Origin of the sequence: Kosakonia sp. (genome assembly GCF_032104925.1) — a bacterium.
Classification (GTDB): Bacteria; Pseudomonadota; Gammaproteobacteria; order Enterobacterales; family Enterobacteriaceae; genus Kosakonia.
The window spans coordinates 56,430-406,867 of record NZ_DAMCGF010000005.1 but is presented as its reverse complement, the minus strand read 5'-3'; the positions used below and the strand labels follow the sequence as shown (position 1 = coordinate 406,867).

General features: G+C 54.3%; 316 protein-coding genes, 2 tRNA genes, 3 other RNA genes and 6 pseudogenes (1 of these 327 only partly in view). 177 read left to right on the top strand and 150 right to left on the bottom strand.

What is annotated here, in order from left to right:
• The 5 genes and pseudogenes from RT644_RS13535 to RT644_RS13515 form a co-directional block, all read right to left on the bottom strand.
• Nucleotides 1–229 (bottom strand): annotated as a pseudogene (locus RT644_RS13535) (hypothetical protein); the annotation flags it as partial.
• Nucleotides 230–260: 31 nt separating this feature from the next.
• Nucleotides 261–2,210 (bottom strand): secretin N-terminal domain-containing protein, encoded by a 1,950-nt coding sequence (locus RT644_RS13530; protein ID WP_313627031.1) that lies wholly within the window; start codon nt 2,208–2,210, stop codon nt 261–263.
• A 17-nt stretch (nt 2,211–2,227) separates the two neighbouring features.
• Nucleotides 2,228–2,449, bottom strand: coding sequence for a hypothetical protein (locus RT644_RS13525; RefSeq protein WP_020455818.1), 222 nt, complete (start codon nt 2,447–2,449; stop codon nt 2,228–2,230).
• A 16-nt stretch (nt 2,450–2,465) separates the two neighbouring features.
• Entirely contained in the window at nt 2,466–3,017 is a 552-nt protein-coding gene (locus tag RT644_RS13520; RefSeq protein ID WP_020455817.1) for a GNAT family N-acetyltransferase, read from the bottom strand.
• 3 nt (nt 3,018–3,020) lie between these two features.
• A complete protein-coding gene (locus RT644_RS13515; protein WP_045507376.1) occupies nt 3,021–3,566 on the bottom strand; it encodes an RNA polymerase sigma factor in 546 nt (181 codons plus the stop codon).
• 375 nt (nt 3,567–3,941) lie between these two features.
• On the opposite strand from RT644_RS13515, the gene sctV reads away from it, so the two are divergent.
• The 9 genes from sctV to RT644_RS13470 are packed head-to-tail and all read left to right on the top strand — an operon-like array spanning nt 3,942 to nt 12,609.
• Nucleotides 3,942–6,017, top strand: a complete 2,076-nt coding sequence (sctV, locus tag RT644_RS13510) for a type III secretion system export apparatus subunit SctV (protein ID WP_313627028.1) — start codon at nt 3,942–3,944, stop codon at nt 6,015–6,017.
• Nucleotides 6,018–6,028: 11 nt separating this feature from the next.
• A complete protein-coding gene (locus tag RT644_RS13505) occupies nt 6,029–6,931 on the top strand; it encodes an FHA domain-containing protein (RefSeq protein WP_313627026.1) in 903 nt (300 codons plus the stop codon).
• A complete protein-coding gene (locus RT644_RS13500) occupies nt 6,925–8,301 on the top strand; it encodes a FliI/YscN family ATPase (protein WP_409521858.1) in 1,377 nt (458 codons plus the stop codon). The genes RT644_RS13505 and RT644_RS13500 overlap by 7 nt, the downstream gene beginning before the upstream one ends.
• On the top strand, nt 8,291–8,743 hold the full coding sequence (locus RT644_RS13495; protein ID WP_313627022.1) for a hypothetical protein: 453 nt from the start codon (nt 8,291–8,293) through the stop codon (nt 8,741–8,743). The genes RT644_RS13500 and RT644_RS13495 overlap by 11 nt, the downstream gene beginning before the upstream one ends.
• A 23-nt stretch (nt 8,744–8,766) precedes the next feature.
• The gene (locus RT644_RS13490; RefSeq protein ID WP_313627020.1) at nt 8,767–9,801 is read left to right on the top strand and encodes a FliM/FliN family flagellar motor switch protein; all 1,035 of its coding nucleotides are present in this window, start codon (nt 8,767–8,769) and stop codon (nt 9,799–9,801) included.
• Nucleotides 9,801–10,454 carry a type III secretion system export apparatus subunit SctR gene (gene sctR, locus RT644_RS13485; protein WP_313627019.1) on the top strand — a complete coding sequence of 218 codons (654 nt, stop codon included), beginning with the start codon at nt 9,801–9,803 and terminating at the stop codon, nt 10,452–10,454. The genes RT644_RS13490 and sctR overlap by 1 nt, the downstream gene beginning before the upstream one ends.
• 14 nt (nt 10,455–10,468) lie before the next feature.
• Complete coding sequence (locus RT644_RS13480; protein WP_313627018.1) at nt 10,469–10,735, top strand: flagellar biosynthetic protein FliQ; 267 nt, start codon at nt 10,469–10,471, stop codon at nt 10,733–10,735.
• Complete coding sequence (locus tag RT644_RS13475; protein ID WP_313627017.1) at nt 10,732–11,535, top strand: flagellar biosynthetic protein FliR; 804 nt, start codon at nt 10,732–10,734, stop codon at nt 11,533–11,535. The genes RT644_RS13480 and RT644_RS13475 overlap by 4 nt, the downstream gene beginning before the upstream one ends.
• Before the next feature lie 3 nt (nt 11,536–11,538).
• Nucleotides 11,539–12,609, top strand: coding sequence for an EscU/YscU/HrcU family type III secretion system export apparatus switch protein (locus tag RT644_RS13470; RefSeq protein WP_313627016.1), 1,071 nt, complete (start codon nt 11,539–11,541; stop codon nt 12,607–12,609).
• Nucleotides 12,610–12,664: 55 nt separating this feature from the next.
• Here the strand turns inward: RT644_RS13470 and tisB are convergent, their stop codons facing one another.
• Nucleotides 12,665–12,745, bottom strand: a complete 81-nt coding sequence (tisB, locus tag RT644_RS13465; protein ID WP_404820068.1) for a type I toxin-antitoxin system toxin TisB — start codon at nt 12,743–12,745, stop codon at nt 12,665–12,667.
• 519 nt (nt 12,746–13,264) lie between these two features.
• Between tisB and ivbL the strand changes: the two genes are divergently transcribed.
• The 3 genes from ivbL to ilvN all read left to right on the top strand — a co-directional run bounded on the left by ivbL (nt 13,265) and on the right by ilvN (nt 15,445).
• Nucleotides 13,265–13,363 (top strand): ilvB operon leader peptide IvbL, encoded by a 99-nt coding sequence (gene ivbL, locus RT644_RS13460; protein ID WP_110093690.1) that lies wholly within the window; start codon nt 13,265–13,267, stop codon nt 13,361–13,363.
• 105 nt (nt 13,364–13,468) lie between these two features.
• The gene (gene ilvB / locus RT644_RS13455) at nt 13,469–15,157 is read left to right on the top strand and encodes an acetolactate synthase large subunit (RefSeq protein ID WP_313627015.1); all 1,689 of its coding nucleotides are present in this window, start codon (nt 13,469–13,471) and stop codon (nt 15,155–15,157) included.
• Nucleotides 15,158–15,160: 3 nt separating this feature from the next.
• A complete protein-coding gene (gene ilvN, locus RT644_RS13450; protein WP_017458118.1) occupies nt 15,161–15,445 on the top strand; it encodes an acetolactate synthase small subunit in 285 nt (94 codons plus the stop codon).
• Between the two features lie 9 nt (nt 15,446–15,454).
• Here ilvN and RT644_RS13445 read toward each other — a convergent pair whose 3' ends face one another.
• Complete coding sequence (locus RT644_RS13445) at nt 15,455–16,357, bottom strand: LysR family transcriptional regulator (RefSeq protein ID WP_313627014.1); 903 nt, start codon at nt 16,355–16,357, stop codon at nt 15,455–15,457.
• A gap of 104 nt (nt 16,358–16,461) precedes the next feature.
• On the opposite strand from RT644_RS13445, the gene RT644_RS13440 reads away from it, so the two are divergent.
• From RT644_RS13440 to nepI, 3 genes are all read left to right on the top strand, one after another.
• Entirely contained in the window at nt 16,462–16,914 is a 453-nt protein-coding gene (locus RT644_RS13440) for a DUF1198 domain-containing protein (protein ID WP_313627013.1), read from the top strand.
• Nucleotides 16,915–17,010: 96 nt separating this feature from the next.
• On the top strand, nt 17,011–17,547 hold the full coding sequence (locus RT644_RS13435) for an SRPBCC domain-containing protein (RefSeq protein WP_313627012.1): 537 nt from the start codon (nt 17,011–17,013) through the stop codon (nt 17,545–17,547).
• Between the two features lie 189 nt (nt 17,548–17,736).
• Entirely contained in the window at nt 17,737–18,921 is a 1,185-nt protein-coding gene (nepI, locus tag RT644_RS13430) for a purine ribonucleoside efflux pump NepI (RefSeq protein WP_045507408.1), read from the top strand.
• A 10-nt stretch (nt 18,922–18,931) separates the two neighbouring features.
• Here the strand turns inward: nepI and RT644_RS13425 are convergent, their stop codons facing one another.
• The 6 genes from RT644_RS13425 to RT644_RS13400 form a co-directional block, all read right to left on the bottom strand.
• A complete protein-coding gene (locus RT644_RS13425; RefSeq protein WP_044489528.1) occupies nt 18,932–19,834 on the bottom strand; it encodes an EamA family transporter in 903 nt (300 codons plus the stop codon).
• Between the two features lie 114 nt (nt 19,835–19,948).
• Nucleotides 19,949–21,328, bottom strand: coding sequence for a carbohydrate porin (locus RT644_RS13420; RefSeq protein ID WP_020455799.1), 1,380 nt, complete (start codon nt 21,326–21,328; stop codon nt 19,949–19,951).
• 148 nt (nt 21,329–21,476) lie between these two features.
• Entirely contained in the window at nt 21,477–21,788 is a 312-nt protein-coding gene (locus RT644_RS13415) for a PTS lactose/cellobiose transporter subunit IIA (protein ID WP_044489757.1), read from the bottom strand.
• Nucleotides 21,789–21,794: 6 nt separating this feature from the next.
• Nucleotides 21,795–23,183, bottom strand: a complete 1,389-nt coding sequence (locus RT644_RS13410) for a glycoside hydrolase family 1 protein (RefSeq protein ID WP_313627008.1) — start codon at nt 23,181–23,183, stop codon at nt 21,795–21,797.
• 37 nt (nt 23,184–23,220) lie between these two features.
• Entirely contained in the window at nt 23,221–24,549 is a 1,329-nt protein-coding gene (locus tag RT644_RS13405; RefSeq protein ID WP_020455796.1) for a PTS cellobiose transporter subunit IIC, read from the bottom strand.
• A gap of 12 nt (nt 24,550–24,561) precedes the next feature.
• Nucleotides 24,562–24,876 (bottom strand): PTS sugar transporter subunit IIB, encoded by a 315-nt coding sequence (locus RT644_RS13400; protein ID WP_017458127.1) that lies wholly within the window; start codon nt 24,874–24,876, stop codon nt 24,562–24,564.
• A gap of 293 nt (nt 24,877–25,169) precedes the next feature.
• On the opposite strand from RT644_RS13400, the gene RT644_RS13395 reads away from it, so the two are divergent.
• From RT644_RS13395 to RT644_RS13340, 12 genes are all read left to right on the top strand, one after another.
• The gene (locus RT644_RS13395) at nt 25,170–26,126 is read left to right on the top strand and encodes a LacI family DNA-binding transcriptional regulator (RefSeq protein ID WP_020455794.1); all 957 of its coding nucleotides are present in this window, start codon (nt 25,170–25,172) and stop codon (nt 26,124–26,126) included.
• A gap of 190 nt (nt 26,127–26,316) precedes the next feature.
• Nucleotides 26,317–26,721, top strand: coding sequence for a hypothetical protein (locus RT644_RS13390; RefSeq protein ID WP_313627007.1), 405 nt, complete (start codon nt 26,317–26,319; stop codon nt 26,719–26,721).
• Between the two features lie 3 nt (nt 26,722–26,724).
• Nucleotides 26,725–27,333: a hypothetical protein gene (locus RT644_RS13385; RefSeq protein ID WP_313627006.1), complete on the top strand. Its 609-nt coding sequence runs from the start codon at nt 26,725–26,727 to the stop codon at nt 27,331–27,333.
• A gap of 25 nt (nt 27,334–27,358) precedes the next feature.
• Entirely contained in the window at nt 27,359–27,739 is a 381-nt protein-coding gene (locus RT644_RS13380; RefSeq protein ID WP_313627004.1) for a hypothetical protein, read from the top strand.
• Between the two features lie 28 nt (nt 27,740–27,767).
• Nucleotides 27,768–28,094 carry a zinc ABC transporter substrate-binding protein gene (locus RT644_RS13375; RefSeq protein ID WP_313627002.1) on the top strand — a complete coding sequence of 109 codons (327 nt, stop codon included), beginning with the start codon at nt 27,768–27,770 and terminating at the stop codon, nt 28,092–28,094.
• Nucleotides 28,095–28,369: 275 nt separating this feature from the next.
• Complete coding sequence (locus RT644_RS13370; protein ID WP_097407278.1) at nt 28,370–30,073, top strand: ABC transporter substrate-binding protein; 1,704 nt, start codon at nt 28,370–28,372, stop codon at nt 30,071–30,073.
• Between the two features lie 47 nt (nt 30,074–30,120).
• A complete protein-coding gene (locus tag RT644_RS13365; protein WP_017458132.1) occupies nt 30,121–31,080 on the top strand; it encodes an ABC transporter permease in 960 nt (319 codons plus the stop codon).
• Complete coding sequence (opp4C, locus tag RT644_RS13360) at nt 31,080–32,027, top strand: oligopeptide ABC transporter permease (protein WP_065369687.1); 948 nt, start codon at nt 31,080–31,082, stop codon at nt 32,025–32,027. The genes RT644_RS13365 and opp4C overlap by 1 nt, the downstream gene beginning before the upstream one ends.
• Entirely contained in the window at nt 32,024–33,004 is a 981-nt protein-coding gene (locus tag RT644_RS13355; protein WP_313626999.1) for an ABC transporter ATP-binding protein, read from the top strand. The genes opp4C and RT644_RS13355 overlap by 4 nt, the downstream gene beginning before the upstream one ends.
• A complete protein-coding gene (locus RT644_RS13350) occupies nt 33,001–33,978 on the top strand; it encodes an oligopeptide/dipeptide ABC transporter ATP-binding protein (protein WP_313626997.1) in 978 nt (325 codons plus the stop codon). Before RT644_RS13355 ends, RT644_RS13350 begins: the two co-directional genes overlap by 4 nt.
• Before the next feature lie 52 nt (nt 33,979–34,030).
• On the top strand, nt 34,031–34,561 hold the full coding sequence (locus tag RT644_RS13345) for a hypothetical protein (protein ID WP_045507429.1): 531 nt from the start codon (nt 34,031–34,033) through the stop codon (nt 34,559–34,561).
• Nucleotides 34,562–34,747: 186 nt separating this feature from the next.
• A complete protein-coding gene (locus RT644_RS13340; RefSeq protein ID WP_020455784.1) occupies nt 34,748–35,941 on the top strand; it encodes a zinc-dependent alcohol dehydrogenase in 1,194 nt (397 codons plus the stop codon).
• Between the two features lie 88 nt (nt 35,942–36,029).
• Here the strand turns inward: RT644_RS13340 and nfsB are convergent, their stop codons facing one another.
• A complete protein-coding gene (gene nfsB, locus RT644_RS13335; protein ID WP_020455783.1) occupies nt 36,030–36,683 on the bottom strand; it encodes an oxygen-insensitive NAD(P)H nitroreductase in 654 nt (217 codons plus the stop codon).
• Between the two features lie 203 nt (nt 36,684–36,886).
• Between nfsB and RT644_RS13330 the strand changes: the two genes are divergently transcribed.
• The 3 genes from RT644_RS13330 to RT644_RS13320 all read left to right on the top strand — a co-directional run bounded on the left by RT644_RS13330 (nt 36,887) and on the right by RT644_RS13320 (nt 40,232).
• Complete coding sequence (locus RT644_RS13330; RefSeq protein WP_313626995.1) at nt 36,887–37,822, top strand: LysR family transcriptional regulator; 936 nt, start codon at nt 36,887–36,889, stop codon at nt 37,820–37,822.
• A gap of 79 nt (nt 37,823–37,901) precedes the next feature.
• On the top strand, nt 37,902–38,855 hold the full coding sequence (locus tag RT644_RS13325) for an aldo/keto reductase (RefSeq protein ID WP_020455781.1): 954 nt from the start codon (nt 37,902–37,904) through the stop codon (nt 38,853–38,855).
• A gap of 483 nt (nt 38,856–39,338) precedes the next feature.
• Nucleotides 39,339–40,232 carry a WYL domain-containing protein gene (locus RT644_RS13320; protein WP_313626993.1) on the top strand — a complete coding sequence of 298 codons (894 nt, stop codon included), beginning with the start codon at nt 39,339–39,341 and terminating at the stop codon, nt 40,230–40,232.
• 102 nt (nt 40,233–40,334) lie between these two features.
• On the opposite strand, the gene RT644_RS13315 is transcribed toward RT644_RS13320, so the two are convergent.
• From RT644_RS13315 to RT644_RS13305, 3 genes are all read right to left on the bottom strand, one after another.
• Entirely contained in the window at nt 40,335–40,730 is a 396-nt protein-coding gene (locus RT644_RS13315; RefSeq protein ID WP_086872338.1) for a cupin domain-containing protein, read from the bottom strand.
• 223 nt (nt 40,731–40,953) lie between these two features.
• Nucleotides 40,954–42,117 carry a multidrug effflux MFS transporter gene (locus RT644_RS13310; protein ID WP_313626990.1) on the bottom strand — a complete coding sequence of 388 codons (1,164 nt, stop codon included), beginning with the start codon at nt 42,115–42,117 and terminating at the stop codon, nt 40,954–40,956.
• Between the two features lie 110 nt (nt 42,118–42,227).
• Nucleotides 42,228–42,830, bottom strand: coding sequence for a helix-turn-helix domain-containing protein (locus RT644_RS13305; protein ID WP_313626989.1), 603 nt, complete (start codon nt 42,828–42,830; stop codon nt 42,228–42,230).
• Between the two features lie 45 nt (nt 42,831–42,875).
• Here RT644_RS13305 and RT644_RS13300 point away from each other — a divergent pair, with 45 nt between their 5' ends.
• Nucleotides 42,876–43,568 carry a B3/4 domain-containing protein gene (locus RT644_RS13300; protein ID WP_313626987.1) on the top strand — a complete coding sequence of 231 codons (693 nt, stop codon included), beginning with the start codon at nt 42,876–42,878 and terminating at the stop codon, nt 43,566–43,568.
• Between the two features lie 10 nt (nt 43,569–43,578).
• The gene (locus RT644_RS13295) at nt 43,579–44,460 is read left to right on the top strand and encodes a dihydrodipicolinate synthase family protein (protein WP_313626985.1); all 882 of its coding nucleotides are present in this window, start codon (nt 43,579–43,581) and stop codon (nt 44,458–44,460) included.
• A 74-nt stretch (nt 44,461–44,534) separates the two neighbouring features.
• Here the strand turns inward: RT644_RS13295 and RT644_RS13290 are convergent, their stop codons facing one another.
• Nucleotides 44,535–45,593, bottom strand: coding sequence for an AbrB family transcriptional regulator (locus tag RT644_RS13290; protein WP_020455773.1), 1,059 nt, complete (start codon nt 45,591–45,593; stop codon nt 44,535–44,537).
• Between the two features lie 883 nt (nt 45,594–46,476).
• Between RT644_RS13290 and RT644_RS13285 the strand changes: the two genes are divergently transcribed.
• The gene (locus tag RT644_RS13285) at nt 46,477–47,157 is read left to right on the top strand and encodes a LuxR C-terminal-related transcriptional regulator (RefSeq protein ID WP_313626983.1); all 681 of its coding nucleotides are present in this window, start codon (nt 46,477–46,479) and stop codon (nt 47,155–47,157) included.
• 108 nt (nt 47,158–47,265) lie between these two features.
• Entirely contained in the window at nt 47,266–48,369 is a 1,104-nt protein-coding gene (locus RT644_RS13280) for an alkene reductase (protein WP_045507457.1), read from the top strand.
• A 48-nt stretch (nt 48,370–48,417) separates the two neighbouring features.
• Here RT644_RS13280 and RT644_RS13275 read toward each other — a convergent pair whose 3' ends face one another.
• Together RT644_RS13275 and RT644_RS13270 are read right to left on the bottom strand one after the other, a co-directional pair.
• Nucleotides 48,418–48,699, bottom strand: coding sequence for a hypothetical protein (locus RT644_RS13275; protein WP_020455770.1), 282 nt, complete (start codon nt 48,697–48,699; stop codon nt 48,418–48,420).
• Between the two features lie 240 nt (nt 48,700–48,939).
• The gene (locus RT644_RS13270; RefSeq protein WP_313626980.1) at nt 48,940–49,248 is read right to left on the bottom strand and encodes a SymE family type I addiction module toxin; all 309 of its coding nucleotides are present in this window, start codon (nt 49,246–49,248) and stop codon (nt 48,940–48,942) included.
• A 133-nt stretch (nt 49,249–49,381) separates the two neighbouring features.
• On the opposite strand from RT644_RS13270, the gene RT644_RS13265 reads away from it, so the two are divergent.
• Nucleotides 49,382–49,573, top strand: coding sequence for a toxin-antitoxin system HicB family antitoxin (locus tag RT644_RS13265; protein WP_313626979.1), 192 nt, complete (start codon nt 49,382–49,384; stop codon nt 49,571–49,573).
• Between the two features lie 295 nt (nt 49,574–49,868).
• Nucleotides 49,869–50,444, top strand: coding sequence for a hypothetical protein (locus tag RT644_RS13260; RefSeq protein WP_313626977.1), 576 nt, complete (start codon nt 49,869–49,871; stop codon nt 50,442–50,444).
• Between the two features lie 15 nt (nt 50,445–50,459).
• On the opposite strand, the gene RT644_RS13255 is transcribed toward RT644_RS13260, so the two are convergent.
• The 8 genes from RT644_RS13255 to gmk all read right to left on the bottom strand — a co-directional run bounded on the left by RT644_RS13255 (nt 50,460) and on the right by gmk (nt 60,357).
• Nucleotides 50,460–50,554 (bottom strand) — tRNA-Sec (locus tag RT644_RS13255).
• Between the two features lie 566 nt (nt 50,555–51,120).
• A complete protein-coding gene (locus tag RT644_RS13250) occupies nt 51,121–52,857 on the bottom strand; it encodes an AsmA family protein (protein WP_313626976.1) in 1,737 nt (578 codons plus the stop codon).
• Nucleotides 52,858–52,978: 121 nt separating this feature from the next.
• Nucleotides 52,979–54,364 (bottom strand): nucleobase:cation symporter-2 family protein, encoded by a 1,386-nt coding sequence (locus tag RT644_RS13245; RefSeq protein WP_020455765.1) that lies wholly within the window; start codon nt 54,362–54,364, stop codon nt 52,979–52,981.
• Between the two features lie 124 nt (nt 54,365–54,488).
• Nucleotides 54,489–56,570 carry an ATP-dependent DNA helicase RecG gene (gene recG, locus RT644_RS13240; RefSeq protein ID WP_313626974.1) on the bottom strand — a complete coding sequence of 694 codons (2,082 nt, stop codon included), beginning with the start codon at nt 56,568–56,570 and terminating at the stop codon, nt 54,489–54,491.
• A gap of 3 nt (nt 56,571–56,573) precedes the next feature.
• Nucleotides 56,574–57,263 (bottom strand): tRNA (guanosine(18)-2'-O)-methyltransferase TrmH, encoded by a 690-nt coding sequence (gene trmH / locus RT644_RS13235; protein WP_020455763.1) that lies wholly within the window; start codon nt 57,261–57,263, stop codon nt 56,574–56,576.
• 4 nt (nt 57,264–57,267) lie between these two features.
• Nucleotides 57,268–59,385, bottom strand: a complete 2,118-nt coding sequence (gene spoT / locus RT644_RS13230) for a bifunctional GTP diphosphokinase/guanosine-3',5'-bis pyrophosphate 3'-pyrophosphohydrolase (protein WP_313626972.1) — start codon at nt 59,383–59,385, stop codon at nt 57,268–57,270.
• 18 nt (nt 59,386–59,403) lie between these two features.
• Nucleotides 59,404–59,679, bottom strand: a complete 276-nt coding sequence (gene rpoZ, locus RT644_RS13225) for a DNA-directed RNA polymerase subunit omega (RefSeq protein ID WP_007369481.1) — start codon at nt 59,677–59,679, stop codon at nt 59,404–59,406.
• Nucleotides 59,680–59,733: 54 nt separating this feature from the next.
• A complete protein-coding gene (gmk, locus tag RT644_RS13220; RefSeq protein WP_020455761.1) occupies nt 59,734–60,357 on the bottom strand; it encodes a guanylate kinase in 624 nt (207 codons plus the stop codon).
• Between the two features lie 257 nt (nt 60,358–60,614).
• On the opposite strand from gmk, the gene ligB reads away from it, so the two are divergent.
• Nucleotides 60,615–62,294: an NAD-dependent DNA ligase LigB gene (gene ligB, locus RT644_RS13215; RefSeq protein ID WP_313626970.1), complete on the top strand. Its 1,680-nt coding sequence runs from the start codon at nt 60,615–60,617 to the stop codon at nt 62,292–62,294.
• Here ligB and RT644_RS13210 read toward each other — a convergent pair.
• Together RT644_RS13210 and RT644_RS13205 are read right to left on the bottom strand one after the other, a co-directional pair.
• Nucleotides 62,288–62,905, bottom strand: coding sequence for a trimeric intracellular cation channel family protein (locus RT644_RS13210; protein WP_045507478.1), 618 nt, complete (start codon nt 62,903–62,905; stop codon nt 62,288–62,290). The two genes, ligB and RT644_RS13210, sit on opposite strands and share 7 nt — an antisense overlap.
• Nucleotides 62,906–63,169: 264 nt before the next feature.
• The gene (locus RT644_RS13205; RefSeq protein WP_020455758.1) at nt 63,170–64,033 is read right to left on the bottom strand and encodes a YicC/YloC family endoribonuclease; all 864 of its coding nucleotides are present in this window, start codon (nt 64,031–64,033) and stop codon (nt 63,170–63,172) included.
• Nucleotides 64,034–64,155: 122 nt separating this feature from the next.
• Here RT644_RS13205 and rph point away from each other — a divergent pair, with 122 nt between their 5' ends.
• Entirely contained in the window at nt 64,156–64,872 is a 717-nt protein-coding gene (gene rph / locus RT644_RS13200) for a ribonuclease PH (RefSeq protein WP_017458165.1), read from the top strand.
• Between the two features lie 183 nt (nt 64,873–65,055).
• Nucleotides 65,056–65,697 (top strand): orotate phosphoribosyltransferase, encoded by a 642-nt coding sequence (pyrE, locus tag RT644_RS13195; RefSeq protein ID WP_097406395.1) that lies wholly within the window; start codon nt 65,056–65,058, stop codon nt 65,695–65,697.
• A gap of 33 nt (nt 65,698–65,730) precedes the next feature.
• On the opposite strand, the gene RT644_RS13190 is transcribed toward pyrE, so the two are convergent.
• From RT644_RS13190 to coaBC, 4 genes are all read right to left on the bottom strand, one after another.
• A complete protein-coding gene (locus tag RT644_RS13190; protein ID WP_313626968.1) occupies nt 65,731–66,747 on the bottom strand; it encodes an SMP-30/gluconolactonase/LRE family protein in 1,017 nt (338 codons plus the stop codon).
• Nucleotides 66,748–66,926: 179 nt separating this feature from the next.
• The gene (gene slmA / locus RT644_RS13185; protein WP_017458168.1) at nt 66,927–67,523 is read right to left on the bottom strand and encodes a nucleoid occlusion factor SlmA; all 597 of its coding nucleotides are present in this window, start codon (nt 67,521–67,523) and stop codon (nt 66,927–66,929) included.
• Between the two features lie 124 nt (nt 67,524–67,647).
• A complete protein-coding gene (dut, locus tag RT644_RS13180; RefSeq protein ID WP_045507484.1) occupies nt 67,648–68,106 on the bottom strand; it encodes a dUTP diphosphatase in 459 nt (152 codons plus the stop codon).
• A complete protein-coding gene (gene coaBC, locus RT644_RS13175; protein WP_025263794.1) occupies nt 68,084–69,295 on the bottom strand; it encodes a bifunctional phosphopantothenoylcysteine decarboxylase/phosphopantothenate--cysteine ligase CoaBC in 1,212 nt (403 codons plus the stop codon). The genes dut and coaBC overlap by 23 nt, the downstream gene beginning before the upstream one ends.
• 173 nt (nt 69,296–69,468) lie before the next feature.
• Here coaBC and radC point away from each other — a divergent pair, with 173 nt between their 5' ends.
• The 4 genes from radC (at nt 69,469) to mutM (ending at nt 71,663) form a co-directional block, all read left to right on the top strand.
• Nucleotides 69,469–70,137, top strand: a complete 669-nt coding sequence (radC, locus tag RT644_RS13170; protein WP_020455753.1) for a RadC family protein — start codon at nt 69,469–69,471, stop codon at nt 70,135–70,137.
• A 216-nt stretch (nt 70,138–70,353) separates the two neighbouring features.
• A complete protein-coding gene (gene rpmB / locus RT644_RS13165; RefSeq protein WP_002436699.1) occupies nt 70,354–70,590 on the top strand; it encodes a 50S ribosomal protein L28 in 237 nt (78 codons plus the stop codon).
• A gap of 20 nt (nt 70,591–70,610) precedes the next feature.
• On the top strand, nt 70,611–70,778 hold the full coding sequence (gene rpmG / locus RT644_RS13160; RefSeq protein WP_003024094.1) for a 50S ribosomal protein L33: 168 nt from the start codon (nt 70,611–70,613) through the stop codon (nt 70,776–70,778).
• A gap of 75 nt (nt 70,779–70,853) precedes the next feature.
• Entirely contained in the window at nt 70,854–71,663 is an 810-nt protein-coding gene (gene mutM / locus RT644_RS13155; protein ID WP_045507493.1) for a bifunctional DNA-formamidopyrimidine glycosylase/DNA-(apurinic or apyrimidinic site) lyase, read from the top strand.
• Nucleotides 71,664–71,675: 12 nt separating this feature from the next.
• On the opposite strand, the gene coaD is transcribed toward mutM, so the two are convergent.
• The 13 genes from coaD to rfaD all read right to left on the bottom strand — a co-directional run bounded on the left by coaD (nt 71,676) and on the right by rfaD (nt 85,211).
• Nucleotides 71,676–72,155: a pantetheine-phosphate adenylyltransferase gene (coaD, locus tag RT644_RS13150; RefSeq protein ID WP_160268379.1), complete on the bottom strand. Its 480-nt coding sequence runs from the start codon at nt 72,153–72,155 to the stop codon at nt 71,676–71,678.
• A 3-nt stretch (nt 72,156–72,158) separates the two neighbouring features.
• On the bottom strand, nt 72,159–72,929 hold the full coding sequence (locus tag RT644_RS13145; protein ID WP_313626964.1) for a glycosyltransferase family 2 protein: 771 nt from the start codon (nt 72,927–72,929) through the stop codon (nt 72,159–72,161).
• Nucleotides 72,929–74,203 (bottom strand): lipid IV(A) 3-deoxy-D-manno-octulosonic acid transferase, encoded by a 1,275-nt coding sequence (gene waaA / locus RT644_RS13140; RefSeq protein ID WP_313626963.1) that lies wholly within the window; start codon nt 74,201–74,203, stop codon nt 72,929–72,931. The genes RT644_RS13145 and waaA overlap by 1 nt, the downstream gene beginning before the upstream one ends.
• 91 nt (nt 74,204–74,294) lie before the next feature.
• Nucleotides 74,295–75,425, bottom strand: coding sequence for a glycosyltransferase (locus tag RT644_RS13135; RefSeq protein ID WP_313626961.1), 1,131 nt, complete (start codon nt 75,423–75,425; stop codon nt 74,295–74,297).
• A 2-nt stretch (nt 75,426–75,427) separates the two neighbouring features.
• Complete coding sequence (locus tag RT644_RS13130; protein ID WP_313626959.1) at nt 75,428–76,600, bottom strand: glycosyltransferase; 1,173 nt, start codon at nt 76,598–76,600, stop codon at nt 75,428–75,430.
• The gene (locus RT644_RS13125) at nt 76,597–77,700 is read right to left on the bottom strand and encodes a glycosyltransferase family 4 protein (RefSeq protein WP_020455746.1); all 1,104 of its coding nucleotides are present in this window, start codon (nt 77,698–77,700) and stop codon (nt 76,597–76,599) included. The genes RT644_RS13130 and RT644_RS13125 overlap by 4 nt, the downstream gene beginning before the upstream one ends.
• On the bottom strand, nt 77,700–78,701 hold the full coding sequence (locus RT644_RS13120) for a glycosyltransferase family 9 protein (RefSeq protein WP_313626957.1): 1,002 nt from the start codon (nt 78,699–78,701) through the stop codon (nt 77,700–77,702). The genes RT644_RS13125 and RT644_RS13120 overlap by 1 nt, the downstream gene beginning before the upstream one ends.
• A 111-nt stretch (nt 78,702–78,812) precedes the next feature.
• Nucleotides 78,813–80,045 carry an O-antigen ligase RfaL gene (gene rfaL, locus RT644_RS13115; RefSeq protein ID WP_313626955.1) on the bottom strand — a complete coding sequence of 411 codons (1,233 nt, stop codon included), beginning with the start codon at nt 80,043–80,045 and terminating at the stop codon, nt 78,813–78,815.
• Nucleotides 80,035–81,174: a glycosyltransferase family 4 protein gene (locus RT644_RS13110; protein ID WP_313626953.1), complete on the bottom strand. Its 1,140-nt coding sequence runs from the start codon at nt 81,172–81,174 to the stop codon at nt 80,035–80,037. Before RT644_RS13110 ends, rfaL begins: the two co-directional genes overlap by 11 nt.
• Nucleotides 81,171–82,235: a putative lipopolysaccharide heptosyltransferase III gene (gene rfaQ, locus RT644_RS13105; protein WP_020455742.1), complete on the bottom strand. Its 1,065-nt coding sequence runs from the start codon at nt 82,233–82,235 to the stop codon at nt 81,171–81,173. The genes RT644_RS13110 and rfaQ overlap by 4 nt, the downstream gene beginning before the upstream one ends.
• Before the next feature lie 22 nt (nt 82,236–82,257).
• Nucleotides 82,258–83,226 carry a lipopolysaccharide heptosyltransferase RfaC gene (gene rfaC / locus RT644_RS13100; RefSeq protein ID WP_313626952.1) on the bottom strand — a complete coding sequence of 323 codons (969 nt, stop codon included), beginning with the start codon at nt 83,224–83,226 and terminating at the stop codon, nt 82,258–82,260.
• 3 nt (nt 83,227–83,229) lie between these two features.
• On the bottom strand, nt 83,230–84,276 hold the full coding sequence (rfaF, locus tag RT644_RS13095; protein WP_020455740.1) for an ADP-heptose--LPS heptosyltransferase RfaF: 1,047 nt from the start codon (nt 84,274–84,276) through the stop codon (nt 83,230–83,232).
• 2 nt (nt 84,277–84,278) lie between these two features.
• A complete protein-coding gene (gene rfaD / locus RT644_RS13090) occupies nt 84,279–85,211 on the bottom strand; it encodes an ADP-glyceromanno-heptose 6-epimerase (RefSeq protein ID WP_017458185.1) in 933 nt (310 codons plus the stop codon).
• Nucleotides 85,212–85,427: 216 nt separating this feature from the next.
• On the opposite strand from rfaD, the gene kbl reads away from it, so the two are divergent.
• The 3 genes from kbl to RT644_RS13075 all read left to right on the top strand — a co-directional run bounded on the left by kbl (nt 85,428) and on the right by RT644_RS13075 (nt 88,712).
• Nucleotides 85,428–86,624: a glycine C-acetyltransferase gene (kbl, locus tag RT644_RS13085; RefSeq protein ID WP_045507523.1), complete on the top strand. Its 1,197-nt coding sequence runs from the start codon at nt 85,428–85,430 to the stop codon at nt 86,622–86,624.
• Between the two features lie 9 nt (nt 86,625–86,633).
• Nucleotides 86,634–87,659 carry an L-threonine 3-dehydrogenase gene (gene tdh / locus RT644_RS13080; RefSeq protein ID WP_313626950.1) on the top strand — a complete coding sequence of 342 codons (1,026 nt, stop codon included), beginning with the start codon at nt 86,634–86,636 and terminating at the stop codon, nt 87,657–87,659.
• Between the two features lie 99 nt (nt 87,660–87,758).
• Entirely contained in the window at nt 87,759–88,712 is a 954-nt protein-coding gene (locus RT644_RS13075; protein ID WP_313626949.1) for a glycosyltransferase, read from the top strand.
• 52 nt (nt 88,713–88,764) lie between these two features.
• Here RT644_RS13075 and RT644_RS13070 read toward each other — a convergent pair whose 3' ends face one another.
• From RT644_RS13070 to gpmM, 3 genes are read right to left on the bottom strand one after another with little or no spacing between them, the layout of a single operon-like run.
• Nucleotides 88,765–89,694 carry a divergent polysaccharide deacetylase family protein gene (locus RT644_RS13070; protein WP_313626948.1) on the bottom strand — a complete coding sequence of 310 codons (930 nt, stop codon included), beginning with the start codon at nt 89,692–89,694 and terminating at the stop codon, nt 88,765–88,767.
• 3 nt (nt 89,695–89,697) lie between these two features.
• Nucleotides 89,698–90,963 carry a murein hydrolase activator EnvC gene (envC, locus tag RT644_RS13065; protein ID WP_044489525.1) on the bottom strand — a complete coding sequence of 422 codons (1,266 nt, stop codon included), beginning with the start codon at nt 90,961–90,963 and terminating at the stop codon, nt 89,698–89,700.
• Nucleotides 90,964–90,972: 9 nt separating this feature from the next.
• Nucleotides 90,973–92,520 carry a 2,3-bisphosphoglycerate-independent phosphoglycerate mutase gene (gene gpmM / locus RT644_RS13060; RefSeq protein WP_020455734.1) on the bottom strand — a complete coding sequence of 516 codons (1,548 nt, stop codon included), beginning with the start codon at nt 92,518–92,520 and terminating at the stop codon, nt 90,973–90,975.
• A 245-nt stretch (nt 92,521–92,765) separates the two neighbouring features.
• Here gpmM and RT644_RS13055 point away from each other — a divergent pair, with 245 nt between their 5' ends.
• From RT644_RS13055 to cysE, 5 genes are all read left to right on the top strand, one after another.
• The gene (locus tag RT644_RS13055; RefSeq protein WP_017458191.1) at nt 92,766–93,197 is read left to right on the top strand and encodes a rhodanese-like domain-containing protein; all 432 of its coding nucleotides are present in this window, start codon (nt 92,766–92,768) and stop codon (nt 93,195–93,197) included.
• Nucleotides 93,198–93,228: 31 nt separating this feature from the next.
• A complete protein-coding gene (gene grxC, locus RT644_RS13050) occupies nt 93,229–93,480 on the top strand; it encodes a glutaredoxin 3 (RefSeq protein ID WP_020455733.1) in 252 nt (83 codons plus the stop codon).
• 39 nt (nt 93,481–93,519) lie between these two features.
• Nucleotides 93,520–93,987, top strand: a complete 468-nt coding sequence (secB, locus tag RT644_RS13045) for a protein-export chaperone SecB (protein ID WP_017458193.1) — start codon at nt 93,520–93,522, stop codon at nt 93,985–93,987.
• Nucleotides 93,987–94,997, top strand: coding sequence for an NAD(P)H-dependent glycerol-3-phosphate dehydrogenase (gpsA, locus tag RT644_RS13040; protein ID WP_017458194.1), 1,011 nt, complete (start codon nt 93,987–93,989; stop codon nt 94,995–94,997). The genes secB and gpsA overlap by 1 nt, the downstream gene beginning before the upstream one ends.
• A gap of 84 nt (nt 94,998–95,081) precedes the next feature.
• Nucleotides 95,082–95,903 carry a serine O-acetyltransferase gene (gene cysE, locus RT644_RS13035; protein WP_017458195.1) on the top strand — a complete coding sequence of 274 codons (822 nt, stop codon included), beginning with the start codon at nt 95,082–95,084 and terminating at the stop codon, nt 95,901–95,903.
• Between the two features lie 230 nt (nt 95,904–96,133).
• Here cysE and trmL read toward each other — a convergent pair whose 3' ends face one another.
• The 8 genes from trmL to RT644_RS12995 form a co-directional block, all read right to left on the bottom strand.
• Entirely contained in the window at nt 96,134–96,607 is a 474-nt protein-coding gene (gene trmL / locus RT644_RS13030) for a tRNA (uridine(34)/cytosine(34)/5-carboxymethylaminomethyluridine(34)-2'-O)-methyltransferase TrmL (protein WP_086872455.1), read from the bottom strand.
• Between the two features lie 36 nt (nt 96,608–96,643).
• Complete coding sequence (gene lldD / locus RT644_RS13025) at nt 96,644–97,831, bottom strand: FMN-dependent L-lactate dehydrogenase LldD (protein ID WP_020455731.1); 1,188 nt, start codon at nt 97,829–97,831, stop codon at nt 96,644–96,646.
• Nucleotides 97,828–98,604 carry a transcriptional regulator LldR gene (gene lldR, locus RT644_RS13020; protein ID WP_045507534.1) on the bottom strand — a complete coding sequence of 259 codons (777 nt, stop codon included), beginning with the start codon at nt 98,602–98,604 and terminating at the stop codon, nt 97,828–97,830. The genes lldD and lldR overlap by 4 nt, the downstream gene beginning before the upstream one ends.
• Nucleotides 98,601–100,256 (bottom strand): L-lactate permease, encoded by a 1,656-nt coding sequence (lldP, locus tag RT644_RS13015; RefSeq protein WP_020455729.1) that lies wholly within the window; start codon nt 100,254–100,256, stop codon nt 98,601–98,603. The genes lldR and lldP overlap by 4 nt, the downstream gene beginning before the upstream one ends.
• 263 nt (nt 100,257–100,519) lie before the next feature.
• Entirely contained in the window at nt 100,520–100,882 is a 363-nt protein-coding gene (locus tag RT644_RS13010) for a YibL family ribosome-associated protein (protein WP_313626945.1), read from the bottom strand.
• A 55-nt stretch (nt 100,883–100,937) separates the two neighbouring features.
• Nucleotides 100,938–101,525 carry a mannitol operon repressor MtlR gene (gene mtlR, locus RT644_RS13005; RefSeq protein ID WP_044489524.1) on the bottom strand — a complete coding sequence of 196 codons (588 nt, stop codon included), beginning with the start codon at nt 101,523–101,525 and terminating at the stop codon, nt 100,938–100,940.
• Nucleotides 101,525–102,673 (bottom strand): mannitol-1-phosphate 5-dehydrogenase, encoded by a 1,149-nt coding sequence (mtlD, locus tag RT644_RS13000; RefSeq protein ID WP_313626944.1) that lies wholly within the window; start codon nt 102,671–102,673, stop codon nt 101,525–101,527. The genes mtlR and mtlD overlap by 1 nt, the downstream gene beginning before the upstream one ends.
• A gap of 107 nt (nt 102,674–102,780) precedes the next feature.
• The gene (locus RT644_RS12995; protein WP_020455725.1) at nt 102,781–104,691 is read right to left on the bottom strand and encodes a PTS mannitol transporter subunit IICBA; all 1,911 of its coding nucleotides are present in this window, start codon (nt 104,689–104,691) and stop codon (nt 102,781–102,783) included.
• A gap of 514 nt (nt 104,692–105,205) precedes the next feature.
• Here RT644_RS12995 and RT644_RS12990 point away from each other — a divergent pair.
• The 4 genes from RT644_RS12990 to RT644_RS12975 all read left to right on the top strand — a co-directional run bounded on the left by RT644_RS12990 (nt 105,206) and on the right by RT644_RS12975 (nt 109,950).
• A complete protein-coding gene (locus RT644_RS12990) occupies nt 105,206–105,814 on the top strand; it encodes a glutathione S-transferase (protein ID WP_020455724.1) in 609 nt (202 codons plus the stop codon).
• A 91-nt stretch (nt 105,815–105,905) separates the two neighbouring features.
• Entirely contained in the window at nt 105,906–107,282 is a 1,377-nt protein-coding gene (selA, locus tag RT644_RS12985; protein ID WP_313626942.1) for an L-seryl-tRNA(Sec) selenium transferase, read from the top strand.
• Complete coding sequence (gene selB / locus RT644_RS12980) at nt 107,279–109,123, top strand: selenocysteine-specific translation elongation factor (protein WP_020455722.1); 1,845 nt, start codon at nt 107,279–107,281, stop codon at nt 109,121–109,123. The genes selA and selB overlap by 4 nt, the downstream gene beginning before the upstream one ends.
• Nucleotides 109,124–109,476: 353 nt before the next feature.
• On the top strand, nt 109,477–109,950 hold the full coding sequence (locus RT644_RS12975) for a 4Fe-4S dicluster domain-containing protein (RefSeq protein ID WP_313626941.1): 474 nt from the start codon (nt 109,477–109,479) through the stop codon (nt 109,948–109,950).
• A 183-nt stretch (nt 109,951–110,133) separates the two neighbouring features.
• Here RT644_RS12975 and avtA read toward each other — a convergent pair whose 3' ends face one another.
• Both avtA and RT644_RS12965 read right to left on the bottom strand, forming a co-directional pair.
• On the bottom strand, nt 110,134–111,384 hold the full coding sequence (gene avtA / locus RT644_RS12970; RefSeq protein WP_349350383.1) for a valine--pyruvate transaminase: 1,251 nt from the start codon (nt 111,382–111,384) through the stop codon (nt 110,134–110,136).
• 149 nt (nt 111,385–111,533) lie between these two features.
• Nucleotides 111,534–113,570, bottom strand: coding sequence for an alpha-amylase (locus tag RT644_RS12965; protein ID WP_313626939.1), 2,037 nt, complete (start codon nt 113,568–113,570; stop codon nt 111,534–111,536).
• Nucleotides 113,571–113,885: 315 nt separating this feature from the next.
• Between RT644_RS12965 and RT644_RS12960 the strand changes: the two genes are divergently transcribed.
• The gene (locus tag RT644_RS12960) at nt 113,886–114,713 is read left to right on the top strand and encodes a protein bax (RefSeq protein WP_044489523.1); all 828 of its coding nucleotides are present in this window, start codon (nt 113,886–113,888) and stop codon (nt 114,711–114,713) included.
• Between the two features lie 47 nt (nt 114,714–114,760).
• Here the strand turns inward: RT644_RS12960 and xylR are convergent, their stop codons facing one another.
• From xylR to xylF, 4 genes are all read right to left on the bottom strand, one after another.
• Nucleotides 114,761–115,939, bottom strand: a complete 1,179-nt coding sequence (gene xylR / locus RT644_RS12955; protein ID WP_045507552.1) for a D-xylose utilization transcriptional activator XylR — start codon at nt 115,937–115,939, stop codon at nt 114,761–114,763.
• A gap of 102 nt (nt 115,940–116,041) precedes the next feature.
• Entirely contained in the window at nt 116,042–117,223 is a 1,182-nt protein-coding gene (gene xylH / locus RT644_RS12950; protein ID WP_020455714.1) for a xylose ABC transporter permease XylH, read from the bottom strand.
• The gene (locus RT644_RS12945; protein ID WP_097406417.1) at nt 117,201–118,742 is read right to left on the bottom strand and encodes a xylose ABC transporter ATP-binding protein; all 1,542 of its coding nucleotides are present in this window, start codon (nt 118,740–118,742) and stop codon (nt 117,201–117,203) included. The genes xylH and RT644_RS12945 overlap by 23 nt, the downstream gene beginning before the upstream one ends.
• Nucleotides 118,743–118,820: 78 nt before the next feature.
• Nucleotides 118,821–119,813 carry a D-xylose ABC transporter substrate-binding protein gene (xylF, locus tag RT644_RS12940; RefSeq protein WP_020455712.1) on the bottom strand — a complete coding sequence of 331 codons (993 nt, stop codon included), beginning with the start codon at nt 119,811–119,813 and terminating at the stop codon, nt 118,821–118,823.
• A gap of 350 nt (nt 119,814–120,163) precedes the next feature.
• Here xylF and xylA point away from each other — a divergent pair, with 350 nt between their 5' ends.
• The 4 genes from xylA (at nt 120,164) to RT644_RS12920 (ending at nt 124,576) form a co-directional block, all read left to right on the top strand.
• Entirely contained in the window at nt 120,164–121,486 is a 1,323-nt protein-coding gene (gene xylA / locus RT644_RS12935) for a xylose isomerase (protein WP_020455710.1), read from the top strand.
• Between the two features lie 49 nt (nt 121,487–121,535).
• Nucleotides 121,536–122,990, top strand: coding sequence for a xylulokinase (gene xylB / locus RT644_RS12930; protein ID WP_313626936.1), 1,455 nt, complete (start codon nt 121,536–121,538; stop codon nt 122,988–122,990).
• Nucleotides 122,991–123,119: 129 nt separating this feature from the next.
• Nucleotides 123,120–123,656, top strand: coding sequence for an isochorismatase family protein (locus RT644_RS12925; RefSeq protein ID WP_313626934.1), 537 nt, complete (start codon nt 123,120–123,122; stop codon nt 123,654–123,656).
• Nucleotides 123,656–124,576: a GlxA family transcriptional regulator gene (locus RT644_RS12920; RefSeq protein WP_020455707.1), complete on the top strand. Its 921-nt coding sequence runs from the start codon at nt 123,656–123,658 to the stop codon at nt 124,574–124,576. Before RT644_RS12925 ends, RT644_RS12920 begins: the two co-directional genes overlap by 1 nt.
• Here RT644_RS12920 and RT644_RS12915 read toward each other — a convergent pair.
• A complete protein-coding gene (locus RT644_RS12915; RefSeq protein ID WP_045507567.1) occupies nt 124,569–125,564 on the bottom strand; it encodes an acyltransferase in 996 nt (331 codons plus the stop codon). The two genes, RT644_RS12920 and RT644_RS12915, sit on opposite strands and share 8 nt — an antisense overlap.
• 172 nt (nt 125,565–125,736) lie before the next feature.
• Between RT644_RS12915 and RT644_RS12910 the strand changes: the two genes are divergently transcribed.
• From RT644_RS12910 to glyS, 3 genes are all read left to right on the top strand, one after another.
• Entirely contained in the window at nt 125,737–126,036 is a 300-nt protein-coding gene (locus tag RT644_RS12910; protein ID WP_175273629.1) for a YsaB family lipoprotein, read from the top strand.
• Between the two features lie 136 nt (nt 126,037–126,172).
• Nucleotides 126,173–127,084 carry a glycine--tRNA ligase subunit alpha gene (gene glyQ, locus RT644_RS12905; RefSeq protein WP_020455704.1) on the top strand — a complete coding sequence of 304 codons (912 nt, stop codon included), beginning with the start codon at nt 126,173–126,175 and terminating at the stop codon, nt 127,082–127,084.
• A gap of 9 nt (nt 127,085–127,093) precedes the next feature.
• Nucleotides 127,094–129,163, top strand: coding sequence for a glycine--tRNA ligase subunit beta (gene glyS, locus RT644_RS12900; RefSeq protein ID WP_020455703.1), 2,070 nt, complete (start codon nt 127,094–127,096; stop codon nt 129,161–129,163).
• 56 nt (nt 129,164–129,219) lie between these two features.
• On the opposite strand, the gene RT644_RS12895 is transcribed toward glyS, so the two are convergent.
• From RT644_RS12895 to RT644_RS12885, 3 genes are read right to left on the bottom strand one after another with little or no spacing between them, the layout of a single operon-like run.
• Nucleotides 129,220–130,191, bottom strand: coding sequence for a diguanylate cyclase (locus RT644_RS12895; RefSeq protein ID WP_313626932.1), 972 nt, complete (start codon nt 130,189–130,191; stop codon nt 129,220–129,222).
• A gap of 2 nt (nt 130,192–130,193) precedes the next feature.
• Nucleotides 130,194–130,835 (bottom strand): chemotaxis protein CheC, encoded by a 642-nt coding sequence (locus tag RT644_RS12890; RefSeq protein WP_045507574.1) that lies wholly within the window; start codon nt 130,833–130,835, stop codon nt 130,194–130,196.
• A complete protein-coding gene (locus RT644_RS12885) occupies nt 130,832–131,203 on the bottom strand; it encodes a response regulator (protein WP_020455700.1) in 372 nt (123 codons plus the stop codon). The genes RT644_RS12890 and RT644_RS12885 overlap by 4 nt, the downstream gene beginning before the upstream one ends.
• Before the next feature lie 412 nt (nt 131,204–131,615).
• On the opposite strand from RT644_RS12885, the gene RT644_RS12880 reads away from it, so the two are divergent.
• Nucleotides 131,616–133,235, top strand: coding sequence for an ABC-F family ATP-binding cassette domain-containing protein (locus RT644_RS12880; protein WP_313626929.1), 1,620 nt, complete (start codon nt 131,616–131,618; stop codon nt 133,233–133,235).
• A gap of 45 nt (nt 133,236–133,280) precedes the next feature.
• On the opposite strand, the gene RT644_RS12875 is transcribed toward RT644_RS12880, so the two are convergent.
• A complete protein-coding gene (locus tag RT644_RS12875; protein WP_020455698.1) occupies nt 133,281–133,574 on the bottom strand; it encodes an HTH-type transcriptional regulator in 294 nt (97 codons plus the stop codon).
• A gap of 390 nt (nt 133,575–133,964) precedes the next feature.
• Between RT644_RS12875 and RT644_RS12870 the strand changes: the two genes are divergently transcribed.
• Nucleotides 133,965–134,678 carry a DUF3053 domain-containing protein gene (locus tag RT644_RS12870; RefSeq protein ID WP_020455697.1) on the top strand — a complete coding sequence of 238 codons (714 nt, stop codon included), beginning with the start codon at nt 133,965–133,967 and terminating at the stop codon, nt 134,676–134,678.
• 58 nt (nt 134,679–134,736) lie between these two features.
• Here RT644_RS12870 and ghrB read toward each other — a convergent pair whose 3' ends face one another.
• The 5 genes from ghrB to RT644_RS12845 all read right to left on the bottom strand — a co-directional run bounded on the left by ghrB (nt 134,737) and on the right by RT644_RS12845 (nt 139,903).
• Nucleotides 134,737–135,711 (bottom strand): glyoxylate/hydroxypyruvate reductase GhrB, encoded by a 975-nt coding sequence (gene ghrB, locus RT644_RS12865; protein ID WP_313626927.1) that lies wholly within the window; start codon nt 135,709–135,711, stop codon nt 134,737–134,739.
• Nucleotides 135,708–136,997, bottom strand: coding sequence for an MFS transporter (locus tag RT644_RS12860; RefSeq protein ID WP_313626925.1), 1,290 nt, complete (start codon nt 136,995–136,997; stop codon nt 135,708–135,710). The genes ghrB and RT644_RS12860 overlap by 4 nt, the downstream gene beginning before the upstream one ends.
• An 81-nt stretch (nt 136,998–137,078) precedes the next feature.
• A complete protein-coding gene (locus tag RT644_RS12855) occupies nt 137,079–138,020 on the bottom strand; it encodes a sugar kinase (protein WP_313626924.1) in 942 nt (313 codons plus the stop codon).
• Entirely contained in the window at nt 138,013–138,774 is a 762-nt protein-coding gene (locus RT644_RS12850) for a sugar phosphate isomerase/epimerase (RefSeq protein ID WP_313626922.1), read from the bottom strand. Before RT644_RS12850 ends, RT644_RS12855 begins: the two co-directional genes overlap by 8 nt.
• A gap of 112 nt (nt 138,775–138,886) precedes the next feature.
• Nucleotides 138,887–139,903 (bottom strand): LacI family DNA-binding transcriptional regulator, encoded by a 1,017-nt coding sequence (locus tag RT644_RS12845; RefSeq protein ID WP_313626920.1) that lies wholly within the window; start codon nt 139,901–139,903, stop codon nt 138,887–138,889.
• A gap of 190 nt (nt 139,904–140,093) precedes the next feature.
• Here RT644_RS12845 and RT644_RS12840 point away from each other — a divergent pair, with 190 nt between their 5' ends.
• Entirely contained in the window at nt 140,094–142,424 is a 2,331-nt protein-coding gene (locus tag RT644_RS12840; RefSeq protein ID WP_313626919.1) for a molybdopterin guanine dinucleotide-containing S/N-oxide reductase, read from the top strand.
• Here RT644_RS12840 and RT644_RS12835 read toward each other — a convergent pair.
• Both RT644_RS12835 and tag read right to left on the bottom strand, forming a co-directional pair.
• Nucleotides 142,387–142,833: an N-acetyltransferase gene (locus RT644_RS12835; RefSeq protein ID WP_020455690.1), complete on the bottom strand. Its 447-nt coding sequence runs from the start codon at nt 142,831–142,833 to the stop codon at nt 142,387–142,389. The two genes, RT644_RS12840 and RT644_RS12835, sit on opposite strands and share 38 nt — an antisense overlap.
• A complete protein-coding gene (tag, locus tag RT644_RS12830; RefSeq protein ID WP_045507587.1) occupies nt 142,814–143,392 on the bottom strand; it encodes a DNA-3-methyladenine glycosylase I in 579 nt (192 codons plus the stop codon). The genes RT644_RS12835 and tag overlap by 20 nt, the downstream gene beginning before the upstream one ends.
• Nucleotides 143,393–143,540: 148 nt before the next feature.
• On the opposite strand from tag, the gene RT644_RS12825 reads away from it, so the two are divergent.
• The 20 genes from RT644_RS12825 to RT644_RS12730 all read left to right on the top strand — a co-directional run bounded on the left by RT644_RS12825 (nt 143,541) and on the right by RT644_RS12730 (nt 166,946).
• Nucleotides 143,541–144,230, top strand: coding sequence for an autotransporter domain-containing protein (locus RT644_RS12825; RefSeq protein ID WP_020455688.1), 690 nt, complete (start codon nt 143,541–143,543; stop codon nt 144,228–144,230).
• A 242-nt stretch (nt 144,231–144,472) separates the two neighbouring features.
• Complete coding sequence (locus RT644_RS12820; RefSeq protein WP_020455687.1) at nt 144,473–145,675, top strand: MFS transporter; 1,203 nt, start codon at nt 144,473–144,475, stop codon at nt 145,673–145,675.
• A 115-nt stretch (nt 145,676–145,790) separates the two neighbouring features.
• On the top strand, nt 145,791–146,222 hold the full coding sequence (locus RT644_RS12815) for an organic hydroperoxide resistance protein (RefSeq protein ID WP_017458241.1): 432 nt from the start codon (nt 145,791–145,793) through the stop codon (nt 146,220–146,222).
• A 214-nt stretch (nt 146,223–146,436) separates the two neighbouring features.
• On the top strand, nt 146,437–148,119 hold the full coding sequence (gene eptB / locus RT644_RS12810) for a kdo(2)-lipid A phosphoethanolamine 7''-transferase (protein ID WP_160268404.1): 1,683 nt from the start codon (nt 146,437–146,439) through the stop codon (nt 148,117–148,119).
• 91 nt (nt 148,120–148,210) lie between these two features.
• Nucleotides 148,211–148,287 (top strand) — tRNA-Pro (locus tag RT644_RS12805).
• Nucleotides 148,288–148,323: 36 nt separating this feature from the next.
• Nucleotides 148,324–148,456: non-coding RNA, RtT sRNA (locus tag RT644_RS12800), on the top strand.
• Between the two features lie 36 nt (nt 148,457–148,492).
• Nucleotides 148,493–148,625, top strand: a non-coding RNA gene (locus RT644_RS12795) — RtT sRNA.
• A 56-nt stretch (nt 148,626–148,681) separates the two neighbouring features.
• Nucleotides 148,682–148,779: non-coding RNA, RtT sRNA (locus tag RT644_RS12790), on the top strand.
• A 680-nt stretch (nt 148,780–149,459) separates the two neighbouring features.
• Entirely contained in the window at nt 149,460–151,067 is a 1,608-nt protein-coding gene (dppA, locus tag RT644_RS12785; RefSeq protein WP_044489521.1) for a dipeptide ABC transporter periplasmic-binding protein DppA, read from the top strand.
• Nucleotides 151,068–151,175: 108 nt separating this feature from the next.
• The gene (gene dppB, locus RT644_RS12780; RefSeq protein WP_045507596.1) at nt 151,176–152,195 is read left to right on the top strand and encodes a dipeptide ABC transporter permease DppB; all 1,020 of its coding nucleotides are present in this window, start codon (nt 151,176–151,178) and stop codon (nt 152,193–152,195) included.
• A gap of 9 nt (nt 152,196–152,204) precedes the next feature.
• Nucleotides 152,205–153,107 carry a dipeptide ABC transporter permease DppC gene (gene dppC, locus RT644_RS12775; RefSeq protein WP_020455682.1) on the top strand — a complete coding sequence of 301 codons (903 nt, stop codon included), beginning with the start codon at nt 152,205–152,207 and terminating at the stop codon, nt 153,105–153,107.
• 10 nt (nt 153,108–153,117) lie between these two features.
• Nucleotides 153,118–154,101, top strand: coding sequence for a dipeptide ABC transporter ATP-binding protein (dppD, locus tag RT644_RS12770; protein ID WP_020455681.1), 984 nt, complete (start codon nt 153,118–153,120; stop codon nt 154,099–154,101).
• Nucleotides 154,098–155,111, top strand: coding sequence for a dipeptide ABC transporter ATP-binding subunit DppF (gene dppF / locus RT644_RS12765; RefSeq protein WP_020455680.1), 1,014 nt, complete (start codon nt 154,098–154,100; stop codon nt 155,109–155,111). The genes dppD and dppF overlap by 4 nt, the downstream gene beginning before the upstream one ends.
• 632 nt (nt 155,112–155,743) lie before the next feature.
• Nucleotides 155,744–156,262, top strand: a complete 519-nt coding sequence (gene bcsO, locus RT644_RS12760; protein WP_313626917.1) for a cellulose biosynthesis protein BcsO — start codon at nt 155,744–155,746, stop codon at nt 156,260–156,262.
• On the top strand, nt 156,253–157,056 hold the full coding sequence (bcsQ, locus tag RT644_RS12755; RefSeq protein WP_020455678.1) for a cellulose biosynthesis protein BcsQ: 804 nt from the start codon (nt 156,253–156,255) through the stop codon (nt 157,054–157,056). Before bcsO ends, bcsQ (RT644_RS12755) begins: the two co-directional genes overlap by 10 nt.
• Before the next feature lie 15 nt (nt 157,057–157,071).
• Complete coding sequence (gene bcsA, locus RT644_RS12750) at nt 157,072–159,183, top strand: UDP-forming cellulose synthase catalytic subunit (protein WP_313626915.1); 2,112 nt, start codon at nt 157,072–157,074, stop codon at nt 159,181–159,183.
• A complete protein-coding gene (gene bcsB / locus RT644_RS12745; protein ID WP_313626914.1) occupies nt 159,180–161,465 on the top strand; it encodes a cellulose biosynthesis cyclic di-GMP-binding regulatory protein BcsB in 2,286 nt (761 codons plus the stop codon). Before bcsA (RT644_RS12750) ends, bcsB (RT644_RS12745) begins: the two co-directional genes overlap by 4 nt.
• A 14-nt stretch (nt 161,466–161,479) precedes the next feature.
• A complete protein-coding gene (locus RT644_RS12740) occupies nt 161,480–165,463 on the top strand; it encodes a cellulose biosynthesis protein BcsC (protein WP_313626912.1) in 3,984 nt (1,327 codons plus the stop codon).
• The gene (bcsD, locus tag RT644_RS12735; RefSeq protein WP_045507607.1) at nt 165,463–165,942 is read left to right on the top strand and encodes a cellulose biosynthesis protein BcsD; all 480 of its coding nucleotides are present in this window, start codon (nt 165,463–165,465) and stop codon (nt 165,940–165,942) included. The genes RT644_RS12740 and bcsD overlap by 1 nt, the downstream gene beginning before the upstream one ends.
• 8 nt (nt 165,943–165,950) lie before the next feature.
• Nucleotides 165,951–166,946, top strand: coding sequence for a glycosyl hydrolase family 8 (locus tag RT644_RS12730; protein WP_269232095.1), 996 nt, complete (start codon nt 165,951–165,953; stop codon nt 166,944–166,946).
• Nucleotides 166,947–166,985: 39 nt separating this feature from the next.
• On the opposite strand, the gene bcsG is transcribed toward RT644_RS12730, so the two are convergent.
• From bcsG to bcsE, 3 genes are read right to left on the bottom strand one after another with little or no spacing between them, the layout of a single operon-like run.
• Nucleotides 166,986–168,665 (bottom strand): cellulose biosynthesis protein BcsG, encoded by a 1,680-nt coding sequence (bcsG, locus tag RT644_RS12725; protein WP_044489520.1) that lies wholly within the window; start codon nt 168,663–168,665, stop codon nt 166,986–166,988.
• Entirely contained in the window at nt 168,658–168,855 is a 198-nt protein-coding gene (gene bcsF / locus RT644_RS12720; protein ID WP_017458256.1) for a cellulose biosynthesis protein BcsF, read from the bottom strand. Before bcsF ends, bcsG begins: the two co-directional genes overlap by 8 nt.
• On the bottom strand, nt 168,852–170,411 hold the full coding sequence (gene bcsE, locus RT644_RS12715) for a cellulose biosynthesis c-di-GMP-binding protein BcsE (protein ID WP_313626909.1): 1,560 nt from the start codon (nt 170,409–170,411) through the stop codon (nt 168,852–168,854). The genes bcsF and bcsE overlap by 4 nt, the downstream gene beginning before the upstream one ends.
• Before the next feature lie 172 nt (nt 170,412–170,583).
• On the opposite strand from bcsE, the gene bcsR reads away from it, so the two are divergent.
• The 9 genes from bcsR to RT644_RS12670 all read left to right on the top strand — a co-directional run bounded on the left by bcsR (nt 170,584) and on the right by RT644_RS12670 (nt 186,529).
• Entirely contained in the window at nt 170,584–170,772 is a 189-nt protein-coding gene (gene bcsR, locus RT644_RS12710; protein ID WP_017458258.1) for a cellulose biosynthesis protein BcsR, read from the top strand.
• Between the two features lie 12 nt (nt 170,773–170,784).
• Nucleotides 170,785–171,549, top strand: coding sequence for a cellulose biosynthesis protein BcsQ (bcsQ, locus tag RT644_RS12705; protein WP_313626907.1), 765 nt, complete (start codon nt 170,785–170,787; stop codon nt 171,547–171,549).
• Complete coding sequence (bcsA, locus tag RT644_RS12700; RefSeq protein ID WP_313626906.1) at nt 171,546–174,149, top strand: UDP-forming cellulose synthase catalytic subunit; 2,604 nt, start codon at nt 171,546–171,548, stop codon at nt 174,147–174,149. The genes bcsQ (RT644_RS12705) and bcsA (RT644_RS12700) overlap by 4 nt, the downstream gene beginning before the upstream one ends.
• A 25-nt stretch (nt 174,150–174,174) precedes the next feature.
• On the top strand, nt 174,175–176,559 hold the full coding sequence (bcsB, locus tag RT644_RS12695) for a cellulose biosynthesis cyclic di-GMP-binding regulatory protein BcsB (protein WP_313626905.1): 2,385 nt from the start codon (nt 174,175–174,177) through the stop codon (nt 176,557–176,559).
• A 5-nt stretch (nt 176,560–176,564) separates the two neighbouring features.
• Nucleotides 176,565–177,671 (top strand): cellulose synthase complex periplasmic endoglucanase BcsZ, encoded by a 1,107-nt coding sequence (bcsZ, locus tag RT644_RS12690; protein WP_071925241.1) that lies wholly within the window; start codon nt 176,565–176,567, stop codon nt 177,669–177,671.
• Nucleotides 177,653–181,141, top strand: a complete 3,489-nt coding sequence (bcsC, locus tag RT644_RS12685; RefSeq protein WP_313626904.1) for a cellulose synthase complex outer membrane protein BcsC — start codon at nt 177,653–177,655, stop codon at nt 181,139–181,141. Before bcsZ ends, bcsC begins: the two co-directional genes overlap by 19 nt.
• Nucleotides 181,142–181,361: 220 nt before the next feature.
• Nucleotides 181,362–183,368, top strand: a complete 2,007-nt coding sequence (hmsP, locus tag RT644_RS12680; protein ID WP_045507635.1) for a biofilm formation regulator HmsP — start codon at nt 181,362–181,364, stop codon at nt 183,366–183,368.
• Between the two features lie 157 nt (nt 183,369–183,525).
• Nucleotides 183,526–184,812 (top strand): dicarboxylate/amino acid:cation symporter, encoded by a 1,287-nt coding sequence (locus tag RT644_RS12675; protein WP_020455664.1) that lies wholly within the window; start codon nt 183,526–183,528, stop codon nt 184,810–184,812.
• A gap of 217 nt (nt 184,813–185,029) precedes the next feature.
• A complete protein-coding gene (locus RT644_RS12670) occupies nt 185,030–186,529 on the top strand; it encodes a M16 family metallopeptidase (protein WP_045507640.1) in 1,500 nt (499 codons plus the stop codon).
• Nucleotides 186,530–186,570: 41 nt separating this feature from the next.
• On the opposite strand, the gene RT644_RS12665 is transcribed toward RT644_RS12670, so the two are convergent.
• Entirely contained in the window at nt 186,571–187,500 is a 930-nt protein-coding gene (locus RT644_RS12665; protein WP_020455662.1) for a sugar kinase, read from the bottom strand.
• A 232-nt stretch (nt 187,501–187,732) separates the two neighbouring features.
• On the opposite strand from RT644_RS12665, the gene pdeH reads away from it, so the two are divergent.
• Nucleotides 187,733–188,503 carry a cyclic-guanylate-specific phosphodiesterase gene (gene pdeH / locus RT644_RS12660; protein ID WP_020455661.1) on the top strand — a complete coding sequence of 257 codons (771 nt, stop codon included), beginning with the start codon at nt 187,733–187,735 and terminating at the stop codon, nt 188,501–188,503.
• Between the two features lie 67 nt (nt 188,504–188,570).
• Entirely contained in the window at nt 188,571–190,625 is a 2,055-nt protein-coding gene (locus RT644_RS12655) for an AsmA family protein (protein ID WP_313626902.1), read from the top strand.
• Between the two features lie 50 nt (nt 190,626–190,675).
• On the opposite strand, the gene RT644_RS12650 is transcribed toward RT644_RS12655, so the two are convergent.
• The 3 genes from RT644_RS12650 to RT644_RS12640 form a co-directional block, all read right to left on the bottom strand.
• Complete coding sequence (locus tag RT644_RS12650; protein ID WP_020455659.1) at nt 190,676–191,992, bottom strand: MFS transporter; 1,317 nt, start codon at nt 191,990–191,992, stop codon at nt 190,676–190,678.
• Nucleotides 191,993–192,264: 272 nt separating this feature from the next.
• Entirely contained in the window at nt 192,265–193,296 is a 1,032-nt protein-coding gene (gene yhjD / locus RT644_RS12645; protein WP_313626900.1) for an inner membrane protein YhjD, read from the bottom strand.
• A gap of 49 nt (nt 193,297–193,345) precedes the next feature.
• Nucleotides 193,346–194,248, bottom strand: coding sequence for a LysR family transcriptional regulator (locus RT644_RS12640; protein ID WP_044489752.1), 903 nt, complete (start codon nt 194,246–194,248; stop codon nt 193,346–193,348).
• 119 nt (nt 194,249–194,367) lie between these two features.
• Between RT644_RS12640 and RT644_RS12635 the strand changes: the two genes are divergently transcribed.
• Entirely contained in the window at nt 194,368–195,126 is a 759-nt protein-coding gene (locus tag RT644_RS12635; protein ID WP_313626898.1) for an SDR family oxidoreductase, read from the top strand.
• Nucleotides 195,127–195,167: 41 nt separating this feature from the next.
• Here the strand turns inward: RT644_RS12635 and RT644_RS12630 are convergent, their stop codons facing one another.
• The gene (locus tag RT644_RS12630) at nt 195,168–195,566 is read right to left on the bottom strand and encodes a YdeI family stress tolerance OB fold protein (RefSeq protein ID WP_020455655.1); all 399 of its coding nucleotides are present in this window, start codon (nt 195,564–195,566) and stop codon (nt 195,168–195,170) included.
• 68 nt (nt 195,567–195,634) lie between these two features.
• On the bottom strand, nt 195,635–196,165 hold the full coding sequence (locus RT644_RS12625; protein ID WP_409521855.1) for a GNAT family N-acetyltransferase: 531 nt from the start codon (nt 196,163–196,165) through the stop codon (nt 195,635–195,637).
• Nucleotides 196,166–196,328: 163 nt separating this feature from the next.
• Here RT644_RS12625 and RT644_RS12620 point away from each other — a divergent pair, with 163 nt between their 5' ends.
• Entirely contained in the window at nt 196,329–197,918 is a 1,590-nt protein-coding gene (locus tag RT644_RS12620) for an STY4199 family HEPN domain-containing protein (protein ID WP_313626894.1), read from the top strand.
• A 125-nt stretch (nt 197,919–198,043) separates the two neighbouring features.
• Here RT644_RS12620 and RT644_RS12615 read toward each other — a convergent pair whose 3' ends face one another.
• Nucleotides 198,044–199,693: an alpha,alpha-trehalase gene (locus RT644_RS12615; RefSeq protein WP_020455652.1), complete on the bottom strand. Its 1,650-nt coding sequence runs from the start codon at nt 199,691–199,693 to the stop codon at nt 198,044–198,046.
• A gap of 307 nt (nt 199,694–200,000) precedes the next feature.
• On the opposite strand from RT644_RS12615, the gene RT644_RS12610 reads away from it, so the two are divergent.
• Entirely contained in the window at nt 200,001–200,408 is a 408-nt protein-coding gene (locus RT644_RS12610) for a GNAT family N-acetyltransferase (RefSeq protein WP_313626892.1), read from the top strand.
• A gap of 31 nt (nt 200,409–200,439) precedes the next feature.
• Here the strand turns inward: RT644_RS12610 and aguA are convergent, their stop codons facing one another.
• Both aguA and aguB read right to left on the bottom strand, forming a co-directional pair.
• Entirely contained in the window at nt 200,440–201,522 is a 1,083-nt protein-coding gene (aguA, locus tag RT644_RS12605) for an agmatine deiminase (protein ID WP_313626890.1), read from the bottom strand.
• Between the two features lie 3 nt (nt 201,523–201,525).
• On the bottom strand, nt 201,526–202,410 hold the full coding sequence (aguB, locus tag RT644_RS12600) for an N-carbamoylputrescine amidase (protein ID WP_020455649.1): 885 nt from the start codon (nt 202,408–202,410) through the stop codon (nt 201,526–201,528).
• A gap of 133 nt (nt 202,411–202,543) precedes the next feature.
• Between aguB and RT644_RS12595 the strand changes: the two genes are divergently transcribed.
• From RT644_RS12595 to RT644_RS12580, 4 genes are all read left to right on the top strand, one after another.
• Complete coding sequence (locus tag RT644_RS12595; protein WP_313626889.1) at nt 202,544–203,437, top strand: LysR family transcriptional regulator; 894 nt, start codon at nt 202,544–202,546, stop codon at nt 203,435–203,437.
• Nucleotides 203,438–203,717: 280 nt separating this feature from the next.
• On the top strand, nt 203,718–204,251 hold the full coding sequence (locus tag RT644_RS12590) for a type VI secretion protein (protein ID WP_160268419.1): 534 nt from the start codon (nt 203,718–203,720) through the stop codon (nt 204,249–204,251).
• A 2-nt stretch (nt 204,252–204,253) separates the two neighbouring features.
• Nucleotides 204,254–204,688 (top strand): putative T6SS immunity periplasmic lipoprotein, encoded by a 435-nt coding sequence (locus RT644_RS12585; protein ID WP_048887062.1) that lies wholly within the window; start codon nt 204,254–204,256, stop codon nt 204,686–204,688.
• A gap of 176 nt (nt 204,689–204,864) precedes the next feature.
• The gene (locus RT644_RS12580) at nt 204,865–205,473 is read left to right on the top strand and encodes a histidine phosphatase family protein (protein WP_313626885.1); all 609 of its coding nucleotides are present in this window, start codon (nt 204,865–204,867) and stop codon (nt 205,471–205,473) included.
• 16 nt (nt 205,474–205,489) lie between these two features.
• Here RT644_RS12580 and RT644_RS12575 read toward each other — a convergent pair whose 3' ends face one another.
• The 3 genes from RT644_RS12575 to RT644_RS12565 all read right to left on the bottom strand — a co-directional run bounded on the left by RT644_RS12575 (nt 205,490) and on the right by RT644_RS12565 (nt 208,282).
• Nucleotides 205,490–205,870, bottom strand: coding sequence for a hypothetical protein (locus RT644_RS12575; RefSeq protein ID WP_313626883.1), 381 nt, complete (start codon nt 205,868–205,870; stop codon nt 205,490–205,492).
• 134 nt (nt 205,871–206,004) lie between these two features.
• Nucleotides 206,005–207,357, bottom strand: a complete 1,353-nt coding sequence (gene gorA / locus RT644_RS12570) for a glutathione-disulfide reductase (RefSeq protein ID WP_020455643.1) — start codon at nt 207,355–207,357, stop codon at nt 206,005–206,007.
• An 82-nt stretch (nt 207,358–207,439) separates the two neighbouring features.
• Entirely contained in the window at nt 207,440–208,282 is an 843-nt protein-coding gene (locus tag RT644_RS12565) for a 23S rRNA (adenine(2030)-N(6))-methyltransferase RlmJ (protein WP_313626882.1), read from the bottom strand.
• 194 nt (nt 208,283–208,476) lie between these two features.
• On the opposite strand from RT644_RS12565, the gene RT644_RS12560 reads away from it, so the two are divergent.
• From RT644_RS12560 to rsmJ, 3 genes are all read left to right on the top strand, one after another.
• Complete coding sequence (locus RT644_RS12560; protein WP_313626880.1) at nt 208,477–209,745, top strand: phosphatase PAP2 family protein; 1,269 nt, start codon at nt 208,477–208,479, stop codon at nt 209,743–209,745.
• Nucleotides 209,746–209,929: 184 nt separating this feature from the next.
• Nucleotides 209,930–211,972, top strand: coding sequence for an oligopeptidase A (gene prlC / locus RT644_RS12555; protein WP_313626879.1), 2,043 nt, complete (start codon nt 209,930–209,932; stop codon nt 211,970–211,972).
• A 4-nt stretch (nt 211,973–211,976) separates the two neighbouring features.
• Nucleotides 211,977–212,729: a 16S rRNA (guanine(1516)-N(2))-methyltransferase RsmJ gene (gene rsmJ, locus RT644_RS12550; RefSeq protein ID WP_020455639.1), complete on the top strand. Its 753-nt coding sequence runs from the start codon at nt 211,977–211,979 to the stop codon at nt 212,727–212,729.
• Nucleotides 212,730–212,918: 189 nt separating this feature from the next.
• Here the strand turns inward: rsmJ and uspA are convergent, their stop codons facing one another.
• Complete coding sequence (gene uspA / locus RT644_RS12545) at nt 212,919–213,356, bottom strand: universal stress protein UspA (protein WP_007369617.1); 438 nt, start codon at nt 213,354–213,356, stop codon at nt 212,919–212,921.
• Nucleotides 213,357–213,382: 26 nt separating this feature from the next.
• On the opposite strand from uspA, the gene RT644_RS12540 reads away from it, so the two are divergent.
• Together RT644_RS12540 and uspB are read left to right on the top strand one after the other, a co-directional pair.
• A complete protein-coding gene (locus RT644_RS12540) occupies nt 213,383–213,598 on the top strand; it encodes a hypothetical protein (RefSeq protein ID WP_313626877.1) in 216 nt (71 codons plus the stop codon).
• 207 nt (nt 213,599–213,805) lie between these two features.
• Nucleotides 213,806–214,144, top strand: a complete 339-nt coding sequence (gene uspB, locus RT644_RS12535) for a universal stress protein UspB (protein WP_020455637.1) — start codon at nt 213,806–213,808, stop codon at nt 214,142–214,144.
• Nucleotides 214,145–214,205: 61 nt separating this feature from the next.
• On the opposite strand, the gene pitA is transcribed toward uspB, so the two are convergent.
• Nucleotides 214,206–215,702: an inorganic phosphate transporter PitA gene (gene pitA, locus RT644_RS12530; protein ID WP_045507687.1), complete on the bottom strand. Its 1,497-nt coding sequence runs from the start codon at nt 215,700–215,702 to the stop codon at nt 214,206–214,208.
• Between the two features lie 229 nt (nt 215,703–215,931).
• On the opposite strand from pitA, the gene RT644_RS12525 reads away from it, so the two are divergent.
• The gene (locus tag RT644_RS12525) at nt 215,932–217,134 is read left to right on the top strand and encodes an NAD(P)/FAD-dependent oxidoreductase (RefSeq protein ID WP_313626876.1); all 1,203 of its coding nucleotides are present in this window, start codon (nt 215,932–215,934) and stop codon (nt 217,132–217,134) included.
• A gap of 73 nt (nt 217,135–217,207) precedes the next feature.
• On the opposite strand, the gene RT644_RS12520 is transcribed toward RT644_RS12525, so the two are convergent.
• Nucleotides 217,208–218,044 carry a DUF1796 family putative cysteine peptidase gene (locus RT644_RS12520; RefSeq protein WP_313626874.1) on the bottom strand — a complete coding sequence of 279 codons (837 nt, stop codon included), beginning with the start codon at nt 218,042–218,044 and terminating at the stop codon, nt 217,208–217,210.
• A 673-nt stretch (nt 218,045–218,717) separates the two neighbouring features.
• Between RT644_RS12520 and RT644_RS12515 the strand changes: the two genes are divergently transcribed.
• On the top strand, nt 218,718–220,139 hold the full coding sequence (locus tag RT644_RS12515; RefSeq protein WP_097406454.1) for a hypothetical protein: 1,422 nt from the start codon (nt 218,718–218,720) through the stop codon (nt 220,137–220,139).
• A gap of 150 nt (nt 220,140–220,289) precedes the next feature.
• Here the strand turns inward: RT644_RS12515 and RT644_RS12510 are convergent, their stop codons facing one another.
• Complete coding sequence (locus tag RT644_RS12510) at nt 220,290–220,994, bottom strand: GNAT family N-acetyltransferase (protein ID WP_020455632.1); 705 nt, start codon at nt 220,992–220,994, stop codon at nt 220,290–220,292.
• Nucleotides 220,995–221,525: 531 nt separating this feature from the next.
• Between RT644_RS12510 and RT644_RS12505 the strand changes: the two genes are divergently transcribed.
• The 15 genes and pseudogenes from RT644_RS12505 to RT644_RS12435 all read left to right on the top strand — a co-directional run bounded on the left by RT644_RS12505 (nt 221,526) and on the right by RT644_RS12435 (nt 238,208).
• Entirely contained in the window at nt 221,526–223,451 is a 1,926-nt protein-coding gene (locus RT644_RS12505) for a type VI secretion system Vgr family protein (protein WP_020455631.1), read from the top strand.
• On the top strand, nt 223,451–223,870 hold the full coding sequence (locus RT644_RS12500; protein ID WP_017458296.1) for a DcrB-related protein: 420 nt from the start codon (nt 223,451–223,453) through the stop codon (nt 223,868–223,870). The genes RT644_RS12505 and RT644_RS12500 overlap by 1 nt, the downstream gene beginning before the upstream one ends.
• Nucleotides 223,871–223,872: 2 nt before the next feature.
• The gene (locus RT644_RS12495; protein ID WP_313626872.1) at nt 223,873–228,432 is read left to right on the top strand and encodes an RHS repeat-associated core domain-containing protein; all 4,560 of its coding nucleotides are present in this window, start codon (nt 223,873–223,875) and stop codon (nt 228,430–228,432) included.
• A 17-nt stretch (nt 228,433–228,449) separates the two neighbouring features.
• A complete protein-coding gene (locus RT644_RS12490; protein ID WP_313626871.1) occupies nt 228,450–228,884 on the top strand; it encodes a hypothetical protein in 435 nt (144 codons plus the stop codon).
• Between the two features lie 79 nt (nt 228,885–228,963).
• Nucleotides 228,964–229,664 (top strand): annotated as a pseudogene (locus RT644_RS12485) (RHS repeat-associated core domain-containing protein); the annotation flags it as partial.
• A 129-nt stretch (nt 229,665–229,793) separates the two neighbouring features.
• Entirely contained in the window at nt 229,794–230,039 is a 246-nt protein-coding gene (locus RT644_RS12480) for a hypothetical protein (protein ID WP_313626870.1), read from the top strand.
• A 15-nt stretch (nt 230,040–230,054) separates the two neighbouring features.
• The gene (locus RT644_RS12475) at nt 230,055–230,573 is read left to right on the top strand and encodes a DUF4303 domain-containing protein (RefSeq protein WP_313626868.1); all 519 of its coding nucleotides are present in this window, start codon (nt 230,055–230,057) and stop codon (nt 230,571–230,573) included.
• A 715-nt stretch (nt 230,574–231,288) separates the two neighbouring features.
• Nucleotides 231,289–231,675: a hypothetical protein gene (locus RT644_RS12470; RefSeq protein ID WP_313626867.1), complete on the top strand. Its 387-nt coding sequence runs from the start codon at nt 231,289–231,291 to the stop codon at nt 231,673–231,675.
• A gap of 273 nt (nt 231,676–231,948) precedes the next feature.
• Nucleotides 231,949–232,737: pseudogene (locus tag RT644_RS23645) on the top strand (RHS repeat-associated core domain-containing protein); the annotation flags it as partial.
• 412 nt (nt 232,738–233,149) lie between these two features.
• Nucleotides 233,150–233,920, top strand: a complete 771-nt coding sequence (locus RT644_RS12460; protein WP_313626866.1) for a hypothetical protein — start codon at nt 233,150–233,152, stop codon at nt 233,918–233,920.
• Nucleotides 233,921–234,076: 156 nt separating this feature from the next.
• Nucleotides 234,077–234,544 carry a hypothetical protein gene (locus tag RT644_RS12455; RefSeq protein ID WP_313626865.1) on the top strand — a complete coding sequence of 156 codons (468 nt, stop codon included), beginning with the start codon at nt 234,077–234,079 and terminating at the stop codon, nt 234,542–234,544.
• An 834-nt stretch (nt 234,545–235,378) separates the two neighbouring features.
• Complete coding sequence (locus tag RT644_RS12450; RefSeq protein ID WP_313626863.1) at nt 235,379–235,684, top strand: hypothetical protein; 306 nt, start codon at nt 235,379–235,381, stop codon at nt 235,682–235,684.
• Nucleotides 235,685–236,116: 432 nt separating this feature from the next.
• The gene (locus RT644_RS12445; RefSeq protein ID WP_313626862.1) at nt 236,117–236,551 is read left to right on the top strand and encodes a hypothetical protein; all 435 of its coding nucleotides are present in this window, start codon (nt 236,117–236,119) and stop codon (nt 236,549–236,551) included.
• A 269-nt stretch (nt 236,552–236,820) separates the two neighbouring features.
• Nucleotides 236,821–237,543, top strand: coding sequence for an RHS repeat-associated core domain-containing protein (locus RT644_RS12440; protein WP_313626860.1), 723 nt, complete (start codon nt 236,821–236,823; stop codon nt 237,541–237,543).
• An 8-nt stretch (nt 237,544–237,551) separates the two neighbouring features.
• On the top strand, nt 237,552–238,208 hold the full coding sequence (locus tag RT644_RS12435) for a pentapeptide repeat-containing protein (protein WP_313626859.1): 657 nt from the start codon (nt 237,552–237,554) through the stop codon (nt 238,206–238,208).
• A 741-nt stretch (nt 238,209–238,949) separates the two neighbouring features.
• Here the strand turns inward: RT644_RS12435 and RT644_RS12430 are convergent.
• Nucleotides 238,950–239,534, bottom strand: a pseudogene (locus tag RT644_RS12430) (DUF4291 domain-containing protein); the annotation flags it as partial.
• 613 nt (nt 239,535–240,147) lie between these two features.
• Between RT644_RS12430 and RT644_RS12425 the strand changes: the two are divergent.
• Both RT644_RS12425 and RT644_RS12420 read left to right on the top strand, forming a co-directional pair.
• Entirely contained in the window at nt 240,148–240,621 is a 474-nt protein-coding gene (locus RT644_RS12425) for a hypothetical protein (RefSeq protein WP_313626858.1), read from the top strand.
• 337 nt (nt 240,622–240,958) lie between these two features.
• Entirely contained in the window at nt 240,959–241,936 is a 978-nt protein-coding gene (locus tag RT644_RS12420; RefSeq protein ID WP_020455622.1) for an AEC family transporter, read from the top strand.
• Between the two features lie 17 nt (nt 241,937–241,953).
• Here the strand turns inward: RT644_RS12420 and RT644_RS12415 are convergent, their stop codons facing one another.
• From RT644_RS12415 to RT644_RS12380, 8 genes are all read right to left on the bottom strand, one after another.
• A complete protein-coding gene (locus tag RT644_RS12415; RefSeq protein ID WP_045507701.1) occupies nt 241,954–242,748 on the bottom strand; it encodes an SDR family NAD(P)-dependent oxidoreductase in 795 nt (264 codons plus the stop codon).
• Nucleotides 242,749–242,880: 132 nt separating this feature from the next.
• Nucleotides 242,881–243,282, bottom strand: a complete 402-nt coding sequence (gene nikR / locus RT644_RS12410) for a nickel-responsive transcriptional regulator NikR (RefSeq protein WP_020455620.1) — start codon at nt 243,280–243,282, stop codon at nt 242,881–242,883.
• Nucleotides 243,270–244,055, bottom strand: a complete 786-nt coding sequence (gene nikE / locus RT644_RS12405; RefSeq protein ID WP_097406459.1) for a nickel import ATP-binding protein NikE — start codon at nt 244,053–244,055, stop codon at nt 243,270–243,272. The genes nikR and nikE overlap by 13 nt, the downstream gene beginning before the upstream one ends.
• Nucleotides 244,052–244,816 (bottom strand): nickel import ATP-binding protein NikD, encoded by a 765-nt coding sequence (gene nikD / locus RT644_RS12400; protein WP_313626856.1) that lies wholly within the window; start codon nt 244,814–244,816, stop codon nt 244,052–244,054. Before nikD ends, nikE begins: the two co-directional genes overlap by 4 nt.
• Complete coding sequence (gene nikC / locus RT644_RS12395; RefSeq protein ID WP_020455617.1) at nt 244,816–245,649, bottom strand: nickel ABC transporter permease subunit NikC; 834 nt, start codon at nt 245,647–245,649, stop codon at nt 244,816–244,818. Before nikC ends, nikD begins: the two co-directional genes overlap by 1 nt.
• Complete coding sequence (gene nikB, locus RT644_RS12390) at nt 245,649–246,590, bottom strand: nickel ABC transporter permease subunit NikB (RefSeq protein WP_020455616.1); 942 nt, start codon at nt 246,588–246,590, stop codon at nt 245,649–245,651. Before nikB ends, nikC begins: the two co-directional genes overlap by 1 nt.
• Nucleotides 246,587–248,158 carry a nickel ABC transporter substrate-binding protein gene (nikA, locus tag RT644_RS12385; protein WP_313626853.1) on the bottom strand — a complete coding sequence of 524 codons (1,572 nt, stop codon included), beginning with the start codon at nt 248,156–248,158 and terminating at the stop codon, nt 246,587–246,589. Before nikA ends, nikB begins: the two co-directional genes overlap by 4 nt.
• A 269-nt stretch (nt 248,159–248,427) precedes the next feature.
• Nucleotides 248,428–249,285 carry a LysR family transcriptional regulator gene (locus RT644_RS12380; RefSeq protein ID WP_020455614.1) on the bottom strand — a complete coding sequence of 286 codons (858 nt, stop codon included), beginning with the start codon at nt 249,283–249,285 and terminating at the stop codon, nt 248,428–248,430.
• A 98-nt stretch (nt 249,286–249,383) separates the two neighbouring features.
• Between RT644_RS12380 and RT644_RS12375 the strand changes: the two genes are divergently transcribed.
• The 8 genes from RT644_RS12375 (at nt 249,384) to arnF (ending at nt 257,726) form a co-directional block, all read left to right on the top strand.
• Nucleotides 249,384–249,890 (top strand): phenolic acid decarboxylase, encoded by a 507-nt coding sequence (locus RT644_RS12375; RefSeq protein WP_045507718.1) that lies wholly within the window; start codon nt 249,384–249,386, stop codon nt 249,888–249,890.
• Between the two features lie 428 nt (nt 249,891–250,318).
• Nucleotides 250,319–251,455, top strand: coding sequence for a UDP-4-amino-4-deoxy-L-arabinose aminotransferase (gene arnB / locus RT644_RS12370; protein ID WP_269232128.1), 1,137 nt, complete (start codon nt 250,319–250,321; stop codon nt 251,453–251,455).
• A 1-nt stretch (nt 251,456) separates the two neighbouring features.
• Complete coding sequence (arnC, locus tag RT644_RS12365) at nt 251,457–252,440, top strand: undecaprenyl-phosphate 4-deoxy-4-formamido-L-arabinose transferase (protein ID WP_020455611.1); 984 nt, start codon at nt 251,457–251,459, stop codon at nt 252,438–252,440.
• On the top strand, nt 252,437–254,416 hold the full coding sequence (gene arnA / locus RT644_RS12360; RefSeq protein ID WP_269232129.1) for a bifunctional UDP-4-amino-4-deoxy-L-arabinose formyltransferase/UDP-glucuronic acid oxidase ArnA: 1,980 nt from the start codon (nt 252,437–252,439) through the stop codon (nt 254,414–254,416). The genes arnC and arnA overlap by 4 nt, the downstream gene beginning before the upstream one ends.
• A gap of 2 nt (nt 254,417–254,418) precedes the next feature.
• Entirely contained in the window at nt 254,419–255,321 is a 903-nt protein-coding gene (arnD, locus tag RT644_RS12355; protein WP_020455609.1) for a 4-deoxy-4-formamido-L-arabinose-phosphoundecaprenol deformylase, read from the top strand.
• Nucleotides 255,318–256,976: a lipid IV(A) 4-amino-4-deoxy-L-arabinosyltransferase gene (arnT, locus tag RT644_RS12350; RefSeq protein ID WP_045507728.1), complete on the top strand. Its 1,659-nt coding sequence runs from the start codon at nt 255,318–255,320 to the stop codon at nt 256,974–256,976. Before arnD ends, arnT begins: the two co-directional genes overlap by 4 nt.
• Nucleotides 256,977–256,989: 13 nt before the next feature.
• Entirely contained in the window at nt 256,990–257,328 is a 339-nt protein-coding gene (gene arnE, locus RT644_RS12345; protein WP_020455607.1) for a 4-amino-4-deoxy-L-arabinose-phosphoundecaprenol flippase subunit ArnE, read from the top strand.
• Nucleotides 257,325–257,726 (top strand): 4-amino-4-deoxy-L-arabinose-phosphoundecaprenol flippase subunit ArnF, encoded by a 402-nt coding sequence (arnF, locus tag RT644_RS12340; protein ID WP_269232131.1) that lies wholly within the window; start codon nt 257,325–257,327, stop codon nt 257,724–257,726. Before arnE ends, arnF begins: the two co-directional genes overlap by 4 nt.
• On the opposite strand, the gene acpT is transcribed toward arnF, so the two are convergent.
• The 20 genes and pseudogenes from acpT to RT644_RS12240 all read right to left on the bottom strand — a co-directional run bounded on the left by acpT (nt 257,680) and on the right by RT644_RS12240 (nt 274,851).
• Nucleotides 257,680–258,267, bottom strand: coding sequence for a 4'-phosphopantetheinyl transferase AcpT (gene acpT, locus RT644_RS12335; protein WP_313626849.1), 588 nt, complete (start codon nt 258,265–258,267; stop codon nt 257,680–257,682). The genes arnF and acpT overlap by 47 nt on opposite strands.
• A gap of 2 nt (nt 258,268–258,269) precedes the next feature.
• Entirely contained in the window at nt 258,270–259,499 is a 1,230-nt protein-coding gene (locus RT644_RS12330) for a beta-ketoacyl-ACP synthase (RefSeq protein ID WP_131413136.1), read from the bottom strand.
• Nucleotides 259,496–260,227 carry a 3-ketoacyl-ACP reductase FabG2 gene (locus RT644_RS12325; protein ID WP_313626847.1) on the bottom strand — a complete coding sequence of 244 codons (732 nt, stop codon included), beginning with the start codon at nt 260,225–260,227 and terminating at the stop codon, nt 259,496–259,498. Before RT644_RS12325 ends, RT644_RS12330 begins: the two co-directional genes overlap by 4 nt.
• On the bottom strand, nt 260,224–260,700 hold the full coding sequence (locus RT644_RS12320; RefSeq protein WP_269232134.1) for a 3-hydroxy-fatty acyl-ACP dehydratase: 477 nt from the start codon (nt 260,698–260,700) through the stop codon (nt 260,224–260,226). The genes RT644_RS12325 and RT644_RS12320 overlap by 4 nt, the downstream gene beginning before the upstream one ends.
• Complete coding sequence (locus tag RT644_RS12315; RefSeq protein ID WP_269232135.1) at nt 260,697–261,866, bottom strand: beta-ketoacyl-[acyl-carrier-protein] synthase family protein; 1,170 nt, start codon at nt 261,864–261,866, stop codon at nt 260,697–260,699. Before RT644_RS12315 ends, RT644_RS12320 begins: the two co-directional genes overlap by 4 nt.
• A gap of 1 nt (nt 261,867) precedes the next feature.
• Entirely contained in the window at nt 261,868–262,452 is a 585-nt protein-coding gene (locus RT644_RS12310; protein ID WP_269232136.1) for a DUF3261 domain-containing protein, read from the bottom strand.
• On the bottom strand, nt 262,449–264,770 hold the full coding sequence (locus RT644_RS12305; RefSeq protein WP_313626845.1) for an MMPL family transporter: 2,322 nt from the start codon (nt 264,768–264,770) through the stop codon (nt 262,449–262,451). The genes RT644_RS12310 and RT644_RS12305 overlap by 4 nt, the downstream gene beginning before the upstream one ends.
• The gene (locus RT644_RS12300; protein WP_200551319.1) at nt 264,739–265,344 is read right to left on the bottom strand and encodes an outer membrane lipoprotein carrier protein LolA; all 606 of its coding nucleotides are present in this window, start codon (nt 265,342–265,344) and stop codon (nt 264,739–264,741) included. Before RT644_RS12300 ends, RT644_RS12305 begins: the two co-directional genes overlap by 32 nt.
• Nucleotides 265,341–265,763, bottom strand: a complete 423-nt coding sequence (locus tag RT644_RS12295) for an acyl-CoA thioesterase (protein ID WP_249880123.1) — start codon at nt 265,761–265,763, stop codon at nt 265,341–265,343. Before RT644_RS12295 ends, RT644_RS12300 begins: the two co-directional genes overlap by 4 nt.
• 3 nt (nt 265,764–265,766) lie before the next feature.
• Complete coding sequence (locus tag RT644_RS12290; RefSeq protein ID WP_313626842.1) at nt 265,767–267,470, bottom strand: glycosyltransferase; 1,704 nt, start codon at nt 267,468–267,470, stop codon at nt 265,767–265,769.
• A complete protein-coding gene (locus RT644_RS12285) occupies nt 267,461–267,814 on the bottom strand; it encodes a hydroxymyristoyl-ACP dehydratase (RefSeq protein WP_269232141.1) in 354 nt (117 codons plus the stop codon). Before RT644_RS12285 ends, RT644_RS12290 begins: the two co-directional genes overlap by 10 nt.
• Nucleotides 267,801–269,159 carry an AMP-dependent synthetase gene (locus RT644_RS12280; protein WP_313626840.1) on the bottom strand — a complete coding sequence of 453 codons (1,359 nt, stop codon included), beginning with the start codon at nt 269,157–269,159 and terminating at the stop codon, nt 267,801–267,803. Before RT644_RS12280 ends, RT644_RS12285 begins: the two co-directional genes overlap by 14 nt.
• Complete coding sequence (locus RT644_RS12275; protein ID WP_269232196.1) at nt 269,156–269,686, bottom strand: hypothetical protein; 531 nt, start codon at nt 269,684–269,686, stop codon at nt 269,156–269,158. Before RT644_RS12275 ends, RT644_RS12280 begins: the two co-directional genes overlap by 4 nt.
• 57 nt (nt 269,687–269,743) lie before the next feature.
• Nucleotides 269,744–269,995 carry an acyl carrier protein gene (locus tag RT644_RS12270; RefSeq protein WP_313626839.1) on the bottom strand — a complete coding sequence of 84 codons (252 nt, stop codon included), beginning with the start codon at nt 269,993–269,995 and terminating at the stop codon, nt 269,744–269,746.
• Nucleotides 269,996–270,008: 13 nt separating this feature from the next.
• The gene (locus tag RT644_RS12265) at nt 270,009–270,266 is read right to left on the bottom strand and encodes a phosphopantetheine-binding protein (protein WP_131413160.1); all 258 of its coding nucleotides are present in this window, start codon (nt 270,264–270,266) and stop codon (nt 270,009–270,011) included.
• Nucleotides 270,247–271,067 (bottom strand): annotated as a pseudogene (locus tag RT644_RS12260) (lysophospholipid acyltransferase family protein). Before RT644_RS12260 ends, RT644_RS12265 begins: the two are co-directional and overlap by 20 nt.
• Nucleotides 271,046–271,768 (bottom strand): beta-ketoacyl synthase chain length factor, encoded by a 723-nt coding sequence (locus RT644_RS12255; protein ID WP_313626836.1) that lies wholly within the window; start codon nt 271,766–271,768, stop codon nt 271,046–271,048. The pseudogene RT644_RS12260 and the gene RT644_RS12255 overlap by 22 nt, the downstream one beginning before the upstream one ends.
• A 75-nt stretch (nt 271,769–271,843) precedes the next feature.
• Nucleotides 271,844–272,902: a class I SAM-dependent methyltransferase gene (locus RT644_RS12250; RefSeq protein WP_313626834.1), complete on the bottom strand. Its 1,059-nt coding sequence runs from the start codon at nt 272,900–272,902 to the stop codon at nt 271,844–271,846.
• Between the two features lie 73 nt (nt 272,903–272,975).
• Nucleotides 272,976–273,365: a hypothetical protein gene (locus RT644_RS12245; protein WP_200551327.1), complete on the bottom strand. Its 390-nt coding sequence runs from the start codon at nt 273,363–273,365 to the stop codon at nt 272,976–272,978.
• A gap of 436 nt (nt 273,366–273,801) precedes the next feature.
• The gene (locus RT644_RS12240; RefSeq protein ID WP_020455605.1) at nt 273,802–274,851 is read right to left on the bottom strand and encodes an AI-2E family transporter; all 1,050 of its coding nucleotides are present in this window, start codon (nt 274,849–274,851) and stop codon (nt 273,802–273,804) included.
• Nucleotides 274,852–274,996: 145 nt separating this feature from the next.
• Between RT644_RS12240 and RT644_RS12235 the strand changes: the two genes are divergently transcribed.
• Entirely contained in the window at nt 274,997–276,196 is a 1,200-nt protein-coding gene (locus tag RT644_RS12235; protein ID WP_313626833.1) for an MFS transporter, read from the top strand.
• Between the two features lie 44 nt (nt 276,197–276,240).
• Here the strand turns inward: RT644_RS12235 and RT644_RS12230 are convergent, their stop codons facing one another.
• Together RT644_RS12230 and RT644_RS12225 are read right to left on the bottom strand one after the other, a co-directional pair.
• Nucleotides 276,241–276,798 carry a DcrB family lipoprotein gene (locus RT644_RS12230; protein ID WP_045507737.1) on the bottom strand — a complete coding sequence of 186 codons (558 nt, stop codon included), beginning with the start codon at nt 276,796–276,798 and terminating at the stop codon, nt 276,241–276,243.
• A 72-nt stretch (nt 276,799–276,870) separates the two neighbouring features.
• Nucleotides 276,871–277,536, bottom strand: a complete 666-nt coding sequence (locus RT644_RS12225) for a 7-cyano-7-deazaguanine/7-aminomethyl-7-deazaguanine transporter (RefSeq protein ID WP_313626831.1) — start codon at nt 277,534–277,536, stop codon at nt 276,871–276,873.
• A 187-nt stretch (nt 277,537–277,723) separates the two neighbouring features.
• Between RT644_RS12225 and tusA the strand changes: the two genes are divergently transcribed.
• Nucleotides 277,724–277,969 carry a sulfurtransferase TusA gene (gene tusA / locus RT644_RS12220; RefSeq protein ID WP_025263810.1) on the top strand — a complete coding sequence of 82 codons (246 nt, stop codon included), beginning with the start codon at nt 277,724–277,726 and terminating at the stop codon, nt 277,967–277,969.
• Here the strand turns inward: tusA and zntA are convergent.
• Both zntA and RT644_RS12210 read right to left on the bottom strand, forming a co-directional pair.
• Nucleotides 277,966–280,185: a Zn(II)/Cd(II)/Pb(II) translocating P-type ATPase ZntA gene (zntA, locus tag RT644_RS12215; RefSeq protein WP_313626829.1), complete on the bottom strand. Its 2,220-nt coding sequence runs from the start codon at nt 280,183–280,185 to the stop codon at nt 277,966–277,968. The two genes, tusA and zntA, sit on opposite strands and share 4 nt — an antisense overlap.
• A gap of 75 nt (nt 280,186–280,260) precedes the next feature.
• Nucleotides 280,261–280,887, bottom strand: coding sequence for a lysoplasmalogenase (locus tag RT644_RS12210; protein WP_020455600.1), 627 nt, complete (start codon nt 280,885–280,887; stop codon nt 280,261–280,263).
• A 129-nt stretch (nt 280,888–281,016) separates the two neighbouring features.
• On the opposite strand from RT644_RS12210, the gene RT644_RS12205 reads away from it, so the two are divergent.
• Nucleotides 281,017–281,382 carry a DUF2500 domain-containing protein gene (locus RT644_RS12205; protein ID WP_045507749.1) on the top strand — a complete coding sequence of 122 codons (366 nt, stop codon included), beginning with the start codon at nt 281,017–281,019 and terminating at the stop codon, nt 281,380–281,382.
• A 24-nt stretch (nt 281,383–281,406) separates the two neighbouring features.
• Here RT644_RS12205 and RT644_RS12200 read toward each other — a convergent pair whose 3' ends face one another.
• The gene (locus RT644_RS12200) at nt 281,407–281,676 is read right to left on the bottom strand and encodes a DUF1145 family protein (RefSeq protein ID WP_025263811.1); all 270 of its coding nucleotides are present in this window, start codon (nt 281,674–281,676) and stop codon (nt 281,407–281,409) included.
• Nucleotides 281,666–282,268 (bottom strand): 16S rRNA (guanine(966)-N(2))-methyltransferase, encoded by a 603-nt coding sequence (gene rsmD / locus RT644_RS12195; RefSeq protein ID WP_269232149.1) that lies wholly within the window; start codon nt 282,266–282,268, stop codon nt 281,666–281,668. The genes RT644_RS12200 and rsmD overlap by 11 nt, the downstream gene beginning before the upstream one ends.
• A gap of 189 nt (nt 282,269–282,457) precedes the next feature.
• Between rsmD and ftsY the strand changes: the two genes are divergently transcribed.
• From ftsY to RT644_RS12165, 6 genes are all read left to right on the top strand, one after another.
• A complete protein-coding gene (gene ftsY, locus RT644_RS12190) occupies nt 282,458–283,828 on the top strand; it encodes a signal recognition particle-docking protein FtsY (protein WP_020455597.1) in 1,371 nt (456 codons plus the stop codon).
• A 2-nt stretch (nt 283,829–283,830) separates the two neighbouring features.
• Nucleotides 283,831–284,499 (top strand): cell division ATP-binding protein FtsE, encoded by a 669-nt coding sequence (ftsE, locus tag RT644_RS12185; RefSeq protein WP_017459577.1) that lies wholly within the window; start codon nt 283,831–283,833, stop codon nt 284,497–284,499.
• Nucleotides 284,492–285,550 carry a permease-like cell division protein FtsX gene (ftsX, locus tag RT644_RS12180; protein ID WP_313626826.1) on the top strand — a complete coding sequence of 353 codons (1,059 nt, stop codon included), beginning with the start codon at nt 284,492–284,494 and terminating at the stop codon, nt 285,548–285,550. The genes ftsE and ftsX overlap by 8 nt, the downstream gene beginning before the upstream one ends.
• 267 nt (nt 285,551–285,817) lie before the next feature.
• Nucleotides 285,818–286,675, top strand: coding sequence for an RNA polymerase sigma factor RpoH (gene rpoH / locus RT644_RS12175; RefSeq protein WP_045507756.1), 858 nt, complete (start codon nt 285,818–285,820; stop codon nt 286,673–286,675).
• Between the two features lie 236 nt (nt 286,676–286,911).
• The gene (locus tag RT644_RS12170) at nt 286,912–288,177 is read left to right on the top strand and encodes a 4-aminobutyrate--2-oxoglutarate transaminase (protein ID WP_313626823.1); all 1,266 of its coding nucleotides are present in this window, start codon (nt 286,912–286,914) and stop codon (nt 288,175–288,177) included.
• A gap of 241 nt (nt 288,178–288,418) precedes the next feature.
• The gene (locus RT644_RS12165) at nt 288,419–289,522 is read left to right on the top strand and encodes a branched-chain amino acid ABC transporter substrate-binding protein (protein ID WP_141402823.1); all 1,104 of its coding nucleotides are present in this window, start codon (nt 288,419–288,421) and stop codon (nt 289,520–289,522) included.
• 231 nt (nt 289,523–289,753) lie between these two features.
• Here the strand turns inward: RT644_RS12165 and panM are convergent, their stop codons facing one another.
• Nucleotides 289,754–290,137 (bottom strand): aspartate 1-decarboxylase autocleavage activator PanM, encoded by a 384-nt coding sequence (panM, locus tag RT644_RS12160; protein ID WP_044489748.1) that lies wholly within the window; start codon nt 290,135–290,137, stop codon nt 289,754–289,756.
• Nucleotides 290,138–290,624: 487 nt separating this feature from the next.
• Between panM and livK the strand changes: the two genes are divergently transcribed.
• The 12 genes and pseudogenes from livK (at nt 290,625) to ugpQ (ending at nt 301,424) form a co-directional block, all read left to right on the top strand.
• A complete protein-coding gene (livK, locus tag RT644_RS12155; RefSeq protein ID WP_097406474.1) occupies nt 290,625–291,734 on the top strand; it encodes a high-affinity branched-chain amino acid ABC transporter substrate-binding protein LivK in 1,110 nt (369 codons plus the stop codon).
• Between the two features lie 54 nt (nt 291,735–291,788).
• Nucleotides 291,789–292,715, top strand: coding sequence for a high-affinity branched-chain amino acid ABC transporter permease LivH (gene livH, locus RT644_RS12150; protein ID WP_020455590.1), 927 nt, complete (start codon nt 291,789–291,791; stop codon nt 292,713–292,715).
• Nucleotides 292,712–293,989: a high-affinity branched-chain amino acid ABC transporter permease LivM gene (locus RT644_RS12145; RefSeq protein ID WP_045507767.1), complete on the top strand. Its 1,278-nt coding sequence runs from the start codon at nt 292,712–292,714 to the stop codon at nt 293,987–293,989. The genes livH and RT644_RS12145 overlap by 4 nt, the downstream gene beginning before the upstream one ends.
• Nucleotides 293,986–294,753, top strand: coding sequence for a high-affinity branched-chain amino acid ABC transporter ATP-binding protein LivG (livG, locus tag RT644_RS12140; RefSeq protein ID WP_020455588.1), 768 nt, complete (start codon nt 293,986–293,988; stop codon nt 294,751–294,753). The genes RT644_RS12145 and livG overlap by 4 nt, the downstream gene beginning before the upstream one ends.
• A gap of 1 nt (nt 294,754) precedes the next feature.
• Entirely contained in the window at nt 294,755–295,468 is a 714-nt protein-coding gene (gene livF / locus RT644_RS12135) for a high-affinity branched-chain amino acid ABC transporter ATP-binding protein LivF (protein ID WP_044489515.1), read from the top strand.
• Nucleotides 295,469–295,755: 287 nt separating this feature from the next.
• Nucleotides 295,756–295,824 (top strand): annotated as a pseudogene (locus tag RT644_RS12130) (DUF5431 family protein); the annotation flags it as partial.
• Nucleotides 295,793–295,891, top strand: a complete 99-nt coding sequence (locus tag RT644_RS12125) for a Hok/Gef family protein (protein ID WP_231943034.1) — start codon at nt 295,793–295,795, stop codon at nt 295,889–295,891. The pseudogene RT644_RS12130 and the gene RT644_RS12125, both read left to right, overlap by 32 nt.
• 307 nt (nt 295,892–296,198) lie before the next feature.
• A complete protein-coding gene (ugpB, locus tag RT644_RS12120) occupies nt 296,199–297,515 on the top strand; it encodes a sn-glycerol-3-phosphate ABC transporter substrate-binding protein UgpB (RefSeq protein WP_017459565.1) in 1,317 nt (438 codons plus the stop codon).
• 99 nt (nt 297,516–297,614) lie between these two features.
• Nucleotides 297,615–298,502, top strand: a complete 888-nt coding sequence (gene ugpA, locus RT644_RS12115) for a sn-glycerol-3-phosphate ABC transporter permease UgpA (RefSeq protein WP_020455584.1) — start codon at nt 297,615–297,617, stop codon at nt 298,500–298,502.
• Entirely contained in the window at nt 298,499–299,344 is an 846-nt protein-coding gene (gene ugpE / locus RT644_RS12110; RefSeq protein WP_020455583.1) for a sn-glycerol-3-phosphate ABC transporter permease UgpE, read from the top strand. The genes ugpA and ugpE overlap by 4 nt, the downstream gene beginning before the upstream one ends.
• A 269-nt stretch (nt 299,345–299,613) precedes the next feature.
• On the top strand, nt 299,614–300,687 hold the full coding sequence (locus RT644_RS12105) for a sn-glycerol-3-phosphate import ATP-binding protein UgpC (RefSeq protein WP_017459562.1): 1,074 nt from the start codon (nt 299,614–299,616) through the stop codon (nt 300,685–300,687).
• Nucleotides 300,684–301,424 carry a glycerophosphodiester phosphodiesterase gene (gene ugpQ, locus RT644_RS12100; RefSeq protein ID WP_313626821.1) on the top strand — a complete coding sequence of 247 codons (741 nt, stop codon included), beginning with the start codon at nt 300,684–300,686 and terminating at the stop codon, nt 301,422–301,424. The genes RT644_RS12105 and ugpQ overlap by 4 nt, the downstream gene beginning before the upstream one ends.
• Here ugpQ and RT644_RS12095 read toward each other — a convergent pair.
• Nucleotides 301,421–301,834: a DUF2756 family protein gene (locus RT644_RS12095; protein ID WP_020455580.1), complete on the bottom strand. Its 414-nt coding sequence runs from the start codon at nt 301,832–301,834 to the stop codon at nt 301,421–301,423. The genes ugpQ and RT644_RS12095 overlap by 4 nt on opposite strands.
• A gap of 123 nt (nt 301,835–301,957) precedes the next feature.
• On the opposite strand from RT644_RS12095, the gene ggt reads away from it, so the two are divergent.
• Nucleotides 301,958–303,715 (top strand): gamma-glutamyltransferase, encoded by a 1,758-nt coding sequence (ggt, locus tag RT644_RS12090; protein WP_409521854.1) that lies wholly within the window; start codon nt 301,958–301,960, stop codon nt 303,713–303,715.
• Between the two features lie 34 nt (nt 303,716–303,749).
• On the opposite strand, the gene yhhY is transcribed toward ggt, so the two are convergent.
• Nucleotides 303,750–304,241 (bottom strand): N-acetyltransferase, encoded by a 492-nt coding sequence (yhhY, locus tag RT644_RS12085; RefSeq protein WP_020455578.1) that lies wholly within the window; start codon nt 304,239–304,241, stop codon nt 303,750–303,752.
• 320 nt (nt 304,242–304,561) lie between these two features.
• On the opposite strand from yhhY, the gene RT644_RS12080 reads away from it, so the two are divergent.
• From RT644_RS12080 to gntU, 5 genes are all read left to right on the top strand, one after another.
• Nucleotides 304,562–305,599 carry an oxidoreductase gene (locus RT644_RS12080; protein WP_313626818.1) on the top strand — a complete coding sequence of 346 codons (1,038 nt, stop codon included), beginning with the start codon at nt 304,562–304,564 and terminating at the stop codon, nt 305,597–305,599.
• A 123-nt stretch (nt 305,600–305,722) separates the two neighbouring features.
• Entirely contained in the window at nt 305,723–306,418 is a 696-nt protein-coding gene (locus RT644_RS12075) for a pirin family protein (protein ID WP_020455576.1), read from the top strand.
• A 102-nt stretch (nt 306,419–306,520) separates the two neighbouring features.
• Entirely contained in the window at nt 306,521–307,516 is a 996-nt protein-coding gene (gene gntR, locus RT644_RS12070) for a gluconate operon transcriptional repressor GntR (protein WP_313626816.1), read from the top strand.
• A gap of 136 nt (nt 307,517–307,652) precedes the next feature.
• Nucleotides 307,653–308,186: a gluconokinase gene (gene gntK, locus RT644_RS12065; protein ID WP_044489513.1), complete on the top strand. Its 534-nt coding sequence runs from the start codon at nt 307,653–307,655 to the stop codon at nt 308,184–308,186.
• Nucleotides 308,183–309,523 (top strand): gluconate transporter, encoded by a 1,341-nt coding sequence (gene gntU / locus RT644_RS12060; protein WP_045507792.1) that lies wholly within the window; start codon nt 308,183–308,185, stop codon nt 309,521–309,523. Before gntK ends, gntU begins: the two co-directional genes overlap by 4 nt.
• 36 nt (nt 309,524–309,559) lie before the next feature.
• On the opposite strand, the gene RT644_RS12055 is transcribed toward gntU, so the two are convergent.
• Complete coding sequence (locus tag RT644_RS12055; RefSeq protein ID WP_017459552.1) at nt 309,560–310,153, bottom strand: YhgN family NAAT transporter; 594 nt, start codon at nt 310,151–310,153, stop codon at nt 309,560–309,562.
• A 172-nt stretch (nt 310,154–310,325) separates the two neighbouring features.
• Between RT644_RS12055 and asd the strand changes: the two genes are divergently transcribed.
• The 6 genes from asd to glgP all read left to right on the top strand — a co-directional run bounded on the left by asd (nt 310,326) and on the right by glgP (nt 321,141).
• Nucleotides 310,326–311,432: an aspartate-semialdehyde dehydrogenase gene (gene asd / locus RT644_RS12050; protein ID WP_020455572.1), complete on the top strand. Its 1,107-nt coding sequence runs from the start codon at nt 310,326–310,328 to the stop codon at nt 311,430–311,432.
• A 259-nt stretch (nt 311,433–311,691) separates the two neighbouring features.
• Complete coding sequence (glgB, locus tag RT644_RS12045) at nt 311,692–313,878, top strand: 1,4-alpha-glucan branching enzyme (protein WP_045507795.1); 2,187 nt, start codon at nt 311,692–311,694, stop codon at nt 313,876–313,878.
• A complete protein-coding gene (gene glgX / locus RT644_RS12040) occupies nt 313,875–315,851 on the top strand; it encodes a glycogen debranching protein GlgX (RefSeq protein WP_313626812.1) in 1,977 nt (658 codons plus the stop codon). The genes glgB and glgX overlap by 4 nt, the downstream gene beginning before the upstream one ends.
• Nucleotides 315,852–315,865: 14 nt before the next feature.
• Nucleotides 315,866–317,158 (top strand): glucose-1-phosphate adenylyltransferase, encoded by a 1,293-nt coding sequence (gene glgC / locus RT644_RS12035; RefSeq protein ID WP_020455569.1) that lies wholly within the window; start codon nt 315,866–315,868, stop codon nt 317,156–317,158.
• 82 nt (nt 317,159–317,240) lie between these two features.
• Nucleotides 317,241–318,674 (top strand): glycogen synthase GlgA, encoded by a 1,434-nt coding sequence (gene glgA, locus RT644_RS12030; RefSeq protein WP_017459547.1) that lies wholly within the window; start codon nt 317,241–317,243, stop codon nt 318,672–318,674.
• Nucleotides 318,675–318,693: 19 nt separating this feature from the next.
• Nucleotides 318,694–321,141: a glycogen phosphorylase gene (glgP, locus tag RT644_RS12025; RefSeq protein WP_020455568.1), complete on the top strand. Its 2,448-nt coding sequence runs from the start codon at nt 318,694–318,696 to the stop codon at nt 321,139–321,141.
• Between the two features lie 75 nt (nt 321,142–321,216).
• Here the strand turns inward: glgP and glpD are convergent, their stop codons facing one another.
• On the bottom strand, nt 321,217–322,722 hold the full coding sequence (gene glpD / locus RT644_RS12020) for a glycerol-3-phosphate dehydrogenase (protein ID WP_020455567.1): 1,506 nt from the start codon (nt 322,720–322,722) through the stop codon (nt 321,217–321,219).
• Between the two features lie 189 nt (nt 322,723–322,911).
• Here glpD and glpE point away from each other — a divergent pair, with 189 nt between their 5' ends.
• From glpE to RT644_RS12005, 3 genes are read left to right on the top strand one after another with little or no spacing between them, the layout of a single operon-like run.
• Nucleotides 322,912–323,241 carry a thiosulfate sulfurtransferase GlpE gene (gene glpE, locus RT644_RS12015; RefSeq protein WP_017459544.1) on the top strand — a complete coding sequence of 110 codons (330 nt, stop codon included), beginning with the start codon at nt 322,912–322,914 and terminating at the stop codon, nt 323,239–323,241.
• A gap of 58 nt (nt 323,242–323,299) precedes the next feature.
• Nucleotides 323,300–324,130, top strand: coding sequence for a rhomboid family intramembrane serine protease GlpG (gene glpG / locus RT644_RS12010; RefSeq protein ID WP_313626811.1), 831 nt, complete (start codon nt 323,300–323,302; stop codon nt 324,128–324,130).
• A 17-nt stretch (nt 324,131–324,147) separates the two neighbouring features.
• Entirely contained in the window at nt 324,148–324,906 is a 759-nt protein-coding gene (locus RT644_RS12005) for a DeoR/GlpR family transcriptional regulator (protein ID WP_017459542.1), read from the top strand.
• Nucleotides 324,907–324,924: 18 nt separating this feature from the next.
• On the opposite strand, the gene malT is transcribed toward RT644_RS12005, so the two are convergent.
• A complete protein-coding gene (gene malT, locus RT644_RS12000) occupies nt 324,925–327,630 on the bottom strand; it encodes an HTH-type transcriptional regulator MalT (protein ID WP_020455564.1) in 2,706 nt (901 codons plus the stop codon).
• Nucleotides 327,631–328,235: 605 nt separating this feature from the next.
• Here malT and malP point away from each other — a divergent pair.
• Both malP and malQ read left to right on the top strand, forming a co-directional pair.
• Nucleotides 328,236–330,629: a maltodextrin phosphorylase gene (gene malP / locus RT644_RS11995; RefSeq protein ID WP_313626810.1), complete on the top strand. Its 2,394-nt coding sequence runs from the start codon at nt 328,236–328,238 to the stop codon at nt 330,627–330,629.
• Between the two features lie 9 nt (nt 330,630–330,638).
• Nucleotides 330,639–332,729, top strand: a complete 2,091-nt coding sequence (malQ, locus tag RT644_RS11990) for a 4-alpha-glucanotransferase (protein ID WP_313626808.1) — start codon at nt 330,639–330,641, stop codon at nt 332,727–332,729.
• A gap of 43 nt (nt 332,730–332,772) precedes the next feature.
• On the opposite strand, the gene gntT is transcribed toward malQ, so the two are convergent.
• The 4 genes from gntT to gntX form a co-directional block, all read right to left on the bottom strand.
• Nucleotides 332,773–334,089: a gluconate transporter gene (gene gntT / locus RT644_RS11985; RefSeq protein WP_020455560.1), complete on the bottom strand. Its 1,317-nt coding sequence runs from the start codon at nt 334,087–334,089 to the stop codon at nt 332,773–332,775.
• A 3-nt stretch (nt 334,090–334,092) separates the two neighbouring features.
• On the bottom strand, nt 334,093–334,314 hold the full coding sequence (locus RT644_RS11980; protein ID WP_313626806.1) for a hypothetical protein: 222 nt from the start codon (nt 334,312–334,314) through the stop codon (nt 334,093–334,095).
• Nucleotides 334,315–334,449: 135 nt separating this feature from the next.
• Nucleotides 334,450–335,025 carry a Fe-S biogenesis protein NfuA gene (gene nfuA, locus RT644_RS11975; RefSeq protein ID WP_017459535.1) on the bottom strand — a complete coding sequence of 192 codons (576 nt, stop codon included), beginning with the start codon at nt 335,023–335,025 and terminating at the stop codon, nt 334,450–334,452.
• Nucleotides 335,026–335,083: 58 nt separating this feature from the next.
• Nucleotides 335,084–335,767 carry a DNA utilization protein GntX gene (gene gntX / locus RT644_RS11970; protein ID WP_313626804.1) on the bottom strand — a complete coding sequence of 228 codons (684 nt, stop codon included), beginning with the start codon at nt 335,765–335,767 and terminating at the stop codon, nt 335,084–335,086.
• 38 nt (nt 335,768–335,805) lie between these two features.
• Here gntX and bioH point away from each other — a divergent pair, with 38 nt between their 5' ends.
• Nucleotides 335,806–336,579 carry a pimeloyl-ACP methyl ester esterase BioH gene (gene bioH / locus RT644_RS11965; RefSeq protein WP_313626802.1) on the top strand — a complete coding sequence of 258 codons (774 nt, stop codon included), beginning with the start codon at nt 335,806–335,808 and terminating at the stop codon, nt 336,577–336,579.
• Here the strand turns inward: bioH and feoC are convergent.
• The 5 genes from feoC to greB all read right to left on the bottom strand — a co-directional run bounded on the left by feoC (nt 336,576) and on the right by greB (nt 342,809).
• Nucleotides 336,576–336,815, bottom strand: a complete 240-nt coding sequence (gene feoC / locus RT644_RS11960; RefSeq protein WP_020455557.1) for a [Fe-S]-dependent transcriptional repressor FeoC — start codon at nt 336,813–336,815, stop codon at nt 336,576–336,578. The two genes, bioH and feoC, sit on opposite strands and share 4 nt — an antisense overlap.
• A gap of 12 nt (nt 336,816–336,827) precedes the next feature.
• Nucleotides 336,828–339,146 (bottom strand): Fe(2+) transporter permease subunit FeoB, encoded by a 2,319-nt coding sequence (gene feoB / locus RT644_RS11955; protein WP_313626800.1) that lies wholly within the window; start codon nt 339,144–339,146, stop codon nt 336,828–336,830.
• Nucleotides 339,147–339,179: 33 nt separating this feature from the next.
• Nucleotides 339,180–339,407, bottom strand: coding sequence for a ferrous iron transporter A (gene feoA / locus RT644_RS11950; RefSeq protein WP_017459530.1), 228 nt, complete (start codon nt 339,405–339,407; stop codon nt 339,180–339,182).
• A 493-nt stretch (nt 339,408–339,900) separates the two neighbouring features.
• A complete protein-coding gene (locus RT644_RS11945) occupies nt 339,901–342,240 on the bottom strand; it encodes a Tex family protein (RefSeq protein WP_313626798.1) in 2,340 nt (779 codons plus the stop codon).
• 95 nt (nt 342,241–342,335) lie between these two features.
• Nucleotides 342,336–342,809, bottom strand: a complete 474-nt coding sequence (greB, locus tag RT644_RS11940; RefSeq protein WP_017459528.1) for a transcription elongation factor GreB — start codon at nt 342,807–342,809, stop codon at nt 342,336–342,338.
• A gap of 227 nt (nt 342,810–343,036) precedes the next feature.
• Between greB and ompR the strand changes: the two genes are divergently transcribed.
• Both ompR and envZ read left to right on the top strand, forming a co-directional pair.
• Entirely contained in the window at nt 343,037–343,756 is a 720-nt protein-coding gene (gene ompR, locus RT644_RS11935; protein WP_001157751.1) for a two-component system response regulator OmpR, read from the top strand.
• On the top strand, nt 343,753–345,105 hold the full coding sequence (gene envZ, locus RT644_RS11930) for a two-component system sensor histidine kinase EnvZ (RefSeq protein WP_020455552.1): 1,353 nt from the start codon (nt 343,753–343,755) through the stop codon (nt 345,103–345,105). The genes ompR and envZ overlap by 4 nt, the downstream gene beginning before the upstream one ends.
• 45 nt (nt 345,106–345,150) lie before the next feature.
• On the opposite strand, the gene pckA is transcribed toward envZ, so the two are convergent.
• The 5 genes from pckA to RT644_RS11905 form a co-directional block, all read right to left on the bottom strand.
• Nucleotides 345,151–346,770 carry a phosphoenolpyruvate carboxykinase (ATP) gene (pckA, locus tag RT644_RS11925; RefSeq protein ID WP_160268457.1) on the bottom strand — a complete coding sequence of 540 codons (1,620 nt, stop codon included), beginning with the start codon at nt 346,768–346,770 and terminating at the stop codon, nt 345,151–345,153.
• A gap of 337 nt (nt 346,771–347,107) precedes the next feature.
• A complete protein-coding gene (gene hslO / locus RT644_RS11920) occupies nt 347,108–347,986 on the bottom strand; it encodes an Hsp33 family molecular chaperone HslO (RefSeq protein ID WP_313626796.1) in 879 nt (292 codons plus the stop codon).
• Nucleotides 347,987–348,010: 24 nt separating this feature from the next.
• Entirely contained in the window at nt 348,011–348,412 is a 402-nt protein-coding gene (hslR, locus tag RT644_RS11915) for a ribosome-associated heat shock protein Hsp15 (RefSeq protein WP_313626794.1), read from the bottom strand.
• The gene (gene yrfG / locus RT644_RS11910; RefSeq protein ID WP_045507969.1) at nt 348,412–349,089 is read right to left on the bottom strand and encodes a GMP/IMP nucleotidase; all 678 of its coding nucleotides are present in this window, start codon (nt 349,087–349,089) and stop codon (nt 348,412–348,414) included. The genes hslR and yrfG overlap by 1 nt, the downstream gene beginning before the upstream one ends.
• Nucleotides 349,090–349,149: 60 nt before the next feature.
• Nucleotides 349,150–350,438, bottom strand: partial view of an intracellular growth attenuator family protein gene (locus RT644_RS11905; protein ID WP_313626793.1) — the 3' portion only. The gene runs 850 nt beyond the window's last position; the window shows 1,289 of its 2,139 coding nt (coding positions 851–2,139); its start codon lies beyond the right edge, outside the window; its stop codon occupies nt 349,150–349,152.

The window sequence follows — 350,438 nt, the reverse complement described above, 5'->3', positions numbered from 1 at the left end:
GCCCGGCAATCTGTTTCTCAATGGAGGGATACCCTTCGCCGCGCGGGTCGGGAGTAAAGATCAGCGAGCGGGCATCGGGACGGACAGGGCGGTCGTCGTTATTGTTTTGCGGGCCGGTATATAACGAGCCGGTGGGAATATCCCGGCGGTCCCGTTTCGCAATACCAGGATCTTGTCTGTTTTCCAGCGGCGTATTAATAATGGCAGGGGTTAATGGGTTAATTTTCATTGTAGGGCTCCTTCACGATCTTTGAGCGAGGTTATTTCTGTGCTTCGTTCTTTCTGGCGATATAAACTTCGATATAAGCACCAGGTGATATAGGTGCGTTGGGGTAAGGGACGATCATGAGATTTTCATCGTTATCACAATCGGTATCATGAAATACAGACGACTGCTGACCTGCGTTTTTTATTAATGATGAAGAGATAGTATATTCCTGTGTTGCCAGCGATTTAACGTTTCCAGCCAGCACGGTCAGTGGCCAGTCAATATCGCACACATCTTCGATGGTTATATCATCGATAGCCGGCAATGTAGCGGGTGAAATAGTGCCACTGGATAACCTGGTAATATCATCGAAGATCTGCTTATACATTTTTTTGGAAAACGAACCGCCATATTCTGATGTGGTTTTCTTTGCGCTGGCTTTTTCTTTATTCGCATCTTTTTGAATTATCTTCGGCGTAATGATAATAAACCGTTGCCGATTTTCACTTTCCCGTAAGTTGAAGGTGGTGTTCTTTTTTTCATGGACCGATAAACCGCCAATAATTAACGAATCACCCTCATCGACTGTTACCAGCGTGCTGAGATTGCCTGTCTTGTGGTTATCTTCAGGCGCTGGCGTTGTCCCTTTGTTATACATATTGACTTTAATCTGCAACGCTTGCTGTTTGTCACTGGCGATAACACGGGGCGTGATTTGCAACACCGCACCGTTGGACGCAGTAGAGAGCGGGCCATCTTTTGTTGCGGGTCGGTTTTGATTACTAAAATTAAAGACTGCGGGAAAGTTCTCCATTGTTATCAGTGAAGGGCGAGCGGTTAACGATGCGCCGCCTTGTTCGACAATCCTTTGAATTTCAGCCTGAAATTTTTTCATCTCCTGGGCGTTAAGAACAGATTTGTTGCCGTTAATAACCTCATCGTAAACGCTGCCTCGGCGGCTTAAACGTTTTTCCTGCATGCCGGTGTTAAGAACCTGGCGGTTATCCACGTCGATAACGAGGGTATCGATGGCGACCGATCTCAGCGGAACATCGAGCTTTTCAATGAGCTGCGCATACTCACTCCTTTTGGCGGGGTTGTCCTGAATGAGGATGGCATTGCTGCGTGTACTGACCACGATTTTCGGTTTGTCATCGCTGGATGCAGGCAGTGCGGGTGCCAGTGAAATGCGGTCAGTCAGCGCTGAAAACGAAGCGCCTAAGCGGTTATTAAATGGATTTTTGCTTTCACCCGCCTCAAGCGCAGCCGGGTAATTGTAGCGCTGAAGCTGGGGCGAAGATTTTTTTGCATCTAATAGCTCCGATAATATTGTGCCAACCCCCGGAATGGTGATCAGTTCATTTTGATATTCAACCCGGATATCGGCCGCTTCAGCGAAACGCAAAGGAAAGAACATGGTTTCAAACGCGCCCCCTTTGTTTTTACTGGCATCAGGCTGTTCGACAAACATTTTTATGAGGTTCACATATTCGGTTGGGCCGCTTACCAATATTTCAGCGCTCTCCGGCAGTTCTCCCCAGCCAAATCGCTTATCCAGCAGACCTATATCCGTTAACGCCTTTTTAAGACTATCAATCGACTCGCCAGACACTTTAATCTTTAGCGAGTGCTGATCTGTTTTACTGCTGACGTATAATTTATCCTCGAAAATAAACCACTGTAAATTATATTCAAGCGCCAGGCGTTCAATAAACTGCTGAGCCGTATTAGCGCGTAGTTTATTCTTTACCGCTGCCGAAATTTTTGGATCTATAACCAGGCGTAGCGAAAATGCATGAGCAAAATCCTCCAGCACTTTATTTAACGGCGCTGGGGTGTTTTGATACGAGAATTCACTACTGTTTAATATGGCGGGCACAGCCGCCACGGCGTATTGATGTATAAAAACTGTTAATAATATCAGGGTTAGTGTTGCGCAGCGTTTAAATAATCTGGCGCAATGCGAAAGAGGTGAATAAAAAATACGCCAGTAGAATTTCATACATGTCACCTGTTAGCTTATCGACCATCGTTAATAATTGAGCGAGCCAGGTTGTGATTGAGCGTCACTTCCTGGTTTGCAGCCCAGGTGGCAGAAGAATATTGTTTCATATGTTGATGAAACGTGAGCCAGTCGCCCATTGACATACCGTTCATATTTTTGGCAGAGGTCTGAAAATCACTGCTGGCTTGTTTTAATTTACTATCTAACTGGCTACGCACAGAATCCATTTTTAGCATATCGATTATCCCTGTTTTATTTATAAAGACGCAGATCCGGCCGGAAACCAAACAGCATGACGCTGGCGCGTTGTTCACCGAAACGGGCAATTCTGGGTAAGAAAGCCCATTGTTCTCCGCCGAGATATTTGGCAATTCGTTGGCTGGCAAGGTTAGACGCCATAATCCAGGCGACCATGGTTTCAAACCCATATTCACGGCCAAGCAGCAGCGCCGCCAGCCCAAGATGCACGCCTAGCCCGCTGCCGCAGCGATCCGCGCGCACATATAAGGCAATTTCCCCGGTTTGCCGGCAAGCTAACGTTCCCCAGCTAAAGCGGTTGATTGACAGCCAGGCGATAATTTCCCCTTCGCGCTCCAGTACGTACACCGGCAATTTATCTTGTTGATAAAGCTCGATATAAAACCCCAGTTCTTTCTCGGTGATCGGCCTTGTTACGGGAGAATTCGCACCGGTATTCGCTGTCTCATTAAAAATCATGGTCATGGCTTCAATATCGCTTTTTTGCGCCACCCTGAGCCCGCGGGGCAGCCGTTTTAAGATTCGCTCATCTAATTTCATTTCCATTAATTACCCTTCTTCCTGATTATTTTTCAGTATTTTTCGAACTCTGGAGAGCCTGGAACGTATTGTTCCAATCGGAATACCTAATTGCTCGGCGGCGTCGTTATAACTGGTGTCTGAATCCATAATATGGTAGATGACGCTTTGCATTTTGAGCGGCAATTTATCGACCATGGCAATGGTTTCAGAAAGTTGTATTTTATGTTCGTTAATATAGTCAGGATTGAATATCTGATCGGAAATTAAAAAATTAACATCATCCAGCGCCACCATCTCAGGTTTATTAAATGTCTTTTTAAAATGATTTCGCACCAGGTTAGACGCAATGCCAAATAACCAGGTTTCTTTACTGGACGCACCAATAAACTTATGTTGATTGCGAAATGCTTCAAGGTAAGTCATTTGTACCAGATCATCTACATCACTTTGATTGTAAACCCGACGGCTGATGAATTTCCTGAGTCTGGTGGTAGTGTTTGCGACTAACTCATCTATATCGAATGCGTTTTTATCCGCTGATTCATTATTAACATTGATGGGTAACTTCCCCATAAAAATTCCCTTTGTATTATCCAGTTATTCCTTGCTCACTTATGAGTGGCAATGAAGTGAAAATCTGCCTGGTTAATTTGCAGAATATTTCAGGTACGTCTTCAGAGTGTTGGTCTTCTTTTATGTGCGCGGGTGGAGGGAAAATGCACGCTCTACAACACGTGATACGCTTTTAGGTATTTTCTTTTGCGCGCATTACTGTGTTGAGAACACTAATGTAAAGGTGTTGTCTTTTGATTGATTTGAAAAATGTCGATTGTCGACGCGTTAGCTAATACAGAGATGATTATCGATGGTTAATAAAACTTACTTATTCGATCAATGTGAAAATATGTGGCGTTCATGAGACTGTTTTTTACGAAACTGGCCGTTCGAATGGTAAACCAGACTGAACTCATTGGTGCGGTTATTGTCATGACGATTGTCTTTATGATGGTTTTGCCACTGCCGGTTTTTATTATTGATACCGCACTCTCATTGAATATCTGTATTGCCACCTTGCTGGCCATCCAGGCATTATTTATGCAGCACCCGCTGGCATTTTCTACGTTTCCGGCAGTTTTACTGCTGACAACCATGTTCCGCCTCGCGTTATCCGTTGCCACGACGCGCATGATTTTATTGCAGCATGATGCGGGTCATGTTGTTGAAACTTTTGGTAACTTTGTCGCGGGCGGTAACCTGGCTGTAGGGTTGGTTATCTTTTTGATCCTGACGCTGGTTAACTTTCTGGTCATTACAAAGGGGGCTGAACGCGTCGCGGAGGTTTCCGCCCGTTTTAATCTGGATGCGATGCCGGGTAAGCAGATGGCCATTGATAGCGATTTACGCTCGGGCCTGATTGATACGGCAGACGCAAGGGTGCGCCGCGAGCAGCTGACCAAAGAGAGCCAGCTTTTTGGCGCCATGGACGGGGCGATGAAATTCGTCAAAGGTGACGCCATTTCCGGAATTATCATCGTTTTTATTAACTTAATCGGCGGTTTTTCCGTCGGCATTTTGCAGCACGGCATGCCCGCCGCCGACGCCATGCATATCTACTCGATTCTCAGCATTGGTGATGGCCTGGTGGCGCAGATCCCGGCGCTGCTGATCTCGCTTGCGGCGGGCATTATTATTACGCGTGTTAATTCCGATAACGCGGCTTCCAGCGTCAATATCGGCGGTGAGATCATCTGGCAATTAACGCGCCACCCCAAAGCCTGGATCTATTGCGGCATCATTATGGCGCTGTTTGCGGTGGTGCCTGGCATGCCAGCAATGCTTTTCACCACCCTCAGTTTGCTCTGCCTGACATTAGCCTTCCTGCTTACCCGACAGGAAAAGCCCAGGCTGGAAATGGCGGGGCAACTTACTCCATCGATTGTCGGCGCTGAGCCTGATAATTCAACAGAACTAATGGGTTATGAAAATGTTCGCCGCTTTTTCCCGCTGCGCGCCTACCTGCTGCAATTTCATCCACAGCATCAGCAACAACCGGGGTTTGAACAACTACTCCAGCGCATCTATGCCCTACGCAACGACACTGTTTTTGAATATGGCCTCACGCTGCCCTCTTTCGAGCTTGAGGGTAATGCGCAACTGGCGCCCGATGAATTTCGTTTCTGCGTGTATGAAGTGCCGGTTATTCGCGCAACGTATGATCCTGCTAAGTGCGCCGTCAACGCCAGACTGGTCGCAGAAGATGACGGTACGCCCGGGCTTGAAGAGCGCGAAGAGCAAGGCTTGCGATGGTTTGACGTTGACGATCACCGCTTATCACAGTACGAGACCGAAAAGCGCACTTCTGGCGATCTGATCCTCGCCAGAATGCGGCGGGCCATTCTGTCAACGGGGTGGAAATTTGTCGGCTTACAAGAGAGCAAAGCGCTGATTGACTGGCTACGAAGCGAACAGCCTGAGCTGGCCGATGAACTCGAAAGGTGCTTGCCCATCGCGTGGTTTTCGGCGGTTTTGCAGCGGCTGGCCGCAGAACGTGTCACCCTGCGACCGCTGCGCCTGATTGCCGAAACATTGATTAAACATAGCCGCCATGAATCCAACCTGATGGTGTTAACCGAGCTGGTTCGCCACGCGCTGAGAGAGCAGATTTGTTACCAGTACAGCCAACATGAAACGCTGAATAGCTGGTTACTGGCACCCGCCACGGAAGCGGTGTTCCGCCAGGCATTAAACGCGGCGGGCGCGCAGCCGATGACGCTCTCTTCGGTGATGCATGAAGCGTTACTTGCCCGTTTAGCGCAGTGCTTTCCCACTGATGAAGATGCCCCTTGTGTGCTGCTTGTCGAGCCTGAGTTGCGCGGCCCGCTTTCCGGTCTGCTACGGGAGTCATCCACGCCTGTTCCGGTACTCGCCTTTTCGGAGCTTATTCCCTCGATAAAAGTCCAGATCCAGGGGCGGATCGATCTTGAAACAGAAACCCACGAACCCGCAGAACATGCAGCAGATTGAGGAAAAACATCGTGCTCTATGAACTGAGAGTGCTTAGCGGCCTGAATAGCGGCGCACTGTTACCCTTGACCGGTACGCAGTGGTTGATTGGATCATCGCCCGATGCGGACATGGTGTTATACGACGCGGCGATTGCGCAAAACCATTGCCGGCTGCATGCGACGGATAACGGCTGGCAAGTGGAGGCCCTGCAAGGCGCGGTGCTGACGAATGAAGGTCGTCGCGTTGAACACATCGATAACCTCGAACCCGGTACGCCCTTCTCGCTGGCGGGGATTTGGTTATGTGTGGCGCAGTCAGACACGCCGTGGGAAACGGAAAGCACGTCCGCTGCGCAAGCCGACAGCCAGCCGGGGTCGCATGCGCCGGTGGCTGAAAGACCGCGCGGTCGACTGAATAAAGCCGTGGCTGCGGTTTGTTTTATCCTCGCGATAGCCGCGTTCGGGCTGGGCGGTTTTTCTGGCAAAGACGCGCGGCCGACGGCGATTTCTGCGCCGGTGCCGAAGCCGCAGAAAACGTTTCTTGAAACTGCCGCGCAAACCCGCGAAATGTTGGCCTCACTGCTTCAGCAGGCCGGTTTAGGGCAACGCGTCGATCTGGAAATAACCGGTAGTGACGACATTGTGTTGCATCTGGTCGGCGATGATAAGTTACAGGCTGAAACGCAGGCGCTACTGCAACAGTTTGACCGGCGGTACCAGAGTGCTGCGCAAATCTCAGTGGATATTGTCCAGCCGCCGCCACCGCTGCCTTTTCGCATTGCCCTTGTGGTAAAGGGTGAATCCCCGTATATCGTGACCGACAACGGGCTGCGGGTGTTTATCAATGATGAGATTAGTGGCATTAAACTTCTCGCCATTAACGAAGAAAAGCTGATCTTTCAGGGTAAAACGCGGTTTGAGGTGCCCTGGTGAGCGACGGCTGGCAAGAGGAACTTGCCCGCTGGCAGCAGGCCACACAACGCCAGCTTGAGCAGACAGAGCCGGTAAATGTTATCGGCTCGGTGACCGGGATTAGCGGCATCGTTTTACAGTGTTATCTTCCGGGCGCGCGCTTAGGAGACTTATGCCTTTTGCCGCGCACGTCGGGCGACCCGATTATGGCTGAAGTAATTGGCTTTGATTCGCAAGAGGTTTCACTTGCCGCACTGGATACGCTGGAAGGCATTAAGCCCGGTTCAGAGATCCATCCTTTAGGTTTGCCCCACAGCATACAGGTCTCGCCAGCGCTGAAAGGGTGCGTATTCGATGGGTTTGGTCGTGCTCTTGGTGGGCAGGGTCAGGCCGCTTTTGTCGACACCTTAACCGCGCGATCTGTACCGGTGATGCATAACGCCACGCCGGCGACCGATCGCCTGTGTATTGAGACGCCGCTCTACACCGGGCTCAGCAGTATCGACGGTTTGCTGACGCTGGGTGCAGGCCAGCGGGCGGGGATTTTTGCCGGGGCGGGATGCGGTAAAACAACGCTGCTGGCGGAGCTGGCGCGAAATATACCGTGCGACACCATCGTGTTTTGCCTGACGGGTGAGCGCGGGCGCGAGCTGCGTGAGTTTATGGACAGGGAGTTGGATGAAGCGCTACGTCAGCGCACCGTGCTCGTGTGCGCCACCTCGGATCGCAGCAGCATGGAGCGTGTGCGCGCTGCGTTTACGGCCACCGCCATCGCCGAAGGGTTTCGCCAGCAAGGGGAATCGACTTTGCTCATTGTTGATTCGCTGACACGTCTTGCCCGCGCACAGCGCGAAATCGGGCTTGCCAACGGCGAACCGCCGGGGCGCAATGGCTTTCCTCCTTCGGTTTACAACCTGCTCTCGCGGCTGGTTGAACGCAGTGGACGTACCCGGCAGGGCACTATCACCGCGCTGTATTCGGTACTGGTTGAACAAGATTCGATGCACGACCCGATTGCTGACGAAGTGCGCTCTTTAGTGGACGGGCATATTATCCTTTCGCGCAAACTGGCCGATCAGGGACATTATCCCGCCATTGATGTGGCAGCCAGCCTGAGTCGGGTCATGAATAATATTACGGGAACTGAACAGCAAACTATTGCCACAGATATAAGGCAATTAATGACGGCCTATGGTGATATTGAAATGTTAATTCGCCTGGGCGAATACCAGACCGGCAGCGATCCCTTTACCGATTACGCGGTTGCGGTTAAACCGGCACTGGATAATGTTCTCAAACAATCATTACGCGCGCCGCGAGCGCCTGAAATAACCTTAAATCAATTACGGGAGATCGTGGCGAATGCTCCGGGTCCGCAAGGTGTTTTATAACGCAGAGGATGAAAACACTGCAGATGAATCGCTAAGATTAACTTCGCTGCTGCGCCAGTTATTATCGCTTTATCATTACCGGACGATAAAAACGGAACTGGCGTGGTTAAAGCAACAGCGCGAAATGGTAAAAATGGCGCAACAACTTGACGCGCTTAATCGCTATTCACAACATATCGCCCACTATAATCGTGATTACTTTTCCGCGATGAGCGACCGTAATACACAGCGCGCGTTATCGTTAATGGATATGCGAAAGTGGCTTGAAAAAGAACAGGGAATGGTGCAGCAACAGCAGGACACCATATTGCGAATTAAGCAGCAAGAAACAGATTATCTGCGCCAGTGCGATGAGGTCGCTGCGCACTTTCAGCAGGTTATCGGAAAAAGAAAACGGCAGGAAAAGTTTCGTTTTATCCTTGAGCAACTGCATGCCATTTAGTGTTAGGCAAAGAGCCATTATTGATGAATAAAGCTGCGCTGTTATTTCCTCCTGTCAGTAAAGATGAGGTCATCGCCCGGCAATATCTGGATCGACAACCGATATTGAATTTTCAATGTAATGGCCAGCAAGGGCAGTTACGACTCTTTCCATTGCAGGCGGGAGAACGATTGCCGGATAAACCGATATGTTTTGCCAGTCAATACGGGAAATTACGCCTTTATAATGCGGAGCCTTTGTTGAGCCTGTTATCGCTTTGTCCGTTATTAGCTGAAAATAATAATACCTCGGCGCAGTGGTACTGGGATGTGTATAACGCCGCGCTCAGTCAGGAAATTAAAAATATAGTCGGTTACTTGCAGCCTGCTGAGGAAAGCCATGAACCGGAAATTTATTGTTGGATTGAAATAAAAAATAGCGAGCAATATGAAAGAGGATTAATGGCGCTGTCGCCGTTAACATTAATTCGCCTGCTTCAGCATTCGGCGTGGCACTTTTCCCCGACGCGGCAAAATAAGCAGTTTTTACTCTCTTTCCCGTTGATCCTGGCCTCAACGGAGCTTGCGGTAGACGCGTTACGGCATTTACGCGTTGGCGACATTGTGCTGCCAGAAAATCGGCTTTTTAACCCGGCAGGAGCAGGGCAACTGCAAATCGGCACACAGTGTTTCTCTTTACAGCAATGCGTCCCGCTGGCGCATTGCTTTACGATTGTTTCCCATAAGGAGATAGAAATGGAATTCACCCCTGTTGATACGGCACTCCCGCAGCCGGACGCGACGCTTCCCCCGGTGCCTTTATCGCGCGAGATCCCATCACAACCTCATGAAATGCCGGATCTTTCCTCTGTTCCCCTGAGGATAACGCTGCGTGCGGGAACGCTAACATTGACGCTCGACGCGCTGCAGTCGCTGCGGGCGGGTTCGATACTGACATTCACGGATTTTACCCCCGGTCAGGCGGCCATTTATTATGGCGAGCGCCCGCTGGCGCAGGGCACTTTGGTGGATGTTGAAGGTGTGCTGGGGCTGCAAATTACCCGCATGGAGCATTTCTGATGGATATTCAGCAGATCAATCCCGCGGCGCTGGCACTGTTTATCGCGGCGCTGACGTTGTTGCCTTTGCTGATGATTATCTCCACCTCGTTTCTTAAAATTTCCGTTGTTTTGCTGATTGTACGCAACGCGTTGGGCATACAGCAGGTGCCTGGCAATATGGTGATCTACAGCATTTCGCTTGCCGCAACGCTGTTTATTATGGGGCCGGTGTTTAATGACATGACCCAGCGCGTGCGACAAATCTCACCGGATAAAATCGATGTCGCCGCGATTTATGCTCACTACCCGACGGTAATTGCGCCGCTGCAAAGCTTTTTACAGCGCAATATTGATGCAGATACCCATGTTCGTTTAACGGAAGCGGCAAAAAAACTGTGGAAAGATCAGGCGAGTAACCCAATAACGCGCGATAACCCTGTGCTGATATTAAGCGCGTTTGTACTTTCGGAATTACAGTCCGGTTTTAAAATTGGTTTTTTAATTTATATTCCCTTTTTAGTGATAGACCTCGTTGTATCGACAGTGCTGATGGCATTGGGAATGCAAATGGTGGCACCGATGTTTATTGCAATTCCGCTTAAATTATTGCTTTTTGTTTTGATTGAGGGGTGGAGTCGTTTACTTGAAGGGTTATTTTACAGCTACATTTAGCGATGAGAATAAATATGTATATTGTCGAGTTGCTCAAGCAGGGGTTAATACTGGCGATGATGATATCGGTTCCGCCAGTAGTGACCGCTGTGGTGGCGGGTATTATCATTGCGCTGCTGCAATCGGTGATGCAATTACAGGATGCAACATTACCTTTTGCGTTGAAAATGGTGGCTGTTGGCATCATTCTGGCTTTTTCCGGCCACTGGATGCTGCAAAAAACAGTGCAATTAAGTATTAACTGTTTTGACTTAATCAGCCAGATAAGAGCCTGGCAATGACGTTTGTCTCTTTCGACTGGTTAGGTGAGGCGTTAATGGCTCTGGTGAGTGCCTGTGCGCGTATTTATCCCTGCATAGCGATTATTATTGCTTTTTCTTTCAGGGAGATCAGAGGCGCGGTGCTCTACAGTATCGCACTGGTATTTACTTTTCTTCCCGCAACCACCTTTTATGCGCAACCCGATTTTGGCAGTATCAAAGGCATCATGTTTATTATCTTGATGATAAAAGAGTCGCTGCTGGGTATGTTTTTAGGCTTTCTGTTGGTTGTACCTTTCTGGTTATTCGAAAGCGTCGGGGTTCTGTTTGATAATCAGAGCGGCGGACAAATGGGTGAGCAAATTAACCCGGCGATAAGTAACAGCGGATCATTTTTTGGTTATGTTTTTAAGAGCGTTTTTTTACTGATATTTATTCATTTTCACGGTTTCGCTTATCTTATTGATATTCTCTGGCGCAGCTACACCTTCTGGCCGATCGATAAACTTTTTTTCACTGACACTGCGGTAACTTTTAAACAGTGGTTATCTTTTCTCGCAGACATATTCTCTTTTATTGTTATTTACAGCGCGCCTTTTGCTGTGCTGATGCTGATGATCGAGTTTAGCGTGGCGATCCTGAGCCTTTACAGCCCGAAAATGCAGGTCACCAGCGTGACCATCCCGTTAAAAATTATTATCGGTTTGTCCTTCCTGGTGATGTATATCCCGACATTACTGCATCTTGCGGAGCAGCAATTATTGCAGCCTGATCGCGTCGTCCCGATGATTTCTTCCACGCTTAATCTGACGGCGGATTAAGCGATGGCGGAAAAAAACGAGCAACCCACGCCGAAAAAAATCCGCGATGAGCGTAAGAAAGGGAATGTTTTTAAAAATGAAGGGGTGCCACTGCTGCTGCTGATCACGCTGGCGATGGAATTCATTTTTATCATGATGGAGCGCGGCATCGATCGTTTGCAACAGCTCTTCATTGTGGCGCTGAGCTTCATTACGCTGCCGTTTATTACAGCGGCAAAGCGGTTAACGCAGTTGCTGGCAGTCGAATTGAGTATTTTCCTGGCGCCTGTTCTGGGCGTGGCGATAGCGGCAAGGTTATTAGGAAACTGGCTGCAATTTGGCTTTCTCATCGCGCCTGAATCGGCGATGCCAAAATTTGAACGCCTAAACCCGCTACAAAAAATTCAGCAAATGTTCTCCTCCAGAGAGCTCGCAGAGTTGGTAAGCAGCCTGCTGAAATTCTTAACTATCGTCTATGCCAGCTACAGTGCGGTTTATCCGCATATCAACGAAATCGTCTTTCTGGCGGCAAGCCCGCTGATGCGCGTAGCGCAGGTGCTTCGTAACCTTGTTAGCGACATCTTTCATCACATGTTGATCCTGCTCGCTGTCTGGACGGCGCTCGATTTCGGCCTGCAAAAATATCTGTTTATCAAGACGCAAAGGATGAGCCTTGAGGAGGTGCGCCGGGAAAACAAAGATACCGAAGGCGATCCGCATATTAAATCGTACCGCAGAAGCCTGATGATGAGCCCGCCGCCGGTGCCCGTCGATGTGCCGCAGCCCGGGGAGGTGTTAAAGCTGGCGGATGTGGTGCTGAATGATGCCGCATCTCGGGTGGTTCTTCTGCGTTACGAACAGCAAAACATCGCGCTACCGCATATTCTTTTTAAACAGCAGGGCAAAGACGCGGTATCCGGGCTTCTTGATCGCGCCCGCGCGTTGAACATTCCGGTTATCGACGCGCCCCAGTTGGTTCATCTGCTGATGCAATACGAGATTGGGCAGGCCATTCCACGCCAGGCGATTGCCCACACGGCGCATATTTACAACCAACTACAACAAATGAAAAAGCGCGAGCCAGAGACAGCGTGAGAGGTGTAAAAGAGGGGCGGTTTCCCGCCCCTCTTTGGTGCGACTTGAACCTGAATTACCGCAAAAACTTCAGGACAGCTTCAAGCAGTTGCAACAAGGCAACAATGAGTTTCAGGATCAGTATAAACATCTCCATTCCGCCCATACGCTTCTCCTCTGGTCAAGGAGCACCGGCTGACGTACCTTTCCGCTACCTGTTGCCAGCCTTGTTGTTGGCGTAACGCAGTGTGCTCTTGAGGGGTTAAGGCACTGACGGCACCACCCGTTTCAGCCAGGAATTCTTGCGCCGTTGAACGCGGCCCCTCACGCTGGTTCGCAAGGTCATTATATATTAACACTGTTTATATATACAGTATTTATTGGCGGAATTTTCGACATTGATCCATACTCAATGCGGGAAAAAACGCCTGAAAATTGCGCATCCGCAGGATTCGTCGTATAGTTGCGTGGTTGACGTAACGCAGTGTGTTTTGCGGCCACCAACCGCGAAAATGCTGACAAAAACCTCGCTCCGGCGAGGTTTTTTGTTTTCAGACGCCAGGCAAATAAACGTGATCGGCTGCGCAGTTTTCTGCGGGTGCGTAAAAAGCAGTTGTCGGCGAATGATTCCTGTGCTTGTATAAATCTCGTTAATAACACAACACACAGGCCCCTAATGAACGCTTCCACCAATCCGATGAACCTACTAAAAACCGCGCATAACGCCGCGGTGGTCGTCGTGCGTGTGGTGGTGGTCGTCGGCAATGCGCCGTAGGGTCCGGAACAACACACGATTCCAAAACCCCGCCGGCGCAAACCGGGCGGGGTTTTTCGTTTAAGCCTCTCCTGGAAAGCCGGCTCAGAAGAAAAGGACTGGAGCATGGCAAGTTCGGGCAGCACATCGCAATCCACGCGCTATACAGGCGCGCAGCTGATTGTTCATTTACTGGAACGTCAGGGCATCACCACCGTGACCGGCATCCCCGGCGGTACCGTTTTGCCGTTATACGACGCGCTAAGCCAAAGTAAACAGATTCGCCATGTGCTGGCGCGTCACGAGCAGGGCGCGGGTTTTATCGCGCAGGGCATGGCGCGTACGCAGGGCAAACCGGCGGTTTGTCTGGCGTGTAGCGGGCCAGGGGCAACTAACCTGGTGACCGCCATTGCCGACGCGCGTCTCGATTCCATCCCGCTGATTTGCATCACCGGCCAGGTTCCGGCCTCGATGATTGGCACCGATGCGTTCCAGGAAGTGGACACTTACGGCATCTCTATCCCCATCACAAAACACAACTACCTGGTTCGCGACATCAGCGAACTGCCGCAGGTGATTTGCGATGCGTTTCGCATTGCGCAGTCCGGTCGCCCTGGCCCGGTGTGGATAGATATTCCTAAAGATGTGCAGACGGCGGAAATCACCCTCAGCGAGCTGCCGGAACCGGGTCATAAAGCGCCAGCACCCGCCTGGAACGCTCAGGATGTTCACGCCGCCGCAGAGATGATCAATGCCGCCGAGCGCCCGGTGCTGTATCTGGGCGGTGGGGTGATTAACGCGCCGCAGCAAATTCGTCACCTGGCGGAAAAAGCCAATATGCCCACCACCATGACGTTAATGGCGCTCGGCATGTTGCCAAAACAGCACCCGCTGTCGCTCGGGATGCTGGGAATGCACGGTGCCCGCAGCACCAACTACATTTTGCAGGAAGCGGATCTGCTGGTGGTGCTTGGCGCACGTTTTGATGACCGGGCGATTGGCAAAACTGAGCAGTTCTGCCCGAATGCCAAAATTATTCATGTGGATATCGACCGCGCGGAGCTGGGCAAAGTGAAGCAGGCGCATGTGGCAATCCAGGGCGACGTTGGCGACGTGCTCGATGCGCTGATCCCGCAAGTTGAAGCCCATTCCCGCCACGCCTGGCGCAACACCGTGGAACAGCTGCAAAAAGAGTTTCCCGGCGCGATCCCGCAAGCGGGCGACCCGCTTACCCATTACGGTTTGATCAATGCGGTCGCTGCCTGCGTGGATGACAGTGCGATTATCACCACCGATGTTGGTCAGCATCAGATGTGGACGGCGCAGGCTTACCCGCTGAACCGCCCGCGCCAGTGGCTGACTTCCGGCGGGCTGGGCACCATGGGTTTTGGCCTGCCTGCGGCGATTGGCGCGGCGCTGGCAAACCCGGAGCGTAAGATCATCTGCTTTTCCGGTGATGGCAGCCTGATGATGAACATCCAGGAGATGGCCACCGCCGCGGAAAATAATCTCGATGTGAAAATTATCCTGATGAATAACGAAGCGCTGGGGCTGGTGCATCAGCAACAGAGCCTGTTCTACAAGTCCGGCGTGTTTGCCGCAACGTATCCCGGCATGATCAACTTTATGCAGATTGCCGCTGGTTTTGGCCTGCATACCTGCGATTTAAACGCCGAGTCCAACCCGCAGGCTGCGTTGCTGGAGGTTATCTCTCGTCCGGGCCCGGCGCTGGTGCATGTGCGTATCGACCCGCAAGAAAAAGTTTACCCGATGGTGCCGCCAGGCGCGGCGAATACAGAAATGGTGGGGGAATAAGCCATGCAAACAACTGATAACGTCATTCTCGAACTCACCGTGCGCAACCATCCGGGCGTGATGACGCATGTCTGTGGGCTGTTTGCCCGCCGCGCGTTCAACGTGGAAGGCATTCTTTGTCTACCGCTACAAAGCGGCGAGCAGAGCCGCATCTGGCTCCAGGTGGCGAACGACCAGCGGCTGGAACAGATGATAAGCCAGATCGATAAGCTGGAAGATGTGGTGCAAATTATCCGCCACCAGACCGATCCTGGCGTGTTCAACAAACTCGGTCTGTTCTTTGAGTAATCGCCGCGCTTAACGCTGGCTGATGTCGAACAGCAGATTGCGTAGCCACTGATGCGCCGGATCGCGGTGGCTGCGTTCGTGCCAGGCCAGGGTTTTGGTAAACCCCGGTATCGGCAAGGGCGCTTCACGCATACACATGCCCGGTGTCAGGCTGGCGAGGCGCTGCGGCACCACGGCAATCATATCGCTGACGGTTAACATCTCTGGCAGGATCAGGAAGTTATTCACCGACACGCCCACGCGGCGGCTTTTACCGATTGCGGCCAGCGCGTTATCCGCCACGCCGCGAAAACGTTCTCCATCCCACGATACCAGCGCGTGCTCCAGCGCGCAGAAGCGCTCCAGTGTCAGCGTATCTTGCGCCGCATCCGGGTGGTCGGCGCGCATCATGCAGACAAAACGTTCCTCAAACAGCGCCCGGCTGTGCAGTGCTTCCGGCGTGCTGTGCGGTGTCATTAACGCCGCATCCACTTCGCCGCGCTCAAGCTGGCTTACCAGCCGCTGCGGCTCCACGGGTTCAACGCGGATGCGGATCCCCGGCGCGTGCTTTTTCAGCTCAGCAATAAACGGCACGATCACCACTTTAAGCGCGTAGTCGGTTGCTGCCAGCGTCCAGATAAATGTGGCGCTGAGCGGGTCAAAGGCGATGGGTTTCAGCAAGCGGTCGATATCGGCAAGGATCTGTTTAACCGGCGCTGCCAGGGCCTGCGCACGCGGCGTGGGCACCATGCCATGCGGCGCGCGGATAAACAGCGGGTCGGCAAAATAATCACGCAGTCGCGTCAACATGCCGCTCACCGCCGGTTGCGTCAGCGAAAGGCGGGCGGCAGCGCGGGTGACATGGCGTTCATCAAGCAAGGCATCGAGCGTTTTCAACAGGTTAAGATCGAGGTTTCTGATATCGTTATTCATGATGATGACCAGCCAGAGCGATAATAAAGATTATCGCATTTACGGCTGTCCGTAGCGGGTAATTTCCCCGTATGATGAGCCTCTTTTGCGCTTCGGGAGCGGTTATGATTTGGTTGATGTTGGCAACGCTGGTGGTGGTTTTTGTGATTGGTTTCAGAGCATTAACTTCTGATTCTCGCCGCGCGATTCGCCGCCTCACCGACCGACTCAACATTCAGCCCGTGCCGGTGGAATCAATGATCGATCAGATGGGCAAAAGCGCCGGTAACGAATATTTAAGCTACCTGACGCGCCCGGACGAAGCGCACCTGCAAAACGCCGCCCAGGTGTTACTGATCTGGCAGGTGTCTATTGTCGATAGCAGCGAGCAGAACCTGGTTTACTGGCACCGGTTGTTGCAAAAAGCGCGGCTGGCAACACCTGTCACCGATGCGCAAATCCGCCTGGCGCAAGGGTTTCTGCGCGAACTGGAACCGGACAGAGCCGATCTCAATAACTTCCAGATGCGCTATAACGCGCTGTTTATGCCCGAAGAGGGCGTTCACTGGCTGCACTGATATCACGCAGCGTGATGACGCTCATCAAAGATAGTCATTAGATTTATAACACCGCGCGGCGCAAAGTGGCCTCGTTCATCCATGACGAGGTACACCATGACGCAATCTCTGACGCAAAGCGCCATTGTCTGGCCGCAGGATTACCTGCCAGGCACCACCGATAATTTTGTCTCCAACGAAATCATTGTCGCCGGGCTAACGGCACATGAGATCTGGGCACAACTGAACGATACTCGCCTGTGGCCGACTTACTACAGCAACGCGCAAGACATCCGTTTTCACGATGGCAGCGGCCCGTTATTAAGCGCCAGTGCCCGTTTTCGTTTCACTACCTTTGGTTTTCCGGTCGAGGCGCAGGTGTGTGAATATGTGCCGCCGGTTGAAGGCCTGGCCGCGCGTATCGCGTGGTATGGCTGGGTGGAAGGGGATGCGCAGTCGCGTCTGGATGCGATTCATGCCTGGTTGTTTGAGGATTTACCTGGCAGCCGCGTGCGCATCCTGACCCAGGAATCGCAAACCGGTGTTCCGGCGCGGCAACTGGCGAGCGCGGTGCCAAACCCGATGATCAATGCTCACCAGGAGTGGATTGTCGGCCTGGCAACGGCGGCGCGTAACGCGCGGGCTAAAGAGTAAACCGTGCTGGTGTCGCGGCATAAACCTCATCGTTGTCATGCCGCGACTCCATATACACACTGGCGGACACGCTTTGTGCCTGGCGGTTGAATTCATCGCCGCCACAGAGTTGCCAAATTGTTAATTGCGTCACACATTTTGAATGTTACACTGCGCGACTTTCACGAATAAAAACTAAGCAGGTAACCAATGAGTGAGCAATCTGTAACGCAATCTTCTACGGATACGGTAAGTCGCCCGAACTGGTCGGCGGTATTCGCCGTGGCGTTTTGCGTGGCTTGCCTGATAACCGTGGAGTTTTTGCCGGTAAGCCTGCTCACGCCAATGGCACTGGATCTGGGGGTGTCGGAAGGTCTCGCCGGGCAAACCGTCACCGTGACGGCGTTTGTTGCGATGTTTGCCAGCCTGTTTATCACCACGGTTATCCGTGCCGCCGACCGCCGCTATGTGGTGATCGCGTTCGCGGTGCTGCTTACGCTTTCCTGCCTGCTGGTGTCGTTCGCCACCAATTTCACCCTGCTGCTGCTGGGTCGGGCCTGCCTTGGTCTGGCGTTAGGCGGTTTCTGGGCGATGTCGGCGTCGCTAACCATGCGGCTGGTGCCGATGCGCGTTGTGCCAAAAGCGCTGTCGGTGATTTTTGGCGCGGTGTCGATTGCGCTGGTGATCGCGGCTCCGCTCGGTAGTTTTCTTGGTGGCATTATTGGCTGGCGCAATGTGTTTAACGGCGCGGCGCTGATGGGCGCGGCCTGTATCATCTGGGTGTGGCAGGCATTGCCGTCGCTACCGGGGAAAACCGAGCACCATGAGAACATGTTCGGCCTGCTCAAGCGCCCCGGTGTACTGGCCGGGATGATCGCCATTTTTATGGTCTTCGCCGGGCAGTTTTCCTTTTTCACCTATATTCGCCCGGTTTATATGAATCTCGCCGGGTTTGATGTAGACGGGCTGACATTAGTGCTGCTGAGCTTCGGTATCGCCAGCTTTGTCGGCACGTCGTTCTCCTCGGTGGTGATGAAGCGCTCGGTGAAACTGGCGCTGGCGCTGGCACCGTTAACCCTGGCCATTAGCGCCCTGGTGCTAATTCTGTGGGGCAGCGATAAGGTTGTCGCGGCGGGCATCGCCATTATCTGGGGGCTGGGTTTTGCGCTGATCCCGGTGGGCTGGTCAACGTGGATCACCCGCACGCTTGCCGATCAGGCAGAAAAAGCCGGTTCCATTCAGGTGGCGGTGATCCAGCTTGCCAACACCTGCGGCGCGGCGATTGGCGGCTTTGCCCTCGATCACTACGGTTTACTTTCGCCGCTGGTGCTTTCCGGTAGCCTGATGCTGTTAACGGCGCTGCTGGTGGCCGCGAAAGTGCGGGTAAAAGCGTAAACCAGTCGGCTTATGCGGCGCGTATTTTGCGCCGCGAATCCCAGGAAATCAGCAATACCGACGAGACAATCAGCAGCGTGCCGAGCCAGTCCGGCAGCGAAAACGCCACGCCGAGGAGCGCCACTGACAGCAGGGCGCTGCTCAGCGGTTCGGCGCAACTCAGAATGCTGGCTTTCGAGCCGCCAATCATCTGCGCGCCTTTCAGATAGAGGCTAAACGTCAGCGCGGTGCCAATCACCACCAGGTAGAAGAACGCCATCAGCAGGCGGCCATTCACCACAACATCATTTCCCTGCCCGCCAAAGAAGGGCGTCAGCATCAGTCCCGCCAGCAACATACTCCAGCCGACAATCGGCAGCGTGCCGTAACGGGCGATAAGCTGCGAAGGGTAGGTAGTGTAAAACGCGGCGGCAAACGCCGAGACAATGCCCCACAGCAGCGCTTCAGGCGAGATAGAGAGCGACGTCAGATTGCCGTGCGTCACCAGTAAAAATGTACCGATAAGCGAAGTCACAATCGCCGACGCCACGGGGAAGGTGGGGCGCGCTTTGCGCACCAGCGCGAACCACGCCACGATAATCGTCGGCGAGAGAAACTGCAGCACCGTCGCGGTGGCGGCGTTGGATTTTTCAATCGTCAGCAGGAAAGTGAGCTGCACGGTTAGCGCGCCAAACAGCGAGAAGAACAGCAGGCTAAAGGCGTCTTTGCGGTTTTTCAGGATGGCGAAAATTTTGTCACCGTGGACAAACGACAGCGTTAACAAAATCACGCCGGTGAACAGCAGTCGCGTCATCGTCAGCCACGGCGAGGAGATATGACTTTTCTGCATTATGTACTGCGCGCAAACCCCGGAACTGCCCCATAAAACGGCGGCGGCCAGGACGTAAAACATCCCTTTCTTGCTCGAACCCATGTGCTAACCCAACTCTGTAATGCTGATGACTTATCGTAAGGCCGCGCATCATAACACATGTACAGAGTTTAACCGGAAGCGGCATGAGGGGGGACCGCCTCCGGTTTTGTTACCTTACCACCAGGCTTCCCACATCGCGCCGATGTTGAACGAATCGAGCGTCGAGTCGTTGGTGCCGTTCACGCGTGCGGTGCGTTTGTTATCCACTTCGCCGCCGGTCACGTAGAAGCGCAGCATCGGGCGGAACTCTGGTCCCATCGCGATAGAGATGTTCTGCGACAGGGTTGCTTTCCAGCCGTGGTTATCGCCGCCGTCATCATAATCTACGCGTTGATAACCCAGTTCCAGCCAGGTGGAGTGCACATCGTTCCACCAGTGCATCGGGCGGACAATCGCGCCATAGTTGCGGCGGTTATCCGCTTTGTTGGCGCTGTTGTCGTAGTCGTGGTACGCGAGCAGGTAGTCCACCTGCGTCTGCCGGGAGAATTTGTAGCTGCCTTCGAAGCTGGCGTAAATCGCGGTCAGATCGTCGGTTTTGTTAAATACGCTGTTATCCGCGTTATCGGAGTAGCGCGCGATCAGTTTGTTAATGCCGTGGTCGTAGGTGTGGCTCAACACCGCACCACCTTGCCAGGCTTTCAGACGGGCATCGCTTTCAATCGCTTTCGAATCAAAACCGTAGTTAGCGTAGATTTCCAGATCCAGCGGGCCGACTTTCATGCCGTGGATTTTGGAGGTCACCGCATAGTTACCTTTATCGCCGACGTTGGAGCCGCCAGTACAGGTGATGCGTGACGGGTTGGCTTCATCTTCCAGCACTTCCGGGCTACAGGATGCCACCGAACCAACAGCCGCGACATCAAACTGCACGCCGCCGATATCGAAGTTTTTCACCCCGGCGCCCTGGCCGTCGTGGTTCATCCAGAAGTAGTCGTTGATGCCCTGTTGTGGACGCTGGTGGAAATCACGCCCTGCCCAGAAGTAGGCGTTCGGGTTGGATGCCAGCAGGTTGGTCACCCCGGCATAGGCTTTTTTCAGGTTAACTTCGTCGCCCCAGTGGTCGAACATCACGTTGACGTCCCAGATTGCGCCGTTGTCGCCTTTAAAGGCTTTGGAGAGCTGGAATTCACCGCCGTTGCCTTCGTTGCCCAGACGACCAATCGCCGACGCGCCGTTATAGGAGCCATCGACGCCAACATATTTCTGATCGCCAGACTGGAAGTGCGCGCCATAACGGGCGTAACCGCTAAATTTCAGGCCGTAAGGCACCGCCAAATCCGGGGTTTGCGCCGCGCTTTGCGGTTCCACCACCACATCCGCTTTTTTATTCACGGCGGCGTCCATTTTCGCCTGGCGTTCCGCCAGCGCTTTATCCACCGCCTTGGCGACGATGGCATCGATTTGCTCTTGGGTAAACTCTTGTGCGAAGACGGAGCCAGAGCAAAGGGTGGCCGCAACCGCCAGCGCCACTGGAAGTTTTTTATTAATTCTCATGGTTATCTCAATTTAGTAAGTTATTCTCAGACAATAACCATCCCGGGTGACCGGGCAGAGATTATTGCCATCACCATTACGAACTGCTTTTATTTTTTAAATGCGGGTACAGCTTAATTAAGATTTACCGTAATCAATTCTCCGTTAATTATTGCCGATATAAAGTGTGAAGCTGAATTATCTCTTCGGATAACTCACGCGCTAATAATGATGTCATTAAATGATCCTGCGCGTGTACCATAATTAATGTCATCGGTTGCCGGGCTTCGCCCGCATCCTGTTCGATTAATTTGGTTTGCATGTGATGCGCCTGGCGCGAGTAGCCATCCGCCTCCTTCAGCAACTGGCGCGCTTCGTCAAGATTGCCTGCCCTTGCCGCGCGCAGCGCTTCAAAGCACAGGCTGCGCGACTGTCCGGCGTTGACGATAATTTCCATTACCGCTTCTTCGAGTTCAATCATTGTCATTTAATCCTGAGTAAAACCATTATTTTCAGCGGTGGCGGCAAACCACTCTCCACTTTTCTTAATGGTACGTTTTTGCGTTGCCAGATCTAATTGCACAAAACCGTAGCGGTTTTTATAGGCATTACACCATGACCAGTTATCAATAAATGTCCACATATGGTAGCCAAGGCAATGACACCCTTCGCTAATTCCTTTATGCAGCCAGATAAGATGATCGCGAACAAACGTAATACGATAGCTATCGTTTATTTGCCCATCTTTAATAAAACGCTGTTCGTTCTCGACTCCCATACCGTTTTCGGAAATAAAACAGCGTGGGTTACCGTAATTGACGCGTAAGTTCGTGAGAATATCGTAAATACCCGGCTCATAAATTTCCCACCCGCGATACGGGTTCATTTTGCGCCCTGGCATTTCGTAATAATCAAACAACCACTCCGGCATAAACGGCGCATCGGGATTGACCGCGCTGTCCCGGCACTTTACCCGCCGTGGCTGGTAATAGTTAATGCCGAGCAGGTCGATTTTCCCTTCTGCAATCAGCGAGATATCGTCCGGCTGGCAGGCGGGCAACTGGTCATACTCTTTGAGCAGCGCCACCAGGTCAGCGGGATACTCGCCGCGCAGTACCGGGTCGAGAAAACTGCGATTGAACAGCAAATCGGCATAGTGCGCCGCTTTCACATCCGCCGGGTGCTGCGAACGTGGATAGGACGGCGTCAGGTTCAACACAATGCCAATCTCACCGGCGTAAAACCCGGCGCGAAATGCTCTCACCGCGCTGGCATGCGCCAGTACCGTGTGGTACGCCACCGTGGCCGCACGTTTAAAATCCACCACGTTCGGGTAATGGAAATCGTACAGATAACCGCCCTCTACCGGCACAATCGGCTCGTTAAAGGTGAACCAGTGATGAACCCGATCACCAAACAGCTCGAAACAGATTTGCGCGTAGCGGCTGAAAGCCTGCACCACTTCCCGGCTTTCCCAGCCGCCTTTTTCCTGCATCACCATCGGCATATCGAAGTGAAACAGCGTGATAAACGGCGTAATACCCTGCGCCAGCAGCTCGTCGATGACCTCGTTATAGAACGCCACCGCCTGCGGATTCACTTCACCATCGCCATCCGGGATCAGCCGTGACCAGCTGATAGAGGTGCGAAAGCTGTTGTGCTTGAGCTGCTTTAACAGCGCGATGTCCTGCCGCCAGTGGCGATAAAACGTCGAGGTCTCTTGCGGCCCAATCTGCTGGTGAAAGCGCCACGGTTGGCTGGCAAACCAGGCATCCCATGTGGTTGCGCTTTTACCGCCTTGCTGGCTTTCCCCTTCGGTTTGCAGCGCAGAGCTGGCGCTGCCCCACCAGAAGTTTGCGGGAAATACGTATTTCATTACCGACTCCTTTTCGTTACTGCGAATGCGTTACGGCTTAGTTACTGCGGACGGTTTCCGTCATCGGCGCGCTGCTCTGCGCTTTTTCTTCTTCTGCTTTCATTAATGAATGCTCGTAAGCACGCAGGAACGGCAGATACATCAGGGCGGACATCACCATACAAATCAGGCACATCACCACCGGGCTAAAGGCCCAGTTCGCCGCCCAGGACGCACCGATAGGCGCAGGCGTTGTCCACGGTGTCAGGGAGACGACTTGCGCCAGCAGACCCATTTTGGTGGCGGTGTAAGCCAGCACGGCGTTCACCAACGGCACGCAAACAAACGGCACAAACAGCATCGGGTTCATGATGATCGGCGCGCCGAACAGAATCGGTTCGTTGATGTTAAAGAAGCTCGGTACGACGCCCATTTTGCCGATGGTGCGCAGATGCGCGACGCGGCTACGCAGCAGCAGGAACGCCAGCGGCAGGGTGGAACCGACGCCGCCAATCAGCAAGTAGTGATCCCAGAAACCTTGCAGATAAACGTGCGGCAGCGCAGCGCCCGCAGCCAGTGCGGCCTGGTTGGCGGAGAGGTTTGCCATCCAGAACGGGTTCATGATGCCGGTGACAATCAGCGAACCGTGGATACCGGCGAACCAGAAGATCTGGCACAGCAGCACGGAAAGCAGAATGGCAGGCAGGGAGTCGGACGCGGAGACCAGCGGTTCCAGCACGTGCATAATCGCCTGCGGCAGGATCATGCCGGTTTGCGCTTCAATAAACAGGTTCAGCGGGTGCAGCGTACCAATGATCACCAGCACCGGAATGAGGATTTCAAACGAACGGGCAACGCCGGTCGGCACCTCTTTGGGCAGGCGAATGGTGATGTTGTGCTGTTTAAGCCAGGCGTAAACGCGGGTGGAGTAAATCGATGTCAGCAGCGCAGTGAAAATGCCCTGCCCGGAGAGATACTGGGTAGAAATTTTGCCATCGGCATACGGTGCGGCGACCAGCAGAAACGCCATAAACGCCAGCAGACCGGTCATTACCGGGTCGAGGTTAAACTGGCGACCGAGGCTCGCGCCGATCCCGACGGAAATAAAGAAGGTCATTACCCCCATGCTGAGGTTAAACGGCAGCATCAGCTGTGCGCGGTATTCGGTGGAGAAATCGAGCCACGCGCGGGCGAAACCGACGGTGGTGTCGGCGGAAAACGGCGGGAAGATAAACACCAGCATAAACGAGCCGATGATCATAAACGGCAGCGCGGCGGTAAAACCGTCGCGAATAGCGATAACGTACTTCTGTTGCCCGAGGCGACCGGCCAGCGGCGTAATGCTTTGCTCAATAACCGTAATCATTGATTGATATAAGGAACTCATAAGAACACCTTTTTAATGCGCCGCTTCTATGAGCGACAGTGCATAGTCCAGTACCTCATTGCCACGTTGCATTCCGTAGTCCATCGGGTTGATGGGTTGGACCGGAATACCCTGAGCGGCGGCCTTTTCTGACAGCGTGTTTAACATGTATTTGACTTGCGGTCCGAGAAGCACGACCTGGTAACGCGGAAATTGCGTGTCGAACTCCGCGACGCCATACGCGTCGATCTCTACCGGTATATCGCGTTCCTTCGCGGCTTCCAGCATTTTCCTCACCAGTAAGCTGGTGGACATACCGGCTGAACAGCACAACATAATCCTGAACATCGTTAACCATCCTCGAAGTGTAAAAAGTTATTGCGGGGTCGATTGGATATCATATGGAAACCGGTTTCCATTTGTTCGCCGCAGAAGTGTGATAGCTGTCAATGTCTATGAATTATCTGATGCCGTAATTGGATTTGCGTCACGGAATTTGGCACTCTGTTGAGAACAAAAAGTGCAAAATGGAAAATCGGTTTCCATCAAAAAGCGAAACCGTTATACTGCGTGTGGTTATATATTAGCCGTTGAAGTATTTAGATTTTGCGGGCGCAATGTGCGTCTGTCAGGGGAGAAAGATGTCTACAATCAACGATGTATCACGTTTAGCTGGGGTGTCGAAAGCCACAGTCTCACGGGTGTTGAGTGGTTCGCGCGGCGTTAAGGAAGCCAGTCGCCTCGCGGTGCTGAAAGCGGTCGAAGAGCTGAATTATCGGCCCAATGTTATCGCGCAGTCATTGCTCAGCCAGTCGACAGGCTGCATCGGTGTTATCTGCGCCCAGGACAATATCAACCAAACCACCGGCTACCTCTACGCGCTGGAAAAGCATTTAAGCCAGAGCCAGAAACATCTGCTGCTGCGCTTCGCCAACACCAAAGCGGAAGTGATGAGCGCGCTGGATGAGCTGACCTGCGGGCTGTGTGACGATGTGCTGATTATCGGCGCGCGTTTTCCGCTCAAAATTGACGACGAAAACGTCATTCTGGTGGATTGCGTTGAGTCTGCCGACGCCACGCCCAACTGTATTCAATTTGATCACGCCTTCGCCGCCGAAACGGCCTGTAACTACCTGATTAGCCAGAGCCGCCGACAAATTGCGCTAATCCACCCACGCACCGCCGCAGCCGATCAAGTGCTGCACGGTTATAAGCTGGCGCTGGAAAATAATTTCCTGCCGTTTAACCGTAACCTGGTGTTTATGGATGATACTTCGTCCTCTGTTGCGTTGCAGGTGCTGCTCAATAACGCAACTACTCTGAATTTCAACGCGTTGCTGGTGGCGGATGAGCAGGAAGCCCAGCGTGTGATCCCGCAATTGCAGGCGTTTAATAAATCGGTGCCGGGCGACATTATGGTCTTCAGCCTCGCCGGTTCTCTGCATTTGCCGGGCATTCCTACCATTCCGGCTATCGAATATTCGATGGACGCGATGGCGGCACGTATTGTCGCCTGGCTAAATGAAAAAACGCAGAGCGTGCTGGGTGCTTACCGGGTGCGCGGGGATTTAATTATTCCCGATGTCAGCAAACGCTAATCGCTATTTTGAAAGCCTCCGGTTGGGGGCTTTTTTATTTCCCGCTTCTAATTTTTGTCCTTAAGTTAAATAAAAAACCGCTTTAAGGTAAATCGCATTTTTACTACAAACAATTCTCTCTCTGTGCTTGTTACTGCCGATAATCCATTAGAACATCGTAAAAACGCGTAATCAAAGTGGGGAGCGGAAGATGAACAGACTGCAGACCATTTCTGTCGCACTGGCACAGAAGATGGATCAGTTGCAAGCGAGAGAGAACATCCAGCTTGCCATCGCTGCCTGCCAGTATGCCTTACACGTTTCGGGCTGGAAGGATGCCGATGTGGATAAAGCGTTCTCAGGGTTGAAACGCAACGGTACCCTGACTGAACCTGAATTGGCGTTCTGCAGAAAGCGCGGCGAGGCGCTGGATAACGACTATTTCATTAAGCAAGAAAACGGCGAGACTGATTCTATCATCTCATTTAGCCGCGCCAGGGTAGTATCCGCAATACTGCTTTTGCATGCTGGCGAGTACTCCGAATCTGTATATGAGTCATTGATTTCTTTAGATGATACTGCGCAGTTACTGGCGGTACTCTATGAAAAAGGATAAGTAATGAACAGTTTAAATATCGATTGGGTGCCTGAGTTCGGTACGATCCATACCTGGTTTGCCGCCGATAAACACGGCCGTATTGCCGTGATGGTGAATAACTGTTTTGGCGATCTTCCCAGAGCGTTATTACAAATAACAGATGTTGAATCGCTGCTGGAAAATATGAATGAGTTTCTATGGGAAGAGTCGCCCATTTTTGATGCGTACCCAGAGAATAAAAATGGTGCATTTTCCGTGGATTTATTTTCCCATATAAGATTCAGAAGTCACCCTGATAAAGCACATATTACGGAAGAGCTTAAACAGGACTGGCAGCGGTTAGGGTCGCAAAGTGATGTTAATCTGGCTATCAATAAAGGGATGTTTCTTTATTTTGGTGTAGAAGGTTCCAATCCCGGTGAGGATTACCCTGTCGGGTATGAAGGTACGACGCAAATGGGCGATTACTTCCGCTTCTTAGTCCCTACAGTGTTCGCATCGGTTGATGATTTTCCTCAACCGCTTCGCCGGGGTATTGCCGTTTCGACCATTATTGATTTCGAAAAAGACAGGTTACTGGATAATCGCCAAATCAATACCTGGTTTCCCGCCATGTTCGCGGGCCACTAAAATGCGCGGCGACGGTACTATCCCGATGGATGAATCACTCCTGGAATGCGATCTGGACTGGTTTGGCGTTGCGCCGGATGGTTCACTCGCCCATTTCGCTACTGCTGGCGTAGGCCCCGTTCCGGTGGAATTTAGTGGCTCTGTTGCCAACTATGAATTGGTTTTCGACTATTTTGCTTCGCTGCAACCGATGTCAGATATTGAGGTGATTGAGGAAAATCTGGAGGAGTTTGCTAATGAGGAGCAGCGCCAGCGCTATCTGGCCTCATTTATTGCCATGTCGCGTAAAGGGCTGTTGAGTTATGATTTTAAAGAGAATGCGTATATATTAATTGTGCGCCCAATAGTGCCGATGAAATATGACCTTCTGCCTGAAAATATAAAAAACACCCTCCCTTTTATTTAATATGTCAATACGTGTGATGGCCTTGCCTATGAAGAAGAATGAAATCTATATTGAAATGCTATCGCTGGCTTTACCCTATATCAGAAATATGCAGTCGCAGGGTACGGAAATAAAAGCACAGGACACATCCTGTTTTTTTGAGGCGGAATTACTGCATAATCTCATGCCGACACTGCTAATACCCGACGTTGTTGAGCATGACATTTGGTTTTTAAATCACCAGGCGAGGTATTATGTTGTAAACTGCAACGCAGATATTTCTCCGAATTATTATCAGCATCTCAATTCTATTAAGTCTATATTCTCGCTGGTTCCGCCTGAATTGCGGGCAGCGCTACAGTGGCAAGGCCCCTAAGCGAAACCCAGTCCACAATGTGCTGTTTCCCCCGAGGTTTAGCTCAAGCAGAAAAAATAACCGCTGCCGGGAACGGCTTAAGGCACGCTCTTACATCGCCCGCGCAGCGCGGGTTATCAGCCATTTAGCTAAATCCCACCAATCGTTAGCCATAAGTTTGCTAAGGACGTTTAGCTATAAGCCATACGTTTTCGTTGTTAGACAGGGTGCGGTGCGGCTCTTATCGTTCGTCATTATTTGTAAATTCCACGCAATCATTTGATGAGGGAGCAATTTTGGCCAGCTTCGTGAATAGCTTAAAAACAAAACCCACGCGCTTCACCCTCGCGCTGAAAATCGCGCTACTCAGCAGTGTGGTAGCGTTCTCGTCTGCCTCGTTCGCCGATGAGATCTTAAAAGAAGGCATCACACCGGCGACAGACGCCAGCCAGATCCCGGCGGCGGCGAAGCTGCGCAAAGACACGGTGGTAGCCGGTATTTCGGAGCCGCAGGGGATTTTTAACCCGTACTTCTTCGTCAATGGTTGGGATGAAAACGTCACCAACGTCATCTTCTCGCGCCTGATCGACTGGGATAGCCACGGCAAACTGGTGCCGGGCCTTGCCGAAAGCTGGACGGTCAGCCCGGATAACAAGGTCTACACCATCAAGCTGCGCCCGAACCTGACTTTCAGCGACGGCTCGCCGCTGACCGCCGAAGACGTGGCCTTTACCCTGACGGTGCTTTACGACCCGAAATATGATGGCGACACGGATATCACGCTGGCGAATATCGCGGGCGGCGCGGAATACAAAGCCGGGAAAGCGGACAGCGTCAGCGGTCTGAAAGTGATTGACCCGTTAACGCTACAGGTCACCACCACCCAGCCTGGCGCCACGACGCTGGCGAAAATCGGTGGGCCGGTGCTGTCCAAAGCCTATTACGGCAAGGGCTATCAGCGCGGCAATCTGGATTACCTGCGCACACTGCACGGCAAACCGCTGGGCAACGGGCCGTATGTTTATGAGAAATACATTCCAGGCCAGGAGATACGTTTCCACGCCAACACCCATTTCTACCGTGGTACACCGCCAACGCCGCGCTTTATCTACCGCGTGACCAATCCGTCCACCAATTTCCAGCTGTTCCAGACCGGCGAGACGGACTACGATGCGTTCACCTCGCGCCCGGATGATATTGAACAGCTGAAAATGCTCGGTTTCGCCAATATCAACCTGTACGGATCCAGCGATTACAGCAAAGTGGAATTCAACGTGCGTCGTCCGGCGTTGCAGGACGTGAAAGTACGCCAGGCGCTGATTTACGGCCTTGATCGCCAGAAGCTGATTGATGTGGTGTATCAGGGGTACGGCAAAGTGGCGATTGAGCCAATTGCGCCGATCTCCTGGGCCTATAACACGGAAGGGGTTAACCCGTACAAATTCGACCCGGCGCAAGCGAAAAAACTGCTGGATGAAGCGGGCTGGAAACCGGGGCCGGACGGCATCCGTGTGAAAGACGGCAAACGCCTGGAACTGACCTTGCTGGTGAGCAAGAAAGTGCTGAACGACGCGCTGATCCCGATTGCCAAAGAGAACTGGCAACAGATTGGCGTGCTGCTGAAACCGCAGGTTGTCGACTTCAACGCCCTGATGGCGCAGCGTAAAGCCGGCAATTATGACCTTGCCTCCTTTAGCACCAGCACGTTAAACGATCCGCATGACGGCGTGTGGGATTACTACAGCACGGAAGCGAAAGAGTCCGGCTATAACAACCCGCAGGTCGATAAGCTGATTAACGAAGGTAACGCGGTGCTGGATGTGGAAAAACGTAAACCGATTTACCACCAGCTCTATAAAGTGCTGGCGGATGATCCGCCGGCGATCCTGCTGGGCAACCGCGAAATTTTGTCGGCCAGCAGCGCCCGCGTCACCGGTTTTAAACCGGATATCTACAACGGCCTGACCGGCAGCCTGCCGGATGTGAAAATCGTTAAGTAACACCATCACAACTGCCGGGGCGTCCCGGCAGTTGCCATGAGAACGCTATGCGAAATTTTATCCTGAGGCGACTGCTGCAAACCGTACCCATGCTGCTGCTCGCTTCGCTGATTATCTTCATGCTGTTTGCCAAAACGCCGGGCGACTTTATCGACGGCAACGTCACGCTGACCGCCGCCCGCGCCGCGGAACTGAAAGCCATTTACGGTCTCGATCAACCGTTGTTCACCCGCTATCTGCACTGGCTCGGCCAGTTGTTACGTGGTGATTTAGGCTTCTCGTTGCAATACCAAATCCCGGTGAGCCAGTTGCTGAACCAGTACATCTGGAACTCGTTCCTGCTGGCAAGCGTGGCGCTGGTGTTTTACTGGGGCATCGGCCTGGCGGTAGGTATCGCCTCGGCGCTGAAACCCAACTCGTTGTTTGATCACCTGGTCAGCGTGGTGGTATTCGCCGCCATGTCTTTTCCGACCTTTTTCCTCTGCCTGCTGCTGATTAAGTGGTTTGCGGTGGATCTGCACTGGCTGCCGGTCGGCGGCATGACCAACACCGGCAGCGACGAAGGCGGCTGGGCGTGGGTACTGCAGGTGGCGGCGCACCTGGTGCTGCCGGTGCTGGCGCTGGTGATGTTGCAGGCGGGCAGCCTGACGCGCTATTTCCGCGCCAGTATGCTTGATGTGGTGAAGATGGATTTTATCCGCACCGCGCGCGCCAAAGGGTTGCGCGAACGGACGGTGATTTTTAAACACGCGCTGCGTAATGCGCTGCTGCCCATTATTACCCTGCTCGGGTTTGAACTGCCGGGGCTGTTTTCGGGCGCGATCATCACCGAAAAAGTGTTTAACTGGCCGGGCGCGGGACATATTCATATCGATTCGCTGGCGGCGCGCGATTACCCGGTGCTGATGGGCTTTACCCTATTTCTGGCGGTGCTAACCATTCTCGGCAACCTGATTGCCGATGTGCTTTACGCGTGGGCTGATCCGCGTATTCGGGTGAGGTCGTGATGTTCGGTTCGCTTTTTTCAACCAATCGCCGCCTTCGTAAAGCGGAAATCCCGGCGCTGGCGCAGGCCACGCCTTCACCGTGGCGGCAAGCCTGGAAAGCGCTGCGCCATAATCATTTAGCCATGTTGTGCCTGTTTTTGCTGGTGGTGATGACAATCTGGTGCGTGATTGGGCCGCTCTGGTCGCCGTGGAAAAATGACGCCACCGACGCGCTGATGATCAACAAACCACCCGGTGCGGAGCACTGGCTGGGCACCGATTTTCTCGGCCGCGATGTCTATACCCGCCTGCTGCTGGCGGGGCGCATTTCATTGATTATCGGTCTGCTGACCATGCTGCTCTCCGTAGCGCTCGGTTATCTGCTGGGCGCGGTTTCGGGCTATGCGGGCGGCTGGACAGACAAACTGATTATGCGGCTGGCGGATCTGGTGATGACCATCCCGAGCTTACCGCTGCTGATTGTCGCCGGTGCGATGCTGTCAGAACTCGATTTCTCCGCAGAATCACGCATCTACATGGTGGTGATCATGCTCAGTTTGCTGGAGTGGCCAAAGCTGGCGCGGCTGGTGCGCGGGCAAATTCTCTCCCTGCGCGAGCGCGATTTTATGCTGGCGACGCAGGTGCTGGGGTTGTCGTCGCGTCGCCGTCTGTTTGGTCACTTATTGCCGAATACCATCCCGATTCTGGTGGTGATGGCGACGATGGCGGTGGCGAACGCCATTCTGATGGAGTCCGCGCTGAGCTATCTCGGGCTTGGCGTGGTGCCGCCCACGCCATCATGGGGCAACATGATGGACGCCGCCAACAGCCTGATCGATTTTCAGCGCCGCCCGTGGCTGTGGATGCCGCCGGGTATCGCCATTTTTATTACCGTGATTGCGATTAACGTGTTGGGTGACGGCCTGCGTGATGCGCTGGATCCGAAGATGAAACGGAGCGTGAAATGAGCGAACCGCTGGTCACCTTTAATCAATTGTCCCTCTCTTTTGCTGGCGATCAGGGGCGCGTGCGCGCCGTGCAGGACGTGTCGTTCACCATCAACGCCGGGCAAACTATCGGCGTGGTGGGCGAGTCCGGCTGCGGTAAAAGTGTCACCGCCATGTCGCTGATGGGGTTGTTACCACCGCAAGCGGCACGCATCGACAGCGGGCAAATCCTGTTTCAGGGCACCGATCTGCTGCGCCTGAAGCCGTCAAAAATGGCGGATCTGCGCGGCAACCAACTGGCGATGATTTTCCAGGAGCCGATGACCGCGCTTAACCCGGTTCTGACCATTGGTGAGCAGCTTTGCGAACCGTTGATTCGTCATCGCGGTGAAACGCCTAAAGCGGCGTGGGCGCATGCCACGCAGTTAATCACCGAAGTGGGGCTGGCGCGGGCGGAGAGCCTGATGAGCAGCTACCCGCATCAACTTTCCGGCGGCATGTTGCAACGCATCATGATTGCCATGGCGCTGAGCTGCCAGCCAAAACTGCTGATCGCCGACGAACCGACCACCGCGCTGGATGTTACCGTGCAGGCGCAAATCTTGCGGCTGCTGCGCGACCAGGCGCGGGCGCATGAGATGGCGCTGATGCTCATTACCCATGATTTAGGCGTGATCGCGCAAATGGCGGAATATGTGGTGGTGATGTACGCCGGGCGCATCGTTGAACAAGGCCCGACGGCCGATGTGCTGCGTAACCCGCTGCATCCGTACACGAAAGGGCTGATCGCTGCACGTCCCATTCCGGGCGAGCGCAGGCGACGGCTCTACTCCATTCCCGGCCAGGTGCCGGATCTCGCTGCGCTGCCGCCATACTGCGCCTTTTACGATCGCTGCGAGCGGGCGACTGACGCATGCCGGGCGGGGATCCCGCCGCTTATCGGCCAGACGCGGCAAGCCGCGTGTATTCACAGTACGCTTCTGGAGCCAACCGCATGAGCGAGCAATATGTCATTGAAGTGGAAGGGCTGAAAAAGCACTTCCCGTTGCGTGACGGGCTGTTTGGCCAGCAAACCGGAGAGCTACGCGCCGTGGACGGCGTCAGCTTTAAGATTCGCCAGGGGACGATTTTCGGGCTGGTGGGCGAGTCCGGCAGCGGTAAAACCACCGTTGGCCGCACTTTGCTTGGGCTGTACGACAAAACCGCAGGCAGCGTGAAGTATCGCGGCCAGGAGCTGCAGGATCTGAGCGCGAAACAGATGCGCGCGTTGCGCCCGAAAATCCAGCTGGTGTTTCAGGACCCGTACAGTTCGCTGAACCCGCGTATTCGCGTGGGCGATGCGATTGGCGAAGCGATGCTTGAGCATAAGCTGTGCAGCCGGGCGGAGCTGCGCGACAAGGTGCTGGACGTGATGAAGATTTGCGGGCTGGCGCCGCAGCACTACAACCGTTTCCCGCATGAGTTTTCCGGTGGGCAGCGCCAGCGTATTGGCATTGCGCGCGCGTTGATCCTCAACCCGGATTTCATCATCGCCGATGAGCCGATTTCGGCGCTGGATGTCTCCATTCAGGCGCAAATCATTAATCTCTTTGCCGACCTGCGCGACGATCGCGGCGTGACGTTCCTGTTTATCTCCCATGATTTAGGCGTGGTGGAACACCTGTGCGATGACGTCGCGGTGATGTACCTCGGGCAACTGGTGGAAACCGCCAGCCGCGACACGTTGTTTAACCGACCGCTGCACCCTTACACCCAGGCGCTGCTGGCGGCGGTGCCAACGCTCGATCCGAATAGCGAACCCGTCGCTGTGGTGCAGGGGGAAATTCCCGATCCGTCGCGCCCGCCGTCCGGCTGCCGTTTCTCGTCGCGCTGCCCGCTGGCAACCGCCCAATGCCGCGCTGAAATCCCGGCGCTGCGTGAAGTGGAACCAGGGCATCATGTGGCGTGCCATTTGGTGGAAAGGATTGAGTGACAGCAATCGTGAGGGGTATTATTGAGCACTCTTCGTCTACCTGGCACACGTGATGCAACATCCATTCGACATGATAATAAAGGGGGCGAATCTTCCTGGCCCCCTTTTTACACAGAAATTTTCCCGCTATTTCTTTTTTGATAACGACATCTGTACATCAGATTGGTTGATAACAGCAACGCAGCAAATTATTCGTGCCTGCTTTGGCGAGACGGGTTGCGCGCATGTTTTCGCCAGCACCAGCTACACGTATTTAGGCGTAATAGATTCTCGCGAAGACTGGCTGGTGAACATCGCCGGGTTGTGCAAACAGATGCATGATAGCCGCGAATATGGCGGCTTTATCATCGTGGATGCGCAGAAGCAGTGGGCACTATTTCAAAATACCCCTGTCGAAAACGGCGTGCTGGGGATTAACAGTGATAAGGACTTATCGGCGCTGAATGACACGATTTATGACATCTTTGTCGATTGCGAGATCATCAAGGGTTGGCTAAATGGGAGCGGTCAGCGAGAGAGAAGTTTAGTCGAGAGTATTGGCTTTGATTATTTAACCGCATTACTAAAATATTACGATAAATAACTCTCTGCCCGGCGATAACTATTTTTATTTTCTCCTGGCAAGCGAAACGGTAATTTCACAGACAATGTTTTTGTGACCCCAAATAACCGTTTCGCTGACATTAAGAATTACTGCCTATTTTATTTTTCTGCTCTGGTCTGTTCTATGCTTATCAGTTCTGTCTGAACCTTATAAGGACCAGGATATATGAGAGCACTGACTTATCACGGCGCGCATAAAGTTAGCGTTGATAACCGCCCCGACCCGGTTATCGAATCTTCAGACGATATTATTCTTCGCGTTACCGCAACGGCAATTTGCGGCTCGGATCTGCATCTTTATCACGGGAAAATACCGGGCACCAATCACGGCGATATATTTGGCCATGAATTTATGGGCGAAGTGGTGGAAACCGGGCCGGGTGTTCATGCCGTCAGTAAAGGCGACCGGGTGGTGATCCCTTTTGTCATTGCCTGCGGGGAGTGTTTCTTCTGCAAACTTCACCAGTACTCGGCTTGTGAGCAAACCAATTCCGGCAAAGGCGCGGCGCTGAACCGCAAAGGCATCACGCCGCCTGCGGCGCTGTTTGGTTACAGCGATTTGTACGGCGGTATTCCCGGCGGCCAGGCCGAATATGTGCGCGTGCCGAAAGCGAACACCGGGCCATTTAAAGTGCCGGACACCCTGACCGATGAGAAAGTGCTGTTTCTCTCTGATATTCTGCCTACCGCCTGGCAGGCGGTGAAGAACGCCGAGGTGAAGCCCGGCTCCAGCGTGGCGATTTACGGTGCCGGGCCGGTCGGTTTACTGACGGCGGCCTGTGCGCGTCTGGAGGGTGCCGAACAGATCTTTATGATTGATGACAGCGATTACCGGCTGGCTTTTGCCCGCGATCGCTATGGCGTAATACCGATTAACTTCGATAAAAATGACGATCCCGCGGCCTGGATTATTGAAAACACGGCGGGTCACCGTGGTGTGGACGCCGTTATCGATGCCGTGGGATTCGAAGCCAAAGGCAGCACTACCGAAACGGTGCTCAGTACGCTGAAAATCGAAGGCAGTAGCGGGAAAGTGCTCCGCCAGGCGATCGCCGCTACGCGACGCGGCGGGATTGTCAGCGTGCCCGGCGTGTATGCCGGTTTTATCCACGCGTTTATGTTTGGCGATGCCTTCGACAAAGGGCTGACATTCAAAATGGGCCAGACGCATGTGCATGCGTATCTGCCGGATTTGCTACCGCTGATTGAGTCTGGTCATTTGAAACCGGAAGAGATCGTCACACACCACCTGCCACTGGAAGAGGCCGCTCGCGGCTATGAGATCTTCGATAAACATGCCGAAGATTGCCGCAAAGTGATCCTCGTGCCGGGTCTGAATGCAGAAAAAGCGACGATTTAACCTGTCGCTTTTTCGCTAACACCGGGGGGAAGTAGTGTGATGTGCCATGCCTCTCCCGGCGAGGAGGGGCATGCCGTAGCGCAGGTGCTTAAATAAAGGTGAAAATCTCGTCGCGCGGCAGACGTGACTTTGGTAGCGCGGCGTTGAAATCGCTGTCGCTGCGAACACCGAGCGACACCAGTACCACGCTGGTCAGCCCTTTTTCACGCAGGCCGAGGGCAAGATCCAGTTCGCGCTGGTCGAACCCTTCCATTGGCGTGGCGTCAATACCCAGCATCGCCGCACCGAGCAGCAGGCCGCCCAGCGCCAGATAAACCTGTTTTTCCATCCACTGCGGCAGATCGCGCTGCTCATAACGGTGAATCGCTACGTACGAACGGCGGCCCTTATCCTGGCCCGCTTTTGCCGCTTCGTCTTTAAAGCGACCATCTTTCTGCTCCTGCTCCAGCACATTTTGCAGGTGCTGCTCATCAAGATCGCTGCGGATGCACAAGGCAATAACGTGAGACGCATTGACGATTTTCGGCTCGTTATAGACGAACGCCGCGGTGGCGGATTTCGCCATTGCCGCGCGGCCTTCCGGCGTGGAGGCGACAACAAAGTGCCACGGTTGTGAGTTCACCGAAGAGGGGCTGTTTCGCAGCACGTTGAGCAAGGTATCGATTTTATCCTGCGGCAGTGTTTTGCCAGGTTCAAAGGCTTTCACGGTATGGCGGGCAATTACCGCATCATCAAGTGTCATTGTCGTTCTCCTGCGCAATAGATGAAAAATTCGGGGCGGACCGTCCCGTAGAGTGTGACGAGAATAAACAGAAAGCGACACAAGATAAATCGGTGTAAAAAGGCAGCACTTTCACTCACCGAGTGAAAATGGAGTTTGCCAGGGCGATGTTTTCTGGCAAAACAGAGGAGCCACTCGCCTGTTATTAATCCTGCGGAGAAACCATGATTCGGCTGGAAGATGTCACGCTGTTCGTCCGTTCAGCGCTACTGGGAAGTTTTTCAAACGCGGCGCGCGAAGCCGGGCTGTTGCCAGGCCAGGTGAGCGCGGCGGTACACCGGCTGGAGCGCGATCTGGATAAACGGCTGTTTGTACGATCCACACGCAGTTTGCGCCTTACCGCCGAAGGGGAAAAATATCTCCCTTTCGCCCAGGAGATGCTGGCTGTCGTCGCCGCCGGTGCGGAGAGTTTGCACAGCGGCGATAAAGAGATTCAGGGTGAACTGCGCGTGGCGGTGCCTTCCGATATTGGCCGCAATGTGCTGCTACCGCTGATTACGCGCTTTTGCGAGCAGCACCCCAAAGTGTCGCTACGGCTTTCGCTTTCCGATCAAATCAGCGATGTCTTTCGCGATCCGGTCGATATCGCCATTCGTTACGGCGTGCTGGACAACAACAGTTATGTCGCCTTGCCGCTGGCGGAAGATAACCGTCGTGTGCTGGCGGCGTCACCGGCTTACCTGGCGCAGCACGGACGCCCGCAAACCCTCGATGACGTGGTTAATCATCACTGTTTACTCTTCACCATGAACAGCCAGGTGTATGACAAATGGAGTTTTCCGGAAAACGGCATGCGCCGCCAGTTGATCGTCAAAAGCCGGATGCTGTGCGACGACGCCGATGTTGCCCGGCGTTGGGCGCTGGAAGGCATGGGCATTATTTATAAATCGTGGATCGATATCAGCGCCGATGTGCTGGCAGGACGGCTGGAAGTGTTGTTGCCGCAGCATCCCGGCGAACCCACGCCGCTGAACCTGATTTGCCCGCATCGCAAACAGTTTTCCCCGGCAATTCGCCATTTGCATAGCGTGCTGCGTGAACATCTACGGCCGATCACCGCGTTGCTGCAAACTCACCCGGCCTTTAAACCGCACGGATGACCAAAAAATGTACGCTACTGCGCGCCAGGATTAACCTCTTTGCACAGGATATTACGCACTCTTACGGAGGTATCAGCACATGGCTTTACGTTCACTGGGTACAACAGGGTTACAGATCCCGACACTGGTTTTCGGCGGCAACGTTTTTGGCTGGACGGTCGATGAAAAGCAGAGCTTCAGCTTGCTGGATGCGCTGCTGGAAAGGGGTTTTACCGCTATCGACACCGCCGATGTTTACTCGCGCTGGGCACCGGGCAATAAAGGCGGCGAATCGGAAACCATTATTGGCAACTGGCTGGCGGCGCATCCTGGCACGCGCGACAAAGTCACGCTCTTTACCAAAGTCGGCGCCGATATGGGCGAAGCGGGTAAAAAAGGCCTTTCCGCGCGCTGGATCACGCAGGCAGTGGAAGATTCATTACGCCGTCTGCAAACGGACTATATCGATCTCTACTTTTCTCACTGGCCGGACAGCGAAACCGCCTATGACGAAACACTCGGCGCGTATGAAAAACTGCTGAAAGCCGGGAAAATCCGCGCCATTGGCGCATCCAACCTGAATGCTGAGCAACTGAGCGAATCGCTAAAAGTGGCAGACGCCAACGGCCTGCCGCGCTACCAGGTGCTGCAGCCTGAATACAATCTTTATGACCGTTCCAGCTTTGAAGGCGCGTTGCAGGATTTAACGATACGGGAAAACATTGGCGTGGTGACTTATTACAGCCTCGCGTCCGGTTTCTTGTCCGGTAAATACCGCAGCGAAAAAGATTTGAGCCAAAGCCAGCGCGGCCAGGGCATTGCCAAATATCTGAACCCGCGTGGTTTCGCCATTGTTGAGGCGCTGGAAAGCGTGGCGGCCAGCCATAACGTGAAACCCGCCGAAGTGGCGCTGGCGTGGCTGATTCAGCAACCGGGCGTTACCGCGCCGATTGCCAGTGCCACCAAACTGGCGCATATCGACAGCTTTGTCACCGCCGTGTCGTTAAACCTCTCTACTGATGAAATTGCCGCGCTGAATAAAGCGGGTGCCTGATCCCATCGCCCGGCGGCGCCTGCTGCCGGGCAGTATAACCTTGCGCAGTTGAGCGATAACCGCGCGCCATCCCAGACTCCCATACTTTTTTAAAAACAACGCAAAGCAAACCGCTTACTGGCGGCGCGAGCGGCACGAAGGTGTTGCGTTTTTGCAAACGCCGGATCTTAGCCCTGAACCCTCATGTTTCTCATCGAACCGGCGTCGGTCACGCGAATACCTGCGTCATGAGCGCAGCGGTAACGCCCAAAAAACACCTGAGTGACACGCCCTGTCAGGGCGATCATTTATCTTTCCCTGAGCGAAATCATGGCATTGTGTAATTGTTGCGCTTTGGGCAGAAATTTCATTTTAGTTTTTCGCATTACTGCCGTTAACCACTATGAAAAAACAAGGTTTTACCTGAATAACAGGGCCGTGGCGCGAAGGTCAGGCCGTAACCGTTAACGTCTTCTGAGACTTTGTATTCCGGAACCCGTCACAATGAAGGAAAGTCACGACAGAAAACACGACCCGTTGATTGAGCGGCTGTGCGAGATCTTCGCGGCGTTGTATCAGGGAAAGATCATCGATAAGGCGTGGTTGTGCGAAAAATTCGGTATTACTGAACGTACGGCTTATCGCGATCTGGCTCGGCTAGGGCATATTCTCGATCAGGTTTCGCCGGGGCGGTATAAACTCAGCGTCCATCTTCTTCCTGCCTTACATAACGGCCATTTGGCGGAGTTCGCCGATTTTACCGGCGTAGCGCACCTTTTTCCGCGTAATGACGGTCAGTCACTGCGCAACAGTATGCAGCACCGCGGCAATATTACCTTTCACGCGCCGAGTAGCCGGGAGAACCGGCAAATCGAAGATCTGCTTAATCAGCTTAATCACGCGATTACCGGCCATTGCGAAGTGGAATATCTCTATCGCGATAAACCCCGGTGCGCACAGCCCTATCGGCTGATTAACCAGTACGGTCTCTGGTATCTGGCGGCGGTGGAAAACGGGCGGCTGAAAGCGTTTGAAGTGGCGCGAATCGAAAACCTGAAAAGCACGACGCTTAATTTTGAACCCCACGCCGAGGTGCTGGCGGAGCTGGAAAACAGCGTCGGCATTCGCTTCGGTTCAAGGGTTGAAGCACTGCTGCGCGTTTCAGCCCACGCCGCCGAATATGTCACCCGTCGGGCGCTGTTTCCGGCACAACGCATTGTTGAACAGCATGATGACGGCAGCTTGACGCTTGCCACCGCCATCACCGATCCGCACACGCTGTTTCGCTGGTTGCGCTACTGGCTGCCGGATATTGGCATTCTTTCTCCGGAGTCGCTGCGCGAACAGTTCGAGCAGGATCTGCACCTGCGCTACGCCCACGGCGTGGCGCAGAGATAGCGTCCGCGTTTATCGCTCTTACTGGCTGGCACCTTACGATGTTGGGCCAGTAATCACGGGCCACGCCGCGAATACGCCACTAAGCGGCGGTTGTTCAGGTGCTCAACCGTGATATTGCTCGTCGGTAACATGCTCAAGCCAGGTAACCGGGCTGCCGTTGAGTGATTCGGCAATGGCGATATGAGTCATTGCGTTTGTGGCTGTTGCGCCGTGCCAGTGCTTCACATTTTCCGGGATCCAGACGATATCGCCCTGGTTCATCTCCTGGACGGCTTCGCCTTCGCACTGAATCCACCCTTTACCGTGGGTAATAATCAGCGTTTGGCCCAACGGATGGGTGTGCCACGCGGTACGAGCGCCGGGCTCAAACGTCACCGTCGCACCGCCAACGCGTGCGGGTTCATCGGCTTTAAATGGCGCGTCGATACGTACGCGGCCGGTGAAATAGTCCTGCGGCCCTTGCGCAGAGGGAACCGATGCACTGCGGATGATTTTCATGCTGCTCTCCCGTGTTTGAATACGTTTTAAAGCGTAGTTGGCAGGTGAGAAACCGTTGCAGGCAGACAGCGCCCGTGCCACCGGAACCGCGACTGACGCCGGTCATTACCCCGCTTGTCTGCGCCCTGTCCACTCCGCCAGGAAAAGTGACCGGGCGATGATAATCCTCACCGACTACCGGCACTATTGGGCTAAATCGGCATGAGCCTATGAGTAACGCTCATCAATGGCGGCGCAGCGCCATGACGGCACTGGCAAGGGTAAACAGCGCCATGATCCACGCCATCGTCCACGGCGTTCCGTCGCGAAACCACGTCAGCAACAGCGACGAGATAATACCGCTGCCATATTGCAGCGAGCCAATCAGCGCCGAGGCGGAACCGGCGATAGAGGGAACAGCGTCGAGCGCGGCGGCGGTTGAGGTGGCGGCGATGATGCCGTTCATCGAGAAGAACAGGAACACCGGAATGATCACCGCAGCAATACCGCCGAACTGCAACTTCACCGCCAGCGCCAGAGTCACCATTGCCAGCGCGGCAATGCTAACGGCAATTTTCAGTAACTTATCCAGCGGATGGCGCTTTACCAGCCGCCGGTTCAGAAAGCTCACCCCCATTAAGCCGACAATATTGATGGCAAACAGCCAGCCGTAATATTGCGGATCAATACCGTAATAGCGGATGTAAACGAATGGCGAACCGGTAATAAAGGCATAGGCAGAGACGTAGAAAAAAGTCACACACAGCGTGTAACGCATAAACGCGCGGTTACGCAGCAGCGCGAAGTAGTTACGAAACGCGCCAGGCAGCGAGGCTTTGGTGCGCTTTTCAGCAGGTAAGGTTTCCGGCAGGAAATAGAGCGAAAGAAACATCAGCGCGCCAATCCCCGCCAGCAACCAAAAAATGGCATGCCAGCTGGTGATTTGAATGATTTGCCCGCCCGCCAGCGGCCCAACGATTGGCGCAATCGCCATGATGATGGTTAACGTTGAGAGCATTTGTGCCGCGCGGGTGCGGGCAAACAGATCGCGGATCATCGCCCGCGCCAGCATTGGGCCGGTACAGGCACCGAAAGCCTGAAACACGCGCCAGAACACCATCTGATGGATTTCTGTGGCGAGCGCGCAGCCGGCAGAACCGATGACAAACAACAACATGCCAATAAACAGCGGCGTGCGGCGACCAACCGCGTCGCTAATTGGCCCCCAAACCAGCTGCGCCAGCGCGAAGCCGACCAAAAAACCGGTGATGGCCAGTTCGATATCGCCCTGTAACTCTTTTGCCATCAAAGGCATCGCGGGCAGGTAAATATCCGTCGACAGGGAGGTAAAGGCCATCAGCGCGCTGAGGATCGCGAGGAATAGCGGCCCGTGGAGCTTGTTGTTCATAAGATCCTGATTAAGTCATGAAGAGAACGCCGACAAAGGCGGAACGGTATCTTAATCAGTGCGGCACAAATGATAACGCCATTAAATCATAATGACGTTATGAGCCAGATTCATGAATGGCGCTCGCTGGCCGTCATGGTGAAAATAACGGGCTGGCTGCTTTCATTAGCATAGTGGTGCGCGGTGTCGGTTTGCGCCACGGCGGAACAACCTTCGCCAATAATAAGCGCCGTTTGCCCAACCTGAATGTGCAGCGTGCCGCGCTCAACATGCAGAAGCTCAACGGTACCGGAAGGGTGGCCTGGCGAGGCGAACCGTTCGCCGGGGAACATCTCCCAGCGCCACATCTCCAGCATATCCGGCCCGCTGGTGCCTGCCAGCAACCGCGCAGTGCCGCCATTTTCACCCTGCCACAATGTTGGGATCTCATCTTTTGCTATCAGGTGCGCGGTTGGTTTACTGGCGACATCGACAATATCCGCCACGGAAACGCCCATCGCGGCGGCGATTTTACACAGCAGGGCGATGCTCGGGTTGGCGAGACATTTTTCGATCTCAACCAGCATGCCTTTGCTGACGCCCGCGCGGCGCGAAAGCTCATCCAGCGAAAGTTTTTGTTGCTTACGAAACGCTTTAATACGCGTTGCCACCGCTTCACTGACGCGATGAACATCAGCGCCGGAATCGGTCGGTTTATTGACTTTTTTGGTCATCGGTCGATATTGTGCAATAAAATGGTCACTAAAAAGGATTATCCGATGCTTTCCGTTCAGCCGTCAATCGATGCTCGTCTTTCCGTCATCGCCCCTGGTTTTCGCGCGCTTAGCGTTTATGTTGATGCCGCGCCGCTACTAAACCCGCAAGTGGGCGAAGCGGCACTGGCAAGTGCGTGTGAATTTGTCGCGGCTGGCGGCCCGATCTGGGCGGAGGCGCATCTGACGGCATGGGATGAGGTCTTTAAGCGCTTTGGCGCGAAGCCAAAACGCACGCCCTGTTCGGCGCTGGCGCTGCGAAAACGCGTGCAGCGCGACGGCGTGGTACCTGCAATTGACCCGGTGGTGGATCTCTATAATGCCATCAGCCTGCGCTACGCTATTCCGGTCGGTGGCGAGAACATTGCGGCTTATCACGGCGCGCCGCGTCTGACGCTTGCGGACGGTACGGAGCTGTTCGACGTGATGAAAGAGGGCGAGCTGGCGCACGAGTCACCGGAGCCGGGGGAAGTTATCTGGCGCGATGACACGGGCGTAACGTGCCGCCGCTGGAACTGGCGGCAGGGCGTGCGCACCCGCCTGAGCGCTGCCGACAGCCAGATGTGGTTTATCCTCGAAAGCCTGCCGGAAATGCCGCTGGACGCATTATGTGAGGCAGGCGACGAACTGATCGCCGGATTGCAACGTATGATGCCGGGCTGTCGTGTTGAAAAAACCAGGCTCGGGTTTGATCTCTGAAGGGGGAAGAATGGATTTCACAGGATTGAGCGCATTTCCGCTGTCGCCGCTGCGCGACGAACGGCTGGATGAAGCGGCTTATGTGAAGTTGATTGAACGGCTGCGTGTCGCCGGAGTCGATTCGATTGGCGCACTGGGTTCGACGGGGTGCTACCCCTATTTCAGCCGTACGGAGCGGGCCAATGCGCTGCGCCTGGCGACGGAACACTCCGGCGCGATTCCGGTGATTGCCGGGATTGGCGCGTTGCGCACGCGCGATGTGCTGTGGCTGGCGGAAGACGCGCAGAAAGCGGGCGTTAGCGCCGTGCTGCTGGCACCGGTCTCCTACCACGCGTTAACCGAAGAGGAAGTGTTCAGCCTGTTTGCCGCCGTCACGCGCGAACTCTCCGTGCCGCTCTGCGTGTACGATAATCCCGGCACCACCCATTTCACCTTTAGCGACGAGCTGCTGCTTCGTATTGCGCAGTTGCCCAACATTGGCTCAATCAAAATCCCCCCGATTTCCGCACCCGAGCGGGCTGCGCGCCTGCGCCCGCAAATTCCGCAGAGCATTACGTTGGGTATCAGCGGTGATGCCGTCGCGGTTGACGGTCTTAGCGCCGGATGCGGTGTCTGGTATTCGGTGCTGGGCGGCCTGTTCCCGCAAGCGGCGCTGGCCATTTCCCGCGCGGCGCAGGCCGGTGATTTAACGCAGGCGCGTGCGAACTCTGATGCGCTGCAACCTTTGTGGGATCTCTTTAAACGCTATGGCGGCAGCTTGCGGGTGATGGCTACCGCGGCAGAACTGCTGGGCTTAGCAGGTGCATCGTGTTTGCCTGCACCATTACGGAGGCTCACCGGCGATGCGTGCCGCGAGGTGGCGGAAGTGATCGAGCAACTGCGGTTAGCCTGATGATTACTCTTTGAAGGTTACTTTTTGGTTTGTTGCATGGGGTATTTTGTATATCCCATTAGTTAACCTGGAGATTACGCCCCCAGCCGTTTCGCCACAAAGCGGGAAATCGCCGGGCCGGTTATCAGCACCAGGATAAACCGCCCGGTCTGCATCGCCATCACAAACGAGATATCCACCTGGCTTGACGAGGCGATAATCGCCACCGTATCCGCCCCGCCGGGGCTGGTGGCGAGGTAGGCGGTGAGCGGATCGATCCCCGCGAACTGCACCAGTAACCAGGCAAAACCGCAGCACACCGCGACAAGCGTCAGCACCGACAGCAGAACACGCGGCAGCGCGCGGGCGGCATAGCAGACAATCTCTCGCGTAAAACGCAAACCGATACTCCAGCCAATCAGCGCGTAAGAGAGCGCCAGCAACCACGGCGGTAACTCAAGCGTCAGCAAACCGCTATCTTCAACCATTATCCCCAGCGCTAACGTTATCAACATTGGCCCGGAGGGAATTTTGACGCAGCGGGCAATCAGATAACCAACCGCAATCACCAGTAATGTTGCGGCAAACGGCAGCCAGCGCACCGGGGCAAACAGGGTAAAGGTGGCGACTGCGTGATCCGCGCCCTGTGTCCCCATCCACATGCGTGTCACCAGCACCGCGACCAGCGCCACGATCATCACCCGCAGATACTGCATAAACGCCACCAGGCGGACATCCGCGCCAAAGCTCTCGGCCATAATCGTCATGGCCGCCGCCGCGCCTGGCGACGATCCCCAAATCGCTGTTGAACCCGGGAAAACCTGCAATTTCGCCATGATCCAGCCAAGAATGGCGCTGGCGAAAATAACGGAGAAAATACAGCTAATAAACAGTGGCCAGTCAGCGGCGATGCGGCCAAACACGGATGGCGGGATTGCATGCGCAATCATCGCACCGACCACCGCTTGCGCGGCGGCGAAGCATTTTTTACTGACGGTAACGGGCCGGTTAAAGATGGCGAGAAGAATGCCGGAAAACATCGGGCCCAGCAGAAGCGCGGCGGGCAGATGGATCAGTTCCATCAGAGCAACGAAGAGCAATGAAAGGACGATAAGCTGTAACCAGTTGCGAAACCAGGGCGCGTGAGTCGCCATCAGCGGCACTCCCTGCACACCACAGCAGCGGCGGTAAGATCAATCAACGGCATAACGCTTCCCGAAAATAACATGTTGAAAAGCAAGGTACGGTCTTTGAATGTAAGGGTTCTTTATCAACCCTGCAAACATGTCAGTACAAAAACCATTTTTTATTTATGGTTACTGCCAGTGAATTTATGATTTCCAGCCACGCTGCGTCGATATACCGTCTAAAATGATTACCAGACAAAACGGAAATTCAGACACTTTTTAAAGTACTGCTAAATGTGCCTTTTTTAGCAGACTGATATTTATCGATTGTGAGAATATATTATATTTTATAAAAATACCGATACGTTTAAATATTAATTTAATGGTATAGACTTTACTGCTATTGCGCATTTTTATGAAAATTCCTAAACTGTTACAAACAGCCTTGCGTTATCCATCCTGAGTAGCTAATTTTTTATTATTCTCTGCCATAGAAATATTTCACAAGTAGTCATTTGATTTACTTGGTTTTTTTTATATTTCATGGGGGCTGTTTTTACGTAAATTTTTTAAAGCGCAAAAAATAATACTTTTAGGTGATTGTTTAGAAAGATTTTATTCTTCCTGAACGTAACCTTTTATTCTTGTCATCATGCTTGATTCATGGATTTTATTGCTTTATTTATGGACTAACTGGCTATAACTCAGACTTGGGCGTTTGCTCTCTGTGGGTAAAGACCCATGGCGGTAGCGTGTGCTTTAATTAATGTCTGTAGTTAATTATTAGTGCAAATATTATTGAATATAAAAGGGGGCTTTTTAGAACGTATCTTTAGATATATGAACCACGGGAATATAAGTGAGCGTACAATCGCTGTCGCTGACAAGTTACATGGTCTGGAGGTTGGTTATGTATATCATCTCTCAGGATAGCTATTTTGTCATGGGCATGGATAAGCTATTAAAAGCCATTAATCCTCATGCAACGCATACGTTAGTTGCATTTGATCGGGGAGATGGCAAGATATTATTTTTTAGTATGAACTCTCTGCTATATATTTTAGGTGATGAACAAGGATTTAACTCTTTTATCTGTACGCGTTTTATTGCGATTAATAAAAATTCTTCAGTATCATTGCTTCGTCACGAGATCAGAAAAATACTTAATTTCCTCAAGGGTCATGAGGATATTTATTCTTTTCGCGAAATTCATATTAGTGCGACAGAATATAAAATTATGGTACGTTTTCTGAATTATCAGTCCAGCGATACGATTGCAAAAGCGCTGGGCCTTGATAAGAAAATTGTCAGCAATTACAAAAATGCCATTCTGCGTAAATTGGGTCTAAACAGCATGGCGGATCTCATTCATATCTATAACAACTGGAACGATTGTTTCTGCTGTATGGATGGAAAGATTATGCCGGATGCAACTTTTTTACCCCGGATGGATACCAATGAATTAAAGATGATTAGGCGCGGGAATAAACCGACTCCTGATCCTGTTGCTCTGCATCTCTGTGCTGATAATTCATGGCGAATGCCAGCGATGAGAACAGACATGTGTTCTTTATTGATTAATGAGCAATAGTGAATTGCTTTTATTGCCGTATATTGAAAATTTCTTTGCGCTTATCCTGCTTCGCATCGGGTTGTTAACCGCAACCACACTGACCGAATCAAGAAAGGATAAGCCACCATGCTATTCGATAAATACGCCCTGAATGCGCTCGCATTGACTAACCGTATCGTTATGCCACCGATGACCCGCTCCCGCGCCGGAACGGGTGATGTGGCAACCGATATGATGGCGGATTACTACGCGCAGCGCGCCAGTGCCGGGCTGATTATCAGCGAAGGCACACAAATCAGCCAGCAGGGTCAGGGCTACGCCTGGACCCCCGGTATTTACAGCGATGCGCAGATCGCTGGCTGGAAAAAAGTGACCGATGCCGTGCATCAGGCGGGCGGCAAAATCTTTGCTCAGTTATGGCATGTGGGGCGCGTTTCTCACACTGTTTTGCAGCCCGGTAACGCGGCGCCGGTTTCTTCGTCGGCGATTCAGGCCGAAGGCGTAAAAGTGTTTGTCGATGTGGAAGGGCGCGGGCCGGAAAACGGCGTGGGTGATATGGTGCAGCACTCCATGCCGCGTGCGCTGTCAGTGGATGAAATTCCCGCTATCGTCAACGATTACGCCCAGGCCGCGCGTAATGCGATTGCCGCCGGTTTTGATGGCATCGAATTACATGGCGCGAACGGCTATCTGATTAACCAGTTTATTGATTCGCAGTCTAACCTGCGCGACGACGAATATGGCGGTTCGCTGCAAAACCGCCTGCGCTTTATGAAAGAGGTGGTAGAAGCCGTTTCGGCGGCGATTGGTAAAGAGCGTGTCGGTATTCGCCTGGCGCCGCTTACCACGCTGATGGGGTCTCGTGACGATACGCCGGAAGCCACTTATCTCGCGGCGGCGAGCGTACTGAATGCGATTGGCATTGCATACATTCACATCGCCGAAGCGGACTGGGACGACGCGCCGGTTATGCCGGCTGCGTTTAAAGAAGCGCTGCGCATTATTTTCCACGGCACGCTGATTTACTCTGGCAAATACACGCCGGAACGCGCCGAAGAGGCACTGGCGAAAGGTTGGGCAGACTTAATTGGTTTTGGCCGACCGTTTATCGCCAACCCGGATTTGCCGTACCGCCTGCAACATAACCTGCCGCTGAACGAACCGATCAGGGAGAAATTCTTTGGCGGCGGCGCAGAAGGCTACCTGGATTATTCGCTGCTGAAAGCGTAATAACGAACGGGGGCAAATGCCCCCGTTTTTACGTGCTGCAAACCGCCGTCAGAAATCATAGGCATTAATAACTTTCATTAATGCCGCGTCATTCTTGTATTTTTCCCGCAGCGTTTTAAGCTGCACCACGGCTTTGCCGCAGGTGGCTTGCAGGCTGGCATCCAGCTCTTTCTGACGCTGCTCGTCGAGGTCTGAATCCTGCTCGCCAGCGAAATGCTCACACTCTTCAGCAAGGTTGCGAAAATCCTGAACGTCTTTCGGCAACGGGGTGGCAGCAAAGCTGGTGTTGAAAATAAAGGCGGTGGAGAGAATAAAAAGGAAACGCTTCATCGGTTGTTGTCTGTGGAATTTCGAGGCGCTTATCTTACTCCTTAATAATGGCGTTGCAGAGAGGGGGACGAACGACTTTTTGCGCGTTGTTTTGCGGGCAATATTTAACCGATGCTGCTGCTTTTTACCGCGTTCTTCCCACCGTAAGACAACTTACTGGTTGGTCTTTTTATTTCCTTCCGCCCCGGCAAATACAGCCCGTGGGCAGGCTGTATCTGGCATGCTGCAAATCGACAGGATTTAGTCTGGCCGTGATTGCAGATACGCCTTTTTCATGACGTCCTTCACTTCCCTGAGCTGCTTGCGCGTTTTATCCAGCGCCGTCGCCAGCCACTCCTCTTTATCACTGTGTTTCACCAGCACGATGCAGCCCTGCATCACTTTCACCAGAATATGTTGCCCGGTATTAAACCCGACATCGCGCAGCCACTTGCCGGAAAGCGTGATGCTCGGCGTGCTCGCGTCACCCTGATTCGGGCGATATCGCACAATTACGTTGTGCTCGGTTCCGGCGATGGTGAAGTCTGAGGTAGAATGCGGATCAGCCATTATCAACTCCTTGATAGTTGGGGATGGTTAGACGCTCCGGTTGTGTTGCTGCACTTTCGGAGCGTTGTTTAGATAGGAAGGATTCCTTTTAGATGGCCTCCTATAAGGTGAAAATAGTTAAATAGGTGGCCCCATGTCAGCCATATCTCGCGAGAAAAAACCGAAAGGTGGCGGCCAGTCACCGCAGTTTAAAATGCGCATCGATCCGGCCTTGAAAGAACAGCTTGATGCCGTGGCGGCAGAAGAAGGGGTAAGCCTCGCCAGTTGGTTAAAGGAACTGGCGAGGGAGGCTTTACGGGCTAAGGGGATAGAGCCGAAGGGATAATACCTTCGATATCCTCATATCATTATTTTTGCTTCCATTCTATCATTGAGGGCAGTTCATACTACTTTTTGAGCAGGTCTCTCTTCATATTAAGAGAGAAATTATTATTTCCTGGTCGGCAAGGTAGTAGAAAATCAATTGCTTTAATTGCGTTAGATGTTTTGATATCTAATTTAGAAAATATAGTGTTTTTAATGGCTATTTTTATTGCTACGTGTCGACTGAAATTATGTGTGATATAGTGATTCGGTTTTTTCAATATAATCACTACATTAATGTATATTGAGGATGTGTCATGGATAGTAAAGAATTTATTGAAGCGCTAAAGACAAAAAAAGCGTTAATTGTTCACTTTTCAAATCTCGCCACCATGTCAAGAAATCCTCAATTTCCTGATGACCTTAAAACAGTGATCGATTCGCCCAGTTCAAACCCATTATCTTGTTGCATTGTCTGGCCTGGTCATACGATGAGTCTACCCGGTAGCGTTGGTGTAATAATTGATCCTGCTTCATCTAATATATATGGAATGTGTGCAACAGATGCTGGAACTTCAATTAATAATGGGGAAATAAATTCATTTACAAAACCCCCTTCGCAGGAAGTTTTAGAAGAAATATATGCTTTTTCAGATCCGTATAACGAATGTGTCGTTATGAACCCTAAGGTCATAGGTATTTATATTGATAATATTAATCATATAACTGTCAGGAAGGAACAGATATTGCGATGTGATGATTATATTGAAACTAATATCGGTCCGGTGGGGGGATGCTTATCAGACATTTTCGATTCTTTTGAAGATCTCAGTATTTTTACTTTCATAGATGGCGAAATCGTTTCGCTCAACAGGCAAACGCCGTATTTATAATTCATCTCTAACTTTTGGCGGAAGATCACAGGAGTCGAACCTGCCCGGGACCGCTGGCGGCCCCAACTGGATTTGAAGTCCAGCCACCTCACCGGAGATGACGATCTTCCGCGCCTGCATTGCTACATGGAGGCGGGGCGCATTATAGCTACTTTCAGGCATTTACCACATACCTCCGTCATAAATTTTCTCATTGTGCTTCCTCCGCAAACGATTGTTTAAGATAAATCCTCATCTTTTCCAAGGCTTAGCAATTTCCCCCTTCTCGGATAATCGCGATCGCAGAAAAGAATAAGGCTCATCGGCTCGCTCAATTTCGCCAAATCTGGCTTAAATTCCGTCGTTTAACGGCATCTGAAAATGCTTTCTGTCTGCTTTTCCGCCGGAAAGGAAACAAAAGTGGACAGTCAGATTTTTATCGTAAAAAAAGGTGGACTGCGGGATAAGCGATGCTAACGACCATATCGTTTTACGGGAGAAGCGCGAGGCAAATACCATTCCTGCAGGCCGAAGCCAATCGGCATTACCTGAACAATACCGCGCCAATCGCGGATGGGCAGGAAGCCCGGAGGGCTCAGCAGAGAAACGTTGCGGTGAGCAAACCGCAACGCGCTAAGTGATGAGTGTGTGCTTTGCATAGCCCCTCTCCCGTGCGGCAGAGGGAAATATGGGGTATTTAAGGAGCGGGCTGAGGAGCGGGGGTCGGTGTGGATTCCGCCGGAGGCGCAACAACGCCGCCGGATACCACACCGCCATGCATGCTCTGTTTGATTTGCTGTTTTTGCACGTTAATGGCAGAAAGTTCGGCGTTCACCGACGGTTTAAGCGGCGCATCGGCGCGCACACTGCCGCTGGCGGTGAGCTGGAGATTACCGTCGCCGCTGATGGGCAGCGCCGGCCAGCCCCACTCCTGCAGTACATTCACCGGCACGCCGCGACCATTCAGGTTGAGGTTCACGCTACGATCCGGCGTTTGCGCAACCACCGCTTTGGCTTCCAGCAACCCTTGTCCGGTAAAGGCGCTTAGCTCGCTGATGGTGACGACATTGCTGTTGGCGTTCAGCGCCAGCGACGGGCGGCGCACGTCAACGCGATTAAATGTTGCGGCAGCGGCGTTCAGCTTCGCCGTTCCGCCCCATACGCCCCATTTGCGCTCGCGCACCAGTTGCAGGTTATCGCCGTAACCGTCCAGCGCCGTTATCTGCCACGGGAAAGCCGGATCGATATCAATCACCAGATTGCGGCTGGCGCTGAATTTTTCCAGCGTCACGGTGTTCAGCCACGCGGGCAAATCATCCATCCATAGCTGCTTCCAGTTTTCCGGTAGCGTATATTCCAGCCCGGCAAAGGCGGTGTCGTCCAGCACCAGCGCGTGACCTGCGCGATACCAGTTGCCGGACGTGCGCACCATGCCGTTTTCCCAGCGCGAGGTGAACTGTTGCAGCGCAATGCCCTGCGGTGAGAAGTTGGCATTGAGGATCGGGTCGAACAGATGCAGCGAGCCGTAAATAAACTCGCTGGCGTTCATCGACAGCCTGCCGTCCTCGCTTTTCCAGTCGCCATTCATCAGCGTCAGGTTGCGCAAACTCAAGTCGAGATCGGTGACCGCCCAGCCAGGCCCTTGCAAACGAGCATCGGTCACTTCAACGCGGCCAATTTGCAGCGACGGCAATGTCGTCAAGGGAGTAAAGAAATCGAGCAACGACTTGTCGCTTTGCAGGCGGATATCATTCAGCCGCAAATTATTCACCACCCAGCTGCCATCGGCGGCGCGCTGCGCATCCCCGGTCAGAGAGCCACGCGCTATATCCGCACCAATGGTGGTCAGCGTGACGACATCTTTATCGATACTGCCCTGAATGAGCACATTACTGGCGGGAACGCCGTTTAACGTCAGCGAACCGGCGCTCATCTGAATTTGCGCTTTGCTGCCCAGTACACTTCCCGCGACGGGGTGCCACGGCGCAACACCGCCGGTGACGCGCTGGGCGCTGAGATCCCAGCCGGTGGTCGGGCTGTTAAATGCCATATTGTTTAATTGCAGACGGTCGGCCTGGAACGGCAGCGGTGCGGCCGCCGGGGAGAGGTTCAGCGTGCCGTCCTGCAACAAAATGGTATCGACATGCAGAGGGTCGGTAATTTGTCGGCTGCTCAGCCCGATATCCACCGTTTTGGCGACCAGCGTAGCCGGTTTGCCTTTACGGCCAAAATTCACGCCTTTCAGCAACACATGGGAAGGGGAGGAGAAGCGGTGATCCATTGCTTCGAAAGTGAGGTGATAGTCACTGTTGTCGTTTACCCACTTGCTGACCTGCGTTGCGCCCCAGCGGGTTTGCAGCAGGAAATAGCAGGCGATGACCGCCACAAGCAGGGCGATAACAACGACAAGGAGCAGCTTTCCAAGAAATTTCATGATCTTCCATCCCCAGTTGCCAGTCTGGCAGTTATGCACGATTTATGCGCAATGCTCAAGGGCGGAATGATGAAAGGGCGTTACGGCGGCAACGGTTTTCGCCCCGTTGCCGCCGGGTTTATCAGTTTTTCTCTGGTGGAAAAATCAGATTCAGTACAATCGCGGTGATCCCGCCTGCGGCGATACCGGAAGAGAGCAGGTTTTTCAGCCAGTCCGGGGCAAATTGCAGGATTTGCGGCTGCTGAGAAACGCCGAGGCCAACGGCCAGCGACAGCGCGATAATCAGGATCGCGCGGCGGTTCAACGGCTCGCGGGAAACAATGCGTACACCGGATGCGGCAATCGTACCGAACATCACCAGCGTTGCACCGCCCAGTACCGGCTCAGGCAGTTGCTGTACAAAAGCGCTGACCGCCGGGAACAGGCCGAGCACCATCAGCATCACCGCAATGAAGAAACCGATATAGCGGCTGGCAACACCGGTCAGCTGAATAACGCCATTGTTCTGGCCGAAGCAGGAGTTCGGGAAGGTATTGAAAACAGCGGAAACAAACGAGTTGAGACCGTTTGCCAGTACGCCGCCTTTCAGGCGCTTCATATACAGCGGGCCAGCGACGGGCTGCTCGGAAACGTCAGAAGTGGCGGTGATATCACCGATGGTTTCAAGCGAGGTGATCATAAATACCAGCATTAGCGGCAGCAGCAGGGTCCAGTCGATGCTCAGACCGTAGTAAAGCGGCGTCGGCACCATAAAGGACGTTGCCGGTGCGCTATATGCCGGCAGCATACCCATAAACATCGCCAGCACATAGCCAACGGCCATGGCGATCACCAGCGACGCGATACGTAAATAGGGGTTGCGCTGACGGTTAAGCAGAATAATCAGTCCCAGCACCACGCCTGCCAGCAGCAGGTTTTTCGGCGCGCCAAAGGTGTGATTGCTCATCGCGGCAAAACCGCCGCCTACGGATGTCAGACCCACCTGAATCAGTGACAGGCCGATAATCATCACCACCACGCCGGAAACCAGCGGGGTAATAATGCGACGCGCAAACGGCAGAATGCGGGAGACGACCATTTCGGTGCAGCTGGCCAGCATCAGGGTGCCGAACAGCGCAGCCATCATCGTGGGCACATCCGCACCGCCGGTTTTCAGCGCGGTACCACCCATGATCAGTGGCGCAACAAAGTTAAAGCTGGTGCCCTGAATCGAGAGCAATCCGGAGCCAACAGGTCCCCAGGCTTTGATCTGGATAATAGAGGCGACGCCAGAGGCGAACAGCGACATGCTGATAATGTGCTGAGTGTCCTGAGCCGGTAAACCCAACGCCTGGCAGATAAGCAGCGCGGGCGTGATAACGCCAACAAACATCGCCAGCAGGTGCTGGAGCGCGGCAAACAGGGTCTGCGGCAGCGGCGGGCGATCTTCAAGGCGGTAGATCAGTTCGCTGGGTTGAGTCTGCGCAACCGGTTGCGCACTTTCTGACTCGATGGTGTTTACGGACATCTCAAGCAATCCCCTGATGGAAAAGCGCTGATTTTATCGGACTGTTTGGTAAAAGCAAACGGTTGCTATGCTAAAAACATACTTTTCTAAGGGGTGTTCGTTTTGCGGGATAAGGTTCTAAAACTCAGGCGTTGGAGTAGCGTTCTGTTTCCGGCATCCAGCGGTCGATCAGCGCTTCGGCAAGCTGCGGATAACGCTCATGAATATGGCGGGCTACGCGCTGTACTTCCGGGATCATCGCCTGATCGCGCAGCAGGTCGGCAACTTTAAATTCCGCGTTGCCGGTCTGGCGGGTACCAAGCAGTTCGCCGGGGCCGCGAATTTCCAGATCTTTTTGCGCAATCACAAAGCCATCATTACTGTCGCGGAGCACTTGCAGGCGTTTTTGCGCGGTTTTTGATAATGGGGATTTGTAGAGCAGTACGCAATGGGAGGCCACCGCACCGCGCCCAACGCGGCCACGTAGCTGGTGGAGTTGCGCAAGTCCGAGCCGCTCCGGGTTTTCGATAATCATCAGGCTGGAATTTGGCACATCCACGCCCACTTCAATCACCGTAGTAGCGACCAGCAAATGCAGCTCGCCCTGTGTGAATGCCTGCATTACCGCCTGTTTTTCTGCCGGTTTCATGCGGCCATGCACCAGGCCAACATTCAGCTCCGGCAACGCCAGTTTCAGCTCTTCCCAGGTCGCCTCCGCCGCCTGTGCTTCCAGCAGGTCGGACTCTTCGATCAATGTACAAACCCAGTAAGCCTGGCGGCCTTCGCCGGTACAGGCGCTGCGTACGCGATCGATAATCTCGTTGCGGCGCGTATCGGGGATAGCGACGGTAGTGACCGGCGTACGGCCCGGCGGCAGTTCGTCGATCACCGAGGTGTCGAGATCGGCGTAGGCGGTCATCGCCAGCGTGCGTGGGATCGGTGTTGCCGTCATGATCAACTGGTGCGGGTGAAAACCCTGCTGCTGGCCTTTTTCCCACAGCGCCAGCCGCTGATGAACGCCAAAGCGGTGTTGTTCGTCGATAATTACCAGCGCAAGACCGTTAAACTGCACTTGTTCCTGGAAAATGGCATGGGTGCCCACCACCATTTGCACCTGACCGCTGGCGATTGCCTCTTGCTGTGCCTGGCGCGCTTTGCCTTTTTGCTTGCCCGCCAGCCAGCCCACTTCCACGCCGAGCGGCGCAAACCAGTTGCGGAAATTGTTAGCGTGCTGCTCTGCCAGCAGTTCGGTGGGTGCCATCATCGCCACTTGTTTGCCATTGGCTATCGCCCGCAGCGCTGCCAGCGCGGCAACCAGCGTTTTACCGGAGCCCACATCGCCCTGCACCAGGCGCATCATCGGCATATCCAGCGCCATATCGCGCTCGATCTCCGCGACCACGCGCGCTTGTGCGTCGGTTGGTTTAAACGGTAGCGACGCCAGCAGGCGGTTTTTCAGTTCATCTTTGGCGCTGAGTGGTTGCGCATGATAACGCTGCGCGCCGGCACGCAACGCCAGCATACTGAGGTTGTGCGCCAGTAATTCTTCAAGGATCAAACGGCGCTGCGCCGGGTGCTGCCCGCTTTCCAGATCGCTTAATTGCAGTGACGGCGGCGGGCGATGCAGCGTATGCAGCGCCTCTGGCAGGCTCATCATGCCTTGCGCCAGCTCCGGCGGCAGCAGTTCGCTGATGGCGCACGTCGCCAGTAGTTCCAGCGCCTGGTCGGTGAGCTTGCGCAGTGTCGCTTGTTTGATACCTTCGGTGGTGGGGTAAACCGGCGTCAGGGTTTCCTGCAATTCCGGGGTGCTGAGATCGCCCTGTACACGGTATTCGGGATGGATCATTTCCGCGCCATACTTCCCGCGTTTCGCTTCGCCATAGGCCAGCACACGGCGACCAGTGGCGAGGCTGTTTTTCATCGCCGCGTTGAAGTTGAAAAAGCGCATGGTGAGAATGCCCGTACCGTCGCTAATCTGGCAGGTCATCATCCGGCGACCGCCGAAGGTGATATTACAGTTCAGCACCTCGCCCTCCACCGTGGCGTAAACGCCCGGCAGCAGGTCTGCAATCGGATAAAGCTGGGTGCGATCTTCGTAGCGCAGCGGGAGGTGAAGCAGAAGATCCTGAACGGTATGCAGGCCGATTTTCGCCAGCTTGCTGCTCTGCGCCGCGCCGACACCGGTCAGCGAACTTAATGGCACCGCATCGAGCAGCTTACCTTTCATCGGTTATCCCGCCGCCTGCATGGTTGCCCACCACGTCGGGTCGGCTTCGATTTGGCCTTCCGTATTTACGTGGGGGTAAGGCAGGCCCTTGCGTTTCGCGACTCTCGCCAGCACCGGGTAGCCCCCCTCAAACAGCAGGCGTTGCTGAACTTCATCCGGCAACATGCTGTTTTCACGCTCATACATACCGGCGTTTTGCCGCTGGCGCTGTGCTTCGTAAAGGATCAAGGCAGACGCCACGGAAACATTCAGCGACTGCACCATGCCGATCATCGGGATGATAATGTCCCGATCCGCCAGATCCAGCGCTTCCTGAGTGATCCCGGTTTTCTCCTGGCCCATCAGAATGCAGGTCGGGCGGGTGTAATCGATCTCGCGGAAATCAACGGCGTTATCAGATAAGTGGGTCGCGAGGATCTGCATGCCGCGCGCTTTCAGCACGCCGACAGCATCGCCAATGGTACGGTGGGTTTTCACTTCAACCCAACTGTTGCTGCCCGCAGCAGAGGAGGCCATGGTGCGCATGCGGTTGCCTGGCCAGACGGCATGAACTTCATGCACGCCGACGGCGTCCGCAGTACGGATAATGGCGGAGACGTTATGAGGTTTGTGAACCTGCTCCATGCAGACCGTCAGGTCCGGCTGACGCCTGGCGAGCATCTCACGGATACGCGCATAACGCTGAGAATTCATAAAGTTAGTTTCGGTTGCGGGTGACTTTAATCACATCCGGCATCACGCGGATTTTGCGCATGATATTCGCCAGATGGACGCGATCGCGCGCCGTCAGACGGATAAACGCGCTGTAGACGCGGCCATCTTTTTCTTCGGTATTCAGGCTTTGAATGTTCGAAGAGGCCGTATTAATCGCTGCCGTCAGATTCGCCAGCGCGCCCTGATGGTTGAACATATCCACCTTGATCTCGGTGATAAATTCCTGCGCGGTCTCTTTATCCCACTCGACAGCCATGAATTTCTCTGGCTCTTTCTGGTAGCCACGAATGTTGCGGCAGGACTCATGGTGAATAACCAGCCCTTTGCCGGGGCTGACGTGCGCGACAATCGGGTCGCCAGGAATGGGGCGGCAACATTTGGCAAAGGTGATCAGCACGCCGTCTGCGCCTTTAATCGGCAGATGACCGCCGTTTGCGCCAGCCGGTGTTGGCGTGCTCTGTACGGCTTCCCCTTGCTGCAGGTTTTTGGCAACAACAACGCTCATGGCGTTGCCAAGACCAATTTCTGCCAGCAAATCGTCGAGCGACGTGAGCTTCATGCGATCCAGTTCGCGCTGCACATGCTCCGGCGGAATTTCGGCCAGTTTACGGCTTCCGCCCAGCGCGTGATTCAGCAGACGGCGGCCGAGGCTCACCGAGTCGTCACGCTTGAGGTTTTTCAACATCTGGCGGATTTTGGCGCGTGCTTTCGAGCTGACGACAAAGTTCAGCCATGCGGCATTCGGGCGCGCGCCCGGTGCGGTGATAATTTCTACCGTCTGGCCGCTGGAAAGCGACTGCGACAGCGGATACGGCTGGCGGTCGACGCGCGCGCCAACGCAGGCATGGCCGATATCCGTGTGTACCGCGTAGGCGAAATCCACCGGTGTGGCGCCAGCGGGCAGCTCGACAATGCGGCCTTCCGGAGTGAAAACATAAATCTCATCGGGGAAGAGATCAGATTTAACGCTCTCGATAAATTCAAACGAACTACCGGCACTCTGCTGCAGCTCCAGCAGGCTTTGCATCCAGCGCTGAGCGCGGATTTGTGCGGTGGTACTGCTTTCGCCATGCTCTTTATACGCCCAGTGCGCGGCAACCCCCATCTCTGCCATCTGATCCATATCTTCGGTACGGATCTGCACCTCGACCGGCACGCCGTGCGGGCCAATCATCGAAGTGTGCAGAGATTGATAGCCGTTCGCCTTGGGGATGGCGATATAGTCTTTCACGCGACCAGGGCGTGGCTTGTATAAACTGTGCATTTGGCCCAGAACGCGATAACAGGTATCCAGATCGTGAACAATTACGCGAAAGGCGTAGATATCCATAATCGAGTGGAAACGCTGCTCTTTCAGCACCATTTTGCAGTAAATAGAGTACAGGTGCTTTTCGCGACCGCTAACGCGGCAGGGAATGCCCGCTTCCTGTAAACGCCCTTCGATTTCCGAGAGGATTTTTTGAATCATCTCTTTGCGGTTGCCGCGCGCGGCTTTGACCACTTCTTTGATCACGCGATAGCGGTTCGGGTATAGCGCTTCAAAGCCCAGCTCTTCAAGCTCGGTTTTGATGTGATGAATACCTAAACGGTGCGCCAGCGGGCTATAGATTTCGAGGGTTTCACGGGCGATGCGACGACGTTTGTCCGGGCGAAGAGAGCCCAGCGTGCGCATATTGTGGGTGCGGTCGGCGAGCTTGATAAGAATGACGCGGATATCCTGCACCATCGCCATAATCATTTTGCGAAAGTTTTCGGCCTGCGCTTCTTTCTTATCCTGAAACTTGAGCTTATCAAGCTTCGACACCCCTTCCACCAGCTCGGCAACGCTTTTGCCAAACAGCTGTTCCATATCCTGGTAGGTGGCTGGGGTATCTTCAATCACGTCGTGCAATAGTGCAGCCATTAGCGTTTCGTGGTCGAGTTTCATCTCGGCCAGAATGCAGGCAACCGCTACCGGGTGCGTGATATAAGGTTCACCGCTTGAACGTGTCTGGCCCTCGTGAGCGTCACGTGCAACGAGATACGCCTGCCTGAGACGTTTGATTTGATCTTCAGGCAGATAGTGTTGAATCAGCTGATTCAGGCTTTCAAACAGATACAAGGGTGACCTGCAGGTTAATTAACGACGACCTTCAGCAATGGCGGTTACGGCCTGCAGTTCTGCGGCTTCCTGCTCTTGCTGTTCCTGGCGCTCACGGACGTCGAGGATCTGGTTGTTGATCAGACCTTCTTCGATTTCGCGCAGCGCGATAACGGTGGTTTTATCGTTTTCTTCCGGGACTAACGGATCTTTACCGCCAACCTGCATCTGACGAGCGCGACGCGCGGCGACCAGCACCAGGTCAAAACGGTTACCAACTTTCTCTACAGCGTCCTGAACAGTTACGCGTGCCATACTTAAAATGCTCCACAGGTGAAGAAATGACTGGGCATGATACTGAAACCAGGCTCAGTCTGCCAATAGTTTGCTGATTAAAGCGTCATGTCGCTGCTTTTGGCGGCTCATGCGCAGACGTTCGGCGCGAATAATGGTTTTCAGATCGCCCAACGCGGTATCGAAATCATCATTCACAATCAGGTAATCATATTCCGCGTAATGGCTCATTTCCGCAACTGCCTGCGCCATACGTTTCGCAATGACCTCTTCGCTATCCTGGCCGCGCCCGCGCAAGCGGCGATCGAGCTCCAGCTTCGACGGCGGCAGAATAAAGATGCTGCGCGCCTGCGGCATTCGGGCGCGAATTTGCTGCGCACCCTGCCAGTCGATATCAAGAAACACATCTACGCCGGTTGCCAGCACTTGCTCAATGGCTGCGCGCGAGGTGCCGTAATAGTTACCGAAGACTTCGGCATGCTCAAGAAACGCATCCTCGCCAATCATGGATTTAAATTCATCATGATTAACAAAGAAATAGTGTTCACCGTGCACTTCACCCGGACGCGGAGCGCGCGTGGTGTGCGAAACAGAAACCTGCGTATCGTATAACGGTTGGGTTTTTAGCAAAGCCTGAATGAGGCTTGATTTACCCGCGCCGCTAGGGGCGGAAACAATATAGAGCGTGCCTTGAGCCATGAGAGTCTTTTGTATGTGAATTGCGAAAGGAAACTTACATACGTGCCTATTATACACATCGCCGCTATGTGACGTAGCCTTTGTCACACTTTTTCCCGCTGAGTTTGACATTTTGCGGCCTGCTTTCCTGTTTTATTTGCAAATTTTCACAGTAACCGTGAATTGCCGGAATCCTCCTCGCAATCTCTCTCTTTCCATGTCGTCAGTACTGCGTAGGCCACGCTATAACAGCGGCGCTATCACAAGGAGAAGGGACAATGTGGAAAAGAACCGGATTCGCGGTGTGTCTGTTGCTATGGAGCCTGTCCAGCCCGGCGGTTTGCCCTGTCTGGTCACCATCAAGAGCGCAAGACGAGGTTAACCGTCTTCAACAACAGCTTGCCCGGTGGAATGAGCACTACTGGAAGCAGGGAGCAAGCGAGGTAAGTGACACGGTTTACGACCAGCTCAGCGCACGGCTGGCGGCGTGGCAACGCTGTTTTGCGCTTGAACCAGCCAATTCAGCACCTGTCTTACCCGGCGGCAGTGTGAAACATCCTGTCGCACACACAGGGGTACAAAAATTGGCGGGTAAGCAAGCGCTGCAGCGCTGGATGTCAGGAAAAACCGATCTTTGGGCGCAACCAAAAGTGGATGGCGTCGCGGTGACGTTAGTCTATCGCAATGGTCAACTGACGCAGGCAATCAGTCGCGGCGATGCTCTGGCTGGTGAGGACTGGACGGCAAAAATACGCGCTATCCCATCGATCCCTGAAAAGGTGAGTGGTGCGCTGGCGAACAGCGTATTGCAGGGTGAACTGTTTTTACGCACGGAAAACCATATTCAGAAACAGGCCGGTGGGCTTAACGCCCGTGCAAAAGTAGCCGGTGCGATGATGCGACGCGATGAGTCCGCCATTCTCAATGATTTGGCGTTTTTCGTCTGGGCATGGCCAGACGGCCCCGCAACATTGGCGCAAAAGCTGGTGGAACTCAGCAAAGCCGGGTTTAGTGACGAAATGCAATACAGCGTGCCAGTGAGCACGGTAGAAGACGTCGAAAACCTGCGCAGCCGTTGGTTTACCTCTGAATTGCCTTTTGTCACCGATGGCGTGGTGGTGCGCTCGGGAACCGAACCGGCGGGAAATACGTGGCTACCGGGGCAGGGTAATTGGGTGGTGGCATGGAAATATGAACCACCCGAGGAAATTGCAACCGTAAAAGATATTCAGTTTGCCATTGGACGCACCGGTAAAATCTCCGTGGTGGCTCTGCTGGAACCGGTGCAACTTGATGACAAACGCGTCCAGCGGGTCAATTTGGGTTCTGTCCGGCGCTGGCAAGAACTGGATGTTGCGCCTGGCGATCAAATCGCTGTCAGCCTTGCAGGACAAGGGATCCCGCGCATCGACAGTGTGGCGTGGCGTTCACTTGTTCGCGATAAACCTGTCCCACCAGCGCCACGTTTTACCGCGTTGACCTGCTTTTATGCCTCTGCAGAATGTCAGGAGCAATTCATTGCCCGCCTGGTGTGGTTGAGTTCGGCAAAAGCGCTGGGGATTGAAGGGGTTGGCGAAAGTGGCTGGCGGGGGTTGAATCAGGCGCATCACTTTGAACATCTCTTTTCATGGCTGGCGCTGACAAAAGAGCAATTACAGTCGACGCCCGGCATTTCGCCGGAACGCGGTTTACAGCTCTGGCATCGCTTTTCGCTGGTACGAGAAAAGCCGTTTATTCGCTGGCTTATTGCACTTGGAACACCGTTACCGCAGCCTGCTCTGAAAGTCACTGGCGACACAACGTGGCAGCAAATGCGCACGCGTAACGAAAAAGAGTGGCAACGTTTTCCGGCAATAGGTGCTGAAAAAGCCCGGCAGATTGTTGCCTTTATGCATGCTCCCGAAATTGAAAAACTTTCGGTTTGGTTGCGTGAACAAGGAGTAAAGGCGTTTCAGTGAGTGCTGTGCTTGTAGTGGAACACGGGCAAGCCGAGCTTCCAGCGGATAGCCAGTAATCGCGTAATGAAGCCAAACAACAACGTTGCAATTACTACCATATCGTGGCTGGGAACCATACGACCAAGGACGATATAGAGCACGGCGGAGGCGAAGGCGATCCCGGCGTACAGCTCTTTCTGGAACACCAGCGGGATACGCTTACAAAACATATCCCGCAACACACCGCCGAACACGCCGGTGACCACAGCGGCAATCACGGCGATAACCGGGCCTTCACCCATGTCGAGAGCAATCTGCGCACCGATAATGGAAAATACCACCAGCCCAAGCGCATCAAGCACCAGAAACAGACGGCGCAGATGCGGCATCACCGGCGCGAAGATCGTCGTTAATACTGCCGCGACGGCAACAATAACGACATATTCCGGGTGCTTTACCCAGCCGAGCGGGTAGTGCCCAAGCAGGATATCGCGTACCGATCCGCCGCCCAGCGCCGTTGCTGTGGCGATAATTATCACGCCAAAGGTATCCATTCTGCGACGGCCTGCCGCCAGTGCGCCGGTCATTGCCTCGGCCGTGATGCCAATCAGATAGAGAATATGTAACAGCATGCCCGCTCCCGTAAATCAGAAGCGGCAGGGTAGCGATTTATATACAGGCAGACGATTGAGATTTTCTAAGGTGCGTTGTTTTGGATAAGTTTGACTAATGCGATATGGATGATTTGAATTGTTTTATGTTATTGATTTTGTTATTTAAATAGAGATTGTAATTGCTGGTAAATGGCAGCGCTTAATAAAATTAAGAATAAGTTAATTACAGGCGGCGTGATAAATAAAAAGGCCCTGCTGGGCCTTTTCAACATGCTGCAGAGATTACTCGATGTTCTGGATCTGCTCGCGCATTTGCTCAATCAGGACTTTGAGCTCGATAGCGGAGTTAGTTACCTCTGCGTTAATCGACTTGGATGCCAGCGTGTTCGACTCACGGTTGAACTCCTGCATCATAAAGTCGAGACGGCGACCCACCGCTTCTTTTTTCTTCAGAATGTTGTAGGTTTCTTTAACATGCGCTTCAAGGCGATCCAGCTCTTCGGCGACATCGATGCGCTGTGCCATCAGCACCAGTTCTTGCTCAAGGCGGTTATTCTCAAGCTGCACCTGCGCCTCTTCCAGCTTGGCGACCAGGCGTTCGCGTTGCCATTGCAGGATTTCCGGCATATGGGCGCGGACTTTGCTGACTTCGGTGCTCACGCCTTCCAGACGCTGTTCGATCAGCCCTTTCAGCGCCTGGCCTTCAGTTTCACGGGCGACGATAAAATCATCCAGCGCGCCGTCAAGTGCGGCGAGGATCTGCGCGGCGATGGCGTCCAGATCCTGCTCTTGTGCAGCCATTACGCCTGGCCAGCGCAGAATATCTACCGGGTTGATTTCCCCTTCGTCGCTCTGCATTTTGACCCAGTTCGCCGCATTCACCAGCTGTTTAGCCAGTTTTTCGTTCAGGATCAGTTCACCCTGCGCACTGGCATCAGGCTCAAAACGGAGATTACACTCCACTTTACCGCGCGTCAGACGGCTACGGAGACGTTCACGGACAACCGGCTCGAGGCTGCGAAATTGCTCCGGCAGGCGGAAGTAAGTTTCCAGATAACGCTGGTTAACCGAGCGCAGTTCCCAGGAGGCAGAGCCCCATTCACCCTTGATTTCACGCCGGGCATAGGCGGTCATACTGCGGATCATAGACGTTCCCGTTTTCAAAGAGAGATGCGGGGATTATAGCTTTCGTGGCCTTATCAGGATAGGAATAACCTTGGTAAGCCAGTATAATGCGCAGCCACATTCGATAAGCCGGAGAAATTATCATGCGTCCAGCAGGCCGTAGTGCCAACCAGGTGCGCCCCGTCACCCTGACCCGTAATTACACAAAACACGCAGAAGGCTCCGTGCTGGTTGAATTTGGTGATACCAAAGTGCTATGCACCGCGTCCATCGAAGAGGGTGTTCCGCGCTTTCTGAAAGGTCAGGGCCAGGGCTGGATCACCGCCGAATATGGCATGTTGCCGCGCTCGACTCACACCCGTAACGCGCGTGAAGCCGCGAAAGGCAAGCAGGGCGGGCGTACCATGGAAATCCAGCGCCTTATCGCTCGCGCGCTGCGTGCGGCGGTTGATTTGAACGCGCTGGGCGAATTCACCATTACGCTTGACTGCGATGTCATTCAGGCCGATGGCGGCACGCGTACCGCATCAATTACCGGCGCGTGCGTTGCGCTGGCGGACGCGCTGAACAAACTGGTTGCCGCCGGTAAGCTGAAAACCAATCCGATGAAAGGTATGGTTGCGGCGGTCTCCGTGGGTATTGTTAATGGCGAAGCCGTTTGTGATCTTGAATATGTGGAAGACTCCGCAGCCGAAACCGACATGAACGTGGTGATGACTGAAGACGGTCGCATGATTGAAGTTCAGGGTACGGCGGAAGGCGAGCCTTTCTCCCATGAAGAGTTACTCACCCTGCTGGCGCTGGCCAGAGGGGGGATCGAATCGATTATCGCGACGCAGAAGGCGGCGCTAGAGAATTAATTTTAAGGGCGACTGATGAGTCGCCCTTTTTTTTGCGCTTTATACTTCATGCGGCTTCTTTGTCGGCTGTCGCGAGTCATGCCTGCGCTATTCACCAGGTATGATTTACGTGGTTTGCGCGAGGTCGCGCGACGTATGTTGCGTAATCTGTAAATAATGAAAAGTGAGATGAGGAGCGGATCCATGAAAGCGTATCAGCGTCAGTTTATTGAATTTGCGCTTAACAAGCAGGTACTGAAGTTCGGCGAGTTCACGCTGAAATCCGGACGCAAAAGCCCCTATTTCTTCAACGCCGGGCTGTTTAATACCGGGCGCGATCTGGCTCTGTTAGGGCGTTTTTACGCCGAAGCGCTGGTGGATTCCGGTATCGATTTTGATCTGCTGTTTGGCCCGGCTTACAAAGGTATTCCTATCGCGACCACCACGGCCGTAGCGCTGGCGGAGCACCACGAGCGTGATGTGCCTTATTGCTTTAACCGTAAAGAAGCCAAAACCCACGGTGAAGGTGGCAATCTGGTGGGCAGCGCGTTGCAGGGGCGTGTCATGCTGGTGGATGACGTGATCACTGCCGGAACGGCGATTCGCGAATCGATGGAGATTATCCAGGCTAACGGCGCCACGCTTGCCGGCGTGCTGATCTCTCTGGATCGCCAGGAGCGTGGTCGCGGTGATATTTCGGCAATTCAGGAAGTAGAACGCGATTATGGCTGCAACGTGATTTCGATTGTCACACTCAAAGACTTGATCGCCTACCTCGAAGAGAAACCGGAGATGGCCGATCATCTGGCCGCTGTGCGCGCCTATCGCGAGCAGTACGGCGTTTAAATGTGTTCCCGGCAGGCGACTGCCGGGTCCGTTTTACACCAGCTTCGCGCCCTGAGTGTTTAAATAAAGTGAATAGACCGAGGTGCTGGAAGCCATAAACAGGCGATTGCGCTGTTCGCCGCCAAAGCACAAGTTAGCGCAGCGCTCCGGCAGGTGGATCATTCCAATCGCTTTACCTTGCGCATTGAACACGCGCACGCCGTCCAGCTCCTCGGTACCCATTCCCCACCCGCACCACAGGTTGCCATGCACATCGATGGCGATGCCATCTGCCGTGCCGTTACCGCAGTCGATATGTACCCGCCGGTTTTTAAGCTGATTACCTTCGATATCCCACGCCAGAATTAAGCGATTGGGCGTCGCGCGGCTTTCCACCACAAACAGCGTTTTTTCATCCGGCGAGAAGCAGATGCCGTTTGGTCCTTTAACATCGCCCAGCACCACTTCCAGCTTGCGGGTTTCAGGCTCCAGTCGATAAACGTTTTGCGGCAACTGCGGGGTAGCTTTATGCCCTTCATAAAAACCGGCAATGCCAAATGGCGGATCGGTAAACCAGATGGAGCCGTCGGATTTCACGGCAATGTCATTCGGTGAATTCAGCGGCTTGCCGTCGTAGCTGTCTGCCAGCACGGTGATGGTGCCGTCGTATTCTGTGCGCGTAATGCGGCGGGTATCGTGCTCACAGCTGATTAGACGCCCTTGTCTGTCGCGAGCGTGGCCGTTGGCGTTATTGGAAGGCTGGCGAAAAACGCTGGTTGTACCGGTGGCTTCATCCCAGCGCATGACCGCGTTGTTGGGAATATCGCTCCACAACAGCATGCGGGTATCGCCAAACCAGACGGGCCCTTCTGCCCAGCGGCATCCGGTCGCGATCTGCTCTACTTTGGCGCTGGAAACCATATAGTCGCGAAAGCTGTCATCCAGTGCGACGATGCTGGGATCGGGGTAGCGGGCTGAGGGTGCCCATGCGGCGATACTCTTCTGGCTTAGAAGCAGTGATGCGGTGGCGATACCGCTGAGTTTAAGCAGTTCCCGACGTGATGTTGCCATCAAGCGTCTCCTTATTTGTAGGGTATTTATGAGGATATTTCGCTTAAGTGGAAAGATACTGCCAGAGGGAGGGTAGGGGATCCGCGACGCCACAACATCTGGCATCTTAACGAATTACGTTGGGCTTTTTCACAGAGTGCGGGGAAATGAGAATGCAGCCGCAAGGGCTGCATGAGGAATTACTGTAATTGTGCGGCCAACAGCGGCCAGCGGGCGTCGAAATCTTCGGTCGGGCTGTATTTAAACTCGCTGCGCACAAAACGTGACAGCATCCCTTCGCAAAACGCCAGCAACTGGCTTGCCAGTAACGTTTCATCGGTCGCGTAGGCTTCGCCTTCGCGCATCTTGCGTTCGCGCAGCACCTGGCGCAGCTGCGCTTCAATGCGTTCGAACAGCTGGCTAATGCGCCCTTGCAGGCGGTCTTGTTCGAACATCAGCGCATGGCCGGTCATAATGCGTGTCAAACCCGGATTACGTTCACCAAAGCCCAGAATCAGTAGCACAATCAGACGCAGACGCGCGGTTGTGTCTTTCTCGTCTTTTAAAATCAGGTTGATACGGGTAATCAGGCTATCTTCGATAAATTCAATCAGGCTGTCGAACATGCGCGTTTTACTGGGGAAGTGGCGGTACAGCGCCGCTTCAGAAACGCCAACGGACGCCGCCAGTTTTGCCGTCGTAATACGCTGGCTTCCATCGCTGGATTCCAGCATCAACGCCAGAGATTGAAGTATTTCCTCGCGACGATTCCTTTTCGCAGTTTGTTTTTCTGCCATGTTCCAAAATACCCCTGAAAATAAGCACTTGTCAGGCGAGCAACCACAGGGCGACCGCAAACGGAGTGCGTTTGCGGTGATGTTATCGCGTTATTTCGCCGTGTGATGCGTTAAATAGGGCTGCTTATTGGCGCCCGGAATGGCCGAAGCCGCCTTCGCCGCGCTCGGTCGCGTCAAAGGATTCCACCAGGTTAAATTCTGCCTGAACGACCGGCACAAAGACCATTTGCGCGATGCGTTCACCCGGCACGATGGTAAAGCTGTCCTGGCCGCGGTTCCAGACGGAAACCATCAATTGCCCCTGGTAATCCGAGTCAATCAGCCCCACCAGGTTGCCCAGCACGACGCCATGTTTATGGCCCAGACCGGAACGCGGCAGAATGACCGCAGCCAGTGTTGGATCGGCAATATGGATTGCCAGACCGGTCGGCAGCAACGTCGTTGCGCCAGGCGCCAGCTCTACGGCGTCATCGAGACAGGCACGCAGGTCAAGTCCGGCAGAACCGGAGGTGGCATATGTCGGCAGCGGGAATTCCTTGCCAACGCGCGGGTCCAGAATCTTAACGTCGATTTTTTTCATCATAACGGGTAACGATCTCGTCCAGTAATAGGTGTCCCAGAAGTTCTTTGCGCTCCAGCGGCAAGCGTTTGTCGCCATCCTGCCAGAAAAGGTGTAATGCATTGTTGTCGCTGTTAAATCCCTGATTCGATTGCGAAACATCGTTGGCGCAAATCAGATCCAAGTTTTTGCGGGCGCGTTTTTGCCGGGCATATTCTTCCACATTATTTGTTTCGGCAGCAAACCCAACAACATAAGGTCGGTGAGCAGAAAGTGCGGCAACGCCAGCGACGATATCCGGGTTTTTCACCATTTTTATCGTGATTTCATCGCCTTGCTTTTTGATTTTTTCTTCAGCGACGCTGGCGGCGCGATAATCCGCAACGGCGGCGCAACCGATAAAAATATTCTGCTGCTGAACGCGGCTCTGGACCGCGGCCTCCATCTCCAGTGCCGTAGTCACATCCACACGTTGTACCAGCGGCGGCGTTGCCAGCGAGACAGGGCCGGAGACCAGCGTGACATTCGCACCACGACTTGCAGCAGCGGCGGCAATGGCGAAGCCCATCTTACCGGAACTGAGATTAGTGATGTAACGCACCGGATCTAGCGGTTCACGCGTCGGACCGGCGGTAATCATGATGTTCAGATGTTGCAGATCTTTGACCGGCGAGAAATGCGCGGCGGCCATATCCACAATGGTCAGCGGATCGAGCATTCTTCCTGGACCAACATCGCCACAGGCCTGGCTGCCGCTGTCCGGGCCCCACAGCAACAGCCCGCGCGAGGCCAGCACCTGCAAATTATGCTGGGTGGCGGCGGCGCGGTACATCTGCTGATTCATCGCGGGAACAACGGCGACAGGCGACGGTGTGGCAAGGCAAATCGTGGAGACCAGGTCGTTTGCCATACCGGCAGCAACGCGGGCGATCAAATCCGCGGTGGCGGGGGCGAGAATCACTAAATCAGCCCATTTGCCCAGCTCAATATGGCCCATTGCCGCTTCAGCGGCGGGATCAAGCAGGCTGTCAGACACCGGATAACCGGAAACGGCCTGCAGGCTCATCGGCGTAATAAAGGCTTTTGCCGCCTCTGTCATTGCGACACGGACTTCTGCTCCGCGATCGCGCAAACGGCGCACCAGTTCGGGCGCTTTATAGGCCGCAATACCGCCGCTCACGCCGAGGACAATCTTTTTACCCGCCAGACTGATCATGATTCTTTCCTGTTGGATTTCACCAGAAGCTGGGCATTTTATCACAATCCTGGTGTTGTCGTGCTGTTGCCCATAAACCACTTTGCGAGGCACTACGCAGAGATATAACTCCCTGGTCGAAGCGAGATGGCAGCTATGGCAGCATTGGCGGGAGCGAAGGAGAAATGAATATGGATATTGTTTTTACGCCTCAAAAACCGCGTGAAAAAATGATGAAGTTCGGTATTGAGTCACTGACTGACGTGGAACTGCTGGCGCTTTTTTTGCGCACCGGAACACAGGGAAAAAGCGTGCTCACCGTCGCGCGTGAAATGCTCAAGCAGTTTGGTTCGTTGTATACACTGCTCTCCGCCGATCTTGATGATTTTAAAGAGGTGCATGGCATTGGCCTTGCCAAATACGCTCAACTGCGGGGTATCGGCGAACTGGCGCGGCGCTATTATAATGCGCGCCTGCTGGAAGAGAGCTCACTGCTGAGCCCGGAAATGACGCGCGAGTTTTTACAAAGCCAGCTTGCGGGCGAAGAGCGCGAGATCTTTATGGTGATCCTAATGGATAACCAGAACCGGATACTTAAACATTGTCGGCTTTTTACCGGCACGATTAACCAGGTTGAGGTGCATCCGCGAGAAATTTTGCGTGAAGCGTTAAAAGTCAATGCGGCCGCCGTGATCCTCGCGCATAATCACCCCTCTGGTAACGCTGAGCCGAGCAAAGCGGACAGGCAGATCACTGAGCGGGTAATAAAATGCTGCCAGTTCATGGACATCCGGGTGCTCGATCATCTGGTTATTGGTCGCGGTGAGTACGTTTCTTTTGCCGAACGTGGCTGGATTTAGACCACTTTGCGCGATCCATCGGGATCTTTGTCTGTTCGGGACTTGAGCACACCGCCGACTCAGCGTATACTACGCCACCTTTGAGAATCTCGGGTTTGGCATTTGGGCCTGGCAATCGAGAGTTCACATAGAACTGCGATGACCGGGCTGTAAAGCCTGACGAGGCGCCGATACCCCATACGAAGCTCGAGCTAATTTGATTTTTGGAGAATAGACATGTCCCGAGTCTGCCAAGTTACTGGCAAGCGTCCGGTGACCGGTAACAACCGTTCCCACGCACTGAACGCGACTAAACGCCGTTTCCTGCCGAACCTGCACTCTCACCGTTTCTGGGTTGAGAGCGAAAAGCGTTTTGTCACCCTGCGTGTATCTGCTAAAGGTATGCGTGTAATCGATAAGAAAGGCATCGATACAGTTCTGTCTGAACTGCGTGCCCGTGGCGAAAAGTACTAAGTACTTAAAGGATATAAATCATGGCTAAAGGTATTCGTGAGAAAATCAAGCTGGTTTCTTCCGCTGGTACTGGTCACTTCTACACCACCACGAAGAACAAACGTACTAAGCCGGAAAAACTGGAACTGAAAAAATTCGATCCAGTTGTCCGTCAGCACGTGCTGTACAAAGAAGCTAAAATCAAATAATTTTAGTTTTCTTGCACAAAAACCCCGCTCTGTCGGGGTTTTTGCATTTCTGACCACCCATAAACCGGAGACGAGATGCCTGAATTACCCGAAGTCGAAACCAGCCGCAGAGGTATTGAACCGCACCTTGTTGGCGAAACCATTCTTCATGCGGTGGTGCGCAACGGGCGATTGCGCTGGCCGGTTTCCGAAGAGATCCACAGCCTGAGCGACAAACCGGTACTGAGTGTTCAGCGCCGCGCCAAATATTTGCTGCTCGAATTGCCCGACGGCTGGATCATTATTCACCTTGGCATGTCCGGTAGCCTGCGTATTCTTCCCCATGAGTTACCTGCTGAAAAACACGACCACGTTGATTTGGTGATGAGCAACGGTAAAGTGCTGCGCTACACCGATCCACGTCGTTTTGGCGCGTGGCTGTGGACGAAAGAGCTGGAAGGCCACAATGTGCTCGCGCATCTCGGCCCGGAACCGCTCAGCGACGCTTTCAACGCTGAATATTTCCAGCAGAAATGCGCGAAGAAGAAAACCGCCATTAAACCCTGGCTCATGGATAACAAGCTGGTGGTCGGCGTGGGAAATATCTACGCCAGCGAATCGCTGTTTGCCGCCGGGATCCATCCCGATCGGCTGGCTTCGTCACTCTCGGCGCAGGAGTGCGAAATTCTGGTGCGGGTGATCAAAGCAGTGCTGCTGCGCTCTATCGAACAGGGCGGAACCACGCTAAAAGACTTTTTACAAAGCGACGGTAAACCGGGCTATTTCGCCCAGGAGTTACAGGTATATGGTCGGGAAGGGGAACCTTGTCGCGTCTGCGGCACGCCGATTGTTGCCGCAAAGCATGCACAGCGCTCAACGTTTTACTGCCGACGCTGCCAGAAATAAGAACCAGAAAGCTTACTTAAGCTTCTCTAACAGCGCCCGGTGAACGTCAGGCGGCAGAAAGTGGGTGACATCGCCCTGATGGCGCGCCACTTCTTTGACCAGCGTAGAAGAGATAAACGACCACTCTTTCGACGGCATAAGAAAGACGCTTTCCAGCTCCGGCATCAGGTGGCGGTTCATATGAGCCAGCTGCATCTCATATTCGAAATCCGCTACCGCCCGCAAACCGCGAATAAGGATATTTGCCTGCTGGGCGCGGGCAAAATTGGCCATTAAATCGCTAAACCCCACCACGGAAACATTCGGCAGATGTGCCGTCGCTGCTTGCGCCAGTGCCACGCGCTCTGGCAGGTCAAACAGCGGTTTTTTGCTTGGGCTGGCGGCAATCGCTAACACCACCTCATCAAACATCGTGGCGGCGCGGGTCACAATATCAATATGCCCGTTAGTGATGGGGTCAAAGGTGCCGGGATAAATCGCTTTTGTGCTCATCGCTTATTCTTTCTCTGAATAACCGTGGTTCAGCGCCCACAGCTCGGTGTATTTATTGAAAGTATACTGCGCATTAACCACTGCCAGCAGCCAGCCCTGTTTGCCATCCAGCACGCCGCCGCGCAGTAACAATGTTTTGACGAAGGCGCCCAAAGTATGCGCGAAAATTCCCGGTAGCGACGTTTTTTTACCGCGCTGATGGCGCTCCTGCGCCCACGCCGTGGCGTAATTGAACTGTTTGCGCTGAAAGCTGGCGAAATCCCGGCAGGTCAGATGCAGCAAATCACCACTGAGCGCAATGACCGGCGCTTGCGGCGCATCCAGCGATTCATGCACCAGATTACCGTTGTACTGATAGCGCTCGCGCTCGTACAGCCGGGTAACTCGATCCGGATACCAACCACTGTGGCGCATAAAGCGGCCAAGGAAATAGTTACGGCGGGCAATGCTGTAAACGGCGCCCGGCTGCGGTGCGGCGAGTGTCGCGCGAATGTGCTCTGCGAGTTCCGGAGTGACGCGCTCGTCGGTATCGAGCATCAGGATGTAATCGCCGCTGGCGTAGCGCTGTGCCATCTGGCGCTGTACGCCGTAACCCGACCAGTCAGTATGGGTGAAGACTTTGGCGCCCGCGCGGCTGGCAATGCCCACTGTATCGTCGCTGCTGCCGGAATCCAGCAGCACAATTTCATCCGCCCAGGCAACGGATGCCAGACAATCGGGCAGCAGATCCGCCGCGTTTTTGGCGATCATCACCACCGACAAACGTTTGGACATTAATGGCTCCGCTGAGGCAAATACGGTTGCAGAAGTTGCAGCAGGCGCGCCAGCGCGCCCTGGTTCTGGTGCAGCACTTCCACCGCGTGGCGGCCGTACCATAAACGGTAATCTTCATCCGTCAGCAGGGTCGACACCTCTTTCACCAGCGAATCCGCATCGGTGACGGTGATCAACCCTTCCGCTTCCTGCAGACGTGCGCAGATATCTTTGAAATTATACGTATGTGGCCCCATCAGCACGGGAATCGCGTGCGCGGCGGGCTCCAGCGGGTTGTGGCCGCCGCGTTCAACCAGGCTGCCGCCGACAAACGCCAGATCGGCGATACCATACAGCAACATCAGTTCACCCATCGTGTCGCCGATCACTACCTGTGTGCTGCTGGAAGGGATTTCGCCCGAGCTGCGCAAGGTGTAGCTGAAACCGGCTTTCTGCGCCAAATTGCGCGCATCCGGGAAGCGTTCCGGGTGGCGGGGCACCAGAATCAACAGTAAATCAGGGAAGGTTTCCAGCAGCTTGCGGTGCGCCTGTAAAATAATCGCTTCTTCGCCGTCGTGCGTGCTGGTAGCAATCCACACCTGGCGGCGTGGTGCCCACTGGCGGCGCAGCGTTATTGCGCGTGCAGCGAGTTCTGGCGTTACGGAGATATCAAATTTCAGGCTGCCGGTCACGGTCAACTGGCTGCGCTTTAAGCCTAATTGCAGAAAACGGTCGGCATCTTCCTGGTTTTGCGCGGCAATCAGGGTGATTTTGCTCAGCAGGCGGCGCATAAATTTGCCCAACTTGCCGTAACCTTTTGCCGAGCGTTCTGACAGCCGTGCGTTAGCGATAACCAGGGGGATTTGGCGCGCTTTCAGCGCGGAAATCATGTTCGGCCACAGTTCGGTTTCCATCACGATCACCAGCTTCGGGCGAACATTGTTGAGAAAACGGTTCATGGCGCAGGGCAGATCGTACGGGAGATAAACATGATGTACGTCTTTGCCGAAAGCCGACATCACCCGTTCCGAGCCGGTTGGCGTCATGGTGGTCACAGTGATGGGCAGCGAAGGGTAGCGATGGCGCAGTGCGCGTACCAGCGGGATCGCTGCCAGCGTTTCTCCCACGGAGACGGAATGCAGCAGAATACCGTCCGGCTTCACTTTGTTACGACAAAAACCATAGCGTTCAGCCCAGCGTTTGCGGTAAGCGGGGGCTTTGCGGCTGCGAAGTAATAATCGCAACCACACCAGAGGCTGAATTAAGTAAAGCAGGGTGGTATACAACAATTCCAAGCGACTATCCGTTTTTTTAAGTTTCGGCGGGCAAATTCTAAGCATTTAGGGCGGCTAAAGCTATACCTTTCCGGCCTGACAGGGTAACGGCTTACCGCCACCCCTTCAAAGCAGCGCTAAGTTTATCAGCCACTGTCTGCCAGCCATAACCAGCAAGGGTTTCTTTCCGGGCATGCAGGGCTACCGACTGGAGGTCCGCCCGATTGAGCGTTGCCTGAATATCTTCTGCCATCGAGGTTGTTGAGAGTGGTTCCCGCATTACAAATCCGGTTTTCCCGTCGATAACAAATTCTGAAATTCCGCCGCGAGGGCTGACCAGTACCGGGATGCCGGAGGCCATGGATTCAAGCGCCACCATGCAGAATGGTTCTTCAAAGCGAGAAGGCACCACGGTTAAATCGCCGATTGCGTAGACCTTATGCATATCTGCCGGGGCAACGCTACCCGCGAGAATACAATTACTGCCCATGGTCTGAGCCATCTCACGAATCTCTTTTTGATATTTCGCTCGCGGGCCACTACTGTTCGCTTTTGGATCGCCGATAATCACCAGCTTTAGCTGTTGCCCGGACTGATTCAATTGATGCACGGCCCGCATCAGTTCCAGCGGTCCCTTTTCTGGCGACAACCTCCCGGCATAAAGAATCACAGTATCGGTTTCAGTCAGGGCAAACTTTTCTCGTGACCAGCGATCGCCATCAGCGTAAAGTTCGACATCAATACCATTAGGCACAACTTTTACATCTGCACCGGGAACCTTTTCTTTGTACCAGCGAGCCAGAAACTGGCTGGGAACAATAATCTTTACCGCACTGGTTAGCTTGTCGGTATCCTGCATATTATGCATATGTAGAATCATGTCCTGTTCAGGATAATAGCGCGCAGCGGTCGTATAAAGATGAATCGAATTATGCACGATCAGTGTTTGCCGTCCAGCTCGCAGGCTACGAGCTCGACGAACCAGTCGCCATGCATAAGAAAGTGGGTCCCAGCGGGTCCATTTTTGAAAAATACGTTTGTAGATGCGGCCAATACCAATGCGGTAGATCGAACAATGCGGGGTGATACTTTCTTGCTGCACTTCGCCTTGACGGATACAAATAATTTCTGTCGAAACGTGCAACCTGGTGGCTACGTTATAGACCCACCACTCCACCGCAGCGGCATGGCGAGGCGGGATTGAATGGATTGGCGGAACGGTAAATATGAGTGATTTTTTCATTATCAATTTTGCCGTAGCAGATGATGAATAATGCGGGAAATCTGTTGTGCGCGGTGATCCCAGGTGAATGTTTTCGTCAGCTCCAGCGCCGCATTCGCGCGTTTTTGCGCTTCATCTCTATCATCGACTACGCGCTGGAGTACGCTCCCCAGCTCTTTACTGTTTTCGCTTTCGACGAAAAAGACGCTTGATTCATCCACAACTTCACGGATTGACGGTAGGTCGGCAATCACAATTGCTTTACCCATCGCCATATATTCAAATAGTTTAAGTGGTGAGGTATATCGGCTGGCAATGCTGGTTTTGGTCAGTGGCAAAATGCAAATATCATGGCGGGCTATCTCGTGGAAGCGCTGGCGTGGATTCACATAACCGAGAAAATCGATTTTAGCTGCCACACCTTCCTGCTGTGCCAACGCGGAAAGCGTTGTGATCTGTTCCGCGTTACCTCCTGCAATTGTTAGCTTTGCGCCGGTTACGTGACGCATTGCGCTGATAGCTGTTGGGATACCTTTCCAGGGATGGAGGCTGCCGAGATAAAAAATTGATACGGGTATAGAAGGTAACTGTGAGACTGTCTTCAGTGCCTCATTTGCTGCCACGCTGTCCACGCCGTCGGGGCTAACGATACAAGGAGTATCGACGTTGTAGTGGCGGCGAATATCCTCTTCAAGGAAAGACGTCAAGACAACAATTGCCGCCGCATTCTGGTAAACAAAATGCTCATTTTCCAGCAGAATCTGGTACTTGCGCTGGTTCTTTGCTTGGCTGAGATCATGAGACTCCTTAAAACTCTGAGCAAATATCTCGTGGCTTTCAAAGATAACCGGAATGCCCAGCTTCTGGCTGAGCAGGAAACGGGCCATTTTTAGATTACGAGTATAAATTGCATCGACGGGGTTGCGCTTCAGCCAGCGGCGGACCATTAGAATAAATATTTTCTGAGTATTAAAAGGAAAATACCATTTTCCACGTGGGTCATTTAAAGGTGAGAAAACGACGCCTTCCGAAACGGAGCGACCCAGTAGACTTTCAACCGTGGTATGGCTGGGGGGCGTGACAACAAAGACTTGCATATCGTGTCGCGCAAAAGCATCCACATTCTGCAAAATTTGCAGTGATGCAACGCGGATGTCCGGCACTGCATAGGGATCGATATAGGCAAGTTTGATCATTGGTCGAGCGCCGAAAGTAAACGTTGAGCTGAGTGGTGCCAGGTGTAGAGATTTTCGATACGCTGACGTGCGTTATGCCCCATTGTCCGACGGTGTTCGCCGTCTTCCATCAATTTACGGATGGCATCAGCAATTGCTTCAGGGTGGCCAGGAGAAACCAGTAATCCAGCTGAGCCTTCATTGCCAATCACTTCCGGAATACCACCAATATAGCTACCTATCACGGGTAATCCGCAAGCCATCGCTTCAGCAATAGTAATACCAAAAGCTTCATCGCCAGTGCTGGGGAAAATACCTGCATCACCGCTTCTATAAAACGCTGGCAGAGCTGAATGCGCAACTGGCTCGTGGAAAATAACCTGTTTGTCCACACCAAGAGCCCGAGCTTGTGCCTGTAGTTTTGTCAGTTCTTCACCATTACCAACAATGAGAAAGCGTACCCGCTCGTCCTGCAATAGCGCCAGTGCTTTCAAAACGTAATAAAGGCCTTTCCACCCGACAAGCCGCCCGGCAAAAACCAGTAAAAACTTGTCATCATCAATGTCCAGCGCCCGACGAATACTACCAGTTGCAGGAGTAAACTTATGGATGTCCACACCGTTATAAATCACATGTGGGAAGTGCTTAAAGTGATGCTGAATCTGCCAGGCATTAAATTCACTACATGCCACCCAGGCGTCAATTCGTTTAGCCAGGCGGCGATCAAACCTAAAAAAACTGGTGCCTCCACTCATATAGCAGAAACGCGTCTTGCTGGACGCAGGCATCAGATGTGGCCAAAAGAAATCGAAAGGTTTGGTAAGAATGACCCAGTCCAGATCATCCTTCACGACCGCTTTTCGGGCATGCCGTGCCATAGAAAGGCGTTCAACGATTCGCTGGAACCGGCGTCCGAGATTAATCACCTTTTCTCGTGGTGTATAAGGATAGGTTCGTACGGTAATTGCATAACTCGCAACATCATGGCGAATGTCCCCTTCTCCTCCATAAAGAAATACCTCATGACCAAGGTCAGCCAGGGCTTTTGCAAGTTCCCAGACTGCAGTTTGGATGCCTCCATAAGAAGTTGTTATGGTCACATCCACAAATCCAATTTTCATTAGCTTACCTTTAGATCAATGTGTTTCGCGAGCAGCGTATTGACCGCATTCCAGACAGTATCAACATCAATCTTTGACATTGGCTCTTCACGGCTGGCGTCAGAATAGTCAACAGGATGTTCGATAACAACCAGACTAGGGTGCTGTTGTGGCGAAAGATACCTTCCTGGATGGAAGGCGTGGTACATCGCTACCATTGGGATACCCAAGGCACCAGCAAGATGAGTAGGGCCGGTATCCACACCCAGATAAAGAGAAAGCTGGCTCATCACCGCTGCGTTTTGTCTCATTGTCAGCTCCCCTGCGAGCGACGTGGCGGAGGAACCCAGTTCAGAGGCCAGTGCAGCAGCGGTAGTTTTTCCTTCAGGCCCGCCTAATAAAAGTATATGACTGTCGGGATATGCCTGTAACAGACGGTTCGCTATCTCCTTAAAAGAGGAGATCGGCCAGTCTCGATAGGCCTTTGCAGGAAAGCTTTGCAATTGAAAACCGATCAAACGCTTACCACGCAGATTGTTTTTAGTCAAAAACTGGCGTGCAGAGTCCAGTTCTTGTGGCGTAACACAATAACAGAGGCGCCAATCGGTGATCTCAACGCCGACGGCTTGGGCTAGCAACGCTCGTTCCTGCTGGGCTGGCATTAACTGTTTCGGCGGGGCTACCGTGCACCAGTTGGCGTTACCAGTTTCGTCAGAGAAAGAAACCGTCAGTGTGGAAACGCGTTTAGCGTACTCCACCAGTGCATCATCACTACCGTATACCAGCGCCAGATCATACTGCCGTCGGTGGAAATATTTCATCCATGCCGCTTTTTTCTTGGAGAAGGTGCGAACAGTATTCACCCAAGGTAGATTTTCGATCACCGAGGCTGTTTTTTTATGCGCGAACACATCCAGTATGGCCGTGGGCCACTTCGTTTTTAATGCTTTTAATACCGGTGTTATTAATAAAGTGTCGCCAAAGCGAGCAATGTTTATGACAAGGATTTTTTGGGGCTGCATAAGCGGACCTGCTATCACACTTTTTCACATTGTACACTAGCGGCTACAGATGAGTCACGGTAGGAGTAGCCGACTATCGTGACATAGTCGGCTAATTACGGTTACAGTTATTCAGGTATTCTCAACTTTAATCCTGAACCCCAGTGCCATGAGTAATCCAAAATGAATGCCAAGTACATTCAAATAGACATTTTCAAATGTTCCTCGAACAATAACCCAGCCGATAAACGATACCATCAGTAACAGCACCGCCTGTGCTGTTATAATATTCGATCTGCTCGCCACAAATGCTCTATAGGCGTAGTTGATGGTGCTCAGCGTCAGGGTAATTAGCGCTAGCAAGCCAGCAATACCTGCAGCAAACCAGATAGCCAGAAAGACATTATGAGGTCCGAGAGACTGTTTATAAATCCATTCAGGATGGTTCTTGACCTGATCGTTATAAATGCGATGGAACAGGCTATTACCAAAACCATAGCCCTTAATGGGGTTTTGCAGAATAAGTTCCAGTGCCGTTCCCTGTGTACCTCCGCCATAGCGGTTGCTGCTAGACGTTTGCTCCATTTTTTTTGTCAGCGGGTGTTCCTGCGCATGATCATAAGAGACCAGCATTACTGCACCGCAAATTAATGCTGTAATCCCCATAAAGGCCAGCATTTTTTCTTTATTAAAAATAACGACAATCGCGCTCATTATCACTGCTGCAAGCCATGAGCCACGCGCAAAGGTACCGAGCATAAATGTCATGGTGATCATTGTGACGGCTATTAAACAAGCCCAGTGCTGTAGGCTGTTCTTTTTGTAAATATACCAAAGGTTAAGGATAACCGGGAAGCATAAAACATAGCTATCAGAAAGGTCTCGATGAGTCATTTCAGTAAAAGGCATAACCCCCTGACGATATTCATCAATATACATTAAAAGGTCTCGTATACAGGTAATCACGAGGCCAGCAGCAATCGACAGCAGTATCATTTTGGCGATTTGAACCGCAGAATTTTTGTGTAAAACAATAGGTAGTACAAATGAGAAAAGTAAAATACTATTTAGTATGGGTTTATTCATGCTGTCAAAGCTGATCTGCGGATCTATAGAAATAAATAGCGAATAAAATATTGTGAGAACAAAAAAAATAACACTAACAAAAAGATTGTTCTTTAGTGGGGCCAGAGCAAGGCGATAATTTTTAAATAAAAAATATATCGCCGTTGTAATCATTAAAATAACAGTCAAATTTTTAAATTTTGTCAATTCGGCTGTAAAGTTAAGCGCAATAAATAATCCCACCAAATAGAGTGGCAAGGATTCTTTTCTACTTCCATTAAAGAGCGAATTAAATACCATTCTTTTTATTCTCAATTACAGTAAGATATAAATTATAAAGTTCATTAGAAATATAGCTTGCAGTCAGATTTACCACTTTATTGAAAGAGGTCTTTCTGGCAAAATTATAGTCAAATCCATTTTGTAATTTTCCAATAGCACCGGAAAAAGAGGCCCAGTCCAGCGCATCGAAAACATATCCATTTATTCCAGTATCAATAAATTCTTTTCCTCCACATTTATCTGAAGTCAATACCGGTAATCCACAGGCCATCGCTTCCAGGATCGTATTCGGAAAAGGATCATAACGCGTTGGCTGAATTAAGGCGTCAGCCATTGCATAAAACGGAGCAGTCTCTTTCTGCACGCCCGCAAAAACCAGCCGTGATTCACAGCCCAGGATGCGGGCCTGTTTCTTATAACGCATGGACTTGCGGTCATTTCCTACCACCAATAGCCACGCAAGTGGATGTTCCGCAATCGCTCTGATTGCGACATCCAACCCCTTACGCTCAAAGCCGGAACCTACGAACAGCATCAATGTGGCATCTTGCGGGATGGCGTAGCGCTCACGCATTGGCTGGCGATGTACGGAAATCAACGATGGATTCCATATATTGGTATCGATACAGTTGTAAATCACATGGATCTTATTGGGATCAATAGCAAAGTGATCGACAATCTCCGCTTTCACCATAGCTGAGTTACAAATCACTTTTTCCAACGCTGGATGTTCAAACATCGCTTTTTCCTGGCGAAGCTGATAGCGGTGGAAGCTGGAAAGTGATTGGACTAGCTTTTGTAGCGGATTCATCGTGCGTGAGCGAATGTTCAGCCATTCACGATGTACGCCGTCGCCAGCACGATAAATAGTACAGCCGGGAATGCGTTCATGGCTCTGTACAATATCAAATGCGGCAAAATGGCTCTGTGCTTCACGCGCGAAATTTATTTCGCGTTGTAGGCGATTTTTTGCCGGCGGGTCACAGGTAATGACATGATAATCTGTGCTGGAACCAGTTTCCCATTGACGAGTAATAATGCTGATATCTAAATCGCTTTTATCGCGCAGGGCACTTAATGCTCTGGAGACAAAGCGCTCGGCTCCCCCATCAGGTCGGTATTTTTGTCTGACAATAGCAAGCTTCATTGGCTAACCTGGATGGTATTTATTGCTTCAATCACCTGGCTTCTGGGTAGCTGCACCAGACAGTCGCAGATATGGCTATTGGCGCAGCCTGCTTGTCCGCAGGGGCGACAGGGATGATGTTTAGAGGTTACAACTTCACTTTTAACCATCCATGGGCCCCATTCTTTGTCCCCAGTAGGCCCAAATAATGCTACCACTGGCGTTTGCATCGCTGCAGCAATGTGCATTGGCACCGAATCGACGCCGAAGAGCATATCTGCATGTTGAATTAAAGCGGCCAACTCCTTCAGGGACATGGTTCCGGACAGATCAAGAAATGGCGTGGTAACGAGGGCGCGAAGATCTTCCACCATCTTCATCTCTTCTTTTGACGGCGCGGCGCTCAGTACAACAGTTTTACCTTGGTGGCTGAGATATTCCATAATTGCGGCGACATCTTTTGTGTTCCAGCATTTGAACATCCAACGTGAAGTTGGATGGACTACAACGTAAGGTTGGTTCTGCCAGCCTGCGGCATATAGCTTATCTTTTACCCCTCGCTCTGCAGCTTCTCCGGCAACCAATACCAGCTTGCGTTCTTCTATCGTAGGCTGTAAACCCAGCACCCGAAGTGTATCCAGATGGCCTTCAACTGTATGACGAAGATGAATACGTTTGACTTGCTTCTGAAACTTTTTTCTCCAGAAAAACAACCGCTTTCTGTTTTCGTTGTAGAAGGTTACTCCATGGGGGATCCTACCGAGTTGGGCGAACCAGAAGCCGCGCATGCTTTCTGTCAAATGCAAAAGCAGATCATAGTGCTGACTTTTGATATGGCGAATAAGTGCTAGTTCTTTTAGAAAATGTCTCCACACACCAAGCTTTTTCCATTTACGGTCAATTATCAATACGTTATTAATCGCTGGGTGCAGGGTCAGCATATCAGCAGTTTCAGCATAGACGATAACATCTATTTGGGCGTTAGGATAATGACGACGTAAGGTGGTGAAAATGGGTGATGTCAGTAGAACATCGCCGTGATGCCTCAGTTTGGTCACAAGAATACGTTTAAATTCAGGCATGAAAGTACCTAACTCGACATGATTAAATTATGTGTGCGTCTTTTAGCTGACGGAACACATCGCTGCCGGGCAGGTCATGTAATGACCGGCTGTCAGAAGGGCGACAGATTACCTGATTACGCCCATATCCGCCAATTAAACCAGGATCCGTTGGGCCATAAAGTGTAACGTTCGGCCTGTCCAGCGCGGCGGTCAGATGGCTTAAACCGGTATCAACCGAGACGACAAACCGCGCGCCGGCCAGTTCTCGCGCCACATTCTCAAGGCTCATCCGTGGCAAGACATCGACAAAATTCAGCCCTTGCGCCAGCCGTTTCGCGCGGGCTTCTTCATGCGGCGCGCCCCACGGTAACTTTATGCGTAAGCCGCTGTCAGCCAGCAAATTAAGTAGCTCGCGCCAGTGTGCTTCCGGCCAGTGTTTATCATCGCGGGTGGTGGCGTGTAAGAACACGGCATAGGGCGAATGCGCCGCGTCGGCGACGGCAAAATGGCGGGCGATGGCGTAATCACCCTGCGTTTGCGGTTTGGTATAACCGAGGCTTTTGGCGAATAATTCGCGGGTGCGCTCAACCGCATGTTGCTGTTTAGCAATGTGATGACGGCGATTGTAAAACAGGCTCGCTAAGGGCTCGCGCGCGGTGCGCCAGTCCATGCCGTGCTTCACACCATGCGCCAGTCGGGTGACCAGCGCGGCGCTTTTCACCAGCCCTTGCGCATCAATAATCGCGTCGTACCGCTCAGCCTGTACCGCCAGGCGAAAGGCTTTACGCTCGGCGGCAATGGGGGCGGAAAACCAGGCTTTGCGCCAGCGGCGGATCGCCACCGGAATAACGCGCTCAACGGCGGCGTGCCAGGCGGGGATCTGGGCGAAACCCTCTTCCACCACCCAGTCAAAACGGATGCCAGGAATCGCCTGCGCGGCGTCGGTGAGCGCGGGCAGCGTATGCAGCACATCGCCCATCGACGAAGTTTTAACGATCAATACCCGCATCGGTTATCCTTCCGCGTCCAGCAACAGCGCGTTCAACTCTTCCAGTACGCGCTGCGGGGTAATGTCGATCAGACTCTGGTGATAGCCTTCAGCGGCGTCGCCTTTGCGCACTTTGTGGTAGCCGGAAATCAGGCGGATCACGCGGGCTTTGTGCGACAACGGCGGAGTGAAATCCGGGCTGCTTGGGCCGTAAAGCGCCACCAGCGGACGATTAAGCGCGGCGGCGACATGCATCAAACCGGAATCATTGGTAACGATCGCTTTACAGGCGGCAATTAGCACTACGGCTTGTTCCAGCTGCGTTTCACCGGCCAGATTGCGGCACCAGGCTTGCTGCTCGGTACTCAGCGAGGCCAGAATCTCGTTGCCCGCTTCGTGATCTTTCGCCGAACCAAACAGCAACACCTGGTAGCCTTCATCAATCAGTTGCTTGGCCAGTTCTGCGTAATGGTAGTGCGGCCAGCGTTTGGCCGGGCCGAATTCTGCGCCGGGGCAAAAACCAATCACCGGGCGTTCGGCAGAAATATCAAAAGTCGCGCAAACTTGTAATTTCTCGCTGTCGTTAACCTGCAACTGCGGCCACAGCAGCGGCTGCGGCAGATCCTGCGCCGAGCGCATCACACCTTTGTCATAGGCCAGCGCCACATAGCGCTCCACCATTAACGGCCAGGCTTGTTTATCCAGTACGCGAGCGTCATTGAGCAGACCGTAACGCATTTCACCGCGCCAGCCGGTACGGTGCGGCACGTTGGCAAAGAACGGTACCAGCGCGGATTTAAACGAATTGGGCAGCACGTAGGCGCGGTCATAACGGCGCTCGCGCAGGCTGTGGCCCAGCTTACGGCGTGCACCAATTTCCAGCGCACCGTGGCCGAGCGGCATTGGGATCGCTTCGTTGACTTCCGGCATGCGTGATAAAAGTGGACGGCACCACGCGGGTGCCATCACATCGATTATCGCCTGGGGAAAGCGCGCTTTAAGCGTGCGGTAAAGACTCTGCGACATCATCATGTCGCCGACCCAGGACGGGCCAATGACCAAAATTTTCATACTTACGCGTCGCGGTTCAGCCAGGCCATATACTCGGTTACGCCTTCGGCGACGGTTTTAAACGGTTTGTCGTAACCCGCCGCGCGCAGGTTGGTCAGATCCGCCTGGGTAAACGCCTGGTAGCGGCCTTTCAGTTTGTCCGGGAACGGAATGTATTCGATGCTGCCTTTTTTGTGGAAGGCCAGAGTGGCGTCGGCAACGGCCTGGAAAGATTCCGCGCGACCGGTACCCAGATTGTAGATACCGGAAACACCGTTTTCCCAGAACCACAGGTTGACCGCCGCGACATCGCCCACGTAGACGAAATCGCGTTTGAAGTTTTCGCTGCCTTCGAACAGTTTCGGGCTTTCGCCGTTGTTCAACTGGGTATTGAGATGGAAGGCCACGCTCGCCATGCTGCCTTTATGCCCTTCGCGCGGGCCATACACGTTGAAGTAGCGGAAGCCGACGATCGGGGAGTTCGCTTCCGGCAGGATGCCGCGCACATACTCGTCGAACAGCATTTTTGAGTAGCCGTAAACGTTAAGCGGCTTTTCGTATTCACGGGATTCGATAAAGTCCGAAGTACGGCCACCGTAAGTCGCGGCAGAAGATGCGTACAGGAACGGGATTTCGCGCTCCAGGCAGTAGTGCAGCAGCTCTTTTGAGTACTGATAGTTGTTATCCATCATGTACTTGCCATCCCACTCGGTGGTGGATGAACACGCACCTTCGTGGAATACGGCTTCAATATCACCGAACTCTTCACCAGACATAATCTGGATCAGAAAATCTTCTTTATCCATGTAGTCGGCAATGTGCAGGTCGACCAGATTGACGAATTTGGTGCCGTCTTTCAGGTTATCCACCACCAGAATATCGGTGATGCCTTTATCATTCAGGGCCTTAACGATGTTGCTACCGATAAAACCCGCGCCGCCGGTCACGATGATCATAACTGTACCTTTGAAAAGTGGAGCGTTGAGACGATCTCAGACACTAATGTCTCTTATCATATCATCACATTGACGACCCTTCAGCCATTCACCCAGTGAACGATATGCCTATGCGTGATTTATGCTACAAAATGAAGAATGGATGCTGTGTCATCTCGTATCACCGTATACCTTTCGGTAATATGTGCCGAAATTTGCCCAGTCTGGAGAATTGCGATGCGTGGGGATTTTTATAAACAGTTAACGAACGACCTGGAAACCGCGCGTGCGGAAGGGTTGTTTAAAGAAGAACGCATTATTACGTCGGCCCAGCAGGCTGATATCACCGTGGCCAATGGCGACCATGTTATTAACTTCTGCGCCAATAACTATCTTGGCCTTGCCAACCACCCTGATTTGATTGCTGCCGCGAAAGCCGGTATGGACAGCCACGGCTTTGGTATGGCCTCCGTGCGCTTTATCTGTGGTACGCAAGATAGCCACAAAGCGCTGGAGAAGAAGCTGGCCGATTTCCTCGGTATGGAAGATTCCATTCTCTACTCCTCCTGTTTTGATGCGAACGGCGGCCTGTTTGAAACGCTGCTTGGTGCGGAAGACGCCATTATTTCCGACGCGCTGAACCATGCTTCTATCATCGACGGTGTGCGTCTGTGTAAAGCGAAGCGCTATCGCTACGCTAATAACGATATGCAGGAGCTGGAAGCCCGCCTGAAAGAGGCGCGTGAAGCGGGCGCGCGTCATGTACTGATTGCGACCGATGGCGTGTTTTCCATGGACGGCGTGATCGCTAACCTGCAAGGCGTGTGCGATCTGGCGGATAAATATGACGCGCTGGTGATGGTCGATGACTCTCACGCGGTCGGTTTTGTTGGCGCGAATGGTCGCGGTACGCATGAATATTGCGACGTGATGGGGCGGGTGGACATCATCACCGGCACGCTCGGCAAAGCGCTTGGCGGCGCGTCCGGCGGTTACACCGCGGCGCGTAAAGAGGTGGTGGAGTGGCTGCGTCAGCGTTCCCGCCCGTATCTTTTCTCCAACTCACTGGCACCCGCCATTGTTGCCGCGTCCATTAAAGTCCTAGAAATGCTTGAGTCCGGTGCTGAGCTGCGCGATCGCCTGTGGGCAAATGCCCGTCTGTTCCGCGAAAGGATGACCGCCGCAGGCTTTACGCTGGCAGGGGCAGACCACGCCATTATCCCGGTGATGCTGGGCGATGCGGTGGTGGCGCAAAACTTCGCACGTGAGCTGCAAAAAGAGGGGATTTACGTCACCGGTTTCTTCTTCCCGGTGGTGCCAAAAGGTCAGGCGCGTATCCGCACACAGATGTCTGCGGCGCATACGCCTGAACAAATTGAGCGTGCGGTTGCTGCCTTTACCCGCATTGGTAAACAACTGGGTGTGATTGCCTGAGGGCGTGAAATGAAAGCGTTATCCAAATTGAAAGCAGAAGAAGGCATCTGGATGACCGACGTACCGGAGCCGGATGTTGGTCATAACGATCTGCTGATTAAAATTCGCAAAACCGCGATTTGTGGCACTGACGTGCACATCTACAACTGGGACGACTGGTCGCAAAAAACCATTCCTGTACCGATGGTCGTCGGCCATGAATATGTCGGCGAAGTGGTGGGCATCGGCCAGGAAGTGAAAGGTTTTAAAATTGGCGATCGCGTTTCCGGTGAAGGCCATATTACCTGTGGTCATTGCCGTAACTGCCGCGCCGGGCGTACGCATCTGTGCCGTAACACCACGGGTGTGGGCGTCAACCGTCCGGGCTGTTTTGCCGAATACCTGGTGATCCCGGCGTTCAACGCTTTCAAAATCCCCGACAATATTTCTGACGATTTGGCGTCGATTTTCGATCCGTTTGGTAACGCGGTGCACACGGCGCTCTCCTTTGATTTGGTGGGAGAAGATGTGCTGGTCTCCGGCGCAGGCCCGATTGGTATTATGGCCGCGGCGGTGGCAAAACACGTTGGTGCACGCCATGTGGTTATCACCGATGTGAATGAGTACCGCCTCGATCTGGCGCGCAAAATGGGAGTTACCCGCGCGGTTAACGTCGCCAAAGAGAATCTGGCGGATGTGATGGCAGAACTGGGTATGACCGAAGGGTTCGACGTGGGTCTGGAGATGTCCGGCGCGCCGCCAGCGTTTCGCACGATGCTCGACACCATGAACCACGGCGGCCGTATTGCGATGCTGGGTATTCCGCCGTCCGATATGTCTATCGACTGGACTAAAGTCATCTTCAAAGGGCTGTTTATCAAAGGCATTTACGGTCGTGAGATGTTTGAAACCTGGTATAAGATGGCGGCGTTAATCCAGTCTGGTCTGGATCTTTCGCCGATTATTACCCATCGTTTCAACATCAACGAGTTCCAGCAGGGCTTCGACGCGATGCGCTCGGGGCAGTCCGGCAAAGTGATTCTGAGCTGGGATTAGCTCATTGAGCCGGGCCGTATCCTGAGCGGCCTGGCTTCTTTTGCTCCGGGCTTTATCATATACTCGTAGCGTTAATAATGGTGAGAACTGGAATGCCAAATGAGCACGGCTAAGATAGATGTAAGTATCGTTATTCCTGTTTATAACGGTGGCGATACTTTAGGCCCGATGATAGAAAAAATCCTCCGTGAAAAAAGGATTAATCTGGAAATCATTATTGTTAATGATGGTTCCACAGACAACACCGCTGAAATACTGCAGACCTTTAACGATCCACGTCTTATTGTGGTTCATCAGACGAATCAGGGCGTTTATGCTGCCCGTAATGCTGGCATTGCCGTCCGTCGTGGAGACTGGCTTATTCTGTTAGATGCTGATGACGATTTTACTGACGATATGATTGTGGATCGTTTCCGGCAAGCAAACCTCCACGATGTAGATGTCTATATCGCCAACGGCTGGCGCAATGAGCAGCGAGAGGGGGATTTCAGCAATACAATCCATCATCATCAGCCCTACAATAAAACTATCAAAGGCTTTAGTTGGATTAACCACGTGGTCGGCGTTCGTGAGTGGCCGCATTATCTATGGCTGCAAATTGTCAGGTCTGAATATATCAATCAGCTACAGCTAACTTTTCAGTTGGGAAGCAGCCACAAAGATATTTTGTGGACCACCGAGCTGGCATTAGGTAATGGGCGTTTTTATATTTCCGATAAGCCTGACTATGTTTACTGTGATAATCATAATTCCATTACCCACAGCAAGAAATATTTCGATTCGCGCACTCTTAGCTATATTGGGGTAATAAGCCAACTGATTCGCTGGGCGAACGAGTCACGGTACCATGAGGTGAAACGAGCGCTGCTAATTCATTCATTAGAAGAAGCCCGCCATTTCTTCGGTATGTATCGTAAAAAGACCAAAGATAAACCGTATGCGAGGGCGCAATTTTTTCAGCATATTCGCTTTGTGGATCTGCTTAAAGGCGTTAATAGTGGGCGTAAGATGTGGTTCCTGCTACGGCTTTATATGGCATTTGTGCGATCATAAAGACAGTAGGTCTTTACTGTCAGCCCCAATCCCATCAATGGGTGGATTTTTATTACTTCCACCCTTGCCACTGATTCTGCATATAACGCACCAGCGTACTCTCGCCAACACTTTCACTGATTACGCCAAAGAAGCGGCTGGCATAAACCGGTTCAGGTTTGTGCTTCGCTTTACACAGTTTTGCGCCGCGAAACGGATTACGCGGTGGCTGAACGGTACCGCCTGGTGGTGTGGCGTTGGGCGTTGAGGTATCTGTCTGCGGTTCATTGAGCAGATCGCTCGGGCGCACCAGCGTAATATCCGCCGGCAAATTGTAGAGAGACTGTTGCAGAACACGAACAGTGGCGGGATGCGGGTGACCAATAGCAATGGCGGAACCATTGCGACGCGCTAACTGTACGGCGCGGTCAAACTGACGGCGGATATCGCCTTCGTTTTGCGTATCGTCGAGGAACACCTTGCGCTTAATGACTTTTACCCCGGTACCGGAAGCGGCGCGCAGCGCCTGGCTATTGCCGATAGTCATGCTATCAAGGAAATAGAGGTTATAGCGCTCCAGCGCCTGCATCACTTTCTGCATGCCAAACAGACTGGACGTCATGGCGCTACCCATATGGTTATTCAGCCCGACGGCATACGGCACTTTGTTGACTGCATCGCTGATGATGCGCTCAATCTCTGCGCTACTCATCTCCGGGCGCAGCGTGTCTTTTTCCAGCGGCTGTTTACTCAGCGGTGCCATTGGAAGATGGATCAACACTTCATGGCCACTGTTGTGCGCTTTGGTCGCCATTTCGCGAGCATGCGTTGCATTGGGCAGCACCGCGACGGAGACCGCCTGCGGCATGGCCAGCACCTGGTTTTCAGTTTGTGGGCGGTAGCCGAAATCGTCGATCACGATGGCCAATTTCCCGGCGAATACCGGAGCGGAAAACGCCAGCGCACTGGCGAGCGTCAAAACAATACGACGAAATTGAAGCAAACCTTATCTTCCCAACCACGGCTGTGGATTGACCGCCTGACCCTGACGGCGAATTTCGAAATAGAGTGAAGGCCGGCCCTGACCGCCACTGCTCCCTACGAGGGCTATCGGCTGACCGGCGCGAACCTGGGTGCCTACGCTCACCAGCGCGCTCTGGTTGTAACCGTAAAGGCTCATGTCGCCCTTGCCGTGTTCCACCACCACCACCAGGCCATAACCTTGCAGCCAGTCGGCGAGGATCACACGCCCGTCGGCGATAGCTTTCACTTCACTGCCTTCAGACGCGCCGATAACAATCCCTTTCCAACGTAGCTCACCCTGCAGTTGTTCGCCATAACGATGCAGTAACGGGCCGCGAACCGGCCAGACGGCCTGGCCAGACGGCGAACCTAAACCGCCGGTGCGGGACATCAGTGAGCGTTCGCTCTCGGTAGGTTTATACGTGGTGCCTTTGCGGCTGGCTTCATTCTGGCGGTCACGCACGGCTTGCGCTTCGCGGGCTTCACGTTCGGCACGGGCTTTAGCTGCCGCTTCCGCGCGGGCGAGGCGATCGCGCAAGCGAGATTCGTTGGCGCGCATTTCGCTTAGCTGTTGCTGGCCTTCCTGAATGGAGGATTCCAGACCAGAAAGGGTTTTTTGCCGCTCACTGCGTGCTTGTTCAAGTTTGGCCTGCTGTGCTTTTTGCTCATACAGCAGCGTTTGTTGCTGGCTCTGCTTCTCTTCCAGCTCGGATTTTTGTGTGGCGACCTCTTCGCGCGTCTGTTTCAACTGAGCGATGGTTTCCTGTCGTGCCTGGTTAAGATAACCAAAGTAGGCCTGCAAACGCTGGCCGCGCTGGCTCTCTTCACCGCTCAGAATCAACTGGATCCCGGTGTGTGGCCCCTGGCGGAACGCCGCATCAAGCTGCGCCGCAAGGTTGTGTTCCTGCGTGGTGCGCTGACGTTCCAGTTTGGCAATCGAGGCGTTCATCTCGGCGATCTGCTTATTGAGCTGGGCGAGGGTGTTTTGTGTTTCCCGCAGCTGGCGGGTGGCGGCAGAGATGGCTTCTTCCTGTGCCTTTAACTGGGCAAGAAGGCCCGCGCGTTGCTGTTGTTGCTGGCGTACCGCGCGCTCTTTTTCAGCGATATCGGCCTGAATAGATTTGAGCTGATCGCGGTCATCCGCGTGGGCGGAAACGGCGCACAGCAATGCGCCAGCGCTGAGTGCGCTGGCGCAAAGAAAGGGTCGGAGCCCGACCCATGTGATTGAAAAAATCGCCTTTCCCCTCATGGGGAGCGATTATTCCACGATGAACAGCGGCTTACCAGTCATCTCTTGCGGGATTTCCATGCCCATCAGCGTCAGCATAGTCGGCGCGATGTCGGAAAGTTTACCGCCGGAAACGGCTTTCAGCGCTTTGTCGCCAACATAGATCAGCGGCACCGGCAGGTTGGTATGCGCAGTGTGTGCCTGACCGGTTGACGGGTCACGCATCTGCTCGGCGTTACCGTGGTCGGCGGTGATCAGCATCTGGCCACCTACGGATTCCACCGCTTTGCTCACCTCTGCAACACAGTGATCCAGCGCTTCAACAGCGGCGACAGCAGCTTCAAACACGCCGGTATGACCGACCATATCACCGTTCGGGTAGTTACAAATAATGGTGTCGTACTTCCCGCTGGTGATCGCACCCACCAGTTTCTCGGTCAGCTCTGCGGAGCTCATTTCCGGTTGCAGATCGTAAGTCGCCACTTTCGGCGAGTTGATCAGAATGCGGTCTTCGCCCGGGAACGGCTCTTCTACGCCGCCGTTAAAGAAGAAGGTGACGTGGGCATATTTTTCCGTTTCGGAAATACGCAATTGAGTTTTGTTGTGCTTCGCCATCCACTCACCGAGCGTATTCGCCAGAGAAGCCGGTGGATAGGCGACGGCAGTTTTGATGTCGGCGGCATATTCGGTCAGCATAACGAAATCGCCCAGCTTAACCACTTTCTTACGTGCGAAACCGTCGAAGTCTGCGTTAACGAACGCGCGGGTAATTTCACGTGCGCGGTCGGCGCGGAAGTTCATGAAAATCAGCGCATCGCCATCTTCCATTGCCGCATCGGGCTGGCCTGCGGCGCGAATAACCGTCGCTTTTACAAACTCGTCATTTTCGTCGCGAGCGTAAGCCGCTTGCAGACCCGCAACGGCGCTATCAAAGGTGAACTCGCCTTTGGCCTCGGTCATCAGGTTGTAAGCTTGTTCCACGCGATCCCAGCGGTTGTCACGATCCATCGCATAGTAACGACCAATAATGCTCGCAACACGGCCTTTACCCAGCGCGGCGAACTTGTCTTCGAATTTTTTCAGCGAGGATTCAGCGCTGCGCGGCGGCGTGTCACGCCCATCGAGGAAAGCGTGCAGATAGATTTTTTCCGCACCGCGTTCTGCGGCCAGTTCCACCATCGCCATAATATGATCTTCATGGCTGTGCACGCCGCCTGCGGAGAGCAGACCCATAATGTGCACGGCTTTGCCAGCGGCAACCGCTTTGTCTACCGCACCGGCCAGTACCGGGTTGCTAAAGAACGTACGCTCTTTGATCTCTTTATCCAGGCGAGTCAGATCCTGGTAAACAATACGTCCTGCGCCCAGGTTAACGTGGCCGACTTCGGAGTTGCCCATCTGGCGATCCGGCAAGCCGACTTCGAGGCCTGACGCGTCAATCAGCGTATGCGGGCGGGTTGCCCACAGTTTGTCCATCACCGGGGTTTTAGCGTTGAAAATAGCGTTATCCTGCTGGTCTTCACGGTAGCCGTAGCCATCCAGAATCACCAGTACCATAGGTTTTTTAGAAACCGACATTGCGACAACCTCATGCTCAGAAGACAAAAAATTTGCGTAATTTTACTACAGCTGAATCGATAAAATAGCCGCAGAAGATCAAAGAAAGCGGCTGACCAGCCCCTTGTTTGCGCAGCGAGTCTTTATTTTTTTTGTAACACTCCGCAGAAAATGCATTCCGTCGCGCTGGCTGGCTGTATTTGCCCCACTGCGCAGGTATACTCCTTGCTGGTTTTTAATCACTAAGTCCGGAGTTGTAACCCCAGATGCAAGAAATTATGCAATTTATTGGCCGCAACCCAATCCTGTGTATCGCCTGGATTGCGTTGTTCGGTGCTGTGCTGTTTACCACTTTCAAGGGCATTGCGTCTAAAGTGAAAGTGATTTCTCGCGGCGAAGCTACGCGCCTCATTAATAAAGAAGATGCCGTGGTAGTGGACTTACGCCAGCGTGATGATTTCCGTAAAGGTCACATCGCAGGCGCGGTGAATTTGCTGCCAAACGAGATCAAAGCCAATAATGTAGGTGAGCTTGAAAAACACAAAAGCGCGCCGATTATCGTTGTTGATGGTACCGGCATGCAGGCCCAGACCCCGGCGAACGAGCTGGTGAAAGCTGGTTTCGAGAAGGTCTTTGTGCTGAAAGACGGTATCTCTGGCTGGATGGGCGAAAACCTGCCGTTAGTTCGCGGTAAATAATTTACCCACGGGTAAACATCGGAGAAGAGATATGGCCAATATTGAGATCTACACGAAAGCGACTTGCCCGTTTTGCCACCGCGCAAAAGCGCTGCTGAACAGCAAAGGTGTTGCTTTTGCTGAGCTGCCGATCGACGGTGATATGGTAAAACGCGAAGAGATGATTCAACGTAGTGGCCGTACGACGGTTCCGCAGATTTTTATTGATGCGCAGCACATTGGTGGCTGCGACGATTTATATGCGCTGGACGCGCGTGGCGGGCTGGATCCGCTGTTGCGTTAATGCTTTTAGAGCACTACAACACTTAAGGGTTATTCACTCATGTCTGAACAAAACAACACCGAAATGACTTTCCAGATTCAGCGTATCTACACGAAAGATATCTCTTTCGAAGCGCCGAATGCGCCACACATCTTCCAGAAAGAGTGGCAGCCGGAAGTGAAACTGGATCTCGACACCGCCTCCACCCAACTGGCGGAAGGTGTTTATGAAGTGGTTCTGCGCGTTACCGTGACCGCTTCTCTGGGCGAAGAAACTGGCTTCCTGTGCGAAGTACAGCAGGGCGGTATCTTCTCTATCGACGGTATCGAAGGAACGCAGATGGCGCACTGCCTGGGTGCATACTGCCCGAACATTCTGTTCCCGTATGCCCGCGAGTGCATCACCAGCCTGGTTTCCCGCGGTACTTTCCCGCAACTGAACCTTGCGCCAGTGAATTTTGATGCGCTGTTCATGAACTACCTGCAACAGCAGACTGGCGAAGGTGCCGAACAACATCAGGATGCCTGATGAACGCACTTAATGCTGCAATGACTGTGATCGGTGCCGGCTCTTACGGCACCGCTCTTGCCATCACGCTGGCAAGAAATGGCCACCCGGTTGTGCTGTGGGGCCATGACCCAAAACATATCGCGACCCTGCAACACGACCGTTGCAACGCCGCGTTCCTCCCCGATGTGCCTTTCCCCGACACGCTGCAATTAGAGAGCGATCTTGCCCGCGCGCTTTCCGCCAGCCGTAATATCCTGGTGGTGGTGCCAAGCCACGTCTTTGGCGATGTGCTGGCGCAAATCAAGCCGCTCATGCGCGATGATGCGCGTATCGTCTGGGCGACAAAAGGGCTGGAAGCCGAAACCGGGCGTCTGCTCGAAGAGGTGGCGCGCGAAGTGTTAGGCCCGGATATTCCGCTGGCGGTGATTTCCGGCCCGACATTTGCCAAAGAGCTGGCGGCGGGTCTGCCAACGGCGATTTCCCTCGCTTCTGCGGATCCCCAGTTCGCTGAGGATTTACAGCAGCTCCTTCACTGCGGCAAAAGTTTCCGCGTCTACAGCAACCCGGATTTCATCGGCGTGCAACTGGGCGGCGCGGTGAAAAACGTCATTGCGATTGGCGCGGGCATGTCCGACGGCATTGGCTTTGGTGCCAATGCGCGTACAGCGCTGATCACCCGTGGTTTGACCGAAATGTCACGTCTCGGTGCCGCGCTGGGTGCCGATCCTGCCACCTTTATGGGCATGGCGGGTTTAGGCGATTTAGTGCTGACTTGTACCGACAACCAGTCGCGCAACCGCCGCTTCGGCATGATGCTTGGCCAGGGCATGGACGTACAAAGCGCCCAGGATAAGATTGGCCAGGTGGTCGAAGGTTACCGCAATACCAAAGAAGTGCGCGCGCTGGCGCACCGGTTTGGCGTCGAAATGCCAATAACCGAGGAAATTTATCAGGTATTGTATTGCGGAAAAAATGCGCGCGAGGCAGCATTGACCCTATTAGGTCGTGCCCGCAAGGAAGAGCACTAACCCCTTAGTCGCAGGGACTCTTTTTGAACTCACGATAAGGCTGGCGCAGACCAGCCTGTCGTCTTATCACGTCTGGAGTAAGCAATGCCGTGTGAAGAACTGGATCTGGTCTGGAAAAATATCAAAGCCGAAGCCCGGGCACTGGCGGAGTGTGAGCCAATGCTGGCCAGTTTTTACCACGCGACATTACTCAAGCACGAAAACCTCGGCAGCGCACTGAGCTATATGCTGGCGAACAAGCTTGCCTCGCCGATTATGCCCGCGATAGCCATTCGTGAAGTCGTCGAAGAAGCCTATGCTGCCGACCCGGAAATGATCGCCTCCGCCGCCTGTGATATCCAGGCCGTGCGCACGCGCGACCCGGCGGTGGATAAATATTCCACGCCGCTACTCTATCTGAAAGGTTTCCACGCGCTACAGGCATACCGTATTGGGCACTGGCTGTGGACGCAGGGACGCGAGGCGCTGGCGATTTTCCTGCAAAACCAGGTGTCGGTCAGTTTCCAGGTCGATATTCACCCGGCGGCGCGAATTGGCCGTGGGATTATGCTCGACCACGCAACAGGCATCGTGGTGGGCGAAACGGCAGTCATTGAAGATGACGTGTCGATCCTGCAATCGGTCACGCTTGGCGGGACCGGCAAAACCAGCGGCGATCGCCATCCGAAAATCCGCGAAGGGGTGATGATTGGCGCGGGTGCCAAAATTCTCGGCAACATCGAAGTGGGCCGTGGGGCGAAAATTGGCGCGGGTTCGGTGGTATTGCAACCGGTGCCGCCGCATACCACGGCAGCAGGCGTGCCGGCGCGGATTGTCGGCAAACCGGAAAGCGACAAACCATCAATGGATATGGATCAGCATTTCAACGGGATCAACCACGGGTTCGAGTACGGCGACGGGATTTAATTGCGTGGCTATTTTACTCGCCAGTCTGAACCAGAGCCGTGCGCGAAACGCGACAGCGCGTTGAACATCCGCAGGAGGCGCGAAGCAAATAATCCCCAGGATTCTGTGTTCGCGCCGGTTTTCTTCGCTGCGCGTTTCGCCAGTAGCGCAGAAAAATAAATGCGTCCGTCATGACAGGCATCGCTATCCGCAGGTCGGATAACGTGTTGACGTCGCCCGTTAATTTCCCTTCAGCTACGCAGCACCGCGCCCGGGTAACCGAGCTGGCGCCAGGCTTCATACACCACCACCGATACGGCATTCGACAGGTTCATGCTGCGGCTGTCCGGCATCATCGGAATGCGGATTTTTTGCTCTGGCGGCAGTGCGTCAAGGATAGTCGCTGGCAGACCGCGCGTTTCCGGGCCAAACATCAAATAATCACCATCCTGGTAGCTCACCGCACTGTGTGCTGGCGTCCCTTTAGTTGTGAGGGCAAATAAGCGTTGCGGCTGTTCGGCTTCAACAAAGGCGGCGTAATCATGATGGCGCTTTACCGCAGCAAACTCATGGTAATCCAGCCCTGCGCGGCGCAGGCGCTTGTCGTCCCAGGTGAAGCCCATCGGTTCAATGATATGCAGACGAAAACCGGTATTGGCGCACAAACGGATGATATTCCCGGTATTTGGCGGGATTTCAGGTTCGAATAAAACGATGTTTAACATACTGCCCCCTTAATAGCGGGGGCAGGATAGCACTCTCTAGGCGGCGTCGCCATGTGACAACGGTGCCAGCCCGGCAGGTAACTGGTTCAGCCCCTGTACCAGCGAATCTTTGCTGATGTCGCGAATCGATTTCGCGCTGGTCAGCGTCATCGCCACGCGCATCTCTTTCTCAATCAGATCCAGCAGATTCGCCACGCCCTGGCGACCATGCGTTGCCAGCGCATACAGATACGCGCGGCCCAGCAGGACGGAATCTGCGCCAAGCGCCAGCATGCGCACCACATCCAGCCCGTTACGGATGCCGCTGTCGGCCAGGATGGTGATATCGCCTTTCACCGCATCGGCAATCGCCGGAAGCGCGCGGGCGGAAGAGAGCACACCGTCGAGCTGGCGGCCGCCGTGGTTAGAAACCACAATGCCGTCTGCGCCAAAACGTACCGCGTCGCGGGCATCTTCCGGGTCGAGGATCCCTTTGATCACCATCGGGCCATCCCAGAATTCGCGGATCCACTCCAGGTCTTTCCACGAAATCGACGGATCAAAATTCTTCGCCAGCCAGCCAATGTAATCCTCCAGCCCGGTCGGCTTGCCGAGATAGGCGGAGATATTCCCCAGATCGTGCGGGCGGCCATTAACGCCGACATCCCACGCCCACTGCGGATGCAGCACCGATTGCAGATAACGGCGCAGCGCCGCATTCGGGCCGCTCATACCGGAATGGGCATCGCGGTAGCGCGCGCCTGGGGTAGGCATATCCACGGTGAACACCAGCGTTGAGCAACCGGCGGCTTTCGCCCGCTCCAGCGCATTACGCATAAAGCCGCGATCGCGCAGCACATATAACTGGAACCACATCGGGCGCTTAATTGTCGGCGCAACCTCTTCAATCGGACAGACGGACACTGTCGAGAGCGTAAAAGGAATGCCTTTCGCATCCGCCGCGCCCGCCGCCTGCACTTCACCGCGCCGGGCGTACATGCCGCACAAGCCAACCGGGGCCAGCGCCACCGGCATTGATAACTTTTCATTAAATAACGTGGTTTCGAGGCTCAGTTCAGACATGTCTTTCAGCACCCGCTGGCGCAGCGCCACCTGGGACAGGTCTTCAACGTTGCGGCGCAGGGTGTATTCGGCATACGCGCCGCCATCGATATAGTGAAACAAGAACGGCGGCAAAATGCGTTTAGCCGCCGCGCGATAGTCGCTGGCTGCGGAAATAATCATGCTTTTTTCTCCCTGGAGTGAATGTGCTGCTCGTCGGGCAGGCGGGTGATGCGTGCCTGGCGGGCCTGATCTTCATCGAATTTGCGAATAGTGGTATGCACGAAGCCGAGATGCGCCATCATCGCCTGGCGCGCGCCATCGGCGTCTCCGGCAAGAATGGCGTTCATCACCGCCTGGTGCTGTTCGGTCAGTTGTGAAAACACTGGCGGAACGAGGTACATACGCTGGCGGCTCTGTTTTACCGAGGATTGCAGCAGGTCGAAGAACCCGCGCATGGTTTGCAATAACACCACGTTATGCGAAGCCTCGGCGATGGCGAGATGGAAACGCACATCGGCCTGCGAGGCGAGATCCGGGTCGTCGGATTGTGTGGCTTCAAAGCACAGCACAATTTTCTCTTTATCGGCCTCGGTGGCGCGCATCGCCGCGTGCCAGGCGGTACTGGCTTCAATGGCGTGGCGCGCTTCAAGAATATCGAAACTGTAATCCGGGTCATCATGCAGCAGCGTTTTCAGCGGCTGGACGATGTTTTGCTCCGACCAGTCGTCATGCTGCCAGCGCACAAACGTACCGCCGCCGCGACGGCTGAGCAGCAGGCCTTCGCTGACCAGTTTTGATAACGCTTCACGCAACGAGTTGCGCGACACGCCAAGCTGTACGGCGAGCTGGCGCTCTGCGGGCAATTTCATGCCCGCTTCCAGTTGTTGTTCAGCAATCAGCGCCCGCACACGATCGGCAACCTCGTCTGTCAGGCGTCTGGGTAACACTTTCATGGGATCATCCAGGTCAGAACATAGGCCTGAAGTGTAGTAATCACCCCCACCATGCAGGTGAAAATCAGGCTGTGTTTAACAGTAAAACGGAACAGGTCGGACTCTTTGCCCACCAGCCCCACCGCCGCACAGGCAATGGCGATCGACTGCGGCGAAATCATCTTGCCGGTAACGCCACCCGTGGTATTCGCCGCCACCATCAGCACATCCGACACACCAATTTGCTGCGCCGCCGTGGCTTGCAGCGCCGCGAAGAGCGCGTTGGAAGAGGTATCTGAACCGGTCAGGAAGACGCCCAGCCAGCCGAGGAATGGCGAGAAGAAGGGGAAGGCACTGCCGGTGTGCGCCAGTGCCAGTGCCAGCGTCGATGACAGCCCGGAGTAGTTAGAGATAAAGGCGAAGGCCAGCACCATACCAATCGAGTAAATCGGCAGCGCCAGATCGCGCAGCGTGCTGGTAAAGGTCGTGACGGCATCTTTCGGCTTCATGCGTAGCCAGATAATCGACAAAATAGCGGCAAACAGAATGGCGGTGCCAGTGGCGGAGAACCAGTCAAATTTATATACCGCAGCGTAAGGCGTGGCGGCGCTCACCACCGGCGGCATACGCGCGACCAGCTTGTCGAGGTGCGGTACAGAAAGGGTCAATACCCAGTCATACAGTGCACCACCAGGGGCGAACAGCGCCTTAAACGGCGGCACGCTCCACAGCGTCACGGTAGCGGTCAAAAACAGGAACGGTGACCAGGCGCGCAGGATCTGCCCGCCGCTGTATTGGGTGCGTTTTAAATCGAGATCCACCTGCGATGCGCCCATATCGCCGAAGCGGAAGATGCGCACCGGACGCCAGCGTTTGAGGAACAACGTCAGGCAGACCAGCGAAACCAGCGATGAGATGATGTCCGGCAGTTCCGGGCCGATAAAGTTGGAGCTCAGATACTGGGCGATAGCAAACGAGCCACCCGCGACAATCACCGCCGGCCAGGTCTCTTTAATGCCGCGCCAGCCGTCCATAATCGCCATGATCCAGAACAGCACGATAATGGTCAGGAACGGTAACTGGCGGCCAACCATCTGGCCGATTTCAAAACTGTCCAGCCCGGTAACCTGTCCGGCAACCAGGATTGGAATACCCATTGCGCCAAAGGCGACCGGCGCGGTGTTGACGATCAGACACAAGCCCGCGGCATACAGCGGGTTAAAACCTAAGCCCACCAGCAACGCGGCGGTAATGGCGACCGGCGCGCCAAAGCCCGCTGCCCCTTCCAGAAACGCGCCGAAAGAAAAGCCGACAATCAGCATTTGCAGGCGCTGGTCGGGGGTAATCGACAAAATCGAAGACCGGATAATGTCGAACTGCCCGGTTTTGACCGAGATTTTGTAGACAAAAACGGCGGCGATAATGATCCACGCAATCGGCCATAGTCCGTAAAAGAAGCCATAAACCACCGAGGCCAGCGCGTGATCAAGCGGCATATGGTAAAACATCAGCGCCACGCCAAGGGCGATAACGACAGTCCAACTGGCGGCCACATAGCCTTTCAGTTTGAGCTTTATCAGCGCAAAAAAGAAAAACAGGATCGGTAGCGATGCAATTAAGCTGGAAAGCCAAAGGTTGCCAGCCGGGTCGTAATTCTGTTGCCAGAGATTCATGCAGGTCTCCTGAGAACCACAACAAAACCGGCGAGCGGCAAGTCTGCGCTTAGCTCTGCGTCACATGTTCTGTAAAAGTGGTCCTGCCAGTTGGGTTGTGTAGGGGTTGTGATAACGAATGGTTATCCAGATGTTGCTGGCAAGCAATATATCTGTGACGGGATTTGATGGATTTGTGAACCAGGGAGAGGAACAGCAGGAATTGGTAGGGCCAATTAAACAGCCCTGGCGCTAGCGTGTGGCCAGGGCTGTTAAAGAAAGGATCAGAACTCGCTGTTGGCGAAGCCGGTCATTGCATCAAGACCCATTTCGCGGCCCAGCGCAGTCATCGGGTGTACGACCACCAGACCACGGATGCTTTTCTTCAGCTTGCCGAGGTCGGCCTGCTCTTTTTTGCTGATGGCGCGGCGAAACGGCATTTTCATCAGTTTCTGCGCTTCTTTGCTCAGCTTTTGCGTGTACTGCTCACGCAGACGGGCGATTTCGCTTTCCAGCGTGGTTTTCTCTTTTTCCAGTTCCGCGTATTTTTCTGCTGCGTCAACTAAGGAGAGATCCGCCTGCTGGTGGCGAATCGCGTCGAGGCGGTCGCTCAGACGCTTGATTTCGTTTTTTTCGACTTCTTTCATGGGACTCAATTCGTTGGGGAGTAAAACGATAAGGATACAGTATTTATGGCGCAGGTTATTTCTGGAATGCTTTTTTTAAGCTGATACGGGAAATAAGCTCGGTCAGAGAGAGCACCATGGTTGAACGCACGACTTGCTGGTAGCGCTGTTTTTGCATGGCTAAAAGCCTGGCGTCACTGGTATCAAACACCGGCGTTGGCGGCAGGGCGGCAACACAGTGCAGCTCACCAAATGGCCCGAGGATCTCATCATCGGTAAATGCGTACTCTGTGCCATCGTGGTTAAGCTCTTCACGCAGCGCCATCAACAGCTCTGCGTCTTCGTATTCCGGGCGGGAAATGACACCCAGACCGTAAATCAACTTTAAACGCACGGACAAATTGCCCAGCGGTCCATCTCCGTCAAGCAGCGGCTCTACAGCGTATTTCACCGCGTAGTCATCTTTGCGAAATACCTGCAACACCAGAATATTGATAGCTTCGTTGAGTAACTCAACGGCGGCGATCAAAAAGCTTCGCACGGTTTTGCCAGCATTCAGACGCTCGAGAACACGGTTTTCGAAAGCCTGCGTTTTTTCCATTATTGCCTGCATATCTGACAATTTCGTTAACTGGCGCGGGATCTCCCGCGCCATCGTCGGCATCATGCCATGGCGTTATAGGCGCTGACGGCTTCGTTAACGACCGGACTGTGAGCATCCAGGCCGGAAACCTGCGCCAGCGCGGCTTGCGGGCCTTTCTCTTCGATAAGCTGAGCCAGCTCCTGCGCCTGCGGATCCTGCTCGCTGCGGTAATGCATGGCAGCGGCAATGCCTTTCACCAGGTTGGCGTGCGGCAGGTTGTACTCCAGCGTGCCGAGCAGGGGTTTGATCAGGCGATCGCCCGCGCTCAGTTTACGCAGCGGTTGACGACCAACGCGCTCAACATCGTCTTTCAGATAGGGGTTTTCAAAACGGCCCAGGATTTTCTGAATGTACGCAGCATGCTTGTCGGCATCGAAGCCATAACGTTTGATCAGCACCGCGCCGCTCTCTTCCATTGCGCCTTTCACAACCGCACGGATATTGGCATCCAGAATTGCGTCGCGAATGGTTTGATGGCCGGTCTGTTTTCCAAGGTACGCGGTTATAGCATGCCCGGTATTCAGCGTGAAGAGCTTACGTTCAACAAATGCCATCAGGTTATCAGTTAATTCCATACCCGGAATGTTCGGCAGCGCGCCCTTGAACTGGGTTTTATCGACAATCCACTCGCTGAAGGTTTCAACCGTTACTTCCAGCGGATCGTTAGTCGCGGATGCCGACGGCGGAACAATACGGTCAACGGCGGAATCTACGAAGCCAACGTGTTCTTCAACCCAGGCTTTGTCGGCGTCCGCCAGTGCGTTGATGACATGCCCTTTCAACTGCGTGGTGCCGCGCACCATATTTTCACAAGCGATAATGTTCAGCGGTGTGTTAATGCCCTGCGCTTTACGTTTTGCCAGGCCTTTGGCGATAGCCGGGGCGATGCGTTCCAGCACCACCGGGCCGACCGCCGTGGTCACCAGATCAACGTGTGCAATCAGGTCGACAACTTCGTCGCCAATGCTGCTCACGGCGTTAACGCCGGAGACGGTATCGACCTGCTCTTTTTCACCAACCACATGCACCTGATAGCTATGACGGGCATTAAGGGCGTCGAGCACCACCTGATTCACATCGGCGAACGTCAGTTCAATCCCCGCGTCGGCGAGCAACTTGCCGATAAAGCCACGTCCGATATTACCTGCGCCAAAATGTAATGCTTTCATAGTCTTAACCTTTATCAATGTTTTTACCCGAGAGGGCTGGGGTGAGGAACCGCAAATATTTCCCCTCACCCTAGCCCTCTCCCCGTGGGGAGAGGGAGGAAAACCGATTACTTGCCGAGCAGTGCCAGCACTTCTTCAACGCTGGTGGTGTGCGCCAGACGCTGAATCACGGTCTCGTCATCCAGCGCGTTAGTGAGGCTGGTGATGACCTGGATGTGCTCATTGTTACGTGCCGCGATGCCGATCACCAGACGGGCGATGTCATCTTCGTCTTCACCGAAGCGAACACCTTCCGGGTACTGGCAGAACACCACGCCAGTTTTCAGTACGCGATCTTTCGCTTCCACTGTGCCGTGCGGTACCGCGATGGACTCACCCAGATAGGTCGGGGTCAGTTTTTCGCGTTCCAGCATCGCATCAACATATTCCGGCTGAACGTAGCCGCCTTTCACCAGTTGCTCACCGGCAAAACGGATGGCTTCTTCTTTAGTGCTCGCCGTGCGGCCAAGGAAGATGTTATCCGCGCTCAACTTGAACAGGTTGCTGTCAGGCGCATCAAAGCTGTCCTGCAGGCTGCTGGTCACTTTGGCTTCGTTGTCCGTATGGCGCTGAGCAGCAACCAGACGTTCGGTCAGGCTGGTGTACAGGCCGCTGTCGAGGAAGTTGGTCAGCGAAATATGCTGCGCCTGCGGCGCCTGGCGCATTGCGCGTTCGGTCAGATCGCGGTGCGTAATCACCAGGTCAACGTCAGACGGCAGGCTATTAATCGCGCTGTTGGTGACAGAGATGTTGCTCAGACCCGCATCCTGCACTTTCTTACGCAGCACGCCCGCGCCCATGGCGCTGGAACCCATACCGGCGTCACATGCGACGATGATTTTACGCACGTGGCTCAGGTCGTTGGTCACGTCGCCAGCCGCCAGCGGGGTTGCGCCTTTAGACTGTGCTTTCATGTCCTGCATACGACGGGTTGCCGCTTCGATGTCTTCGTCTTCTTCTTTCACTTTGCTGGTTTTCAGCAGGATAGAAGAGATAACGAAAGAGACAATCAGGGCAGCAAAGATTGCCGTCAGGTTCGCGAAGTACGCGCCTTTTGGCGTCATCGCCAGCACCGCCAGGATGGAACCCGGAGAAGCCGGAGAGACCAGACCGCCGTTCAGTACGCTCAGGGTGAACACGCCAGTCATACCACCGAGGATTACGGCAAGCAGCAGACGCGGGTTCATCAGCACATACGGGAAGTAAATTTCGTGGATACCACCCAGGAAGTGGATGATAGCCGCGCCGCCAGCAGACTGTTTAGCGCTGCCGCGACCAAAGAACATATACGCCAGCAGTACGCCCATACCCGGACCCGGGTTCGCTTCGATCAGGAAGAAGATGGACTTGCCGAGTTCATGCGATTGCTGAATACCCAGCGGCGAGAAGATACCGTGGTTGATGGCGTTGTTGAGGAACAGGATTTTCGCCGGTTCAACAAAGATAGACGCCAGCGGCAGCATTTCGTGCGCCACCATGAAGTTAACGCCGGCCGCCAGAATTTTGGACAGCACTTCAACCGCAGGGCCAATGCCGAGGAACGCCAGAATGGCGAGGATCATACCGATGATGCCAGCGGAGAAGTTATTCACCAGCATTTCGAAACCGGATTTGATCTTACCGTCGACCCAGCTATCAAAGTGTTTAATCGCCCAGCCGCCCAGCGGACCTGCGATCATCGCGCCGAGGAACATCGGCATATCCGCACCAACGATAACGCCCATGGTGGTGATCGCGCCGACAACGCCGCCACGATCGCCGCCCACCAGACGACCACCGGTGTAACCGATGAGCAGCGGCAGCAGATAAGTAATCATTGGGCCAACGAGTTTCGCCAGCGTCTCGTTAGGCAACCACCCTGTAGGAATAAACAATGCGGTGATGATCCCCCACGCGATGAACGCGCCGATGTTCGGCATCACCATATTGCTGAGAAAACGACCAAAGCTTTGCACCTTGATCTTGATATCGGATGACATAAAACACCCCTTCTTATGTTTGCTATCGCACAGGCCGGAAGCCCGAGGTTTGTTGTTAACGTGGCGGCAGAGGTAGCCGGACCTGGGTTATCTGTGAGGCGAAATCTCGCACCGAATCACGTGACTGTCCAGATGGTGGGTTTTTATGTGATTCAGATCACACTAAAGCAGGGGGTATGCCACCATTTAGTGTGATATTCATCACATAAAATCAGTGTAAAAAAAGAACAAAGCGCAAAATCTGGACGTTATGAGCCTGTAAGTGTGATGTTATTCACATTTTATGCTCGACGGTTTGTTATGTATTTGTGATATAGATCACAAGATATTTTCGTCAGGACTTTTCCGAATGTGATCGCCAGCAAACTGTGTTTTTGACGACCAGCAGAACCTGTAACTTCCTTTCACAGCCTGCGGCAATACGTACGTTAGCGGCAGAAGTTTTCATCCTGATGAAACATTCTGCGCCCGCTCGTTCATACTTAGGTTTTTGTTGGCGGAAACGGAGAAGGCAATGAAACTGATCGGCAGCTATACCAGCCCTTTTGTACGTAAAATATCGGTGATCCTGCTGGAAAAGGGCATCACCTTCGAATTTATCAATGAACAGCCTTACAACGCCGTTAATAGCGTGGCGCAGTACAACCCGCTTGGCAAAGTTCCGGCGCTGGTAACCGATGATGGCGAAGTGTGGTACGACTCGCCGATCATCGCGGAATACATTGATTTACTGAATATCGCTCCGGCCATGCTGCCCACCGATCGCAAAGCGGCATTGAAAATTCGCCAACTCGAAGCGCTGGCCGATGGCATTATGGATGCGGCGCTGGTCTCGGTTCGCGAGCTGGCGCGCCCGGTCGAACAGCAGTCGGAGACTGAACTGTTACGCCAGCGGGAAAAGGTTTCGCGCGGGCTGGATGCGCTGGAAAACTATCTTAAAGATGGCACGCTGGGCGTGGACGACCTGAATCTGGCGACAGTGGCAATTGCCTGCGCCATTAGTTATCTCAATTTCCGCCATGTTTCACCCGGCTGGTGTGTTGATCGTCCACTGCTGGTAAAGCTGGTGGAAAATCTGTTCCAGCGCGAGAGTTTCGCCCGCACCGAACCGCCGAAGGCTTGATAAGCATGATGTTCGCCTGAGCAAGTCACTGTACAATCCCCTCACGTCAAACCCCCTGACGGGAGGGGGCAACTCATAGCCAGGCCTTTTCATGACAACTCTTTACAGCCAGATCCCTTCGACCGATCGCCTGTTACGTGACGAGGCGTTCGCCACTTTATTAGCCACTTTCGGCCACAGTCGCGTGGCGCAAACGCTGCGTCAGCTTCAGGACGAGGCGCGCGCGCAGATCCGTGAAGCACAAACGTTACCTGCCTGGTGCTCCGACTGGGCAGCGGCGGCGCAACAGCGGCTGGAACAGCGCGACAGCAGCGCGCTGCGCCCGGTGTTTAACCTGAGCGGTACGGTGCTGCACACGAATTTAGGCCGCGCGGTACAAGCGCAGGCCGCTATTGATGCCGTCGCGCAGGTAATGGGCTCGCCGGTGACGCTCGAATATGATCTCGACGGCGCGGGGCGTGGTCATCGCGATCGCGCCCTGGCCGATCTTCTCTGTGAGCTTACCGGCGCGGAAGACGCCTGTATCGTTAATAACAATGCCGCAGCGGTGTTGCTGATGCTGGCGGCCACGGCGGCTGGCCGCGAAGTGGTGGTGTCGCGCGGCGAACTGGTGGAAATTGGTGGTGCGTTTCGCATTCCGGACGTGATGCGCCAGGCGGGCTGTGTACTGCACGAAGTCGGCACCACCAACCGCACGCATGCGAAAGACTATCGCCAGGCGATTAACGACAGCACCGCGCTGCTGATGAAAGTCCACACCAGTAATTATCATATCGAAGGCTTTACCAAAGCGGTGGATGAAGCGGAGCTGGTGGCGCTGGGCGAAGAGCATGCGCTACCGGTGATTGTCGATCTCGGCAGTGGTTCGCTGGTCGATTTAAGCCGCTACGGTTTGCCGCAGGAACCGATGCCGCAAACGCTGATTGCCGCTGGTGTCAGCCTGGTGAGTTTCTCCGGCGATAAGCTGCTCGGCGGTCCGCAGGCGGGCATTATCGTGGGCAAAAAAGCGTTGGTTGAGCAGTTGCAGCAACATCCGTTAAAACGCGCGCTGCGGGCGGATAAAATGACGCTGGCGGCGCTGGAGGCGACGTTACGCCTCTATCTGCACCCGGAAAAACTCGCTGAGAGCCTGCCGACGCTGCGTTACTTAACCCGCCCGGAGGCGGAAATTCGCGAGCAGGCGCAGCGCTTATGCACGGCGTTGACGGCGCGTTATCACAAATTTGATCTGCGCGTGGAAGCCTGCCTGTCACAAATTGGCAGCGGTTCGCTGCCGGTTGACAGGTTGCCGGGTGCGGCGCTGACGTTTACTCCGCGCGATGGCAGCGGCCGTCGTGTGGAGGCGCTGGCCGCGCAGTGGCGGGCGCTGCCGCAGCCGGTGATTGGCCGTATTTACGATGGTCGCCTGTGGCTGGACTGTCGCTGTGTTGATGATGAATCCCGCTTGCTGGAGATGTTGCTGAAATGATTATTGCCACTGCCGGGCACGTCGACCACGGCAAAACCACCCTGATTGAAGCCATTACGGGCGTGAATGCCGATCGCCTGCCGGAAGAGAAAAAACGTGGCATGACCATCGATCTCGGTTATGCCTACTGGCCGCAGCCGGATGGCCGCGTGCCGGGTTTTATTGATGTGCCAGGACATGAAAAATTCCTCTCTAATATGCTGGCGGGCGTTGGCGGCATTGACCACGCCCTGCTGGTGGTGGCGTGTGACGATGGCGTGATGGCGCAGACGCGTGAGCATCTGGCGATTTTACAACTGACCGGCAACCCGGCGCTGACGGTAGCGCTAACGAAGGCCGATCGCGTGGATGAGGCACGCATTGCCGACGTGCGCGCGGAAGTACAAAACACGCTCCAGGCCTTTGGTTACCCACAGGCGACGCTGTTTGTCACCGCCGCCACGGAACAGCGCGGCATTGCTGAGCTGCGTGAACATCTGTTGCAGTTGCCAGAACGCGCCCATCCTGAGCATCAGCGTTTCCGCCTGGCGCTCGATCGTGCTTTCACGGTGAAAGGTGCGGGGTTGGTGGTAACGGGAACGGCGCTTTCCGGCGATGTCCGCGTAGGCGATACGCTGTGGCTGACCGGGGCGAATACACCGATGCGCGTGCGTGGGTTACATGCGCAGAATCAACCAGTTGAACACGCTCATGCCGGGCAACGCATCGCGCTGAATATTGCCGGTGATGCGGAAAAAGAGGCGCTCAGCCGCGGTGACTGGCTGTTGTCGCAGCAGCCCGACGAACCGACTGAGCGGCTGATTGTCGCCCTGCAAACTCACGTTCCGCTGACGCAATGGCAGCCATTGCATATTCATCATGCCGCCAGCCATGTTACCGGGCGCGTGTCGCTGCTGGAAAATGGCCTTGCCGAACTGGTGCTCGATACGCCGCTGTGGCTGGCGGACAACGATCTGCTGGTGCTGCGCGATATCTCCGCGCGCACGACGCTTGCGGGGGCGCGCGTGGTGACGCTGAACTCGCCGCGTCGCGGTAAACGCAAGGCAGATTACCTGGCGTGGATTGGTGAACTGGCGCAGACCAAAGACGACGCCCAGGCGCTGGCCGTGCATTTATCGCGCGGAGCAGTGGATCTGCGCGCGTTTGGCTGGGCGCGCCAGTTAAGCAGCAGCGGGCTGGCGGCGTTACTCGATAACCCCGGTTTTATCCGGGCGGGTGATAACCTGCTTAATGCGCCAGTGGCGGCGCGCTGGCAGCGTAAGTTGCTGGACACGCTGGCGACTTACCATGAACAGCACCGCGAAGAGCCGGGTCCAGGGCGCGAACGCCTGCGACGTATGGCGCTGCCGATGGAAGATGAAGCGCTGGTATTAACGCTGATTGAACTGATGCGGGAGAGCGGCGATATCCACAGCCACCACGGCTGGCTGCACTTGCCGGAGCATAAAGCGGGTTTCAGCGACGAGCAGGCCCAGCTTTGGCAAAAAGTCTCACCGCTGTTTGGCGACGAACCCTGGTGGGTGCGGGATTTAGCCCGCGAAATCGGTGTGGATGAACAGGTGATGCGCGGCGTATTACGACAGGCGGCACAGCAGGGGCTGATTACGGCGATCGTCAAAGATCGTTATTACCGCAACGATCGCATTGTGACTTTTGCGAGCATGATCCGCGATCTTGATGAAGCGCGCGGTTCGACCAGCGCGGCGGATTTTCGCGATACGTTGAATGTGGGGCGCAAACTGGCGATTCAGATCCTGGAATATTTCGACCGCATTGGTTTTACCCGCCGCCGTGGCAATGACCACATCCTGCGCGACAAGGCGTTATTCCTCAAAGAGTGATCAACCCTCAGGCTGGCGATTTTTCGCCAGCCGCATCCCCCTCGCAAAAGCGCCTCACCGACAGGACGCGCCGATTATCACCTTCAATCATTCCCCCCGATCCCAACGGAAAATCTGACGTTAAGCGCAAGTAAGCCGATATCGGGGGCGAATTCTCTGGAACGTGATAAGCAGGTGCCAAGCACACTGGCGAACGTTTTCTGCGTACATTTAGCAACATTTTGAGCGCGTGATACAGATTGCCGGAAATGTTCAGGCAAATGACAAAACTGGCGGCTTTCCCGCTTGCGATCAAAGCATTGCGGCGGTTTTTTCTGGCACCCTTGTCGTTTTCGTGCCCGGTGGAGTGGGGAATGAACCGTTTTATTATCGCTGATGCGGCCAAATGCATTGGCTGTCGCACCTGCGAAGTGGCGTGTGTGGTGTCGCATGAAGATAATCAGGACTGCTCGGGTGTGAAGCCCGCGACCTTTTCTGCACGCATCCGCGTGGTGAAAACAGGCGATTTCTCCACTGCCGTCACCTGCCATCATTGCGAAGACGCACCCTGCGCCAATGTCTGCCCGGTCGGTGCTATAGGTCGGGCCAATGGGGCGGTGCTGGTTGAGCAATCGCGCTGTATCGGCTGCAAAAGCTGCATGATTGCCTGCCCGTTTGGTGCCATGCAGGTGATGCGCGTTGAGAACCGGGCGCAGGCACTGAAATGCGATCTGTGCCAGCATCGCGAAAACGGCCCGGCCTGTGTCGAAGCCTGCCCGACCAACGCGCTGTGTTGCATAAACCCGGCACAACTTCGCGAGAACCGGCTACAAAGCCAGCTGCTCTAGCCAGCAAATCGGTGTGAATGACCAAAGCAGCGGAAAACCCGCCAACCGTAAAGAAAAGCTGCTGCCAGTTCTGCGCGCGTTAAATCCGCAGACGTCAGGCAAAGCAAACTCGGTACTAATGCGCCCGTTTTCGTTAGTGATAAAAAAAGCCCTCGACAGAGGGCTTAATTCAGCATATTTGCTTTAGTTTTCCTGCCAGGCTTTTTCAATCTCTTCGGCAAGGATCTTCACGCCCGCTTCGATAAGCTCCGGCTCCGGCACATAGTTCATGCGCATGCACTGATGCGTGTGCGGCCAGGGTTTATCCAGCCCCGGGAAGAAGTAGTCGCCAGGCACCATTAGCACGCCGCGTTTTTTCAGCCGTTGATACAGCAGCTCGGTGCTGATCGGCAGGTCTTTAAACCACAGCCAGAGGAAAATCGCCCCTTCCGGTTTGTGAATAAGGCAGCGCTCTTCCGGTAAATAGCGACGCAGCGTGGCGATCGTTTCCTGTACCCGCTGGTAGTAAAACGGTTTGATCACCTCTTCAGAAAGGCGCAGCAAATCTTTACGCTTAATCATTTCGCACATCATCGCCGGGCCAATGCCGCCTGGCGCGAGGCTGATAATGCCGTTCATATTGCGAATGGCGGAGATGATTTTTTCGCTGGCGATGATGATGCCGCAGCGGCTGCCCGGCAGGCCCAGCTTCGACAGGCTCATGCACAGAATAATGTTCGGATTCCACAACGGGCGCGCTTCGCTAAAGATAATGCCAGGGAAAGGGACGCCGTAAGCGTTATCAATCACTAGCGGAATATTGTGCTGATTCGCCAGTACATCCAGCTTCATCAGCTCTTCGTCGGTGATCACGTTGCCGGTGGGGTTGGTTGGGCGCGAGACACAGATCATGCCGGTCTCTTCGCCAATATGCAGGTGTTCAAAATCGACATGGTACTTAAACTGCCCGTCCGGCAGCAGTTCAATATTGGGGCGTGCGGAGACAAACAGATCTTCTTCCAGCCCGGAATCGGCATAGCCGATGTACTCCGGTGCCAGCGGGAAAAGCACTTTTCTGGTGCTTCCATCGGCGCGACGGCCAGCAAACAGGTTGAACAAGTAGAAAAACGCGCTCTGGCTGCCGTTTGTTAGTGCAATATTCTGTGGCTCAATATCCCAACCTAACTCTTCACGCAGCATACCTGCCAGCGCCGTCAGTAGCTCCGTTTTACCCTGCGGGCCGTCATAATTGCACAGCGCATCAGTCGCTTTGCCGTTTTCCACCATGTCTGCAAGCAGGTTGTGGAAGTAATCGGTCATCGCCGGGATTTGTGCCGGGTTACCACCGCCGAGCATGATAGCGCCAGGGGTGCGTAAACCGTCGTTGAGATCCTCCATCAGGCGCGTAATGCCTGCATGGCGGGTAAATTTGTCGCCGAAAAGTGAAAATGTCATCGCTACTGCTCTGTCGGGCTGCGGATCAAAGTGGCTAACCATAGCGCTCCGGACGGCGAGGTGCAAATCGCCGCCGATGCGCCTTTTCCACTCTTAATTCTTATCGATAGCGGTTTAGCGATATATTATGCTGATATTTGTTTTATGGCTCAGTGGCGAGCCGCGCCCGCCCAGACCACCATCACTTTGTCATCACCCTGTTCACGCACAAAACCGTAGCCCTGCGGCAGCGTAAGCGTGGTCTGTTTGCCCATGCCCAGCGCCGGGTGGCGCGCGCGGAACTGGCCCAATGTTTGCCAGTGCCGCAGGCCGGCGGCACTTTTGCCGTCGAGATCCTGCCAGTTCATATCCGATCGCGTACCTTGTAGCGGATCGGATCCTGTCGGGCCAAACGGCCGCGCGCTTTCATCACCGTAAAAGATCTGCACCGCGCCGGGGGCGAGCAGCAAAAGCTCTGCGGCTTGCTGGCCGCCCTCGCGGAACAAGCGGGTATCGTGCGAGGAGAGATAGCTCAGTACATTAAAGCTTTGCAATTTGTCGGCCATCTGTTGCCAGACAGTATCCATATTCGCCAGACACGATACCGCGTCGGCGGCCTGTTGCTGATAGTCAAAATTGATCATCGCATCAAAGCCATGGCGGTAGTAATCACTCTGCATCACACCGTGGCCCCAGGATTCGCCGGTCATCCAGAAAGGGGCGTCATCGATTTTTTTCTGCGGATTGGTCTTTTTCCATTCGGCGAGCGCCGCCGTGGCCTGCGTTTTTAATTGTTGCCAGGCTGCCAGCTCGACATGTTTAGCCGTATCAACGCGAAAACCGTCAATGCCGTACTCGCGCACCCACTCGCTGAGCCAATGAGTAAGGTAATCGCGCGGTGTAAACCCTGCGATTTCGCGTGCGCGCGTATCCGGTTTGTGGCGATAAAACACCGGCAGCCCGGAAGGGGTGGTGGATTCGGTTTTCAGATCCGGCAAAAACGCCAGCGACATGGTGAGGTCGTCAAAACCGGGGTTGTCATAATCGCCGATATCAGTGCGGATCCAGTTTTTGCCCCACCAGTTCTGCCAGGCGGTTTTATCGCTAAAGTTGATGTAATCATTGAAGCTGTGCCAGCTTTGCCCGGCGGCGGGACGCCAGTCTGTCCAGTGCTCGCCGAGGATTTTCTTGCGCTCCTCGTCTTTCAGATACAGCGCGCCGAACTGGAAGGTTTGCATATCGGCCAGCGTCGCATAGCCGGTGTGATTCATCACCACATCAAACAGCACGCGAATGCCGCGCTGGTGCGCTTCATCAACTAGTTTACGCAGATCGTCTTCGCTGCCCATATTGGCGTCGAGGCGTGTCCAGTCCTGCGTGTAATAACCGTGGTAGGCATAGTGGGGGAAATCCCCTTTTGTACCACCGCCAACCCAGCCGTGGATCTGCTCCAGCGGCGAACTTATCCATAACGCGTTGACTCCCAGTTGCTGCAAGTAATCCAGTTTGCTGGTTAGCCCTTGCAGGTCGCCGCCGTGAAAAGTGCCAATCTCCTGCATCCCATCTTTATGCCGCCCGTAGCTGTTGTCATTGGCGGGATTACCATTCACAAAGCGATCGGTAAGCACGAAATAGACCGTGGCGTTATGCCATTCGAACGGAGCTGCACCCTGCGTTTGCGCTTTTTCCAGCAGCAGAAGACCGTCACTTTCCGCTGCGGGTTGCAGGGTAATTTTCCCGTCGCGTACCGTGGCGGTTTGCTGGCTGTAGAAATCGCGTACCAGGCTGCCTTCCGGGAAGGTGTTGCCAACAGGCACGGTCAGCGGCTTATCGTCACGCACCGGACACTGGCGCGCTAGTTTGGCAGGCGTATCGCTGGCCTCGCTTTTGACACTGAGCAGCAACGTTGGTGTGCCGGAGCGGGTATCGAGCTGTATCTGGTAATCGCCATCACGGAATATCCGCCACTGCGGCGCACTGCCGCTGCAAGGCTTCAACGAAAGCATTTGGTTCAGCTTGATGCCGCTGGCGGGCTGCCAGCACTGCTGACCCTGCTGTAACGCGATTGGATGCTCGCCTTTTTTCAGCGCGGCCTGGCTGCGCCAGAGGCCGGTGCCGTCGTCAGTTAAAGGGGGAAAACCAGCGGCGGACCAGTCGGCGAGAGCGATGCCGGGAAGCAACAGCAGTAAAAACGCGGAGTGTTTCATTGGATGTCCCAGTGATGGCGATTTTCCCCAGTTTGCCACTCCGTTTACCGGGGAAACTCCTCCCTGGTCGTAATCGCCAGGGAGGAGGGCGCAGGGTGAGCGATCGCGCATAGATTGTCGGTTTAGATTTGCGATAACCGCCACATTTATAAGAGATTGTCCGTTTTGTGTGCAGTTTCCTGGTGACATGATTTCAGAATTGGATTATTTCTGTACGTGCTCTTGCAGGCTATTTTTGGTATGATTTGAGATTCAGCTCTCAAAATCATGCAAAAAAGAAGGTGTTGGAATGTTCATATCCGACCAGGAGACCTAATGATATCGATACCCATGCGACGACTTGGGGCCACGATACTCATGTTTTCCACCTTGATATTTTCAGGTGGGGTGCTGGCGAAGACGCACACAGAAACAGCGAGTCACAAAGCCCACGTCACTAAGGCAAGCGTAAAAAAACAGGCAAGCAGTAAACAAGAGTATTCTCGCAATAGTGTAAAAAGTAGTTCACTTCCTGATTTGCGAAAATACCCTTCCGGAACACCAAGGAAAAAAGCGTTTCTCCGGACGGTAATGCCTTATATCACCAGTAAAAACTCTGCGATTACCGCCGAGCGTAACTGGTTGCTGTCAAAACAGTACAATAGCCAATGGTCGCCTGCCGAGCGCGCGCGTCTGAAGGATATTACGCAACGCTACAAAATCAGCTGGAACGGGAATACGCGCCGTATTCCATGGAACGCCCTGCTGGAGCGTGTAGACATTATCCCGGACAGCATGGTTGCGACTATGGCGGCAGCGGAAAGTGGTTGGGGCACGTCAAAACTGGCGCGTACCAACAATAATCTGTTTGGCATGAAATGTGCGAAAGGTGCCTGTAAAAACGGGGCTGGCAAAGTGAAAGGTTACTCTCACTTTAACTCCCTCCAGGAATCGGTGGATGCTTACGTCACCAACCTGAATACGCACACGGCCTATGCGTCATTCCGTAAATCCCGTGCGCAGCTGCGTAAAGCGGATCAGGAAGTGACGGCGACCAACATGATTCACAAGCTGAAGGGTTACTCAACCCGTGGCGAGAGTTACAACAACTACCTGTTTGCCATGTATCAGGACAATCAGCAGTTAATCGCCGCCCATATGTAATATCAGCTCTGTAAACGCCTTCCAGCCGGAAGGCGTTTTTCTTTGTGCTAAATAAGGATTTCGCTATAGCGGTCGCGATAGTCTTTTGGTGTGCTGTCGTACTCTTTACGAAACACCGAATAGAAATATTGCAGCGACGGGTAGCCGCACATCTGTGAGATTTCATTGATCGAGAGCGATGTCGATATCAGCAGGCTACGCGCCTTTTCCAGTTTCTCCGCATGAATTACCGCGTGAATCGTCTCACCGACCTCTTCTTTAAAGCGCTTTTCCAGGTTGGAACGCGAGATGCCGACAGCATCCAGCACCTGATCCACTTTGATGCCTTTACAGGCGTGATTGCGAATGTAATGCATCGCCTGAATCACCGCCGGGTCGTTCAGCGAGCGGTAATCCGTCGAGCGCCGCGCCACCACGCGTACCGGTGGCACCAGCAACCGTTGTAACGGCATGGTTTCGTTATCCAGCAGACGATGCAGTAGCTTCGCCGCCTGGTAGCCCATTTGCCGGGTTCCCTGTGCCACGGAAGAGAGCGCAACGCGCGAGAGATAGCGGGTGAGTTCTTCGTTATCGATGCCGATCACGCACAGTTTTTCCGGCACCGGAATATGTAAATGGTCACACACTTGCAGAACATGACGTGCGCGGGCGTCGGTCACGGCGATAATGCCGGTCTGCGGCGGCAGCGTTTGCAGCCAGTCCGCCAGCCGGTTTTGCGCATGTTGCCAGTTCTCAGGCGCTGTGGTCAGCCCCTGGTAAACCACGCCGCGGTACTTCTCTTGCGCCACTAACTGGCAGAAGGCGTGCTCACGTTCTGCCGCCCAACGTTTGCCGCTGGAGGACGGCAGGCCGTAGAACGCAAAACGGTGCACGCCTTTCTCTTTCAGATGCAAAAACGCGCTCTCCACCAGCGCGTAGTTGTCGGTCGCGATGTAATGCACCGGCGGGTAGTGCTCCGGGGTGTGATAAGAGCCGCCCACGCCGACAATTGGCACGTCGACATCCGCCAGCAGACGCTCAATGTCCCGATCGTCATAATCGGCGATCACGCCATCGCCCAGCCACTCTTTGATATTTTCAATACGGGCGCGAAAATCCTCTTCAATGAAAATATCCCACTCGGATTGCGAGGCTTGCAAATACTCGCCGACCCCTTCGACAACCTGGCGGTCGTAGGCTTTATTGGCATTAAATAACAATGTGATGCGATGGCGCTTCTCAAACATGTTGGTTTGCTTCCTGACTTTCCATCCGATCTCATTATCATATTCATCAAACTGATAAATAAAAAAGATCCGGCCGTGTGATCGCGCCTTAATTCACAGTTTTCAGGCCCGCCGTTTGGTGGCGGAATCCATCCACACAGCCAGCAGCAAAATGGCCCCTTTGACGATGTATTGCCAGAACGTCGGCACATCCATCATGCTCATGCCGTTATCCAGCGACGCCATAATAAACGCGCCCATTACCGCACCCGCGACGCTACCAATACCGCCTGCAAGGCTGGTGCCGCCAATCACACAAGCGGCAATGGCGTCCAGTTCGGCGATGTTTCCGGCGGAAGGTGAGCCTGCCCCGAGGCGCGAACTGAGGATCAAGCCGGCAATCGCCACCATCAATCCGTTAATGGCAAATACCGCAAGTTTGGTGCGCTCGACGTTAATGCCGGAAAGCCGTGCCGCTTCCAGGTTGCCGCCAATAGCGTAAATACGGCGGCCAAACGCGGTGCGCGTCGCCATAAACATGCCCGCCAGCAGTAAAAACGCCAGCAGCAGTACCGGAGTGGGGACACCCCGGTAATCATTCAGCAGCCAAATGGCTCCCAGCACGATCACTGCGATAATTGCCTGACGTCCAACCGCTGTTGATGAGGGTGACGTTGCCAGCCCCAGCGTCTGCCGACGCATACGCCCGCGCCACTGCCAGAGTACAAAAGCCACCAGGCCCAGCAGGCCTACGCCGAAACCTACGCCGTCTGGTAGATAGCTTTGGCCAATCTGCGACATTGCCGCGCTGGTGGGGGAAACCGTGGTGCCGTTAGTAATGCCGATCAGCACGCCGCGAAAAGCCAGCATCCCGGCCAGCGTGACGATAAATGAAGGGACTTTGCGATACGCCACCCACCAGCCGTTCCAGGCACCGAGCAGCAGGCCGAGCACCAGTGTTACCGCCACGGTTAGCGGCAGCGGCCAGCCCAGCCAGACATCGAAAATCGCCGCCGCACCGCCGAGCAACCCCATCATGGAGCCAACGGAGAGGTCAATTTCGGCGGAGATAATGACAAACACCATTCCCACCGCCAGGATGCCGGTGATCGCGGTTTGGCGCAGCAGGTTAGAGATATTACGCGCGCTCAGGTAGGCACCATCGGTCATGCCGGTGAAAAACAGCATGATCACCACAATGGCGGCAATCATCACAAATACTTGTAAGTTAAGGGACTTCAGCCCGGAAAAAGCCCCTGGTGAGGCGGTAGTTAATTTAATTTCAGACGGGTTGCTTTTCGACATGATGTTCGCTCCTCAGCGCCGCTTCCATGACCTGCTCCTGGGTCAGATTACGATTGATGAGATCGGCTTTTAGCTTGCCTTCATGCATCACCAGCACCCGATCGCTTAATCCCAGCACTTCGGGAAGCTCGGATGAGATAACGATGACGGCGATCCCCTGCTGCACTAATTGGTTAATCAGTTTGTAGATTTCGTATTTCGCGCCGATATCGATACCGCGCGTGGGTTCATCGAGGATCAGGATGCGCGGGTTGAGTAACAGGCAGCGGGCGAGAATCGCCTTTTGCTGGTTGCCCCCGCTCAGGCGGCCGATTGCCAGCTCCGGGGAAGACGTTTTCACTTTTAGCCGCTGGAGCGACTGTAAAATGCACGCCTGTTCGGCGGCGTCGTCCAGGCTGCTTAACGCGCCGGTAAACTGGTTAAGCGCCGCCAGCGTGATGTTCTTACCCACCGCCATCACCGGCACGATGCCGTCTTTTTTGCGGTCTTCCGGCACCATGGCAATGCCAAAGTCGATAGCCTGCTGGCAGTTGTGAATCTGTACCGCTTTGCCATCAAGGAAAATTTGCCCTTCCCAGCGCCCCGGCCAGACGCCAAACAGGCACTGCACCGCTTCGGTCCGCCCGGCGCCGACCAGCCCGGCGATGCCAAGGATCTCGCCGCGCTTCAGGCTGAATGAAATATCGTTCACCCGTTTGATATGGCGGTTTACCGGATGCCAGGCGGTAAGATGTTCAACGCGCAGGATCTCCTCGCCTGTCGCATGCGGTTCATTGGGATAGAGCGCGGTCAGTTCGCGACCTACCATCATCGTGATGATGTCGTCTTCGCTCATGCCAGCGGCATCACGCGTACCGATATGCTTGCCATCACGGATAACGCAGATGGTGTCCGATATCGCTTTGACTTCATTCAGCTTGTGGGAAATGTAAACGCAGGCGATATCGTGGTTGCGCAGGTCGCGGATGATATCCAGCAACACGGCGGTTTCCTGCTCGGTCAGCGAAGCGGTGGGTTCATCAAGGATAAGCAGCCGCACCTGTTTGTTCAGCGCTTTGGCGATTTCGACCAGTTGCTGTTGCCCGAGCCCTAAATCGCCCACCCGGGTATCCGGCGAAATCGACAGGCTCACCTGTTTGAGCAATTTTTCGCAGCGCAGTGTCATTTGGTCGTAATCCATCACGCCGTGACGGGTGATTTCCGTACCGAGGAAAATGTTTTCCAGCACGGTTAAATGTTTCACCAGCGCCAGCTCCTGGTGAATGATGGCGATACCTTTCCGCTCGGTGTCGCGGATATGGCTGGCTTGCAGGGTTTCGCCCGCAAAAATAATTTCTCCCTCGTAACTGCCAGCCGGGTAAATCCCACACAGCACTTTCATCAGCGTGGATTTACCCGAACCGTTCTCACCGCACAGCGAGAGCACCTCACCCGCGTTAAGGTGCAGGCTGACGTTATCTATCGCCTTTACGACACCAAAAGTTTTGGTGATATTTTTCATTTCAAGTAAATAAGGCATGGCTGCTCCACGTCATTCGCTGATATACAGCGCCTGAAAGAGATGGCAGCCGACGCGCCCGCAGGCGCGCCGACGGTTTTAGAGCTGATTTTTCTGATGGAAGCCGTCTTTGATGACAGTAGCGTCGATGTTGTCTTTGGTGACTTCAATTGGCGTCAACAGGCGGGCAGGGACATCTTTCAGGCCGTTATTCAGTGAAGCGTCCGCTTTTGGCGTTTTGCCGTTACCCAATTCGACAGCGATTTCCGCCGCCGTATTCGCCAGTTGGGTGATTGGCTTATAGACCGTCATGGTCTGGCTGCCGTTAATCAACCGTTTCACCCCTGCGAGGTCGGCATCCTGGCCCGAAATCGCCACTTTTCCGGCCAGACCCTGGGCGCTCAGCGCCTGAATCGCGCCGCCAGCGGTGGCATCGTTGGAAGCAACCACCGCATCAATTTTGTTATTGTTGGCGGTGAGGGCGTTTTCCATAATCTTCAGCGCGTTTTCCGGTAACCAGCCATCGACCCATTGATCGCCGACAATTTTAATTTTCCCGCTATCAATATAGGGTTTTAATACCTTCATTTGCCCGGCGCGGAATAACTTGGCGTTATTATCTACCGGCGATCCGCCCATTAAAAAGTAATTTCCCTGCGGGACTTTGCTTACCAGGCTTTGCGCCTGTAATTCCCCGACTTTTTCATTATCGAAAGAGATATAGAAATCGATATCGGCATTATTAATCATGCGATCGTAAGCCAGGACTTTAATTCCTTCCTGTTTGGCTTCTTTTATTACGTTACTTAACACCTGGCCGTTGTAGGGAATAATAACCAGTACGTCGACGCCACGGTTGATCATATTTTCAATTTGCGACATCTGCGTTTCTTCATTTCCGTTTGCGGATTGAACAAACACGTTAGCGCCGAGCGACTCGGCTTTTTTCACAAAGATATCGCGGTCTTTTTGCCAGCGTTCAAGGCGCAAATCGTCAATCGCCATGCCGATTTTCACCTCTTTGGCATGGCCGAAAGCGCTTGCCAGCAGCAGGGAGGCGCAGAGTGTAAGGCAAAGGTTCTTTATCTTCATAATAGTAATACCTTTTGTAGGGTGAAGGGCGAGATAAAAGAAACATGCACTGCTATAGACGAGCAAATTCTTAACGCAGAATTCTTCTCTGGCAATTACAGATTTTTATCCGGGCATTACGTTTTTTGGTTTATTTGCTGATTTATGACCGCGATCTTATTTTAAAAAAAGCAAAACCGATTTTGCATAAAAAACAGGAAGGCACCTCGCAGCCGCAGATATCATTATTTTGCGAGCCAGCGCACGTTTGTGCATTCTCTTAATAGCAGTGTGAAATAACGTAATTGAGCGAGTCAGAGAGAGAATCCAGTATTAACGTCAGATTTGTACACTCGCCAATGGAGCTCATTATGCAAGCTTATTTCGACCAGCTGGATCGGGTTCGTTTTGAAGGTCCAAAAACCACGAATCCTTTAGCGTTTCGTCATTACAATCCGGATGAGCTAGTGCTCGGTAAGCGCATGGAAGATCACCTGCGTTTTGCTGCCTGCTACTGGCACACCTTCTGCTGGAACGGCGCAGATATGTTTGGTGTGGGCTCCTTCGATCGCCCATGGCAACAGCCTGGCGAAGCCATTGCGATGGCGAAGCGTAAAGCCGATGTCGCGTTTGAGTTTTTTCATAAACTCAATGTGCCCTATTACTGCTTCCACGATGTGGACGTTTCGCCGGAAGGCGCGTCGCTGAAAGAATATCTGAACAATTTTGCGCAGATGGTGGACGTGCTGGCGGAAAAACAGCAGCAGAGCGGCGTGAAGCTGTTATGGGGCACGGCGAACTGCTTTACCAACCCGCGCTATGGTGCGGGCGCGGCGACCAACCCGGACCCGGAAGTATTCAGCTGGGCGGCGACGCAGGTGGTGACCGCCATGAACGCCACTCACAAACTTGGTGGCGAAAACTACGTGCTGTGGGGCGGTCGCGAGGGTTATGAAACCTTGTTGAATACCGATCTGCGCCAGGAGCGCGAACAGATTGGCCGCTTCATGCATATGGTGGTGGAGCACAAACACAAAATCGGTTTTCGCGGCACGTTGCTTATCGAACCGAAACCGCAGGAACCGACCAAGCACCAGTACGATTATGACGCCGCTACCGTTTATGGGTTCCTGAAACAGTTTGGTCTGGAGAAAGAGATTAAACTGAACATCGAAGCCAACCACGCCACGCTTGCCGGTCACTCCTTCCATCATGAAATCGCTACGGCCATCGCGCTGGGGCTGTTTGGTTCAGTGGATGCAAACCGCGGCGACCCGCAGCTCGGCTGGGATACCGACCAGTTCCCGAACAGCGTCGAAGAGAACGCGCTGGTGATGTATGAAATCCTCAAAGCGGGTGGTTTCACTACCGGCGGCCTGAATTTTGATGCCAAAGTGCGTCGTCAGAGTACCGATAAATACGACCTTTTCTATGGTCATATTGGCGCGATGGACACCATGGCGCTGGCGCTGAAAGTGGCGGCTCGCATGGTGGAAGAGGGCGAGCTGGATAAACGCGTGGCGAAACGCTATGCGGGCTGGAATGGTGAGCTGGGCCAGCAAATTTTGCAGGGGCAGCTTAGCCTCGCGGAGCTGGCGAAGTACGCTGAACAGCAGAACCTGGCACCGCGCCACCAGAGCGGTCATCAGGAGCAACTGGAAAACCTGGTTAACTACTACCTGTTTGATAAGTAAACCGTTCTGCGCCGCCGATAACGCGGCGCACTAAAAAGGAGTGGTCACTATGTATATCGGGATCGATCTCGGCACCTCTGGCGTGAAGGCGATTCTGCTCGGTGAGCAGGGCGAGGTGCTGGCCTCGCATACGGAAAAACTCAGCGTGTCACGACCGCACCCGTTGTGGTCGGAGCAAGATCCCGAAGCGTGGTGGCAGGCGACGGACCGCGCCATTCTGGCATTGGGCGAGGCGCACTCGTTACAGCAGGTAAAAGCGATTGGCCTCGCCGGGCAGATGCACGGCGCGACGCTGCTTGATAAAGATAACCAGGTGTTGCGTCCGGCCATTCTGTGGAATGACGGTCGCTGCGGCGAAGAGTGCGCGCTGCTGGAAGAAAAGGTTAAAAATTCCCGTGCGATTACTGGCAACCTGATGATGCCCGGTTTTACTGCGCCGAAACTTTTGTGGGTGCAGCGTCACGAGCCAGAAATATTTGCTCGTGTGGCGAAGGTCTTGCTGCCTAAAGATTTTCTGCGTTTGAAAATGTCTGGCGTATTCGCCAGCGACATGTCCGACGCGGCGGGAACCATGTGGCTGGATGTGGCGAAACGCGACTGGAGTGATGACATGCTGGCTGCCTGCTCGCTTTCACGTGCGCATATGCCTGCGCTGTTTGAAGGCAGCGAAATTACCGGCGAACTGTTACCCGAGATCGCCCGGCGCTGGGCGATGCCCGTCGTTCCGGTTGTCGCGGGCGGCGGAGATAACGCCGCCGGTGCCGTTGGCGTCGGTATGGCAGACGCAGGCCAGGCGATGTTGTCGCTGGGCACATCCGGGGTCTATTTTGCCGTCAGCGAAGGGTTCCTCAGTAAACCCGAAAGCGCGGTACATAGTTTTTGTCACGCGCTGCCTGGCCGCTGGCATTTGATGTCGGTAATGCTTAGCGCGGCGTCGTGCCTGGACTGGGCCGCGAAGCTAACGGGGCTGGAGTCAGTTCCGGCATTGATTAACGCCGCGCAACAGGCGGACGATAACGCCGGGGATCTGTGGTTTTTACCCTACCTTTCCGGCGAGCGTACGCCGCATAACAACCCACAGGCGAAAGGCGTGTTCTTTGGTCTGACGCATCAGCATGGCCGCGAAGAACTTGCCCGCGCCGTGCTGGAAGGTGTCGGTTTCGCGCTGGCGGATGGTATGGATGTCGTCCACGCCTGTGGCGTCACGCCGCAGAGCATTACGCTTATCGGAGGTGGTGCGCGCAGCGCATGGTGGCGGCAAATGCTGGCGGATATCAGCGGATTGCAGCTCGATTACCGCACCGGCGGCGATGTTGGGCCAGCGCTTGGCGCGGCGCGGCTGGCGCAAATTGCCGTCAATCCGCAAACGCCTCTGGCGACGCTACTGCCGCAACTGCCGGTTGAGCAACAGCACGCACCGGATGCCACCCGACATGCTCATTACGCGCCACGCCGCGAAACGTTCCGCCGTATCTATCAGCAGCTACTGCCGCTGATGTCCTGATTTTTCCTGCTTATCCGGCCCGCTGTTCAGGTGGGCTGGAATCACCATGATGTTGTCCTTTTTTGGTCTTAGCAGGTGCAAAACTCCTTGCCACAATAGCGTTAACCCTACTGAGCAAGGAGTCCTGAAATGTCCCGCACCGCGCTGATTAACATCGACACACAGCAATCTTTTTTCCATCGTGACTACTGGCAAGATACGGATTTCGCCGCGTTTCAGCAGGCCATCTCCACGCTTATCGCTGGCTGTGAAGCACGTGGCGTACCGGTAGTCGATATCTTTCATGTCGCCGACAGCGGGCCGTTTTCGCTGGAGAGCGGTTTTGTCACGCCGATGCCCTTCCTGCACCACCGCGCCGCCGTAACGTTTTACAAGCATGTGCACAATGCGTTTACCGATACCGGGCTCGATCACTGGCTGCGCAGCCGCGACATCAACCATCTGATTATTTGCGGTATTCGCACCGAGCAGTGCTGTGAAACCACCGCGCGCGTCGCATCGGATCTGGGGTATCGCGTGACCTTTGTCAGCGAAGCGACACTGACCTTTCCGATGACGCATAAAGGGGTTACGCTGGATTGCAACGCGCTGCGCCACCGCACTGAAACCGTGCTGGAAGGCCGCTTCGCTGCCATTAAAACCGTCCACGAAATTCTGGAACTGTAATGACCACAGATGTCTGGTTTGTGATGTTGCCCGGCGTTCTGGCGCTGGATATGACCGGCCCGGCGGAAACCTTCGCGCTGGCAGGTAACGCTTTTCGCCTGCACTACGTTGGGCCGGAAGCGAGTGTGTCGACCTCGATTGGCCTGACGATGGGCAATATTGCACCGTTACCGGATACCTTGCCGGAAGGCAGCCTGCTGGTGCTGCCAGGTGTGTCAGATTCCTCACGGTTATTTGATACGCCGCAGGCGAACGCGGTGCGGCACTGGCTGATGCGCCTGCAACCCCTGATCCACAGCCAGAGCATTACGTTGATGTGCGTCTGTTCCGGCGCGGTGCTGGCGGCGAAGGCCGGTCTGATGAACGGCATTCAGTGCACCACTCACCATGATGTCATTGCCCGTTTACGCGCGGTGGCGCCTGCGGCGCTGGTCAAAGAGAACCGTATTTTCATTGAGGATCGCAGCATCTGGACCAGTGCGGGCATCACCTCCGGTATTGATCTGGCGCTGCATCTGATTAACCGGTTTTGCGGGCCGGAGACGGCGCTGGCGGTAGCGCGGGAAATGGTGGTCTGGTTCCGTCGTTCCGGGGAAGATCCGCAAATTTCACCGTGGCTGCGTTACCGTAACCACCTGCATCCGGCGGTGCATCGCGCGCAAGATGCGTTGACGGCGGAGCCGCAAAAAGCCTGGCAACTGAGCGACATTGCCGAGCGGGCGCACGTTAGCCCTCGACATTTAACGCGCCTGTTCCAGCAACATCTCGGGATCAGCGTGCGTGATTATCTGGAGCAGCTGCGGCTGGTGATTGCCGAACAGTATCTGTTGCAAGGGCGCGGCACCGAGCAGGCCGCGCTTGCCGCCGGGTTCTCCTCGCCGCGCCAGCTACAGCGTGCGCGCCAGCGTGCCATTAACTGACGAAACGGCGTTTGTCGAGGCGTTGAACCAGCATCGACAGCGCCAGGCTCGCCAGCAGCGTGGCAGTGAAAATCCATACTATATCGAGCAGCGGTGAAGCGTGGATTTCAACGCCGCGCGTGCGCAGGGCGTGAATAATCAGCGCGTGAAAACCGTAAATACCCAGCGAATGGTGAGAAATCAGCGTCAGCCCCGGCAGCGTGCGGCTATTCAGCGTGTTTTTGATGAGCGTAAACAGCGCGATGGCGCAAAGAAAAACCATCGGCCCGCAGTAGAGATACCAGGTATCGGCGAAATTGCCGCGCCATTTCAGCTCATTGAGCGTACCGCGTGAAATCACAAACACCGCAGCTAAAAACAGGGCGGCGCAGGCCCAGCTTAAGGCCCGTTTTTGCGTCTCCATCATGCCGATAGCGCGCCCCAGCATGCCATACAGAATGTAGTAAAACGTATCCCCGCCAATATAAAGATTGACCGGCAGCCACTCAAAACCGCCGATTTTCTGCGGCACCGTATTCGGGTTGGCCACAATGCCAATCACCACCACTAATGCCAGCAACATTTTGCCGCTGAGCGCTTTCACCTGAATCAATGGCGACACCAGGTAAATGACGATAATGGCGAAGAAAAACCACAGGTGATAAAACACCGGTTTTTGCAGCAGGTTTTTCAACGACAGCTCGCTGTTAATCGAGGTGAACAGCACGATATAGAGCAGGGCGATAAGGCTGTAGAACACCAGACAAAGCGCGATGCGCAAGAAGTGGCGCGGCTGTGCGCTGCGTTCGCCAAAAAAGAGGTAGCCGGAAATCATAAAAAACAGCGGCACGCTGACGCGGGAAGCGGAGTTGAGGATATTGGCGATATTCCAGTCGAAAGTGGTAATACTGGCGGGATTGGTGATGTACCAGGTAGTGGTATGGATCATCACTACCATTAAACAGGCTATCCCTCGCAGATTATCTATCCAGTAAATTTTCGACTGCATCAGTTCCTCTGTGTTCACGTTAAAGACAACTCCCTCAGACTGTAAGATTATCCGCCCATCTCATTAGATAATTCTGAGTTTTACCGCTCTTGCTTGTGCGTTTTGCGCAGATTTGCAAAATTTGCGTTCCCCGCCTTTAAAAATAACAGCCCGCGAGCAGGCAGTGATAAAAATGATGAAGTGTATTGCCCCCGCGCTGGTGCTGCTATTAGCTGGCTGCAGCGCCTCTGCAGATATTCCCGCGCAGCAAGCGCAAAAAGCCAGACCCGGCCCAGAACATTCGCTGGATATGGAAAATTTGTGCAGACAAAACGCCGCGCGCCGTTACAACACCGGCGTACAGCAAATTGATGTCACTGGCTTTGAACAATTTCAGGGCAGCTATGAAATGCGGGGCATGACGCCGCGCCGGGAAGCCTTTGTCTGCACTTTTGACGCGGAAGGCCAATTTTTACACCTTTCGATGCGCTAAACCGCCAGATTCCCGCCCGACGGCGCGTGCTTTCCCCAATTTTCCTTAAACAAACCCGTTTCGTACTGTATATCTTGCAGCCAGCGGGTATACTGGGCGCTTCCTTTAAATCCACACGTATCCAGCACGAAAGAATATGCAAAAGTTTGATACCAGGACCTTTCAGGGTCTGATCCTGACCTTACAGGATTATTGGGCTCGTCAGGGCTGTACCATTGTTCAACCTCTGGACATGGAAGTGGGCGCCGGTACATCGCACCCAATGACCAGCCTGCGCGCGCTGGGGCCAGAACCGATGGCAACCGCGTATGTGCAACCTTCCCGCCGTCCGACCGATGGACGCTATGGCGAAAACCCGAACCGTTTACAGCACTATTATCAGTTCCAGGTGGTGATTAAACCGTCTCCGGATAACATTCAGGAGCTGTACCTCGGGTCACTGAAAGAGCTGGGTATGGATCCGACCATTCACGATATTCGTTTCGTGGAAGACAACTGGGAAAACCCGACGCTGGGTGCCTGGGGTCTGGGCTGGGAAGTGTGGCTGAACGGCATGGAAGTGACGCAGTTTACCTACTTCCAGCAAGTTGGCGGTCTGGAGTGTAAACCGGTTACCGGTGAAATCACCTACGGTCTGGAACGTCTGGCGATGTACATTCAGGGCGTGGACAGCGTTTACGACCTGGTCTGGAGCGACGGCCCGCTGGGTAAAACCACTTACGGCGACGTGTTCCATCAAAACGAAGTGGAGCAATCCACTTACAACTTCGAATACGCGGATGTCGACTTCCTGTTCACCTGCTTCGAGCAGTATGAAAAAGAAGCGCAGCAGCTGCTGGCGCTGGAAAACCCGCTGCCGCTGCCTGCCTACGAGCGCATTCTGAAGGCCGCCCATAGCTTCAACCTGCTGGATGCGCGTAAAGCCATCTCCGTGACGGAACGTCAGCGCTATATTCTGCGCATCCGCACGCTGACCAAAGCAGTGGCTGAAGCGTATTACGCTTCCCGTGAAGCCCTTGGCTTCCCGATGTGTAACAGAAATAAATAAGAGGCGGCCATGTCTGAGAAAACTTTCCTGGTGGAAATCGGCACCGAAGAGCTGCCACCAAAAGCCCTGCGCAGCCTGGCCGAGTCCTTCGCTGCCAACGTTACCGCTGAGCTGGATGCGGCGGGTGTCACCCACGGCGACGTGCAGTGGTTTGCCGCGCCGCGCCGTCTGGCGGTAAAAGTCGCGAAACTGGCGGCTTCCCAGCCGGATCGCGAAGTTGAAAAACGCGGCCCGGCAATTGCCCAGGCGTTTGACGCGGAAGGTAAGCCGAGCAAAGCGGCTGAAGGCTGGGCGCGTGGTTGCGGCATCACTGTCGATCAGGCTGAGCGTCTGACCACCGACAAAGGTGAATGGCTGCTCTATCGTGCGCATGTCAAAGGCGAAAGCGTGGAAACGCTGCTGCCGAACATGATTGCTAACTCGCTTGGCAAGCTGCCGATCCCGAAACTGATGCGCTGGGGCGCGTCGGATGTGACGTTTGTTCGTCCGGTTCACACCGTTACGCTGCTGCTGGGCGACACCGTTATTCCGGCAACCATTCTGGGTATTCAGTCCGATCGCGTGATTCGCGGCCACCGCTTTATGGGCGAGCCGGAGTTCACCATCGATAACGCCGATCAGTACCCGCAAATTCTGCTGGAGCGCGGCAAAGTGATCGCCGATTACGACGCGCGTAAAGCGAAAATCAAAGCGGATGCTGAAGAAGCGGCGCGTAAGATTGGCGGTAATGCCGATCTGAGCGACAGCCTGCTGGAAGAAGTGACCTCGCTGGTGGAATGGCCGGTGGTGCTGACCGCGAAGTTCGAAGAGAAATTCCTCGCCGTTCCGGCGGAAGCGCTGGTTTACACCATGAAAGGTGACCAGAAGTACTTCCCGGTGTATGGCAATGACGGCAAACTGCTGCCGAACTTTATCTTCGTCGCTAACATCGAATCGAAAGATCCGCAGCAGATTATCTCCGGTAACGAAAAAGTGGTGCGCCCGCGTCTGGCGGATGCCGAGTTCTTCTTCAATACCGACCGTAAAAAACGCCTCGAAGATCATCTGCCGCGTCTGCAAACTGTGCTGTTCCAGCAACAACTGGGTACGCTGCGCGACAAGACCGATCGTATTCAGGCGCTGGCGGGCTGGATTGCCGGGCAGATTGGCGCGGATGTGAATCACGCCACGCGCGCGGGCCTGCTTTCCAAATGCGATCTGATGACCAACATGGTGTTCGAATTCACCGACACCCAGGGCGTGATGGGCATGCACTATGCGCGTCACGACGGCGAAGCAGAAGACGTTGCTGTGGCGCTGAACGAGCAGTATCAGCCGCGTTTTGCCGGTGATGAACTGCCGTCGAACCCGATCGCCTGCGCGCTGGCGATTGCCGATAAGATGGACACCCTCGCGGGGATCTTCGGTATCGGCCAGCATCCGAAAGGCGATAAAGACCCGTTCGCACTGCGCCGCGCGGCGCTGGGCGTGCTGCGTATTATCGTTGAGAAGAACCTGGCGCTGGATCTGCAAACCCTGACCGAAGAAGCGGTGCGTCTGTACGGCGACAAGCTGACCAACGCGAAAGTGGTTGATGATGTGATCGACTTTATGCTGGGCCGTTTCCGTGCCTGGTATCAGGACGAAGGCTACAGCGTGGATACCATTCAGGCGGTGCTGGCGCGTCGTCCGACCAAACCGGCAGATTTCGATGCGCGTATGAAGGCGGTTTCGCACTTCCGTACGCTCGACGAAGCGGCGGCGCTGGCGGCAGCGAACAAGCGCGTTTCCAATATCCTGGCGAAATCCGATGAGACGCTGAACGATATCGTTCACGCCTCGGTGCTGAAAGAAGCGGCAGAAATTAAGCTGGCGGGTAACCTGGTCGTGCTGCGCGATAAGCTGCAGCCGTACTTTGCCGAAGGCCGTTATCAGGATGCATTAATCGAACTGGCGCAGCTGCGCGAGCCGGTGGATGAGTTCTTTGAGAACGTGATGGTGAATGCCGACGACAAAGACGTGCGTATCAACCGTCTGACATTGCTGTCTAAACTGCGTGAACTGTTCCTGCAGGTGGCGGATATCTCTCTGCTGCAGTAATCGTCATGGCAATAAAAAACCCGCTGCGGCGGGTTTTTTTATGTCTGGCGTCAGGGCTACGGCGTGTTTTGTTCGCCGGGGTAAGGGTCGAACGTCGTAAACGTCGAATTGACGCGAACGTTGTTACGGCCTGCGCGTTTGGCTTCATACAGTGCATTGTCGGCGCTCTGGATAAGCTGCCCGTACTCGGTGTGGCTTTTCTGGCAAAGACTGGCGACGCCAATACTGACGCTGATGATACCGCCAGGGGAACTGGCGTGGGGCAAATCCAGCAACTGGACGCTGGTGCGGAGTGTCTCGGCGAGCTCAACGGCATCAGCACAGCGGGTTTCAGGTAACAGGGCGCAGAACTCCTCGCCGCCGTAACGGAACAGGACATCGGCAGGGTTTTTCAGCGCGCCGCGCATCGCGGTGGCGATTTGCTGTAAGCACTCGTCACCGCGCTGGTGACCATTGCAGTCGTTATAAAGTTTGAAATAATCCACATCAATCAGCAGCAGCGACAGCGGCTTGTTATTGCGCTTGCTGGCGCGCCATTCACGCTCAATGCAAAGATCGAAATAACGGCGGTTACCCACGCCGGTAAGCCCATCGGACAGCGATTGCGATAAAAGCTCATGCGCCTGTTCACGCAGTAAGGATTCGCGGCGCACGGCGGCGGTAACATCGACTATCTGAATCAGGCAATAACGTTCCGTCTCGCCTAACGGCACAATGGTGACCGCCTGGCTCAGGCGCGCGCCGGGGCGTGACGGTTCGGCGTAGAGCGGGAAGGGTGAACGGTGCAAAGATTGCGAAAGCAGGGCAGATAAATTGTGGCCAATAGCCTGACGAATCGCATCGCCGACACGGTGATACACCAGGTCGGGAAATACGCTAAAAAAATCCTCACCAACCGTGTCGCAGGCCGCACGCCCGGTGTGCGTTTCTAACCACGCGTTCCACAGGGCGATACGGTAGTGTGCATCAACAATGAGCACACCGAGGCTTAAAGATGAAAAGGCATCAAACAGCAACGTATCTTTCATTTTCAATGCATTCCGTCTGGAACACTGCCGGTTTCTACGCGGCTGATATAAAGCCGGATCTGTTCACGTAAGTCACGCAGCGCGGACATATCAAGGATAAAGGCGAGATATCCCTGAATCTGCTGGCGCTCAAGCGCAAAATCGATGCGCAGCATCATCACCAGTGGGTCGTTGTCATCTTTATTCGGATTGAGGATCTGCTTGCTACTGCCCACACGAACGACGGGCAGCGAACCTTGCAGTTCTTTCTGGAACATATTGGCCAGCGTGCCGACACAGGCGTTGAGCACAATATTGCCGATTTCGCTTATCGCTTCGCGTTCCATCTCGCCCAACTCATGCGCGGGGATCAGGTCGCCGACCATCATGCGCACAATTTCAAAACTGGCGGCTTCAGGAAACATCAAAATCGCTTCGGTGGCATACGCGCCCTGATAGTGCTGGCTAATACCGAATAACGAGATGCCCGCGCCTAACTCTTCAGCGGCTTCAGAGCGCGGCGTAAAGCGGATCGTCGGCACCGACATACGCACTTCTTCATTGACGATATTGCTCATCGCGGCGGCGGCCTGACCGACACCGATGTTGAAAATCTCCATCAGGCTGTCGGTTTCAATTTCGCTGATATCCGGCAATTCGCTCATGGATGTGCCTCCAGATCGTTCAACAACGCGTGGAGTTGCGGCTCTTTCAGCGGTTTTGGCAGGAAGCCAAGACCGAGCGTTTGCGCAGCGGTTTGTATGGAGTGCTGAACGTTGGCGGTGAGCAGAATGATATGCGTGCCAGGGTGCGTCTGGCGGATGCGCGAAGCGGTTTCCATGCCTCCAATACCCGGCATGTTTACATCCAGCAGGATCGCAAAAGGTGTGTGCGCCGATGCCAGTTCGATCGCCTCTTCGCCCGTTCCGGCTTCGTCGATTTTCCAGTCCTTGTGCAGGCTGAGCACATACTGGCGTGAAATCATGCGTGACAGGCGGCTGTCATCGACAATCAGGATATATTTCGACATCATTCATTCTCGTCTGGTGATTCATTGCCTGAAAAGGACAATGCACAGCGCCCGGGGTGGCTCTCTTCCCTGATGAATGCGGCTTAACGTCTCAACATCGTTGTGTTTCACATAACGCGCTGTTTCGTTTTTTCCTTTGTTAAATTCTCTTCCCGGTTTACACGCATGGCCTGCTGCTTTTGGTTAAGTCACCATATTCATCGGCAATAACATGCAAATGATTAGCCTCTTTATGACGAGATGGTGAAAATTTAGCCTTGAAGAGGGCAGATGATGCGGCTATTCTTTGCCGCGACGAACTTCTCGTCTCACCGGAGCGCTTTCTGAAAATGAACAAACACGACTGATGAACTCGGATCCTTGCTAAACGCGCAGGCGTCGGCAGGGGATGTATTGATTTCATTCAGGAGTGCTTATGGCTCATTGCGCCCAGATCCCCGCTTTTATTTTGCATCAGCTCACCTGTCAGTTCGCGACGGGCGAGACGCTTTTTGGCCCGCTTACCCTCTCCCTTGAACCGTCACTGTGCGGCCTGGTGGGGCGCAATGGCGTGGGCAAAACACAATTACTCCGTCTGCTGGCCGGGTTAGCCACACCTGCCGGCGGGCATATCGAACGCTTCGGCACACATACGTATGTTGCACAGCAGCACGCGGTTTCCGCGCATACCACGCTTGCGGAACTGCTTGGTTACACAGACGTTTTCGCGGCCCGCGAGCGCGTCGAACAGGGCGCTTACCAGCCCGACGATCTCGACAAACTTGAAGGCTACTGGGATCTGCCGGAACGCCTGGCAGCGGCTTTTTCTGACGCCAGACTTCCCGCTTTTGACCCGAATAGACCTGCCATTACGCTGAGCGGTGGCGAGCGCGTGCGGGCACTGTTATGCAGTGCGTTTATCGCCAGGACGGATTATCTGCTGCTGGATGAACCGACCAACCACCTCGACAGGCAGGGGCGTGAGTGGTTTTACGCACAGCTGGCGCAGCGAAACAGTGGGGCGCTGGTGGCGACTCACGATCGCGAATTGCTGGCGCTGATGCCGCGCATTCTTGAGCTCACGCCCGCCGGGTTGCGCAGTTATGGCGGTAATTATGACGACTATCAGCGCCAGCGCGATGCGGAGCAGCAAGCCGCGCGGGCAATGCTTGAACACGCCGTCAACGAGCGTCGCCGTACCCGCAGCAGGATGCAAAAAGAGCATGATGCCAGCCAGCGGCGCTCGGCGCAGACGCTGCGAACGGTGGATTCGTTAAATATCGCCTCGTTTGAACGCGTGAAATACAAGAACGCGGCGAAAGAGCGCTCCGATAGCTGGCGCAAGCAGCACCGCGACCAGAACGACACGCTTAACACCGCCGTTAACCAGGCGCGCGAGCGGGTGGAAGAGGAGATGCCGGTACTGTTTACGCTGCCTGGCAGCCATCTTCCTGAAGGTAAGCAGGTGCTGGTGATGGAGGATGTGCTGCTGCCGCACGTAGCGTTTCCTCCGCTTAACTGGCGAATGGACGGCCCGATGCGCGTAGCGGTGCGCGGGCCGAATGGTTGCGGTAAATCGACGCTGCTGAAAGTGATCCTCGGTGAGCTGGCTCCCCGCGCCGGGCTGTGCCAGCGCGCGGTTACCTGCGCGTACCTCGATCAGCACTTATCGCAGCTCGATCTCTCGTTGTCGGTGCTGGCACATCTCAATTCTGGCGATACGCCGATGGAGGAGGGCCTGCTGCGCACCCGTCTGGCGCAACTGCAACTGGGGGCAGATAAAGTGGTGTTACCGATGGCGGCGCTGAGCGGCGGGGAGCGTTTAAAAGCGGCGCTGGCGTGCGTACTGTGGCGGCGTGAAGCCACGCAGTTGCTGCTGCTGGATGAGCCGACGAACCACCTCGATCTGGCGTCAACGCAGGCGATTGAAGCGGCGCTGGCGACATTTCCTGGCGCGATGCTGGTGGTGTCTCATGATGCGTCATTTCTTCAGGGATTAAAGCTTACGCACAGTCTGGTATGGCGGGAAGAGGGCTGGTACTGCGAAGCGGAGTAAGGTGGACATTAACCCCCGGATTATCGGGGGTTCTACCATCACTATTTATTCAATTAACTGCTTACTGAGCGTTGGGTTCGCATGAATCAGACGCATCAGTTTCATCTCGGTGGCAGTGGGTTTTATACGTTGTGATTCCCATTCATGCACCATCGATACTGAGACTCCCATGGCACGAGCGAAGTCATCAATTTTAAGCCCGGTTCCACGTCGCAATTGTTCAAAGTCACTAAAGTAATTCTGCTTCTTGCTCAGGGTTACCGGCTGCGTTACGTCATTTTTAAAAACAATTTGTTCCAGGCTGCTCAACAGCTCAAATTCTGGATCTTTATATTCCATCGAGAACTCCTCGTAAAATCACACAGCGGGATCGTGATACAGCTCATTAAGAATAGTCGTGAAAATTCCTGGTGTGGTGGTTGCGCCAGTGATTATTTATGCGTCGAAACGTTTTGATGCTGTTGAAATGCACGTTTTGACTTTCCGTTACCGCTTAATTGCTTGATTACGCTCAGGCTGCTTTTATTCAGTATATTTTTGTAAACCTTCAGCAGAATTTTCGATTAAGAATAATCTGTACCGATTCGCGGAAAATTTCATGCCAGGTCGGTTTCGCGCGTTTAAGAATGCATTGAAGGGGTATCTTGCGAAGCAGACCTGGACTATTCTTGTAAGCCTTCAGGCACGCGTGTGCCGGTATGCGCTTTTATGGGTGAAAGGAGTAACAAAATGGCGACAGGAAAGTCCTGCTCTCGCTGGTTCGCGCCTCTTGCGGCGTTATTAATGGTAGTAAGCCTGAGTGGGTGTTTCGACAAAGAAGGCGATCAGCGCAAGGCGTTTATCGATTTCCTGCAAAATACGGCCATGCGCAGCAGCGAACGACTGCCCGCGCTGACGGCGGATCAGAAGAAACAGTTTGGCCCGTTTGTCTCTGATTATGCTGTGATTTATGGCTATTCCCAGCAGGTTAACCAGGCGATGGACTCCGGTCTGCGTCCGGTGGTGGACAGCGTTAATGCTATCCGCGTACCGCAGGATTATATGACGCAGCGTGAACCGCTTCGCCAGGCCAACGGTTCGCTGGGCGTGCTGAGCCAGCAACTGCAAAACGCAAAAATGCAGGCCGATGCGTCGCATGCCGCGTTAAAGCAGGCTGACGATCTGAAACCGGTTTACGATCAGGTGTTTACCAAAGTGGTCACTAATCCGGCAAATGCTTTGCAACCGCTGATCCCGGCGGCGCAAGTATTTACCCAGCAACTGGTTCAGGTGGGTGATTTTATTGCTCAACAGGACACACAGGTGAGCTTTGTTGCCAACGGCATTCAGTTCCCGACGTCGCAGCAGGCCAGCCAGTATAACGCGCTGATTGCGCCGCTGGCCGCGCAGCATCAGGCGTTCAACCAGGCCTGGACAGCAGCCGTTACCGCCACGCAGCAGTAATCCGGCGCAGGCAAAAAAAAGAGGCGACAGGTTCGCCTCTTTTTTATTGCGCTTTGCGTTAGCGCGCCACTTGCGGGTTAACGCAGTTTTTCTCAACCTTACCGTTCAGCGCGTCGATCAGGTTATCTACCGCGCACTCCGCCATGTTGTAGCGCGTTTCAAGAGTTGCAGAACCGATGTGCGGCAGCGCCACGACATTGGGCAGCGACAGCAATGGCGAATCAACCGGCAGTGGCTCTTGCTCAAAGACATCCAGCCCGGCGGCGTGGATCTCGCCGTTTTTCAGCGCGTCGATCAGCGCCGCTTCATCAACTACCGGGCCGCGCCCGGCATTAATAAAGATGGCCGATTTTTTCATCATCTCGAACTGCTTCTTGCCAATCAGATGATGCGTCTCGTCCGTCAGCGGCAGCACCAGGCAGACGAAATCGGACTCTTTCAGCAGCGTGTCTAAATCGCAATAGCGGGCCTGGAAGTGCTCTTCCGCCTCGGTGTGGTGGCGACGCGCGTTGTAGAGGATCGGCATGCCGAAACCGAAGTGCGCGCGCTGTGCCAGCGCAAGCCCGATGCGCCCCATGCCAATAATACCCAGCGTTTTATGGTGCACATCAACACCAAACCAGTCTGGGCCAATGCCGGATGTCCATTCGCCCACTTTCACCCGCTCAGCCACTTCCACCACGCGGCGCGCGCTGCTCAGCACCAGCGCCATGATGGTATCGGCGACCGTTTCCGTCAGCACGGTCGGGGTGTGCATCAGCAGAATTTTGCGTGCGTTCAGCGCATCCACATCAAAGTTGTCATAGCCTACCGAGATAGTCGACGTGGCACGTAGCTGCGGCATTTTCTCCAGCAGTTCGCTGTCCACTTTTTCGCTGGAACCCAGCAACCCTTGCGCGCTGGCGAAGGCTTCAGCGTGTTGCGCCACCGTTTCCGGTTTCAGGTTCGCCACGCGGGTCACGGTGAAATGCGTTTCCAGACGTTGCAGCAAATCATCGGGCAAGGCTTTGTACAGGATGATGGATGGCTTCATGCGGTTCTCCCTTGTGATGGTGCGCCTGCCGGAATCTGCTTATTGTTAGCAGGCTTAACAATTAAAGTAAGCCATACGGAGGCGAAAAGCGCCACCCCCATAAAAATGTACGATGCGGACGGGCTGCCGGTTGCGCCGTTGAGATAACCCACCACCCAGGAGCCGCAGAAGGAGCCCAGCGCGCCCATACTGTTGATGAGCGCCATCGCCCCACCGGCGACATTGCGCGGCAGCATTTCAGGAATAATGGCGAAGAAAGGCCCATAAGGGGCGTACATCGCCGCGCCAGCAACCACCAGCAGTGAATAAGAGACCCAGAAGTGGTTCGCGCCAACCGCCCATGAGCCGATAAAGGCAAACGCGCCAATCAGCAGCAGCGGCCAGACGAACAGTTTGCGGTTTTGCAGCTTGTCGGATGCCCACGAGGTGAGGATCATCGCCAGCGTCGCCGCCAGGTAAGGCACGGCGGAGAGCCAGCCGACTTCCACCATGCCCAGGTTTTCACCACCGCTGCGAATAATCGATGGCAGCCACAGGACAAAACCATAAACGCCAATACTCCAGGCGAAATATTGCAGGCACAGCAGTACCACATTGCGTGAGCGGAAGGCTTCGCTGTAGTTGCGTACCGCTTTAATGCCCTGTTGTTCTTTATCAAGCTGGGTTTGCAGCGCGGTTTTCTCACTGTTCGACAGCCAGTTCACCTGCGCGGGTTTATCTTTTACCAGCACCCACCAGCAGAACGCCCAAATCACCGCCGGAATACCTTCGATAATGAACATTTCGCGCCAGCCGAAGGACTGGATCAAATAACCGGACACCACCGACATCCACAACACGGTCACCGGATTACCGAGGATCAGGAACGTGTTCGCGCGTGAACGTTCGGACTTGGTGAACCAGTTGCTGATATAGATAAGCATCGCGGGCATCACGGCGGCTTCCACCACGCCGAGGATAAAGCGGATGGCGGCCAGCATCGGGATATTACTCACCATACCGGTTAACGATGCACACCCGCCCCACAGGATCAGGCAGATAAAGATCAGCTTGCGCACGCTGCGGCGTTCGGCGTACACCGCACCCGGGATCTGGAAAAAGAAGTAGCCAAGAAAGAACAGCGCGCCTAACAGCGAGGAGACGCCTTTGGTGATGCCTAAATCGTCGTTAATCCCGGCAGCGGAAGCAAAGCTAAAGTTGGCGCGATCGAGATAGGCCAGGCTGTAGGTAATGAACACGATCGGCATGATATACAGCCAGCGTTTTGTTGAATTTGTAGCGTTCATAAGGTTGCCTCTGTGGTTGAGGTGGTAACCGCCTGTTTGTAGGGTACAGAGCGGTGAATCATGTTTTGGCGGCAGGGTGCGTTACAGCGTGCCCAGTTCCGCACGGGTTGGCAATCCTTCGCTGTCGCCCGGCACCTGGATAGCCAGCGCGCCGATGGCGTTACCGCGGCGTACCGCTTCGGGCAAGGTTTTGCCTTCCAGCAGGGCGCTTATTACACCCACGGCGAAGCCGTCCCCGGCACCGACCGTATCGACGACGTTCTCCACTTTTACTGGCGCAACGGCGCCCTGTTCTCCGCTGGCGGTTTTAAACCACGCGCCATCGGCACCGGTTTTGATCACCACCGCTTTGACGCCGCGTTGCAGATAGAAATCGGCAATCCCTTGCGGCGTGTTTTCGCCCGTCAGAATCATCCCCTCCTTCAACCCTGGCAGAACCCAGTCGGCCTGAAAGGCGAGGCGGTTGAGCTTTTCCACCATCTCCGCTTCGCTTTTCCACAGCACCGGTCGCAGATTAGGGTCAAATGAAATGGTTTTGCCCTGCGCTTTCATGCTTTGTGCAGCATGTTCCAGCAGTGCGTAAGAGGAGGCGGACAGCGCCGCCGCCACACCGCTGAGGTGTAAATGGCGGGCTTCGTTAAACAGCGCCGCGTGAAAATCGTCTGTCGAGAGGTGGCTGGCCGCCGAGCCTTTACGGAAATATTCCACGATGGGATCGGTTCCATTTTCGGCTTTAGATTTCAGTTGAAAGCCGGTGGCATAACGCCCGTCGAGCGTCACGCCAGCGGTACTGATATTTTCTTTACGCAGCGTATTGAGGATAAAGCGCCCGAAGCTGTCATCGCCGACGCGGCTTACCCAACTGACCTGCAAACCCAGGCGCGCCAGCCCGGTGGCGACATTCAGCTCCGCGCCTGCCGCCCGCTTGATAAACTGCCCGGCATCGGCCAGATCGCCGGTTTCGCTGGCGACAAACATCGCCATCGCTTCGCCAATCGTGATGACATCCAGCGGTTTATGCATGATGGGACTCCTCGCGTAACAAATTAACGTAATGACGGGTAACGGCGGTCAGATCCTCGCCCTCAAGCGGGAATTCGATACCGCGCGGCGCATCGGCCGGTAAGTTATTCAGCAGCGCCAGCCAGCGGGCATCGGCAGTGTCCGGCGGTACGGCGCGGAAACTGTCGCCATGGGTCACAGCGGCTTTGACATGGATATAACTGACCGCAGGCGCAAGCTGGCGTGCGGCGTTTTCAGGTGTTTCACCAACCCACAGCCAGTTACCGGTATCGAAGGTCAAACTCACCGGCAGATCCAGCGTGTGACAGGCAGCTTTAAAGCGCAGCATCGGCGCGAGCTTGCCGCAGGCGGTCTGGTCGTTTTCCACCACCAGCGGCACCGGGCTGGTCGCCAGCCAGTCGCGCAGCGTTTCGAGCGTAGCGTGATGGCGAAAGTGGCCGAGCGAGACTTTTAACCACTGGGCTTTCAGCGTCTGCGCTTCTGCCAGCAGGGCCGGTAAGCGCGGGTTCAGTGCGCCATCCGCTTCGAACAGCGCTTCCGGCGCGGAATAACAGACTTGCAGGTTGTGCAGGTCGATGGCGAAGGCCAGCGAGGCCAGATGGGTTAACGCCTCTTCGCTTAACAGCTCGCGGCGGATCTCAACGCCGTCGGCTCCGGCTTCGGCAATAATCGGCAGCAGGGCAATTTGCCCGCCCAGCGCCTCGATGCGCGTTTGGCCGTAAGCGGCGGTGACGACGATAATTTTTCTCTGCATTGTCCGACTCCCGGGCGACTTTCTCGCTTTCGTATGTCTTTAACGCTAGATGGAACCGGTTCCAAAGAAAAGTGCACTGTGCCGGAATTATGATCGTCATCACGAAGGATATTTAACGCGCTGTAGAACCGCGCACGATCAGTTCGCCGGAAAAAACGTGCTCGCGAACCGTGTCGCTATGGCCTTCGATGCGCCGCACGACTTGCTCGACGGCGGCAAAGCCAATTTGCCAGGTCGGTTGTTTGAGGGTGGTGATGCCAACGCCTGCCAGCTCGGCCCACTCCAGTTCATCAAAACCGAGCAGACCAATGTCGCTGCCCCAGTTCAGACCGATACGTTTTAGTGAACGCGCCACTTGCAGGGTGAGTGCGCCGTTGGCGGAGATAACAGCTTTGCGCATTCCCCGGTGGCTGGCATGGAACTGGCGCAGGGTATTATCGAGCTGCGCGGCTTCATGCAGCACAATTTCGGCGTTTTCCGCCACCATGCCGGGGTAACGGGCAAGCGTTGCGCGAAACGCGGCCAGCCGTTCGCGGCGGGTATTCACCGAGCCCAGCGGTTCACTCAGGAACAACAGCGCTTCGAAGCCCTGTTCAATCAGGTGCTCGGTGGCGGTGGTGGCAGCCTGGGTGTTGTCCAGACCAACCACATCGCAGGCGAAATCGGGGATTTTGCGGTCAATCAGCACCATCGGCAGCGAGGATTGTTGCAGCCGGTTTAGCCCCTCTTCACGCATCCCTACAGCGTTAACCACAATGCCCTCCACCTGGTAACTGCGCAGCAGGTCGAGGTAATGCAGCTCCTGATCGACTTCATTGTTGGTGTTACACATCAACGGTGTGAACCCTTTTTCGCGACAGGCAGCTTCAATGCCGCTCAGCACATGCACCGAATAGGGGTTGGTGATGTCAGCAATGATAAGGCCAATCAGGCGGGTACGACCGCGCTTTAACCCGCGCGCCATCAGGCTTGGGCGGTAGTCGAGATCGGCAATCGCCTGCTCAATACGTGCCAGCAGCGCGGCGGAAAGCAGATGTTTTTCACCATTCAGGTAGCGTGAAATACTGGTTTTTCCCGTTTTTGCCGCTTTCGCGACATCGCTGATTGTTGGCCGCGCCGTTTTCGCCATGGTTGCTTCCCTCACCGTGAATGGTTGCCCACACCTTAGCGCGAAATAGCGCGCAATCAAGCACTAAGCGAGGCTTATCACCCGCAGTGTGAGCGTAATGACGTTTAATTCTTTGCTATCGAGCTGCTGCTGTGGATGATAGAGCGCAAAACAAAATCGACACCACCTGCAACCTATCCAGGAGCACGCGTTGGCAAACTCTGCAATCAAAACTGTTCTCACGGCTGCCCACTGGGGGCCGATGCTGGTCGACACCGATGGCGAAAAGGTGCTCGCTTCGCGCGGCGCGCTGCCGACGCGTCACCCCAACTCACTGCAAACCGTTGTGCAGGATCAGGTCCACAGCCCAACGCGCGTGCGCTACCCAATGGTGCGTAAAGGGTTTCTCGCTTCACCTTCCAGCCCGCAGGGTGTGCGCGGCCAGGATGAGTTTGTGCGCGTTAGCTGGGATGAAGCGCTGACGCTGATTCATCAGCAGCACCAGCGTATCCGTGAAACTTACGGTCCCTCGTCGATTTTCGCCGGTTCTTATGGCTGGCGCTCCAACGGCGTGCTGCACAAAGCGGCGACCTTGTTACAACGCTATATGAGTCTTGCTGGAGGGTATACCGGGCATCTGGGCGATTACTCTACTGGTGCGGCGCAGGCGATCATGCCGCATGTCGTCGGCGGCAACGAAGTGTATCAGCAGCAAACCAGTTGGCCGCTTATCCTCGAACACAGCGAAGTGGTGGTGTTGTGGAGCGCTAACCCGCTTAACACGCTGAAAATAGCCTGGAACGCTACCGACGAGCAGGGCATTCCCTATTTCGATGCGCTGCGCAAAAGCGGTAAGCGGGTGATCTGCATCGATCCGATGCGTTCGGAAACCGTTGATTTCTTTGGCGATAGCATGGAATGGATTGCGCCACACATGGGAACCGACGTCGCGTTGATGCTCGGTATTGCGCATACGCTGGTGGAAAATGGCTGGCAGGATGCGGATTTCCTCTCCCGCTACACTGTCGGTTATGACACGTTCGCTACCTACCTGACCGGCGAGCGTGACGGCGTGGCAAAAACCGCCGAGTGGGCCGCAGAGATTTGTGGCGTTACTGCCGACAAAATTCGCGAACTGGCGGCACTTTTCCACGAAAACACCACCATGCTGATGTCCGGCTGGGGAATGCAGCGCCAGCAGTTCGGCGAGCAAAAACACTGGATGCTGGTGACGCTGGCGGCAATGCTGGGGCAAATCGGTACGCCCGGTGGCGGTTTTGGTCTCTCTTACCATTTCGCCAATGGCGGCAACCCAACGCGCCGCGCGGCGGTGCTGGCCTCAATGCAGGGCACGGTGAAAGATGGCATTGACGCGGTGGATAAAATCCCCGTTGCGCGCATTGTCGAAGCGCTGGAAAACCCCGGCGCGCCGTATCAGCACAACGGTATGGATCGCCACTTCCCGGATATTCGCTTTGTCTGGTGGGCGGGCGGTGCGAACTTTACCCATCACCAGGATACCAACCGGCTGATTCGCGCCTGGCAAAAACCGGAGCTGGTGGTAATTTCTGAATGCTTCTGGACGGCGGCGGCGAAACACGCGGATATCGTGTTGCCGGCGACCACCTCGTTTGAACGTAACGATCTGACGATGACCGGTGATTACAGCAACCAGCATCTGGTGCCGATGAAGCAGGTCGTCGCGCCGCAATATGAAGCACGCGATGACTGGGAGGTGTTTGCCGAGCTGAGCGAACGCTGGGAAGCGGGCGGCCGCGAGCGTTTTACCGAAGGCAAAAACGACCTGCAATGGCTGGAGACGTTTTACAACATTGCTGCCGAGCGCGGTGCCAGCCAGCAGGTGACGCTGCCGCCGTTCGCCGAGTTCTGGCAGGCGAACCAGCTTATTGAAATGCCGGAGAGCGAGCAGAATGCGCGCTTTGTTCGCTTTGCTGATTTCCGCCGCGATCCGCAAGCCAACCCGTTGAAAACGCCGAGCGGAAAAATCGAGATTTTCTCCGAGCGGATTAACAGCTTCGGTTATGCCGATTGCCCGCCGCATCCAATGTGGCTGGAGCCGGATGAATGGCACGGCAACGCACAACCGCAGCAATTACAGGTGCTTTCCGCGCATCCGGCGCATCGCCTGCACAGCCAGCTTAACTATTCCCGACTGCGGGAAACGTATGCTGTTGCTGGTCGCGAACCTGTCACGCTGCATCCTGCGGATGCGAAAGCGCGCGGGATTGTTGCGGGGGATGTGGTACGCGTGTGGAACCAACGTGGGCAGGTACTGGCGGGCGCGGTGGTAACCGATGGGATTAAACCTGGCGTGATTTGCATTCACGAAGGCGCGTGGCCGGATCTTGACCCTGCGGCGGGCGGCATCTGTAAAAACGGCGCGGTGAATGTGCTCACCAAAGATCTGCCCAGCTCACGGCTGGGCAATGGCTGCGCCGGGAATACGGCGCTGGCGTGGGTAGAGAAATATCAGGGGCCGGCGCTTACGCTGACGGCGTTTGATCCGCCTGCCAGTTCATGATCCACGTCGGGTGGCGGGTTTCTTCCTGCCAGGCGCTATCTTCGATACGAAAGCCCTGGGCATGATAGAAATTCACTGCCCGCTCGTTTTTCTGATACACCTCGAGGCTTAGCCAGTTAAAGCGCTGTTTGGCATGATCCATCAGCGCTTTGCCAATGCCACGGCCAATCGCGGCGGGGCGCACAAACAGCGCCCCGATAAACTGCGCGTCCATCACACTGATAAAGCCTTGTAACTCGCCGTTCTCTTCCCAGACCCAGGTTTTTGCCACCGGCAAATAGGCATCGCGCACCAGCGCTTCGCTGTCCTGCCAGTAGCGCACATCAATAAACGGATGGGCAAAGCTTGTGCTCTCCATCCACAGCGCGAGCAACGGCGACAGATCCTTGCTACGCCACGCGCGGATCATGCTTTCCTCCGGGATGACAGAAACAGCCGGTAATATGGTCGTTGACCAGCCCACACGCCTGCATAAATGAGTAACAAATGGTGGTGCCGACAAATTTGAAGCCGCGTTTTTTCAGCGCTTTTGATAACGCATCTGACGCCGGAGTGGAGGTGGGGATTTCCGCCAGCGTGGCGGCCTGGGTGAGTTGCGGGGTGTTATCAACAAAACCCCAGACAAATTCCGAAAATGGCTCGCCGTTTTGCGCCATCGCCAGATAGGCGCGGGCGTTGCCGATGATTGCTTCAATCTTGCCGCGATGACGAATAATGCCGGCGTCTTGCAGCAACATTTCTACCTCTTCGGCGGTCATTGCCGCGACGCGTTCTGGCTCAAATTGATGGAAAGCTTTGCGGTAGTTTTCCCTTTTTTTCAAAACGGTAATCCACGATAACCCTGCTTGTTGCCCCTCGAGGCAGATCATCTCGAACAGCTTTTTACCGTCCTTTTGCGCCACACCCCACTCGGTATCATGGTAAGCGAGATAAAGCGGATCCTGAGTAACCCAACCACAACGCTGCATATCCTTACTCCGTCTGTGATATGTAAAATAAACCTCTGCCTGTCTTGACGCACACCCCAGAAAGACAATATTTATTAAAGGGTCTTGACCCTAACAAACAACGATAACAATTACGCCGAATTCGGCTCTTCTCTGGAGTCGCAACTTGATGAAAATAAACCGCAGTGGCCTTTCGCTGGTGCTGCTGCCTGCTTGTCTGCTTTTTTGCCAGACGGCAGCGGCCTGGCAACAAGAATACAGTGGCAGCGACAAACTGAATGTGACCGCCGAACGCTACACCTGGGATAGCGATCGGCAGCCGCGTTATAACGACATTCTTGAAGAGCGCATCCGCTCGACGCAAAACTTGCCCGGCGTGGCGTTTAATCTGCCCGATGAAACCCCGCTGGATTCCATCAGCACCATGAGCATTGGCCTGAATATTCCGCTGGCGAGCAGCGTGACCACCGGCCCGGTTGCGGTGTGGCATTACGATGGCTCAATGACCTCAATGTATAACGAATTTGGCGACAGCGCGACCACCATGCAGTACAGCGATCCGCTGTGGCACGCCAGCGTAAGCTCGCTCGGCTGGCGCGTGGATAGCCGCTTTGGCGATCTTCGCCCGTGGGCGCAAATCAGTTTCAACCAGCAATTTGGCGAAAATGTCTGGAAGAGCCAGTCTGGTCTTTACCGCTTAACCGCCGCCAACCAATACGGCAACTGGATGGATGTCACACTCGGCGCGGACATGCTGCTGAATCCACATCTGGCGGCTTACGCAGCAATGTCGCAGTCGGAAAATGCCACCTTTGGGCAAAATTATCTCTACAGTATGGGCGTAAGCGCGCGGTTCTGATCGCTATTTAAAACAAACTTTTTACACTTAAGAAACAATCACCGCGCGTTTTATCGCGATAGTATGTACTAACTCACATTCAGGTTTCGGCGCGTGAAGTGATGCCCGTGCCATTCATTCCCGCTTACGTGCATTTCATTCCTTCTGACGCGCATTTCATGCCTTTTTTAGCCAGGCGTGAAATGCGCTTCGTTATTGTTGTCGGCAGTGAATTCCTTCTCTTTTTTTGCAGGACAACTGCCATGAATACACCATCTGCTCATCACACTCGCTGGCTGACACTGGTCGGCACCATTATTACGCAGTTTGCCTTAGGGTCCGTTTATACCTGGAGTCTGTTTAATAGCTCGCTTTCGGAAAAACTGGGCGAGCCGGTAAGCCAGGTGGCTTTCTCGTTTGGTCTGCTGAGCCTTGGCCTGGCGCTTTCTTCTTCTGTCGCCGGGAAATTACAGGAACGTTTTGGCGTAAAACGCGTCACTATCGCTTCCGGCCTGCTGCTGGGGTTGGGTTTCTTCCTTACCGCGCACTCCAGCAACCTGCTGATGCTGTGGCTGAGCGCTGGTGTGTTGGTCGGTGTGGCGGATGGCGCAGGTTACTTGCTGACGCTTTCCAACTGCGTGAAGTGGTTCCCGGAGCGCAAAGGGCTGATCTCCGCCTTCTCCATCGGTTCTTACGGCCTTGGCAGCCTGGGTTTTAAATTTATCGACAGCCAGCTGTTAGCCAGCGTCGGCCTGGAAAGCACATTTATGATCTGGGGCGCGATTGTACTGGTGATGATCGTTTTTGGCGCGATGCTGATGACCGATGCGCCGCTGCAAAAAGTCACCACTGCAAACGGCGTAGTAGAAAACGACTTCACGCTGGCGCAATCCATGCGTAAACCGCAGTACTGGATGCTGGCGGTGATGTTCCTGACCTCCTGCATGAGCGGCCTGTATGTGATTGGTGTGGCGAAAGATATCGCGCAGGGCATGGTGCATTTAGACTCGCTGACAGCGGCAAGTGCGGTGACCGTTATTGCCATCGCTAACCTCAGTGGACGTCTGGTGCTGGGCGTGCTGTCTGACAAAATTTCCCGCATCCGTGTGATTACGCTGGGCCAGGTGATTTCTCTGGTCGGTATGGCGGCGCTGCTGTTCGCACCGCTGAACGCCATGACCTTTTTCGCCGCTATCGCCTGCGTAGCGTTTAACTTTGGCGGTAATCTCACCGTGTTCCCGTCGCTGGTGAGCGAGTTCTTCGGCCTGAACAACCTGGCGAAAAACTACGGTGTGATTTATCTGGGCTTCGGTATCGGCAGTATCTGCGGGTCGATTATTGCTTCGCTGTTTGGCGGCTTCTATGTCACCTTCTGCGTCATCTTCGCCCTGCTGATTGTTTCTCTGGCGCTCTCTACCACCATTCGCCAGCCGCAACGCCGCGTTTACAAAGAAGCGCACGCCTGAAGGTAAAACGGTGCAGAAACCGCCGCAATGTCGGCGGTTTTTCTGTATCTGCCGCACACTCCCGCCAGAGCGACTATCCTTATTGGTCAGGTTCTACCTACTAAAGGAGTCTCAAATGTCTTTAGAAAAAGTGGTTTATCGTGCGAAAGCGAAAGCAACCGGGGGCCGCGATGGTCGTGCAACCTCCTCTGATGGCGTGCTGGATGTGAAGCTGGGCGTGCCGAAAGAGATGGGCGGCGCGGGCGGTGAAGTGACCAACCCGGAGCAGCTTTTTGCCGCAGGTTACTCCGCCTGTTTCCTGGGGGCGCTGAAACATGTTGCGTCGGTAGAGAAGAAGAAAGTGCCGCAGGAAGCCTACATTGAAGGCCAGGTAGGCATTGGCCCGTTGCCGACCGGTTTTGGTATCGAAGCGCAGCTGGATATTCACCTGCCGGGCATGGATCACCAGGAAGCGGAAGCGCTGGTACAGAAAGCACACATCGTTTGTCCGTATTCGAATGCGACCCGTGGCAATATTGATGTGAAGCTGAACGTGATCACCTCCTGATAGCCCATTTCTGTTACGGTTTTCTGACCCCGGCCATATTTTTTTGTAAAGATATGGCCGGTTAGCACTTCCTCATGACACTTTTCCGCGCCGCTATGGTCTACTTAGCGCGCTTTTGAAGTTTCCAGGAAAACTTCCTTCGCGTTTTATCACCCTGCGGACGTTAGCGAATAACGCTCGTCAGGTGCTTTTTTCTTTCTTCAGAGTTGCTTGCATGACTTATATCAAAGCGATGACGCAGCAGAAGCTCAGCTTCCTGCTGGCGATATATATCGGTCTGTTTATGAATTGCGCTGTGTTCTACCGTCGCTTTGATGGTTATGCACAAGCGTTCACCGTTTTGAAAGGGATCTCGGCGGTTGTTGAACTCATTGGTACGGTGCTGGTCACCTTCTTTCTGCTACGCCTTTTGTCGCTGCTGGGTCGCCGGGTCTGGCGTGTGCTGGCGTCGCTGGTGGTTATTTTCTCCGCTGCCGCCAGCTATTACATGACGTTTCTTAACGTGGTGATCGGTTACGGCATTATCGCTTCGGTGATGACCACGGATATTGATCTTTCCAAAGAGGTGGTGGGCTGGCAGCTCATCGCATGGGTGGTGCTGGTCAGCGCACTGCCGTTGCTTTCCATCTGGAGTAACCGCTGTCGCGACACGTTGCTGCGCCAGTTGAGCACACCGGGCGCGCGCATTCGCAGCGTGAGCATCGTGTTGCTGGCTGGTTTAATGGTATGGGGACCGATTCGCCTGCTCGACTTGCAGCAGAAAAACGCGGAGCGGACGTCCGGTGTCGATATGCCAAGCTATGGCGGCGTGGTGGCAAACTCTTATCTGCCATCGAACTGGCTTTCAGCGCTGGGCTTGTATGCCTGGGCCCAGGTAGATGAATCTTCCGACTACAAATCGCTGATCAACCCGGCGAAAAAATTTACTTATGTTGCGCCGAAAGATATCGACGACACCATGGTGGTGTTTATCATCGGCGAGACCACGCGCTGGGATCATATGGGGATGCTGGGCTACTCCCGCGATACCACGCCGAAACTGGCGCAGGAGAAAAACCTGGTGGCGTTCCGTGGTTACTCCTGTGATACCGCGACCAAACTCTCCCTGCGCTGTATGTTTGTGCGTGAGGGCGGGGCGGATGATAACCCGCAGCGCACGCTGAAAGAGCAAAACGTCTTTGCGGTACTGAAACAGCTCGGTTTTTCCAGCGATTTATACGCTATGCAGAGCGAGATGTGGTTCTACAGCAACACCATGGCCGACAACATTGCGTACCGCGAGCAGATTGGCGCCGAGCCGCGCAACCGTGGCAAAAACGTCGATGATATGCTGCTGATTAATGAACTGCAGGCCTCGCTGGATAAAGGTACTCGCGGTAAGCGATTGATTATTATGCATACCAAAGGCTCGCACTTTAACTATACGCAGCGCTATCCGCGCAATTTTGCGAAATGGACGCCAGAGTGTGTGAGCGTGGATGATAAGTGCAGTAAGGAAGAGCTGATTAACTCCTTCGATAACTCGGTGACATATGTTGATCACTTTATCGATACGGTGATTGATAAGGTGCGCGATCGCAAAGCGATTGTGTTCTATGCCGCCGATCATGGTGAGTCAATCAACGAGAAAGAGCATCTGCACGGCACACCGCGCAAAATGGCGCCGCCGGAGCAATTCCGCGTGCCGATGATGGTCTGGATGTCGGACAAATATTTGCAGGACCCGCAGAAGGCGCAGATGTTCGCGCAGCTCAAGCAGCAGGCGGCATTTAAAACGCCGCGCCGCCATGTTGAGCTGTACGACACCATCATGGGATGCCTGGGTTATACCTCGCCGAACGGCGGGATTAATGAGAACAACAACTGGTGCCATTTGCCGTCGCAGACGGCGAAATAAGCCGCTTGCTGGCTTTATCACCAGTCAGTTAGCTTTTTTACACGAAGGGATTGACGGGGCATGTCGGCGGCAGTAAGATGCGCCCCGCATTCGGTGATTGGCGCAGCCTGGTAGCGCACTTCGTTCGGGACGAAGGGGTCGGAGGTTCGAATCCTCTATCACCGACCAAATTCAGAAAAACCCAACCGTAAGGTTGGGTTTTTTGCTTTCTGCACCCGAAAGAGGATGAGAACCTGCGGGGGCAGAGGTTCGACCCGGGCGTAGCGAGAGAACGTTGCTTCAGCAACGGCCCGCAGGGTGAGCCACGCAGTGGCAAGTCATCCTCTATCACCGACCAAATTCAGAAAAACCCAACCGCAAGGTTGGGTTTTTTGCTTTCTGCGCCCGAAAGAGGATGAGAACCTCCGGGGGCAGAGGTTCGACCCGGGCGTAGCGAGAGAACGTTGCTTCAGCAACGGCCCGCAGGGTGAGCCACGCAGTGGCAAGTCATCCTCTATCACCGACCAAATTCAGAAAAACCCAACCGCAAGGTTGGGTTTTTTGCTTTCTGCGCCCGAAAGAGGATGAAAACCTGCGGGGACAGAGGTTCGACCCGAGCGTAGCGAGAGAACGTTGCTTCAGTAACGGCCCGCAGGATGAGCCACGCAGTGGCGAGTCATCAGAGATGATGTGTCTGCATAACGCCTGATGAACGAAATTCCTCCTCCTGTGCCAACGTGCGGTTTCGCCACGGCGATGTATAAACCTGCTTAACGCAGTAATACCTGGCAAATTTGCCGAAATCTCCCTTATCCCCATTTCCCGCTGCCAGTTCACTATTTTGTGCGATATTCCATTGTATTTTTTTATATATGTTTGAATCTTTTTTCGCGTTGCTTATGGATAGAGGCAGCATTTTCACCTGTGCGTTTTAACGTTCGCGGCATTAATCGCTCAGATATTCAGCATTTCGCAAGAATTTTTTCATTATCTGCATGAATGTTAATCACTGATTACGGAGAATTAATAAGCGCATTATTCTGGCATCTTGCCGCTAGCACAAATTTCCCTGCTGAAAACAGGCGTCTGAAGTTTTTTTTAACTTTGTTTACCGATTCTCACCGTCGTTGTAAATCCCGGTTACCTGTATTGACGTTTTGACATTCTGTTGACAGATTGTAGGGCGTGAGGGGCATTTCAAGGAGAATCTGCACTGCAACTCAGTCAACCTTGTGAAAGGAATCCCCATCTCTCATAACGCCTTCGGGCACAACCGACCAGACCGGGTAAAAATCTAATAAAGGGCTGTCGGATATACCCACTGCATGGGTAACAACACATATCACATTGGAGCAGAATCAATGAGTATTTCCTTGAAGAAGTCAGGGATGCTGAAGCTCGGTCTTAGCCTGGTGGCAATGACCGTCGCGGCTAGCGTGCAGGCTAAAACCCTGGTTTATTGTTCTGAAGGCTCGCCTGAAGGCTTTAACCCACAGCTTTTCACCTCTGGTACCACTTACGATGCCAGCTCCGTGCCAATCTATAACCGCCTGGTAGAATTCAAAACTGGCACCACGGAAGTGATTCCGGGTCTGGCTGAGAAGTGGGATATCAGCGCCGATGGCAAAACCTACACTTTCCACCTGCGTAAAGGCGTGAAGTGGCAGGACAACAAAGATTTCAAACCGACGCGTGAATTCAACGCCGATGATGTCGTCTTCTCCTTCGATCGTCAGAAAAACGATCAGAACCCGTACCACAAAGTTTCTGGCGGCAGCTACGAATACTTTGAAGGCATGGGTCTGCCGGACCTGATTAGCGAAGTGAAGAAAGTTGACGACAACACCGTTCAGTTCGTGCTGACTCGCCCGGAATCACCGTTCCTGGCTGACCTGGCGATGGACTTCGCGTCCATTCTGTCCAAAGAGTATGCAGACAACATGCTGAAAGCGGGCACCCCGGAGAAAGTTGACCTGGATCCGATCGGTACTGGTCCGTTCCAGCTGCTGCAATACCAAAAAGACTCCCGCATTCTGTACAAAGCGTTTGAAGGTTTCTGGGGCACCAAGCCGAAAATCGATCGCCTGGTCTTCTCCATTACGCCTGACGCGTCAGTACGTTATGCCAAACTGCAGAAAAATGAGTGCCAGGTTATGCCGTACCCGAACCCGGCTGACATCGCACGTATGAAGCAGGACAAAAACATTAACCTGATGGAACAGGCTGGCCTGAACGTCGGTTATATGTCCTTCAACACCGAGAAGAAACCGTTTGATGACGTGAAAGTGCGTCAGGCGCTGACTTACGCGGTGAACAAAGAAGCGATCATCAAAGCGGTTTACCAGGGCGCGGGCGTTGCGGCGAAAAACCTGATCCCGCCGACCATGTGGGGCTATAACGACGACGTTAAAGACTACACCTACGATCCTGAGAAGGCGAAACAGCTGCTGAAAGAAGCCGGCCAGGATAAAGGCTTTACCGTTGAGCTGTGGGCAATGCCGGTACAGCGTCCGTACAACCCGAACGCTCGCCGTATGGCCGAGATGATTCAGGCTGACTGGGCGAAAGTGGGCGTACAAGCCAAAATCGTTACCTATGAGTGGGGTGAATACCTGAAGCGCGCGAAAGCGGGCGAACACCAGGCGGTAATGATGGGCTGGACCGGCGACAACGGGGATCCAGATAACTTCTTCGCGACCCTGTTCAGCTGCGCAGCGGCTAAAGACGGTTCCAACTACTCTCGCTGGTGCTACAAGCCGTTTGAAGATCTGATTCAACCGGCGCGCGCCACCGACGACCACAACAAGCGTGTTGAACTGTACAAACAGGCTCAGGTTGTGATGCATGACCAGGCTCCGGCGCTGATCGTCGCTCACTCCACCGTTTACGAGCCAGTGCGTAAAGAAGTCAAAGGCTATGTGGTTGATCCGTTAGGTAAACACCACTTCGAAAACGTGTCTGTTGAATAATAAGCACGGTGCCTTTTCCCTCTCCCCTCTGGGGAGGGGGAATTTACATTTGTGAGCAATACAGACGCGCCGTCGCCAGGCGTAGCGTCACTACTGAGAATCCGGGTTATGTTGCAGTTCATTCTCCGACGTTTGGGGCTGGTTATCCCAACGTTTATCGGTATCACCCTTCTCACCTTTGCCTTTGTCCATATGATCCCCGGCGACCCGGTAATGATCATGGCGGGTGAGCGTGGTATCTCTCCTGAGCGTCACGCCCAGTTGCTGGCCGAGCTTGGTCTCGATAAGCCGCTGTGGGAGCAATACGTCAACTATGTGTGGGGCGTGCTGCATGGTGACTTAGGTATTTCGCTGAAAAGCCGTCTTCCGGTGTGGGACGAGTTCGTACCGCGTTTTAAAGCGACGCTGGAACTCGGCATCTGCGCCATGATTTTCGCGGTGGCCGTAGGCATTCCGGTGGGCGTAATGGCCGCTGTGAAGCGCGGCTCCATCTTCGATCACACCGCCGTGAGCCTCGCGCTGACCGGTTACTCCATGCCTATCTTCTGGTGGGGCATGATGCTGATTATGCTGGTTTCGGTACAACTGAACCTGACCCCGGTTTCCGGGCGCGTCAGCGATATGGTGTTCCTCGACGACAGCAATCCATTGACCGGCTTTATGCTGATTGATACCGCCATCTGGGGTGAGGACGGAAACTTCATCGATGCCGTTGCGCACATGATTCTGCCCGCCATCGTGCTCGGTACTATTCCGCTGGCGGTGATAGTGCGTATGACGCGCTCGTCGATGCTGGAAGTGCTCGGTGAAGACTATATCCGCACCGCGCGCGCGAAGGGGCTGACCCGTATGCGCGTGATCATCGTTCATGCCCTGCGCAACGCCATGCTGCCGGTGGTGACGGTGATCGGCTTGCAGGTCGGCACACTGCTGGCGGGCGCGATCCTGACGGAAACCATCTTCTCCTGGCCGGGTCTGGGGCGCTGGTTGATTGATGCACTGCAACGCCGTGACTATCCGGTGGTGCAGGGCGGGGTACTGCTGGTCGCGACGATGATTATCCTCGTCAACCTGCTGGTCGACCTGCTTTACGGCGTGGTGAACCCGCGTATTCGGCATAAGAAGTAAGGGGCCATCATGTCACAAGTCACTGAAAATAAAGTTGTCTCCGCACCGGTGCCGATGACCCCGCTGCAGGAGTTCTGGCACTATTTCAAACGCAACAAAGGCGCGGTCGTCGGGCTGGTTTATGTGGTGATCATGCTGATCATCGCCGTGTTCGCTAACGTCCTCGCCCCGCACAACCCGGCGGATCAGTTCCGCGATGCGCTGCTTGCGCCGCCGGTCTGGCAGGATGGCGGCACCTGGTCGCACATCCTCGGTACCGATGACGTTGGCCGCGATACGCTGTCGCGCCTGATGTTCGGCGCACGTTTGTCGCTGCTGGTCGGCTGTTTAGTGGTGGTGTTGTCGCTGATCGCCGGGATTATCCTCGGTCTGGTCGCCGGTTATTTCGGCGGCGTTATCGACAACATCATTATGCGTATCGTCGACATCATGCTTGCGCTGCCGAGCCTGCTGCTGGCGCTGGTGCTGGTGGCTATTTTTGGCCCGTCGATAGTTAACGCCTCGCTGGCGCTCACCTTCGTGGCCCTGCCGCACTATGTGCGTCTGACGCGCGCAGCGGTGCTGGTGGAAGTGAATCGCGATTACGTCACCGCTTCCCGCGTGGCCGGTGCAGGCGCGATGCGCCAGATGTTCGTCAATATTTTCCCTAACTGCCTTGCGCCGCTGATTGTTCAGGCGTCGCTTGGTTTTTCCAACGCCATTCTCGATATGGCCGCCCTTGGCTTCCTTGGCATGGGTGCGCAGCCGCCAACGCCGGAGTGGGGCACCATGCTCTCCGACGTGTTGCAGTTCGCACAAAGTGCCTGGTGGGTCGTGACCTTCCCGGGTCTTGCGATCCTGCTGACGGTGCTGGCATTTAACCTGATGGGTGACGGCCTGCGTGATGCGCTCGACCCCAAACTGAAGCAGTAAGAGGCTCGAGATGGCGTTATTAAATGTAGATAAGTTATCGGTGCATTTCGGCGACGTTGGCTCCGAATTCCGCGCCGTAGACCGCGTAAGCTATAGCGTAAGCCAGGGCGAAGTGGTCGGCATCGTGGGCGAGTCCGGCTCCGGTAAATCGGTCAGTTCGCTGGCGATTATGGGGCTGATTGATTTCCCGGGCCGCGTGATGGCGGAAAAACTGGAGTTTAACGGCCAGGATCTGAAACGCATTTCGGAAAAAGAGCGCCGCAGCCTGGTGGGCTCCGAAGTGGCGATGATTTTCCAGGATCCGATGACCAGCCTGAACCCGTGCTACACGGTCGGTTTCCAGATTATGGAAGCCATTAAGGTACATCAGGGCGGGAATAAGAAAACCCGCCGGCAGCGGGCGATTGACCTGCTCAACCAGGTGGGTATCCCCGATCCGGCTTCGCGTCTGGACGTTTACCCGCACCAGCTTTCCGGCGGCATGAGCCAGCGCGTGATGATTGCGATGGCGATTGCCTGCCAGCCGAAGCTGCTGATTGCCGACGAACCGACAACCGCGCTGGACGTGACCATCCAGGCGCAGATCATCGAGCTTTTGCTGGAATTGCAGCAAAAGGAAAACATGGCGCTGATCCTGATCACGCACGATCTGGCGCTGGTGGCGGAAGCGGCACACAAAATCATTGTGATGTATGCAGGCCAGGTGGTGGAAACCGGCGAAGCGAAGGATATCTTCCGCGCGCCGCGTCATCCCTACACGCAGGCGCTGCTGCGCGCGTTGCCGGAGTTTGCGCAGGATAAAGCGCGTCTGGCCTCGTTGCCGGGCGTGGTGCCGGGCAAATATGACCGCCCGACAGGCTGCCTGCTGAACCCGCGCTGCCCGTACGCCACGGACAAATGCCGCGAGCAGGAGCCGGAACTGAACACCGTCGATGGCGGCCGTCAGTCCAAATGTCACTACCCACTCGATGACGCCGGGAGGCCGACACTATGAGTACGCACGAGGCCACCTCGCAACAGCCGCTGTTGCAGGCTATCGACCTGAAAAAACACTACCCGGTGAAGAAGGGGCTGTTTGCCCCGGAACGCCTGGTAAAAGCGCTGGACGGCGTGTCGTTTACCCTTGAGCGCGGCAAAACGCTGGCGGTGGTGGGCGAATCCGGTTGTGGTAAATCCACGCTGGGCCGCCTGCTGACGATGATTGAAACCCCGACCGGCGGTGAACTTTACTACCAGGGGCAGGATTTGCTGAAGCACGATCCGCATGCGCAAAAGCTGCGTCGGCAGAAAATCCAGATCGTCTTTCAGAACCCGTACGGTTCGCTGAACCCGCGTAAAAAAGTCGGGCAGATCCTCGAAGAGCCGCTGCTTATTAACACGTCGCTCAGTAAAGAGGCGCGTCGGGAAAAAGCACTGGCGATGATGGCGAAAGTCGGCCTGAAAACCGAACATTACGACCGTTACCCGCATATGTTCTCCGGTGGTCAGCGCCAGCGTATCGCTATCGCCCGTGGTCTGATGTTGGATCCGGATGTGGTGATCGCCGATGAACCGGTTTCCGCGCTGGATGTTTCCGTACGTGCGCAGGTGCTGAACCTGATGATGGATCTGCAGCAGGATTTGGGGCTCTCTTACGTCTTTATTTCGCACGACTTATCGGTGGTTGAGCACATTGCCGATGAAGTGATGGTGATGTATCTCGGCCGCTGCGTGGAGAAAGGCACCAAAGAGCAGATTTTCTCGAACCCGCGACATCCGTACACCCAGGCGCTGCTTTCCGCGACGCCGCGCCTGAACCCGGACGAGCGCCGCGAACGTATCAAACTGACCGGCGAGCTGCCAAGCCCGCTTAATCCGCCGCCGGGCTGCGCGTTTAACGCCCGTTGCAGCCGTCGTTTCGGCCCTTGCACGCAGTTGCAACCGCAGTTGAAAGACTACCGCGGGCAACTGGTGGCTTGCTTCGCCGTCGACCAGGATGAAAACGGCGAAAAACCGCACGTTTAATCCCCACGTTATGCCTGGTGGCCCGGCGTTTACCGGATCTACGCAGTGTTGTAGGTCCGGTGATGGTGGTGCCATCAGGCATTATCGTTGCTGGCCTTTTTCCTTATAAACATTCTTGTTGTATTTAGAAATTTCCAAAAATAGCTGGCAATGTCGTGGTGAAATAATTTCAACGGGAATAATGAGTTGGGGAAATACTCCGTTTTAATACCACTCTAAATATTTCCAGATATTTCATATAGTAATATAAAATTAACAATAATTTAAAGGGTGATAGTGTATTTGTCTTTTTAACCATTTAAAAAAGATATTATAACTAAGTGATTTATCTTAAGTATGAATGTTGGTGGGCGATTTTTGTTTAATCGCGTCATTTACACTTTAATAGATTTCGCGTGAAAAAAAGATGGCGCATCTATAGCCAATGTTTATATATTTGCTGAAATTAAACAGCGTTTTAGCCCTACTAAACTTTGGCACGTAAAAACCAGGCTGAAAACCATCGCTGAAGTAAGACTTCGTACCCGCGTAAAACCGCACCGCCACAATTAAAACCCATCACTTGATGCTATCAGGACACCAATCCTGACGGTGATGGACGCAATTTTATTTTGTAAATCATGAGAATAACTATGGGTCATTACGATGATTTGCAGAGGTTTAAGGATAAGACTCGCAATCAGAAGCACGATTTTAAAGATCTCTCTGCACAGAACCTCGCACAAGACCAGAGCAGTTGGGCAATCATTAATCAACTTTCTCCCGCCACGGATGAATCCATGCTGGCGATGGGCGGTCATGTGTCACTGCCTGTCCCGCAATCCGTCGATCCTGAGGTGTTTGCCGCGCAACAACGTGCTGCGACGGTGGATGAGGTTGTGCCTGCACCTGCGCCAACAACCTCTCTGCTAAAAGACGTCGCCAGCCAGCTCGATGCAGTGGCTCCGGCGTTCAACGCCGCCGCCTACGCGCCTGCGCCTGCGCCTGCAAGCGTAGCACCGGTTATGCAGCTTCCATCGCCTGCGAATCCTTCTTCGGCTCCCGTCAGCTATGCCCGGCTTTTCGCGGCGAAAGCGGCGGAGGAGAAGCCCCGCGCGGAAAAAAATCAGCCCTTACACTCGTTGTTAGAAAGGATCGCTTCATGCCGTTGATTTGTGTGTGTTCGCCGAAAGGCGGTGTCGGAAAAACGACCCTGACGGCAAATCTGGCCTACGCCCTTGCCCGCGCAGGCAGCAAAGTGCTGGCGCTTGATTTTGACGTACAAAACGCGCTGCGTTTGCATTTCGGCGTACCGCTGTCGGACGGGCGTGGGTATGTGGCGCGCGCGGCGGATTCCTCCGACTGGAGCCAGTTTGTGCTCACCGCGGGCGGCAATATTTTCGTGCTGCCGTATGGTGATGTCACGGAAGCGCAGCGCGTTGCCTTTGATGAGCGTTTAACCAATGACGAGCATTTTCTGACGCGCGGCCTGAATACGCTGCTCAACTATCCGGGCTTGATTATCGTTGCCGACTTTCCTCCGGGGCCGTCTGCGGCGCTGAAAGCGATGTCGCGACTTGCGGATGTGCATTTAGTCACGCTGCTGGCCGATACCGCCTCGCTCTCACTGCTGCCGTATATCGAAAATAACCGTCTTACCGGCGATGTGCTGAACCGCAAAGCGGGTCACTACTTTGTGGTGAACCAGAGCGACAACCGTCGGCAAATCAGCCGCGATGTTACTGCGTTCATGGAACAACGTCTGGGCAATCAACTGCTTGGCGTGTTGCATCGCGATGAAAGCGTCGCTGAAGCCAATGCTTCTCAGCAGTCGGTATTTGATTTCAGCCCGGCGTCCGCCGCGGCGTTCGATATCGAACTGATTGCTAAACGGGTCGCCGGAATTTTGGGCGTCAAAATCGGTGACGGCACGGTACACAACTCACCACGCATGTCAGGCTTCTAACGCTTCGGGCAACGTATGAAAAAGTTTCTCTCTATTTTGCTGGTTCTGGCAGTGCTGCCTGTTGCCCTGTTGGTGGTGATCACGCCCATGGACAGCCAAAAACAGTACATTTTTGGCCTGATCAGCATCGGCATTCTCTGTTTAATGGGCTTGAGCAAAAAGCGCAGCATTTCGGTGATCATGGTGGTGATGTCGGTGCTGCTCTCAACGCGCTATATCTATTTTCGCCTGACACAAACCCTGCACTTTAATTCCGAAATTGAAACCATCCTCGGTATGGGGCTGTTTCTCGCGGAACTCTATGTCTGGGTAATGCTGCTGCTCAGCTACCTGCAAACGGTCTGGCCGCTGAAACGCGAACTCGTACAGTTGCCGGACGATATGGAGCTGTGGCCGACGGTCGACGTCTATATCCCGACCTATAACGAACCGCTGGATGTGGTACGCGATACGGTGCTGGCTGCGCAGTGTATGGATTACCCGCGCGATAAGATGAAAATCTATCTGCTCGACGATGGTAAACGCAGTGAATTCGCCGTGTTTGCCGCCGACGCTGGTGTCGGCTACATCACCCGCAACGATAACGCGCACGCCAAAGCCGGTAACCTCAACCATGCGATGAAGCTCACCAACGGCGAGCTGATCTGCGTTTTTGACTGCGACCACGTAGCGACGCGCATCTTCCTGCAGGCCACGGTCGGCGGTTTCCTGAAAGACCCGAAACTGGCGCTGGTGCAGACGCCACACTACTTCTATTCGCCCGATCCGTTCGAGCGTAACCTCTCCGTCGGGCGCAATATTCCTAACGAAGGGGCGCTGTTTTACGGCCCGATTCAGCGCGGCAACGACAACTGGAACGCCACCTTCTTCTGCGGTTCGTGCGCGGTGATCCGCCGTAGCGCGCTGGAAGAGATTGGCGGTTTTGCCGTGGAAACGGTCACCGAAGATGCGCATACCGCCCTGAAAATGCAGCGTCTCGGCTGGGGTTCGGCATTTATTGATATTCCGCTTGCCGCAGGCCTGGCGACCGAGCGTCTGGTGCTGCATGTGATCCAGCGAACCCGCTGGGCGCGCGGTATGACGCAGATTTTCCGTCTCGATAACCCGCTGTTTGGCCGTGGGCTGACCATCCAGCAGCGCCTGTGCTATCTGAGCGCGATGCTCTATTACCAGTTTGCATTGCCGCGCATTGCCTTTGTCACCGCGCCGCTGGCATACCTGCTGTTTAACCTGAATATTATTCACTCTTCGGCCAGTCTGGTATTTGCCTACGCGCTGCCACACCTGTTCCTGGCGGTGTACGTTAACTCACGGCTGAATGGCCGCTTCCGTTACAGCTTCTGGGGCGAGATTTATGACCTGGTGATGGCGTTTCACATTGCGCTGCCGACCGTGGTAACCATGCTGTTTCCCAAACGCGGCAAGTTTAACGTCACCGACAAAGGTGGGCTGCTGGATGTCGGCTATTTCGACTTCAGCGTGGTGCGCCCGCATTTGATCATTGCCTTGCTGCTGGCAGCGGGTGTGGTCGCCGGGATTGTCCGCGCCTGCGCGCATGACTACTTTGGTGTGGATCCGCGCGTTATTGTGCTGAACGTTGGCTGGGGCTTGTATTGCCTGATCTTCTTGCTGGCGGCGATTGCCGTTGCGCGCGAAACCCGCCAGACCCGCAAAACCATCCGTATTGATGTCGATATCCCGGTGCTTATCCACTACGCCAGCGGGATCACGTCGCGCAGCCAGACGGCGGATTTGTCGATGGGCGGCTGCCGTATCGTGGCCCCGGACGATCGCCATCTGAATGATGAAATCGAAGCGATTGAACTGCTGCTGCAATCCGGCGCGATCACGATTCCGGTGCAGACCGTCGCCAGCGACGAGCAGCATATCCGCCTGATGTTCGACGATATTCCGCTATCGCGCCGCCGTGAACTGGTGCGCGTGGTGCTCTCCCGCGCCGATGCGTGGATCCACCCGCCAAAGCCGCAGGACAACCCGTTCCGCTCCCTGTTGACCATTGTGCGTTGCGTCTTTGACCTCTTCTGGCTGACGTGGAAATCACGCCGCGAAAACCGCCGTTTACGCGCGCAGCATACGGCAAAAGTTGCGCAGGAGGAGAGCGTATGAAATGGCTAACCGCACTTGCTGCGCTGCTTGGCGCGCTGTTTATCGCGCCGTTACACAGTGAAGAAACGACGGTTGAATCGCTGCTGCCGCTGGATCTGCCGCCGCCAACGATAGCGCAATCCACGCCGACATTTGTGCCTGCGGTGATGAGTAGTGTCAGCATCGCGCAGATGGGCCAGCCGCAAGGGATCACCCTCAGCGGCGGGCAATTCCAGGGCGGCGTTGATTTTACCCTGCCGGTCGACCAGGTAATGACCAGCGCCCGGCTGGCGCTCAACCTGCGCATCTCCCCGGCGCTGGCGGCACGTAACGCCACCATGCAGTTGATGCTCAACGGCCAACCGCTCGGCACTGTGCCGCTGACGGCGACCGACAGCGATCTGGCCCGTTACCAGCTTGATATTCCCGCTGCGCTGATGGTCTCCAGTAACAGCCTCAGCTTTAAGATTAACGATGGCGACGCCATGCAGTGTCAGCGCGACCTGAGTGACAAATACCGTGTCACTATCCTGCCGGATTCGCGTTTTGAACTGGAAGGGCAGCAACTGGATATCGGCGCGGATCTGAGCCATTTTCCGCGCCCCTTCTTTGACAGCATGCAGATGTCACCGGCGGCGATTGCGGTAGCATTCGCGTCAAAGCTGAGCCCGGATACCATTAGCGCCGGGGCGCTGATCGCCTCGTGGCTGGGGATTCAGGCCGATTATCGCGGCGTTTCGTTCGCGGCCTACCATGACCGTCTGCCGGAAAAAAACGGCATTCTGATTGGTCACCCCGGTGAGCAAATTGGTGGTTTAACACTGCCGCAAACCAGCCAGCCGCTGTTGAAAATTATCGATAACCCGGCGAATCCGGTTTACAAACTGCTGCTGGTGGTGGGGAAAGACGAAAGCGAATTACGCGCGGCAGCATGGCGTTTAACGCGCGGCAACTTTGCGCAGCAAACCCCGGCGGTGGATGTCGATGCCCAGACGATCCCGTTGAGCAAACCGTACGATGCGCCGCGCTGGATCCCAACCGATCGTCCGGTGAAGTTATCGGAGCTGATCCGTAAAGATCAAAGCCTGACTGCCACCGGGATCTGGCACCCGCCGTTGCAGGTGGCGTTCCGCGCCGCACCCGATCTGTTCTTGTGGGACGGTGAAACCATCCCGCTGCATATCGGTTACCGATTCCCGACGGAAAACTGGATTGACGAACAACGTTCGTGGCTGAGCATGACCCTGAACGACACGTTCCTGCACAACCTGCCGGTCAATAAGCAGGGGGCGCTGGAGACGCTGTGGCACAAACTCGGTGGCGATGCGCGTCAGGAGCAGTTTGATATGCCGCTGGAGCCGTACATGATTTACGGCGACAACCAGCTTTCGCTCTATTTCAACATCGTGCCGAAAAAGGACGCGCCGTGCAGCACTTTGCTGAATAACAACATTAAAAGTCGCATTGATGACGATTCGTGGATCGATCTCAGCCACACCCGCCACTTTGCGCTGTTGCCGAATCTTTCCTATTTCGTCGGGGCTTCTTTCCCGTTTACCCGCCTGGCGGATTACTCAGAAACGGTACTGATGCTGCCGGTTAACCCCAGCGAAACGCAGATCGCCACGCTGTTTGATATGGCGGCACGCTCAGGCAACGCCACCGGAACCGCGCTCGGTCACAACCGCGTGGTGTTCGGTGTGCCAACCGGCGGCAGTTTTCTGGAACTGCTGCGGGATCGCGATGTGCTGGCGGTAAGCGGTATGGATCAGCATGACTTTAACCGTGCGCTGCTGGCGAATTCGCCGTTTGTCACCCACGACAGCACCCTGGGCGTGCGTGAGCCTTCCAACTGGCAGAAAGTGCAGCGCTGGATAGCGGGCGACTGGGCGGCTGAAGGGCTGGAAGCCGATCGCTACTTCTCTTCCAATGAAGCGTGGCGCGGCTTTATCAGTTTCCGCTCGCCATGGAACGATGCCCGACTGGTGGTGCTGGCGCTTGGCAGCAACGACGAGCAGTTATCGCATCTGCATGACGATCTGGCGTCGGCAAAAATCAACGCCGGTATTCGCGGTGACGCCGCCATCATCACCAATGAAAATGGCGTGCGCAGCTTCCGCGTCGGCGAACAGTTCCCCAGCGGCGAAATGCCGCCCCATCTGAAAATTGTCTGGTACGCCAACCAGCACTCGGCGCTGCTGGCGATCCTGAGCCTGCTGGTCGGGTCGCTGGTGGGGGGAATGGTGTATCGCATGCTTAAAAAACGCGAGCGTAAACGTCTGGATGCGGGGAACAGCAAGTGAAAAGGGTGACAATAATGCCTAAAAAAACCGCCCGTCGGCTGACAACAATTTGCCTCTCCGGCGCGCTGACGCTGGCGACCTCTGGTATGGCACAGGCCGCGCCAAATGACGCGGCGCTCAAGGCACTGTTTGATCAGGCGAACTACTGGCACGAAAAGTCCCACGACGACCTGGCGATGGAGTCGCTCAAAAAGGTGTTAATGGTCGATGCCAACAACACCCAGGCGATGTACCTGATGGCGCTGTGGGCGCAGCAAAATGGTGATTTACAAACCGCCGCGCAGTGGCGCGCCAGGCTGGCTAAAACCGCGCCGGACGATAGCGGTTTGCAGGCGCTGGATAATGCAAAACAGCTGGCGCAGGTGCCGCAAGGGCAGTTAACGCTTGCCCGTCAGCAGGCGCGCAGCGGCAATGTTCCGGCGGCGCTGGAAACCTGGCGCAGCCTGTTCAATGGCGACACACCGCCGCCGAGCCTCGCGCCGGAATACTATTTAACGATGGCGGGCGATAAAGCGCTCTACCCGCAGGCGCTGGCAGAAATTCAGCGCTTCGTCGCCCAGCATCCGCAGGACAATGCCGCCCGCGTGGCGCTGGGCAAGATGTTGACCTGGCGTGAAGCAACGCGCCGCGACGGGATTTTGCTGCTGGAGCCGATGGCCAGCGGCAATAAAGAGGCGGATGAAGGGCTACGTCAGGCGCTGCTGTGGCTTGCGCCGCAGGCTGGCGATGAACGCTTTTACGATACCTGGTTGCAGCGCCATCCGCAGGATAGCGAGATCCAGGCGTACTACCGTAAAAATGTCGGTGGCAGCGCGAAAGGCGCGGGCTTTAGCGCGCTGAATAGCGGCGACAGCAATGCCGCAAAACGCCAGTTTGAGCAGGTACTGCAAACCAACCCGGAGGACGCCGATGCGCTGGCGGGCATGGGTTATATTGCCCAGCGCAACGGCGATTACCAGGCGGCGGCACAGTATCTGAACCGGGCGGCGAGCCAGGGCGGCGAGGCTTCAGCAGAACGTAAAGCGCAGGCGGAAGACGCCGCGTTTTATGGTCAACTGGCGCAGGCGCAGCAAGCGTTAAAAACGGGCAATGTCAGCCAGGCGCTGGCACTTTCCGCGCCGCTGGCGCAGCAGAGCGGTGAGCGCGGCACCGCCGCCAAACTGTTCCGCGCCGATGTGCTGCGCCAGAACAAAGATTACCCGCAGGCGGAACAAGCGCTGCGCGAGATCCTCAACGAGCAGCCGCAGAATGCCCCGGCGCGGGAAAACCTCTACTACGTGCTGCGCGATCAAAACAAAGCGGCAGAAGCGCAAAGCCTGCTGCGCACGTTACCGGCGAGTTTGCAGGAAAAACTGCAACCGCGCGTGGTGACGGGGACGCCTGGCGACCCGCTGCGTCGGCAGGCGCAACAACTGGCAGCGAGCGGAAATACGTCGCAGGCCATTGCCGTGCTGCGCCAGGGCGTGGCGCGTCTGCCGGATGATCCGTGGTTGCGCCTTGATTTGGCGCGTTTGCTGCAACAAGCGGGTCAGGAAAATGAAGCCGCGAACGTGATGCTGCCCGCGCAAAATCCACGAGCCGGAGCCAGCTCACTGTATGCAGCCGCGCTGTTCGCCAGTGAAAATGGCGGCTGGCAGCAGGCCAGTTCGCTGCTGTCACGTATTTCGCCGGCCAGCCAGAACGGCCAGATGCGCGACCTGGCGCAGCGGGTTAATTACAACCTGCAAATGGCGACCGCTGAGCGCTACCTCGCTCAGGGCAATATGACGGCGGCATCCAATACCCTGAAAGCGCTGGCGGCCACACCGCCGAAAAGCCCGGTCGATGCCGGGAAACTGGCGCGAATGCTGGCGCAGACGGGCGATACCACCACCGCCGTCGCGCTGGTGCGTGAAAGTATGAAACAGGGCGTGCAGGGCAACATCGGCGATTATGCCGATCAGGTTGCGGTGCTGAACCAGGCGGGGCTTAACCAGGAGGCGCAGGCCTTTGTTTCCCGCCCGGACGTGCAGGCGCGCAGCACGCCAGCCCAGCTTGCCGGGGTGCGTAATGGTTATGTAATCAACGAAGCGGATCAACTGCGTGAGCAGGGCAATTATGCCGCCGCGTATGACAAGCTGATCCGCGCGTTGCAAAACGACCCGCAGAACACGGATTTGATGTTCGCGATGGGGCGTTTGTATCAGTCCGGCAAGATGAACAAAGAAGCGGGCGTGCTGTATGACTACCTGATGACGCGCGACAGCGAAGATCAGGCGGCGCGCGTCGGGGCGATTGATGTCGCGCTGGCGGAAAATAACGTCGACAAGGCGCAAACCTTAGCCAACGGCCTGCGCAGTAATAATTCACCGGATCGCTTGTTGCTGCTGGCGCGACTGGAAGAGGCGAAAGGCAATCATCAGCAGGCGATGACCTATCTGCGCAGCGCGCGCGGTAAGTTGGTGGGGCTGGAGTCGAACAACAGCGCGGCAACACCGACAATCGGCGGTGTGTTGCTGGCGGATAACCCGTTTACCACCACCAGTAAAAGCGCGGCGCCGCAGTCGCTGTATGGCCAAACGCTGCCGTGGCAAGTTGCGCAGGTGGCACACGAACCGGGCAGTAATTTGCCGGGCACCACGCGTACCGATCTGCCAGTCGAAACGGCGCAAACGCGAACACTGCGCCAGGTCGACGACATGATGCAGCAGATGAACGAGAAAACTGGCATGTGGTTGCAGGGTGGCGTGGAAATTCGTGGCCGCGACGGGGAAAACGGCACCAGCAAGCTGACGGAAGCCAAAGCGCCGCTCACCTGGTCCAGTTCGCCGTTTGGCGATGCACGCTTTGAATTTACCGCGACACCGGTTTCGCTCAGTTCCGGCAGCGCTTCTGGCGATTCATGGCGGCGTTATGGCGCGAACCCGCTGGCGAATGGCGTGAGTAACATTGCGGCCTCGATTAAAAACGCCAACCAATCCACGGCAACCGACGGCAGCGATAAATTTACCGATCTCGCCGGTTATGCCGATGCCAGCAAATTGTCGCCGTTTACCGAAACGGGTTACGACAATCTCACTTCGCTGCTGTCATCGAGCCGTTTGCAGAGTTTGAGCGCATCAAACTATAAGGCCAACTATAGCGATCCGATTAAGTCTTCCACCGATTCGCAAAACGCCAGCGGCGTGGAGCTGAATATGGCGCTGAGCGGCGACAGCTATAAGCTGGATATCGGCAGCACGCCGCTGGGGCAGGATTTAACCTCGCTGGTCGGCGGCGTGAAATGGTCGCCGAAACTGACCAATTACCTGACGCTTATCCTTACCGGCGAGCGTCGCGCGGTGACCGACAGTTTGCTGTCTTACGTTGGGCTGCGGGACGCTTACTCCGGCGAGCGCTGGGGGCAGGTCACCAAGAACGGCGGCAGCGTGCAACTGAGCTACGACGACGGCGACGCGGGGTTCTACATTGGCGGCGGCGGATACAGCTATCTCGGCAAAGATGTGGCGAGCAACACCAGCGTGAACGCCAATGCCGGGGTTTATCTGCGTCCGTGGCACGACGATTTCCGCCAGTTACAGACGGGGCTGAACGTTGGCTGGATGAACTACTCGAAAAACCTCAGTTACTTCACTTACGGCCAGGGCGGTTACTTCAGCCCGCAGAACTACGTGAGCGTGTCGCTGCCGGTTGATCTGTCGCAGAAAATTGATAACTGGAAACTCAGTATTGGCGGCGCGGTAGGCTACCAGTCCTATACGCAGGACAAGAGCAATTATTTCCCGACAGAACCGGAAGCGCAGAAGATGCTGCAACAGCTCGCCGATATGGGCTTTGTGAAAGAGGCGCAGTACCAGGGCGGTTCGCAGAATGGCATTGGCTATAACTTCCATGCCGGGCTCGATTACAACGTGAATAAAAATATGTCGGTAGGTGGGAAAGTCGGTTATGACACCTTCGGCAGTTACAACGAAAGCACTGCCGGGATTTGGCTCCGGTATATGCTGGGGGATAAATAATGACAACCAACACTGCTAACACGCTGCTGCTTGGCTATTTCCAGCAACAGCAAACCCCGCCGGGCTGGTTTGATTTGCTGAGCGTGATGATTGACGGCATGGTGCGAAACGTCGGCGAAGCGGAAAGCCTGCCGTTCCTGCGCCAGATGGGCGAAGCATTAGCGGACCGTGTACCGCTTCCGGCCTCATCGACGGTCGGCGAGCTGGAAGCGAACATTAATGCGCAACTGGCGGTGTTCAACTGGGGGTTTATTGATATCGAAACCACTGAACACGGCATGGCGTTTCGCCACCAGGCGCTGCCGGTGGCGCGTGAAGAGGCCTACCAGACCCGTTGGTGCTATGCGTTTTGCGCCATTCTTGAAGGGCTTTATTCGCGCTGGCTGCGAAGCCAGGGCGGTGAGGCGAGCCTCGTGTTTACCCGCGAAAGGCTCTATTCTGTGGCGGATGTTCTTTTCCGTTACGCTAACCCACAGTGAGTTTGCCCATGTTAAAGCGCGTTTTCACCGCAATGGTGGTGATGGTGAGTCTGCTATTTGCATCCGTTTCCCAGGCCGCTGGCGCCTGGGAGAGTTATAAAGCGCGGTTTTTGATGCCGGATGGTCGTATTGTCGATACCGGCAACAAAAACGTCTCCCACACCGAAGGCCAGGGGTTCGCCATGCTGATGGCGGTCGCCAACAATGATAAAGCGGCCTTTGACAGCATGTGGAACTGGACCAATAAGACGCTGAAGAACAAAGCCAATGGCCTGTTTTACTGGCGTTATAACCCGGTGGAAGCCGATCCCATCGCCGATAAAAACGACGCTACCGACGGCGATGTGCTGATCGCCTGGGCGCTGCTGAAAGCCGGGGAGCGCTGGAATAACGCCGCGTACCTTGCCGCGTCCGATGCGATAACCCAGGCGGTGCTCAAACATACGGTGGTGAGTTTTGCGGGTTACCGCGTGATGTTGCCGGGTGCTAACGGTTTTAACCTCAACACCTATGTGAACCTGAATCCGTCCTACTTTATTTTTCCGGCGTGGCAGGCTTTCGCTGAGCGCAGCCATCAGGTGGTGTGGCGCGATTTGATCAAAGACGGGCAAACGCTGCTTGGCAACATGACGTTTGGCAAAGCGCGCTTACCGACGGACTGGGTTTCACTTTCGGCGGACGGCAAACTGAATCCGGCGAAAGAGTGGCCGCCGCGCATGAGCTACGACGCGATCCGTATTCCGCTGTATGTGAGCTGGCAGGATCCGCACAGCGCGCTGTTAACGCCGTGGCGCAACTGGTGGCAGGGTTTTAGCCGCAGCCAGACTCCCGCATGGGTGGATGTGGCGACCAACGATAACGCGCCGTACAACATGAATGACGGTTTACTGGCGGTGCGGGATTTAACGTTGGGTGTAACGCCTGCACAACCGCAGATCACCGCGCAGGATGATTACTACTCCGCCAGCCTGAAAATGCTGGTCTGGCTGGCGCAGCAGCGCTAAATCGATAACCTCTCCCCGCCAGGGGAGAGGTGTGCAGGATCACTGCGGGTAGGGCACCCAGTCACCGCCGTTCAGGCGAACATACGGCTTATTCTGGTACTGCAACACAATGGCGTTGGCGTTTTCGGACACCGGCGCGGTTTGCGGCAGATTACTGGTCAGTTGCTGCCAGTTGACGTTGTCCTCGGTAAAAATTTTGCCATCCAGCACGCGGGTAACAATCTCGGAGATAGCGAGGAAACTGCTCGGCTGCGTAATGGTTATCGGCGCGCCCTGATGCGGTGATTTCATACCAAAGAATTTAATCGCCGTCGGCACGTTGGTAATCGACGGGCTTGGGATATCGCGCAGGCCGGAAACCTGCATTTTATCGCCCTGTAGCGCCGCGCCGTGTTCCGGCACCAGCACCACCATCACTTTGCGCCCGGATTTATCTAGTTGTGTGAAGAACGCATCCAGCTCATCAAACAACTTTTGCGCGCGCAGTTTGTAATCGGCGGTTTTGCGGTCGCCCGGATAGTGGTTGCCATCGTGCAGCGGCAGCAGGTTGTAGAAGGTCGCGGTGCGCTGGCCCTGTTTAAAGCTGTCGGACTCCATCCAGCGGTTCAGCACCGCCGTGTCGTCATAAATCGGCGAGCCGTCAAAAGAGAGCAGCACCGGCGGCAGACCCGCCTGGTTCATCAACGGCGCCTGCATGCCGCCGTTGTCGCGCACTTCTTTGAGGAAACCGCCGAACTCACCGTTGTGATCCATCATCAACTGTTGGCTGAAGCCAAGTTTCGACAGGTTATCAAACAGATAGCACTGCGTGTTGGCCTGCTGGTAGAGGTTTTTATGCGACGGCTGGCCGCAGCTGGCGCGCAGCAGGCGAATCGCCGCCGGGCCGCTGTAGGCGGTCGCCGAGTTGAAGTTTTTAAACTCAATATCAAAGTGCGACCACAGCGGGTGCGAGGCCAGACCGGCCGCTTCAATATCAGCCCATGAGAGGGAACAGATGTTAATGAACAGCAGATCGAACGGTTGTGCGTCGGCCGGAAGCTGCGCCGGGAAGGTGCTCTGGCGCTTCTCCTCGGCGGCGTAGAAACTTGCCAGCCACGCATTCAGATTCTCTGAGGTCGGCGGCGCGGTTTGCGCGGGAATATCGCCAACCACCGGCGTATCGCCCGTTGCTGCGACCGTTGCCGCCGCCGAACCGCCAGTGGTGGTGACGGTCGTGGTCGGTTGGCCGGCGGGCCACAGAGTAAACGCCGGCCCGGTCAACGTCAGCACGTTTAACCAGATCATAATCGCGACGACAAACACGGTGACGCGTATCCATTGCGACAAGAACAGCCAGGCAATCAGCATCACGAAAATCGCGCCAATCATCTGCCAGTTGATAAAACGCGTCACCAGATCCCACAAGTAATCGGCGCTGAAGCCCGCGACCTGCGAGCCCTGGCTCATCATACTTTCAAGACCCGGCAGCCAGGTATCGTGCCAGAACAGACCGAACCCGATGGGAATGGCAATCCAGTGACGTAAACGATGCAGGCGGACGCGCGGCAGCGGCATCAGCAGAAAAGCCATAAACACCAGATTCAGCAGCGGGTGAAAGTTAAGGTAGCCCGCCCACAACAGACCGAATTTCACCAGAAAATAGAAATTCCAGCCGGAAAGGCCGCGCCAGTATTGCCACAATGGCGAAGGCGTTGAAGTGGTCATAGTATGATTAGTCATGTTTTCGGTCTGCCTTGACGAACGATTCCCGGCGCAGCACGCCTGCCGGTTTTACATAGCGTGGTTTGGTAAACAGTATGCGCAACGCGCTGCGGATAGGGCGTATCCAGTGGCGTGTAAGGTAACCCAGCGGGAAAAAGATCAGGGCGCAAAGCACCACCAGCTGAATAATATCGCTGACTGACATCATGATGTGTGCTCCGTGGCTTTACTGAATAACCGCAACGGTTCCGGGATCCGACGCCAGCTTGTGCCGTCGTGCTCAGCATTAATGATTTTCTTCTCTGTGGCGGTGACAGGCAGCGGTTTCGCCCATTTATCCGGTGACAGCGTGCGCATTTGCACCAGCTCTGCGGCAATCTGGTTATCTTCAAACCACACCACGCGATTAGAAAAAATATCTGCCGTTGGCAGCGGGAAAATGTGGTTCAGCGCCGTGTCGAGATCGTTTACCCGGCAGAACGACAAAAACAGCACCAGACGATTATCGCTAAGGCTGACAATATCGCCTACGCGGTTTGGGCGGCACAGCGTTAGCGCTTGTTCAACGCGGATGCCTGGCACCGGGCGCAGCGCGACCAGCACCCCTTTGCCATCGGCGGGCAACAGCGGGTTATTAACCATATTCCCGACGGCGTCACAGAACACGTTCCACGGCTGAAAACCACGCAGTTTTAATGGCTGAGTCATGGACAGTAATGTGGTGATATCTTCCGGCACCAGACGGTTAAATTGCTGGCCTTGCACACTTTCAATCAACGTCAGACAACGGGAAAGAGGGGCGTTCCACGGGATCACCATATTGGCACCACAGCCGAGCAATAAGCGTTCGTCGGTAGCACGCAGGCTGGCCTGGGTTTCACGGACAATAATTTTCAGCCCGCTGCCGCGCTGGCGGCGCAGCGTGTGCACCTGGCGTGCGATGTTGTCGATTTGATTGTTTCGCGCAAGGGTGAAAATCAACGTCGCCGCCTGGCTGGAGCGCGCTTCTTCAAATAACGCTTCGTTGGTATCAAATAAGGTCCAGTGTTCCGACAGCGGCGGTGCGCCTTCCAGCACGGCGACATTACTTAATATGCGTTTCTCATCGCTGCGGGGTTGCACCGACGTTTCTTCTTGCTGCGCGAGCTGCCAGCGACCTTGATGATGATTAAGCACTAATTGCTGGCGCGCGCTAATGCCCTTTTCATTGCACCACCAGGCAACATCATAAAGATACATATCGTTTCGGTAGCGTAAACTCGCCAGTCCAAACAACGAACGGTATTCACTCATTAAAATGGATGATTGTTTGTCGTTATTACTGCCAGGATTAATAACCAGTAAGGAGCATTTATGATATTTCGCCCAGGCATGAGTTCTTTCTAACCATTGTTGTAAATCAGGCACCGATATATTCTGCCAGGCATTATTTTCCCCCAGCAGAATCAGTAAATAGTTTTCAGGTTCAAATGAACAAAGTAAATCGCGGGTGAAAAAGTATAGACTATTATTCTGATTCGGCATTGTGAAAATTCTGATTTTGTCAGGACCATACTCTTTATCTAATTTAATGATTTTCCGCAGGTCCTGACCCATACCGATTGCCGCCACCTGTGCGTCTTTGTTCTGGGCTGCAAGGGTTTGATTTATTAGACTTATTGCATCTTGTTGACGATCGGTGTTTACCCACCAAACGCCGCCCGCGGGCATATGACGCAATTCGTCCCATAATGACTCAATGCCAATAGAAAATATGGGCTCCACGATGTCCCTCTTGATGCAAAATTGTCTGTATCTCAGTTTACTAGCGAAAGCCGAGAAATAAACCTAACATTGAAATTAAAGAACATCAGATTTAGCATGTAAACGAATTTTCTCGGGTGCGATGCCCTGCTACTTCTGTACATGTATTTCTTTTCAAAGGGATCGGGCCAGAATGCATAACAATGAACCTAAAACGCAGTCAGACCCTACTCTGGGCTATACATTCCAAAATGATTTTCTGGCGTTAAGTAAGGCATTTTCATTGCCTGAAATTGATTACGCCGATATTTCCCAGCGAGAACAGTTGGCAGCGGCATTTAAGCGCTGGCCGCTGCTGGCAGAATTAGCCCGTCAACAATAAGGGATAACCAGGATGGCCATCTTGGGATTACAGGGGATTCGCGGTGGTGTGGGTACAACATCGATCACCGCGGCTCTGGCCTGGTCATTACAAATTTTAGGCGAATCGGTGCTGGTGATTGATGCCTGCCCTGATAACCTTTTACGCCTGTCATTTAATGTCGACTTTGAACATCACCACGGCTGGGCGCGCGCGGTACTGGATGGGGAAGACTGGCGCGATGCCGGCATGCGCTATACTTCGCAGCTCGATCTCCTGCCTTTTGGCCATTTGGCGGCAAATGAGTGGGAAAACCTCCATTTATTACACGAACCCCTTAGCCAACTCACCACCATTTTGCAGGCGCTGAAAACGCAGCAAAGTTATCAGTGGGTATTAATCGATATCCCGCACGGCGTTTCACCGCTGACGCGGCAGTTCGTGGCGCAGTGCGACCATCTGTTTACGGTGGTAAAACCCGACACCAACTGCCATATCCGCTTGCACCAGCAGCTTTTACCTGCTGGCGCACATATTTTGCTTAACGATCTGCGCATCGGCAGCCAGTTGCAGGACGATCTCTGGCAGGTATGGCTGCAAAGCCAGCGGCAGATCCTCCCGACCCTTATCCACCGCGATGAAGCGATGGCGGAATCTCAGGCGTCGAAACAGCCGTTGGGCGAATACCGGGCGGATTCGCTGGCGGCGGAAGAGATATTAACGCTGGCGAACTGGTGCCTGTTGCATTGCGCGCAGCCGCAAGAAGTAAGCGGTGAGCAGGATGGGAGCCCGCAATGAGCCGCCTTTCCGCCTGGTTGCTGATCCCGCCGGTGAGCGCGCGTTTAAGCGAGCGCTACCAGCGTTACCGTGAACACGGCGCTTCCGGGTTTAGCGCAGCGTCTGGCTGCTTCTGGGCGATCCTCGCATGGGTGTTTATTCCGCTGGAGCACCCGCGCTGGCAGCAACTCCGTGCGCAGCAGCATTTGTGGTTTCCGCATATTGATCCGGATAAACCGCGACCGCTCGATCCGGCGCGTTACCTGCTGCAAACCTTGTGGTTGCTGGTCATGCTGCCCTGGGGTGACAGAAAATCGCCTCGTCGCCAGCGTTTCGCCCGGGCGCGCGTGCTGCGCGGGCGCTGGTATCACTGGCTGGATACGCTGCCGGAGCGCGTAACGCATCGCACCGGTCATCTGGATGATAAAAAAGAGCTGGCGCATATTAGCCCGCGTACGCGCCGCTTTATTCTCGGCGTCATTGTGGTGTTCTCGCTGATCCTCGCCATTCTGTGTATTACGCAGCCGTTTAATCCGCTTTCGCAGTTTGTTTTCCTGATGCTGCTATGGGGCGTGGCGCTGCTGGTACGCCGAATTCCGGGGCGTTTCTCCGCCCTGATGCTGATCGTGCTCTCGCTAACCGTTTCCTGCCGCTATATCTGGTGGCGCTACACTTCGACGCTGAACTGGGACGATCCGGTGAGCCTGGTATGCGGCCTGGTGCTGCTGTTCGCGGAAACCTACGCGTGGATTGTGCTGGTGCTTGGCTATTTCCAGGTGGTGTGGCCGCTTAATCGCCAGCCGGTGCCACTGCCGAAAGATATGTCGCTATGGCCTTCTGTCGATATCTTCGTACCGACCTATAACGAAGATTTGAATGTGGTGAAAAACACCATCTACGCCTCGTTGGGCATCGACTGGCCGAAAGACAAACTGAAGATTTGGATCCTCGATGATGGCGGACGCGAAGAGTTCCGCCAGTTCGCCAAAAGCGTCGGCGTCGAGTACATCGCGCGAACCACTCATGAGCACGCAAAAGCGGGCAACATCAATAACGCGCTGAAACACGCGAAAGGCGAATTCGTGTCGATTTTCGACTGCGACCATGTGCCGACACGCTCGTTCCTGCAAATGACCATGGGGTGGTTCTTAAAAGAGAAAAAGCTGGCGATGATGCAGACGCCGCACCACTTTTTCTCGCCGGATCCGTTTGAACGTAACCTTGGCCGTTTTCGTAAAACCCCGAACGAAGGCACGCTGTTCTACGGGCTGGTGCAGGATGGCAACGATATGTGGGACGCCACCTTTTTCTGCGGTTCTTGTGCGGTGATCCGCCGTGGGCCGCTGGATCAGATTGGCGGTATCGCCGTTGAAACCGTCACCGAAGATGCGCACACCTCGCTGCGGTTACACCGCCTTGGGCATACGTCGGCGTATATGCGCATTCCGCAGGCGGCGGGGCTGGCGACAGAGAGCCTGTCTGCGCATATTGGCCAGCGTATTCGCTGGGCGCGCGGCATGGTGCAGATTTTCCGTCTTGATAACCCACTGACGGGCAAAGGGCTCAAGCTGGCGCAGCGTTTGTGCTACGTCAACGCCATGTTCCATTTCTTATCGGGAGTACCACGGCTTATCTTCCTTACCGCGCCGCTGGCGTTCTTGCTGCTACATGCCTACATCATTTACGCGCCAGCGCTGATGATTGCGCTGTTCGTACTGCCGCACATGATTCACGCCAGCCTGACTAACTCGAAGATTCAGGGCAAATACCGTCACTCTTTCTGGAGCGAGATCTACGAAACCGTGCTGGCATGGTATATCGCGCCGCCCACGCTGGTGGCGCTGTTCAACCCGCACAAAGGGAAGTTTAACGTCACTGCCAAAGGCGGCCTGGTGGAAGAAGAGTATGTGGACTGGGTGATTTCACGTCCTTACATCTACCTTGTGCTGCTCAACCTGTTGGGCGTACTGGTGGGGATTTGGCGTTATTTCTACGGCCCGGAAAACGAAATACTCACCGTCTTCGTCAGTATCGCGTGGGTGTTCTACAACATGGTTATCCTTGGCGGCGCGGTCGCGGTTTCTGTAGAGAGTAAACAGGTTCGTCGCTCGCACCGCGTTGAAATGTCGATGCCTGCGGTGATTGCCCGCGAAGACGGGCATCTTTTCTCCTGTACCGTGCATGATTTCTCCGACGGCGGGCTTGGCGTCAAGATTAACGGCCAGGCGCAGGTGCTTGAAGGGCAAAAAGTGAATTTGCTGCTCAAACGCGGCCAGCAGGAGTATGCGTTCCCCACGACCGTGGCGCGTGTTCACGGCAATCAAGTGGGCCTGCAACTGATGCCGTTGACGACCAAACAGCATATCGATTTTGTGCAGTGTACTTTTGCCCGCGCCGACACATGGGCGCTGTGGCAGGACAGCTTCCCGGAAGACAAGCCTCTGGAAAGTCTGATGGATATTTTGAAACTGGGTTTCCGCGGCTATCGCCACCTCGCGGAATTTGCTCCACCGTCTGTCAAAGTGATTTTCCGCTCATTCACCATGCTGGTGTCCTGGGTGGTGTCATTTATTCCGCGCCGTCCGGAACGGAATGTGGCAGTGCAGCAACCGATGACGTGATTGGCTTAACAATGATGAAAACGCGATGAAAAGAAAACTTTCCTGGATTTGTGCAGTGGCTATGGGGACGAGTGTTTTATCTCCGGTGATGACGTATGCAGCGCCAGCCCCGACGGTTCCGGCTGTTGCGCCCGCCACTGAACCGGTGGCAACGCCTGCGCCGGGACAAACGGAATCATTGACGCCAACCACGCCAACCGATGGCCAGGACGTTGTCGGACAGGTCATGCCGGGCGTACCGGGGGCGAATGCGCCGGTGGTCGCCGCCAACGCGCCGTCGCGCGATGTGAAACTGACGTTCGCCCAAATCGCGCCGCCGCCTGGCAGTATGGTGCTGCGCGGTATCAACCCGGACGGTGGCGTTGAGTTTGGTATGCGCAGCGATGAGCTGGTTTCGAAAGCGGTGCTCAATCTTGAGTACACGCCATCGCCCTCTCTGCTGCCGGTGCAATCGCAGTTGAAGGTTTATCTGAATGATGAACTGATGGGCGTCTTGCCGGTCACCAAAGAGCAACTCGGCAAGAAAACGCTGGCACAGGTGCCGATCAACCCGCTTTTTATCACTGACTTCAACCGCGTGCGGCTGGAATTTGTCGGCCACTATCGTGATGTGTGCGAAAACCCGGCCAGCAGCACGTTATGGCTGGATATTGGCCGCAGCAGTTCGCTGGATTTGACTTACCAGAAGCTGGCGGTGCAAAACGATCTCTCCCATTTCCCGATCCCCTTCTTCGACCCGCGTGACAACAGGGCGCTGACGCTGCCGATGGTTTTCGCTGGCGCACCGGATATTGAACAGCAGCAAGCCGCTGCGGTTATCGCCTCCTGGTTTGGCTCCCGCACCGGCTGGCGCGGGCAGAGTTTCCCGGTCATTTACAACGCGTTGCCGGACCGCAACGCGATCGTCTTCGCCACCAATGACAAACGTCCTGATTTCCTGCGTGATGCGCCGGCGGTGAAAGGGCCGACCATTAGCATGATCAACCACCCGAATAACCCGTACGTGAAGCTGCTGGTAGTGTCTGGTCGGGATGACAAAGATCTGATGCAGGCGGCGAAAGGTATCGCTCAGGGTAACGTGCTGTTCCGTGGCGATAGCGTCACGGTGGATGAGGTGAAACCGCTGCTGGCGCGCCAGCCTTACGATGCGCCGAACTGGATACGTACTGACCGTCCGGTCACCTTTGGCGAGCTGAAAACCTATGAGGAGCAGTTACAGTCGACCGGGCTGGAACCCTCGGCGATTAACGTGTCGCTGAACCTGCCGCCGGATCTCTATTTGCTGCGCAGTACCGGTATCGATATGAACCTGAATTATCGCTATACCGCGCCGCCGACCAAAGACAGCTCGCGCATGGATATCAGCCTCAACAACCAGTTCCTGCAATATTTCAACCTGACCAGCAACCAGGACACGAACCGTCTGCTGCTGCATCTCCCGGTGTTGCAAGGGCTGCTGGACAGCAAAACGGATGTCTCTATTCCGGCGCTGAAACTGGGCGCGGTGAACCAGTTGCGCTTTGATTTCCAGTATATGAATCCGATGCCGGGCGGCACTATTGAGAACTGCGTGACCTTCCAGCAGGTGCCAAACCGCGTGGTGATTGGCGACGACTCCACCATCGATTTCTCGAAGTATTACCACTTTATAGCGATGCCGGACTTACGCGCTTTCGCCAATGCGGGCTTCCCGTTTAGCCGGATGGCCGATTTGTCGCAAACAATAGTCGTCACGCCGCCGCAGCCGACACCTGCGCAGATGGGTACGCTGCTGGATTCGCTGGGTGCGGTGGGCGCACAAACTGGTTTTCCGGCAATCAATGTGCAACTCACTAACGATGGTAACCAAATCAAGGATAAAGACGCCGACATCATGATCATCGGCACCATTCCTCCGGCGTTAAAAGACGATAAGAAAATCGATCTGCTGGTGAATGCGGCGCAAAGCTGGGTGAAAACGCCGCTGCGCCAGACGCCGTTCCCGTCGATTGTGCCGGATGCCGCCGACCGTCAGGCCGATGCGCAAACCGGGATCACGTCAGATGGCCCGATGGCGGCGATTGTCGGCTTCCAGTCGCCATATCACGATCAGCGCAGTGTGGTCGCGCTGCTGGCAGACAGCCCGCGCGGGTATGAATTGCTTAACGGCGCGATGAATGACAGCGGCAAGCGCGCGGCGATTTATGGCTCGGTGACCGTGATTCGTGAATCTGGCGTAAGTGGCCTGCGCGTGGGCGATATTTACTACGTCGGCCACTTGCCGTGGTTTGAACGCATCTGGTACGCGCTGGCTAACCATCCGGTGCTGCTGGCGGTGCTGGCGGCAATCAGCGTGGTGTTGCTGGCGTGGGTGCTGTGGCGTCTGCTGAGGATCATTAGCCGTCGCCGTCTCGACCCGGATCACGAGTAACGAAAATGAGAACGCTACGTTGGTGGGTAATAGTGGCGTTGATGCTGGCGGCGGTAAATGTGCGCGCCGCCTGCACCTGGCCTGCCTGGGAACACTTCAAACAAGCCTATATCAGCGATGGCGGCCGGGTGGTTGATCCCAGCGATCAACGCAAGATAACCACCTCGGAAGGGCAGAGTTACGCGCTGTTCTTCGCGCTGGCGGCTAACGATCGCGACACCTTCGCCAGGGTGCTGCAATGGACGCAAAACAACCTGGCGCAGGGCTCGCTCAGCACCCATCTTCCCGCCTGGCTGTGGGGCAAAAAAGAGGACAATAGCTGGACGGTGCTCGACACCAATTCGGCGTCCGACTCCGATCTGTGGATTGCCTGGTCGCTACTGGAAGCGGGGCGTTTATGGAAAAACGACGAGTATAGCCAGACGGGTAAGGCGTTGTTAGCCCTCATCGCCAAAGAAGAAGTGGTGACGGTCCCAGGGCTGGGATCGATGCTGCTGCCCGGTAAAATCGGCTTTGCCGAACCGACCACCTGGCGTTTTAACCCGAGCTATTTGCCGCCGCAACTGGCGAGTTATTTTAGCCGCTTTGGCGCACCGTGGTCGACGCTGCGCGAAACCAACCTTCGCCTGTTGCTGGAAACCGCGCCGAAAGGCTTTGCACCCGATTGGGTACGTTTTCAGAAAGAGGGCGGCTGGCAGCTTAAACCCGAAAAGACGCTGGTGAGTAGTTATGATGCCATCCGCGTGTATTTGTGGGTCGGCATGATGCATGACCGGGACACGCAGAAAGCGCGCCTGCTGGAAAAATTCAAACCGATGGCCAGCGTGACTACGAAAAACGGCCGCGTGCCGGAAAAAGTGGATGTGGCGAGCGGAAAAATTCTTGGGGATGGACCGGTGGGGTTTGCCGCCGCGCTGTTGCCCTTTTTACAGGATCGTGATGCGCAAGCCGTACAACGGCAACGGGTCGCCGATCATTTCCCCGGCGACGATGCCTACTATAGCTATGTTCTGACCCTGTTTGGCCAGGGGTGGGACCAGCACCGTTTTCGCTTCACCCCTCGCGGTGAGTTACAACCTGACTGGGGCCAGGAATGCGCAACTTCACAGTAAGTTTACTCTGTTTCTCACTCGCGCTTGCGCTGGCTCCCGCCGCGCTTGCGGCCGATACTGGCGCGCAGCAACAACTGCTGGCGCAGGTGCGTCTTGGTGAAAGCACCAAACGCGAGGATCTGGTGCGCCAGTCGCTCTACCGCCTTGAGCTTATCGCGCCGGATGACCCGGAAGTCATCGCCGCGCGCTTACGCTATTTGCTGCGCCAGGGCGATAACGCGGGTGCGCAAAAGCAGCTTGATCGCATGAAACAACTGGCACCCGACTCCAGCACTTATAAATCGGCGGTGACCACCATGGCGCTCTCCACGCCGGAAGGCCGCCAGGCGCTGCAACAAGCGCGTTTGCAGGCCACTACCGGCCATACGCAGGAAGCGCTTGCGGCCTACGACGCCTTATTCAAAGGTAACCCGCCGCAGGGCGATCTGGCGGTGGAGTACTGGATGCTGGTGGCAAAAGTGCCCGCGCGTCATGCGGAAGCGGTTAAACGTTTGCAGGCGTTAAATGCCGCTAACCCTGGCAACGATCAGTTGCAGGGCGGGCTGGCGCAAATGTTGTTTGCCGACGGGCGCAGCGCGGAAGGTTATGCGGTGCTGGAACAGATGGCGAAAACCAGCAACGGCCGCGCAGCAGCAGCGAGCATCTGGTATCAACAAATTCAGGCGATGCCGACCAGCGACGCCAGCGTAAAAGCCCTTCAGCGTTTTCTGACGCTGTTCAGTTCAGGCGACACGGTAGACAGCGCCCGTACGCTGCTTGCCGCGCAGCAAAAACAGCTGGCCGACCCGGCGTTTCGCGCGAAAGCGACAGGGCTTGCGGCGGTGGATGCCGGGCAGGGCGCGAAAGCGGTGAGCGAGTTGCAGCAAGCGGTTAATGCTAACCGCGCGGACAGCGAAGCGGTCGGGGCACTGGGGCAAGCCTATTCACAAAGCGGCGATCGCGCCCGCGCGGTGGCGCAACTGGAAAAAGCCATCGCCATGGATCCGACCAGCGGCAATCGCAGCAAGTGGGACAGCTTGTTGAAAACTAACCGCTACTGGCTATTGATTCAGCAGGGTGATGCGGCGCTGAAAGCCAACAACGTGCAGCAGGCAGAGCGTTATTACCAGCAGGCGCGCAACACGGATAACACTGACAGCTACGCGGTGCTCGGGCTTGGTGATGCTGCCGCGGCGCGCAAAGATAATGCAGCGGCTGAAGGGTTCTATCGCCAGGCGCTGCGCATGGATAGCGGCAACAGCAACGCGGTGCGCGGCCTGGCGAATATTTACCGCGCGCAGTCGCCGGAAAAAGCGGAACAGTTTATTCAGTCGCTCTCTGCCAGCCAGCGGCGCAGCATTGATGATATTGAACGCGGGTTGACTAACGACCGGCTCGCGCAACAGGCAGAAGTGCTGGAAAACAGAGGTGAATGGGCGCAAGCGGCAGAGTTGCAACGTAAGCGGCTGGCGCTCGATCCTGGTAGCGTTTGGATAACCTACCGGCTGGCCAGCGATCTGCGCCAGGCGGGGCAGCGGGGCGAAGCCGATTCGCAGATGAACCGTCTGGTCACGCTCAAACCGCACGACCCGGAACAGGTCTACGCGTATGGCCTCTACCTTTCCGGCAATAACCAGCCACTGGCGGCGCTGAATCACTTAAATGCGCTGCCGAAAAGCCAGTGGAACAGCAATATTCAGGAGCTGGCCGACCGGCTGCAGGCCAACCAGTTGCTGGACAATGCCAACCGTCTGCGCGATGGCGGTCATGAAGATCAGGCGGTAGCGCTACTGGCGCAGCAACCGGCGTCTTCACGCATTGATTTAACCCTCGCCGACTGGGCGCAGCAGCGCGGCGACAACGGCGAAGCACAACGTTATTACCAACGTGTTCTGCAAAGAGAACCCGCCAATGAAGAGGCGTTGCTTGGCCTTGCGGAGCTGTATGCCGCAGACGGCAATCGCATGGCCGCGCGTGCGGCGCTGGCGAAACTGCCGGCAGCGACGCCCGCCCAGCCGCCGTCAATCAACACCCAGCGTCGGCTGGCGCTGGTGCAAACCCAGTTGGGCGATACCGCCAGCGCAAAACGGATCTTCACAGCCATCCTCCCGCAGGCAAAATCTCAGCCGCCGTCAATGGAGAGCGCGCTGGTCTTGCGCGATGCGGCACGTTTTGAGGTACAAAACGGCGAGCCACAGCAGGCACTGGACAGTTATAAAGATGCGATGGTGGCGTCTGGCGTCACGACGACGCGCCCGGTGGATAACGACACCTTTACCCGCCTGACACGCAATGATGAAAAAGATGACTGGCTGAAACGCGGCGTGCGCAGCGATGCCGCCGATCTCTACCGTCAGCAGGATCTGAATGTCACATTGCAGCATGAGTTTTCGGATTCCAGCGGCACGGGCGGGTATTCGGATTTGAAAGCGCATAACACCATGTTGCAGGTGGATGCGCCGCTGTCTGACGGGCGGATGTTCTTCCGGACTGACGTGATAAATATGGATGTCGGAACATTCGGTAAGAATGATGACGGTACTTATAACCCCCGTTTTGGTACCTGTGTCGATGTGCCTTGCGTTGGCGGGAATCGCCACCAGTCTGATAGCGGTGCCAGCGTTGCGGTGGGGTGGCGAAACAATACCTGGTCGATGGATATTGGCACCACGCCGATGGGCTTTAACGTTGTGGATATGGTGGGCGGAGTCAGTTACAGCAGCGATCTCGGGCCGTTTGGCTATACCGTGGATTTACATCGCCGCCCCATTTCGAGTTCCTTGCTGGCCTTTGGCGGGCAACAAGATCCGAGCAGCAACACCGGCAAAACCTGGGGGGGTGTGCGGGCGAATGGCGGCACGTTGAGTCTCAGTTATGACAAGGGCGAAGCGAACGGCGTGTGGGCGAGCCTCGGGGCGGATACGCTGGAAGGCAAAAACGTTGACGACAACTGGCGCGTGCGCTGGATGACCGGCTACTACTACAAACTTATCAACGAAAATAACCGGCGCGTTACCGTGGGCCTGAACAATATGATCTGGCACTACGACAAAGATTTGAGTTATTACACCCTGGGCCATGGTGGTTACTACAGCCCGCAGGAATATCTCTCTTTTTCGGTTCCGGTGTTGTGGCGTGAGCGTACCGAGAACTGGTCCTGGGAACTTGGCGGTACGGTGTCGTGGTCGCACTCCCGCACTAAAACGATGCCGCGTTACCCCCTGCTTAGCTTGATTCCTGCGAATTTCCGCACCCTGGCAAGCGAGCAGACCGAATCCGGCGGCAGCAGTAATGGCTATGGTTATACCGCGCGTGCGCTGATTGAGCGCCGGGTGACTTCCCACTGGTTTGTCGGTGCGGGTATCGATATTCAGCAGGCCAAAGACTACACCCCAAGCCACGCGCTGATTTATGTGCGTTATTCCGGTGCGGGCTGGCAGGGCGATATGGATATGCCGCTCCAGCCTCTGGTGCCGCACGCCGACTGGTAAAAAAGGAGTATTCCTGGCGGGAAATAACGGTATAAAGCGACAAGTCTATCGTTGTTAACCGCCAGCGATTCAATAAGTTATCACCTGCTTTCCCTGCAGTTTTCCGCTGAGTGAGATTCTGCTTAGCGGTTTATCTCAAGCGACGCGCGATAGAGTATACTCTGGCGGCTAAGTGCCCTTTTTTTCTGTTCTGCGCTCATTGTGTCTCTGGAGAGTGATTTTGCGTGTCAGCCGTTCTTTAACCATTAAACAAATGGCCATGGTTGCTGTTGTCTCTATGGTGTTTGTTTTTATTTTCTGCGTCATTTTGCTGTTCCATTTCTTACAGCAGAATCGCTATAACACGGCCACACAACTGGAAAGCATTGCCCGCTCCGTACGCGAACCTCTTTCAGCGGCGATTTTAAAAGCCGACATCCCCGAAGCAGAAGCGATTATCAAACAGATTAAACCGGCGGGCGTTGTCAGCCGCGCGGATGTGGTGCTGCCGAATCAATTTCAGGCCTTGCGCATGAGTTTTATCCCGGAACGTCCGGTTCCGGTGATGATCACACGGATGTTTGAACTGCCTGTGCAGATCTCCTTACCCATCTATTCGCTGGAGCGCCCGGCAAACCCGCAACCGCTGGCCTACCTGGTGCTGCAGGCGGATTCATATCGGGTTTACAAGTTCGTCATCAGCACCTTATCAACGTTAGTGACGGCTTACTTACTGTTGACGTTAATGCTCACGGTGGCGCTCACCTGGTGTATCAACCGGCTGGTGGTTCACCCGCTGCGAAAAATTTCCCGGGAGCTTAACGATCTTCCGGCGTCGGAACTGGCCGGGCATCAATTGCCTGTGCCTCGTCTTCATCATGATGATGAAATCGGCATCATGGTGCGCAGTTACAACCGCAACCAGCAGTTGTTGCTGCGTCAGCAAGAAGAGCTGAACACCCAGGCGACGCATTTCCCGGTTTCTGAATTGCCGAATAAAGCCTTCCTGATGGCGCTGCTGGAGCAAACGGTGACCCGGCAAAACCCCACCGCGCTACTGGTAATCGCCTGCGAAACACTGCGTGATACCGCCGGTGTGCTGCAGGAATCTCAGCGCGAGATGTTGCTGCTAACGCTGGTGGAGAAACTGAAATCAATACTGACGCCGAACAGGGTGCTGGCGCAGGTGAGCGCTTATGACTTTGCGATTATCGCCCACGGTGTGAGTGAGCCGTGGCACGCCATGACGCTCGGTAAGCAAGTGCTCACTGTAATTAACGAGCGTGTGCCGCTGCACGGCATCCAACTGCGTCCCAATGCCAGTATTGGTGTGGCGATGTTTTACGGCAACCTTTCTGCCGGGCAGCTTTACCATCGGGCCGCTTCCGCTGTCGTCAGCGCGCAGCGCAAAGGGAAAAACCAGATCCAGTTCTTCGATCCAGAGCAGATGGAGCGGGCACAGCAATGGCTGGCGCAGGAGAGCGACATTCTTACCGCGCTCGATGAGGGACGTTTCGCGATCTGGTTGCAGCCGCAGGTGGATGCGGCGAGCGGCGAACTGGTGAGCGCGGAAGCGTTGCTCCGTTTGCGCCAACCAGATGGTAGCTGGGCATTACCGGAAGGGCTTATCGAACGTATTGAGTCCTGCGGATTGATGGTCAACGTCGGCTATTGGGTACTGGAAGAGTCCTGCCGCCTGCTGGCGGGCTGGCAAGCGCGCGGCATTATGCTGCCGCTCTCGGTGAATCTCTCGGCCTGCCAGCTGACGCATCCCACCATGCTGGCCGATATGCTGGATTTGTTGCAGCGTTACCGTATTGCGCCGCAGACGTTGATCCTCGAAGTGACCGAAAGCCGCCACATTGATGATCCCCAGGCCGCAGTGGCGATTTTGCGCCCACTGCGTGATGCCGGGGTACGCATTGCGCTGGATGATTTCGGCATGGGTTATGCCGGGCTGCGCCAGTTGCATCATATGAAGTCGCTGCCGGTCGATGTGCTGAAAATCGACAAAATGTTTGTTGAAGGTTTGCCGGATGAAAACAGCATGGTGGCCGCCATTATCCACCTGGCGCGTAGTCTGGATCTGCGCATCGTCGCTGAGGGCGTGGAGAATGAAGCGCAACGGGCATGGCTGGCTGACGCGGGTGTGGATGTGGCGCAGGGCTTTTTATTTGGCCGCGCGGCGTCTGCCGAGGCGTTTGAACAGCAGTTCTTTGCTGGATCGGATAAGCCTGAAAACACGTAATTTGTTACGGGCTTGTGCGAGTCAGTTCAAAGTTTTTAACATTGTTGTTTCAGATTTGATGTAAGTTTATTTCTGTCATGTTTGACGGGTGTTATTTTTAAACCGCAGGCTAACTGAAAACCCTACAAAGCCTGAGGTTTAATCTCAAGGACACCTTATGAAAACCTCCCTGTTTAAAAGTCTCTACTTTCAGGTTCTGACCGCGATTGCCATCGGTATTCTGCTTGGTCATTACTACCCTGAACTCGGGGCACAGATGAAACCGCTTGGTGATGGCTTCGTGAAGCTCATCAAGATGATCATCGCCCCGGTGATTTTCTGTACTGTTGTCACCGGTATCGCCGGCATGGAAAGCATGAAGGCGGTAGGTCGTACCGGTGCGGTTGCACTGCTTTACTTCGAAATTGTCAGTACGCTGGCGCTTATTATCGGGCTGGTGATCGTTAACGTGGTGCAACCGGGCGCCGGAATGAACGTCGACCCTGCAACACTCGATGCCAAAGCCGTGGAGGTGTATGCCGAGCAGGCGCAACAGCAGGGGATTGTCGCCTTCCTGCTTGATGTCATACCGGCGAGCGTGATTGGCGCTTTCGCCAGCGGCAATATTCTGCAAGTGCTGCTGTTCGCGGTGCTGTTTGGCTTCGCGCTGCATCGCTTAGGCCATAAAGGCCAGCTGATTTTTAACGTTATCGAAAGTTTCTCGCAGGTGATCTTCGGCATCATCAATATGATCATGCGCCTTGCGCCGATTGGCGCATTCGGGGCAATGGCGTTTACCATCGGCAAATATGGTGTCGGTACGCTGGTGCAACTCGGTCAGTTGATTATCTGCTTCTATGTCACCTGTATTCTGTTTGTGGTGGTGGTGCTGGGTACGATTGCCCGTGCAACAGGCTTCAGCATCTTCAAATTTATCCGCTATATCCGCGAAGAGCTGCTGATCGTTCTGGGCACCTCTTCATCTGAATCCGCGCTGCCGCGCATGCTGGAGAAGATGGAGCGCCTGGGCTGCCGTAAATCGGTGGTCGGGCTGGTTATCCCAACCGGCTACTCCTTCAACCTGGATGGCACCTCCATTTACCTGACGATGGCGGCGGTGTTTATCGCCCAGGCAACCAACAGCCATATGGATATTTTCCATCAGATCACGCTGCTGGTCGTGCTGCTACTGTCCTCAAAAGGTGCCGCCGGGGTGACGGGCAGCGGGTTTATTGTGCTGGCCGCCACGCTTTCCGCCGTCGGGCATTTGCCGGTGGCAGGGCTGGCGCTGATTCTGGGCATTGACCGTTTTATGTCCGAAGCGCGCGCGCTGACCAACCTGGTGGGCAACGGCGTCGCGACTATCGTGGTGGCGAAGTGGGTAAAAGAGCTGGATCAAAAACAGCTGGTCGACACGCTGGATAACCGTTCCAGCGCGGCGAAAACCCCCGGAATTTCTTCATAATTTCGTGACTTATGACCGCAGTCCCTTGTCGGGCTGCGGGTACCTGCGCATAATTACCTCCTGGATCCGTCACAATTTACGATGAAATTTCGTGATAATTCACATCGCGATGTGACGTTTTGCATTTCCCGCGGTCTAAAAGCGAAGTGTTTTAACACGCTTTTAGCCCCTTTGCGCGGGCATACTTTTTAACCAGGAATGTTGATTAGGGGTTCACATGCAGGGCACAAAAATTCGACTGTTAACGGGCGGTTTGCTGATGCTGGCAGCTGTCGGTTATGTGCAGGCAGATGCGCTCCAGCCTGACCCGGCCTGGCAACAAGGGACGCTGGCAAATGGTTTTCAGTGGCAGGTTCTGGCCACACCCCAGCGCCCCAGCGATCGCATTGAGATTCGCCTGTCTATTGATACCGGTTCGCTCACCGAAGGTAGCCAACAGAGCGGTTTCAGCCACTTTATTCCCCGCGTTGCGTTGACTCACAGTGGTCGGCTCGAACCTTCCCAGGTGCGCTCGCTGTGGCAACAAGGTATTGACCCGAAGCGCCCGCTGCCGCCGGCGCTGGTCTCCTACGAATACACGCAATATAACCTCAGCATACCGAACAACCGCAGCGACCTGCTGAAAGAGGCGATGGTTTACCTGGCGGATGCCGCTGGAAATCTCACCATCACGCCGGAAACGGTGAATCACGCTCTTGCCAGCAACGATATGGTTGCTACCTGGCCGCCCGACACCAAAGACAGCTGGTGGCGCTACCGCCTGAAAGGTTCGCCGCTGCTGGGGCACGATCCCGCCGGAACACTGAAAGAGCCGGTCGATGCGGCGCAACTGAAAGGTTTCTACGAAAAATGGTACACGCCGGACGCGATGACGTTGATTGTGGTCGGGAATGTGGATAGCCGCGCTATCGCCGAGCAGATTGGTAAAACCTTCGGCGAGCTGAAAGGGAAACGCCAGACGCCTGCGCCGGTTGCGACGCTGTCGCCGCTGCCGCGCCAGTCGGTTAGCCTGATGAGCGAGGGTGTCACCCAGGATCGTTTGTCGATCATGTGGGACTCCGCCTGGCAACCGATTCGCGAGTCCGCCGCCCTTGAGCGTTACTGGCGTGCGGATTTGGCGCGTGAAGCCCTGTTCTGGCATATCCAGCAGAACCTGAGCAAAAACAACGCCAAAGAGATTGGTCTCGGTTTTGACTGCCGGGTATTGTTCCAGCGGGCGCAATGCGCCATTAACGTTGATTCACCCAATGACAAGCTCAATACCAATGTCGGCGTGATTGCGCGTGAGCTGGCGAAAGTGCGCGAGAAAGGGCTGCCGGAAGAGGAATTTAAAGCGCTTATCGCGCAGAAAAACCTTGAGCTGCAAAAACTGTTCGCCACCTATGCGCGCGCCAGTACCGATATTCTGATCAGCCAGCGGATGCGTTCTTTGCAAAACCAGGTGGTGGATATTGCGCCGGAGCAGTATCAAAAGCTGCGCCAGAACTTCCTGAACAACCTGACGCCGCAGATGCTGAATCAGGATCTGCATCAGCAGCTTTCACAGGATATGGCGCTGGTGTTGCTGCAGCCGAAAGGCGAGCCGGAGTTCAACATGAAGGATTTGCAGGCAACGTGGGATGAAGTGATGGCACCGCCAGCGGATAACGCCGCAGCACCTGCTGCCAGTGGTGACGAAAGCCATTCTGACGTCTCGGACATTCCTCCGCAGCAGTAGTTTAGCCACCCCTCTCCGGTAAAGGAGAGGGGTGAACAGCGTTATTGCGGCATGGCATCGCGCGGAATAATCGCGCCGCGATACTGAATAACCGTACTGGCGGTTAAATGCCCGCGTTTTGCCGCTTCTGTCGCATCGCCACCGGTCAGACGTACCGACAGGTAACCCGCGCTGAAGGAATCCCCAGCTGCTGTGGTATCAATCACTTTCTCTTTTGGCAGTTTCACCGCCGGAACTTCCACCAGCGCTTCACCCGCAATCGCCACCAGGCAGGAGTCTGCGCCGCGCTTGATAACCACTTCTTTTACGCCCGCGCGCTGCGTGCGTTCGATAACTTCTTCCACCGGTTTCTCGCCCCACAGCAGGTCTTCGTCATCCAGCGTCAGGAACGCGATATCCGTGCAAGCCAGCATTTGCTGATAAACCTGACGCGTCTCTTCTTTGCTGGCCCACAGGCGCGGACGGTAGTTGTTATCAAAAATCACTTTGCCGCCATTCGCACGGCATGCCTGCAACAGCGACAACAGCTTGTTGCGGCTTGCCGGGCTAAGAATGGCAAGGCTGATGCCGCTCAGGTAGAGGTAATCGAAGGTCGCAAGTTGTTCGCAGATAGCCGCAGACTGCTCGCTCTCCAGCCAGAATTTGGCGGCTGCTTCGTTACGCCAGTAGTAGAAAGTACGCTCGCCGGTGCTGTCGGTTTCGATGTAATAGAGGCCAGGCAGGCGGTTTTCCATACGTTGCGTCAGGCTGGTATCGACGTCCTCGCTTTGCCAGGCATCCAGCATCTGCTGGCTGAAATTGTCGGTGCCAAGCGCGGTAACATAGTGCACGGAAAGCGCCGCAGGATTGACCTGGCGGGCGATATAAACAGACGTGTTAAGCGTATCGCCACCAAAGCCACGGTTCACTTCCGTGCCTTTTTGTGACAGTTCAATCATGCATTCGCCAATGACGGCAATTTTCCTGGACATAGTCATCAACCTGGATCAGATAAATTAACGGTAGTGTGCGTTGTGGGTGATTCGTGGTCAACTATATTAAAACAACGTTCCAGTATTTTTTTGAGCTAAAGCCTGTTCCAGGCAGATTTCCCGTCGGCGGTTTTTAAATTTGCCCGCAGACGGAGCGTAAAGTTATCGACACGCCCGCCGATAACTCATTGACGAATTCCTCCCGGTCATCGCCTTCGACAGGACAGCAGAAATGAAGTTAAAGCAGGTCATCCAGCAGCTAAACATTCCGGAAGCAAGCATTGAAAGCTTGCAGGAGCGTCGTTATTGGCTGCAATGTGAACGTGCTTATACTTATCAGCCCATCTATAAAACCGATGGTCGTCTGATGGCGGTTGAAGTATTAACCATTGTCACCCATCCGTCGCAGCCGGAAACGCGCATTGCGCCGGATCGCTATTTTTCCGAAGTGGCGGTGCGCCAGCGTGTTGATGTGGTGCATGAGCAAGTGGCGCTGCTGGCGGAACAAAAAGCCTTCTTCCTCAGCAATGATGTGCTGGCCTCGGTGAATGTTGACGGCCCAACCCTGCTGGCGATGCGCCAGGATACCGATCTGATGGCGTTGATTAATTCACTGCCGTGGATCCGCTTTGAACTGGTCGAACATATCCGGCTACCGCAGGATTCGACGTTCGCCTCGATCAGCGAAATTGGTCCGCTGTGGCTGGACGACTTCGGCACCGGCATGGCGAATTTTTCTGCGTTAAGCGAAGTGCGTTACGACTACATCAAAGTGGCACGCGATCTGTTCATCATGTTGCGTAAAACGCCGGAAGGGCAAAACCTGTTCACCATGCTGTTGCAGTTGATGAACCGCTATTGCCAGGGCGTGATTGTCGAAGGCGTGGAAACGCTGGAGGAGTGGCGCGATGTGCAGGATTCACCGGCTTATGCGGCGCAGGGCTATTTTCTCTCCCGTCCGGTTCCTTTAGCCAAACTTGAACACGTGATACTCGAGCTGTAACCGCAGCCCTTTCTGCGAGCCTCTACTATCTTTATGACAGGTAAGGCTTTAAAGGAAAGGCAGAACGATGACAAAAACGAGTAAAGCGATTATCGCCGTCTTCGCGACGTTGCTGTTGCTGATTGTGGTCGCCATTATCATCATCGCCACATTCGACTGGAACCGCCTCAAACCCACCATTAACGAAAAAGTCTCCACGGAGCTTAACCGTCCGTTCGCTATTCGCGGCGATTTGGGCGTGGTGTGGGAACGACAAAAAGAGGAAACCGGCTGGCGCAGCTGGGTTCCATGGCCGCATGTTCACGCCGACGATATTATGCTGGGCAACCCGCCGGGTATCGACGAAGTGACAATGGTGCATTTACCCCGCGTTGAAGCCACCCTCGCGCCGCTGGCGCTGTTCACCAAAACCGTTTACCTGCCGTGGATCAAACTGCAACAGCCCGATGCCAGGCTGATACGTCGCTCGGAAAAGCTCAACAACTGGACCTTCACGCTCGCCAGCGACGCCAACAAAGACGCAAACGCGCAGCCTTCGAGTTGGTCATTCCGGCTGGATAACATTCTTTTTGATCGCGGGCGTATCGCCATTGATGATGCGCTCAACCGCTCTGATATCGAGATTCTGGTAAATCCCTTAGGCAAGCCGCTGCCGTTTAGCGAAGTGACCGGCAAAAGCGACAGCAAAGTCAACGCCGGGGATTACATCTTTGGTCTGACGGCGAAAGGGCGTTACAACGGCCAGCCGGTGTCCGGCAGCGGCAAAATTGGCGGCATGCTGGCGCTGCGCAGCGAAGGCACACCTTTCCCGGTGCAGGCGGATTTCCGCTCCGGTAACACGCGCGTGGCGTTTGTCGGCACCATCAACGACCCAATGAACATGGGCGGTGCCGACCTGCAACTCAAGTTCGGTGGTAACTCCCTTGGCGAACTGTATGACTTAACCGGCGTGTTGCTGCCGGACACGCCGCCGTTTGAAACCGATGGCCATCTCATCGCGAAGCTCAACAACGAAAAAGGGTCGGTGTATGACTATCGCGACTTTAATGGTCATATCGGCGAAAGCGATATTCATGGCACGCTGCGCTACACCACCGCTAAACCGCGTCCAAAACTGGAAGGCGACGTTGAATCGCGCCAGTTACGGCTGGCAGATTTAGGGCCGCTGATTGGTGTCGATTCCGGCAAAGGCGCTGAGCAGTCGAAACGCACCGAGCAGCAAAAGGGCGAGAAAGCAGGGCAACCGGCAGACAAAGTGCTGCCGTATGACCGCTTTGAAACCGACAAATGGGACGTAATGGATGCCGATGTGCGCTTTAAAGGCCGGCGGATTGAGCATGGCTCAACGTTACCCATCAGCGACTTGTCGACCCACATTCTGCTGAAAGATGCCGACCTGCGCCTGCAACCGCTGAAATTTGGTCTTGCGGGCGGCACCATCTCATCGAATATCCATCTCGAAGGGGATAAAAAACCGATGCAAGGTCGGGCGGAGATTCAGGCGCGGCGGCTGAAGCTCAAAGAGTTGATGCCTGATGTCGAGCTGATGCAGAAAACCCTGGGCGAGATGAACGGTGACGCAGAGCTTCGCGGCGTGGGCAACTCCGTAGCGGCGCTGCTGGGTACCAGCAATGGCAACCTGAAACTGTTAATGAACGACGGGGTAGTCAGCCGTAACCTGATGGAAATTCTTGGTCTTAACGTCGGCAACTATATTGTCGGTCAGTTGTTTGGCGATGACGAAGTGCGGGTAAATTGTGCCGCAGCGAACCTCGATTTAGTCAACGGCGTCGCGCGTCCGCAAATCTTCGCCTTTGATACGGAAAACGCGCTGATTAATATTACCGGCACCGCCAGCATGGCGTCGGAACAACTTGACTTAACCATTGATCCTGAAAGCAAAGGCGTGCGTATTGTCACGCTGCGTTCACCGCTCTACGTACGTGGCAGCTTTAAAAACCCGCAGGCGGGGGTGAAACCCGGGCCGTTGATTGCGCGTGGTGCGGTGGCGGCAGCGCTGGCAACCCTGGTCACCCCGGCGGCGGCATTGCTGGCGTTGATCTCGCCATCGGAAGGCGAGCAGAATCAGTGCCGGGCGATTTTGTCACAGATGAAACACTAGGAAGCACAACGGGAAGTGGCCCTCTCTTCAGCGAAGAGAGGGCAAAAAGGTTACAGCGACTGGTGTTTAGTTTCGTGGGTCAGCAGCAGCGCGATAAGCGTTAACGTGGCCATCGCGGCCAGGTAGAACCCGACATACATCAGACCATAATTGGCCTGCAGCCAGGTGGCGATATAAGGTGCCACCGATGCGCCGAGGATCGACGACACGTTGTAAGAGAACGACGCGCCGGTATAACGCACTTCCGTCGGGAACAACTCCGGCAGCAGCGCGCCCATCGGACCGAAGGTCAGCCCCATCAGGCTCAGGCCGATCAGCAGGTAGGCCATCACCAGCACCGGGCTACCGGAACCGAGCAGCGGCGGGAAGACAAACAGCGCGAACAGGATGATAAGCGTGGTGATGATCACCATGCTTTTGCGGCGACCAAAGGCGTCCGCCAGCAGACCCGCCACCGGCACCATCACACCGAAGCCAATCACCGCCATCATCAGCATCCACAGCACTTCGTTACGCGGCAGGCCCAGGCCCTGCGGCGAGGTGCTGAAGGTCATGGAATAGACCGTCATGATGTAGAACAGCGTATAGGTCGCCAGCATGATAAAGGTGCCCAGCACGGTAACGCGCACATGTTTGGTCAGCAGCGTGCCCAGCGGCACTTTCACCTGTTTCTTCGCGGCGGCGACTTTGGCAAATACCGGTGTTTCATGCAGCGAAACGCGAACGTACAGGCCAATCAGCACCAGCACGGCGGAGAAGATGAACGGCACGCGCCAGCCCCACGCCATAAACTGCTCATCGGTCAGTAACCAGGAGAGCAGCAGGAAGGTGCCGTTCGCAAAGAAGAAGCCAATCGGCGCGCCCAGTTGCGGGAAAGAGCCGTACAGCGCGCGTTTGCGCGGCGGGGCGTTTTCCGTGGCCAGCAGCGCCGCGCCGCCCCATTCACCGCCCAGCCCCAGACCCTGGCCGAAACGCGCCAGTGCCAGCAGCAACGGTGCCATCACGCCAATGGTTTCGTACCCCGGCAGCAGACCAATCAGCACGGTTGAGATCCCCATCGTCAGCAGCGAGGCCACCAGTGTCACTTTACGGCCAACGCGGTCGCCGAAGTGACCAAACACGGCGGAACCAATCGGGCGCGCAATAAAAGCAATGGCGAAGGTCGCCAGCGACTGTAGCGTGGCGGCCGTCGGGTCGCCCTGCGGGAAGAAGATATGCGGGAATACAATCACCGCAGCGGTGGCGTAAATATAGAAATCGAAGAACTCGATGGCGGTGCCAATCAGAGACGCAACGACGACTTTATTACGTGAATTTACCGGGGGATTTTCCTGCTCGTTGTCGAAAGTTGTGGCTGTAGCTTGCATAGAATTTTCTTATTTTTGCGCGAACGAACGACCATATTAGCCACAGCAAAAGCGACATTTCAATCTGTAACAAACCGGGTTTTCGCGCAAAAAACCGGCAAAAAGCGAATAATTTTCAGACTCACGATTTACCTTCTATGAAATGCTTCACAGATTTTAATAATCAGAGAATAAAACTGGTTTTTGGTTAAATAAAAGTTACGGACTGGATTTTCATGCTGAAATCGCCAGGCGGGCTGAAATATTCCATTTCCTTCAGCCCGATAGCAGTGTTAGTGGTGGGTTTTGTCCGGCATGCGCGGGTCACCTTTGTACTGCGCGGTGGCGATCCACGCGGCGCAAAACAGCGTCAGGCGAGCAAAGAAGTAGAAGAACGCCATCAGCCCGAGCACCGAACCAAACGCCGCGCCGGAAGGCGATTTGACCAGCGATGGCAGCGTCCAGGTCATGATGATTTTGATCACTTCGAACCCAATTGCCGCGAGAAATGTGCCGCGGATCAGCGCCTTCTTACGCGGACGGTGGCGCGGCAAACGCCAGAAGATCCAGAAGAAGAGCAAATAGTTCGCGAAAATCGAAATAGTCAGGCCAATCAGCCGCCAGGCCGGTTTCAGCCATTCAATGTAATCCAGGTGCAGCGCGTTGATGATCAACTGCTGCGCGGAGCCCGCCACCGACGTTATGGAAAGCGTCACGATCAGCGCGACTAACAGACCAATCAGCGAAATGAAGTCGCGGAAATACTTTACCCAGATTTTTTCTTCATCCTGCGCGTTACGCTCCCAGACATCGCGCGACTGAGCGCGGATTGCCTCGCGCAGGTTGCCGGTCCAGTTGACGCCGGAATAGAGGGCGATAGCCAGCCCGACAATCCCTACCGTCGTGCGCTGCTGCACGGCAATATTGAGGGTGTTTTGCAGTGTTGAAGCCATCGTCGGATCGCTCACGCTCATCAGGATCTTATTGAAAATATCCTGCAACAGCGTCGGGTGCGAGGCGAGCACAAAACCGGCGGCGGCAAACGACACCATCATGATGGGGATCATCGACAGAAACGAGAAGTAGGTGATCGCCGCGCCAAACTGGTTGCCCATGCGGTCGTTAAAACGTTCCGTCGCGCGGATCAGGTGCGCCACCACAGGCCAGCGCTGGATCTTTTGCACCATGTCGGTGAGGGATGCCAGCGTGGTACTGGCGGCTGAAGGGGCAGAGTGTTTCTTTTCGGTGGGCTGCTCAGCCATCTTCCTGACGGGTTCGTAGTCGAGGTCTTGCGTCGGGCGTTTTTCATGATTTTCCGGCGTCATCAGGTCTGTTTTCCTTCTCCTGAATGTGTGGTAACTGAAATTATAGCTGCTAGTGGTCGACGTAATCCTTCAGTACGGTCGCCAGCCACTCCATAAACAGATGCACGCGGCGCGATAAATTACGGCGGTGCGGGTAAATCAGCGAAACCGGCATCGGTTCAGCGCGGTATTGCGGCAGGATCTCCACCAGCTTCCCCGCCCGCAGCGCTTCGCGTACGCCAACGCGCGGCACCTGAATAATCCCTAATCCGGCCAGACAGGCAGCCTGGTATGTTTCGGTGCTGTTCACCGTCAGTATGCCGCCGGTTTTCACCCAGTGTGTCTGTTTATCCTGCCAGACCTCAAAGCCTGGCGGGCGCGTACCAAGGTTAACGGCGTAATGCACCAGCGCGTGGGAGGATAAATCGTCGAGCGTTTCCGGGTAGCCAAAACGCGCCAGATAATCGGGGCTGGCGCAGTTAATGACCGACAGCCGCCCGAGCTGGCGGGCGATCAGACCGGAATCTTTGAGCGTGCCAACGCGCACGACGCAGTCGAACCCTTCGCGAATAATATCCACCAGCCTGTCGCTGCTGCTGAGCTCCAGTTCAATGCCGGGATATTGTTGCAGGAAAGCGGGCAGGCGCGGGATCAGCAGATTTTTCGCCACCCCGACCGGCATATCGACGCGCAAACGGCCGCTGATGCTTGATGGATCATGCAGGAACATACCGTCGAGCTCATCCATATTCGCCAGCAGATCTTTCGCCCGCTCGTAGTAAACCATGCCGTCCTGCGTGAGCTGGACGCGGCGTGTGGTGCGGTGCAACAACTGGGTGCCGAGGTGCGTCTCCAGCGCCTGGATCTGGCGCGATACGCTACCCTTAGGAAGCCCCATCGAGTCCGCCGCGCGGGAAAAACTCTCCAGTTCCGCCACGCGGATAAACAGTTGCATTGCGTAAATTTTATCCATCATCACGCTCGATTGTTGCCTGTAATGAAACAGTGAAGCGTAATTTAGCACCTTTATTGTTTATTCGTCAGCTAATAAGCTCTTTTCACGGTCTCACATCAGCGAAAACGAGGTTTCTTATGACACAACATATTGCTTTAGTGACAGGTGGCAGCCGCGGTTTGGGTAAAAACGCGGCGCTGAAGCTGGCAGCGAAAGGAACGGGTATTATCCTGACCTACAACAATAATGCCGAAGAAGCGCAGAATGTGGTGCGTGAAATTGAGCAAAAAGGCGTGAAAGCGGTGGCATTGCAGCTTAACGTCAGTGATATCACCGGATTCGATGCTTTTGCGCGCAACGTGCAGGAACAGTTGAAATCGGTATGGCAGCGCGAAACGTTTGATTATTTATTGAACAATGCTGGCATCGGTATCAGCGCAACTTTCGCCGAAACCAGCGTTGAGCAATTTGATCAACTGGTGAATATCCATTTCAAAGGCCCGTTCTTCCTGACGCAAAGCCTGCTGCCGCTGCTGAAAAATGGCGGGCGCATCCTGAATGTTTCCAGTGGCCTGGCGCGTTTTTGCCAGCCGGGCTATGCGGCGTATGCGTCAATGAAAGGGGCAATGGAAGTGCTGACCCGTTACCAGGCGAAGGAGCTTGGCGCGCGGGGCATTTCGGTGAATATCATTGCGCCGGGGGCGATTGAAACCGATTTTGGCGGCGGGGTAGTGCGTGATAATGAGCAGGTTAATCAACACATTGCTGCGCAAACCGCGTTGGGTCGTGTCGGCCTGCCGGATGATATTGGCGATGCGATTGCCGCACTGCTGAGCGACGAGCTAGCATGGATGAATGCGCAACGCGTGGAAGTGTCGGGTGGGATGTTCCTGTAAGACTGTCACGCCCGGCAGGGTTCGCTGCCGGGCGTGCAGCTTTACTGTTTCTGAAAATGCGTTACCCGGATACGCACCGGTTGCTGTTTTTTATCCAGCGAGCCGCTGATGCCGACCAGTTCATCCGGCGACACGGATTTACCATCAAATATCGCCGCTGGAATATAGACCTGAACCTGATCGGTTTTGTCGCGGAACAGGTAAAGATCACCGCTCTCCTTCTCAACCAGGTTACCGCGCAGCGAGACGGACGCGCCATCATGCAGGGCTTTTGCCTGTTTGACGGTCATGGTGCGCGCATCTTCCATGCCGCGATAGCCGTCATCCATTTTATGCGGCGGTGGCGGCGCTTTGTCCGCTTTCAGACCGGGTGCATCTTCTGCGAATGCCGTCATGGAGAACAGCGCCACCAGACTGGCGGCAAGCACAATTTTCTTCATAACCTCTCCTGAATATTGCCGGAACACGTCCTTAAGCCTGGCAGAGCATAGCGAACTATGCTGACGAATTATCGTTTTTCGTCATATTCGTGGTGCAGTAAGCCAAACAGCCAGTCGTTATGCCAGCGTCCTGCCAGCCAGTAGGACTCGCGCAATTCGCCTTCGAGAATAAAGCCGGTTTTTTCCAGCAAGTGTCGGGACGCGTGGTTTCCCGCCGTTACGGTAGCGGTGAGCTTACGAATGCCGCCTTCGCTGAAGGCGTAATCACACAGCGCTTTCAGCGACTCCTGGCCATAGCCTTTGCCCTGTGCGGCACACGCGAACAGAAAGCCGACTTCGGCGCAGTCATCCTCGCGGTGAATATAACCGGTGACGCCCAGCGGTTCGTTTGTCGCCGTGTCGCGTACCAGCAGGCAGAGCCAGTGTCGGCTGCCGGGGGACCAGGGGGCCAGCCGGGCGTCGAATGCTTCACGGATCTCATGTTCACTGCGGGCATCGGCAACGTAGCGCATTACCTGCGGATCTTGTTGCAGTGAAAGAAAGAATGGCCATGCTGCTTCTGTTATTGGCGAACAGGTCAGTCTTGGGGTAAAAAGCATTAACACAGTGAATATCTCCTGCTGTTTTTTTTTCGGCTTGAAACCACTATCACTGATAATAATCGTCAACTGAGCTATCTTTTACTTATTCATAAATAAAGAAAAAATTAAGCGCTCAGGTTGGCCAGTTAATTGTTTCTTCAGTTGTACTTAAAGGAAAATAATGACTCTTTCTGCCCCATTGAATACGGGTGAACAGTTTGAAAAATGCATTGCTATTATTCGCGAGGCGTCTGTTGAAATCTTATTGCTGCTGAATGTGCATTTTGATGAAGGTAAAGACCCTCGCTGGTTTTTGGAACAACTGGATGTTGCGCGCCTGAGTTTGGGTGGCTGGGGCGCGGTGGCTAAACGACTAAAACTCAACGATGCGGAATTAACACAGTTCACTTTACAGCTTCGTCACTTGCAGCAGCTCGTTCCGCGTTATGAGAACGGGCAGAATGTGACGGAAAATCAGCTTATTGCAGCGCTGCGATTTATTAGCGCGCTGGAAAACCTGCGTAATAAGCAGAAGTTGCTGAGCTACAACACCGCCTTGCCGTCGGATGATGCGCAGCAGCGGCAAGGGCTACAGCAGCTACGCGCCATGGAAACGATGATTAAATCGCTGGTGATGCAGGTGTGGCCGGATAGCGAAAAGCTGCGTAATCACCTGAAAACACAGTTTGGTGCCGATCGTGTGCGGCGCTGGCTACGGCTTGGCGATCACAACGATGTCCTGAGCGGCATGCGGTTTAGCGAGCTGGCGCTGTTGCTGATAGATAAAAAAGAGTTTAGCCAGCGTTATGCCCGGCTGTTTAATGACGCCTCGGAACTGAACCTGCTAGTGGAACCGCGCAAAACGTTGCAAACCTTTCTGGATGACATTCGCCAGATGCGTGCAAGCGTGGTGTCAGGACAGCCGCTCACCTCTAATCAGCTGCTCTTATTGAACAGCTATTATCCGCAAATTACCGGACCGGTTCAGCGCGCGTTCGACGAGGGGCGCACGCAAACCAATCCCGCTGAAATACTGCGTGAGGCCGGCGGGGATTTAGACGCTTACTGGGAGCAGACGCGGAAAAAAGACCGCGCTGCCGGAGGTGATGCGATGCCGATGCGTGACAGTATTGATAAACCTGCAAAACGATCGGTGCGCAGCCGCGAAGAGCGCGACCAGATGCTCTCCGGCGTGCTGTGGAGCGCGGTCGGTGTGATGGTATTGCTGATGGCGATTGGCGCCTTCTGGATGTTTACCAGCGGGATGTCTGGACCGGTGGCGCGTCAGACCCGGGTTACCGTGCCGATTGCCGAGGATCGCGAACGCCCCTCACCGAAAGAGGAACTCAGCCGCCTGGGACTGCCGCGCGACGAAAATAACTTCCGCGCGGCGATTGATCGCAACGATACGCGCGTGGTGTCGCTGTTTTTACGCACCGGGATGAACTGGAAACTCTCCTGGACGGAAAACGCGGTGATAGCGGATTACAACGATGTGCTGGATCTGCTGCTGCGATATCGCCTGCAAATGGATGAAAACCGCCCTTGTCGCCGTTTTATCGCGACGCTGACCCATGAAATGGCGGTGAACAATAAAAAGCTGACCTCGATTACGCGCGACTATCTACGCGCGTTTTGTACCGTCAAGCCGGTGGTAGATCGCCAGCGGTATGAGATGGAGCAAGCGCAGTTACGTTTCGAAGCCGATCCGTCGGATGAAAACCGCAAGTGGTCGGATATTCAGACCTCGATTTATGAGGTAATTGATTAATTTTCGCAGGTGCATACTTTCGTGTTACGCACAGCAACCTGGCACATCATGGCGCTTACAAGCGTAAGCGACCAGGATGCACCAGCATAGCCAATGACGTGATAGCGCGCCGCTGAAGCGGCAGCTTACGGTTCGCCGTACAAACCGATAAGGCGGCGCACCACACCATTCGTCCAGCCGAAACCATCCTGCAACGGGTATTCACCCCCGCCACCTTCTCGCGGCGTACTGCTGGCGATATGGTACTTCTCAATCAGCTTGTGGTGCTGCTGATAGTAGTGATTCACCGTCTGCAACCAGCTATGGGCGATCTCATTGCCCAGCGAGTCGTTACCGTACATTTTGAAGCCCTGAATCGCCATCCATTGCAGCGGTGCCCAGCCGTTGGGTTTATCCCACTGTTCGCTGGTTTCGTACTCTGTTGCCAGAATACCGCCAGGCGTCAGCAGACGCGCTTTTACGGCGTCCGCCAGCCGCTCTGCCTGCTCATGGGTCGCCATGCCAACATACAGCGGGACAATACTGGCCGCGGAAAACAGCGCCATCTGCTCACGACGCCAGTCGTAGTCACGATAACAGCCATTCTCGTCATCCCACAGATAGCGGTTTACCGCCGCGCGGCGATCGCTCGCTTTCTGGCGGAACAGCGCTTCGCGTTCTCTGTCGCCTTTCAGCCCGGAAATATTGGCAATAGCGCTTTCCAGTTTGAACAGAAACGCGTTCAAATCAATCGGGATGAACTGCGTGGTGCGAATGCTCGCCAGCCGTTGCGCATCGCGCAGCCAGCGTGAGGAGTAGTCCCAGCCGGAAGCCGCACCCGCGCGCAAATCGCGATAGACTTCACTTGCCGGTCGCCCGGAATGACGCGCCGTTTCAACGTCCTCAAGCCAGGATTCATCACGCGGCGTGTCGCGGTCGTCCCAGTAACGGTTGAGCAACGAACCGTCCGGCATACGCACCGCGTGGCGGTACGCCTGGTTCAGCGCCAGCGATTCGGCGCCATCCATCCAGAACGCGTACTCCATTAACAGATGATCAAGATAGCGCCGCGCACCGCGTACGCCGTCCTCTTCAAACAGCTCAACCATCAGCGCGAAAACGGGTGGCTGCGAGCGGCTCAGGTAATAGGTGCGGTTGCCGTTCGGAATATGACCGTAACGCTCAATCATCCACGCGAAGTTATCCGCCATACAGCGCAGCAAATCATCGCGCCCGCTCTCTGCAAGGCCAAGCATGGTGAAGTAGGAATCCCAGTAGTAGGTCTCGCGGAATCGCCCGCCGGGCACAATATACGCCTGCGGCAGCGGCAGCAGGGAAGACCACGGAATGTGATCCTGTGGCTCGCGGGTGAGGATCGGCCACAACTGGTCGATATGCTCTTTTAATGAGTTCTCCGGATTGGAGACGTACGCTTTGGAGTAGTCCTCCGGCATCCAGAAATGCGCTTTCACGAATTGGCGCAGATCGAACTCCGGTTTGCGTTTGATTTTGCGATAGCGAATCAGAATATCGAGCGGATCCATTTTCGGCGCGCAGTCGGGAAAGGTTTTGCTGTCGGCAAAAATACGCGACGACTGCACGTGTTCAAACAGTTCAAGATAACGATCGGCAGGGGTTAGCGCGTCGGACGCCGGTAACCCTTCGATCATTTCCGGCTCCGGCTCCGCCTCGATCATTTCATCCAGTTTTAACTCGCACGGATCGGTTTCGTAGACGATCTCTTCCTCAATCACGAACTCGACGGATTCTGCGCTTTGTAGTTTCTGGTTGAACATAAGGATTATGGCCTCCGGATGTCGTCGTAAAAAATTACGGGTGCTGCCCGGCTATCTATTAAGCGTAGACATTCGCTTCGATCCGTGAAGGACGAAGTGTGCGGTTGATCACATTTTAGCGTGGTAAGGAATAAACGCCAAAACCCACAACCTACTGATTAATAGTGTATAAAACGTACTGAAGCTCATTTAACGCCGCGGCGAAATTAGGAGCATTCGTTTTGCAACGATTTGTGAACAATCGCCCGCAGAACCTAATCATGGGGTGTAGCCGGTCCGTACCCCCGCAATGACTGAGGAAAAGCCTTTGCAGCTCGTCTCTATTACGTTAGAGCAATGTCTCGATATCCGCCATACGGTACTGTGGCCGCATCTTGCCCGCAATGCTTCACGCGTAGAAGGCGATGAAGACGCCTGGCATTTTGGTGTGGCTGAAGACGGGAAAATTGTCAGTTGTTTATCGGTTTTTATGCTTGATGAACGACGGTGTCAAATCCGTAAATTCGCCACCTTACAAGCGCATCAGCAGCAAGGTTATGGCCGTTTTCTGTTGCAGAGCGTGCTGGAAAAGTTAGTCCGGGCGGGCATTGATTTTGTGCAGCTGGATGCCAGAACGTCGGCGACGGCATTTTACGCGCGCTTTGGCTTTATGCCGCAAGGCGAGCCGTTTTATAAACAAGAAGTGCAGTACATTCGTATGTCACGCACATTGTAAAACCCGGCGACGAACGCCGCCGGGGTAAGGATTACCGCGGGATTTGCTGCGTAATGCAGTGGATGTTGCCACCGCCGAGCAAAATCTCACGCGCCGGAACGCCGGTGATGACGAAATCCGGGAACATCTCTTCGAACAGCGCCTGCGCTGCGCCATCGGTGGCCGGATCCAGCAGCGGGTAAATAATCTGCTGGTTACTGACCAGATAGTTAACGTAAGAGCCCGCCAGGCGGTTGCCTTCGTGGCGCTCAATCGCCGTGCCTTTTTCGACATCACGGGTCTCTTCGGCGCTGGCGAACAGCGGCAGCGGAGACGGCACTTTCCATACTTTCAGCGTACGCCCTTGCGCATCTTTGGTGTTTTCCAGCACCTCAAGTGCGGCAACGGAGCGCGTGTACTGCGGGTCGTTCTGGTCATCTGTCCAGTGCAGGGCCACTTCGCCAGGACGGACGAAACAGCACATGTTGTCGATATGACCGTCGGTTTCGTCATTGAACACGCCTTCCGGCAACCAGATAATCTGCGTCACGCCTAAATAATCGCGCAGTTGCTGTTCGATCTGCGCTTTGCTCAGATGCGGGTTGCGGTTCGGGTTCAGCAAACACTCTGCGGTGGTCAACAATGTGCCTTCGCCATCGACATGAATGGAGCCGCCTTCCAGCACCAAATCGGTGTGATAGCACGGCATCTGGTGATAAGCCGCAACCTGCCCGGCCACCAACTGATCGCGATCCCAGCTTGCATACAAACCGCCATTCAGCCCTCCCCAGGCGTTAAATGTCCAGCTAATACCACGTTTTTCACCCGCGTTATTTATTACCACTGTCGGGCCGGTGTCGCGCATCCAGGCGTCATCGCTTTCCATCTCCACCAGCGTCACGTCCGCAGGCATGGTGGCGCGCGCTTTGGCCATTTCGGCGGCAGGCACGCCCATGATCACCGGCGTGTTGCGTGAAATCGCTTTGGCGACAGCGGCAAACGCCTGCTGCGCCGGCGCGGCGTCAGCACGCCAGTTATCGGTGCGGTAAGGCCAAATCATCCATACCGCCTGATGCGGCGCCCACTCCGCCGGCATGGCGAATCCATCTTTTGTCGGCGTGGTTAGCTGTGACATCGCTTAGCTCCTTACGCTGCCATCGGAGGTGGCAATCGCGCTGTACATATTCGGGCGGCGATCGCGGAACAGCCCCCATGCGGCGCGCTGCGCGGCAATGGCGTCGAGATCGAAGGTGTGCACCAGCACCGCTTCGTCGGTTTTGTTTGCCTGTTCAACCAGCGCACCGGTTTGATCGGCGATAAAGGAAGAGCCGTAGAAGGTCATTTCCAGGCCTTCGATGTATTTGCTGGTTTCGGTGCCAATACGGTTAGATGCAATCACCGGAATGACGTTCGCGGCGGCGTGGCCCTGCTGTACGCGCGTCCAGTGCGGCTGGCTGTCGATATCCGGGTAAGCGGGTTCAGAGCCGATCGCGGTCGGGTAGAAAATAATTTCCGCGCCCTGCAAGGCGAGAACGCGCGCGGTTTCCGGGAACCACTGATCCCAGCAGATGCCGACGCCGATCTTCGCATAGCGGGTGTTCCACACTTTGAAACCGGTGTCGCCAGGGATAAAGAACTGTTTTTCTTGGTACGCCGGGCCATTCGGAATATGGGTTTTACGGTAGGTGTCGAGCACGCTGCCGTCGGCGTCAATCATCACCAGCGAGTTGTAATAGGCGTTGTTGCACTTTTCAAACAGGCTCAGCGGCAGCACCACTTCCAGCTCTTTAGCCAATGCGGAGAAGTGCTTGATCAGGGGGCTATTCGCTACTTCCTGCGCCAGCGCGTAGTGTTCCGGGCTTTGATCGATACAGAAGTAAGGCGCGGCGAACAGCTCCTGAATCAGGATCACCTGCGCGCCTTTGCTGTGCGCTTCACGCACCAGACGTTCAGCGTTTTGAATGTTCTTATCCAGATCCCAGCTACACGCCATTTGCGTTGCGGCGACGGTTACATTTCTCATAAAAAACTCTCCCGTTGTTCTCGGTTCAGGCAGTGCAAATCGTCAGCACTTATTTTGCTGCAAACTATAGCAACGAAATACGTTATGCATAAAATGTATTGTTATCATGAAAACATGAACAGGATGCATAGTGGTGATCGACCTGAATTTGCTGCGGCTGGTACCGATTCTGGCGAAAGAGAAGAGCGTGACTCGCGCGGCGCTGAAAGCGAATCTGTCACAATCTGCCTTTAGCCATGCCCTGAATCGCCTGCGTGAACAGCTCAACGATGAGATGTTTATCCGCACGCGCAACGGCATGGAGCCAACGCCCTACGCCGCGATGATGATCCCGGTGATTGAGAGCGCGCTCAGCAAGCTGGATACCGCCACGCGCGGGCCAAGCCATTTCGACCCGCTGCGCGACGCACACACGTTTTATATTGGCGCGGTGGACTATTTCGAGTTCATGTTTATGCCGGTGCTGACCGCGCGCTTTAAAACCATTGCGCCGAATGTGCGGCTTTCGGTGGATATTCTTTCAGAAACCATCAAGGTTGAGCGGGTGGAGCAGGGGCAACTGGATGCGTTTATCGGCGTCGATAACGTACAACATATTCCCCATTATTTTAATAAACATAAGCTTATCTCCGACCACTTTGTCGCTATCGTCTCGGTCGAACGTACCGATTTGCCGGAACAGCTCACCATGAGACATCTGGTCAGTGAAGCGCAAATCCATTTACCGGCGGTCAGCTCCGGCGCGGATCATATTGACAGTTGGCTGCTCGAACAGCACCTCTACCGGCCGCTGGCGACGGTGGTGCAAAGTTACGCCGTTGGCGGGCGCGTGGCGGTGGCGACCGGCTATTTAATGTGTGTGCCGTTTCGCATTGCCAGGGAACTGGCAACCATGTTGCCGCTGCGCATTATGCAGTTGCCAGAAGGCGCGCCATCGTATGATTTGCTGCTGCTGACACACCGGTTGTTCGACTACCAGCCCGCAGTGCAGTGGTTGATTAACGAACTGAAGGAGGCGAGGATTTAGCGGAAAAATAATTTCACATAAATCGTATTGCTTGAATGCTCCCCTAAAAAGAGCAGAAATGTGTTTTTATTGTCTGCGGTTGATCAGTTCATGTTGATATTATTAGGTTTGCATATATTGAGTTCTTGGTTTTATTTGTCATAAGAATATTCTTAATGAATGGGTGGCGGCGATATTGATGCCAGTGAGTTGTTTCATTGGTGACTATAAAAAATGATAAGATGGTAGATGAAATATTTATTGGTTGATAATTATAGGGATTAAATCCAGAGAGGAAGATGTGGCAGATAATGAAGGTTCGATAAGGTTATTGACATTAGGTGAGTTGTGCCTTGCTAAATCAGTTTTCGGAAATTCAATTCCTTACCACACTGTTTGGATCCACCACGATAGCTATTTCCCGTTGGGACTGCAAAAAAGAGAATTTGCTATGTCACCTAATGGTGAGTTGTATTTTCGGGATTGGTTCAGAGATGATTTTTCACGAGAGAAAATAGATTTACAGCATCTTTTTATTCATGAAATGACACACGTTTGGCAACGAGAACGTGGTATGCAGGTCAGACTCAGAGGTCTTTTCAGCTGGAATGCCGATTACGGCTATCGCTTAGATGGGCGAAGACTCGCACAATATCCGCTTGAACAGCAGGCACAGATAGTGGCTGATAATTTTGTTCTCGAAACATATGGATTAGGTAATTGGATAGAGCTTAAAACGTCAAAGACGGTCACCTCAAGAAATATAGTGCAGCATGAGGCTGATTTGAAAGCTCTTTATAAAGTCGCGTTACGCAATTTCCCAAATGGATTATGAAAATGAAAATATGCGCTAAATATATTCCTTTCTTGTTTCTACCTCTGCTTAGCGGTTGCCCAATGGGAGACCGGCTGGACCAGCGATATAAGCCAGCGGAGACCACCTCTGTTGAAATGAAGAGTGAGCAAATTTGTTTTAGGATCCTCTCTGCTGAAGATTATCAGCCAGTATTTATCAGCATTGCACCGCGCCACACTCCTCATAAAGAGCGTTGGTATCAGCAACATCCTCGCTTATCTGTTAATAACGGTGAAATGTGCATTCCGCCTGGTGTTTATAAATTTCCCGCTAAAGGGCAGTTCGTGGCGAGTTTCACGCTGGAATCGAAAGAAAAAGCAAAAACTACTGAATTTAATACCCGCCGTTTTGATACCGCTTTTGAGATAAAAGAGGGGCACGCAACAGTAATCGAGGTTGATAACAATGAGTTTTAAATGAGACCGTTGCTTCGCTTTGGTACGGTATTTCACTGGCAGGCATAAAGCAGGATAAAAACTACTTCAGCAAAGTTGATTGTTCCGTGTGTAAAATGCGGCTTCATTACTTTTTATAAGAGCCTCACTCGAATAGGTATGGTTCTCTTATAACTTTCGGATGGATATACCGGGATATGAAAGCGCTATTGATTCGCCATCCGCAAACTGAGTGGAACCGGGCGGGTATCATTCAAGGCCGGCTCGATAGCCCGCTAACACCGCGCGGTCGCGAAGAGGGCTACGCTTTGCTTCGCGGGCTGCGGGAGGCGGGGATTCACCCTGACGCTGTTTTCTCATCGCCGCTCGGCAGGGCGCAGCAGATGGCTTTGCTGATTGCTGAGCAATATCAGTGTGATATCTGCCTCGACGAGGCGTTACAGGAGCGGGATTTCGGTGAGTTTGATGGTCGACTGCTGAGCGATATTCGCCGGGAATATCCCCGTTTCGGTGATGATGAGGCTTTTCAACCGCCACAGGGTGAATCGCTGGGGCAGGCCGCGCAGCGGTTGCTCGACTTTTTACACCGCTTGCCGGATCTCTGCTCGCATGACACGGTAGCGCTGGTGTCGCACGGGCAAATTATGCAGGCGGCGATAGCGCAATTGCTGGAAAATTCCCTCGAAAATGTGGCGCGTTACCACCATCCCAATGCCAGTTATTCGTTGCTGGAGATCGACCACGACACCTGCCAGGTGGTGCGCTGGGGAGTGGCCAGCCATTTGCTGCGGCGAAAAAGTTTTTAACTTCAGCGCGCCATACTCACTTCTTAAAAAAACGGATGATCTTTTGCCACAATGACGTTTTGGTTGCAGAGCGTGCCCACGAAGGGTTGAGCAAATCCCCCGGCAGCAGATAGGGGCGATCATCATCATCGCGCAGGTGCGCATTCAGGGCTGTGGCAATCTCCAGCATTTTCTCGTAGAGCGGCTGCGTGGGCGATTTGCTGTAGATTTCGCCATCACGCCACTCCAGCCAGCAGGTTTCTTGCCCTTTCCAGATGACGTGAAATTCGCCATTTCGCCGATCAAAGGCGAGTTCGTCATCGCGGCTAATCAGCGCTACCCACTCTTCGCTGCCGATCGGCTGCGTTTCGCTTTCCGCCCAACATTCCGCCCGGGTGATATGCATTTCCCAGCCCATTGAAGGTTCCTTTTTTGCTGCTGAATAATGTTGCTATTTTTTCAGAAAATCGCGCCGGTAAGACGGTAAAAAAGAGAAGCCCGCCGGGGGCTTCTCTTCGTGTTTAACACACCGTAAAAACGTGCAGCCGCTGCTTAACGCATAGTGACGAATTCTTCTGCGGCTGTCGGGTGGATTGCCACCGTATTGTCGAAGTCTTTTTTGGTTGCGCCCATTTTCAGCGCCACCGCGAAGCCTTGCAGCATTTCGTCCATGCCGGATCCGATACCGTGAATGCCGACAATTTTCTCCTCCGGACCAACGCACACCAGCTTCATACGGCACGGCTGGCGGTGAGTGGTGACGGCGGTATACATCGCGGTGAAGGATGATTTGTAGATTTTCACCTGGTCATCGCCGTACTGCTCGCGCGCCTGCGGTTCGGTCAGGCCAACGGTGCCAATCGGCGGATGGCTGAACACCACGGTCGGAATGTTGCTGTAGTCCAGATGCTCATCCGGCTTGTTGTTAAACAGGCGTTCAGAGAGACGACGACCGGCAGCCACGGCAACCGGTGTCAGTTCCACCGCGCCGGTGTTATCGCCGACCGCGTAAATGCCAGGTACGCTGGTGTTCTGGAATTTATCGACTTCGATATATCCTTTGTCGTTGGTTTTCACGCCAGTGACCGCCAGGTTGAAATTATCGGTTGCCGGTTCGCGGCCAATCGCCCAAATCAGGCTGTCCACGGTTTGTGAACGGCCATCTTCCAGCGTCAGCGTCAGGCTGCCGTCAGCGTTTTTCACCACTTCTTTCGGCACCGCGTGGGTGTGCAGCGTCGGGCCTTCTGCCGCCATCACTTCCACCAGCGTTTCGGTGATGAGCGGATCAAAGCTGCGCAGCGGCGCATGTTTACGCACAAACAGGTGCGTTTCGGCACCCAGGCCGTTGATCACACCCGCCAGTTCCACGGCGATATAACCTGCGCCAACCACCGCGACGCGTTTTGGCAGCGCGGGCAGGGCGAAGAAACCGTCAGAATCAATGCCGTATTCCACGCCCGGAATGTTCGGGTGGCTTGGACGACCACCGGTGGCGATCAGGATATGATCGGCAGTGATCGTTTCGCCGTTCACTTCCACGGTTTTGGCATCGACAAAGCGCGCGAAACCGCGGATCACATCGACATTGTTTTTACCGAGCACGTTATCGTACGAAGTATGAATGCGGTCGATGTAGGCGCTACGGCTGGCGACCAGTTTGCTCCAGTCGAAATGATTCACGGTGGTGTCGAAACCGTAATCCGGGCCGTACAGATGAATCGCTTCAGAAATCTGCGCCGCGTGCCACATCACTTTTTTCGGCACACAACCGACGTTCACGCAGGTGCCGCCAAGTTCTTTTGCTTCGATCAGCGCGCATTTTTGACCGTACATAGCCGCACGGTTTATCGATGCGATACCGCCGCTGCCGCCGCCAATAGCGATGTAGTCGTAATGTTTGCTCATGGTTGTTTCCTTAATCCTGAACGAAGTCGAAAATATTCGCGATTGTAGCGCGCAGCCGAAAAGGTTCCACCAATGGCTGCGATTACTCCGGCACCACCTGGTGAATCAGCGTATGCCCGGTGCCGGCTGGCACCAGTTTGCTGTGCAGCCACGGCAGCACATTGTTCATCTGCGCTTCGAGTTTCCACGGCGGGTTAATCACAATCATGCCGGAAGCGGTCATACCACGCTGGTCGCTGTCCGGGCGCACGGCCAGTTCGATTTGCAGAATGTTACGAATGCCGGTGGCTTCCAGATCGCGCAGCATGCGTTTGATTTGCTGGCGCATCACCACCGGATACCACAGCGCATAAACACCGGTCGCAAAGCGTTTGTGACCTTCGCTGATGCCGCTGACTACCGCCTGGTAGTCGGTTTTCATTTCGTAGGGCGGGTCGATAAGGATCAGACCGCGACGCGAAACCGGCGGCAGCTTGGCTTTTAACTGCAAAAAACCGTCGGCGCGATCAACGCGGGTACGGCTATCTTTCAGGAACTCCTGGCGCAGCAGCGGGTAGTCGCTCGGGTGCAGTTCAGTCAGTTGCAGGCTGTCCTGCTCACGCAGCAGTTCACGGGCGATCAGCGGTGAACCGGGGTAATAACGTAACTGCCCGCTCCGGTTGAAATGGCGCACCACGTTCATATACGGCTCCAGCTCAGCCGGTAAATCATCCTGCTGCCAGATACGGGCAATGCCTTCCAGATATTCGCCAGTACGCTCTGCATGTTCACCGGAAAGCTGATAGCGCCCGGCACCCGCGTGGGTGTCGAGATAGAGAAACGGTTTCTCTTTTTCTTTCAGCGCTTCGATGATCAGGCTCTGAACGGTGTGTTTAAGGACGTCGGCATGGTTGCCTGCGTGAAAGCTGTGGCGATAACTGAGCATGGGTACTGAGATTCCGGAAAATAAACGAGATTTCGCACAGTTTACCGCAGATTAGCGCAGATTACCGTAACACCCGCCCGCTTGTTTCAACGCGGCGCAAAAGGTTTCAAAACATAACCACGTCATAAAACTGTCAAACAACGGCGCTAGCGTCATTTTCAGGCAAGGTAATTGTTTGAATAAAAGGATAAAACATGAAGACTCGTCTCACGCTTTTAACCGTCGCGCTGCTGTTGACTCACCAGGCGCTGGCAAAAGATGTGACTCTCATGCAGGCGCGCGATATCGCGAACACCACGACGCCCGCCTCGGAAAGCCCGGCCTATGTCGCGCTGGAAGCTCAGTCGCTGGCCGGGCTGCGCCAGGCGTTGCAGGGAAACGCTTCCTCGCTCACGCGCGACCAGCTTGAGCATTCTGCCCAGCATCAACAAGCGGACAGCGCATGGTTAAAAGCCCGAGGATATGACTTCCAGGTGAAAGCCAATCAGCAAGCTGGCATCGCGCTGCTCTCCTCATTTAGCGCGTTGCCGAAAACGACGCTGGATGCCAACCTGCAAACGGTCGAAGCGATTAACCTCGACGCGACCAAAGGCCTGCGTCGTCAGGCGCTGGCGGATGCCGAAGGGATCAGTTATCTCTACTTTGTAGCCGATTCACTGGGGCCAAAGCTTGGCAAGGCGTTTCTCACTGCTTATGACAAAGGCGAACTGGGGAAAGCGGCGGCGCTGATCAAAGCCACGGAAATCAGTACCGGCGCGGCGAAAAAGCACTTTGATTACAAACGCCCGTTCCTCATTCCCGGTAACACCATCCACTTGGTGCCGGACGATGTGGTGATAAAAGATAACAAAGCCTACACCGCAGACGGCGGTTCATTTCCCAGCGGGCATACCAATACCGGTTATACCGATTCGCTGTTGATGGCAGAAATGCTCCCGGAACGCTTTGAGGCGCTGATGACGCGCGGTGCGCGCTACGGCTATTCGCGCGTGGTGTTGGGCGTGCATTACCCGCTGGATGTGATGGGTTCACGTATGGTGGCGCAGCGCAATGTGGCGCATTTCCTGAACGACGCGGCTTACCGCGCGATGTTTAATGAAGCCCGCGACCAGTTACGGGCCGCGCTGGAAAAAGAGTGCGGCATGTCCCTTGCGCAATGTGCGCAAAGCGGCGGTAAAGATGACCCTTATCGTGACCCGGCAATGCGTGATTTCTACCGTTTCACGATGACCTACAATTTGCCGCAGCAGAAGGGAGCGGCGAAAGCACTGAAGGTACCGCAAGGCGCTGAGGTACTGCTGGACGCGGCGCTGCCGAATCTCTCCGCCAGCCAACGGCGCGCCTTAATGGTGAAAACGGCGATCCCGGCGGGTTATCCATTATCTGGTGAGACTGACGAGCAGAATTTCTGGCAGCGTGTGGACCTGTCTGCCGCCTTTCAAATGGGGCATAAAACGCGCTGAATTTCACCCTACTCACGCCCGGTGAGCGCAATGCCGCCGGGCTTTTTCTTCGTTGCTGCTTATTGCAGCGATACCCACGCTAAGCGCATCGCGCGGGATTGAAATCTCCTACACTTAACCCCATGCTAGAAAACATTGCCAAGCGCCTAAGCGCTTTATTCACCTCATTCCAAGGACTGCGCATATGACCAACCCTTTATTGACGCCTTTCGTGCTACCGCCGTTTTCTCAAATCCTTCCTGAGCATGTTGTTCCCGCCGTGACCAAAGCGCTGGAAGATTGCCGGAACGCGGTGGAAAGCGTTGTCGCGCAGGGCGGCCCGTATACCTGGGCGAATCTTTGCCAGCCGCTGGCGGAAGTGGATGACCGTCTTGGTCGCCTGTTTTCGCCGGTCAGCCATCTCAATTCGGTGAAAAACAGCCCGGAACTTCGCGAGGCTTACGAACAAACGCTGCCGCTGCTCTCTGAATACAGCACCTGGGTAGGGCAGAACGAAGGGTTATACAACGCCTACCGCGATCTGCGCGATGGGGAGCATTACGCTTCGCTGAGTGTGGCTGAGAAGAAATCGGTAGATAACGCACTGCGTGATTTCAAATTGTCGGGCATCGGCTTGCCGAAAGAGAAACAGAAACGTTACGGCGAAATCGCCGCGCGTCTCTCTGAGCTCGGCAACATCTACAGCAACAACGTGCTGGACGCCACCATGGGCTGGAGCAAGCTCATCACCGATGAAGCAGAGCTGGCCGGTATGCCGGAAAGCGCGCTGGCGGCGGCGAAAGCACAGGCGGAAGCCAAAGAGCAAGAAGGCTGGCTGCTGACGCTGGATATCCCGAGCTATCTGCCGGTGATGACCTACTGCGATAACCAGGCGCTGCGTGAAGAGATGTATCGCGCTTACAGTACCCGCGCCTCCGATCAGGGTCCGAACGCCGGGAAATGGGACAACAGCCCGGTGATGGCGGAAATCCTCGCGCTGCGTCACGAGCTGGCGCAACTGCTGGGCTTTGAAAGTTACGCCTTTAAATCACTGGCTACCAAAATGGCGGAAAACCCGTCGCAGGTGCTGGAGTTTTTAACCGATCTCGCCAAACGTGCGCGTCCGCAGGGCGAAAAAGAGCTGGCGCAGCTGCGCGCTTTCGCCAAAGCCGAGTTCGGCGTGGATGAGCTGCAACCGTGGGATATTGGCTACTACAGCGAAAAACAGAAACAGCATCTTTACAGCATCAGTGATGAACAGCTGCGCCCGTACTTCCCGGAAGAGCGCGCGGTAAACGGCCTGTTTGAAGTGGTAAAACGCATTTATGGCATCACCGCGAAAGAGCGTAAAGATATCGACGTCTGGCATCCGGATGTGCGCTTCTTCGAGCTGTATGACGAGAGCAACGAGCTGCGCGGCAGCTTCTATCTTGATCTCTATGCGCGTGAGAACAAACGCGGCGGCGCCTGGATGGACGACTGCGTGGGGCAGTTGCGCAGAGCCGATGGTTCGCTGCAAAAACCGGTGGCTTATCTCACCTGTAACTTTAACCGCCCGGTCAACGGCAAACCGGCGCTGTTTACCCATGATGAAGTAATTACCCTGTTCCATGAATTTGGGCATGGCTTGCACCATATGCTGACTCGTATTGAAACCGCCGGCGTGGCGGGTATCAGCGGTGTGCCGTGGGATGCGGTCGAGCTGCCGAGCCAGTTTATGGAGAACTGGTGCTGGGAGCCGGAAGCGCTGGCGTTTATCTCCGGTCATTATGAAACCGGCGAACCGCTGCCGCAGAAGCTGCTGGATAAAATGCTGGCAGCGAAGAACTACCAGGCGGCGATGTTTATTCTGCGCCAGCTGGAGTTCGGCCTGTTCGACTTCCGTCTGCATGCTGAGTTCAGCCCGGAACAAGGAGCGAAAATCCTCGAAACACTGGCAGAAATCAAACGCCAGGTCGCGGTAGTGCCGGGACCGTCGTGGGGGCGCTTCCCGCATGCGTTCAGCCATATTTTCGCTGGCGGTTACGCGGCAGGTTACTACAGCTACCTGTGGGCCGATGTGCTGGCGGCGGATGCGTTCTCCCGCTTCGAAGAAGAGGGGATTTTCAACCGCGAGACCGGGCAGTCGTTCCTCGATAACATCCTCACTCGTGGCGGTTCGGAAGAGCCGATGGAGCTGTTCAAACGCTTCCGTGGCCGCGAGCCGCAGATTGACGCGATGCTTGAGCATTACGGTATCGAAGGCTAACGCATTGAAAATTTGTTTGCTGGATGAAACAGGCGCCGGAGACGGCGCCTTATCTGTTCTTGCGGCCCGCTTTGGGCTGGAGCAGGACAATGACAACCTGATGGCGCTGGTGCTCACACCGACGCATCTGGAGCTACGTAAGCGCGACGAACCGAAGCTCGGTGGGATTTTTGTCGATTTCGTGGCAGGCGGCATGGCGCACCGGCGCAAGTTTGGCGGCGGGCGCGGTGAAGCGGTGGCGAAAGCGGTCGGCATCAAAGGCAGCTATCTGCCGGAAGTAGTGGATGCGACTGCGGGGCTGGGACGCGATGCGTTTGTGCTGGCGTCGGTGGGTTGCCGGGTGCGGATGCTGGAGCGCAATCCGGTTGTTGCCGCGTTGCTGGAAGACGGCCTGAATCGCGGCTATGCCGATGCGGAGATTGGCCCGTGGTTGCGTGAACGGTTGCAGTTGATTCACGCCTCCAGTCTGACGGGGTTGGCGGATATTACGCCGCGCCCGCAAGTGGTTTACCTCGACCCGATGTTCCCGCATAAGCAAAAAAGCGCGCTGGTGAAAAAGGAGATGCGGGTGTTTCAGTCGTTGGTTGGCCCGGATCTGGATGCCGATGGTTTACTGGAGCCCGCGCGCCAGCTCGCCATCAAACGCGTGGTGGTTAAACGTCCGGATTACGCGCCGCCGCTGGCGGGGATCGCGACCCAATCGGCGGTCGTCACGAAGAGCCATCGCTTCGATATCTACCCCGGTTCGGGAGAGTAAGCAGGCGGCGGCATGGATTGCGCTCTGTAAGGGTGTACCAAAAACCTGCCACATCTGTGGGCTTAACCCGACAACGCGGCGCCAACGCCTGTTGATAGGCACGTGGAGTTTGCCGTGAGCAATAAAAAGCCCGGCCGCATTGCGCGGGCCGGGCAGTATTTAGCCTAACGTTAAGCCGTTAGCGAAATATCAGTCTTCTTCTTCATCCCGCAGCGGGACAATCAGCATATCAACGTGCACGGTGTTAATAAGCTGGCGTGCGGAAGACATCAATTTGCTCCAGAAGTCCTGATGGTGGCCGCATACCACCAGATCCATATCGTATTTTTTAATCGCATCCACCAGCACTTGCCCCAGATCGCCGCTGCCGCTCAGGGTTTCAGTGATCGGGTAACCCGCGTTGGTGGAAAGCTCTGTCAGCGCCTGATGCGTTTCGTCGGAGATACGTTTTTGCATATCGCCGAGGTTAACGTCGATAAGGCCTGTATAAAGATCGGAGTAGTTTACATCGACATGAATCAGGGAAATTTTCGCGTTGTACGGTCGCGCCATGGATACCGCTTTCTCAACCAGCAATTTGCTTTCGGGGGAGAGATCGACTGCGATAAGGATATGTTTGTAAGCCATAGTGTTACTCCTTCCATAAGTTGTCGATGACCATCGGGGTTATACCCCCTGATGCTGTTGCACTGCGCCCGCATCCTGCGTTTCACGTGAGCGTAGCGCCCGGCCTTAAAGATCTCATTGTGAAGATATTTCTACCTTATAACGCTCTTTTAGTACCGTCAATCAACCTGGATCACGATTCACTTAAGCCAGATTTACAGCCAGATGCATTGATGATGGTGATGCTGGTGGCAAAAAAATAAACTGATCTCCTACACTATAAATAAACCGTACGGAAAACAGACGGTGTCCCTCAGTTGTCTGGCGCATGGAAGCGAAGTCAATTGCGGGACACCGCCTGTGTTGTCATCCCGTACGGCGATTAATACTCTTCGTTGTTTGGCTTGGTTGGGTATCCGGGAGCGAGGGTCCAGGAGCGAATCTCTGTGGGCGGTCGCCGGGGAGGGGATATGGTAATCAGCACTGTTGCGCTGTTTTGGGCTTTGTGTGTCGTATGTGTGATTAACATGGCGCGTTATTACTCATCGCTGCGCGCGCTGTTAGTAGTACTTCGCGGATGCGACCCTCTACTTTATCAATACGTGGACGGTGGCGGTTTTTTCACTTCCCACGGTCAACCGAGCAAACAGATGCGGCTGGTGTGGTACATCTACGCCCAGCGCTATCGCGATCATCATGACGATGAATTTATTCGCCGCTGCGAACGTGTGCGCCGTCTGTTCATTTTAACCAGTTCACTCTGCGGTCTGGTGGTGGTGAGCCTGATTGCGCTGCTGATTTGGCACTAAATTGAAACCATAAAAAAACGGGCCAGCAAGCGGGCCCGTTTTTTGTCGTGCGTGAAGCGCGTTAAATCAGATGCAGCGCCAGCCAGTACAGCACGCCGGACAGAATAATCGAGGCTGGCAGGGTGAAGACCCACGCCATCAGAATATTGGTCACGGTTTTACGCTGCAGGCCACCGCCGTCAACGATCATCGTCCCGGCAACGGAAGACGACAGCACGTGCGTAGTGGAAACCGGCATCCCGGTGTAACTCGCCAGACCGATAGAAACGGCGGCTGTCATCTGCGCGGACATGCCCTGCGCATACGTCATGCCTTTCTTACCGATCTTCTCACCGATGGTTGTCGCCACGCGACGCCAGCCGATCATCGTACCTAAGCCTAACGCCAGCGCGACGGCCATGATTATCCAAATTGGCGCGTACTCGATGGTGCTCAGCATATCGCCTTTCAGCTTTTTCAGCAGACGCTGGTCGTCAGCGCTGACTTCCGGCTGCTTCGCCACCTGGTCGGTGATATCAGACAGGCAGAGCATAATGCGACGCAGCTGGCTGCGTTGTTCCACCGGCAGTTTGTCGTAGCTTTCAACGTTGGTCAGCATCGTTTTCGCGCGATCCAGCGCCATAATGGCGCGGCCCGGATGGCAGTGGAACTCACCCGGTTGGGTGGCCACTTCTTCCGGCGTTGGGATGAGCGGATCGACACCGGTCACTTTTTGCAGCAGCGCCGGATGTTGCTGGAAGTACGTTTCCACGTTGTTGACGGCATCACGCGTACGGGTGATGTCGTAACCAGAGGCATTCATATTGACCACGAAGCCCGCAGGCGCAACGCCAATCAGCACCAGCATAATCAAGCCGATACCTTTCTGACCGTCGTTCGCACCATGCGAGAAACTCACACCAATCGCGGAGAGGATCAGCGCGATACGCGTCCAGAACGGCGGCTTTTTCTTGCCGTCGATTTTCTCGCGTTCAGCGGGGGTCATATGGATGCGCGCACGTTTTTTCGTGTTGCTCCAGTAACGGCGCAGGATAAACACCAAACCGCCAGCGAAGACTAGGCCCACGATCGGTGAAACGATCAGCGAAGCGAAGATATTCAGCACTTTCGGGATGTTTAATGCGTCCACCACCGAGGTGCCGGTCATCAATGCATTGGTTAAACCAATACCGATAATCGCGCCAATCAGGGTGTGGGAGCTGGAAGCAGGCAGGCCCAGATACCAGGTGCCAAGGTTCCAGATAATAGCGGCCAGCAGCATGGAAAAGACCATCGCCAGACCATGCGCAGAGCTGACATTCAGCAGCAGATCGGTGGGCAACATATGCACGATCGCATACGCGACGCTCAACCCACCCAGCAAGACGCCGAAGAAGTTAAACACCGCTGCCATCACGACCGCCAGCTGAGAACGCATAGCGCGTGTATAAATGACGGTTGCTACGGCGTTGGCTGTGTCATGGAAGCCGTTGATGGCTTCATAGAACAGAACAAAAACCAGAGCAAGCAAGAGTAACAGCCCGGTATGAAGATCCAGGCCGGCAAACAAATGTACCATAGGTCGTTAAGCCATTTTGAGGACATGAACGCGGCGCATTATCAGGGACATTGGCAGCCTCGGCAAAGTGAATTATGTATTTTTTTTGACATTATTTCTTAAATTAAACTGACATTTTAAAATTAATTTATATTTTTCAATGCCCTGTTACCATTCGCGCGTATTCACGCTGGTGCGACCAGCGTGAACTCTTTACAATCCGCCACGATTTATCAATGAGGGGGAAGTTGTGGAAAAGTTTGATGCCATTATTATCGGCGCCGGTGCGGCGGGCATGTTCTGCGCGGCGCTGGCCGGGCAGGCGGGTCGTCGGGTGTTATTGCTGGATAATGGCAAAAAACCCGGCCGCAAAATTTTGATGTCCGGCGGCGGACGCTGCAACTTTACTAACCTTTATGTCGAGCCTGCGGCATATTTGAGCCAAAACCCGCATTTTTGCAAATCTGCGCTGGCGCGCTACACCCAGTGGGACTTTATCGATCTGGTTGGTAAATACGGTATCGCCTGGCATGAAAAGACGCTGGGGCAGCTTTTTTGCGATGATTCGGCGCAGCAAATTGTCGATCTGCTGGTGGCCGAGTGCGAAAAAGGGAACGTCATCCAGCGCCTGCGTACGGAAGTGCTGAGCGTTGAGCGCAACGACGATGGCTACACCTTGCAACTCAACGGCGAAAGCGTGCAGGCGAAAAATCTGGTCATTGCTTCCGGCGGTTTGTCGATGCCGGGGCTGGGCGCTTCGCCGTTTGGTTATAAAATCGCCGAGCAGTTCGGTTTAAAGGTGCTGCCAACGCGTGCCGGATTAGTGCCGTTTACCCTGCATAAACCGCTACTGGAGCAGATGCAGACGCTTTCCGGCGTCTCGGTGCCATCGGTAGTTACCGCCGAGGATGGCACGGTTTTTCGCGAAAACTTGCTGTTTACCCATCGGGGATTATCCGGCCCGGCCATTTTGCAAATTTCCAGCTACTGGCAGCCGGGTGAATTTGTCAGCATCAACTTGCTGCCCGATGTCGATCTGGACGGCTTCCTCACTCAGCAGCGCGATGCGCACCCGAATCAGAGCCTGAAAAAAACGCTGGCGATGCAGTTGCCAAAACGGCTGGTGGAGTGTCTGCAACAGCTTGAGCAGATCCCGGATGTCACATTGAAGCAGCTCAATAGCCGCGAGCAGGAGAATCTGGTTGCGCGGCTGACGAACTGGCGTGTGCAGCCGAATGGCACCGAAGGTTATCGCACCGCAGAAGTGACGCTCGGCGGCGTCGATACCCATGAATTGTCGTCGCGCACCATGGAAGCCCGCAATGTGCCGGGTCTGTATTTTATTGGTGAAGTGATGGATGTCACCGGCTGGCTTGGCGGTTACAACTTCCAGTGGGCGTGGTCGAGCGCCTGGGCCTGCGCACAGGCCTTAGCGGCAGAACCCTCGGCCTGAGCCCGCGTAACGCAGAAGAAAAAAGCCCAGCCCGGGCTTTTTTATCGCCGGTGAACCGCTAACGTTTCTTTTGTTACAGCGGCACGCCTGAGCCGGTGGAGACAAGTGCGCTGTCGGGGAGCGTGTGGCGCTGACTGAGATTGTATTGGTCCACTATCCCGAACATTTCGGCGAAAAGCGCATCGTCTTTTTTCGCCCAGAATGTGTCTAAATCATCCCCGCCCCATATCTCATGGGTATGGCATACAAATTCAAGTAAACCGCCTTCATGCGGCGTGAAGTCGATACGTTTGGCGCTATTTGCCGCAATAATGTGTTGATAGAAAAGCACGATCTTACAGTCGCAACCTTGCGCGTTATACAACGACAGGAATTCATTGAGATGTTCCCGTAAAAGGCAGAGATCGGAATGCTCGGTGATACGGTGATGATAAAGAAACACAAAATCTTTTTTGCCCCGGTATTGTAACTGGCGGGAAATACGGCGTTGAAAGGCGCGGCTGTCTTCTTTAATTCTTAGCGGGTCATGATGGGTGAATTCAAAACCCAGCATATGCCTTTCGCTATATTGCCCTGTACATTTTTCGTAAAACGTTGAACGCACAACGGCATGTTCGCCATCCGGGAAATGTTGTAAATGCTCTTTTTCCAGCAAATGGCGATAGTCGTCTTTTTCCATTTGCAGAATATATTCAATATTCGAGCGCCCCGATGAAAAAACGGAACTGAAGGATTTTCGGTTATGTCGGCGAAGAATATCATCGGGAAGACAATTCTCACCCAATGAAATCCAAAGTACTTGCGAAGTGAAATTATTGCGATATTTCCATTTCTTATGCAGGTTACGCATCGTTCTTTTCAGCGATTTGAGGTTATCTCTTACGCGTTGTTTAATGGCTTCGCCTTTCATCAGGGGCACCTCATGTTGTTATTACACCATTCCAGATAAAGCGATGAGTGACCTTATCGCTGCTGATTTTATCTATTCCGCTGCCTCTGAATGTATGTGCAGCGTTAAGGTAAGTTATTGTTATATTTATTCTTGTCTGACGCAGGGTTGCTATTCTGCGTAGGCGTTGTGAAATAAAGAAATTCGCTTTACTGACCGTGGTCAGTAAATGACGGGTGAATGCGTGACATCCGCTATTACTTCTCTTTGCGGATTTTAAAATAGGAAATTTTTGTTGATGGCCTGGTGGTGATTATTTCTTTGGCAGAAGAAATAAATTATGCCAGCCATAATAATAAAGTTAGGTCATATACATGATATATCCTGAGTTATGCGCTTCATTAAGAAATTCCTCACGGCACGTTTCATTAGCACCATGAACAGGAGATAAATTTGATATAAAGACTCACGCGCCGTTACATATTTTACACTTTGTCTTGTCTTTACCCCTCATCAGGAAAATCTCAAAATAGGCCGCCGGGCTTGATGCAGGTCGCGGAATGAAAATAAAGCCGCGTCAATTTTTTGTGGAGCCGATTGTTTTTACGCCTTTAATGTTTGCCGCCATCTGCCGATAACGTCAGTACGCCCTCCGTTGCGCAATTAGTGAAAATACCTCTGACAAGGAATGAAAATGAAAACCGGCACGTTACTCCTGCCTGCACTGCTGGCTGTCGCTGTTAGCGCACAAGCCACTGATTACCCTGAAATCCAGGGCAAAAAAATCGTCAGCAACACCGTAAACCCCTTACTGATGATGCGCGTGAATGACCGTATTTCCGCCCTGAACCAGCTGGTTTTCAGCGACGGGCAGCACATTAACCGCTGGGATGGTTTTGATTGCACCACCAACAAAGCGGTGAAGCTGTACTGGGAAATGCTTGACGATCAAGAGGCGGTGATTCGTCGCTTCTACGGCGACAGCTACGAGCGTTACGCGGAACCAAAACCCCAAAGCGCGCTGGATGATATTGCTAAAAATCTTTGCCAGGCTTCCCGACTGAAAAACCCAAGCTGGGTTTATATCGAGAAAATGTCGAAATATGAGACGCCAATTCTGCTGGATACGGCTTCAGTGTTGCGGGTTAATGAGTTGGTAATCGCTAAAATTGGCTTTGAATACAGCGAGATCACTTTCGATCCGCCGTATGACGCGCCCTACGATTTGAAACTTGAAATACATGGCTATAACTGTGAAACCCAGCATGACAATGTGATTGCCGGGCTGGATATCACGCCCGAAGGTTATGTCTCGGACAGCCTGACCGGTAAAGCGGCACAGCGTCGCGCGGACACGTTTGTCAACACACCGGCCACCGTCGCTGCGTTCAAACAGCTTTGCGCCATGAGCACGCCTGCTGCGTTTAAAGGGGAAGGGGTGTATGTTCCGTCAACGAAGAAAAAAAGCGTCTCCACCCTCCTTGGCCCAAGTCTGCCAGACTTCACCAACAATTCACCGCAATGGATGACCCAGTTCCCGCTGCGCGCAGATATCGAAAAGCAGGCTCTGCAAATCGTTAATCCGTGGGCCACACCGCGCTTTAAAAAGCTGACATGGAACATGCAGTGGAGCGATAACGATGTCGTACCGATGCAACTTGATGTGCAACCCAACGGGCTCATGCTGCTGCTGGAAAACTACAAAATGTTCAAGGCGCAGCGCCTGACGATGGGCAACCTTGGACAGTTAAAAGGCGCCATCAGTCTGAGTTATTCACCAACGGTAACCAGTGAACTTCACACCAATCTGCGTTTTCCGCTGTACCAGGGGCAGAAATTTACCTTTGATACGGTTGCACCGAAAACGGGTAAAGGTGAGAAGAACACGGTGATTAATCGCCGGTGCGAAGTGAACGGCAGTGATGATGCGCGTCAGATCAACAGTGCGTTCAGCGGGCGTTACTGGAAAGTGGTCTGCGAGATTGAAAGTGATGGCGAAACGCATCAAGAGACGCTGGCCTGGCTGTCTGATTTGAATGTCTTTATGCCGTTAACCCAGTGGGAAAAAGGCAAAGAGACACCGGTGAAAGTGACCGATGTTGAGGTAACACGCTAGTTAAACGTAGACCTGAGCCGACCGGCTCAGGTACCACCGTTAACCAGGCCACCTGGGCGGGTTTCACCTGCCGGTGCAGGCAATGCAGAGCGTGTAAACGCGTTATTCGCAAGTGCCATGCGTTGAGGTATGAATCAACGCATGGCGCTATCAGTAGCGGCGGAATGAAGAGAGTTTATGCAACTGGCGACCACGACCGTCAAAGTTATCCTCGTTCAGCCAGCCATTCATCATTGAGGAGAGACCCGACCATTCGCGCACGGTAATTGAAAACACCGTAATATCGCTCAGCCGTCCTTTACGGATTTTCTTTTCGCGCAAAATCCCTTCTTTCACAAAACCAATGCGTTCCGCCGAATGAATCGCATCCGCGTTATAACTGCCGGTGCGCCATTCACATCTGCGATACTTCAATTGATCGAAAAAGTAAGACAAAACAAGATAAAGACTTTCAGTACTCATCCGGGTTCTTTTCATTAACGGCGTCCAGTTAACGTCGCCAATATCGAAAGAACCATTTTCCTGATCGAATTTCCCGGTATAGAAAATGCCTTTTATTTGCTTATCGGCTTTATCTTGTACCGCGAAATAGATTCTGTCAGGACGTGACGCGAGATTTCTGAGATAGGCATAACATGCGGTCATATCTTTCGGCCGGGGATCTTCAAGATAAGTCCAGTCCCGGTCATCATCAATGCTTTGCCATTCCGGGAAGAGATCTTCCGCGTGATCCACGACAAGCGGTACAACGTCGCAGTAACGGCCTTTAAGCGAAATTTTTTCTGGCAGCGGGCGTTTTGTCCAGTCCTGGATTTCCTGACCAATGCGCTGTCCATACTGATTAAAAAATTCCATTATCCCCTCCTGATTATTACGAATTTAATCCTGCTTAACTTTTATTTAATGGGTGTTAAATGGTAATGGTGTATAGAGCTATATTTTATCGGCATATAATTATGAGACTTTATATAATCACGGAAATAATATAACGGCGGGTGTTTTAAAAACTTATACTGCTTTTCATCTGGCGTGTCTGCGCTTTCGCGTGAAAGTGGGATAATAATCGCGAAACAGGTATTGCATAATTTAACTTAGCATTTTTGAATAACACGGCTGCAACAGCGCAATAGCAATTTAGCGGTATGAGATTTGGCCTAAGCGTCATTTTTTAGCGATTATTCAGCGTCTGCTTGTAAAAAAATGACTCTTTTTTTAGTAGGTTAATCGCGGATTAGGATAATTCCTGGCATTTCTTGCCGCGAAAAACCAGACAATATTGATCTTTTTGTTTACAGCAATCGTGCGGTAGCTTTTTCTCAAACCCGTAACGTTAAACTTCTGGACAGCACCCGGAATCGTGCATGTCCCTACGTCAGGATCCGATTTATGAGCAATCGAATTACTGTTCAGTTACCCGTCGATGGACTGCTTTTCTGGAAAATCTCCGGACGGGAAGCGCTGTCCGAAGCCTTCACCTTTAACCTGCAGTTGCTGGGCACCGACGCGCGAATGGACCGCAGCACGCTGCTGGGTAAATCGGTGACTGTCGCAATACCAACACAAACGCTGACCGGCGCGCCGCGCTACCTTAACGGCAAAATCACCCGCGTGGCGGTGAGCGCCGTTGAGCTTTCCGGCACCCGGTATGCGGTGTATCAACTCACCGTCGAGCCGGATTTGTGGCCGATGAAACGCGACCGCAACCTGCGTATCTTCCAGGGCCAGACAGTACCGCAAATCGTCAAAACCCTGCTCGGCGAATACCAGGTCAACATTGAAGACAAACTGACCGGCAGCTATCGCACCTGGGACTACTGCGTGCAGTACCAGGAGAGCAGCTTTGATTTCATCAGCCGCCTGATGGAGCTGGAAGGCATCGCTTACCACTTCCGCCACGAAGCGGACAAACACACGCTGGTGCTGACGGATGCGGCGACTCAGCATGATCCCTTCAGTGGTTACGAAACCATCCCTTATCACCAGACTCCTTCCGGTGGCAGCACCGATGAAGAAGGCATCAGCCAGTGGGCGCTGGAAGATAGCGTAACGCCGGGGCTTTATAGTCTTGATGACTACGATTTCCGCAAACCCAACGCGTGGCTGTTTCAGGCGCGGCAAAACCCGAGTTCACCCACGCCGGGCACCATCGATGTTTATGACTGGCCAGGGCGCTTTGTCGAACACGGTCACGGCGAGTTTTATGCCCGCATCCGCCAGGAACGCTGGCAGGTGGAGCATCAGCAAATTGAAGGCACGGCGACAGCGATTGGTATTGTGCCGGGCAGTACGTTCCAGTTGACCAATGCGGCGTTCTTTAACGATAACGGCGAGTATCTGGTGACGGCGGCGAACTACTTTTTTGAAGAGAACCGCTACGCCAGCGGTGCTGACAGCGAAACCATTCACCGCATTGATTTCAGCGTTATCCCCTCATCGGTGGTGTTTCGCCCGGCGCAGCAAACCGCGTGGCCGCGCACGTACGGCCCGCAAACTGCGCGTGTTGTTGGCCCGCAGGGGGAAAGCATCTGGACGGATAAATATGGCCGCGTGAAGGTGAAATTCCACTGGGACCGGCTGGCGAAAGGCGATGACACCAGCTCCTGCTGGGTGCGTGTCTCCAGCGCATGGGCCGGGCAGGGCTTCGGCGGCGTACAGATCCCGCGCGTGGGCGACGAAGTGGTGATCGACTTTATCAACGGCGACCCGGACCGGCCAATTATCACCGGACGTGTCTATAACGAAGCGAGTATGCCGCCGTGGGCGCTGCCTGCTGCCGCCACGCAAATGGGCTTCCTTAGCCGCTCGAAAGATGGTTCGGTCGACAACGCCAACGCCCTGCGCTTTGAAGATAAAGCAGGCGAAGAACAGGTGTGGATCCAGGCGGAACGCAACATGGATACGCACGTCAAAAACGACGAGACGCATACCGTCGGCGGTTCACAAAGCGTGAGCGTCACGCGGGATTACACCGGTTCGGTAGCGGGCAAACACACCCAGGCGACGCAGCTTTCGCACGAACAACTGGTTGGCGGCGGCTTTACACAGATGGTGCAAGGGCCGCTGGTGCAGGCTTCTGACAACAGCATTCAACTGGTGGCGGGGCAATCGGTGCTGACGCTGGGCGCGAACGGCACCGTCACGCTGAAATGCGTGGATTTTCAGATCGATGCTATCGGTTCGGGGGCTATCAACACCGCAGGCCTGCTGGATTTAAACCTGACAAAACCGACAAAAGGTGAAGATGCGCAACCCACCATTGCGCAGATCCAGGCGGCGGTAAAAGCGGCATTTAATCAAGGGACGGATAAATAATGGCGACGGCGCAATTTGTACTTTCCGAAGGCGAACTCACGCTGCCGGATGCTTACCAGGACCGCAGCATTAACGTGCTGAAGTTTAAAGAAAATAATGCCACGCTGGTGATCACCCGCGCGTGGGATATCAAACCCGGCGACGAAGAGAGTTTCCTGAACCAGCAGCTGGCGAAAGTGAAACGCAGCATGCGCAAAGTGGTGACGGGTGAAACGCAGGACAGCACGGTTGCCGGGCAGCCGGCCCGCGAAGTGTCGCTGCGTTTCGAAAACCAGGGCGCGGTGATATATGAAAAACTCGCCGTGACCCGCATTGACGATCACCTGCTGGTGCTGACGCTCAGCCGTACCATGCCTTTTGATACGGACGCAGATGCGTTCTGGACATCAATCCGTACAGGTTTACAGCTGAGGGCGTAAGGATGACGGATTACATCGCGGCCCGCATTGAAGATCCGCTGGTTCATAGCTCTGCGCTGGCGGATATGGTCAGTGGGCTGGTAGAAGGGGCGATTGTCCTGGGGATCATGTTCGTCGCCGGAACGGGCATTGGCGCCGTGGTGGGCGCGGTGGCGATTGGCGCACTGATGGTCAGCGGCACGCTGGGCAAAATTGGCGATGCGGCCGGGAAAATGGTGGATGCGCTCATCGACCCCGGACCGCCGGATGCGCATATCGTATCCGGCTCGGACGATGTCTTTATCATGAAGAAAAATGCCGCGCGCGCCGCCGCGACGGTAGACAGGGACTATTTACAAAACCTTGCCGCCGCGCCTGCCGATGAGAGCATCGACTGGGCAGCCATCGGCATGTTAGCCCTCGCTGGCGCCGCGGCGGTGATGAAAACCGCCCTGAACCCGAGTGCGGCGCTGCTGGCGGTTGCCGAACGCGCCAGCCACCTTACGCTCGACGACATGAAAAAGTGGGGCTCCAACCTGTGGGAAGATTTGACGCAGCCGATGGTGGAGAGCGCCGATCCGCATGCCACCCCGATGCCGAAAGATAATGTCGACTGCAAAAAAGGGCACATGGTTACCAGCAGTAATTTTGTCGCCCAGGGCTCCAGAACCGTTTTAATCAATAACCAGCCTGCCGCGCGCAACGGCGAGAAAAGTACCTGCGAAGCCGAAATCAAAGTCAAAGAAGATCCGCGCGTGCGCATCGGCGGTGAAACCATTACCGTGCGCGATATCCGCAGCGGCAAAAACCAGCTGGCTTACCTGATTGGTAACCTGCTGGGGAGCCTGGGTATTGGCGCGCTGTCGCGCCTGATCAAAATGGCCTGTGAGCGCCAGCTTATTCGCGGCCTGCTCAAAGAGATCATCTGCCCGCTCGGCGGAATGGCCATTTCACAGGTTCTTACCGCCGCAGCCATCAGCGCGGTGAATACCGCCTTCCCGGTGAACATTCCTACCGGCGCAAAAGTCCTCGCCAAAGAAGAGGATCTCGATTTTGTGCTGCCAGATCGCATGCCGCTTTACTGGCAGCGTATCTATCACAGCCGCAACCGCGCCACCGGCATGCTCGGCACCGGCTGGATGCTGCCGTTTGAAACACGATTGCTGCGCCTGGCCGATAACCAGTTGATCTTCCGCGATATGAGCGGGCGCGAGCTGGGTCTGGGCGAAGTGCTCAGCGGCGATATGATCTCCTACCCGGAAGACGGCCTGAAGCTGTTTTGCAGCCCGAACGGCGCAATGGTTATTCAAACCGGCGACGGCGAGCAGCAGATTTATGAGCCGGATCCAACACGGCCCGGCGAGTGGCGTATGCACCGTCTGTATGACCGCCACGAAAACGCCCACTATTTTAGCTGGAACGAACAAGGTCAACTGGCACGTATCTTCAGCGATAACGAAGCGCTGGACGTGGAACTGGAGTACGAAGCAACGTTCGGACGACTGCGTGCGGTTTACCAGGTTTACGGCGGCGCGCGCCATCTGCTGGTGTCCTATCGCTATAACGAACAAGGACAACTGATTGCCGTTACCGACGCTGATGATATCGTTACCCGCCAGTTTGGCTGGGATCGCGCCAGCGATATGCTGGCCTGGCACGGCTTTTCGACCGGCTTAACCGTCCATTACCAGTGGCGACCCGCAGCCGATTCCAGCCACTGGCGCGTGAGCGCCTATCAGGTGCATGACGAGCAAGGCGCGGTGCTGGAAAACTGGCGTATCGACGCCGATGAAACCAAACGCTATGCCCGCGTCAGCAACGATGAAGGCGTGGTGAGTGAGCACCACTGGGATGCGCTGTACCGCATCACGGACTACACCGATGTGCACGGCGGCAACTGGCAATTTAGCTGGTCGGGGAAATCCGAGCAGCCGCTTGCGGTGATTCAGCCGGACGGCGGTCGCTGGGAATATGCGTGGGACGATCGCGGCAACATGACGCTGGAGCGCGATCCGCTCGATCGCGCGACGCTGAAAACCTGGCACCCGCTGTACGACTTCCCGCTGACCGAGGTGTTACCGGACGGCGCAAGCTGGCGCTATGAGTACAACCTGGCGGGCGATGTGGTGTCGTTGACCGACCCGGAAGGTGGGGTGACCCGCTTTGAGTGGAACGACCAGGGCGATTTGCTCCGCCGTATCGATGCGCTGGAAAACAGCCACCGCTTCTGGTGGGATGCGCTGGGGCAGTTGATCCGCGAAGAGGATTGCTCCGGCAACCTGAGCCGCCGCCAGTATGACGATGCCGGTCGGCTTGTGCTGACCACCGATCCGATGGGCAACACCGAACGCTATATCTGGAGCCCGGCAGGTCGCCTCAAAACGTTCATCCGCGCCGATGGCCGCGAAACCCTGTTCAGGTACAACAAAGCCGGTCTGTTATGCGGCCAGAGCGTAGATGGCGTCAGCGAGCGGAAAGTGACGCTTAATGCGCGCGGGCAAGTGACAGAAGCTGTCGATCCCGCCGGGCATGTTACCCGTTTCCGCTTTAACCGCGCGGGTCGCCTGGTGACGCTAACCAACGCCAACAACCAGCAATGGCGCTTTGATTACACCGCCACCGGTTTGCTGACGCGCCAGTATGATTACGCCGGTCGGCAAACCGAGTATCAGTACAACGCTCTGCAACAAGTGGCCACGCTGGTGCGCCACCCGGTTAGCGGCAGCAACCTGCCGCCGCAGGTGATGAACTACGAATATGACGCGCTTGGGCGCATGATCGCGCGGGAAACCGAGCAGCACCGCACCGAGTATCGCTATAGCGAACTGGCAACGGAAGTGCGCCGCTATGTCTACAGCGAGTGGCGTCAGGCGGCGATTGATATGCGCGAACCGGAAAACGCAGAAGTGATTGTTTTCCGCCGCAATAAACTTGGCGACCTGGTGAGCGAGGAGAACCACGCTGGCAAATTCGAACACCAGTACGACGCATTAAGTAACCTCAGCGCCACCACGTTCCCGGACGGGCGGCAGATGCAGTACCTGCGCTACGGCACCGGGCATCTGCTGGAGATGCAGCTCGTCTTCGGCGGCAAAACGCTGCCTATTACCGGCTACCAGCGCGACAAACTGCACCGCGAAACCCATCGCACGCTGGGCGCGCTGGAGCTGGAGACGCAGTACGATATCGCCGGGCGCATCACGCAGCGCCGCTGCATGGACAATGTGCGCGACCGGCTGGTCTTCGAACGCCGCTACCAGTGGGATCGCGCCGACCAGATTATCCGCCAGATGTATACCGACGGCGCGCCGCCAACCCCTGCGGAGAAATACCGTCAGTCGCTGTGGGGCTACGACGCGGCTGGTCGCATGACGCAGAGTATTCAGCCAACCGGCGAGGAGCGTTTCTGGTATGACGCGGCGGACAACCGCACCACGCCGGATTTACTGCCGGTGTGGGACAACCTGCTGAAACGGCTGGAGGGTGTGCGCTGGGAGTATGACGGTTTCGGACGCATGACCGAACGCCACGACAGCCATCGCGGCACAGTGCAGCGCTTCAGTTATGACGATGAACATCGCATCAGCCAGGTGATAATTGAGGGCGACGCGGAGTTCACCCGGGCCGAATACCGCTATGACGCGCTCGGTCGCCGCACGGAAAAACAGGTGTGGCGACGCCATACCCGCAACGCGGAACGCACGCAGTACGCATGGTCGGGGCTGCAGATGGTCGGCGAGTGCAGCGACAGCAATCCGGACGCGGCCGTGCAGTATATCTACACGGAAAACAGCTACGAACCGCTGGCCCGCGTCGACAGCCGTGGCGAGCACGCGGAGGTTTACTGGTATCACACGGAGCTGAACGGTCTGCCGGAAAAAGTGACCGACAGCAGCGGCGACGTTGTCTGGCAGGGCGTTTCCACCACCTGGGGACGCAGCGAGCGGGAAAACAGCAACGCGGACTGGGATGTGCCGCAGAACCTGCGCTTCCAGGGGCAGTACCTCGACCGCGAAACCGGATTGCACTACAACACCTTCCGCTACTACGACCCCTGCGGCGGGCGCTACACCCAGATGGACCCGATAGGGCTACTGGGAGGGCTGAATACCTATACGTATGTGGTGGATCCGCTGGGGTGGGTGGATCCGCTGGGGCTGAGTAGTTTTGATCCATTTGCTCACGGTGAAATAACCGATTTTCCTGCTGATTTGCATTTTGGGCAAAACAGGATCGCTCCTAAATTTAGTAATATTGGTAGCCAGGCGGCAGATTCAATCGCGGGAAGACCAATATTAGATGTTGCCGAAGATATTCGGATGGGGAGAATTAGTCCTGATACATTTGTTATTTCGTACACAACTGATCCGATAACAGGCAAGGCTGTGACGTTAAACAATAGAGGGTTGGCTGCGTTAGTTGAGTCCGGGAAATTCCCTCAACATGCTATATATGTTCCATATGAGCATGTTCCTAAACACTTGGTTGAAGACATTAAATATCGGCCACCATCAAGAAGTATTAATATAACAAGGAATAAGGATGGTACGGGCCTTGTGAAAACTATTGGTAAATGTATCTAATTTTAGGAGGGGTTTTTATGATATTAGCACCAGAAAAGTTAAGCTTTAGAATTTCAACTACAGATATTGAAGTTATTTATACAGAATCCAATGGTGTAAAGTTAACTGTTGAAGTTCAGAGTTTGGATGATTTTAGACATGATAAATATCATGCGGTTACGTTTAATTTTAGTAATGTCGCTGAGGTTAAATGTATATCTTTGAACTTTTCCGAGTTTAATCATGATGAGTACGAAATTAGTCTGAAAATTGATGATCCTCTTACTTATTGGGAGCAAACTGGAATAAACCCGGATCCCGGAGTTTACTGCGTTACTAACTCTGAATTACTGAGAGATAAAGGATTGGTTTATGATCCAAATAATCGATTGAATCTTAAACACTATTTAATAATGGGTTACGATAGTTATGCTGAAGTAATTGCATCTAAATATGAATTTAGCGGTATATAATCTTATGTGATTAAAAATATTTATATTTTAATGACGTAATCGCTATAAGGAACCACGGTTTCCCGGTTTTTTACCGGGCAACCTGCTGAAACGGCTGGAGGGTGTGCGCTGGGAATATGACGGTTTCGGACGCATGACCGAACGTCACGACAGCCATCGCGGCACGGTGCAGCGCTTCAGCTATGACGATGAACACCGCATCAGCCAGGTAATTATTGAGGGCGACGCAGAGTTCACCCGGGCCGAATACCGCTATGACGCACTCGGTCGCCGCCCGGAAAACAGGTGTGGCGACGCCATACCCGCAACGCGGAACGCACGCAGTACGCGTGGTCGGGACTGCAGATGGTTGGCGAGTACAGCGACAGCAACCCGGACGCGGCCGTGCAGTATATCTACACGGAAAACAGCTACGAACCGCTGGCCCGCGTCGACAGCCGTGGCGGGCATGCGGAGGTTTACTGGTATCACACGGAGCTGAACGGTCTGCCAGAAAAAGTGACCGACAGCAGCGGCGATGTCGTCTGGCAGGGTGTTTCCACCACCTGGGGACGCGGCGAGCGGGAAAACAGCAACGCGGACTGGGACGTACCGCAGAACCTGCGCTTCCATGGTCAGTACCTCGACCGGGAAACCGGACTGCACTACAACACCTTCCGCTACTACGACCCCTGCGGCGGGCGCAACACCCAGATGGACCCGATAGGGTTACTGGGTGGGCTGAATACGTATACGTATATGGTGGATCCGCTTACTTGGGTGGATCCTTGGGGGCTGGCATCTACGTGCCTCGATAGAGATTGGGGAACATATTTCGCAAGGAGGTCAGGAACAACGCCTCCAACATCGATGGTTAACCCTCATGCCCATCACATTGTATTCTAAGGAGATTTTCCAAGGTCTCCACCAATGCAGGAAGCTTTAAAAAGGAGTAGAAATATTCTGAAAAAATATGAAATTAACCCAGTTGAAGATGTGTCTGCGCTTATGTGGGCAGAAAACAGAGGCCATACTGTTGCAAATGCAAAACTTGTTGCAAATAAAGTTGAAGCTGCACATGAAGTCATAAGTAGCCGCGGATTAAATGCAGTTGAAGCTACAAATGAGATGAAAGCAGCACTTCAGAGAATTGGGATGGAAGTATTTGGAAGCTGAACCTAGAGGTGATATATGAACAGGGATGAACTGGAAGAAAAATGTTTCCAGGCTGCGTTTGATGCCATCAAGAAACTTCTTACTGAATATTCTACTGAAAATTTTTATGCGTTCTCGCTTTATACAGACAGTAGCGCTATGACAGTATCGTTGAGCGCAAATTCTGAGGAGCGCTTGCATTCGATCCTTGATGCTGAAAAAGATAAAAGTAGAGAGACACAAAGTTATTATAAATGGGCTACATCAGAATGGGCATACGAAGGATTTTCTGCGGAAAATTTTTCTGATATTAGTAAGGCTCTAAGAGAATCTCCGGATAGAGCGAACTTTTTGCAATTTAAGAACAGACTTGTTCAAGCACTTATTAATGCACTAAAAAAAATAAAATTAAGTGAGCTTGCGCCAGCCTTAAATGATTCCGTATTGTTTGTATCTATTACTGATGATGATGATGCAGAAAGAACTGAGAATATATCTGCAGGATTAATAAATGATAAATCGATCTCGTCTTATTTTCTTTCGAGATATGACTGAATGTGATTGGTTCTGTACTGGCTAAGTTACTCTGAATGGTATAAATAAAAATGCTGGTATTTATGGAATAGTGCCAGCAGTCTGTTAAGTTGAATGTACATATTATTCAAGTAAGAGATGGTTTTGTGACTAATTACTATATAAAAGCACCGACATATAAAACCTTATAGATGATAAGCCCCTTAACATTGTTTGACATTAATTTTTTTGAAGTGCTTTATTTTTATTATAGTGATTGATGTGCTTAACAAATCTGGATGAAATGATGGCTTTTTATTTATTTGTTTATTTTTCCGGGTAATTGATGTGAGTAATAATTAATTTTTTCTGTGTTTTTTTGTTGACTGTAATTCCAATGCTTTTTTTATGCTCTATATAGTGAGCTGTGTAAGTGTATGCCTGCATTAAATATTAAATTGCGGGGCATTTATTTAAATGAGAGTAAATTATTTTATAGCTTGAGTGGTATCTGAAAGCCTCTTTATTTTTTGAAAGGAAATCTGAAAAGAAAGCTACTGAACAAAATAGATATTACACAGCCTAAAGGTGCAATACGTAAACAGAAAAAAGAAGTGCAAAATATACTCCGGAAAGGCCTTCAGAATGGCTATCCCATAAGGCCTTTCGATATGGATCAAGCTGGTGGTGCACTTGAAAATGCAAAAACAAATTCACTCTGGTCTAATATTTTTTATAAACACGGTTAGTGATAAATATGAATGATCTCACAAAAGTTATGGAACCTGTAGAATTCATTTTTACAGACAAGTTTTTCAAAGAGTTAAACGGGGTTTTTGAATTTGACACTATAATAATACGTGAAATCGATAAGGCTTTTGAAAGTGCGTTTGACCAAGAGTTACCCAAGGGGTATGTGGTTTGGTTGGATATTATTGAAAATTACAGGAGAAAATTACGAGGTAATGCTGACTTCGACAAAGCATATGAAGCCGTTTCTAATTACTTAGAGACATTACAGGTAAATCACTCCTCTGACTTACTTGACTATAGGAAAAAGAAAATAAAAAAATCAATAATAAACATGATGATTTTGTTTTTTCAGAGGCCCGGGAGAATGCTTACTTTGTCCTGGGGACGGTAGCGATAAATAGGTATCTAGATGATTTTATTCAGGACTGTTTCCTTGAGAATCTGTTTGAAATTTATAAGTCAGGCGGTTGGCCTTGTGGTATGAAAGGGAAAAGTATTATTGTCTTTGATCCGGCTTTTTTAATAAGCGAAGATGACAAATGATCGTCGAGTAAAATTGTAAGCGATTCCTTAAAAACGTTAATTTTTTTGAGGCTACATTCACCTCAAAGTTTTAGAGACATTTCAGATACTGTAATGCTGAATGCGCGGCCAGATAATAGAGCGTTCTATTAAGCAGGATGGTGAAGAACGTTTCTGGTATGACGCGGCGGACAACCGCACCACGCCGGATTTACTGCCGGTGTGGGACAACCTGCTGAAACGGCTGGAGGGTGTGCGCTGGGAGTATGACGGTTTCGGACGCATGACCGAACGCCACGACAGCCATCGCGGCACAGTGCAGCGCTTCAGTTATGACGATGAACATCGCATCAGCCAGGTGATAATTGAGGGCGACGCGGAGTTCACCCGGGCCGAATACCGCTATGACGCGCTCGGTCGCCGCACGGAAAAACAGGTGTGGCGACGCCATACCCGCAACGCGGAACGCACGCAGTACGCATGGTCGGGGCTGCAGATGGTCGGCGAGTGCAGCGACAGCAATCCGGACGCGGCCGTGCAGTATATCTACACGGAAAACAGCTACGAACCGCTGGCCCGCGTCGACAGCCGTGGCGAGCACGCGGAGGTTTACTGGTATCACACGGAGCTGAACGGTCTGCCGGAAAAAGTGACCGACAGCAGCGGCGACGTTGTCTGGCAGGGCGTTTCCACCACCTGGGGACGCAGCGAGCGGGAAAACAGCAACGCGGACTGGGATGTGCCGCAGAACCTGCGCTTCCAGGGGCAGTACCTCGATCGCGAAACCGGACTGCACTACAACACCTTCCGCTACTACGACCCCTGCGGCGGGCGCAACACCCAGATGGACTCGATAGGGTTACTGGGTGGGCTGAATACGTATACGTATGTGATGGATCCGCTGGGATGGGTGGATCCTTGGGGGCTGGCCGTCTGCTCTGTTCGTAAGGTTAATGGAACGAAAATTTACGGTACTGGCCAGGTAGACAAAACTCCGGGACATAATCAGTTCTCTGAAGTTATTGCAAATAAGCTTGCAATGTCTGGAAAGTTCAAAGAGGTATATTTAAACCGATCTTATAGCTTCGCTAATGGTAAAGGAATCTCTGCAAGGCGGCCTGATGTTATGGCGATTGATATCAATGGCCGAGTCCATTCGATAGAGTTAGCATCGAAAACAGACATGGGACGTAAATTACCCACCTTAACTTCGCGTAATGAAACGGCAATGGGAAATCCTCCTGTAACGAAGCAGGGTGAGATCATTGTTCTTGAACATCCTTATAATGCATCTGAGATAAAATCGATGCTGGATAATCTTATTTCAAGTATATAGGTGATATATGTATACAGGTATTTCATTATATGGCACAGAGCAGACGAATGCATCGAGTGCACTTTCACTAGGCGTATCTATATTTGAATCTTTAGGTTTTTCCATTGTAGGATGCGGATATAATAAATATCTTAAAAATGGAGATCATAAGGGAGATCATGACTTTGTAGACGTTACTCTCCCGGAACTAGAGAATGCTGTTTCTAGCGGTGAAGTTAACTCTTTTAGAATATATGATGAAAAAGCAGGACATACCCCATGGTTTGCATCATTTGGTCTTTCAACGAATGACTTCGGTAGTTTTCATCACATTGATATTCAGCTTCCTATTATTACTGATGATATTCTTAATTCAATAATAAGAAAAATAACATCTTCAGTTTCGTTCGAATATGGAATTATATATAAATGCGATAAAGCTAGTAAGGCATTTTATTACTCTACAGGTGATAACTTGGTTTCGATATACTCTTATGAAAATCCGTCGTTGTTTAAAAGGGATACTCCAGGGCGTTTCAATGGAGTCGAAACCTACAGGCATTCAAAATTACGGATGATATATCCATTTAACTTAATAAACAGACAACATTTAAATATCCAGGTTGATAGTCTGACATTGGATAAATGGATAATTGGAAATAACTTTGGCGAATTAACTAAGCTTAATGATGAATTATGGTGCTGGGCTATAGATGAGCAACTTATTGAACCAGCAAGTAAAATTCTTGGTGATGATGGTGTTCTAATTTCGTGGAAGCAAAGTTTTTCAAAAAAATAGTTAAAGTATTATAAATGTTTTTTCCGATAAATGGGGGGGATATTCCCCATTTATTACTGTGAACGCTACGCATGTCTACGTAACTTTTAATTAATCATTAACCATTGCGGTACTTGATAAATCGTCTTATACACGTGCGATAAGTATCACGGCTTGATGTTAGATTGGGAAGCAGAGTTATTATTATATCAAATTGATCAGGATGTTAGGGGATTTATTATGAATAATACAACTGAACAATTTTACGTTATGGAGTATTTGCCAGATGATGCGGGTTCTCCGTACTTTATGGATAAGGAGTGGTCCACTGAATTGCCGGACTATGATATCTTTACTGCTCCGCCAAGTGCCACTAACTTTTCTCCTGCATATCGTCTAAGAGCGAGTACCACACAACTTGATAGTGATTTTCTGGTTAATGATAACCTCGTTTCATTTGATTTTTTGAAACTCTGTGAAGAATCTCTGGTACGTAGCATTCATATTCCCGTTGAGGTCTCCCTCCTTAAAAAGAAACAACCTAAGAAAGAATATTATTTGTTTTTTTACTGGATTATATTAAGATTCTTGATAAAGAAAAGTCTAACTATACGATTTCTCAGGACATTGAATCAGGTTTGCTGAACACGCTAGAAGCTCGAGGGCTTGATAAAACATATTATGATACGATTCATTTATTTATAGTGAGAAATGAATTAAAAAATAATCTCTTTTTCTGTCAGGAGTTATCAAAGCCGGTATGCTCAAAATATTTTAAAGAACAGTTTGAGACGTTCAATTTAAAAGGAGTTCAATTCAAGCCTATTGATGAGAATTTTAAATATGATGCCTGGACTGGTTGGTGATTATTAACTTATAATATCTTAATTTTTTTAATATAACAAATGGTCGTTTTGAGGATTTATTAAAAGTGACCTAGCCAACAGAGCAGTGGCTTACCCGATTACAGTTAAGAGAGCAGTGTAGTGGAATACTGCATTAATGTGCCGTTAGATGGATAAAAAAGTGTTGCGGGGCCACAGTCTCGCTCTGGCGGGTGAAAAAATAGTATGAAATAAGTGCTCCAGTCTACCGGTGAATTAATGTATGAATGATGACTTGTTCTTGAAAATCGCACAAGCAATTGCGGATAGTGGTGAGGCTCACTATGATTAGTGAATCAGGTCGCCAATAAACTTGAAAACCCATCAGGCCTTTATTCGCAAAGGATATTTTAGACATGTTAGCAGGTCGCGCTCCAAAATTTACTGCTAAGGTATAGGTAATCAAAACAGGTAAGATACAGATCAGAGATGTACCATATGAGCTGCATCACAAAAATATTCCTCAGCGTCAGGGTGGTCCCGGTGTGCATAATAAGAGTAATTTGGATGAGTTAGATCCATGGCAGCACCATGATGTTGATAAATACCGCCATTCTGGAATCAAACCTATAGAAGTTATAACGGGGGTAAACTTATGGTAATAGATAAGAATTATGTACTGTTTTGCGCTGCTTTATCAGAGGTAGCGCAAGATAATTGTAAGGCCGGTATTAATAATAGAGAGTCAGAGCTCTTTTTGGAGCGAATTTATAAAGAATACCAGCAATCTTCTTTTCCTGCTCCAGAGATATCATGGGTTAAATCTATCCCTAAAAAAACTAAATCATGGATGGAGAAAGTGCTTTGTGAAAATTTATTGTTCATGAAGTCTGCTCCAGAATGGATCAGGGAACCTTCTTGGAGATTTATCGATGATCAGGCTATGGTTTTTATTGATTAAATTGAATTTGCTAATAATGAAATCATTAATAAAAATCTCGCGCCGGGTAATGTTTTATATGTTTTTTCTGGTAAGAAAAAGATGGATGATGGCTGGGAAATGGTTATTAAAATGGTAATGCAAGATAGAAACTCAGTCGGTACTTCTTTTATCGATTAAGGGTATGTTGGTCGTCATATTTGTGTACTTTTCTTGACCGGGATACAGACCCGAACTACAACAACCCCCTACGAGTGGGCGCTACACCCAGAGAGCCACGATATGGTTGCTGGGTGGACTTAACTTGTATGCTTATGTCTCGGATACTTAGGTTTGGATCGATTTGCAAGGATTGGGTAGCGGTATATTACAATCAATAGACAGAACAAACGATAGAAACGCTCATGTTTTGACCTGGTATGCTAAAAGTAAAGAATATTTTTAGGGGGAAAAATGAAAGAGTTATCGCAAGTGAATACCGATCTAAAAAACCTTATTATCGGTATTATCACAGAAGGGAATGAATGTGATGATAATAAGGATTTTAAAGCAGCGATTAATAAGTATGAAGAGGCTTACGATATTTTGCCGGAACCGAAATTTGAATGGAAAATGCTCAGTACGTGGCTGGCTGGAAGTTATTTTAATGCATATTTCTCATTGGGCAAATTCTCAGAGGCAAAACATTGGGCAGGTATTGAGTTAAAATATAGGAGTTCAAATATTGATGTGGGGCCTTTTATGGATATTGGTATGGCATCATATGAACTTGGAGAACTTGATGAAGCTTATGAAAACTTTAATGCGGCTTATCTGTATGGTAAGGAAAGGCCATTTAAAGAGTACCCCAAAAAATATCTGAAGTTTTATCTTGAAAAAAAGATATAAATTCTGTTTTTTACAGCATCGACTCTTTGGTCTTCATGGCTGTGATTAATGTTAGCCGGAAATGATCCTTCCGGCCGTTCATTTATAAAACCAAAACAACGGCGGTTTTCCTTATTTAAATATTATCTGTATATGTTTCTGGTAAAAACAGGGTGCATAATATTTGAGTTATGACGGTTATAACATCCGCCAGATGATTATTGACATTGAGCCGAAGTGAATGAAAGCGGCCCGCCCGTTCGGTTTTGTTGGACGGTCTGCCGGAAAAAGTGACCGACAGCAGCGGCGACGTTGTCTGGCAGGGCATTTCCACCACCTGGGGACGCATCGAGCGGGAAAACAGCAACGTGGACTGGGATGTGCCGCAGAACCTGCGCTTCCAGGGGCAGTACCTCGACCGCGAAACCGGACTGCACTACAACACCTTCCGCTACTACGACCCCTGCGGCGGACGCTACACCCAGATGGACCCGATAGGGCTACTGGGTGGGGTGAATACTTATGACTATGTGCCGAACACATTAAGGTTTATCGCTCCGCTTGGGTTGGCAGCATGTGGTGTGGGTTCCGGTGGTAAAGGGTTAGGAGGTCACCAGGCAGTCGATCGTGCCGCTGCTGAATTAGATACAGCTGCGCAACGTGCGTCACGATTACTCGACCGAGGGGGCCATATGAATGCAGCATGGGGAAAAATTTATCAGCGATGGGCTAATAATCAATATGTACCTCAATGGCTTAAAAATGTTTCCCGAGGCAATGCTATTCAACAAATTACTGACAGACTGACATTAAACAATAGATATTTAACTGATATAGACATAAAGAGGAATGTAACGGGTTCATGGTGGGGTAATCTCCGTCCTGACAATCATGCAACTTTACCTAATGGAAAAGTTGCTGTGTTTGATATAACAACGCCTGGTCAGGCTCCCAAAATTATGAAATATAATGTTGACGGCGTAACAGATTTTTTGATCAGCATTCTTTATTGAGGCGTTTCATGAGTAAGAAATTAAAAAAAGAATTAGTTGAGAGATGGAACCATGAATTGGAGTTTGGTATCAATCATAGTCTTAAAAAAGAAAACTGGAAGGATAAGAATACGCCTAATTCTCGCTGGGTTGAGCATCCGTTTGGCATAACTGAAGAAGGTAAACTCGATTTTAGAGGTTTTCCATTTAGAGAGCCTCTAAAATTTCATTATCTACAAAATATAGATTTTTCTTACTCATTAACACTTAATGAGATGACTAAAGGGTATGGTATGTCTCGCGGTGGGAGCATTATTTCATCTATAGTTGAATATTGCTCTTTTGTTGAGTCTTTAATGCCTGCGAATTTATCTGAAAAATTCGTTGGATGTAATTTTGATAAGGCTGTTTTTGAATCGACAAGAATAAATGCATTATTTGAATCATGTACTTTCATTAAATGCAAAATAAAAAATGTTCTTGGCGAGATGAGGTTCATTAATTGTAACTTTGTGGGGGCTAATCTGACAAAATCTAATTTTTACTCCTGTTGTTTTGAAAATTGTCAGTTTGATAAAGCAAATTTCACTGGATGCAATATTTCAGGATCAACGTTCGTTGGTACAAAACCATCAGAGACTCAGATAGCAAGCTGTGCCGTGGCAGTTAAATTGAAATTTATGTGAATATAAATTCCTCAGGAGATATTTTGGGGCTAATTTAATCATTTGAGTTCGCTCACGCCCAAGCTTTTTGTTTGGAATTATCGGGGGCTAAATATTGGCGTTTATGCGGTGTGCGGATTTATTATAGCTAAATAAATTCAATTGAAAGCTATTGCAAAAGGGGGGCTGCTTCTTTTTCAGAATCAGGTTATGTTACCACTGCTGGTAAAGTATCTTTCTTAAATTATATGATCTGGCGATAGTATGTATATTCGTAATTAATGATACGTCAGAAATTCTCTTTAGATTCTTTTGAAATAAAATGAATAATGATTTCTCGATTTCAGATGAATTAATTATGGATGTGGTCGTAAAATCAGGCTTGCAGATACGCCTGGTGAGGGAGAGATAAATGCATTGTATCGGGAGTTAGACGTTTTTTGTGATGCGTATAAAGATAAACATCTTGTTCCCAAAAAAATAATTGATGCGCTTTTTATCCTTCACGATAACCTGGAAGGTATGCTTCAATATTCATCAAAGGGAAACTCTGATTATTTTTACGAATTTAATTCCAGGATTAATGAATATATTGAGAGATTGTTTTTAGGTTAAAGATAATTTTCATATGGTTAAAACTGTTCTGGTGATAAATAATGACATAAAAAAGACTATTATGAACATCCCGATAATACATCCAGCCTTAATGGCTGATTGTATTGTTTCGAAGGTTACACCATATTTCAATATATCCCACTTTAATCAAATATCATAAACCCGCTCTTCTGGTAACAACGCAAGTGCTTCATTAATGCGCTCACTCTCTACCAATTCATGAATTTTCGCGGCAAGTTCTGTAACATCGGTAATGTTCACAATCCATTTCTGGCAGTAATCGGCGACCGCCTGATTGCGTAATCCTATCTGTATCGTGCGGTGATCCAGTTTGTTCAAACGGATATCACGCTCCGGATCCCACTGGATCACCACATCTGACGCTTTTATTTGGCTTTGCCACTCAGCTTCTTCTGCGCCTGAGTGCCGGTGATGGCTCAAAATTCCCTGATTAAGGATTTGCTTAAACCCGTCATGGGTAAGATCAATTGCCAGAATCCGGTGCTGATTTGGATCTTTCTTTCCCCAGCCGGAGCGGTACATCATCCACAGAAAAGAGGGCTTAATCCACGTCATGCGGGTCATACTGAACGGGGGCGAGACGAAGGTGCCATGCGCAAGTGCGCTGTCTGCGATGGTGTCAGAATAAGCCTGGTAAACGCGGATAAAATCGTTGTTGTAAAATGCTCTTAATTGCTTTTCGGCAGTTAATTCATCTGCCTGGTTTTTTTCATTATTCGTGTACTCATCCTAAGTGAACATATTGCCTGGTCATTCTAGCACAGCGCTTAACGTCGAGGATAAGCACCATACCGAAGCATAAGAATTATTAGTGTTCGAATAATCTCATTCATAAGCCAACCGCATTTCCAATCTGCTGATGTAACAAATTACATCCACCATAAAAAATATTAATCGACAATCTCTGGCAACGGAAAATGTTGTCGCTCTTAATTATGCTGCTAACTGTTTTTCATTCGATGTGATTGATAGCATAAGCAATGCATACGCCTTTCGGAAATTCCTTATCAGACTTGAAACGCATACCAGTGATAAAATGTGTTCGAAACGTGGCGGGTAGACCTACCAATAACCGTAGTTTTTATAATGAAAATATAGCGTATACGATTTGTCGCACATTATTTTATGGACATAACAGCCGTTATTCGATGAAAAAATATTTATAAAAGAAAAGCTAATGCATGCGCTACACTGCATAGAAAAGCGCATCCTTTCAAGGAAATGATAAAAGAAATTACTCGCATCTAGTATTGGTTTATCCTGGGTTTACTTAATTTAATATATCGTGCATCAGAGATGGGTTAATGGTTACGGAAGGATGTTTATGGTTGACTTTAACGCGGATATTGTGAGCTTTATATCATTAGGTAATGTTCTTCTTGGCGATTCCATTGACCTTTACCTGGAAGACATTTTTAATAATTATACTGTAGAAATTAAAGAGTATGCTCTGCCTGCACCGTCCAGTGAAATCCGGTATGCTTATTCGATACAAAATGGCACGCTAATAATAATAACCACCACGGATGATATTATTGTTTCAGTCGGCTGCAATGAAAAATATGCCGGGAAATATAAAAATAGATTGTATGCCGGTATAACCATGCAAGAACTTTCTCAGCGTAGTAAAGACCTGCGAATCCTGAATGGTGCGCTGATTGTTGACCAGGACTACGGTCTCTCATTTGCGTTGCCGCCACCATATGATGAGATTGCCGATTCCCTTGGGCAAATCCCACATGATTTATCGCTTAATGAAATTTATGTGTGCGATCATTCCGGCTGGATAAACAAATAATAAGTCTCCTTTTGAAAACTCTGTTGATAATGATGTCTGAGGCAATATTTTTGTGCTAAAGGCTAACTCAACAGAGTTTTTATATCGATATTAACAACGCCATCGTACCCAGCTAATTCACAATACAATTGACCATTAATCGCAGCTGCTTGACCAGGCGACAATCCCCTGCAGGCGCATGAATGCATCAGGCGTTAACGCCAGTGCTGTGAGCCGACATGCTTTTTTCAGCTAAAACCTCAAAGCGGGCGTCAGGCACGCTGACGGCGGTGATACCTTCCCCTATACTGCGGAAAACAAAAGAAAATAACCGCTCGCTACATTTACAGGGTAAAGAATGGATACGGCTGAATTCTTCGCGCAGCTCGCGCAACAACTGCTGCTCTCTGCACCGCTTTTTTTATTGATTGCGCTGGGATATTGCCTCGGGCGCTTCGCCGGTTGGCCTGAATCGGTTAACGAAGGGCTCAACCGCTTCTGTTTTAACGTAGCCATTCCATGCATGCTGTTCAAAGTGATGAGCAAGTTCTTCGAAAGCCCGCCGGTGGATATGCGGCTGCTGATTGCCTACTTCGGCACCTGTTTTGTTATCTATGTGATTGGGCGCATCGCAGCGAAAAGCCTGTTCCGTATGGACGCGGTATCGGCCTCGGTGTTCGGTCTGGCGGGCATTTTTTCCAATAACGTGATGCTGGGCATTCCTGTGGCCATTATTTTACTTGGCGCATCGAGCCTCTCGTCGGTGGCGCTGGTGCTGGTGTTTAACAGCCTGATTTTATGGACCCTGGTGACCGTGTCGGTGGAGTGGGCGCAAAACGGCAGCTTCTCGGTGCGGGGGATTGGCAAAACGCTGGTGAGCGTGCTGCGCAACCCGATTATCATCGGTATTTTCAGCGGGTTCGCCTGGAGTTTTTTGATTCATCGCCCTCTGCCGCCGTTCCTTGATAGTCCGGTGAGTATGGTGGCGCAGGTCGCCGCGCCATTAACGCTCATCACCCTCGGCATGAGCTTGTCGCGCTACCAGATCCGCAAAGGATTAGCGGAAAGTTTGACCATCTGCTTGCTGAAACTGATGTTGATGCCTGCTTTGATTTGGTTGATTGCGTGGTTGCTGCATTTGCCGCGCGAAGAGAGCCAGGTGGTGGTGTTGCTGGGGTCGATGGCGGTGGGGATTAACGTCTATCTGATGGCGCAAAAATTCCAGGTACTACAGGGCGCGACGGCGACCAGCATGCTGCTTTCCACGCTGCTGTCGACCGTGACCACGCCGCTGTTTATGATCCTGATGACGCATTTCTATCCGAACTGGCCCTGAGGCCAGCCGGAAAGCCGTCAAACGATATCATCCACCACGCCGCCGTCCACGCGCAGCGCTGCGCCGGAGGTGGCGGAAGCCTGTTTCGAACAGACATAGACCACCATATTCGCCACCTCTTCCACGGTGGCGGCGCGCTGGATAACTGAACTCGGGCGATTGGCCATCACAAACTCTTTCGCCAGCGTTTCCAGCGATTTCCCGGTTTTCTCCATCTCCTCTTTCATCATGCCGGCAAAACCGTCTGACATTGTTGGTCCGGGCAGTACGCTGTTAACGGTGACGCCGCTGCCGGCGACAAATTTCGCCAGCCCGCGTGCCAGCGAAAGCTGCGCGGTTTTCGTCACGCCGTAATGGATCATATCCGCCGGGATATTCAGCGCCGATTCAGAAGAGATAAACACCACGCGCCCCCAGCCTTTTTTCACCATTGCGGGCAGCAGCGCACGCGAGAGGCGCACGCCAGACATCACATTGGTTTGCCAGTAATTTTCCCAGGTCGCATCGTCGGTGGCGTAAAAATCCTGCGGGCCGTAAATCCCGGCGTTATTCACCAGAATATCGACCTCGCCGCTCGCTTTCAGCAGCGTTTCCACGCCCTGCGCTGTGCCGAGATCGGCAACGGCGGTACGCAGCTTCGCACCCGGCACCTGTTTTTCCAGCGCCGCTTTTGCCTCATTCACCGAACCTTCGCTGCGCCCGTTAAGGATCACTTCCGCGCCGCTTTCTGCCAGCCCTTTAGCAATCGCAAAACCAATACCGCCCGTTGAAGCGCTGACCAGCGCGACTTTACCGTCGAGTGAGATTTTCATTGTCTGCCCCTTATCCAGTGGATTTCACAAATGTATTAAGGCTAGCAGTTGGGGCACAGCGCGCGTTGCCAATTGTTGCTCATAAAATGTGTGCGTCGGGTTAATACCCGCCACGGTATGACGGCGGCAACGTTACTCTTCGGCGGCGAGACACTGTAAATGGCCATGACGCACGCCGCGCTGGGCGATAACGTCATCGGCGAAGTGCTGCACATCGCCCATTTTGCCTTTCAGCACGGCGATTTCTAGGCAGTCGTCGTGGCTGATATGGACGTGCAGCGTGGCGACAGATAAGTCGTGATGATGGTGTTGCGTGGCGACAATGCGGCTCGCCAGGTCGCGCTTCTCATGTTCATACACATACGACAGCACCGCGTAACCCTGCTGTTCATTGTTTTGCTCGGACTCCTGTGCCAGCGCGCCGCGCAAAATATCCCGCAGCGCTTCCGAACGGTTGTTGTAACCGCGTCGTGCGCTAAGGTTGTCCAGCGTATCGAGCAGGTCATCATCCAGTGTTATGGTCACGCGTTGCATGGTTGTGTCCTTTGTAATGAGAGGGGGAAGGCGGGCAGCACCGCCTGTTGCAGCGCCTGGCCTGCCGGTGAACGCAAGCGCAGCGGTGAAGTGACGTCGAGCGTTTCCACCAGCGCGCCGCTCTCCATCACCAGCACGCGCTGGCAAAAACGCTCCACCAGCCGCAAATCATGGGTGATAAACAGACAAGCCACGCCGGAACGCTGTTGTAGCCGCTGTAAGAGCCGGATAACGCCCGCTTGCAGCACTAAATCCAGGCTGGAAACCGCTTCATCCAGAATCAATAGCGTGGGTTCCACTGCCAGCGCGCGCGCCAGGCAAACGCGCTGCAACTGCCCACCGCTCAATTGCGGAGGGCGTTTATCGAGCAGAGAAGTATCCAGCTCGACATCTTCCAGCAATTGTTGGATACGTGCCTGCTGCTCGCTGTTGGGCAGTGATAACAGATGGCGCAGCGGTTCACGCAGAATATCGCGCACGGTTTTACGCGGGTTCACCGCGCTGACCGGATCCTGAAACACCATCTGGATATCGCGGCGAAACGCCTGGCGGGCGCGGGCGTTAAGCTGCTTCAACGGCGTACCCTGCCAGCGCACTTCGCCTTCGTCTGGCGATTCCAGCCCTACCAGCAGCCGCGCCAGCGTGCTTTTCCCGCAGCCGCTGCGCCCGAGCAGCGCCACGGTTTCCCCGCTTTTTAACTGAAAAGAGATATTGTCCAGCACCGGTCGCTGGTGGTAGGTGTGCGACACACCGCTCACATCAAGAAGGTTCATTGCGCCAGCTCCAGTCCATACAGCGCCAGGTGGGCCGCGACTAATTCGCGGGTCACTGCCTGTTGTGGGGCACTGAACAGGGTTTCCACCGCGCCCTGTTCGATAATGCGCCCGTTGTCCATTACCGCGACATCATCCGCCAGCCGCGCTACCACGCCCATATCGTGCGTAACCAGCAGCATGCCGGGCTGATGTTCGCGCATAATCTGCGCCAGCAAATCGAGAATGCGTGCCTGCGCCACCACGTCGAGATCGGTCGTCGGTTCATCGGCGACGATAAACGGCGCATCGCTCAGCAGCGCCATGGCGATCATCATGCGTTGCAACATGCCGCCGCTCATCTCGAACGGGTAAAGCGTGAGCACACGTTCGGCGTCCTCCAGCCCGACATCCTGCAATGCTGCGATCAGTGTGGCGTTATCGGCGGGTTTACCGAGTGCCAGGCAGGTTTCCCGTGCATGAGCGGCCATGGTGCGCAGCGGGTTAAACGCGCTGCGCGGGTTTTGCATAATGGTGGCAACCGTCGAACCACGGAGTGCTTGCGGTGTGACGAGCTGATTATCGGCCAGCAGCCGACCGGCCGTTTGCCGTACGCCCGCAGGCAGCACGCCGAGCGCCGCCGCACAGGTTAATGATTTGCCGCTGCCGCTACCGCCTACCAGCGCCAGCACGCGCCCGCGTTGCAGGGTTAACGACACCTCCTGTACCAGCGGGCGTTCCGCGTGCAGGGTGATATTTTGCAGGCTCAGTTGTGCAGGCATCAGTGGGCGTGCTCCGTTTCAAGGTGGGGATCGAGATGGTCGCGCAGCGCGTCGCCCACCAGATTAAACGCCATCACGCTAATGAACAGCGCCAGCCCCGGCCAGACCATCTGCAGCGGCTGCGTCCAGATATATTGCCGGGCGTCGTTAATCATCACGCCCCATTCCGGTGTTGGCGCGGTGACGCCAAGCCCGAGGAACGACATCCCGGCGACGTGCAGCATCATATGGCCGATATCCAGCGTCGCCAGTACCAGCAGCGAAGGCACTACCGCTCCCGCCAGATGATCGCGAAACACATGCAGATAACTCGCGCCACTTAAACGCGCCGCCAGCACGTACTCGCGACTACGCAAGGAGATCACCAGGCTGCGCACCATGCGCGCATACCAGGCCCAGTGCGAAAGCGCGATGGCGATAATCACGTTGGTCAGCCCTGTCCCAAGCACGCCGACCATAAAAAACGACAGGATCGAGGTGGGAAAGGTCATAAAGATATCCGCCACGCGCATGATGGCCTGATCGACGCGCCCGCCGAGCAGCCCGGCGCAGCCGCCTGCGCTTAAACCAAGCGCCAGCACCAGCAGCAGACACATCATCACCGACCCCAGCGATACCCGTGTGGCGGCCATTAAGCGTGAGAAAATATCCCGTCCCAGATGGTCGGTGCCGAGCCAGTGCTGGCTGCCTGGCGGCAACAGGCGCGCGGGTAAATCGATGGCTTGCGGATCATACGGCGTCCACCACTGGCAGGTCAGGGCAATCACCAGCAGTAACAGCAGGATCAGCAGCGCGAAACGCACTGGCCAGCGGGCCGTTTTTATAAAGTGCATCAGTGCGCTCCTTCATGGTGGCGAATGCGCGGATCGAGCGCTGCGCTCAGCAGATCGACTGCCAGATTGCACAGCACAAAAACCAGCACCATCACCAGCGTAAAGCACTGGATCACCGGGTAGTCGCGATTGAAGATTGCCGATACGGCATAGCGGCCAATACCGGGCCAGGCGAAGATGCTTTCGATGATCATCGTACCGCCAATCAGCTCGCCGATATGCATCCCCAGCGCGGTGATCACTGGCAGAGACGCGTTACGCAGAATATGCCGCCGCTCGGTCTGCTTATCGCTTAACCCGCGCAGCCGCGCCCACGTCACGTGGCGTTGCCCGGCGGCTTCCAGCATGCTGGCGCGCAGCAGACGGGCGTTGATGGCCAGCGACATAAAGGCAATCGACACCGCAGGCAGGATCAGGTGCTGCCAGCCGCCGTAGCCCATTGCAGGCAGCCACTGCAAATGCACAGAAAAAAACATCACCAGCAGGAAAGCCAGCCAGAAGTTCGGCATCGACACGCCAAGAAACGCCACCGCGCGTACCAGAAAATCCGGCAGACCATCGCGGTGACGCGCCGCCCAGATACCAAGCGGTACGGAAGTGAGCAGGATCAGCGCTAGCGCCGCGCCTGCGAGTTGCAATGTCGCGGGCAGAAAATGCAGCACATCGTCGAGCACCGGGCGCTGCGTGGCATACGAAATGCCGAAATCAAGATGCAGTGCGCGCCACAGCCAGTGCAGATATTGGCTGGCGAGCGGCTGATCCAGCCCCAGCTGAATGCGGGTAGCGGCAATCATTTCCGGTGTTGGCGGCAGGTTCGACAGGCGCAGATAATCCATCGCCGGATCCCCGGCGCCAAGGCGCAGCAGCAGGAAAATCACCACCGAGGCGGCTACGATCATCGGGATCAACAGCAGCAGACGGTGCAGTAAAAAGCGGCTCATGGCGCGGCGTCCGGGGTTATCTGATCAAACGGGATCTCCGAGGCGATCGGGGCAAACGGAATCGTGCCGAGCTGCGGTTTTGCCACCACCATCATCGAGATGTAACTGATGGGCAGATAAACCGCGTCGTTGTGCAAACGGGTGAGAATATCCCGGTACAGCGCCTGGCGCGCGCTGTCATCGCTGGTGGTGAGCACCTCGCCAATCTCTTTATCGATAATCGCTTTGTCCGGCAGGCCTAACTGCGCCTGATAATCGGCATGCGACGGCACGCGCATTGAACTCATAAACGCATGCGGATCGTACGGTGCGCCCCAGGTGCGGTTGAAAATCATGCCGAAACGGCCATCGCGCTGACGGGCATAAATACTGCTCTCTTCCTCACCGATCAGGGCGACATCTACGCCAATCTGGCGCAAGTTGGCCTGAATGATTTCGGCCATCGACTTACTCAGCGCATCGGTGCCGATATAGGCCAGCTCAATATGCAGTGGCTGGCCTGCTTTTTCGCGGATGGTTTTTCCGGCGGGCAGCAGCCAGCCCGCTTTATCCAGCAGCGCACGCGCCTGCGCCGGATCGTACTGGCGCGGTTTCAGGCTGATATTGGCATACGGCACGGAAGGGGCGAACAGCGTGTCGGCAACCTGCTGCGTGCCATACAGCGCGCCATCGACCAGCGTTTTCTTATCTACCGCGTAGTTCAGCGCTTCGCGAACGGCTAACTCATTGGTTGGCGCATGCGTGGAGTTCAGCGCCAGCATCACTGTCTCCATTGGTGCAGAGAGCTGGGTGCGCCAGGCGGGGTTCTGGCTGAAACGGGCAAACGTATCCAGCGGCAGTAAACCTTCGTTGCCGTAAAGCAGATCGATATCGCCGGTTTCAAATGCCACCGCGCGGCTGGTCGGGTCTGGGATCACTTTGACGATAATTTTGCCAGCTGCCGGTTTCGCGCCCCAGTAGTGTTCATTCCGTACCAGCACGTCGTACTGGTTCAGCTTTGATTCCTGTAACACCCACGGGCCGGTGCCGATGGGCGCTTTAATCCCGTTCAGTGTTTCATGGTCTTTAAACTGCGACGGGGCGATAAAGCGGAACGGGCGGGGCAGGGCGAGTTCTTGCAGGAAAGGGTAGTAGGCGCTTTTCAGAGTGATTTGTAACTGCTTGGGGCTTAGGGCTTTGACGTCGGTGATTTGGTTGGCAAGCTCAAGCCAGGCGTGGCGTTGACGGTTATCCAGCACGGCGCGGAAGTTCTCCGCGGCGGCGGCGGCGTCAAACGGTTCGCCGTTGGAAAACGTCACCCCGTCGCGCAGGGTGAAGACCCAGGTTTTGCCATCCTCCGAGTGTGTCCAGCTTGTCGCCAGCCAGGGTTTAACGCTGCCGTCGGCCTGGTATTTCACCAGCGGTTCATACACCATGCTTTGCGCGAACATCTGGTTTGGCGTGTAAAGATGCGGGTTGAGTGGGCCAACATTCACCGGCCAGGCGGTGGTTAGGGTGTTTTGTGCCGCGAAAACGGCAAAGGATGCGCAGAGCAGAAGCAGAGCGCCAGCCTGACGATAGAAAGACACGTTCGGTTTCCTGATGAAAAGTCGGTGGCGAGAAAAGTATGACGATTTTAGTAATTCATCATACGAATAGTATGTTCTGGATCAAAAGCCCTCTTTTTAACAGGGATTTATCGCATTTAGCGTGAGGTGTACTGCTTACTGGCGAGCCGAACACTCGGAATGCGCAAGGTGATTTATTCGTCAGAGTTATCGCTTTGCTGGCGTAAGCATTGAGCGAGACACATCAAGTGACGTTGATAAGCCGCTTGCAGACATTCAGGATGAGAGCGCTATCCCTTAAACAGTTGCAGCAGCATTTCTACCTGCTCATCGAGCGGCGCGAGGTCTTTTTTCACAATCAGGTGCAGTGGTGTGGCGCGGCGCGTACCGTGGCTGAGCGGCAGCGTTTTGAGTACGCCGCTATCGAGCAGTGGCTGGATGCGCTCCTCCGGCAGCCAGCCGTAACCCACCTGATACAGCACAGCTTCCACCGCTGCATCGATGGTCGAAAATGTCCACGACTCCTGCGCCACCGGGCTTTGGCGATGGTCGCTTTCGGCAATGCGGATCAGCGGCCAGCTGGCGAGCATCTCTTCGCTTACCTGTTCCGCCGCGCACAGCGGGTGATCGCGGTGCGCCACGGCGACAAAATCAATGTTCATCAGCCATTCGCCGCGCCCGGTCATATCCTGGCGGCGAGTCAGTATCATCACATCCGCTTGCGCATGCACCGGCAACTCGCTGGAGGCGGTCTCCAGCACTTCGGTCAGCCGCACCTGCGTTTGCGGATAACGCTGCTGAAACTGGCGCAAAATGGCAAACAGCCGCGCGCGGGGGAAAATGCTGTCGACCACTAAATCAAGCCGCGTGCGCATGCCATTGCGCAGCGTGGCGGCGCGGGTTTCTACCCAATCGAATGCCTTGAGCAACGGTTTTACCTGGTTGAGCAGCAACTCACCCGCCGGGGTAAGCACCGCGCGCCGCCCTTCCTGTACCAGCAGGGCAACGCCGAGCCGCTCCTGCAACAGCGCCAGGTTGTAACTGACCGATGACTGGCTGCGATGCGTCTCTTCCGCCGCTTTCGCAAAGCTCCCCAGCTCCACCACCTTTTGCAGCAGCGTCCATTGTTCCAGCGTCGTCTTGTGCATAACTCATCTAAAAAATGAATGAATTTGATGCAAATATAGCGTTATTCATTCGTTTTTTGCAGGCGTAGGATCATTTCAAACACCAGAGGAGAGTAAAAATGAGCACCTTTGATAAACATGATTTGAGCGGTTTCGTCGGCAAACATCTGGTTTATACCTACGATAATGGCTGGAACTACGAGATTTATGTGAAAAACGCCACGACGCTCGATTACCGGATCCACAGCGGTATCGTGGCGAACCGTTGGGTGAAAAATCAGCAGGCCTACATTGTTCGCGTTGGCGAAAGTATCTATAAAATTTCCTGGACCGAACCGACCGGCACCGATGTCAGCCTGATTGTGAACCTTGGGGATCGCTTGTTCCACGGCACCATTTTCTTCCCGCGCTGGGTTATCAATAATCCGGAAAAAACCGTCTGCTTCCAGAACGACCACATTCCGTTGATGGAGTCTTATCGTGCGGCTGGTCCGGCTTACCCTACTGAAGTGATCGATGAGTTCGCGACCATTACGTTTGTGCGCGATTGCGGCGAAAATAATGACAGTGTGATTAACTGCGCTGCCAGTGAATTACCGGCCAACTTCCCGCAGAATTTGTCATAAAAATTTCACGCTATTTAATATATTTTGCTGATAACGAATGAAATAATTCATTGCATAATGATATTAATTTTCGTGCATTCGTTGATGCGCCGTTTAAATAACTACGCTAACGCCTTTGTATGCATTACAAGGGCGTTAAATATTTCAGTTTTTTGACATTCATCACGTTAGGATTTTGCTGTTTTCATTTGTAACCTGTTGTTTGAGAAAAATTATTTTATATTTGTTAAGTTTATCATTTCCCCCTTTTCTTAATCTTGTCCTAATATTCAATTGGTAGCATTCTCCGACTAACCGTAACGAATAATAAATGCAGGAAACGCGCATTCATTATATTTTGGTTTAACTTTCATCCGCCATTTTACTCACTAGCCGCAACGTGTCTTTGTGGCGGTTCGTTAACGCGTCAGTGACGCCAAGGAAAAACGATGAGTGATTTTTTACCGTTCTCACGCCCGTCAATGGGGGATGAAGAGTTCGCAGCCATTCAGCAAGTGCTGGCATCCGGCTGGATCACGACCGGCCCCAAAAATCAGGCGCTTGAAGAGGCTTTTTGTACACTGACGGGCAACCGCCACGCCATTGCCGTTAGCTCGGCGACGGGTGGCATGCACGTCACCCTGATGGCACTTGGTATTGGCGCCGGGGATGAAGTGATTACCCCGTCGCTGACCTGGGTTTCCACCCTCAATATGATTGTGCTGCTCGGCGCGACGCCGGTGATGATCGATGTCGATAAAGAGACATTGATGGTCACGCCGGAAGCTATCGAAGCGGCTATCACGCCGCGTACCAAAGCAATTATCCCGGTGCATTACGCCGGTGCACCGGTGGATATCGACGCCATTCGCGCGCTTGGCGAGAAGCACGGCATTCCGGTGATTGAAGATGCTGCTCACGCCGCCGGAACGTACTACAAAGGCCAGCATGTTGGCTCACGCGGCACCGCTATTTTCTCCTTCCACGCCATTAAAAATATGACCTGCGCGGAAGGCGGGCTGGTGGTGACGGATGACGAACAACTGGCGAATCGCATTCGCAGCCTGAAGTTCCACGGACTGGGCGTCGATGCTTACGACCGTCAGACTCACGGCCGCGCCCCGCAGGCCGAAGTGATCTCCCCAGGGTTTAAATACAATCTTGCGGATATCAACGCGGCGATTGCGCTGGTGCAACTAGGCAAACTGCCCGCCGCTAATGCCCGCCGCCAGGAGATCGCCCAGCGTTATTTGCAGGAACTGGCGGATACGCCGTTTCAGCCGCTGGCCTTGCCGTCATGGCCGCACCAGCACGCCTGGCACCTGTTTATTATTCGCGTCGATGAGCAACGTTGCGGTATCTCCCGCGACGCATTGATGGAAACCCTGAAAGCGCAAGGCATTGGTACCGGCCTGCATTTTCGCGCGGCCCATACGCAGAAGTATTACCGCGAACGCTTCCCCCTCTCTTTACCCAATACGGAGTGGAACAGTGCGCGTATCTGTTCGCTACCGCTTTTCCCGGATATGACCCATGACGACACAACCCGCGTCATTCACGCGCTCCGCAACATTGCAGGGCGCTGATATGTTTAATTTACCGCCTGTAGAAAAAGTTTCTGTGGTGATCCCGGTCTACAACGAGCAAGAGAGCTTGCCGGAGTTGATTCGCCGCACCACGGAAAGCTGCGATGTACTGGGCATCGATTACGAAATTTTGCTGGTGGATGATGGCAGCAGCGATAACTCTGCGCTGATGTTAAGTGAAGCGGCAGAACAACCCGGCAGCCACGTTGTCGCGGTGCTGCTGAACCGCAACTACGGCCAGCACTCGGCGATTATGGCCGGATTCAGCCATGTCACCGGTGATTTGATCATCACGCTGGATGCCGATTTGCAAAACCCGCCGGAGGAGATCCCGCGTCTGGTGGCGAAAGCCAATGAGGGGTATGACGTGGTGGGCACGGTGCGACAAAACCGCCAGGACAGCCTGTTTCGTAAAATGGCCTCGCGCACCATCAACCGTCTGATCCAGCGCACCACCGGTAAAGCGATGGGCGATTACGGCTGCATGTTGCGTGCGTACCGCCGCCATATTGTTGATGCCATGCTGCACTGCCATGAGCGCAGCACTTTTATCCCGATCCTCGCCAATACCTTTGCCCGTCGCGCGGTGGAGATCCCCGTGCAACACGCGGAACGCGAATTTGGCGATTCCAAATACAGCTTTATGCGCCTGATTAACCTGATGTACGACCTGGTGACCTGCCTGACCACCACGCCGCTGCGCTTGCTGAGCGTGTTTGGCAGCGTGATCGCCGTGTTGGGCTTTTCGCTCGCCGTGCTGCTGGTGGTGCTGCGTCTGGCGTTTGGCCCGCAGTGGGCGGGAGAAGGGGTGTTTATGCTCTTCGCCATTCTCTTCACCTTTATCGGCGCGCAGTTTATCGGCATGGGGCTACTTGGGGAGTATATCGGGCGCATCTATAACGATGTTCGCGCGCGTCCCCGCTACTTTATTCAACGTGTTGTTCGTCAGGAAAATGACGTTTCGCAAGAGGAAAAAAATCAATGAAAGCCGTTGTCTTTGCTTACCACGATATGGGATGTATCGGTACACAAGCGTTACTGGATGCAGGTTTCGAGATTGCGGCGATTTTTACCCATCCCGACAGTGCCAATGAAAACCACTTTTTCGGTTCGGTGGCGCGTATTGCCGCTGAACGTGGCATCCCGGTTTATGCCCCGGACGATGTTAATCACCCGCTGTGGGTCGATCGTATTCGCGATCTGAACCCGGATGTGATTTTCTCTTTCTATTACCGCAATTTACTGTGCGACAACATTCTCAATACCGCACGGATCGGCGCATTTAACCTCCACGGCTCACTGCTGCCTGCTTACCGTGGTCGCGCACCGCTGAACTGGGTGCTGGTCAATGGCGAAAGCGAAACTGGCGTCACGCTGCACCGCATGGTTTCCCGCGCGGATGCGGGCGCGATTATCGCGCAACAGCGCGTAGCCATTGCCGAGAACGATGAAGCGCTGTCGCTGCACCGCAAATTAGCGGAAGCCGCAAAAGGTATGCTGGCCAGCGTGTTGCCGACGATTAAAACGCAAACCTTCAGCGAAACGGCGCAGGACGACAGCAAAGCCAGCTACTATGGCCGCCGTACGCCGGAAGATGGCCGTCTGGACTGGGAAAAACCCGCCCAAACGCTGCAAAACCTGGTGCGCGCGGTTTCTGACCCGTGGCCGGGCGCGTACAGCTTTGCCGGTACGCATAAATTTATCGTCTGGAAATCCCGTGTACGCACCGACGTGGCTCCGGCTCGCGCGGGCACTGTGCTCTCTGTTTCGCCGCTGCTGGTCGCCTGTGGCGATGGCGCGCTGGAGATCCTCACCGGCCAGATGGACAACGGCGTGTATATGCAGGGCGCCCAGCTGGCGCAGTCGCTCGGCCTGGTGGCTGGCGCGCTGCTGACCAGCAAACCGGTAGTGGCGGTAAAACGCCGCACCCGCGTGTTGATCCTGGGCGTGAACGGTTTTATCGGTAACCATTTGACCGAACGTCTGCTGCGTGACGATAACTACGAGATTTTCGGTCTTGATATTGGATCGGATGCGATCAGCCGTTTCCTCGATAATCCGCGTTTCCACTTTGTGGAAGGCGATATCAGCATTCACTCCGAATGGATCGAATACCACATTAAAAAATGCGACGTGGTGCTGCCGCTGGTGGCTATCGCGACGCCTATCGAATACACCCGTAACCCGCTGCGCGTGTTCGAGCTGGATTTCGAAGAGAACCTGAAAATCATCCGTGACTGCGTGAAGTACAACAAACGCATCATTTTCCCGTCGACGTCGGAAGTGTACGGCATGTGCACCGACAACAACTTCGATGAAGACAACTCGAATCTGGTTGTTGGGCCTATCAACAAACAGCGCTGGATTTACTCGGTGTCGAAACAGTTGCTCGACCGCGTGATCTGGGCATATGGCGACAAGCACGGTCTGAAATTCACCCTGTTCCGTCCGTTTAACTGGATGGGGCCGCGCCTGGATAACCTCAACGCTGCACGTATCGGTAGCTCGCGTGCCATCACCCAGTTGATCCTCAACCTGGTAGAGGGTTCGCCGATCAAGCTGATCGAAGGTGGTAAACAGAAACGCTGCTTTACCGATATCAGCGATGGTATCGAAGCCCTGTTCCGCATTATCGAAAACAAAGATGGGCGCTGCGACGGGCAGATCATCAACATTGGTAACCCGGACAACGAAGCGAGCATTAAAGAGCTGGCCGAGATGCTGCTGGCAAGCTTTGAAAAACACCCGCTGCGCGACCGCTTCCCGCCGTTCGCTGGTTTCCGCGAAGTGGAGAGCAGCAGCTACTACGGCAAAGGCTACCAGGATGTGGAACACCGCAAACCGAGTATCCGTAACGCCAAACGTTGCCTGCACTGGGAACCGACTGTGGATATGCGCCAGACCATTGACGAAACGCTGGATTTCTTCCTGCGTACCGTTGAACTGACGGATGAGAAATAAGCATGAAATACGTCGGCTTACGTATTGATGTCGATACCTTTCGCGGCACGCGTGACGGCGTTCCGCGCCTGCTGGAGCTACTGAAAAAGCACAACATCCAGGCGAGCTTTTTCTTTAGCGTCGGGCCGGACAACATGGGGCGCCACATCTGGCGCCTGCTTAAGCCGAAATTTCTGTGGAAGATGCTGCGCTCGCGCGCGGCATCGCTCTACGGCTGGGATATTTTACTGGCGGGCACCGCGTGGCCCGGCAGACTTATCGGTGAAGGCAACGCGGACGTTATCCGCAAAACCGCGCAGGCGCACGAAGTGGGGCTGCATGCGTGGGATCACCATGGCTGGCAGCGCTGGAGTGGTGTGTGGGATCAGGCCCATCTCGAAGCGGAAATTGAGCGCGGATTACTGGCGCTGGAGCTGATAATTGGCCGGTCTGTGAGCTGTTCCGCCGTGGCGGGTTGGCGCGCCGATCAGCGAGTGGTGAAAGCCAAATCGAATTTTAATTTCCGCTATAACAGCGACTGTCGTGGCACGCAGCCGTTTCGCCCGCTCATCGCCGAGAATACCTATGCAGCTCCGCAAATCCCGGTCACGCTACCCACCTGGGATGAGGCCGTTGGCATTTCGGTGGCGGCGGAGCACTACAACCGCTTCATTCTCGACGCGATGAAGCAGGATAGCGGCACGCCGGTTTATACCATCCACGCCGAGGTGGAAGGCATTATCGGCGCGGAAGGTTTCGATGAACTGCTGAGCATGGCGGCGCGCGAAGGCATCGCTTTTTGCCCGTTAAGCCAGTTGTTGCCGGAATCGTTAGAGACGCTACCAGCAGGCAAAGTGGTACGCGGAGAAGTGGCTGGCCGGGAAGGCTGGCTGGGTTGCCAACAACTGTTGAGTCCTGGGTTATGAAATCCATTCACTATGGTCTGGCGCTGGTTGCGCTGATCGCTCTCTACTATGTTGTTCCCCTGGAATATCGTCTGCTCTGGCAGCCGGATGAGACCCGCTATGCGGAGATCAGCCGTGAAATGCTCACCAGCGGCGACTGGATTGTGCCGCATTTCCTTGGCCTGCGTTATTTTGAAAAACCCATCGCCGGTTACTGGATCAATAGCATTGCGCAGTGGCTGTTTGGCCATAATAACGTCTCCGTGCGCCTTGGCTCCGTTTTCTCCATCATCGTATCGGCGCTGCTCGTGGGCGCGCTGGCGTGGAAAATGTGGCGCGACAAACGCACTGCCGTGCTCTCGGCGGTGATCTTCCTGACCGCGTTTCTGGTGTATGGCATTGGCACTTATGCGGTGCTCGACCCGATGATCACGCTGTGGATGACGCTGGCGATGCTCAGCTTCTGGCTGGCTGCGCAGGCCAACACGTTACGCGGTAAGTTTGGCGGCTATGTCCTGCTTGGCGTGGCGTGCGGCATGGGCGTGATGACCAAAGGTTTTCTTGCGCTGGCAGTGCCGGTGATTGGCGTGCTGCCGTGGGTGATTGTGCACAAACGCTGGAAAGAGGTGCTGCTCTGGGGCTGGCTGGCCGTGATCTGCTGCGTGCTGACGGTGCTGCCATGGGGGCTGGCGATTGCCTCGCGCGAGCCTGATTTCTGGCGCTACTTCTTCTGGGTGGAACATATCCAACGTTTTGCGCAGCAGGACGCACAACACAAAGCGCCGTTCTGGTATTACATACCGTTCCTGATTTTAGGTTCGTTGCCGTGGCTGGCGCTGCTGCCCGGTGCGCTGAAAACGGGCTGGCTGGCGCGTAAAGAGGGCGTGCGGGAAGCGTTTTATCTGCTGGGCTGGGTGGTGATGCCGCTGCTGTTTTTCAGCATCGCTAAAGGGAAGCTGCCGACTTACATTCTGCCCTGTTTCGCGCCGCTGGCGATACTGATGGCGCGTTATGCCATGCAGATGGCGCAAACCAACGGGCGCGCGCTGCGCGTCAATGCGTGGATCAATATCGGTTTTGGCCTGGTTGGCGTGATTGCCGCGCTGGTGGTGTCGCCTTTGGGCTTCCTGAAACATCCGGTATGGACGCAAATTGAGGTCTACAAAGCGGCGCTGGCGGCGTTTGCTTTCCTGGCGTGGGCGCTGGTTGGGCTGTTTACCTTGCGAGCCAGCGCAGAGCGTTGGTCATACGCGGCGCTGTGCCCGCTGGCGATTGCGCTGCTGGTCGGGATCGTTATCCCGGATAAGGTGATGGATTCCAAGCAGCCGCAATTTTTGATCAACTTTGTTAACGAGCCGCTGACGCCGAGCCGCTATGTGCTGGCCGATAACGTCGGGGTTGCTGCAGGTCTGGCCTGGGAGCTGAAACGCTCAGATATCATGCTGTTTGGCACGCGCGGTGAGTTAACGTACGGTATGTCGTACCCTGATGGCGAAGGGCGGTTTGTACGCGAAGACGATTTCACCGACTGGCTGTCACAACATCGGCAGGAAGGGGTTATTTCGCTGGTGCTGCACCAGTCGAAAAAGGATGACTTTACCCGCATGCCGATACCGAAACCGGACAACGTTTATGTACAGGGGCGTATGGTCTTTATTCAGTACTTTCCGCAATGATGAGTAAGCCGCAATGACCAGCTGGCTCTGGCTCGCGCTGGCAAGCCTGCTCAGTTGCGCAGGCCAACTGTGCCAGAAGCAGGCGACACGCCCGGTGCCGATGGATAAGCGTAACAAGCATCTTGGCCTGTGGCTGGGGCTCGCACTGATGGCACTCGGCGCGGGCATGGCGCTGTGGCTGCTGGTTTTGCAGCGCATTCCTGTTGGCGTGGCATACCCGATGTTGAGCCTTAATTTTGTCTGGGTGACGCTGGCGGCGCGTTTTCTCTGGCGTGAGCCGGTAAGCGTTCGCCATGCGTTCGGCGTGGCGCTGATTATCACTGGCATTGTGTTGCTGGGGAGCTCGCTATGAAGGGGCTGCATTGGGCGTTACTCAGTGTGTTGCTGGTAAGCGGCGCACAACTGATGTTGCGCTATGCCATGGTGTCGCTGCCACCGGTGACATTTTCCTGGTCTTTTGTCTCGGCGTTGCTGCAACCGCAAAAAGGGACGCTGGCGCTGATGTTTGGGCTGTTTGGGTATCTGGCATCAATGGGCTGCTGGTACTTTGCTCTGCACCGTTTGCCGCTCAGTAAGGCTTATGCTTTGCTGAGCCTGAGCTACATCCTGGTGTGGGCGGCGGCCATCTGGCTTCCCGGATGGCACGAACCGTTTTCCCTGCGCGGCGCGTTGGGTGTGCTGGTGATTGTGGCGGGCGTGCTGGTTATTTTTCTTCCCCGACGCTCTCGATCTGGTCGGCAGCGAGAGTAAAAGGCGTGGGAGTGCAGACCGCGAGACTTAGCCCCGCACGGTGAGAATGGCTAAGGTGCAGGTTGAGAGGGTGGCAACTGTCTACGCTGACGATCTCCCAGACGCTGACGCCACGCTGTTTGATAATGGCCTCTTTACGTGTCCAGATGCGCCAGAACGCGTCCAGTTGCTGCGCAGGGTGTTCCTGCTCGATTTCACGATGTTCCGCCTGGCTAAACACCGCATTCGCCAGGCTACGCCAGTTGTTACGCGGGCGTATCACTTCGATATCGCAGCCGACTTCTCCTTCATCGCTCACCAGCAGAGCAATATGATCGCCGCTGTGGCTCAGGCTAAACCATAACGGCAGATCGCCAGCAAACGCGGGCTTACCCTGCTCCCCATAAACTATCTCCGGCAATGGGGAGATCACGCGGTTAAGCAAAAGCCGCCCGGCAAGCCACCTATTATGACGAACGCCGGATGGCGCCGCTGATTTTAGCTCGGGTGGGATCTCCTGCGCGCGCAATTCAGAAAGAGTAGCCAGTAAAACGCGATACATTGTTACGCCCAGCGTTTGATGATAATTGAGGTATTTATTCCGCCAAACGCAAAGTTATTGCTTTGCAGGAATTCACAATCAATATGCCTTGCTTCACCGCGGATATAATCCAGTTCGCCGCAATTTTCATCCGGTGTCGTCAGGTTTAGCGTTGGCGCAAACCAGCCTTCGCGCATCATTTGCAGGCTCATCCACGCTTCAAGCGCGCCACAGGCGCCAAGCGTATGACCGAAGTAGCTTTTTAATGAGGAGATGGGCACCGTATTGCCGAAGATAGCGGCGGTTGCCTGGCTTTCTGCAATATCACCCCGATCGGTAGCTGTGCCGTGTGCGGAAATGTAGCCGATATCCTGCGGGCTGAGCCCAGCGATATTAAGCGCCTGCTCCATACAAATTTGCATCGTCTCACGCTGGGGTTGAGTGATATGCGCGGCATCGCAGTTGGTGGCAAACCCGACAATCTCGCCATAAATGGTGGCACCGCGCGCTTTCGCATGTTCCAGTTCTTCCAGAATCAGCGTTCCTGCGCCTTCACCAATCACTAGACCATCACGACGGGCATCAAATGGAGACGGAGTGGTTTTCGGCTCATCATTACGTTGACTGGTGGCGAAAAGCGTATCAAAAACGGCGGCTTCCGATGGACATAACTCTTCCGCACCGCCCGCGACCATCACATCCTGATAACCGTGGCGAATGGCTTCCCAGGCGTAGCCTATCGCCTGGCTACCGGAAGTGCAGGCGCTGGATGTAGGGATCACCCGACCACGCAACCCGAAAAACAGGCCGGTATTAACCGCAGTGGTGTGCGGCATCATCTGTACATAGGTGGTGCCAGTGATGTTATTGGTGTGCTTTTCGGTCAGCATGGTCGCAAATTCACTTACCGGACCAGTGCTGCCAGTCGACGAACCATACGCAATACCGGTTCGGCCTTGGGTGAGAACCGGATCATCGATTAACCCTGCCTGCTCCAGCGCCAGTTCGCTGGCTCTGGTGGAGAGCAACGAGACGCGTCCCATCGCGCGGATGCGTTTGCGGGTGTAGTTTTCCGGTAGCACAAAATCATCAATGGGCGCACCCAGCAGAGTATGCAGGCCATCATAAATTTGCCATTCCGGCATTTTCCGTACGGCATTCTCGTAAGCCAGTAACCGCTTCGCAACTTCCTGCCAGTTTTGGCCAAAGGCGGTAACGCCGCCCATACCGGTAATAACCACGCGACGCGTCATAGCATGCCTCCGTTAATCGAAATGACCTGGCGGGTAACATAACCCGCAATATCGGACATCAAATAGCTGGCTAGTCCGGCCACTTCTTGCGTTTGGCCCATACGTTTCATCGGGATCAGGGACATCGCTTCTTTCAGTGCCGCCTCTTCCATCTCAATCATGCCGGTGTCAATCAGGCCAGGAGCAATACAATTCACGGTGATTTTGCGTTTTGCCAGTTCGATAGCCAGCGCTTTTGTCGCGCCAATGATCCCCGCTTTAGCTGCGCTGTAGTTGACCTGGCCACGGTTGCCCATTACGCCGGAAACCGACGAAAGCGTAATGATGCGCCCGCCGTTGCGAGCGGAGATCATGGGCATAATGCAGGGTTGGATCACATTGTAAAAGCTGTCGAGGTTGGTATGGATGACCATGTCCCAGTCTTCTTCGCTCAGCGCCGGGAAGGCTGCGTCGCGTGCAATCCCGGCATTACTGACCACTCCGTACCAGGCGCCGTGGCGGCCAATTTCGCTCTCCAGCACCTCACGACATTGCTCGCGGTTGCCAACATCGAAATTGAGCAGACGTCCGCTTCCCCCTGCCTGTTCAATCGCGTGCAGCGTTTGCTGCGCGCCTTGCTCATCACGATGGTAATGCACGCCGATCGTAAAACCGTCTGCGGCAAGTTGTTGGGCGATGGCACGGCCGATGCCTTTGCTGGCACCAGTGACCAATACGGAACGATTCATGCCGTTTTTCCTTGAATAAAAAGTGACGTTAACTCTTCCTTTGTCGGCTGGAAGGTATTGACTCGGCCCGAAGCTAGCGTGTCGGTTTGAGCCTTAATGGTGCAGTCGAAGCTGCCGAAACGTTCATCCTGCATCAGGAGCCTGACGTGGATATCCAGCACGGCATTTGCTGGCAGCGAATTCGCCGCACAGGTTAATTCTCTGGCACCCAACACCATACCGAGGGCGATATTTTCTTCACTGCGTTGCTGGCGATGCCAGCCCGACCAGACGCCAATACTTTGCGCCATTAGTTCGAGAGCATACCAGCCAGGCAAGTGGCCTTCGGCATCAATAAACGGTGCAAGGACACCTTGCTTGTTAACGGTCACGCGGCAGTGGGCACAATCGGCGCCGACAGCAATGACCTCTTCCAGCAGGATCATGGGTGCCTCATGAGGTAAATAGGCACCGGGTGCAAGGTAATGGCTCATGACACTCTCCCCAGCAAAATGCTGGCGTTGTTTCCGCCGAAGGCGAAGGAGTTCGACAAAATCACCGGGCGTGAAAGCGGCTGGGGGGCGCTTAGCAGGCCGCACTCTGGCAGGGTTGTGTCCCGCGGATAATGGCTGAAATCCTGCGGTGGCAATGGCAAATCGCGCAGCAGAATCAGTGCGCTCAGTGCTGCTTCAGTGATACCCGCCGCGCCAAGAGTGTGACCGGTCAAATGTTTAGTTGAACTACAGGGGATACGATCGCCAAACAGCGTATGCACGACCTGCGATTCAATTTGATCGTTAAGGATCGTGGCGGTGCCGTGCAGATTGATATAACCAACGTCGTCTGGCGTCAGGCCCGCCTGGGCGAGTGCCATGTTTATTGCGCGGATCGCGCCTTCGCCTTGAGGATGCGGTGCAGAAATATGCCAGGCATCGCTGGATTCTCCACAGCCTAACAGCGCCAGCGGCTGCGGTTCCCGTGTCAGAACCATCAACGCGGCAGCTTCACCAATAGTGATGCCGCAACGGTCACGGCCAAATGGCTGGCATAATGTCGGCGAGAAGGATTCAAGACTATTAAATCCGTTGATCGGCATCTGACTAAGTGTGTCTGCGCCACCAACGATGGCAACATCCGCGAGCCCCGCATTAATCAGGCGCTGACCATTAATGATCGCTCTGGCACTGGAGGAACAAGCGGTAGAAACCGTAAATGCCGGGCCGTCGAGAGCCAGCCAGCGGCTTAAAAAGCGCGACGGATCGCCTAGCTCCTGTTGCGAATAGCGCCATTCCAGGCTCTCTTCGCCGTTATGCAGGTAATTTACGTGTCTACCCCCTTCCTCCAGACCCGATGTGCTGGTGCCCAAAACGACGGCAACGCGATCGCGGCCATAGCGGGAAATCACCTCATCCACCGTCGGCTGGATTTGTTCCAGCGCGACCAACAAAAGCTGGTTGTTGCGGCTACGATGCGCCTGCCACTCCTCGGGCATCAGCGGAAGTTCTGTATCCACGCCGCCGAGCATGACTTCAGCATCGCCCTGTAACCAGCCTTTTCGGTTGATCATGCCCGGCGCGACGCCACGGCTCAAATTGGCAGCGATTTCATCGCAGGTGTTTCCCAGCGCGTTAATCATGCCAATCGCGGAAATGTAGATCATCTCAGTCACCCAGATATTGAATGGTGATGTGGTATTTAAAGACGTGCTGCTCAATGCTAATTGGCTCGCGTTTGCCTTTGCGCTGTAGGTAGGTGATTTCCGTCACCAGCTTTCCGTGTGCATTGTGCAGCTCGCGCTTGTCGCCTGTGTCGGTGAGCGTCCAGCCTTTCGGTAATTGCGGCTGCCAGACGGCGACAGGCCAGTGGCTGATCATTACATCGGCCAATACCTGGTTTGCCGGTGGTAACTGCGGTACGACAATAGATTGCTCAGTATGAATACCGTTTTCGTCGTAGGTGACGAGGAACAGGCGAATCCCTACGGAGGAGAGCCCGGCGAGCGTGATTTTTTTCTCGTCGGCGGTCATCATCACCAGCAGTGACTGCGTTTTCCCGTTAAAGCTCCCGGTGAGTAGCTGCTGGGAATTGACCGCCGGGTTAATTCCCGGTGCCGGTAACGTCACGCGCGTGCCGGGCTCCAGCCATGCTTGCGGGCGGGCGCTGTCGGAGGAGTGGGTGGTGGAACTGCATCCGGTAAGCAGTAGGGCAGTGGCCAGCGCCATGCCTGTCCAGAGGGTGCGGATCATCGTTTTCTCTCTTTTTTACCCGGCATTGCGAGTGGTGAAAGTAAAAAGGCGGTAAAAATGCCACTTACCAGCACGATGCCAAAACAGCTAATCGCCTGGGTATCGCTGAATACCAGCATGCCCAGCGTGAGGAGCGTTGTTACCATCGCCAGCGAGATCGCCAGTAGCGAGGTGAGCGGTGTGCCGCGTGGGTTACTGAAAAATAGCGTGTAATTAATGCCAATCCCTAACACCAGTACCAGCGCCAGCAGGGAGAAGAGATTGACAGAATGGCCGCTTAGCGACAATGCTGCCAGCCCGCAACCGATTGACAACACAGAAGGGACAAGGCTGATAAGCCCCTTTTTCCAGCCAAGACGAAGTATGGCGCCCGCCGCGATCACTGCCAGCGCAACACACAACAGGCCGGTTAACACCAGACGATAGAGCGCGAAAAGCTCGTCGAAAGCGCTTTTTCGATCCACCCAGGCAATACCTGATTGCGCCTGTGCCAGCTTACTTAACGCTGCGCTATCTTTTACGCCATCAACGGGCACCAGAACGCCACTCTGCCCGTCTGGTATGGTCAGCCACAGCAAACGCCAGCCTTCACTGGCCGGACTGGCAAGCCACTCATCAACCGTGACCGTCATTGGGCTGAGATCGGGGGTAACCGCCTGCAAACCAGCGTTCTGCAAGGTATGAGCAACGGTGGGCGCGGCATTTTTGAGTAACGTCAGATCCTGCTGCTGGCGTGAGATCGAGTTGATCGGCACATAACGAAAACCCGAAATTGCGCCGTTCTCACGCGCTTGTTCCAGACGTGGAATAAACGCTTCCAGACGTTCCAGTGTCTGCTGGGGATTTTCGCCATAAACCACAAACCATTTCTGATCGACGCTCTGTCCGGTGAGAGCAGTGATGGCTTTTTCCTGCGCAAGGATGTTCTGCGGTAATGCCTGTAACTGGCTGATATCGTCATTGATGCGCAGTGTCGACAACCCGGCAAGAGAAACCGCCGCCATTATCAGCGGCAATCCCACCGACAGTTTTTTATTGCGCCTCCAGGCTGCCAGCCAGCGCAGTAACAGCACCATCGCAGGCACGGGACGTACCGGTAAACCACGGCACAGCCAGGGGTGCCAGAAGACAACCGTCAGGCAAGAGGCGCTGAGTCCGGTAGCGGCGAAAATCGCCATCTGGCGAATACCAGGGAAGGGCGCCAGCATCATGATCAGATACGCCAAGACGGTCGTCGCCAGTGCCAGCAACAGCGCATTTCGTACTTTTTCCAGGCTTTGCCATGGCGATGACTCTGCGCCATGCACCATACGTTCGGTGAGATAGTAAAGTGTATAGTCCGCAGAGATCCCGATGATGCTCATGCTCATCACCAGCGTCATCAGGTGCAACTCGCCGAAGATCAGCAGCGTCACTACCGTGCCGGCCAGCGCACCAACGGCGATTGAAAGTAGGCATAACAGAAGTGGGCGCAAGGAGCGGAACACGGCAACAATCAACAACATGACGCCGACGATAGTTGCGATCCCCAACGTTGAAATGTCGCGCTTTGCCTGCTGGCTGGCGTAGTCGCTATAGAATACCGTGCCGCGTGATAGCAATTGCGCCTGTGGAAACTGTTTCTTGAGTTGTGTTTCCAGCGAGCCGAGCGTGGCGACAAACTGGTGTGTTTGCTGCATATCGAAGGAGGAGCCTGCCAGCTCGCCGTGGAGCAGATACCAGTAGTTGCCGTCGTTGTCCTGGGTGACTAACCACCCATCCATCAACCGCAGTCGCTGCGTATTTTGCGCCATCGCCAATTGTGCTCCGCGCATCAACATTAGCGGATCGTTTTGCAGCTCTTTACCCGATACGCCGGAAAAGGCCGAGTAGAGCTGAGTCAGCACCCATTGTGCCTGCGCTTCGCCGCCGTTTTGCAGACGCGCGCGGGTTGCGCTATCAAGCAGAGCGTTACGGTGCTGCCAGAAAAATGCGCCCCACGCTTGCTGACTCTTTGCATCCATCGCGCCTTTCAGGTGATTAACAACCTGCGATTGACCTAACAGCGTCAGCCAGTATTGCGCTACCTCGGGATTGGCCTGTTTACCAGGGCTGATCAACCAGACGAGTTGCTTATCGAGGCGTTGCATAAAGCCGTCATTCAATGCCGCAGGCAGCGCGCCCATGGTTTGTGCCGGAAGCATCGCCAGTACGCTACTGTTCATTCGCGCTTTGGGAAGCAGCGCGAGCAGCATACCCAGCATCACCAGGCATACTGCGCCCCACAGTAGTGCCGGGCGTGGGGAATTAGTGCGTTGCAAAACGTTGGCGTTCGTCATCAGTCAGCGTCGTGGGCGTGAGTCGGTGTTGGGAAAAAGCGATATCGGTGAGATCGCCCTGTTTATCATTCAGGCGGATGCTGTCGAGATAGTGATCCCCGGCCAGGTCGATGGAGGTGAATATTTTATCCAGCGGCGTGGTGATTGGGGTCAACTTCAGGGTCCAGCGACCTTTCCCGGCATCGTTAAAGTCAATGCGAAAGTTCTGTTCCAGCACGGCGCGATCGGCCTGAAACAGGGCGCGCAGAAGATGGTTAAACTGGAACATTTGCGGGTTGTTCTGCGCAGTGATCACCTGCGGTGGCTGACCGTTAATGATTTGCACCATCCGCGAATCATCAAGCATTAGCATCATCGGGAACGGTGCGGTCTGATCCCACAATAATCCCTGCTCACGGGCGATAAGCATTTCGCCCTGCGAGCGCAGCGGCTGCGGCAAGTCTTTAATGGTGCGGGTTTGGGTGAAATGCGCACGTACCACCGGTTGTTGGGTAAAGCGCTGCTGTAATTCCTCCAGCGTCACTGCATTGACGAAGGGAGCGAACAGCAGAACCAGCAGAGGCCAATATCTCATGGTGTGACCCCCATACGTTCAAACAGAATGGCCGGGCTGACGAAGCACATCTCCCGGCTTTTCTCCTCCACCGCCACCTGAATGGTGTAACCGGTGGTGGTTCGCTTGCCGCTGGCGGCGTCGATGATTTCATACGCGATTTTCAGCCTGTTTTCGAACTCTTCGATTCGGGCGCGTACGCGAAAATGCTGTTCGAATGTCAGTACATCACGGTATTTCACCCGCGTATCCACGACCGGCCACAAATACCCCGACGTTTTCATCTGGCGGTAGCCGTAATCGAACTGATTCAGTAGCGCCTCACGCGCTATCTCAAAGTAGCGAAAATAGTTGCCGTGCCAGACAACGCCCATCATATCGACGTCGTGAAAGGGAACGCTTAGCGCAACCTCGGCTGTGAAACGGGGATCGTTTAACACCTGTTACTCCTTATCCGTGGCTTGCGGTGCGTGGTCAGGCAACCGCCAGAAATCAAAAAAATTAAACCAGTCGAGTGGTGATTGCAGCGCGTAGTGTTCAAGGCGTGCAGCGTAGTTGTCGACAGCCGCTTGCAGTGCCGCTTGACGGTTTGCGCGAGGCATGGACAGCGGATCGGCAAAACGTTCGCAATGCAGGCGCAATTTGCCGTTTTGGCGCAAAGCAAACATTAACAGCACCGGGCAGCGTAGCGCCGCCGCCAGAATAAATGGCCCTTGCGGGAAGGGGGCGGCGTGACCCATAAACGTGCTCCAGCACACCCGCCAGTCGCCACCGCGCTGTGGGTTAACCGCAATACGATCGCCGACAATGGCCACCCATTCGCCCCGATCGAGCTTATCTTTCAGCAACATGGCGGTATCCGGGCCAATATGCGTTACCGGGATAAGGTGTACTCCGGCTTCGGGAGCCATCTCTTGCATGATCTGTTTAAAACGCTGTGCGTTCTCATGAAACACCAGCGCATTGATCACTTTGCTGTTATGTAATTGCGCCAGCGCACGGCAGGCTTCAACATCGCCCAGATGGGATGCGAGCAAGAGCTTGCCGTTGTTATCGTCCAGCCCCATTGCGGCTTCAGCACCGGGCGCGAATTCAACGTCACGGCCTAACTGGAGTTCGCCGCGCCAGCCTGCCACTTTATCCAGCATGGCTTCGGCAAAACGCAGAAAGTGGCGATAGCTACTGAGTTTTGCCGGTGACAGCAGCCCGCGCAGCGCCAGGCTGGTGCGCACACGCGCCAGCCAGAGCTGCGATGCCCGCCGCGCGTTACCGGCGCTAAGCCAATAGACGGCGACAACAGGATAGAGCAGCAGCGAGAATGCTCGGCGGCCAAACACTCTCCAGACCAGCAACATAAAGCGCATACCCCATAATCCCTTCCTCTCGTGCTGCTGCGCCCAGTGGGTATCAGCGCGGCGAAACAGCAGGGAAGGAATGCGCGGCAGCATGCCGAAGAATAAGCGGGTATGCATCAGCGAGATGCGAACATTGTCTTTCAGCGCATCAAAGTGAGAAAGACCGTCCTGCGGATACGTTACGCGTGTCGGGACAAAGTAGCTGGGAGTTCCCTGCCAGTAGAGGCGAACCATCACTTCTGTGTCGAAATCCATACGCCTGCCCAGCGTGACACGTTCAGCAAGCCGCAGCGTGGAAGCGATGGGATAGACGCGAAAACCGCACATGCTGTCTTTCAGTTGAAAAGACAATGTTTCTATCCACACCCAGACGTGTGTGACCCAGCGGCCATATCGCCGCGAACGGGGAATGGAGTCATCATAAACCGGCTGGCCTGAAATCAGCGCCTGCGGATGTTGCCTCGCCAGATCCAGTAATTTGGGAATATCTTCGATGGCATGCTGCCCGTCAGCATCGACCTGCACGGCGTGAGTAAAACCCGCGCGTGAGGCATTTTGCAAACCCTCGATCACTGCCTCGCCTTTACCGGCGTTTTGCGCAAGCCGCGTCAGGGTAAGCATTTCATTTCCTGCGGCCAGTGTTTCCAGCACCCGCTGCGTTGCCTCATCACTGCCATCATCAACGATAAAACAGTGCAGGCCTGTCGGTTGCAGGCGTTCAACCACGCGCGCCATCATTGCACCGTGGTTATAGCAAGGGATAACCACACAAGGATTAAAAGTTACTGACATAGGCGAATTTTCCCGCTGCTACAGGTATGGCGTTCTTCGCCCGCATGGCGCAGGTAGCTGAAACTCAGTTGCTGCTTCTGTTCCTGCCAGTCGAGTCGCAGCGTGACTCTGTTTCCCGGCAGGAGTGGGGCCTGGAATTTAACGTTTTGAATGCTGTGGAAGCGATAGCCCGGGGTGAGCATTAACGTGGCGTAATGCATCACCCAGTCGAGTTGCGCTACGCCTGGCAGCAACGGCTGAACCGCAAAATGACCGCGGAACCAGAACAGGTCCGTCTCCAGTAGGATATCGATTTCAGCGTGCGTCGGTGACACCTGACGGTGTGCAATTTCATGAGGTTTCATGAAATAACTCCTGTAGTTGAGCATAAACACGCTTGTTCATACTATTAACGGGGATCTCTTCCAGGATGCGCCAGTAACGTGGCACCGCCACCGGCTCCAGCCACGGAATCAGCTCTCTTCGCCAGGCAAGCTCCATTGCTTTATTGTCACAATTAAGCCACTGGCGATGTGCCTCTTCTTCCAGCACCAGCAGCACGCCAACGCCCTGTCTCCCGCCACGAGACACAGGGAGAGCTGCGGCATCCCGAATACCCTCAAGCGCTAACACGCGTCTCTCTATTTCACTCAGCGAGATGCGCTTCTCTTCGATTTTAACAACGCGGCCACGACGCCCGGCGATGTGGAAAGTCCCGCCGTCATCAAAGATCAGGATATCATCGAGCAACAGGCCGTCTGGTTCGGGAATAATCGGCGAATGCGCGCGAAATGCCTCACCTTCCGGCACGATCGAAACCCCCGGAAAAGGTTTCCACGGGATGCTATCGTGCTGGCGATGCCGCCAGGCAAGAATGCCTGTTTCGGTGCTGCCATATATTTCATCTGGTTGAACACCGCACCAGTCAGCGGTTCCCTGAACATCTGTCCACGGCAGCATTCCACCAGCCGAGAGAATGATCGCCATCGGCGGTGGTGCGAGCCGGGGATCAAGGCGTTTTAAGAACGCGGGACTACTGATAAACGCATAGCGATGGTGGCTTTCCAACGCGGCCAACTGCTCGGCGTAATAGAGCATTGCGGCGTGAAGTGGCAGTCCGAGCGACATTGGCAGAAAGATGCGGAAGGTTAGTCCGTATAAATGTTGCGGCACGACCGAAGCCACGACGCGACAGCCCGCCAGTTGGTCACTAAAACGCGCGGCGAGCAGCGTCGCTTCATGATCAAGACAGGCTATCGGTTTGATAACCCGGCGCGGCTGCCCGGTTGAACCGGAGGTAAAAAGCTCGATAAACGCCCCTTCGCGAAGGGGCGGAAAAACGTCGCCTTTCGCGGCTTGTGGTGCGTTTGCCTTTACCACACAATGCGGGCCTCCCCAGCGTAAAGGCTGATCGCTGAGTACTCCCTGAAAGAGCGTTTTTTGCTCGGCCAGCAATGATTCCCGGCAGTGCCCTGGAATTACAGGTGTTTTCCCGGCATGCAGCGTAGCCAGCAGCGCGACAATAAAAAGGTAGCTATTTTCAAAGCACAGCGCCCAGCGTTCATCGTCCTGCGTCTGTAGCCAGGTCATAAGCTGGGCGACATCGCTGCGCAGGTCTTCCAGCGTCCACGTCCGAACACCAAGCCAGGCGATGGGAGTATCATTGGCCCGCGAATGGCTGAGCCAGTCGGCGAAAGGAAGGGTTTTCATTGCATCTCTCGTTTTATCATCTGGCGGCGTATCAGCCATTCACCTGCCATCAGCAAACCCATCAGCAGGTAGGAGATCATGCCGTTCCAGAGCGTCCATAGACGCATATCGCCATACAGCGCTGTAAATAGCGCAATCCCGCCATTCAACACGAAAAAAACACACCAGACATGCGTCACGCGGCGGGTATAGCGTACGGCTTCCTCAGGAAGGTCGGGGCTGCGCAGGCGAGCCAAACGCTCGACCAGCGGCATTGCGCTCCACAGTGAACTGCCAAATACCAGTAACATGATGAAGCTGACGGCGACCGGGTAATAGAGCAGGAGCTGATGCGTTTTTAATAGCCAGCTTGCCGCGCACAGCCCGATACCGGTCAGGGCAATGCTGCGCGTGACAAAGCGCATCGGCGCAAGCCCCTGTCGGGCTTGCCGCAAACGGAAAAGCAGCATGACGGCCATCAAAGGGAGCAGCCAGTGCAGACTGTTATGCGCAAGGCCGAACCAGATCACAAAAGGCCAACAGAGCATCAATAACGCGGCGAGCAGTTTCAGGCCCGTTTCCAGGCGAGGTCCGTACACGGTGGCTTATTCTTCCCGCAGCAGATGCGCTACCGCATCGACGACATCCTGTACGGTGCGCACCGCTTTAAACTCTTCCGGTTTGATTTTCTTACCGGTCTTTTTCTGAAGATGCACAATCATGTCGACAGCATCAATGCTGTCGAGCTCCAGATCTTCGTACAGACGAGATTCGGGAGTAATATCCTGCGGATCGATTTCAAAGAGTTTGATAAGAAGAGCGCAAACTTCCTGATAAATTTCGTTTTTCTCGGTCATAGCGTATCCGTTTTTATGCGCGTTGGGCCTGAATAAAAGATGCCAGCGTGGCGACAGAGTAGAAATGCTGGCGCATCTCTTCGCTTTCCGCTGAAAGCACCACCGCGTATTGATTTTTGATCGCCAGACCAAGTTCGAGCGCATCGATAGAATCCAGCCCCAACCCATCCCCGAAGAGCGCGCTCTCGGTTTCGATGTCATCGGCGCTGAGTTCATCCAGATTTAAGGTGCTGATAATAAGATTTTTAATTTCAAGATAGAGCTGTTGCATCATCCGTTCCTAAAAAGGTGCAAAACCTGATGTTAATTGATGCAGAAGATGCCGGTTAAGCTGTCTTGCCGCCAGTGCCGGTTCTTGCGATTCCGCATCATAAAATTGTTTTATCGCCACGCGCTCCCGCACCTTAACGGTAAAAAGAGGTTTGCATGGCGGGACGTCATACCATCGGCTGTGTTTGTCCAGCAGATGTTCACTACAGTGGATAACCACGATGCGCAAATCACAACCGCAGCGCACGGCAATATTCGCCGCGCCGCGTTGCAGTGTCATTTTTTCGCCGGGACGCGTACGCGTTCCTTCCGGGAAAATTAAAATAGTTTCGTCGTGCCGAAGGCGCTCTTCGCAGGCGGAGAGCAGCGTATCCGCCTGGCTGTTGATCAAATAGTCTGCCGCTCTAATCACCCCGCTAACGAAGGGATTATTGAGCAGGGCGCCTTTGACCAGACAGTCTGTTTCGGGCATCACAGAGGCCAGCAGAACGTAATCGATCAAAGTGGGATGATTGGCAATGACCAGGCAACCGCGCTCGCCGCGCAGCGCGTCAATCCCTTCAATTCGGTAATCCAGCGCGCCAGTCAACTTTGCGGTGTTTAAAAACAGGCGAAAGCTGGCAGCAATGCTGCGGCGCGCCAACATGCGTCGCTTTGCTTTGTTACGTACCACGAGAATCAGCAGGTTAAACCACACCAGTGACAGCAACAAACCACCGATGCCGAACAGTGCAAAACACAACCCGGTCATGAGTAAACGCCATAGCCAGTTAATGCGGCTCATGCACGGCTCCAGCGCCAGTTGAGACGCTCGCCGGCAATGCTGAATTCAGACTCATTAAGCAGATAATGTTGCAAAAACTGCATACTTTGCGGCAAATGGGGTTCATCGTTCCATATCGCGGATTCGCTGACGCACTGTAGGGTATCGCCCGCTTCGATAACGAGCGCAACCGCATAGGCCCAGGTGGGCATATCCGGATGCAACCCCGGGTGATAAAACGCCGGAAGTGTGCCGTCGAAATCCACCATCAATACGCGTTTATAGCCCGCCTGTAAGAAACAGATCGCTTCACACAGCCCCTGCTGGAATGTGTCAAGCCCGGCTGAAACAGAAGAGGATGCAATCGACTGTTGCATGGCGATAGTGAGGTTCCCCACCGCGGAGTTATGCACTGACATCGCAAAATCGGTAGGGGAGATATCCTGGTCTGCCGCCAGCGCCTGAAGAATGCGATAGTTGCGTTCCAGTTCACCATGACGGCTGCTAAACACAACGGCATCCACCGTATGCTGGCGCATCAGCGTCATACCACATTCAACAGCCAGTCGGCTGCCTGAACTGAGGCGACGCGCGGTCATCATCGGCAACGCGGCGAGTTTCGCCTGCGCAAGCGCAGGATCAATAGCGCCACTATCCAGCGACCATTGCTGCCACTGTGTCGTTTCGCTCAGACCTGGCGCTCTGGCCAACCAATCCGTAATGTTTAGTGCAAATTTCATCAACGCGTATCCGCGAAAAACGGTTTTCCCAATGATGCCGGTAAGGCATCATGGCGGCACAGTCGCCGCCCTGTCTTATTTTTTATGACATATCAATAAGGTATGTCCCACCCCGAGATTATCGAGGCGTTTTTCAATGCTGAAACCGGCCATTTCCAGGTAGCGTAGAAAGTTCTCCGCGCTATAGAAACGGCTGTTACCGTTCGCCATACAGGTAAAATAGAGTGACGTTGCATTCAAGCTAAAGGCGGCAGCATCAAATTTTTGTGCGTCCCAGAAAAGCTCCATAACACAGAGTCTGGCGCCCGGTTTCATGACCCCGGCTATTTTACTTAAGATGCCAACAATTTGTTCTGGTGAAAAGCAATCTAGGAATTGACTCATCCACCAAATATCCGCTTCACCAGGCAGCGATGCTTCGCTAAGCATATCGACCGGATGGAAGTGAATCCGTGATGAGAAGCCTGCGGCCTCGACATTTTTCTGCGCCAGTGCAATTTGTTCAGGCAAATCTAATAGGGTTACCGCGACATTTGCATCATACTTGCAACAAGTCATCGCCCATTTTCCGGTATTGCCGCCGACATCGTACAGGCTTACAGGCTGGCTTGCGAATATATGTGGCAGAGCCGCCGTAAATGCCGCATCGGAATAATAGTGATCAAAAGCGAACCAACTATCCCGTGCCGGGTTAGGCAATTGCGATAAAGCTGGATAAATCGTTGGCCAGTCACCAAATACGCGCAACCCTGCGGGTTTGCCTTCTTTTAAGGCATCCTCAAGGAAATACAGTCCCTGGTAACAAACATCCTGCGAGAAATCCATATTGACTCGCGTCATCGGATCGTGCAGCAGGAAATGCCCTATCTTCGCGATATAAAAACGCTCTTCACTGCGGGTGACAATCCGTCCACTCAGCGCCATATCAAGCAATACACTGGCGGCGTAAGCATCAGCTTCGCAACCTTCGACAATCTCATCGAGCGTTGCGCCCTGCTTGCCTTGCTTATCCAGAAATTCCAGCAACCCAAATTTACGCAGACAAACCGCGGTCTGAAATAACATGGGGGCAAAAGCAATACGCTGCGCTTCAGCTATCGCTTCCAGCGCGCTGAAGGGATCTTGTTCATACATGGTGTGCACAACCTTAATTAAGAGCACATTGATTATCGGACCGTTCCCGGTCCGACTTTAGGCTGGATGACAATTAAAGCGCAGCACCTGATGATAAATTCAGCTGAATATCTTTGTCGAGGTTGTTAACCCAGCGGTTGTAATTCTTATGAATCTTCCCGTCTGAGGCTTTCAGATTCATGCTGTTTTCATAGTTAATTGAATAGCTGTTTGCAGAGTAGTTAATACGAATTTCTGCAGTATGGTCGCGGCTTTGCATGCGACCTTTGATAACGCCCGGACCTGCATCTGTCATGATCCACTGGCGTTGTTGGCCGGCTTTCAGAATGGCAGCACGTACCTGCGCCTGAGAATGGCCCGCACTGACCGGGGTGTTAATATTATGAATACTTGCAGTACGCGCGCAACCCGTTAGCGCACCTACGACAGCAATTGCAGTCAGTAACTGAACAATCTTTTTCATGAGAACTCCGTATCAAATAAATATAAGATTGGTGACACATTTAATAACGCAAACTTAGGCGAAATAATGATGCTGTTCTGAAAATAAATGGTACCACCTTGATTTTTATGCTGGAATCATAAGTATTTACAGAACGAGGATGAATGCGCGGACGATAAAATACCATTATGCTTTGCGCAACGGTAGCTTTTATTAGGAAACTGATAACCAAATTGATGCGTGGATCAGATAACCGCAAAGCTCCTTGATTAATAATCGGCTATTTAACCGCGTTATATATTTGTTATGTTTATTATCTCATCTTAAGGTAAATTTTTGCGATTTATCTCATTCGGGATTTCAAAATAAAAACGCCCATAATCTGATGGGCGTTTTTATTTTCTTAATATTAGCAGTTGTGATTACGGATATAAAACTACCCTGGTTGGTAGGTACTTTACCCGGGCAGGCGGCTTTTCGGTCTGCCTGGACCCAGTAAAATCGCCAGCTTGCTGCCGCCGGTGGTGGTTTCCATCCAGATTTTACACACGCTGGTTAGCGGTACTGACAACAGCATTCCCACCGGGCCAAGCAGCCATCCCCAAATCAATAACGATAAAAACACCACCAGCGTCGACATCCCGAGGCGGTGGCCCATCATGCGGGGTTCCAGGATGTTGCCAAGCAACATATGCACCACAAGGAACAAGCCGCCCACCAGCAAACATTCGTACGTGCCGTTAAACAGCAGCGCCTGGATCATTGGCGGGATAGCGGAGATCACCGAGCCGATATTGGGTACGTAATTGAGCAGGAACGCCAGCACCCCCCACATCAGCGCAAATTGCACATCCAGAAACACCAGCCCGACCCAGACAATCAGGCCTGTCCACACGCTCAGCAGCGTTTTCAGTGCCAGATAGTGGGAAACGCCTTTCAGCGCGCGGTGCAGTCCGGCGATATGAATTTGCGGGTTATGCAGCGCAAAGCGCAGCTTATAAGGTACGTGGCGCACTTCAAACAGCATAAACACCACGGTCATCACCAGCAGGACAATGCTGGCCATCGCGTTCGAGAGCTGAGTCGCCATGGTGGTGGCAAAGCCCATCACTCGCTCCGAGTCCATCCGCTGCAGCATACGTTCTGGTGACATGTGCAAGCGAAGAAACGGCATCGCATCCTGCAACTGCATAAATTTCTTAGTGAATTCGCGGTTGTACTTTGGCAGCAGCGTCATAAAGTCGTTGACCGACGCGGCAAGCACGCCGAACAGCGCGGTGAGAAAAACCAGCATCACCAGCACCACAATACCGATCGCCACCGGGCGCGAAATGCCGCGCCGGAGAAACCAGGTAACCAGCGGATTGAGAACAATCGCGAAAAACAGTGCCAGAAGAAGCTGCACAATAATGTCGGCCGCAGCATGAATGCCGGCCAAAATGATCACCAGCGAAGCCAGCTTTAACAGAATATGTAAACCCGCCCGATCGGGTTGAGGATGTGTCATGGTTAATTCCTTTTGTCATCGGCCCGTTAAGTGTAGTGCCCCGCCACACCTTCGCCCGCCAGAGATATTCTTAAAGTGAATGCTGCTTTCTGTTTCATCACGTGGTAATAGTGAAACACTGTTGTGAAAAGCTGAGTAAAACTCCATGCCTGAAAACGCCGCCGAACCGGCGCTAAGCGGATTGCGCCTCAATCTGCGGATTTTGTCCGTCGTTATGTTTAACTTCGCCAGTTACCTCACTATTGGCCTGCCGCTGGCGGTGCTCCCAGGCTATGTTCATGATGCGATGGGCTATAGCGCGTTTTGGGCCGGTCTGGTGATCAGCCTGCAATACTTCGCAACGCTACTGAGCCGACCGCATGCCGGACGCTATGCCGACCTGCTGGGGCCAAAAAAAGTGGTGATCTTTGGTTTATGCGGCGCGTTTCTGAGCGGCCTGAGCTATTTGCTGGCGGGCGTTGGCGGCAGTGTTGGCGTGTTAGGCCTGATATTGCTTTGTCTGGGGCGCGTCATTTTAGGCATTGGCCAGAGTTTCGCTGGAACCGGCGCGACGCTCTGGGGCGTGGGTGTGGTCGGGTCGATACATATCGGGCGGGTGATTTCGTGGAACGGTATTGCCACCTATGGCGCGATGGCCATCGGTGCGCCGCTCGGGGTGGTCTGTTATCAGTACGGCGGGCTGCATGGGCTCTCGCTGACTATTATGGGCGTGGCGCTGCTGGCAATAGTACTGGCGCTGCCGCGTGCGGCGGTGAAAGCCAGCAAAGGCAAGCCGCTGCCGTTTCGCGCCGTGCTGGGACGCGTCTGGTTATACGGGATGGCGCTGGCGCTGGGTACAACCGGTTTTGGCGTCATCGCCACCTTTATTACCCTCTATTACGATGCGAAAGGCTGGGAGGATGCGGCGTTTGCCCTCACTCTTTTTAGCTGTGCCTTTGTTGGCGCGCGTCTGCTGTTTCCGAATGGGATTAATCGCTTCGGCGGTTTAAATGTGGCGATGCTCTGTTTTGTGGTCGAAACTCTTGGGCTGGTGCTGGTTGGCCTGGCGGTGGAGCCGTGGATGGCGAAACTCGGCGTGTTCCTTGCCGGGGCCGGTTTCTCGCTGGTTTTCCCGGCGCTGGGCGTCGTGGCAGTCAACGCGGTGCCGCAGCATAACCAGGGCTCAGCACTGGCGACATACACCGTATTTATGGATTTATCGCTGGGGATAACCGGGCCGCTGGCGGGGTTGCTGATGGCGCAGGCGGGTGTCTCGGCTATCTATTTCGCCGCCGCAGGACTGGTGGCAATAGCCTTACTGCTGGCCTGGCGGCTGCGGCATAAGCCGGTGGCGGTTGCCGGGTAGAAAAAAGGGAACCGTCAGGTTCCCTTTTTCATGTTCAGAGCGGCTTATTTCACTACGATGGTGTTAATAATGTTTTCCGCCGTGGTTTGCGCCTGCTGCTGGTTATCCGCCGGCAGCGTCACCTGGATGGTCAGCAGTTTGTCATCAACTTTACCCAGCACCACTGAAGACCATGCCGTCTGGCCTTTCGCGGAGATAATGCTGTCGAGCTGTTGCAGTTTCTGGCCTTTCAGTTCGATAGATTTGTTGGTGACCACCTGCAACTGCGGGTCGCGGCTACGCTGCTGCTCTTCCAGTCGTTTTGTCAGCGCGCTTAACTCTTCTGTCGTGTTGTCGCCGACAATTACAATTACCGCTTTCTGACCGGTGGCATCGGAATACACATGCATATTATTGGACTGCGTGCCCAGTTTTCCGCTCTGATCGGTCATATCCGCAGGCAGCGAGAAGCTGAGTTTGCCGTCGAGCAGAGTTACCGGTTGACCGTTGGCGTTGCTTTCGGCGGCAGCACCCTGAACAGGTTTTTTGCTGTCGCTGTTATCACAGGCAGCCAGCCCAACAACCAGCAGGCCGATACCGACATATTTCACCAGATTGCGCATTGACTTCTTCCTTTCAATAAACAGCCATAACGGCTCATCGGCGCATCTTATCACATCTGATAAGCCGTACCTTTAACTCGCCTGCAACGCGCTAATTTCAGATTTGTCTGCCAGTTTTTTCAGCAACATATTCAACAACACACCATACATTGGCAGGAAGAACGCGATGCTGATAAGCACTTTGAAGCTGTAATCCACCAGCGCGATTTCCGTCCAGTGCTGCGCCATAAACGCATCCGGGCTGCGCCAGAAAGCGATAAAGAAAAAGGCGATGGTGTCGCTGGCGTTACCAAAAACCGTCGACGCGGTTGGCGCGAGCCACCAATGGCGGCTCTGGCGCAGGCGGTTAAAGACATGCACATCGAGAATTTGCCCCAGCGCGTAAGCCATAAAGCTGGCGGTGGCGATACGGGCGACAAACAAATTGAAATGCGCCAGCGCGCCGAAACCCTGCCAGCTGCCCATGTAGAACAGCGAGGAGATAACGTAAGAGGCAAGCAGCGCGGGCACCATCACCGCGAAGATAATTCGCCGGGCTAACGGCGCGCCGAAAATGCGCACGGTTAAATCTGTCGCCAGGAAGATAAACGGGAAGCTAAATGCGCCCCAGGTGGTATGGAAACCAAAGATAGAAACCGGCAACTGCACTAGGTAGTTACTGGAGATGATCACCAGCAGGTGAAAAAGCGAAAGCCAGACCAGCGCCTTCATGCGCTGTGCGTTTGAAAAGTGCGTCATATTGTGACCTTTTTGGTAAATGGGGTGAGGGAACCCAGTACTTTTTATGCTCTGACGAGCAGAGCCGCCGCATGATACTGCAAACGCAGTGGGATGCAATGGTTAATTTTAGCGCAATCGTTAACCTCGCTTGCGTCACAAAAAAGGCGGCGTAAACTAATGCGGTTTTTTCCCTTGCGAGATGAAGATGACCGATCCGTTTTCCACCGCCGACCATACGCTGGATGCTCAGGGCTTACGCTGCCCGGAGCCGGTGATGATGGTGCGCAAAACCGTGCGCAATATGCAAATCGGCGAAACATTGCTGATTATCGCCGACGATCCGGCAACCACCCGCGATATTCCCGGCTTTTGCCGTTTTATGGAACACGAGCTGGTCGCCGGGCAAACCGAGTCTTTGCCGTACCGCTATGTAGTTCGTAAAAACCACTAATCTTTAGTGCGCAACAGGCGTAGCGCGTTGGCGGTTACCAGCACCGTGGCGCCTGTATCGGCCAGCACCGCCAGCCACAGACCGGTCACGCCGAGCAACGTTGTCACCAGAAAAATCGCTTTTAAACCGAGCGCCATGGCGATGTTCTGACGAATGTTGCTGTGCGTGGCGCGCGCCAGGCGGATCATCTGCCCCAGGCCAGTCAGCCGGTTATGCGTGAGCGCGGCGTCGGCGGTTTCCAGCGCGACATCCGTTCCGCTCCCCATCGCGATACCGATGGTTGCAGCTTTCATCGCGGGCGCATCGTTAATGCCATCGCCAACCATCGCCAGCGTCGCTTGCTGGTTGAGCTTGTGTACCGCATCGACTTTATCTTCCGGCAGCAAGCCAGCGCGGAAATCCAGCCCCAACTGACCCGCAATGGCCGCAGCGGCGCGCGGGTTGTCGCCGGTGAGGATCACGCCCTGTACACCGAGCGCATGCAGGGCGGCAATGGCTTCTCTGGCGTCATCGCGCAGCGTATCTTGCAAGCCGATCGTACCGATAACCTCGCCGCCGCGCTGTACCACCACCACCACGGTTTGCCCATGGCTTTCCTGCTGCGCAATCTGCGCCAGTACGGTGTCATGAAGCGCGCCTTGTGGCAGTTTGTCCGGCGCGCTGATCAGCACCTGCTGCCCGTTAATCGTCGCCTCGATGCCTTTGCCCGCCAGCGCGCGCTGCCCCAGAGCCTCCGGAATCGCCAGCGCACGTCGCTGCGCTTCCTGCACAATGGCCAGCGCCAGCGGGTGGGTGGAACCCTGTTCAACCGCGGCGCTCAGCGCCAGTAATTCGGCCTCTTCAGTACCGGAAAACGGCGTGATACTGGCGACTTGTGGTTTGCCGATGGTCAGCGTGCCGGTTTTATCAAACGCCACCTGACGAATGCTGCCGAGCTGCTCCAGTGCCGCACCGCCTTTAATCAGCGCACCGCGACGTGCCGCCGCCGCAAGGCCCGAGGTGATCGCCGCTGGTGTGGAGATCACCAGCGCGCACGGACAGCCAATCAGCAGCAGCGCCAGCCCTTTGTAGATCCACGCAAGCCAGGGCTGCGCAAACAAAAGCGGTGGAACGATGGCGACCAGCAGTGCCACGGCCATGATAGCCGGGGTGTAAATGCGGCTGAAACGGTCGATAAAACGCTCAATCGGCGCGCGGCGCTCTTCTGCTTCTTCAATCAGTTTCAGAATGCGGTCAATCGCGCTTTCACCCGGTTTAGAAACCACTTCAAGCTGCACCAGACGGTCAACGCTGGTGGCACCTGCCGGAACGCTTTCACCTTCTGCGCGCTCAACCGGCACCGATTCGCCCGTTAACGCGCTTTCGTCAAAGCTGGCAAACGGCGAGACCAGCCGACCATCAGCAGGCAAACGTCCGCCCGCCGGGACTTCAATCACATCACCCGGTTGCAGATCGCTTGCCGCGACACGCTGGCGCTCACCGTTGCGCAGACGTGTTGCGGTATCCGGTTTTAACGCCATTAACGCGCTGACACCGCGCCGCGCACGGCTGGCTGCCCAGCCTTCAAGCCGCTCGCCAATCAAAAACAGCAGCAACACCATCGCCGCTTCCGCCGTCGCGCCAATAAACAGCGCGCCGATGGCCGCCACGCTCATTAACGTTTCGATGGCGAACCAACTGCCGCTTTTCATTAAGCGCAGCGCCTGGCGGGCAATCGGCCACAGCCCGACCAGCGTGGTGGCGATAAACGCCATCTGGCCGAAAGGATGGTTGACCTGTTCCAGCCCCCAACTGAGCGCCATCATCACAATTAAAAGGAGAAGCGGCAGGTTTTCGCGCAGCCGTGAAGTTTCTGGCGCCGGTGCGTTTTCGCTGCGCAGTTGATATCCGGCCTGTTGTACGGCGCGTTCTACGCGCTCACGCACATCATCTTGCGCCACGACGATAAGTTTTTCGGTGGCAAAGGCAACCTGAACCTGGCCGACGCCTTCGATCTGGCGCACCGCGTTTTCCACTTTGCGGGCGCAGGCGGCACAATCCATACCGTCAACCTGCCAGCTATAACGTTCGCCTTCGGCGGTCATTTCTGGCGTTTCGCGTTCTTCGCAGTGGCCGTCGGTGCAGCAGGATGTCGTTTTTTCTTCTATCGGCCGCAGCTTAACCGCCGCGAATTGCGGCGCTTTTTTCAATTCAGGCGATGAGGTGGGGGCAGGCATGGCATCCTCCGGTGAATGATAATTTTCTCATTAACCGGAGTATGCACTCTGGAGTCGACTCCAGAGTCAAGCCTTTTAAATATACAGCGAGCGAACAATCAAAAAGTGCCCGGCAAAATAGCAGGCGGAAGCGATGGCGTTATCGGCGCTAAAGCGTTTGCGATAGTGGCTACCAAGCCAGACCACGTTACTGAGCAGCAGTAGCGATGCGCCAACGAAAGCTGACAGTGCCGGGCTGGTCGGGCGGAAAAACCACAGCTCGCCTGCCAGCCACACCATCACCAGCGTCATGGCGATAAAGGTACAGACCGCCATGCGCAGTTCTTCGAGGCGCGACCAGATCACTGCTACCAGCAGCGCGCCGATAATCAGCAGCACCACCGGCAGCGGCCAGAAGAACGAAAGCGTCATCTGGCTGGCGAAATAGATGGTATAGAGCAAATGCGCGAGGAAAAACGCGCCGATGGCATAGAGCAGTTTTTGCCGCGGCAACAGCGTGAGCGCATCACCGATCAGCGAGGCACACAGACCCGCCAGCACCAGGTAGCTAATGGCATCGAACATGGGCGCTTGCCAGGCCAGTAACAGCAGGAGTAAGAGCGTAACGGGTTTGAAAACCCAGCGCTGCCAGACCGGGCCACGATACGAAGCGTCGACATATAGCCAGGCGGAAAGGCAGACAGCAATAAATGACCACAGCATAATTAAGTCCCTGTATCTGTTATTGTTGCGTAAATCTCTCTTACTCAGTGTAGTGGCGGGAAAAGGAGGATGACAACGCTATTTCCGCCGCGATAAGCTCAATTCCGCTTTTTCCGACAGGTATTCGCCATGAGTAAACCACCGCTTTTTTTCATTATCGCCATTGGATTGATTGTGGTTTTTGCCTCTTTCCGCTTTGTACAGCAACGGCGCGAAAAAGCCGAAAACGATAGTGCGCCGCAGCAGCAAAAAAGTGTGGTGGTGAGCAACAAACGGGAAAAACCGCTTAACCCGCGCCGTTCTCGCCAGCAACAGGTTACGCCCGCGGGAACCGCCATACGTTATGAAGTGAGTTTTAAACCGCAAGCCGGCGGGCCGGAGATGCGTTTTCGTCTGGATGAGCAGCAATATAATGCGCTGACGGTGGGCGACAGAGGCGTGCTGCGTTACCAGGGCTCGCGCTTTGTGGACTTTACGCCGGAAGCAGCCCGGTAAGCAGAACGCCACCGGGCGATGGGACTACTTCTTCTCTTTTAATTTCTTCTGCCAGATAAGCAGCTCAAACACGCCGAAGAGAAAAACACGAATTTGCTCCGCTTTGCTCATTTGTGGGCCGTCTTTCGGCAGCGCCGTTTTCAGCATGGTGGCTTGCAGCGCATGCATAAAGACGGTGAAGACAAGCGCGACGTTGACGAAAATGTTCAGCGGACGCGGGAAGGGCTTAATCAGGTTCAGAATCAGAAATGCCCAGATGCAGAGCATCAACAGACGCCCGAGGTTAATCAACAGCGGCATGCTTCTCTCCTTGTGCTTCGCGGTGGTACAAACGATACGCTACCTGCCCGGCGACTTTTTCCCGATGCAGTTGCCAGTGAGCGGGTACGGGCGGTAATCCATTTTCGACTTCGCTTTCGATATAAATCAGCGCGTCGTCGGCGAGCCAGCCGTTGTTTTCCAGCAGGCGCACGGTCTCTTCCAGCATCCCTTTACGAAACGGTGGATCGATAAACGCAATATTGTGCGGCGTGCCGGGATTGGCTAAAAACGTCAGCGTGTTGGTGTTGACCACTTTCGCGTTGGCGGCTTTTAACGTGGCCAGGTTTTGCTGCAACTGCTGGGCGACACTGCGCTCCATTTCCAGCAAGGTTGCGCTGGCGGCGTAGCGAGAGAGCGCTTCAAGCCCCAGCGCGCCGCTGCCAGCGAAGCAATCGAGACAGTGGGCGTCTACCATTGACGGCGCCAGCCAGTTGAATAAAGTTTCACGCACGCGATCGGTGGTCGGGCGCAGGCCGGGGCTATCCGGAACCGGTAATTTACGGCCCCGCCACTGGCCGCCAATAATGCGGATCTGGCCGGTGGCGGCGCGGGTAGGTTTCTTCATGGTTATCGCTTTGCTCATCATTTCGACCTGCTATTCTAGCGGCCTGTCGAATGACGTTAAACCCTAATCCTCAGGCCGTGATGCAAGTTGAGGAAAGTGGTAGACTATCCGACTAATTAACAAATGTTTTCAGTCCCGGCCGTGCAGACGGGCTGCGCCATGAAACAATAGCGAGGAGTGTGGTCGCCAATGGCAAATGAGAAGAAACGTGGCTTTTTTTCCTGGCTTGGCCTTGGGCAGAAAGAGAAGGCTGAAGAGGCGCAAACCGAACAGCAACCGGTAGCTGAGCAGCCGGTTGAAGAAACCCCGGTTGCCGGGCCTGCTGCCGACAGCGAAAAATTTGCCGAAGAGGTTGTTGAGGTTAGCGAGCAACTGGTGCACGAAGAGGCGCCGGCGGAAGCTGAGAGAGACGAAAGCCCGGCGGTTATCGAACATGAAGAACTGCCGCTGCCGGAAGAGGTGGCTGAGCAGGAGATCGGTGCTGAAGAGTGGCAGGCGGAAGCTGAACCGCTGGAAGAAGACGATGTTCCGCTAAGCGATGAAGAGCTGGACGCGCAAGCGCTGGCCGCTGAAGCGGCGGAAGAAGCGGTGGTTGTCGTGCCGGTTGAAGAATCCGTGCAGGAGCAGGAAAAACCGACCAAAGAAGGGTTCTTCGCGCGCCTGAAACGCAGCCTGCTTAAAACCAAAGAAAACCTCGGTTCCGGATTTATCAGTCTGTTCCGCGGGAAAAAGATCGACGATGATCTGTTCGAAGAGCTGGAAGAGCAGTTGCTGATTGCCGATGTCGGGGTGGAAACCACGCGCAAAATCATCACCAATTTGACGGAAGGCGCGAGCCGCAAGCAGTTGCGCGATGCGGAAGCACTTTATGGGTTGCTGAAAGATGAGATGAGCGAGATCCTCGCCAAAGTGGATGAGCCGCTTAACATTGAAGGCAAAACCCCGTTTGTGATTTTGATGGTTGGTGTCAACGGTGTAGGTAAAACGACCACCATCGGTAAACTGGCGCGCCAGTTTGAGCAGCAGGGTAAATCGGTGATGCTGGCGGCGGGGGATACCTTCCGCGCCGCCGCAGTTGAGCAGCTTCAGGTGTGGGGCCAGCGCAACGATATCCCGGTGATTGCCCAGCATACCGGTGCGGATTCCGCTTCGGTGATTTTCGATGCTATCCAGGCGGCGAAAGCGCGCCATATCGATGTGCTGATAGCCGATACTGCAGGCCGCTTGCAGAACAAAGCGCACCTGATGGAAGAGTTGAAGAAAATTGTCCGCGTAATGAAGAAGCTGGACGAAGACGCGCCGCATGAAGTGATGCTGACGATTGATGCCAGCACCGGGCAAAATGCTATTAGCCAGGCCAAACTGTTCCACGAGGCTGTCGGTTTAACCGGTATTACGCTGACCAAACTTGATGGCACCGCCAAGGGCGGCGTTATTTTCTCGGTGGCGGATCAGTTTGGCATTCCTATCCGCTACATCGGCGTCGGCGAACGTATTGAAGATTTACGTCCGTTTAATGCGGGCGATTTTATAGAGGCACTTTTTGCCCGAGAGGATTAACAATGATTCGCTTTGAACACGTCAGCAAAGCCTATCTCGGTGGGAGACAAGCGCTGCAGGGGGTAACATTTCACCTGCAGCAGGGCGAGATGGCCTTTCTGACCGGGCATTCCGGTGCGGGGAAAAGTACCCTGCTGAAGCTGATTTGTGGGATTGAGCGGCCAAGTGCCGGGAAAATCCTCTTTGGCGGCCACGATATTACCCGTTTGAAAAACCGGGAAGTGCCGTTTTTGCGTCGTCAAATCGGGATGATTTTCCAGGATCACCACCTGCTGATGGACAGAACCGTGTTCGATAACGTGGCAATCCCGCTGATTATCGCGGGTGCCAGCGGCGATGATATTCGCCGTCGCGTCTCGGCGGCGCTGGATAAAGTCGGGCTGCTCGACAAAGCGAAAAGCTTCCCGATCCAGCTCTCCGGCGGTGAACAACAGCGCGTGGGTATTGCCCGCGCGGTGGTGAATAAACCCGCCGTGCTGCTGGCGGATGAACCGACCGGTAACCTGGATGAAGCGCTGTCTGAAGGGATTTTACGTCTGTTTGAAGAATTTAACCGCGTAGGGGTAACAGTGCTGATGGCAACGCACGATATTGGGCTGATTTCCCGTCGTTCGTACCGCATGCTGAGCCTGAGCGACGGTCATTTGCATGGAGGCCTGGCGGGTGAATAAGCGCGATGCACTAAACCACATTCGGCAGTTTGGCAGCAAATTAGACCGTTTTCGTAAATCGTCCGCGTCCTCCAGCGAGGGCAACCGTAATGCGTCGCGTCGCGGCAAAGCGCCAGTTAAGGCGCCTTCGCGAAAGAGTAACGTTTTTAACGAGCAGGTACGCTACGCCTGGCACGGTGCGTTGCAGGATCTGAAAAGCAAACCACTGGCGACGTTCCTGACGGTGATGGTCATTGCCATCTCTCTGACGCTGCCCAGCGTCTGTTACATGGTCTACAAAAACGTTAATCAGGCGGCGTCGCAGTACTATCCGTCGCCGCAGATCACCGTCTATTTCGATAAAGCGCTGGATGACAACGCGGCGCAGCAGGTGGTGGGTCAGCTCCAGTCCGAACAGGGCGTGGAAAAGGTCAATTACCTGTCACGTGAAGATGCGTTGGGCGAGTTCCGTAACTGGTCCGGGTTTGGCGGCGCGCTGGATATGCTCGAAGAGAACCCGCTGCCCGCCGTGGCGGTGGTGGTGCCGAAACTGGATTTCCAGAGTACCGATTCGCTGAACACGTTGCGTGACCGCATTTCCCGCATTCAGGGTATTGATGAAGTGCGCATGGATGACAGCTGGTTTGCGCGGCTGGCGTCGCTGACTGGCCTGGTCGGGCGCGTGGCAGCCATGATTGGCGTACTGATGGTTGCGGCCGTGTTCCTGGTGATTGGCAATAGCGTGCGGCTGAGCATTTTCGCCCGCCGCGATACCATCAACGTGCAGAAACTGATTGGTGCGACAGACGGTTTTATCTTGCGCCCGTTCTTGTATGGCGGCGCGTTGCTCGGTTTCTCCGGCGCGTTTTTATCGCTGATCCTGTCGGAAATCCTGGTGATGCGCTTGTCGTCAGCGGTCACGGAAGTGGCGAAAGTGTTCGGCACGCAGTTTGAGCTGAGTGGGCTGTCGTTTGACGAGTGCTTGCTGCTGTTGCTGGTGTGTTCGATGATTGGCTGGATTGCCGCCTGGCTGGCAACGGTTCAACATTTACGTCACTTTACTCCGGACTAAAGAATCTCTGGTATACTCCTTCCCTGCACGTGAAGTATTCCCGTAGCAGGGAAGCGTAATATCCCTTCTGAGGTTCCTTGCTCCGGTTTATCATCCTGATGTCACATTTTGTGCGTAATTTATTCACAGACCTACAAGGAACTTGTGGATAAAATCACTGTCTGATAAAAATGTGAATGCTATTCTCGTTGCTCAAAAGCGCTGGCATGTTTGTTGCCTGATGGGGACAGACCGCCGCCAGCTGATAAGTGAATTGAGAGGATTTGAATGACCAAAGAAATGCAAACTTTAGCTTTAGCCCCTGTTGGTAACCTGGAATCTTATGTCCGGGCTGCGAACGCATGGCCGATGTTGACGGCTGATGAAGAGCGGGCACTGGCTGAAAAGCTGCATTACCAGGGCGATCTGGAAGCAGCGAAAAAGCTGATTCTGTCTCACCTGCGCTTTGTTGTTCATATTGCTCGTAACTATTCGGGCTATGGTCTGCCGCAGGCGGATCTCATCCAGGAAGGTAACATTGGCCTGATGAAAGCCGTGCGTCGCTTTAACCCGGAAGTGGGTGTGCGCCTGGTCTCTTTCGCCGTGCACTGGATCAAAGCTGAGATCCACGAGTATGTGCTGCGCAACTGGCGTATCGTGAAAGTCGCGACCACCAAAGCTCAGCGTAAGCTGTTCTTTAATCTGCGCAAAGCCAAACAGCGTCTTGGCTGGTTTAACCAGGACGAAGTGGACATGGTAGCCCGTGAACTGGGCGTGACCAGCAAAGACGTGCGTGAAATGGAGTCGCGTATGGCGGCGCAGGACATGACGTTTGATATGTCCTCCGATGACGATGCGCACGATAGCCAGCCGATGGCACCGGTGCTCTATCTGCAGGATAAATCATCTAACTTTGCCGACGGCATTGAAGATGACAACTGGGAAGAGCAGGCGGCCAACAAGCTGACCGATGCGATGCAGGGGCTTGATGAACGTAGCCAGCAGATCATCCGCGCCCGTTGGCTGGACGAAGATAACAAGACCACTTTGCAGGAGCTGGCCGATCGCTACGGCGTATCCGCTGAGCGTGTGCGTCAGCTTGAAAAGAACGCAATGAAAAAACTGCGCGCCGCGATCGAAGCGTAAGCGTATTGCAGTGAATAAGCCGGGTCGGCGCAAGCCTCACCCGGCTTTTTATTATCTGAATTATCCCGCCGCCACTATCTTCACATCATCACGTGTTCATTCGTCTTCTGTCACAACGCGGCAGGAAAGCTGTCCTGTCGGTGTCCCTGCGCTTGCGCGAGACTGAGTAAAACATCGCTTTATCAAAGGCGCTATATACTTGGTAAGCGGGCATACACAGACAGGGGGCAATCAAGGTGAAGAACAATGAATTGAATCAGCGCCGTTTACAGGCGACGCCGCGTGGCATCGGGGTCATGTGCGGTTTTTACGCCGCAAAAGCGGAAAACGCGACGCTGTGGGATGTGGAAGGGAACGAAGTGATCGACTTTGCCGCCGGGATTGCGGTGCTTAACACCGGGCATCGCCATCCAAAAGTGATGGCGGCGGTGGAAAAACAGTTACAGGCATTTACGCATACCGCTTACCAGATTGTTCCTTACGAAAGCTATGTCTCGCTGGCAGAACGTATTAATGAACGCGTGCCGGTTGCTGGCCCGGCGAAAACGGCGTTTTTCTCGACTGGCGCCGAAGCGGTGGAAAACGCGGTTAAAATTGCCCGCGCCTATACCAAACGCCCCGGCATTATTACCTTTGGCGGCGGTTTCCACGGTCGCACTTTCATGACCATGGCGCTCACCGGCAAAGTCGCGCCGTATAAAATTGGCTTCGGCCCATTCCCCGGTTCGATTTACCACGCCCAGTATCCCAACGCGCTGCACGGTGTGAGCACTGACGAGGCGCTGAAAAGCCTGGAGCGTATTTTTAAAGCGGATATCGCGCCGGATCAGGTGGCCGCCATTCTGCTGGAACCCGTACAAGGCGAGGGCGGTTTTAACGTCGCACCGAACGATTTTATGCAGGCGCTGCGCAAGTTGTGCGATAGCCACGGTATTCTGTTGATCGTTGACGAAGTGCAGAGCGGTTTTGCCCGCACTGGCAAGCTCTTTGCCAGCGAGTATTACGATGTGAAACCCGATTTAATCACCATGGCGAAAAGTCTGGCCGGTGGCTTGCCGCTTTCGGCGGTGGCCGGGCGTGCTGAGGTGATGGATGCGCCTGCGCCGGGTGGTTTGGGCGGCACTTATGCGGGCAATCCGCTCGCTATCGCGGCGGCACATGCGGTGCTGGACGTGATTGAAGAAGAAAATCTCTGCGAACGGGCGAACCATCTGGGTCAGCATCTGGTGGAAGTACTGAGCCGCGCAAAAGCGCAATGCCCCTATATCGCTGATATCCGTGCACAGGGCTCCATGGTTGCGGTGGAATTTAACGATCCGCAAACTGGCGCGCCATCGGCTGAATTTACTAAACAGGTGCAGGAAAAAGCGCTGGCGGACGGGCTGTTGCTACTGAGCTGCGGGGTTTACGGTAACGTTATTCGCTTCCTCTACCCATTAACCATTCCGGAAGTTCAGTTCCGCAAGGCGCTGGATATTCTCTCCCAGTCGCTGACGGATTAATTATTCAGCCGCCTGATGGGCGGCTTTCTCATTTTCTGTCATCAGTCTGTCGTACAACCTTCAAAATTGTTATTCCATATTCCGAAAAATGGGGTATGTTTTAGCAGAGTATGCTGCTCAGGCACGGGCGGAACGGCTAAAAACTACTATCATATTCTTTGCTTATGATAATAAGCGAAATAATGTGCCACACAACAACATCACAACAAATGCAATAACCATAACAATGGGGAAACTCAGGATGAAAATGAAGGGCAAAGCGTTACTGGCAGGATGTATTGCGTTAGCAATGAGCAACGTGGCATTCGCCAAAGATATCAAAGTTGCCGTTGTCGGGGCGATGTCCGGTCCGGTTGCGCAGTACGGTGACCAGGAGTTTACCGGCGCTGAACAAGCGATCGCCGACATTAATGCCAAAGGTGGGATCAAAGGCGACAAACTGGTTGCAGTAAAATATGACGATGCCTGTGACCCGAAACAAGCGGTGGCGGTCGCCAACAAAGTGGTCAATGACGGTATTAAATACGTTATCGGCCACCTCTGCTCCTCTTCTACCCAGCCGGCGTCTGATATCTACGAAGACGAAGGCATTCTGATGATCACGCCTGCGGCGACAGCGCCTGAGCTGACCGCGCGTGGTTACAAACTGACGCTGCGCACCACCGGCCTGGATTCCGACCAGGGCCCGACCGCGGCGAAATACATACTGGAGAAAGTGAAGCCGCAGCGCATCGCCGTTATCCATGACAAACAGCAGTATGGTGAAGGTCTGGCGCGTGCAGTTCAGGACGGACTGAAAAAAGGCGGCGCTAACGTGGTGTTCTTCGACGGTATCACTGCCGGTGAGAAAGACTTCTCTACGCTGGTTGCGCGCCTGAAAAAAGAGAACATCGACTTTGTTTACTACGGCGGTTACCACCCGGAAATGGGGCAGATCCTGCGTCAGTCTCGTGCCGCTGGCTTGAAAACCCAGTTTATGGGACCAGAAGGCGTGGCGAACGTTTCCCTGTCTAACATCGCCGGTGAATCCGCAGAAGGTATGCTGGTCACCAAACCGAAAAACTATGACCAGGTTCCGGCGAACAAACCGATTGTGGATGCGATCAAAGCGAAGAAACAGGATCCAAGTGGTGCGTTTGTATGGACCACTTACGCTGCGCTGCAATCACTGGCTGCAGGTCTGGGGCAGTCTGCCGATCCGGCGGCTATCGCAACCTGGCTGAAAGGCCATTCAGTGGATACCGTCATGGGGCCGCTCTCCTGGGATGAGAAGGGCGATCTGAAAGGTTTTGAATTCGGTGTCTTCACCTGGCATGCGAACGGTACAGCAACTGACGCTAAGTGATTTCCTGGGCTGAGCGTCGTCTTTCGCGCCTCAGTGGCGTTGGCTGCACGCACTCACCCCGGTCACTGACTTCAGTAAACTTCCGGGGATGAGCGAACTTGCTGCCTTCCTGCGATGCGAAAGTCCAGGTCAGAACTAATTGAAAAAGCCGGGAAAATCCCGGCTTTTTTTCTTTTTTTGAAGGCAGGTCTGTTAAGCATCGCGCCACCAGGCACATCCACAGCGCGGGCTTTATCGTTTTTCCCAGCCATTTTCCTGTGCGGTAAATCCCAGTCTCTGGGTGAAAGCAGCCATTACGGCCCGGTCTTCGACGCCGATATCGGCTATCCACCAACTGGTGATCGACGGGTTATCACGCATCACTTCTTCCACCAGATATTGCCCCACGCCGCGACGACGAGTGATATCGCGCACGCGCAGGGAATCCAGCGCCCCTTCGACGCCGAGTAGCGTCACGCGAACGGCAGCCAGCAGACGGTCATTAAAACGCGCCGCGTAGATACGGTGAGTGTCATCTACTTCAAGAGATGCAGAGGAGTATTCCGGCCAGACTTTCGCTAAATCAATATGATCCTGTTCGGTGAAGGTCACCAGTCGGACGATAGTCAATTTCATGTACAGCTTGTCCAAAACGCAAAACATTGTGTGAGTGTAATCAATTTCGCATTGCAGGGTTTGATCGTTTTTTATTTTTCATTCGACAGGCGAATAATTTTGCCGCAGCGGTTGGCGTAGTGTTAAACATTGGAGATCGAAAAACAGGCAGGATTTTAACCTAATTGGTAGCGTTTTATTCCGCTTTATGTGCCGTTATTTTATGCTGATGTCGGGGCTTTTTTTGTTTATCTCGGAAGAAATACAGAATATTATCTCTGCTTAATAGCCTGAAAAATAGAGGATTTAGTCTGGTTTTTGCTAAAAAACTGCGCTAAACCATTAAAGGCACTGGTAAAAATAGCGTTGTGCATTAAAAGTACAGAATGCTTTTTAACCATAATAAAACAAAATTATTACACGAATAATTCAGGCAACAGCAAGCCAACGTTCCGGCTGCCTGAGGCAGGAAGTGTAAACACGACATCACGAATGGGGATTTACAACAATGAAAAGGAACGCGAAGACATTAATCGCGGGGATAGTAGCACTTGCGATGTCTCACGCGGCCTTGGCGAAGGATATTAAGGTAGCGGTTGTCGGTGCGATGTCCGGTCCGGTTGCCCAGTGGGGCGATATGGAATTCAACGGTGCGCGCCAGGCTATCCACGATATCAACGCTAAGGGCGGGATCAAGGGCGATAAACTGGTCGCCGAGGAATATGACGACGCCTGTGACCCAAAACAAGCCGTTGCCGTGGCGAACAAAATCGTCAATGACGGTGTGAAATATGTAATTGGCCATCTTTGCTCATCATCAACACAGCCCGCATCGGACATCTACGAAGACGAAGGTATCCTGATGATCACGCCCGGTGCGACCAACCCGGAGCTGACGCAGCGCGGCTATCAACACATTATGCGTACCGCCGGGCTGGACTCCTCGCAGGGGCCGACCGCCGCGAAGTACATCCTGAACACCCTGAAACCGCAGCGTATTGCCATCATTCACGATAAGCAGCAGTACGGCGAAGGCCTTGCTCGCTCCGTGCAGGAAGGGCTGAAGGCGGGCGGTGCGAATGTGGTGTTCTTCGATGGCATCACCGCCGGTGAGAAGGATTTTTCTGCGCTGGTATCGCGTTTGCAAAAAGAAAATATCGACTTTGTCTACTACGGTGGTTACTACCCGGAGATGGGACAAATCCTGCGCCAGGCGCGCGCCAGCGGTCTGAAAACCCAGTTTATGGGACCGGAAGGCGTGGGCAACGCCTCGCTGTCGAATATCGCAGGGGCTGCGGCAGAAGGCATGCTGGTGACGATGCCGAAGCGTTATGACCAGGATCCGGCGAACCAGAGTATTGTCGATGCGCTGAAAGCCGAGAAGAAAGATCCGAGCGGCCCGTATGTGTGGATCACCTACGCCGCCGTGCAATCGCTGGCCACCGCGCTGGAGCGTACCGGCAGCAGTGAGCCACTGGCACTGATTAAAGATTTAAAAGCCAACGGGGCTAAAACCGTGATTGGGCCGCTGAACTGGGATGAAAAAGGCGATCTGAAAGGATTTGAATTCGGTGTCTTCCAATGGCACGCCGATGGTTCGTCGTCCGTGGCGAAATAACTGTCATCCCTCTCCCGGGGCGCAATGTTCCGGGAGATTTTAGAAGGTTACGTTATGTCCGAGCAGTTTCTCTATTTCTTGCAGCAGATGTTTAACGGCGTCACGCTGGGAAGCACCTATGCATTGATCGCCATTGGTTACACCATGGTTTACGGCATTATCGGCATGATCAACTTCGCCCACGGCGAGGTTTATATGATCGGCAGTTATGTCTCCTTTATGATCATCGCCGCGCTGATGATGATGGGTATCGACTCCAGCTGGCTGCTGGTCGCGGCCGGTTTCGTCGGTGCCATTATCATTGCCAGCGCTTACGGCTGGAGTATCGAGCGAGTGGCCTATCGGCCGGTGCGCAACTCCAAACGCCTGATTGCGCTAATTTCCGCCATCGGCATGTCTATTTTCCTGCAAAACTACGTCAGCCTGACCGAAGGCTCCCGCGATGTGGCGCTACCAAGCCTGTTTAACGGGCAGTGGGTTGTCGGCAGCAGCGAAAACTTCTCTGCTGCGATCACCACTATGCAACTGGTTATCTGGATTGTGACCTTCGTTGCCATGCTGGCGCTGACGCTGTTCATCCGCTATTCCCGTATGGGGCGCGCCTGTCGCGCCTGTGCGGAAGACCTGAAAATGGCAAGCCTGTTGGGTATCAACACTGACCGTGTTATCGCGCTGACTTTTGTGATCGGCGCAGCGATGGCGGCGGTGGCGGGCGTGCTGCTTGGCCAGTTCTATGGCGTTATCAACCCGTATATCGGTTTTATGGCCGGGATGAAAGCATTCACCGCCGCGGTGCTGGGCGGTATCGGTAGCATTCCGGGCGCGATGATCGGCGGCCTGATCCTGGGTGTCGCAGAATCCCTCTCTTCGGCGTATCTGAGCACCGAATACAAAGATGTGGTGTCGTTCGCGCTGTTGATTGTGGTGCTGCTGGTGATGCCGACCGGCATCCTCGGTCGCCCGGAGGTTGAAAAAGTATGAAACCGATGCATTTTGCGATGGCGCTGCTCTCAGCGGCGATGTTTTTCGTCCTGGCGAGCGTCTTTATGGGCGTGCAACTGGAGCTGAACGGCACCAAACTGGTGGTCGATACCGCGGCGGATATCCGCTGGCAGTGGATCTTTATCGGCACGGCGGTGGTGTTTTTCTTCCAGTTGCTGCGGCCTGTATTCCAGAAAAGCCTGAAGGGTGTTTCCGGTCCGAAATTCGTGCTGCCGGCAATTGATGGCTCTACGCTCAAACAGAAGTTGTTCCTGTTGGCGCTGCTGGTGATTGCGGTGGCGTGGCCGTTTGTTGTTTCGCGCGGCACGGTAGATATCGCCACCATGACGATGATCTATATCATCCTTGGCCTCGGCCTGAACGTGGTGGTCGGGCTTTCCGGTTTGCTGGTGCTGGGTTACGGCGGTTTCTACGCCATCGGCGCATATACCTTCGCGCTGCTCAACCATTATTACGGTCTGGGGTTCTGGACGTGCCTGCCGTTGGCGGGGCTGGTTTCTGCCGCCGCCGGTTTCCTGCTCGGTTTCCCGGTGCTGCGTCTGCGCGGCGATTACCTGGCGATTGTGACGCTGGGCTTCGGCGAAATCGTCCGTATCCTGTTGTTGAATAACACCGAAATCACCGGCGGCCCGAACGGCATTAGCCAGATCCCCAAACCGACCCTGTTCGGTCTGGAGTTCAGCCGTACTGCCCGTGAAGGTGGCTGGGACACGTTCAGCAACTTCTTCCATGTGGAATACGATCCCAGTGACCGCGTGGTGTTCCTCTACCTGGTTGCGTTGCTGCTGGTGGTGCTGACGCTGTTTGTGATTAACCGTCTGTTACGCATGCCGCTGGGGCGCGCGTGGGAAGCGCTGCGTGAAGACGAAATCGCCTGTCGCTCGCTCGGCCTGAACCCGACACGCATTAAGCTGACGGCTTTTACCATCAGCGCCGCGTTCGCCGGTTTTGCCGGTACGCTTTTTGCCGCTCGCCAGGGCTTTGTCAGCCCGGAATCGTTCACTTTCGCCGAATCGGCGTTTGTGCTGGCGATTGTGGTATTGGGCGGTATGGGCTCGCAGTTTGCGGTGATCCTTGCGGCTATCCTGCTGGTGGTTTCCCGTGAGTTAATGCGTGATTTCAATGAATACAGCATGTTGATGCTGGGTGGTTTGATGGTACTGATGATGATCTGGCGTCCGCAAGGCTTGCTGCCGATGACCCGTCCGCAGTTGAAATTGAAAAACGGGCAAGCGAAAGGAGAGCAGGCATGAGTCAGCCACTGTTATCCGTAAACGGTTTGATGATGCGCTTTGGCGGTCTGCTGGCTGTCAACAATGTGTCGTTAGAGCTGCGCCCGCAGGAGATCGTTTCGCTGATTGGCCCGAACGGCGCGGGCAAAACCACCGTGTTTAACTGCCTGACCGGTTTCTATAAACCGACGGGCGGCACCATTATGCTGCGTGACCAGCACCTGGAAGGGTTGCCGGGGCAGCAAATCGCCCGTATGGGCGTGGTACGGACTTTCCAGCATGTGCGTCTGTTTCGCGAAATGACGGTGATTGAAAATCTGCTGGTGGGGCAACATCAGCAGCTCAAAACCGGGGTTTTCTCTGGCCTGTTGAAAACGCCGGCGTTTCGTCGCGCGCAGAGTGAAGCGCTGGACCGCGCCGCAACCTGGCTGGAACGTATTGGTTTGTTAGCGCACGCTAACCGCCAGGCCAGCAACCTGGCTTACGGCGATCAGCGCCGTCTGGAGATTGTGCGCTGCATGGTGACGCAGCCGGAAATCCTGATGCTTGATGAACCGGCAGCCGGTCTGAACCCGAAAGAGACCAAAGAGCTGGACGAGCTGATTGTCGAGCTGCGTAACCATCACAACACCACCATCCTGCTGATCGAGCATGATATGAAGCTGGTGATGGGGATTTCCGACCGGATTTATGTAGTGAACCAGGGCACGCCGCTGGCGAACGGGACGCCGGAAGAGATTCGTAATAACCCGGACGTGATCCGCGCATACCTTGGTGAGGCATAAGATGGAAAAGGCGATGTTATCTTTTGACAAAGTTAGCGCTCACTACGGCAAAATCCAGGCGCTGCATGATGTCAGCCTGCATATTAACCAGGGCGAAATCGTGACGCTGATTGGTGCCAACGGCGCGGGGAAAACCACGTTGCTTGGCACGCTGTGCGGCGATCCGCGCGCCAGCAGCGGGCGCATTGTATTTGATGGCAAAGATATTACCGACTGGCAGACCGCGAAGATCATGCGCGAAGCCGTGGCAATTGTGCCGGAAGGTCGCCGTGTCTTTTCGCGGATGACCGTGGAAGAGAACCTGGCGATGGGCGGTTTTTTCGCCGATCGTGAGCAGTATCAGTCGCGTATTCAAAGGGTTTATGAACTGTTTCCGCGCCTGCATGAGCGCCGCATCCAGCGGGCTGGCACCATGTCCGGCGGTGAGCAGCAGATGCTGGCGATTGGGCGCGCGCTGATGAGTCAGCCGCGTTTGTTACTGCTGGATGAACCCTCGCTGGGTCTTGCGCCGATCATTATTCAGCAAATTTTCGACACCATTGAGCAACTGCGAAAAGAGGGCATGACCATCTTCCTCGTGGAGCAGAACGCTAACCAGGCGCTGAAGCTCGCCGATCGCGGATATGTGCTGGAAAACGGCCATGTAGTGCTGGAAGATACCGGCGACGCGTTACTGGCGAACGAAGCGGTGCGCAGCGCTTACCTGGGCGGGTAACTTCTTGATGTAATAGCATTTAAACCGGTCTCGCAAGGGCCGGTTTTTTGTCTTAAAAACGTTTTCCTGCGATGCGACCAGACGGCTTGATGGGATATGATGCGGGTGGCGCTTGAGGCTTTTTGCCTCATGACGGTAAAAAGTTGTGCGGCAGAAAGAAGAAAGCCCCGAAGGTCATTTTTCAATTAACCAACGAGGCCTGTCTATATGCTAGTCACATGTAGAGTAGCCTCTTACCCGCCGAAAGGCAAGGAGCCGCAGGTTATGAAGCTACCGCAAGGAACCCTTATCTGGTGCGTGTTTATCGTGTGTTTCACACTGCTGATATTCACTTATCTGACACGGAAATCGCTGTGCGAAATTCGTTACAAAGATGGGTTCCGCGAGGTCGCGGCTTTCATGGCTTACGAATCCGGTAAGTAGCAACCTGGAGGCAGGGAGAAATCCCTGCCTTTTCAGGGGAAACGGTAATGTGCATACCTCTAAGCGCCTTTACAAAGGGCTTCTCTGTTTAACAGGGAAGCCCTTTTTCCTTTCTAAAGCGCGATGGCCGTCCCATTAACCGCCATTTTTCCTTCACCGTACCATCATCCTGGCGACATTTTCCTGACGCTTGGCTGTCATCTATTTGTAATTAAATGGTTATTTTTCTGTAATTCGAGCATGTCATGTTACCTCGCGAGCATAAAAACGCGTGAAATCGCGCATCCGCATAACAAGAGAGAGCACAATGACAACGTTACGACATACAGCTTTGGGTCTGGCGATGGGGTTAGTCTTTGCAGGTAACGCCATGGCGGTAACCACCATTCCGTTCTGGCATTCGATGGAAGGGGAGTTAGGTAAAGAAGTTGACTCCCTGGCGCAACGTTTCAATGACACCCACCCGGATTACAAAATCGTACCGATCTATAAAGGCAACTACGAGCAGAGCCTGAGCGCGGGTATCGCTGCCTTCCGTACCGGTAACGCACCGGCGATTTTGCAGGTTTACGAAGTCGGTACCGCCACCATGATGGCGTCTAAAGCGATCAAACCGGTCTACCAGGTGTTTAAAGACGCGGGCATCAACTTTGATGAAAGCCAGTTTGTGCCGACCGTTGCGGGTTACTACACCGATTCTAAAACGGGTCATTTGCTCTCTCAGCCGTTCAACAGCTCTACACCCGTGCTGTATTACAACAAAGACGCCTTTAAAAAAGCGGGTCTGAATCCGGATCAGCCGCCGAAAACCTGGCAGGATCTGGCCGAATACACCGCCAAGCTGAAAGCGGCCGGGATGAAATGCGGCTACGCCAGCGGCTGGCAGGGCTGGATCCAGATTGAGAACTTCAGCGCCTGGCATGGTCTGCCGGTTGCGACCAAAAACAACGGCTTTGACGGTACTGACGCGGTACTGGAGTTCAATAAGCCGGAGCAGGTGAAACACATCGCCATGCTGGAAGAACTGAACAAAAAAGGCGATTTCAGCTACTTCGGGCGTAAAGATGAGTCCACTGAGAAGTTCTATAACGGCGACTGCGCCATTACTACTGCCTCTTCTGGTTCGCTGGCAGATATTCGCCATTACGCCAAATTCAATTATGGCGTTGGCATGATGCCGTATGACGCCACCGTGAAAGGTGCGCCGCAGAACGCCATTATCGGCGGCGCAAGCCTGTGGGTGATGCAGGGTAAAGACAATGCCACTTACAAAGGCGTTGCCCAGTTCCTCGACTTCCTGGCAAAACCGGAAAACGCAGCGGAGTGGCACCAGAAAACTGGCTACCTGCCGATCACTACCGCAGCGTACGATCTGACGCGTAAAGAGGGCTTCTATGACAAGAACCCGGGCGCAGATATCGCTACGCGTCAGATGCTGAACAAGCCGCCGTTGGCGTTCACCAAAGGTCTGCGTCTGGGCAACATGCCGCAGATCCGTACCATTGTTGATGAAGAGTTGGAAAGCGTATGGACCGGTAAGAAAACCCCGCAGCAGGCGCTCGATTCCGCCGTTGAGCGTGGTAACCAGCTGCTGCGCCGCTTCGAGCAGTCCACCAAGTCTTGATGTAGTGTTTTGCCGGGAGAAAAGTGCTTATCCGGCAGACAAAGACGGCCTACTTTACGGTAGGCCGTTGCTATCCGGCCTATCAGAAAAGAGTTGCTTATGTCCTCATCCCGTCCGGTGTTTCGTTCGCGCTGGCTCCCATACGTGTTAGTAGCGCCGCAGCTGGCTATCACCATTATTTTCTTTATCTGGCCTGCGGCTGAAGCGCTGTGGTATTCGGTACAAAGTGTCGATCCGTTCGGCCTCTCCAGCCAGTTTGTCGGGCTGGATAATTTCGTCGCGCTGTTTCACGACAGCTATTACCTGGACTCTTTCTGGACCACCATGCGCTTTAGCGCGTGGGTGACGTTCAGCGGCCTGCTGGTTTCCCTGTTTTTTGCCGCGCTGGTGGATAACGTGGTGCGCGGCAGTCGCATTTATCAAACGCTGATGCTGCTGCCCTACGCCGTTGCGCCAGCGGTTGCCGCTGTGCTGTGGATTTTTCTCTTTAACCCCGGTCGCGGCTTGCTTACCCATTTTCTGGCGCAGTTTGGCTATGACTGGAACCATGCGCAAAACAGCGGCCAGGCCATGTTCCTCGTGGTTTTTGCTTCGGTATGGAAGCAGATCAGCTACAACTTCCTGTTCTTCTTTGCCGCTTTGCAGTCAATTCCGCGCTCACTGGTTGAAGCCGCCGCCATTGACGGTGCCGGGCCGATCCGTCGCTTCTTCAAATTGTCACTGCCGCTCATTGCGCCGGTGAGTTTTTTCCTGCTGGTGGTTAACCTGGTGTACGCCTTTTTCGACACGTTCCCGGTGATCGACGCCGCGACAGCAGGTGGCCCGGTTCAGGCGACGACGACGCTGATTTATAAAATTTACCGCGAAGGTTTCGCCGGGTTGGATCTCTCCACGTCTGCGGCACAGTCGGTGGTGCTGATGTTTTTGGTGATAGTGCTGACGGTGGTCCAGTTCCGCTATGTTGAAAGTAAGGTGCGCTACCAATGATTGAGAATCGCCCCGGGCTGACGTTATTCAGCCATATCATGCTTATTCTCGGGATTGCGGTGGTGCTGTTCCCACTGTATGTCGCCTTCGTAACGGCGACGCTGGATATCAACGCCGTGTACGACACGCCCATGACGCTGATCCCCGGCACCCACTTGTGGGAGAACCTGCGCAACATCTGGGTCAACGGTATTGGCGCGAATAGCGCGCCGTTCTGGTTGATGCTGACCAACAGCTTCATCATGGCGTTTGTCATCACCGTCGGCAAAATCGCCGTATCGATGCTCTCTGCCTTCGCCATTGTCTGGTTCCGCTTTCCGCTGCGTAACCTCTTCTTCTGGATGATCTTCTGCACGCTGATGCTGCCGGTTGAGGTGCGTATTTTCCCAACGGTGGAAGTGATTGCAAACCTGAAAATGCTCGACAGCTACACCGGTTTGACGCTGCCGCTGATGGCCTCTGCAACAGCAACGTTTTTGTTCCGCCAGTTCTTTATGACCTTGCCGGACGAGTTGATGGAAGCCGCGCGAATTGATGGCGCATCGCCAATGCGTTTTTTCCGCGACATCGTGTTGCCGTTGTCAAAAACCAACCTCGCGGCGCTGTTCGTCATCACCTTTATCTACGGCTGGAACCAGTATTTATGGCCGCTGCTAATTATCAGCGACGTCAATCTTGGCACCGCCGTGGCGGGGGTAAAAAGCATGATTGCCAGCGGTGAAAGCACCACGCAATGGAACCAGGTCATGGCAGCGATGTTGCTGACGTTGATCCCCCCGGTCGTTATCGTTTTAGCCATGCAGCGCGCCTTTGTGCGTGGCCTGGTCGACAGTGAGAAGTAGGTTGTATCCCTTGATTGTGCGTGACGTCGACGCTGAGCCGAAACCGCGTAATCAAGGCGGAGGATGATGGACATAGTGGGCCTATGTCCAAATCCGACAACGCAGAGTACGCGGTTTCGGCACGCGTCCCGAAGGGCTGGGGCCATTTTTGCCCAAAGCTGCGTTACTCGCGTTTTATTTGGGCCCACCAAACTTCGCCGCTCGCGCCTTGCCTTGGGCAAAAATGGCCGCCAGCGACGTTCACGAACAATCAAGAGATGCAACCTTATATGGCAGGATTAAAATTACAAGCGGTCACCAAGAGTTGGGACAGCGGCAAAACCCAGGTTATCCAGCCGCTGACGCTGGATGTCGCAGACGGTGAGTTTATTGTGATGGTTGGCCCATCGGGCTGTGGTAAATCAACGCTGCTGCGCATGGTCGCAGGCCTGGAGCGCGTAACCAGCGGGGATATCTGGATTGATACCCAGCGCGTCACCGAAATGGAACCCAAAGATCGCGGTATCGCGATGGTGTTCCAGAACTATGCGCTCTACCCGCACATGAGTGTGGAAGAGAATATGGCGTGGGGGCTGAAAATTCGCGGCATGGGCAAAGAGCATATCGCCGGGCGTGTCGCGGAAGCGGCGCGTATTCTTGAATTAGAGGGCCTGTTAAAACGCCGCCCGCGCGAACTCTCTGGCGGCCAGCGCCAGCGTGTGGCGATGGGCCGCGCGATTGTCCGCGATCCAGCGGTGTTTCTCTTCGATGAACCGCTTTCCAACCTTGACGCCAAGCTGCGTGTGCAAATGCGCCTTGAGCTGCAACAACTGCATCGTCGCCTGAACACCACTTCACTGTACGTTACCCACGATCAGGTGGAAGCAATGACGCTGGCGCAGCGCGTGCTGGTGATGAATAAAGGCGTGGCGGAGCAAATCGGTACGCCGGTTGAGGTGTATGAAAAACCCGCCAGCCGCTTTGTGGCGAGCTTTATCGGTAGCCCGGCGATGAACCTGCTTGATGGCCGTATCAGCAGCGCCGGTACGCACTTTGAACTGGAGAGCGGCATGGCGCTGCCGATCAACTGGTACTATCGCGGGTATGCAGGTCGCAAGATGACGCTGGGTATCCGCCCGGAACATATTGCGCTAAGCTCACAGGCCGCAGGCGGTGTACCGCTGGTGATGGACACGCTGGAGATCCTCGGCGCGGATAACTTAGCGCATGGTCGCTGGGGCGAGCAGAAACTGGTGGTGCGTTTGTCGCATCAGGATCGCCCGACGGCAGGCAGCACGTTATGGCTCCATCTGCCGGAAAATCACCTGCACTTATTTGATGGTGAAACAGGACAACGAGTATGAGCAACTGGCCATATCCCCACATTGTCGCCCATCGCGGCGGCGGTAAACTGGCACCGGAAAACACACTGGCTGCCATTGATGTTGGCGCGCGTTACGGGCACACGATGATTGAGTTCGATGCCAAGCTGTCGAAAGATGGGCAGATTTTCCTGCTGCATGACGACAATCTGGAGCGTACCAGTAACGGTTGGGGCGTCGCGGGCGAACTGGCGTGGAACGATCTGCTGAAAGTGGATGCAGGTGGCTGGTTCAGCGGTGAATTCAAAGGCGAACCGCTGCCGCTGCTCTCCCAGGTGGCCGAGCGCTGTCGCCAGCACGGCATGATGGCGAATATCGAAATTAAACCGACCACCGGCACCGGGGCGCTCACCGGTAAAGTGGTGGCGCTGGCCGCGCGCGATCTGTGGGCCGGAATGACACCGCCGCTGCTTTCATCGTTTGAAATTGATGCGCTGGAAGCGGCGCAGCAAGCCGCGCCGGAACTGCCGCGCGGCCTGCTGCTCGATGAGTGGCGTGATGACTGGCAGGTGCTCACCGAACGGCTGGGCTGCGTATCGATCCATCTTAACCATAAACTGCTGGATGAAGCCCGCGTACGCATGTTGCGCGATGCGGGCTTGCGCATCCTGGTCTATACCGTCAACCAGCCCGCACGGGCGGCGGAACTGCTCCGCTGGGGCGTCGACTGTATCTGCACCGATAAAATTGACGATATCGGGCCGCACTTCCAGTACTAAGGTGTTGTCGACGGCGATGTGCTTTGCAGCATGTCGCCGTTTTGCGTTTGCGGCAGCATATGTTGCTGCGTCATACCGCTGCTAGTTGTTCCCCCGCTGAGCATCCCGGGGCTGTTGTTGGGGAGCACTTGCTGGCCGCCGGGATTGAGCTCCCCCGGCTGCGCCTGCCTTACCCGTTGGGAATTGTTATTCATCTGCATCTGCAATTGTTGCTGTTGCAGCTGGGTTTGCGTTTGCATCTGCTGTTTCAGCATTCCTTGATGCTGTTGCTGCTGGTTGAGCATCTGCGTCTGCATTCGCTGCTGGCTTGGGATCACATACCCCGGCTGGTGCGGATCATTGGTGGTGTTTAATGGCTGTGCGAAGGCGCTAAAGGGCAGCAGCGCCGCCAGAATCAGTAATCGTTTCATCGTCCTGTCCTCCATTGAGGTTTCCTATCAGTTTACTCGCTTTCATTCGTGACAATGCATTTTTAAGAGTTGTGAACCAGGCTTAAGCAGGGACTGTAGCCCTTACTCGGGAGAACGACGATGATGAAACAGAAGTTTGCGCGTTGGCTGGCGATTGCCGCGCTGATGGCGGGAGGATGTTTTGGCGTTGCGGCGGCGCCGCCAGAAGGGCAGGCGACCGCGCCGCCTCCGGTATCTTACGGGGTTGAAGCCGATGTCTTTCATCCTGTTGTAGCGAAACAGGGCATGGTTGCCTCGGTGGATGAAACTGCCACGCGCGTCGGTGTCGATATTCTCAAGCAGGGCGGTAACGCGGTGGATGCAGCGGTGGCGGTTGGTTACGCACTGGCAGTCACGCATCCGCAGGCCGGTAACCTCGGCGGTGGCGGTTTCATGCTGATTCGTAGCAAAGAAGGGAAAGTCACGGCGATTGATTTCCGTGAAATGGCCCCCGCTGGCGCGACACGCGATATGTTTCTCGACGATCAGGGCAACCCGGACAGTAAAAAATCCCTGACTTCTCATCTGGCGTCCGGCACGCCCGGCACCGTTGCAGGTTTCTCGCTGGCGCTGGAAAAGTACGGCACGCTGCCGCTGAACAAAGTGGTGCAACCGGCCATCAAGCTGGCGAAACAGGGCTTTGTGGTGAACGATGCGCTGGCGGGTGATTTGAAAACCTATGGCAGTGAAGTGTTGCCCAACCACGAAACCAGCAAAGCCATTTTCTGGAAAGATGGCGAGCCGCTGAAAAAGGGCGACAAGCTGGTGCAAAGCAATCTCGGCAAAAGCCTTGAGATGATTGCGGAGAAAGGCCCGGACGCCTTCTACAAAGGCGCGATTGCTGAGCAAATCGCCCAGCAGATGAGCAAAAACGGTGGGCTTATCACCAAAGAGGATTTAGCCAACTACAAAGCCGTGGAGCGCACGCCGATAAGCGGCAGCTATCGCGGTTACGAGATTTACTCCATGCCACCGCCCTCATCAGGCGGGATTCATATCGTGGAAATCCTCAATATCCTGGAAAACTTCGATCTGGCGAAGTACGGCTTTGGCAGTGCGGATGCGATGCAGGTGGTGACCGAGGCGGAGAAGTATGCCTATGCCGACCGTTCGGAATATCTGGGCGATCCGGACTTTGTCAAAGTGCCGTGGCAGGCGTTAACCAACAAAGAGTACGCCAAATCGATCGCCGCGCAGATTGATGTCAACAAAGCGCGCCCCTCCAGCCAGATCCGCCCCGGCAAGCTGGAGCCTTACGAAAGTAACCAAACCACGCACTTCTCGGTGGTGGATAAAGATGGCAATGCGGTTGCGGTCACTTATACGCTGAATACGGTATTCGGCACCGGGATTGTTGCTGGCAATACCGGCATTCTGCTGAATAACGAAATGGATGATTTCTCTGCCAAACCGGGCGTGCCGAATGTCTACGGGCTGGTGGGCGGCGATGCGAATGCGATTGGGCCGGGCAAACGCCCGCTCTCTTCAATGTCGCCAACCATTGTGCTGAAAGATGGTAAAACCTGGCTGGTCACCGGCAGCCCAGGCGGTAGCCGTATTATCACAACAGTGTTGCAAATGGTGGTGAATAGCATCGATTTTGGTATGAATGTCGCCGAAGCTACCAACGCGCCGCGTTTTCATCATCAATGGCTGCCGGATGAACTGCGCGTCGAGAAAGGCTTTAGCCCGGACACGTTAAAACTGCTTGAACAGAAAGGGCAAAAAGTAGCCGTTAAGGAAGCGATGGGCAGTACGCAGAGCATTATGGTCGGGCCGGACGGTACGTTGTATGGCGCGTCGGATCCGCGCTCGGTGGATGATTTAACCGCCGGATACTGAACAATTCCTCTCCCCGTTTGGGGAGAGGAATTTCTTAGCCTTTCATTCGTGCCATATAGTACGAATCAACATACTCGCCGTTACGCAACGCATAACGCTTGCCTGTACCCTCAATCTCGAAACCAAATTTACGGTACACGGCGAGCGCGGGGGCGTTATCAGCAAACACCGTTAACTCAATGCGTTCGATGCGCAACCAGTTATCGCACAGGTTAATCATTTCACGCATCAGCGCACTGGCGACGCCCCGGTTCTGGAACGCCGATGATACCGCCATGCCAAAAAAGGCGACATGGCTACGGCGCGGATTTTGTTCCACCATTAACGTCAGGTTTCCGACAACTTGCTCGTCAATGCAGGCGACCAACTGGCGGCGGCCGGGTTGCGGCTTCAGGCGATCTTCCCACAGTTCAGCAGGGGGATGAGGTAGCTGTAGCAGGTTATGATACACCTCGGGTTGCGCATAAAACTGACGTAAAGATTCTGCATCGCGCGCTTCGGCATGGCGTACCACTATCTTGCTCATCCTGCTTCTCCTGTTGATGGGATAGACAGCTACCTTCCTGGCTTTCTGGTGAAGCGTCAACTGCCATTTTTTGCAAAAAAAAGTGGACAAGTGCGAATGATAATGATTATTATTGCCATGCGTTCAGGGAAACCGTTGCGGTAATCCTGAAAGCACGACATTGCTCACATTGCTTCCAGTATTTCTTAGCCAGCCGCGTGCTGGCTTTTTTTTATCTGCGATTTGCCTTCCCGTTTGCCGCCCTTTTGGGAAAAGGGTCAGGGACACGTTCTTTGCAGATGCGCTATGGTTGTGAGAGTCAACTTGATAAGGACTGGATTATGACGCTACATTGCGCCTTTATCGGCTTTGGTAAAAGCACCACCCGTTATCACCTCCCGTATGTTCTGCACCGCAAAGACAGCTGGCATGTGGCGCATATTTTTCGCCGCCACCCGAAGCCGGAAGAGCAGCATCCGCAGTATCAACACATTCACTTCACCAGTGATATTGACGACATCTTTAATGATCCGCAGGTCAAACTGGTGATCGTTTGTACCCATGCCGACAGCCATTTCGACTACGCTAAGCGTGCGCTGGAAGCGGGTAAAAATGTGCTAGTGGAAAAACCATTCACCCCGACAATGGCGGAAGCGGTAACGCTGTTTGAGCTGGCAAAACGCAAAGGCCTGACGGTGACGCCGTACCAGAATCGTCGTTTTGACTCCTGCTTCCTCACCACGAAAAAGGCGATTGAAAGCGGCAAACTCGGCAATATCGTGGAAATTGAAAGCCATTTTGATTACTACCGCCCGGTAGCGGAAACTAAACCAGGATTGCCGCAGGATGGCTCATTTTATGGCCTCGGCGTGCATACGATGGATCAAATCATTTCGCTGTTTGGCCGCCCGGATCATGCCGCGTATGACATCCGCAGCCTGCGTAATAAAGCCAACCCGGATGATACTTTCGAAGCCCAGCTGTTTTACGGCGATTTAAAAGCCATCGTCAAAACCAGCCATCTGGTGAAGATTGATTACCCGAAATTTATCGTCCACGGCACCAAAGGGTCGTTTATTAAATACGGTATCGACCAGCAGGAAACCAGCCTGAAAGCCAATATCATGCCGGGCGAACCCGGTTTTGCCGCTGACGACAGCAAGGGCGTTCTGGAATATGTGAATGCGGCGGGTGAAACGGTGCGGGAAGAGATAGCTCCGGAAACGGGTGACTATGGCCGCGTCTACGATGCGCTGTACGAAACGCTTTCAAACGGTGCGCCAAATTACGTCAAGGAATCTGAAGTTCTGACCAACCTTGAACTGCTGGAGCGCGCCTTTGAGCAGGCTTCTCCTGCCACAATAACCCTCGCGAAATAACTGAAAAAGACTCCTCGCAACTTGTTCATTTTTTTTGAACAGAGGAGTCAATTTTCACCCTCTATGATCGTTGGTCAATTGCGTCCACACTTACTCCATCGAAAACATACGGGGGTAAACAAGATGATCTTCTTACGCAAAGCAAATGACCGTGGCCATGCAAATCATGGTTGGCTGGATTCCTGGCACACTTTCTCGTTTGCCAACTATTACGACCCAAATTTTATGGGCTTCTCGGCGCTGCGTGTGATTAACGATGACGTTATCGATGCAGGCCAGGGCTTTGGCACTCACCCGCACAAAGACATGGAAATCCTGACGTATGTACTGGAAGGGGCGGTTGAACACCAGGACAGCATGGGCAACAAAGAACAGGTTCCTGCGGGCGAGTTCCAGATTATGAGCGCCGGTACTGGGGTGCGTCACTCGGAATACAACCCGAGCAAAACCGACCGTCTGCGCCTGTATCAAATCTGGATCATTCCAGAAACTAACGGCATCACGCCGCGCTATGAACAGCGTCGCTTTGATGCGGTGCAGGGCAAACAACTGGTGCTATCGCCGGATGCGCGTGATGGTTCGCTGAAAGTGCATCAGGATATGGAGCTTTACCGCTGGGCGCTGCTGAAAGATGAGCAGTCTGTACACCAGATTGCTGCTGAACGCCGCGTGTGGATCCAGGTGGTGAAAGGCGAAGTCACTATCAACGGGACAAAAGCCACCACCAGCGATGGTCTGGCCATTTGGGATGAGCAGGCTATCTCGGTGCATGCCGATAGCGACAGTGAAATCCTGCTGTTCGATCTGCCGCCGGTATGATGTTGGTTAAATAAATGACGCAACCTCCTGGTTTTGGCCGGAAGGTTGCGCGTTGTCCGTGATAAACTGAGGAAATCTCTTACTCAGAAAAATGTCAGGACGATGAAAAAGAAAAGACCCGTACTTCAGGATGTGGCCGATCGCGTTGGCGTGACCAAAATGACCGTCAGCCGTTTTTTGCGTAACCCGGAGCAAGTTTCCGTCGCGTTACGGGGCAAAATAGCTGCTGCGCTTGATGAACTGGGTTACATTCCAAATCGGGCTCCCGATATTCTCTCTAACGCCACCAGCCGGGCGATTGGTGTGCTTCTCCCTTCCCTGACCAACCAGGTTTTCGCCGAAGTGTTACGCGGCATTGAAAGCGTGACCGACGCGCACGGGTATCAAACTATGCTGGCGCACTACGGTTACAAAGCCGAAATGGAAGAAGAGCGCCTGGAATCGATGCTCTCATGGAACATTGACGGCCTGATCCTTACCGAACGTACCCATACCCCGCGCACGCTGAAAATGATTGAAGTTGCTGGGGTTCCGGTGGTGGAGCTAATGGACAGCCGCTCGCCTTGCCTCGATATCGCCGTTGGTTTTGATAACTTCGAAGCGGCGCGGCAGATAACGACCGCCATCATTGAGCGCGGCCACCGTCGGGTTGCTTATCTCGGCGCACGCCTGGACGAACGTACTATCATCAAACAGAAGGGTTACGAGCAGGCGATGCTGGAGGCAGGTTTAACGCCGTACAGCGTGATGGTGGAGCAATCTTCCTCTTATACCGCCGGTATTGAACTGATGCGCCAGGCGCGCCGCGAGTACCCTCAGCTTGACGGAATTTTTTGTACTAACGATGACCTTGCCGTTGGCGCGGCGTTTGAGTGCCAGCGTCTGGGGCTGAAAATTCCGCAGGATATGGCAATCGCCGGGTTCCACGGTCACGACATTGGCCAGGTAATGGAGCCGCGTCTGGCAAGCGTGCTCACGCCGCGTGAACGCATGGGGCGAATTGGCGCTGAACGCTTACTGGCGCGCATTCGTGGTGAGTCAGTTACGCCGAAAATGTTAGATTTAGGTTTCACTTTGTCACCGGGCGGATCTATTTAGTCTGACAAATTTGAGCTAGCTCACACTTATTTATCTCTGGCACGAATGGATATTGCTTCTCCGTTACGCCAGCAGGACAATGTTACCGATAACAGTTACCCGTAACAATTCACTCTTGCACCAGTGGGGGCTACCCTTGAGCACGACTAACCTTGATCACCACGTTTATGTTCTGATGGGCGTTTCAGGCAGCGGTAAATCCGCTGTCGCCAGCGAAGTGGCGCATCAGTTACATGCCGCGTTTCTCGACGGCGACTTCCTCCATCCGCGCAGCAACATCACCAAAATGGCGTCCGGTGAACCGCTGAACGACGATGACCGCAAACCGTGGCTGCAGGCGCTGAACGACGCCGCTTTCGCTATGCAGCGCACCAACAAAGTGTCGCTGATTGTTTGCTCGGCGCTGAAAAAACACTATCGCGACCAGCTGCGCGACGGTAACCCAAATCTCTCTTTCATCTACCTGAAAGGCGACTTCGACGTGATTGAAGGCCGTCTGAAAGCGCGTAAAGGGCACTTCTTCAAAACGCAAATGTTGGTAACGCAGTTTGAAGCGCTGCAAGAACCGGGCGCGGATGAGCCGGATGTTCTGGTTGTGGATATTGACCAGCCGCTGGAAGGTGTTGTTGCCAGCACCATTGAAGTCATTACTAAAGGCAGTGCTAAGTGAGTACATTAACGCTTGTTTTAACAGCAGTAGGCTCGGTTTTGCTGCTGCTGTTTTTAGTGATGAAAGCGCGTATGCACGCTTTTGTTGCTTTGATGGTGGTTTCCATTGGCGCAGGGCTTTTTTCCGGGATGCCGTTGATTAAAATCGCGCAGACCATGGAAAAAGGGATGGGCGGTACGCTCGGCTTTCTGGCGATTGTGGTCGCGCTCGGCGCGATGTTCGGCAAAATCCTTCACGAGACCGGTGCGGTGGACCAAATCGCCGTCAAAATGTTGCGATCCTTTGGTCACAGTCGCGCGCATTACGCGATTGGTCTGGCGGGGCTGATTTGCGCGCTGCCGCTGTTTTTTGAAGTGGCGATTGTGCTGTTGATTAGCGTGGCGTTTTCCATGGCGCGTCATACCGGCACCAACCTGGTGAAACTGGTTATTCCACTGTTCGCAGGGGTTGCGGCAGCCGCGGCGTTCCTGCTACCGGGGCCTGCACCGATGCTGCTGGCATCGCAGATGCACGCGGATTTCGGCTGGATGATCCTGATTGGCCTGTGCGCGGCAATTCCGGGCATGTTGATTGCCGGTCCGCTATGGGGCAACTTTATCAGCCGCCATGTGGAGCTGCACATTCCTGATGATATTAGCGAGCCACATCTGGGCGAAGGCAAAATGCCCTCGTTTGGTTTCAGCCTGTCGCTGATTTTGCTCCCGCTGGTGCTGGTGGGGATGAAAACCATTGCCGCGCGTTTCGTTACCGAAGGCAGCAATTTGTACGACTGGCTGGAGTTTATCGGTCACCCGTTCACCGCGATCCTCGTTGCGTGCCTGGTGGCGATTTATGGCCTGGCGATGCGACAGGGGATGCCGAAAGATCGTGTGATGGAAATCTGCGGTCAGGCGCTGCAACCGGCGGGCATTATTCTGCTGGTGATTGGTGCGGGCGGCGTGTTCAAGCAAGTGCTGGTGGATTCCGGCGTTGGCCCGGCACTGGGCGAAGCGCTGACCGGCATGGGCTTGCCTATCGCGATCACCTGTTTTGTGCTAGCCGCTGCGGTACGCATTATTCAGGGTTCCGCCACGGTTGCCTGCCTGACGGCTGTTGGCCTGGTAATGCCAGTTATTGAACAGCTGCACTTCAACGGCGCGCAGATGGCAGCACTCTCTATCTGCATCGCGGGCGGTTCGATTGTGGTAAGCCACGTGAACGACGCCGGTTTCTGGTTGTATGGCCGCTTTACCGGCGCAACCGAAGCGCAAACGCTGAAAACCTGGACCATGATGGAAACCATCCTTGGCACCACCGGTGCGATTATCGGGATGATTGCGTTTTCACTGTTGAGCTAAGTTTGCCAACCCTCTCCCGTCGGGAGAGGGTTCGTTTTACCCCTTCATCCACACCCGAATCCCATCCAGGAACATCTGGGTGGCGAGCATCACCAGAATCAGCCCCATCAGCCTTTCCAGTGCGTTAACCCCTTTCTCGCCGAGCAGGCGCAAAAACAGCGACGATTGCAACAAGATAGCCACCGTGCCGCCCCATGCAATCAGCAACGCAATCACCAGGTGGCTCATTTGATTCGGATATTGATGGGAAAGCAGCATTAACGTTGCCAGCAGCGTTGGACCTGCCACCAGCGGGATTGCCAGCGGGACGATAAACGGCTCTTCGCCAGCGGGCAGGCCAGAGCTGCTGCCGGATTCGCTGGGGAAAATCATCTTAATGGCAATCAGGAACAGAATAATGCCGCCGGAGATAGAAACCGTCTCCGCGCGTAAATTGAGTAGCGCGAGGATTTTTTCCCCGGCGAAGAGGAAGATAAACATCACCAGCAGCGCAATGAGCAGCTCGCGGATCATGATCGCCCGTCGGCGCTTCGGCTCGGTGTGTTTCAGTACCGACATAAAGATGGGCAGGTTGCCCAGGGGATCCATAATCAGGATCAACAACACGGTGGCGGAGATGATATCAGTCATTCACTCTTATCCCTGACGCAGTCGGCAAAATTACAGTAATTAGCTGCATTTCTGATACGTTCGCGATCATTGATTAATTTCACTTGCGACTTTGGCTGCATTTTGTAATGTGGCTATTCCCAGTGGGATACTGGTTCGTATACACAGCACACACCTTCGCAGGAACTTCGCTATGAAAAATGTTGGTTTTATCGGTTGGCGCGGAATGGTCGGCTCCGTTCTCATGCAGCGCATGATTGAAGAGCGCGATTTCGACGCCATTCGCCCTGTCTTCTTTTCCACTTCCCAGTTTGGGCAGGCTGCACCCGCGTTTGGCGGAAGTACAGCAGGCACGCTTCAGGACGCGTTCAATCTGGAAGCGCTGAAGGCACTCGACATCATTGTCACCTGCCAGGGCGGCGATTATACCAACGAAATCTATCCAAAGCTTCGTGAAAGCGGCTGGCAGGGTTACTGGATCGACGCGGCTTCCTCTTTACGCATGAAAGATGACGCCATCATTATCCTCGACCCGGTTAACCAGGCGGTGATCAACGACGGCCTGAACAACGGCGTGAAAACCTTTGTCGGCGGTAACTGCACCGTCAGCCTGATGCTGATGTCGCTCGGCGGGCTGTTTGCCAACGATCTGGTTGAGTGGGTATCAGTTGCCACTTACCAGGCCGCATCCGGCGGCGGCGCGCGCCATATGCGTGAACTGCTGACGCAAATGGGCCAGTTGCACAGCCATGTTGCCGCCGAGCTTGCCGATCCGGCGTCAGCGATTCTGGATATCGAACGTAAAGTGACCGCGCTGACCCGTAGCGGCGAGCTGCCGGTCGATAACTTTGGCGTACCACTGGCGGGCAGCCTGATCCCGTGGATCGACAAACAGCTTGATAACGGTCAGAGCCGCGAAGAGTGGAAAGGCCAGGCTGAAACCAACAAAATTCTCAACACCGCGAATGTGATCCCGGTCGATGGCCTTTGCGTGCGCATCGGCGCGCTGCGCTGCCACAGCCAGGCGTTCACCATCAAGCTGAAAAAAGATGTGTCGATTCCGACTATCGAAGAGCTGCTGGCGGCGCATAACCCGTGGGCGAAAGTGGTGCCAAACGATCGCGAAATCAGCATGCGCGAACTGACGCCTGCCGCCGTCACCGGTACGCTGACCACGCCGGTTGGTCGTCTGCGTAAACTGAACATGGGGCCGGAGTTCCTCTCAGCCTTTACCGTTGGTGACCAGCTGTTATGGGGCGCGGCCGAACCGCTGCGTCGTATGTTGCGCCAACTGGCGTAACAGAGTTCACCACCACAAGGGGCGCTGCGGCGCCCCTTTTTTTGTGCTTTTTTGCCAGAAAGAAGCACAGATGTGTTTATTTTCTCAAGTGTTGAAAAGTGTTGGCTATGCTTTAGACAAGGTGTCGGAACATCTTGCCTGAAGATGGGACGGAGCAGAGAGGATGCACATTTGGTGCTGCGCCGTTCAGGTCAAAAAAGTGTCGCAACCGGACTGACTACGGTGGAAGGTGCGATGCCACAACAACAGGATGAGAACCATGTCCGTTCGTGTTGATAAAGACGTCATTAACGCGCTTATTGCGGGTCATTTTGCTGATCCTTTTTCGGTGCTGGGGATGCACCAGACTGAAGCGGGTCTGGAAGTACGTGCGCTGCTGCCTGATGCCACCGAAGTGTGGGTTATCGAGCCGAAAACCGGGCGCAAAGTGGGAAAACTGGAGTGCCTGGATTCCAGGGGATTCTTTAGCGGTGTGATGCAACGCCGTAAAAATCCTTTTTATTATCAGTTCGCCGTTATCTGGCACGGCCAACAAAATCTGATTGATGATCCTTACCGTTTTGGCCCGTTAATCCAGGATATGGATGCCTGGCTGCTGAGCGAAGGCACGCATATGCGGCCTTACGAAACGCTGGGAGCGCATGCCGATACGGTCGATGGCGTGGTGGGTACCCGTTTCTCCGTCTGGGCGCCAAATGCGCAGCGCGTCTCCGTGGTAGGGCAGTTTAACTACTGGGATGGCCGCCGCCACCCGATGCGCCTGCGTCGGGAAAGTGGTATCTGGGAGCTTTTCATCCCCGGTGCGCTCAATGGGCAGCTCTACAAATTCGAGATGATTGATGCGCAAGGTAAGCTGCGTATCAAAGCTGATCCTTATGCGTTTGAGGCGCAAATGCGGCCCGACAGCGCGTCGCTGATTTGCGGCTTGCCGGGCAAGAAAACGCAGAGTGAAGAGCGCAAACGCGCCAATGAATTCGATGCGCCAATCAGTATCTATGAAGTTCATCTTGGCTCCTGGCGTCGTCATACCGACAACAACTTTTGGCTCAGCTACCGCGAGCTGGCGGACCAGCTCGTGCCTTACGCGAAATGGATGGGCTTCACCCATCTTGAGTTGATGCCCGTGAATGAGCACCCGTTCGATGGCAGTTGGGGGTATCAACCTACCGGTTTGTACGCGCCAACCCGCCGCTTTGGTACGCGCGACGATTTCCTGCACTTTATTCACACCGCGCACGCGGCTGGTTTAGGGGTGATCCTCGATTGGGTGCCGGGCCATTTCCCGTCCGATGATTTTGGTCTGGCGGATTTCGATGGCACCAAACTCTACGAGCACAGCGATCCGCGTGAAGGCTATCACCAGGACTGGAACACGCTGATTTACAACTATGGTCGCCGGGAAGTGAGCAACTATCTGGTCGGTAACGCGCTGTACTGGATTGAACGCTTCGGTATTGACGCCCTGCGCGTGGATGCGGTGGCGTCGATGATCTACCGCGACTACAGCCGCAAAGAGGGGGAATGGATCCCCAATGAATACGGTGGTCGTGAGAACCTGGAAGCGATTGAGTTTTTGCGCAATACCAACCGCATTATCGGTGAACAAGCACCCGGTGCCGTCAGCATGGCGGAAGAGTCTACCGATTTCGCTGGCGTGTCGCGCCCGCCGTCGCTGGGCGGGCTGGGCTTCTGGTACAAATGGAACCTCGGCTGGATGCATGACACGCTGGATTACATGAAGCTTGATCCGGTGTACCGCAAGTACCACCACGACAAGATGACCTTCGGTATTCTCTATAACTACACCGAAAACTTTATCCTGCCGCTTTCCCATGACGAAGTGGTGCACGGCAAGAAATCCATTCTTGATCGTATGCCCGGCGATGCCTGGCAAAAGTTCGCCAATCTGCGCGCCTATTACGCCTGGATGTGGGCGTTCCCCGGTAAAAAGCTGCTGTTTATGGGCAACGAATTTGCGCAGGGGCGCGAGTGGAACCACGATGCCAGCCTCGACTGGCACCTGCTGGAGGGCGGTGATAACTGGCATCACGGCGTGCAGCGTCTGGTGCGCGATTTGAACCAGGTTTATCGCCATCACAAAGCGCTGCACGAGCTGGACTTTGACCCCTACGGGTTTGAATGGCTGGTGGTGGACGATCATGAAGCCTCGGTGTTTGCCTTTGTCCGTCGGGATAAGCAGGGCAATGAAATTATCGTGGTCAGCAACTTTACCCCTGTCCCGCGCCCCGGTTATCGCATTGGTATCAATCAGCCGGGGCGCTGGCGCGAAGAGCTGAACAGCGACTCAATGCATTACCACGGTAGCAACACCGGCAATGGCGGCGTGGTGCACAGCGACGCGATCGCCAATCGCGGACGTGAACACTCTCTGCTGTTGACCATACCGCCGCTGGCGACTATCTGGCTGGTGCGGGAGGGCGAATGAGCAAGCTGACGGCCGGAAAAGCGACACCTCACGGCGCACATGTGCAAAGAGACGGCGTGAACTTTACGCTGTTTTCCGCCCATGCAGAGCGCGTGGAGCTGTGCCTGTTCGATGATGAAGGTAATGAACAGCGCGTCGACTTACCTGGCCGCACCGGCAATATATGGCACGGTTTTCTGGCAGGGGCGAAGCCTGGCTTGCATTATGGCTACCGTGTTCACGGCCCGTGGGAGCCCGCTCGCGGGCACCGTTTTAACCCGGCCAAATTACTGCTCGACCCTTGTGCGCGGCGTGTTGAAGGCGAAACGCTCGACAACCCGCTGTTTCACGGCGGTTATGACGCGCCGGATCCCCACGATAACGCCGCGCTCGGCTTACGCAGCGTAGTGGTGTATGACAACTACGACTGGGAAGAGGATGCGCCGCCGCGCATCCCCTGGGGTAACACCGTTATTTACGAAGCGCATGTCAAAGGGCTGACGTGGTTGCACCCGGCGCTGCCGCAGGAAATACGCGGCACCTACAAGGCGCTGAGCCACCCGGTGATGATCAACTGGTTTAAACAACTGGGGATCACCGCGCTGGAATTATTGCCTGTCGCGCATTTCGCCAGCGAGCCGCGCCTGCAGCGGCTGGGGCTGTCTAATTACTGGGGTTATAACCCGCTGGCGCTGTTTGCGCTGGAACCCCGCTACGCCAGTAACCCGGCGCAGGCAATTAATGAGTTTCGTGATGCGGTAAAAGCGCTGCATCGGGCGGGCATCGAAGTGATCCTCGATATCGTCCTCAACCATAGCGCCGAAAGCGATCTCGACGGACCGACTTTTTCCCTGCGCGGTATCGACAACCGAAGTTATTACTGGACTCGTGAGGATGGCGATTACCACAACTGGACCGGCTGCGGTAACACGCTGAATTTGAATAACGCCGATGTGGTGGATTACGCACATGCCTGTCTGCGTTACTGGGTCGAAACCTTTCATGTGGATGGTTTCCGCTTTGATCTGGCTTCGGTGATGGGACGCACCCCGGAATTCAGCCAGCAGGCACCGCTGTTTAACGCCATTAAAAACGACCCGCTGTTGCATGCTCTGAAGCTGATTGCCGAGCCGTGGGATATCGGTCCCGGTGGTTATCAGGTGGGGAACTATCCGCCGCCTTTTGCCGAGTGGAACGATCATTTCCGCGATGCGACGCGCCGTTTCTGGCTCGAACAATCCCTCTCATTAGGGGAGTTCGCCGGGCGCTTTGCCGCTTCCAGCGATGTGTTCAAACGCGATGGTCGTCTGCCATCGGCCTCGGTCAATCTGATCACCGCGCATGACGGTTTTACGCTGCGGGATTGTGTCTCTTTTGACCATAAACACAACGAAGCCAATGGCGAAGACAACCGCGACGGCACCAACAGTAATCACAGCTTTAACCATGGAACAGAAGGACTCGGTGGCAGCCTTGATGTGATTGAAAGACGGCGTGCGAGCATGCACGCGCTATTAACCACGTTACTGCTTTCGCAAGGCACGCCGATGTTGCTGGCGGGCGACGAAATGGGGCATAGCCAGCACGGCAATAACAATGCTTATTGCCAGGATAACGCATTAACCTGGCTTGACTGGAGCCAGGTGGATAGCGGGCTGGTGACTTTTACCGCCGCGCTTATCCATTTGCGCCAGCGTATTCCTGCGCTCACGCGTGACGCGTGGTGGGAAGAGGGTGACGGCAACGTCGCCTGGTTAAATGACGAAGGGCAACAGCTAACGCCGCAGGCGTGGCAAAACGGGGTGCACCGCTTACAGATCCTGTTATCTGACAGCGTGTTAATCACCCTTAATGCCACCGCAGAAGTTGCAGAAATGGCTTTACCCGCAGGTGAATGGTGCGCCATTCCGCCTTTTGCCGGAGAGGACAATCCGGTCATCGTCTCTGTCTGGCACGGGCCCGCGCATGGAGTGTGCGTATTTCAGCGGTCATAAAAAAGGAGTTAGTCATGGTGAGATTAGATAAGAACGACCCAACAATGCTGGCGCGCCAGTTGCCGTTAAAATCTGTTGCCCTGATCCTGGCGGGCGGCCGGGGGACGCGTCTGAAAGATTTAACCAAGAAACGCGCCAAACCGGCGGTTCACTTCGGTGGCAAGTTCCGCATCATCGACTTCGCGCTTTCCAACTGCATTAACTCCGGCATTCGGCGAATTGGCGTCATCACGCAGTACCAGTCGCATACGCTGATTCAACATATTCAGCGCGGCTGGTCGTTTTTTAATAACGAGATGAATGAGTTTGTCGATCTGCTGCCCGCTCAGCAGCGTGTGCATGGTGAAAACTGGTATCGCGGTACGGCAGATGCCGTCACGCAGAATCTCGACATCATTCGTCGTTATCGTGCGGAGTACATCGTCATCCTGGCGGGCGATCACATCTACAAGCAGGACTACTCGCGCATGCTGATTGACCATGTGGAAAAAGAGGCGCGCTGCACCGTTGCCTGCCTGCCGGTGCCCGTACATGAAGCCACCGCTTTTGGCGTAATGGCCGTTGATGAGAACGACAAAATAATCGACTTCGTAGAGAAACCCGCGTCGCCGCCCTGTATGCCAGGTGACGACAGCAAGGCGCTGGCCAGCATGGGGATCTATATTTTTGATGCGGAGTATCTGTACGACCTGCTGGAGCAGGACGATGAGAATGAAAATTCCAGCCATGATTTTGGTAAGGACATCATTCCGCAGATAGTGAAGTCTGGCATGGCGTATGCGCACCCTTTCCCGTTGTCCTGCGTGCAGTCCGATCCTGATGCTGGGCCATACTGGCGGGATGTCGGCACGCTCGAAGCCTACTGGAAAACGAACCTGGATTTAGCCTCGGTGATGCCGGAACTGGACATGTACGATCAAAATTGGCCTATCCGTACCTATAATCAATCTTTACCCCCGGCGAAATTCGTCCAGGACAGGTCAGGCAGCCACGGCATGACGTTGAACTCGCTGGTTTCCGGCGGTTGCGTTATTTCAGGATCGGTTGTTGTGCAGTCGGTGTTGTTCTACCGCGTGCGCGTCAACTCATTCTGCAATATCGACTCTTCGGTCTTGCTGCCGGAAGTGTGGGTGGGGCGCTCCTGTCGCCTCCATCGCTGCATTATCGACAGAGGCTGTGTGATACCGGAAGGCACGGTGATTGGTGAAAATGCGGAAGAAGATGCGCGTCGCTTTTACCGTTCCGAAGAAGGCATTGTGTTGGTCACACGAGAAATGTTGCGCAAATTAAAAGCTGAAAGCATCTGATTATAACCTTGCGCGGAAGGGGTCCGCGCGCTGTTTCCCCCTTTCTGGCGTCAAGGCCAACGGGTTTTGAACAGGAGCGATAATGCAGGTTTTACATGTATGTTCTGAGATGTTTCCGTTGCTGAAGACCGGGGGTCTGGCAGACGTGATTGGCGCGTTGCCTGCGGCACAAATTGCCGGTGGTGTTGATACTCGCGTTCTGTTACCTGCGTTCCCTGATATTCGTCGTGGTGTGAGCGATGCGAAAGTGGTGTCCCGGCGTGAGACGTTTGCCGGCCACATTTCGCTGTTATTCGGTCACTTCAACGGGGTGGGGATTTACATGATCGATGCGCCGCATCTGTACGATCGGCCCGGGAGTCCCTATCACGACACGAATTTGTTCGCCTATACCGACAACGTACTACGTTTTGCGTTACTCGGTTGGGTCGGCAGCGAAATGGCCAGCGGACTTGATCCATTCTGGCGCCCGGATGTGGTGCACGCGCACGACTGGCATGCAGGGTTGGCACCAGCGTACCTCGCGGCGAAGGGGCATCCGGCCAAGTCGGTGTTTACGGTGCATAACCTAGCCTATCAGGGCATGTTTTATGCACAGCATATGAATGACATCGAACTGCCATTGTCGTTCTTTAATATGCACGGGCTGGAGTTCAACGGACAGATTTCGTTTCTCAAGGCGGGGTTGTATTACGCGGACCATATTACCGCCGTCAGCCCGACGTACGCGCGTGAGATCACCGAACCGCAGTTCGCCTATGGCATGGAAGGATTGTTGCGCCAGCGCCAGCAGGAAGGTCGCCTGAGCGGCATCCTGAATGGCGTGGATGAGAAAATTTGGGATCCGGCCACCGATTTGCTGCTCGGTGCGCGCTACACGCGCGATACGCTGGAAGAAAAAGCGGAAAACAAACGCCAGCTGCAAGTGGCGATGGGGCTGAAAGTGAACGACAAAGTCCCGTTGTTTGCGGTGGTGAGCCGCCTGACCAGCCAGAAAGGGCTGGATCTGGTGCTCGAAGCCTTGCCTGGGCTGCTGGAGCAGGGCGGTCAACTGGCGCTGCTCGGCGCGGGCGATCCGGTGTTGCAGGAAGGGTTCCTCGCCGCCGCCGCGGAACACTCCGGGCAGGTGGGGGTGCAGATTGGTTACCACGAAGCGTTCTCGCACCGCATTATGGGCGGGGCGGATGTGATTCTGGTGCCGAGCCGCTTTGAACCCTGCGGCCTGACGCAATTGTATGGCCTCAAGTACGGCACGCTGCCATTAGTGCGCCGCACGGGCGGGCTGGCGGATACGGTTTCCGACAGTTCGCTGGAAAACCTGGCGGATGGCGTCGCCAGCGGTTTTGTGTTTGAAGATAGTAATGCCTGGTCGCTGCTTAGGGCTATCAGGCGTGCTTTCGTGTTGTGGTCCCGTCCATCGCTTTGGCGTTTTGTGCAACGTCAGGCGATGGCGATGGATTTTAGCTGGCAGGTCGCCGCGCAGTCATACCGCGATCTTTACTTTCGGTTGAAATAGTTTTCCAGGAATCACTTATATGAATGCACCTTTTACTTATGCTTCACCTACGTTAAGTATTGAGGCGTTAAAACATTCGATTGCCTACAAACTGATGTTCACCATCGGTAAAGATCCGGCTGTCGCCAATCGCCACGAATGGCTGAACGCCACGCTGTTTGCCGTGCGCGATCGGCTGGTGGAGCGCTGGCTGCGTTCCACCCGTGCGCAGCTCTCTCAGGAAGTGCGTCAGGTTTATTACTTGTCGATGGAGTTTCTGATTGGTCGTACCCTTTCTAACGCCTTGCTCTCACTCGGTATCTATGACGATGTGAAAAATGCGCTGGATGAAATGGGGTTCGATCTTGAAGAGCTGATTGATGAAGAGAACGACCCCGGCCTTGGTAACGGCGGGCTGGGTCGACTGGCGGCTTGCTTCCTGGATTCGCTGGCGACGCTGGGATTGCCCGGTCGCGGCTATGGCATTCGTTACGACTACGGGATGTTCAAACAGAACATCGTCGACGGGCGGCAGAAAGAGTCGCCGGATTACTGGCTGGAGTACGGCAACCCGTGGGAGTTTAAACGCCACAACACGCGCTACAAAGTGCGGTTTGGTGGGCGCATTCAGCAGGAAGGCAGAAAGAGCCGCTGGGTTGAAACCGAAGAGATCCTGGCGGTTGCCTACGATCAGATTATCCCCGGCTACGATACCGATGCGACTAACACGCTGCGCTTGTGGAACGCGCAGGCGAGTAGTGAAATCAACCTCGGCAAATTCAATCAGGGTGACTACTTTGCCGCCGTGGAGGATAAAAACCACTCGGAAAACGTCTCCCGCGTCCTCTACCCGGATGATTCAACCTACTCCGGTCGTGAGTTGCGTCTGCGTCAGGAGTACTTCCTGGTCTCCGCGACGGTGCAGGATATCCTCAGCCGCCACTATCAGTTGCACCAGACTTTTAGCAATCTGGCAGATAAAATCGCCATTCACCTTAACGACACCCACCCGGTGCTGTCGATTCCTGAGCTGATGCGTCTGCTCATTGACGAACATAAATTCGAATGGGATGACGCCTTTGAGGTGACCTGTCAGGTCTTCTCTTACACCAACCACACGCTGATGAGTGAGGCGCTGGAGACCTGGCCGGTGGATATGCTGGGTAAAATTTTGCCGCGCCATCTGCAAATCATCTTTGAAATTAATGATTATTTCCTCAAAACCTTGCAGGAGCAGCATCCGAATAACACCGATTTGTTGAGCCGCACATCGATTATTGACGAAGCCAGCGGACGCCGGGTGCGTATGGCCTGGCTGGCGGTGGTGGTGAGCCATAAAGTGAATGGCGTTTCCGAGCTGCACTCCAATTTAATGGTGCAGTCGCTGTTTGCCGATTTCGCAGAAATCTTCCCGATGCGTTTTCTCAACGTCACTAACGGCGTGACGCCGCGGCGCTGGCTGGCGCTGGCGAACCCGTCGCTTTCGCATGTGCTGGATGAAAATATTGGCCGCACATGGCGTACCGATCTCAGTCAGTTGAGCGAGCTGGAGCAGCATATTGATTACCCGACGGTGAACCAGGCGGTGCGCCAGGCGAAGCTGGAGAATAAAAAGCGGCTGGCGGTCGTTATCGCCCAGCAACTTAATGTGGTAGTGAACCCGAAAGCGCTGTTCGATGTGCAGATCAAACGCATTCATGAATATAAGCGCCAGCTAATGAACGTGTTGCACGTTATTGTTCGCTATAACCGCATCAAGGCCGATCCCACGGCGCAATGGGTGCCGCGCGTCAATATCTTCGCCGGTAAGGCCGCGTCTGCTTACTACATGGCGAAACATATTATCCATCTGATCAACGATGTCGCGCAGGTGATCAACAACGATCCGCAGATTGGTGACAAACTGAAAGTGGTCTTTATCCCCAATTACAGCGTCAGTCTCGCGCAGGTTATTATTCCGGCGGCGGATCTTTCCGAGCAGATTTCACTGGCGGGCACGGAAGCATCCGGCACCAGTAATATGAAGTTTGCCCTCAACGGCGCGCTGACGATTGGCACGCTGGATGGCGCGAATGTTGAGATGCAAGAGCACGTTGGCGAAGAGAATATCTTTATCTTCGGTAACACGGCGGATGAAGTCGAAGCGCTGCGGCGCAAGGGCTATAAGCCGCGTGAATACTACGAGAAAGATGAAGAGTTGCATCAGGTGCTGACGCAAATCGCCACTGGCTTATTCAGCCCGCAGGAACCCGGGCGCTACCGCGATCTCGTCGATTCCTTGATCAACTTTGGCGACCATTATCAGGTACTGGCAGATTTCCGTAGCTATATCGACTGCCAGGAAAAAGTGGATGAGCTTTATCGCCACCCGGAAGAGTGGACTAATAAAGCGATGCGCAACATCGCCAATATGGGGTACTTTTCATCGGATCGCACCATTCAGGAATATGCTGATTATATCTGGCATATCAAACCGGTTCGGCTGTAATAAAAAACCTCTCCCGGTTGGGAGAGGTTTCTTCTCTCGCAATGCCGCTCTCCCGCTGGGGAGAAGCGGATTCTGTTACGACGCCAGCGACAGTTCCGTTTTATGATGACGGGTTAACCATTGCGCCACGCGCGACTGCTCTTCCGCATTCAGCCACATGCCGAGTTTGGTGCGACGCCAGATCGCGTCGTCCAGGCGTCTTACCCATTCGTGTTCGACAAGGTAACGCAGTTCGGCTTCATACAACTCGTGGCCGAAATGCTCGCCTAACGCTTCCAGACTGGTGGCATTCGCCAGTATCAGCTCGCTGTTGCTGCCGTAAGTGCGGGCATAGTGGCGCGCCAGCGATTCGCTGATAAACGGATAACGGCGGCGCAATTTGGCGGCGTAATCATCGCGGTCGCCCGCAATATCCCCGCCTGGTAACACACAGCTTTTCGTCCATGCCGGACCAATACCTTTGTAGTACGGCGTCAGTTTTTCCAGCGCGTGTTCGGCCAGCTTGCGGTAAGTGGTCAACTTGCCGCCAAACACGGAGAGCAGCGGTGCTTTGCCGTTTTCGTCGTGGATATCCAGCGTGTAGTCACGCGTGATAGCCTGCGGCGAATCGGATTCGTCATCGCACAGCGGGCGTACGCCGGAGTAAGTCCAGACAATATCCTCGCGGCTTAGCTGTTTCTTGAAGTGACCGTTATAGACTTTCAGCAGGTAATTGATCTCGTTTTCGTCGATCTCTACATGCTTCGGATCGCCTTTATACTCCACGTCCGTGGTGCCGATAATTGAAAACTCATCCATCCACGGAATCACAAAGACAATACGCTTATCTTCGTTTTGCAGGATATACGCCTGTTTTTGCGCGTGTGCTCGCGGCACCACAATATGGCTGCCTTTGATCAGACGGATGCCGTAAGGGGATGGCAGATGCATACCGTCATCAAAGAACTCTTTCACCCACGGGCCGGTGGCGTTAACCAGACCGCGCGCCTGCCAGCTGAATTTTTCTCCGGTATCGATATCTTCCGCTTCAACAATCCACATGCCGTTTTCACGGCGTGCGCTGGTGGCGCGGGTGCGGGTCATCACTTTACCGCCTTTTTGCTCCACCATCTGCGCATTGGCGAGTACCAGACGCGCATCGTCCACCCAGCAGTCAGAATATTCGAAACCGCGCACGATTTCCGGTTTCAGCACCGATTCTGCGCCAAAACGCAAACCGCGCGATGCAGGCAAACTGGTGCGTTTACCCAGATGATCGTACATAAACAGACCAATACGAATCATCCACGCCGGGCGCAGGTGCGGGCGGTGCGGCAGACGAAAACGCATCGGGAAAGCGATGTGTGGTGCCATTTTCAGCAGCACTTCGCGTTCGGCCAGCGCTTCGCTCACCAGGCGGAATTCGTAGTGTTCAAGGTAGCGCAGGCCGCCGTGAATCAATTTGGAGCTGTTGCTGGATGTCGCGCAGGCGAGATCCTGTGCTTCCAGCATCAGCACGGACAAACCACGCCCTGCGGCGTCAACCGCGATACCGGCACCATTAATGCCCCCGCCTATCACAATCAGATCTTTGGTTTCCATGCTGTCCTCATGCACTTTCGTTATAGCTCAAAAATGTTCGATATCGCTCATAATAGCAAAGGAACGCGCTTTTGGTAACATCAAAAAAACAATTTAGAGTGATATGCATAACATAATGGCGCTAACCCGCTGTCACGACGTACACTTGACGGCAGGATAGCCATTAACTGTGTCAATTAAGAGAACGTCATGGATCACTTTGAGTGTATTAACGTAGAAGAAGCCCACCAAAAATTGCACCAGCAGCAGGCCGTGCTGGTGGATATTCGCGACCCGCAGAGCTTTGCGATGGGGCATACGCCAGGCGCGTTTCATCTCACCAACGACACGCTGGGCGCGTTTATGCGTGATAACGACTTCGAAACGCCGGTGATGGTGATGTGCTATCACGGCAACAGCAGTAAAGGCGCTGCGCAATATTTATTGCAGCAGGGCTACGATCAGGTCTATAGCGTGGACGGCGGTTTCGACGCCTGGCATCGCCACTTTCCGTCTGAAGTGATGCACGGCGCGCTGTAGGCATTGCGCTCGTCTTCGGTATACTGTCTTTTTTTGTAGGGACTAAACGACGCCTGCCATGTTGATGATTACCTCTTTTTCCAACCCTCGCGTCGCCCAGGCGTTTGTTGATTATATGCAGACCCAGGGTGTGATCCTCACCCTTCAACACCATCAGCAAAGCGATGTCTGGCTGGCAGATAAAAGCCAGGCGGAGCGCGTGCGCAGCGAACTGGCGCGTTTTATGGAAAACCCCGGCGACCCGCGTTATCTGGCGGCGAGCTGGCAATCCGGGCAAATCGATAGCGGCTTACACTATCGCCGCTTTCCGCTGCGGGCGGCGCTGCGTGAGCGCGGCGGGCCATTAACGTTGCTGATGTCGGCGCTGTGCATCGTGGTGTTTGTGATGATGAGCATCATCGGCGATCAAACGGTGATGATGTGGCTTGCCTGGCCGTGGGACGCAAGCGTGCAGTTTGAAGTCTGGCGCTACGTTACCCATGCGGTAATGCACTTTTCGCTGGTGCATATCATCTTCAACCTTTTCTGGTGGTGGTATCTTGGCGGCGTGGTTGAAAAACGTCTGGGCACCGGAAAACTGGTGGTCATTACCCTCATTAGCGCTTTATTGAGCGGTTTTGTGCAGCACCAGCTTACTGGTCCGTGGTTTGGCGGCTTATCCGGCGTGGTTTATGCGCTGATTGGCTATGTCTGGCTGCGCGGTTTACGTGACCCGGAATCGCAGATTGCGTTACCTAACGGATTGTTTATCTTCACCGTTGTGCTGATGGTGGCGGAGTGGTTCGGTTTGACCGGTTTCGCGATTGCTAACGGCGCGCACACGGCGGGGATGGTGATTGGGCTGGCGATGGCGCTGGTCGACACGAAAAATGTGCGAAAACGAACATAATTATCCAGGGACAATTCATGAAACAAACACAGCGTCATGACGCAATTATTGAACTGGTTAAACAGCAGGGATACGTCAGTACCGAAGAGTTAGTCGAGCAATTTTCCGTTAGTCCACAAACGATTCGCCGCGATCTGAACGATCTGGCGGATCAAAATAAAATTTTGCGTCATCACGGCGGCGCGGCGCTGCCATCAAGCTCGGAAAACACCTCCTGGCACGATCGCAAAGCGACACAAACGGCGGAAAAAGAGCGTATCGCCCGCAAAGTGGCGGAACAGATTCCCAACGGCGCCACGCTGTTTATTGATATCGGCACCACGCCGGAAGCCGTCGCCCATGCGCTGCTCAACCACAGCGATTTACGCATCGTCACCAACAATCTGAACGTCGCCAATACATTAATGAAAAAAGACGATTTCCGGGTGATTCTGGCGGGCGGTGAGTTACGCAGCCGGGACGGCGGGATTGTGGGCGAGGCGACGCTCGATTTTATCTCTCAATTCCGCCTCGATTTCGGCATCCTCGGCATTAGCGGCATTGATGCCGATGGCTCATTGCTGGAGTTTGATTACCATGAAGTGCGCACCAAACGGGCGATTATTGAAAACTCGCGCCATGTGATGCTGGTGGTGGATCACTCGAAGTTTGGCCGCAACGCGATGGTCAATATGGGCAGTATTAGCATGGTGGACGCGGTTTACACCGATACCATGCCCCCCGCCAGCGTGGTGCAGGTGATTACCAGCAACAACGTGCAACTGGAGCTGTGCTAAACCGCCTTGCGGCGGTTTTTACACTCCGTAGCCCATGATCTTCAGCAACTGCTGCGCATGCTGAACCGCATCCTGGCGATGGGCGACGCCGAGTTTCTGATAGAGGTTGCGGATATGGGTTTTAATGGTCGTCGCCGCGACAGCCAGTTCGCCCGCAATCTGTTCATTACTGTAGCCAGAATAAATCAGCCCCAGCACCTGCCATTCGCGCTGGGTCAGCGGGCTGGTGCGGATCAATTCCGGTACTTCCGGGTGAGTTAGCAGCCGTTCGACAAAGTTCTCGTCAAAATGCGCGAATTTATGCCGATGATGCTGATTAATGTCGCGCAGAATGCGCTGGGCGCGGTGCTGATCCAGCTCCGGCAGCGTGTTGAGCTGAATTAACTGACGCAACTGCTGCGCCATCGCCTCACCTTCAATCACGAAGTGGCTGATAAATCCGGTGCGGTTAGCCAGTTGTAAGGCCTCCAGCAACACCCGCTGCGCGTCATTTTTACGTCCCGCCTGCCAGTAAAGCTGGTTCAACAGCAACAGGTTGCGGTTGATATCACTCATCAGACGCAGACTGCGCGCATTTTCGTTTAGCTCTTCAAGCACCATCTCAGCCGGGTCGAAATCACCAAGCAGGATCTGCGCGCGGGCAATATTACGCCACTGGCTTTGCAGGAAGTGGTTATTGGCAAATTCTGGTTTAGGCGTCTGGCGCAGCCACTGAGCCGCCGCTTTTTTATCGCCGGTCATTTGCCAGTAGATCACCCGCACTTTGTCGGCGTTCGACACCCAGTCGCTATGGTACTGACCATTGCCGAGCAAGTTTTCCAGCCGGTGCAGGTGGCTACGGGCATTATCGAGATCGCCACGCGCCAGCGAGTTTTGCACCAGCAACGCCAGACACTGCAACTGCTGCTGCGGTTGCAGGGCGGAAAGCACCTCCATGCCCTGGCGTGCCGCCGCTTCGGACTCGTCCAGCCGCGCCCACGCCCACAACAGCTGCGCGCGGATGCGCAGTAAAAATTCATGCATCGGCAGTTGTTCAAGATGCTGCTCACGGATAAGCGTGAAAGCCTTCTCTTGCATCTCCCAGGCCGCTTGCAGGAAGCCCTGGGCGAACAGAATTTCGCTTTGCTGAATAAGGCTCCACAACGCGTAGTGCCAGACATCGTGGCGACGCGCCATCTGCTCGGTTTGCTGCATAACCGACAGCGAATTAGTTAACTCGCCTTTGCAGTGCAACACTTCGCCGTGAACCGAGGTGGCCACAATGCGGCTGTAGTAATTTGCCAGCGGCAACTCTTCGAGCGCCACCATCGCCAGCCGTTCGGCTTCCACCGGATCACCATCGTTGATGGCGACTTGCGCGCGCAACGCGTTGAAATCGCCATGCAGCGAGGCGTCCATTTGCGTGGTCATCTCCTGTTCGGCGCGCGCCAGCAGGGTGTTCACTTCGCTGTAGCGGTGCTGGCTTTGCATCAGCCAGGCTTGTAACAGCACCAGGCGAGGGTTTTCCAGCAGGCTTTCCCACGGCAGCGCTTTCAGCGACTCTTCCAGCACACTCAGCTCGCTGTGGTTGAATAGCCCCCAGGCGTGATGCAGCAGAATATCGCGCAGCATAATGCCATCGCCCGCCGCCAGCGCATGGTGAATAGCTTCGCTCGGGAAGCCTTGCGCCATCCAGCTTTCCGCCGCCGCGCGGTGAATATCCGGTAACTCTGTCGCCAGTTCCCACTGGCAGCGCTGGCGCAGGAAGTTGCCAAACAGCGGATGGTAGCTAAACCATTCGCCGGAATCGTCCATCCGTTGCAGGAACAGGCCCTGGCGCTCAATCTCTTCCAGCCGCATCTGCCCGTTCTCTTCGCCGGTCACGCGCACAATCAGCGCATCGTTCATCGAACGCAGCAGCGCGCTTTTCAGCAGGAAATGACGGGTATCAACATCGACATTATCCAGCACTTCATCAACCAGATAATCCGAAAGATGGCTGGCGTTAATGCCCGCCAGACGGCGCGCAGACTGGTGCGGTGCGCTGTGATTTTGCCGGGCAGAAAGCGCGATAAGCTGCAGCGCCGTTGCCCAACCGGCCACGTCGTCGCACAGGCGGCTGCTCTCTGCCGCTTCAATAGGGGAGGTCAGGCGACAGTCAAAGAACTGTTTGGCTTCCTGGTGGGTAAAGGCAAGCTGGTGGCTGCCAATTTCCAGCAACTGCTCGCGCACACGAAGATTCGCGATGCCTAACTGCGGCAAGTTGCGCGACAGCACAATCAGCGTCAGGTTTTCTGGCTGATGGCGTAAGAAAAAGCGCATCGCATCGTGAATGACCGGGTTGGTGACGAGATGGTAATCATCAATCACCAGATACAACGGGCGCTGCCATTCGGTCAGCTCAATAAACAGCTGTGAAAAGAGTGACGGCAGACTGGCGTACTGGCGCTTTTGCGCCATCACTTCACTGCTGACGCAGTGCCCGCCCGTCGCCTGCTGGACGGCGGCGATAAAATAACTGGCAAAGCGTTCTTGCTGGTTGTCTCCTTCATCCAGCGAATACCAGCCAACGTCGTTCTTACCTGCCGCCCACTGCGAAATGAGCGTGGTTTTGCCGTAACCCGCAGGGCTGGTTACCAGCGCAAGCCGATAATTGTTGGCGCCGGAAAGTTTAGCCAGCAGCCGTTCCCGCACCACTGTGTGGTCGAGACGAACCGGGCGACTTAATTTGGACGGAATCAACATAGTTATCACTTCACTGTGCGAAAAACGGAGGGGACGATTTTTTTTGCGCTTCGTAATTAATAGTAATAAGGTCGGCCAGATGAAGAAATATTGCAAGTTATGTCCGAATCTGGCGATTGTGAATTTGCACCATGTCACATTTCTATTTATGTCGTGAATAAAGAAAGCACAATAATGGCAAAAGAGGGGGAGCCAGGACTGGCGGGCGATGCAGACCCGGTTATTAAATACTATTGGCAACTATAAGGTCTTTATTAGAAATATTAAGACATTGGCTGACATAAACGCACAAATAGCAAAAAACGAACAATTCCGCTCAGCGAAATATTATTTCGCTAAATTTTCACCGGCCAGCAATAGTTATTCTCTCCGAAACGACATTTCATTTTTCCTGCCCGCATGCGGAATTTCTCATCTTCTGTTGCTGCTTTTTTGATTGAGTAATGTTCAAAAAAGACGCTACCTTTAGGTGGCGGCGATCACACTTTTCGCTCATCCCCGCTACTCCTCCCCGGCTAATCCCTGGCAGGATGAGGAAGTCACCTGTTGAGCCAGGCACACTAGCGCAAACGTCGATTTACTTCATTACAGGACCCGGATTCTTTATGTCAAAGCCAACGTTTAATAAAGCGGAATTTGAAACGGCTCTTACGCGCCAGTGGCAGCGTTTTGGGGTTCAGGCCGCGAGCGACATGACAACCCGTCAGTGGTGGCAAGCGGTCAGCGGTGCGCTGGCAGAATTGCTGGCGGCGCAGCCCGCACCGAAAACGGCGAAAAATCAGCGCCACGTCAACTATATCTCCATGGAGTTTTTGATTGGTCGCCTGACCGGCAACAACTTGTTGAATCTGGGCTGGTATCAGGACGTTGGCGAGGTGCTGCAACACCACAACATCAACCTCACCGACCTGCTGGAAGAGGAGATCGATCCGGCGCTCGGCAACGGTGGTTTAGGGCGCCTGGCGGCCTGTTTCCTCGATTCGATGGCCACCGTTGGTCAGTCGGCCACTGGTTACGGTCTGAACTATCAATACGGCTTGTTCCGCCAGTCTTTTGTTGACGGGCAACAACACGAAGCGCCGGACGACTGGCATCGCCGTAGCTATCCGTGGTTTAGCCATAACGAGCAATTAGATGTGCAGGTGGGCATTGGCGGGAGAGTCAGCAAAGAAGGCCACTGGCAACCGGCTTTCACGATTGTAGGCGAAGCCTGGGATCTGCCGGTTATCGGTTATCGCAATGGTGTCACTCAGCCGCTGCGTCTGTGGCAGGCGACCCACGCGCATCCGTTTAATCTCACTAAGTTTAACGATGGTGATTTCCTGCGTGCCGAACAAACGGGTATTGATGCGGAAAAACTTACCAAAGTGCTCTACCCGAATGACAACCATCAGGCAGGCAAAAAGCTGCGTCTGATGCAGCAATATTTCCAGTGCGCCTGCTCGGTGGCCGATATTTTGCGCCGCCATCACCTGGCCGGACGCAAGCTGGCGCAACTGCCGGACTATGAAGTCATTCAACTCAACGATACGCACCCGACCATCGCCATACCGGAGCTGCTGCGTGTGCTGATCGATGAGCATCAGCTGAGCTGGGATGATGCGTGGGCGATCACCAGCCGCACTTTCGCCTATACCAACCATACGTTGATGCCGGAAGCGCTGGAGCGCTGGGACGAAACGCTGGTGAAAGCGCTGCTGCCGCGGCATATGCAAATCATCAAGCAGATCAACGACAAATTTAAAGTGCTGGTCGAGAAAACCTGGCCGGGCGACAAAGCGGTGTGGGAAAAACTTGCGGTAGTGCATCACAAGCAAGTCCGCATGGCGAACCTCTGCGTGGTTGGCGGTTTCGCGGTCAACGGCGTTGCGGCGCTGCACTCGGATCTGGTGGTAAAAGATCTGTTCCCGGAATACCACCAGTTGTGGCCGGGCAAATTCCATAACGTCACCAATGGCATCACTCCGCGCCGCTGGATCAAACAGTGCAACCCGCAGCTGGCCGCGTTGCTTGATAAGACGCTGAAAAAAGAGTGGGCCAACGATCTCGACCAGTTGATTAACCTGGAGAAATACGCCGACGACGCGGCGTTCCGTAAACAGTACCGCGAGATAAAACAGCACAACAAACAACAACTGGCGGCGTTTGTGAAAGCGCGTACCGGCATCGAAATCAATCCGCACGCGCTGTTTGATATCCAAATCAAGCGCTTGCATGAGTACAAACGCCAGCATCTTGGTTTGCTGCATATTATCGCGCTGTATAAAGAGATCCGCGAAAACCCGCAAGCTGACCGCGTCCCGCGCGTGTTCCTGTTTGGTGCGAAGGCCGCGCCGGGGTACTACCTGGCGAAAAATATTATTTACGCCATCAATAAAGTGGCGGAAGTGATTAATAACGATGCCAGCATTGGCGACAAGCTGAAGGTCGTTTTCTTGCCGGATTATTGTGTATCGGCGGCGGAAAAATTGATTCCGGCGGCGGATGTTTCCGAGCAGATCTCCACGGCAGGTAAAGAAGCCTCCGGCACCGGCAACATGAAGCTGGCGCTGAATGGCGCGTTAACCGTCGGTACGCTGGACGGTGCCAACGTCGAGATTGCCGAACAGGTGGGCGAGGAGAATATCTTTATCTTCGGTAACACCGTTGAGCAGGTGAAAGCGCTGAAAGCGAAAGGTTACGACCCGCTGAAATGGCGCAAAAAAGACAAGCAACTTGATGCGGTACTGAAAGAGCTGGAAAGCGGTAAATACAGCGATGGCGATAAACACGCCTTCGACCAGATGCTGCACAGTCTCGGCAAGCAGGGCGGCGACCCGTATCTGGTGCTGGCGGATTTCGCCGATTACGTAGCCGCGCAAAAACGTGTCGATGTGCTCTACCGTGACCAGGAAGCCTGGACGCGTGCCGCAATCCTGAACACCGCGCGCTGCGGTATGTTCAGCTCCGACCGTTCGATCCGCGATTATCAAACCCGTATCTGGCAGGCGAAACGCTAAGGAAGGGTGATGGAGAGTAAACGTCTGGAACAGGCCGCGCTGGCGGCGGGGATCAGCCCGAACTACATCAATGCGCACGGTAAACCGCAATCCATTACCGTGAAAACTAAGCAGCGTTTGCTGGATGCGATGCATCCGGCGCCTGCGGTGGCGACAAGTGCGCCGCCAGTGCCCGTGGTACAGGTGTTTATCCATGGCAAGAAAAAGGTGCTGCCGGTTGTTGGTAAAGGTGATTTCCAGTGGCAACTCACCACGGAAACGGGCAAGCAGTACCAGGGCGAGGTGCGCGGTGGGGCGAATTTGCCGCTGCCTGCTGGCCTGGCACTGGGTTATCACACGCTGAGCGTGACGCAGAAAAATCAACACTGGCAGTGCCGGGTGATCATCGCGCCAGCGCGGTGTTATGAACCTCAGGCGCTGCTCGACGGTAAGAAACTGTGGGGTGCCTGTGTGCAGCTTTACACCCTGCGTTCTGAGAGTAACTGGGGGATTGGCGATTTCGGCGATCTGAAAAAGATGCTCGGCGAGGTGGCCAGCCGTGGCGGTGCGTTTATCGGGCTTAACCCGATTCATGCACTCTATCCGGCGAACCCGGAAAGCGCCAGCCCGTACAGCCCGTCATCGCGCCGCTGGTTGAATGTTATCTATATCGATGTCAATGCGGTGGCGGATTTCCGCGACAGCGAAGAGGCGCAGGCGTGGTGGAATTTACCCACCACGCGCGAAACGCTACAGGCCGCCCGCGATGCACAATGGGTGGATTACGCCACCGTCACTGCGCTGAAACTGGAGGCATTGCGCATGGCGTGGCAGCGCTTTCGCCAGCGTGCGCAGAGCGATGAACAGGCTGTGGCGTTCCAGCGTTTTGTGCAGCAGGAAGGTGAGAGCCTTTACTGGCAGGCGGCGTTTGATGCGATTCACGCTAATCAGGTGAAAGAAGATGTGCTGCGCTGGGGCTGGCCGGTGTGGCCGGAAGGGTATCAGAATACGAACAGCCCGCAGGTGAAAGCGTTCTGCAAAGAGCATGAGGATGAGGTCAATTTCTACCTCTGGCTGCAATGGCTGGCTTACACCCAGTTTGCCGAATGCTGGCAAACCAGCCAGGGTTACGCGATGCCGATTGGTTTGTACCGCGACCTGGCCGTGGGTGTGGCGGAAGGTGGCGCAGAAACCTGGTGCGATCGCGAGTTGTATTGCCTGAAAGCATCCGTTGGCGCGCCGCCGGATATTCTCGGCCCGTTGGGGCAAAACTGGGGCTTGCCGCCGATGGATCCGCATGTGATCCACGCCCGCGCTTATGCGCCATTTATCGATCTGCTGCGTGCCAATATGAAAAACTGCGGTGCGCTGCGGATTGATCATGTGATGTCGATGCTGCGTCTGTGGTGGATCCCGTATGGTGAAACGGCGGATCACGGCGCGTATGTGCAGTACCCGGTCGATGACCTGCTCGCCATTCTCGCGCTGGAAAGCCAGCGTCATCAGTGCATGGTGATTGGTGAAGATCTGGGAACCGTGCCGGTGGAGATCGTCGGTAAACTGCGCAGCAGCGGTGTGTACTCTTACAAAGTGCTCTACTTCGAAAACGATCATGAAAAAACGTTCCGCGCGCCGCAGGCGTACCCGCAACAGTCAATGGCGGTGGCGACAACGCACGATCTTCCTACCCTGCGTGGCTACTGGGAAAGCGGCGATTTGACGCTCGGTAAAACGCTGGGGCTCTATCCGGATGAAGTGGTTTTGCGCGGGTTGTATCAGGATCGCGAACTGGCGAAACAGGGGCTGCTTGATGCGCTTCATCAGTACGGTTGTTTGCCGCAGCGGGCCGGACATAAAGCGTCGCGTATGCCAATGACGTCGGTACTTAACCGTGGGATGCAGCGTTATATCGCCGACAGCAACAGTGCGCTGTTGGGGCTGCAACCGGAAGACTGGCTGGATATGGCCGGGCCAGTGAATATTCCGGGCACCAGTTATCAGTATAAAAACTGGCGGCGGAAGCTGGCGGTGTCGCTGGAGGCGATGTTTGCCGATGAAAAGGTCAATAAGTTATTAAAAGACCTCGATCGACGCCGTAAAGCGGCGGCAAAGCGGAAATAAAAAAGGCCCGGTTATCCGGGCCTTTTTACGTGCAGCGACTGAATTAAACCACCATGCCCAGCAGCAGGCAGCCAACCAGACCGCACACGGAAATGATGGTTTCCAGCGCCGACCAGGAGCGCATGGTCTCGCCGATGGTCAGGTTGAAATACTCTTTGAACAGCCAGAAACCCGGATCGTTAACGTGAGAGAAAATCACGCTACCGGAACCGACTGCAATCACCATCAATTCCGGGCTTACGCCGGTGGTGGCAATCAACGGCGCCGCAATACCACCTGCGGTGATTGCCGCAACGGTGGCGGAACCCAGCGCGATACGCAGTACTGCGGCAATTGACCACGCCATAAACAGCGGGGAGAGATTGGTGGAATGCATCATTGAAGCGATGTATTTATCGACGCCGCTATCAACCAGAACCTGTTTGAACGCACCACCACCACCGATGATCAGCAGCATCATGGCAATGATTTTGATGGAGCTGGTCAGCGTTTCGTTGATGTCGTCCATCGAACGGCCACGGTTCAGGCCGAAGGTGAATACCGCAATCAGCACCGCAATCATGGTTGCCATGACCGGGTCGCCGAAGAATTCAGCGTAAGGCAGCAGCGCATGGCCTTTCGGCAGCAGCATTTCTGCTACCGCGCGCAGTGCCATCAGGATCACCGGTACCAGCGATGTCCAGACGCTGACACCAAAGCCCGGCATCTCTTCTTCGGTGAAGGTTTTCGCGTTGTAGAGGCCATCCGGGATCGGTTTATCAATGCTTTTCAGGAAACGGGCATAGACCGGGCCAGCAAGGATAACGGTTGGGATACCGAGCAGTGTTCCGTAGAGCAGCGTTTTGCCCATATCCGCATGGAAAATGGTCGCAATCGCTGTTGGGCCCGGGTGTGGAGGCAGAAAACCGTGCGTCACTGACAGCGCTGCCGCCATCGGCACACCTACATACAGCAGCGGAATACGTGCGGATGCCGCAATGGTAAACACCAGCGGCAGCAGCAGTACGAAGCCGACTTCATAAAACAGCGCGAAACCGACGGTAAAACCGGTCAGCACCACTGCCCACTGAATGTACTGGCGACCAAATTTTTCGATAAGCGTGGTGGCAATGCGCTGTGCGCCGCCGCAGTCCGCCAGCAGTTTGCCGAGCATGGCACCAAAACCCATGATCAGCGCAAGGCTGCCGAGCGTACCGCCAACACCATTTTTAATGGATTTAATAACGGCATCGAGCGGCATGCCCTGCATCATCCCCACGGCGAGCGCCACAAGGATCAGGGCGATAAATCCGTTCAGTTTGAAGCGGATCATTAACAGGAGTAAGAGAGCAACACCGATAGCGACTATGACTAATGGCATGATTTACCTGGCCTTTAATTTGTTATGGGTAACGTCAGTATTTCTGGCAGCCGCTGAAAATTCCCGAAAAAGGAAGGAGCGAGCTGCGGCACCGTTGCGGCTGACATCCATTGCTAAAAATTGTAGTCGGATGTTTTTTAAGTTGTCGGTGCTGGCAGGAATGATACGGGTAACATCCACGAAAAGAGAATCACTCGGGCGATCTAAATGTAAGATCTGAGACATGCGTCATATTAACGCCAGGAAACTAAACAGGTATGAAAAGAGAAATGTGGGCGGGGAGATACGGGTAACACACGGATTAACGTTGTAGACCCGGCAAGCAGAACGCCGCCGGGCAATCTACAGCAGAAAGCAGGCTTAGTAGTAAGAGTGCTCGCCGCGCTGGTGTTCGGTCAGATCGCGCACACCTTTCAGCTCCGGGAACTCGGTCAGCAACTGCTTTTCGATACCCTCTTTCAGCGTCACGTCGACCATGGAGCAACCGTTACAGCCGCCGCCAAACTGCAGAATGGCGTAGCCTTCATCGGTGATCTCCATCAGCGAAACACGGCCGCCGTGGCCGGCTAACTGCGGGTTGATTTGCGACTGCAGCAAATACTCAACGCGCTCCATCAGCGGCGCGTCGTCGGACACTTTACGCATTTTGGCGTTCGGCGCTTTCAGCGTCAGCTGGGAACCCAACTGGTCGGTGACAAAATCGATTTCCGCATCTTCCAGATACGGCGCGCTCAGCTCATCGACATAGGCAATCAGTTGTTCAAATTTCAGCGCGGTGTCGGTGGCTTCAACCGCGTCCGGCGGGCAATAAGAGACGCCACACTCAGCGTTGGGTGTGCCTGGGTTAATCACAAATACGCGGATTTGTGTCCCTTCTTCCTGATTTGCCAGCAGTTTGACAAAGTGCGCTTGGGCAGCGTCGGAAATACGGATCATAGCAATGGCCTAATAGTTGACTATTTTACTTGGTTATAATACGCCCATCATCGAGGGTCTACAAGGTTCGACACAGGCACCAGACCTGAACAGTTGCTGCGCCGCTGTGTAATAGCAGCCGGGTGATTTCCGCAACGGTGCTGCCGGTCGTGACGACATCATCCACCACGACGATATGGAGACCGGCAACGGGCAATTCAAGACGAAAGGCATTTTTCAGGTTCTGCTTGCGCAAACGGGCATTGAGTTGATGCTGCACAGGCGTTGCCCGCACCCGGCGTAGAACGCCGGAAGAGTATGGGCATTGCAACCAATGCGCCAGCGCCCGGCACAGGAGATCGCTTTGATTAAAGCCTCTGCGCCACTGGCGACGCGCATGTAGCGGTACGCTGAGGATAATATCCGGCGTCTGCCAGTTTCCGCTGCGGCGTGCGTTTAATACGGCCAACACCAGCAGACGGGCCAGCGCGCGGGCGATTTCCGGGCGAGGCATAAATTTAAACTGCTGCACCAGCGGACTAAGCGGTGGTGCATAACGACTGACGGCAATCAGCCGCTGCCAGGGCGGCGGTTTTTGCAGACAGCGCCCGCAGGCAATGTCGTCGCGAGCGGCGGGTAAACCGCACAAAGGGCAAACTTTTTCGCGCACTTCCATGGCGCGCGTGCAGCGGGAACAGACTCCCCACTGGCTCAGCATCAATGGCATTCGACATAGCCAGCATAAGCCTGGCACTGTTAGCATGTGCCACCTCCTTGTGTGAAAGAAGAGAACGATAGCTGATGAAGAACATCTGGTGGCAAACCAAAGGCGAAGGAAATTGTCATCTTGTGCTGCTGCACGGATGGGGGCTGAATGCGCAGGTCTGGGATTGCATTACACCGGAACTGTGTTCGCAATTTACGCTGCATTTAGTGGATCTACCGGGCTATGGCAGAAGTGAAGGGTTTGGCGCGCTGGCGCTGCAACAGATGGCGGATATCGTGTTATCTCACGCGCCAAAAAAGGCGATATGGCTGGGCTGGAGCCTGGGCGGGCTGGTGGCGAGCCAGATTGCGTTGCAATCACCTGAACGCGTCAGTGCGTTGGTTACGGTTGCTTCATCGCCCTGTTTTAGCGCGCAGGGCGATTGGGCGGGTATTAAGCCTGAGGTGCTGGCCGGTTTTCAACACCAATTGAGTGAGGATTTTCAGCGTACCGTTGAGCGTTTCCTGGCATTGCAGACGCTCGGCACTGAAACCGCAAGGCAGGATGCGCGCGAGCTGAAAAACGCGGTGTTGTCGCTTCCGATGCCGCCAACGGAAGTGCTGAACGGCGGGCTTGAGATTTTAAAAACGGTAGATTTACGTGAAGCACTTAGTGGACTGACGCTGCCGTTTTTACGTATGTATGGTCGTCTTGACGGACTGGTGCCGCGTAAAATCGTTCCGTTACTGGATGATATGTGGCCGCAGAGCGAGTCGTTGATTTTCCCGAAAGCGGCACATGCGCCGTTTGTTTCCCATCCTGCCGCGTTCTGCGAGGCGTTGCTGGCGCTGAAAGCCAGGCTTGTTTAACGCAGCGCCCACCACTCGCGAGAGCAGGCGCTTTTCCCTTCCGGGCACTGCTTGCAGCTACCGGTTAAACAACCGGTAGCCTCTTCCTGAATACGCACGGCTTTACCCATGGCTTCCATGCGAGCGAGCATGGCGTCGATCATCGCGCGCGGCGTATGCAGCGCGGCGCTCAGTTGCTGAGCCTCCATCCGGCCTTGCAATGCCAACAAATCACGCACTTCAATTAACGACGCCATCGTTGTTGCTCCTTAGTGACAATCGCCCGCCGGGCTGTCGCAGCAGCTGGCGACGGTTTTACGCGTAGCCAGCAGGCTGACATCCACCCGGCTTCTGGCGCGACGAAGGGCGCTAATTACCACCACGTTAAACAGCAGAACCGCCAGAATACAGATCAGGCTGTAGACCGGGTGCTCGCTGAAGGTCGCCGTCTGGTAAAAGAGCGTGGCGAGCGAGTAAGCGATATTCAGCCCCCACAGCACCGAGAAGCCCATCCAGCCACGGCTGGATTCGCGGGCGATAGCGCCCATCGCGGTGATACACGGTACGTAAAGCAGCACAAAAATCAGGTAGCTGTAAGCGGCTGCCGCACTGCCGAATTTTTCGCTCATTACGCCCATGGTACCGGTCGCCATTTCGCCATCGCCTTTGCTGGCTTCGATTGGGTTAGCCAGTACGCTCAGGCTAAACGTCTCTTTCACGCTTTTCGCCGTATCTTCCAGAGCGGCAATCAGCTCACCCGTCAGGCTGAATTCCGCCGGGTTAAAGGCTTCCTGCTCAATATTTTCCGCGGTGTAAAGTGAGTTCAGCGTACCGACGACCACCTCTTTCGCCATTGCGCCCGTAACAAGACCCACGGTGGCTTGCCAGTGGTCACCATGCACGCCAATCGGCTCCAGCAGCGGGGTAAAGACGCGGCTGACTGAGGCCAGTGCAGATTCATCAATTTTGTGTACGGTACGACCATCCAGCGAGAAGCTGTTCATCGCGCTGAGGAAAATGCTGACGATGATAATCACTTTACCCGCGCGGATGACAAAGCCTTTCAGACGCTGCCAGGTTTGCAGCAACAGGCTTTTCAGATGCGGCACGTGATACACCGGCAGTTCCATCACAAACGGTGATGCTTCGCCGCGCAGCAGCGTATGTTTCAGCACCAGTCCGGTAAGGATCGCCATCACGATACCAATCACATACAGCGAGAAGACGGTGAGCGCTCCTTGCTGGCCGAAAAAGGCGGCAGCGAAAACTGCGAAAATGGCCAGACGCGCACCACAGGACATAAACGGCGCCATCATGATGGTTATCAAGCGTTCACGCGGCGCGTCTAATGTACGTGCGCCCATCACTGACGGTACGTTACAGCCGAAACCGACAATCAGCGGTACGAAAGATTTGCCCGGCAGCCCCAGCGATTGCATCAGACGATCCATCACAAACGCGGCGCGCGCCATATAACCGGAGTCCTCAAGAAAGGACATAAACAGGTACATCATGCCGAGCTGCGGCACCAGCGGCAGCACGGTATTCACGCCGCCACCAAGCCCTTGTGCGAGGAATACGGTCAGCCATTCCGGGAAGTGCAGCGTATAATCCAGCCACTGAATACCGTGAATGAAGATCGCGACTGAACCTGCGTCGAAAATCGGCTGGAACGCGCCGCCGATGTTAATCGCGAACAGGAACATCAGATACATGACGAACAAAAAGATCGGCAACCCTAAAAAGCGGTTAATGATGATGCGATCAACCGCGGCGGTGAACTGGCTTGGCTCAGCGGTGAGCGTGTTGCTGACGGTATCGCAAATCGCCGCAATTGACTGATAACGCGCATCAGCAATATGCAACGCAGGGTCGTCCATTTCCGCTCCCAGACGAGCGAGCGAGGCAGCCAGTTGCTGTTCGTTTACGCCAGAATTGGCGCGGCTGTAGATATCACCTTCCAGCATTTGCAGACCCATCCAGCGGCGTTGCTGCAACGGCACATCATCGGCCATTTGCTGCGCCAGCGCGTCTGCTTCGCGGGAAAGGGGTTGGGCGTAATGCACCAGTTCTACGTTGTCGTTGTGTTGGTGACGGTCGACAGCCATTTTTAGCGCTTCAATCCCGCGACCACGCGTGGAAACCAGCGGGATCACCGGACAGCCCAGGCGTGCGGCAAGACCATCGATATCAATACGGACTTTCTGTTTTTCCGCGATATCCAGCATGTTGAGGGCGATAATGCACGGCACGCCCAGCTCCAGCAATTGCAGCGTCAGGTAAAGGTTGCGCTCAAGATTGGAAGCATCGACCACGTTGATCACCAGATCGGCGTCACCGCTTAAAATGTAGTGGCAGGCGATTTGCTCATCGAGCGACGTTTGCGCGGAAATGGTAGTGAGCGAATAGGTGCCGGGAAGATCGACCAGCGTCACCTGGTGGTCGGTCGTGTTGAACTGTCCCTCTTTGCGCTCAACGGTTACGCCGGACCAGTTTCCCACCCGCTGACGCGCGCCGGTGAGCTGATTAAATAACGTTGTCTTGCCAGAATTAGGGTTACCAATTAAGCCAATGGTCAATTTTTTCATTTTTACTTAGCACTCTTTGTAACAACTGGCTGATTAACGAGATACCGCTTCCAGTTCAAGGAACGCGAGATCTTTTTTCCGTAACACTAAATTAACGCGGCGGGTTTCAATATGAATAGGGTCACCCAAAGGGGCGACGCGCACCACATTAAAAGAGGAACCGGGCAACATCCCTAATGACAGGAGTTTCTGTCGCCAGGCCGGACTTATTTCTTGGGAGAAACCGGTAATTTTCCACGCACTGTCTGGAGAGAATTGCATAGAGCCTACTTATTTACGCTGCGAGCCAAGAGTTTCCACGCGCCGTCTGGCGCACTGTTCATCATCGAAGGAGTGGAGAAATAATCTACTGATCCAATGATAATGAGAATAGTTTTTATCATCAATCATAAAAATGCGTTTGCCGGGGGCAGAATTGAGAATTTGATTCTCTTTTGACGTAGCTCAAAAATTTGTTGGGTTGTGTATTACCAGCGCAAAACGAGAAAATATTACCGCTAGGTTAAAAAGGTAATTTTTATTTTACAAAGTTAATTCGCGTTTAATGTTTGTAATATGCGCCGCGCAAGGAAAATAACGCCGATGCCGATTGCATAATTAAATACAGGTAGTGATTAGTTAATAATTTTGAATAGTAAATAACAGCTGAAATAACGAGTTAATTGCTTTTCGTTCATCATTGGACAGATTTAATCTGGACTTTTTCGAACGTGTTTGCAAAAAATACCCCTCCCGGTGAAGGGAGGGGTAAAGATTAACGTTTTTTACCCATTGCCGCAGCGAGTGCATCCATCATTGCACTGTTGCCGCCTGGCTGGCTGTCGCGACCGCGTGGCGCTTTCGCCGGACGAGCCGCGTTGCGGTTCGCGTTATCGCGATTGCCCGTGTTACCACTCCCTCGACGGGAATTGGTCTCGCCTGGCTGTTCGTCCAGACGCATGGTCAACGCGATTCGTTTGCGCTGTAAATCCACTTCCAGCACTTTGACCTTCACGATATCGCCCGCTTTCACCACGGTATGCGGATCTTCGACGAACTTATCCGCCAGCGATGAAATATGCACCAGACCATCCTGATGCACGCCGATATCAACGAAGGCGCCAAAGTTCGTCACGTTGGTGACCGCGCCTTCAAGCACCATGCCCGGTAGCAGGTCATTCATCGTTTCCACGCCTTCGGCAAAGGTCGCGGTTTTAAACTCCGGACGCGGATCGCGGCCTGGTTTTTCCAGCTCTTTGATAATGTCGGTGACCGTCGGTACACCAAACTGCTCATCGGTAAAATCGCTGGCTTTCAGCTTGCGCAACTCCGCGCTATTGCCCATCAGATCGCGCAGTGACTGCTCGGTTGCCGCCAGAATACGTTCAACCACCGGGTAGGTTTCCGGGTGAACGGTGGAGGCGTCCAGCGGGTTGTCGCCGTGGTTAATACGCAGGAAGCCCGCGCACTGTTCAAAGGCTTTCGGCCCCAGACGGCTCACTTTCAGCAACTGCTGGCGGTTCTGGAACTGACCATTTTCATCGCGCCAGGCGACAATATTCTGCGCCATCATGCGGGTTAAACCGGCGACGCGCGTCAGCAGCGGCACAGAGGCGGTATTCAGATCAACGCCAACAGCGTTCACGCAATCCTCCACAACTGCATCCAGTTTGCGCGCCAGTTGCGTCTGGCTGACATCGTGCTGGTACTGGCCGACACCGATAGATTTTGGATCGATTTTCACCAGCTCCGCCAGCGGGTCTTGTAAGCGGCGGGCAATAGAGACCGCACCGCGCAGTGAAACATCCAGATCCGGGAATTCGAGCGCCGCCAGTTCGGAAGCGGAATAAACCGATGCGCCCGCTTCGCTGACAATCACTTTCTGCGCGGTCACGTTCGGGAACTGTTTCTGCACATCGAGGTAGAAGCGTTCTGTTTCGCGCGAGGCGGTGCCGTTACCAATCGCCACCAGTTCAACATTGTGTTTTTCACACAGCGCTGCGACGGCTACAGCCGCTTTTGCCGCTTGCCCGGTATGCGGATAGATCGTGTCGGTGGCGACCAGTTTGCCGGTGGCATCCACCACTGCGACTTTCACACCGGTACGCAAACCCGGATCAAGACCCATCGTGGCGCGCAGCCCGGCAGGGGCGGCCATTAGCAGATCGTGCAGGTTACGGGCGAAAACATTGATGGCTTCGTCTTCCGCGCGTTCGCGCACCGTGCCCATCAGCTCCGTTTCCAGATGCATCAACACTTTGATACGCCACGTCCAGCTCACCACGCCTTTACGCCAGCTGTCCGCTGGCGCGTTGTTCAGGCGCAGGCCGAGGTGGTCGATAATAATTTGCTCGCAGTGGCTCTCTTTTGGCGGCTCATCAAACTGCGGATCGGCGTTCAGCGCCAGTTGCAGCACACCTTCGTTACGCCCGCGAAACATCGCCAGCGCGCGGTGCGAAGGGACAGTCGAAATCGGTTCGTGATGATCGAAATAGTCGCGGAATTTCGCGCCTTCATCCTCTTTGCCGCTAACCACGGTGGAGACGAGATGGGCGTTTTTCCACAAATAGTCACGCACTTTTGCCAGCAACGCGGCATCTTCCGCGAAGCGTTCCATCAGGATATAGCGCGCGCCATCCAGCGCCGCTTTGCTGTCGGCGACGCCTTTGTCGGCATCGACAAACGTTGCGGCCAGCGTTTCCGGATCTTGCGACGGGTCATTCCAGAGGGAATCTGCCAGCGGCTCCAGCCCGGCTTCAATGGCGATTTGCCCGCGCGTGCGGCGTTTTGGTTTGTACGGCAGGTAGAGATCTTCAAGCTCGGTTTTGCTCAGCGTACCGTTAATGGCTTTTGCCAGCTCATCGCTGAGTTTGCCCTGTTCGCCAATCGATTTCAGAATCGCCTGGCGGCGCTCTTCCAGCTCGCGCAGATAACCAAGGCGGGTTTCGAGCTGACGCAATTGCGTGTCGTCCAGACCGCCGGTGACCTCTTTACGATAGCGCGCGATAAACGGCACTGTGTTCCCTTCATCAAGCAGGCGAACGGCGGATTCCACCTGTTCGGTTCGTGCCTGAAGTTCACCCGCAATAATGCGGCAGAGCGAATCATTCATCATGTCATTTCATCTTCTGAACAAAAATCAGGGGATAGTTATACGGACTGGCATCGCAAAATGCCAGCCGCACAGGGCTTCTCGGACGGTTCTGGGGGTTATTTCACGTATTCAATTTGATTGACGTACCAGGTTGCTTCACCGCCGGGCGTTTGCACTACCGCCACGTCGCCTTCCTCTTTCTTGAGCAGGGCGCGCGCCATCGGCGAATCGATAGAGATGTAATCTTTGCGGCCGAAAATTTCGTCATAACCCACAATGCGAAAACGCAGTGTATCGCCGTCGTCGTTTTCGATTTCCACCCAGGCGCCAAAAAAGACTTTGCCTTCCTGCTGAGGGGAGTAATCAACGATTTTGAGATTTTCCAGGCACTTGGTGAGATAGCGCACGCGGCGGTCTATCTCGCGCAGGCGCTTTTTATTGTACTGATAATCGGCGTTTTCGCTGCGGTCGCCGAGGCTGGCCGCCCAGGTGACTTTTTTGGTGACTTCCGGGCGCTCCTGACGCCAGAGAAAATCGAGTTCCTGCTTCAGTTTTTCATAACCTTCGCGGGTAATCAGGGGCGTTTTCATTCTTGGGCCTTATTTCCGTGACGTTCTTGCCTGCACACACGTTACAAACGCGATAGTGTAAGGTGCAGATTAATCATGCTTTCTGTGATGACATATGCATATAAGCTGCTGTTAAATATGCTTTGTAACAATTTCGACTAGAATGTATACCAGATTTCGCTGGTCGTGAACGCGCACTTTTCTAGAATACGGAAACATTATTGTCGGAACCTTTGGGAGTATAAACAATGCAAGAGAATTATAAGATTCTGGTCGTGGATGACGACATGCGCCTGCGCGCATTGCTTGAGCGTTACCTTACCGAGCAGGGCTTCCAGGTTCGCAGCGTGGCTAACGCTGAGCAGATGGATCGTCTGTTAACCCGTGAATCTTTCCATTTGATGGTGCTGGATCTGATGCTGCCAGGCGAAGATGGCCTCTCTATCTGCCGCCGTTTGCGCAGCCAGAGCAACCCGATGCCGATTATTATGGTGACGGCGAAAGGCGAAGAAGTGGACCGCATTGTGGGTCTGGAAATTGGTGCCGACGATTATATTCCCAAACCGTTTAACCCGCGTGAGCTGCTGGCGCGTATTCGTGCTGTGCTGCGCCGTCAGGCGAATGAACTGCCGGGCGCGCCGTCTCAGGAAGAAGCGGTAATTGCGTTTGGTAAGTTCAAGCTGAATCTTGGTACGCGCGAAATGTTCCGCGAAGATGAACCGATGCCGCTGACCAGCGGTGAATTCGCGGTGCTGAAAGCACTGGTGAGCCATCCGCGTGAGCCGTTATCGCGCGATAAGCTGATGAACCTGGCGCGCGGGCGTGAATACTCGGCGATGGAGCGTTCTATTGACGTGCAGATCTCGCGCTTGCGTCGCATGGTGGAAGAAGATCCGGCGCACCCGCGCTATATCCAGACCGTTTGGGGCCTTGGCTACGTTTTTGTACCGGACGGCTCTAAAGCATGATGCGAGTGCGTTTCTCGCCGCGCAGTTCTTTTGCCCGCACCCTGTTACTTATCGTCACCTTGCTGTTCGCCAGCCTGGTGACGACCTACCTGGTGGTGCTGAACTTCGCCATTCTGCCCAGCCTCCAGCAGTTTAATAAGGTTCTCGCCTACGAAGTGCGTATGTTGATGACCGATAAACTGCAACTGGAGGACGGCACGCAGCTGGTGGTGCCTCCGGCGTTTCGCCGTGAGATTTACCGCGAGCTGGGCATTTCGCTTTACTCCAACGAGGCCGCAGAAGACGCCGGTCTGCGTTGGGCGCAGCATTACGAATTCTTAAGTCAGCAAATGGCACAGCAGCTTGGCGGCCCGACCGAAGTGCGCGTTGAGGTGAATAAAAGCTCACCGGTGGTGTGGCTGAAAACCTGGCTGTCGCCCAATATCTGGGTGCGCGTACCGCTGACCGAAATTCATCAAGGGGATTTCTCCCCACTGTTCCGCTACACGCTGGCGATTATGCTGCTGGCGATAGGCGGTGCCTGGTTGTTTATCCGCATTCAGAACCGACCACTTGTTGACCTGGAACACGCCGCGCTGAAGGTGGGGAAAGGGCATATTCCGCCGCCGCTGCGTGAATATGGCGCGTCGGAAGTGCGCTCGGTTACCCGCGCCTTTAACCAGATGGCCGCCGGGGTGAAGCAGCTTGCCGACGATCGCACGTTATTGATGGCGGGCGTCAGCCACGATCTGCGTACGCCGCTCACACGTATTCGCCTGGCGACGGAGATGATGGCGGAAGAAGATGGCTATCTCGCTGAATCCATTAATAAAGATATTGAAGAGTGCAACGCGATTATCGAGCAGTTTATCGATTATCTGCGTACCGGGCAGGAAATGCCGATGGAAGTGGCCGAACTGAACGCAGTACTTGGTGAAGTCATCGCGGCGGAAAGCGGCTACGAGCGTGAGATCGATACCGGGTTGAAAGAGAGCGAGATTTTCGTGCGTATGCACCCGCTTTCCATTAAACGCGCGGTTGCCAATATGGTGGTTAACGCGGCGCGCTACGGCAATGGCTGGATCAAAGTCAGCAGCGGTACCGAGCACAATCGCGCCTGGTTCCAGGTTGAAGATGACGGCCCGGGCATCAAACCGGAGCAGCGCGAACATCTGTTCCAGCCGTTTGTCCGCGGTGACAGCGCGCGCAGCACCAGCGGTACGGGCCTGGGGCTGGCAATCGTGCAGCGTATTGTGGATAACCATAACGGCATTCTTGAATTGGGTACCAGCGAGCGGGGCGGGCTCTGTATTCGCGCCTGGCTGCCGATTCCGATTGCGCGGCTGAGCGGGCAGAATAAAGAAGTGTAAAAAAACCCGCCATCTGGCGGGTTTTGTTTCTCTTGCGTAGCCAAATTACACTTTTGGCCCGGCGCTGACTAACGCGGCACCGGCGGCGGTATCGGTGTACTTCTCGAAATTTTCAATAAACAACGTTGCCAGCTGCGCGGCTTTCTCCTGCCACTGCTCCGCAGACGCGTAGGTATTGCGCGGGTCGAGAATGCGCGTATCTACGCCCGGCAGCGAAGTCGGGATGGCCAGGTTGAACATCGGCAGGGTAAAGGTTTCCGCATCGTCCAGCGAGCCATTAAGGATCGCGTCGATAATCGCCCGCGTATCCTTGATAGAGATGCGTTTACCGGTGCCGTTCCAGCCGGTATTGACCAGATACGCCTGCGCGCCAGACGCCTGCATTCTTTTCACCAGAACTTCCGCATATTGCGTTGGATGCAGTGATAAAAACGCGGCACCAAAACAGGCCGAGAAGGTGGGGGTCGGCTCGGTGACGCCGCGTTCGGTTCCGGCAAGTTTAGCGGTAAAACCGGAAAGGAAATGGTACTGCGTCTGGCTGGCGGTCAGGCGTGAAACCGGCGGCAGCACGCCGAACGCATCTGCCGTCAGGAAGATAACTTTCGTGGCGTGGCCTGCTTTGGAGACCGGTTTTACGATGTTCTGAATATGGTAAATCGGGTACGACACCCGGGTGTTTTCCGTTTTCGACGCATCATCATAATCAATGCTGCCGTCGGCGCGGACGCTGACATTTTCCAGTAGCGCATCGCGACGGATGGCGTGGAAGATATCCGGTTCAGCCTCTTCCGAAAGCCGAATAGTTTTGGCGTAGCAACCGCCTTCGAAGTTGAAAACGCCGTCATCATCCCAGCCGTGTTCATCGTCGCCAATCAGGCGGCGTTTCGGGTCGGTGGAGAGGGTGGTTTTGCCGGTACCGGAAAGCCCGAAGAACACGGCAACATCGCCTTTTTCACCGACGTTTGCTGAACAGTGCATTGAGGCGATGCCCTGTAACGGCAGCAGGTAGTTCATGATTGAGAACATACCTTTCTTCATCTCGCCACCGTACCAGGTTCCGCCAATCAACTGGATGCGTTCGGTGAGATTAAAGGCGACAAAGTTTTCCGAGTTGAGACCTTGCTCTTGCCATTGTGGGTTGGTGCATTTCGCGCCATTCATCACGATAAAGTCTGGCGTAAAGCTTGCCAGCTCTTCTTCGGTCGGGCGAATGAACATATTCTTCACGAAGTGCGCCTGCCAGGCCACTTCGGTGATAAAACGCACCGAGAGACGCGTGTCCGGGTTTGCGCCGCAAAAGGCGTCAATAATAAACAGACGCTTGCCGGAAAGCTGCCTGGTGACCAGGCCTTTTAGATGTTGCCAGACCTCAGGCGAGATCGGCTTGTTGTCGTTCTTGCCTTTGCCTTTATCGGACCACCACACGGTATCGCGGGTGGTGTCATCACGCACAATATACTTATCCTTCGGCGAACGGCCGGTAAAAATACCGGTGTCGACGGCGACAGCACCAGAATTCGTCAGCACACCACGCTCATATCCTTCCAGGTCTGGACGGAGCTCCTCCTGATACAGCGTATCGTAATCGGGGTTGTAGACGACATCCTGAACATCGTTGATACCATAAGCCTTGAGATCCTGCGGGGTTAAGCTCTTAACGCGCATGTCACTGCTCCTTAGCCAATATGTACTGCCTGAAATTGTAGGGTTGTTTTTTACCCGCTTACCGGGACGAGGCTCATAGATTTACCTAACTCGACAAACCCAGACTGACGGAAAACACTGTGATTGTGGTCACGTAACGAGACGGATTATGGCAAAAATAGTCTCATTTATGGGGTAAATGTTCCAAAAATGGCGTAAGACGACATTTTTAACCGCGGCTTTGTGACTGTAATCGCTTTCATGAAAGTAAGTTACGTAACACTTTCATTGAGGATTTTAGCGGAAACGTGACGAGTCATGCAAAAGCGCCGCCCGCAGGCGGCGTGAGGAAGGAGGTTTAATGCACCTGTGGATCGGCAGGGGAGGCGTTGTTGCGGATCTCGGCAATATCCATCGCGTTAAACAGATAGTGGCTGCCGCAATAGTCGCAGTGCATATCGATTTCGCCCTCTTCAGCGAGGATGCTATCCACTTCTTCGTCCGGCAGTGTCTTCAGCGCACCCGCACAGCGTTCGCGCGAGCAAGTGCATTTGAATTCCACATCTTGCGGATCGTACAGCGTGACTTCTTCTTCGTGATACAAGCGCCACAGCACATCTTCCGCCGCCAGCGTCAGCAACTCTTGCGCTTTGATGGTTTCCGTCAGCACGGCCAGATGCTCAAAATCTTCGGCCTGCGTTTCCTGTGCCGGTAATACCTGCAGCAGCATGCCGCCCGCTGCGGGTTGGCCATCGACCTCGCCGGTGCGGATAAACAAGCGCGTTGGCAACTGCTCTGAACGCATAAAGTAATCTTCCAGACAAGCCGCCAGCGTATCACCTTCAAGACCCACAACGCCCTGATAACGCTCGCCCTCTTCCGGCGTAATGGTGATAACCAAATAGCCGTTACCCACCAACGTTTTCAGATCCGCATTTTCCGGCACATCACCCTGAACACGCGCCACACCGCGCATTTGCTGGCGATTGTTACCGTTGATCACCGCCAGGCTCATCGGGCCATCACCCTGCAACTGCACGGTGATATCACCGGCAAATTTCAGCGTTGCGGTCAGCAGGCTGGTAGCAACCAGTAACTCGCCGAGCACCGTTTTTACCGGCAGCGGATAGTTGTGGTTTTCGAGGATCTGTTTCCAGGTATGGGAAACGGTCACCAGCTCGCCGCGAACAGCGTAGTTTTCAAAAAGATAGCGGTGTAATTGGTCTTGAATGGCCATGATTATCTCTCTTGCGGGTGAGCGTTATTCGCTGTCACCCAATTTAAATTTTATAAGATCGCGACGTTCTTTCTTATCCGGGCGGCGATCGGGGTGGGGCATGGTGAGCGCGTTAAGTTTGCGGGCCAGCGACATTTTTTCGCGTTTCTCGATGCTTTCTGCCGTCTCTTCATACAGCTCGACAGCTTCATTTGCCGGTCGGCGCTGCTCCGTAATGCCTTTAATGATCACGGTTCGCTCATCATTTCCCTGACGCAGCGTGAGCGTGGCGTTCAGCTCGACGATTTTACTCGGCTTGCTGCGCTGCCCGTTGTAATGCACTTTGCCGCCGTCAACCATTTCGCGGGCAAGGGCGCGAGTTTTATAAAAACGCGCGGCCCACAGCCACTTATCCAGACGAACCTCTTGCGCAGGCTGCTGTTTCATCACATCTCCTTGAGAAGTGAGGGGATCATGCCGCGGTAGTCATTAGTGCCTGGATGGCGCAGATAACGTTTTTCCGCAAGCCCGGAATCCGGGTTGGTGACGCCCAGGCAATAGCGGATGCCAAATTTCGCCGCCGCATCAAGAATCGGTTCGCTGTCATCGATAAACAGCGTCCGTTCAGGATTAAGCCCGGTTTCCTGCGCGACAGCCTGCCACAGGCGCTGATCCTCTTTCGGATAACCAAATGTATGGGTGGAAAGTAATAAATCAAGGTGCGACGCAAGACCCGTGTGCTCAAGTTTGACCGCCAGATTATGCGGGTGCGCATTGGTCAGTAAAATGCGGCGTTTACCGCTTTTTTGTAGCGCATCCAGAAACGGCACCGTATCTTCACGCAGCACCGCGCGCGGCCCCTGCTGGGTGGTCATGGCGCAAATATCCAGGCCTAGGCGTTCGCTCCAGTAATCCAGACAGTACCAGTTTAGCGTATGCTGCACGGCGTGATACTCCTGACGGAGAACGTTCTGCGCTTCTTCTGGCGTTAAGCCTTGTTTGACGCCAAAGGTTTCCGGCACCAGTTTTTGCCAGAAGAAGTTATCAAACGCGAGATCGAGAAGCGTGCCGTCCATATCCAGCAAAACGGTATCGACGTCCTGCCATGCGATATCAAGGTGCATTAAAAACTCCAGCCAGAGAAAACGTGCGCGACAGGTTAACACAGCTCGCACGACAGATCGTTAGCTGCTGAGGCTATCCTGGGTGGGCAGAAACTGGGGGTTCAGACAGCTTGCGTAATACTGCTGAATCTCTTCGATACGTGTGCGATTGCGCTGGTAACGGCGCAGTGCCAGCACACCGTTGTAAAGGCTGCAAATCACCATCGCGACCAAAAGAAGTGTGGTTCCCGCATAACGCCACAGGCCGCTGGCATCCGGCATGCGGTGCAGGCTGATGTGCCTGGTGCCGTTGGCATCGGTATAGATATTGGTAATGATCCCTTCCGCGCGAAACGGCGTCTGCATCAGCATTTGCGCCAGCCGCTGGAATTCCTTCCATTGTTCCTGCGCAGGGTAGTCATACAGCGCAATCGGCGGCCAGGGTTGATCAACCAGCTCGCTACCTTCTTCACTGCTAATCACAAAACCGCCCGGTGCCGGGCTGTTCAGCGCCTGCGCGGCGCGGGTCGTTTCCCGCATAATGAACGGCGCGGTGGAGGTGGTAACCAAATTATCCAGCGACTCGGCGCTTACCGGGCGCAGCAAAACGTTCACGCCGGTGAGTTTCCCGTCGCTGGCGCGTTTGGTCAGAGTTTCCCAGTCTTTACTGTTTCCGAGGTTGACCAGCGCGTTTTTCAACCGCAAACACTCATCCTGGGCGGCACACAAATCTTGAGTTTTCAGTACGATATCGGCGAAATCATCCAGCAGCACCATGCCGGATTTCTGAATGGCTGAGCGCAACACCGGGCTCACGCGGGAATCTTCTTCGGTAGTGGGGTGAAGCTGGCGGCTGACCGCCTGAGCAAGCGCGGTGGCTTTGTTCACAATATCGGATTCTGGCAACGGCAGGGGTGGGGCGTTGTTCCAGATAATTTGCGAGCAGTCGAACGGCGTAAACGGCGACGTCTGGCGCGAGGTCCAGTTATTTTGCATGTGAATATTACACATGCCGGTACCGCTGATGCGCAACGTGTCACCAATCCGCAACCCGGCAGCTTCAAGCTGATTCACACTGCTCGCTTCAACGGTCTGCGCGCCTTTAATCCACGACACGGTAAATTTGATCGGCATATCCAGCGGCACCCAAATCAACAACATCGCCAGCACCACCAGCGAACCGATGGAAATGACGGCGCTGCGCACCCAGTGCTGCAGCGGGAAATTTTTCACTTCATCGTGCAGGGAGAGAAAACGCCCCTGGCGCACAACGTGGCGATCGAGGTAGATATCAATATCGGTTTGCTGGCCCAAATCCTGTGTGACGAAGGGCTGCCAGTGACGCGGATAAATCAGGTCGATAATACCTA

What these genes read in the sequence shown, in the direction of transcription:
- malT (WP_020455564.1), bottom strand. Translation starts at nt 327,630, where the DNA reads ATGTTGATTCCGTCCAAATTAAGTCGCCCGGTTCGTCTCGACCACACA.
- eptB (WP_160268404.1), top strand. Translation starts at nt 146,437, where the DNA reads ATGACTTATATCAAAGCGATGACGCAGCAGAAGCTCAGCTTCCTGCTG.
- RT644_RS13420 (WP_020455799.1), bottom strand. Translation starts at nt 21,328, where the DNA reads ATGAGAATTAATAAAAAACTTCCAGTGGCGCTGGCGGTTGCGGCCACC.
- bcsG (WP_044489520.1), bottom strand. Translation starts at nt 168,665, where the DNA reads ATGACTAATCATACTATGACCACTTCAACGCCTTCGCCATTGTGGCAA.
- glpG (WP_313626811.1), top strand. Translation starts at nt 323,300, where the DNA reads ATGTTGATGATTACCTCTTTTTCCAACCCTCGCGTCGCCCAGGCGTTT.
- RT644_RS12305 (WP_313626845.1), bottom strand. Translation starts at nt 264,770, where the DNA reads ATGACGAACGCCAACGTTTTGCAACGCACTAATTCCCCACGCCCGGCA.
- ftsE (WP_017459577.1), top strand. Translation starts at nt 283,831, where the DNA reads ATGATTCGCTTTGAACACGTCAGCAAAGCCTATCTCGGTGGGAGACAA.
- ligB (WP_313626970.1), top strand. Translation starts at nt 60,615, where the DNA reads ATGTGGAAAAGAACCGGATTCGCGGTGTGTCTGTTGCTATGGAGCCTG.
- RT644_RS12285 (WP_269232141.1), bottom strand. Translation starts at nt 267,814, where the DNA reads ATGAAACCTCATGAAATTGCACACCGTCAGGTGTCACCGACGCACGCT.
- RT644_RS12095 (WP_020455580.1), bottom strand. Translation starts at nt 301,834, where the DNA reads ATGAAACGATTACTGATTCTGGCGGCGCTGCTGCCCTTTAGCGCCTTC.
- ompR (WP_001157751.1), top strand. Translation starts at nt 343,037, where the DNA reads ATGCAAGAGAATTATAAGATTCTGGTCGTGGATGACGACATGCGCCTG.
- RT644_RS12825 (WP_020455688.1), top strand. Translation starts at nt 143,541, where the DNA reads ATGAAAATAAACCGCAGTGGCCTTTCGCTGGTGCTGCTGCCTGCTTGT.
- nikR (WP_020455620.1), bottom strand. Translation starts at nt 243,282, where the DNA reads ATGCAACGCGTGACCATAACACTGGATGATGACCTGCTCGATACGCTG.
- RT644_RS13210 (WP_045507478.1), bottom strand. Translation starts at nt 62,905, where the DNA reads ATGCTGTTACATATTCTCTATCTGATTGGCATCACGGCCGAGGCAATG.
- RT644_RS12145 (WP_045507767.1), top strand. Translation starts at nt 292,712, where the DNA reads ATGAAACCGATGCATTTTGCGATGGCGCTGCTCTCAGCGGCGATGTTT.
- RT644_RS13445 (WP_313627014.1), bottom strand. Translation starts at nt 16,357, where the DNA reads ATGAATAACGATATCAGAAACCTCGATCTTAACCTGTTGAAAACGCTC.
- RT644_RS12910 (WP_175273629.1), top strand. Translation starts at nt 125,737, where the DNA reads ATGATGAAGTGTATTGCCCCCGCGCTGGTGCTGCTATTAGCTGGCTGC.
- bcsA (WP_313626915.1), top strand. Translation starts at nt 157,072, where the DNA reads ATGAAAAAGTTTCTCTCTATTTTGCTGGTTCTGGCAGTGCTGCCTGTT.
- RT644_RS12460 (WP_313626866.1), top strand. Translation starts at nt 233,150, where the DNA reads ATGTATACAGGTATTTCATTATATGGCACAGAGCAGACGAATGCATCG.
- RT644_RS12585 (WP_048887062.1), top strand. Translation starts at nt 204,254, where the DNA reads ATGAAAATATGCGCTAAATATATTCCTTTCTTGTTTCTACCTCTGCTT.
- xylA (WP_020455710.1), top strand. Translation starts at nt 120,164, where the DNA reads ATGCAAGCTTATTTCGACCAGCTGGATCGGGTTCGTTTTGAAGGTCCA.
- ugpE (WP_020455583.1), top strand. Translation starts at nt 298,499, where the DNA reads ATGATTGAGAATCGCCCCGGGCTGACGTTATTCAGCCATATCATGCTT.
- RT644_RS12205 (WP_045507749.1), top strand. Translation starts at nt 281,017, where the DNA reads ATGAGTAAACCACCGCTTTTTTTCATTATCGCCATTGGATTGATTGTG.
- hslO (WP_313626796.1), bottom strand. Translation starts at nt 347,986, where the DNA reads ATGGCCATTCAAGACCAATTACACCGCTATCTTTTTGAAAACTACGCT.
- RT644_RS12565 (WP_313626882.1), bottom strand. Translation starts at nt 208,282, where the DNA reads ATGCTCAGTTATCGCCACAGCTTTCACGCAGGCAACCATGCCGACGTC.
- RT644_RS13475 (WP_313627017.1), top strand. Translation starts at nt 10,732, where the DNA reads ATGACGTTTGTCTCTTTCGACTGGTTAGGTGAGGCGTTAATGGCTCTG.
- cysE (WP_017458195.1), top strand. Translation starts at nt 95,082, where the DNA reads ATGCCGTGTGAAGAACTGGATCTGGTCTGGAAAAATATCAAAGCCGAA.
- ilvN (WP_017458118.1), top strand. Translation starts at nt 15,161, where the DNA reads ATGCAAACAACTGATAACGTCATTCTCGAACTCACCGTGCGCAACCAT.
- gmk (WP_020455761.1), bottom strand. Translation starts at nt 60,357, where the DNA reads ATGGCTCAAGGCACGCTCTATATTGTTTCCGCCCCTAGCGGCGCGGGT.
- RT644_RS13285 (WP_313626983.1), top strand. Translation starts at nt 46,477, where the DNA reads ATGTATATCATCTCTCAGGATAGCTATTTTGTCATGGGCATGGATAAG.
- opp4C (WP_065369687.1), top strand. Translation starts at nt 31,080, where the DNA reads ATGTTCGGTTCGCTTTTTTCAACCAATCGCCGCCTTCGTAAAGCGGAA.
- RT644_RS12630 (WP_020455655.1), bottom strand. Translation starts at nt 195,566, where the DNA reads ATGAAGAAAATTGTGCTTGCCGCCAGTCTGGTGGCGCTGTTCTCCATG.
- ghrB (WP_313626927.1), bottom strand. Translation starts at nt 135,711, where the DNA reads ATGAAGCCATCCATCATCCTGTACAAAGCCTTGCCCGATGATTTGCTG.
- pdeH (WP_020455661.1), top strand. Translation starts at nt 187,733, where the DNA reads ATGAAGTTAAAGCAGGTCATCCAGCAGCTAAACATTCCGGAAGCAAGC.
- rpmB (WP_002436699.1), top strand. Translation starts at nt 70,354, where the DNA reads ATGTCCCGAGTCTGCCAAGTTACTGGCAAGCGTCCGGTGACCGGTAAC.
- RT644_RS12675 (WP_020455664.1), top strand. Translation starts at nt 183,526, where the DNA reads ATGAAAACCTCCCTGTTTAAAAGTCTCTACTTTCAGGTTCTGACCGCG.
- arnT (WP_045507728.1), top strand. Translation starts at nt 255,318, where the DNA reads ATGAAATCCATTCACTATGGTCTGGCGCTGGTTGCGCTGATCGCTCTC.
- RT644_RS12475 (WP_313626868.1), top strand. Translation starts at nt 230,055, where the DNA reads ATGAACAGGGATGAACTGGAAGAAAAATGTTTCCAGGCTGCGTTTGAT.
- RT644_RS12290 (WP_313626842.1), bottom strand. Translation starts at nt 267,470, where the DNA reads ATGTCAGTAACTTTTAATCCTTGTGTGGTTATCCCTTGCTATAACCAC.
- RT644_RS13525 (WP_020455818.1), bottom strand. Translation starts at nt 2,449, where the DNA reads ATGCTAAAAATGGATTCTGTGCGTAGCCAGTTAGATAGTAAATTAAAA.
- RT644_RS13125 (WP_020455746.1), bottom strand. Translation starts at nt 77,700, where the DNA reads ATGAAAATTGGATTTGTGGATGTGACCATAACAACTTCTTATGGAGGC.
- RT644_RS12310 (WP_269232136.1), bottom strand. Translation starts at nt 262,452, where the DNA reads ATGATCCGCACCCTCTGGACAGGCATGGCGCTGGCCACTGCCCTACTG.
- RT644_RS12615 (WP_020455652.1), bottom strand. Translation starts at nt 199,693, where the DNA reads ATGTTCAACCAGAAACTACAAAGCGCAGAATCCGTCGAGTTCGTGATT.
- yhjD (WP_313626900.1), bottom strand. Translation starts at nt 193,296, where the DNA reads ATGACGCCGGAAAATCATGAAAAACGCCCGACGCAAGACCTCGACTAC.
- yrfG (WP_045507969.1), bottom strand. Translation starts at nt 349,089, where the DNA reads ATGCACCTTGATATCGCATGGCAGGACGTCGATACCGTTTTGCTGGAT.
- RT644_RS13390 (WP_313627007.1), top strand. Translation starts at nt 26,317, where the DNA reads ATGAACAGACTGCAGACCATTTCTGTCGCACTGGCACAGAAGATGGAT.
- feoA (WP_017459530.1), bottom strand. Translation starts at nt 339,407, where the DNA reads ATGCAATTCTCTCCAGACAGTGCGTGGAAAATTACCGGTTTCTCCCAA.
- RT644_RS11980 (WP_313626806.1), bottom strand. Translation starts at nt 334,314, where the DNA reads ATGTCTCAGATCTTACATTTAGATCGCCCGAGTGATTCTCTTTTCGTG.
- RT644_RS12245 (WP_200551327.1), bottom strand. Translation starts at nt 273,365, where the DNA reads ATGAAAAAGATTGTTCAGTTACTGACTGCAATTGCTGTCGTAGGTGCG.
- RT644_RS13135 (WP_313626961.1), bottom strand. Translation starts at nt 75,425, where the DNA reads ATGAAAAAATCACTCATATTTACCGTTCCGCCAATCCATTCAATCCCG.
- RT644_RS12995 (WP_020455725.1), bottom strand. Translation starts at nt 104,691, where the DNA reads ATGTCATCCGATATCAAGATCAAGGTGCAAAGCTTTGGTCGTTTTCTC.
- bcsB (WP_313626914.1), top strand. Translation starts at nt 159,180, where the DNA reads ATGAAATGGCTAACCGCACTTGCTGCGCTGCTTGGCGCGCTGTTTATC.
- RT644_RS12885 (WP_020455700.1), bottom strand. Translation starts at nt 131,203, where the DNA reads ATGATGTCGAAATATATCCTGATTGTCGATGACAGCCGCCTGTCACGC.
- RT644_RS12965 (WP_313626939.1), bottom strand. Translation starts at nt 113,570, where the DNA reads ATGAAACACTCCGCGTTTTTACTGCTGTTGCTTCCCGGCATCGCTCTC.
- envZ (WP_020455552.1), top strand. Translation starts at nt 343,753, where the DNA reads ATGATGCGAGTGCGTTTCTCGCCGCGCAGTTCTTTTGCCCGCACCCTG.
- RT644_RS11945 (WP_313626798.1), bottom strand. Translation starts at nt 342,240, where the DNA reads ATGATGAATGATTCGCTCTGCCGCATTATTGCGGGTGAACTTCAGGCA.
- ftsY (WP_020455597.1), top strand. Translation starts at nt 282,458, where the DNA reads ATGGCAAATGAGAAGAAACGTGGCTTTTTTTCCTGGCTTGGCCTTGGG.
- uspA (WP_007369617.1), bottom strand. Translation starts at nt 213,356, where the DNA reads ATGGCTTACAAACATATCCTTATCGCAGTCGATCTCTCCCCCGAAAGC.
- nikE (WP_097406459.1), bottom strand. Translation starts at nt 244,055, where the DNA reads ATGAACCTTCTTGATGTGAGCGGTGTGTCGCACACCTACCACCAGCGA.
- slmA (WP_017458168.1), bottom strand. Translation starts at nt 67,523, where the DNA reads ATGGCAGAAAAACAAACTGCGAAAAGGAATCGTCGCGAGGAAATACTT.
- recG (WP_313626974.1), bottom strand. Translation starts at nt 56,570, where the DNA reads ATGAAAGGTAAGCTGCTCGATGCGGTGCCATTAAGTTCGCTGACCGGT.
- grxC (WP_020455733.1), top strand. Translation starts at nt 93,229, where the DNA reads ATGGCCAATATTGAGATCTACACGAAAGCGACTTGCCCGTTTTGCCAC.
- ugpB (WP_017459565.1), top strand. Translation starts at nt 296,199, where the DNA reads ATGACAACGTTACGACATACAGCTTTGGGTCTGGCGATGGGGTTAGTC.
- dppC (WP_020455682.1), top strand. Translation starts at nt 152,205, where the DNA reads ATGTCACAAGTCACTGAAAATAAAGTTGTCTCCGCACCGGTGCCGATG.
- RT644_RS13330 (WP_313626995.1), top strand. Translation starts at nt 36,887, where the DNA reads ATGATTCGGCTGGAAGATGTCACGCTGTTCGTCCGTTCAGCGCTACTG.
- tdh (WP_313626950.1), top strand. Translation starts at nt 86,634, where the DNA reads ATGAAAGCGTTATCCAAATTGAAAGCAGAAGAAGGCATCTGGATGACC.
- lldP (WP_020455729.1), bottom strand. Translation starts at nt 100,256, where the DNA reads ATGAATCTCTGGCAACAGAATTACGACCCGGCTGGCAACCTTTGGCTT.
- arnD (WP_020455609.1), top strand. Translation starts at nt 254,419, where the DNA reads ATGAAATACGTCGGCTTACGTATTGATGTCGATACCTTTCGCGGCACG.
- RT644_RS12495 (WP_313626872.1), top strand. Translation starts at nt 223,873, where the DNA reads ATGACGGATTACATCGCGGCCCGCATTGAAGATCCGCTGGTTCATAGC.
- rfaC (WP_313626952.1), bottom strand. Translation starts at nt 83,226, where the DNA reads ATGCGGGTATTGATCGTTAAAACTTCGTCGATGGGCGATGTGCTGCAT.
- RT644_RS13520 (WP_020455817.1), bottom strand. Translation starts at nt 3,017, where the DNA reads ATGGAAATGAAATTAGATGAGCGAATCTTAAAACGGCTGCCCCGCGGG.
- RT644_RS13145 (WP_313626964.1), bottom strand. Translation starts at nt 72,929, where the DNA reads ATGTCCAAACGTTTGTCGGTGGTGATGATCGCCAAAAACGCGGCGGAT.
- RT644_RS12670 (WP_045507640.1), top strand. Translation starts at nt 185,030, where the DNA reads ATGCAGGGCACAAAAATTCGACTGTTAACGGGCGGTTTGCTGATGCTG.
- bcsO (WP_313626917.1), top strand. Translation starts at nt 155,744, where the DNA reads ATGGGTCATTACGATGATTTGCAGAGGTTTAAGGATAAGACTCGCAAT.
- RT644_RS12300 (WP_200551319.1), bottom strand. Translation starts at nt 265,344, where the DNA reads ATGAGATATTGGCCTCTGCTGGTTCTGCTGTTCGCTCCCTTCGTCAAT.
- rph (WP_017458165.1), top strand. Translation starts at nt 64,156, where the DNA reads ATGCGTCCAGCAGGCCGTAGTGCCAACCAGGTGCGCCCCGTCACCCTG.
- RT644_RS12835 (WP_020455690.1), bottom strand. Translation starts at nt 142,833, where the DNA reads ATGATCCGCGCGTGGCGTAGCAAGGATCTGTCGCCGTTGCTCGCGCTG.
- hslR (WP_313626794.1), bottom strand. Translation starts at nt 348,412, where the DNA reads ATGAAACAGCAGCCTGCGCAAGAGGTTCGTCTGGATAAGTGGCTGTGG.
- glyS (WP_020455703.1), top strand. Translation starts at nt 127,094, where the DNA reads ATGTCTGAGAAAACTTTCCTGGTGGAAATCGGCACCGAAGAGCTGCCA.
- RT644_RS13380 (WP_313627004.1), top strand. Translation starts at nt 27,359, where the DNA reads ATGGATGAATCACTCCTGGAATGCGATCTGGACTGGTTTGGCGTTGCG.
- RT644_RS12515 (WP_097406454.1), top strand. Translation starts at nt 218,718, where the DNA reads ATGAAAACCGGCACGTTACTCCTGCCTGCACTGCTGGCTGTCGCTGTT.
- RT644_RS12320 (WP_269232134.1), bottom strand. Translation starts at nt 260,700, where the DNA reads ATGAGCCATTACCTTGCACCCGGTGCCTATTTACCTCATGAGGCACCC.
- RT644_RS13290 (WP_020455773.1), bottom strand. Translation starts at nt 45,593, where the DNA reads ATGGCGACTCACGCGCCCTGGTTTCGCAACTGGTTACAGCTTATCGTC.
- glgC (WP_020455569.1), top strand. Translation starts at nt 315,866, where the DNA reads ATGGTGAGATTAGATAAGAACGACCCAACAATGCTGGCGCGCCAGTTG.
- bcsQ (WP_020455678.1), top strand. Translation starts at nt 156,253, where the DNA reads ATGCCGTTGATTTGTGTGTGTTCGCCGAAAGGCGGTGTCGGAAAAACG.
- RT644_RS13010 (WP_313626945.1), bottom strand. Translation starts at nt 100,882, where the DNA reads ATGAAAGAAGTCGAAAAAAACGAAATCAAGCGTCTGAGCGACCGCCTC.
- arnB (WP_269232128.1), top strand. Translation starts at nt 250,319, where the DNA reads ATGAGTGATTTTTTACCGTTCTCACGCCCGTCAATGGGGGATGAAGAG.
- RT644_RS13250 (WP_313626976.1), bottom strand. Translation starts at nt 52,857, where the DNA reads ATGAAATTTCTTGGAAAGCTGCTCCTTGTCGTTGTTATCGCCCTGCTT.
- RT644_RS12375 (WP_045507718.1), top strand. Translation starts at nt 249,384, where the DNA reads ATGAGCACCTTTGATAAACATGATTTGAGCGGTTTCGTCGGCAAACAT.
- dppA (WP_044489521.1), top strand. Translation starts at nt 149,460, where the DNA reads ATGAGTATTTCCTTGAAGAAGTCAGGGATGCTGAAGCTCGGTCTTAGC.
- RT644_RS12850 (WP_313626922.1), bottom strand. Translation starts at nt 138,774, where the DNA reads ATGCAGAGAAAAATTATCGTCGTCACCGCCGCTTACGGCCAAACGCGC.
- sctV (WP_313627028.1), top strand. Translation starts at nt 3,942, where the DNA reads ATGGTAAACCAGACTGAACTCATTGGTGCGGTTATTGTCATGACGATT.
- secB (WP_017458193.1), top strand. Translation starts at nt 93,520, where the DNA reads ATGTCTGAACAAAACAACACCGAAATGACTTTCCAGATTCAGCGTATC.
- RT644_RS13110 (WP_313626953.1), bottom strand. Translation starts at nt 81,174, where the DNA reads ATGAAGCTTGCTATTGTCAGACAAAAATACCGACCTGATGGGGGAGCC.
- RT644_RS13470 (WP_313627016.1), top strand. Translation starts at nt 11,539, where the DNA reads ATGGCGGAAAAAAACGAGCAACCCACGCCGAAAAAAATCCGCGATGAG.
- rpoH (WP_045507756.1), top strand. Translation starts at nt 285,818, where the DNA reads ATGACCAAAGAAATGCAAACTTTAGCTTTAGCCCCTGTTGGTAACCTG.
- lldR (WP_045507534.1), bottom strand. Translation starts at nt 98,604, where the DNA reads ATGAAAGTGTTACCCAGACGCCTGACAGACGAGGTTGCCGATCGTGTG.
- RT644_RS13515 (WP_045507376.1), bottom strand. Translation starts at nt 3,566, where the DNA reads ATGGGGAAGTTACCCATCAATGTTAATAATGAATCAGCGGATAAAAAC.
- RT644_RS13350 (WP_313626997.1), top strand. Translation starts at nt 33,001, where the DNA reads ATGAGCGAGCAATATGTCATTGAAGTGGAAGGGCTGAAAAAGCACTTC.
- greB (WP_017459528.1), bottom strand. Translation starts at nt 342,809, where the DNA reads ATGAAAACGCCCCTGATTACCCGCGAAGGTTATGAAAAACTGAAGCAG.
- RT644_RS12990 (WP_020455724.1), top strand. Translation starts at nt 105,206, where the DNA reads ATGAAACTGATCGGCAGCTATACCAGCCCTTTTGTACGTAAAATATCG.
- bcsZ (WP_071925241.1), top strand. Translation starts at nt 176,565, where the DNA reads ATGAGAACGCTACGTTGGTGGGTAATAGTGGCGTTGATGCTGGCGGCG.
- panM (WP_044489748.1), bottom strand. Translation starts at nt 290,137, where the DNA reads ATGAAATTGACTATCGTCCGACTGGTGACCTTCACCGAACAGGATCAT.
- RT644_RS13385 (WP_313627006.1), top strand. Translation starts at nt 26,725, where the DNA reads ATGAACAGTTTAAATATCGATTGGGTGCCTGAGTTCGGTACGATCCAT.
- ugpQ (WP_313626821.1), top strand. Translation starts at nt 300,684, where the DNA reads ATGAGCAACTGGCCATATCCCCACATTGTCGCCCATCGCGGCGGCGGT.
- bioH (WP_313626802.1), top strand. Translation starts at nt 335,806, where the DNA reads ATGAAGAACATCTGGTGGCAAACCAAAGGCGAAGGAAATTGTCATCTT.
- mtlD (WP_313626944.1), bottom strand. Translation starts at nt 102,673, where the DNA reads ATGAAAGCATTACATTTTGGCGCAGGTAATATCGGACGTGGCTTTATC.
- rfaD (WP_017458185.1), bottom strand. Translation starts at nt 85,211, where the DNA reads ATGATCATCGTGACCGGCGGCGCGGGTTTTATCGGTAGCAACATCGTT.
- selA (WP_313626942.1), top strand. Translation starts at nt 105,906, where the DNA reads ATGACAACTCTTTACAGCCAGATCCCTTCGACCGATCGCCTGTTACGT.
- kbl (WP_045507523.1), top strand. Translation starts at nt 85,428, where the DNA reads ATGCGTGGGGATTTTTATAAACAGTTAACGAACGACCTGGAAACCGCG.
- RT644_RS13400 (WP_017458127.1), bottom strand. Translation starts at nt 24,876, where the DNA reads ATGTTCAGGATTATGTTGTGCTGTTCAGCCGGTATGTCCACCAGCTTA.
- RT644_RS13395 (WP_020455794.1), top strand. Translation starts at nt 25,170, where the DNA reads ATGTCTACAATCAACGATGTATCACGTTTAGCTGGGGTGTCGAAAGCC.
- ivbL (WP_110093690.1), top strand. Translation starts at nt 13,265, where the DNA reads ATGAACGCTTCCACCAATCCGATGAACCTACTAAAAACCGCGCATAAC.
- RT644_RS13435 (WP_313627012.1), top strand. Translation starts at nt 17,011, where the DNA reads ATGACGCAATCTCTGACGCAAAGCGCCATTGTCTGGCCGCAGGATTAC.
- rpmG (WP_003024094.1), top strand. Translation starts at nt 70,611, where the DNA reads ATGGCTAAAGGTATTCGTGAGAAAATCAAGCTGGTTTCTTCCGCTGGT.
- RT644_RS13295 (WP_313626985.1), top strand. Translation starts at nt 43,579, where the DNA reads ATGGATTTCACAGGATTGAGCGCATTTCCGCTGTCGCCGCTGCGCGAC.
- arnC (WP_020455611.1), top strand. Translation starts at nt 251,457, where the DNA reads ATGTTTAATTTACCGCCTGTAGAAAAAGTTTCTGTGGTGATCCCGGTC.
- xylB (WP_313626936.1), top strand. Translation starts at nt 121,536, where the DNA reads ATGTATATCGGGATCGATCTCGGCACCTCTGGCGTGAAGGCGATTCTG.
- RT644_RS13310 (WP_313626990.1), bottom strand. Translation starts at nt 42,117, where the DNA reads ATGAACAACAAGCTCCACGGGCCGCTATTCCTCGCGATCCTCAGCGCG.
- RT644_RS12845 (WP_313626920.1), bottom strand. Translation starts at nt 139,903, where the DNA reads ATGGCGAAAACGGCGCGGCCAACAATCAGCGATGTCGCGAAAGCGGCA.
- RT644_RS13410 (WP_313627008.1), bottom strand. Translation starts at nt 23,183, where the DNA reads ATGAAATACGTATTTCCCGCAAACTTCTGGTGGGGCAGCGCCAGCTCT.
- livG (WP_020455588.1), top strand. Translation starts at nt 293,986, where the DNA reads ATGAGTCAGCCACTGTTATCCGTAAACGGTTTGATGATGCGCTTTGGC.
- zntA (WP_313626829.1), bottom strand. Translation starts at nt 280,185, where the DNA reads ATGCCTGCCCCCACCTCATCGCCTGAATTGAAAAAAGCGCCGCAATTC.
- RT644_RS12165 (WP_141402823.1), top strand. Translation starts at nt 288,419, where the DNA reads ATGAAAATGAAGGGCAAAGCGTTACTGGCAGGATGTATTGCGTTAGCA.
- RT644_RS12315 (WP_269232135.1), bottom strand. Translation starts at nt 261,866, where the DNA reads ATGATCTACATTTCCGCGATTGGCATGATTAACGCGCTGGGAAACACC.
- RT644_RS12105 (WP_017459562.1), top strand. Translation starts at nt 299,614, where the DNA reads ATGGCAGGATTAAAATTACAAGCGGTCACCAAGAGTTGGGACAGCGGC.
- RT644_RS13375 (WP_313627002.1), top strand. Translation starts at nt 27,768, where the DNA reads ATGAAGAAGAATGAAATCTATATTGAAATGCTATCGCTGGCTTTACCC.
- aguA (WP_313626890.1), bottom strand. Translation starts at nt 201,522, where the DNA reads ATGTCACAGCTAACCACGCCGACAAAAGATGGATTCGCCATGCCGGCG.
- RT644_RS12895 (WP_313626932.1), bottom strand. Translation starts at nt 130,191, where the DNA reads ATGAAAGATACGTTGCTGTTTGATGCCTTTTCATCTTTAAGCCTCGGT.
- tusA (WP_025263810.1), top strand. Translation starts at nt 277,724, where the DNA reads ATGACCGATCCGTTTTCCACCGCCGACCATACGCTGGATGCTCAGGGC.
- trmL (WP_086872455.1), bottom strand. Translation starts at nt 96,607, where the DNA reads ATGTTAAACATCGTTTTATTCGAACCTGAAATCCCGCCAAATACCGGG.
- RT644_RS13405 (WP_020455796.1), bottom strand. Translation starts at nt 24,549, where the DNA reads ATGAGTTCCTTATATCAATCAATGATTACGGTTATTGAGCAAAGCATT.
- tag (WP_045507587.1), bottom strand. Translation starts at nt 143,392, where the DNA reads ATGCAGCGTTGTGGTTGGGTTACTCAGGATCCGCTTTATCTCGCTTAC.
- radC (WP_020455753.1), top strand. Translation starts at nt 69,469, where the DNA reads ATGGATATTGTTTTTACGCCTCAAAAACCGCGTGAAAAAATGATGAAG.
- RT644_RS13440 (WP_313627013.1), top strand. Translation starts at nt 16,462, where the DNA reads ATGATTTGGTTGATGTTGGCAACGCTGGTGGTGGTTTTTGTGATTGGT.
- mutM (WP_045507493.1), top strand. Translation starts at nt 70,854, where the DNA reads ATGCCTGAATTACCCGAAGTCGAAACCAGCCGCAGAGGTATTGAACCG.
- sctR (WP_313627019.1), top strand. Translation starts at nt 9,801, where the DNA reads ATGGATATTCAGCAGATCAATCCCGCGGCGCTGGCACTGTTTATCGCG.
- selB (WP_020455722.1), top strand. Translation starts at nt 107,279, where the DNA reads ATGATTATTGCCACTGCCGGGCACGTCGACCACGGCAAAACCACCCTG.
- RT644_RS12520 (WP_313626874.1), bottom strand. Translation starts at nt 218,044, where the DNA reads ATGAAAGGCGAAGCCATTAAACAACGCGTAAGAGATAACCTCAAATCG.
- ilvB (WP_313627015.1), top strand. Translation starts at nt 13,469, where the DNA reads ATGGCAAGTTCGGGCAGCACATCGCAATCCACGCGCTATACAGGCGCG.
- RT644_RS13320 (WP_313626993.1), top strand. Translation starts at nt 39,339, where the DNA reads ATGAAGGAAAGTCACGACAGAAAACACGACCCGTTGATTGAGCGGCTG.
- RT644_RS12580 (WP_313626885.1), top strand. Translation starts at nt 204,865, where the DNA reads ATGAAAGCGCTATTGATTCGCCATCCGCAAACTGAGTGGAACCGGGCG.
- RT644_RS12240 (WP_020455605.1), bottom strand. Translation starts at nt 274,851, where the DNA reads ATGACACATCCTCAACCCGATCGGGCGGGTTTACATATTCTGTTAAAG.
- livK (WP_097406474.1), top strand. Translation starts at nt 290,625, where the DNA reads ATGAAAAGGAACGCGAAGACATTAATCGCGGGGATAGTAGCACTTGCG.
- RT644_RS13205 (WP_020455758.1), bottom strand. Translation starts at nt 64,033, where the DNA reads ATGATCCGCAGTATGACCGCCTATGCCCGGCGTGAAATCAAGGGTGAA.
- RT644_RS12435 (WP_313626859.1), top strand. Translation starts at nt 237,552, where the DNA reads ATGAGTAAGAAATTAAAAAAAGAATTAGTTGAGAGATGGAACCATGAA.
- RT644_RS13415 (WP_044489757.1), bottom strand. Translation starts at nt 21,788, where the DNA reads ATGATTGAACTCGAAGAAGCGGTAATGGAAATTATCGTCAACGCCGGA.
- envC (WP_044489525.1), bottom strand. Translation starts at nt 90,963, where the DNA reads ATGAGGGGAAAGGCGATTTTTTCAATCACATGGGTCGGGCTCCGACCC.
- RT644_RS12625 (WP_409521855.1), bottom strand. Translation starts at nt 196,165, where the DNA reads ATGCTTTTTACCCCAAGACTGACCTGTTCGCCAATAACAGAAGCAGCA.
- nikC (WP_020455617.1), bottom strand. Translation starts at nt 245,649, where the DNA reads ATGCACTTTATAAAAACGGCCCGCTGGCCAGTGCGTTTCGCGCTGCTG.
- gpsA (WP_017458194.1), top strand. Translation starts at nt 93,987, where the DNA reads ATGAACGCACTTAATGCTGCAATGACTGTGATCGGTGCCGGCTCTTAC.
- RT644_RS12470 (WP_313626867.1), top strand. Translation starts at nt 231,289, where the DNA reads ATGAATGATCTCACAAAAGTTATGGAACCTGTAGAATTCATTTTTACA.
- arnF (WP_269232131.1), top strand. Translation starts at nt 257,325, where the DNA reads ATGAAGGGGCTGCATTGGGCGTTACTCAGTGTGTTGCTGGTAAGCGGC.
- RT644_RS12540 (WP_313626877.1), top strand. Translation starts at nt 213,383, where the DNA reads ATGACCATCGGGGTTATACCCCCTGATGCTGTTGCACTGCGCCCGCAT.
- RT644_RS12490 (WP_313626871.1), top strand. Translation starts at nt 228,450, where the DNA reads ATGATATTAGCACCAGAAAAGTTAAGCTTTAGAATTTCAACTACAGAT.
- pckA (WP_160268457.1), bottom strand. Translation starts at nt 346,770, where the DNA reads ATGCGCGTTAAGAGCTTAACCCCGCAGGATCTCAAGGCTTATGGTATC.
- nikB (WP_020455616.1), bottom strand. Translation starts at nt 246,590, where the DNA reads ATGAGCCGCTTTTTACTGCACCGTCTGCTGCTGTTGATCCCGATGATC.
- bcsQ (WP_313626907.1), top strand. Translation starts at nt 170,785, where the DNA reads ATGGCCATCTTGGGATTACAGGGGATTCGCGGTGGTGTGGGTACAACA.
- glgA (WP_017459547.1), top strand. Translation starts at nt 317,241, where the DNA reads ATGCAGGTTTTACATGTATGTTCTGAGATGTTTCCGTTGCTGAAGACC.
- glpE (WP_017459544.1), top strand. Translation starts at nt 322,912, where the DNA reads ATGGATCACTTTGAGTGTATTAACGTAGAAGAAGCCCACCAAAAATTG.
- RT644_RS12075 (WP_020455576.1), top strand. Translation starts at nt 305,723, where the DNA reads ATGATCTTCTTACGCAAAGCAAATGACCGTGGCCATGCAAATCATGGT.
- RT644_RS12080 (WP_313626818.1), top strand. Translation starts at nt 304,562, where the DNA reads ATGACGCTACATTGCGCCTTTATCGGCTTTGGTAAAAGCACCACCCGT.
- arnE (WP_020455607.1), top strand. Translation starts at nt 256,990, where the DNA reads ATGACCAGCTGGCTCTGGCTCGCGCTGGCAAGCCTGCTCAGTTGCGCA.
- rpoZ (WP_007369481.1), bottom strand. Translation starts at nt 59,679, where the DNA reads ATGGCACGCGTAACTGTTCAGGACGCTGTAGAGAAAGTTGGTAACCGT.
- RT644_RS12420 (WP_020455622.1), top strand. Translation starts at nt 240,959, where the DNA reads ATGGATACGGCTGAATTCTTCGCGCAGCTCGCGCAACAACTGCTGCTC.
- RT644_RS12975 (WP_313626941.1), top strand. Translation starts at nt 109,477, where the DNA reads ATGAACCGTTTTATTATCGCTGATGCGGCCAAATGCATTGGCTGTCGC.
- RT644_RS13270 (WP_313626980.1), bottom strand. Translation starts at nt 49,248, where the DNA reads ATGGCTGATCCGCATTCTACCTCAGACTTCACCATCGCCGGAACCGAG.
- glgB (WP_045507795.1), top strand. Translation starts at nt 311,692, where the DNA reads ATGTCCGTTCGTGTTGATAAAGACGTCATTAACGCGCTTATTGCGGGT.
- bcsF (WP_017458256.1), bottom strand. Translation starts at nt 168,855, where the DNA reads ATGATGTCAGTCAGCGATATTATTCAGCTGGTGGTGCTTTGCGCCCTG.
- trmH (WP_020455763.1), bottom strand. Translation starts at nt 57,263, where the DNA reads ATGAATTCTCAGCGTTATGCGCGTATCCGTGAGATGCTCGCCAGGCGT.
- aguB (WP_020455649.1), bottom strand. Translation starts at nt 202,410, where the DNA reads ATGAGAAATGTAACCGTCGCCGCAACGCAAATGGCGTGTAGCTGGGAT.
- RT644_RS12925 (WP_313626934.1), top strand. Translation starts at nt 123,120, where the DNA reads ATGTCCCGCACCGCGCTGATTAACATCGACACACAGCAATCTTTTTTC.
- RT644_RS12230 (WP_045507737.1), bottom strand. Translation starts at nt 276,798, where the DNA reads ATGCGCAATCTGGTGAAATATGTCGGTATCGGCCTGCTGGTTGTTGGG.
- dppF (WP_020455680.1), top strand. Translation starts at nt 154,098, where the DNA reads ATGAGTACGCACGAGGCCACCTCGCAACAGCCGCTGTTGCAGGCTATC.
- rfaQ (WP_020455742.1), bottom strand. Translation starts at nt 82,235, where the DNA reads ATGCCTGAATTTAAACGTATTCTTGTGACCAAACTGAGGCATCACGGC.
- RT644_RS12640 (WP_044489752.1), bottom strand. Translation starts at nt 194,248, where the DNA reads ATGGATAAAATTTACGCAATGCAACTGTTTATCCGCGTGGCGGAACTG.
- gorA (WP_020455643.1), bottom strand. Translation starts at nt 207,357, where the DNA reads ATGAGCAAACATTACGACTACATCGCTATTGGCGGCGGCAGCGGCGGT.
- xylF (WP_020455712.1), bottom strand. Translation starts at nt 119,813, where the DNA reads ATGAAGATAAAGAACCTTTGCCTTACACTCTGCGCCTCCCTGCTGCTG.
- RT644_RS12325 (WP_313626847.1), bottom strand. Translation starts at nt 260,227, where the DNA reads ATGAATCGTTCCGTATTGGTCACTGGTGCCAGCAAAGGCATCGGCCGT.
- RT644_RS12960 (WP_044489523.1), top strand. Translation starts at nt 113,886, where the DNA reads ATGATATCGATACCCATGCGACGACTTGGGGCCACGATACTCATGTTT.
- RT644_RS12820 (WP_020455687.1), top strand. Translation starts at nt 144,473, where the DNA reads ATGAATACACCATCTGCTCATCACACTCGCTGGCTGACACTGGTCGGC.
- dppB (WP_045507596.1), top strand. Translation starts at nt 151,176, where the DNA reads ATGTTGCAGTTCATTCTCCGACGTTTGGGGCTGGTTATCCCAACGTTT.
- coaD (WP_160268379.1), bottom strand. Translation starts at nt 72,155, where the DNA reads ATGAGCACAAAAGCGATTTATCCCGGCACCTTTGACCCCATCACTAAC.
- malP (WP_313626810.1), top strand. Translation starts at nt 328,236, where the DNA reads ATGTCAAAGCCAACGTTTAATAAAGCGGAATTTGAAACGGCTCTTACG.
- RT644_RS12875 (WP_020455698.1), bottom strand. Translation starts at nt 133,574, where the DNA reads ATGGAATATAAAGATCCAGAATTTGAGCTGTTGAGCAGCCTGGAACAA.
- ggt (WP_409521854.1), top strand. Translation starts at nt 301,958, where the DNA reads ATGAAACAGAAGTTTGCGCGTTGGCTGGCGATTGCCGCGCTGATGGCG.
- glgP (WP_020455568.1), top strand. Translation starts at nt 318,694, where the DNA reads ATGAATGCACCTTTTACTTATGCTTCACCTACGTTAAGTATTGAGGCG.
- prlC (WP_313626879.1), top strand. Translation starts at nt 209,930, where the DNA reads ATGACCAACCCTTTATTGACGCCTTTCGTGCTACCGCCGTTTTCTCAA.
- RT644_RS13245 (WP_020455765.1), bottom strand. Translation starts at nt 54,364, where the DNA reads ATGTCCGTAAACACCATCGAGTCAGAAAGTGCGCAACCGGTTGCGCAG.
- dut (WP_045507484.1), bottom strand. Translation starts at nt 68,106, where the DNA reads ATGATGAAAAAAATCGACGTTAAGATTCTGGACCCGCGCGTTGGCAAG.
- glgX (WP_313626812.1), top strand. Translation starts at nt 313,875, where the DNA reads ATGAGCAAGCTGACGGCCGGAAAAGCGACACCTCACGGCGCACATGTG.
- RT644_RS12415 (WP_045507701.1), bottom strand. Translation starts at nt 242,748, where the DNA reads ATGAAAATCTCACTCGACGGTAAAGTCGCGCTGGTCAGCGCTTCAACG.
- RT644_RS12915 (WP_045507567.1), bottom strand. Translation starts at nt 125,564, where the DNA reads ATGCAGTCGAAAATTTACTGGATAGATAATCTGCGAGGGATAGCCTGT.
- rsmD (WP_269232149.1), bottom strand. Translation starts at nt 282,268, where the DNA reads ATGAAGAAACCTACCCGCGCCGCCACCGGCCAGATCCGCATTATTGGC.
- livF (WP_044489515.1), top strand. Translation starts at nt 294,755, where the DNA reads ATGGAAAAGGCGATGTTATCTTTTGACAAAGTTAGCGCTCACTACGGC.
- RT644_RS12650 (WP_020455659.1), bottom strand. Translation starts at nt 191,992, where the DNA reads ATGCAAGCTACAGCCACAACTTTCGACAACGAGCAGGAAAATCCCCCG.
- RT644_RS12280 (WP_313626840.1), bottom strand. Translation starts at nt 269,159, where the DNA reads ATGAAAACCCTTCCTTTCGCCGACTGGCTCAGCCATTCGCGGGCCAAT.
- RT644_RS13490 (WP_313627020.1), top strand. Translation starts at nt 8,767, where the DNA reads ATGAATAAAGCTGCGCTGTTATTTCCTCCTGTCAGTAAAGATGAGGTC.
- dppD (WP_020455681.1), top strand. Translation starts at nt 153,118, where the DNA reads ATGGCGTTATTAAATGTAGATAAGTTATCGGTGCATTTCGGCGACGTT.
- pitA (WP_045507687.1), bottom strand. Translation starts at nt 215,702, where the DNA reads ATGGTACATTTGTTTGCCGGCCTGGATCTTCATACCGGGCTGTTACTC.
- RT644_RS13305 (WP_313626989.1), bottom strand. Translation starts at nt 42,830, where the DNA reads ATGACCAAAAAAGTCAATAAACCGACCGATTCCGGCGCTGATGTTCAT.
- RT644_RS12860 (WP_313626925.1), bottom strand. Translation starts at nt 136,997, where the DNA reads ATGAACGCTACAAATTCAACAAAACGCTGGCTGTATATCATGCCGATC.
- RT644_RS12575 (WP_313626883.1), bottom strand. Translation starts at nt 205,870, where the DNA reads ATGGGCTGGGAAATGCATATCACCCGGGCGGAATGTTGGGCGGAAAGC.
- livH (WP_020455590.1), top strand. Translation starts at nt 291,789, where the DNA reads ATGTCCGAGCAGTTTCTCTATTTCTTGCAGCAGATGTTTAACGGCGTC.
- RT644_RS13325 (WP_020455781.1), top strand. Translation starts at nt 37,902, where the DNA reads ATGGCTTTACGTTCACTGGGTACAACAGGGTTACAGATCCCGACACTG.
- acpT (WP_313626849.1), bottom strand. Translation starts at nt 258,267, where the DNA reads ATGTATCGCGTTTTACTGGCTACTCTTTCTGAATTGCGCGCGCAGGAG.
- RT644_RS12740 (WP_313626912.1), top strand. Translation starts at nt 161,480, where the DNA reads ATGCCTAAAAAAACCGCCCGTCGGCTGACAACAATTTGCCTCTCCGGC.
- RT644_RS12730 (WP_269232095.1), top strand. Translation starts at nt 165,951, where the DNA reads ATGTTAAAGCGCGTTTTCACCGCAATGGTGGTGATGGTGAGTCTGCTA.
- RT644_RS13530 (WP_313627031.1), bottom strand. Translation starts at nt 2,210, where the DNA reads ATGAAATTCTACTGGCGTATTTTTTATTCACCTCTTTCGCATTGCGCC.
- tisB (WP_404820068.1), bottom strand. Translation starts at nt 12,745, where the DNA reads ATGGAGATGTTTATACTGATCCTGAAACTCATTGTTGCCTTGTTGCAA.
- RT644_RS12890 (WP_045507574.1), bottom strand. Translation starts at nt 130,835, where the DNA reads ATGAGCGAATTGCCGGATATCAGCGAAATTGAAACCGACAGCCTGATG.
- RT644_RS12425 (WP_313626858.1), top strand. Translation starts at nt 240,148, where the DNA reads ATGGTTGACTTTAACGCGGATATTGTGAGCTTTATATCATTAGGTAAT.
- RT644_RS13355 (WP_313626999.1), top strand. Translation starts at nt 32,024, where the DNA reads ATGAGCGAACCGCTGGTCACCTTTAATCAATTGTCCCTCTCTTTTGCT.
- nfuA (WP_017459535.1), bottom strand. Translation starts at nt 335,025, where the DNA reads ATGATCCGTATTTCCGACGCTGCCCAAGCGCACTTTGTCAAACTGCTG.
- RT644_RS13260 (WP_313626977.1), top strand. Translation starts at nt 49,869, where the DNA reads ATGGATAGTAAAGAATTTATTGAAGCGCTAAAGACAAAAAAAGCGTTA.
- arnA (WP_269232129.1), top strand. Translation starts at nt 252,437, where the DNA reads ATGAAAGCCGTTGTCTTTGCTTACCACGATATGGGATGTATCGGTACA.
- RT644_RS12235 (WP_313626833.1), top strand. Translation starts at nt 274,997, where the DNA reads ATGCCTGAAAACGCCGCCGAACCGGCGCTAAGCGGATTGCGCCTCAAT.
- RT644_RS12055 (WP_017459552.1), bottom strand. Translation starts at nt 310,153, where the DNA reads ATGACTGATATCATCTCCGCCACCGTGTTGTTGATCCTGATTATGGAT.
- RT644_RS13130 (WP_313626959.1), bottom strand. Translation starts at nt 76,600, where the DNA reads ATGATCAAACTTGCCTATATCGATCCCTATGCAGTGCCGGACATCCGC.
- RT644_RS12330 (WP_131413136.1), bottom strand. Translation starts at nt 259,499, where the DNA reads ATGACGCGTCGCGTGGTTATTACCGGTATGGGCGGCGTTACCGCCTTT.
- RT644_RS13365 (WP_017458132.1), top strand. Translation starts at nt 30,121, where the DNA reads ATGCGAAATTTTATCCTGAGGCGACTGCTGCAAACCGTACCCATGCTG.
- RT644_RS12445 (WP_313626862.1), top strand. Translation starts at nt 236,117, where the DNA reads ATGAAAGAGTTATCGCAAGTGAATACCGATCTAAAAAACCTTATTATC.
- feoB (WP_313626800.1), bottom strand. Translation starts at nt 339,146, where the DNA reads ATGAAAAAATTGACCATTGGCTTAATTGGTAACCCTAATTCTGGCAAG.
- RT644_RS12655 (WP_313626902.1), top strand. Translation starts at nt 188,571, where the DNA reads ATGACAAAAACGAGTAAAGCGATTATCGCCGTCTTCGCGACGTTGCTG.
- RT644_RS12450 (WP_313626863.1), top strand. Translation starts at nt 235,379, where the DNA reads ATGGTAATAGATAAGAATTATGTACTGTTTTGCGCTGCTTTATCAGAG.
- RT644_RS12480 (WP_313626870.1), top strand. Translation starts at nt 229,794, where the DNA reads ATGCAGGAAGCTTTAAAAAGGAGTAGAAATATTCTGAAAAAATATGAA.
- bcsR (WP_017458258.1), top strand. Translation starts at nt 170,584, where the DNA reads ATGCATAACAATGAACCTAAAACGCAGTCAGACCCTACTCTGGGCTAT.
- RT644_RS12225 (WP_313626831.1), bottom strand. Translation starts at nt 277,536, where the DNA reads ATGACGCACTTTTCAAACGCACAGCGCATGAAGGCGCTGGTCTGGCTT.
- RT644_RS12210 (WP_020455600.1), bottom strand. Translation starts at nt 280,887, where the DNA reads ATGCTGTGGTCATTTATTGCTGTCTGCCTTTCCGCCTGGCTATATGTC.
- RT644_RS12620 (WP_313626894.1), top strand. Translation starts at nt 196,329, where the DNA reads ATGACTCTTTCTGCCCCATTGAATACGGGTGAACAGTTTGAAAAATGC.
- RT644_RS12255 (WP_313626836.1), bottom strand. Translation starts at nt 271,768, where the DNA reads ATGAAATTTGCACTAAACATTACGGATTGGTTGGCCAGAGCGCCAGGT.
- RT644_RS12455 (WP_313626865.1), top strand. Translation starts at nt 234,077, where the DNA reads ATGTTAGATTGGGAAGCAGAGTTATTATTATATCAAATTGATCAGGAT.
- asd (WP_020455572.1), top strand. Translation starts at nt 310,326, where the DNA reads ATGAAAAATGTTGGTTTTATCGGTTGGCGCGGAATGGTCGGCTCCGTT.
- mtlR (WP_044489524.1), bottom strand. Translation starts at nt 101,525, where the DNA reads ATGCCGACGATGGCGCGGGAGATCCCGCGCCAGTTAACGAAATTGTCA.
- RT644_RS13425 (WP_044489528.1), bottom strand. Translation starts at nt 19,834, where the DNA reads ATGGGTTCGAGCAAGAAAGGGATGTTTTACGTCCTGGCCGCCGCCGTT.
- feoC (WP_020455557.1), bottom strand. Translation starts at nt 336,815, where the DNA reads ATGGCGTCGTTAATTGAAGTGCGTGATTTGTTGGCATTGCAAGGCCGG.
- RT644_RS13315 (WP_086872338.1), bottom strand. Translation starts at nt 40,730, where the DNA reads ATGAAAATCATCCGCAGTGCATCGGTTCCCTCTGCGCAAGGGCCGCAG.
- RT644_RS12505 (WP_020455631.1), top strand. Translation starts at nt 221,526, where the DNA reads ATGAGCAATCGAATTACTGTTCAGTTACCCGTCGATGGACTGCTTTTC.
- RT644_RS12265 (WP_131413160.1), bottom strand. Translation starts at nt 270,266, where the DNA reads ATGCAACAGCTCTATCTTGAAATTAAAAATCTTATTATCAGCACCTTA.
- gntX (WP_313626804.1), bottom strand. Translation starts at nt 335,767, where the DNA reads ATGCTAACAGTGCCAGGCTTATGCTGGCTATGTCGAATGCCATTGATG.
- RT644_RS13190 (WP_313626968.1), bottom strand. Translation starts at nt 66,747, where the DNA reads ATGGCAACATCACGTCGGGAACTGCTTAAACTCAGCGGTATCGCCACC.
- RT644_RS12920 (WP_020455707.1), top strand. Translation starts at nt 123,656, where the DNA reads ATGACCACAGATGTCTGGTTTGTGATGTTGCCCGGCGTTCTGGCGCTG.
- glyQ (WP_020455704.1), top strand. Translation starts at nt 126,173, where the DNA reads ATGCAAAAGTTTGATACCAGGACCTTTCAGGGTCTGATCCTGACCTTA.
- malQ (WP_313626808.1), top strand. Translation starts at nt 330,639, where the DNA reads ATGGAGAGTAAACGTCTGGAACAGGCCGCGCTGGCGGCGGGGATCAGC.
- nepI (WP_045507408.1), top strand. Translation starts at nt 17,737, where the DNA reads ATGAGTGAGCAATCTGTAACGCAATCTTCTACGGATACGGTAAGTCGC.
- RT644_RS12270 (WP_313626839.1), bottom strand. Translation starts at nt 269,995, where the DNA reads ATGACCGAGAAAAACGAAATTTATCAGGAAGTTTGCGCTCTTCTTATC.
- pyrE (WP_097406395.1), top strand. Translation starts at nt 65,056, where the DNA reads ATGAAAGCGTATCAGCGTCAGTTTATTGAATTTGCGCTTAACAAGCAG.
- RT644_RS13120 (WP_313626957.1), bottom strand. Translation starts at nt 78,701, where the DNA reads ATGCAGCCCCAAAAAATCCTTGTCATAAACATTGCTCGCTTTGGCGAC.
- RT644_RS12510 (WP_020455632.1), bottom strand. Translation starts at nt 220,994, where the DNA reads ATGGAATTTTTTAATCAGTATGGACAGCGCATTGGTCAGGAAATCCAG.
- yhhY (WP_020455578.1), bottom strand. Translation starts at nt 304,241, where the DNA reads ATGAGCAAGATAGTGGTACGCCATGCCGAAGCGCGCGATGCAGAATCT.
- nfsB (WP_020455783.1), bottom strand. Translation starts at nt 36,683, where the DNA reads ATGACACTTGATGATGCGGTAATTGCCCGCCATACCGTGAAAGCCTTT.
- gpmM (WP_020455734.1), bottom strand. Translation starts at nt 92,520, where the DNA reads ATGTCGGTTTCTAAAAAACCTATGGTACTGGTGATTCTGGATGGCTAC.
- RT644_RS12665 (WP_020455662.1), bottom strand. Translation starts at nt 187,500, where the DNA reads ATGTCCAGGAAAATTGCCGTCATTGGCGAATGCATGATTGAACTGTCA.
- bcsA (WP_313626906.1), top strand. Translation starts at nt 171,546, where the DNA reads ATGAGCCGCCTTTCCGCCTGGTTGCTGATCCCGCCGGTGAGCGCGCGT.
- uspB (WP_020455637.1), top strand. Translation starts at nt 213,806, where the DNA reads ATGGTAATCAGCACTGTTGCGCTGTTTTGGGCTTTGTGTGTCGTATGT.
- ugpA (WP_020455584.1), top strand. Translation starts at nt 297,615, where the DNA reads ATGTCCTCATCCCGTCCGGTGTTTCGTTCGCGCTGGCTCCCATACGTG.
- RT644_RS12870 (WP_020455697.1), top strand. Translation starts at nt 133,965, where the DNA reads ATGGCGACAGGAAAGTCCTGCTCTCGCTGGTTCGCGCCTCTTGCGGCG.
- RT644_RS12005 (WP_017459542.1), top strand. Translation starts at nt 324,148, where the DNA reads ATGAAACAAACACAGCGTCATGACGCAATTATTGAACTGGTTAAACAG.
- gntR (WP_313626816.1), top strand. Translation starts at nt 306,521, where the DNA reads ATGAAAAAGAAAAGACCCGTACTTCAGGATGTGGCCGATCGCGTTGGC.
- bcsC (WP_313626904.1), top strand. Translation starts at nt 177,653, where the DNA reads ATGCGCAACTTCACAGTAAGTTTACTCTGTTTCTCACTCGCGCTTGCG.
- RT644_RS12635 (WP_313626898.1), top strand. Translation starts at nt 194,368, where the DNA reads ATGACACAACATATTGCTTTAGTGACAGGTGGCAGCCGCGGTTTGGGT.
- RT644_RS13340 (WP_020455784.1), top strand. Translation starts at nt 34,748, where the DNA reads ATGAGAGCACTGACTTATCACGGCGCGCATAAAGTTAGCGTTGATAAC.
- RT644_RS12855 (WP_313626924.1), bottom strand. Translation starts at nt 138,020, where the DNA reads ATGCATAAACCGCTGGATGTCATCACGATTGGCGAAGCGATGGCGATG.
- RT644_RS12275 (WP_269232196.1), bottom strand. Translation starts at nt 269,686, where the DNA reads ATGCTCTGTTGGCCTTTTGTGATCTGGTTCGGCCTTGCGCATAACAGT.
- RT644_RS13480 (WP_313627018.1), top strand. Translation starts at nt 10,469, where the DNA reads ATGTATATTGTCGAGTTGCTCAAGCAGGGGTTAATACTGGCGATGATG.
- RT644_RS13275 (WP_020455770.1), bottom strand. Translation starts at nt 48,699, where the DNA reads ATGAAGCGTTTCCTTTTTATTCTCTCCACCGCCTTTATTTTCAACACC.
- avtA (WP_349350383.1), bottom strand. Translation starts at nt 111,384, where the DNA reads ATGACATTTTCACTTTTCGGCGACAAATTTACCCGCCATGCAGGCATT.
- RT644_RS13300 (WP_313626987.1), top strand. Translation starts at nt 42,876, where the DNA reads ATGCTTTCCGTTCAGCCGTCAATCGATGCTCGTCTTTCCGTCATCGCC.
- RT644_RS13345 (WP_045507429.1), top strand. Translation starts at nt 34,031, where the DNA reads ATGCAACATCCATTCGACATGATAATAAAGGGGGCGAATCTTCCTGGC.
- nikD (WP_313626856.1), bottom strand. Translation starts at nt 244,816, where the DNA reads ATGCCTGCACAACTGAGCCTGCAAAATATCACCCTGCACGCGGAACGC.
- rfaF (WP_020455740.1), bottom strand. Translation starts at nt 84,276, where the DNA reads ATGAAAATTTTGGTCATTGGCCCGTCCTGGGTCGGCGACATGATGATG.
- RT644_RS13280 (WP_045507457.1), top strand. Translation starts at nt 47,266, where the DNA reads ATGCTATTCGATAAATACGCCCTGAATGCGCTCGCATTGACTAACCGT.
- RT644_RS12945 (WP_097406417.1), bottom strand. Translation starts at nt 118,742, where the DNA reads ATGCCTTATTTACTTGAAATGAAAAATATCACCAAAACTTTTGGTGTC.
- RT644_RS12250 (WP_313626834.1), bottom strand. Translation starts at nt 272,902, where the DNA reads ATGTATGAACAAGATCCCTTCAGCGCGCTGGAAGCGATAGCTGAAGCG.
- RT644_RS13055 (WP_017458191.1), top strand. Translation starts at nt 92,766, where the DNA reads ATGCAAGAAATTATGCAATTTATTGGCCGCAACCCAATCCTGTGTATC.
- RT644_RS12815 (WP_017458241.1), top strand. Translation starts at nt 145,791, where the DNA reads ATGTCTTTAGAAAAAGTGGTTTATCGTGCGAAAGCGAAAGCAACCGGG.
- RT644_RS12380 (WP_020455614.1), bottom strand. Translation starts at nt 249,285, where the DNA reads ATGCACAAGACGACGCTGGAACAATGGACGCTGCTGCAAAAGGTGGTG.
- xylR (WP_045507552.1), bottom strand. Translation starts at nt 115,939, where the DNA reads ATGTTTGAGAAGCGCCATCGCATCACATTGTTATTTAATGCCAATAAA.
- bcsD (WP_045507607.1), top strand. Translation starts at nt 165,463, where the DNA reads ATGACAACCAACACTGCTAACACGCTGCTGCTTGGCTATTTCCAGCAA.
- RT644_RS12880 (WP_313626929.1), top strand. Translation starts at nt 131,616, where the DNA reads ATGGCTCATTGCGCCCAGATCCCCGCTTTTATTTTGCATCAGCTCACC.
- RT644_RS12560 (WP_313626880.1), top strand. Translation starts at nt 208,477, where the DNA reads ATGAAGACTCGTCTCACGCTTTTAACCGTCGCGCTGCTGTTGACTCAC.
- glpD (WP_020455567.1), bottom strand. Translation starts at nt 322,722, where the DNA reads ATGGAAACCAAAGATCTGATTGTGATAGGCGGGGGCATTAATGGTGCC.
- RT644_RS13075 (WP_313626949.1), top strand. Translation starts at nt 87,759, where the DNA reads ATGAGCACGGCTAAGATAGATGTAAGTATCGTTATTCCTGTTTATAAC.
- RT644_RS12500 (WP_017458296.1), top strand. Translation starts at nt 223,451, where the DNA reads ATGGCGACGGCGCAATTTGTACTTTCCGAAGGCGAACTCACGCTGCCG.
- xylH (WP_020455714.1), bottom strand. Translation starts at nt 117,223, where the DNA reads ATGTCGAAAAGCAACCCGTCTGAAATTAAATTAACTACCGCCTCACCA.
- RT644_RS13265 (WP_313626979.1), top strand. Translation starts at nt 49,382, where the DNA reads ATGTCAGCCATATCTCGCGAGAAAAAACCGAAAGGTGGCGGCCAGTCA.
- lldD (WP_020455731.1), bottom strand. Translation starts at nt 97,831, where the DNA reads ATGATTATTTCCGCAGCCAGCGACTATCGCGCGGCGGCTAAACGCATT.
- rfaL (WP_313626955.1), bottom strand. Translation starts at nt 80,045, where the DNA reads ATGGTATTTAATTCGCTCTTTAATGGAAGTAGAAAAGAATCCTTGCCA.
- bcsB (WP_313626905.1), top strand. Translation starts at nt 174,175, where the DNA reads ATGAAAAGAAAACTTTCCTGGATTTGTGCAGTGGCTATGGGGACGAGT.
- gntT (WP_020455560.1), bottom strand. Translation starts at nt 334,089, where the DNA reads ATGCCATTAGTCATAGTCGCTATCGGTGTTGCTCTCTTACTCCTGTTA.